Raw genomic sequence first — 459,129 nt, 5'->3', positions numbered from 1 at the left:
GGGGGAGATCCTCGAGCGAGCCCTCGATATCGAGGGTGACGGGCAGGCCTGCGGCGCGCACCCGCCCGATCAGCTCGGGCAGCATCTCCGGTCCCGGCTGGGGGCCGAAGCTGGTCTCGTCCTCCTGCCGCAGCACGCCCAGCAGGGAACGCATGTCGGCGAGCGCTGCGCGGCCGGTCTCGCCGATGGTGCCGAGCACCTCAGCGGCCTTCTCCGGCTTCTGCGCGGCGACGAAGCGGCCGCCGTCGGCCTGGGCGATGATCACCGAGAGGGAATGGGCGACCACGTCGTGCATCTCGCGCGCGATGCGGGCACGCTCATCGGCGACCGCGAGCGCGGTGCGCTGCTCGCGCTCGCGCAGCGCCTGCTCGGCGCGGTCACGGGTGAGGGCCAGCTGCCGCACCCGGGCCCGTTGCAGGTTCGCCAGCGCCCACACCGCCACGACGGTGATGGTGCCGATGAGCACCAGGCCGACGAAGCTGATCAGGGCCTCGAGGGGACCGCCGTACTCCGAACGCAGAGCATCGATCCCCCAATAAGCGGCCTGCACGAAGACGCCGAGCATCCCCGCCGCGACACCGAGGCCGTGCACCAGCGGCCTGCCGTAGGCGACGGCGCAGAACATCGCATAGAACGTCATCACATCGCCCAGCACCACCGGGACGTTGACCACCACGTGCAGCACAGCGAGGCCGCCGATGACGACCACGCCATGCAAGGGCCGGATGCGGCACAGCGCACCGGCGGCGACCATCGGCACCGAGAAGAGCGTCCACCAGCCGGTGGACAGGGTGCCGAGGGAGAAGATCAGCAGCAGAAGGGCCGCGCCGCCGAAGCCGATCAGATCGACCTTCCCGGGATTCTCGATGATCCAGCGGAAGGGGTCGCTGAGCCGGACGCGCCGCCGGGGCACGTCGGGCAGCTGCGCGGATCCGTCGGTCATGGTCACGAGCGTACGGTCGCAGGAGCCTCCGGCGCGTCAGACTGCGGTCGGATCATGTGGATCACAGCAGGGTCTGCGGGGGCTCGAGCAGCTCCGGGCCGTCGTTGCCGACCTTCCCCACCGCGGGGTCCACCTCGCGCACAGAGAGGGTCGCATCGTCGAGGAGGTGTGCGTCCTCGAGGATCCACTCCTGGGCGGCGTGGCGGTCATCCATCGCCGTGTCGAGCCAGCCGTCGATTTCCGTGCGGCGCAGCATCACCGGGGTGCGGTCATGGATCCGGGCGAGCTCACCGCTCGCCTCGCGGGTGATGATCGTGGCGCTCAGCAAGAAGGCGCCGTCGTCGCTCGCTGCAGGTCCCTCATGCCCTCCCGGCCCCCTCCACCAGGAGACCAGCGCGGCCATGAGCAGCGGGGAGCCGTCGGCGGAGGAGATGAAGCACGGCTGCTTGCGGCCGCCCTTCTCATCGCGCACCCACTCGTAGTAGCCGTCCATCGGCACGAGAGCCCGATACCGGCCCAGGCTCCCGCGGAAGCTCGGCTTCTGCGCGAGGGTCTCCCGGCGGGCGTTGAAAGCGCGGGAGGAGAAGGAGAGGTCCTTCGCGAACGGCGGGAGCAGGCCCCAGCGCGCGATCCTCAGGGCCCGCAGCACCCCGCCGGTCTCCTTGTCGATCGACTCGGTGACCACATGGATCGGGGCTGTGGGAGGGATGTTCCAGCTGCTGCGCAGATGCGGGTTGGTGAGGTCGACGGCGCCCAGATCTGCCACCAGCGGTTCGATCTCCTGGAAGAACGCGAAGCGCCCGCACATCTCAGGAGTCCTTGGTCGGTGCCTCGGGCTCGTCGGGATCGACGACAGGCACTCCCTGCCGCGGCGTCAGCCGGGCATCTTCCCCGGTGTACGCCTCGGCGTCGTGGTGGAGGTTGCGCAGGCGGATGTCGCGGCCCTCGTCGATGATCTGCTCGCGCTTGGCCTCGGCCTTCTCGGCGCCCGCAGAATCGCGCATCGGAAGCGCCAGGGAGTCCTCGGCCGGCTTTCCGGCCTCGAGCTCGTGAGCGCGCTCGTACTCGGCGTCCACCTCTGCGCCGATGATGATCACGATGTTGATGATCCACAGGGCGAACAGCACCGCCATGATGCCGCCGATCGCGCCGTAGCTCGAGTAGCCGGCCACCGTGCCCATGTAGATCGACAGGGCCACTGCCGCCACGCCGATCCCGAGGATCGCGAACACCCCGCCGGGGAGATGAAGCGGAAGGGCTTGTCGATGTTCGGTGCGCCCCAGTACAGCAGCGAGATCAGCGCGAAGGCGATCACCAGGATCACCGGCCACTTGGCCCAGGCCCAGATCGGCAGGAAGGAGTTCATCAGGAATGTCAGCGCGCCCTCGGCGCCGATGTTCGAGGCGATCGGGCCCAGCAGGCTGTCCACGATCGTCTCGTTCAGCAGCACCGACACCATCACGATCAGGATGCCCAGGATCATCGCCACGGTCAGCGCGAGCATGGTCGCGTTCATCCGGATCGGACCACGGCCCTCGGGAACCTCGTAGATGTGGTTCGCCACCCGGCCGTAGGCCTTGATGTACGCCGAGGCGGACCACAGAGCGGTGGCGATACCGATGATCAGCGCGACGGTGCCGCCGGTCGCAGAGCCCATCAGGGACTCCACCGTCGACTGGACCGCATCGCCGGCCCCCAGCTCGGAACCGCTGGCCGCCGATTCGATCGCCTCGGTGATCAGCTGCGCGATCTCGTCCGTGAGATCGGAGAGCAGCAGCGTGGCCAGGGAGAACAGCGCCAGGAGCGTGGGCGCGATCGAGAGCACCATGAAGTAGGTGAGCTTGGCGGCCTGATCCGTGCCGCCATCACGCATGAACTCCGTCAGCACTCGTTTGGCCATGTACTTCACAGTGGTGCCGGACATCGAAGGGGTGTCATCGCCCTGGGCGGTGGAGTCGGCCATGAGGAGTCTCCTGAGGTCGGGGTGGCTCACGGACAGCTGTCATCCTGCCATGAGCGCGCGCAGGGAGAGTTATCCACATTCGCTGGGAGTGGGGAGAGATTCCAGCGGATCCGCCCTAGAGTGACCAGGGGCGCGAGGTGCGCCACCTCACACAGGGGACTGCAGCCGGCCGGACGGGGCCGGGAGGGGAATGGATGGACGCCGCCACCATCATCGAGAGCGAGTCGCGCGAGCTGATACGCCGCCGTGGCCTCGACGTGCACGCCGACCAGCTCGAACCGCTCATCCGCGAAGTCGTCACCGATTACGACCGCCGCTCCTCCTCCGGGGAGGTCCCGGTGCTGCGCGCTGACGACGACACCATGGTCGCCGAGATCGCCGCCCGGATCGGCGGCTTCGGGCCGCTGCAGGAGATGCTGGACGATCCGAGCATCGAGGAGATCTGGTTGAACTCGCCTTCGCAGGTTTTCGTCGCGCGGAACGGGCGCAGCGAACTGACCACGATCGTGCTCAGCGACGTCGAGGTGCGAGGAATCGTCGAACGGATGCTGGTCAGCAGCGGCCGCCGGCTGGACATGAGCACACCGTTTCGTGGATGCTCTGCTGCCCGACGGCTCCCGACTGCACGTGGTCATCCCCAGCGTGACCCGGTCCCACTGGGCCATCAATATTCGGAAGTTCGTCGCAAAAGCCCATGACCTGCAGGGATTGGTGACTCTCGGGTCCCTCCCGCAGCAGGCCGCCGACTTTCTCGACGCCGCGATCGCCTCCGGGCTGAACGTGGTCGCCAGCGGGGCCACAGGAGCGGGCAAGACGACCTTCCTGCGCTGTCTCGCGCAGTCGGTGGGTGCTCGGGAACGTGTGGTGACCATCGAGGAGGTCTTCGAGCTCAACCTCGCCCTGCGTGACGTCGTGGCGATGCAGACCCGCCAGGCGAACCTCGAAGGCACAGGGGAGATCTCGATGCGCCGCCTGGTGAAGGAGGCTCTGCGGATGCGCCCCAGCCGGATCATCGTCGGCGAGGTACGGGAAGCGGAGAGCCTGGACATGCTGATCGCCCTCAACAGCGGCCTGCCCGGGCTCGCCTCCATCCATGCGAACTCAGCACGCGATGCCATCACCAAGCTCTGCACCCTGCCGCTGCTGGCGGGGAGAACGTGTCGAGCAGATTCGTGGTGCCGACAGTGGCCAGCGCCATCGATCTGGTGGTGCACCTGGACATGTTCGCCGACGGGCGCCGGCGGGTCAGGGAGATCGTGGGTCTCAGCGGCCGGGTCGAGGACGAGACCATCGAGGTCTCCGACATCTTCTCGCAGCGTGGGGACCGGCTCGTGCGGGGGAGGGGCATCCGCCCCACCCTGAGCGCTTCGCCCGCGCGGGCTTCGACCTGTCCGGCTTGCTGGGGCAGAGGCTGGCTGCATGAGCGACGGTGCCTTCCTGGGGCTGGTCATCGGGCTCGGTCTGCTCTCGATCTGGTGGTCCATGTGGGAGCAGGAGAACACAGCGCCTCGACGGGGAGCCGCCACGAGGGCGCTGGACCGGCTCCGCGACGATCTGATCAAGGTCGGACTCGACACGGTCCCGCCTGCAGCGGTGCCAGCGCTCAGCGCGGGCCTGGGCCTCGTGGTCGCCACCATCCTGTGGGCGATCTCCGGCGCGGTGGTGCCCGCGCTGGCGATCGGCATCGGCGCCTCCGCGCTGCCGGTGCTCGTGCTCCGCTCGGCGGCACTCCGCCGCACCACGGCCATGCGCGAGGTCTGGCCCGAAGCCGTTGACCATGTGAACTCCGCGATCCGCGCCGGTCTGTCGCTCCCGGAAGCCCTCGTCCAGCTCAGCCGCAAGGGACCGGAGGAGCTCCGGCCCGCGTTCACGGAGTTTTCGCTCGACTACCAGGCCAGCGGCGACTTCGCGAGCTGTCTGGACCGCCTCAAGATCCGCCTGGCCGATCCCGTGGGGGACAGGATCGTCGAAGCACTGCGGATCACCCGGGACGTGGGAGGCACCGATCTGGGCGGCCTGCTGCGCACGCTGTCCGCCTTCCTGCGGGAAGATGCACGGACCCGGGCAGAGCTCGAGGCCAGGCAGTCCTGGACGGTCAACGCGGCGCGGCTGGCTCTGGCGGCACCGTGGATCGTGCTGGGCCTGATGGCCACCCGCCCCCAGGCAGCGCAGGCTTATGACTCCACAATGGGCCTGGTGCTGATCGCGGTCGGTGCTGGCGTCTCCTTCATCGCGTATCGCGTCATGCTGCAGATCGCTCGGCTCCCACAGGATGAGAGGGTCCTGCGATGACGAGCTCCGGCACCGCGATCACCGGCATCGTGCTCGGGCTCCTGTTCGGGATCGGGCTGACCCTCATCGTCTGGCAGCTGCCCTGGCTACGGGCGCGAGATCTCGCCACGAGGGTCGACCCGTACCTGCGCCGTTCGCGTTCGGCATCGCTGTTCGCGGCACCGAGCACGGCGAGCCGCACGCGCACGGTTCTGGAGAATCTGATGGGGCCGATCGCGATCCGGGTGCTGAGCGTGCTCGAGAGGCTCACCGGAGGTCCCGAGCAGCTCGAACGCCGACTCCGCCTCGCGGGCCGACGCACCTCCGCGGACTCCTTCCGTGTCGAACAGGTGGCGTTCGGCGCGGCGGGCCTGGCGATGGGCGTCGTGGTGGCGATAGCGGCGATCGGACTGCGGGACAGCAGTCTTCTGCTCGGTCTGGTCCTCGTCGTCCTCGGAGCCGTGTGCGGGGTGCTTCTGCGCGACTACCTGCTGGGGGCGGAGATCAAGCGCCGAGCTGCTCGGATGGCACGGGAGTTCCCGACCGTCGCCGACCTGCTGGCCCTCGCGGTCGCTGCGGGCGAGAGCCCCATCGCTGCGATGGAGCGCGTCGCGCGGACCTCTTCAGGTGCTCTTCCCGATGAATTCGCGGCAACCGTCGCCGATATCCGGGCCGGTACGAGCATCTCGCAGGCACTCGCATCGCTGGGCTCGCGGACACCGCTGGAATCCCTCAGCCGTTTCGGGGAGGGAGTCGCGATCGCCATCGAGCGCGGCACCCCGCTCGCCGATGTGCTGCGCGCCCAGGCCCAGGACGCGAGAGAAGCGGCGAAACGGGAGCTCATGGAGACAGCCGGGCAGCGGGAAATCATGATGCTCGTACCCGTGGTGTTCTTCGTCCTGCCCCTGGTCATCCTCTTCGCGATCTTCCCCGGTCTCGCCGTCCTGGAGATCAGTCTCTGAACCGCCTCACGAAGTCCTCTCCCCATCCCCGATCCGCACCGTCCATCACACAGACCGGAGCTTGCTCCGAACCGTCAGCCGAGGAGGCCGATATGACTGTCCACCGCACCACACTCCACCGCACCCGTCGCGCCGCATTGCGCAGCGCATCGGCACCGCAGCAGCCATCGAGGCGCACGGTCATGCAGCGGATCCTCACCCGTTTGGGCTCCGATCAAGGAGATGTCCCCGGATGGGTGCTCATCACGTTGATGACGGCCGGGATCGTGGTGGCGCTGTGGGCCGTCGCCTCCGAGCAGATCGTCCAGATCTTCCAGAACGCGATGGCGCCATTCCTCGGCGGCAGCCTCTGACCTCCCGGCACCTCGAGGACCTTCATGAAGAACATCGGACGACGGCACCGGGTGACACCGGGCCCTGCTCCGGCACGGCATCGTGCCGCGCAGCGGAGACTGCTGCGCCGGCTGCGCGCGGATGATGGCGCAGCAGTGGCCGAGTTCCCGATGGTCGCCGTGCTCATCGTCATGATCGGGCTGCTGATCGTGCAGGCGGCGTTGATCGTCCACACCCGGAACACGCTGGTCGACGCCGCGGTCCAGGGCGCCCACCATGCCGCACTGGTGGGCTCCACACCCCAGGACGGCGCAGAGCGTGCAGAGCGCCTCATCGACGAGCGCTTCGGCAACGGTCTCGATGCAGCGGCGACGGCGACGCAGTCGGCCGACGGAACGATCCATGTCCACGTCACCGCCACCCTCCCGCTGGTCGGGCTGTACGGGCCCAGCGGGACGCTGTCGGTCGCGGGACGAGCACTCGACGAGGAGTCGATGTGATCGGGCGGCGCCGCACTGGAGAGGTCGCGATCCGTGACGCGCTCGCGCAGGAGGACGGGAACGCGATCGTCGAGTTCGTGGTGCTCTCCGCCGCGCTGCTGATCCCTTGTCTCTACCTGGTGCTCACCCTCGGCAATGTCCAGGCAGCGGTCTTCGCTGCGGACACCATCTCCCGGGATGTGGCCCGGATCCACGCGACCGAGCGCGTTCCGCAGCGCGCTTCCGAGCGCGCTGCGCGCCACACCGAGATGGTCCTCGAGGATCACGGTCTGTCGCAGCAGGACGTCGCCACGATCAGCTGCAGCGAGGACCCCTGCGCCACCCCCGGAGGATCCGTCACCGCGCAGGTGCGCATCGCGGTCCCGGTCCCGGGCCTGGGACCGATCCTGGGAGACACCGGGCCCGTGGCCGTCGGGGCCTCCCACGTGGTGCAGGTCGACCAATACCGGGCGGGGAACTGATGCAGCTCCCCTCCCGCTCCCTCCAAGCGCGTCTCGCCGATGCCCGCGGATCGATGACCATCCTGACCACCGGGGTGCTGGTGGTGATCCTGTTGGTGATCGCCGCCGGCACCGCGATCACCGGGGTCCACCTCGAGCGCAACGGACTGCAGCACACCGCCGACAGCGCCGCACTGGCCGCCTCACAGGCGGTCGATCCCGCCCGGCTCTACTCCGCGAGCGACGGCGCCGCGATCCACTCCGGCTCCGCACGCACCGCCGCCGAGGAGCACCTGCGCGACTACCCGCACGACACCACCAATACCCAGGACATCCATCTTGTCGACGTCACCGTGAGCGAGGACGGCACAGTGCGCGTGGTCATCACCGCGCGTACGCATCCACCCCTGGCAGGATGGTTCATGCGAGGGACCGGCACCGCCATCCCGCTGACCGTCGAAGGAGAGGCTCGCGCCCGATGACCACCACCCGAACTGTGCTGCTCGCCCCGGACAAGTTCAAAGGGACGCTCAGCGCCGCACAGGTGGTGGACGCATTGCGCCAGGGCATCGCCCAGACCGCCCCGCAGCTGCGCCTGCTGTCCTGCCCCATCGCCGATGGCGGCGACGGCACCGTCGACGCCGCGCTCGCCGCAGGGTTCACGGAGCGCACCGCCACCGTCACCGGCCCCACCGGGGCCGTTCGTGCCGCGCGCTGGGCATTGAAGGACGAGGTAGCGGTGCTCGAGCTCGCCGAGACCGTAGGACTCCAGGCACTCCCGGGTGGGGAGCTCGCTCCTCGCACAGCCTCCACGCGCGGCCTGGGTGAACTGATCCGTGCCGCCGTCTCGGATGGCGCGCACACCATCCTGGTCGGCCTCGGCGGCAGCTCTTCGACCGATGCAGGCACCGGTCTGCTCCAGGGCCTCGGGGCCCAGCTGCTCACCGCGGAGGGCACCGCGATCGCCGGCGGGCTCGAGGCGCTGCCCTCGCTCACCACTGCGGATCTCGACCCTGCGCTGGCCGCCCTCGAGGGCGTCACCCTGATCGCGGCGAACGATGTCACCAACCCGCTGCTCGGGGTCGAGGGTGCCGCCGCGGTCTACGGCCCTCAGAAGGGATTGGCAGCCGCGGAGATCGAGACGGCTGATGCCGCGCTCTCCCAGGCCTCCGAGATCCTCGACCCCTCCGGCAGCCACCGTGACCGGCCCGGTGCCGGAGCCGCCGGCGGCACCGGCTTCGCTCTGTTCCTGCTGGGTGCTGTCCAACGCTCCGGAGCCGATGCCGTGTTCGAGCTCGTCGGCGTCGACGCCCTGCTCGACCAGGCCGACATCGTGGTGACAGGGGAGGGGAAGCTCGATGCGCAGACCCTGCACGGCAAGGGACCGGCCGAGGTGGCCCGCCGGGCCCAGGATCGTGGGCTGGCGGTCGCTGCTGTGGCAGGTGCCATCACGCTCAGCACCGCCCAGCTGCGAGAGGCCGGCATCCTTGGCGCGTGGGATCTCACGTTCCGTGCCGGATCGACTCGGCGCGCTCTCGAGAACGGCCAGGAACTCCTGGTCGAGGTGGGTTGCGACCTCGGCAGCTGGCTCGCCGAGACGGTGGAGCAGCGGTCCTCCACCGGCGGCTGACAACGCTCTGCGGCGGAGTCTTCGCGGGGATTCGGACTGCATGCCCAGCCCCCTGCCGTAGACTCCCACATCGTGGCTTCCATCGACTTCTCCGCAGAGATCCCCCAGCTCCGCTCGACCCTGTCCTCCATCGAGCAGGTGACCGACATCGAGGCGCTCGACGCCAAGATTGCCGACCTCGAGCTGCAGGCCTCCGACCAGAACCTGTGGGACGACGTCGACAACGCGCAGAAGGTCTCCTCGGCGCTGTCCCACGCACAGTCCGAACGGCGCCGCATCAGCGAGCTCACCTCCCGCATCGAGGACCTCGAGGTGATGGTCGAGCTCGCCGCTGAAGAGGATGACGCCGACACCCTCGCCGAGGCCGAGAACGAGCTGGTCAGCATCCACAAGACGCTCGACGAGCTCGAGGTGCGCACACTGCTGTCCGGCGAGTACGACGAGCGTGACGCCGTGATCACCATCCGCGCCGGTGCCGGCGGCGTCGACGCCGCAGACTTCGCCGAGATGCTCATGCGCATGTACCTGCGCTGGGCGGAGCGTCACGGCCATGCTGCGAAGGTCATGGACACCTCTTACGCGGAGGAGGCCGGTCTGAAGTCGGTCACCTTCGAGGTCTCCGCCCCCTACGCCTACGGCACGCTGTCCGTCGAGGGTGGCACGCACCGCCTGGTGCGGATCAGCCCCTTCGACAATCAGGGCCGCCGCCAGACTTCCTTCGCCGCGGTCGAGGTGATTCCGCTGATCGAGTCCACCGACGCGATCGAGATCCCTGAGAACGACCTCAAGGTGGACGTGTTCCGCTCCTCCGGGCCCGGCGGCCAGTCGGTGAACACCACTGACTCGGCTGTGCGCATGACCCATCTCCCCACCGGCACCGTGGTGTCGATGCAGGACGAGAAGTCGCAGATCCAGAACCGTGCTGCGGCGCTGCGCGTCATGCAGTCGCGCCTGCTGCTGCTGAAGAAGGCCGAGGAGGCCGCCGAGCGCAAGGAGCTCGCGGGCGACGTCAAGGCCAGCTGGGGCGACCAGATGCGCTCGTACGTGCTGAATCCGTACCAGATGGTCAAGGACCTGCGCACCGAGTACCAGGAGGGCAACCCCTCCTCGGTGTTCGACGGCGAGATCGACGAGTTCATCGACGCGGGCATCCGCTGGCGCGCCGAACAGGGCAAGTCCAACAGCTGATCGACGTGCTGCGAGCTTGCGAGCGGCAGGAGATCGGCGGGTTGTGAAGAGTCTGATCGACGTGCTGCGAGCTTGCGAGCGGCAGGAGATCAGTGCAGCGAGGACAGCTGATCGCCGCCGCCTTGGTGACCAGCGGCACGCACACTTGACCAGGTTTTGACCAGGACCGAGCCCCAGCCTTCGTCGAATCCGGTCCCTGCGCCCCTACCCTGGGAGAGCACGACTTCCCCAGATGCGACAGGCACCAGTGATCCGGTTCGACGACGTCACCAAGACGTACATGCGTGGCCAGCACCCCGCGGTGGAGAATCTCGACATCGAGTTCTCCCGCGGGGAATTCGTGTTCCTGGTGGGGGCTTCCGGCTCTGGGAAATCGACTCTCATGCGCATGGTTCTCAAGGAGGTCGCGCCCACCCGCGGCACCGTCTATGTGGCAGGGAAGGACCTCTCCCGCCTGCCGTCCTGGAAAGTGCCGTCGCTGCGCCGCGACATCGGCATGGTGTTCCAGGATTTCCGCCTGCTGCCCTCGAAGACTGCGTACCAGAACATCGAGTTCGCTCTCGCGGTGATCGGCACTCCCCGCAAGGTCGTGCGCCGCCTGGTGCCCGAGATGCTCGAGATGGTGGGCCTGGAGGACAAGGGCAAGCGACTGCCGCATGAGCTCTCCGGTGGTGAGCAGCAGCGTGTCGCGATCGCTCGCGCCTACGTCAACCGGCCCTCGATCCTGCTGGCCGATGAGCCCACCGGCAACCTCGACCCGTCCACCGCTTCTGGCATCCTCGATCTGCTGACCGAGATCAACGAGCGGGGCACCACGGTGGTCATGGCGACGCATGACCGCAACGCCGTGGATCGGATGCAGCGCCGTGTGGTCGAGATGGTCGGCGGTCAGGTGGTGCGTGATGAGGAGGGCGGGAGCTACGAGACTCCGGCGCCGGTGAGCGTCATCTCCGGGAACCTGCCTGACGACTCCGCCCACCGCGAGGAGCATCCGCTGGATGACGAAAGCCTGGTCGCCGATTGGGATGGCGCGCCCGAGCAGGAACCCTCTGAGGCCGAGCCGGCGTTGGCCGCCGCTCGGCACGATGCCGAGCCCGGCAGTGGTGTCCCCGTCCGCGACATCCTCGAGGAGGACCTGATCGACGAGCGCGAGGCGCAGCGGGTCCGGGACGAAGATCCCTTCGCCGAGGACGACGAGGAGGAGCTGCGATGAGAGCGCGGTACATCCTCGGCGAGATCCTCACCGGCCTGTGGCGGAACATCTCCATGGTCATCTCGGTCGTCATCGTCACGGCGGTCTCGCTGACCTTCGTCGGCACCGGCGCGCTGATGCAGAAGCAGATCATGGACATGAAGTCGACCCTGGTCGAACAGGCCCAGGTGACGATCTTCCTGTGCTCACCGCATTCGACAGCCTCATCCTGCGCTGGTGGCGCCGCGACCGACGCGCAGATCGACTCGGTGCGAGAGGCTCTCGAGGGGGACGTGCTGTCCCCGTACGTCGCCTCCTATTCCGAGCGCTCTCAGGACGAGGCGCTGTCGATCTACCAGGAGCAGTTCGCAGGGGAGAGCTTCGTATCGAACTTCGCCGCCGAGGACATGCCGGTCTCCTTCCACATCACCCTCGAGAACGCGGACGACTCCGCGGCCGTGGTCGAGTTCTTCCAGGGCCGTGACGGGGTGGACGAGGTCACCGACCTGCTCAACGCCTTCGCCCCGTTCATCGACGTGCTGAACCAGTCCACGATGTTCGCGCTCGGCCTCGCGGTGCTGATGCTGATCGCGGCCCTGCTGCTGGTGGCCACCACGATCCGCATGTCCGTCGCCGGCCGACGACGGGAGATCGCGATCATGCGCCTGGTCGGCGCCTCGAACCTGTTCATCCGCCTGCCGTTCCTGCTGGAGGGGCCGTTGCTGCGATCATCGGCGGCATCATCGCCTCCGGCATGCTGTGGGTGGGCCTGCACTACATCGTCCAGGGATGGCTCGCCCCCACCCTCGGCGAGCAGCTCATCACCGTCGGCGTCGCCGATCTGCTCTGGGCCGCACCGCTTCTGATCGCCCTGGGCGCCTTACTCTCGATCGCCTCCTCGGTGGTCTCCCTCAACCGCTACCTGAAGGTGTGAGCATGTCCCGGAGCATCCTGCGCCGTCCCCTCAGCATGATCGCCGCCGTCCTGGTGGCGCTGCCGATGCTGGCGACGCCGATCTCCCCGGCGATGGCCGAGGGCAGCAAAGAGGACAAGATCGCCGAGCGCGAAGAGGTCGATCAGCAGCTCGAGGATCTGCGGATCGAGCTGGATGACGTCAGCGGCGAGCTCGCCGACACCTACATCGCGCTCGCGGAGACCGAGCTGCTGATCCCCCAGGCGCAGCAGGATCTCGAGGAGGCCCAGGCCGAGCTGGAGGAGGCCCGCGAGGAGGACCGGCTCATCGGCGAGCGCCTCTCCACGGCTCAGGAGGAGGAGGAGCGGCTCTCCGGCGCGGTCGAGGCGGGACAGGAAGAAGTCGACCGCAGCGGCGGTGAGCTCGCGACCGTGGCTCTGACCGCGTATAAGGGCGGCGGGATGCCCAGCCCCTCCACCATCTACCTCGGCAACCAGTCCCCGCAGGACGCGGTCGATCGTTCGATGAACTACCGGATCACGATGTCCTCCCAGGGCACCCGCCTGGACTCGCTGCGCACGGACCAGGTGGTGACGGAGAGCTCCGCCGAGCGCCTCACCGCCGTGCGCGAGGAGATCAAGCAGCTCAAGATCGATGCGGAGGAGGCCGTCGAGCGCACCGAGGAGGCCGAGGAGCAGGCGTCCGCGGCGAAGCAGCAGCTCGACGATCTCTATACGACGCAGCAGACCCAGCGCGACGATCTCGAGCAGAAGAAGAAGAAGCATGAGGGCGATGCCAGCGCCCTGGAGACCCGCAGCACGACTCTCGACAGCGAGATCGAGGAGCTCGCCCGCGAGGAGCGCGAGAAGGAAGAGCGCGCGCGCCGCGAGCGTGAGCAGGAACAAAGCAAAAGCAGCGGCAGCAGCGGCGGAGGAGGAGGAGGAGGGGGAGGTTCCTCCTCCTCGAGCGGATCGGCCGATACCGGCGGTGGCTGGGTCTATCCCGTCAATGCACGGCTGAACTCCAACTTCGGTTGGCGCGTGCATCCGATCTACGGCACCCGCAAGCTGCATGCCGGCGTCGACTTCCCGGTCGGCTGCGGAGTTCCGGTGGGTGCCGCCCACTCAGGCCGCGTGATCGCACGCACCTTCAACAGCGGCGCGGGCAACAAGATCATTCTCAGCCACGGCATCCACAACGGCCGCCTGGTCACCAGCTCCTACCACCACCTGCAGGGCTACGCGCAGCCGGTAGGTGCGCAGGTCTCCGCCGGCACCACCGTCGGCTACGTGGGGAACACCGGATCCTCGACCGGCTGCCACCTCCACTTCGAGATCCATGAGGACGGCAACGCCGTCAACCCGGGCAAGTACATCTGATCCCCGGCACGGACGTATTGCTCACCGCTGACGAAAATCATTCGCGACCGGCGGTGACCACCGCGTAAGCTGGGGCGTCCGGTCGCTCGGTGCGATCGGCCTTGCACTGACCACCGCGAATGACAGGAGGGACACGATGTCGGCGAAGAAGACTGCGGCGAAGAAGGCCGCTGCGGACGACGGGCCTCCGAAGAAGCTCATCGCCTCGAACAAGCGCGCCCGGCACGACTACTACATCGACCAGACCTGGGAAGCGGGCATCGTCCTGTCCGGGACCGAGGTGAAGTCCCTGCGGGACCGCGGCGCCTCTCTGATCGATGGGTACTGCTACATCGAGGGTGGCGAGGTGTGGATGGACAACGCCCACATCGCGCCCTACGTCAAAGGCACCTGGACCAACCACGCCGCCCGCCGCAAGCGCAAGCTCCTGCTGCACAAGGGAGAGATCGAGAAGCTCGCCAGCAAGTCCCGCGAGAAGGGCTTCACGATCGTCCCGATGGAGATGTACTTCCTGGGCTCGCACGCCAAGGTCGTCATCGGTCTGGGACGCGGCAAGAAGGAATGGGACAAGCGTCAGACTCTCCGCGAGAAGCAGGACCTTCGCGAGGCGCAGCGCGCCATGCGGCAGCGCGAGCTCGCCTGAGCCATGCTCGTCGGCCTCAGCGCCCACCCCCAGATCGCGTCGCTCCAGGCGGGTGACGGTCTGCTCGCTGGATCTGATCGCACCTGCATCGGCCACCCCCAGCCGCTCCCGCATGAACAGCGCCCGCTGCGCGTCCTCCAGCGCTGCGGCCCACTGCCGTGCGGCGGCCGCGGGGCGGTCCGCTCGCTGCTCGGCGAGCGCGTGCTCGAAGCGGCACTTCGCCCGGTGCTGGAACACCGACGCCAGGGCGGACAGCGACGACGGGGAGGTGGGGTCCTCGAGCCCGGTCTCCTCAGCGGCCAGGTCCAGCTGCTCCTCGGCGGCGAGGAAAGCACCCTGCCACTGCAGCACGTGGGCGTAGCGGGCCCGGAGCATCGCCCGCCTCACCGGGGGCAGGCCGCTCTGGGCGAGAGCGGCACGGCCGGCGATCGCAGCTTCGTCGAGCCGTCCGAGCATGCGCAAGTAGGCCACGGTGCGAGGATCCTGCGGATGCTCCGCGCACCAGGCGGACAGCGCCTCCGGGTCCGAGACCACCTCCCGCAGGCTGTCGTCATCGATCCGGATCTGCACACCGGCTGCTTCGAAGCTGCTCACCGTCCCATCATCACCGCGACGTGCGGGCGGGGTCCAGCGTGGTGGGCTTCGCCGTGAGCTGAGGGATACTCACTTCAGTTCGTCGGCTTGGCGGGGTAGAGTAGGAGCACGACGCACGGGGAGGCCCGTCGTCAGTGGGTGTTTGATAACAGAAGAGTGAGTGCAAGGACGGCCCTGAGGGGTCGTCGATATCTGTGCTGCATACCCACGCTGGGGGCCGATCGGTTTCGACGGTAGTTGTCCAGCAAGGGAAGCGGGCCGAGAAGCCAGAGTCATCTCGTAAACGTTCTCTGGAAACCAATAAGTGCCGAACCTAAGCGCACTGACTTCGCTCTCGCTGCCTGATCAGCGCTAGCAGTCTGGAACCCCGGGCGTGCTTCTGACCCGGATCGTTCCATCATCTAAGAAGCCACTGCTGCCGACCCTCGTCATCGGGGAAGGATGAACACCTCAGAGTGACTGAGTCTGTCGACGACGTGTCCGTGCGATCGTCGGGACTGAGAAAACGTCAATACGGACTGCGCCCGGAGAAGCCCTGGCTCCGCACTATCGGACGCGGGTTCGATTCCCGCCGGCTCCACCATTGCACTCACCACGAAAGGCCCCCTCACCTGCGCATTCGCGCAGGGAGGGGGCCTTTTTCGTTCTCTGGCACGGGGGTCGCTGTGACGCTAAAGGTTCCAGCTGGCGGTACCTTCCGCGACGTGGCGACCGGGTACGTGGTGCAGGGTGACTGCGGCCGGGCCGCGGCGACCCGAAAGGTTCCACCTGGCGGTACCTTTCGCGACGTGGCGACGTGGCGACGTGGCGACCTGGCGACCTGGTACGTGGCGCGGGGTGACTGCGGTCGGGCTACGGTGACGCGAAAGGTTCCAGCTGGGCGGTACTTTTCGTGACCTCGTGACCTCGTGACCTCGTGACCTCGCGACCTCGCGACCTGGCGACCTGGCGACCTGGGGACCTGGGGACCTGGCGACCTGGGGCGGGGCGCGGGACAACCTGGGGTTGCGCCCGCCCGCGCCCGCCTGCCCCCGCCCGCGGCGCGACCCCCGCGCCTGGTCAGCCGCCGTAGGTCAGGCCGTGGCCGAGCTGGTACCGGTTCCCATCGGAGTCGACGTACACGTAGGGGCGCCCGCCCATGTGCTTCTCCTTCGCGAACCCGGGGACATCATTGGGCGAGGCGCAGCGCCCGTTGTCGTCCACCGCGATCGCCGCTGCGTCGATCGGGAAGGTCAGCGGCAGCTTCCCGGTGGGGGCGAATTCGCCGAGCATCGCCTCGACCATCACCGGGTAGTCCGTCTCGAAACCGACCAGGAGGGCGTCGGCGAGCGGTTCGATCGCATCCAGCAGCCAGGGGAACAGGGCGTTCAGCCCGATCACCAGCGTGTCCACGCTGTCCCGGATCTCCCGCACCTTCTCGATGTCGATGTGGGAGTGCTCCCCGATGCTGAGGTCCCCGATGCCCACGTATTCGAAGTACGAGCCGATGAAGGGACGCAGCAGCAGGATCGCGACATCCGCATCGCGGTGATCGGTGGTGAAATCGATGCCGGGGTGGGCCTGTGCGAGCTGCCGGCGCAGCGCATCGAGGCGCTTGACGGTCAGGTCGGTCGCGAACAGCTCCACGTAGACGCGCTTGCCGCTGAGGGCCTCCACCGACAGCGGCAGCACGCCGCCGTGGTTCTTGGCCAGCACCACGGACCTGCGGTGCGCATCCTCCGCCGCGGCGCGCGCCTGCGCGTTCTGGACCACGCGGTCAGCGGCCTCGGCGTCCACATACGGGTCCTCGAACAAGCCCAGCGCGAACAGCTCCTCGAGCAGCAGCGCGGCGGCCTCGTCGAGCCGCTCGGAGGTGAAGTGGCCCTGCACGAAGGCTTCCCGCACTGCGGCGACATCGTTGGTGTCGGCGAAGATGTCGGTACCGGCCATCACGGCGCGGCCCACCCGCTCGGCGGTGCTGAGCTCCTCGACGCCCCACGCCATCTTCGAGAGCACACCCGAGTCGGAGTTGATGTAGCCGCGGTGGCCCATGTCCCGCAGCAGGTTCAGGATCTCGTGGTTGAACGCGAAGCCGACCTGTTCGAAGACCGTGACCCGGCCCTGCGGGGTGGAGGACTTCTCGGCCGAGGGGATCGCGTAGTACGGCATCACCGAGGAGGTGCCGGCGTCGACCGCGGCCTGGAAGGGCGGCAGGTGGTAGTTCTCGAGCGAGCCCGGGGTGGGGTAGATGTTGAACCGGCCCTCCGCATAGTGCGGGTCGGTGCCGTTCTCGCGAGCGCCGCCGCCCGGGAAGTGCTTCGTCGTCAGTGCCACCCCGTCGGCCGCGAGCCCATCCCTGCCCTGGAAGCCGCGGACCAGCGCCGCGATCGCGCCGCTGACGAACTCGGGATCCTCCCCGAGCGTGCCCTGGCCGCGGAACCAACGCGGGTCGGTGAGCACATCGGCCATGTACATGTAGCCCTTGCGCAGGCCCGATGCCCGCCACTCCGCACGGGAATGCTCGGCGAAAGATTCGACCACCTCGAGTGAGGCGGTCGCGGCGAGGCCCAGGGTGCCGGGCCACGCCGTGAACGGCTGATCCTCGGGGGTGCCGCCCATCTTGAAGGCGCCGGCCTCGTTCTTCGAGTTCGCGGCAACGATCACGGGGATGCCGAAGCGGGACTCCTCGGCCACCTCGTTCATGGTGTTGATCCAGGTCGCGATACGACCTCCGGTGGGCTCCTCACGCATGATGAAGTGACGGATGCCCAGCTCCGAGATCATCTGCGTGGTCCCCTCGAAGGGGATCCCGGCGCTGGTGTGCGGATCCAGCTTGATGGGCAGGTACTGCTCGTCGAGCACGCCATCGTGGCTGGTCATCTCCTTGTTGCGCTGAGAGATGCCCATGGGCCGGGAGGTGATCACCATCAGGCCGATCTTCTCGTCGGGCGACATCCTGCGCACCAGGTCCGCGGCGCGCTGGGCGGGAGGCAGGCGCCAGTCCTCGAACGGGGTGAGCTCGCCGTCGCCGTCGAGGTCACGGAAGCGCAGCCCGTCGACCTCGATGATCTGCTTGACCCTGCTGGAGAGGTGGACCTGCTCGGTCATCGCTGTCCTCCTGTGGTGATCGGTGCGGGGCCCGGTGCGGACCTCGCCACCCGGCCGCGTCCCGCTCACCGTAGCCAGCGCACGGCGTGGTGCACGGATGTTGTCCCGGATTGCCCCTGTGCGAGCCTGCGCCGACACGCGTACACGCTCACGAGCAGGGCGGACGTTGCTCGGGGGTGTGCGTCCCCGTACGGTGGCGGGATGACCGGCGTGCCGCGTGCCACCCCCTCTTCGCCGTCTGCCGACCTGCCGGTGGACCTGCGTCGTATCGAGCTGCTGTGCGCCCGGCTGCGCCCGGAGGAGGGGTTCCAGCTCGAACGGATCACCTGGGCGATCGGGCGCGGCCCTCGTGGGGAGGGCTGGGACAACGCGTTGTGGCCGATCGGTCTGCTCGACGGGCAGCAGCTGGTGCTGCGGGTCGCACGGCGTGAGTCGACCCGCACCCTGCTGGGCCGCGAGGTGACCGTGCTGCGGCGCCTGCGCGGCCTCGGGACTGCGCTGCCGATGGACATGCCGACAATCCTGGCGACCGCCGATGACGCGGTCCTCGTCCCGTGGATCGAGGGGAGCACTGCGGACGAGGTCGTTCCTGCGGTGCGTCATGCGGTCGCCCTGGATCTCGCCCGCATGCTCGCCGCCGTCCACTCCGGGCCAGCACCGGAGGTCGGCCGGAACCCTGTGCGGGGAGTGCCTCTCGCCGCGCGGGCCGAGACATTCGCAGCAGATCTGGACCGCGCTGACCTGTCCCCGGCACTGCGGGAACATGCGGAGGACCGTTGGAGGGCCGGGCTGGCGGCGGAGACCTGGCAGGGGCGCGAGCTGCTGCTCCACGGGGACCCCCACCCCGGGAACGTGGTGGTGCCCGTACCCGGCACAGGAGGCCGGGCTTCGCTGATCGACTGGGGAGACACCACCCGGGGCGATCCGGCCAGTGACCTGGGAGGGCTGCTGCTGCATCTGCCCTCGGAGGTGCTGCTGACCGCGTATCGGGAAACGGCCGCCTGGACCGGGATCGATGATGACGTGGTCTGGCAGGCCCTGAGCGCCAGAGCGTGGGCGTGGGGGACGAAGATCGCGCTCTCCCTGGTCACGGCCTACCCGCCCGGTCACGGGCTGGCCGCGGCCGGAACGCGAATGCTGTCGAGCTGAGGCCCGGGCTGGACGGCGTCCGGCGGCCCGCAGCACCTATCGCCTTGCTCTGAGGTCCTCGCCAGCCCAGATCAGGTCCTCGAGCCGGTCCCTGAGGTCCTCGAGGTCGATGCAGCCGAGCTCGTCGGCCACCCGCCGGAAGGTCTCCAGCTCGTCCTGGACCGGTGTCACCACGAAGGGGTCCAACGGCTGGGAGCAGTCCAGCAGGTCTGAGGACAGCACTCGCAGCTCGTCGATGCAGTCCCAGCGCTCGCCGCATCTGCCGATCAGGTCGATGACGGGGATCTGCGCGGGTACGGAGATCATCGGGGCGCCGAAGGTCCTCGTGATGTCCGCCGGGGTCAGCAGACGGTGGGCGTGGATGTCGAAGAGCACCAGCGCGTGATCCTCCGCGAGCGTCGCCAGCTGTGCGAGTGCCGCAGGTTGGGGACCGTTCAGCTCGATGGTGAGCATCTCACCCCAGATCGTTCCGATCTCCGATGGCACACGCCAGCGGCTGGTCGGGCTGCTCAGCGTCGGCTTCAGCAGTTCCGTCGCCAGGCGGCAGAACGTCATGACCTCCGGGTCCTTGTCCGGGACAGCTCGGCTCCGTCGCCATGCGATGCCGTGGCTGATCATGCGGGAGGAGTACTCACGGCAGGCAGCGGCAGCATCCGCCGGCAGGGGGCCGGGCCACAGTGCCAGAGCGTGGCTCATCGGTCCGCTCCGAGCCGGTTCTCCTGCGCGCGTGGTGTCCGCGACTGTTCCCAGGCGTCACCAAGGGAGCGGAGCCCCGTCGGGAGGTCGGCGCACGTGGCGGCATCGTCGTCGTCGGCCGGTCGCGGCCCTTTCCGAAGCCCCAGGCGATTGATCATGCCGGACAGCGTGCGCGTTGTGTCGTCGTCACCTGTTCACTTCTCCACAATCCCCAGGTGACAGGAGGTGCCTGACTCCTCCTCCCCACCCGCCCCTGCACTGCAGCCACGGCGCGCATCCCAGGGACCGCGCGCCACTACCGGCGCAGTGATCGCGGAAGGCGCTCGGCCCCACGGGTGGCATCGAGCACCGCCACGGAATCCCCGCGACCCGAAGGATGCTCTCGACGTAGAGTGGGCTCGCCATGACCACGCCTTCCACGACGCCCGACCCGGCCAACGCCGCGGTTCCCGGCCCGCGCATCACGTACCCCGGGGACCTCCCCGTCTCCCAGCGTCGGGGAGGACATCCAGGCCGCGATCCGCGAGCATCAGGTGGTGGTGATCGCCGGCGCCACCGGCTCAGGCAAGACCACGCAGATCCCCAAGATGCTGCTCGAGCTCGGCTACGGGCAGCGGGGGAAAGCTGATCGGCCACACCCAGCCGCGCCGGATCGCCGCCCGCTCCGTCGCCCAGCGCATCGCCTCCGAGCTCGGCGAGAAGCTGGGGGAGGGGACCGTGGGATACCAGGTCCGCTTCACCCGGGAGACCGGCCGCGGCACCCGGCTGAAGCTCATGACCGACGGCATCCTGCTGGCCGAGATCGGCCGGGATCGGCTGCTCAAGCGCTATGACGCGATCATCATCGACGAGGCCCACGAGCGGTCGCTGAACATCGATGTGATCCTCGGATACCTCCGCCAGATCCTGCCCCAGCGGCCGGACCTGAAGATCATCATCACCTCCGCGACCATCGATCCCGAGCGCTTCGCCGAGCACTTCGGCACCGCCGCGCCGTCGGGTGAGCGCAAGAATGCGCCGATCATCGAGGTCTCCGGCCGCACCTACCCCGTCGAGATCCGGTACCGGCCCCTGGTGCTCGAGGCCGAGGTGGAGGACGATGACGAGCTCGAGGACATCCACTCCGTGGAACGTGACCTCACCCAGGCGATCACCGACGCGGTGGACGAGCTCGCCGCCGAAGGGCCCGGGGACATGCTCGTCTTCCTCCCCGGAGAGCGCGAGATCCGCGAGATCTCTGATGCTCTGACCACGCACCTGAACCGGGGCACCCGGGGCGCTCCGCGCTGCCGGTCGAGGTGCTGCCGCTGTTCGGCCGGCTCTCTGCGCAGGACCAGCAGAAGATCTTCTCGCCGCCTCCCTCGGGCACCTATCGGCGGATCATCCTGTCCACCAACGTCGCCGAGACCTCGCTGACGGTCCCGGGCATCACGTACGTGGTCGATGCCGGGCTCGCCCGCATCTCGCGCTACTCCCAGCGCACCAAGGTGCAGCGCCTCCCCATCGAGCCGATCTCGCAGGCCAGCGCGAACCAGCGCTCCGGGCGCTCCGGTCGCACCTCGCCCGGCATAGCGATCCGTCTGTTCTCCGAGGAGGACTTCGAGGGCCGGCCCGAGTTCACCGAACCGGAGATCCTGCGCACCTCGCTCGCCTCCGTGGTGCTGCTGATGACCTCGCTGGGGCTCGGGGATGTGGAGTCCTTCCCCTTCGTCGAACCTCCCGCCACACGCGCCATCACCGACGGTGTGCGCCTGCTGGACGAGCTCGGCGCGATCGAGGATGCCCCGTCCGAGCCCGGCGGGCGCAGGCTGACCCCGTCGGCCATATCCTCGCCCGCTTCCCGCTGGATCCGCGGATGGCGCGGATGCTCATCGAGGCTCACCGCCTGGGTGCCCTGCGCGAGGTGCTGATCATCGTCGCAGCGATGTCGATCCAGGACCCGCGCGAGCGGCCGCTCGGTCAGGAGCAGCAGGCGAAGGAGAAGCACAAGCGCTTCGAGGACGAGACCAGCGACTTCCTCGCCTACCTCAACCTCTGGAACCACCTCCAGGAGCGCCGCAAGGCACTGTCGAACTCCGCCTTCCGCCGTGAGGTGCGCTCCGAGCACCTCCACTACCTCGGATCCGCGAATGGTGGGACCTGCACACCCAGCTGCGGGACATGGCCAAGGACGCGGACCTCTCTCGCAATGACAACGACGCCTCCCCGCAGGCGATCCACCAGGCGCTGCTGGCGGGACTGCTCAGCCATGTGGGGCTGCACGACGACCGCAGTCGCGAGTATTCCGGCGCCCGCGGAGCGAGGTTCGCACTGTGGCCCGGCTCAGCGCTCGCCAAGAAGCGCCCCGACTACGTGATGGTCGCCGAGCTGGTGGAGACCTCCCGCCTGTGGGGCCGCACCGCCGCCCGGATCGAGCCGTCCTGGGCGGAGGAGACCGGCTCCCACGTGGTCAAGCGCTCCCACTCCGCGCCGCACTGGTCCTCGAAGCAGGCCTCCGCGATGGCGCACGAGAAGGTCACCCTGTACGGGGTGCCGATCGTGGCCGATCGGGTCGTCGGCTACGGGCGCATCGACCCCGAGTCCGCGCGGGAGATCTTCCTCCAGCACGCCCTGATCGAGGGGACTGGCGCACTCGCCATCACTTCTTCCGCGACAACCAGGCCCTCATCGAGGAGCTCGAGGAGCTCGAGGCGAAGACGAGGCGCCGCGACCTGCTGATCTCCGACGAGCAGCTGTTCCGCTTCTACGACGAGCGGATCCCCGCGAGCGTCGTCTCCGGCCGCCACTTCGATACCTGGTGGAAGACACAGCGCCACGAGACCCCGGACCTGCTCACCCTCACGGAGAAGGACCTGCTCGCTGCTGAGGAGGGCGTGGCCGAGGCGATCGGGGCTGATTTTCCCGACACCTGGGTGCAGGGCGACATCACCCTGCCACTGAGCTACTCCTTCGGCGAGGTCGGCGCGAAGGGCACCGACGGCGTCACCGCCACTGTGCCCCTCGCCGTGCTGAACCGGCTGCAGCCGCATGGCTTCGACTGGCTCGTGCCCGGCATGCGCGAGGACCTGGTCACCGAGCTGATCCGCTCCCTGCCCAAGCCGATCCGCCGCCACCTGGTGCCCGCGCCCGAGCGCGCCAAGGTGGTCGCGGCGACGCTGCATGACGATGATCCGAACTCCGGCGAGGCCTTCCTCGAGGCGGTGGCCGACGAGCTGGTCGCCCTGCCCGGCGTGCCGGACGACCTGCCGCTGTACGGGCCCGAGTTCGACACCGCGAAGCTGCCCGCTCATCTGCGGATGCATTTCCGGGTGGTCGACGACCGCGGACGCGAGATCGGCAGCGGAGATGATCTCGAGCAGCTCAAGGGGCGGCTGAAGAAGCGGGTGGACGCCTCCGTCTCCTCCCAGGGCGACGGTCTCGCCCGGAAGGACCTGGACGGCTTCCCCGACCAGGGAGTGCCGGCGGTGCACGAGTCGACCGTCGGCGGGCTGAAGGTCACCGGCTATCCGGCGCTGCTCGCGCGCCGCGGGGCCGACGGGCAGCTCCAGCGGGTGGACCTCGCGGTGCTCGCCACCGCGGACGAGCAGGCCCTCTCCCACCGCGAGGGCGTGATCGCGCTGATCGACCGGGAGATCGGCACGGATCTGTCCGGAGTGCTGAACGCACTGCCCAACCCCACCAAGCTCGCCGTCTCCGGCTCCGATTACGCCTCGACCGCCGCACTGCTGGCCGACGCCTCGCGCGCCGCCACCGTGCACCTGGTGGGGAGGCGCAGATCCGCACCCGCGCCGAGTACGACGCGCTGCTGGCGACGGTCCGGGCCGAGCACGACGCGCTCGCCGCCCAGGCGGTGAAGAACGCCGCCTCTGCTCTGGCCGTGGGGGCGAAGCTGCACCGGGAGATGGGCAGGGCGACATCCCTCGCGGTCCTGTCCCACCTCACCCAGATCCGTGAGCATGCCGCGGGGCTGCTCGGCGACGGCTTCATCTCCCGCACCGGCATCGCGCACCTGCCGGAGCTGAGCCGCTACCTCGAGGCGGATCTGCGCCGTCTCGAGAAGCTGCCCGAGAACCCGCGCCGGGACACACAGCTGGCCTGGCAGGTCGGCGACATCGAGCAGTACTGGGCGGCGCGGAAGGCGAAGCTCAGCGCCCGTCTGCGTGCGAGCACCGCGGCACGGGACATCGACTGGCTGATCGAGGAGTTCCGGGTGAGCCTGTTCGCACAGACCCTCGGCACGAAGCAGACGGTCTCCGACAAGCGGATCCGCAAGACCATCTCCGAGATCAGCAGCTGAGGCTCCTGATCCTCCCGCCGGACGGCTCCGCGATCTTCGTGCGGGGCGCCGTGAGGTGAGGCAGGTCCCCTTCCGGGTAGCGGCGCCGGGGCTTGTGAAGTCTTTACGATCCGCTGCGGAGGCTGGCACGAAAGTGCCGGAAGGGGCCCGGGCCCTCTGGCTGGATCCGAGGAGAAGACCGGTGATGACCCCGGTCAGCGGGTTCCTCGCGGCGTCCCATACCCAGGTCATGTGAACGCCAAGTGAGCCTCGCAGGGCGCTGCAGCGGTACGAAGGTGCACTTCCCAGCCTCCCAGCGAATCGTTACGTTGGCACGGCCCGGAACGCCGGGCACGATCCCCGCCCCAGGCCCAGAAGGATTCCACCCATGTCGATGCCCACAGCTCAGCGTTCGCCGCTGTCCCGCCGTCATCTGCTGATCGCCGGCGCTCTCGGTATCTCCTCGCTCGCCGCGCTGGGCACCGCCGCCCCGGCACGCGCCGCGGACGAGGTCTGGACCGAGGAGTTCATGACCCGCCCGGAAACCCGCGAGGGCTTCGACATCGGCTCCATGGACGACTGGCAGATCGACAACGCGAAGTTCATCATCGCGGTCTGCGCCGGGCACGGCTTCGGGATCGAGGGCACGAAGATCACCCTGATCACGGCGATCGTCGAGTCCTGGCTGTACAACTACCAGCCCGCCGTCGACCACGACTCCGGCGGCCTCTTCCAGCAGCGGCCCTCGATGGGCTGGGGCACCTACGATGAGGTGCGCCACAAGAAGAAGGCGATCGACGCGTTCCTCGGCCTCGGTGCCCACTCCTCCCCGCCCGGTCTGCTCCAGATCGTCCCGAACTACAAGGAGTGGGAGCCCGGCACGGCCGCTCAGGAGGTGCAGAGATCTGCGCACCCGGGCCGCTACTCGGAGCAGCTGCCCGCAGCGCAGGCCCTCTGGGATCGCTACGCGCACGACGTCTCGCCCTACGTCGGCTGAGCCGGTCCCCGGCCCACGGGCTCGGGGTGGAGGGCGGCTCGCTGACCGGCGGATCCGGCACTGGCGCAAGTTGAGCAGATGCTCCTGCCGCGTCCTGCCCCTGCAGAGGCGCTCACCTCGTTAGGATGTGCCCCATGTCACCGTCGCCATCAGTGAGCTACTCCATCACGATCCGTCTCGAGTTCGCCGCCCGCTCCGCCGCGGTCAGCGACATCACCAGCCGCATCGAGCGCCGCGACGCCACGGTCACCGCGCTCGACGTCTCTGCCTCCGGGCCCGAACGGATGCGCGCTGACATCACCGTGCTCACCGCGGGGCACGACCATGCGATGGAGGTCGTCGACGAACTGCGCGGCGTCGAGGGGGTGGAGCTCGGCAAGGTCTCCGATCGCACCTTCCTCGCGCACCTGGGAGGCAAGCTCACCGTCGAGTCCAAGCTGCCGATCCGTCACCGCGATGACCTCTCGATGATCTACACCCCCGGTGTGGCCCGTGTGGTCAAGGCGATCGCGGAGAACCCTGAGGATGCTCGCCGGCTGACCATCAAGCGCAACACCGTCGCCGTGGTCTCCGACGGCTCCGCCATCCTGGGACTTGGAGACCTTGGCCCCCGCAGCGATGCCGGTGATGGAGGGCAAGGCTGCGCTGTTCAAGCGCTTCGCGAACATCGACGCGTTCCCGATCTGCCTGGACGCCCATTCGGTGGACGACATCGTCTCCCACGTCAAGGCGATCGCTCCGGTCTTCGCCGGCATCAACCTCGAGGACATCTCCGCCCCACGCTGCTTCGAGATCGAGGACCGGCTGCGCGCCGAGCTCGACATCCCGGTCTTCCACGACGACCAGCACGGCACCGCGATCGTGGTCGTCGCCGCGTTGCGCAATGCGCTGCGCGTGGTGGAGAAGGACATCGACACCGCACGCATCGTGCTGTCCGGGGCGGGTGCGGCCGGCACCGCGATCCTTCGCCTGCTGCGTGCCGCGGGCGCCCGCGACGTGGTCGTCACCGATATCGACGGCATCGTCCACGAGGGTCGCGAGCAGCTCGAGGGGCGGCTGCCGTGGATCGCTGAGGTCACCAACCCTCGCGAGCTCACCGGCACGCTCCGCGATGCGGTGGCGGGGGCGGATGTGTTCATCGGCGTCAGCGCCGGCAATCTCCTCACCGCTGAGGACGTCGCCACGATGGCGGACCGCTCAGTGGTGTTCGCGATGGCCAACCCCACACCCGAGATCGATCCTGCCGAGGCGGTGAAGCATGCCGAGGTGGTGGCGACCGGCCGCAGCGACTTCGCCAATCAGATCAACAACGTGCTCGCCTTCCCCGGTGTGTTCCGCGGGCTGCTGGACGCCCACGCGACGCGGGTCAGCGACCGGATGCTGCTGGCGGCGGCGAAGGCCCTCGCCGACGTGGTCACCGCCGACGAGCTCAACCCCACCTACATCGTGCCGAGCGTCTTCCATGAAGGCGTGACGAAGGCGGTCGCGAGCGCGGTCGAGCAGGTGGCCCGCGAAGAGGCCGGGACGGTCGACACGATCACCGGTGCGATGACCGCGGTCTACGCGGACGAAATCACGCTCGACGGCTGAACGACGTACTGCGAGCTTGCGAGCGGTAGGAGTTCGGCAGGTGGGCGGAGCCTGAACGACGTACTGCGAGCTTGCGAGCGGTAGGAGTTCGGCAGGTGGGTGGAGCCTGAACGACGTGCTGCGAGCTTGCGAACGGTAGGAGTTCGGCGCGTGGGGCAGCTCTGAGGCTCACTGACGAGCCCGGCGGAGAGGACGTCTCCTTCGCCGGGGCCGTCGGCGTGCTCGGGAGGGCCGCGCCGGCCCCACAGGTTTCCGTAAGGGGGTTACGGAAACCCGGCGGCGTGTGTAGCGTGCTTCCATGTTGTCCGCATCACATCCCGTGTCAGCACTCGATCGAGTGCTCCTCAACCCCTCGCTGCTGCAGCCGGGCCGGATCGGCCTGCTCACCCACTCCGCCGCTGTGACGGCGGATCTCGCCCGCGGCGTGGACGCGCTGCTCGCCGCCGAGATCGGCGTGCACTGCCTGATCTCCCCGGAGCACGGGTACTGGGGCACAGGCCAGGCGGGCGACGGCCACGACGAGGGCCATGACCACACTACCGGCCTGCCCGTGCTCGATGCATACGGCAAGGACGCAGACGGGCTCGAATCCCTGCTCGCCGAGTCCGGGATCGACCAGGTCGTCATCGATCTCCAGGACATCGGCTGCCGCTTCTACAGGTACATGTGGTCGATGACGGACACGATGACAGCGTGCGCCCGTCTCGGGATGCCGGTGACCGTGCTGGACCGCCCGAGCCCGCTCGCCGTCACGCCTCTCGGGCCCGGCCTGGACGCCGACTGCGCGAGCTTCGTGGGTCGCTACGGGATCCCGCTGCGGCACGGCGCACGGCTGGGGAGATCGCCCGCACGATCGCCGAGCGCTTCCTCGACACCGCGCTCGAGCTGCACGTCATCGACGCCCCCGGCACGGACGGGACCGCCCCGTGGGTCGCCCCCTCCCCGAACATGCCCACGCTCTCCACAGTGGCGCTGTATCCGGGAACGGGCCTGCTGGAGGGGACGACCCTGTGCGAAGGGCGGGGCACCACCCGCCCCTTCGAACTCTTCGGCGCGCCCTGGTGCGGGCCCGAGGTCGCAGGGGCGCTGCGCGAGCTGGACCTGCCGGGCGTGAGCTTCCGTGAGGCGCGCTTCCGTCCCACCCACGGTGCCTTCGCCGGCCGGACCGTCCACGGCGCACAGGTCCACCTGGCAGGAGGCTCCGACGGAACCGGCGGCGGCGCGCCGCTCGCGCTCGCTGCCGGTTTCGACCCCTGCGCGTCGGCCACGCGATCATCGCCACCATCGCGGCGCTGCACCCCGAGCAGCCGCTGTGGCGCGATCCCGCACCGGGCCGCCCTCCCTTCATCGATCTGCTGTGGGGTCCGCCGCGCTGCGGGACGGCATCGCCGCAGGCACCGGGTACGACGAGATCCTCTCCGCCTCGCAACCGCGACTTCGTCGAGGCCGCGCGGGCCACCGGGGAGAGCCGGGCACGGATCATGTTCTTCGAAGTGCTGCCGAACATGCTCCCGCTGGTCGCCGCCGGATTCTTGTTCTCGGTGATCGGCGGGATCCTCGCCGAGGCGGGCCTGGCCTTCCTCGGACTGGGCTCGCTGACCACCACCAGCTGGGGCTCGATGCTCTACTTCGCCCAGAACGCCCAGGCACTGCTCTCGGGCGCCTGGTGGTGGTTCGTCCCACCGGGCCTCGCGATCGCGGTGATCGGCGCGGGGCTGGCGCTGATCAACTTCGGCATCGACGAGTACTCGAACCCCGGCTGCGCACCGGTGCCGCCGCCACGCGCGGACGCGGCGGCCGTGCCCGCGCCGCAGGGGCCGATGCCGTGACCGCCGATGCCCGCGCCACCGGGATCGGCAGCGGTGCGCCGTCGGCCCCGGGCGGCGCCACCTCGGCGACCGCCGAGCATGTGGCCCTGACGGAGCAGCGCAACGACGACGAGGATCCGGCGCTCGCACCGCGGATCGCCCCCTCGCCGATGCCGGGGAGCCCGATCATCGAGGTCGACTCCCTCAAGGTGGAGTACCCGACCGGTCACGGCACCGTGCATGCCGTCCGGGATGTCTCGCCCACCCTGCGCCGAGGGGAGATCCTGGGACTTGCCGGCGAGTCAGGGTCGGGGAAGTCCACCCTCACCAATGCCATCACGCGGCTGCTGCGGCCGCCGGCGCGGATCACGGGCGGCTCGATCATCTATCGCGCGCAGGACGGCACCCCGACCGACCTGTTGCACCTGGAGGAGCGTGAGCTGCGGGTACTGCGCTGGAACGAGATCGCCGTGGTGTTCCAGAGCGCGATGAACGCGCTGAACCCGGTCACCTCGATCCATGACCAGTTCGATGACGTGGTCCGCGTGCACCGTCCGGGGCTCGCCCCGGCGCGGCGCACCGAGATCGCGACGGAGCACCTCGCCCGGGTGGGCATCGAGGCCGACAGGCTCCACGCCTACCCCCGTGAGCTCTCCGGCGGTATGAAGCAGCGCGTCGCGATCGCGATCGCGCTGGTGCTCGAACCGGACGTGATCTTCATGGACGAGCCGACCACTGCCCTGGACCTCCTGGTCCAGCGGGAGGTGCTCGACCAGATCGTGCAGCTGCGCGAGGAATACGGCTTCGCGATCGTGTTCACCACCCACGATCTCGCGCTGCTGCTGGAGATCTCCGACTCGGTCGCGGTGATGCGACGTGGACGGCTCGTCGAGTACGGGCCGGCCATGGACATCTATCACGATGCCCAGCACCCGTACACCAAGGACCTGCTGTCCTCTCTCGCCGACCTGGGGAGCCTCGCATGACCACCACCGACACCGATCCGCAGCGACCGGAGCAGGACAGCACTGCTGTCCTCGAGGGACTGCACCTCATCAAGGAGTACCCCGTCGGCGCGCGCAGCGGCCTGCTGAGGCGCCAGCGGACCATGCGCGCAGTCGATGACGTCTCGATCTCGCTGGCCAGGGGCCGCGTCACCGCCATCGTGGGCCAGAGCGGCTCGGGCAAGTCCACTCTGGGCCGGATGCTCGCACGGCTCATCCCCGCCACCTCGGGGAAGATCTTCCTGGAGGGGCGCGAGGTGCCCGCCAAGGAGGGTTCCGGCCACCGGGAGTACGTCGGTGACGTGCAGCTGACCCTGCAGGATCCCTTCGCCTCGCTCAACCCGCTGCGGCGGGTCGCCTACACGCTGGGCCGAGCGGTGCGCATCCACCAGGACGTGCGCGGCAAGGCGGTCATCCACGAGCGCAGCCTCGAGCTCCTCAAACGGGTGGGGCTCGCCCCTGCCGAGCGGTATCTCGACCGTTTCCCGCACGAGCTCTCGGGAGGGGAGCGGCAGCGCATCTCCTTCGCGCGGGCGCTCGCCGCCTCACCGAAGGTGCTGATCGCCGACGAACCGGTCTCGATGCTGGACGTCACGATCCGCCGAGAGATGCTCGACCTCATCGATTCGCTGCGACGCGATGAGGCCCTTGCGGTCCTCTACATCACCCACGACCTCGGCAGCGCCCGGCGCTACTCCGACGAGGTGATGGTGATGCACCACGGCCAGGTGGTCGAATCGGGGCAGAGCCGTGCGGTGATCGATGATCCGCAGCACGAGTACACCCGGCGGCTGCTCGCCGCCGCACCGAACCCGGCGGCGCGCAGACGCTGAGCCGGGCCGGTTCAGCGGAAGGCGATCCGTGCGATCTCGTGCCGTGCCCGGTCCACGGTGAAGCGGTCGCGGTGCGGGTGGACCCGATTGGTCAGCAGCACCGCGACGGTGCCTGAGACCGGATCGGCCAGCACCGAGGTGCCGGTGAAACCGGGATGCCCGACGACCCGGGGCAGCAGCGTGCCCGGGGCGGTCTCCTGCCCGATCCGCAGACCGAATCCCTGGGCCCACGGTGCGCCCGTGGTCAGACCCGCTGGGAGCTGGTCGCGGATCAGCAGCTCGCGAACCCCGGGGAGAGGGGGACGCCGGATGCGCGCCCGGCGAGCACCCGGCCGAGGGCGAGCGCGTCGTCGAGCGTCATGAACATGCCGGCATTGCCCGTCCCCCGAGCGACCAGGCGGTCTCGTCATGGGTCTGGCCGCGCACCAGGCCGCGCGGAGGGTCTTCTTGATGCTCGGTCGCGGCGGCACGGGAAGCTCTGTCCGAGGAGGGAGCCCAGCCCGCTGTCGGTGCTCCGGCGGGTTCGAGGATCCGCTGCCGGGCGAGTTCGGGCAGGGCAGTGCCGGTGAGCTCTTCGAGCAGAGTGCCGAGCAGGATGAAGCCGATGCACGAGTAGGCGTGGGCAGTACCCGGAGCGCTCGCCAGCGGCGCCGAGAACACGGCGTCGAGCCTCTGCTGCCTGCCGCCGGGGAGCCGCCACAGCGGCATGACGGGTGGGAGCCCCGAGGTGTGGGTGAGCAGCTGGCGGGCGGTGATCCCGGGGTGCGGGGAGGGCAGATGCTCGCTGAGCGGCGCCTCGGGATCCAGCATGCCCTCGTCGATCAGTGCGGCGGCCGTGAGCGTGGTGACCACCTTCGTCACCGAAGCCATGTCGAACAGGGTCTCCGGCCCGACGGCAGAGATCTCGGGGAGTCGGCGGGAAGGCGCGAGCCGTCGGCCGCGAACAGTGCCGTGGTTCCTGCGAAGGCCCGGGCGGTGCCGTCGACGGCGCGGTCCGTCGCAGCGGCCGCGGCGACTGCACCCTCGACCGGCTCCCCGGCGTCGGCGGCGCTCCGCGCGCTGCGCGTCAGCGTCCCCGCCAGGTCCTCGAGCTGCGGGGCGTGATCGTCATGGTTCATGGGCGGCGGTACTCCTCGAGGGCGTCGTAGGTCAGGCGCAGCGCCCGTACCGACGAGTCACGCCGGCGCTGGGCGATCGCCACGAACAGGCAGTCCATGATCAGCAGCTGGGCGGAGCGGGAGGCGATCGCACCGGAGCGGTAGGTGGATTCGCGCACGGTGGTGCGCAGCACGATGTCGGCCTCGGCGACCACCGGACCGGTCTGGCTGTTGGTGACCGCGATCGTGGTGGCACCGGCCTGTCGGGCCCGGGCGAGGAATGCCGTCACCTCGGCGGTCGCCCCGCCATGGGAGAGACCGAGCGCGACCTGCCCCGCGCCCATCAGGGCCGCCGCGGCGAGGGCATCGTGGGTGTCGGGGAGGCAGCTCGCGATCCGGCCGATGCGCTGCAGCTTGCGCTCGAAATCACCGGCGACGGAGGCTGAGGCGCTGATGCCGTGCAGGAGCACGACCGGAGCCTCGCTGAGCGCCTCGACGGCCTGCTCGAGCGAGGCGACGTCGAGCGCTGCCGCGGTCTCCTCGATGCCGAGCGTCTCGGTGAGGGCCACATCGGCGACGATCTGTGCCAGCGAGCTGTCCGAGGGGAGATCTGCGCCATGGGTGGTACCGACCGCGGGGCGCCGCACCTTCTCCGAGGCGAGCTCCGCCGCGAGCGAGAGCCGCAGCTCCGAGTAGCCCGACATCCCCAGGCGCTGGCACAGCCGCACCACCGTGGGCTCCGAGGTCGCGCCGGCGGCAGCGAGCTCGGTGATCGTGCCGTGCACGATCCGGTCGGGGTCCTCGAGGATCGCATCGGCCACCCTCCGCATCGACGGAGGGAGCTGCTCACGAATCCCCTGGAGCTGGGACTGGGTGCTCACTCCGGCTCCACCTGATGCTGCACGGAGGCACGGCGCAGCACCCGCTCGCCGGCCCACGCGGCCACACCGAGCGCGATCCCGACCACGTCGAACAGCAGATCGGCGAGGTCACCGCTGCGCTCTGCGAGAGCCACCAGCTGAACCAGCTCGATCAGCCCCGCGTGCACGACGGCAGCGATCACCACCCACCCCACCGGGAACCGCTTCCGCGGCGCGAGCACCCGCCCAGCAGCGAAGACGGTGAAGGCGAACACCAGCAGGTGCACGGCCTTGTCGAGGCCCGGTACATCGGTGCGAGGGGTCGCCTCGGGCAGCGACGGCAGGTAGAAGCCGAAGTTCAGCACCAGCGCGAAGACCAGGAGCCCGAGCCGCCACGGCAGGGAACCACCCACCCGTCGGATCTCTTCGGGCAGGCGGCGCAGGAACTCGACGACGGCGTCCATGGACGGCATTGTTCCAGTCCCGCCGCCCCTCATCGGGGAGGCGAGGCCGCCCGGTGGAGATGGCCGGGCTGTGCGTGGCCCGGTACGCTCAGAGGGTCACGTCATCGATCCAGGGAGCAGTCATGTCCTCCACCTCCGACCCGTCCCGGGTGGACCCCTACAGCGACGACCCGGGCGCCGGCCCCGGCAGCACTGCGGTGCTGGATCGCCAGCGCCAGGAGCAGGAGCAGAAGACCGACGACGGCGACCACGACCGGTTCGCCCACTACGTCCGCAAGGACAAGGTCACCCAGGCCGCCCTCGGCGGCACCCCGGTGATCGCACTGTGCGGCAAGGTGTGGGTGCCCGGCCGGGATCCCGAGAAGTTCCCGGTGTGCCCGGAGTGCAAGGAGATTTACGAAGGGATGCGCGAGCCGAACGACGGGGAGATGGCAAGGGCGGCTCCGGGAAGGGCGGCGGCTTCCGCGGCTTCTTCGGCGGGCGGCGCTGAGGCTCCATAGCTGCGCCGACGGGGCACCGCGCGGCGTCGCCGACGGGGCACCGGCGCGCCGCGATTTCCTCACATCGGGCCTGACGGCGGGTCGTCGGACCGCGACGGTACGGTGGAGCACGCCGTGAATACCACCCCCCTCCCTGTTCTCCGCCAGCGATCCCCGCCAGCCCTCCGAGGCTGCCGCGCGATCGCTCCCCGTCGCCTACCCCGAGCGTGCCGCCTGGGGCACTGTCCCCAAGCTGCGTGCCTGGCAGGCAGAGGCTCTCGAGCTCTACCGCGCCCGCGCCCCGAAGGATTTCCTGGCCGTCGCGACCCCGGTGCCGGCAAGACGACCTTCGCCCTGCAGATCGCGGCCGCCCTCCTCTCCGAGGGCACTGTCCGCCGCATCACGGTGGTCGCGCCGACCGAGCACCTGAAGACCCAGTGGGCCGACGCCGCCGCCAGGGTGGGCATCTCCCTGGATCCGAACTTCTCCAACGCTCAGGGCACGCACGGCTCTCATTACCAGGGCGTCGCGGTGACCTATGCGCAGATCGGCATGCATCCGGCGCTGCACCGCGCCCGCACCGAGGCAGAGCGCACCCTGGTGATCCTCGACGAGATCCACCACGCCGGCGACGCCCGTACCTGGGGCGACGGCGTGCGGGACGCCTTCGACACCGCCACGCGCCGGCTCGCGCTGACAGGAACACCGTTCCGCTCGGACGACTCCCAGATCCCCTTCGTCAACTACGAGGAGGACGGCGAGGGCTTCCTGCGCTCGAAGGCGGACTACACCTACGGCTATGGCGAGGCGCTGCGCGACCACGTGGTGCGCCCGGTGCTCTTCATGACCTATTCGGGGCGCATGCACTGGCGCACCAAGACGGGTGACGAGGTCTCCGCCCAGCTCGGCGCGCTCGAGACCAAGGACATCACCCAGCAGGCCTGGCGCACCGCGCTGGACCCCAAGGGGGAGTGGATCCAGTCGGTGCTCTCCGCGGCGGATCGCCGACTCACCGAGGTGCGGCGTCACGTGCCCGACGCCGGCGGTCTGGTGATCGCCACCGACCAGAAGGCTGCCCGCTCCTACGCCGCGACCCTCCAGGACATCACCGGACAGGCGCCCACCGTGGTCCTCTCCGACGAAGTTGCTGCAGGCAAGCGGATCGAGGAGTTCTCCAACTCCGACGACCGCTGGATGGTGGCGGTGCGCATGGTGTCCGAGGGCGTGGACGTGCCCCGCCTGGCCGTGGGCGTCTACGCCACCTCGACCTCCACCCCCATGTTCTTCGCCCAGGCCGTGGGCCGCTTCGTGCGCTCGCGGACCCGCGGCGAGACCGCGAGCGTCTTCCTGCCCACGGTCCCGATCCTGATGGGGCACGCCGCCGAGATGGAGGCGGAGCGCGACCACGTCCTGGATCGCCGGCCCAAGGGCGGCGATGAGGAGACCGGGCTGGACGAGAGCCTGATCGAGCAGGCCAACCGCCCCGAGCAGACCTCCGACCAGCTGGAGATGACCTTCGAGGCGCTCGAATCGGAAGCCTCGTTCGACCGCGTGCTGTTCGACGGCGGCGAGTACGGCGCCGGCGGGATGATCGGCTCGGAGGACGAGCAGGAGTTCCTGGGCATCCCGGGCCTGCTCGACGCCGATCAGATGCGGGAGGTGCTCCAGCAGCAGCAGGCCCAGCAGCAGGCACGCCGGCAGAAGAACGGGAGCGCGAACACCCCGGTCACGCCCGGAGTGGTCGATCACCGACAGCTGATGGAGCTGCGCAAGGAGCTCAGCGCCCTGGTCTCCGCCTGGGCGAAGAAGTCCGGCACCCCGCACGGCTCGGTCCACAACACGCTGCGCAGCCGCAGCGGGGACCGGCCGTGGCACAGGCCAGCGCAGAGCAGATCCAGGAGCGGATCGGGATCGTGCGCGGATGGTTCGTCGGCCGACGCTGAGCTCGGCCGGGGCCGCGCAGGCACGGAGCACCTGAGGCGGCTCAGCTCAGGACGCGCGCGGCCTCGACGCCGTCGGTGACGGTGGGGATCGCGACCGGGCCGTCGGGCCCGTCATCGGGGGACAGGCTCAGCTCGGCGACCGAGGCGGCATGCCTCTCCCGCGCCGCCTCGACCAGGGCCGGTGCCCGCAGACTCCCGACCGGCTCGCCGCCCAGGATCAGCGGCTTCTGCAGCGGTCGCAGCGAGGTGCGCTTCCAATCCGGGTTGGACTCACCGGAGGTCAGCTCCGCGATCAGCTCCCGCTCGAACTCAGCGACCTCCTCCTCACCGGGAAGCACCAGCTCCGCATGAGCGCGATCGCCCACCAGCATCCGGTACGCGGCCTTGCCCGCACCGAGCGTGGCCTTGTCCAGGGACTTCTTGCCGACCGGGTGCATCAGCCCGTCGGACCCCTCGCGTTCGACCAGCTTGTAGACGAACCCGGGGGCGGGATGCCCACCGCCGGTGACCAGGCGGGTGCCGATCCCGTACCCGTCCAGCGGGGCGTCCTTCAGCTCCTCGACCCGGTGCTCGTCCAGATCACCGGTCGCGGTGACCCGGGTCTCCGTCGCGCCGAGGGAGTCCAGCAACTTCCGTACCTGGACGGACTGTTCGCCGAGGTCACCGGAGTCCAGGCGTACGGCGCCGAGCCGCGGACCGGCCAGCTCCACCGCGGTGCGCACCGCGGCCTCGACGTCGTAGGTGTCCACCAGCACGGTGGTGCCGGCACCCTGGGCGGCGAGCTGCGCGCGGAACGCCTCCTCCTCCGTGTCGAACAGGAGCGTGAAGGCGTGGGCGGCCGTGCCGGCGACGGGGACCCGGTAGTGGGCGCCCGCGGCGAGGTTCGAGGTGGAGGCGAACCCCACGATGCGGGCGGCGCGGGCCGCTGCGATCGCCGCATCCTCATGGACCCTCCGCCCGCCCATCTCTATCAGGGGCCGCCCGCGGGCGGCGGTGACCATGCGGGAACCTGCGGAGGCGACGCCGCTGTCGTGGTTCAGGATCGACAGCACAACCGTCTCCAGCATCACGGCGTTCTCGAAGGTGCCTTCGATGCGCAGCACGGGGAGCCGGGGAAGTACAGCTCGCCCTCCTCGTAACCGTGCACATCGCCGGTGAAGCGGTACTCGGCGAGGTGCTCGAGTGTCTCCTCCTTCAGCACTCCGGCGCGTCGGAGGTAGCGCAGGTCCGCCTCATCGAAGCGGAAGTCGGCGATCGCGTCGAGGACGCGACCGGTGCCGGCGAGCGCGCCGTAGCGGCGGCCCTCGGGCAGGGAACGGGTGAACACCTCGAAGACGCAGCGACGCGATGCGGTGCCCGCCTCACGGGCGGCCTCCAGCATCGTGAGCTCGTAGAGATCGGTGAGCAGGGCAGAAGTCACGGTGTCCACCGTAATGCGTGCCGGGTCCGTGGATGGTCGGACGCGCCCCGTAGAATCGTCCCCGCCGCCTCCCGCATCCAGGGGAGCGGCAGGAACCAGGAGGAATGTGCATGCCGGTGGAGCTGCCGCGGGCGGACCCGGGAACGGGAACGCGCACCGACCTCTCCCGTGATGTGGAGCTGACGGTCGAGGGCGACGGCCCCTGGTGCGCCGTCGTCTGGAACGATCCCGTGAACCTCATGAGCTACGTCGTCTTCGTGTTCCGCCGCTACTTCGGGTACTCCCGGCTGGTGGCAGAGCAGCTGATGATGCAGGTCCACGAGGACGGCCGCGCGATCGTCTCTCCCGCGGCTCCCGGGAACGTGTGGAGACCGACGTCCAGGCCATGCACTCCTTCGGACTGCAGGCGACGCTGGAGAGAGCAGGGCAGGACTGATGGCGCACGCATTCCGGCGCCGCCCCGACGGCAGCCTGGCCTGCCGGCTCGACGGCGAGGAGAAGGCGATCATCACGCAGGTTGCCCAGGAGACCGCCGATCTGATCCGCGCCGATCTCGGGATCGACGCCGAGACAGATGTGCTGGACCGTGCTGCGCAGAGCGAGGACCCGCTGCGCCGGCTCGAGGCGGAGTTCGCCGGGCGCGACGCCCGCGAACCCGCGGACTCGGCGGTCAAGCGGCTCTTCCCCGCAGCGTCGGACGACCCGGAGCTCGCCGCGGAGTACCGCCGCCTGGGCCAGCAGGACCTCGCCGACGGCAAGCTCGCCGATCTCCGGCGCGTGATGCGCACCCTGGATGGGACCGGCGGCGGGCACAGCGAGGTGGTGCTCGACGAGGACGGCGCGATGGCGATGCTCCGTGCCCTCAACGACGTGCGGATCGTGCTCGCCGACCGTCTGGATCTCCAGCGCGACGGCGACTTCGACACCGTTCGGATGCTCCAGCAGATCGGTGAGCGGGTCGAGGGAGTCGAGCGCTCCGGAGACGAGGAGCATGTGGGCTCCGACATCGTCATCGCCGTCTACGAACTGCTCTCGTGGCTGCAGGAGAGTCTGCTGCGAGCCCTGGACTGACTGTGTGCGAATTGTGAATCGGCACGCAGTGAGCGTGCCATCACTGCCCAGGACGGCTGTCGAGATTAACCTTGCACGGATGAACAACGCGCCGATCGGGATCTTCGACTCCGGAGTGGGTGGCCTCACCGTCGCTCGCGCCGTGCTCGACCAGCTGCCACAGGAGGAGCTGGTCTACATCGGTGACACCGAGCACGGCCCTTACGGACCGCGCCCGATCGCCGAGGTCCGCTCCCTCGCGCTGGAGATCATGGACCAGCTCGTCGGCAACGGCGTGAAGATGCTCGTCATCGCCTGCAACACGGCCTCCGCGGCTGTGCTGCGCGATGCCCGCGAACGCTATGACGTGCCGGTGGTCGAGGTCATCCAGCCCGCCGTGCGCCGTGCCGTCGCCGCCACCCGCAATCACCGCGTCGGCGTGATCGCCACCCAGGGCACGGTCAACTCCCGCGCCTACGAGGACGCCTTCGCCGCCGCCCCGAGCCTCTCGCTGACCACACAGGCATGCCCACGCTTCGTCGACTTCGTCGAGAACGGCGTGATCAGCGGCCGTGACGTCGTCGAAGTCGCCGAGGAGTACCTCGCGCCCGTGCAGGCGGCCGGTGTGGACACGCTGGTGCTGGGCTGCACCCACTACCCGATGCTCGCCGGCCCCATCAGCTACGTGATGGGCCCCGATGTCACGCTGGTCTCCTCCGCGGAGGAGACGGCGCTCGACGTATACCGGCAGCTGCGAGCCACCGATCAGCTGCGCGAGAGCGATGATCACACACGCCATGTCTTCGGCCAGACCGCCGACGGCGCCGGCAGCGCGAATTTCGCCCGCCTCTCGCAGCGCTTCCTGGGCCCCACCCTCGAGATGACCGGGTCGCTGCCCGTGGTGCCGGCATGAGGGTCCACGTCATCGGCTGCAGCGGCAGCTTCGCCGGCCCTCGCAGCGCCGCCTCCAGCTACCTGATCGAGCACGAGGATGAGCAGGGTCGCACCTGGCGGGTGCTGATGGATCTGGGCTCCGGCGCCTTCGGGCCGCTGCAGAACGTGATCGACCCAGCCGATCTGGACGCGGTGATCATCTCCCACCTCCACCCCGACCACTATCTCGACATCACCGGCCTCGAGGTGTTCTGGGCCTATCACTCCCGCGATGACCTGGGGAGGCTGCCGATCTATGCTCCTGCCCCGCTGGCGGAGAGGATCTCGGCGGTGCTCAGCCGCAAGGGGGACATCCCCGACGGGGTGCACAGCTCGCCCTTCGAGCATCATGCGCTGAGCGATCACCACCGCTTCAGCATCGGCCCGTTCGAGATCGAGACCCGCGCGGTGCTGCACCCGGTCGAGGCTTACGGCTTCCGCATCACCGCAGGCGGTGCGCTCCTCACCTATTCGGGGGACACCGACGCTTGCGAGGCGCTCGACGATCTCGCCCGCGGCGCGGATCTGTTCCTCTGCGAGGCGGGGTACATCGAGGGCCGCGATGATCGCTTCACCGGCGTGCACCTGACCGGGCGCCGTGCCGGGGAGTGCGCGAGCCGGGCCGAGGTCGGCCACCTCGCCCTCACCCACATCCCGGCCTGGACGGATCCTGACGTCCCTCTCGCCGAAGCCCGCGCCGTGCACACCGGACAGATCACGATGGTCCGGCCGATGGATATCCTCGACGTGAACCCTGATCGACGTGCTGCGAGGAACGAGCGGTAGGAGATCAGGCTGATCCATTCTCTTGTCTGATCGACGTGCTGCGAGGAACGAGCGGTAGGAGATCAGGCTGATCCATTCAGACCCTTCGAGGAAGGAGCTCCGTGAGCTCTTCGACCCAGACCCCAGCCGGCGACCGCATCGACGGCCGCACCCCAGATCAGCTTCGTGAGGTGCGCATCTCTCGCGGCTGGCTCGACCAGGCCGAGGGCAGCGCGCTGATCGAGTTCGGGCGCACCCGCGTGCTGTGCACGGCGTCCTTCACCTCCGGTGTGCCGCGCTGGAAGCAGGGCTCGGGCTCCGGCTGGGTCACCGCGGAGTACGCGATGCTTCCCCGCGCGACCAACACCCGCTCCCCGCGAGAGTCGGTCAAGGGCAAGATCGGTGGCCGCACCCATGAGATCTCCCGCCTGATCGGCCGTTCCCTGCGCGCGGTCATCGACCTCGATGCGCTGGGCGAGAACACGATCCAGCTGGACTGCGATGTGCTCCAGGCCGACGGCGGCACCCGCACCGCCGCGATCACCGGTGCCTATGTGGCGCTGGCTGATGCGATCTCCTGGGGCAAGCAGCACACTGCTCTGCCGGCCGCGAAGCAGGTCCTCACCGATTCGGTCAGCGCGATCAGCGTCGGCATCGTGGAGGGCCGCCCGCTGCTGGACCTTGAGTACCGCGAGGACGTCGGCGCCGAGACCGACATGAACGTCGTGGTCACCGGCTCGGGTTCGTTCATCGAGGTGCAGGGCACCGCAGAGGGCGCCCCTCGACCGCACCGAGCTGGGCGCTCTGCTGGATCTCGCCACCGGCGGGTGCGCCGAGCTCGCACAGATCCAGCGGGACGTCCTCGCGCAGCAGCGATGAGCGCTGTGCGCAGCGTCGTCCCGGACGGGGCGCGGGTCATCCTCGCCTCGCACAACGCCAAGAAGCTGGCCGAGCTGCAGCGGATCCTCACCGCCGCGGTGCCGGGTCTGGCGGCCGAGCACGTGATCTCCTCGTCCGGGATCGCGTTGCCGGACGTGGTCGAGGACGCGGTGACCTTCGAGGGCAACGCCCTGCTGAAGGCACGTTCCGCAGCGTCGGCCACCGGCCTGGTGGCGGTCGCCGATGATTCCGGTCTCTCGGTGGATGTGCTCGGCGGCGCGCCCGGCATCTTCTCCGCCCGCTGGAGCGGGCGGCACGGGGACGACGAGGCGAACAACGATCTGCTGCTGGCTCAGCTCGGCGATGTCCCGGATGCTCACCGCACCGCACGTTTCGTGTGCGCGGCCGCGCTGGTCGCGCCCGACGGCACCGAGACCGTTGAACGCGGCGAGATGGTCGGGGCCCTGCTGCGGGAGCGGCGCGGTGAGGGTGGCTTCGGCTACGACCCGCTGTTCCTGCCCGACGGTGAGGCGCGCTCGGCGGCGCAGCTGAGCCCGGAGGAGAAGGACGCGATCTCCCATCGCGGGAAGGCGTTCCGGGCACTCGCCGGGCACGTGGCCCAGCTGCTGGGCTGAAGCACCTCGCCCCCGTACGTCGAAGGCCCCGGCCTGGAGGTGATCCTCCGGGCCGGGGCCTTCGATGTTCGCGGGGGTGTTCAGGCGGCGCCGACGTGGGCGAGCGCGCGCCGGATCAGCAGATCCCGGCCGCCGCTCATCTCCTCCAGCGGGGAGGAGTCGGACAGCAGCTCGTCGATCCCGAACCAGGCCAGCTCGAGGGCGTCTTCCTGCGGGGCGGTCTCCCCGTCGATCGGGACCACGTAGGCCAGCGAGATCGCGTGCTGGCGCGGATCGTGGAACGGCGAGACGCCCGGGGTGGGGAAGTACTCGGCGACAGTGAACGGCACCGGGGAGACCGGGACCCGCGGCATCGCCATCGGTCCCAGGTCCTTCTCGATGTGCCGCGCGATCGCCTCACGGATCGTCTCGTGGACGAGCACCCGCCCGGAGACGATGGCGCGCACGATCTGCCCGTCCCCCGAGGCGCGCAGCAGCAGCCCCACCTCTTCGACGGAGCCGTCCACATCGGTGCGCACCGGGATGATGTCCACGTAGGGGATCGGCAGGCGCCGGCGCAGCTCGGTCATGTGATCGGGCTCGAACCAGGAGCCCTCGGAGTCCACTGCGGTGCGGCTGGTCATCGGGTGCCTCCTTCTGCGGTGTCCCCGGCAGCGTCCTGGGCGGCGGAGACTGCGGCGACCTGTGCCGGTGCGAGCTGGGACTTCTCGACGAAGAATCGGGGGTTCTGGTCGCGGGAGACCACCTTGACCGAGTGGTCGACCTCCTGGCCCGCGATCATCGTCACCCGCCAGGTCGTCTCCTCGAGGTCGACGAGGGACAGCGTCGCGTTCGGGATCGAGGGCATCGGCTGCTCGATGATCCCGGAGAGGATGAAGCGGATCAGCGTGCCATGAGCGACGACCAGCACCTTCTTGCCCGGGAAGCGCTCCTCGAGCGCCTCCAGCGCGTCGTACCCGCGATCGGCGACCGCCTGGTGATCCTCGCGGCCGGGGAAGGAGCGTCCCGGATAGGTCTGCTCCATCTCCTCGACCGAGTGGCCTTCGGCGGCGCCCCAGTCGATCTCGACCAGCCGGGGATCCGTGCCGCCGAAGGGGATGTCATGGTCCTCGGCGATGATCCGGCCGGTCTGCTCGGCTCGTGACAGCGGTGAGGTGATCACCACGTCCCAGTCCACCGCAGGCAGCTCGTCGAACGCGGCGTGCGCCTGCGCGATCCCCGTCTCGTTCAGGGGGATGTCGGAGGACCCTTGGAACAGGTTCCGCAGGTTGTAGTCCGTCTGTCCATGTCGGACCAGTCCGAACAGGGTCATGTGGCCGTCTCCTCTTCGCGGGGGATGATGCGTGCGCGAGAAGGGACTCGAACCCTCACGCCCTCAGGCACTGGAACCTAAATCCAGCGCGTCTGCCAATTCCGCCACTCGCGCGCGGGCCCAGCCTAGCGGGCCTCGGCCGGTGCTCCGGTAGGCTCGGGTGGTCCTTCAGCCCTCGTTCCCCCAGGAGTACTCATGAGCGCCCTCGCAGGCAAGACCGCCGTCGTCACCGGTTCGTCCCGCGGAGTCGGTGCGGCCACCGCGAAGTGCTTGCCGCAGAGGGCGCGAACGTCGTCATCAACTACCGCCAGAAGGCTCCCCGCGCGAACAAGGTGGTCGCGGAGATCGAGGCCGCTGGTGGCAAGGCCGTCGCCGTCGGCGCGGACCTCACCGACGGGGAGGGCGTGAGCACTCTGATGCAGACCGCCATCGACAGCTTCGGCTCGCTCGACCTGCTGGTCCTCAACGCCTCCGGCGGCATGGAGGCGGATCTCGGGGAGGACTACGCGATGCGCCTGAACCGTGACGCGCAGAACGATGCGCTCACCGCCGGGCTCGAGCGCCTCTCCCAGGGCGGCCGCGTGGTCTTCGTGACCAGCCACCAGGCGCACTTCATCGACGAGGTGGAGACCATGCCCGAGTACGAGCTGGTCGCGAAGTCGAAGCGCGCCGGCGAGACCGTGCTGACGCAGCGGATCGGCGAGATGTCCGAGAAGGGCGTCTCCTTCGTGGTCGTCTCCGGCGACATGATCGAGGGCACCGTCACCGCGACCCTGCTGAACCGGGCACGCCCGGGCGCCCTCGAGGCCCGCCGCGAAGCCGCCGGAAAGCTCTACTCCGTCGAGGAGTTCGCCGGCGAGGTTGCGGCGGCGGCCGTGGCCGATGTCGAGACCGGACACGTCGAGCTGGTGGGCGGGGCGGACGACTTCCTCGCCCGCACCAAGGGCTGACGGCACCCGCACCGTCCTGACCGCGATACGATCTGCACAGCAGACCCTGACGACCCCGGAGGCAGTGGTGGCCAAGAAGAAGAGCCTGGACGAGATGCGCGATGAGGCTTATCGCCGGCAGGACAACCTCGCGTCCGACATCGATGAGCTGATCGACCGTGTGCACCCCAAGAATGCGGTCACGCGGTGGAAGAACGAGCTGACCGGTTCGGTGAAGGCTTTTTCCGCGGCCGGTGACGGGAAGACCCCTTCGACGCTCCCAACAGCGATCGCAGGCGGCGTCATCGGCGTGGTCCTCATCGGAGCAGGGATCGCCGCGGCGATCGCACTGTCCGGTGGGGACGAGAAGCCCTCGAAGTCCGTGAAGCAGGCCGAGGCCCAGAAGGCCAAGGCCGCGAAGCAGAAGGCCAAGGAGAAGGCCCGCGCCGCGAAGGACTGATCCTCGCGGGCGCTTCGCCCGATACGCGTCTCGGCGCCGGTCACGATCGTGACCGGCGCCGAGCCCGTTCCTGGGCGCTGAGAGCCGCTTCCGGGGCCGACGCCTCAGGTGTCCCCGTCGACGTAGTACCAGCTGCCGTCCTCCCGGACGAAGCGGGAGACCTCGTGCTGCTCCTGACGCCCCTGCTCGCTCTTCGAGATCGCCACGAACTCCACCGTGCCGGTGTCATCGAATGGGCCGCCCTGAGCGGTGGCGAGCACCTCCAGCCGCAGCCACCTCACATCCTGCGCGAGCGATCCCGCGAGCTCCTCGCGCGGGGGCCGGGTGCGCGGATGCCAGGAGGCCAGCAGGTGCTCAAGATCCCGCACCGCGAAAGCGGTGTAGCGCGAGCGCATCAGCGCCTGGGCGGTCCCGGCGCGGCGCTCCTGCCGCAGCACCGGGCCGCAGCAGTCTCCGAAGATGTCGCCGCTGCCGCAGGGGCAGCGGGCGGAGTCGGGCAGGGCAGGGGAGGGCGTGCTCATCCCTCGAGTATCTCGCGCACGCTGAGCAGGAGATGACAGGATCGGTCCATGCCCGAGAACGCTTCCAGCCCCTGTCCGCCAGCGCAGCAGCCGCTGACGCCATTGCCGGCCGGGTACAGGATGGTCGAAGAGCCGCCGACGAGCGAGGAGTACGTGCGCCTGCGCGAGGTCGCCGGCCTCAGCCCGCGCACCCCGGCACAGGCCACCGGGGCCCTCACCGCCAGCTGGGCCTGGATCACGGTGCGCACCGAGGGCGGCTCGCTCGCTGCGATGGGGCGCGTGATCGGAGACGGCACCTGGTACTTCCACATCGCGGATATCGCCACCGACCCCGCGCACCAGCGACAGGGCCTGGGCGCGCCGTGATGGAAGTGCTCATCGGCCGCATCGACGAGGCCGCCCCGCCGGAGCCCTACATCACGCTGCTCGCAGACCCGCCCGGTCAGAGCCTCTACCGCTCGCTGGGATTCGTCGACTCGGCACCGAGCCTGGGGATGCGCCTGCCCCGCTGACCAGGACTCACCTGCTGCGGCGCCTACGCTCATGTCCATGAAGAGCTTCCACATCGACGAGAACGATCCCCGGCGCCCATGGCAGAAGCTGGTCGAGGGGGACTGGTACATCGCCGACGATCCCGAGATCCAGCGTGCCTTCCAGCACGCCCTCGCGCTGAACGAGCGCTTCAACCGCGAGTACCCCGTCGATCCGGAGGCCACGCAGGAGATCCTCCGAGAGCTGCTCGGCAGCGTCGGAGAGGGGGCGCATGTGCGGGCTCCGCTGCGGGTCGACTACGGCAGCCAGCTGCACATCGGGGAGGGCACCTTCGTGAACTTCCACCTCACCGCCCTGGACGTGGCGGAGATCAGGATCGGGCGCCACTGCCAGCTGGGGCCGAACATCCAGCTGCTCACCCCGATCCATCCGCTCGAACTGGAGCCGCGCCGTCAGGGATGGGAGGCCGCGGAGCCGATCACCATCGGTGACGACGTGTGGATCGGGGGAGGAGTGACCGTGCTGCCCGGCGTGAGCATCGGGGACGGCGCAGTGATCGGCGCGGGCAGCGTGGTCACCAAGGACGTGCCTGCCCGCAGCCTCGCGGTCGGGAACCCGGCGCGCGTGATCCGCAGCCTCTGAGCAGACAGCCCGTTGCGCTCAGCACATCGCAGGGCTGCCGCCGCGGAAGCGGTCAGCGGCGTGACCAGCCCGGCGTGGAGGGGCCCACCGTCGGCCGCCACCCGGTCTCGGACATGAACCGCACCGAAGAGACCCGCAGTGAACGACGCTGAACATCGAGTCGGGTGCCGACGATCGCCTGGGTGATCTCCGGATAGAACTTCGCCGGGTTCTCGACCCCGGCCTCCGTAGCGAGGTCCTTCGCCCAGCGCTTCTTGGTGATCGGCTCACCGCCGACGTTGTAGAAGCCGCTGCCCGCACGAAGCGCGGCCACGAACGCACGGCCCGCATCGGAGTGATGCAGCAGGGTCACGTAGTGCTCCGGCTTGCCCAGCAGGATCGGATCACCCGACTTAGTCGCCTTCAGCGCATGGGTGGTGTGCTGGTCACGGCCGAACAGCTGGCCCAGGCGCAGGATCACGGCGCTGCGGCCCGAGGTCGCGAAGTCCACCGCGGCACGCATCTCCTTCACACGTGGCCGGAACGCCTGGTTGCGGACGTTCAAGGGCTGGTCCTCACCGATCCAGTCCGAGCCGTTGTGCGGGTACAGGAAGATCGTGGATTCCTGGATCAGGCGGCGCACACCGGCCTCGGCAGCGGCCTTCGCGATCGCGACGGACGCCTCGAGGTGGAGCTTGTCGTCCTCGCGCCAGGCCAGGGGGCGCAGGCCCGCCATGCCGACGGGCACATGGGCGAGGGCGTTGATGGCGACGTCGTGGCCGCGGAAGGCGCGCGCGAGATCCGAGGGGTCGAACACGTCAGCGACGATGGCGCTGCCGCCCCGCCCCTCGATGATGGGGACCCCGGAGTCCCGGCGAGTGATGCCGGTGACCTCGTGCCCGGCGGCGACCAGCGCCTCCACAGCTTCCTGGCCGAGCACACCTGTGGCACCGGTGACCGCGATCCTCACGCTGACCTCCTCCGGCGAGCAACCTGGCAGGGCCCTCGCGCGCCGACATTCCTGGGAGGATCAAGTCTAGAGGATCACAGCAGGTCCCCGCGCCGAGTACCAGCGTCATGGAAGGGTCGGGGCTCTCGGTGCCGCGCCACCGGAAGCCCCGCTGTTCACTGGCTCACACAGTGGCCTCTCGAGTTGGACGTGCGGCGACATGGGGGTAAAGTTCTTTCCTGTTCGCGCCATTAGCTCAGTTGGTTAGAGCGGCTGACTCTTAATCAGTAGGTCCGGGGTTCGAGTCCCTGATGGCGCACCACCTGAAGCCCCACCGGTCACCCGGTGGGGCTTCTTTGTGTCCCGGAACCGGCCGAGACCGTCGAAGAGGTCGCTCACGGATACATCGAAGTATCGGGCCAGGCTTGCGACCTCGCTGGCCTTCCACGACGCCTCGCCCTTGAGCTTCGCGAACACGGATGCTCGGTGGATCCCCAGCATCGGGGCCAGCGCCGGCGAGCCCCAGGGCGGGAGCTGTTCCTTCGAGAGCGTTGGGCGCGACGCGTCATCGCATCGTCTGGCGACCGATAGGTCGCCCTTACTGACGGGATCTGCTGTGGCACGTACGCTCAACGCCAGACCCGATGAGGAGGAACTCCATGACTGACGTCCCCGTGAATTCCCGCCTGTTCGGCCTCAAAGACGTGCAGGTCCATGTCGATGACCACGGAGGATCCGGTCGCCCGGTGGTGTTGATCCACGGCTGGCCGCTGTCCGGCGAGTCCTGGATCGAGCAGATCGGCGCGCTGCGCGAGGCCGGATACCGAGTGCTGACCTACGACCGACGCGGCTTCGGGCGCAGCGACAAGCCGAAGTCCGGATACGACTACGACACGCTCGCTGACGACCTCGCCGGAGTGCTGGACCAGCTTGACCTCACCGATGTCACCCTTGTCGGGTTCTCCATGGGAGGCGGCGAGGTGGCGCGCTACATCGCACGGCACGGTGAGGCCCGCCTGCGCAGCGTGGTGTTCGCAGCCGCCATCACCCCGATGATGATGAACGCCCCGGGCAACCCCGACGGTCCGCTCGAGAAGAGCAAGGCTGCGGCGATGACAGCACAGCTGACCGCTGACCAGGACGCCTTCTACGACCAGTTCATCCGTCAGTTCTTCTCCCCGAACGCCGAGGGAGACCTGCTCGTCACCGAGACCCAGCGCCACGACGCGATTCGTCAGTGCCAGCAGGCAGACAAGCTCGCAGCACTCGAAGCCATGCAATCGTTCGGAATCACGGACTTCCGCGACGACCTCTCCAGGATCGACGTCCCCACCCTCGTTCTCCATGGAAGCGCAGACGGCATCGTGCCCTTCGAAGGATCCGGAGACCGTACCCACCGCGAGGTGTCACACAGCGAGCTCACCATCGTGGACGGCGCGCCCCACGGACTGAACGTCTCACACGCCCAGGACTTCAACCGCGCGTTGATCGAGTTCCTGGACCGCTGACCGGCAGGGCCTACGCAGGTCCGGGCGGAATGAATCCTCCAGGGAGGCTTCGTCGTGACCAGTGCCCACCCCAGCGGCCGCGACCACCGGGCCTGGATCCGGGAGCACCTCGGGGAGGCTGCCCCATCGGTACCAACGACCGCCGGAGAGAGGGCGACATGATGAGACGGCGACGTGAGGAACTCCTGACCGAAGGGTCCTGAGCACTCCTGGGCATCCGGGGTGGGGAAGACTTCCGAGCACATTTCCTAGGCGTGAGGATGACGGCCATGCGACGACTGCGAGAACAGGCACGGCGGCCTGAGGTCACCACCGATCTGCTGCAGATCTTCAAGGGCGTGGTCGCGGCCACCGCTGCGTGGTGGTTCTCCCTCGCGGTGCTGGATTCGATGTTGCCGTTCCTTGCTCCGTGGACTGCGCTGCTGACGGTCCACGCCACGGTGCACAGGTCGCTGTCGCGGGGTGTGCAGACGACGGTGGCCTCCGCGATCGGGGTCGGACTGTCATTCCTGATCGGTGCGTACCTCGGGGTCAGCGTGTGGACCTTCGCGCTGGCGCTGTTCGTCGGTCTCGCCGGGGCGCGGCTGTCGTGGATCCGAGACGAGGGTGTCGCGATCGCGACCACGGCAATCTTCGTTCTCGGTAGCGGGTTCTCGGAGCAACAGCCCCTGCTGCTGGACCGCATCCTCGAGGTCGGTGTCGGGGTGGGGATCGGGGTCCTCGTCAACCTGCTGATCATTCCGCCGCTGCGCGAGCATCAGGCGGCGCGACACGTGGACCGTATCAACCGTCGCATGGGCGACATGCTGACCAACATGGCCGACGAGTTCTCGTCCTCCTGGGAAACCGACAAGGCCGACTCCTGGCGGCGAGAGACTGAGTCGATGAGCGACGAGCTGGAAACTGCGTGGCAGTCGGTCCGCTTCGCCCGCGAGAGCAGAAGGTCCAATCCCCGATATCGGCTGACGAACACCCGGCACCTGGGGGATCGCGGATCGGGGCCGGGCCGGAGAGTCGACTACGAGGAGATCCTTCAGCGGGTCGACGAGGGTATCTCGCACCTGCGCCATCTGGCCCGGACCCTGTACGAGGCTGCCTACTCCGAGGGTGCCTGGGACGAACGCTTCCGGGAGAAATGGGCTGCCATTGTTCGCGACGCCGGACACGCCATCGCCGATCCCGATGCGAACGTCGATCCGATCACTGATCGGCTCGACGCCCTCGCCCGAGAGATGGCGACCGACCAGGACCTCCCCGAGGAGACCTGGCCGCTCTACGGCTCTCTCCTCTCCAGCGTGCGCCACATCGCCATGATCGTGGACGACGTCGCCTCAGCGCGCGAAGCGCGTGAGCCGACACGGGACAATCCGCAAACCTGAACCGATGGGCGTCGAGATCTCGCGAGCTCCTGTACGCCGGGGTTGCGAAGCGGTGGCGCAGGATATGGGCTCTCCCGCGCTCTGAAAGGGCCTCGTCGATGGGTCGCGACGTAGGCGACGAGTCATGCCAGGTCGAGCGGATCGGTACCGAGGGCGAGGAGTGCCGGGCCGACCAAGTCCTCGGTCCTCTTCGGAGTTCTTCCTGGCACACTGGCTGATCCCTCACGAACACCCTGAGCACCCCCGACATCCAGGAGCTCCACCGTGATGACAGCATCTCCACCCACGAGCACCGACCAGCCATCGAACCCCTGGTCGGACAACCTCGGCAGAGCCGGCGCCCGCGCCGGTCAGCTCCTGCTGATCGCAGCCGTGATGGCCGGGGTGGTGTGGCTGCTGCTGCGCGTGCGGGTCGTGGTGGTCGCCTTGCTCGTGGCGCTGATCCTGGCCTCCGCCGTCGCGCCGCTGGTGAAGTGGCTGATCCGTAAGGGATGGTCGCGGATGTGGGCCACCCTCGCCTCGTTCTTCGCCATCGTGCTGGTCGCCAGCGGCGTGGTCAGTGGGATCGTGCTGGCCATCCGCAGCGAATGGGACAGCCTCGTCTCCTCCGCGGTGGACGGCTGGGAACAGCTTTATTCCTGGACCGTGTCGTCACCCCTGCCTGTGGACACGTCGATGATCGACGACGCCGCGCAGCAGGTCACGGATTTCGTCACCAGCGAGGACTTCGCCGCCAGCACGCTCACCGGCGTCAGCGCCGCGACCGAGTTCCTCACCGGCGTGGTGCTGATCATCGTGCTGCTGTTCTTCTTCCTCAAGGACGGCTCGAAGATCTGGAACTTCGTGCTGCGCTGGTTCCGCGGAGAGACCCGCGCCAAGCTCGCAGAGTCCGTCGACCGCGCTTCCGGCGTCCTCGGCGGGTACGTGCGGGGCACCGCGACCGTCGCCCTCGTCGACGCCGTCCTCATCGGCATCGGCCTTGCCGTCGTGGGTGTGCCGCTTGCAGTCCCGCTGGCCGTGATCGTGTTCATCGGCGCGTTCATCCCCGTCGTCGGGGCGACAGTCGCCGGCATCCTGGCCGCCGCCGTCACCGTCGTGACCACCGGCCCCGTCGAAGCCCTGATCGTGGTCATCATCGTCGTTGCGGTCAATCAGATCGAGGGCAACCTCCTTCAGCCCGTCGTCATGGGCCGCACCTTGAGCATCCATCCGCTGATCGTGCTGCTGGCCCTGACGATCGGCACGATCGTCGGCGGCATCTTCGGTGCCATCCTCGCCGTGCCGTACACCGCCATGGCCTGGGCTCTCATCCAGATCTGGACCGAGCGGTACCAGGCAGGGGACGACCCCGTCCTCGGCAAGGATCCGCTGGACCCGAAGGACCGCGCCGGGAGCAAGGCCACGCGGTCCCAGCGCGTGAAGTACCGGCGCCTGCGCCGAGGCCCCCAGCGAGGGACGAAGCTCGGTGCTGTCGAGCAGGATGAGCCCGACACCTCGCAGGAGAGCCCTCCCGAGCCGCCGACGGCATCGAAAGAGCGCTGACGCGCTACACCGGCGAAGCAGCATCTCGGCTCACGAGCGACGATCGCGCCCTAGGGTGTGGCCACTGTGGATCCCGAGGAGCCTGCTCACGGGCAGCTTGATAACCGTCCCTGCACCGCTGCAGATCTGGGCGTGCTGACGGCGCCCTGGCCCGTTTGCGGGGGTGTACACGAGGCGCATCACTCCCGGCAGCAGGAGGGTCGATCCGAGTATCTGGTGGCATGGCGAGGTGAGACGCCGCTCGGTTCCGCGGTGCTCTGTCGCGACGGATACACCGGGGCACGGGGAGGGCCGTGCACCCGGAAGCGGTGGAGATCTGCCATCTGCAGGTGGCCTAGCTTCTCCGTAAAGGGAGCGCGACGACCCCTCCGGACCCTACCGGGACGGAGGGGCCATCGCTATGAGCGATCCGCTAGCCCTGTTCTCTCCGCAGTGAGCCAGTCGCGATCCAGAGGATGACGGGAGATGGTCGAGGGTCAGGTGTCGAGACCGTCGTCCTCCCAGCGGGGCACGACGTGCAAGTGGAGGTGCGGCACCGATTGGCCTGAGTGGGGGCCGCTGGCGTTGAGGATGTTCGCGCCGGGCGCTCCGAGGGTCTCGGACATCGCGCGGGCGAACTCCTGGGCGAGCAGGACGGTCGCCTGCAGCGACTGCGCGGAGACGTCGTGGATGCCGACGGCGTGCTGGTGCGGCACTACCAGCGTGTGCGCAGGAGAGAGGCGGTCCTCGGCGAATGGGAGGAACGCCGATGCCTCAGCTCGTCTTGCGACCCAGGCGACCTCCCCGTCGCCCGTCAGCAGGTCGCAGAACACGCACGCCGTGGAACTCATGTGCCCACACTGCCAGAGAGCCGATGGTGGCAAGCAAGGGGTGCTTCGCCACGTCATAGCTGCTCCATGTCCGCCCGGGTGCCGTCCGGGCGGGCCACGTCCATGAGCTGTCAGCGCGAGTCTCGCCGGCGTGTTGGCGAGAGTGCTTGGGGTCCGTGTGTGGAGGGCCTGCGGATGTTGTGGGAGGGCCGTCGTTTCCTGCTCTGGCGTGCGTAGGTTGTGAAATATGGAGCAGCGCGTCGAGGGAGATCATGGCTCAGGTTCGGGTGCGCCTGCGCCTGAGAGGTATGTGCGTTTTGAGCCGCTGCGACGCCGTGGTGTGGGCAGTAGCGGCGTGCACTCTCTTGGCATCGCTCACTGTCCTGCTGACCGTCGGCCGGCATGCTTCCCTATTATTGATGCTCGTCCTGTGTGCGCAGAGATAGCGGTCGCCATATGCTCTGTGCTGGCACTCTTGACGATGAGCGCTTGTATTCCCGGGTCGCCAGATGAGCCGGAGCCATATCTTCATCGCGTGGAGACCATGTGGGGCATCGAGGTCCCGTCGGGCGCGGAGGTTCTGGAGTACTACAGCTCCGAAGCGGACTTCCACGGGGGACGGGACGAGGTGTACGTCCTCGACATCCCCGCTGCGGACCGTGCAGAGGGGTGGGATCCGGCGGACTACGGTGACGGCATCCCGAGCGACGGCGCCCCGACCGCAGGCGAGGTCTCCGCGTCAGCAGGCTCCCCGATCACAGACGACATGGTGCACAGCCTCAGCTGCGCCGACCCCGAGAGGGCTGAGCAGAACTATCTGCTGATCTGTTTTGATGAGAAGGACGAAGCGTTCTACCTCTTCCATCAGATCTTCTGAGCGGTGGAGAATCCGCACCCACGACGGTCGAGGGTGCCGCCCTGGTCAGCATGGATGTCAGCTCTCAATCACGCCGGACTGTCGCTGACCCTGTCCCCGTGCACGCATGACGCAGCTCGCCGAGGCGAGCATGATGGTCGCGACGCACCGGCGCGCCCGAACCGTTCATTGAAGCAGCGACAGGACCTCGCGCGCCACGAGCTCAGGCTCGGAGAACGGCACCATGTGACCCGATCTGCGGGCCTCGATGTAACGCCCGCCCTTCAGCCCGTGGGCTGTCGTGCAATGTGCGCGGGAGAGCGCGTCGCGGCTCGCGCGCTCGAGACGCCCGGCCCGTCGGCCCGAGATGACGGGCACAGGGAGGTCGCCGAGGTTGAACGGTTCATCGCGCAGATGCTGCAGCCCGGCCACGACGTGGGCGTTCTCCGCACGGGCGGCGCGTGCCGCGCTCCGTGTCGAGGATGCGGCCGCCGTCGCACTTCGGAGGGGCTCCTCCAGATCCGAGTTCATCGCTCTGAGCGCCCAGCCGAGCAGACCGATACGGGCGAGGGGCTCGAGCAGGACACTCTGAATCGCCGCCTGCGCACGGAACATGCGGGAGAAATAGAGAGCGGCATGCTCATCGCTCGGGTCGACGAGCACCAGCCCGTCGAGCGGTCTCCCCGCGAGCAGGCGTCGTGCGGCAGGGTGCGGACCACCGGCCCGCCCCAGCTGTGGCCCACCAGCACCAGACGCTGGTGAGGGGATGCCGAGATGACAGCGTCGAGATCGGCAGCGAGGCGAGAGAGATCGCGGGGCGCAGTGTCCGGGTCGCTGCCTCCGTAGCCTGCGCGGTCGTACGCGATGACGCGGACGTGCTCAGCGAGCAGTGCATGCACCGGGCCCCAGAAGTATCCGCTCGCGCCGAGTCCCGCTTCGAGGACGACCAGGTCGGGGCCTGCGCCCCGTTGCATTGTGCGGAGCCGACGATCGTCGGACGTGCGCACGATGACGTCCTCGCCGAGCAGGCCCGCGACCGGGACACTCGCCGACGCGGCTGCTTCAGAGGACATACCAGGAACTCTAGCGGTGCGGGGGCAGCCCGCACCGGTCGGGAAGCGACTCTCGCCGACGACACCGCTGCCCCGGTCACCAGCTCACCTGGACGCTTCGGAAGCAGAAGCGCGCCGCGCCGTAGGATCCCCTGGTCTATATAGGGATCGACCTGAAGGGTCACGCGACGATGAACGGCGACACCGCCACCGAGTCCGCTCGGCGCATTGCGATTCTCGGCAGCAGCGGAGGGAACCTGCGCAGCCATGGCGGCAGCGACCCCGCACGGCTGATCGCCGACGTCGCACGCCAGCTGGAGGCCGCAGGGTTCGTGCTGGAGGAGGTCCAGTTCGTCTCCGCCGCGACCTCCATGGACAACGTCTCGCAGTCGACCCCGGCGACGCTCTGGGGTGCGGACGAGTCCGGCCCTCACATCATCCAGGAGGGCCCGCTCTCCGAGATCAACGCCCTGGCGCGGCAGAACGATGAACGGCTCGCCGCGCGCGTGCGCGACGGAGAGATCGACGGGCTCATCCTCATGAGCCACGACCCCGGGGACACGAACGCGCAGACCGTCGCGGCGGCCGCCGCCGCGGAGATCCCCGCCGCCGGAACCGGCGGCAGCTCCCTGGCGACGGCGCAGCAGGTCGGCCTCAGGGTCATCTCCGCCTCCGGCACCACGGGGACCACCAGCTCGACCCGGGCGGTCTCCTACGTCTCCGGCCTCGCGAGGCACTGGAAGGTCAAGTACCGGCCCCGCCTCGGAGGATCGTCCTCGGACAGCTCCGGCCCGGCGGCTGATGAGCCAGCGTGGAAGCGCATCAGCATCCGCGGGATCATGGTCGGCGCGATCCCGGCGTTCATCGCCCTCGCCCTGCTGCTGGCCGTTTCGAAGATCCCGGGCCTGGGTTCGCTGCAGCCGGCGTTCGACCTGATGATCGCCGGCCTGCCGATCATCGTCTCCGCCGTGGCGGCGCGGAAGATCAGCGGGCTCGGCGAGGTGGGCATGGTCGCCGGAGCGATCGCCGGGATCCTCGCACAGGAGGGCGGGATCCTCGGCGGACTGCTCAGCGGCATCCTCTCCGGCCTGCTCGTCGGCCCGCTCCTGCGGCGCTGCGTGGCGTGGAGCTTCCCCGCCACCACAGCGAACATCGTCACCGGCGCTCTGGCGGGCCTGCTGCCCGGCCTGCTCATGTACTTCGTGCTCGCCCCGTTCACCGCGGTGCTGGGGACCTGGATCGGCGACGCGATCGCCTGGGCGGTGGCCTTCAACCCGATCATGGCTGGCGCACTCGCGGGCCTCGCGATCTGGCCCGCGATCATCGGTGGGGTCTACCACTCGGCGATCCTGCCCCTGGTGCTGCTGGAGATGGGGCAGAAGGGCTACAGCTTCTTCGGCGCCGTGGACATCGCGGCGCTGGTGGTCGTCTCGCTCGGCATCACGCTGGCCAACGTGGTCAGGCCCCGCACCTCGGGGAGCGGGCGCTGGCTGGCTCCGGCTCGGCGGTGAACTTCTTCTTCGGCACCTTCGTCGAATCGTCCTATCCCTTCATGTTCGGGGATAGGAAGGTGTTCGGGGCAGCGCTGCTGGCCGCCACCGCGGGCGGTGCAGTGGTGGGGCTGACGGGCGCGGAGGCGACGGCGTACGTGCCGGTCTTCATCGCCCCGTTCATCTCGACCAGCGCGGTCGGGCTCACGCTCGCGATGCTCACCTCGTTCACGATCGCGTTCACGCTCACCCTCGCCGCGAATCTCTCCGCCCTGAAGAAGAACCGGGCTGCGACGGTCTGAGTGCCTGCCGCTGCCCGGCAGCGAGCCCGTTCTAGTCCAGCGGCCCCGTGACGGACTGAGCGGACGCGGTGACCTCCCCGCTACGCACCAGGCGCACCATCGCCTCGATGTCGGGGGAGAGTCGGCGGTCCGGGCCCACGCCCTCGACGTGCTCGCGGATCGTGCGCAGCGCGGCGCCGGTGGCGGGGGAGGACTCCAGCGGCGCCCTCAGCTCCAGTCCGCGCCCGGCGGCCATCAGCTCGATAGCGATCACCCGCTGCACCGAGTCGACCGCACGGCGGAGCTTGCGCGCTGCCGCCCAGCCCATGGAGACGTGATCCTCCTGCATCGCCGAGGAGGGGATCGAGTCGACGCTCGCGGGCATCGCGAGCCGCTTGAGATCACTGACCAGCGATGCCTGCGTGTACTGGGCGATCATCAGCCCGGAGTCGATGCCGGGATCGGCGCCGAGGAACGCGGGCAGGCCGTGGGAGCGTGCGGGGTCCAGCAGGCGGTCGGTGCGGCGCTCGCTCATGGAGGCGAGGTCCGCGGCAGCGATCGCGAGGAAGTCCAGGACGTAGCCGACGGGCGCCCCGTGGAAGTTCCCGTTCGACTCGACCCGCCCGTCGTCCAGGACGACGGGGTTGTCCACGGCGCTGGCCAGCTCGATCCCGGCCACCGACTCCGCATGGGTGAGCGTTGCTCGGAAGGCCCCGGCGACCTGGGGTGCACAGCGCAGGGAGTAGGCGTCCTGGACCACGGTGCAGTCCGCTCCGCGATGGCTTGCCACGATCGCTGAACCCGCCAGGAGCTTCGAGAGATTCCGGGCAGAGGCCTGCTGGCCCGGGTGCGGGCGCACCTCGTGCAGAGCAGCCTCGAACACCCGGTCCGTGCCGAGGAGAGCCTCGATGCTCATCGCGGCGGAGACGTCGACGGCGCGAGATGCTTCCCTCAGGTCGTGGATCGACAGCGCGAGCATCCCGAGCATCCCGTCGGTGCCGTTGATCAGGGAGAGCCCCTCCTTGGCCTCGAGCACGACCGGGCTCGTCCCCGCGTCGGCGAGGGCAGCGGCGCTGTCCAGCAGGTTGCCGTCGCGATCGCGCACCTCGCCCTCGCCGATCACTGCGAGAGCGCAGTGTGCCAGCGGTGCGAGGTCGCCCGAGCAGCCCAGTGAACCGTTCTCGTGGACGATCGGGGTGAGGACCTCGTTCAGGAGCGTCACGTAGCGCTCCGCCACCTCGGGCCGCACCCCGGTGCGGCCCGTGGTCAGGGTCTGCAGCCGCAGCAGCATCATCGCGCGGACGGTCTCCTCCTCGACTTCCGCTCCGGTGCCGGCGGCGTGGGAGCGGACCAGGGAGGCCTGCAGGCGAGTGCGGGCGCTGACGTCGATCTTCCGGTCCGCCAGCGCACCGAATCCGGTCGAGACGCCGTAGGCGGGGGTGTCCGCTGCGGCGAGCTCCTCCACGGCTTCCCGCGCCCGGAGCATCCGGCCGCGCGCGGTCTCCGCGATGACGACGGGTGCGCGATGACGTGCCACCTGCACGACCTCCGCGATCGTCAGGGGCCGCTCTCCGAGGGCGATGGGCGTCGGCGCAGCGGTGGGCTGCTGGGGGAGTTCGTGCTCGTCATGCCGGCGTGGCCTCCTCGAGTCAGATCCTGGGTGCGATCCTCTCGAGTCTGACGCGCGCTGTTCCCGCGCGGTGGGTGCGCACGACGAATCTGTCCGGCATGCCGGACACGCGACTGCTGTCGTCGGCGTCTGTCAGCGGAAGCGCTGCACCGCGAGCGGATTCGCCTCGGCGAGCTCACGGACGGGCTCGTGCTCGGTGCGGGCCAGCACCTCGGGCAGCGTGCCGCGGGCCAGCAGGCGTCCCTCGCCGAGGAAGACGATCTGCGGGCACAGTCGCTGCAGCAGCTCCACGTCGTGGGAGGCGATCAGCGCGCCGATGCCCAACCGCTGGATGGTCCCGGCGAGGGTGCGGGCGATCTGGCCCCGAGTGGTCGGGTCCACTGCGGTGAGCGGCTCGTCGAGCACCAGGATCTCCGGACGGGTGGCGAGCGCTGTCGCGAGCGCCACCCGCTGGGTCTCACCGCCGGAGAGGGTGCGCATGGCGCGCGGCAGGAAATGATCGGCCAGACCCACGGCCTCGAGCATCTCGGTGGGGGAGACGGAGTGCGTGCGGCCGCCCTTGCGGGCCTCCTTCGCCGCGAGCTCGAGCCGGGAGCGAACGGTCTCGCGGGGGTCGGAGATGGTCATCGCGTACTGCGAGACGAAGCGCGCGGCGGCACGGAAGGTCTTCCGGTCCCGGCCGCGCAGCTTCGAGACGCTGCGCCCGTTCCAGGTGACCTGGCCGGAATCCGGGCGATGCTCCCCGCTCAGCGATGCCAGCAGCGTCGTCTTGCCCGCTCCCGAGGGGCCGAGCAGCCCCAGCGGCGGATCCCCGGCACTGAGCGTGAGGTCGATCCCTCGCAGCACCTCCTCCCCGGGGTAGCTGGCATGCAGGGAGGTGGCGGTCAGCGTGGTCGAAGCAGGCATCAGGGTCTTTCCTCGCAGGGATGGATGAGAGGCACTCTAACCAGGAGAGCTGGGGGTTCACCCACCCCGGGGCCGAGCCGCGAGATCACCGGCTCAGTGCGAGGGCTCCATCTCCACGAAGGAGCGTGCCAGGCGAGCGAGCTCTTCGACCGGGGCATCGTCGTGGGCTCCGCTCTGCATGGTGCGCACGGTCCGCTCGCGCACGGCGAGGTTCAGCACCAGTCCGAGGATCGCCCTGCTCGCGAAGGCCGGGTCCAGACCCGGCCGCAGCAGGCCCCGCTGCGCGAAGTCGGTGAAGCACTGCTCGAAGATGTGCTCGTGGACACGGCGCAGGCGCGCCATGCGGAAGCGACCGGGATGGTCCCCGCTGACGGACTCCGCCTTGAGCGTGGCCAGCAGCTGCGTGGGCAGCGCGGCCGGGTCCCAGTGCACGGCCAGCGCCCGCAGCATCGCCTCGGGATCTGCGTGCATCGTCTCGATCTGGTCGAGGATCCGCTGCGCATGGGCCTCGAGCAGATCGATCACACTGTCCAGCAGGATGTCCTTCGAGGCGAAGTGGTGCATCAGGCCGGGATGCGAGATCCCGATGTGCCGGCTGATGTCCCGCAGGCTCGCCCCGTGGTATCCGTGCTCGGCGAACATCTCGGCCGCCCCCGCGAGGATCTCCTCCCGGCGAGTGCGAGGCCGGGACTCCCGTGCAGGTGACGCAGCTGCTGGTGCCCGCGAGGGATGTGCGCGGGAGGGCGCCTCGGAGCTGCAAAGGAGGGCGAGCGGCGTCTCCCGGCTCGCGCGCTGCAGGAGCAGGTCGTCCGCTGTCCCCGACGTGCGGGGCGCCGCGATGGTCCGACTGCATGCCGGGAGCGGATCGGGGAGACGGTAGCCCAGGGGCTCCGCCCCGGCATCGGTCTCGCGATCGATCGCATGACGCAACGGCACCAGGCCGTCCAGGTCGATGTGACCGGCCCCGGTGAGATCGAGGGTGATGTGCGGCGCCGGCTGCAGCCCGCGCGCCTGGCGGACGATGGGCAGCAGGGCGGGGTGCGTCTCGGCAGTGAGGCAGCCGGCCACGGCGAGCTGGACTTCCTGCAGATCGACGTCGACATGGACGGTCACCGAGAGCGTGTGGGGCATGGGGAGGCCTTTTCATGCAACATGAGGAACAAGGCCCCCTGCTAGACCTCGTTGCAAGGATATCCGGGGAACCCCTCGGGAAACAATCAGCTCTCGAACGCGGTGCGCGCGGGCTTCGAGCTGACGGAGGCCACGAGCTCCGCCGCGAGCTCTCGCAGCTTGATGTTGCGATGATTGGACGCCGCCTTGAGGATGCTCACCGCGTCGTCCTGGCTGCAACGATTCTGACCCATGATGACGCCTACCGCGAGGTCGATCACCGTGCGGGACTCCATCGCCGCCCGCAGATCGCTCGCCGATTCCCGCTGGGACGCCAGGCGCACCGCGAGCCGAAGGGCGTCGGCCGCGAGCTTCGTCTCCAGCTCGATGGACGCGATCATCTCGGGAGTGAAGTCGTGGGGGACCTCCGAATAGATGTTCACACCGGCGCGCGCGTCATCATCGAGAGCGAAGGGCAGGCCGAGCACGGAGCGCACACCGCGGGCGACGGCGGCCTGCTGGTACTCCGGCCAGCGGTCATCGGTGCGCAGGTCCCCGGCCCGGATCACGGCGCCCTCACTGATCGCGGTCAGGCACGGTCCGTGCGTGAAGGCGCTCTGCAGCTCGTCGAACTCGCGGGCTCGGGGCCCGGAGGAGACAACGGTCGCGGCCTTGCGGTCACGCAACAGGGTGATGGCGCACCACCGTTTCCCACCGGGGCCCGTGAGCCGGTCGGCGAGCAGCTCTGTGAAATCCTGGAGGAAGGAGGAGATGTCCTCGCTCTCGAGCACCAGCCTCTGCATCGTGCTCAGGTGTCGTTGCTGGGCGGTGTCGGGGTCGTCGAGCATGGCGCGGCCCTCCTGATCGTGGTGAACGGCGAGATGCCGGCGCGGGCGCGTCGGCCCCCATCCGAACACGCCCCCGGCGCCCCGTACAGGGCACCCGGGGGTATCCGCCGGGGCGCTCCGCCTGGCAGGAGCGGCGTCACGCACGGTCGGCGACCGTGTCTGCTCCCAGCCGACGGGCGCAGTGCGCGCAGCAGAAGATCTGCGTGCCCGCCATGATCTGCTCAGCTCTGGTTCAGCCGGCGGGCGAGCAGTCCCTTCGCCAGCTCCGCCCCCTTGGCGCTCTCGTGCTGCGCCTTGCCGAAGAGTTCCGCGAGCTCCTGATCGCCGGCGCGCTCAGCATCGGCGCGGTAGGTCTCCATCCGCAGCGCATTGGACAGGCACTGCTCGGCGAACCAGATCAGGTCGTAGTTCTTGTCCTTGGTCCCGGTGACTTCTCCGCCCTCGGTCACGTTCGTCATGATCGTTCCTCTCCTCGGGGGTGCTGGCGTTCTGTGGCGTGGACCACAGCGCCATCAGACGCCCGGCCAGCGCTCCCGTCAGGAGGCGTTCTTCCAGGAGCCGACGCTCGCAGCGGCTCGCAGAGAGGTGATCGGCGCGGCGCGAGCGCTCGCCGTGGCGGCGCGCCACGCCGAGGTGCCGATCTTCCTGATCACGACCGAGCACAGCCGGGACCGCTCCACGTGGACGCTGAGCATGCTCGACGATGATCAGGGCTACCTGTTTCCTGGCGAGCCTGGCACTGCGGTGGTCCAGGAGCTCGATGCCGAGGGCATGACCCGGATCGAGAAGACTCGCGACAGTGCCTGGTTCGGCACCGACCTGCTGCTGCGGCTGCGCAACCTCGGTGTGGGCCGGGTGGTGATGGCCGGGGTCTCCACCCACGCGTGCATCGCCCAGACAGCCCGCGACGCCTACGCGAACAACGTCCGCGCCATGATCGTGACCGACGCCGTGGCCGATGAGCGCCAGGACCACAAGGAGATGGTGCTCGAGCAGCTCGTGAGGGATCGCCAGGCAGAACTCGCGACCGTCGAGGAGGCCATCGGGAGATGGGCACCTACTCCGAGCTGAGGAACGCCTCGACCTGCTTGGCCAGGTCCTGCAGCGGGGCGTCGCCATGGCCATGATGCTGGAGCGGGCGGACGGTCTTCTCGCGGACCGCGAGGTTCAGCACCACGGCCAGCAGGGCGCGGCCCGCGAACGCGGGATCCGTGTCCTCGCGAAGGAGGCCCTTCTCATCCAACGTGCTGAAGCATGTCTCGAGCATGTGCTCGTGGACCCGGCGCAGCCGTGCGAGCCGGTATCGGCCCGGATGGTCTTCGCTGACGCTCTCGGCATCGAGAGTGGCCAGCAGGCGGATCGGGAGCGAAGCGGGATGCCAGATCGTGGTGAGGCCGCGCAGCAGGGCGTCGCGCCCGTCGTTGAACTCATCGATCCGGTCCAGTGCTGCCTGCGCGTGCTCCTCCATGCGGTCGATCACGCCGTCGAGCAGGACATCCTTCGCACCGAAGTGGTGCAGCATCCCGGAGTGGGAGATGCCGATGTGGTTCGAGATGTCCCTCAGGCTGGAGCCGTGGTATCCGTGCTCCGCGAACATGTCGGCGGCTCCGTCGAGGATCTCTTCGCGCCGCCCGGCGCGTGCGGGGGTGCGAGCCGGGACGGGGTCAACGGCCGGTCCCGCCTTCGCGAAGGGCGTGTCGCTGTCGAGATCGACCTGATGGTGCTGCTCCGGCGCGAACTTTTCGGTCATCGTTCTCCTGGGTCGAGCCCGCTCAAGAGAGGAGCCGCCCTGCGGTGGGTGCGGGCGAGGCGGTCCGCGTGGGGTGCTCTCGCACCCCAGGGATGACTCTAATGCATCGCTGGGTGCTTCGTCGCGATCGGCGCCGGTCGCTCGGAGGGCGCCGCAGCGCCGACCGGCAGGTCAGGAGCGCACGAGTCGCGCGATGGCGGCAGAGGCCTCCTTGAGCTTCGCCTCCGCTTCCTCGCCGCCGGCGCGCGCGGCATCGACCACGCAGTGCTGGAGATGGTCCTCGAGCAGACCCATCGCCACGCCGTCCAGCGCACTCTTCAGAGCGCTGATCTGCGTGAGGATGTCGATGCAGTACTTCTCCTCGTCCACCATGCGGTGCAGCCCTCGGGCCTGCCCTTCGATGCGCTTGAGGCGGGCGAGGTAACGGGACTTGTCGGAGATGTAGCCGTGGTGGTGCTCGTGCGCCTCGTGCACCTCGTGCTCCTCGGTCGTGGGGAGAGCGGGGGATGCTGGCAGTCGGGTCGGTGGTGGTCATGTGACTCCTTCGAGTGACGGGCTGGTCAGGGGCGTTCAGTCGGCGATGGTGGGCCGAGGTGCGGCCGACCCCGCGGCGGGGGCGGGCGTCGCAGCCTCGTGCGCCCGACTGCGGAAAGAGCGCAGGCGCAGGCTGTTGCCTACTACGAAGACGCTCGAGAACGCCATCGCGGCCCCGGCGAGCATCGGGTTCAGCAGTCCCAGCGCGGCCAGCGGGATCGCTGCGACGTTGTAGGCGAAGGCCCAGAACAGGTTGCCCTTGATGGTGCCGAGGGTGCGACGGGACAGGCGGATCGCGTCGGCCGCACTGCGCAGATCCCCGCGCACGAGCGTGATGTCCGACGCTTCGATGGCGACGTCCGTGCCGGTGCCCATGGCCAGGCCCAGATCGGCCTGGGCGAGCGCGGCGGCGTCGTTCACGCCATCGCCCACCATCGCCACCACCTTGCCCTCGCCCTGCAGCCGGGAGATCACATCGATCTTGTCCTGGGGGAGGACCTCGGCGATCACCTGCTCGATCCCTACCTCCGCAGCGATCTGTTCGGCCGCCGCCCGGTTGTCGCCGGTGAGCAGGAGCGGGGTGAGCCCGAGCCCCTTCAGCTGGGTGATGGCCTCGGCGCTGGTGGGCTTGACGGTGTCGGAGACCACCAGCACGCCGCGCGCCCGGTCACCCCAGAACACGACGACCGCCGTCTGCCCGCGGGACTCGGCCAAGGCCTTGGCCTCGGCCAGCTGTGCGGGTAGTCCCTGACCGTCAACGAGAGTGGCGCGGCCGACGAGGACCGAGCGGCCCTCGACCGTTCCCCGCACGCCGCGGCCCTCGAGATTCTCGAACTGCTCCACGGAGGGAAGAGCGCCGAGCTGCTCGGTGGCGCCCTTGGCGATCGCCTGGGCGATGGGATGCTCCGAGGCCTCCTCGACGGCACCGGCGAGGCGCAGCAGCTCGGTGCGGTCCGCGCCGTCGGCCGCGATCGCCTCGGTCAGGGTCATCCGGCCGGTGGTGACGGTGCCGGTCTTGTCGAGCACCACGGTGTCGATCTTCCGGGTGGATTCGAGCACCTCGGGACCTTTGATGAGGATCCCGAGCTGGGCGCCGCGACCGGTGCCGACCAGCAGGGCCGTGGGGGTCGCGAGCCCGAGCGCACAGGGACAGGCGATGATCAGCACGGCGACCGCTGCGGTGAACGCCGCTTCGAGCGGGAACCCGGCCCCGATCCACGCACCGAGCACCACCGCCGCGAAGGCGATCACGACCGGCACGAAGATCCCCGAGATCCTGTCGGCGAGGCGCTGGATCTCGGCCTTGCCGGACTGGGCGTCCTCGACCATCGTCGCCATCTGGGCGAGCTGGGTGTCGCTGCCCACCCGCGTGGCACGTACCCGCAGGCGGCCGCCCGCGTTGACGGTGGCGCCGGTGACCGCGTCGCCCACGCCGACCTCGACCGGCACGGACTCGCCGGTCAGCATCGAGGCGTCCACTGCCGAGGTGCCGGAGGTGACGATGCCGTCGGTCGCGATCTTCTCGCCCGGCCGGACCACGAACTCATCGCCCACGACGAGCTCGGACACGGGGATCCGCACCTCGCTGCCGCTCCTCATGATCGCGACGTCCTTCGCGCCCATGTCCATCAGGGCACGCAGCGCAGCCCCCGCCTGCCGCTTCGAACGCTTCTCGAAGTAGCGGCCCAGCAACAGGAACATGGTGACCCCGGCAGCCACCTCCAGATAGATGTTCGCCGCGCCGTCGGAGGGGCCGATGGCGAGCGAGAACTCGTGGGCCATGCCGGGGGCACCGGCAGTGCCCAGGAACAGTGCGTACAGCGACCACAGGAATGCCGCGACAGTGCCCACGGAGATCAGCGTGTCCATCGTGGCCGCGCCGTGGCGCAGGTTGATCAGGGTCGCGCGGTGGAAGGGCCAGGCGGCCCACACGACCACCGGCGCGGTGAGGGTGAGCATCGCCCACTGCCAGTAGGTGAACTGCAGCGCCGGGATCATCGAGATCACGATGACCGGCACCGACAGCAGCACCGCGCCGATGAGGCGCTGGCGCAGGGAGGTCAGCTCCGGATCCTCCTGCTCCTGCCCGTCCTGCCCTTCAGTGCCCGTCGACCCGGCTTCCCGTGGCGCGGGGAGGGCGGCGGTGTAGCCGGTCTGTTCCACCACCGTGACCAGGTCGCGGGGGTCATAGCCCTCAGGCACGGAGACCCGCGCCTTCTCCGTGGCGTAGTTGACCGCGGCGGTGACGCCCTCGAGCTTGTTGAGCTTCCGTTCGATCCGGTTCGCGCACGAGGCACAGGTCATCCCGCCGATCTCGAGCTCGATATCGGCAGCCGTCGGCGGCTGCAGCGGGGAGGGGGAGTGGTCACGGGGAGAGATCCTCTCTCGCGAGCGGGCGGCTCGCGGACTGTCGAACGGAGGCGGTCAGGGCTCGGGGCTCAGTGCGTGGGCCCGGCGTCTCCGGCCCACTGGGCCACCCATTCGGCGGGCACCAGCACACCGGCCAGCAGGTACGACGCGGCGAACAACGCCACCAGCAGCAGGCCGTAGAGGGCCACTTTCGTGCCGGCGCGCATCAGGCGCGGACCGCGGAGTACCCGGCCTCGGTGACCGCTGCGAGCACGGCGGCCTCGTCCACCGGCTGCGAGGCGGAGACGCGCAGCACGCCGGACTCGTGGCTGACTTCGACGCCCTGGACGCCGGCGACCTCGCTGACCTCCTCGCGCACGGACATCTCGCAGTGGCCGCAGGTCATGCCGGTCACCTGGAACTGGGTCGTGGTCGCGCTCATGGTCTCTCCTTCGGATCATTGATACCCGGGAGGGGTATCTGCTCTCCCTCCTTTATACCCCTATGGGGTATGTCAGGCAAGGGCCTTCGGTCCCTGAAGAGGGGTATCGCCCGTGCGGCGCGAGTGCTTCGATGAGCTCATGAGCATCGACGCCATCGCCCACATCGAGCAGGAAGCGGACCGGCTCGCCACCGTCCTCTCCGCCATCGATCCCGAGCAACAGGTCCCCACCTGTCCCGACTGGACCGCCGTGGATCTTCTGTGGCACCTCATCGAGGTCCACGAGTTCTGGGTAAGGATCCTCGCGGACCGCACCACCACCGACGAGGAGGCGATGGCGATTGAGGAGCGCGGCACACCGCGGCCCGAAGGGCAGCATGAGCTTCGCGAGCGCCGCGCAGCCGCTACCGAAGCCCTCCTCGCCCAGCTCTCCACACGCGCCGACGAGGAGCCGGCATGGTTCTGGTACTCGCAGGAGCGGACCGTCGGGGCGACTCGGCGGATGCAGACCCAGGAGGCGACCATCCACCGAGTCGACGCCGAGCTCACCGCTGGCCTTCCCCTCAGCCCGATCAGCCCCGAGGTCGCAGCCGCCGGTCTCGAGCACGTGCTGCACGTGATGTGGCCGGCAGGGTACGAGTGGATCCCCGACTGGGCGAGCATCCGGCCGGTCGCAGCGGTCGAGATCCGACCGTCGGGAGGCGGGACCCGACTGCTCGGCATCAGCCGCTGGTCCGGCACGAGACCGCGCGACGGCAAGACCTTCGACGCCCCCGTCGGCCGCCTCCTGGCGGATCCCGCCGATGCGGAGGAGGGGCTGCCGCGCGCGACCGCCTCCGGGAGCGCTCTGGCCCTGGACCTCTGGGCCTGGGGGAGGGCCGCGGCGCTGGATCATCTCGCGGATGGCCCGGATCTCGTCGAGATCCATGGGGATCCGGCGGCGATCATGCAGCTCGAGTCGCTGATCGCCGAGGGTCACGACTGAGCAGCCCTGGCACAGCGGCCCCTGGCACAGCGGCTCAGCGCCGCGGGGTGAGCGCCTCCGCCTCGACAGGGATCTCCGGGACCTTCTGGGACCGCAGCCGGCCCTCGAGCAGATGCACCGCGGCCGCGATCGCGAGGAACGCCACCAGCACCACCGCCGTGGTGATCAGCACCTGCGCCCAGGAGGACGCCGTGGGGTCCAGGAACTCGTACGGGTACCAGCCCGTCACCCCGCCGCGCACCCAGGTGCCCGCCAGGAACACCACCGGATACAGCTGCCACCACAGGAGGCGCTGGGCCGACGGCGCACGGCGGCGGAGCGAGAGCCCAGTCCAGGACAGCCACCACCGGGGCCAGGCGATGCAGCACGATCCCGGTCCAGCCGATGTCCCAGCGCAGCAGCTCATCCAGCGGAGCCACCAGCAGCGCATAGATGATCCCGGTCATCGCCAGATAGAACGCGACCGCGCCCCGGACGTCGTCGAACCACGCGGCACGGCGTGATCCCGTCGCGAGACCCGCGATGATCAGGACCACGAACATCAGGTTCGACTGATTGGTGAAGTAGGAGACGTTCTGCGCGAGCAGCCCGTCCTGCCCTGCAGCGATCGCATTGCTGACCAGCGCGGCGGTGACGAGCAGCGCCACCAGAACGCGCACCGCCAGAGCCGGTGACCTCATGCGTTCTGCGGCCAGTCGTCCCTCACCGGGGCCCCGCCCTCGACGACCCGCTCCTCGGCACCGGGCAGCGCGGTCCACGAGTCCTGCGGACGGTATCCCAGCTCGAGCGAGGTGTTGGTCAGCGACCAGCGCCGGTTGGGGTTGTCGGAGATCGCGTAGTAGAGCCCGAAGCCGACGTCCGCCTCGATCGCGCGGATGACCACCTGGGTGCAATCCGCGGGGCTGAGCCACATGGCGCGCAGGATGTCCTCCTCAGCCTCGAGCGGATCCTCGGCGAACCAGCCGATGCGCAGGTTGATCACGTCAAGACCATGCTCATCGTGGTAGTACCGGCCGAGCGCTTCGCCGAAGATCTTCGAGACCCCGTAGAGGGAGTCGCCCCGTGGCAGCTGATGCGGGTAGACGGGCCACTGCTCGTAGCGGTCGTACATGCCCATCGCATGGTTCGAGGAGGCCAGCACCACCCGGCGCACTCCTGCCTCACGAGCGGCCTCGAGCACATTGCGCACCCCGATGAGGTTCGCGTCGAGCACGAGATCCCAGCTCGAATCGGGCGAGGCGGCACCGGCCATGTTGACCACGGTGTCCACCCCGTCCATCAGGGCCAGCACCTCGTCGTAGTCGGAGAGGTCGGCGATCTCGAGCTCCACCCCTCAGGGGCCTTCTCGGGGCTGCGCCCGTGCAGCACGAGCTCGTAGTCCTCCGCGAGGGCGGTCGCCAGATGGGAGCCGATGCCCCCGGTGGCGCCGGTGATCAGTACACGTCTGCGTCTCGTCGAGTCCGTCATGCCCCCATTATGGGCTGTGGGGCGCGCCACTGTCCGGGCTGGTCTGTTCGGGCATCGGCCGGATGTCCGCCCGGAGCCGCTCCATGCGCAGATCGAGGTCCGCGGCGACCCGTGCGGCGTCGTCGAGCTCGTCCTGCAGGCGTGCAGGTAGATTCTTGTGGTATTTGTATGACAGCTTGTGCTCGGTGCTGGCCCAGAAGTCCATCGCGATCGTGCGCAGCTGCAGCTCCACCGGCACCATCTCCGTGTGCTGCGAGAGGAAGACGGGCACCTGGACGATGAGGTGCAGGGAGCGGTAGCCGTTGGGCTTCGGGGCGGCGATGTAGTCCTTGACCGTGAGCACCTCGAGATCCTGATGGCGGCTGAGCATGTCCGCGATCCAGTAGACGTCCGAGACGAAGCTGCAGGTGATCCGGATGCCGGCGATGTCCGTCACCCGTTCGCGGATGGCGGGGATCGACATCTCGCCCCCGGTGCGCACGGCCTTCTCGATCAGGCTCTCGGTGGATTTGAGCCGGGAGCGGACGTGCTCGATCGGGCTGTACTCGTGGATGAGCTCGAACTCCTGGCGCAGGATGTTGACCTTCGTCTGCACCTCGTCGATCCCGAACTGGTAGTGCATCCGCAAAGTGGTGAGCTCCTCGTACACCTGGCGCAGTCTCGCTGCGATCTGCTCGGGGTCGGAGTCGGAGCGCAGCAGGAGCTCCTGCTGGGCGGCGACCAGCGCGCCCACCTCGGCAGAGACCTCGGTGTTGCTCGGAGCTGTGTCGTCCATGGCGCTGTGTTCCTTCCGGGGCGGATCGGTGCCCCGACGATGCCAGAACTGCCTGGGCGGGTGGTGGAACCGCGATGAACAGCAGCGGACGTGCCCGGAAATGGCTGGTCAGCGGTGTGCTGTGGCCTCTCGCGCGGCGCGCAGATCGTTGAAGGTGTAGACGTGGGGCCCCAGCAGCGCGAGCCCCGGCTCTTCCGCGGCCGCCGTGCCGAGCTCGTCGAGCAGAGGGCCGGGCTCCCACCGACCGGGCGAGAGCAGTCGGCGCATCCCGGGATCCTCCCCGCCGAGCAGGCGCAGTGAACGGCCCACGCCGATCCGGGCACCGATCCGCAGCAACCGGGCGGTGCCCACCGCGGCGGCGATCCCGGGGCGCACCGGCAGGGTGATGTCGGCGTCCCGGAGCTGCCGGGTCCACTCCAGCAGCGGCGCGGCCGCGAAGCACATCTGGGTGACCGCATAGGTGGCGTGCTCCGCCTTCACTTGCAGCAGCCTCGTCGCCTCCGCGTCCGCGAGATGCGGATGACCCTCGGGATGAGCGCCGACGCCCACCGTCATCGCGGATCCGGCGGAGGAGAGGGTCTCGAGCAGCTCGAGGGCACCGGGGAAGTCGCCCGCCGGCAGTGATGCGTCGCCGGCGATGACGAAGATCTCGGCCACGCCCGCCTCGGCGAGGCGCTCCAGCAGCTCCTCCACCTCGCTACGGCCGTGGAGCATACGGGCGGCCAGGTGAGGGATCGCGCGGAACCCCTGCTCGGCCAGCTCGCAGGCCGTCTCGATCGTCGCGGGCAGTCCCTGCGCTGGGGACGCGGTGACGGTCACCCGTGCGCCGGGCGGCAGCTGCGCGGCGACTTCGCGGGCGATGCCGCGCAGCGGGATCACCTCGTACTGAGGCTCAGGGCCCAGCGCCCCGGCGACGGGCGGGGGAGGGGCCATCTCAGGTCCCGGTGCCGCTGCGCGCAGAGTCCGTCCCGAGGGAGGTCACGTCGCTCTTGGGCTGCTCCTTCGACGGATCGATGAACGGCTTGGGCACGACCTCCGCGTCCACCAGCTCCTTCCCCGAAGGCTTCTGGGCACCGGGGCGCTCACCGGTGTCGACCAGGAAGCGGGTCCCGATCTCAGAGAGCGCGGACGGGACCAGGGCGAGGCCGATGTTCTTCTCGAGCCTCGGCGAGTAGCAGGCGGAGGTGACGCGGCCGACCACCTCACCCTCATGGTGCACGGGGAAGGCGTCGATCATGGAGCCGTCGTTGTAGCTCCCGAGGGGATCCCCGCCGAGTTCCAGGCCCACCAGCTTCCGGGCTGGGCCCTCCTGTTTGATGCGACGCAGGGCGTCCTTGCCGATGAAGTCGGCCTCCTGGTCGAGGTCCACCATCCAGTCGTAGCCCATGCCGACCTCGAAGGGAGTGGTGTCCACCGTGATGTCGGCGCCGTGAGCGAGCATGCCGCCCTCGATGCGCCGGATGTGGCAGGGTCCGATGACCCGCAGCCCGTGGGGCTTCCCGGCATCGAGCACCAGGTCCCACAGACGTTCGGCGTCCCGCGAGGCGTTGTGGACATAGATCTCGTAGCCGATCTCCCCGGTGTACCCGGTGCGCGAGACGGTCACCTCGATCCCGTCGATGGTGTAGTCCTGCAGGTAGTAGTAGCGGATATCCGCCACCGAGCCGCCCAGCAGGTCACGCATCAGCGCGAACGACTTCGGGCCCTGCACCTGCACCGGGCCTACGTCGATCTCCTCGATGCGCACGTCCATCCCGGCGTGGGTGGCGACTCCGCGGGCCCACAGCAGGATGTCGGAATCGGCCAGGGAGAGCCAGAAGCGGTTCTCCTCGAGGCGCAGCAGGATCGGGTCGTTGAGGATTCCGCCGTGCTGGTCGGTGAGGAACACGTACTTGCACTGCCCGACCGCGCATTTTGAGAGGTCACGGGTGACGAGCAGGTTCGTGAAGTCGAAGGCGTCCGGGCCGGAGATCTCGATCTGCCGTTCGACGCCGACATCCCAGAGGGTGACGCCCTCCAGCAGCGCCCAGTACTCGGCGACGGGGTCGCCGTAGTGCCGGGGTGGTAGGTGTGGTTGTACACGCTGTACATCTCGACCCCGTGACGCCGCGAGGCGTAGAAGAACGGGGACTTGCGGATGCGGGGGTACAGCAGCACTTGGGGATTCGGGTTCACGGTCATCGTGGCCTCCAGGAATCGGGTCCGTACCCTACTGTGGCATCGTGGTGCGCTCTACGCAATGGCATGCGAACTGCGCATAGCCAGGAGGGAGAGCGATGACTAAAACGACGGGAATCCGTTCGAGCGCCGGAGCAGCGCAGCTACAGCGCGTGGCCACCCGGGCAGGCGGCGTGCAGTCCGTGGACCGGGCGGCGCAGGTGATGGAGATCCTCGCGCGCGACGGGAGCTCCGGGGTGGGCCGGATAGCGCAGGAGCTGGGCGTCCACCAGTCCACGGTCTCCCGCCTGGTCGCCGCCCTCGAGGCCCATGATCTCGTCGAGAGGCGGATCGAGGGAGGGCCGGTGCAGCTCGGGATCGGCATCCTTAGGCTCGCCGCCGCCACCCGTTCCCGGCAGGATCTCACTGCTGTGGGCGGTCCGGTCTGCGAGGCGCTCGCCGAGCAGCTCGGGGAGACGGTGAACCTCGCCGTCTATCGCTCCGGTGCGGCAGTGAACCTGTACCAGGCCCAGGGTGGCCGTACCGTCGCCCTGCACAACTGGGTGGGCGATGCGACCGTCCTGCACGCGACCTCGAGCGGGAAGATGTTGCTGGCACACCTGCCGCCCGCCCAGAGCGAGGCGGTCCTCGCCGCCGAGCTAGAGCGCTTCACCCCGCGCACGATCGTCGAGGCCGACGCTCTGCGCGCACAGCTGCAGGAGGCGGCCGCGCACGGCTGGGCGGTGGCCGAGGAGGAGTACGAGGAAGGGTTGAACGCGGTGGCCGCAGCGATCTGCGGGCCGGAGGGGAGCGTCATCGCGGCGCTGTCCGCGGCCGGGCCGGCCTACCGGCTCGATCGAGGCCGGCTGCCTGAGGTCGCAGAGCAGGTGCGACTGGCGGCCGCGGAGATCTCCCGGCGCCTGGGGCACCGCCCTGAGATGACGGGCTGAGCAGGATCGCCCGGCGCGCAGCCGGGCTCAGCCCTTCATCCGGGCATCGTCCGGGTCGAACGCCGGGGTGCGGCCGACGGTGAGCACCTCGGCCGGCAGGCGCGTCCCGAGGTACTCCACCTGCAGCGCGGTGCCCTCCACCGCCTGCGCAGGAGGGAGGTAGGCCAGCAGCAGGTAGCGCCCGAGGGACGGGGCGGGGCCCGCCGAGGTCACGAAGGAGCGCCGGCCGCGAGCATCGACGAGGACCTCGCCGTCCGTGGAGAGCACCGGCTCACCACCGGCCGGGCACCGCGCCGCCGCAGGGTCCGACGGGGGCCGGCGAGCGCGAGCGTGCACAGCATCGCCGCCGGGCCCCGCTCGCGGGAGGCGAGGTAGGCGGCCTTGCCCACGAAGTCCGCCCGCTTGACCTTCGGCAGGGCCAGATCCGCCTCGACGGGATCGTATTCCCCGGTGAGCTCGGCGCCCATCAGCCGGTAGCCCTTCTCGAGCCGGCCCGTGGTGCCGTACACACCTATGCCGGCCGCGATCGCGCCGTGCCCCTGCCCGGCCTCCCACAGCCGGTCCCACAGCCGCGGTGCGAGCTCGGCGGCGACATGCAGCTCCCAGCCCAGCTCGCCCACGTAGCTGATCCGCAGCATTGATACCGGCACCCCGCCGATCACCGCGTTGCGGGCAGTGCCGAAGGCGAAGGCGGCATCGGAGAGATCCTCCGTAGTGAGAGGCTGGACGAGGTCGCGGGCCCGCGGGCCCCACACCCCGATCGTGGTCACCGCCGAGGACGAGTCCGTCAGCTGCACCGAACCGTCGGCCGGCAGGTGGCCTCGCAACCACGCGAGGTCCCGGCCGCCCTCGGCGCCGCCCGTGATCACCCGGAAATCCGCCTCGCCGCGCCGCACGATCGTGAGATCGCTGCGGAAGGTGCCGGCCGGGGTGAGCAGCGGGGTGTACACGACCCGGCCGACGGGCACATCGATCCGCGCCACCGCGAAGTGCTCGAGGAAGGGCAGCGCACCGGGGCCGGAGACATCGAAGATCGCGAAGGCGCCGAGGTCCACGAGCGCGACGCGCTTGCGCATCGCGAGGTGCTCGGCTTCGATGAGTGGCGACCACCAGCGGGAATCCCACTCGTGGGTGCGCTCGGCAAGGCGGTCCGCGAACTCCTCGAGCAGCGGCGTGCTCGACGCGTACCACTGGGGACGCTCCCAGCCGGCCGCCTCGTAGTGCTCCGCCTCGAGCGCGGTCGTGCGGGAGTGCAGGGGGCTGGTGCGCAGCGGCCGGTCCGAGAGCCACTGCTCGCGCGGATGACTGATCCCGTACACCTTCGGGAAGCCCTCGGCGGCGCGTGCGCGCACGTGCTCGCGGGTGCGCTGGGACGGGTGGAAGCGGGCGATGTCGGAGCCGTGCGCGTCGATCTCGCTGCTGCCCTCGGTGAGCAGCTCGGCGACCATGCGCCCCACTCCGGCCGCTTCCTTGATCCATACCGCGGCGGCGGACCACAGCCCCGCCACCTCGGGTGTCTCTCCGACCAGGGCGCCGCCGTCGGGAGTGAGGGAGAGCAGGCCGTTGATCGCCGCCTTCCGCGGCGGCTCCGGATCCGTGAGCAGGCTCGGGAAGAGCTCGCGGGCATGGGCCAGCTGGGCGGTGAAGTCCTCCTCGGTGAAGGGGAAGCTGGTGGGGCTCGCCTGCCCGGGGTGGCCGCCGACCGGCGGGATCTCGCTCGGATCGTGCAGGAGGGGGCGGTGCGCGTAGGAGCCGATCTCGAGGTCCGCGCCGCGCTGACGCTCGTACATGAGGTTGTCCATGTCGCGCAGCAACGGGAAGCTCACCCACTCCTCGGTCTCGGCGAGCGCGGGGATCGGGCCCACGTCGAGCATCTGGTGCACGGCCGGGGTGAGTGGAATCGCGGCCCCGGCGAGCGCCGCGACCTGCGGGCTCCACACCCCGCAGGCGATGAGCACGAGCTCGGTCTCGATCTCGCCGCGATCGGTGAGCACGCGGCGCACCCGCCCGGAGGCGACGTCGATCCCGGTCACCTCGGTCTCGGCGACGGTGGTGAGCGCGCCAGCGGCCTCGGCCCGCTCGCGGAAGAGCTCTCCGGCGCGCAACGGGTCCACGATCGCCCCGGTCGGGGTGTGGAAACCGCCGACGAGCAGGCTCGAGTCGCAGTACGGCACGAGCTCCTGGATCTCCGCGGGGAGATCAGATGAGCCTCGACGCCCCAGGCCCGGGCCGAGCTCATGCGCCGGGTGAGCTCCTGCATTCGCTCGGCGCTGCGGGCGGCCTCGATGCCGCCGCATAGGGTCAGCACCCCGAGCTCGCCGTACTGGCGCAGGGAGTCGACCGTGAGGTCCGTGATCTCCTTGGAGTGGTCCACCGGGAAGACGAAGTTCGAGGCATGGCCGGTGGAGCCGCCCGGATCGGGCAGGGGCCCCTTGTCGATCTGGACGATGCTGCGCCATCCAAGATCGGCGAGGTGGGCGACGGCGGCGTTGCCCACCACCCCGGCTCCAATGACGACGATGTCTGCGCGGTCCGGCAGCTGTGCCATGGCGTCCTCCCGACCTGCCTGTGGCCCCCTTACGGTAGCCCTGAAGCGCGGCTGTGCCCAGAGGTGGGGCCGCTCGGTTCAAGGAGGCGCAGTTCGAGGAGGCCTCACTCGGGCCACAGCGACCAGGAGGAAGCGGGAACTCTAGGATGGGCGCATGCTGCTCATCGCCCAGGCCCCGCAGGACGAGATCCTCGCCGCCTTCGCCCCCTTCCGGTTCCCGATGATCCTGCCCGGATGTGGAGCGTGGGACCGACCGCGCCCAGCGGGTGGACCGCAGCCTGGGTCGAGGAGGAGGCGGTGCTCCCCGAGTCCTGGGATCTGGTGCTCCTCGGAGAGATCGGGGATCCGCGCGTGGTGCGCGTGCGCTCCGGGGGATCGGAGCAGAGGTTCGCCTGGGACGCCCAGGACCGGAGCATTCCTGCACACGTGCCCGCCGTGATCGCGGAGACCCTCAGAATGCCTGGAGCTGTGGAGTCGTTCCGCAGCGCTCTTGAGGAGCACCTGCTCGGGGAGACGACGACGGAGGAGGAGGATTTCATCCTCGCCCAGGTCGCCGGGGCCCTCAGCGGGGCGGTGGGCGGGCTGCTCCAGCTGGAGAACGACACCTACCGGGAGATCCTGCTGGATCGCGGCGATGCCTCGCGGCGCCGACGCCTCGCCGAGGAGTTCGCCCATGATGACGAAGGATGGGTGCTGACAGAGCTCGGCGCGGACTGGTTCTCGGTGCATTCCCCCGACATCCCGGAGCTCGGCCCCGACCCCTTCGATCTCGACTGCACGTCGGGGAAGGACCGCCCGGTGCTCTCGCTGTGGCGCGGCAGCGGCTCCGGCGCCGTCCTCCAGGACCGTGAGGACCTCATGGAGCTCATCCAGTGGAACACCGGCTGGGTGGAGCAGATCGACGACTCCGCAGAGCGTGCCGCGGCCGGCGATGCGCTGGATGCGGCCTTCGGCCCGGTGGCGGGGCAGCGCCGGCTGCGCGAGCTGTGCAGCGCGCAGACCGTGGATGGCGATCCGATCGCCCGGCTGCTCGAGCTGCTGAACATCCCCCGCACCGCACTGCTGGTCCTGGACGATGACCCGTCGGCTCCCGAGCCGACGGTGATCGAGGCCCCGGTCGGTCTGCTGGGGGCCTGAAGCGGCTCTTCGGCGGGCGCGGCTGAGGCGGGCCGACGGGGTCCGCGGCCGCTCGGGCCGCGTGCCCGCGGAGGTGCGCACCACGACGAGGGCCCCGGTGAGTACTCACCGGGGCCCTCGTCCTCTTGGGGTGATCGACGGGATTTGAACCCGCGACCGCCTGGACCACAACCAGGAGCTCTACCAACTGAGCTACGACCACCATGTGCGGGGCGAAACCCGCAACGAGAGAACAATATACCGGTTCGCCAGGGCACTTCCCAGCCCAGAGGGGCCCGAGGCGGTGTGAGACACATTGCATCAGTCGCGGGGCGGCCGGCGCCGCGCCGCTTCCACCCACGTGCGGTGGGGGCGGGAGCGAGCGGGCCGTGCAGCGGGGGTGCTTGCTCCCCGTTCGTCGCGAGCGCGCTGAGCGCGCCCGTTCACAGCAGCTCGGCGCGCAGCTGCTCGGGGGACTTCGGGGAGAGCAGGCCCGGGGCCACATCGAAGGGGGTTCGCGCCGTGCTGACCATCGGCGGCCATCCGTGCCGCGGCACGGGCGTAGGCGACGACCACGCTCGCGGTGAACTCCGGGTTCGAGTCCTCCTGCAGGCGGTACTCGATGGTCTGGGTGGTGCCCGGGGAGGACTCGGCGGAGCGGATCACGAAACCGCCGTGCGGCATGTTCTGGTGATCGCGGGCGAGCTCGTCGGCGCTGAGGAAGGTCACCGTCGTCTCGAAGGGCTCGAAGTAGTGCGGCATCGTCACGATCTCGTGGCGCACGGCCTCGGCATCGGCGCCATCCTCGAGCACCACGAAGCACTCGCGCGTGTGCTTCTCCCGGGTGCTCAGCTCGGGCCGCTCACCGGCGCGCACGCGGTTGATCGCCTCCGGCGAGGGATCGTGTACTGGACGGCGGCGGCGACGCCGTCGATCCGGCGCAGCGCATCGGAATGGCCCTGCGACAGGCCGCGACCCCAGAACGTGTAGGTGGAGCCGGAGGGGAGGATCGACTCCCCGTACACACGGTTGATCGAGAACAGGCCGGGATCCCATCCGGTGGAGATGATCGCCGTGGTGCCGGCCCTGCGTGCGCTGGCGTCGACGTTCGCGAAGTGCTCGGGGATCCGGGCATGCGTGTCGAAGCTGTCCACGACGGTGAACCGTTCGGCGAGCAGCGGGGTCTGCTCGGGGAGGTCGCTCTTGGATCCTCCGCACAGCACGAGCACGTCGACCTCGTCCTGCATCCCCTCGAGCGCATCCATCGGATGCACGGGGGTCTGCTCATGCACGGTCGCGACGGCGGACGGCTTGCGGCGCGTGAACACGCCCACCAGCTCCATGTCCTCCTGGAGGGAGACGGCGATCTCGACGCCGCGTCCCAGGTTGCCGTAGCCGACGATACCGATCCGGATCGAAGTCATGGTCCTCATTCTGTTCGTTGGCGAGGCCGGCCCGGGCGCGGGCCGGCGGGGCCGATCCTACTGAAGGTGATCGACCCCGGCGGAGGAGGGCCCGCGCCGCTGAGCGGGCGGGCCTGCACACTCAGAGAGTGCGGTCGAGCTGCCCGTCGCGCAGCGCGGCGGCGAGCGTCGGCGTCACTGGCAGGCGGGGGATGAGCGTGGCCTGCAGGGCGTGGTAGATGTCCGGCTTGCCCGGCCAGGTCTTCCCCTGCGGCTCGTTGTCCGCATCCAGCTCGTGGAACCACGAACCGTTCTCGGGATCGAGCAGGTAGGTCGAGATGTACTCCCACCACTGCTCGTAGCGCTCGGCCCAGATCCGGTCGCCGGTGACCTGGTGGATCACCGCGGCCGCGGCAACGGCCTCAGCCGCCACCCAGTGCATGCGCTCGGTGGTCACGGGGAGCCGTCCCAGTCCACGGTGTACACCCAGCCCGGTGCGCCGTCGGCACCGAAGGCCGCGGCAGACTTCTCCATCAGGGCGATGGCGGCCTCGAGCATCCACTCGGGGGCCTCGCCGTCGAGCGCGATCAGCGCGGCGCGGGCATGCAGCACCAGGCGTGCCCACTCGATCCAGTGACCGATGGTCGCGCCGTAGGGGCGGAACTGATGCGCGGGCTGGTCCTTGTTGTAGTCCAGCATCGGGTTCCACTCGACGTCGTAGTGCTCGGGCAGGGCCCAGTCGTTCAGGCGTGCGAACTCGTCGATCGCGCGGGTGGCGATGCCCACGGCGCGGTCCAGCCAGCGGCGCTGTCCGGTGACGTCGGCCGCTGCGAGCAGCGCCTCGACGGTGTGCATGTTGGAGTTGATGCCACGGTAGGGCTCGCACTCGCCGAACTCGCGGTCGAAGCTGTCCACGCTCATCCCGGCGGTCTCGTCGAAGAACTTCTCATCGAGCACCTCGAGCGCCTCGTCCAGCAGCTCCTTCGCGCCGGGACGCCCGGCGGCGAGGCCGGATGCGGCGGCGAGCACCACGAAGGCGTGGGCGTAGGCCTGCTTGGAGTCGTCGACCGCGCGGCCGCCGGCGACAGAGGAGTACCAGCCGCCGTGCACCTCGTCGCGGAACACCCCGCGCAGGGAGGCCAGGCCGTGGTCGGCGAAACGGCCGAAATCGGGGTGGCCCAGCAGATGGCCGAGCGCGAAGCTGTGCGTCATCCGGCAGGTCAGCCACAGCTCGGAGGGCCGGGAGAGGTCCGGTGCGCCCTGCTCGTCGAGCCAGGCGAAGCCGCCGTCCTCCCGGTGGGACTCGGAGGCGAAGTGGAGCAGCTCCAGGCTCGCCCCCTCGAGCCAGGCGCGGTGCGAGGCGCGGTCCAGCCAGGGCACATGCGCGACGGGCGTCACCGCGGCGGGCGCCGGGGAGGGGGTCTCCTCGCGCAGCTCGAGGCGGCGGGAGGCCTCCCGGGCCTGCGCGGTGGTGGGGCCGGGTGCGTCCACCAGCAGCACCTCGCGGTAGTACTTCAGCTCCTGGATCGACTCGCGGATGTCGGCGAGAGCGCGGTGGCCGCCGTGCTTGGCGGGGATGTTGTAGTAGACCCGTGGGAACCAGCGCTTGGCGAGCTCCTTGAAGCTCGAGACGTCGATCGTGCGATAGGACAGCCAGCTCGCGAACTCGGGGACGTCGCGGTCCAGGAACACGCGGTCCGTGCCGACGCTGTTGCCCGCGAGCGGAGCCTTGCCGGGCTCGGGGCAGTACTGGCGCACGTACTCCAGGCACTGCGCCTGCGCCTCCTCGAGCGTCATCCCGCCGTCGAGCTCCTCAAGCAGGCCGGAGACGGTGTGCATGTTCACCACGAAGGGGTCCATGCCCTCGAGCGACTCGGCCGGGGGCTTGATGACGACGTCGACGCCGTCCCCGAGGATGTTCAGATCTGCGTCGGTCACGAGGACGGCGATCTCGACGAGCGCGTCGCGCTGTTTGTCGAGGCCGGTCATCTCGCAATCGACCCAGATGATGCGGTCATTGATGGCACGAGTGGAACTGGAGGTCACCGCACAACAGTAGCGCGGGCACGCATGATGAGCACGACGGGCCGACGGCGGGCCGGACGTCCGGCAGTTACTCTATGGTCACCTGCACTCATCGACGAGAAGCTGCACTCCTGGAGGATTCCGACGTGAACCTTTACTTCCGCCTGCTGCTGTTCATGGTCCGCGTACGCTTTCGCAGGCGCCTCGGCATCTGGGACACCTCGCACGTGACGTTCCGAGTGAATCCGTTCGACCTGGACGTCATGCGGCACATGAACAACGGCCGCTATCTCACGCTGATGGATCTGGGCCGGATGGACCTCATGCTGCGCTCCCGTTTCTGGCAGCGCATCACTGCGCAGGGCTGGTACCCGGTGATCGCAGGGCAGACCATCACCTACCGCAGGTCGCTGATGCTGTGGGAGAAGTTCGACCTCGCCTCTCGGGTGATCGGATCCGATGACCGCTGGATCTACATGGAGCAGGTCTTCCGCCGTGACGGAGAGGTCGTGGCCGATGCGATCGTGCGCGCTCGTCTCCTGCGAAAGTCGGGTGGGTCGGTGCCGATGGACGAGGTGCTCGAGCTGGTGCGCCCGCTGCCCGATCATCTCGAGCTGCCGGAGTGGATCGCGAAGTGGAACGAGGGGTCCTCCCTGCACAGCCGGGAGCTGTGAGGCCGACGGCGACGCCCCTCATCGCCCCACGGGGATGGCGATGCCCGTTTCGGGGCGAGCGGTTCAGCGGTTCAGCGGTTCAGCGGCTTCTTGGATGCTGCGAAGACCGCCCGGTCCCGGCACGCGCGCTGCGATCCTTGCGGCGCCGCAGCTCCTCGATCAGGCTGAGCACCAGCAGTACCACCACGACGGCCAGCAGGATCCATTGCTCGAACAGGACCGCGAGGACGCCCGCGAGCAGCAGGGCCACGAGGAACACGATCTCCAGCACCCGCTGCGGGATCCCGAGCAGCCGCGCGCCGAACCGAGTGCGCGCCAGCCGCAGCAGGATCAGCAGCGCGATCGCGGCGAATGTCAAGATTCTCAGCATGGCCAGGGGCTCCTCACACGGCCGCGGCAGGGATGTGGACGCCGGCCTGGGCGCCTCCAGCAGGACTCGAACCTGCGACCGACGGTTTAGAAGACCGTTGCTCTATCCGCTGAGCTATGGAGGCATGGGTGCTCGCGCGCACGACGGCTCTGAGCACCCGGAGAAGTCTACCGATCCCGCCGACGGGCTCGCGCACCGCCGTGCACCGGCTCACGGCCGGGCACCGTCGTCGACCTGCCCGGCGCAGCCTGGCAGTGGGGGCAGAACCACAGCACGCGCGGTTCGGTGCCCGCGAGGCGGGGCTCACCGAGCTCTCCGCGCACGATTCGGGTGGCGCAGCGCCGGCACGGCTTCCCACCGCGTCCGTAGACCCACAGGTCGCCATCCCGTCCCATCATCCCGCCGGTGGTCACCCGCACGGCGCGGTCACTGTTGAGCACCAGCAGGCGGCGGCTGAGGTCGACGAGGACGCCGAGATCGCCGGCCGCGGAGACCGGCGCCGCGGGGTGCACCTTGCGCAGGAAGCACAGCTCGCTGCGGTAGATATTGCCGATTCCGGCGAGCAGGTGCTGGTCGAGGAGGGCGAGGCCGATCGGGCGTTCCGGCTCCGCACCGAGATTCGCCACCGCACGCTCGCGCAGGCCCGGGTCCTCGTCCCAACCGGGGTCGAGCAGATCCGGCCCCAGCTGCCCGATCAGCGTGTGCTCGTCGGCGGTGCGCACCAGGCGAACGTGCTTCACGTCGTAGGCGATCGCGCGCGCCTCACGACCGTCCAGGTGCCGGGCGGTGAGAGCGATACGGATCGTGTCCGCGGGGCGCGGCCCGGCGCTGGTGTCGCTCGAGCGCAGCGCCTTCCCGTCCACGTGCCAGATCCCGTCCATCATCAGATGCGTGTGGAGGGTCAGCGGCGCTCCGCCGGGGGACGGAGGTTCGAGCCGCATCAGCAGATGCTTGCCGCGCGGTCGCACCTCCCGCACGGTCCAGCCGGTCAGATCCGCGGTCGCGGCGCGCGGCACCCGCAGGTCGCAGGTGGTGAGCACAGCCCCGGCGAGGGCCTCGTGCAGCATCCGGCACTGCCGGGCGACGGTGTCTCCCTCGGGCATCAGCGGTCACCCGCCCGCAGGCGGATCGACCGCGGTGAGCGGTAGCAGCCCGCCGTGACCAGCGCCTCGCCGATCGCGGAGACCGGGCTGCTGTCGATCGGATGGCCGTTGATCCGTTCGATCCGCAGCTGGAGGAGCCGTGAGTCCTCGGCGATCGCACGCACCAGCTGCTCGGCGGCGGGTGCGGTGGCGGTCTCGTCGGCCCACCACAGCAGGTGCTTCGCCCCCTTGTCGACGACCGCGAGCACGTGCCCGTCCTGCAGCAGCACGAGTGCTCCGGCACGTCGCGCGGGACGCACGGTCGCTCCCTCGGGCGGGGTGACCGACAGCGCCGGCCAGGGGAGCGCCGCTCCATAGGGGTTCGCGGGATCGGTCGCCGCCAGCGCCACGGTCGAGGCGTCGGGGTCCGGCCCGGCCCGGTCGCCGTCCGCGCCGCGTGCGGCCTCCGCCTCATGGTCGCGGTCGCGCAGCCGGTCCACCGCTTCGACCGGGGCGAACTGGGAGGCGCCGAGGCCGTCGACGAAGTAGCCGCGCCGGCAGCTGCCGTTCTCCTCGAGGACGGACAGCACCCGGTACACCGCGGCGAAGCTTCCGGGCACGTCCTCGACATCCATGGCGCCGCGGGTGAGGACCCCGTGCCGGTCCAGCAGCAGGGTCGCGAGTGCGGCGGCCCGGGCCGAAGGATCGACGGGGTCGACCCTCACCGCGGACCAGCGACCGGCACCAGCAGGGCCCGTCACCAGCTCGGAGGGCGAGGACGCGCCCTGGTGCATCATCGCCGCGGACAGCCGGGCCGCGCCGCGACGGGTGAGCGGCCGGGAACGGCCGGCGCCACGGGAGGAGCGTGACGTTGCCGGGCCGCGCCCGTAGCTGCGCAGCGCCTCGAAGGAGTCGTTCGTGAGCAGGCCCGAGAAGGCCAGGTCCCACAGCGCCTGGTGGAGATCTGCGGGGGCTGCGGCGTCCCCTTTGGCTGCGAGGGCGGTGAGGATCTCGCCCTGGCGAAGCGCCCCCGGGGTCCCGCGCAGCAGGGCGAGCAGCCGCTGGGCGAGAGACCCGTCGGCCAGGCCTGCGGCGGTCTCCTCGAGCGCCTCGGCGTCGAGCCCGAGCGGCAGCGCATCGGCGAGATGGAAGCGGATCCAGCCGTCGTCCCCGCCGAGCCGGCCATGCCCCGTCCACATCAGGTCCCCGGAGGCGAAGGCCGCATCAAGCAGTGCGGGCGTGACGTCGGGCAGTCGCGAGGGGAGCACCTGGGACTCCCAGGCCGACAGCGGCAGGGAGACCCCGGCGAGCTGGTCCACCACCGACAGCAGACCGTCGTGCCCCCTCCATGCCGCACGCTCGCGCCGACCGTCCGGCGCCGCCCGGCGAGGTGCTGCCACTGGCCGAGGAACCGCGCATAGACGGGTCCGGAGACCGGGGCGATCTCGCGCCGGGAGGCCGCCAGGCTCGCGCGACGGATGCGGCGCAGCACCTCCGCATCCACCCATTCCTCGCCCTCGCGCCCGGGCGTGAACTCTCCCTGCTGGAGCACGCGTTGCTCGGTGAGCTGTTCGAGGGCTCCGCGCGCCACACCGGGTGCGAGGCCGAACGCCTCCATCGGTGCCTCGGCGACGAAGGGGCCCCGGCCCCGGGCCCAGCGGGAGAGCAGCTGGGCAACAGCCCCGTCCACGGGCGTCCGGTGCGCCTGCGGCACCCCCGGCGGCAGTGCCACGCCGAGCGCGTCGCGCAGCAGGCCGGCGTCCTCGATCGCGGCGAGATGCTCGCGGCCCGCGATCCGTACTTCGATCACGCGGCGTGCACCGTGCAGGCCCTCGAGCTCCGCGTCGAGAGCGAGCTCCTCGGTGCTGCGGGCCACGATCTCCTCCCGGGTCAGAGGTCCGAGGCGGCGCAGCGCATCGGCGATCTGCTCGGAGCCTCGCAGGGCACGTTCCTCGGTGAGGCCCTGCAGGCGCTGCTCCACCTCCGCGATCACCTCGGCGTCCAGCAGCTCTCGCAGGCTCACCGATCCCAGCAGCTCCGCCAGCAGCGCCTGATCCAGGGCGAGGGCGGCGGTGCGCCGCTCGGCGAGCGGGGCGTCCGCGTCGTAGATGAACTGGGCGAGATATCCGAACAGCAGGGAGCGGGCGAAGGGTGAGGGGGTCGGTGTCTCGACCTCTCGCACCTCGAGGCGACGGCGCCTGATCTGTGTCATGAGCTCGATCAGAGCGGGCAGGTCGTAGACGTCCTGCAGGCACTCGCGGGCGGCCTCGAGCATGATCGGGAAGTCCGGGTGGGGGCGGGCCACCTCGAGCAGGTGCGAGGAGCGCTGGCGCTGCTGCCACAGCGGGGCCCGCTGGTTCGGATCCCGCCGCGGCAGGAGCAGTGCGCGGGCGGCGCATTCGCGGAAGCGGGCGGCGAACAGGGCGGAGGAGCCGACGAGCCGGCGCACCTCCTGCTCGATCTCCTCGGGGGTGAAGACGAACAGGTCCGCGCCGGGCGGTTCCTCTCCGTGCGGGATCCGCAGCACGATCCCGTCATCGGCCGCCATGACCTGGCCGTCCAACCCGTACCGCTCTTCCACCCGGGCGCCGACGGCCAGAGCCCACGGCCCGGTGATCCGCTGCCCGTAGGCGCAGTGCAGCACCACCCTCCAGTCGCCGAGCTCGTCGAGGAACCGTTCGACGACCAGCTGCTGCGGTCCGGGGACCGTGCCGGTCGCCTCCTGCTGCTCGGCGAGATGATCCAGCAGCACCGTGCGGGCGTTGTCGTCGAGCCCCAGGCCGGCCAGACGCTCGAGGGCCTCTGGCCGGGGAAGGGCCGCGAGCTCGCTCTGCGCCGTGGCGATCGCACGGCCGAGCGTCGCGGGACGCCCGTCACCGTCGCCGTGCCAGAACGGGATCCGACCGCTCAGGCCGAAAGCGGGGGAGACGGTGACGCGGGAGGCCGTAATCTCCTCGATCCGCCAGCTGGTGGTGCCGAGCGTGATCACGTCTCCGCGCCGTGACTCGTAGACCATCTCCTCGTCGAGCTCACCCACCCGGCGGGGCTGCTTGTCCTCATCGCCCGCCACCAGGTGCACCGGGTAGAGCCCGCGGTCGGGAATCGTGCCGCCGCTGGTGACGGCGAGACGCTGCGCGCCGGGGCGGGCCGAGAGAATGCCGGTGTCGTGGTCGTGCACCAGCCGGGGCCGCAGCTCCGAGAAGTCGGTCGAGGGATAGCGCCCGGCGAGCAGATCGATCGTCTGGTCGAAGGCGGAGCGGGGCAGCCCACGGTAGGGGTGCGCGGAGCGGACCAGATCGAACCACTCGTCGATCTGCAGATCCTCCATGGCGGCGGCCGAGACCGTGTGCTGGGCCAGGACGTCCAGCGCGTTGCGGGGCACCGAGAGCGGCTCGATCCGTCCCGCGAGGGCCTCCTGCACGGCGACCGCGGAGCGGAGCACGTCTGCGGCGTGCAGGGGATGGAGGGCACCAGTCGAGGTCGCACCGACGTCATGCCCCGCGCGCCCCACCCGCTGCAGCAGGCTCGAGACGGACATCGGCGCGGCGACCTGCAGCACCAGATCCACCGCTCCCATATCGATCCCCAGCTCGAGGGAGGAGGTCGCGACCACGCAGCGCAGCGTTCCGGATCTCAGCTGATCCTCGATCTGTGCGCGGATCTCCTTGGACATCGACCCGTGGTGGGCACGGGCGATGTCCTCGACGTCAGCACTCCCAGAGCCCTCCGCGCCGGTGCCGTCGGCGTGCTCATCGCCCTGCGCGGCGAGCCGTCGCGCATGCAGGCGATTGAGCTTTCCGGTGAGGCGCTCCGCCTGGCTGCGGGAGTTGGTGAACACGATCGTCGAGCGGTGGGCGAGGACCTGCTCGAGCACGGCCCGCTCCACATGCGGCCAGATCGTGCCGGAGACGTCCTCGTCGTCGACCGCATCGGCCGGGGGCTCGATCGCCTGCAGATCCGCGACCGGCAGGGTCACCGACAGGTCCCAGCTCTTGGTCGACTCGGGCCGCACCACCGCCACCTCGCGGGAGCGGCCGGCGCCGGTGAGGAAGGCGGCGACCTCGTCGACGGGCTCGACCGTCGCGGAGAGGCCGATGCGCTGCGCCGGAACCTCGAGCATCGCATCGAGCCGGGCCAGGGACAGCGCCAGGTGGACGCCGCGCTTGGTGCCCGCCACCGCATGCACCTCGTCGAGGATCACGGTGTCCACCTCGCGGAGCGTCTCCCGCGCCTGCGAGGTGAGCATGAGGAACAGGGACTCAGGTGTGGTGATGAGGATGTCCGGGGATGGGTGATCAGGCGCCGACGCTCCGCGGCCGGGGTATCGCCCGTGCGTACCCCGACGCTGATCTCCGAGCGAGGGGCACCGAGGCGTTCCGCCGCCCGCGCGGTCCCCACCAAGGGGAGGTCAGGTTCCGCTCGACGTCGACGCCGAGCGCCTTGAGCGGGGAGAGGTACAGGACCTTCGTGGCACCTCGCCCGCGCCGGGCCCGTGCGCTGGAGCGTGTGGGGAGTCCGTCCGATCGGTCAGTCGATCCGCCGGGAGCGGCTCCGTGGCCAGGCGGTCGATCGCGGTGAGGAACGCGGCGAGGGTCTTCCCTGATCCTGTCGGTGCGACCACCAGGGTGTCGTCACCGCGCTCGATGGCCTCCCATGCCGCTGCCTGCGCCGGGGTGGGCGCCTCGAACGACTCCTCGAACCATGTCGAGGTGGCGGCAGAGAAGGACGAGGGGAGTCGGTGGCGGGACGCGGCCATCGCACCATTGTGACCCGACGGTGCGACACCGGACGATCACAGCCCCCTGACCGTCTCGCGAAGACGCCTCCGCCCTGCCTTCTCAGGGCGCATCGTGGCAGGATGGACAGCACGGCGGATCCCGCACAGCAGGCTCCGCACCCACCACGACGAAGGGATGATCCATGGCTGACTACACGCTTCCTGATCTCGATTACGACTACGGCGCGCTGGATCCCTCGATCTCGGGGAAGATCATGGAGCTGCACCACTCAAGCACCACGCGACCTACGTCAAGGGCGCGAACACGGCGCTGGAGAAGCTCGCTGCGGCGCGTGAGGCGAATGATTTCGGGACGGTGAACCAGTTCTCGAAGGATCTGGCGTTCAACCTCGGTGGTCACACGAACCACTCGATCTTCTGGAAGAACCTCTCGCCGGAGGGTGGCGACAAGCCCACTGGTGAGCTGGCGCAGGCGATCGAGGAGTTCTTCGGTTCCTTCGATGCGTTCCGTGCGCACTTCACCGCTGCGGCGCTGGGCATCCAGGGCTCGGGCTGGGCTGTGCTCGCCTATGAGCCCCTCGGTGGGAAGCTCGTGATCGAGCAGTTCTACGATCAGCAGAACGGTGTGCCGGTGGCGACGATCCCGCTGTTCCAGCTGGACATGTGGGAGCACGCCTTCTACCTCGATTACCAGAACGTGAAGGCCGATTACGTCAAGGCGATCTGGAACATCGTGAACTGGGCTGATGTCCAGGCACGCTTCGAGAACGCGCGGAAGAACGCGTCCGGCCTGGTCATCCCCAGCGCCTGATCTCCTGAGCCGTCCCGGTGCGATGCCGGGCCCGCTCCGTGCTGCGGCCGGTCCCTCTCGTGGAGGGGCCGGCCGCTGCGCTGTCCGGATCCGTCCGGCCGGCGTGGTCACGACAGAGCCGACCGTTCCTCCACACCCCACGGTCATCCACAGGATCAGCGCGGCCCTGGAGCGGGCGGCGCGCTCGGGGAACGCTGAGGGCATCGGCAGGGAGCCGACGCCGGGAAAGCCCCGGATCTGAGGAAGGACACCGCCATGCGCGATATCCAGACCACCCTTATCGGGAACGCCACCGGCGATCCCACCGAGCACAAGCACGACAACGGCACCGTGACCGCGAAGGTGCGGATCGCGGTCACCGGTCGTTACTACAACGCGTCCGTCCAGGACTTCGCCGATCGCAAGACGGAATTCATCACGGTGTTCGCCCGCAGGCAGCTGGCGCGCAACCTGCTCACCTCGGTGCGCAAGGGGCAGCCGCTGATCGTCACCGGCCGGCTCAGCACCTCGGAGTGGACCGGAACGGACGACATCCCGCGCCACTCGCTGAACATCCAGGCCGAGGCGATCGGTCACGACCTTACGTACGGGACCACCATCTACACCCGCCCCCTGCGCGTCGAGGACGTGCCCGAGCATGATCCGCAGACCGGAGAGGTGATGGAGAACGGGGAGACCGGCGACAGCGAGGATGACCCGCTCAGCACCGAGGCGTCGAACGACGACACACTGGCACCGGCCTTCTGAGGCGGGCTCAGTCGGTGCTGCGGAGCGTCTGGACCAGCGCCCGGGTGATCTCCGGCAGCAGCGCGGCGCCGAGGACGTAACCCTTCTCGTCGCCGCGGTCCAGCGCCGACCAGGTGGTGCCGTCACCCAGCGCAGCAACCACCACCCGCAGGGACCGGTCAAAGGAAGCTCCCCTCAGCCTCGCCCTCGCGCACCGACCAGGCTGACGGTGCGAGGTCGCAGATGATCGCACCACCTGCGGCCAGATCCGGCCACTGGACCGACTCCAGTGCGGTGAGGGGATCGGAGCTGACGGGGGAGCCGTCCTCGAGATCGATCGGGGTCAGGTGCAGATCGTCGGGGGCGCCCGTGCCGTCGCCGTCCGCGCCGAGGAGCGCTGCGAGTGAGGGAGAGGCCTTCATCAGCTCGCCGCTGCGTGCAAGTGCGAAGAGGCGTGGGGAGGGCAGATCAGTCCCCTCGAGGTGGCGTGCCACCTCGAGGACGGCGGCGGCGAGGGCCGCAGTCGGGGCGTCGAGGGGGTCGGTGGCCGGAGTCGTCATCGGATCGAGAGGTCCCTTACAGGTTCGGCCTGACAGAATAGGAGGACCGCCGCTTCCCGCGGCGGCACCACACTGTACCCGGAGCCTCGGTCACCCCTCCTGCACTGCAGCAGCGACCGCGGGCCCCGACACCGAGGCACCTGAGGTTATCTGTGAGTTTCTCCGCCCCGTTCGGCGATATGCCACGGCCGCGTCCACGTCCTGCCCCCGATGCGAGTTCCAGCGGTCCGAGGCGGATCTCCCCGCTGGCGATCACGATCGGCGTGCTCGTCGCGCTGATCGTCCTCCTGGTCGTCGCCTCGGAGGTGTGGACCAAGTACCTCTGGATGGACCAGCTCGAGTTCACGGACGTGCTCATGACGCGCTGGGGAACCCAGGCGGTGCTGTTCCTGAGTGGTTTCGTGGTGTTCGCCGTTCCGCTGTTCCTCAGCCTGCGGATGGCCTACTCCAAGCGTCCCGTGTACCCGCCGGTCACGCGTGAGCAGGAAGCCCTCGAGCAGTTCCGCGCGGCTGTGGACCCGCTGCGCCGCGGCCTCACCTACGGCGCCCCCATCGTGATCGGTGCCTTCGGCGGGCTCGCCCTGTCCCGGCGCTGGCAGGACGTGCAGCTCTTCCTCCACCCGCAGGACTTCGGTCAGGTCGACCCGATCTTTGAGAACGACATCTCGTTCTACGTGTTCACCCTGCCGCTGATCGACCTCTTCATCGCCTTCGGGCAGTTCGTGCTGCTGGTCTCTATCGTCGGCGCGCTGGTCGGGCACTTCATCTACGGCGGTGTCAGCTGGGGTCAGGACAGCGGTCTCGAGGTCACCAGGTCCGCCCGTCGGCACCTCGGAGTGCTGGCCACGATCTACGTGCTGTTCCTCGGCGCCGGCCACTGGTTCCAGCGCTATGACCTGCTGACCGCAACCCACTCGCGGTTCGAGGGCGCCTCCTACGCGGACCACAACGCCATCCTGCCCGCCCAGACCATCCTCGCGATCGCCTCGATCGTGGTGGCCGCGCTGTTCGTGGTGTGGATCTTCCGCTCCGACTGGCGCATCCCGGCGATCGGCGCGGGTCTGATGATCCTGTCCACCCTGGTGGTAGGCAATCTCTACCCGTGGGCGATCCAGCAGTTCCAGGTCCAGCCCAACGAGCGCGCGCTCGAGCAGCCGTACATCCAGAACAACATCGACGCCACGCGCGCCGCCTTCAACCTCGACGACGTCAACGAGGTGCCGTACACGGCCACCACCGACGCCGAGCCGGGAGCGCTGCGCGAGGACGCCTCGACCACGGCGCAGATCCGCCTGATGGACCCCAACATCATCTCGCCCACCTTCGAGCAGCGTGAGGCGAACCGCCGCTACTGGGGCTTCGACGACGTGCTGAGCGTGGACCGCTACGAGATCGACGGTCAGCTGCAGGACACCGTCATCGGTGTGCGCGAGCTGCGTCCGGACAAGTTCGGCCTGGCCGATCGTTCCTGGGTCGACCAGCACATCATCTACACGCACGGCTACGGCACCGCTGCCGCGCACGGCAACCGCCGCAACGCCGACGGCGAGCCCAGCTTCCTGCAGTCCGGTGTGCCGGGTGACGGAGCCTTCGCCGAACACGAGGAGCGCGTCTACTTCGGCCGCCACTCCCCGGACTACTCGATCGTCGGCGCTCCCGAGGGCAGCGAGCCCGAGGAGTTCGACTACCAGCGCGGCAGCACCGATGACGAGGAGGGTGGCGACCAGGTTTACAACACCTTCGAGGGTGATGGCGGGCCGGCCGTGAGCAGCTTCTTCAACCAGCTGCTGTATGCGATCAAGTTCCGCGATCCGAACATCGTGATCTCCAACTACCTCAACGACGAGTCGCAGATCCTCTACGACCGCGACCCCCAGCAGAGGGTCCGCGAGGTCGCTCCGTTCCTGTCCCTGGACTCCCAGATGTATCCGGCCGTGGTCGATGACCAGCTGGTGTGGGTGGTGGACGGCTACACCACCACCACGGAGTACCCGTACGCCCAGTCCGTGGACCTGGACCAGACGGTCAACGACTCCCAGACGAACCCGAACAGCACCGCGAACAACCGCGAGCGGTCCGCGAACTACATGCGCAACTCCGTCAAGGCCACCGTCAGCGCCTTCGACGGCTCGGTGACGCTGTACACCTGGGACACGGAGGATCCGATCCTCAAGGCCTGGTCCGAGGTGTTCCCCGACGCGCTCCAGCCCGCCTCGGAGATCAGCGGCGAGCTGATGTCCCATCTGCGCTACCCGGCGGACTACTTCAAGGCCCAGCGAGAGATCCTCGCGACGTACCACGTCACGGATGCGGACGACTTCTTCACGCAGCAGGACTTCTGGCAGGTCCCGCCGGACCCGACGGTCCCGGCACCGACGAACCCCGATGGCACCACGGGGGAGCAGGCACCTCAGCCGCCGATGTATCTGACCATGCAGATGCCGGACGCGGAGGACCCACGCTTCATGCTCTCCTCGAGCTTCATCCCGTCCGAGGGGCAGAACGTGCTCACCGGCTACCTCGCGGTGGACTCCGAGACGGGCAACACCGAGGGGAACCCGGCTGACACCTTCGGGGACATGACGCTCCTGGTGCTGCCATCCTCGAACCCGGTCAACGGCCCCGGCCAGGTGCAGGCCACGTTCAACGCGGAACCGAACGTCTCGCAGGCGCTGAACCTGCTGAAGTCCGGTAACTCCGAGGTCAAGAACGGCAACCTGCTGACACTGCCCGTGGGCGGCGGGCTGCTGTACGTCCAGCCCGTCTACCTGCAGTCCTCGCAGGCCGGCGGAGGCACCCAGTACCCGCTGCTGCAGATGGTGCTGGTCTCCTTCGGCGAGAAGATCGGCTTCGCGCCCACCCTGGACGAGGCGCTGGACCTCGTCTTCGGCGGCGACTCGGGTGCCGAGGCCGGCGACGCAGCAGAGGTCATCGACCCCGATGCACCCTCGGGCACTGCCGACGCCGAGACGGGCGATGGCACCGTCGAGGAGGGCGAGGAGGCCCCAGCTGAGGATGAGGGCGGCGAGGAGAGCCCGGCACCGCCGGCGGCCGGCTCCGCCCAGGAGCGCCTCGACCAGGCCCTGACGGACATGGACACCGCTGTGGCGGACGCTGAGACCGCCATGGCCGACGGCAACTGGACCGCATACGGCGAGGCCCAGGAGCGGATGGCCGATGCGCTCGAGAGAGCGATCGCGGCGAACCAGGAGCTCGACGGCACCGGAAGTCCGGAGCCCTCCGACGGCGCAGCCGGCTGACCGATCGCCGACCCAGGGACGCCCGACCGGCTCCGGTGCTTCACCGGATCCGGGCGGGCGTTCCGGCGTTCAGGCAGGTGAACGGCCCGTGAACGTGTCATGGCACACGTTGGAGGGCCTCTGGTTGGACGCGAGGGCGACGGGGTCGTAGAGTTACACATGTCGACGCGGGGTGGAGCAGTTCGGTAGCTCGCCGGGCTCATAACCCGGAGGTCGTAGGTTCAAATCCTGCCCCCGCTACGAGATAGGGACCCTGGCCAGTGGAAACACTGACCGGGGTCCCTTTGCTTTGCCCTCTAGAGCGCGAACCTATACGCAGACCTATACGCAAGCATCCGAACGCCGCACAGTGAAGCACAGTGAAGGTGGGCGAGCCGCCTGCCGAGGGGCGAGAGTTCTTACGAGTTGCCCTGCTGTCTCCCGACATGGATACCCTCAGCGCATGGACGACATGGCGGAGTACGAGCGGCTCGGAGATCTCGCCGTTCCGTTCAGTGTGAGCAAGGAGGCCGAGAGCGCGCAGGGTCAGGTTTCGAGGCTTCACGACGCGCTACGGTGTGACGTCCCAACGCTCACCTGGGAGCAGTACAGCGCTGGAGAGCCCTGTCCAGGATGCAGTCGCCCTTACAGAAGGGACGGTTCCTGGGAAGACAAGGGCTCGATGTACTACACAGAGCAGGAGCGGGCCATGTACGAGGAAGAGGATGCCCTCTTCCGCCAGGAGCATGGCGATTGCCATGCGATGCGGCACTCGACTGTTGGGGCGCTGACAATGCACTGCGGTCGATGCTGTCCACCGCCGCCGATGTCGCCGTCTCAGGTTACGGAAGTTGCCCGGACCCTGTTCGGCCCGAGGCGGCCCGAGGAGCTCACCACCTGGAGACTTCGGCTCTACTGCGGACGAGTTCATCCGCCTGATCGGGGCGTATCTGTACCAGTCACGACGTCTACGCACAGAGGATGCAGCGGCGATCGAAAGCCGCGCTAACTGAACGATGGATACTGAAAAGATTGCCGTCGACGCCGTCTCTGCGCACTTCACCCGGATTGACCGCATGGGACTGCTGCACTCGTACGCCGCGCACCCACAGAAGGACTTCGACTGGGAGCCGGTGTTCTCCGTCGCGCCCCGCACGAAGGCTCCGGTGGTGCGCGAGCACTACGACGAAGAGATGGGCGAGGTGCAGCGGACCGTGGAGTTCGCGCGCTGGGGCTTCAAGCCCGCTTGGGCCAAGGAGATGGGCCCGCGACCCATCAAGGCGCGCTTCGAGACGGCGCACACGAACGGCATGTTCCGAGCCGGCTTCGCGAGCTCCCGCGCGGTGGTGCCGATGACCGGCTACTTCGAGTGGGTCGAGATGGACGACGGCACGACACCGATGCTGCCGAGCGTGAAGACGGCGTCGCCATCCGTGCTCACGTGGCTCATGCCGCGGATCGCCTGGATCGCGTCCCTCAGCAGGTTCCGTGCAGAGGCTGCTTCGTCGAGCAGGGCGAAGCCCTGCCGTTGGGAAAGATCCGGATGCAGGCCGGGCCGACGTTCTCCAGAGTTTGAGGTCGAGTCCAAGGCTGTGCCTGCTTCCGGGGTCGTCCGCCGAGAAGATCAGCCCGCGCTAGGCGGCAACGGGCTGATCCTGATGGCGCGAGAGTAGTACGGAGCCCGACGGACGATGAGATCTGACGGGGCCGGCGAAGCCGCCGGCCGAATGCTTATCCTCCCGAGCGAGCTGCTTCATCCCCCTAACAACTGAGTAGAAGAGGCCCGTCCTCAGCCATGAGCTGGGACGGGCCTCTTCCATTTCTCGCGCGAGATCAGCACACGCGGTTGCACCTCTCGCAGGCGGGACCACTCGTTTCATTGCAGCAGCTGAGCAGCACGCCACCGCATGAGGTGATCGCGCAGAAGATGCACGCGCCCGTTCCCGAACACGCGATGCAACCGACGCAACCTGCCGCGGAGAGGATGCAGGAAACGACGCTCGAGGAGTAGCAGCTCTCGCGGAATTCTTCGCCACCGACCCGGCAGATGCCGTTGCATCCTCCGCAGGGGTCCGGGTCATCCGCAGCGACATCAAACGTCGCCCGACCCTCGCTATCAACGACACCGTCGAGACGCCTCACGAGCGCACCGTTGACGCTCTTCTCCCGGATCTTGAAGGAAGACTCGTTGAAGTTGTCCGGGTCCTCGGTCACCTCGAGAACCCAGGCAATTGAGGCACGGCCGTCGACGAGTTCGGAGTTCTCCTGCACGACGATCATTTTGCCTGTCTGCTTGTCGTACGTGTACGACGCCTCGGAGATGGTTCCGTCGGCAAGTGTCATGCGCTTCGCCCCGACCTCCGGTGTCCCGGACGTCGATGCGGTCTGCGCTGTGGCCGTCGAGAAGGCTAGGACGTTCTTGGCGTCGGCGGAGTCCAGTTGCTTCTGAAGAAGACTCAGAGCTGATGCTTCGTCGAACGTGTCCTCGCCGGAAACCTGGAGATTCGACGTGGTGCCCCTCGCAAATGCAGCACCAGACATACCGGTCACGGTGGCGGCACCCGCTGCTAGTCCGGCGGCACCGAATGCCAGCCGGGCGAGGCCACGACGGCTGGTCCGGGCTCTGCTCACCGTGCCCCATCGGCCGCCATTGGCCTCGAGGCGGAGTTCGCCGATGTTCTTGAGGGCGCGCGCTGCGGCCTGAGGTCCGAGTTTCGACCCCAACACAGGGCCGATCTTCCAACCGACCCATCCATCGAGTGCTGTGCCGTCCGAATCCACACGGATCAGAGTGGGTGCCCAGGGCGGGTCGGAGAAGACGTCGGTGCGCCACTCCTTCATCTGGGGGTTATTCAGAGGGAGAACGTCGACCGCCGAGCCGACGTCGCTCTTCAATTGCTTGGCCATCGAACTGCATTTGCCGCACGAGGCATCGAAGCCCAGGACGAGTCGAGTGTCGCTGGTTCTCTGCGTTCCTTGTAGCACGTGCTGTCTACTTTATTGGGAGGCGTAAGATTAATGCTTCTTGGAATCGCTAGCCGCCCTCATCGAGACCACGAACAGTGGTATGGCGGAGAGCAGCATTAACACCCCCAACCATGCTATACCTGAGTCAACGATCAATTGGGACAGCCCCGCGAGGGCTACTATGACCCCGACGACCAGAAGTGTTGCTATTCTTCCGCGTGTCATGTTCCTCCAATGACAGTTGCGTGCGGGACCATTAATCCGATCTCGGGTGACCCGAATCACAATCGACGCTATCATGGTCTAATATTGAGGTCCACCCCCTCGCTAAAGCTCACCGCCCTGTTCGCGTTGTGCGAATGGCATTGTGTCCGAAATTGGCGATATGTATGCCAGGCGATCGAGTAGTGAGTAAACCATGCTGATCCGCGCGGCCGATACGGACCGGACTGCGATGAGTAACGCTCCGCTGGCGATGTTGCCCAGTTCGACTCCACCGAGGACAGGCAGCTCGCCCGGGGGCAGCGACACCCGCGGCTATAGAACGCCAGATCCCGAGACTCGCTGAGCGAGCAAATCCCGCACCCGAGCCCTCGACTAGATGTCGGGGGCTCCTCTCGTTCATGCACTTCACCTGCTTCCCCAAGGAGACCCGGCCATGTCCGGAACACCGACCGACCAGCACGCTTCCTCGCCTCTCGCCACCGTTCCTCCGGCGACCGCGGCTCCGACCAGGGACACCAACCCGAGTGCGACCGACTACGCCGTCGCACCGGGGAGTACCTGCGGGAGTGGATCGACGACACCGACACCCGCGCCGAGGACGCGGCCTTCAGTCTTAACCTCCTGCCGGAGGAGCTCACCCTCTTCCTCGCCGGCGAGTACGCGGTCACCGTGCTCTTGCTGAGGACCTCGCGACGCTCGCCGACATCCCCGACACAGCATGGCTGGCCTACGACCGCCACTACGTGGCCGATCGCGAGCGCCTGGCCGCCGCCGGCGGGAGAAGGGTGGCGCGACTGTCGCGGCCCGTCAGGTACGTCGGGGGCAAGAGCGCAAGGCTGCTTCGCCAAGGCGACACCGTCGCCCTGCGGGATCTCTCCGACGACAGGGTCCTGCAAGGCTCAGCACTGATCGTCGCGGTGACGCCGCATGATGCTCTCGCACCGCGACCGCTGACGTGCTGCCCCCCGCTCGGGATCGCCGTCGTCACCCTGGTCGGCGCTGTTGCGGCGACCAGGGTGACCGACCATCCACCGGGCGCGGCGCCATACGTGCTCGTCCACGCCGATCACGGCAACGCCATCGAAGCGGGCCGGGTCATCGATCAACAGGCGCTGGCCCTCAGCCAGAACCGCGTCGTTGGCGGTATGCCAGGCCACGCCCAGCCCAGCAGCGACGCGTGCGATCGAGAGGTGATCGACCACCAGCGCTTCCAATGCCCAACGGATCCCGCCGCGAGTGAGCTTCGCCCGCTCCGGGGCGATGGTCGAGGTGTCCTCGCGCCAGCGGTTCCCGCAGTGATCGCACCGGTATCGGCGGATCCGCACCAGCAACGTCGTGGGACGGTGCCCGAACGGGGCATGCGCCAGCGACCTCGAGACCGTTCCCCGCGAGGTCGAACGTGCTCCACAAGCCCGGCACCACGGATCTTCGTCGGCGAGGCGACATTCCAGCACTGCCCGCGCGGGAGTGAGGTGCTGGCCGACCACGACCAAGCCGAGCTCATCCACACGAGCGAAGGTCGTCAGGTCAGGGGCGTCGAAGGTAGCGTTGGGCACGTCGAGGTCTTTCGGATGGCGAGCGTAGGAACTTCCATCATCGGAGGACCTCGACGTCTATCCCGCCACCGACGCGCCAGCCCCACGCACCGCAGCTACCCCCACCTGCGAAGAGCCTGAAAACTCGGCCGGCGCGGTGGGATCCACCACTGCGTACGGCGCCCTTCTGAGAGGGTCCGCTCGCCATGTAGCGGTCTACGACATCGCCACCGAGAAGACTGAAGCTGCTCACCATGAGCTGAACCGGTGGGACGGGAATCGCTGTTCAGCGGCCTGGTTCCCAGGCGCCAGGCGTGCTCAGGAGCCGTCGCGCTGATCCTCCAGGCGCGTTGCAGTGAAAGAGATCTGGTCGAAGACGACGTCGCAGCCCTCGCCGGTCGGCGACTGCACCTCGAAGCCGATCTGCAGAGAGCCGGGGAGTCGAGGGCGAAGAGGCGCACCATGTCCCACCGCAGGCCGTCGAACGAGCTGTGGAACGCGTAGATGCCATCGATCCGGCTGATCCGCAGCCACACCTGCTCGCCGTCGACGATCATCGCGTTCGCGTCATCGGAGACTGTGCGGTTGACCACCGACACCACGGTCGCGCTGCCGTCCGGAGCGGACTCGAAGCACAGCTTCGCCCAGTGCTCCTCATCGTGCCAGAGCATCAGCACCCCGGCATCGAACTTCGAACGGAAGCCGACCGTGACCCGTGCGCTGAGCTGGAAGTCGCCCTCGGGCGCTGTGCCGAACAGGGTCCCCGCATCGAGCGTCGGCTCCGCGCCGGGGAACGGCGCGATGAAGATGTCGGTTCTGGGCTGGGAGGTGGCCCGCAGCTCGTCCTCTCCGACGACCTCCCACGGAGCCCGCGACGGGACGAGCGGGAACGGGAGCGCGGGCAGGGTGAGGGCAGGCATCACAGAACTCCTACGAGTCATCCGAGGTGGGGCGGTCGCGAGCGGGATCGGCATCGGACGCGCAAGCGGTTGACGGCGAGTCTACGGCGCGGAGTTCGGAAGCATCGTCGGGTCCATCGTCGAAGACCCGATGGTGGCAGCCGTTGCGCTGCGAATGGCCGCAGGTCATTCGAGCTACTTCTGCAACGCATTTCTGGCACGATGTCCGCCATGACTGCGACCACCGCCCCCGCCTCCCGCACCCTGCTCTTCATCGGCGACTCGATCACCGACGCCGGACGACGAGAGGACCCCGAGGAGCTCGGGCACGGCTACGTGCGCCTGCTCGCGGATCACTACGCGGCCCATGAGCCGACCGCGACGGTGATCAACCTCGGGATCGGCGGGGACAAGGTCGCTGACCTCGAGGCCCGCTTCGGCCCTGACTGTCTGGATCTCGCCCCCGACCTGGTGACGATCTACGTGGGAGTGAACGACTCCTGGCACAGCTTCACCCGCGGCGAGCACGTCAGCGAGGAATCCTTCGAGCAGGGCTACTACGGAACCTGCTGGCACAGCTGGCGGCCACCGTGCCCCATGCACCGGTGCTGATGATCATCCCCTTCGTCGCGGACGTCGACGAGCAGACGGCGCGGATCCACAGCGACCTCGACGGCAAGGTCGCGATCATCCGTCGTCTCGCTGCTGAGCATGGCCACCGGACCGTGGACCTCGAGCAGGTGCTGGCAGACGCCCTCGCGGCCGGGCACACACCGAGCACCATCGCCGAGGACGGAGTGCATCCCACCCCGCCCGGGCACCGCCTGATCGCCGACGCCTGGCTCGACGCAGCGCGGCGCTGAGCAGGCACCAGGGTCAGCGCAGCGGGCCGGTCACATCCACCGAGAGGAACCCGCGCCGGAAGCTGCGGGCATCGATGACCAGCAGGTGCTCAGGACGCCATGGATTGCGAAGCCGCACATGGCCGCTGTGTGCATTGGCCCCGACCACGGCGAACACATGGTTGCTCGGCAGCGGCCCGGCCATGGTCGACACCCGTCCGCTGAAGGGATGCGTGGACGCGGCGATCGCGCGCCCCTCGCTGCGCCAGGCGATGATCTGTGCGGCGCTCGGCATCCGCAGCTGCGAGTGCACCCGCTCGCCCAGCAGCAGCTCGAAGCCGAAGCGGGCGAACCCGCGCTGCAGGAAGGCGTAGTCCGCGGCGAGATGGGCGGCGATCGCCTTCTCGAGCGCGCCCACCCATCCTGGGTTCGCTCCGTCCCGTCGGCCGTACTGGAACACCCCGTGCTCGTCGACGGGGAAACGTCGATCCACGCGCAGCGGCGTCGCGACACCGGGCAGGCGTACGGTCACGATCCCGTGGCTCTCGGCGGTGAGCAGCGCCCGCAGCCGCTCCGGTGCAGTCTCGTGGAGCGCGAGCATCGGAGCCATCACCCAGCAGTCTCCGAGCCTGCCCTGGCGGGGCCGCAGCAGCCGGGCCGGGGCGAGGGGTCCGCGGTCCTCCATGAGCGCTGTCGCGGCCGGGCCGGGGCCCAGGTGGAGGATGTCGGAGTCATCGGTCCCCGGATGCGCTTCGCGCGCCCGCCCCGTCAGGGCGAGCGCGCGAAGGGTGCGGCGCCAGGTGCGCACGCGGGGCCGCCGAGCGCTGCTCAGCATGTCGGCGGCCCTGTCGTCCTCAGCCGTATCAGCCGGCCTGGGCGGGGACGATCTTCTGGCCGGTGCGCTCCATGACCTCATGGAACCAGGGCTGGGAGATGTCGAAGGCCTTGTGCCCGGCGACGCGCTCGAACTCGACGGCGCGCAGCACATCGCCCCGCTCCTCGTCGTGCCCGATCAGGCCCGAGCCGCCCTCGAGGGCGACCTGCACGGCGTAGTCGGTCATCGACTTGATCAGGCGCAGGTCATCGGCGTTCGCCTTCGCGGATCGGGAGAAGTAGCCGGACTTCTGGACCATGACCTTCTCCGCGCCCAGCTTCTCGGCGAACTGCTTCGCGAACCACTGGCCGGGGTTGATCGTATCGATCTTGACGTGGCCGAAGGGATCCTTCTCCGGCTCCTCGCCACGCGCCTGCATCTCGGCGACGATCTCCGGGATCCCCGCACCCTCGGAGAGGAAGATGTTCACGCAGCCGGCATCGTCCATGACAGCCTTGAGACGCTCGGCCTCGGCGTCGATGTCCAGTGCCAGCTCGGGCAGGAACACGGCGTGAACGTCCCAGCGCTCGGCGCGGTGCCCGATCCCGGGCAGCCACTCCTGCTGGGAGTGCCAGGTCTGGTAGTACTCGGCTGCCTGCGCGGTGAGGTAGCCGCAGGCGCGGCCCATGATCTCGTGGATGATGAGCATCTTCGGGTTCGAGCCGTGCTCGGCGACGATGTTCTGCGCGAAGACGCTGGACTGCTCCGCGGCGGACTGTGCACCGAGGGACTGACGGATCGGCACGATGTCGTTGTCGATCGTCTTGGGCAGGCCCACGACCTGCATCTCGTGGCCGTTGTCGTGCAGGTACTTCGCGAGGTCCGCGGCGGTGGTGTTGGTGTCGTCGCCGCCGATGGTGTGCAGGACGTCCACGCCGTCGGCCTTGAGCTTGTTCGCGGCGACCTCGAGGGCGTTCTGGCCCTCCTGGATCAGACCGCGCTTGACCAGGTCCGCGGTGTTGGTGAGCTTCACGCGGGAGTTGCCGATGGGGAGCCGCCGTAGTTGTGCAGCAGGCCGGCCTTCGCACGCACCTCGTCATCCACCACGAGCTTCTCCCCGGAGAGCAGCCCCCAGTAGCCGTGCTTGTACGCGATGATCTCGACGTCGGGCACCAGCTCGGTGTACCGCTCGATGAGACCGCCGACGGCGGAGGACAGGCAGGGGGCATAGCCACCTGCGGTCAGGAGGGCGACGCGCTTGACGGTCATAGGGGGATGTATCCCTTCACAGTTCGGGGTCACGACGTCACGAGTCTACCGATGGCGTGCACCCCGAGGCGCCGGAGGCCCCTGGGCGGACCTCTGAAGGTGATCCGGGGCCCATCGCAGGTCAGCGAGTCTCAGCCCCGGCGCTCGGCGAGAGCCTCGAGGACCTCTTCGTGCAGCAGCCCGTTGGTCGCCACGGCGTCACCGCCGAAGGGGCCGTCCTCGCCGTCCAGCGAGGTGAAGCGCCCTCCCGCCTCGGTGAGGATCGGGGCCAGCGCGACCATGTCGTGCAGCGCGAGCGCCGGTTCGCAGGCGGCATCCACCGCCCCTTCGGCCACCAGCATGTAGGACCAGAAGTCCCCGTAGGCGCGAGTGCGCCAGAAACGCTGCATGAGGTTCAGCATCTGCGGCAGCCGCTCCCGCTCCGCCCAGCCGTGCAGCGAGGAGTACGACAGCGAGGCCTCATCGATGCTGTCCACGGAGGAGACCTGGAGGCGGGAGGCGCTGTTGATTCGTGTGCCCGTCCATGCACCCGCACCCTCGCCGCCCCACCAGCGACGTCCGAGGGCGGGCGCGGAGACCAGGCCCACCACGGGCCGACCATCCTCGATCAGCCCGATCAGCGTGCCCCACACCGGCACCCCGCGCACGAAGTTGCTGGTCCCGTCGATCGGATCGATCACCCACTGGCGCGGGGAGGCGCCGGTGCTGCCGAACTCCTCACCGATCACCTGATCACGGGACCGGGAACGGGAGAGCTGCGAGCGCACCAGCTGCTCGGCGGCGCGGTCCGCGTCGGTGACCTCGGTGAGGTCGGGCTTGGTGGAGACCTCGAGGTCCTGCGCCTTGAAGCGGGACATCGTCAGCTGGTCCACGGCGTCGGCCAGCACGTGGGCCAGGCGCAGGTCATCGGCGAATCGACTCGACATGCGCCCACACTACGGGCCCGGGAGCCCCGCTCCGCGCAGCGACGCGGACCCTGCGGGACACCGGGTCACATCGAGCGTCCGACGGCCTGTACGCAGGTCACAGGTCCCATGGGTCGTTCTCCTGCAGTGCGGTCGCCAGGCGCCGGTAGGAGACCAAGCGGGCGGGCCCCGCAGTGCCGGCCCCGCCGTCGGCGACCCAGGGCATCCAGCGCGCAGTCCGGGGCGTCCTCGAGATGCGAGCAGCCGCGCGGGCAGTGCTCGGCCAGTGCCGAGAGATCCGCGAAGGCGTCCAGCAGCTCACCCGGATCCACGTGACCCAGGCCGAAGGAGCGCACCCCGGGGTGTCGATCACCCAGCCGTCATCCTCCGGCAGCTGCATCGCGAGCGCAGAGGACGAGGTGTGCCGGCCGCGCCCGGTGACATCGTTGACCACGCCGATGGCGCGGTCCGTGCCCGGCACCAGGGCGTTCAGCAGCGTCGACTTTCCCACTCCCGAATGGCCGATCAGCACGCTGATCCGACCGGAGAGCCGCTCCCGCAGCTCCTCCAATCCCACGATGCCGAGCGCCTCCGCAGAGACCGCCTCCTCCGGGGACTCCCGCCGCGTCACCACATGCTCGAGGCCCAGCGGCGAGTAGGAGGTCAGGAACGCCTCGGGAGAGCGAAGATCGGTCTTGGTGAGCACCAGCAGCGCCTCGATCCCGGCGACATAGGCCGCGACCAGGCAGCGATCGATCATGCCGCCGCGGGGCTCGGGGTTCTCGACGGCGGTGACCATCACCATCAGGTCGACGTTCGCGACCAGGGGCCGCTCCGTCGGGTCGTCGTCGTCGGCGCTGCGCCGCAGGAAGGAGCTGCGCTCCTGGATCCGCACGATCCGTGCGAGGGAGCCCTCGCGCCCGGAGACGTCACCGACGAGACCTACCAGGTCGCCGGGCACGATGGCGGAGCGGCCCAGCTCCCGGGCACGCATCGCGGTGACCGCTCGCTGCTCTTCGGTGCCTTCGCCGACGACGGTCCGCCACCGCCCGCGGTCCACGGAGACCACGCGGGCGGTGACGGCGTCCTCATGCTTGGGCCGATCCTTCGTACGAGGGCGGGAGCCGCGCCGATTGGGGCGGACGCGCACATCGCTCTCGTCGTAGTCGCGGGCCGAGCGGCTCACGCGTCGTCCACCGCCGGCTCCGGGTGCAGCATCGCCAGCCACATCCCCACGAAATCGGGGAGGGTCTTCTGCGTGGTGCCGATGTCCACCACCCGCAGGCCCGGGACCCGCAGTCCGATGATCGCGCCGGCGGTGGCCATGCGGTGATCCTCGTAGCTCTCGAACACTGCTCCCTGCAGCGGCCCGGGGTGGATCTCCACCCCGTCCTCGAGCTCGACGGTGCGGGCTCCGAGCTTCGAGAGCTCCGTGGCCAGGGCCTTCAACCGGTCGGTCTCGTGACCGCGCAGGTGGGCGACCCCGGTGAGGCGGGATGGGGAGTCCGCGAGAGCGCACAGCGCCGCCATGGTCGGCACGAGCTCGCCGACCGCGGACATGTCCGCCTCGATGCCGCGGATGGTGCCGGTGCCGCGCACGCAGACCGACTCGTCCTCGCGCCAGACCTCGCCACCCATGCGGGTCAGCAGCTCACGGTAGGAATCGCCGGGCTGCGTGGTGGTCTCCGGCCAGTCATCGACAGCGATCGTGCCGCCGGTGACCATCGCCGCGGCCAGGAACGGGCCCGAGTTCGACAGATCCGGTTCGATCGTCACCTGCACCGGACGGATCGGGCCGTGGGTGACGCTCCAGCTGTGTCGCCCGTCGTCGTCCACCCGGTGGGAGGCATCGACGCCGGCCTGACGCAGCGTATCGAGCGTCATCTCGATATGCGGCAGCGAGGGGAGCACCGGCCCGACGTGCACCAGCTCCAGATCCTGCTCCGCCCGCGCCGCCACCAGCAGTGCGTTGGAGACGAACTGGCTGGAGGCCGACGCATCGACCTCGACCCGGCCGCCGCGCAGACGGCCGGTGCCGTGCACGGTCAGCGGCAGGTGCCCGGGCTCACCGTGCTCGGTGACCTCGACCCCCTGCTGGCGGAGCACATCGATGACCGCATCCATCGGGCGCAGCAGCGCTGCATCGTCACCGGTGAAGCGGACATCGCCGTGATGCAGCGCCGCGAGCATCGGCACGAATCGCATCACCGTGCCCGCGAGGCCGGTGTGGATCTCGACCGGGTCGCCGGGATGCTCTGTGGGCGGCGGCAGCGGTGAGACGTGCAGCGAGCCGTCTCTGACCTCGAGCACGGCGCCGAGCCGCTCGAGCGCATCCCGCATCAGGCGGGTGTCGCGCGAGACCAGGGCACCGCGCAGCACGGAGGGCTCAGCGGCTGCGGCGGCCAGCAGCATCCAGCGCGCCGTCAGCGACTTCGAGCCCGGGACCCGCACCAGCGCGTCGACCGGCTGGGCGGCGACGGGTGCGTTCCACAGCACATCAGACATCATCGTCTCAACCCTGCTGGACCGAGAGCTGCTTCTGAGCGGTATGCACCGCCCCCTTCGCCTTCTTCTCCAGTTTCCCGGCCTTCTTCTCCAGCTCGCGCTGCTTGGCCGCGGCCTTCTTCTGGCTGCGCTCGATGAAGCTGTTCGCGCGGTAGCCCAGCGAGGGGCGACCGTCGTGATCGACCACGGCCAGGAGAACACCGCCGAGGAGACCGGCGTCGGTGAGGATGGACTGGACCTCGTGGGTCAGCTCCTCGCCCCGCAGCTCCCAGACCTTCTTGCGGCCCGCCCAGCCGACCGACGTGGTCAGCAGCAGAGCCGCCGCGGCCGTGCGGGGGTAACGGTTGGTGGCGTAGAGGATCCCGGCTCCGGCTGCGATGGCGCCCGTGGCCCGCACCACGGTGCGTGCGTCGAGGAAGCCGGGGGCTGGGCTGTTGGAGATCGCAGAATCGACCGCGTCGAAGGCCTGCGGGTAGACATCGATCTCTCGCTCAGGGTGCAGTGCGGTGCGCACGCCCTCGAAGATGAAGGGAGCGGCGAGCAGCGGTCGTGCGATGCGACGGACCAGGGCCATGGTGTCCTCACGTTCTTGACGGGTGTCAGCAGGTCCGGTGATCCGGCCGTGTCCGGCAGGTCACCGGCGTCCAGACTACAGCGGAGGGAACATCCGCCGGGCCGGAGGCGTTGCACCCGGTGGTGAGGCAGGCTGGATTCGGCCTGACCACGCAAGGTCGGCCGCGGCCGGGAGAGGAGACGATGCATGACCGCAGGACTGATAGAGCGCGCTCCGCACCGGCCGTGTGGCGTAGGTTGGAGGGCGATGATCCAGACAGATCCCACCCCGAGCCCTGATGCGGGCCCTCCAGATGTCGACCGCACTGCCGTCGACACGTTGCCGGACGCTGCCGCGGACTTCGACTTCGAGTCCGAGGCGCTCACGCATCTGGACTCCCTCTACGGCGGCGCGCTGCGGATGACCCGCAACCCCCACGACGCCGAGGATCTGGTCCAGGACACCTTCGTCAAGGCATTCCGGGCGCGTGACCGGTTCACCCCCGGCACGAACATGCGGGCGTGGATGTATCGGATCATGACCAACAGCTACATCTCGATCTATCGCAAGAAGCAGCGTCGGCCCAAGGAGGCCTGGACCGACACGGTCGAGGACTGGCAGCTTGCAGAGGTCGCCGGCCACACCAGCAGCGGCCTGCGCTCCGCCGAGACCGAGGTGCTCGACACCCTGCCGGATTCGGCTGTCAAGGACGCCCTCGGAGAGCTGCGTGAGGACTACCGGATCGCGGTCTACCTCGCCGACGTCGAGGGCTTCGCCTACAAGGAGATCGCCGAGATCATGGACACGCCGATCGGCACCGTCATGTCGAGGCTGCACCGGGGCGCCGCCAGCTGCGCGAGAAGCTCTCCGACTACGCCTATCGCAGCGGCTTCCTGCGCGAGGACCCGGAGGCCGCGAGCGCCGGCTCCGACTCACAGGACAGCAACAGCACCGGATCCAAGGACCGGGAGGAGGAAGGATGAGCCACAGCGACCCCGCAGCGCACGAGAGCGCGCAGCTGCGGCGCGGGCGGGACCTGCGCTACGGCCTCGAGGAGGCACTGGACGGAGAACTGCCCCAGGAGCTCGTCGAGCGGATGCGCCAGCACACTGCGGACTGCCCCGAGTGCCTCGAGGAGTGGGAGCAGGTGCGACTCATGAAGGAGCTGGTGCGCCGCAGCTGCGCGGACCGCGCTCCCTCGGAGCTGCACGAGCGCATCGCCGTGCAGTGCCGCACCGTCTCGGTGACCCGCACCGAGACCGACGGCAGCACGGTCAGCGTGACCACCACCTCGACCACCACCCGCCGCACGTACCCCGCGCCCTGAGCGGCGCGGACCACGACATGACGAAGGGCCCCTCCCGCGTGGGAGGGGCCCTTCGTCATGTCGCTCTCGGCGACATCACGGTCAGCTGTTGGGGCGCTTGCCGTGATTCGCGCCGCTCTTGCGGCGAGCCTTGCGCTTGCGTCCTCGCTTGCTCATCACGATCTCCTTCCTTCGCCCGGTAACCAGACGAGTATGCCACACCGCGACCGGCGCGGATCTTCGCCGCAGGGGGCCGCGGCCAGTGCTGAGGCAGAGGTCACTCAGCATGGACGCTGCCCACGGGGCGAGGTCAGGAGGAGGTGCCCAGCCAGGAGCCGAAGCCCGCGTGTGCAGCACCAGCCAGGCCATCAGCCCGTACCCGGTCTGCCCCGGGTGATCGCCGGGGACCGGGCGATGTCGCTCTCCCACTGGTCGTGGCCCGCCAGGCCCCCGACCGTGTCGACGTAGGGGATCCGACGACGGGAGCAGACATCCTCGTAGGCGGAGGAGAGCTCGCGCACGCCGTTCGTGATGCCGGGGTCGGCGCTGGGCGGAGGGCCCACCACGAAAGCGGGGATGCGCAGGCGTTCGAGCCCGTCGAGGATCTTGGCGAGGTTGAGCCGAGACCGGGCCAGGGAGATCCCCGACCCTACGTCGGCGCGACCCATGGCCACGACCACGCGGTGGTCGATCGACCCGTCGGCCTGCCCCTGCGTGGAGAAGCGCCGCTGCACGTCCGCGTCCCATCGCTCCGAGAGGTCCGCAGAGGACTCCCCGGGCAGCGCCGCGGCGAAGACGTCGATGCGGCTCTCGGCCCCCTGCTCGCTTGCCACCGCTCGGCCGAGCCACCCCAGGGCGCGCATCACCGACCCCGGCGAGGAGCTCGTCTCCGAGCGCGATGATCCGGATCCGGGAGTCCGGATCCGGGGCGGGCGTCATGGGCACGGTGGGCACCGGGACCTCCTGTGGGACGGGAACCTCAACACTAACGGCGTCGCGGGCCACGGGGCGAACCCGTGGCCCGCGAGCGGGATCAGGCCTCGAAGGCCCGATCGAGCAGATCCTCCTGCTCGATCTTGTGCGTCGAGTTCGAACCGGTGGCCGGGGAGGCGGATGCCGGGCGGGAGACCACCCGGAGCGTGCGACCGACCTCGACGGCGAAGTTCATCGCCATGAAGGTCCATGCGCCCTGGTTCTCCGGCTCCTCCTGGACCCATACCAGCTGCACGTCCTGGTAGCTGTCGACCGCCTTCTTCAGCTGCTCGGCGGGCAGCGGGTAGAGCTGCTCCACGCGGATGATCGCGGTGTCGTCGGCTTCGGTGGCCTTGCGACGGGCCACCAGGTCCCAGTAGACCTTGCCGGAGGCGATCAGCACACGCCGCACGCCGGCCGGATCCACGGTGGTATCCGGCAGGACGGGCTCGAAGGTCCCGGAGGTGAAGTCCTCCACGGAGCTCACCGCGGCCTTGTTGCGCAGCATCGACTTCGGGGTGAAGACGACCAGCGGCTTCTTCGGGTCGGTGAGAGCCTGCTTGCGCAGCAGGTGGAAGTAGCTCGCCGGGGTCGACGGCGCCGCCACCCGCATGTTCTCCTCCGCGCACATCTGGAGGAAACGCTCGATGCGGGCGGAGGAGTGGTCCGGCCCCTGCCCCTCGTAGCCATGGGGGAGCAGCATGACCACGCTCGAGTTCTGGCCCCACTTCTGCTCGGAGGCGGAGATGAACTCATCGATGATGGTCTGCGCGCCGTTGACGAAGTCGCCGAACTGCGCCTCCCACAGCACCAGGGCCTGGGGGCTCTCGACCGAGTAGCCGTACTCGAAGCCCAGCGCCGCGAACTCCGACAGCGAGGAGTCGTAGACGTTGAAGCGCGCCTGATCGTCGGAGAGATGGGACAGCGGGGTCCAGGTGTCGCCGTTCTCGTGATCGATGAGCACGCTGTGACGCTGCACGAAGGTGCCGCGTCGCGAGTCCTGGCCCGCCAGGCGCACCCGATGCCCCTGCAGGAGCAGCGAGCCGAAGGCGAGCAGCTCGCCGAAGGCCCAGTCGATGTTCCCGGACTCCGCCATCTGGGTACGTCGCTGCAGCACGGTCATCAGCTTGGGATGGACGGTGAAGGACGCGGGGACCTGGCTGTGGGCCGTGCCGATCTGCTCGAGCACGGAGGCGTCCACGGCAGTCTGCGCCTCGGCCGGTGCCGAGGAGCCCTGCTGCGAATCGGGCAGATCCAGGCCCTGCACGTTCGCCTCAGCGGCGCCGGACTTCGAGTCGCGGGTGGAGGCGAACGCTTCGTCCAGGTGCTCCTGGAAGTTGCGCACCAGCCCCTCGGTCTCCTCCTCGGTGAGGTCGCCGCGCTCGATCAGGGCCTCCGTGTACAGCTTGCGGGTCGAGGGCTTCTCGCCGATCAGCTTGTACATCTCCGGCTGGGTCATCGAGGGGTCATCACCCTCGTTGTGACCGCGGCGGCGGTAGCAGACCATGTCGATGACGACGTCGCGGTGGAACTTCTGCCGGAACTCGAAGGCGATCTCGGCGACCCGCACACAGGCCTCGGGATCGTCGCCGTTGACGTGGAAGATCGGCAGCTGCGTGGACTTGGCGACGTCGGTCGAATAGAACGACGAGCGCGAGGAGTCCGGCAGCGTGGTGAAGCCGATCTGGTTGTTGATGATCACGTGGATCGTGCCGCCGGTACGGTAGCCGCGCAGCTCCGAGAGGTTCAAGGTCTCGGTGACCACACCCTGCCCGGCGAAGGACGCATCGCCGTGGACGAGGACCGGCAGCACCGGGAACTCCTCGGGCCGTTCGAGGCGGTCCTGCTTGGCGCGGACGATGCCCTCGAGGACCGGGTTCACGGCCTCCAGGTGAGAGGGGTTCGCGGCGAGGTAGACCTTGGTGGATTCGCCGTCATGCGAGGTGTAGGTGCCCTCGGTGCCCAGGTGGTACTTGACGTCGCCGGAGCCGAGCTTCTGGCCGTAGTTGCCCTCGAACTCCTGGAAGATCTGGCCGTAGCTCTTCCCGGCGAGGTTGGAGAGCACGTTGAGCCGGCCACGATGCGACATGCCGATGGCGACCTCGTCCAGGCCGTCGTGGGCCGCTCCATGCAGCACGGCGTCGAGCATCGGGATGACGGCCTCGCCGCCCTCGAGGGAGAAGCGCTTCTGGCCCACGAACTTCGTCTGCAGGAAGGTCTCGAACGCCTCGGCGGCGTTGAGGCGATCCATGATGTGGGTCAGCTCCGTCTTGTCGAACGGACGGCGCGGGGTCTCCATCTTCTGCTGGATCCAGGCCCGCTCCTCCGGATCGGAGATGTGCATGTACTCCACACCGATGGTGCGGCAGTACGCATCGCGCAGCACTCCGAGGATCTCGCGCAGGGTGAGCTGGTCCTTGTCTCCCAGCCCGCGCGTGGGGAAGGAGCGGTCGAGGTCCCACAGGGTCAGCCCGTAGGTCTCGACGTCGAGATCGGGGTGGGTGCGCACCTTGTACTGCAGCGGATCGGTGTCCGCCATCAGGTGCCCGCGCACGCGGTAGGAGTGGATCAGGTCCATCACCCGCGCCAGGCGCTCGGATTCCGTGTGCTTGAACGGATTGTCCGGGACCCAGCGGACCGGCTGGTAGGGCAGACGCAGCGCGGCGAAGACGCGGTCGTAGAAGCCGTCCTTGCCCAGCAGCTTGTCGCCCATCCGCTTGAGGAACTCGCCGGAGGCGGCGCCCTGGATGATGCGGTGGTCGTAGGTCGAGGTCAGGGTCATGACCTTCGAGATCGCGAGCTCCGCGAGGGTCGCGGGGTTCGCGCCCTGGAACTGTGCGGGGTAGTCCATCGCGCCGACGCCCACGATCACGCCCTGTCCCTGCATGAGACGGGGGATCGAGTGGACGGTGCCGATGCCGCCCGGGTTGGTCAGCGACACGGTGGTGTGCGAGAAGTCGTCCATCGTGAGCTTGCCCGCGCGGGCCTTCTTCACGACCTCCTCGTAGGCCTTCCAGAAGCCGCGGAAATCGAAGCGCTGGGCCGCCTTGATGTTGGGCACCACCAGGCCGCGCGAACCGTCGGGGCGCGGCATGTCGATGGCGAGGCCGAAGTTGATGTCCTCGCGCTTGAGCAGGAGGGGCTTGCCCTTCTCATCGACGTCGAAGCCATTGTTCAGGTCGGTGATCTCGGTGATCGCCTCGATCATCGCCCAGCCGATGAGATGAGTGAAGGAGACCTTGCCGGCGCGGTGGCGCTTGAGGTGGTTGTTGATGACGAGGCGGTTGTCGAACAGCAGCTTCACCGGGACGTCGCGCACCGAGGTGGCGGTCGGGACGCCGAGGGACTCGTCCATGTTCCGCACGACAGCCGCAGCCGGTCCGCGCAGCTTGACCCGCTCGGGCTCGCGCAGCTCCACGGAGGGGATCTGCGCGGTCGTGGTGGGGACCTTCGCAGGGCGGTCCGACGTGGTGGAGACGGCCGGCGCCTTCTTGGCCGGCTTCGCTGACGTCGCGGGATCGTCGTTCACGGCAGGTGCTTCCTTCGCGGGCTGGGAAGAGGCCGCGGGAGATGCGGCCGAGGTGGAGGAGGATTCGGCGGGGGCCTTCGAGGGCTTCGCCGGCGGGGATCAGCCTTCGCGCCGGGAGCGTCCTGCTCCGGTGCGGGCTCGGGGTCCTTCGCAGGCGTCGTCGTCGACGCCTCGGAGGAGGTCGAGGTGTCCCCGGACGAGCCGGAGGGCCCGGCGTTCACCACGCTGTCGGCGAAATACTCCGCCCAGCTGGGGTCGACGCTCGAGGGATCCTCTTGCCACTGCTCGCGGAGCGCGTCCACGAGCCACTGATTCGGACCGAACTCCGCGGAGTCGGAGTCCTGTGTCTGCTGTGACACTCTGAGATCGCCAGCCTTCTCACGGTCGAGAGATACGGATGTCCACAGCCTAACGTCACCAGGCCTGCGACGCGCGCGGTCGAGGGCTCCTCGCGAGGTGGGAAGCGCACGGGGTGCGGGATATCACGCCGTGGGGGAGTCGAGCGGGAGCACCACCCGGATCAGTGAGGAACGGCCCTCCTGCGCGTGCGGGCTGCGGGGGTCGTCGAGCACCTCGATGGTCCCGCCGTGCAGCCCCACCGCCCAGCGTGCGATCGCGAGCCCGAGCCCGGTGCCTCCCGAGGAGTCCGCGAAGCCGCCGCGCTGGAACCGCTCGAACACCCGCGAGCGGTCCTCGCGGGCGATGCCCGGCCCCTCGTCATGGACGTCGATCCGCACTCCGTCCGCCTCGGAAAGGCGGGCCGCCGAGATGTGGATGCGCCCGCCTGCCGGTGAATGCCGGGCGGCGTTCTCGAGCAGGTTGTAGATGACCTGGTGCAGGCGCGCGGCGTCTGCCGGGACCGATAGGTCGGGTGGATCCACCTCGATGATCCAGCGCACGTCGCGGCCGCCCGTCGCCAGTGCGGCGGCGTCGGAGACTTCGTGGAGGAACGGGGTCAGCTCCACCGGTTCGACGTCCAGCTCGACCACACCGGCATCCAGCCGGGAAAGATCCAGCAGATGGTCGACCAGCTGGGAGAGGCGCTCGGTCTCGGTCAGCGCGACCTCGAGGGCGGCCGGATCCGGTTCCGTGACCCCGTCGACCAGGTTCTCGAGCTGGGCGCGCAGGCCGGCGACCGGGGTGCGCAGCTCGTGGGAGACGTTCGCGACCAGATCCCGGCGCATCCTGTCCGTCTGCTCGAGCTCGGAGGCCATGGTGGAGAAGGCGGCGGCGAGCTGACCGACCTCGTCGCGGCTGCTGGCCCGGACCGGCCGGCTGTAGTCGCCTCGCGCCATCGCCCGGGCCGCGCCGGTCATCTCCCGCAGGGGTGAGGTCATGCCGCGGGCGAGCAGCTGCGTGAACACCAGCGCCGCGATCACCACCAGGGGCAGTGCGAGCAGCGGCTCGATGCCCGCACGGATGCTCACCTGCGTGAGCAGGGCCGCGACGGTGACGCTCGCGGAGACCAGGACTCCCAGCTTGACCTTGAAGGAGCGGAAGCGATCCAGGGGACGCACATCGAGGCGGTCGGGAACCCTGCGGCGGGAGCCGGCCAGCTCGGCCGAAGGGGTCACGAGTCGTCGTCGGGCAGGTTCGGGGTGGGCAGCGAGGCGAGGTCCGAGGGGCCTCTCGGTGCGGGCGCTGCCGTGCCGTCCTCCGGCTCCTCGGGGATCTCCAGCGCGTAGCCGACGCCGTGGACGGTGCGCACCAGATCCGCACCCAGCTTGCGCCGCAGCGCCTTGACGTGGGAGTCGACGGTGCGGGTGCCAGTTGCATCGACCCAGTCCCAGACGTCCGCGAGCAGCTGCTCGCGGGTGAGGACGGTCCCGGGCGCACCGGCCAGGCACAGCAACAGGTCGAACTCGGTGGGGGTGAGGTGGGCGGGAGCTCCCGCGCGCATGACCCTGCGCCCAGCACGGTCGATCACCAGATCACCGAACTGCAGCGCTTCCTGCTTCTCGGCCTCGGTGGGGGCGGGGGCTCCGGTGCGCCGGACCCTGCGCAGCAGCGCCTTGAGCCGTGCGACGAGCTCGCGAATAGAGAAGGGCTTGGTCATGTAGTCGTCGGCGCCCACCCCGAGCCCCACGAGCATGTCGGTCTCGTCATCGCGGGCGGTGAGCATGAGCACCGGCACGGGTTCGTCCGCCTGGATCCTGCGGCACACCTCGAGACCGTCGAAGCCGGGGAGCATCACGTCCAGGACCACAACGTCGGGACGCACCTCGCTCACCATCCGCACACCTGAGGGCCCGTCCAGGGCGGTGGAGACCTCCCAGCCCTCGGCGGTGAGTCGGTCGGCGATCGCGCGGGTGATCGTCGGCTCGTCCTCGATCACGACCACGCGCACGGGCGCGGTGCCGCTGGATGAAGTCTGGTCCGGGGTCGACATAGGGGCCACTCTAGACGGCGCCGCCCGGATCTCCGCGGTGTGACCCACGGATCGTCCCCGAGGCGCCGCAGGTGATCTTGCGCCTCTGTGCGGCCCCTGCTCGTCAAGATCGGGCAACCTTTGGGGCGTGATGGCAAAAACTTGGCAATGACCCGGTTGACCTGCTCGTCCAATCGCCGCCGTGGCACGTAGGTTTGGCGAGGTTGTTCGGCGACGCGTACTTCCCCTGTCCGGCGTCGCGTGCGGACAGAAGATATTGACGAGAACTACGCAGTCGCAATGGAAGAGGTCAACACGTGGCGAATCATCGCGCCGACGGACGCGCCACGGTGCGCAAGCACCGTGCAGTCGGAGGGACCCACCGCGACTCCGCTCTGCCGGCGAGCGCCTTGAAGGTCGGTGTCCTGGGAGTCCTCGCAACCGCCACGATCGCCGCCCCGCTCGCCGCCGCCGCGGCCGGGATCGACGAGGCCGCCCCGCAGGGTGAGGCCCTCGCCCAGGCCCAGCCCGCAGCCCCCGCCCAGCAGCCCGCCGCCGCGATCGCCCCGGTGGCGCTCCCCGCCGCCGAGGACGCGCAGGCCAGCAACGCCGCCGTCGAGACCCGCGACGAGGACAGCGACGCCAGCCGCAGCGAGGAGCGCACCTCCCCGGCGTCCGACGAGGCCGAGAAGGCGGAAGAGGCTGAGGAGGAGGGCACCGGCATCGAGGTGTCGCTCCCCGAGCCCGAGCCTGAGGTCGCCCCGCAGGGTGAGGCCGCCGAGCAGGGCGGGGCCGCTGAGCCCATCGGCTCCTCCGGCTACCTCCGTCCGGTCGACGGACCGCTCACCTCCGGCTACGGCGGTCGCATGCACCCCGTGCTCGGCTACTACAAGAGCCACAACGGTGTCGACTTCGGCGCCTCCTGCGGCACCCCGGTCTCCGCCGCTCAGTCCGGCACCGTCGTCGCAGTCGAGTACAACAACGCCTCCGGCAACCGGGTCAAGATCGACCACGGCAACGGCGTCATCACCGGCTACTACCACCTGCAGGGCTTCAACACCTCGGTCGGCGCCACCGTCTCCGCCGGCGAGACCATCGGCACGGTCGGCTCGACCGGCCGCTCCACCGGCTGCCACCTGCACTTCGCGAAGATGGACGAGGCGGGCAACTACTCGAACCCGATGTCGATCCTGCGGTGACGACCACGTCGGCCCCGATCGTCCTCGGCGTCGAGTCGTCCTGCGACGAGACGGGCTTCGGCATCGTCTCCGAGGGCAGGCTCCTGGGGCAGGGGCTCGCCTCGAGCGCCGCACAGCACGCCGACTTCGGGGAGTGGTCCCCGAGATCGCCGCCCGTGCCCACCTCGATGCGGTCGTCCCCACCCTGCAGCTCGCCCTCGACGACGCAGGCGTGCAGCGCGAGGACATCACCCATGTCGCCGTGACCTCGGGCCCCGGCCTCGCCACCGCCGTGCACGTCGGCCTCGCCGCTGCGAAGGCGATCGCCTGGTCGCTCGACACCCCGCTCTACGGCGTGCACCACCTGGCGGGCCACGCTGCGGCGGACATCCTCGAGCACGGTCCGCTGCCGGAGCGCAGCATCGTGCTGATCGTCTCCGGCGGCCACACCTCGATCCTGGCCGTCGGCGATCTCGTCCGCGACCCGATCGAGCACCTCGGCGACACCCTGGACGACGCCGCGGGCGAGGCGTTCGACAAGGTGGCTCGCCTGCTCGGGCTCGGCTACCCGGGCGGCCCGGTCATCTCGCGCGCCGCGCTCGAGGGTGACCCCACCGCCTTCTCCTTCCCGCGGGCGATGCTCCGCCAAGGCGATGCGCCGTACACCTTCTCCTTCTCCGGGCTCAAGACCGCTGTCGCCCGCACCGTCGAGACCCTCGAGCGCGCCGGCGAACCGGTGCCGGTCGCGGACATCGCCGCCTCCTTCGAGCAGGCCGTGGTGGACGTGCTGGTCAAGAAGTCCGTGCGCGCGGTGCGCGAACGCGGACTGGACACCCTGGTCATCGTCGGCGGGGTCGCCGCCAATGCTCGCCTGCGCGCGGTGGCGCAGGAGAAGTGCGATGAGACCGGCATCGAGCTGCGCATCCCGCCGCCGAGGCTGTGCACCGACAACGGGGCGATGATCGCCGCGGTCGGTGACCTGCTGGTGCGCTCGGGAGCGGAGCCCAGCGGGCTCGGCATCGCCGCGGACCCCTCTGCAGTGCTCCACGGGGCCCAGCTGCCGCTGCTGTGATGAGGTCCCGCTCACAACCGCCGTCCGCGCCGCGGGCAGGGTCGTCCCTCGCGCCGAGGTGTTGCTAGACTTTCGTGGTCGGCCCGCGTAGCTCAGTGGATAGAGCGTCCGCCTCCGGAGCGGAAGGTCGTAGGTTCGAATCCTGTCGCGGGCACCAAGAGGAAGAGCCGGGGCATCGTCGAGAGACGATGCCCCGGCTCTTCCCTTGTCCGGGTGGGACGGTCAGTTCTTCTCGCCGCGCAGCTCGAGCAGTCGCTTCAGCACGCCCCGGACCGCCTCGGTGTCCGCGATCCGCAGTCGTGCGGCGGTGTCGCCGCCGCCCACCTTGATCCCCAGGTCGCTCTCGCCGAGCTGAGCGAAGACGGACTCGTCGGTCACGTCATCGCCCAGGTAGAGCCAGGCATCGGCGGCGCTCGCCCGCGCCAGGGTGTCGACCGCCACGCCCTTCGAGGTGGGGACCACCGCGAACTCGATGACCTCCTTGCCCGGGGTCACCGTGACATCGGGCAGGGTCATCGCGTACTCGAGAGCGGAGTCGGTGGCGTTGATGCTGCCGCGTCCCTTCGCATTGCGTGTGTGCAGCACTGCGGCGGTCGGCTTGGTCTCCACCTCCGTGCCCGGATGGGCGCGCGCGATCCGGCGCAGGGTCGTGGTGATCGAGGCGAGCAGCTCCTCCTTCTCCGGTGACATCGCCAGGGCGGACTTGTCCAGCACCTCGGACTGCATCCACGGCGGGAGCGCGCCGACCTCCGCGCCGTGCGAGCCCACCAGCACCACCGAGCTGGGCATGCGCGTATGGGAATCCAGGTCGGCCAGCGCCCGGCCCGAGACCAGCGCCACGGCGACGCCGGGCAGCTCCGAGAGCTCCCGCAGCGCGCCGAGCGCCGGAGCGTCGGGCTGGACCGCATCTCGATCCGCGACGATCGGGGCGATCACCCCGTCGAAGTCCGAGGCGATCAGCAGCCGCGGCACCTCGGAGAACTGTGTGAGCGCGGCATCGACGGCACCGGCCTCGCTCGGGGTGTCTCCGGTCAGGTGGACGGTCGGAGTGACCACCTGCTCCGGAGTGCCCGACTCCTCGAGCTGCTGGAGGAAGTTGTGTGCCCAGGTCTGCACGTCATGCTCCATCACCTGGTGGCGCAGGGAGCGCATCGCCTCCTCCTGCTCCTCGGCAGGCATGGCCAGCGACCGCAGAATCGCCGACTTCAACTCGTCGATGTCGTGCGGGTTCACCAGCACCGCGGCGCGCAGCTCGTCCGCGGCGCCCGCGAACTCGCTGAGCACGAGGACGCCATGCAGATCGGGTCGCGAGGCGACATACTCCTTGGCCACCAGGTTCATGCCGTCCCGCAGCGCCGTCACCAGCACCACATCAGCCGCCATGAACAGCGCCGTCATGTCCCGGCGGTTGAAGGAATGATGCTGGTACGAGACCGCTGGGCGCCCGATCGGGGCGTGCTCGCCGTTGATCCGCCCCACGGTCAGCTCGACCTCGTCGCGCAGCTGACGGTAGGCCTCCACCCGTTCCCGCGACGGGGTCGCGACCTGGATCATGACGGTCTCGTGCGGGTCGATGGACCCGTCGTCCAGCAGCTCGCCCCAGGCCTTGAGGCGATGCCGGATGCCCTTGGTGTAGTCGAGCCGGTCCACCCCGAGCACGACCTTCTCCGGATCGCCCAGGTCGCGGCGCAGCTGGATAGCGCGCTCGCGGATCTCCGGATCCTCGGTGGGGCGGAGACGGCGGCGGAGTCGATCGAGATCGGGAAGGTCTGGACCTCGACCTCGCGCACCGGAGCGGCACCGAGGCCGGGGACGAAGATCGTCATCCCCTCGACGTGGTAGCCCAGCAGCTTCCGCACCGCCGAGACGAAGTTCAGGGAATCGCTCTCGCGCTGGAAGCCGAGCAGGTCCGAGCCGAGCAGACCCCGCAGGATCGAGTTGCGCTTGGGCAGCTGGGAGAACAGCTCCACCGAGGGGAAGGGGATGTGGTTGAAGAACCCGATCCGCACATCGCTGCGCTTAGCACGGATCATCTGCGGTACCAGCTGGAGCTGGTAGTCGTGCACCCAGATCGTGCCGCCGGGTGAGGCCACCGGGGCGGCGGTCTCCGCGAAGCGCCGGTTCGCGGAGAGATAGGTGTCCCACCAGCCGCGGTGGAACTCCGGATCGACGATGACGTCGTGGTACAGCGGCCACAGGGTGGCGTTGGAGAAGCCCTCGTAGAACCGCTCGATGTCCTCTTGGTCCAGACGCACCGGGTACAGGCTCATGCCGTCCGCGTCGAAGGGGTCCGCAGCCTCCCCGGCGGAGCCGCCCCACCCCACCCAGGCGCCCGAGTCGACGGTGCGCATCACCGATTCCATGGCCGTGACCAGACCGCCGGGGCTGGTCACCCATTCGGTGGCGCCATCAGGGAGGGTCCGCGAGTCCACCGGAAGTCGATTGGCGACCACCACCAGCTCGTGCTGGCGCTGACCGTGCTGGGTGGAAGATGCTGAGGGCACCGGATCTCCTTCGCGTCGATTCGTATGAGAGCGCGAGGAGCCGCGCCGGACGCCGGAGGGCGATGGCGGTCGGCTCTCGCGCGTTACCTCGACACTATCAAGTGCGATCGATCACCCGGACCGTGCGGAGGTCCCGCCCTCGTCACCTGAGCTGGGGTTCTGACCTGCGCGGACAGTGCCCGACCGGGTGGAAGGACACCGCTGCGACGGCGTTCGCGGAGCGGACGGAACTGCGTCGGCGCTCGCCCGCCGCCTACGCTCGGAGGGCGCCGACGGCGCGACCCTCCGGCCGCTGCGCCGGGGCGGATGTGCGAGACCAGGAGCAGATATGCGCGCCCACGAGGCCGGAGCCCTCCACGGCAACGATGCGGCCCCCACCTGGCTGCCCTACCCGACCGATGTGAACACCCTGATCGACGGCCTGTGGTCGCGGACCACCGCCCGCAGCGCCGAGGGCTCTGTCGAGGTCGGCGGGGTGGACGTGCATCGCATCGCCGAGGAGGTGGGCACCCCTGCCTTCATCCTCGACGAGGACGACTTCCGGCACCGGGCCCGCGCCTTCCGCGACGCCTTCGCCGAGGCCTTCGCACCCCACGCCGGCGCCGACGTCTACTACGCGGGCAAGGCCTTCCTGTGCGGCGCGGTCGCCCGCTGGGTCGAGCAGGACGGGCTCGGCCTCGACGTCTGCACCGGCGGCGAGCTCGCCGTCGCGCTGCGCGCAGGCTTCCCACGGCGCGGATCGCGCTGCACGGGAACAACAAGTCCGATGCTGAGATCCGCCGCGCCCTCGAGGCCGGGGTGGGACGCATCGTGATCGACTCCCTCGACGAGATCGGCAGGGTCGACGCGATCGCCGAGGAGCTCGACCTGCGTGCCGCCGTCATGCTGCGCGTGACCACGGGCGTCGAGGCGCACACCCACGAGTTCATCGCCACCGCCCACGAGGACCAGAAGTTCGGGCTCTCGCTCACCGGGGAGACGCCCTCGAGGCCGTGCGCCGCACGCTCGCCGCGTCGCGGCTGGACCTGGTGGGGCTGCATTCCCACATCGGGTCCCAGATCTTCGACACCGGCGGCTTCGACGTCGCGGCACGCCGTGTGCTCGGACTGGTCGCCCAGGTCCGGGACGAGCTCGCGCACACCATCGACCAGCTCGACCTCGGCGGCGGCTTCGGCGTCATGTACAACTCCCAGCACACCCCGCAGAGCCCCGAGACCCTCGCCGGCGGCATCGCCGAGATCGTCGTGCGCCAGTGCCGAGAACTCGAGCTCGAGGTGCCGCACCTGTCCTTCGAGCCGGGCCGCGCCATCGCGGGGCCGTCCACCCAGACCCTGTACTCGGTGGGCACGATCAAGGACGTCCGCCTGGGCGGTCCGCACCATCGTCTCTACGTCTCGGTCGACGGCGGCATGAGCGACAACGTGCGCACCGCGCTCTACGACGCCGACTACTCATGCTTGCTCACCGGCAGGGTCTCCGACGCCAGCCCCGAGGTGGTGCGCGTGGTCGGCAAGCACTGCGAGAGCGGCGACATCGTGGTCAAGGACGAGTACCTTCCCGGTGACGTGCGCACCGGCGACCTGATCTCGGTGCCTGTCACGGGGGCCTACTGCTACTCCCTGGCCTCGAACTACAATCACGTCCCGCGCCCGCCGGTGGTCGCGGTGCGCGATGGCGAGATCCGCACCCTGATCCGTCGGGAGACGGAGGAGGATCTGCTCGGTCTCGACGTGGGCTGATCTTCCCGCCGCCCGCCCGTCGCAAACGTTCATGCAGGGTCACAGGACGCCCCCGCCCTCGACTACAGTGCGAGGGCCCATCTCAGCCCGCCCGTCGGACCCCGTGGAAGGACCACCTCGCAGATGTCACTGCACCACTCCGGCAGCCCGGCCTCCCCGGGCCTCCCGATCCTCCGTGTCGCCGTCCTCGGCGCCGGCACCGTCGGCACCGAGGTGCTGCGTCTGATCTCCCAGCAGGGGAGCGAGCTCGCCCACCGGATCGGCGGCCGGCTCGAGGTGACCGGTGTGGCCGTTCGCGAACTGGGCCGCGATCGCGGTGAGCACGTGCCCGCGCACCTGCTCACAGACGATGCGGAGCGCCTGGTGCGCGAGGCGGATCTGGTCATCGAAGTCATGGGCGGAATCGAGCCGGCGCGATCGCTGCTGCTGGACGCCATGGCCCACGGCGCCAGCGTGGTGACCGCGAACAAGGCGCTGCTCGCCCAGGACGGCGCCTCGCTCTACGAGGCCGCAGACGCCCACGGGGTGGACCTCTACTTCGAGGCCGCCGTCGCCGGGGCGATCCCGCTGGTGCGCCCGGTGCGCGAATCCCTCGCCGGTGACCGGATCCAGCGCGTGCTCGGGATCGTCAACGGCACCACGAACTACATCCTCGACGCCATGACCCGCTCCGGAGCGAGCTTCGACGACGCACTGGCCACCGCGCAGGAGCTGGGATACGCCGAAGCGGATCCGACGGCAGACGTCGAGGGCCATGACGCCGCGGCGAAAGCCTCGATCCTCGCCTCGCTGGCGTTCCACAGCAGGGTGCGCCTGGCCGACGTGCACTGCGAGGGGATCACCGCGGTCACCGCGCAGGACATCGCCGCAGCAGCACGGATGGGGCGCACCATCAAGCTGCTCTCCATCGTGGAGCGCATCGAGGAGGAGGGCGGCGAGAGGATCTCCGCCCGCGTCTACCCGGCGCTGATCCCCGACGAGCACCCGCTGGCCTCCGTCGCCGAGGCGTACAACGCCGTGTTCATCGAGGCGGACGCCGCAGGGTCGCTGATGTTCTACGGCCAGGGCGCCGGGGTGCACCGACCGCCTCCGCGATCCTCGGCGACGTGGTCTCCGCCGCGCGCGCTCGCGTGCACGGGGGAGTGGGGCCCCGCGAATCCCGCTACGCAGAGCTCGAGTCGATCCCGCTCGACGAGCTGCGCAGCGCCTTCTACATCTCGCTGACCGTGCAGGACCGTCCCGGCGTGCTCGCCGAGATCGCGGGCACCCTCTCGAGCTACGGGATCTCCATCTCGACCATCCATCAGGAACTGCTCGAGGAGCATCGCGAGGAGGGAGAACAGGTCCGCGCCCACATCGGCATCAGCACCCATCGGGCGCTGGAGTCCGCGATGACCGCGTCATTGGACGTGTTCTCCTCCACCGCCACGGTGCTGAGCATCGATTCCGTCCTGCGCATCGAAGGAGAATGACCAAATGGCACATCAGTGGCGCGGCGTCCTCGCCGAATATCTCGAGCACCTCCCGTTCAGCGAGAACGACACCCTGCTGACCCTCGGCGAGGGAGGCACCCCGCTGGTGCACGCCCCGGCTCTGTCCAAGGCTGTCGGCGCCGACGTCCACGTCAAGGTCGAGGGCATGAACCCGACCGGGTCCTTCAAGGACCGCGGCATGGTCTCGGCGATGTCCAAGGCGCTCAACGACGGAGCCACCGCCGTCGTCTGCGCCTCGACCGGAAACACCAGCGCCTCCGCCGCGGCGTACGCCACCGCGGCCGGTCTGACCTGCGCGGTGCTCCTGCCCCAGGGGAAGATCGCAGCGGGCAAGCTCGCCCAGGCCGTGGTGCACGGCGCCAAGCTGATCCAGGTCGATGGCAACTTCGATGACTGCCTCGAGATCGCACGCAAGCTCGACGCCGAACACCCGATCGAGCTCGTGAACTCGGTGAACCCCTACCGCCTCCAGGGCCAGAAGACAGCCGCCTTCGAGGTGAGCGATGCCCTGGGGAGGGCCCCCGACATCCACATCCTCCCCGTCGGTAACGCCGGCAACATCTCCGCCTACTGGATGGGCTACCGCGAGTACCGCGAGGCGGGCATCACCGACTCGCTGCCGCAGATGTGGGGCTTCCAGGCCGCCGGTTCCGCGCCGTTCGTCGCAGGCCATCCGATCGCGGATCCCGAGACCATCGCCACCGCGATCCGCATCGGCGCCCCGGCGTCCTGGAACCTCGCCGTGGAAGCCCGCGACGACTCCGGCGGCCTCATCAACTCGGTCACCGATCAGCAGATCCTCGACGCTCAGAAGCTGCTCGCAGCAGAGGTCGGCATCTTCGTCGAGCCCGCTTCCGCGGCCGGCGTCGCCGGGCTGCTGCAGCAGTCCGAGCGCGGGCTGGTCCCGACCGGTGCGACGATCGCGATCACCGTCACCGGCAACGGGCTGAAGGACATCGACACCGCGATGACCCAGCACGATCTGACCCCGACCGTGGTGCCGGTGGACATCGCCGCCGCAGCGGAGGCCATCGGCCTGTGAGGATCCAGAACACCCAGGTGGCTGTCCAGGTCCCTGCGACCTCGGCGAACCTCGGCCCCGGCTTCGACACCCTCGGCCTCGCGCTCGACCTGTGCGATGAGCTCAGCGTCGAGGCGACCACCGGGTCGGTGGAGATCGAGGTCCAGGGGAGGGCTCCGGCAATCTGCCCGAGGGTGAGGGCCACCTGGTGGTGCGGGCGCTGCGCCGTGGACTGGACCATGCCGGAGCGCCGCAGACCGGCCTGCGGCTGCACGCGGTCAACCGCATCCCGCACGGCCGAGGCCTCGGCTCGAGCGCTGCTGCGACCGTCGCCGGTCTTTTGCTCGCCCGAGGGATGATCTCCGACCCCCGCGCACTGGACGATCCCACCATCTTGCAGCTCGCGACCGAGTTCGAGGGCCATCCCGACAACGCCGCGCCGGCCCTCATGGGCGGGGTGGTGCTGTCCTGGATGGAGGGCGGCGCCGCGCGTGCGGTGCCGCTGTCCTGCGCCGATGGAGTGCTGCGTCCCGTGGTGCTGCTGCCGAGCGCGACGCTCTCCACCCACCAGGCGCGCGGATTGCTGCCCGAGCAGGTCCCGCATGCCGACGCGGTGCACAACGCCTCCCGGGCGGCGCTGCTCGTCCACGCCCTCGCCGGGGCCCCCGAGCTGCTGCTGGAGGCGACCGAAGACCGCCTCCACCAGGAACAGCGCGCGCCGGGCATGCCCGAGAGCATCGAGCTGATGAGGGTGCTGCGCCGTGAGGGCCACCCCGCCGTGGTCTCGGGTGCAGGGCCCTCGGTGCTGGTGCTGTCCGGCCATCGCAGCGACCTCGCCCCGCTGGTGCGACGCTTCGTCGCCGATCCCACCGCCTGGCGGATCGCCGAGGTGCCGCTGCGGGAAGTTCCCTCTGCCCCTGTGGTAGGTTGAGCCTGCGTCCAGGCGACATCGCACGCCGCTGAACCCTGCCGCAGATCCCTCGTGGATGCTGTGTGCAGAACTCCGCGTCCCGATGTGCCCCTGAGAAGTGCCCTGCACGGTCCACGCGCACCATTCACTCTGTGATCCGCGGTCCCGTGCACCTGCGCTGGCGCACCCCGAATCACACCGGCAGGCCGACCGCGGATGCCTTGCATCGTGGGGAGAACCCTGCTCGGACCAGTTGCTGCAGCACCCGGAGACCAAGAGCTCCCGGTGCTGCGCGGCACCCAGACCAGAACAGAGCCGGCGAGAACGGCTCGACAGGAAGGAACCCGGGTGAACGACACCACCTCCGGCGCAGACCTTGCGGCGAAGAAGCTTCCCGAGCTGCAGGCCATGGCCGCCGAAATCGGCATCAAGGGCGCCCGCCGTCTGCGCAAGAGCGAACTGATCGACGCGATCCGCGGGGGCGGATCGCCCTCTGCTGGACAGGCCGCCTCCACTCCGGCCGCCAGCGGCGACGCCCCTGCGCAGGCCGAGGCTCCCGCCCAGCAGTCCGCGCCGGCCGCCGAGCCTGCGCAGTCTTCGCAGGGCGAGACCGATCGGGACCAGAACGACTCCAGCACCCGCAGCCGGTCCCGCTCGCGCCGCTCGAATCAGAGCGGTGCGCCTCAGGACTCCGCCGCCCCCGAGCTCGGCATCGAGTTGCCGGACCGCGGCGATGCGCGCGAGCGCCAGGACGAGCGTGGCGAGTCCCGCAGCCAGCAGGATCGCGGCCAGCAGGACCGCAGCCAGCAGGACCGCAGCCAGCAGGATCGTGGCCAGCAGGCCCGTAGCCCGCAGGACCGCGACCAGCAGTCCGAGACCCGTCAGGATGACGGCCAGCAGGACGGTGGCCAGCAGGACGGCGGCCGCGACCACGGCCGCGGTGGCCGCAGCAACCAGCAGGGTGGCAACCAGCAGAGCAGCAATCAGCGCCGACGTCTCGAGGACATCGAGCTGCCCGACCGCTCCGGCGAGGGCGACGACGACCAGGGCGGGGACGGCTACGACGATGATCGTCGCGGTCGCTCCCGCAGCCGCAACCGGTCCCGCGACCGCAAGCGTCGCGGCCGTGGCGGCCCGAACGACCAGGGTGGCCCGAACGACCAGGGCGGCCAGCGCAGCCAGTCCAGCCAGGGCAACCAGACCAATCAGGGCGGCCAGAACGACCACGGCGGCCAGCAGAACGACGGCGGTGCCCGCGAGGGCGACGAGCTGATGACTATCGCGGGCATCCTCGACATCCGCGACAACAACGCCTACGTGCGCACCACCGGCTACCTGCCCGGCGCGAGCGACGTCTACGTGACGATGAACCAGGTCCGGCGTGCAGGTCTGCGCAAGGGCGATGCGATCACCGGTCAGGTGAAGACGCCGCGTGACGGCGAGGACCACCACGTCGAGCAGCAGCAGCACCATGGCGGCGGCCGCAATCGTCGCGGCAAGGGCGGCGGCAACCAGCAGAGCAAGTACGCGGCGCTGGTGCAGGTCGACACCGTCAACGGGATGCCGCCCGAGCGTGCCCGTCAGCGCGTCGACTTCAGCAAGCTCACGCCGCTGTACCCGGATGAGCGCCTCCGCCTGGAGACCGCCCCGAACGCCATCGCTCCGCGCCTGATCGACCTGGTCTCGCCGGTCGGCAAGGGGCAGCGCGGTCTCATCGTCGCGCCCCCGAAGGCCGGCAAGACGATCATCATGCAGCAGATCGCCAACGCGATCACCACCAACAACCCCGAGGTCCACCTCATGGTCGTGCTCGTCGACGAGCGCCCCGAGGAGGTCACCGACATGCAGCGAACGGTCAAGGGTGAGGTCATCGCCTCCACCTTCGACCGCCCGGCCTCGGATCACACCATCGTCGCCGAGCTCGCGATCGAGCGTGCCAAGCGCCTGGTCGAGATGGGGCGCGACGTCGTCGTGCTGCTGGACTCGCTCACTCGCCTCTCCCGTGCCTACAACCTCGCGGCCCCGGCCTCCGGGCGCATCCTCTCCGGCGGTGTGGATGCCTCCGCGCTCTACCCGCCCAAGCGGTTCTTCGGCGCGGCACGCAACATCGAGCACGGCGGCTCGCTCACCATCCTGGCCTCGGCCCTGGTGGAGACGGGCTCCAAGATGGACGAGGTCATCTTCGAGGAGTTCAAGGGCACCGGCAACATGGAGCTGCGGCTGTCCCGCCACCTCGCGGACAAGCGCATCTTCCCGGCTGTGGATGTCAACGCCTCCGGCACCCGCCGTGAAGAGGCGCTCATGGGCAAGGATGAGCTGGCCATCATGTGGAAGCTGCGCCGTGTGCTCGGCTCCCTCGAGCAGCAGCAGGCTCTCGAGCTGCTGATGGAGCGGACCAAGAAGACGCAGTCGAACACCGAGTTCCTGATGACGGTTCAGAAGAACACGCCCAGCGTGGGCGGTCGCAGCGACTGATCCGATCGATCGCTCCAGGATCGCGTGCGGCGCGGCCCGGGAGCAGCGACGAGGGGCACCCCACCACGGTGGAGGTGCCCTTCATCGTTCCGCGGGACCACAGCGCCACCTGGAACGAAGCTCCGTGCGAGCCATCGTCGACGGTCCGGCTTGTGGGGCCAGCGTGTTCGGGATAGCGTGGTCCTAGTCGTGAACGTTCACGGCGCGGTGTTGCAGTGCCTGACCCCGGGCCCGCAGACTCTGATCCCGATATCGATCCCGATACCGATCTCGACCACGAAGGACGACGACGTCTCCATGAGCACTTCCTCCACCCCGTTCCGCTGGGCAATCCTCGGCCCGGGCGGCATCGCCCGCCGCTTCGCCTCCCAGCTGCCCGACTCGCAGGACGGCGTCCTGGTCGCCGTCGGCAGCTCGTCGGCGGAGCGTGCCAGCACCTTCGCGACGGAATTCCCCCTTGAGCAGCCCGCGCTGATCGGCAGCTACGAGGAGGTCCTGGCCTCCACCGAGGTGGATGCCGTCTACATCTCCACCGTCCACACCGGCCATGCCCGGCTCGCCGCCATGGCCCTCGAGGCGGGCAAGCATGTGCTGTGCGAGAAGCCCCTGACGCCCAACGCCGGTACCTCGATGGCGCTGCTCGACCTCGCCGCGCGCTCCGGCAAGGTGCTGCTCGAGGCGTACATGTACCGCTTCCACCCTCAGACCCAGCGCGTGCTGGATCTCGTGGCCGAGGGCGCGATCGGCACCGTCGCCCATGTCGACGCCTCCTTCGCCTTCGACACCGGCGGCCGCACCGGTCGCCTCTTCGAGACCGCCACCGCCGGGGGCGCGATCCTCGATGTGGGCTGCTACCCGATGTCCCTCGCGCGCTTCGTCGCCGGGGCCGCACAGGGCCGCGCCTTCGCCGATCCGCTCACCGTCAGCGGCAGCGGCACTCTCGGGGAGACCGGTGTGGACGAATGGTCCACCGCCGAGCTCACCCTGCCCGGCGGGATCACCGCGAGCCTGCGCACCGGGCTGCGCCTGGCGGATCCCCAGTCCGCGACCATCACCGGCTCCCGCGGCGTGATCCGCCTGAGCGACCCCTGGGGTCTCGGGCAGGAGCCGCAGGTCATCGAGCTCGACGTGGTCGGTGAGCAGCCGCAGCGGATCGAGATCCCCGGCGCCTCGCCCTACGCGCTCGAAGCCGATGCTCTCGCCCGCGCGGCCCGGGGCGACGGCGTGGTCCCCGAGCTCACCGGGGAGAACTCCCTGGGTCAGGCGCGCGCTGGACGAGTGGCGCGAGCAGATCGGGCTGCGGTACCCCTTCGAGACGGACACCTCCGACATCCCCACCCTCACCGGGCGCCCGCTCGCCCACGGTTCGGTGCAGGCGGGCCCGGCCATGACGTACGGGAGCATCCCGGGCATCGAGAAGCAGATCTCGCGCCTGGTGATGGGCTGCGACAATCAGATGAACCTCTCCCACGCCTCGGCGATGTTCGACGCCTTCTACGAGATCGGCGGGACCACCTTCGACACCGCCTACATCTACGGCGGCGGATACATCGAGAAGCTGTTCGGTCAGTGGGTGCGCAACCGTGGGGTCCGTGAGGACGTCGTGGTGATCACCAAGGGCGCGCACACCCCTCACTGCGACCCGGAGTCGATCACGCGCCAGCTCGAGGAGTCCCTCGAGCGTCAGGGCACGGACTACGCGGACCTGTACATGATGCACCGCGACAACCCCGAGATCCCGGTCGGGGAGTTCGTGGACGTGATGGACGAGCACCTGCGTGCCGGCCGGATCCGCGCCTACGGCGGTTCCAACTGGACCCCGGCCCGCGTGGACGAGGCCAATGAGTACGCCCGTGCCAACGGGCGCACCGGGTTCACCGGCGTCTCCAACCACTTCGGCCTCGCCGAGGCGCTGGACGTGCCGTGGGCCGGCTGCGTCCACGCGACCGACGCCGAGTCCAAGGCCTGGTTCGAGGAGCGCGGCATCGCGCTGCTGCCCTGGTCCTCGCAGGCGCGAGGCTTCTTCACCGGCCGCGCCCATCCCGAGGACCGCTCGGATGCAGAGCTGGTGCGCTGCTACTACAGCGACGAGAACTTCGAGCGCCTCGCCCGGGCCGAGCAGCTCGGTGCCGAGCGCGGCGTGCCCGCCACCGCGATCGCCCTGGCCTTCGTGCTGCACCAGCGCTTCCCGACCTTCGCCCTGTTCGGTCCGCGCAGCATCGCCGAGATGCGCTCGTCCACCCTGGGTCTGGGCGTCGAGCTGACCGCGGAAGAGATGGCCTGGCTGGACCTGAAGTCGCCGGTGCGATGAGCCGCGCGTCGCGTCGAGCCACGATCGTCGATGTCGCGGAGCGGGCTGGGGTCTCCCGGCAGACCGTCTCGCGCGCGATGAACGACCTGCCCGGGATCAGCGCCCCGACCCGGGAGAAGGTGCTCGAGGCGGCGAAGGAGCTGAACTACAGGCCCTCGCGCTTCGGTCGCGGACTCGTCGAGCAGGGCCCGATCACGCTCGGCCTGGTAGTGGAGGACCTCTCCAACGCCTACTTCGCCGAGCTCGGCGCCGCAGTGGTCCGGGCCTGTTCCCCGTACGGCTGGAACGTGGTGCTCGCCGAGGCGATGAACGCACCGCGCCCCGAGCAGGTGGCGGGGGACCTGGCGCGACGGGTCGACGCGCTGGTCGGCTACGGGGTGCTGACCGCGGACATCCGCGGCCAGGGAGGGATGCCGGTGGTCCAGCTCGACGCCGGCATCTCCCACCTCGAAGCGGGAGGCGTGGTCGAGCTCTCACGCGATGTGGCCATGGCTGATCTGGCCGAGCATCTGGGGCGGGCCGGTGCCCGCCGGCCGGTGGTGCTCGACCTCGCCGGCGGCCTCGGCCGCGCCCGCAGCCTCGCCCTCGCCGCCGCGCTCTCCCCGCTGGTGGAGGAGCGCGAGGTGCCCGTGCTCGAGGTGGACGCCCGGGAAGGGCACCGGGAGTTCCTCGAGGAGATGCTCGCCGAGGGGGTCGACACCATCGTCGCCTTCAACGACGAGCTCGCCGTCCGCCTCCTGCGAGCCCTGCGGGTGCTCGGGGTCACGGTGCCGGATCGGGTGCGTCTGGTGGGTGTGGACGGCCTCGAGATCGCCTCGCTCGTCACTCCCGAGCTCACGACGTTGAGCATCGACATCGAGGCCGTCGCCGAGGCGACGGTCGCACTGGTGGCCGGGATGCTGGACGGCTCGGTCCCGCTCACGGGGAGGGGGCCCACAGGGCCGTGCCCTATCGGTTGGAGATACGCGCCTCGACCTAGCCGACCTAGAAAGTGCGACGCGATGTTGCGCACGCCGCACCCACAGCCCTCGCCCGCAGCGGGAGGGACGTGGCAGACTGTGACGTCGGTTCTGGTTCACGGTGCCCGCCGGGCGCCGACCCAGCGACCCCGAGCAAGGAGAGACATGAAGGCTGAGATCCACCCCGCATACGGCGAGACCCAGGTCACCTGCACCTGCGGCAACTCGTTCACCACCCGCAGCACCAAGAAGAACGGTGCGATCAGCACCGAGGTCTGCTCCGAGTGCCACCCCTTCTACACCGGCAAGCAGAAGATCCTGGACACGGGCGGCCGCGTCGCGCGCTTCCAGGCCCGCTACGGCAAGAAGAACTGATCGACGTCTCCGACGCCGGTGCACGCCTGCGGGCGTGCACCGGCGTCGTCGCATGTGAGGGCTCAAGGCCCGGCTCGCCGAGGAGGGAGCGCCGATGAGCGCGCACGACGAAGGTGACCGTCTCGCGCCGCTGCGCCTCGAGCACTCCCGGCTCCAGGAGTCGATGGCCGATCCTGCCCTGCACGACGACCCGGCCCGCGCACGGCGCGTGGGCCGCCGCTATGCGGAGCTGGAGAGCGTCCTCTCGGCCGCGGCCCGGCTGGACAGCACCGCCGCGGACCTCGAGACCGCACGCGAGCTGATGGAGCTGGACGACGAGGACGAGGAGCTCGCTGCCGAGACCGAGCAGCTCGCCGCCCGTCTGGCGAGCGAGCGCGAGCACCTCGATGACCTGCTCGCCCCTCGTGATCCCGACGACGCCCGGGACGTGATCCTCGAGATCAAGGCCGGCGCGGGAGGAGAGGAGTCCGCCCTCTTCGCCGCCGAGATGCTGCGCATGTACCGCGCCTACGCCGAATCCAAGGGCTGGCGCGTGGAGGTGCTGACCTCGGCCGAGTCCGATCTCGGCGGGCTCAAGGACATCACCGTCGCGATCGCGTCCCGCACCGTGAGCGGTCCCGGCGACGGCGTCTACGCCCACCTCAAGCACGAGGCTGGGGTGCACCGGGTCCAGCGCGTCCCGGTCACCGAGTCGCAGGGCCGGATCCACACCTCCGCCGTCGGCGTGCTGGTGCTCCCCGAGGCCGACGACACCGACGAATCGGAGCTGCTGGCCGAGGCCATGGCGCCCGCGAACCTCCGCATCGACGTGTTCCGTTCGAGCGGCCCCGGCGGCCAGAGCGTGAACACCACCGACTCCGCCGTGCGCATCACTCATCTCCCCACCGGGGTGGTCGTCTCCTGCCAGGACCAGAAGAGCCAGCTGCAGAACCGTGATCAGGCGATGCGGATCCTGCGCACCCGGCTGCTGGACGCACGCCGCGCCGAGCAGGAGGCGCAGTCCTCCGCGGCCCGCCGCTCACAGGTGCGCACCGTCGACCGCAGCGAGCGCATCCGCACCTACAACTTCCCCGAGTCCCGGGTCGCCGATCACCGGACCGGCTACAAGGCCGGCAACCTCTCCCAGGTCCTGGCCGGGGATCTCGAGGAGATGATCGCCTCCTCCCGGGATGCAGAACGCGCAGCACGTCTGACCGACGCCCAGGCCGGCACTCCGGAAGGAGCATCCTGATGCGCGATCCGGAGCTGCGCGATCGCCTGCGCGCCGCCCTGTCCGAGACCACGCAGCGGCTGGGAGCGGCCGGGCTCGCGTCGCCGAGCGTCGATGCCCGGGCCCTGATCGCCCGCGCCGCACGCACCGAGAGGCCGCTGGTGATGCTCGACGAGCTGCCTGCGGATTTCTCCGCCCGGCTCGAGGAGCTCACCACGCGCCGTGAGCAGCGCGAACCCCTGCAGCTGATCCTCGGGCGAGCCCCCTTCCGGCGACTCATGCTCGCGGTGCGGCCCGGGGTCTTCATCCCCGGCCCGAGACCGAGCTCGCGCTCGACCTGCTGCGCGAGCACAGCACCGGTGACCTAGCACAGGTGGTCGACCTCTGCGCGGGCAGCGGAGCCCTCGGCGCCGCGGTGCTCGACGAGCTCCCCGCATCGCGGGTGCTGTCCGTCGAGATCGACGCGGTGGCCGCGGAGCTCACCGCCGAGAACCTCGAGCTGGCCGGGCCCGGGCGCGGCCGGGTGCTGCAGGCGGACCTCATGGGGAGATCCCTGAGCTCGCCGCCGCCGCGCCGGTCGACGCCGTCCTGTCCAACCCTCCCTACATCCCGCCCGGCGCCGTGCCCCGGGATCCGGAGGTCATCGAGCACGATCCCCACCGCGCGCTGTTCGGCGGCGGCCAGGACGGACTCGAAGTGCCCCGCGCCGTGATCGCCTGGTCCGCCCGCCTGCTGCGGCCCGGGGAGTGCTGATCATGGAGCACGCCGATGTCCAGGGCGCGGCGGCTCGTGCCGCCGCCGCAGAGCACGGCGGCTTCGACCTGCTGACCACCGCCCCCGACCTGACCGGCCGCGATCGTTTTCTCATCGCGCGTCGTGCCCCGGAGGCCCCGACCCCCGGAAGTGAGAGACTGTCACGGTGAGCGTGCATGACACCCAGAACCCAGAGTCCCGCGAGGAAGCCCTCGCCGCCGCCGTCGATGCCGTGCGCGACGGCGAGCTGATCGTCCTGCCGACCGACACGGTCTACGGCATCGGCGCCGATGCGTTCACGCCGGATGCCGTCGAGGCCCTGCTCGAGGCCAAGGGGCGTGGCCGCGACACCCCGCCGCCCGTCCTGATCGGCGACCACGCCGTGCTGATGGCCCTCGCCGTGGAGCTCCCCGACTACGTCGAGGACCTCACCGAGGAGCTCTGGCCCGGGCCCCTCACCCTGATTCTCAACGCGCAGCCCTCGCTCACCTGGGACCTCGGGGACACCCGCGGCACGGTCGCGCTGCGGATGCCCGAGGACGAGGTCGCGCTCGAGCTGCTGCGCCGCACCGGCCCGCTCGCCGTCTCCAGCGCCAACCGCCACGGCAAGCCCGCGGCGCAGAGCGTCCTGGAGGCCGCCACTCAGCTCGGCGATTCCGTATCGATCTACCTCGACGGCGGACCAGCCCGCATCGGCGAGGGTTCCACCATCCTGGACACCACCGTCACCCCGGCGGAGATCGTCCGCCAGGGCTCTTTGTCCAAGGAACGCATCATCGAGGTGGTCGGGGACATCTTCACCGCACCCGAGCCGGAGCCCGAGGATGCGGAGGACGAGGAGAAGATCCTCGACGTCGCTGAGGCGAGCGAGGAGGAGGCCACCGACGAGGGCTCGGCCGACACCACCGCCGACACCACGACCGAGGCACAGCCAGATCAGGGCGCGGTCGCGTCGAACGGCTCCGTCCTCGACCTCCCGTCGGAGCCCGAGCAGCCCGCGTCGAGCGCTGAGCTGCCGCTCGCCGAGACCCCGCTGACAGGGGTCGGTGAGAGCGCGCCCGCGGACGTCGGGACGGAGGACGACTCGAAGAACACGCCCGGGTGAGGGTCTATCTCTTCCTCCTGCTGCTCGCCGCGGCGGTCGCCTACCTGGTGACTCCGGCGGTGCGGCTGCTGGCTCGCCGCGCGGGGGCGATGACAGCGGTGAGGGACCGGGACGTGCATGACGCGGTCACCCCGCGCCTGGGGGACTCGCGATGCTCGCAGGCGTCGCCTGCGCCCTGCTCGTGGCGAGCAACATCCCCTTCCTCGAAGGACTGTTCCGGGACTCCCGCCAGCCCTGGGCGATCCTGGCCGCCGCCGGCCTGGTGTGCTTGCTCGGTGCGGCCGACGACAAATGGGATCTGGACTGGGTCACCAAGCTCGCCGGGCAGGTGCTGGCCGCCGTGCTGCTGGCCTGGCAGGGGGTCAGCCTGGTGACGCCCCGATCAACGGCGTCACCGTGCTGTCCGGCCGCACCGCGCTGATCCTCACCGTGCTCGTGGTGGTGGTGAGCATGAACGCGGTGAACTTCGTCGACGGGCTCGACGGCCTCGCAGCCGGTGTGATGGCCATCGGCGGCTCGGCCTTCTTCTTCTACGCCTACACCCTCACCCGCAGCGCCTCCTCCACCGACTACTCCTCGCTGGCTGCGCTGCTCACCGCGGTGATGATCGGGGCCTGTCTGGGTTTCCTGCCGCACAACCTCACCCGGGCCCGCATCTTCATGGGCGATTCCGGTTCGATGCTGCTCGGGCTGCTCCTGGCCGCGAGCACGATCGCGGTGACCGGACAGGTCGACCCCGGCCGGCTCTCGGGTGCGGACTTCTTCGGCCAGTTCCTGCCGATCCTGCTGCCGATCGGGGTGATGGTGATCCCGTTCCTCGATTTCGCCCTCGCCGTGGTCCGGCGCATCGGCTCCGGCAAGTCGCCGTTCCACGCCGACAAGGCGCACCTGCACCACCGGCTCCTCAGCCTCGGCCACAGCAAGCGCACGGCCGTGCTGATCATGTACACCTGGACCGTTGTCATCTCCGTAGGGATGCTGCTCCCGCTGGTGCTCTCGATGCGTGCCGTCGTGCTCTTCTGGGTGATCGGCCTGCTGATCGCCGTCCTGCTCACCTTCGACCCCCTCAGATGGCGCTCCGGCCGTCACCGGAAGGAATCCGATGTCCTCTCAGCCTGAGACCCCCGTCTCGCCCCGCAAGGTTCGACGCGCCGCGGGCGACCGTGCCATGCAGCGCGCCACGCTGCTCGCCCTCGTGGTGGGCGCGGCCCTGGCCGCGGTGGTCGTCGTCATCGCAGCTTCGCGCCCCGAACCCGCAGCCTTCTGGGGCGCCCTGGTCGGCTCCGCGCTCACCCTCGTGATGGTGCTGCCGACGGTCGGCATCACCTTCCTGGGGAAGCGGCTGACTCCAGTCTCGATGGCCGCGACCGTGCTCGGCAGCTGGGCCGTCAAGATGTTCATTGTGATCCTCGTCCTGATCGCCGTGAGGGACCTCGAGAGCATCTCCATGCCGTGGATCGGGCTCGCACTGCTGGTCGGCGCAGTCTCCGCGGTTCTCGTCGAGGCCGTGCTGCTGGCCCGCGCCCGCCAGCCCCTCGATGTCGAGCCCCATCAGAGCGCTGAGGAGGAGCAGGGCACAGCCTCCGGAGCATGAGTCTCTGTTATGCTTCCGGAGGCGCTCGACCGCTGATCACGGCACATAACCGTGAGTGAGACGAGCGCTGATCGACCACCCGGGAACGCCATGGCGTCGTCCATCGCCGTACGCACGGTGGCCGCACCGCGAGTGAGCTCGATCTGGCATGACCATCCAGGCCGTCCCCGACGGTCGAACGAACCTGGGAGATCGAGCTGAACACCGCAGACCTCAGTCCCGCACTCTATGCAGAGGACTCCTTCTTCCATATCCCCACGCTGGGGAGTTCTTCCCGGAAGCGCTCCTCTTCGAGGGGACCTGGTTCGAGTTCAACCGCGTCCAGCTGGTGCGACTCATCGTCCTCGCCGTCGTGCTGATCGCCATGTGCATCATCGCCTCGCGGGCCAAGCTGGTCCCCGGCCGCGTGCAGAGCGTCATCGAGCTGGTCATCGACTTCGTGAACAACAACATCATCGCGAACACGCTCGGCCTCAAGGATGGCAAGCGCTTCGCCCCGATGCTGATCACGATGTTCTTCTTCATCCTGTCGATGAACCTGGCCGGCGTGATCCCCGGCCTGAACCTCGCCGGCACCTCCGTGATCGGCCTGCCGCTCCTGCTGGCGCTGTGGACCTTCGTCACCTACGTCGGTGCAGGCATCAAGAAGCACGGCTTCCTCGGCTATCTCAAGTCCGAGACGATGCCCCCGGGATCCCGTGGCCGATCTACATCCTGCTGATCCCGATCGAGCTGCTGCAGGTCGTCGTGATCCGCTGGGCCTCGCTCACGATCCGACTGCTCGCGAACATGGTCGCCGGCCACATGATGATCGTCGTGTTCATCGGCATGACCCACGCGTTGCTGTTCTCCGGCGACTGGCTGATCGCGATCAGCCCCTTCGCCGGCGCGATGGCCATCGGCATCTACGGCTTCGAGATCTTCGTCGGTGCGCTGCAGGCCTTCATCTTCACGATGCTGACCGCCGTGTACATCCAGCTCGCCACGAGCGACGAACACTGACCCCCGCCTCAACCGGGCGGCCAGTGCGCCGTCCCTGAGCGGTTCCCCCTGACCCAAGACCTGATCGTCGCCCCCACGCGGCACAACGAAAGGAAACCCCCATGGAGCCCACGATCCTCGCTGAGGTGTCCGGCAACATCGCGACCATCGGCTACGGCCTCGCAGCGATCGGCCCGGGCATCGGCCTCGGCATCCTGGTCGGTAAGACCGCAGAGGCACAGGCTCGTCAGCCCGAGATGCGCTCGCAGCTGCAGACCACCATGCTGATCGGCGTCGCCTTCACCGAGATCCTCGCGCTGCTGGCGATCGTCACCGGCCTGATCTTCTGAGGCAGAGCAGATGATTCTGGCAGAAGCAGGGGAGAAGTCCCCGGTTGGCGGCTGCTCATCCCGCTCCCTCAGGAGATCGTCTGGTCGGCGATCTTCCTGCTGATCTTCGTGCTTGTCTTCACGAAGTTCGTGCTCCCGCGCATGAACGCCGTGCTGGACGAGCGCTCCGAGAAGATCGAGGGCGGCATCCGCAACGCGGAGAAGGTCCAGGAGCAGGTGGACCAGCTCAAGAGCGATCAGGAGCAGGAGCTCGCTGCCGCACGGCAGGAAGCCGCTTCGATCCGCGAGAAGGCCCGCACCGACGGTCAGAAGATCGTCGACGAGGCCCGTACCCGTGCCGAGGGCGAGAACGAGCGTGTGCTCGCCTCCGGTCGTCAGCAGCTGAGCGCCGAGCGGATCGCCGCCTCGACCGAGCTGCGTGGGGAGGTCGGGACGCTCGCGAGCGACCTGGCGTCCAAGATCGTCGGCGAGTCCCTCACCGACGATGAGCGCTCACGCCGAGTGATCGACCGGTTCCTGGACGACCTCGAGTCGAACCAGACCACCACCCGATAAGGAACCGTGATGCGAGGAACCTCCTCCACCTCCTTCGCCGAGGTGCTCCGGCTGACCGAGGCCGCCTTCGCCGGCGACCGCACTGCGCTGGAGCCCGCTGCCCAGGAGCTGTTCTCGGTGGCCGACGCCATCGACTCCAGCAACCAGCTCGTCCGCACGCTCTCCGATCCCGGCCGCCCGGCCGAGGTCAAGGAGGCCACCGTGCGCTCGCTGTTCGCCGACCGTGTCGGTTCGCAGACCCTCGAGGCGAGCCTCGAGATCATGCGACGCCGCTGGTCCGAGCAGGAGGACATCCTCGATGCCCTCGAGCTGCTGGGCGTCACCGCCCTGCTGGAGCAGGCGCAGTCCGAGGGTGTCCTCGAACAGGTCGAGGCGGAGCTGTTCGACGTCTCCCACCTGATCGACGACAGCGGTGAGCTCACCGTCGCCCTCGACGGCTCACGGGAGGATCCCTCGCAGCGCGCGATCATTCTGCGCACTCTGCTGGACGGCCGCGTCCACCGGCTCAGCGTCGCGCTCGCGGCTCGGGCTGTCGGACGGCGCATCGACACCAAGCCGGCCCGGCGGGTGGAGGAGTTCGCTCGCTTCGCCTCCGATCGTCGTCGGCGTGCCTTCGCCTCGGTCTCGAGCGCAGTTCCGCTCAACGAGGCGCAGCAAGCCCGACTCGGTGCTGTCCTGGCCGGTATCTACGGCCGAGAGGTCCAGATGAACCTCCAGGTCGACCCCGACGTCGTGGGTGGGCTTCGGATCCAGGTCGGCGACGACCTCTATGACGCCACCGTGCTGGCCCGGCTCTCGCGAGCCCGGTCGCAGCTCGTGGCCTGACTCACCCGACGCCCCGGCGTCCCCAGCATTGTTCAGACCATCCCCGTGACGGGGAGACCGAGAGGAAGCGAAGCAGCAGATGGCGGAGCTCACGATCAGCCCGGAGGAGATCCGGAACGCCCTGGACACTGCGGTGTCCACTTACCAGGCAGGCGCCACCGAGCGCGAGGAGATCGGCCGTGTCAGCGAGGCCGCTGACGGCATCGCACGCGTCGAGGGCCTGCCGAATGTCATGGCCAACGAGCTGGTCCGCTTCGAGGACGGCACTCTCGGCCTCGCCCTGAACCTCGAGCTGCGCGAGATCGGCGTCGTGGTGCTCGGCGAGTTCTCCGGCATCGAGGAGGGCCAGCAGGTCCGCCGCACCGGCCAGGTGCTCTCCGTGCCCGTCGGTGACGGCTACCTCGGCCGCGTGGTCGACCCGGTCGGCGCCCCATCGACGGCCTCGGCGAGATCGAGACCGTGGGCCGCCGCGCCCTCGAGCTGCAGGCGCCCGGCGTCATGCAGCGCAAGGCGGTCAAGGAGCCCCTGCAGACGGGTCTCAAGGCCATCGACGCGATGACCCCGATCGGCCGCGGCCAGCGCCAGCTGATCATCGGCGACCGCCAGACGGGCAAGACTGCTATCGGGATCGACACGATCCTGAACCAGAAGGCCAACTGGGAGTCCGGCGACCCCGACAAGCAGGTGCGCTGCATCTACGTCGCGGTCGGCCAGAAGGGCTCGACCATCGCCTCGGTGCGCGCGACGCTCGAGGAGAACGGCGCGATGGAGTACACCACCATCGTCGCCGCCCCGGCCTCCGATCCGGCCGGCTTCAAGTACATCGCGCCCTACACCGGCTCGGCGATCGGCCAGCACTGGATGTACGAGGGCAAGCACGTCCTGATCATCTTCGATGACCTCTCGAAGCAGGCAGAGGCCTACCGCGCCGTGTCGCTGCTGCTGCGCCGCCCGCCGGGCCGTGAGGCCTACCCGGGTGACGTCTTCTACCTGCACTCGCGTCTGCTCGAGCGTTGCGCGAAGCTCTCGGACGAGCTGGGCGGCGGTTCGATGACCGGCCTGCCGATCATCGAGACCAAGGCCAACGACGTCTCGGCATACATCCCGACCAACGTCATCTCGATCACGGACGGTCAGTGCTTCCTGCAGTCTGACCTGTTCAACTCGAACCAGCGCCCCGCGGTCGACGTCGGCATCTCGGTGTCTCGCGTCGGCGGCTCCGCCCAGACCAAGGCCATGAAGTCCGTCTCGGGCACGCTGAAGATCGATCTCGCCCAGTTCCGCGACCTCGAGTCCTTCGCGATGTTCGCCTCCGACCTGGATGCCGCCTCGAAGCAGCAGCTGAGCCGTGGCGCCCGCCTGATGGAGCTGCTCAAGCAGTCCCAGTACTCCCCGTTCCCGATGGAGGAGCAGGTCGTCTCCATCTGGGCCGGTACCAAGGGTAAGTTCGACGACGTCGAGGTCGAGGACGTCCGCGACTTCGAGGCCCAGCTTCTCGAGCACCTGCGCCACAACGGCGGCGTGCTCGAGGCGATCCGCACCACCGGCAAGTTCGAGTCCTCGACCGAGGAGGAGCTCTCGAGCATCCTCGATCAGGTCAAGCAGGACTTCCTCGCCGGCAAGGGGCAGGGCGCCGCCCGCAGCGACGAGAGCGGCCGTATGGACGCCGGTCAGATCGAGCAGGAGCAGATCGTCCGCGGCTGATGCGAGATGCCGCCGCCCTCCGGGGCGGCGGCTCCCGCCGAGGACGCATCCACGCCGCACGAGGAGAGACATGGGAGCCCAGCAGAGGGTATACAAGCAGAAGATCCGTTCGTCCCAGGGGATGAAGAAGATCTTCAAGGCCAAGGAGATGGTCGCGGCCTCGCGCATCGCCAAGGCGCACGCCCGGGTGATGGCGACGACGCCGTACGCCGATGCGCTCACCCGCGCCATCGGCTCGGTCGCCACCCACTCCGACGAGATCAAGCACCCGTTCCTGGACAGCTCGCGGAAGCAGACCGGCCGTGCCGGGGTCCTCATGGTCACCGCGGACCGCGGCATGACGGGCCCGTACTCGCACAACGTGATCCGTGCTGCCGAGCAGCTCGCGAACACGTTGCGCGACGAGGGCAAGGAGCCGGTGATGTACGTGATCGGCAGCAAGGGCGAGTCCTACTACCGATTCCGCAACCGCCCCCGCACCGGGCGTGGACCCCGTACAAGGAGAACGAGCTGCCGGATCTCGGCCGCGAGGTCTCCGGGGTGCTCACCGCCGATCTCCTCTCCGAGGATCCCGAGGTGCACCTCGATGAGCTGTACGTGGTCAGCACTCGCTTCGAGTCGCGCTTCCTCCAGCACACCACGTCCGTCCGGATGGTGCCGATGGGTCTGGTGGAGGCCGAGGCCGGCCATGCCCAGCCGACGTACCCGCTGTACGAATTCACCCCCGACGCCGACACGGTCGTCGAGGAGCTCATGCCGCGGTACATCGAGTCCCGCATCATCAACATCCTGCTGCAGGCGATGGCCTCCGAGCACGCTTCCACGCAGCGCGCGATGAAGACCGCCACCGACAACGCGGAGACCCAGATCGACAAGTTCACCCGGCTGGCGAACTCCGCCCGCCAGGCGGAGATCACCCAGGAGATCACGGAGATCGTCGGCGGCGCCGATGCTCTCTCGGGATCCGGCCGCACCGAACGCTGAGACCCTGGCCGACAGCGCCCTGCGCACCGGCCCGACATGGAGAGAACGCACATGACCACCACTGCCCCCGTTCCGACCGCGACCGCTACCGGGCGCGTCGCCCGCGTCACCGGCGCCGTCGTCGACATCGAGTTCCCCCGGGCAACATCCCGGAGCTCTACAACTCCCTCAGCATCGAGATCGAGGACACCGGCTCGGGCCTCGAGGCCTCGACCCTGACCCTCGAGACCGCCCAGCACCTCGGTGACGGCATGGTCCGCGCGATCGCGCTGAAGCCCACCGACGGTCTCGTGCGCGGCCAGGCCGTCACCGACTCCGGCGCCCCGATCTCGGTGCCCGTCGGCGATGCGACCCTCGGCACCGTCTTCGACGTGGTCGGCAACCCGCTGAACAAGCCGGCCGCCGAGCTCGAGGTCTCCGAGCGCTGGCCCATCCACCGCAAGGCCCCGAACTTCGATCAGCTCGAGTCCTCCACCACGATGTTCGAGACCGGCATCAAGTCGATCGACCTCCTCACCCCGTACGTCCAGGGCGGAAAGATCGGCCTGTTCGGCGGTGCGGGCGTCGGCAAGACGGTGCTCATCCAGGAGATGATCTACCGCGTGGCCAACAACCACGACGGCGTCTCCGTGTTCGCCGGCGTCGGCGAGCGCACCCGTGAGGGCTGGGACCTCATCGAGGAGATGACCGAGTCTGGCGTCATCGAGAAGACCGCACTGGTCTTCGGCCAGATGGACGAGCCGCCGGGCACCCGTCTGCGTGTGGCGCTGTCCGCACTGACCATGGCGGAGTACTTCCGCGATGAGCAGGCGCAGGATGTGCTGCTGTTCATCGACAACATCTTCCGCTTCACCCAGGCCGGCTCCGAGGTCTCCACGCTGCTGGGCCGTATGCCCTCGGCAGTGGGCTACCAGCCGAACCTGGCGGACGAGATGGGTGTGCTCCAGGAGCGCATCACCTCGACCCGCGGCCACTCGATCACCTCTATGCAGGCGATCTACGTCCCGGCGGACGACTACACCGACCCGGCCCCGGCGACCACCTTCGCCCACCTCGACGCCACCACGGAGCTCTCCCGTGAGATCGCCTCGCGCGGTCTGTACCCGGCGATCGACCCCCTGACCTCCACCTCGCGGATCCTGGACCCGCGCTATGTCGGTCAGGAGCACTACGACACCGCGGTGCGCGTGAAGCAGATCCTCCAGCGCAACAAGGAGCTGCAGGACATCATCGCGATGCTCGGCGTCGATGAGCTGTCCGAGGAGGACAAGGTCATCGTCTCGCGGGCGCGCCGCATCCAGCAGTTCCTCTCGCAGAACACCCACCTCGCCAAGCAGTTCACCGGCGTGGACGGCTCGGACGTCTCGATGCGGGACACCATCGAGGGCTTCAAGGGCATCTGCGACGGCGAGTTCGACCACATCACCGAGTCCGCCTTCTTCAATGTCGGCGGCATCGACATGGTGCTCGAGAACCAGCACCGCATCGACAAGGAGCTCGGCGCGTGAGTGCCCTCGAGGTCACCTTCGTCACCGCGGATCGCACTGTCTGGACCGGTCAGGCCGCGCAGGTGGTCGTGCCTGCCGTGGACGGCTCGATGGGCATCCTGCCGCAGATGCAGCCGACCTTGGCGATCCTCGGCACCGGATCGGTGCGGATCATCTCCCAGGACGGCCACGTCGAGGAGCTGTCCGTCGAGGGCGGCTTCGTCTCGGTGGACTCCGACGTCGTCACCATCGGGGTCGATGACGCGAAGCCCGTCGAGTCCGGCGACTCCCGGATCTGACCCGCACGCGCGACCATGAATGACCTGAGCATCCCGATCCTCATCCTGGGGATCGGGATGCTCTTCGTCGTGGTGGCGTTGCTCCTGGTGCTCCGCCCGCTGGTGGTCTCCCGCCGACGAGGTGCCTTCGAATGCACGCTGCAGCGTCGCGGCCTGGTGGGCGGAACCAGCTGGCAGCACGGGCTGATGCGGTTCGGCAATGATCGTCTGCGCTGGTTTCGGGCGTTCTCGCTGCGGGTCCGACCCGAGGTGGTGATCCGGCGCGTCGACCTCGTGGACGTCTCACGTCGTCGGTTGCCCGCCCAGGTCGAGGGCGGGGAGGACAGCTACCTGCTCGAGTTCAGCCTGCGGGGCGGGCGGGAGATCAGTGCGATCGTGGATCTGGTCTCCGGGGCCGCGCTCAACTCCTGGCTGGAGGCGGCGCCCACCGGGACGGTGCTCGGCGACGCCGACTGAGGACCGCCTGGCAGGACGGACCCTGGTCAGACCGTAACCGGTGCTCCCGCCCGCAGCACGCGCACCGCGGCGAGCTGCGCATCGACGAGCACCACATCTGCGCGCCGCCCTGCGGCGAGCGATCCGATCCGGTCCTCCATGCCCAGCACCGCAGCCGGGACCGAGGAGGCGGCACGCACCGCACGGACCAGGTCCACTCCCGCCTCGGTGACCGCGAAGCGGACCACGTCCAGCAGGTGCGCGGTGCCCCCGGCGATCGCGGCGGCGCCGGTGAGCGTCGCCACCCCTGCGTCCACCGTGACGTCGAGAGCTCCGAGCCGGTACTGGCCGTCGGGCATCCCCGCGGCGGCCATCGCGTCGGTCACCAGCACTACGTTCTCCTCGGCCGCGAGGGCGAAGACGTGCGCGACGGTGCGGGCATCGAGATGGACGCCGTCCGCGATCACCTCGACCACCAGGTCACCGCGGGCCGCGGCGTCCAGCGCGGCGAGCGCTGGCCCCGGGTCACGGTGATGGATCGGTCGCATCCCGTTGAACAGGTGGGTCGCGGTGGGTAGGGCGGACCGGCCGCGCTCCCGCCGCAGCTCGGCGACGGACAGCTCCACCGCATGGGTCATCTGCGAGCTGCTGCCGTCGGTGTGGCCGAGGGACGGCAGCGCCCCGACCTCGGCGAGAGCCTCGATCACGGCGTCGGCGTCCTCGGCCTCGGGGGCCACCGTCATCGTGGCCAGAGCGCCTCCGGCCAGCTCAGCGAGCTCGCGCACGAAGTCGGCGTCACCGCCGGTGATGTGCTCGGGGTTCTGGGCGCCCCGTCGCTCCACGGAGATGAACGGCCCTTCGAGATGGATCGCGGCGATCTCTCCGTCGGCCGCGAGCTGTGCGAGGTCCGCCACGCGGGAGCGCAGCGTCGCGGCGTCGGCGGTGACCAGGGAGGCGACCAGGCTGGTGGTGCCGTGGCGGCGGTGCTCCGCGACCGCGGTGAGCATGTCCTCGGTGCCGGTCGCGTCGGGGAACGAGGCTCCGCCGCCTCCGTGGCAGTGCAGGTCCACCAGGCCCGGGAGGATCATGCCGTCATGGGAGATCAGCTCGTCGGCCTGATGGGGCGGCGCCTGCGAGGCCGGCCCTGCCCAGATGATGTCCTCGCCGCTGATGAGCAGGAGCGCGTCGGGGACCAGTCCCTGCTCGAGCACAGCGCTGCCGCGCAGCGCCAGGTCAGCGGTGGGGGCGGGGGAGCGGAAGGGCTCGGCGGGGCTCATGGTCTCTCCTGGTCACGCGAGGGCCGCCGGGGCCGGCGGAGTGGTCAGAACAGGCGGGACTCGGCGTCGTCGATGCCGCGCAGGGCGTCGTAGTCCAGCGTCACGCAGTCGATGCCGCGGTCTTTCGCGAGCACGCGCGCCTGCGGCTTGATGGCCTGGGCGGCGAAGATCCCCCGCACGGGTGCCAGCAGCGGGTCCCGGTTGAGGAGCTCGAGATAGCGGGTCAGCTGCTCGACGCCGTCGATCTCCCCGCGGCGCTTGATCTCGATCGCGACCGATCCGCCCTCTTCGTCCCGGGCGAGGATGTCCACGGGCCCGATGGCGGTGAAGTACTCGCGCCGCACCAGGGACCAGCCGTCGCCCAGGGTCTCGATGTTGTCCGCGAGCAGCGCCTGGAGATGCGCTTCGACCCCGTCCTTCTGCAGGCCGGGATCCACGCCGAGCTCATGGGAGGAGTCCTCGAAGACCTCGTGCAGGCGCACCCGCAGGCGGTCCCCGGACTTGTCATGGACCACATCCCACTGCTCGATCCAGTCTCCTTCGGGATCGGCCGCGGCCTCGTCATCACTGCGACGCGAGGTCGACAGCGTGCACGGAGGGGTCATCCAGTTCAGGGGCTTGTAGCTGCCACCATCGGAATGGATGAGCACGCTGCCGTCGGCTTTGATGATCAGCAGCCGAGGGGCCAGCGGGAGATGGGCGGTGAGCCGACCGGTGTAGTCGACAGAGCAACGGGCAACGACGAGACGCACCAGGCCAGGGTACGGCACCGGGCCCGCTGGGGCTGTCCCGGGCTGCGGGATGAGAGGACGATGAGGCGTTCATGAGAAGCGCTTTACCCAGGTGCAGATGCTCACTCGGCACTGTTCTGGAACCGGAGTCGCTCGTATCGTGGGCAGGTCCGCACGTCCGGGTCGAGCCCGGGCCCCCTGAAGGAGCTTCCTACCGTGCAACGACCGCTGGCAGTCCTGCTGGTCCTGATCGGAGTCATCGGACTCGTGCTGGGCCGCCTGGGTGAGACCACCTGGGCTCCCGAGACCGAGACCACGGCCGCGGTCGACCTCGCCGATCCCGGCTCCGCTGTGGTCATCGACCCGGGAGTGCTCTACGTGGGCGCTGAAGAGGGAGAGGTCGTCATCGAGGGCGCCTCCGACGTCTCCGTGATCACCGCGGCGAACGGTGACATCGACGCCTACCTCGAGGACGTGCGGCACACCCGGATCACCGGCGCCAGCGACTGGACCACCCTCAGCACGCAGGAGGTCAACCCCGATGGCGCTGAGGAGCTGGCCTCGCCCACCTCTTCGGACCTGTGGCGCTCCGTCGAGACGCAGCCCAGCCCCTACCGTCTCGACGTCTCGGAGTTCCGGGCGGGGAGCATGGTGACAACGCCCAGCCCTACCGCGCGATTCTGATCGTCACCGACGGCACCGAGCCCGGTGCGGACTCGATCTCGATCACCTGGCCGGTCGATGCCGAGAACGAATGGGTCCCCTTCGCCTATGCGGGCGGTGCCGCGATCGCGGTCATCGGGCTGGTGCTGCTGGTGGTCTCCCTCGGCGGCCGTCGACACGACGAGGACGAGGACAGCCTGGAGACGGACGCCCAGCACGAGCCCGCACCCCAGCCGGCCGGCGCCTTCGCTGTCACCGACACCGACACCGACACCGAGCTCGAGACCGGGGCCGAGCCCGTGGGCGCCACGGCCGCCGACATGCAGGAGCCGGCTCCGGCCCAGGACGACCTCGACGGACTGTCCACCCCGGCCGGGCCGCCGGAGCGGGAGGAGAACGTCTGGTCGTTCGGCGAGCAGACCGCCTCCGAAGCGGACGCGGAGGAGCCCGCCCTCGACGAGGGAACGGCGCACGAGGCCGGCGCCGAGCAGGAGAGCGCCCCCGAGGACGAGCCCGATGAGGATGCGGGCGGACCGGTCCGTCTCTTCGGGAACGATGAGGAACGCCGATGACCCGCCACGACCTGCGCCGCGCGGCGCGGAAGGACACCATCATGAAGAGCGGACCACTCGGCCGCCGCGGGCTCCTCCTGGGAGCCGGCACGCTCGTCACGAGCGGCGTCCTCGCCGCCTGCAGCTCCGAGCCGGAGCCGCCGCCCGCCCCGCCGCAGGGCAAGGCGCTCGACGCTCCGACCCCTGTGCAGACCTCCGAGCAGTTCTCCGCGATCGTGCCCGAGGTGAACGCCGCTGTCGCAGCGGCCGATGAAGCCCGCGACGCGGAGAAGCTCTCCCCGCGTGAGCGGCTCCGCCGCAGAATTCCGCACCTCCGCCTACGCGATGATCGAGAAGGCAGAGGAGTGGGCGGAGGATCTCAAGACCCCCGGAGCCGAGCTGATCGTCTCCATGACGTCGGTCTCCGAGGAGTTCCCGCGCGCAACGCGATCGCCCTGGTCGAGGACACCGTGGACGAGGGCGGGGTGCCTTACTTCCTCGCCCTCCAGCAGAGCGATGCGAAGACGCCCTACACGTCCTGGGGCTGGGCGCAGCAGGCCGTGGGCATCGAGATGCCGATGGTCGCCCACGAGCTCGTCGGCGCGGAGCAGGTGACCGTCGAGAGCGACGGGCTGGTGATGACCCCCGCCGAGGCGCTCGCGCTGTACGCGAAGGTGCTCACCGATGGCGACGCCTCCGATCCGGACGATCTGCTCGCCCCGAACCCCTTCCAGACCGGCACCCATGAGCGGATCCAGACCGAGCGCACGGAGCTCAACGCGGGAGTCGAGTGGGATGAGGCCGCGACTGTGCGCGAGACCTACACGGTCGACGACAGCGAATTCGCCGGTCTGCGCACGGACGACGGCGGTGCGCTCGTGATGGCCACGCTGCGTTCCAGCCGCAAGGTCTCCATCAAGGACGGCGCCACCATGCGCGCTACGCGGAGGACAACAAGTACACCAAGGTGATCGGGAAGAAGGAGTTCACCTCCGAGTACGTCCGCACCTTCGGAACGCACATCGCGCTCTACATCCCGGCGAAGGATGTCGGGGGCCAGGTCCAGCCGATCGGCGCCACGCAGACGGCGCTGGACGCCAGCGGCGAGTGAGGACCGGCTCAGCGCATCCTCGGCCCGACTCCTTAGACTGAGCACGTCCCGCAGTCATCGAAGGAGTTCACCTGTGACCGATCCGTACGGAATCATCGATCTGGCCGCCCTGAAGCAGCCCGCCGGCGGTCCTGCCGCGGGTGCCCCAGTCGGCTCCGGCACCCCGTCCGCGCACGAGGTCGCCGTCACCGAGCAGGGCCTCGAGCAGCTGATCGCCGACTCCCAGCAGGTCCCCACCCTGCTGCTGGTCACCAGCGCCCGTGTGACCGAGGGCGAGCAGTTCCTCGCCTCGCTGCGCCGCGCCGTCGACGCGCAGAGCGGGGCGCTCCGCCTCGCGATCGTCGACGCCGACACCCAGCAGCGGGTCGCCACCGCCCTGCGCGTCCAGCAGCTGCCCACCCTGCTGCTTCTGATCCAGGGGCAGATCCAGCCGATCGTGCAGTCCGTCCTGCCCGACGCCGAGATCGAGAGCCTCGTCACCCAGGTGCTCGAGGTGGCGCGTCAGCAGGGCATGGAGGTCGTCGGCGGTGAGGGCGAGCAGCAGGCTCCGCCCGAGGAGCCGCTGCCGCCGCTGATCGCCGAGGCGTACGCGGCGATCGAGACGGGCGATCTCGATGCCGCCGTCGCTGCGTACGAGAAGCAGCTGCAGGAGGCGCCCGCCGATGCCGAGGCGAAGGCGGGGCTGGCGACCGTGAACCTCATGCGACGCACGCAGGATGCTGAGCTCGCCGCCTCCCGTGATGCCGCCGCGCAGCGCCCCGACGATCTCGACGCCCAGCTGTTGGTCGCCGACCTCGACATGCTCGGCGGCCACGTCGACGACGCCTTCGCCCGTCTCCTGGACCTGCTGCGCGGCGCCGACCAGGAGACCAAGGACGCGGTGCGGGCACGGCTGCTGGACCTCTTCGAGGTCGCCGGCCCGGCCGACCCACGCGTCGCCCCGGCCCGCAAGCGCCTGGCGAATCTCCTGTTCTGACTTCAGACCTGTTCTGACTTCCGACCAGGCCGGGCCGATGCCCGCCTCCGCACGCTGACAGAGCATGAGCGCGCGGCGTCCACCTGCGGACGCCGCGCGCTCATGTGTTCGCGGACGGGGGAGGAGCGCTCAGCCTTCGCGCAGCCGCTCGGGGACGAGCACCACCGCGCCCAGCGGCGGCACCGAGAGCCTCACCGAGTGCTCCCGGCCGTGCTGGGGCAGCGCCTCGGCGTGCACCCGGCCGAGGTTGCCGACGCCACCGCCGCCGTACACGGGCGCATCGGAGTTGAGCACCTCGAGCCACGCACCGCCTTCGGGCAGCGGGATCCGGTACTCATGCCAGGGCTGGGCCGAGAAGTTCAGCACCACGACCACCGGGTCGCCGGCCTCGTCGCGCCGCGCGAAGGACATCGAGTTGTGTGCCGCGTCGTCCCCGATCAGCCACTCGAAGCCACCCGGGTCCTGGTCACGCTGGTAGAGCGCGGGGAACTCCGCCTGGAGGGCGTTGAGGTCCCGCACCAGCTGCTGGGCCCCGCGGTGCAGGGGGTACTCCAGCAGCCACCAGGGCAGCCCCGCCTGCTCCGCCCACTCGGTGCCCTGGGCGAACTCGATGCCCATGAACACCAGCTGCTTGCCCGGATGGGTCCACTGGAAGGCGAGGTAGGCGCGGAGCGTCGCCGCCTGCTGCCAGTCATCTCCGGGAGCCTTGCGCAGCAGGGAGCCCTTGCCGTGCACGACCTCGTCGTGGCTCAGCGGGAGGATGAAGTTCTCGGAGTACTGGTACACCATCGAGAACGTCATCTCGCCGTGGTGGTGCTGACGGTGCACGGGGTCCTCGCCGAGGTACTCGAGGGTGTCGTGCATCCACCCCATGTTCCATTTGAAGCCGAAGCCCAGCCCACCGGTGTCGGTGGGACGGGTGACCCCGGGGAACGAGGTGGATTCCTCCGCGATCATCACGATGCCCGGGGCGCGCTTGTACGCCGTCGCGGTGGTCTCCTGGAGGAAGGCGATGTTCTCGAGGTCCTCACGACCGCCGTGGTGATTGGGCACCCACTGCCCGTCCTCGCGGGAGTAGTCGCGGTACAGCATCGAGGCGACCGCATCGACCCGCAGCCCGTCGACATGGAACTCCTCGAGCCAGTAGCAGGCGTTGGCCACCAGGAAGTTGCGTACTTCGTTCCGCCCGGTGTCGAAGATGTACGTGCCCCAGTCCGGGTGCTCCCCGCGGCGCGGGTCGGCGTGCTCGTACAGCGGGGTGCCGTCGAAGCGCCCCAGCGCCCACTCATCCTTCGGGAAGTGAGCGGGCACCCAGTCCAGGATCACGCCGATGCCGGCGCCGTGGAGCGTGTCGATGAGGTGGCGCAGCTCGTCGGGGTGCCCAGGCGTGAGGTGGGGGCGTAGTAGCCGGTCACCTGGTACCCCCAGGAACCGCCGAATGGGTGCTCTGCGACCGGCATGAACTCCACATGGGTGAAACCCATCTCGCCCACGTAATCGGTCAGCTCGGTCGCCAGCTCGCGGTAGCCCAGGCCCGGCCGCCAGCTGGCCAGGTGCACCTCGTAGATCGACATCCGGGAGGACACTGCGTCCTTCGCTGCGCGCTCGGCCAGCCAGTGATCGTCCGTCCACTCGAAGCTGCTGGTGGTGATCACGGACCCGGTGGCGGGCGGTACTTCGGCGAATCGCGCCATCGGATCGGCCTTGTCCCGCCAGACGCCGTCGGCGCCGAGGATCCGGTACTTGTAGGTCTCGCCGTCCCCGATCCCGGGGACGAAGACCTCCCAGACCCCGGAGGAGCCCAGGGAGCGCAGGGCATGCAGGCGCCCGTCCCAGCCGTTGAACGAGCCGATCACCTGCACGGCGCGGGCGTTCGGTGCCCAGACGGCGAAGGACGTCCCCTCGACCGCGTCCGCTCCCTGGCTCTCACCACGGAGGACGCGCACATGCGAGCCCAGCGCCTGCCACAGCTCCTCGTGCCTTCCCTCCCGGATGAGGTGCAGATCCAGCTCGCCGATCGTGGGCAGGAAGCGGTAGGGCTCCTCGAGCTCGACCGGCTCAGCACCCTCCGTCCAGGTCACACGGAGGCGATGGGCGGGGAGCTCGGCCTGCGGCAGCGAGACCACCCAGATGCCGTCGTGCTCGTGCTCCATGGCGTGCGTGCTGCCGTCGGGCAGGAGCACGGAGACCTCGTGCGCGAGAGGCTTCAGGGTGCGCACCGTGGTCGCGCCCTCGTACTCATGGGCACCGAGCACCGAGTGGGGCTCGTGGTAGCTGCCCGTCGCGGTGGCGCCGAGCTCATGCTCTCCCAGAGGCATCACCGGGCTCGCAGGTCTGGCGGCACCGCGGCCGGGGGCGGCTCCGGTCGTGGAGGGGGTCGCGGCACGGTCGGGAGTCTTGGTCATCTCAGGTCTCCTCGGGGTGGATGATGCGCAGGATGTGTGCGGGCCTGTCGACCGCGCTGAGGATCACGTAGGGATCGCGGTCCCAGCGGAACCGTTCGCCGGTCAGCAGATCCTCGACCTCGAAGGACTCGCCCACGCCGAGCGCATCGAGATCCAGGTGCAGGGTGGTCGAGGCGCCGCGGTCGTGCGCGGTCAGCGAGACCACCAGCACGGTGTCCGGGGCCCCGGTGCCGCTCGCGGCGGCGTCGAGATGTTTGGAGAAGACCAGCACCTGCTCGTCCTCGGCCTCGTGGAAGCGGATCGTGGTGAGGGTCTGCAGCGCGGGATGCTCGCGACGGATCCGGTTCAGGGTCCCCAGCAGCGGTTCGAGGCTCTCGCCCCGGGCGAGCGCCCCGGCGTGGTCACGAGGCTTGAACTCGTACTTCTCGTTGTCGATCTGCTCCTGCGCCCCGGGGCGCGGGACGTCCTCGACCAGCTCGTAGCCGTTGTAGATGCCCCAGGTGGGGACCAGGGTGGCGGCGAGTATCGCCCGCAGCACGAAGGCGTTGCGGCCGCCCGAGCTCATATAGGGCGTGAGGATGTCGTGCGTGGTGGGCCAGAAGCTCGGCCGCATGTACGGCGCGGCTTCGACGAGCTCCTCCAGATACTCCCGCAGCTCCGCCGCGCTCTCGCGCCAGGTGAAGTAGGTGTAGCTCTGGTGGTAGCCGATCTTGCCCAGGGTGTGCATCATCGTGGGCCGGGTGAAGGCCTCCGCCAGGAAGATCACCTCGGGGTGCTTCTCGGCGAACTCGGCCAGCAGCTCCTCCCAGAACCGCACCGGCTTGGTGTGGGGGTTGTCGACCCGGAACAGCGTCACGCCGTGCGCGACCCACAGCTCGAGCATGTCGCGGACCGCCGCGTACAAGCCCTCGTAGTCGGTGTCGAAGCTCAGCGGGTAGATGTCCTGGTACTTCTTCGGGGGATTCTCCGCGTAGGCGATGGTGCCGTCGGCCTGCACCACGAACCACTCGGGATGCTCCTTCACCCACGGATGGTCCGGCGAGCACTGCAGCGCGAGGTCCATCGCGACCTCGAGGTCGAGCTCCTTCGCGCGGGCCACGAAGGCATCGAAGTCCTCCATCGTGCCCAGCTCGGGATGGATCGCGTCATGGCCTCCCTCCGCCGCGCCGATCGCATAGGGGAGCCGGGATCGCCGGGCTGCGGGTCCAGGCTGTTGTTGCGGCCCTTGCGGAAGGTCGAGCCGATCGGATGGATCGGCGTGAGGTAGGCGACGTCGAACCCCATCGCAGCGATCCGGTCCAGGGACCGGGCGGCGGTGCGGAAAGTGCCGGAGGTCCAGCCGTGCTCGGGGTCGAAGGCAGCACCCTCGGAGCGGGGGAAGAACTCGTACCAGGAGCCGTACAGCGCACGTTGCCGCTCCACGACGAGCCGGTACGGGCCGGAGACGGTCACGCCCTCGCGCAGCGGGCGCTCTGTGAGGATGCCTCGCAGATCTGCTGCGAGCGCGGGCGCGATGCGGGAGGCGACGGGAAGCCCGGGGAGCGCAGGCTCGCCAGGGCGGCGCGGACCACGGGCCCGTCGGCGGCGGGGCGGGAGCCGTCTTCGATCTCGGCGAGCACCCGCTCGAGCACGAGGGGCGCCTTCGGCGCAGACCAGCTCGGAGTCGATCCCGGCGGGGATCTTCACCTCGGCGACGTGAGCCCAGGTGTCGTAGGGGGTGGAGAACGCCTCGATCCGGAAGCTCCAGCGTCCGGTCCGCTCGGGACGGATGGTGGTCTCCCAGCGGTCCAGACCGGGCTCGACGAGATCCAGGGCCTGCCGCTGCTCGGTGCCGTCGGGCGCGATCAGCACCAGCTGCACGCCCATCAGATCGTGCCCCTCGCGGAAGGCGTTGGCGCTGACCGTCACCGTCTCGCCTTCGACGCAGCGTGCGGGGAACCTCCCGCCGTCGACGACGGGCTGCACCGCCATGATCGGGATGCGGCCGATCCCGGCCCTCAGCCCCGTGCGGTCAGTGGTCTCGGACATGGCCTCTCCTGCCTGAGCGCTCGCGCGGGACGAGGTGCTCTGCGACGGACGTGGTGACGGTCCTCACGATAGCCGTTCCGTCGGGCCCCCTGCTCCATCGGGGGTGATGCCGAGGACCACCACGCTGCCGGGCGCCACCGGGACTGAGCGGTCGACGAGCGGGCCGGCGGGCAGATCCTCCGGCGATTCCAGGGAGGTGTCCAGCAGCAGCCGTGCGGTGCCCTGCGGCCAGGGCGCACCCGGGAGCTGGACACGGATCTCCTCGGCCTCGGTCGAGAGGATCACCAGCAGATGCTCCGAGCCCGTCCTGCCCGGGATCGCCGGGCGCAGCATCGCCAGCAGATGCTGGGAGGGGTCCATCCAGTCCTCATGCGCCAGCTCTCGCCCCTCGGCCCCGAACCAGGCGACCTGCCCGGCATCGAGCGCCGCAGGATCGGCGGGGCGCAGGAAGTGCGGGGTGCGCAGCTGCGGATGCTCGCCCCGCAGCTGCAGCAGACGGGTGACGGTCTCGCGCAGCTGATCGGCGCGCCGGGTCCGGCGCCAATCCATCCAGGAGATCTCGTTGTCCTGGCAGTAGGCGTTGTTGTTCCCCTGCTGGCTGCGGCCGCGCTCGTCGCCCGCGGTGAGCATCGGGGTGCCCGAGGCCAGCAGCAGGGTGGCCAGGATGCTGCGTGCGGTGCGTCGTCGTGCCTGCTCGATGCGCCCCGCGTGCTCGTCGCCCGGCTCGAGCTCGCCCTCGTGCCCGTGGTGGAAGGAGCGGTTGTCGGAGGTGCCGTCGCGGTTGTCCTCGCCGTTGGCCTGGTTGCGCTTGTTCTCGTAGACGGTCAGGTCCCGCAGGGTGAAGCCGTCGTGCGCGGTGACGTAGTTGACCGAGGCCCACGGTGAGCGCAGGCTTCGCCCCGCCGGGAGCTCAGGAGGATCCTGCCCGGTGAGCAGATCGGAGGAGCCGGCGAGGCGGGTCGCGAGGTCGCGGACCCCGCCGATCGCGTCGTTGCCCGTGCGTTCGCGCACCGCCCGGTCGGAGAGCCAGAAGGCGCGCACGTCGTCGCGGAAGGCGTCGTTCCACTCCGTGAATGGGGCGGGGAAGTTGCCGGTCTGCCATCCGCCGGTGCCCACATCCCAGGGCTCCGCGATGAGCTTGACCCCGCGCAGCACCGGGTCGGTGAGGATCGCGCGCAGCAGCGGATGGTCGGGGCTGAAGCCGCGGTCATCCCTGCCCAGCGTGGCGGCGAGGTCGAAGCGGAAGCCGTCCACGTGGACCTCCTGCACCCAGTAGCGCAGCGAGGCCAGGATCAGGTCCATCACGTGGCGCGAGCGGGGATCCAGCGTGCCGCCGGTGCCGGTGACGTCGAAGAAGGTGCCGTGATCGGTCCAGTAGTACTCGCGGTTGTCCAGGCCGCGCAGAGACAGTGCGGGACCGTCGGCGCCGCCCTCGGCGGTGTGGTTGTAGACCACGTCGAGGATGACCTCGAAGCCTGCGGCGTGGAGGCTGCGCACCATGGTCTTGACCTCGTCGACGACCGCCTGGGCGCCCGCGTGCTGCGCAGCCGCAGTGGCGAGCGAGGGATCCGGGGCGAAGAACGACAGGCTCGAGTAGCCCCAGTAGTTGGTCAGCCCCAGCCGGGTCAGATGGGGCTCATCCATCGCTGCATGGATCGGCAGCAGCTCGACGCTGGTCACCCCGAGGCTGCGGAGGTAGCCGGTGACCGCCGGATGGCCGAGCCCGGCATAGGTGCCTCGCTGTTCGGGAGGCAGCTCCGGGTGCAGCTGGGTGAAGCCCTTGACGTGCAGCTCGTACAGCACGGTGGAGTCCCAGTCCACCATGGGGCGCAGATCGTCCTGCCAGTCGAAGGCGTCCGAGACCACCACGGACCAGATCGCCGCATCGCCGCTGTCCACCTCGCTGCGGATCGCGTGGTCACCGACCCGGTCGAGCATGGCATCGACTTCGAAGGGGAAGAACGAGCTCAGCAGCGAGGAGGAGTGCGAGATGCCTCGGGCCCACGGGTCCAGCAGCAGCTTGCGAGGATTGCAGAACAGGCCGGCGGAGGGGTCCCAGGGCCCGTCCACCCGCAGCCCGTACTGCGTGCCGGCCGTCATCCCGCTGACATGGTCCCAGCGCAGCCCTCCGTCGAAATGGCGCAGGCGCTGGCGATGCTCGGTCGTGCCTCGCCGGATGCAGAGGTCCACCGATCCGGCGCGAGGAGCGGCGACGGCGAAGGTCCCGCGGCCCTGAGCGTCCACCACGAGACCGGGGAGGTGGGGGCGACAGGGGGCGTCGCACGGTCGAAACGGTCTGCTAGCACCCGAGCATCCTCCCATCACCGCCGTCCGCTGAGGGACCGGAAGCCACCCGGGGGCGATAGGTGCCGCTAGGATCGGCGAGGTGATCCCGGATCCGCCCTCGGCGACCGCAGGTTCACAAGCACGGCCACGGCCGGTCAGGCCTCCGGCCACCTCGGGGAGGGGCGGAGGGCGGGGCCGAGCCCATGAAGCATCAGAAGCACACGCCGCACGAGTCGAACGCATGACGGGGAGCCCCAGCGCATGAGCAATCCACCCAGCCAGCCGCCCGGGAGCCAGGGACGGCCCACCGTGCCCGCACCGCCGTCGGGGCAGCCGGCCCCGTCCGCGTCGGGCCCCGGCCGCCCAGCGGGAGCTCCTTCTGGAGCCCCTTCGCGCGGCCCCGGTGGGTTTGCGCCGGCGAGCGCCGCGATCCCTCGCAGCGAGCTCGAGCGCGCCAGCGCGCTCATCTCCACCATCTCCGGTGTCTTCCAGTCCCGCGTGGTCGGCCAGGAGAACCTCCGCATGACCCTGCTGACCGCGCTCGCCGCCGGAGGGCACGTGCTGCTGGAGTCCGTGCCCGGGCTCGCGAAGACCACCGCGGCCAGTGCGCTCGCCTCGTCGATCACCGGCTCGTTCGCGCGCATCCAGTGCACGCCGGATCTGATGCCCAACGACATCATCGGCACCCAGATCTTCAACTACGGTTCGGGCACCTTCACCACCCAGCTGGGCCCGGTGCACGCCAACGTGGTGCTGCTGGACGAGATCAACCGCTCGAGCGCCAAGACGCAGTCCGCGATGCTCGAGGCCATGCAGGAGCGCCAGACGTCCATCGGCGGCGAGGTCTACCGCCTGCCGGAGCCGTTCATGGTCCTCGCCACCCAGAACCCGATCGAGGAGGAGGGCACCTATGTCCTCCCCGAGGCGCAGATGGACCGCTTCCTGATGAAGGAGATCCTGACCTACCCGCGCCCGGCGGAAGAGCACGAGATCCTCGACCGCTCCACGGCGGGGAGCCTCACCGGCCCGCGCGAGGCGGTGGGCACCGTGACCTTGGAGGACGTCCGCTTCCTGCAGCAGATGGTGGATCAGGTCTACGTCGATCCGGCGGTCAAGCGCTACATCATCGACCTGATCTTCACCACCCGCGGCTCGGGGCCGCGACCGGTCCCGAACCTCACGCAGTCGGTGCGGGTCGGGGCCAGCCCCCGCGGCTCGCTCGCCCTGATGCGGGTGGGGCAGGCGCACGCCCTGCTCGACGGCCGCGACTACGTCACCCCCGATGATGTGCGAGCCATGCGGCACGGCGTGCTGCGCCATCGCCTCGTGCTCACGTTCGACGCGCTGGCCAGCGGCATCAAGCCCGAACAGATCATCGACGCGGTGTTCCACGCCGTGCCGATGCCCTGAGCGGCAGCGACGACTGAGGAGGGCGGGACCTGATGGCGACCTCTCTGCTGACCCGCGTCAAGGCGCGGGTGGATCTGCACACCTCGAACCGTGCGCGAGGTCTCATCCAGGGCCGGGGACGCTCGCTGTTCAAGGGCAGCGGCGAGGACTTCGACGACCTGAAGTACTACCAGCCCGGGGACAAGATCTCCGACATCGACTGGAAGGCCACCCCCGTTCCGGCGAGCCCCTGATCCGGCAGTTCAACGAGGAGCGGGTCCGGCATCTTTCGATCGTCGCGGACACCTCCTCCGCGATGGCGGCCACCGCCGCCGACGGCACCTCCAAGCGCGACGCAATGATCATCGCTGCGGGGATGGTGTGCTTCCTCGCCCAGAAGAACGGCGACATGGTGGGCATGGTGGCCGGGAGCGAGGGCCGTCCCATCCAGCTTCCCTCCCGCTCGAGCGATGGCCATCTCGAGCTGATGCTGCGCACGGCGCAGCAGGCCGCCACCACCGCGGCCCCCGCGGCGGACAGCTCATGGCTGCTCGAACGGGCCTTCCGCGTCACCACCCACTCCACCCTGATGACGATCATCACCGACGAGGCCCACCCGACCGTCGAGGACTTCACGCTGCTGCGGCGCCTGAAGACACGGCATGACCTGATGGTGATCCGCATCGCCGATGCCGATCCGCTGCAGGGCTCCGCCCTGGACCACGACGTGGTGGACGTGGGGTCTCCCCGCGAGATCGCCTCCATGGCGCGCACCTCACGACGTGTCGCGCACGACGTCGCGGCCTACCGGCAGGCACGCCGGGACGGCATCGACGAGATGCTGGACCGCCTGCACATCAGCCACATGCTCACCCAGGGGAGAGCACCGTGGTGGACGACATGATCGCGCTCCTGCGGTCGAGGGAGTACCGCCATGCCCGTTCCTGAGCTGCTCGCCGGGGCGCTGCTGGCCGAGCCCGCACCCCCGAGATCATCGCCCCGCCCCAGTACTCGATCGCCTGGGTGATCCTGGCGCTGCTGTGCCTGGTGGTGATCACGGCGCTGATCGTGGGGACCCTGAAGATCACCCGGGCGATCGAGAAGCGCATCGCCTATCGTCGTCGCCCCGATGACGTCGAGACGCTCAAGGCGGAGTTCCTGCGAGCTGTGAACGACATCGCCGACCGCCACGAGGCCGAGGAGCTCGGAGCTCGCGAGGGCCATCATGAGCTCACCGGCGTGATGCGGCGCTTCGTGCGCCGCACCACTGGGCACGACGTGACCAGCCAGGACCTCGCGACCCTGCTGGCGGATCAGCGCACCCGCGCCGTGGGCGAGCTGATCGCCGATCTGTACGAACCCGATTTCGCCATGTCCTCGGACCGCGACCTGCGCGATTCCGTGCGCCGGGCGAGGGAGGTGATCCGTTCATGGTCATGATCTTCTGGTGGGTCACCGGGCTGCTCCTGCTGGCCGCGCTCGCGGTCTGGGCGATCACCTTCTGGAATCGTCGCGCGATGCGGCGGGCCCCCGTGCTGGTGGCGAACTCCCAGTACATGGAACGGATCCCCAGCTTCGTACGAGCTCAGCGCACCGCCCGCATCGTCCGGGTGCTGCAGGTGGGCATCGCGGTGCTCGCCGTGATCGCCGCCTCGGTGCTCTCCGGGCGGATCGCGAGCGAGCGGATCGAGACGCCGGAGTTCTCCTCGCGCGACATCGTGCTGTGCCTGGACGTCTCCGGCTCGATGTACGAGTACGACACCGAGATCCTCGCGACCTTCGCCGAGCTGGTGGACGGCTTCGAGGGGGAACGGGTGGCGCTGTCGATCTTCAACTCGACCAGCCGCACCGTGTTCCCGCTGACGAACGACTACGACCTGATCAAGCGTGAGCTCGAGTCAGCGTCCGAGGCGATCGACTTCGACGAGTTCGGGTACCGGCTGGGCACCCAGGACTACTCCGATGACAAGGTGCGGCAGTACGTGGATTTCGTCGACGGCACCCGCGGCATCGCCGACGAGGCCTCGATCGTCCCCGATGGCCTCGCCTCCTGCGCGCAGGTCTTCGACCAGGCGGAGAAGGACCGTTCGCGCTCGATCGTCTTCGCGACGGACAACGAGGTCAACGGTGAGCCGATCTTCACCCTCGAAGAGGCGACCGAGAGGGTCGCCGCGCGCGACATCGACCTGTACACCTTCTATCCCGGGGCCTACGAGTGCGGTCCCCGCTGCTTCGAGGAGCTCCAGACCGCCACCGAGGACCAGGACGGCGAGCTGTACGAGTCCTCGGACCCCGAGGCGATCCCCTCGATCATCAACCAGATCCAGAAATCGCAGGCGGAGCTGCTGGGCGCGACCCCGACCGTAGTCCGCACCGACCATCCGACGGTGGGCTTCGTGCTGACCTTCCTGTCGCTGCTGGGCATCCTGGTGCTCGGATGGAGGGCACGCTGATGTACTTCGAGCATCTGATCCCGCTGTGGGCCACGATCCCGCTGTTCGGCGCCATGCTGATCCTGTGCGCGGTGCTGCTGATCCTGCGCCCGCGGCAGCGGATGGCCTGGGTGCGCCGGCTTCTGATGGTCCTGCTGCTGCTGGTGGTCGCCCTGCGGCCGGTCACCCCGATCGAGGGCGAGCAGACCCAGCGCATGAACGCGAACGTGTTCTTCGTGGTGGACCGCACCGGGTCGATGAACGCCGAGGACTACGCGGGCGAGCAGCCGCGGCTGGACGGCGTGAAGGCGGACATGGAACAGGTGATGGGGATGACCGAGGGTGCGCGCTACTCGGTCATCGGCTTCGACTCCACCGCCACGAAGCAGCTGCCGCTGACCACCGACGCCGGGGCCGCGCACGCCTGGATCGACACCCTGGCCACGGAGCCCACCTCCTATTCGAAGGGGTCGAACGTGGATCGCGCGCTGACCTCGCTGCTCGTGGAGATCTCCGAGGCCCGCAGCGAGGACCCGGACTCGAGCGTCCTGGTGTACTTCCTCTCCGACGGCGAGAACACCGACGAGCAGGAGTCGGAGTCCTTCAGCCAGGCCTCCGGATTCATCGATGGCGGAGCGGTGCTGGGCTACGGCACCGCCGAGGGTGGTCCGATGAAGGCGCAAGGCGGCGAGGACGACGGCGAATACATCACCGGTCCCGACGGCCAGCAGGGCATCTCGAGCATCGACGAGCAGCAGCTCGAGACCATCGCGGGGAGATGGGCGTGCCCTACCTCCACCGCGACGACCCGGAGGCCCCGATCGAGGGCACTATGGAGGGCATCGACCTCCGGCCCATCCCGATCGAGTCGCGGCGGGGGTGGCGAGTTTCGAGGACTGGTACTGGGTGGCCGCGATCCCGCTGGCCGCACTGCTGATCTGGGAGCTCGGCGAGATGACCTACCGCCTGCCGCGCAAGCTCGACCGCTACGACATCTCAGGAGCGCAGAGATGAGCACAGGACAGCCCCAGGGACGCCCTGCCGCGGGCTCGGGCGCCTCAGCCGAGACGCCAGCGCTCGCGCAGGACGAGCGCGGCAGCGCCAAGGACTTCGGCCTGAACGTGCGCCGACTGCGACTGACCCGGATCATCGTGTTCGCGATCCTCTCCCCGGTGCTGATCGCGCTCGCGCTGCTGATGGTGAAGTTCGTGTCGATGCCGATCGCGCAGGTCACCCACCTCAGCGCCTACGAGGACGAGAACTACCCCACGGCGATCGAACGCCTGGAACCGGTGGAGTTCGCCAACTGGTTCGAGCCCTACCTCCCGCACCTGTCCAAGGGCACCGCCCTGCTGCAGCAGGGAGAGGACTCCGCGGCCGAGGCGGAGCTGCGCACCGCCCTGGACGAATGGAACGACCACAGCGACCTGAACTCGCCGATGCACGCCCAGTGCAAGATCATCAACAACCTCGCGATCTCGATCGAGCGCCAGGCCGAGCTGCTCGAGGACCCGCAGCAGCGGGCCGATCGCCTCTTCGAGGCCGAGGAGCTGCTCGCGCCCTGCGCAGGCGGCGGAGGCGGCGGCGAGGGCGAGGGTGAGGGCGGCGGAGGCGCCGGGAACGAGGACTCCGAGACCACCGAGGACAACGGCGAGCGGATCGAGGAGAAGCGCCGCGAGGCCGACGAAGAGGCCGGGAACGATCCGGACGAGCGCGGAGGCACGGACGGCGACGAGCAGGGCGGGACCCCCGGCCAGCAGGATCCCGGGGACCCCACCCGGGAGGACCCCGAGGGCGATGGCCCCGACGAGGAGGCGCCGACCGACGGCAACTCCGAGAACGACCAGAAGGACGACGAGCTCGAGGAGCGCAACCGTGACTCCCAGGGCGGCGAAGGAGAGGACGAGGGCGGCTCGGAGCAGGACCCGGTGAAGCCCTGGTGAGCCTCCACGAGGGCGAGCGCGCCTACCTCGATCACGCCGCGACCACGGTGCTGCGGCCCGCGGCACGGGACGCCTTCCTCGAGGCCGCGGCAGTGCGGGGCAACCCCTCCTCGGTCCACTCCTCGGGCCGACGGGCACGTGGGGTGCTCGACGAGGCCCTCGAGCAGATCGCCTCGCTCCTCGGTGTCCGCCGCTCCTGGCTGATCATTACCTCGGGAGGCACCGAGGCGGACAACCTCGCCCTGCGCTCCGTGGCACTGGGCGTGCACGCCAATGACCCTGCGCGCACCGCGGTCGCAGTCGCTGCGACGGACCATCCGGCGGTCATCGCCACCGCCCGTTCCCTCGCCTCCGGCTCCCCTGCGATCGATGCCCGCGAGCTGCCGGTGGACCCCGTCGGCGTGCTGCGCCCCGAGGGGTGGCCGAAGCGCTCGCCGATGGCGGCGTCAGCGTGGTCAGCGCCGCGCTGGTCAACAACGAGACCGGCGCCGTCCAGGATCTGGCCGCCCTCGGCGCAGCCGCCCGACCCCACGGCACGCTGGTCCATACCGACGCGGTGCAGGGGTGGGGCACGTGCCCCTGCCGTCCTGGGAGGACGTGGACCTGATGTCGCTGTCGGGACACAAGATCGGTGCCCCGGTGGGAGTGGGAGTGCTCGTGGCCAAGCCCGAGGTGCCCTTCGCCGTGACCAGCACCGGTGGGGGACAGCAGCGAGGGGTGCGCTCCGGAACCCTGGATGCGGCGCACACCGCGGCCTATGCGGCCGCACTGCAGGAGACCCTCGCGGAGCGCGAGGAGCAGTCCCTGCGGCTGCGGGCGCTCGCGTCCCGGCTCCGGGCCGGCATCAGCGCCATCGATCCCGACGCCCGCTTCACCCTGCCCGAGGATGCCCCGCAGTCCGGGCACATCGTGCACGTGATCTTCCCCGGCGCCGATTCTGATTCCCTGCTGTTCCTGCTGGACGAACGTGGGGTGGACTCCGCGGCGGGCTCCGCCTGCTCGGCCGGGGTGACGCAGGCCAGCCCGGTGCTCGCGGCGATGGGCGTCAGCGATCAGCAGGCGCGCGGGGCGCTGCGCCTGTCCCTGGGCTGGACCAGCACCGAACGGGACATCGACCTCCTGCTCGCGGCACTGCCCGAATCGCTCGAGAGGGCCCGCGCGGTCGGTGCGCTCTTCGGCTGATCACCGCGCAGCGGGCGGCAGGGCTCAGCCGACCAGCTGCGCGATCTGCCGCAGCCCCACCCGTTCGAAGGGCTCGTCGCCCACGCCATGCGCCCAGGCTGCCGTGCCGATCGCCTCGACCACGAGCGTGCGCCGCCACAGCCCCGCCTCGCGCGGATCGTGCCCGTATCCCTGCAGGAACGCGTGTTCGAGCGCGGGATCGCGGGCGAAGTCCTGCCGGGCCAGTCTGGCGAAGTCCTCGGCCGCGGGCCGCAGATCCGCCCTGCCGAAGTCGATCACTCGCACGGTGCCCTCGTCGATCAGCCAGTTGCGGGGCTGCCAGTCCCCGTGGTTCGGCACCAGGGTCACCTCACCGCTGCGGGGCCACGTGCTGATCTCGGCTCGCAGCGCGGCTGCGGACGGGGCATCGATCCGGTGGGGACGGTCCAGCCAGTCCAGCGCCCGCTGCGCGAGGCGGGTGCCCCACTCCGTCGAGGTCTCCGTGTGCTGCGCATGGAAGCGGGCGAGCAGCGCTCCGGCCTGCCGGTAGGTGTCCGGATCGTCCTGCGCGCGGTGGCCCTCCACCAGCTGCCCCGGGAGGAACCGGGTCATCAGCAGCTTCGCCTCCTCGTCGGCGGCGAGCAGCTGCGGGGCATGCCCGGTGCGCACCCAGGGCCGGAGCCACTCACGATGCGCACGCAGCTCCGCGCCAGATGATGGTCCGCGGGCCCGCCGGCCTTGAGAATGACCGTGCCGCGTTCCGGGTCCTCGAGCTCGAGCACCGTCGTCTGCACCAGCCCCCAGCTGTGGTCATGGACGAGCGCGGCGTGAGGTGCCCACTGCGCGAGCAGCGCCTGCTGATGATCGTCGAGGCCGGGGTGATCCATGCCGCGATCGTAACCAGGACGCCTCCGAGGTGCCCTCCCCGGGAGCTGCGGAGGCGGGTCGCAGATCACGTATCGCACCACCCCGGCGGGGGAGCCCCGCTCCGTACACTGGACAGCCGGAAGAGCAACATCCGGACGAGCGAAAGGCGGACGTGGTGAAGGTGCTGGCAGCGATGAGTGGCGGGGTCGACTCCGCTGTCGCCGCGGCGCGGGCCGTCGACGCGGGCCACGAGGTGGTGGGCGTGCATATGGCGCTGTCCAAGAACCGGGACCAGACCCGGACCGGCTCTCGGGGCTGCTGCACGGTCGAGGATGCCTCCGACGCCCGTCGCGCGGCGGACCGCATCGGCATCCCGTACTACGTCTGGGACCTCTCCGATGACTTCCATGACCTGGTGGTCGAGGACTTCCTGTCCGAGTACGCCGCCGGCCGCACCCCGAACCCCTGCGTGCGCTGCAATGAGCGGATCAAGTTCGCCTCGCTCCTGGAGCGCGCGACCGCGCTGGGCTTCGACGCCGTGTGCACCGGCCACTACGCGACCATCCGCACCGACGGACCGGGCGGCGCCCCCTCCCTGCACCGCTCCCTCAACATGGCGAAGGACCAGTCCTATGTGCTGGCCGTCATGGGGCCCGAGGCCGTGGGCCGCTCGCTGTTCCCGCTGGGGGAGTACGCGACCAAGGATGAGGTGCGTGCCGAAGCGAGGGCCCGCGGTCTCGGCGTCTCCACCAAGCCTGACAGCTATGACATCTGCTTCGTGGCCGACGGGGACACCCGCGGCTTCCTCGAGCGCAACCTGGGCGAGGCGCCCGGCGAGATCCTCGACGACAGCGGCACCGTCCTGGGCACCCATCGCGGCACCCACGGCTTCACCATCGGCCAGCGCAAGGGGCTGGGCATCCAGCATCCCGCGCCCGACGGCGCCCCGCGCTACGTCGTGGACATCGATCCCTCCTCCCGCCAGGTCGTGATCGGGGCCGGCGAGCTGCTGTCCACCCGCGAGCTGCGCGCCACCGATGTCATCTCCTTCGAACCGCTCGAGGCGGGGCGCGAGGTCCATGCCCAGATCCGTGCCCACGGCGAGGCGACCCCGGCGACGATCCTCGAGGTCCCCGCCACCGCCGGCGCCGAGGATTCCTCCGCCGGCGCCAGCCTGCGAGTCGAGCTCAGCACCCCGATCCGCGGCGTCGCCCCCGGGCAGACCCTCGTCCTCTACGACGAGGACAGGGTCCTCGCCGCCGCCACCCTGGAGCGCCGCTCATGAAGCCACTGGTCACCCTCACCGGAGACGGCACCTTCCGCGCGCCCACGCCGCAGGAGGCCCTCGCGCTCCATCTCCCGGACGATCCGCACCTGGCCGCGCTGTTGCGCCTGCGCGCACTGCTCGGCGACGACCTCGAGGAGCAGATCGCCACCCGGCTCTACCTGCCCTCGGCCCTCGGCCTCGACGAGACCGACCATCTCCTGCCGTCCACCCTCGCCCTGCTCGCCGAGACCACCGGGGACCTCGTCAGCTACGGCTGGCGCCTGGGCACCGGCACCGGACTCGCCTGGCAGCACGCCCGGGAGCTGCGCGAGCGGATGCTGGATGCGGCACGGATCGCGATGCTGGGCTACGAGGGGGCGCTGATGACCACGGCGCTGGGGCCGGCCACCCTCGCCGGAGCGACGTTCCTGCAGTCGGGGGAGCGCACCCTGGGCGACCCCGGCGCAGTGCGTGATCTGCCGATGCTGCTGGCCGAGGGGCTGGTCGGCCATCTCGAGACCCTGCAGGACCGGGTCCCGGGAGCACAGCTGCACGTGCTGCTGCTGCGCGAGGACGCGGTGGCCGCCGTGCATGAGGGACGCATCCCCACCCCGTCCGGGCGGCGCCGCTACGCACCGATCCCCGCCCCCGAGATCGGGGTGCTCTGGCGCTCCCTCTTCGTCGCGCTCGAGGACTTCGGGCTCGGCGCGGACTCGGTGACCCTCGGCGTGGGAGCGGACATCGAGCTGCTGCGCGCCGCACGCGACGCCGGTGCGCGCCGGATGGCGATCTCGCCGCGCCGCCTTCCTCCGCTGACCAGCCCCCAGGGCAGGGTGCTCTGGGAAGGCATCGCCGAGGCCACCGACCAGGGCTGCGTCTTCGAGCTCGTCGTCGACCCCCGCCCCGGAGGGCTGCTTGGCCCCGAGCTGGAGATGATGTTCGAGTCCTGGCGGCGCCTCGGCCACAGCGACGCGGAGGCTGCGGGAGTGGCTGTCATCGCCCACACCGGCGCCTCCCACGCCGTCCACAGCGGGCTCGTGGACCCCTCCGCGCAGCCGTCGGCCTCGACGCTGCTCGACGAGTCGGCGCTCGAGGCCCTGCTGCGCATCGCCCCCTCCTGGGCCGAGCGATTGGTCGACTGAACAAGACGGCGCAGGCCGACAGGTGTGAAGGCGGCCTGTGAGGTGTCGCGGGTGTGCGCAACAATGTCCTGGTGACCAAGAACGAGCAGGACCCCCGCACCGCCGATGAGACCGCGCAGCAGCGCATCGCCGAGCTCACCGCTCAGATCGAGCAGGCGCGCGTCGACTATTACGAGCACGACGCGCCGACCATGGCCGATGCCGAGTACGACGGGCTCGAGAAGGAGCTGCGGCAGCTCGAGGAGGAGAACCCCCAGCTCGCCGCCGAGGACTCTCCCACCCGCACCGTGGGAGGGGCGCTCGCTGCAGGACTGCCCACGATCGACCACGCCGAGCGGATGCAGAGCCTGGACAACGTCTTCTCGACCGAGGAGCTGCGCGAATGGTGCGCGCATGCCGCTGCCGAGCTCGGCGGCGAGGCCCGCTACCTCACCGAGCTGAAGATCGACGGGCTTGCGATCAACCTCCGCTACGAGCACGGCGAGCTCGTCACCGCCGCGACCCGCGGGGACGGGCGCACCGGCGAGGACGTCACCGTCAACGCCCTGGCCATCGAGGGGATCCCGCAGAGCCTGTCCGGCAGCGGCCATCCGCCGCTGGTCGAGGTGCGCGGCGAAGTGTTCATGCCCACAGCGGACTTCACCCGCCTGAACGACCTCCAGGTCCAGCTGCGCGAGCGTGTGGTCGAGGAGTCGCGCCTGCGCTGGGAGTCGCGGCAGGCGAGCGGGCGCCGCGCCTTCGACGAGGACCGCGAGATGCTCGCCGCGACGCGCCGCTTCCCGACCTTCGCGAACCCTCGCAACACCGCGGCCGGGGGTCTGCGCCAGCAGCTGGAGAAGAAGGAGGGCCTCGAGCGCGAGGCGGGCGAGGCCCGCCTGTCGATGCTGAGGCTGACGGTGCACGGGCTCGGCGCCTGGCCCGATCCGCCGGTGGGATCCCAGAGCGAGATGTACGAGCTGCTCGCCTCCTGGGGCCTGCCCACGAGCGACCACATGCGCGTCGCCCGCTCGATAGACGAGGTGGTGGAGTACGTCGAGCACCACGGCGAGCACCGTCATGACGTCGAGCATGAGATCGACGGGATCGTCGTCAAGATCGACACGTTCGCCCAGCAGAGGGCACTGGGCTCCACCTCCCGCGCACCGCGCTGGGCGGTCGCGGTGAAGTTCCCGCCCGAAGAGGTCACCACCAAGCTGCTCGACATCCAGGTCCAGGTGGGCCGCACCGGGCGCGTCACCCCGTTCGGCGTGATGGAACCGGTGACGGTGGCAGGCTCCACCGTGGAGAAGGCCACTCTGCACAACCAGTTCGACGTGGAGCGCAAGGGGTGCTGATCGGCGACACCATCATCCTGCGCAAGGCCGGGGACGTGATCCCCGAGATCCTCGGCCCGGTGGAGTCGCTCCGCGACGGCACCGAGCGTCCCTTCGTGATGCCCACCGCCTGCCCGGCCTGCGGCACCGAGATCCGTCCCGAGAAGGAGGGTGACAAGGACTGGCGCTGCCCCAATCAGAAGGACTGCCCCGCCCAGGTCGCCGGCCGGGTCGAGCATGCCGGCGCCCGTGGCGCCTTCGACATCGAATCGCTCGGGGAGGAGAGCGCGATCGCGCTCACCGACCCCGACAAGCGCCGCGGCGAGGCCCTGGCCGCGCTCGCCGAGGGCCACGCGGTGCACCTGCCGATCCGTGACGCCTCGGACACCGAGGAGGACCGCTTCGCGGTGGTGAAGAACGGCGAGGTCACAGAGGGCACCGACGGGGTGCCGCTGCTGCGGATCACTGACGTGGACGATCCGCTGCTCCCGGCCCCGCAGCGCGGGGTGATCACCACCGGCGCAGACCTGTTCGATCTCACCCCCGAGGCGCTGCGCGAGGTGTTCGTCTGGCAGCCGGAGCGGCGCGACGGGGAGCCGACGGGGGACTGGCGCATCCAGCCCGCCTTCTGGTCACGACCCCAGTTCCGCCACTACAAGCGCGAGGCGGTCTGGAAGCAGCAGAAGCCCTCGACGGTGCTGAAGTCCACCGAGATGCTGATGTCCGAGCTGGAGAAGGCGAAGGACCAGCCGCTGTGGAGGGTGCTGGTGGCGCTGTCGATCCGTCACGTGGGGCCCGCGGCGGCGCGGTCCCTCGCAACGGCCTATGGCTCGATGGACGCGATCCGCGAGGCGAGCGTCGAGCAGCTCTCGGACACCGACGGGGTGGGCGAGATCATCGCCGAGGCCGTCGTGGAATGGTTCGCCGTGCAGTGGCACTGCGAGCTGGTCGACGGCTGGGCCCGCTCGGGCGTGCGGATGGCCGACGAGGTCGCCGAAGGGTTCGTGAAGACCCTCGAGGGCCTCACCGTGGTCGTCACCGGCGGGCTCGAGGGCTTCAGCCGCGACGGTGCCAAGGAGGCGATCATCTCCCGCGGCGGGAAGGCCTCCGGCTCCGTCTCGAAGAAGACGGACTTCGTGGTGGTGGGGAGAACGCCGGCACGAAGGAGACCAAGGCCCGTGACCTCGGGCTGCGGATCCTCGACGAGGCCGGCTTCGTGGCCCTGCTCGAGGGCGGCGCCGAAGCGGTCAGCGCCGAGGAGCCCGCCCCCGACACCGAGGCGGACCCGGGCTGATCCCCACCGGTCGCGTCGGAGCGCTCACCCCTTCAGCGCGAGCGCGAGCGGCAGCACGGGACCGGAACCGGCCCGGCGCAGCATGCGCCCGGCCAGGGTCATCGTCCACCGGGTGTCGATCTCGTCGTCGACCAGCAGGATCGGTGCGCCGTCGAGCGCGGTGATCGCCTGGGCCAGCTCCTCGGTGAGCACGAAGCGGTCCCACAGCGACGCGATCCGGAAGGCGCTGTTGCGGGCACCGTGCAGGGGAGCGGCGTCCGGGGCCAGGGCGAGCTCGCCGAGGTCCTGCATCCTGCCCACTCGGGCGATGCCCGCGGCCAGGTCGCGCACCAGCTGCGGGCGGGTGGTCGAGCCGATCGCGAGCACGGCGGCAGGCCGCTGAGCCCAGCCCCATTCGCCCAGCACCTCGATCACCCGCTGTGCGATCGCCGGGGTGAGGGAGGCATCGAGCCGGTGGCCCTCCGCGTCGACGGCGAGGAGCTCGCGCAGCTGCATCGCCCATCCGAGATCGGAGATGCGCGCCATCGCCCGGCCCTCCTCGACCCGCTCGCCGAGCGGGATGTTGCCCCGCAGCGGAGAGCCGGATGCGGTGGTGATCCCCAGGCGGTCCAGCCCCTGGGGCCACTGCTTGCGGGCATCGACGGGCACGCCCACCCGGTCCAGCACCCTCGAGACGGCCGCGCGGGAGGTCTCCGCGGCGTCGGCGCCGCCCTCCTGTCCGGAGGCCGGCAGCGGGTACCAGGGCTCGGCGCACACATCGCAGCGCCCGCAGGGCGTGGCGGTGTCGTCATCGAGCTGGCGGGCGAGGAACAGCATCCGGCACTGCTGCGGATCTCCCGGCTGCAGCCGCTCGTATTCGAGCATCGCCTGCTGCTCCTCGCGCCGGGCCCGTGCCACGTGCTCGTAGCGCGGGGCGTCATACGTCCACGGCATGCCGGTGGTGACCCAGCCGCCCTTGACGTTCTGCACCGCCCCATCCACCGCGAGGACCTTCAGCAGCAGATCGAGCGCAGTGCGCCGCACGTCCACCCGTGCCTCGAGCGCGGCGGTGCTCAGGGGGCGATCCGCCTCCGCCAGGGCTGCGAGCACACTGCTGGCGCTCTCCTGCGAGGGCATCGAGGCGGTCGCGAAGTACTCCCAGATAGCGCGGTCCTCACGGCCCGGCAGCAGCAGCACGTCCGCGGTATCGGTGGCGCGGCCCGCACGCCCCACCTGCTGGTAGTAGGCGACGGGCGAGCTGGGCGCGCCGAGATGGACCACGAACCCCAGATCCGGCTTGTCGAAGCCCATGCCGAGTGCGCTGGTGGCCGCGAGCGCCTTGACACGGTTGTCCTTCAGCGCCTGCTCGAGCTCGGCCCGTTCCTCGGCATCGGTGCGGCCGGTATAGGCGCGCACCGGCCGATCAGGCCTGTCCAGCAGGTCCGCGAGGTCTTCCGCGGCGGAGACCGTGAGGGTGTAGATGATGCCTGAGCCCGGGAGCTGGTCGAGATGCTCCACGAGGTAGGCCAGGCGCGCACGGTCGTCGGAGAGGGACAGCGAGCCCAGGCGCAGCGAGGCACGGGTCAGCGAGCCGCGCAGGGTGAGCACCCCGGCGTCCGCACCGCCGCCCTCCGGTGCCTGGACGCCGAGCTGTTCTGCCACATCGGCGACCACACGGGAGTTGGCGGTGGCGGTGGTGGCGAGGACCGGCACCTCGGGGCCGAGCTCCGCCACCAGGTCCCGCAACCGGCGGTAGTCGGGGCGGAAATCGTGGCCCCAGTCGGAGATGCAGTGCGCCTCGTCGATCACCAGCAGCCCGCAGCGAGCCACCAGCGCGGCAGCTGCTCCTCCCGGAACCGCGGATTGACCAGGCGCTCGGGGAGACCAGCAGCACGTCCAGCTGATCGGAGGCGAGCGCCTGCTCGATATCGGACCACTCGGTGGGGTTCGCAGAGCTGATCGCCTCCGCCCGCACCCCGGCGCGCCGCGCCGCCGCCACCTGGTCGCGCATCAGCGCGATCAGCGGGGAGACGATCAGCGCCGGGCCCGCGCCTCGGCGACGCTGAAGCAGGGCCGACAGGAAGTACACCGCGGATTTGCCCCAGCCGGTGCGCTGGACCACGAGCACCCGTCGCCGGTCCTCGACCAGGGCGGAGATCGCCTCGAACTGGCCGTCGTGGAAGTCGGCGTCCTCGCGGCCGGTCAGTGCCCGCAGCGCGTCTCGGGCCTCCTCGCGCAGCGAGGAGGGGACGGGCGGATCAGGGGTCTCGATGCCGGCGCTCATGCCCCCAGTGTGGCAAGCCCGCATGACGAACGAGCCATCGGCCGGCTATGTGGTGCTGTGCTCAGTCCTCGGGGGTGCTCGGCGAGGACGCGGAACTCTCCCGCTCGAGCCTGCGCAGCCGCTCCGAGGTCGACTCGCCGTCCCGCAGCGGATCGTCCTTCGTGGCCAGCGCGCGGCGCATCTTCGCCTCGAGCTCCTGGGCCTCGCGGAGCACGGGGTCGTCGGAGCGCTCCTCTCCGTCCTCAGGATCATGGGCGTGGTAATCGATGTTCGGGTCGACGGACATGTCGAGGTCCCTTCGTGGTCCGGTGGAGAGCGAAGTCTAGCGAGGAACGGCCAGTGGGCGGCACCTGCCTCCCTGCGGCCTCGGTAGGCTCGGAGGGTGACTCGACGCTCGAGAGGCTCCGCCTCGACCCCGACCCTCCGCCCGCTTCACGGGAGCCGCCTGCTCGAGACGCTGATCGCCGGCTGGCAGCCGCTGCAGCGCCTCGACGTGGACGGCTTCTCGCTGCTGCGCTCCCGCGGCGTGACCCGACGCGCCCACAGCATCGTCGCCCTCGACGCCCCCAGCGCCGAGGATGACCTCCTCGCCGCGCTGGGCCGGGTGGAGTCCCTGGTCGCGATGGCGGGGGAGCAACCGGTGCACCGGATCATCGAAGGTGTCTCGCCCGCGACCCTGGACGGCACGCTCGCCGCCCGCGGCGATGTGGTCGCCGGGAGCAGCGAGATCCTGGAGCGGGAGCTGGCCGGCACGCTGCCGCGTCCCCATCCGTCGGCCGTGATCTCCACCGGCGCCCTCGATGAGGACTGGTTCGAGTCCGCCTGGCGCCTGGCCCCACGCGAAGGGGACGGCGCCCGCGACACGATGCACGACATCCTCGCCGGCACCCCGGCGATCCAGGTGCGCCTGCCTGCGCCCGGTACCGGCACCGACGCCGCCGTCGGCCGCGCCGCGCTCGTCAGCGCCGGGAAGGAGACCGTCGCGGTGCTGAACATGATCGTGGTGGACCCGGAGCACCGCCGCCGAGGCCTGGGGCGTGCGCTGTCCGGGGCCCTGCTCGCCCTCGCCGCCGTGCAGGGGCGCGCCGCGCGCTGCTCGAGGTCGAGTCGGACAGCACCCCGGCTCGTCGCCTCTACCGCGACCTCGGCTTCCGCCGGATCGGCGGCTACCACTACCGGGTGGGCGCCGGACCCGTCGACCCGGCCTAGAATGCTCCTATGCCTTCGATCGGACGAGATGACGTTGCACGCCTCGCCGACCTCGCACGGATCCAGCTCACCGATGAGGAGATCGCCCGCTTCGCCGGCGAGTTCGACTCCATCATGGACGCTGTCGCCTCCGTCTCCGAGGTCGCCACCGAGGATGTTCCCGCGACGTCCCACCCCATTGCCATGACGAATGTCTTCCGTGAGGACGTCGTCGAGAACACCCTGACCCAGGAGCAGGCGCTGGCCGGCGCTCCTGAGGCGCAGGACGGCCGCTTCGCCGTCCCGCAGATCCTGGGCGAAGAGTGAAAGGAGCGTGAACCCACCGATGAATGACATCATCCGCCGCAGCGCGGCCGCTCAGGCCAGCGCACTCGCCGCCGGTGAGGTCTCCTCCGAGGAGCTCACCCGCGCCCACCTGGACCGCATCACCGCCGTCGACGGCGATCTGAACGCCTTCCTCCACGTCAACACCGACCAGGCGCTCGCCGCCGCCAAGGACGTCGACTCCCGCCGCGCCGCCGGCGAGGAGCTGCACGGCCTCGCCGGCGTGCCCATCGCCGTCAAGGACGTCGTGGTCACCGAGGGCCAGCCCACCACCGCCGGTTCCAAGATGCTCGAGGGCTGGATCCCGCCCTACGACGCGACTCTGGTCGCCGCGCTGCGTAAGGCGGGCCTGCCCCTGCTGGGCAAGACCAACATGGACGAGTTCGCCATGGGCTCCTCCACCGAGACCAGTGCCTTCGGGCCCACGCGCAACCCCTGGGACCGCGACCGGATCCCCGGCGGCTCGGGCGGCGGCAGTGCCGCGGCGGTGGGCTCCTACGAGGCCCCGCTCGCGATCGGCACCGACACCGGCGGTTCGATCCGTCAGCCCGGCGCCGTCACCGGCACGGTCGGTGTGAAGCCCACCTACGGCTCCGTCTCCCGCTACGGGCTGATCGCCATGGCCAGCTCGCTGGACCAGGCCGGCCCCGTCACCCGCACCGTGGAGGACTCGGCACTGCTGCATGAGCTCATGGCGGGTCATGATCCGCTGGACTCGACCTCGCTCACGGATCCGGTCGGCGCTTTCGCGCAGGCCGCGCGCAGCAAGGACGTCAAGGGTCTGCGCGTGGGCGTCATCGAGGAGCTCGAGGGCGAGGGCTTCGCCCCGAGGTCAGCGCCCGCTTCAACGAGTCGCTCGAGCAGCTCGAGCGCGCCGGAGCGGAGATCGTGCGCGTGAAGTGCCCGAACTTCCGCTACGCGCTGGGGGCGTACTACCTGATCATGCCCTCGGAAGCATCGAGCAACCTCGCGAAGTTCGACGGCATGCGCTTCGGTCTGCGGGTCGTCCCCGAGGACAGTCCCACTGCGGAGAACGTCATGAAGGCCACCCGCGGCGCCGGCTTCGGCGACGAGGTCAAGCGCCGCATCCTGCTGGGCACCTACGCCCTCTCGGCCGGTTACTTCGACGCGTACTACGGCTCCGCCCAGAAGGTGCGCACGCTCGTGCAGCGCGACTTCGCCGCCGCCTTCGAGCAGGTGGACGTGCTCGCCTCGCCCACCGCACCCACCGTCGCCTTCCGTCTCGGCGAGAAGATCGACGATCCCACTGCGATGTACATGAACGACATCGCGACCATCCCCGCCAACCTCGCCGGCACCCCGGCGATCACGATCCCCAGCGGTCTGGCGGAGGATGGCCTGCCCGCCGGCATCCAGTTCCTCGCCCCGGTCCGGGCCGACGAGCGCCTGTACCGGGTGGGCGGCGCCCTGGAGGCACTGCTCGAGGACTCCTGGGGCGGCCCCCTGCTGGCCAAGGCCCCCGAGCTCACGAACGGAGCGAAGTGATGAGCACTGCAGCAGACATCGACCTCGTCGACTACGACGAGGCCATCGCCCGCTTCGACCCGGTGCTCGGCATCGAGGTCCACGTCGAGCTGGGCACCGCCACCAAGATGTTCGACGGCGCGCCCAACATCTTCGCCGCCGAGCCCAACTCGGCGATCACCCCGACCTCGCTGGGCCTGCCCGGTGCGCTGCCGGTCGTTAACCGCAAGGCCGTCGAGTACGCGATCAAGATCGGGCTGGCGCTGAACTGTTCGATCGCCGAGACCTGCCGGTTCTCGCGCAAGCAGTACTTCTACCCGGACCTGTCCAAGAACTTCCAGACCTCGCAGTACGACGAGCCGATCGCCTATGAGGGCTGGGTCGACGTCGAGCTCGAGGACGGCGAGATCATCCGCGTGGAGATCGAGCGCGCCCACATGGAGGAGGACGCCGGGAAGAACACCCACGTCGGCGGCTCCACCGGGCGCATCCACGGCGCGACCCACTCGCAGGTCGACTACAACCGCGCCGGCGTGCCCCTGGTCGAGATCGTCACCAAGCCGATCCCGAACACCAAGGGCCGTGCCCCCGAGGTCGCCGCCGCCTACGTGCGCACCCTGCGCGACATCTTCCGGGCCCTGGACGTCTCCGAGGCGAAGATGGAGCGCGGCAATGTGCGCGCCGACATCAACGTGTCATTGCGCGCGAACCCCGAGGCGGAGCTGGGCACCCGCACCGAGACCAAGAACGTGAACTCGTTCCGCTCGATCGAGCGGACCGTGCGCTTCGAGATCTCTCGCCAGGCGGGCGTGCTCGATGCCGGGCAGAAGGTCATCCAGGAGACCCGCCACTTCCACGAGGACACCGGCGGCACCTCCTCGGGCCGCCCGAAGTCCGATGCGGAGGATTACCGCTACTTCCCCGAGCCGGACCTGGTGCCGGTGGCCCCGAGCCGCGAATGGGTCGAGGAGATCCGCACCAGCCTGCCGGAGCTGCCCGCCGCCCGTCGGCGCCGTCTGCTCGGCGAGTGGGGCTTCAGCGACCTCGAGATGCGGGACGTCATCAACGCCGACGCCCTCGACCTCATCGAGGCGACCGTGGCCGCCGGTGCGAGCGCCCAGAGCGCTCGCAAGTGGTGGATGGGCGAGCTGGCCCGCATCGCGAAGGACCGCGACCTCGATCTCACAGTTCTTGCAGTCTCCCCAGTCCAGGTCGCCGAGCTGCAGGGCCTGGTGGACGGCAAGAAGATCAACGACAAGATCGCCAAGCAGGTCCTCATCAAGGTGCTGGACGGGAAGGGCGACCCTGCTGCGATCGTCGAGTCCGAGGGCCTTGCGGTGGTCTCCGACGACTCGGTGCTCACCGGCGCCGTCGATCAGGCCATCGCCGACAACCCCGATGTGGTCGCCAAGATCCAGAGCGGCAAGGTCCAGGCGATCGGCGCCTTGATCGGCCCGATCATGAAGGCCACCCGCGGTCAGGCCGACGCCGGCCGCGTGCGCGAGATCATCATGGAGAAGCTCGGCGTGAGCTGAGATCCCGTGAGTCACGGACGGCCCGGCCCCCGATCAGGGGCCGGGCCGTCCGCTGTCCGGATGGTGACACCGCCATCTCGCATGGCGGCGTAGCATGCCTGCATGGTTCAGCTCCGTTCCCGCACCTCTACCCACGGCCGCAATATGGCCGGCGCCCGCGCCCTGTGGCGCGCCACCGGCATGAAGAGCGGCGACTTCGGCAAACCGATCATCGCGATCGCGAACTCGTACACCCAGTTCGTGCCGGGTCACGTCCACCTCAAGAACATGGGGGACCTGGTCGCCGGGGCGATCGAGGAGGCCGGCGGCGTCTCCAAGGAGTTCAACACCATCGCCGTGGACGACGGCATCGCCATGGGCCACGGCGGCATGCTCTACTCGCTGCCCAGCCGCGACATCATCGCCGACTCCATCGAGTACATGGTCAACGCCCACACCGCGGACGCCCTGGTGTGCATCTCCAACTGCGACAAGATCACCCCCGGTCACATGATGGCGGCGATGCGCCTGAACATCCCCGTCATCTTCGTCTCGGGCGGCCCCTCCGAGTCCGGCAAGCCGATCGAAGGCGTCACCGAGCACCGCATCGACCTGGTCGATGCGATGTCGCTCAGCGCCGACGACTCGATCACCGACGCCCAGCTCGCCGAGGTCGAGGAGAACGCCTGCCCCACCTGCGGCTCCTGCTCCGGCATGTTCACGGCGAACTCCATGAACTGCCTCACCGAGGTGCTCGGCCTGTCGCTGCCGGGCAACGGGACGACGCTGGCCACGCACGCGTTCCGCAGGGAGCTCTTCCTCGAAGCCGGGCGGAAGATCGTCGAGCTCTCCAAGCGCTACTACGAGGACGAGGACGAGTCGGTGCTGCCGCGCTCGATCGCCACCAAGGCCGCCTTCTCCAACGCCATGGCGATGGATGTGGCGATGGGCGGCTCGACCAACACCATCCTGCACATCCTCGCCGTCGCGATCGAGGGCGGCGTCGACTTCGGCCTCGACGACATCGATCGCATCTCGCGCCTGGTGCCCACGCTGTCGAAGGTCGCGCCCAACGGCACCGCCCACGTCGAGGACGTCCACCGTGCCGGGGGATCCCCGCGATCCTGGGCGAGCTGGACCGTGCCGGGCTGCTGGACCACAACATCCACACCGTCCACTCCCCGGACCTGGCCAGCTGGCTCGCCGAATGGGACATCCGCGGCGGAACGGCCTCGAAGAAGGCAGAGGCGCTGTTCCACGCCGCTCCGGGCGGGTGCGCACCACCCAGGCCTTCTCGACCACGAACACCTGGGACGAGCTGGACACCGACGGCGAGAACGGGGTGGTCCGCTCGGTGCCACATGCCCACACCAAGGACGGCGGCCTCGCTGTGCTCAAGGGCAACCTCGCGCGCGACGGCGCGGTGTTCAAGACCGCAGGCATCACCGAGGACCTCTTCCACTTCGAGGGCAATGCGGTGGTCTGCGACTCTCAGGAGGAGGCGGTCCAGAAGATCCTCGAGAAGACGGTCAAGGACGGCGACGTCGTGGTGATCCGCTACGAGGGGCCGCAGGGCGGGCCCGGCATGCAGGAGATGCTCTACCCGACCTCCTTCCTCAAGGGTCGCGGCCTCGGCAAGACCTGCGCCCTGATCACCGACGGCCGCTTCTCGGGCGGCACCAGCGGTGTCTCCATCGGGCACATCTCGCCGGAGGCGGCCGAGGGCGGGCTGATCGGCCTCATCGAGGACGGCGACAAGATCATCATCGACGTCGACAAGCGCCTGCTCGAGCTCGATGTCCCCGAGGACGAACTGGCGCGCCGCCGCGAGGCGAAGGGCCCGCTGCCCTGGCGCCCGGTGCATCGCGAGCGCAAGGTCTCCCAGGCCCTCAAGGTCTACGCGCACCTGGTGCGCTCGGCGACCTACGGCGCGACCCGGCGGCCCTTGGACTGAGCCGAGCCAGACTCCATCCCCTCTGAGCTGTCGCATAGCATGCGCCGTGGCGACAGCTCAGAGGGGATACTCGTGGGCTGCGGTGCTGCAGCACTGCAGGGCCCCAGCTCCTGCCCGCAGTCCCGTCCCTCAGGCGCCCAGCACGGAGCGGTAGCGATCCGCCGCGATCTCGGCGATCAGCGGGTGGTCACCCAGCGGCGCCGCCACCAGATCCGCGCCGACCTGCCGCAGCTGGGCATGGAAGTAGCCGGGCGCCAGCAGATAGGTGGCGACCGCCACTCGGGTTCCGGTGCGCTTCCGAGCCTGAGCCACGGCATCGGCGACCGTGGGCTGCGCCGCGGCGATGAAGCCGACGGTCACCTCGCGCTGGAGCTGTGCGGAGAGCAGCGCACCCATCTGCGCGGCCATCTCCTGACCCGCCCGGTCGCTGGTGCCGGCGACCGCCATCACCACTGCGTCGTCGGGCCGTGCTCTTGCCTCCTGAAGTCGCTGCGCCATCACCGCGGCGAGCCGGGGATCAGGGCCGAGAGGCGCTGCGGCCAGCGCTTCATGACCGGCGACAGCACCGGCGATGTCCTCGCCCACGTGGAAACCGGTGGACAGCAGCAGCGGCACCACCACCGCAGCCGGCGGGGTGTCCTCCTCACGAGTGCGCACCGTGGCGCACGCCGGGGCCAGCTGGCTCACGACCTCGGTGACCTCCGGGCTCTGCACATCCACGTACGCCTCCCGCACAGCGACGGAGGGGAGCTGCTCGGCGATCCGGCGCAGGATCGCCCGGATCACGTCACGGCCCTCGCGCAGCCGGGTGCCGTGCGCGCAACCGATGAGCACAGGCACCGCGGTGCGGTCCGTCTGTTCGGTCGCGGGCAGCGCCTCCTCCCTGCCCCGCGTACCTGAGCGGCGGGAGAGCCGGGGGATCCGGGGAGGCAGGGGAGTCGCGTGAATCGGGGGAGTCGCGGGAGGGAGCCTCCAGGAACCCCTCGGCAGAGGTGCGACCCACCGTGATCACCGCCGGGTAGCCGATGCCAGCTTCCCTCACCGTCCCTTCGATCGTGGCCAGGGTGCCGCGCACGCTCCGCTGCTCGGGCAGGGTCGCGCTCTGGATCACCGCGACCGGGGTCTCGGGGCGACGCCGTTCAGCAATGCTTGGGAGACCAGCCGGGGCAGCCACCCCACGCCCATCATCAGCACGGTGGTGGTGCCGGGATCCCGGAGCGCCGCGAGATCCGCGGGACCGAGATCCCCGTGGGCGTTGACCACGTGCAGAGCGACCGCGGCACCGCGATGGGTGACCGGGACATCCCCGGCCGTGGGGCCGGCGATGGCGGAGGTCACGCCGGGCACCACCTGCACCTCGATACCGGCGGCGCGGCAGGCCAGGACCTCTTCGCCGCCACGTCCCAGCAGGAACGGGTCCCCGCCCTTGAGTCGCACAACGCGGCGGCCGGCACGTGCGTGCTCGACCAGCAGCGCCCCGATCTGCTCCTGGGTACGGGAGGGATGGCCCGGCTCCTTGCCCACGTCGATCAGCGCCACCTCCGGCCCCAGCAGCTCGGTGAGGCCGCGCGGCCCCAGCCGGTCCATGACCACGACGTCCGCCTGCTGCAGCAGGTGCAGCCCGCGCACGGTGATTAGGTCGAGGGCGCCGGGCCCGCCGCCCACCAGAGCCACGGAGCCGGGGAGAGCACCGCGTCGCCCAGCACCCCGTCGAACGCGGGGAGAGCGGCGGTCACGGGGCGATCCCGGTGGCACCGGCTGCGAGCGGGCGCGGCGCGACGGAGACCAGCACCCTGCCGTCCCGCACCTCCGCCTCATGCACTGCGATCGGGAACTTCTCGCCGCCGCCGGCGTCGAGCACCTCACCGGTGTCGAGGTTCCAGACCTGCTTGTACATGGGCGAGGCGATCGTGGGCACAAGCTCCACGGGCTCTCCATCGTCGGCGCTGGCCTCATGCGAGCCGACCAGCCCGCGCGAGAGCACGTTGGTCCCGGAGTACGGGTCGCGCTGCTGGCAGGCGCGCACGGAATCGTCGACCAGGCGGAACACCGCCACCTGATCACCTCCGATCAGCGCTGCGGCGCCGCGCTCGACGGAGAGGTCGCTGAGCGCGCAGATATCGATCATGGTCGGTTCCTGGGTGGTCATCAGCGGATCTCCTCGCCGTCGACGGAATCGCCCAGTGGGCTGGTCGCCCCCAGGCTGAGTGAGGCCAGCGCCCGTGCCCGCACCGGATCGGGGGCGGTGTGCTGGTCCATCTCGTGCGCCGGTCGCATCTGACCGCGCTCGGGCACCCAGGCGAGATCCGGATCGGCCACCCCGGGCGCATTGATGAACGAGACGAACTTCGCCAGGCGCTGCGGGTCGTCGAGGGTAGCGGTCCACTCGTCCTCGTAGGTCGCGACGTGGTTGGCCATCTGCGCCTCGAGCTCCTCGCCGATGCCCAGGGAGTCTTCCACGATCACCCGGCGCAGCTCCTCGATCCCGCCCGCGCGGTCCTCGACCCAGCGCGCGGTCCGCTGGACCTTGTCCGCCTCCTGGATGTAGAGCATGAGGAAGCGGTCGATGCACTTGACGAGGTTCTCATCGTCGAGGTCCTCGATGAGCAGCTGGGCATGAGCGGGTTGTGCGCCGCCGTTGCCGCCGACGTACAGGTTCCAGCCCTTGGTCGTCGCGATCACGCCGACGTCCTTCGCGCGGGCCTCGGCGCACTCGCGGGCGCAGCCGGAGACCCCGACCTTGAGCTTGTGCGGGGAGCGCAGTCCGCGGTATCGCCGCTCGAGCGCGACGGCCATCGAGGTGGAGTCCTGCACGCCGTAGCGGCACCAGGTGGAGCCCACGCAGGACTTCACCATCCGCAGCGACTTGCCGTAGGCGTGGCCGGATTCGAAGCCGGCGTCGACCAGCCGCCGCCAGATCTCGGGCAGCTGATCCAGCCGCGCCCCGAACATACCGATCCGCTGGGCGCCGTTGAGCTTGAGGTACAGGCCGTAGTCGATGGCGACCTGCGCGAGGACCAGCAGCTGCTCGGGCGTGACCTCTCCGGCGGGCATCCTGGGGATCACCGAATAGGTACCGTTCTTCTGGATGTTCGCCATCACGTGGTCGTTGGTGTCCTGGAGCGAGCCCAGCTGTTCGCCGACCGGCGAGTGCAGGCGCCCGGAGGTGGTGCCCAGGCTCGACAGCAGCGAGGCGACCACCGGCTTGCACACCGCGCAGCCGCGGCCCCGCCCGAAGGCGGTGACGATCTCGGTGAAGGTCTGCTGACCTCCCTCCTTGACCAGCTGGTACAGCTCGGCGCGGGAGTGGGCGAAGTGCTCGCACATGGCGGTCGAGACGGTGATGCCGGAGCGTTCGAGCTCCTTGTTCAGCAGCGTCGTCAGGGTGGGCACGCAGGAGCCGCACACCGTGCCCGCGCTCGTGCACTCCTTGACCTCGCCGAGCGTGGTGCAGCCGTGCTCGGTGACCGAGGCGCGGATGGTGCCGGCGAAGACGTTGTTGCAGGAGCAGACCACCGCATCGTCGGGCAGCTCGGCATTGGCCATCGCGTCCCCACCCTCGGGGGGCGATCACGGCCGACGGGTCAGCGCCCAGGGGGCGGCCGATCAGCGGGCGCAGCTGGGAGAACAGCTCGATGTCTCCCACGAACACGCCGCCCAGCAGCACCTTCGCATCGTCGGACATCACCAGCTTGCGGTACTTGCGGTTCACCGGGTCGACGAAGGCGACCTCGAGGGCCCCGGGGTGACGGCGTTGACGTCGCCGAAGGCGGCGGCGTCCACTCCCACTCCCTTGAGCTTGGTGCCGTCGTCCGTGCGCTGGTGGGTCCGGGTGCCACCCAGGAAGCGGTCCACGACCACGTCGGCCATGTCGTTGCCCGGGGCGATGAGCCCGGCGCAGGACTCCTGGAAGGAGGCGCATTCGCCGATCGCCCAGATCGCGGGGTCGGAGGTTTGGCAGGAGTCGCCGACGACCACGCCACCGCGCTCGCCGATCGCGAGCCCGGCCTCGCGGGCGAGCCGGTCCCGGGGGCGGATACCGGTGGAGAAGATGACGATGTCGGCATCCAGCGTGGAGTCGTCGGAGAGCACGGCGGTGCCGACCTGCCCGTCACCGGCGGGCTGGAAGCGGGAGGCACCCACCCCGGTGCGCACGTCGATGCCCTTGTCCTGGATCAGGAGGCGGAGCATCTCGCCGCCGCCCTGGTCGAGCTGGACCGCCATCACCCGGTCGGCGAACTCGACCACGGTCGAGGCGGCGCCGAGATCCTGCAGCGCGGCGCCGGCCTCGAGGCCCAGCACGCCGCCGCCGACCACGACGCCGCGGACCTGGCGTCCCAGCGTCTTCTCGCGGAGCGCGACCCATTCGGCGATCTGCTTGACGTCGCCCACGGTGCGATAGGAGAAGATCCCCGGCAGCTCGCGTCCCTCGGCACGCGGTGCCCAGGCCCAGGAGCCGGTGGCGAGGATCAGCCGGTCGTAGGGCACGGTGGTGCCGGACGTGGTGGTCACGTGAGCGGCGACCCGGTCGATCGTCTCCGCCTTGTCCCCGGTGAGCAGGCTGATCCGCGGGTCCTCCCAGACGGAGACGTCCAGGGAGAGCAGGTCGGCGTTGCGGGAGGCGAACCAGTTCGACAGGTGCACCCGGTCGTAGGGCTGCTCCGGCTCCTCACCGATGACAGTGAGCGTCCACCGACCTTCGGGGTCCTGGGCACGGAGGCGCGCGGCGAAGCGATGGCCGGTCATGCCGCCGCCGATCACGACGATGCGCTGATCGGCCAGCGGCGCGTGCTCTGCGGGGGCGATGAGTGGGGAGTGTCCTGGGGTGCTCATGGCTGCTGTTCTCGAACCTCTCGGGGGTCGGGGGAATCGCTCATATGGTAGGCGGCGAAATCGCGCTCTTCGCAGGACCTTTGTCTGTCCGGCAGGGGGCCGCAGGTGGCGCGGCACGACCCTGCTGCCCGCCCGGTCTCGCGATCCGGACGGGTGGCACGCGGGATGTGAAAAGGCCTAGTCTGTCGGCATGCAGACGATCCTTCTCGTAGTTACCGAGCGCGGCTGACGCCCTCGTCACTACGAGCTGTCATCCGCGCCCCTCCCGAGCCCCAGGCGGAGGGGCTTTTTCGTGCGTCGGACACAGCACGGAGGAGGGACCGGAGGTCGACGCAGCAGTTCACCGCCACGCCCACCGTCCGAGACGACGAAGGAGTTCCGATGACCGGACAGCAGATGACTGGCGCGCAGGCGCTGGTCGAGTCCCTCAAGCACGCCGGGGCAGAGGTCGTCTTCGGCCTTCCCGGCGGCGCGATCCTGCCCACCTACGACCCGCTGATGGACGCCGAGGGTCTCCGCCACATCCTGGTCCGCCATGAGCAGGGCGCCGGCCACGCCGCCAGCGGCTACGCCCACGCCACGGGCAAGGTCGGCGTGTGCCTGGCGACCTCCGGCCCCGGGGCCACCAATCTGATCACCGCGATCGCGGATGCTCAGATGGACTCCATCCCGATGGTCGCCATCACCGGCCAGGTCGGCTCCGCGTTCATCGGCACCGATGCCTTCCAGGAGGCGGACATCGTCGGCATGACGATGCCGGTCACCAAGCACAACTTCCTGGTCTCCAAGGCGGACGACATCCCGAAGGTGATCAAGCAGGCCTTCCACATCGCCTCGACCGGCCGGCCCGGCGCCGTGCTGGTGGACGTCACCAAGGATGCCCAGCAGGCGACGACGAACTTCGTCTGGCCCGAATCCCTGGACCTCCCCGGCTACCGCCCGGATCCGCGCCCGCACAGCAAGCAGATCCGTGAGGCCGCCTCGCTCCTGATGGAGGCCAAGCGGCCGGTGTTCCTGCTCGGCGGCGGCGTGATGCGCGGCCGCGCGAGCGAGGAGGTCGCAGAGCTGGTCGACGTCTCCGGTGCACCATTCGTCACCACCCTGATGGCTCGCGGCGCCCTGCCCGACTCCCACCCCAGCCACCTGGGGATGCCCGGGATGCACGGCACGGTCGCCGCAGTCTCCGCACTGCAGCGCTCTGATCTGATCGTCAACATCGGCGCCCGGTTCGATGACCGCGTCACCGGTGTCCTCGAGTCCTTCGCCCCCGGCGCGAAGATCGTCCACGCCGACATCGACCCGGCGGAGATCTCGAAGAACCGCGAGGCCGATGTCCCGATCGTCGGCCAGGCGGGCGAGATCGCCCGGGCGCTGGCCGCGGAGCTGCGGGAGCGCATCGCCGCCGCGGACACCCGTGACTACGGCACCTGGTGGAACACCCTGGACATGCTCCGGGACAACTACCCGCTGGGCTGGACCGAGACCGAGGACGGTTTCACCGCACCGCAGAAGGTCATCTCCCGCATCGGAGAGATCTCCGGGCCCGAGTCGATCTACGTGGCGGGCGTGGGCCAGCACCAGATGTGGTCCGCCCAGTTCATCAGGTACGAGAACCCGTACACCTGGCTGAACTCCGGAGGGCTCGGCACGATGGGCTACTCGGTGCCCGCGGCGATGGGCGCGAAGGTCGGCCAGCCGGACAAGGTCGTGTGGGCGATCGACGGCGACGGATGCTTCCAGATGACCAACCAGGAGCTCGCGACCTGCGTCATCAACAACATCCCGATCAAGGTCGCGATCATCAACAACTCCAGCCTCGGCATGGTGCGCCAGTGGCAGAACCTGTTCTATGACCAGCGCTACTCCAACACCGACCTGAACACCGGGCACGGTTCGCGCCGGATCCCCGACTTCGTCAAGCTCGCCGACGCCTACGGCTGCGCCGGACTGCGCTGCGAGCGCGACGAGGACATCGACGCGACCATCCAGCAGGCGATGGAGATCAACGACCGCCCGGTGGTCGTCGACTTCACCGTCAGCGCCGACGCGATGGTGTGGCCGATGGTGCCCGCCGGCGTCTCCAACGACGAGATCCAGATCGCGCAGGGCATGAGCCCCGAGTGGGAGAGGGACATCTGATCATGAACGCCCCGAACAGCATGAACACCTCCGACTTCGTCTTGACACCCGAGAGTCAGACCCTCTCGGTCCTGGTGGAGAACAAGCCCGGCGTGCTCACCCGCGTCACCGCGCTGTTCTCGCGCCGCGGGTACAACATCTCCTCGCTCGCGGTCGGACCGACCGAGCATCCGGAGATCTCCCGCATCACCGTGGTGGTCGACGTCGACCAGCGACGCCTCGAGCAGATCACCAAGCAGCTGAACAAACTGGTGAACGTGCTCAAGATCGTCCAGCTCGACGCCCGCTCCACCGTGCAGCGCGAGCTCATCCTGATCAAGGTGACCGCGGACAACTCCACCCGCACCTCGGTGCTGGAGATCGTCCAGATGTTCCGGGCGAAGGTGGTCGATGCGGCCGCCGACTCGGTGACCGTCGAGGCCACCGGCACCCAGGACAAGCTCAGCGCGCTGCTGGGGATGCTGGAGTCCTTCGGCGTCCGCGAGATCGTCAAGTCCGGTGAGGTCGCCATCGGCCGCGGTGGACGCGCGATCACCGACCGCAGCCTCCTGAGCTGACCCCACCCCGCGGCGTCTCCACAGTTGAGACGACCGCCCATCATTCAAGACAACCGGCGATAGGATCGACCTGTCGCCCGCACCCCGAACACGAAGGAGCACATCGTGGCTGAGATCTTCTATGACGACAACGCCGACCTGTCCATCATCCAGGGCAAGAAGGTCGCCGTCGTCGGCTTCGGCTCCCAGGGCCATGCCCACGCGCTGAACCTGCGCGACAGCGGCGTCGAGGTCCGCGTGGGCCTGCGCGAGGGCTCGAAGTCCCGCGCCAAGGCCGAGGAGCAGGGCCTGGGCGTCGGCACCGTCGCCGAGGTCTCCGAGTGGGCTGATCTGATCATGATCCTCACCCCCGACCAGGATCAGCGGAAGGTCTACGCCGACTCGATCCAGCCTCACCTGAGCGAGGGCAAGGCGCTCGCCTTCGCCCACGGCTTCAACATCCGCTTCGGCTACATCGAGGTCCCCGCGGGCGTCGACGTGCTGCTGATCGCTCCGAAGGCCCCGGGCCACACCGTGCGTCGCGAGTACGTCGCCGGCCGCGGCATCCCGGACATCGTCGCCGTCGAGCAGGACGCCACCGGCTCCGCCTGGGAGCTCGCGCTGTCCTACGCCAAGGGCATCGGCGGCACCCGCGCCGGCGTCATCAAGACCACCTTCACCGAGGAGACCGAGACCGACCTGTTCGGTGAGCAGGCCGTGCTCTGCGGCGGCATGAGCCACCTGGTCCAGGCAGGCTTCGAGACCCTCGCCGAGGCGGGCTACCAGCCTGAGATCGCCTACTTCGAGGTGCTCCACGAGCTCAAGCTGATCGTCGACCTCATGTTCGAGGGCGGCATCGCCAAGCAGCGCTGGTCGATCTCCGACACCGCCGAGTACGGCGACTACGTCTCCGGCCCGCGCGTCGTGAACGCGGACACGAAGAAGGCCATGAAGGAGGTCCTCGCGGACATCCAGAGCGGCGCCTTCGCCAAGCGCTTCATCGACGATCAGGACGCGGGCGCCCCCGAGTTCAAGGAGCTGCGCGAGACCGAGGCGAAGCACCAGATCGAGGTCGTCGGCAAGGACCTGCGCAAGATGTTCTCCTGGAGCGCCCAGGCGATCGACGAGGACTACGTCGAGGGCAGCGCCGCGCGCTGATCGACCCTTTCCACCGCGACGGCGGGTGCACCCTCGAGGTGCGCCCGCCGTCGTCGTTCGTGCATGATGTGCGATGACCGACAGCAGTGCAGCGCCGGCTCGCGCGGGCCGGCAGGGGAGGGGCGCACATGGCGCAGCGCAGGACGACACGACGGACGGCACTGGCAGGGCTCGGGGCCCTCGGGGTGATGACCACGGCAGGGGCGTGCTCGCTCCTGCCCGGCCTCGGCGGGGAGGAGGAGCCCACAGGCACCGCGGCGCCGCAGGACGAGAGCGATGCGAGCGAGGACGACGCAGAACCCTCCGAGGAGCCCACCGAGGAGCCGGGCAGCACCTTCGACGGCTGGGCGAGCGAGGAGGACCTCGATCTCGTCGAGCTCGACCTCGCCGCGGCCGATGAGGAGTTCGGCACCGCCAAGGGTCAGTTGGAGCGCGAAGACCGCTATGGCACCTGGTGGTCCCCGGGCTTCGCCGACGATTCCCCCGTCTTCACCATGGAGCCGCAGCGCATCGACGAGCGCGCCGAGGAGGCCTTCGGCGGTCGCGAGGAGGTGAGCACGGCCGCCACGACCGTCCTGGTGCAGACGATCGTGCAGATCCTCGACACGCCCCTGCTGCTGGAGGAGGACAACTCCCGCTCCGGCGAGATCGCTCCCGCGCTGGTCGAGGCGTTCGGCCTCGAGGGCGTCGACGTGGCGGTCTTCGACGGACTGTTCGCCGAGATGCCGGTCTCCGGTACACACGATCATGAGGACGGCCTCCCCGAGGGGTACGGCTTCGAGCCGCTCGAATACCCGGCCGACGGGCCGCGCATGAGCATCCTCGATGCCGCCACCGAGGTGGAGCACCTCGAGATCGACGGGCTCAGCGGGCCTCTGTTCCTGGCCTCCGTGCGCGGCGCGCTCCCGGTCCGGCGGGACGGCGAGGAGCTGCCGCTGGTGCGGGATGTGACCTACGGGCTCGCACTGGACGAGGGCAACGGCACCGTGCTCATGGTTTACCGCGTCAACTCCGCGCCCAGCGTGCACATCGAGGATCCCTCCTCCCTTCCGCTGGTCGAGGGCACGGAGGTCCCCGGCGACTGGACCGAGCACACTGTGCGGGGTCTGAAGCTCGCGCTGCCGCCCGGGATGGGCGATCCGGACGTGACCGAGGTGGGGCTGATGTTCCAGGGCGGGGATCAGCGGGGTTCGGTCATCCGCACCGGGCTGGGCACGCCCTCCCCGTACCCCCTCTCCGCGACCCGCTACGTCGCGCGCGCCGAGGTGCCCGGGGCGGACCTCGCCGTGTTCGCCATCGGGATGGGGCTCGACTCGACATACTCCGTGGGCGTCACCCTCCACCGGGAGAAGGAACAGTTCATGGTGCAGCTGCACGATGTCAGCGAGGAGGAGGCCCCTCTCCTGGCCCATCGGCTGCTGGCGGGACTGGGTCTCGCATCCTGACCGAGATGACCGAATGGCGGACAGGGCAGTAGTCTGTGCTCGGCCCTGACGACGGCTCTCCCCGCCGCCGCCGAATCGTCCCGGAAGGTACCCCCAGTGACCCGTCCCGTCGTGCTGCTCGCCGAAGAACTCTCGCCCGCCACCATCGAGGTCTTCGGCGATGATGCCGATGTCCGCCACGTCGACGGCACCGATCGCGGTGCCCTGCTCGAGGCCGTCGCCGACGCCGACGCGCTCCTGGTCCGCTCCGCGACCCAGGTCGACGCCGAGGTCTATGCCGCCGCCAAGCAGCTGAAGGTCGTCGCGCGCGCGGGCGTGGGCCTGGACAACGTGGACGTGCCCGCCGCCACCAGCGCGGGCGTCATGGTCATCAATGCCCCGACCTCGAACATCACCTCCGCCGCGGAGCTCGCGGTCGCGCTGATCCTGGCCTCGATGCGCAATCTGGGCCGTGCTGACGCCTCCGTGAAGGCCGGGAAGTGGGAGCGCAAGCAGCTCAGCGGCGTCGAGCTGCTGGGCAAGACCGTGGGCGTGGTCGGCTTCGGCCGGATCGGCCAGCTGGTCGCCGAGCGCCTGGCGCCCTCGGCGTGGAGCTGCTCGCCTACGACCCCTACGTCAACCACACCCGTGCCGCCGAGCTCGGAGCCCGCGTCGTCGAGCTCGACGAACTGATGCGCGAGGCGGACGTCGTCACCGTGCACATGCCGAAGACCCCGGAGACCACCGGCCTGATCGGCGCCGAGCAGTTCGCCCTCGCCAAGCCCTCCCTGCACGTGGTCAACGCCGCTCGCGGCGGCCTGATCGATGAGGAGGCCCTGTACGAGGCGCTCTCCTCCGGCCGCATCGCCGGCGCCGCGCTCGACGTCTACAGCTCCGAGCCGCCGGCCGCATCCGAGACCGCGAAGCGGCTGCTCGAGCTCGAGAACATCACCCTCACCCCGCACCTCGGCGCCTCGACCGCGGAGGCCCAGGAGAAGGCCGGCGTCGCGGTCGCGAAGTCCGTGCGCCTGGCGCTGGCCGGCGAGCTGGTGCCCGATGCGGTCAACGTCGCCGGCGGTGCGATCGATGACGTGGTGCGCCCCGGAGTCGCTCTCGCCGACCGTCTCGGCCAGCTGTTCACCACCCTGGCGGGGAGTCGCCCGAGCTGCTCGACATCGAGGTCCACGGCGAGATCGCCTCCCGGGATGTCACCGCGCTGAAGCTCTCCGCCCTGCGCGGCGTGTTCCGCTCCGTGGTCACCGAGCAGGTCAGCTACGTCAACGCCCCGGTCCTGGCCGAGGAGCGCGGGATCACGGTGCAGCTGGTGACTGATGAGAGCACCGAGCGGTTCCGCAACGTCATCACCCTGCGCGGCACCCTGCGCGACAGCACGGTCGTCACCGTCTCCGGAACGCTCAGCGGCGTGGACCAGGAGCACAAGCTCACGGAGGTCTTCGGCCACGCCCTGGACGTCCCGCTGAGCGACCACCTGCTGATCATCCGCTACGAGGACGGCCCGGGCCTGATCGGTCAGTACGGGCTCCGGCTCGGCGAGGCCGGCGTGAACATCGCCGGCATGCAGGTCTCCCGCGCGGGCCGCAGCCGCGGCGCCGAGGCCCTCGTGGTCCTGGACCTCGACGAGTCCGTGGACCGCGAGTTCGCCGAGGAGCTGGGCGCGGCCATCGACGCCCGCTCGATCCACGCCGTCGACCTCGTCTACTGATCGCTTCTCGAAGAACCGGAGTCCTGCCATGAGCACCCCCAGCGCCCCTGCCCCCTCGTCCGTCCTGAAGCTCGCCGTCATCGAGGGCGACGGCATCGGCCAGGAGGTCGTCCCGCAGGGCCTGCGCGCCCTGCGCGCCGCCCTCGAGCCCGTCGGCGTGAGCGTCGAGACCACCGATTTCGACCTCGGTGCGGGCCGCTGGCACCGCACGGGGAGACGCTCACCGACGAGGACATGGCACGCCTGGCCGAGCACGACGCGATCCTGCTGGGCGCCGTCGGCGATCCGGGAGTCCCCTCGGGCGTGCTCGAGCGCGGTCTCCTGCTCAAGCTGCGCTTCGCCTTCGACCACTACGTCAACCTGCGCCCCACCAAGCTCTTCCCCGGCGTGACCTCGCCCCTGTCCGATCCGGGGAGATGGACTTCGTGGTGGTCCGCGAGGGCACCGAGGGCCCCTATGTGGGCAACGGCGGCTCGCTGCGCACCGGCACCGAGCTCGAGGTCGCGACCGAGGTCTCCCTCAACACCGCAGTCGGTGTGGAGCGCGTGGTGCGCTACGCCTTCGAGCAGGCCGAGCGCCGTCGCAAGAAGCTCACCCTGGTCCACAAGCACAACGTGCTGGTCCATGCCGGGCACCTCTACCGCCGGATCGTCGAGCAGGTCGGTGCCGAGCACCCCGATGTCACGGTGGACTACGCCCACGTGGACGCGGCGATGATCTACCTGGTCACCGATCCCTCCCGCTTCGACGTCATCGTCACCGACAACCTCTTCGGCGACATCGTCACCGACCTCGCCGCAGCTGTCGGCGGCGGCATCGGCCTGGCCGCGAGCGGCAACATCAACCCCACCGGCGCCTTCCCCTCGATGTTCGAGCCGGTCCACGGCTCGGCCCCCGACATCGCGGGCAAGGACCTCGCCGACCCCACCGCCACCGTGCTCTCGGTCGCGCTGCTGCTGGACCATATGGGCCACCTCGAACCGGCCGCCGCGGTGCGCGCCGCAGTCGAGAACGACCTCGCCGCCCGCGCCGGCTCCGAGGAGCTCGCCGCCCGGGGGACCTCGCAGATCGGCGACGACCTGGTCGCGGCGATCTCCGGGCGCTGAGCCCCGGCCCCTGACACACTGACCTTCACACCTTCACCGAGGAGAACCCCGTGAGCGCGCTCGACTTCACCCAGACCAGCACCACCCGTCGTGTCGGCGACGACGAGCGCGCCCAGATCCTCGCCGACCCGGGCTTCGGGCAGCACTACACGGACTTCATGGCCCGCGCCCGCTGGACCGTGGACGGCGGATGGGGCGAGGCGGAGGTGGTGCCCTTCGGCCCGCTCCAGCTCTCGCCCGCCGCCGCCGTGCTGCATTACGGCCAGGAGATCTTCGAGGGGCTCAAGGCCTTCCGCCACGCCGATGGCTCGGTGTGGACCTTCCGGCCCGAGGCCAACGGTGAGCGCCTCCAGCGCTCCGCCCGCCGCCTCGCGCTCCCGGAGCTGCCGGTCGAGGACTTCCTCGCCTCGCTGAAGGCCGTGACCGCGGCGGATGAGCCCTGGGTGCCGGAGGCCACCAGCGAGGAGTCGCTGTACCTGAGGCCGTTCATGTTCGCCAGCGAGGAGTTCCTCGGCGTGCGGGCCTCGCACACCGTGGACTACTACGTGATCGCCTCGCCCGCCGGCCCGTACTTCCCCGGGGCGTCCAGCCCCTGGTCGTGTGGATCACCGACGAGTACGCGCGCGCCGGAGCCGGCGGCACCGGCGCGCGGCGAAGTGCGGAGGCAACTACGCCTCCTCGCTGCTGGGCAAGAACGAGGCGGCCGAGCACGGGGCCGACGAGGTGCTGTTCCTGGACTCCGAGACCCACACCAGCATCGACGAGCTCTCCGGGATGAACGTCTTCGCGATCACCCGCGACGGGCGGCTGCTCACCCCGGCCCTGACCGGCTCGATCCTCGAGGGCGTCACCCGCCACTCGATCCTGCGGCTGGCCGAAGATCGCGGCCTCGAGGTCTCCGAGCAGCGCCTGGTCATGAGCGAGGTGCTCGAGCAGGTCACCAGCGGGGAGATCACCGAGATGTTCGCCTGCGGCACCGCCGCGGTTATCAACCCGATCGGCGAGTTCCGTGCCCACGGCGGCTCCTGGACCGTGGGCGATGGCGGCTCCGGGCAGGTCACCCTCGCCCTGCGCAAGGAGCTCACCGACATCCAGTACGGCCGGATCCCGGACCGTCACGGCTGGCTGACCCGACTGGTGTGAGCGCGCGATGACCACCGCAGCCACCGAGGCGATCGCTCCCATCCCGTCGTTCCATCTCTACGACACTACCCTGCGCGACGGCTCCCAGCAGGAGGGGCTCACGCTCTCCGTCGCAGACAAGCTGGCCGTCGCCCGCCACCTCGACGAGCTCGGGGTGACCTACATCGAGGGAGGATGGCCCGGCGCCGTCCCCCGCGACACCGAGTTCTTCGCCCGCGCCGCCCAGGAGCTCGAGCTGCGCAGCGCACGGCTCGCAGCATTCGGCGCCACGCGCAAAGCCGGCCTCGCGGTGGGGGAGGACCCCCAGGTCGCGGCGCTGGTGGACTCCGGCGCACCCACCATCACGCTGGTCGCCAAGTCCGATCTGCGTCACGTCACCGGAGCCCTGCGCACCACCGCTGAGGAGAACCTCGCGATGGTGCGCGACACGGTCGAGCACCTGGTGGGCCTCGGCCGGGAGGTGTTCCTCGACGCGGAGCACTTCTTCGACGGCTTCATCCACGATGCGGAGTACACGACCTCGGTGCTGCTCGCCGCCTATGAGGCCGGCGCCTCCGTGCTGGTGCTGTGCGACACCAATGGCGGGATGCTCCCGCACCAGGTGACCGAGATCGTCGACCAGCTGCGCGCCCGGCTCACGGCCGCGGGAGCGGGGAGGCCCGCCTCGGCGCCCACACCCACAACGACACCGGCTGCGCGGTCGCGAACGCGATCTCCGCGGTGCGGGCCGGAATCACCCACGTCCAGGGCTGCATCAACGGCTACGGAGAGCGCACCGGCAACGCGGACCTCGTCACCCTGATGGCGGACCTCCAGCTGAAGATGGGCATGGATCTGGTCCCCGTCGAGACGTTCGAGGAGACCACCCGCATCGCCCACGCGATCGGCGAGATCGTCAACATGCCGGTGAACCCGCGAGCCCCGTACGTCGGCGCGAGCGCCTTCGCCCACAAAGCGGGCCTGCACGCGAGCGCGATCCGGGTGGACCCGGACCTCTACCAGCACACCGATCCGAAAGCCGTCGGCAATGACATGCGGATGATCATCTCCGACATGGCGGGCCGCGCATCGATCGAGCTCAAGGGGCGCGAGCTCGGATTCGACCTGGCCGGTCATCCCGAGCTGCTCTCGCGCCTCGCGGCGACGGTCAAGCAGCGCGAGGCGATCGGCTACTCCTATGAGGCGGCCGATGCCTCCTTCGAGCTGCTGCTGCTGGATGAGCTCGGGCAGGCCCCCAGCTATTCGATCGTCGAGTCCTGGCGCGCCACCTCGCAGCTCGGCCGCGACGGCAGCCTCGAGAGCGAGGCGACCGTGAAGCTGCTCGCCGACGGCGATGGGCCGCACGAGCGCAAGGTCGCGATCGCCGAGGGCAACGGCCCGGTCAACGCCCTGGACCTCGCACTGCGCGAGGCGCTGCGTGAACGCCACCCCGAGGTCGACGATTTCGAGCTGCGCGACTTCAAGGTGCGCATCCTCGACGCCCACCACGGCACCGACGCCACCACCCGGTGCTCGTGCGCACCTCTGGGCGCGGACTGGAGTTCCAGACCGTGGGCGTGGGCCCGAACGTCATCGAGGCCTCCTGGGAGGCCGTCTACGACGCGTACACCTACGGTCTGTACAAGGCCGGGGTCTGATCCCGGGACCCATGGTCCCGGTCGCGGCGCGGGGGCTACCCTGAACGCATGACGCCCCATGTGACGACAACCACCTATGTGCTGACCGCCATCGGAGACGACCGCCCCGGCCTCGTCGCCGCCCTCGCCGCCGCCGTCGACGAGCACGGAGGGAACTGGGTCGACAGCCAGCTGGCGCTGCTCGCCGGCAAGTTCGCCGGCATCGTCCAGGTCGAGCTGCCGGACGAGAGCGTCGCGGCTTTCCTGGGGGCGCTGCCCGCCCTCGCCGAAGAGGCCGGTCTCGCGGTCGAGGCGACCGAAGGGGCGGTGGAGGGGGCGGATTCAGGACCGCGGACCGCGCTGCGCCTCCACCTGCTGGGGCAGGACCGCACCACCGGGATGGTCCGCGAGGTGACCTCCGCGCTGCGCTCGCAGGGTGCGACCATCGACGGTCTGCGCAGCTGGACCCGGGAGGCTCCGGAAGGCGGCGGCATGCTGTTCGAGGCGGAGGCCGAGCTGCGGCTCCCCGCCGAGGCCGAGGAAGCCGATGTGCGCGAGGCGCTCGAGACGATCGCCTCCGAGCTCATGGTGGATCTCGAGCTCGACACCCCCGAGTGACCTCTCATCACGCTCAATTACGTGACGCCCGCATTGCTGAATTCGCATTCTTCGAGAATGCACCGACACGACCGTCCATAAAGCACTGGAAACGAAGAGGTTCCCCGAATCCATGATTTCCGGGACCGAAGTCCCCTAGTCTGAGCCTCAGGGTCGAGGACCCTTGAAGGGTGAAGATCACCCCTCGCGACGCGTCACCGGGCAGTCCTCGATCCACGCACTTGCCCTCGAGCGTGGAGAGTCGACCATGACCGCGTCCCCCGTCCCCAGAGCCGCCGACACCAACGCCGTCCCAGCCGGAGCCTGGCGTGCACTTGCCCTGGTCACGCTCGGATTCGGGTGAACTTCTGGGCCTGGGCACTGCTGAGCCCCCTGGGCCCCGTCTACGTCGAGCAGGGCCTCGCCGCCGATGCCTCCCTGATCGTCGCGATCCCCGTCCTGGTCGGGTCGCTGGGCCGCATCGTGATGGGAGGCCTGACCGACCGCCTCGGCGGGCACCTGATGTTCCCGGCCGTATCGGTCATCACCGTCATTCCCGTCCTCTTCGTCGGATTCATCGGCCAGCACACCTACCCCACCCTTCTGCTCGGCGGATTCTTCCTCGGCATCGCCGGCACCACGTTCGCGATCGGCGTGCCCTATGTGAACTCCTGGTTCCCGCCCGCTAAGCGAGGCATGGCCACCGGTCTGTACGGCGTGGGCATGGGCGGCACCGCGATCAGCGCCTTCACCACCGTGCCGCTGGTCAACTCGGTCGGCGACGCCGCCCCCTTCGTGCTCACCGCGATCGCCCTGGTGCTCTACGCCGTGGTGGCCTGGCTGTTCATGCACAACGCCCCCACCTGGCAGCCCTCCCGGAAGAACATGGTCGCCCAGTCGCTGGCCGTCATGAAGCTCACGGTGACCTGGCAGGCCTGCTACCTCTACGCGCTGTCCTTCGGCGGCTACGTGGCCTTCTCCGTCTTCCTGCCCACGATGCTGCAGAACTGGTACGGACTCGACGCGGCGGACGCCTCCTTCCGCATGGCCGGGTTCGTGATCGTCGCTGTCGTGATGAGACCCCTCGGCGGCACCCTCTCGGACCGTCTGGGCGCAGCGAACACACTGCAGCTCTCCTACGTGGCTGTCGCGCTCTGCGCAGCGGTGCTCGCCTTCCAGCCGTCGCTGATGCCCATCGGCACGGTCGCCTACATCGTCATGGCAGGCGGCCTCGGGCTCGGCTCCGGCGCGGTGTTCGCCCTGGTCGCCCAGACCAGCGATCCCTCGGTGGTCGGCTCCGTCACCGGGTTCGTCGGCGCCGCCGGCGGTCTGGGCGGCTTCATCCCACCGCTGATCATGGGCGCGATTCATGCCGACAGCGGCAGCTACTCCTTCGGGATCGTGCTGCTGCTGCTGGCGACCCTCGGCGCGATCGTGGTGACGCTCTTCGTCGCACGAGGAGCACGCGCGAGCGCTGCGGCCCCCAGCCCCGTGTCCTGATGACCGTGCCTCGTCCCGATCGTCCCGCACCCCTCGTCTCCAGGAGGAGCACCTCATGACCATCCAGGACCGCCAGGCGCCGAAGGATCGGCCCGCCAAGCCCGCCGCCGGGATCGACTCCCCGCTGTTCGACGCCCTCATCGGCGCGCGGAAGATGTTCAGCCGCTCGGAGAAGATCAGCGACGACAACCGTGAGACCCACAAGGTGGGCGGGCGCGGCGGCGACTCCTTCTACCGCGAGCGCTGGAGCCACGACAAGGTGGTGCGCTCCACCCATGGCGTGAACTGCACCGGCTCGTGCTCCTGGAAGGTCTACGTCAAGGACGGCGTGATCACCTGGGAGTCGCAGGAGACCGACTACCCCTCGGTCGGACCGGACAAGCCCGAGTACGAGCCGCGCGGCTGCCCCCGCGGCGCGTCCTTCTCCTGGTACACCTACTCGCCCACCCGGGTCCGCTACCCCTATGTGCGCTCGGCTCTGCTGCAGATGTACCGCGAGGAGAAGGCGAAGGCCCCCGGCCACGATCCGGTCGAGGCCTGGAAGGCGATCGTCTCCGACCCGGAGAAGGCTCGCCGCTACAAGTCCGTGCGGGGCAAGGGCGGGCTGGTGCGAGCCTCCTGGGACGAGACCGTGGAGATGATCTCGGCGGCGTACGTCCACACCGTCAAGGAGTACGGGCCCGATCGCGCCACCGGCTTCTCGCCGATCCCCGCGATGAGCCAGGTCTCCTTCTCCTCGGGAGCGCGCTTCCATCAGCTCATCGGCGGCTCCATGCTGTCGTTCTACGACTGGTACGCCGATCTCCCGCCCGCCTCCCCGCAGGTCTTCGGCGACCAGACCGACGTGCCGGAGTCCGGGGACTGGTGGGACGCCGCCTACCTCATCATGTGGGGCTCGAACGTCCCGCTCACGCGCACCCCGGACGCCCATTGGATGGTCGAGGCCCGCTACCGCGGGCAGAAGGTCATCTCGATCGCGCCCGACTACGCCGAGTCGGTGAAGTTCGCCGACGAATGGCTGGCACCGCATCCCGGCACCGATGCCGCGCTGGCGATGGCGATGGGACACACCATCCTGCGCGAGTTCTACGTCGACCGGCAGACCGCCTACTTTGACGCCTACTCCAAGCAGTACACCGACCTGCCGTTCCTGGTGCAGCTCGAGCAGCGTGAGGACGGCACCCTGGTGCCCGGCAAGTTCCTGGTGGCCAGCGAGGCCGGTGAGCAGCGCACCGCCGAGGCGGCCACGGAGCACGCCGACTTCAAGCCGATGATGTTCGACGCGGCGACCGGCGCCCCGTGGTCCCCAACGGGACCCTCGGCCACCGCTTCTCGGAGGACGGCGTGGGCCGCTGGAACCTCGAGCTGGGAGACATCGACCCCGCGCTGAGCCTGCTGGGCCACCACGAGGAGGTGGCCGAGGTGCTGATGCCCCGCTTCGACACCGTCGGGCAGGGCGGCCGCGGGGACGTGGCCCGGGGCGTGCCGGTGCGTCGGATCGACGGCCGCATCGTCACCACCGTCTTCGATCTGCTGCTGGCCGAGTACGGCGTGGGCCGCGAGGGCCTGCCGGGGCAGTGGGCCACCGGCCTCGACGACGCCGAGGCTCTCTACACCCCGGCCTGGCAGGAGGGGATCACCGGGGTTCCCGGCGTGGCCGTGGCCCGGATCGCCCGAGAGTTCGCGCAGAACGCGATCGACTCCGGCGGACGCTCGATGATCATCATGGGGGCTGGCACCAACCACTGGTTCCACTCCGACACCATCTATCGCTCCTTCCTGACGCTGACGAACCTGTGCGGCACCCAGGGGGTCAACGGCGGCGGCTGGGCCCATTACGTCGGCCAGGAGAAGGTCCGGCCCATCACCGGCTGGATGCATCTGGCCAACGCCCTGGACTGGTCCCGGCCCCCGCGGCAGATGACCCAGACCACCTACTGGTACATGCACACCGATCAGTGGCGCTACGACCGCTTCGGGGCCGACACGCTCGCGGCGAAGACGGGGGCCGGGCACTTCTCCGGCACCACCACTGCTGATGCGGTGGCGCTGTCCCAGCGGCTGGGCTGGCAGCCCTTCTTCCCCCAGTTCGACATCTCCTCGCTGGACGTGGCGGACCGGGCCGCCGAGGCGGGGGAGGAGACGATCCCGTACCTGGTGGACCGGCTCAAGGACGGCACGATCAAGTTCGCGGCCGAGGACCCCGACGCCCCGGAGAACTTCCCGCGTATCTGGTCGATCTGGCGCGCCAACACCCTGGGCTCCTCCGCCAAGGGCGACCAGTACTTCTTCCGCCACCTGCTGGGGGTGGACTCCGCGGCGACGGAGGAGGAGACCCCGCCGGAGTTCCGGCCCCGGGACGTGAAGTGGCGCGAGGAGGCACCGACCGGGAAGGTCGACCTCGTCCTCACCCTCGACTTCCGCATGACCAGCCAGACCCTGCACTCCGATGTGGTGCTGCCGGCGTCGACCTGGTACGAGAAGCACGACCTGTCGACCACGGACATGCACCCCTTCATCCACTCCTTCAACCCCGCCATCACCAACCCCTGGGAATCCCGCACCGACTGGGAGGCCTGGGCGGCGATCGCCAAGAAGTTCAGCGAGCTGGCCGAGACCCACCTGGGCACCCGCACGGATGTGGTGGCCTTCCCGCTTCAGCACGACAGCCCCGGCGCGATGGCCACCCCGCACGGCCGGGTGCGGGACTGGAAGGCCGGTGAATGCGAGGCGATCCCGGGCCTCACCATGCCCACCCTGGTCGAGGTCGAGCGGGACTACACGCAGATCTATGACAAGTTCAGCTCGATCGGGCCCCTGCTGGACACGCTCGGCATGACCACCAAGGGCATCACCTACGAGGTGAAGGAGTACGTCGAGGAGCTGGGCCGGCTCAACGGGGTCAAGCGGGACGGGGCGGCCGCCGGCCGTCCCAAGATCGAGACCGACCTGCAGGCGTGCGAGTTCATCCTGGCGCTGTCCGGGACCACCAACGGCCACATGGCCACCCAGGGTTTCAAGACCCTCGAGAAGCGCACCGGCGTCAAGCTCCACGACCTCGCCGCCGAGCACGAGGGCAAACGGATCCACTTCGCCGACACCAAGGCGGCCCCGGTGCCGGTGATCACCAGCCCCGAGTGGTCCGGGTCGGAGACCGGCGGGAGGCGCTACAGCCCCTTCACCATCAACGTCGAGCGCAAGAAGCCCTGGCACACCCTCACCGGGCGCCAGCACTTCTACCTCGATCACGACTGGATGCTGGAGATGGGGAGGCGCTGCCGGTGTTCCGACCCCCGTTGGACATGACCGCCCTGTTCGGCGAGACGCCGATCGGGGACAAGGGCGCCGACGGGATCAGCGTGCGCTACCTGACCCCGCACAACAAGTGGGCGATCCACTCCATGTACCAGGAGAACTTCTACATGATGAACCTTTCCCGCGGAGGGCAGAACATCTGGATGAGCGTCGAGGACGCGGAAGCCGTCGGCATCACCGACAACGACTGGGTCGAAGCCGTCAACCGCAACGGCGTGGTCGCGGCCCGCGCCGTGGTCAGCCACCGCATGCCCAAGGGCACCGCCTTCATGCACCACGGCCAGGAACGCACCGTGAACGTGCCGGTCACGGAGCGGGATGGGAAGCGCGGAGGCGTCACGAACTCGCTGACGCGGATCATGATCAAGCCCTCGCACCTGATCGGCGGCTACGCGCAGCTCTCCTACGCCTTCAACTACTACGGACCCACGGGCAATCAGCGCGACGAGGTGACGATGATCCGCAAGCGCACCGCCCCTGTCGAGTACTGATCCCCCGAACCCACATGCAGAGCGAAGGAGAGCCGCGATGAGAGTCATGGCCCAGATGTCGATGGTGATGAACCTCGACAAGTGCATCGGCTGCCACACCTGCTCGGTGACCTGCAAGCAGGCATGGACCAACCGCTCCGGAACGGAGTACATCTGGTTCAACAACGTCGAGACCCGGCCCGGGCAGGGATATCCCCGCGGCTACGAGGACCAGGAGAAGTGGAAGGGCGGGTGGGAGCTCGGCAGGAACGGGCGCCTCAAGCTCAAGGCCGGCGGCCGCATCACCAAGCTGATGCAGCTGTTCTCGAACCCGAAGCTGCCAGGCATCGAGGACTACTACGAGCCGTGGACCTACGAGTACGACAACCTGCTGAACGCCCCCGCGAACTCCAAGAACATCCCCACCGCCCCGCCGAAGTCGCTGATCACCGGTGAACGGCTGGATATCCAGTGGTCCGGCAACTGGGACGATGACCTGGGCGGGACCTACCTGCACAAGGACAAGGACCCGATGCTCAAGGGCATCGAGGACAAGGTGCAGTTCGAGTTCGACCAGACGTTCATGTTCTATCTGCCGCGGATCTGTGAGCATTGCCTGAACCCCACCTGCGTCGCCTCCTGCCCCTCCGGCGCGATCTACAAGCGCGAAGAGGACGGCATCGTCCTGGTGGATCAGGATGACTGCCGCGGCTGGCGCATGTGCATCACCGGCTGCCCGTACAAGAAGATCTACTTCAACCACCAGACCGGCAAGGCCGAGAAATGCACCTTCTGCTACCCCCGCATCGAGCAGGGGGAGCCGACGGTGTGCGCCGAGACCTGCGTGGGTCGCCTGCGGTACATCGGGCTGGTGCTCTACGACGCGGACCGGGTCACCGAGGCCGCGTCCACGAAGGACGAGCAGGGCTTGTACGAGGCACAGCGCGACATCATCCTGGATCCCCATGATCCCGAGGTCATCGCGGGCGCCGAACAGGCCGGGATCCATCACGACTGGATCCTCGCCGCCCAGAAGTCGCCCACCTACAAGCTGATCAAGGACTACGAGGTCGCGCTCCCGCTGCACCCTGAGTACCGCACGATGCCGATGGTCTGGTACATCCCGCCGCTGTCCCCGGTGGTGGATGTCGTCCGTGACACCGGCTACGACGCGGAGGACGCGGAGAATCTGTTCGCCGCGATCGATGCGCTGCGGATCCCTGTGGAGTACCTCGCGAACCTGTTCACCGCGGGGGACGTGCCCACGGTCGAACGGGTGCTGTATCGGATGGCGGCGATGCGCTCGTACATGCGCGACATCAACCTCGGCAAGGAGCCGAGGGAGGGGATCGCCAACGCCGTCGGCATGGACGGCCAGACGATGCAGGACATGTACCGCCTGCTGGCGATCGCGAAATACGAGGACCGCTATGTGATCCCGTCAAGCCATCACGAGTCCGCGCACGATCTCGAGTCCACCGGCACCGACTGCTCGCTCAACGTCCCCGGCGGTCCCGGGATGGGGATGTCCCTGCCCGAGGAGTCGATGGGGATGTCTGGGCCCGGCTTCTCCTCCAAGCGCCAGGAGGCTGCGGTCGATCGGCCCGAGGGCGTGCGGATCAACCTGCTCAACTGGGACGGCAACGGCCGGCCCGACGGTCTGTTCCCGACCGCTGCCACCGGGAGCGCCTGATGGGCGCCCTGGCACGGCTGCTGAGCCGACGCTCCGAGGATCCAGGGAAGGGAGCCACGGCGCTCGCTCCGTCGAAGGCGCGCTCGCCGCGGGACCTGCTGCACGCCTCCGGGATGAGCACCGAGCAGCTGCGGTTCACCTGGATCGCGGTGTCCTGGCTGCTGACCTATCCGGATCAGGAGACGCTCTCGCGCTATCCGGCGGTGCGCGAGCTCGCCGCCGGGCTCCCCGAGCCCGCTCGCTCCGCACTCCTGCGCACGGTCGACATGCTGGCCGAGCGGGACGCGCTCTCGGTGCAGGAGGAATATGTCGACACCTTCGACACCCGCCGACGCGGGTGCCTGCACCTGACCTACTTCAGCCATGGCGACACCCGTCGGCGGGGCATGGCCCTGCTGCGCATCAAGCAGGACTTCCGCACCGCGGGCCTCGAGATCGGCAGCGAGGAGCTGCCGGACCACCTGCCGGTGGTGCTCGAGTACGGGGCGGCCCATGACGCCGAGCGCGGTGCGAAGATCCTGCGTTCGAACCGACCCGGCGTGGAGCTGCTGCGCCTGCATCTGGCGGACATCGGCTCTCCCTGGCACGGGGCTCTGGTGGCTCTGTGCTCGACCCTGCCTCCCCTGGACGTCGAGGACCGCGAGGCGGTGCTGAAGCTCGCCGAAGAGGGCCCCGAGAACGAGACCGTGGGCCTGGACGGCTACGGACTCGAGGGCGACGCCGGGGACATGGCAGGGCAGACCTTCGCCTCGAGCGGCTGCGATTCCGGTGCCGCGGCTCCCGGCCCTGTCCCGGTGGACCTGTTGAGAGGACGACCCTCATGAATGACGTGACCACGCTCCAGCTGATGCTGTGGGTGGTGTTCCCCTACATGGTGCTCGCCGTGTTCGTGCTCGGGCACGTGTGGCGGTTCAAGGCGGATCGCTTCGGCTGGACCACCCGCTCCAGCCAGATCTACGAGTCCAAGCTGCTCTCAATCGGGTCGCCGCTGTTCCACTTCGGGATCATCGGGATCTTCGTGGGGCATGTGGTGGGGCTCGGCATCCCGAAGTCCTGGACCCAGTTCTTCGGGATCAGCGACCACGTCTACCACCTGATGGCCATCACGATCGGGCTGGCCGCGGCGGTGGCCTGCGTGGGCGGACTGCTGATCCTGCTCTATCGTCGGCGCACCAATCGACGCGTCTTCGGCGCCACCACCGCGGGCGACAAGCTCATGTACCTGCTGCTGGCGATGACGATCTTCTGCGGTGTCCTGGCGACCGTGGTGCACACGGCCTTCGGCGCCTACGACTATCGCGAAGGGGTCTCGATCTGGTTCCGCAACTTCTGGACCCTCCAGCCGGACCCTTCGCTGATGGCGCAGGCCCCGCTCTTCTTCCAGCTGCACGTGCTCAGTGCGATCGCGCTGTTCGGGATCTGGCCGTTCACCCGCCTGGTGCACGTCTTCGCGGCGCCGCTGGGCTATCTGACCCGGCCGTACATCGTCTATCGCAGCAAGGACCCCCGCAAGGAGGCCGAGCGCCGCGGTTGGGAGAAGGTGAAGTTCTGATGGCTGCGAGACCCCCGGTGACCCTGCAGGAGGATTGGGAGACCGCCCTCCTTCCTTGGTTGGAGCGAGTGGCCGAGATCCTCGATGTGGACGGCGTGGATCTGGACGTCGACCGGGTCCACCTGATGACCGGGGTGGTGGCCGACGGAGTGCAGCGCTCGATGGCCCCGATCTCTGCCTTCCTGGTGGGCGCGGCCGTCGCGCGCGGAGCGAGCCTCGAGGAGGCGTGCGCCGCGGTCGAGATCGCGACGCGCGAGCGCGCCGCGGCCTGAACGCCCGGCGCGCCCGAGCTCGGAGGTACTTTCGTCTGGATCTTGCCAGGCCGACGACTCCGACCGCTCGCCCGCGGCTGCGTGGCGGACGATCGTCCAGAACCCGGCAGCACCTGTGCAGACAGCGGCGGGCGCGAGGATCTGGGCACCTCCGGGGCGCAGGCTGGTCATCGTCCGAACGTCCCAGGGGCCGGTGACCGGCCGGTCACCACGTACTTTCGACCCCTGCCGTGATCTGGCTCACGCCCCGTACGGTGTGGTCCGCGGCCAAGGACGGCCGCTCCCGTCCCCACCCCTCGGAAGGATCCTCACGGTGACCCACGATCAGGAACCCCAGGACCATTGCACGCCGTTGACGCACCATCTCGGGCGCGGCGCACGCGTCGCCGGAGGTGTCGCCTTCGCGGCGGCGCTGGCGTTCGGCGGCGCCGGGCTGGCCTCTGCGGAGCCGGCCGATGACCAGTTCGAGAGCACGTCGTTCTCGCAGTCAGCCCAGGAGGACGCAGCGGGCTACTGGACCGCGGAACGGATGGAGGCGGCGACTCCCGCCGACGAGCTGATCGAGGGCAGCGAGGCCCCGGACGGTCAGGTGGAGTCCTCGAGCACGGTGCAGGTGCCGAGCATCGACGCCGAACCCGCGATCGCCGCAGGCGGACAGGGCGATGGTGAGGCGGAGGCCGGCGACTGGGGCTGGGACGAGGATCCCAGCGCCGCAGCAACCGACAGCGCGCACATCGGTAAGGTCTTCTTCACCGTCGGAGGCAGCGACTACGTGTGCTCCGGCAACTCCGTCGCCTCCGACAACGGCTCGACCGTCTCGACCGCCGGGCACTGCACGAGCGAGGGCGGGACCTGGGCCAGCAACTGGGCCTTCGCCCCCGGCTACGACAACGGAGACACGCCCCACGGCCTGTGGAGCGCGACCGAGCTGTACGCCCCCAGCAGTGGGTCGGCCAGGAGGACATGAACTACGACATCGCGTTCGCTGTCGTCCAGCCGAGTCCGGCAGCCAGGACCTCGCGGACACCGTGGGCGCCTCCGGCATCGAGTTCAACACCCAGCGCGGCGAGCTGTACACCTCCTACGGCTACCCGGCCGCGGCCCCGTTCGACGGCGAGAGCCTCGAGCAGTGCCAGGACTACGGAGTCGACGACACGCTCGGCGGCACCGACGACCAGGCCATCGACTGTGACATGACCGGTGGCTCCTCCGGTGGTCCGTGGTTCGTCGGTGATGGCGCCGACGGCATGCAGATCTCCGTGAACAGCTTCGGCTACACGGCGCAGCCGAACGTCATGTACGGGCCGTACCTGGGTGATGTCGCCCAGGAGGTCTATGAGGAGGCTGCGGCGGCCTGACCACGAGGCTCGACGCACGATCCGCAGGTGCCGGTCCCCGAGGGGGCCGGCACCTGCCCACGTGCGAGGGAAGGCACGAGCACCTTGTGATTGCCCTCACGCCGGGTATTCTGGGCATAGCGGACTTCCCCCAAAGCCGTCCAGCTTCCTTCGAGAGGACCAGAATGATGAGATCTGACATGGAGGGGACTCACGTGGCGCCCCGAGCGCGCCGCTGGATGGCCCGGGGGCTCGGCTCGCAGGAGGCGCCGCTCTCGGGATCGCGCTCGGAGTCGCCGGCGCCGGCGCCGCCTCCGCCGTCGAGGTGAACCCGTGGAAGGTCACCACCCCGCAGGTGGAGGTGAACCCGTGGGTCGAGGTCAATCCGTGGGTCGAGGTGAACCCCTGGGTCGAGGTCAATCCCTGGTGACCCCTCGCTGACGTGCTGCGCCGCGCTCGCCGCGCGGGCGCGCAGCAGGAGGCCGGTGCCCCGATGGGGCGCCGGCCTCCGTGCTGCTGTCCAGGAACTCCCTCAGGGGCGGGAGGCGTGGTCGCCGACGTGGGTGATAGCGAGCACCGGCTCGCCCGCCTCATCGGTCGCCTCGAGGTCCAGCTCCGCTTCGATCGCCCAGTCATGGTTGCGCTCCGGGTCTTCGATCACCTGCCGGATCCGCCAGATCTTCGACTCCTCGGTGATCTGCAGCAGCTGCGGCGAGCGCGCGGCGCCGTCGATGCCGACGTCGTCGTAGGAGTCGTAGTACTCGTCCATCGCCGCCGCCCAGCGCGGGCGATCCCAGCCGGAGGCGCCGTCGAGCTCTCCCAGGCGCGCCTCCCGCTCGAAGGCGAAGTGCTCGATCCGCTGCCACATGGCGGCGCGCACCATGGTGCGCAGCACCTTCGTCTGCGAGGAGAGCCCGCGCGGGGTCGTGGGGCGGATCTCGGAGGCGCCGTCGGGATCGGCATCCTCCGGATGGGTGAGCGCCTCCCACTCGTCCAGCAGGGACGAGTCGATGCCGCGCACCAGCACCCCGAGCCATTCGATGAGGTCGTCGAGATCCTCGGTGCGCAGATCCTGCGGGATCGTGCGCCGCATCGCCTGATAGGCGTCGGAGAGATAGCGCAGCACGATGCCCTCGGAGCGCTGCAGGCCGTAGCGCTGCACGAACTCGCTGAAGGTCTGCCCGGTCTCGTAGATCTCGCGGACCACGGACTTGGGGGAGAGGTCATCGGTGCGCACCCAGGGGCGGGAGCGCGCGTAGATCTCGAGCGCGGCCTCCAGATCCTCCTGCAGCGGCTTGGGCCAGGTCACCTCGTCCAGCAGCGCCATCCGCTCGGTGTACTCGACTCCGTCGGCCTTGAGCTCAGCCAGCAGCTCGCCCTTGGCGGAGTTCTGCTGGGCGAGGAGGATCTGGCGCGGGTCCTCGAGGACCGCCTCGATGATCGAGACGGTGTCGAGGGTGAGGGACTCCGACTCCTCGTCGAGGGAGTCGATCATCGCGATCGCGAAGGGCGCCAGCGGCTGGTTCATGGTGAAGTCCAGCTGCAGGTCCTCGACCAGGGCGAAGCGCCGGCCGAGATGGTCAGGGGCATCGAGGATCTCGATGATCTCCGACTCCTTGAGGCCACGGAAGATCTCCACGGCGTCCTTGACCAGCTTCAGCTTCTGCGCCGTCGTCTGATGGCTCGTCATGATCAGGTGGCGGCCGGAGGCGATCGCATCGCCTGGGCGCGAGATCAGCGCCAGGAGCATGCCGGCGGTGATCTTCAGGTGCGGGCGCAGCGGCTCGGGAGCATTCTCGACCAGCTTGGTCAGGTTCGTCTCCGACCAGCTGATCGCGCCCTCCGGGATGCGGGGCTTGGGCTCCTTCTTCCGCTTCTTGGCGCTGTGGGGCGTCTTCCCCGTCTCCTCGCGCGCTCGCTGCTTGGCCCGTTCCTTCTCGAACTCGATGGTCCACGTCGGGGCCTGCACCACGACGTGCCCGATGGTGTCGTAGCCCGCGCGGCCGGCGCGGCCGGCGATCTGGTGGAACTCGCGAGCGTTCAGCAGCCGCATCCGCTTGCCGTCGAACTTCGCGAGCCCGGTCAGCAGCACGGTGCGGATCGGCACGTTGATGCCGACTCCGAGGGTGTCGGTGCCGCAGATGATCTTCAGCAGCCCGGACTGGGCGAGCTTCTCGACCAGTCGCCGATACTTGGGCAGCATCCCGGCGTGGTGCACGCCGATGCCCTCGCGCACCAGGCGGGAGAGGATCTGCCCGAAGCCCTTGGAGAAGCGGAAGTCTCCGATGATCTCGCGGATCTGCGTCTTCTCCTCGCCGGTGAGGATCTTCTGGCCCTGAAGGGCCTGTGCCTGCTCGAGGGCGTCCTTCTGCGTGAAGTGGACGATGTACACGGGCGCATCCCGGTCCTGGAGGATCGTCTCGATCGTCTCCGGCAGTGGGGTGAGCGACCAGCGGAAGTCGAGCGGCACCGGGCGCGGCGCATCGGCGATGACCGTGGTGTCCCGGTCCGTGCGCTCGGTGAGGTCGTCGACGAAGCGGGTCACATCCCCGAGGGTCGCGCTCATCAGCACGAACTGGCAGTGGGGCAGCTCCACCAGCGGCACCTGCCAGGCCCAGCCGCGCTGCGGGTCGCCGTAGTAGTGGAACTCGTCCATCACCGCCAGGCCCACACCGCTGCCGGGCCCGTCGCGCAGCGCGTGGTTGGCGAAGATCTCAGCGGTGCACACGATGATCGGGGCGTCGTGGTTGACGGCCGAATCGCCTGTCATCATGCCCACGTTCTCGGCACCGAACTGGGCGACGAGGTCGAAGAACTTCTCGCTCACCAGCGCCTTGATCGGGGCGGTGTAGTACGAGCGCTGGCCGCGGGCCATCGCGGCGAAGATCGCGGCATAGGCGATGGTGGTCTTGCCCGAGCCGGTGGGGGTCGCGGCGATGACGTGGTCACCGGCGGCGATCGCCAGCAGCGCCTCCTCCTGGTGCGGGTAGAGGGTGCGGCCCACGGTCTCCTGGGCCTCGATGAACCCGTCGACGATCGCGTCCTGTCCGGCGTCGGTGGAGCTCTCGGGCAGGAACGGCATCAGGATCGACATGTGCCCAGTCTGCCAGGGTGGTCAGACGCCGTCGGACTCCGGGCGGAGATCACGCCGGCGGATCCTCCCATTCACTGCGGGAACGGGGCGAGGACGGCCAGCAGCCGTTGCCGGAGCGCATCGGCCTGCTCGGCCAGCCCGCGCTGTCGCCGCACATACTCCGCCTTGCCCGCAGGGGTCTCGATCGCGACCGCGCCGTAACCCAGCGGGCGCACGTCGTACGGGCTCGCCTCCATGTCCAGCACCCGGGTCGCGCGGGCATGCTCGAAGCAGTCCAGCACCAGATCTGAGGGCACCAGCGGCGTCAGCTTCATCGCCCACTTGTACAGATCCATCCCCACGTGGAGGCAGGCCGGGTTGTCGTTCTCGACCTGCGTGGCGCGAGTGGGCTCTGACGCATTGCGCGGTGCGGCCGACGGGGTGAAGAAGCGGAAGGCGTCGATGTGCGAGCAGATCAGCTTCTCCCGCTCCACCACCTCGTCGGTCTCCGCCGGGGTCAGGCGCAGCGGCAGGTCCTCATGGCGCTGACCACCCTCGGGCACCCGATGCACCATCGCCCACTCGTGGAGGCCGAAGCACCCGAACTCGGGCCGGCGTCGGGCGAGTGAGGACGCCGAGAGCAGCCGCGTCATGAAGCCCAGCGCATCGCCGCGCTCGGCGAGATAGCGCTCGACATCGGCGCGCCTCACCGGACGGGGGCCGGGGAGTCGCGGTACCAGGAGCGGTGCCCGGCCTCATCGACGTCGGGGATCGAGGGCTCGCCGTCCCCACCGAGATCCGCGGCGAGCTCGTACGCGATCTCCCATCCCGGGTGCCAGCGGCGCAGCTTGGCGGGGAGAAGGGGTAGTAGGTGAACAGGAAATCCTCGACAGGGTGCTTCTCGCCCCGACTCTTCCGCTCCCGATGCGCGGCGGTGAGAGCATCGGCCCGCTCCTCGTGCGCACGACGGGCCGAAGCGGCGTCGTCCGCCGAGAGCACACGAACCGCTGCGGTCTGGGGCGGGTCGGCCACGGGTCCTCCTGGTGGGGGCGAGATCTCGACCGGCCCATCCTACGAGGCCGACTGTTCCTCCCCATCTCCACTTCGTCCACAACGACGCGACGGCCATGGCCCCGGGCCGATCGGCGTTCCTACCGTGTTCCACATCTCCGGGCATGGTGCCGCGGAGGGAAGGAGCGACCGGGATGCCGGACATCGACTACGACTGCACCAGCTGCGGCCGGCGCCACGACGGCGGCGACGGCACCGAGGCCAATCCCTGGCCCCTGATCGACTTCGCGCGGCCCGAGGCGCTGCTGCAGATGAACCGCTGGGAGCAGCTGACGCGCTCCCGCTCCACCGAGGAGCTGTGCCTGATCGACAACGGCAGCTCGGTCGACTGCTTCCTGAGGGGGTTCCTGTCGCTCCCCGTGCAGGGGAGGAGGCGCTGCTGATCTTCGCGCCGTGGGTGAAGGTGAGCGAGGACGACTATCTGGACCTGGTCGAGCAGTGGGAGCACCCGAGATTCCGCGGGGAGTACCGGGGGACGCTGGCCAATCTCCTTCCGGGGCATGAGGATTCCCTGTCGGTGCCCGTGCAGGTGAGCGCGCCGGGCCGGCTGCCGCCCGTGATCGTGCCGGACGAGTCGTCGGGGCACCCGCTGGCGGTGGAGGAGCGTTTGGGCATCAGCCGAGAGGAGGCCGAACTCCGCCTCCGCTCGATGCTGCTGGAGGATGCGGAGCTCTGATGTGACTCGCGAACTCGCCCCGGCCGACCGCGGGGCCGGGGACGTGCGAGCTCAGTCCTCGTCGAAAACGGAGGCCTCCGGCGGCTGCGCCGCGAGCAGCTCGCGCACGCGCGGGATGACCTCGGTGCCATACAGCCGGATCGACTCCATCAGCTGCTCGTGCGGCATCGGGCCGCTGGAGTACTTCAGATCGAAGCGGTCCACGCCGAGGGAGCTGATCGTCGTCGCGATCTTTCGCGCCACCGTCTCGGGCGAGCCCGCATACAGAGCACCGTGCTGCATCTCGCCGTCGAACTCCGCGATGCCTGAGGGGCCCCAGCCGCGCTCGCGGCCGATCTCATTGCGGTTGTGGATCCAGTGCGGGGCCAGCTGCTCGCGGGCGGTGGCGTCATCGGCGGCGATGTGCCCGGGGAGTGCACCCCGACGGGCAGGCGGCCGTTGCCGAGCTTCTCGTTCGCCTCGTGGAAGAGCTGCACGTACGGAGCGAAGCGCTGTGCCGGGCCGCCGATGATCGCGAGCATCAGCGGGAGACCGTGGCGGGCAGCTCGCACCACCGAGTTGGGGCTGCCTCCTACAGCGACCCAGGTGGGCAGCGTCCGCTCGAGCGGCGGATAGAGGGACTGCTCCTTCAGCGGGGGCCGGGTGGCCCCGGTCCACGTGATCGGCTCGCCGGTGATCGCCGCGGCGAGCAGGTCCAGCTTCTCCTCGAACAGGGTCTCGTAGTCCTGCATCGCGAAGCCGAACAGGGGGAACGACTCGGTGAAGGAGCCGCGACCCACCGTGAGCTCGGCGCGACCCGTCGAGAGGGCATCCAGGGTCGAGAAGCGCTCGACCACCCGCAGCGGGTCGTCGGAGCTCAGCACGATCACCGCAGTGCCGAGCGTGATCCGCTCGGTGCGGGAGGCGAGCGCAGCCAGCACCACGTCGGGCGCGCTCACGGCGAAGTCGGGGCGGTGGTGTTCACCGATCGAGAAGTGGTCGATGCCCACCTGGTCTGCCAGCTCTCCCTGGGCGACGACGTCCCGCAGCACCTGCGAGGCGGGCACCGGGTCGCCCTGGGCATCGACGGTGACATCCCCGAAGGTGTCGAGGCCGAAGGTGATGGACTGCGGATCGATGCTCAATGACTCTCCCGAACTTTACGATTGAACAATAAACAATACTGTGTCGAGGGTCAGAGAGCCAGGGGTGAGCGAGGAGAGTCAGAGGGCGCCGTGCAGCCAGCTCCGGTGCGTCTCGATCGCGGCGCGGGCAGGACGCGCCGCGTGCATCAGATCAGGTCCGTGGTCGTACAGGGATTCCCCGCGGTACAGGGTGCTGTGCGAGTTCGTCAGCGCGCTCTTCAACCGCCGACCATCCCGGGTGACGATCACGACTCCTCCGCGGTTGAACCAGTACCGGTCGATCTCGACCACCCTCACCTCCGGCCACTCGACGCGCCGGGTGGAGAAGTGACCGCGCAGCTCCACTCCCCGGGAGGTCACGGTGAAGGCAGGGCGCAGGATCAGCAGGAGCATCCCGCCGACGAGCACGAGCGGCACGAGCGGTGCCGCGGCGAGGAGGAGCATCGGACGCTCCGGGGCCAGCAGGGCCAGCGCCGTCCAGCCCAGCAGGGGGACGATGAGGATCAGCAGGAGCACGGCGACGATCACCTTGTACAGGGTCGAGGGCCCGGCCCGATAGATGAGCCTCGGCCCGCTGTGCGGTTCCGCTCCGGGTGCGTTCACGGAGGGCCTCCTCGCGGTCGACTGCTGGTGGCGCTGATCGTATCGGGAGGCGACGGAGCGACCGCCTAGACTGACAGGCATGCGCATCGCTCGATTCACCACCGGCGAAGATCCCATGTACGGCATCGTCCAGGAGAAGGACGGCCAGGACATGGTCTACGGAATCACCGGTGATCCCCTGTACACAGAGATCCGACCGAACGGCACCATCGTGCCGCTGGAGGACGTGCGCCTGCTGGCCCCCGTCATCCCCCGCTCGAAGGTGGTGTGCGTCGGCAAGAACTATGCCGCCCACGCCGCGGAGATGGGGGATGAGGTTCCCGAGCAGGCCCTGTTCTTCCTCAAGCCCAACACCGCAGTGGTGGGCCCCGGCGATCCCGTCGTCCTGCCCACCTACAGCGAGGAGGTCAGCCTCGAGGCTGAGCTCGCCGTGGTGATGAAGCGGATGGCCAAGGACATCACGCCGGAGCAGGTGGCTGACCACGTGTTCGGCTACACCTGTGCGAACGACCTCACCGCCCGGGACGCCCAGCGCGCGGAGAACCAGTGGTTCCGTGCCAAGGCCTTCGATACCTCGTGCCCCATCGGCCCCTGGATCGAGACGGATCTCGATCCTGCCTCGCTGGCCATCTCCAGCAGCGTCGACGGCGAGGTCGCCCAGCAGGGCACGACCGCGGACATGGTCCGCTCCGTCGCCGAGCTGATCGCCGAGATCTCCTCCGTCGTCACCCTCCTGCCCGGGGACCTGGTGCTCACCGGCACGCCCGCCGGGGTGCGCGCCGTCCCCGCTGGCGCCACGGTCGACATCACCATCGAGGGCATCGGCACCCTGTCCAACCCGATCGTGCGCCGCTGAACAGCGCGCCGACGAACATTCACCCCGACATCTCACAGGAGTCCCTCGCGTGACCACCGCTCCCGCATCACCCGCCACCCCGACTGATGAGGTGCGGGTGCGCTTCTGCCCCAGCCCCACCGGCACGCCGCACGTCGGCATGGTGCGCACCGCCCTGTTCAACTGGGCTCATGCCCGCCACCACGGCGGCAAGCTCATCTTCCGCATCGAGGACACCGACGCCGCCCGTGACAGCGAGGAGTCGTACCACCAGCTGCTGGACGCCATGCGCTGGCTCGGCATCGACTGGGACGAGGGCGTCGAGGTGGGAGGGCCTGATGGTCCCTATCGCCAGTCGGAGCGCGGCGAGATCTATCAGGGCGTCATCGCGAAGCTGAAGGACGCCGGGCACATCTACGAGTCCTACTCCACCGCCGAGGAGACGGTCGAGCGCCACCGCGCCGCAGGCCGCGACCCGCAGCTCGGGTACGACGGCTACGACCGCGACCTCACCCAGGAGCAGAAGGACGCCTTCCGCGCCGAGGGCCGTGAGCCCACCTGGCGCCTGCGGATGCCCGAGGAGGACATCTCCTTCACCGACATGGTGCGCGGCGAGATCACCTTCAAGGCCGGCACCACCCCGGACTTCGTGGTCGTGCGGGCCAACGGTCAGCCGCTCTACACGCTGGTCAACCCCGTCGACGACGCGCTGATGCGGATCACCCACGTGCTGCGCGGCGAGGACATCCTCTCCTCCACGCCCCGCCAGATCGCGCTGTACCGCGCACTGATCGATGTGGGCGTCGCCGAGCAGGTGCCCGAGTTCGGTCACCTGCCGTACGTCATGGGCGACGGCAACAAGAAGCTCTCAAGCGGGACCCGGAGTCGAACCTGTTCCTCTACCGCGATCAGGGCTTCACTCCGGAGGGGATGGTCAACTACCTGTCCCTGCTGGGCTGGGGCTACAGCGCCGACGAGGACATCTTCAGCCGTGAGCAGCTGATCGAGCGCTTCGATGCGGGCGATGTGAACCCGAACCCGGCGCGCGTGGACCTCAAGAAGGCCACCGCCATCAACGCCGACCACATCCGGCTGCTGCCCGAGGCCGAGCTCTCCGAGCGCCTGATCCCCTACCTCCAGACCGGCGGGATCCTCGGCGAGGAGATCACCGAGGCGCAGCGCGCCCTGGTCTCCGCAGCGACCCCGCTGGTCCAGACCCGGATGAACCTGCTCGGGGAGGCGCCCGAGCTGATGGGCTTCCTGTTCATCGCCGATGAGGACCTGGTGGTGCAGGAGGATGCGCTGAAGAAGCTCGGCGACGATCCGGTCGCCGTGCTCGACCGCGCGATCTCCGAGATCGAGTCCGTCCCCGAGGAGTCCTTCGCCGCCGCCGCACTCGAGGAGGCCCTCCGGGCCGCGATCATCGAGGAGATGGGCATCAAGCCGCGCCTCGCCTTCGGGCCGCTGCGCAGCGCGATCTCCGGGCGCCGGGTCTCGCCGCCGCTGTTCGAGTCCATGGAGCTGCTGGGCAAGCCCTCGAGCCTCGCGCGGCTGCGGTCCCTGCGCGAGCGTCTGGCCACCGCGGCCTGAGCTGGGTGAGCGCTGTGAGGCAAGGTGCCGAGCCTCACAGCGCTCAGGGGCCTTCTCGCTTTGTGCTCCGCCGAAGAAGCCGGTAGAGTCTTACCTCGGTACGGCATGCAGAACAGTTCGGAAAGTCCACGGAATCCACCGGGGAACGGAACGGGAAAGACTGCAGAAAGTGCTTCTGGCCATGGGGTATGGTGTAATTGGCAACACAACGGTTTCTGGTACCGTCATTCTAGGTTCGAGTCCTGGTACCCCAGCGCTGCGCGTCAGTTTCGACTGACGCTTGGCTCGCGCCCCGTTCGTCTAGCGGCCTAGGACGCCGCCCTCTCACGGCGGTAACACCGGTTCAAATCCGGTACGGGGTACGACGCGTGATCCACGGATCGCGCTCGAGTGAGGCCTGCGGGTCTCGCGTCCGCCCCGTTCGTCTAGAGGCCTAGGACGCCGCCCTCTCACGGCGGTAACACCGGTTCAAATCCGGTACGGGGTACGAGCAGGAGTCGGCATCTTCGGATGTCGGCTCCTTCGTCGTTTCCGGGGTCTTCCGCCAGATCCCGGACCGTGACGGCTTCTTCGGAGTATCGTCGTGACATGACGCACAGCACTTCTCCGCGAATCACGGTCGGTGTGTTCGATGCCGACGAATCCGATCAGGCGGTCCGCTGGGCCGCCCAACACGCCGCCGCAGTCGGCGGCACCCTCCATCTCGTCCACGCCTTCGTCTGGACCGAGCTGGATGTCAACATCGACCCGATCTCCGGCATGGCCGGCTCAGGCTTCCGCAATGCCGCCCACAGCCTGATCCAGGACGCCGTCGCGATCATCCGCGAGGCGCACCGGGACCTTCCGGTGACCTCGGAGATCGTCGACGGAAATGCAGTGCCCGTGCTGGTCGAGGCGAGCTCCGAGGCGGACCTGCTCGTGCTCGGCGGTCGCGGGATGGGCCGCCTGATGACCCTCATCGTCGGCTCCAAGAGCCTCGCGCTGGCTGCCCGCTCGCACTGCCCGGTGGTGGTGGTCCGCGGCGATGTCGAGGGGCGCGGACCGATCGGGCTCGTGCACCACGAGATCGCCACCGAGGCGGCGATCCGCGCGGCGGACCTCGCCGAGGCCTACGGAAGGGACATCCACCTGATCGTCCGTCCGGAGACCACTCCGGAGCAGGCGCAGGAGATCCTCGCCGGCACCGCGCAGCGGATCGCGCTGACCCATCCGGCGGTCTTCGTGCGGGACGTGACGATCGCCGCCTCCGACAGTCCGCGCGAACTGGTGCAGGCGAGCGAGGACGCCTGCCTCATGGTGGTCGCGGGGGAGCGGTCGGCGGGGGCGGGGGCAAGGTCGGCGCTCCCCGGCAGCTGGTCAACGTGCTGCGCTTCGCGAACACCCCGGTCTGGATCGAACGCGACTGACCGAGGTCAGGAGCCGGCGCGGCGCAGCAGCTCGGTGAGATGGTTCGCCGAGCTCATCACGGACGCGGCATGCAGGCGCCCCGGCTGACGGGTGATGCGTTCGATGGGTCCGGAGATGCTCAGGGCAGCGACCACCCGGCCGTTGGGGCCGCGCACCGGAGCCGAGACGGAGCCCACGCCGGGCTCGCGCTCACCGATCGACTGCGCCCAGCCCCGCCGGCGCACAGCTGAGAGCTGGGTGGCGGTGAAGCGGGCACCGAGGAGTCCGCGGTGGAGACGATCCGGCTCCTCCCAGGCCAGCAGGATCTGAGCAGCGGAACCCGCCCGCATGGTCAGCGCCGAGCCCAGCGGCACCGAGTCCCGCAGGCCGATCGGCCGCTCCGCGGCGGCCACGCAGATGCGGTGATCGCCCTGGCGGCGGTAGAGCTGGGCCGATTCCCCGGTGTGATCTCGCAGGGCGGCGAGGACGGGTCCTGCCGAGGCGAGCAGGCGGTCCTCGCCGGCGGCGGCGGCCAGTTCGCCCAGCCGCGGGCCCAGGATGAAGCGGCCCTGCATGTCGCGGGCGACCAGATGGTGATATTCGAGCGCCACCGCCAGGCGGTGGGCGGTGGGCCGGGCCAGGCCGGTCGACTGCACGAGCTGGGCGAGGGTCGCGGGGCCTGCTTCGAGGGCGCCGAGCACGATCGCCGCCTTGTCGAGCACGCCGACGCCGCTGCCGTTCTCCTCCGAGGTCTTGTCCATGCTCCGATACTGCCGTCTTATTTGGTGAGACGCAAGTGCGTGCATCGTGGACCCGCCCACCATGGAGATCTGCGCTCGCACCACGAGTGCATCTCAGCATTCAGGAACGCGCCCGCATCCCGGGCGCAGGGAAGGATCGACATGGCGGGGACCCTCGCGGAGAAGGTCTGGGCGGATCACGTGGTCCGTCGAGGAGAGAACGGCGAACCGGACCTGCTGTACATCGATCTCCAGCTCCTCCATGAGGTGACCAGTCCGCAGGCCTTCGACGGCCTCCGCCAGGAGGGGCGCCTCCCGCGCCGCATCGACCAGACGATCGCGACCGAGGACCACAACACCCCCACGATCGACATCGACAAGCCGATCGCGGACATCACCTCGCGCACCCAGATCGACACCCTGCGCCGCAACGCCGAGGAGTTCGGCGTGCGCATCCATTCCCTCGGGGACAAGGACCAGGGCATCGTCCACGTCGTCGGCCCGCAGCTGGGCCTGACCATGCCGGGCATCACCGTGGTGTGCGGCGACTCGCACACCTCGACCCATGGCGCCTTCGGTGCGCTCGCCTTCGGGATCGGCACCAGCGAGGTCGAGCACGTCCTCGCCACCCAGACCCTGCCGCTGACCCCCTTCAAGACCATGGCGATCACGGTCACCGGGACTCTGAAGCCCGGCGTCACCGCGAAGGACGTCATCCTCGCGGTGATCGCGAAGATCGGCACCGGCGGCGGCGCGGGCTTCGTGCTCGAGTACCGCGGCGAGGCGATCCGCAGCCTCTCCATGGAGGGGCGGATGACCATCTGCAACATGTCCATCGAGGCCGGTGCCCGGGCGGGCATGATCGCCCCGGACGAGACCACCTTCGAGTACGTCAAGGGCCGCCCCCACGCCCCGCAGGGCCAGGACTGGGAAGACGCCGTCGAGTACTGGAAGACGTTGCGCACCGACGACGACGCGACCTTCGACTCCGAGGTGTTCATCGACGCCGACGAGCTCGAGCCCTTCGTCACCTGGGGCACGAACCCCGGACAGGGCCTGCCCCTGTCCGCCTCCGTCCCCGCCCCCGAGGACTTCACCGACGACAGCGCCCGCAATGCGGCAGAGCGTGCACTGGAGTACATGGACCTCGTCCCCGGCACCCCGCTGAAAGACATCAAGGTCGACACCATCTTCATGGGCTCGTGCACCAACGGTCGCATCGAGGACCTGCGCGCTTTCGCCTCCGTGCTCGAGGGGCACACCAAGCACCCGGACGTGCGCGTGCTGGTGGTCCCCGGTTCGGCGCGGGTGCGCCTGCAGGCCGAGCAGGAAGGGCTGGACAGCATCTTCCTCGGCTTCGGTGCCGAGTGGCGCCAGGCCGGCTGCTCGATGTGCCTGGGCATGAACCCGGATCAGCTGGCGCCCGGCGAACGCGCGGCCTCCACGTCGAACCGCAACTTCGAGGGCCGGCAGGGCAAGGGCGGGCGCACCCACCTGGTCTCGCCCGTGGTCGCCGCCGCCACCGCCGTGCGCGGCACCCTGTCCTCCCCGTCGGATCTGCAGCCGGTCGCCTGAGCGCCGCTGCCCCAGAACTCAGGAGCACCACCATGGAAGCTTTCACCACCCATACCGGCATCGGCGTCCCGCTGCGCCGCAGCAACGTCGACACCGACCAGATCATCCCCGCCGTCTACCTCAAGCGGGTCACCAAGACCGGCTTCGACGACGGCCTGTTCAACGCCTGGCGCACGAACGATCCCGAGTTCGTGCTGAACCAGCCCGCCTACGCAAAGGGTTCGGTGCTGGTGGCCGGTCACGATTTCGGCACCGGCTCCTCCCGCGAGCACGCCGTCTGGGCCCTGCGCGACTACGGCTTCAAGGCTGTGCTCTCCTCCCGCTTCGCGGAGATCTTCCGCGGCAATGCCGGCAAGCAGGGCCTGGTCGCCGGGATCCTGTCGCAGGACGACCTCGAGCAGCTGTGGAAGATCCTCGAGGAGAACCCCGGCACCGAGGTGACCGTGGACCTGGAGAACCGTCAGGCGCATGCGGGCGACGCGACCTTCCGCTTCGAGGTCGACGACTACACGCGCTGGCGGCTGATGGAGGGCCTGGACGATATCGGCCTCACCATGCGCCACGAGCAGGCCATCACCGATTTCGAGGCGACGCGTCCCTCCTGGATGCCGAAGACCCTCCCGGCGCGCACCGCCGACTCGCTCTGACGGTGCCGGGATCCCGGGCCCCCGAGCAGACTGCTCCGGTATGGTGACCCGGTCAGAGACGGGCGTCAGCGACGTCCGACCGTCGAGGCAAGGACACCATGAGTTCGACATTCCATGTGCGCGGAGGACGCCCTCTCGACGGTGAGATCACCGTCCGCGGGGCGAAGAACCTGGTCTCTAAGGCAATGGTCGCCGCCCTGCTGGGCGAGGACCCGAGCGTGCTGCGCTCGGTCCCGGACATCTCCGACGTGCGGATCGTCTCGAACCTGCTGTCGATCCACGGCGTGAAGATCGAGCACGACGTCGCCGGGGGCACGCTGCGGCTGGACCCCTCGAACGTCGAGAGCGCGCACGTCGTCGACATCGACGCCCATGCGGGCAGCTCGCGGATCCCGATCCTGTTCTGCGGCCCGCTGCTGCATCGGCTGGGCGAAGCGATCATCCCCGACCTGGGCGGATGCCGGATCGGGGACCGCCCGATCAACTACCACCTCGATGTGCTGCGCAGCTTCGGCGCCACCGTGGACAAGCGCGAGATGGGCATCTACATCACCGCGCCGAACGGACTGCGCGGCACCAAGATCCATCTCGAGTACCCGAGCGTCGGCGCGACCGAGCAGGTGCTGCTGACTGCAGTGCGGGCGAAGGGCGTCACCGAGCTGACGAACGCCGCCGTCGAGCCGGAGATCGAGGACCTGATCGCGGTGCTGCAGAAGATGGGCGCGCTCATCTCCCTGCAGACGGACCGCACCATCACCATCGAAGGCGTCGATCGGCTCGGCGGCTACGAGCACACCGCGCTGACCGACCGCATCGAGGCGGGGTCCTGGGCCTGCGCCGCGCTGGTCACCAAGGGCTCCGTCTTCGTGCGCGGCGCTCAGCAGAAGCCGATGGCGACCTTCCTGAACGTCTTCCGCAGGGTCGGTGGAGGGATGGAGATCCGCGAGGACGGCATCCGCTTCTTCCATCCCGGAACCCCGCTGAAGGCGATCGCGCTGGAAACCGACGTCCACCCCGGCTTCATGACCGACTGGCAGCAGCCGCTGGTGGTCGCCCTGACCCAGGCCGACGGCATCTCGATCCTCCATGAGACGGTCTACGAGAACCGGCTCGGCTTCACCTCTGCGCTGGGCGACATGGGCGCCCGGATCCAGGTGTACCGGGAGTGCCTGGGCGGCTCGAGCTGCCGCTTTGGCCGCTCCAACTACAACCACTCCGCAGTAGTCTCCGGGCCCAATGCGCTGCACGGCGCGGACATCACCGTCCCGGACCTGCGCGGAGGCTTCTCGTATCTGATCGCGGCCCTGGGCGCCGAAGGGGTCTCCACCATCCGCGGCATCGATCTGATCGATCGCGGGTACGAGTCCTTCCGCGACAAGCTCGGGGCCCTCGGCGCCGAGTTCTGGGAGGAATCCCGATGACTGCCGACGGCCTGTCCGGTGAGCCGGTGGCCGGGGCGGCAGGGTCGCTCGCGCTGCGCGACATCCCGATCCCGGACTACTGCGATGTGGTGATCGTGCCCACCGCAGGGGTCGACGAGCAGGACCCGCGGGTCTGGGCCGACGCGATCTTCTCGCACGAGAACACCCCGCTGACATCACGGGGCTGCGTGCGCTGCGCGACGAGGCGATCCGCCTGTTCGACATGGTGCCGCCCCCGAGAAGGAGTTCGTCGCGGACGAGGTGCTCGGCTCCGAGGCGCTGATCATCGATGACGACGAGAAGCTGACCGTGCGCATCGGCGTCGCGCTCCTGCCGGGCGGAGAGCTGCTGCAGGTCACCACCGCCGTGAAGTACCGTTCGGTGCGCGGCCGCCTGGCCTTCGCGCCGCGGCGCCTGATGCATGCCGCAGCGGTGAACACCCTGGCCCGCCGGGCACCCACCACGCTGCGCCGCCGTGCGCTCGCGAGGAACCCGGCCGCAGCCTCGCTGACCGGCCAGGTCTCGCGGAAGGCGCTCGGCCGAGGCTCCTCGGCAGGACGCTGATGTCCCTGCTGCGCAGCTGGGACATCGGCACCGCGCGCATCCCTCCGCGACGTGCCGGAGCGATCATCTTCCTCGCCCAGCTCCCGCTGCGTCCGCTGATCACACTGCTGTCCAGGCCGCGCTGGCGCGGCACCGAGCATCTGCCGCAGGCCGGCCCGATGATCGCCTGCGGGAACCATCTGAGCGCTTTCGACCCCTTCGCGTACGGGCACCTCCTGCAGGCGGGCGGCATCGCCCCGCGCTTCCTGGCCAAGGACGTCCTCTTTCGCATCCCCTTGCTGGGCATCCTGCTGCGCGCCGCGCGGCAGATCCCGGTGCGCCGCGGCACCTCCCGCAGCTCAGATGCGCTGGCCGACGCGCGCGCGCCCTCGAGCGAGGCGAGCTGATCATGCTCTTCCCCGAGGGCACGTACACCCGGGACCGCGAGCTGTGGCCTATGCAGGCTCGGACAGGCGCCGCCCGGCTCGCCCTCGAGACCGGAGCGCCGCTGTTGCCGATCGCGACCTGGGGAGGGCGTGCGCTGTGGCCCGTCGGCTCCCCGGTGCCGCGGCCCGGCCCCGGCCGGCGCGTGCAGATGCTGGTCGGCGAGCCGTTCACGGTCTCCATGCTGGACGGGGAGACGATGCACGAGGCGGCGCTGCGCGTTACCGGGGAGCTGATGGTGAGGATCACCGGGCTGCTCGGCGAGCTGCGCGGCCAACAGCCGCCCACGGCCCTGCACGACGGCCGTACGGACACGCACCGTCCCGAGGTGGGCAGGCCCCAGCCGGGATACCGAGCCTGGAAGCAGATCTCATGAGCCCCACCACCCGTCTCGCAGTTCTCGGCGCCGGCAGCTGGGGCACCACCTTCGCGCAGGTCCTCGCCGACGGCGGCGCCGAGGTGACGCTCTGGGCGCGCCGCGAGGAGGTCGCCCACGAGATCCGCCAGGAGCACCGCAACAGCACCTACCTCGGCGAGCATCCGCTGCCCGAGAGCATCCGCGCCACCTCCCACGTGCAGGAGGCGCTCGAGGGCGTCGACGGACTGGTGGTCGCGATCCCTGCACAGGCGATGCGCGCGACGCTCGAATCGTGGCCCGCCCTGCCCGCAGTCCCGGTGCTGTCGCTGACCAAGGGCATCGAGCGCGGCACCGATGCCCGCATCAGCGAGATCCTGACCCAGGCCGGCGGCGCCGCTCCGGAGCTCGTCGGCGTGCTCTCGGGCCCGAACCTCTCGGCGGAGATCCTCGAGCGCAGACCCTGCGCGAGCGTGGTCGCCGCCCCTCGCAGGAGCTGGCGGACACGATGGCCACCTGGAGCGAGGCGCCCTACCTGCGCACCTACACCTCGACCGATGTGATCGGGGTCGAGGTCGCGGGGGCTGTGAAGAATGTCATCGCGATCGCAGTGGGCGCGGCGGTCGGCCTCGGACACGGCCACAACACCACCGCCTCCCTGATCACCCGCGGCCTGGCGGAGATCACCCGGCTCGGCGTGGCGCTCGGCGGCCGGCGCGAGACCTTCTCCGGGCTCGCCGGCATGGGGGACCTCGTGGCCACCTGCTCCTCGCCGCTGAGCCGCAACCACCGCCTGGGCCTCGCCCTGGGCAAGGGCCTGGACGTCACTGCGGCCGCCGCTGAGGTGGGCCAGACCGCGGAGGGCGTCGCGACCGCCCGTGCCGTGGCGGAGCTCGCCACCCACCTGGGCGTGGACATGCCGATCACTCGCGCCGTGGTGGCGGTCGTGGACCATGGCGCTCGCATCGAAGAGGTCACCTCGGCCCTGCTGGCGCGCTCGGTGCGCCCGGAGTGAGCATCAGTGAATATCCTGGGCTCATGAGAACCACCGTCGCCCTCCTGTTCGGCGGCCGCAGCGGGGAGCACGGCATCTCGTGCGTGACCGCCGGCGGCATCCTGGCCGCGATCGATCGCGAGCGCTTCGACGTGATCGCCATCGGCATCACCCGCGAGGGCCGCTGGATCCACGTCTCCGATGACCCCAGCGACTGGACCCTCGTCGACGGCGGCGCCCCGAGGTGGACCCCGCCGGGAACGAGGTGCTGCTGCCCGGCTCCCGCCACCGCCCGGGGAGCGGATCACGCTGCGCACCCTCCGTGAGGGCGCAGTGCACGATCTCGCCGACATCGACGTGATCTGGCCGTTGCTGCACGGCGCCTACGGCGAGGACGGCACCGTCCAGGGCATGCTCGAGATGCTCGACATCCCCTACGTGGGCAGCGGCGTTCTCGCCTCGGCCGCCGCGATGGACAAGGCGGCGGCCAAGCTCGCGCTGCGCGCCGCCGGCCTCGAGTGCGCTCCCGGCATCGTGGTCCATGAGGACCGCTGGGCGGCGGAGTCCCACCGGGTCCTGGCGCATCTGCGCAAGAACCACCCTCTGCCCTGGTTCGTCAAGCCTGCCCGCGCCGGCTCGAGCCTCGGCGTGACACGCGTGACGGACCCCTCCCAGCTCGAGTCCGCGATGAAGGATGCCTTCGTCGAGGATCCGAAGGTGCTCGTGGAGGAGGGGCTGGATGCCCGCGAGGTCGAGTGCGGTGTGCTGCAGGGCCGCGACGGTCAGGAGCCGGGCACCACGCTGCCCGGTGAGGTGAAGCTCGGGGACGACCTCGAGTTCTACGACTACGAGGCGAAGTACTTCGGCAAGGGCACGGTCAGCATCGATGTGCCCGTCGCCCTGCCTGATCCGCTGCTCGAGGAGATCCGCGAGACCGCCTCCCGCGCCTTCATCGCGCTCGGGCTGGAGGGACTGGCACGGGTGGACATGTTCGTCACCCGCGATCAGCGGGTGCTGATCAACGAGGTCAACACGATGCCGGGCTTCACCCCGTACTCGATGTTCCCGGTGCTCTGGGAGAACATGGGCCTGAGCTACACCGAGCTCATCGCCGAGCTGATCGACCGCGCTCGCACCCGTCGCCTCGGCCCTCGCTGAGGGCTACTCGGAGCCCTCGTCACCCGGGCCCACGCAGTGGGCGGTCGCCTCGATGCTCCGGCTGACCACCTGGGAGAGGTCCAGCGCAGCACCCGAGGGCTGGTCCGGCGCGGCCGAGCGCGGCACGGTCACATCGATCGCGGGCTCGCGACCGTAGGTGGTGTAGAGGAACACGCCGTCCTCGAGCTCGCGCACGATCCAGTCGACCTCCACCCCGTTGGCGTCGGCAAGGCGGGTGCACATGTCCGTGGTGGGCCCGGGCGGGGTCACTCCGCAGCGCATCACCACGGTGTCCTCGCCGCCGCCCCACGCGGCGGTGCCCTGGCTGGACGTCTCCTGGCGCTCCAGGCCCAGCACCTCGGGCGGAGCGCCGAGGATGACATCGGCGCACACGGGATGCGCCGCCTCGGGCCCGGCAGGCACCTGGACGGTGCCGCAGGAGACCAGACCCAGGGCCATCAGACCGGCGGCGGGGAGGGCGAGCAGACGGGATCGGAGCACGTCACGAGCCTACCGGTCGTGCACACTGGGGGCATGGCAGGCGACGTTCCCCACAGCTCCATCCCTCGCGGCGAGGCCGCGCTCCTGGCCCGCATGCTCCCGCACCTGCGGCTCGGTGCCGAGGTGGAGCTGGGCCCGGGGACGACGCCGCCGTGGTGCGCCTGCCCTCCCCGCGCCTGGTGGTCACCACCGATTCACTGGTCGAGGGCCACGACTTCCTCCGTCATGTCACCACCGCACGCTGGATCGGTCACAAGGCGGCGGTCCAGAATCTCGCCGACGTCGCCGCGATGGGAGCGAGGCCGCTTGCGCTGGTGGTCGCGATCTCCGCCCCTGCCGACACCCCCGCAGCCGTGTTCGAGGAGCTCACGATCGGGCTCACCGCACGCGCCGAGGCCGACGGCGCGAGCATCGTCGGCGGCGACCTCGGGCGCGCCGATCAGCTGATGGTCACCGTCACGGCCATGGGCACCCTCCCCGAGGAGCAGCGGGCCATCACCCGCTCCGGCGCCCTGCCGGGCGACGTCCTCGCCATCGGTGCTCCCCGCCTGGGCCGCTCCGCCGCCGGACTCGCGCTCGTGCTCGGGCGGCGGGCCCTGCTCAAGACAGCCGACAGCGGACGCCCCACCCTCATGCTCAGCGGCATCCAGGACCCCTCGGCCGCGGAGCATGTGCGCTGGCATGACGCCCCGGATCCCGATCTCTCGCTGGGCTGGACCGGCGGCCGCGCCGCCCACGCCATGATGGACCTCTCCGACGGCCTGGTCCGTGACGGCGGGCGACTGGCCCGTGCCTCCGGCGTCACCATCGACCTGGACCGCGGTGCGCTCGCGTCCGACGTCGCGCAGCTCGCCGGACTCGCGGCGGAGCTCGGCGCCGACCCCTGGGAATGGGTGCTCCACGGCGGGGAGGAGCACGCGATGCTCGCGACCTTCGCAACAGAGGAGCTGCCGCCGGGGTTCCGGGCGATCGGCCGCGTCCTGCCCCCCGCACCGCAGGGGCCGGGCGTGCTGCTGGGCGGCGTGCCCATCGAGGGCGAGGGCTTCGACCACTTCGCCTGAGCGCGGCTAGGCTGTCGGATGGCGCTCTCTGCGCCCCCGAGACCGACCCGCCGGAGGAATGTTCATGCCGATCACCGTGAAGGCCCTGCAGAAGACCGGCCACGACCAGCCGTTCCGCGTCACCACTATCGAGCGCCGCGACCCGCGCGCCGATGACGTGGTCATCGACATCAGAGCCGCCGGGATCTGCCACAGCGACATCCACACCATCCGCAACGAGTGGGGCGAGGCCAGCTTCCCGCTGACCGTCGGCCACGAGATCGCGGGCGTCGTCTCCGCTGTCGGCGAGGACGTCACCGGCTGGAAGGTCGGGGACCGCGTGGGCGTTGGCTGCATGGTCAACTCCTGCGGCACCTGCGAGGAGTGTCGCGCCGATCAGGAGCAGAACTGCCTGGAGGGCAATGTCGGCACCTACAACGCGAAGGACGTCGACGGCACCGTCACCCAGGGCGGCTACGCCGAGAAGGTCGTGGTGAACGAGCGCTTCGTGTGCCGCGTCCCTGACGAGATGGCCTTCGAGGCCGCAGCCCCGCTGCTGTGCGCCGGGATCACCACCTACGCCCCGCTGCGCCGCTGGGGCGCCGGCGAGCAGGTCGCCGGCCGGGCCAAGCGGGTCGCAGTGCTGGGACTGGGCGGGCTCGGCCACATGGGTGTGCAGCTCGCCGCAGCCATGGGCGCCGAGGTCACGGTGCTCTCGCGCTCCCTGAAGAAGGAGCAGGACGCCCTCGCGCTCGGCGCGCAGCGCGTCCTCGCCACCACCGACGAGAACTTCTTCCGCGACCACAGCGGCGAATTCGACCTGATCCTGAACACCATCAGCGCCGACATCCCGGTGGACCGCTACCTGCGGCTGCTCACGCCTCGCGGTGTGATGGCGGTCGTGGGACTGCCTCCCGCGAAGCAGCCCGTCGGCTTCGGCTCCCTGATCGGTGGCAACAAGGTGCTTGCCGGCTCCAACATCGGCGGCATCGCCGAGACCCAGGAGATGCTCGACTTCTGCGCCGAGCACGGCCTCGCCGCGAAGATCGAGGTGATCGGGGTCCAGGACGCCGACGCCGCCTACGATCGCGTGGTCGCCGGTGACGTTCACTTCCGCGCCGTGATCGACACCTCGACCTTCGCGGACGTCGCGGCGGAGTGAACGACGGCGGGGTGGACGACGGGGAGCGGGCGGCGCGGCGCGGCGGTTCCGCCCCGTCACGCCGTCCGACGTCGACCGCGACGGCCACCGCTTCGAGTGGCTGAAGCCCGACGGCTGGCGCGAGGGCTTCCGTGCCCTGGTGCTCGAGATCGACGATCCCGGGGCCGGCCGCCCGCTTGTGATCGGCGTGGGACGTATCGGCCCGAACATCGTCCATCCGCAACAGGATCTGGTCGAGATCGAGATCGACCCCGCGCACCGGCGCCAGGGCCACGGCACAGCGCTTCTCCGCGAACTCGGTACGCACAGCGATAAACCGCTGTCCAGCAAGGTGGTCCCCGGCTCCGAGCGGGACGCCTTCCTGCGTGCCCACGGCGCCGTGACCTACCTCGACGTGCCCTTGCTGCGCGTCGACGTGGCCGCGGACCGCACCGCCCGCTGGTGCGCTGCGGTCCGCGAGAGCCACGACGGCGCCGCGCGAGCTGTCCCATGGAACGATCTGCCCCGCGAACAGCTCGTCGACGCCCTCACCGACCGCTACACCTGGCAGCACGCGAGCTGGTCACCGACCGCTCCGCGGAGATCCTCCGCCCCGAGGCGGGGGAGGGGTTCTACGAGGGGTCCGTGCACGAGCACTCCTGGGCCGTGGTCCGCGACGGCGTGATCACCGCGCTCGCAGACCTCTACGACGAGCCGGTCGGCGCGCGCCGCGAAGGCTGTCTCGAGGCCGTCGATGCCGCCGCCCCGCACGCCCGGGCCGACGTCGCCCTCTGCCTGGCTGCGATGCTCGAGGACCTGCACGGGCTGAGCGTGGAGTCACTCGACCTCGACAACCATCCCACCGACCCGCACGCCGCCCCGCTGCTGGTCACCCTGCGCCGCACCGAGGTGGACCCGGTGCAGCTGGTAGAGATCCCGAACGGCCTCACCGCGCAGCTGCGCGACGTGCCCTGAGGGTCAGCGCAGCCGCCGCACGGGCAGATCGGTCTCCACTGCGGCGCCGTCGGCCCCGCGTTCGATCCGGGTGACCCGCGCCCCGTCGATCTCCGCGACCGCCTCGACCAGCTCATCACCGCGGAACAGCAGGCCCGTGCCGTCGTCGGTGCACAGCGCAGGGCCCAGCGTGCCTGCGGCGACCAGCTCGCGCAGCAGCGGCCGTCGGCGGTCCTCGGAGTCCATGTGCACGCCGTTGGTGCCAGGCAGGAAGCCCAGGCCGTTCGTCACCGGTTGCAGATCAGGGCCGAAGGAGTCGGTGACCCCGCCCTCGAACCAGCAGATCGACCCTGCGGAGATCCCGGCCAGCACCACTCCGTCCTGCCAGAGCCGGTGCAGGATCTCGGGCAGACCATGCGCACGCCACACCGCGAGCAGGTTCACCACCGAGCCGCCGTTCACCCACAGCACGTCGTATCCGCGCAGGTAGCCCTCGGTGTCCTCGACGTTCGGCTGCGCGAACAGGCTCAGGTGGTGCAGGACGTATCCCGCCTCCCGTGCAGCCTCCTCCATGTCGCGCTGGAAGCTCTTGTCGTCACCGCTGGCGGTGCCGATGTTGCAGATCCGCGGTGGCCCGTCCGCGAGGGGCCCCTGCTCCCGGGCGAGCTCGATCGCGAAGGCCATCATCGGACCGAAGCCGAAGCGCAGCCGGGGGTGCGGACGGTAACCGGCGCTGGTGGCCAGGATGGTGGGTGCTGACGCGGGCATGAGGTCTCCTCGGGCGTTGCTTCCGGCGTCCGGGCAGGATATCCAGGCGCGCGGAGGAGCATGCCTGCCTCGAGGCGCCGGCCCCGGGATGCACGAAAGCCCCCACCCCGAAGGGTGAGGGCTCACGCGGATGAATCTATGCGGTCTCGCTCAGGCACCGAGCGTGCTGACCTTGCCTGCCTTGAGGCAGGAGGTGCACACGTTCACGCGCTTGCTGGTGCCGTTGATCACAGTGCGGACGGACTGGATGTTCGGGTTCCAGCGACGCGAGGTGCGGCGGTGCGAGTGAGACACGGCCTTGCCGAAGCTAGGGCTCTTGGCGCAGATGTCACACGTGGAAGCAGCCACTGTCGTCTCCTGGTACGTCGATGTTCTGATCGCGGTGCCCGCTCCACCCCCGCGCCGGAACGGCGGGGTCGGTGACCTGGGTGAGCACGGAGGTGCGAGCCCCCGGCGGTCAGGGCAACCACGGAATCATAGCTCAGAAGCTGGCGGGCAAGAAGTGGAGGACCGTTCTCCCCTTGTGGACTCCGTCACGGCACTGCTGGACAGTGGCACGATAGGGCCTCGCACGCTGCACTGTACGGGACCGACGACGAGGAGCTGCCCACATGGCCAGGAGGCAGGAGTCCGCGCGCGGCTCGATGCCGCTGTCGGAGCTGTTGATCTCGAAGGAGTCCAAGGCCATGGCGTCCTTCGGGGTGCGGGACCTGGACACCATGATGCGATTCGCGCCGCGCCGCTACGTCGTCCCCGCCCCTCTGCGATCCCTGCATGAGGTCAACGAGGGCGAGGAGGTCAGCGCCGTCGTCTCGGTGGTCTCGCTGCGCGACCGCGCGATGCGCAGCCGCCGCGGCTTCATCCTCGAGGTGATCGTCTCCGACGGCATCGAGGACATGCCCCTGACCTTCTTCCTCACCAAGCCGCACCAGGTCCAGTGGCACCGCGGCAGGCTCCCCATCGGCGCCCACATCGTGATCCACGGCACCGTCGGCCGCAACGACTACCGCGGCGAGCTGCAGATCGCCCACCCCACTTACGAGCCCTACGAGGACACCGACGAGGGCCGCATCCAGGCACAGCGCCCGCGGCCGGTGTACCCGCTGCGCCAGAACATCGCGCAGTCCACGATGCGCTCCGCCACCGAGAAGGGGCTCGAGTTCGCCGACTCCCTCTCGCGCCCCGTGCCCGACGAGACTCTGCTCAGGCGCGGCCTGCCCCTGCTGCCCGAGGCCTCCCGCCTCATCCACACCCCACTCACCCTCGAGGACACCCAGCGCGGCATGGCGCACCTGCGCTACGAGGAGGCCTTCGTGCTGCAGGCGATCTTCGCCCAGCGTCGGGCCCAGGACGAACGCACCCCGGCACCGGTCCTCGCTGCCGAGGGGCCGCTCCAGGGGCTGTTCGACGAGCGCCTCCCCTTCACCCTCACGGACGGCCAGCGCGAGATCGGCGAGAAGATCACCGAGCGCATCGGCAACGGCCACCCCACCAGCGCGCTGCTGCAGGGGGATGTCGGCTCCGGCAAGACCGTCGTCGCCCTGCGGGCCATGCTGCGCGCCGTGGACTCCGGGCACCAGGCCGCGTTGCTCGCCCCCACCGAGGTCCTCGCAGAGCAGCACCACCGCACCCTCACCAGCCTGCTGGGCGAGCTCGCGCGCGCCGGCCAGCTCGACGCCCACCCCGACGCCACGCGCGTCCGCCTGCTCACCGGCTCCCAGCGCACCGCCGGCCGCCGCGAGACCCTGCTCGACATCACCTCCGGCCAGGCCGGGATCGTGGTGGGCACCCACGCCCTGCTCACCGAGAACGTGGAGTTCGCCTCGCTGGGACTGGTGGTGATCGACGAGCAGCACCGCTTCGGGGTCGACCACCGCCGACGCCTGCGCACCAAGGGCCCCGCCGGGCAGAGCCCCCACGTGATCGTGATGACAGCGACCCCGATCCCGCGCACCGCAGCCCTCGCGACCGTCGGCGACCTCGACGTGCTCACCCTGCGCGAGAGCCCCGGGCAGCGAGCCGGGGTCACCAGCTTCGTGGTCCACGAGAAGCTCCCGAAGTGGGAGCAGCGGATGTGGGCACGAGCCGCCGAGGAGATCGCGGCCGGGCGCCAGGTGTTCGTGGTCTGCGCCCGCATCGACGAGGACGAGGCGGACGCCCCGGCCCCGCCCGTGCTCGACGAGAATGGCAAAGAGCAGCCGCCCGCGCTCGACCCCGCCCGGGGCGTCACCCAGACGGCCGCACGGCTCGCCGCCCGCCCCGAGCTCGATGGTGCGCGCCTGGGCATCCTCCATGGCCGCCTCTCTGGAGAGGAGAAGCAGGAGATCATGGGGCAGATGGCACGCGGGGAGATCGACCTGCTGGTCTCCACCACCGTGATCGAGGTGGGGGTCGACGTCCCCAACGCCTCGACCATGATCGTGCTGGATGCGGAACGGTTCGGAGTCTCCCAGCTGCACCAGCTGCGCGGCCGCGTGGGGCGCGGCGAGCACGCCGGCATCGCCTTCTTCGACACCTCCGCCAGGCCGGGCCTGGAGCACTCCCAGCACCTCGAGGCCATCGCCGGGGCGACCGACGGCTTCGACCTCGCCGAACTCGACCTGCGCCGCCGCGGCGCCGGCGACCTGGTGGGGGAGGAGCAGTCCGGGCTGCAGCGCACGCTCAAGCATCTCGACGTGATGCGCGATGCCCGCGCCATCGAGCAGGCCCGCGAGGATGCCTTCGCCGTGGTCGCCGCAGATCCCGAGCTCACCGCTCACCCCGCTCTCGCCGGCGCCATCGCGGACCGCCTGCGGGATGCCGACCCTGATGTGGAGAGGAGCTGACATGCCACGCATCGTCTCCGGCACCCTTGGCGGCCGGACCATCCCCGGACCACCCGGCAAGGGGACCCGGCCCACCTCGGACAAGGTCCGCGAGGCCCTGTTCAACCGCCTCGAGGGCTGGGACGCGCTCGTGGGTGCCCGCGTGCTCGACCTCTATGCCGGCACCGGGGGCTCGCCTTCGAGGCCCTCTCCCGCGGCGCCGAGCACGCCCTGCTGGTCGAGCTCCACGGCCCCACCGCCAAGCAGCTGCGTCGCACCGCGAGCGACCTCGGCCTCACGGACCGCGCCGAGATTCGGGCGGGGAGAGCCGCGACAATCGCCGCACAGCTCGCCGGGCACGGTGCCACCCTGGTCTTCCTCGATCCGCCCTACGACGTGACCACCGAGGCCCTCGAACAGCTCCTCCCCGCCCTGCGCCCCGCCCTCACGGACGACGCACTGGTAGTCATCGAACGCTCCTCACGCACGCCCGCTGTGACCTGGCCCGAGGGCTGGGCCGACGACGGCACCAAGGGCTACGGGGAGACCGTGCTGCAATTCGGCGGACCCGCCTGAGCCGGTCGCGCGAAGGTTGACGGGCGGCGAGATGGGCCGCCCGCCAGCATTGTCCACATTTCCCACGACGCGCTTGCACTGCTGAATTCAATGTGCATTGTGCGGGTTGCCCCTGTGGCCAGCGGATATATGAAACGTGACGAATGCAGGGCCGTGTGCGGCCCGGCGTCCGGATCGCCGCGGCGTGCAGGTGACCTGTCGGTATCCACATTCAGTGCATGAAATGTGGAAACCTCGACCTTTCCTCCACAGCTGCCGGTTATCCACAATTGCACGCACGATGCGTAAATTCGTTGCATCTTTCGAGCGTGCGTTCTAAACTGTGGGGAGAAAGTAGACGGTAGGTGGGCCGACAGCAGCGGTCGGCGGAGCGGAGGGAGGACGCGATGGAGCAGCAAGGCATCGAATCTCGTCCCGATGAGCCTCCCTGCGCTCCGGTCCAGGCCCGCAGGCCGCTCACTGCGCAGTCTCTCGTCGAGCGCGCCGACGTCGCGCCCCGGACGCCTGAGGCCGAGACGGTGCTGCGCATCTTCCGTCGTCGGCGGGACGAGCATGCCGCGCTCTACGTCGCAGAGACACGAGACCTCGCCTCGCTCTGGTCCGAGGAGGACGAGGGGGACGAGAAGGCGCTTCTCGCCCTGGCCGCCGCGACTGGCCTGCGGGTGAAGCTGCCCCGCGGCGAGGACCTCCTGCGTGACGCGCACGTGGCGGTCACCGATCTGTCAGTCTGCTTCTCCCGTGTGGCCGAGGGAGCCCTGCCGGTCGACTGGTTCGAATGGCTGATCCAAAGCGTTCTCCGCCTGACGGCCCACCAGCGCCGCCTGGTCGATGAGCGGGTCGCCGCCTGGCAGCTCGAGGCGATCGATGTCGAACGCTTCTACCGGGAGCTGCGCATCCTCATCAAATGGTTCGGCCGCGAAGCAGTCCAGGAATCTCCCGAGGAACAGCGCAGCGTGTTCATCAAGCCGTCACCGGAGGGGGACGGCACGGCCTGCATCACGATCCGTGGCCCGATCCCGGAGATCACCGCCTTCGGTCAGCGGCTCGATGCCGCCGCACGTGCCATCCAGGACGCCCAGCGTCGCGCCCTCGAGAAAGGCGAGCCGATCCCCTTCGACCTCGACGGCGACGCCGCCCACGATGGCCGACACCTGTCGCTCGCGGCGCTGCAGTATGCGGTGGCGATCCGCTCGATGCTCGAGACCGGCGCCGTCGAGGTGACCGAGCCGGCCTTCCGCCTCTCGGTCGTGGTCCCCGTGCTCACCCTGCTCGGCCTCTCGAACGCCCCCGCGACTCTTGACGGCACCGTTCCGATCCCGCCTCGCATGGCGCGGGAACTGGTCGCCAAGGCGCCCGCCTTCGAGCGCGTGCTCACCGACCCGGTCTTCGGCGATCACCTGCCTTCGGCCTCCCGCACCTACCGCCCCACTGCGGCGATGGCCGAGAACCTCCGCCTGATCGATCCTGTCTGCGCGGTTCCCAGCTGCACCCGCAACGTGATGACCGTCGGGGAGATGGACCACGTCGAGGAGTTCGACCTCGAGGCTCCCACCCGCGGCGGCCCCACCACGATCGAGAATCTTCACCGTCTGTGCCGGATCCACCACCGGATGAAGACTGCCGGCCTGCTCGACCCCGTCCGGGACGAAGCCACAGGCACCACTCGATGGCGGATCGGCGATGCGGCGGTGTGCGACACCATCCGGAACACGGACCTGGTCACCCGGGAACTCTCCGAACAGCTTCAGCACGCCTGGGAGCAGTACCGCAGCGATCTCGAGTTCGAGGCCCTCACCCGGCTGGGGTTCTTCGAGGAGTCTCCAGCCGAGATCACGGAGCATGAGGAGGCCTACCGATGGGGGCTCCATCTCCTCGAGCACTACTCCCGTCCGGACTACGACGAGCTCGACGATCCCGGCCCGCCCCCGCTGCAGCCATTGCTGGAGCATCGACCGGTGCCGTTCTGAGCACGCGGCTACCCTGGCGCGATGACACGCACACTCGCCGAGCTCGACCTGCCCCTGCACACCGAGCGCCTCGTGCTGCGACCCGGCCGCTCCGAGGACGCCGCGACGATCTGGCCCTGGTACCGCCTGCCCCAGGTGCAGGAGTGGACCACCACGCTCAGCACCACCGCCGAGGACCATCAGCAATGGTGGGACGCCAGGCTCGACAGCTGCATGGTGGGACTGCTCGACGGCGAGATCGTCGCCACCGGCATGGTGGGGCTCCAGGACGCCTGGTCCCAGGCCGACATGGTCGAGCAGGCCAGAGGGCAGCAGGCCGAGATCGGCTGGGTGCTGGACCCCGCCGCGCACGGCCGAGGCTTCGGCACAGAGTTCGCCGCAGCCCTGCTCCGTCTCGCCTTCGAGGAGCTGGGAGTGCGCCGCGTCGAAGCGGACTGCTTCGCCGAGAACCTCGCCTCCCGCCGCGTGATGGAGAAGATCGGGATGCGGCACGAGGGGACATTCCGTGAGGAGTCCCTCCACCGCAGCGGCCGCTGGCTCGACGGCATGTCCTACGCCCTGCTGGCGAGCGAGTTCGATTCCCAGCAGACCGCCTGAGACGGATACTGGTGCTATGACCACCCTCAGTGCCACCTTCACCGTGCAGATGAGCCCCGGCGAGCAGCTCCCCGCCGCCGAGGGCCGCTTCGACCTCGCCAAGACTTGGGCTGGCCAGATCGAGGGAACCTCGCAGGGAGTGATGCTCACCGCTGGCGATCCCTCGAGCGGCAGCGCCGGCTACGTGGCGACGGAGACCTTCGAGGGCACGGTCGACGGCCGCCGCGGCACCCTCGCCCTCCAGCAGCTCGGCGCCATGGACGAGGGTGAGCCCACCCTCCACTACGTCATCGCCCCCGGCTCCGGCACCGATGAGCTCGCCGGGCTCACAGGCTCCCTGACCATCGGCACCGTCCACGACGACGGCCGCCACGAGGTGCAGCTCGAGCTCACCTGAGCCCTCTCGGACCCGGAGCCGCAGAGCACTAGAGTGGCTCCATGAGCACCGTCGTCCTGCCCGGCTCGTTCGACCCCTTCACCCTGGGTCACCTCGACCTCACCCGCCGGGCCGCAGCCCTCGGCCACCACGTGATCATCGCCGTCTCCCACAACCCCTCGAAGAAGGGGATGCTCGACCTCGAGGCGCGGAAGTCGGCGATCACGCAGACCCTCGCCCAGGAGCAGCTCTCCGAGCAGGTCGAGGTCCGCACCCTGCCCAAGGGGCTGCTCGTCGACTTCTGCCGTGAGGTCGGCGCCGGTGCCGTCGTGCGCGGGCTGCGCTCCCAGCTCGACCTCGCCTATGAGGAGCCGATGGCGCGGATGAACCAGCACCTCGCCGGCGTCGACACCGTCTTCCTGCTCACCGACTCGACGCTCGCCCACATCTCCTCATCGCTGGTGCGGGAGGTCCACGCCCTCGGAGGTGATGTCTCCGACATGCTCCCCGAGCCCTCCCTGGACGCCCTGAGCGCCGCCACCGCCGTATCCTGAATGACCCCCACGACACGAACAGGACCGTCACCGATGTCTTCCGACGCCACCCCCAGCAGCTCGCTCGATACGTCGCTCAAATTCGATGCGATCGACCTCGTCGGCCGCACCGGATCGCACCGCAGCGTGGAACGCACCGTCCCCGCCCCGGGTCGTGAGGCCGGCGGCGTCGCGATGCAGGTCCCCGAGGGCCAGGACATCGCCGTCGAGGCGGAGCTCGAATCCGTGGTCGAGGGAATCTACGTCCACGGCACCGTGACCGCCCACCTCGAGGGCGAGTGCTCTCGCTGCCTCGACCCGGTCGATCAGGACGTCTCCGCACGCCTCGACGAGCTGTTCATGTACCCCGAGAAGGTCAAGGCAGAGGACAGGGAGGACTCCGTCCTCTTCGAGGACGACTACGTCAACGTCGGACCGCTGGTCCGCGACGCCCTCGCCATGGAGGCCGACGAGCGTCCCCTCTGCCGCGAGGACTGCCCCGGCCTGTGCAGCCAGTGCGGCTTCCGGATGGAGGACGATCCGGACCACGCCCACGACATCATCGACCCCCGCTTCGCCGCGCTGCAGGGCCTGCTCGACGATGAGACGAAGAACGAGGAGGCCTGATGGCGCGCAGGCGCCGCGCCACCGAGGCCGCCGCCCCGCAGGGTCTGCTCGACCGTCTTCCCTGGACGGTGCACAGGCCGCTGATCTCAAGGCCTCCGGGCTGCTCGAGCTGGCGCTGACCCATCGCTCCTACTCGTACGAGAACGACGGGCTGCCGCACAACGAGCGGCTCGAGTTCCTCGGCGACGCGGTGCTGCAGCTGGCCGTCACCGAGCACCTCTACGCCTCCCACCCCACACTGCCCGAGGGCGACCTCGCTCGGCGACGGGCCGCGACCGTGAGCACCCGCGCGCTCGCCGTGATCGCCTCAAGCTCGACCTCGGCGCCTACGTGCGGCTGGGCCGCGGCGAGGACCTCACCGGCGGTCGTGCGAAGGCCTCGATCCTCGCTGACACCACCGAGGCCGTGATCGGAGCGGTCCATCTGGCGCTGGGACAGGACGTCTCGCGTCGGTTCGTGCTGGACCTGCTGCGTCCGCTGCTCGACTCCGATGAGTTCCTCGAGACCGGGTATGACTTCAAGTCCCGGCTGCAGGAGATCGCGGCCGCCGACGGCGCGAGCGTCGTCTACGCGATCACCGAGGCCGGCCTCGAGCACCAGAAGACCTTCACCGCGACGGTCACCGTCGACGGCATCGTCACCGCCAGCGGCGACGGCGCCTCGAAGAAGGATGCCGAGCTCGCCGCGGCCCAGAACGCGGTGCGTGGAGTCCTCGCCGAGCGCGGCGAGGCCCTGATCCCGCGAGGCTGAGAACATGCCCGAACTGCCAGAGGTGGAGGTTGTCCGCCGAGGTCTCGAACCCCGCACCGTCGGCCGCACCATCACCGAGCTCGAGCTGCTCGACGCCCGCATCATCCGCCGCCAGACCGGGGAGTGGACCGGCTGCGCGCCGTGCTGATCGACAGCACCCTCACCGCCGTGGTGCGGCGCGGCAAGTTCCTGTGGTGGCGGCTGGCCGACGCCGACGGCGCCGACACCGGCGAGGCGCTGATGGCGCATCTGGGGATGAGCGGGCAGCTGCGGATCGGCACCGCGGACGGTGCGCCGTCGGCCCCCGTGGTGCCCTCGGAGGGACCGGCCTCCGATCCGCTGCGCCACCGCCGCCTCTCGCTGCACCTCGACGACGGTGCTCGCGTGGACCTCGTCGACCAGCGCCTCTTCGGCGGGCTGTGGACCAGCGAGCTGGTCGAGGCGGCCGACGGTGCGCTCGCGGGGAGGGGCAGCCCCGATGAGCTGCTGCCCGCGGACACCGCTCATGTCGCACGCGACCTGCTGGATCCCGCGATCGACCTGCCCACCGTCGCCCGTGCACTGCGCATGCGCCGCAGCGGCGTGAAGACCCTGCTGCTGAACCAGCAGCTGGTCTCCGGGATCGGGAACATCTACGCCGACGAGGCGCTGTGGGCGGCCCGCAACCGCTTCGACACCCCGGCATGGCGCTGAGCCAGCGGAAGGCGCTGGAGATCCTCCGCGCCGCGCGCGAGGTGATGGAGCGGGCTCTCGAGGTGGGCGGCACCAGCTTCGATGCCCTGTACGTCAACGTGGACGGCCGCAGCGGCTACTTCGCCCGCTCGCTCGCGGTGTACGGGCGCACAGGGCAGGCCTGCCCCCGCTGCGGGGGCGTGATCCGACGCGAGATGTATGGCGGGCGCTCCTCGCACTTCTGCCCGAGGTGCCAGCGCAGGGCCGCCCCCTAGCCGGTGCGGTAGATTGCATCGTCGAGAGATCGATGGGAGACGGGCGCAGATCCCGGCCCCGATGCCGAGGCAGCGCAGGATTTCGTGAGGGATTTCGTGAGGAAGGACGCTCAGTGACAGCGACCGAACAGCCAGGCCCGATCCGCGTGATGCTGGTGGACGACCACGAGGTGGTCCGCCGCGGGATCGTCACGGTCATCGACGCCCATTCCGACCTGAGCGTGGTGGGTGAGGCCTCCTCGGTGACCGAGGCGAACCGTCGGCTGCCCGCGATCCGTCCCGAGGTCCTGGTGGTGGACCTCCAGCTGCCGGACGGCACCGGCATCGACGTCATGAAGGCGGCGCGGGAGCTGAACCCCGAGCAGCTGATGCTGGTGCTGACCAGCTTCGACGATGATGCCGCGCTGCGGGAGTCGAAGGCTGCGGGAGCCGCCGGGCTGATGCTGAAATCCGCGCGGTCGCAGGAGATCGTCGAGGCGATCCTCGCGGTGCGTGCCGGCAAGTCGATCTGGCCGGCCGAGCACGCCGACGACGAGCAGGGGCTGTCGGAGTCCGATCAGCGGGTGGTCGAGCTCATCGGCGACGGCCACTCCAACCGCGAGATCGCCGAAGCGCTCGGCATCGCGGAGAAGACGGTCAAGAACCGCGTCACCGTGATTCTGCAGACCCTCGGCATGCAGCGCCGCACCCAGGTCGCGGCGATGGTGGCCGCCCGCCGCCGCGCCAGCTGGAAGCAGTGATCCGAGCGCTCAGCTCGTCGGCAGGGTGACCCGCCAGGAGATCATCGTGCCCGGCTCGAGGTTGATCGCGTCCACCCAGCCGGAGTGACGCCGCGCCCGGGAGGACATGTTCGCCAGCCCGCTGCGGCGCCGCACCGAGGGATCGATCCCGCGCCCGTTGTCGGAGACGTTGACCTGGACGACCCGGTCGACACCCTCGGAGAACACGCTCACCGACACCGCGACCGCACTGGCGTGCGCATGCCGCGCCGCATTCGCCAGGCACTCGCGCACCACCGCCACCACGTCCTCGGCGATCTCCCCGGGCAGCTCGGCATCCATCTCCGAGGGCCGCGGAGGCAGCCGCATCGAAGGGACGAACCCCAGCCCGGCTGTGGCCAGGCCGACCTCATGGCGCAGCTGCTCGGTGAGCGTGGCCTCGGCGCGTTCGCGCCGCAGTGACTGCACGATCTGTCGGATCTGTGCCACGGCGTTCTCGACCCCCTGCACGGACGTCGCGACCGAGCTGCGGATCCGGGCTTTGGACGGCGTGACGTCGGGGGAGCCCAGGGACTCCACCAGGCTCTCGAGCTCCATCCCCACCGCGAACAGCTCCTGGATCGCGAGGTCGTGCAGATCGCGGGCGATCCTGCCGCGCTCATCATCGATCTCGCTGCTGGAGCGCAGCGTCGGGACGCGGAGGGTGAGGGTGACCAGGCCTGCCAGCGAGTCCAGCCGTTCACGGTCCGCTTCGGTGAACGCAGGGGAGTCCTCAGCGCGCAGCACGGTCAGCAGCCCTGAGCCGTGCTCGGCGGCGTCGGCCACCGCCACCAGGGCGCGGCAGCTCTCCTGGCCGACCTCGAGCGTGCCGATCGCCTCGAGGGCGTCCGCGTCGGCGCGGTGCAGGGCGAGCCCGACGCTCGACTCGGCGGGGATCTCCTCTCCCAGCAGAGCTGCGGCATCGGGCCCCTCGACCATCTCCACCGCCCAGGCGCCGGGGCTCAGCGGCATCACCAGTGCGGCGCTGCGGGCGACCAGATCCGTGCGGGCAGAGTGGAGCAGCAGGTCGAGCAGGTCCTCGGTCTCGCTGCCCGCAAGGACGGCACCGGCGAGAGATCTGGATACGGGGCCGATCGGCCCGTGCAGGCGGGGTGGTCGAGGTCATCGGCTCTCCTCGGAACGAGCGGGGGCGGCGGTGCCCAGACGCAGCACCGGAGTGCCGTCGGGGATCGCCTCGACGCGGTGGGTGACCACCACGACGGTCGTCTCCGCGGGCACCAGGGAATCATCGCCCGGATCGAGCAGAGCCCGCAGCAGCCGATCGCCCAGGGCGGTGTCAAGATGCTCGGTGGGCTCGTCGAGCAGGAGCACGGGCCCGCCGCGCGCCACGGCTCGCGCGAGCAGCAACCGGCGCCGTTCACCGCCGGAGATGGTGGTCCCGTCCGGTCCGAGCATCGTGTCCAGCCCGCGGGGCAGCGTCGCGACCCAGCCATCGAGGCCGACGGTGGCCAGCGCCGTCTCCACCTGATCGTCCGTGAGATCCCCGTGCACCACCTTCAGGTTCTCCCGCACGGTGGTCGCGAAGACGTGACCGTCCTCGGCGAACATCGTCACCCGTGACCGCACGGCGTGCGGCGCGAGGGAGGCGAGATCTTCCCCATCGAGCTCGACCCGGCCATCGAGCGGATCGAGCAGTCCGGCGAGCGTGGCCAGCAGCGTCGACTTGCCGCTGCCCGAGGGGCCGACGACTGCGAGCCGTGCCCCGGCGGGCAGTTCGAGGTCGAGCCCCGTCACACGTGGCGCCCCGGCGGTCCACCCGGCGCTCAGATCCACTGCCCGCAGACTCGCTGATGTCGGTCGCGCTGATGCGGGCCGCGCCGTCCCTGCACCGGGAGCGGCCGGGGCCTCGACGCGAGGGCCCACCAGCGTCGCGAGGCGCTGCGCGGCGGCGCGGGAGCGGGCGTACTGGGTGGCGGCGGCCGGCAGCGCGGTCGCGGCCTCGAAGGAGGACAGCGGGAGCAGCAGCAGGATGCCGATCTGCCCGGCCGAGGCTCCGCCGTCGAGCCAGACCGTCCCGGCGGCCAGCAGGGACCCGGACACGGCGAGGATCATCGTCAGCGGCACCGCTGCGGAGGCGACCGCGGAGGGCAGGGCGGCGCGGTCGATCGCGGTGTCATGCGCCGACTGCCCGCCGCGGAGCTCCTCCAGCGCGGTGTCGAGGCGGCCGTCGATCTGCAGCGAGGTGGCGTCGTCGAGGATCTCGAGCACCTGGGCGCTCACCGCCGAGCGGGTGGTGACCACGGCCTGCTCGGTCAGGCGTGCGGCGCGGAGTGCGGCGAGCGGTGCGAGCACGCTCGCGACCAGCAGCGCCGCGAGCATCGTGAGGGTTGCGAGCCATGACAGGGGGCGAATGTCGCCAGGACGGCCACGAACATGACCACGGCCACCAGGCCCGGGACGATCGCCTTGATGACGTGGTCGCCGAGCTCCTGGGCGTCGTCGCCGAGGCGGGCCAGCAGGTCGCCTCGGCGCAGCCGCGTGAGGGCATCGTCGGGGCGGGCGGCCAGCGCCGTGAACAGGTTCGTGCGCAGGGAGACGACGCCCCGCAGGGCGAGGTCATGGGTGAGCATCCGCTCGAGCCAGCGGAACACTCCGCGGGAGACGCCGAGCGCCCGCACCATCACCACGGCCACGGTGAGGTCCAGCACCGGCGGCATCGTCCAGGCCCGGGTGACCAGATAGGCGGAGACGGCGGCAAGCGCGAAGGCGGAGCCGAGGGTCGCGCAGGCGGCGAGCACGGCGGCGAGCAGACGACCGAAGGGGATCTGCAGCGCCTGCTCGGCGCGGCGAAGGTCGGAGGGGGCGGAGTTGGTGGTGCTCATCGCCCGGCCTCCACTCGCGCGACATCATCGGCCACGTCCACCAGCCGCGAGCGGTGGGCGATGACGATGACGGTGCGCCCCTGGGCCCGCAGGGCGTCGATCAGGTCGAGGACCACCTGCTCGGTGGCACCGTCGAGATGCGCGGTGGGCTCATCGAGCACCACCAGCGGGGCGGGGGAGAGAGCGCGGCCCGGGCCAGGGCGAGACGCTGCCGCTCCCCGAGGGAGATCCCATGCCCGGCACGGCCGAGGTCCGCGTCCCAGCCGCGCTCGGCGATCACCGCGTCCAGGCCCGTCGCCGCCGCCGCGGCATCGAGCTCGGCCTGCCCGGCGCCCGGGCGGGCGCCGGCGAGCACGGAGCGGATCGTCCCAGGTGGCAGCACCGGCCGCTGGGGAGGAGCACCACCTGGTCCCAGAGGCTGCGCCGCTGCACCTCGCGCACACCCGTGACCGCGCCGTCGGCGGCGAGGATCTCGGCCCGGCCCTCGTCGGCCTCGAGCAGTCCCAGCAGCACCTGCGCCGCGGTGGTCTTGCCCGCCCCGGAAGGGCCGGTCAGCGCCAGCACCCGCCCGGGCCGCACCTCGAGCTCGGCGCGGTGCGGCGCGAAGCCGTCGCGGGAGCGCACCGAGACCCCGCGCAGGCGGAGGGTGGAGGTGCGCAGATCGGGCGCCGGCCGGGTGCCGTCGGCCGTGGGCTCCTCGTCGAGCACCTCGAAGGCGGCGCTCACCGCGGCCAGGCCGTCGGTCGAGGAGTGGTACTGGGAGCCGACGTTGCGCAGCGGCTGATAGATCTCGGGCGCCAGCACCAGCACCGCGAGCGCCGGGGCGAGCTCCATCTCTCCATAGACCAGCCGCATCCCGATGCTCACCGCGATCAGGGCCACGCACAGCGTCGCCAGCAGCTCGAGCACCATCGAGGAGAGGAAGGCGTACTTCAGCGAGCCCATCGCCGAGGCGCGGTGACGATCACCGAGATCGCGCACCATCTTCTCCGGGCCCCGCTCGCGTCCCAGCGCCCGCAGTGTCGGCAGGCCGTCCACCAGATCCAGCAGCTGGCTCCACAGCGAGCGCATATCCGCGATCAGCCTCTCGGAGCGTCCCACCGTGAGCTTGCCGACCAGGATCATGAACAGCGGCACCAGCGGAAGGGTCACCAGCGCGATCACGGCGCTGATCGGATCGAGCAGGCCGATCGTCAGCAGGCACAGCGGGGTCACGGTCAGCGAGAGCATCAGCTGCGGCACGTACCCCACCAGGTAGGGGCGCAGGTTCTCGATGCCGGTGGTCGCGAGGGAGGTGAGGTCTGCGCCCCGCCCCGCCCCGGCACGCGGGCCGAGCCGGGCGGCATGGCCCACGATCCTCCCGCGCAGCTCGCTGATCGCCTCGGTCGCTGCCCGGTGGGCGGTGGCCTCCTCGAGGAGCACCGCGCCGGCACGCAGCGCGAGCGCCATGACCAGCACCAGCAGCAGCGAGGGCGTCCCCTGGGGGATCGCGCGCTCGACCAGCAGCTGCGAGCCGAGCCGGGCGATGACCACAGCGGTGACGATGATGCACGCGGACTGCACCAGCCCCAGGGCCACGGTGCGCGCCACATGTCGGCGAGCCGCGCGCACCTCCCGCACCAGCCGGGGTCCAGCGGCGCTCGGCTCGGGCGCGGCGCGGAGGGCGCGTCGGGGCCGGTGGCAGTCGGCTCTGCGGTGGTGGTGGTGGTGGTCATCGGGGCCAGTCTGTCAGTCCTGCTCGAAGGCTTCCCGGTACCCCTGCTTGGCCTTCTCCAGCAGTTCCGAGCCGGGAGCCGGGGAGTCCTCGTCGCGCACCCGGTGACGGAACACCCGATAGGTCCACACGGTGTAGGCGAGCACGATGGGCATCAGCACGCACAGCGCCACCAGCATCACCGTCAGCGTGTGCGCGGTGGAGGAGGCGTTCGCGACCGTGAGCGAGTTCGCCGGGTCGTTCACCGCCGGCATGACGTAGGGGAACAGTCCGCCGAACAGGGCGATCGAGGCGGCGGCGATCGCGGTGGTGGTGGCGCCGAAGGCGAGCCCCTCCCGGCGGCGCCGGTTCAGGGGCACCACGGCGATCAGGGCGAGCGCTGCGACCGCGACCGGGATCAGGGTGAGCCAGGTGTTCGAATGGGCCAGCTGGAACCACAGCAGGAACGCGGCACCGGCCACGATGGCGGGCCATGCCAGGCGCCCCGCCCACCGGTTCGCGTCCTCGCGCAGCGGACCCTCGATCTTGAGGGTCAGGTAGAGGGTCCCGTGCAACCAGAACAGCAGCACGAACACCAGCCCGCTCAGCAGCGCGAAGGGATTCAGCAGCTCGAGCAGGGTGGTGGTCACCCAGCGGTTCTCGTCGATCGAGACCCCGGCGACGATGTTGCCGAAAGCCACTCCCCACAGCAGGGCGGGGGCGAAACCGCCGATGACGTGTACGACGTCCCAGCCCGTGCGCCAGCGGTCGCTGTCGACCTTGTCGCGCCATTTGAAGGCGCACACGCGCACGATGAGCACGAGCAGCAGGAGCAGCAGGGCGAGATAAAAGCCTGAGAACAGCGTGGCGTACCACTCGGGGAAGGCCGCGAACAGCAGCGCGCCGCCGGTGATCACCCAGACCTCGTTGCCGTCCCAGACGGGGCCGATGGTGCGCAGCACGGTGCCGCGCGTTCCCGGGCCTCGCTTCCAGGAGGTGGCGACGTTCATCTGCACGCCGAAGTCGAAGCCCTCGAGCACACGAAGTAGCCCAGGAAGAAGAAGGCGATGATGAAGAACCACAGGGTCTGGAGGACCGTGGGGTCGAGCATGGCATCCATGATCTGGTCTGGTCCTTGTCTCAGTAGTCGAAGGAGAGGGTCGGGGTGTCGGGCTCGCCGGTGTCCGGATCACGCTTCGCGAGCGGCGCGCCCTTCAGGGCCGCCTTGCGCATCATCTGGAACCAGATCACCGCCAGGACGCCGTAGACCAGCGTGAAGGCGACCAGGGAGGTCAGCACCATCCAGCCGGGATTGGCGGAGACCCCTTGCAGGGTCATCAGCCGCACCGTCGGGTCGAGCGGGTTCGGGTGGACCACCCAGGGCTGACGCCCGATCTCGGTGAAGACCCAGCCCGCGGAGTTCGCGAAGAACGGCATCGGGATCGACAGCACCGCGAACCACTGGAAAAGCTTCGATCCCGTGGTGCGGGCCTTGTCGCCCTTGCCGCGGGTGGCCCACAGCGCCCAGAGCGCGAGGACGCCGCTGAACGCCGCCAGGCCCATCATCAGGCGGAAGGACCAGTAGGTGACGAAGAGGTTGGGGCGGTAGTCGACCTCGACCTCATTGCCGCGGATGTCCAGCGCGGTCTCCCCGAACTGCTCCTTGTACTGCGCGTTCAGATCATCGACGCCCTGCAGCTCGGCGAAGGGGTCGTTGGTCGCGAGGATCGAGGTGACGTAGGGGATCTCGATGAGGTGGGTGACGCCGTCGCAGTCCTCGCTGAAGGCGTTCGGGCCGCCGACGGTGAGGATCGAGAACGGGACCTCGGAGTCGGTGTCGCAGTGCGCCTCGGCGGACGCCATCTTCATCGGCTGCTGCTCGAACATGATCTTGGCCTGGAAGTCCCCGGAGACCACCAGCACCAGCGCGGAGATGAACATCGCGACGACCCCGAAGCGAACGGTGGGGCGGTACAGGTCGCGAGCGGCGAGGTGCTGCTCCTGCCCCTCCTCGGTGTCCAGACCCAGGGCTCGGGCGCGGTTGTGATGGCGCACCATGTGCCAGGAGGCGACGCCTGTGAGGAAGGCGCCGGCGACCAGCCAGGCGCCGGAGACCACATGCGGGAACGCCGCCATCGCGGTGACGTTGGTGAGCACCGCGAGGATCGAGCCCTGCGAGGGGTCGAGCTCGGCGCGTCCGGTCTCGGGGTTCAGCATCGCGCCGACGGGGTGCTGCATGAACGAGTTCGCGGCGATGATGAAGTAGGCCGACAGGGTGGTGCCGACCGCGACCGCCCAGATCGTCAGCAGGTGGATCTTCTCGGGCATCTTGCCCCAGCCGAAGATCCACAGACCCAGGAACACGGATTCGAGGAAGAAGGCCGCCAGGCCCTCGAGTGCGAGCGGGGCGCCGAACACATCGCCCACGTAGCGCGCATACTCCGACCAGTTCATGCCGAACTGGAACTCCTGGACGATGCCGGTCGCGATGCCGATCCCGAAGTTCACGATCAGCATCGAGCCGAAGAACTTTGTCATCCGGGTCCAGGCGTCCTTGCGCACCGGGTCCTTCGAGAACACCGCCCTGGTCTGCATGATCGCCACGAGGAGCGAGAGCCCGATGGTGAGCGGCACGAAGATGAAGTGGTACACGGTGGTGATGCCGAACTGCCACCGGGCGAGGTCGAGGGCTTCCATGGATCCTTCCGGGAGGACGACACGACGCCATGAAAGCTACGGGTCGGTCACCGGCAGTGGAAGGACGATGGTCCCGACGCAGGCGCGGGGATTCCGTGCCCCCTCATGCGCGCATGTCGCTCGCGGTGCCCGATGAGCCCTGTGCCATACTGATCGCGGCACTCTCCCGCTCCGTACCGGGTGGGAGAACCTCCCGGCGTCGTGACGTCGGAGCACCGGCTACGCGGACGACCGCGACCGCTGTGCTCCCTCGGTCGGCATCGCAGCGCTTCCACTGGGGAGCTGCGCGACGGCGAGGGCTTGAGACTTCCGTCCACTGAGACGATGACCAGACGGGACCAGGGTGCGCTGGTCCTCCAGAAGGAGACGGCCGTATGGCTGACAGCACCCATAATCCCGAGAACGACTCGTCGGACGAGACGCAGACCACTGCTCCCGTACGCCGTCGGCGCCGCGCAGGAGCCCCCGCGGGTGCCCCCGCGTTCACGCCTCCCACCGTCGAGCAGCCGAAGACCACTGCTCCGCGCACCGTGGTGGCACTGCAGGAGGCCGCCCCGGTCGAGGAGCCGCCGGCACCCGCCAAGCGCCCCCGCCGACGCGCCGGAGCACCGGCCGGTGCCCCGACCTTCACCCCCGCCGCAGAACCGGTCGAGGAGGCCGCGGCCCAGCTGCCGGTCGAAGAGTCGCCCAGCGAGGAGCCCGAGCCCGTCCAGGAGCCGGGGAGCGACGGCAACCCGGTCGTTGACGACCTGCGTGCGCTGGCCTCGGCCCGCGGCGCCTCGGATGATGGGGTCGATGACGATCGCGCTCGTCGGCGAGAGCAGGTCCAGATGGACTTCGCCTCCCTCCTGTTCCAGGCCCCCACTCCGCAGCCCCGCACCACGGTCGGTGCCCAGGACGCCCCGGTCGGCACCGCCGACCTCTCCTTCGCGAACGTCGCCGAGGACGAGCACGAGGACGAGGAGTCCGCTCAGGACGAGCAGGAGACCCCCAGCCGTTCGCGCCGCAGCCGTTCGCGACGCTCCTCGCAGCGTGGCGCCGGTGCCGCCGTTTCGGGCGCCTCCGACGATGTCGACACGGGCTCCGATGCCGGGTCCGAAGATTCCGAGGATTCCGAGGACGACAGCAGCGAGGACCGCCACGCCTCGGAGGGCATGAATGGCAGCTCTCGCCGTCGCCGTCGTCGCGGAGGCCGTGGCCGCCGTGGCCGGGGACGCGGCGATGAGGACGGCTCGGACTCCGAGGACGACTCGGGCGAGCCGTCGTCGGACCATGCCGAGGCCGGCTCCGACTCCGCCTCGCAGGACAACTCCGAGGACGAGGATCGCAGCGACGAGAGCGGTGACTCCGGCTCCTCGAGCTCCTCCGGCTCGCGTCGGCGCCGTCGCCGTCGCCGCTCCGGCAGCAGCAGCAGCGGCAACGACGACTCCGGCTCGCCGGATGATCCGCCGAACACCGTGGTCAAGGTCCGCGAGGCCCGGGACGAGGTCCAGGCCGTCAAGGGCTCGACCCGTCTCGAGGCCAAGCGTCAGCGCCGTCGTGAGGGTCGTGACGCCGGCCGTCGCCGCAACGTGATCACCGAGGCCGAGTTCCTGGCCCGCCGCGAATCCGTCAAGCGTTCGATGGTGGTGCGCGAGCGCGCCGGCCGCACCCAGATCGCCGTGCTCGAGGACGATGTGCTCGTCGAGCACTATGTGGCCCAGAAGGCGCAGACCTCGATGGTCGGCAACGTGTACATGGGCAAGGTCCAGAACGTGCTGCCCTCCATGGAGGCCGCGTTCGTGGACATCGGCAAGGGCCGCAACGCCGTGCTGTACGCCGGTGAGGTCAACTGGGATGCCGTCGGCCTCGAGGGCCAGCCGCGCCGCATCGAGCTCGCGCTGAAGAGCGGCGATCCGGTGCTGGTCCAGGTCACCAAGGACCCGATCGGCCACAAGGGCGCCCGCCTGACCAGCCAGATCTCGCTCCCCGGCCGCTACGTGGTGTTCGTGCCCGGCGGTTCGATGACCGGCATCTCCCGCAAGCTGCCCGACAACGAGCGCGCACGGCTGAAGAAGATCATGCGCCAGATCATCCCCGAGGATGCGGGCGTCATCGTGCGCACCGCCGCCGAGGGCGCGAGCGAGGCAGAGCTGACGCATGACGTCGAGCGCCTCCGCGCCCAGTGGGAGAAGATCCAGAAGGCGCAGAAGAGCAGGTCCGCCCCGGTGGCCCTCTCCCAGGAGCCCGACATCGCGATCAAGGTCGTGCGGGACGTCTTCAACGAGGACTTCACCTCCTTGATCGTCGAAGGCGACAAGGTGCACGACGAGGTCCACGCCTACGTCAGCGATGTCGCCCCGGATCTCCTGGAGCGCGTCACGCGTCACGTCGGCGAGAAGGACGTGTTCGCCAAGCACCGCATCGACGAGCAGCTGCTCAAGGCCATGGATCGCAAGGTCTACCTGCCCTCCGGCGGCTCCCTGGTCATCGACCGCACCGAGGCGATGACCGTGGTCGATGTGAACACCGGCAAGTTCACCGGGACCGGCGGCTCCCTCGAGGAGACCGTCACCAAGAACAACCTCGAATCCGCCGAGGAGATCGTGCGCCAGCTGCGGCTGCGAGACATCGGCGGCATCATCGTCATCGACTTCATCGACATGGTGCTCGAGTCCAACCGCGACCTCGTGCTGCGGCGCCTGGTCGAGTGCCTCGGCCGCGACCGCACCAAGCATCAGGTCGCCGAGGTCACCTCGCTGGGCCTGGTTCAGATGACCCGCAAGCGGGTCGGCCAGGGCCTGGTCGAGACCTTCTCCAACACCTGCGAGCACTGCAGCGGTCGGGGACTGGTGGTGGACGTAGACGGCACTCACAGCCACAGCGACGGCGGCGGCAACGGGGGCGGCAACGGCGGGGACGACTCCTCGAAGTCCTCCCGTCGGCGTGGCCGGCGCTCCCGCGGCGGTGCCAAGGACGAGGGCGAGCTCGGACAGCGGCGCCGAGGAGGCGCAGGCCGATGTGCATCGTCTCGAGGACGATGCCGACAGCCGTGCCCTGGCTCGCGCCACCATCGCGTCGATCGCCGCGGCCTCCGGAGCGAACGCCCAGCCCGAGGTGGTCGTCGACGGCGAGCCCGTCACGAGCGAGCCCGCTCAGGAGGCCTCCGAGGCCTCGGCGGCCACCGAGGAGCAGGGCACCTCTGACGAGGGGTGATGTGTTCCACAGGGTGTGACCGCGTTCTCGCAGGTCGGACCGTGTCTGGTGGTTGACCGGCGGGTGCAGGGATCGTAAGCTGTCCCCTGGCGCAAAACGTGCCGCAGTCGTGATTCCGGTGGGCATCGCGCGACCGCATCTCCCGCTTGACCCTGCTCGTGCAGGGGCCAGGCCCGGTTGACGGTCGCAGGTCCGCGGTGACACCCGGCAGGAAACATGACTCGACGAGCAGTCCGAATCACAAGATGGAGCAGTGACGTGGTGTACGCAATCGTCCGCGCAGGCGGTCGTCAGGAGAAGGTGTCGGTCGGTGACACCATCGTGATCAACCGCGTGGCAGGCGAGGCGGGCGACACCGTCGATCTCGCTCCCGTCCTGCTGGTTGACGGTGACAAGATCACCTCCGCCCAGAACGAGCTTGCCAAGGTGAAGGTCACCGCCGAGAAGGTCGAGGACCTCCGCGGCGAGAAGATCCGGATCCTCCGCTACAAGAACAAGACCGGTTACAAGAAGCGCCAGGGCCACCGCCAGGAGCTCACCCGGCTGAAGATCACCGGAATCGCCTGAGCGATCCCCCGAACAGACAAGGATTGATCCCAGATGGCATCTAAGAAGGGCGTCAGCTCCTCCAAGAACGGGCGCGATTCCAACTCCCAGCGCCTCGGCGTCAAGCGCTTCGGCGGCCAGATCGTCGGCGCGGGCGAGATCATCGTCCGCCAGCGCGGCACCAAGATCCACCCCGGTGACGGCGTGGGTCGCGGCAACGACGACACGCTGTTCGCGCTCACCGCGGGCACCGTGGAGTTCGGTCGCAAGCGCGACCGCAGCGTGGTCAGCGTCGTCGAGACGGTCTGAGCACCCGCCCCGGTTCTCCGGGGCGCATAGCTTCCTTCGAGGGGCGGAGCCGACGCTCCGCCCCTCGATGTTTGTCCCCACCATCATCGGAGTGCACCCATGGCCACATTCGTCGACCGCGTCCAGCTGCAGGTCGTCGGAGGAGCGGGCGGAAATGGCGCCGCGTCCATCCGGCGCGAGAAGTTCAAGCCCCTGGCCGGGCCCGATGGTGCCAACGGAGGTCGCGGCGGCGAGGTGATCCTCGAGGTCGACGCCTCGACCACCACGCTGCTGGAGTACCACCACAAACCCCCAGAGAAGGCCACCAGCGGCGGCTTCGGCAAGGGTGACCTGCGCCATGGCGCCGCCGGTGACGACCTCGTGCTCGCCGTTCCCGACGGCACCGTGGTCACCGATGAGCACGGCACCGTGCTGGCCGACCTGATCGGCATCGGTACCCGTTTCGTGGCCGCTCGCGGCGGCAGCGGGGGCTCGGCAACGCGGCTCTGGCCAACGCCAAGCGCAAGGCGCCCGGCTTCGCCCTGCTCGGCGAGCCTGGGCAGGAGCGCACCCTCGTGCTCGAGCTGAAGACTGTCGCGGACGTCGCCCTGGTGGGTTATCCCAGCGCCGGCAAGTCATCGCTGATCGCCGCGATGAGCGCCGCGCGGCCGAAGATCGCCGACTACCCGTTCACGACCCTGGTGCCCAACCTCGGCGTGGTCGAGGCGGGGGATCACCGCTACACGATCGCGGATGTCCCCGGACTGATCCCGGGCGCGAGCCAGGGCAAGGGCCTGGGCCTGGACTTCCTGCGCCACATCGAGCGCTGCCATGTGCTGGTGCATGTGCTGGACTCCGCCGCGCTGGAATCCGAGCGCGATCCCGTGGGCGACCTGGCCACCATCGAGAACGAGCTGGCCACCTATGCGGCTGGGCTCGACGAGGAGGCCGGCACCCGGGTGCCGCTGATGGAGCGTCCCACGGTGATCGTGCTGAACAAGACCGATCTGCCCGACGGTGCCGACATGGCCGACATGGTCCGTGCCCAGCTCGCTGAGCGCGGCGTGCCGATCCTCGACGTCTCCGCTGTCTCCCGCAAGGGGCTGCGGGAGCTGTCCTTCACGCTCGGCGAGCTGGTCGAGCAGGCTCGCGCCACGCTGCCCGCGCCGGAGCGGGCGCCGATCGTGCTGACCCCCAGGGCCGTCGACGAGAAGGGCTTCCAGGTGGTCACCGAGCAGTACGACGGCGACAACGCCTTCCGCGTCCGGGGCGACAAGCCCGAGCGCTGGGTCCAGCAGACCGACTTCACCAACGACGAGGCCGTCGGCTACCTCGCCGACCGGCTCGCGCGTCTGGGCGTCGAGGACCAGCTGTACGCCGCGGGCGCTGTGCCCGGCTCGACCGTGCTGATCGGCGCGGGCGCCGATGCGGTCGTCTTCGACTGGGAGCCGACGATGGTCGGAGGCGCCGAGAACTTGGGCCGCCGCGGGACGGATGACCGTTTCGAGGACCACAGCCGCCCCACCCGTGAGGAGAAGCGGGAGGTGCAGCGCACGCGCACCCAGCAGCGGATGGACCGGCTCGCGGCCATGGAGGCAGAGCGCAAGGCCGGCCACTGGGCCGACCCCGCCCCGCAGGACGAGGACCGGTGAGCTCGGCGGAGCTGCGCCAGCCCGAGCGGATCACCTCCCGTGAGTCGCTCGGCGCGGCCCGCCGCATCGTCGTCAAGATCGGCTCCTCGAGCCTCACCGATGAACGCGGGAGGCTCGATCAGCGCCGCATCGAGCAGATCGCGGACACCGCCGCGGCCCTGGCGCGCCGCGGCACCGAGCTGGTGATCGTCTCCTCCGGAGCGATTGCCGCGGCCCTGGGTCCGCTGGGGCTGCCCGAGCGGCCCACGGAGGTCGAGCTGCAGCAGGCCGCCGCAAGCGTCGGGCAGGCCCTCCTGGCCGGTGCCTGGTCGAGCGCCCTGGGTGCTCACGGACTGATCACCGGGCAGGTGCTGCTCACCGAGTCCGATGTGATCCGTCCCGAGACCTACCGCAACGTGCGCAGTGCGCTCGAGGCGCTGCTGGCCCTGGGCACCGTCCCGGTCGTCAACGAGAACGACACCACCGCCACGCACGAGATCCGCTTCGGGGACAACGACCGCCTCGCGGCGCTGGTCGCACAGCTGCTCGGCGCCGACGCGCTGTATCTGCTGACCGACGTGGACGCCCTCTACACCGCGCCGCCGCGGGAGCCCGGCGCGCAGCGCATCTCCCAGGTGGACGACGTGGCACGGCTCGCGGGGGTCAGCATCGGGTCGGTGGGCTCCAAGGTGGGCACCGGGGGATGGTCACCAAGCTCTCGGCGGCCCAGCTCGCCGTCACCACCGGCACTGCCGCCCTGATGACCACGGCCGAGCACTTCGCCGCCGCGCTCGAGGGCGCCGAGGTGGGCACCTTCTTCCCGGCCCATCACGGGCGCCGTCGCTCCCAGCTGGTCTGGCTGCGCTTCGCCACCCGCGGGGCGGGGACGCTGCACCTGGACGAGGGGGCCGCCGAGGCTGTACGCAGCCGTCGGCGCTCGCTGCTGGCCGTCGGCGTCACGGAGGTCCGCGGCACCTTCCCGGCGGGCGTCCCGGTCGATGTCGCCGCCCCGGACGGGGAGGTGATCGCCCGCGGGATCGCGTCCTTCAGCAGCGATGAGCTGCGGGCGATGGCAGGCCGCGGCACCGATGAGGCGCGCGAGCGACTGGGGGAGCGGTTCCGCCGCCCCGCCATCCACCGTGACCAGCTGGTGATGCTCTGAGCCGTCGCGAGGTGCGGACACGCCTGAGCGATGGATCCGCGCTCTCGTAGACTCGAGGGATGGACGCTCTGACCCCCACCAGCGTGGACCCCTCCCTCTCCGCGGCCGTGCTCGAGGCGGCTCGCGCCGCCAAGGACGCTCAGCCAGCCCTCGCACGGCTCCACCGCGGCGCCAAGGACCAGGTGCTGCTCGCGATGGCGGAAGCGCTCGTGGCGCGTGCAGACGAGATCGTCGCCGCCAATGCGCGGGATCTCGCGTCGGCAGACGCCGCGGGCATGGCCGCCGGACTGCGTGACCGGCTCGCGCTGGATCCGCAGCGCGTCGCCTCGATCGCCCAGCAGCTCCGTGACGCCGCGTCCCTGCCCGATCCGGTGGGCGAGGTGGTGCGCGGCTCCGTGCTCGACAACGGCCTCGAGCTGCGCGAGGTGCGCGTGCCGATGGGCGTGATCGGGATGGTCTATGAGGCGCGGCCGAACGTGACCGTCGATGCCGCCGGCCTGGCGCTCAAGGCCGGCAGCGCGTGGTGCTGCGCGGCGGTTCGGCGGCGCTGCACTCGAACACCGCGCTGATCGCCGTGCTGCGCTCCGTGCTCGCGGACCACGACCTGCCCGAGGACCTCATCGTCGGGATCGACGCGCACGGCCGCGAGGGCGTGGACGTGCTGATGCGCGCCCGCGGCCTGGTCGACGTGCTGATCCCGCGCGGGGGCGCGGGTCTGATCCGCCGCGTGGTCGAGCACTCGCTGGTCCCCGTGATCGAGACCGGGACCGGGAAGACCCACGTGCTGGTGGACGCCTCTGCGGATCTCGATCAGGCGGTGGAGATCGTCGCCAACGCCAAGACCCAGCGGGTGGGCGTGTGCAATGCGCTCGAGACGCTGCTGGTCCATCGCGACATCGCCGGGGAGGCGCTGCCGCGCCTCGCCGCCCCGCTCGCGGAGGCCGGGGTGCGCTTCCACGCCGACGAGGAGGCCTCCGCGATCCTCGCCGAGTCCGGCACCGGGGCCGAGGTGATCCCGGCCGTCGAGGAGGACTGGGAGACCGAGTACCTCGCCCTGGACCTCGCGGTGAAGGTGGTCGCGGATCTCGACCAGGCGCTCGCCCACATCCGCGAGCACTCCACCGGGCACACCGAGTCGATCCTCACCCGCGACAGCGTCAGCCAGCATCGCTTCCTGACGGAGGTCGACTCTGCGGTGGTGATGGCCAACGCCTCCACCCGATTCTCCGATGGCGGCGAGTTCGGCTTCGGCGCGGAGATCGGCATCTCCACCCAGAAGCTCCACGCCCGCGGGCCGATGGGTCTGCGTGAGATCACCGCGAGCAAATGGCTGGTGGTGGGGCAGGGCCAGTCACGGCCGTGACCCCACTCCCATCATGCGCGCCGTGGCCTGAGCCTGCACGTCGCTGTGGGATGATGGCCCCGTCACCCGTGGAAAGGCCTTCAAGAACATGACTGACCAGCTCGTGATCCTCGCCGAGTCCGGCGCCCTCGCCAGCGAGGGCATCCCTGCGCCCGCGATCGGCATCGGGATGTTCATCATCCTGATGTCCCTGCTGGGCCTCGTCTGGCTCACCGGCGGTGCGCACCACCGCAGCCTGGACAAGAAGAACCCCTCCGGTTCCGACGACTGACCTCGTGGAGCTGCAGCGACGCCGGATCGGTGTGATGGGCGGGACATTCGATCCCATCCATCACGGCCACCTCGTCGCCGCGAGCGAGGTCCAGAGCGTCTTCGCGCTCGACGAGGTCGTCTTCGTCCCCACCGGCAGGCCCTGGCAGAAGGAAGATCGGGAGATCTCCGATCCGGAGCACCGCTATCTGATGACGGTCGTGGCCACCGCCGCGAACCCCGTGTTCACGGTCTCGCGCGTGGATGTCGACCGTCCGGGCGCGACCTACACGATCGACACGCTGCGGGACCTGCACCGCGAGCAGCCGGAAGCGGACCTGTTCTTCATCACCGGCGCGGATGCGCTGCAGAACATCCTGACCTGGAAGGACACCGAGGAGATCTTCGAGCTGGCCCATTTCGTCGGGGTCACCCGGCCGGGTCACGAGCTCGACACCTCGGGCCTGCCGGATGACGGCGTCACCCTCATCGAGGTCCCTGCGATGGCGATCAGCTCGACCGACTGCCGCACGCGGGTGGCGGCCGGCGCACCGGTCTGGTACCTGGTCCCCGATGGCGTCGTCCAATACATCAACAAGTACGCCCTCTATACAGGAGGTGACGGCCGATGACCGAGCCCGAGACCACTCCACGGCGCGGACGCCGCGCCCGTGAGCTCAGCCCCGAGGAGAGCGCCGCACTGGAAGCACGCGCAACCATGGAGACCACGCGCGAGCCGCAGTCCGCGCCTGGAGTGAGGGGAGCCGTGGCACCTCCGACCGCCGACGCCCAGCGACCTGCCCTGCGCAAGTTCGGGCGCCGCGCCCGGATCATCGAGCTCAGCGAGGAGCCGACGCCGGGTGGCGATGCCGCGCCGGCGACCGCCGAGGGCGGGAGCACGAGCACGCTGACGCACGACCACGACGGGGTGGAGCTCGGTGAGCTCTCCGTCACCGAGGCCCCCGAGCCGCGCCCTGCGCCGCGCTTCGACGGGAAGGTGCTCCATCGCCCTGAGCGCTCCGGCGGCCGCGCCCTGGTGTGGTTGGTGTGGGCCCTCATCGCGGTCGCGATCATCGTGCTGGTCGCCCTGCTGCTGACCGGGGTCATCGGCCCCTCAGCGGCGTCCGCCGCGGACGCCGCCCTGTTGGATCTGTTCATCGACCATCCCGTCCTGGAGGAAGCTGCCGCGTGAGCGCTCCTGAAGAATCCCTCGATCTCTCCCGTGTCGCCGCGCAGGCCGCCGTCGACAAGTTCGCACAGGAGGTCATCGGGCTAGATGTCTCCGAGCTGGTGGTGATCACCGACGTCTTCCTCGTGTGCAGCGGGGACTCCGAGCGTCAGGTCTCCGCGATCGTCGACGGCATCGAGGAGGTGCTGCTGACGGAGCGTCGCCGCAAGCCGCTGCGCCGCGAGGGCGAGCGGGACGCCCGCTGGGTGCTGCTGGACTACGGAGACATCGTCGTGCACGTCCAGCATGCCGAGGACCGTGCCTTCTATGCGCTCGAACGGCTGTGGCGCGATGCCCCCGTCATCGATCTGCAGACCGACCAGGCCCGCTCGGAGTGAGGGCCCCTCGTGCACGTCTGATCCTGGTGCGCCACGGTCAGACCGATTACAACCGTGAAGGCCGCCTGCAGGGACAGGTCGACATCCCGTTGAATGCGACCGGGATCCGGCAGGCGGAATCCCTCGCCGACACGGTCGCTGCGGATCCGCCGGCTGTCATCGTCGCCTCGCCGCTCGGGCGGGCGCTCGAGACCGCGCGCATCATCTCCCGGGACACCGGCCTCGAGGTCACCACCGACGAGGCCTTCCTCGAGCGCGGATTCGGCCGCTGGGAAGGTCTCAAGGGCGAGGAGATCAAGCACCGCTGGCCCGCGGAGCACGCGGACTGGCGTGCGCACCGGCCGGTGCTCGGCCTCGACGTCGAGGATCGGCCCGTGGTGGGGGAGCGGGTCGCCGCGGCCTGCCGCAAGCTGGTGGCCGAGCATAACGGCGGCACCGTGATGGTGGTGGCGCATGGAGCGGCGATCACCCTCGGCATCACCGCGCTGCTGGGCCTGGACACGAACGGTTTCCGGGGCCTCGCGGGGCTCGAGAACTGCCACCGATCCGTGCTCGAGCCGCTCATCGGCGAGCCCGCGGACGGGCTGATGAGGTTGGTGTCACACAACCTGGCCCCGGATTTCACCTGAGGTCAGGAGCGGGGTAATATCGACGAGTCGCCTGCGGGCGGCACCCGATGAGGGGCTATGGCGCAGTTGGTAGCGCGCTTCCATGGCATGGAAGAGGTCCGGGGTTCGAATCCCCGTAGCTCCACTCGAGAAACCGTGAGACAGTGACTCGTCAGAAGGGCCCCACCGGCTGGTGGGGCCCTTCTGCTGTCCGGGGAGGGCCGGGGCAAAGGCGCCGTTCGTGAACCCTGCCGGGGCTGGCAGGGCGAGACCGTATCGAGACCTACGGAACTGACGTGCTGGTGTACTGTGGCGAACATCCCTTCTGAGAGCGCTCTCAGAACTAGCCCTTGAAGAGAGCGCTCTCAGATCCACATCGCAGCAAAAGAACGAAGGAGTTCACCATGAAGATCACGCGCAGGTCAGCCCTGGCAGCCTCGGCCGCGACCGCCGCCACCGCCGCGATCGCGGGATGCGGGAGCAGCTCCGGCGGAGGCGGAGGCGGAGAGGGTGACGACGTCTCGCTGACCGTCGCCACCTTCAACGAATTCGGCTACGAGGAGCTCTTCGCGAAGTACGAGGAAGAGAACCCCGGCGTCAAGATCACGCATAAGAAAGCCGCAACCAGCGATGATGCCCGAGCGAACCTCATGACCGGGCTCGCCGCCGGTTCGGGCCTGGGGGATGTCGAGGGTGTCGAGGTCGGCTGGTGGGCCGAGCTCGCCGAGTACTCGGACATCTTTGAGGACCTCGCCGATCCGTCGGTCGAGGGCCGCTGGCTCGACTGGAAGGTCGACGCCGCCACGATCGACGGCAAGCTCATCGGCTACGGCACCGACATCGGCCCCGAGGCTCTCGCTTACCGCGGGGACCTCCTCGGCAAGAGCGAGCTGCCCAGCGACCGCACCGAGCTCGCGGAGAAGCTCGCCGGTGACTGGCGCACCTACTTCGAGGCTGGTCGGCAGTTCGTCGAGGACACCGGCATCCCGTGGTTCGACGGTGCCGGCGGCACCTACAACGGCATGGTCCAGCAGCTCACCCACCCCTACGAGACGGCCGACGGCACCCCCGTCCCGCTCGCGGAGAACACCGACGTCAAGGCCATCTACGACCTCCTGGTGGAGTTCGCGGACGTCTCCGCCGGGTTCAAGCAGTGGGAGGAGGACTGGACCGCCGCGTTCCAGTCCGACGGCTTCGCCACCATGCTCTGCCCGCCCTGGATGATGGGCCCTGCTGGCAGGCAACGCCGACGGCGTCGAGGGCTGGGACATCGCCGATGTCTTCCCCGGCGGCGGAGGGAACTGGGGCGGCTCCTACCTGGCCGTCCCCTCCCAGGGCGAGAACATCGAGGCGGCGAAGAAGCTCGCTGCGTGGCTCACCGCGCCCGAGCAGCAGGTCGTCGCGTTCCAGGCCGTCGGGGCCTTCCCCAGCCAGGTCGACGCCCTCGCCGACGAAGGCGTGACCAGCGACGTCAACGAGTTCTTCAACGACGCCCCCGTCGGCGAGATCTACTCCGAGCGCGCCACCGCGATCGACGTGCAGCCGTTCATGGGGCCGAACTTCTTCGTCATCAACACGGTCGTGTCCGATGCCATCACCCGTTGGGACGTCGACGGCATGGACCCCGCGGAGTCCTGGGAGCAGGCGCTGACCGCCTACGACGAGCTGGGTCTCTGACCCAGCCCATCCGCTGACCGCATGCGACGGGCGGCGGCTCGCTCCCGCAGGAGCCGCCGCCCGTCGTGAGGTCCTGCCGAAAGGAACCCGGTGACCACTTCGATCCGCCCGACCCCCGGCCCGAGGCGAGCCCCGGCTCGTCCGGCCCACACCCGACTCGGGCCCCGCGCCGCGCCGTCCGCGGCCCGCCTGGCGCACTGCCCTGACGCGCCTGGACATGCGGTTCACGCCGTTCCTGTTCATCAGCCCGTTCTTCGTGCTGTTCATCATCACCGGGCTGTTCCCCATCCTGTACACCGCATGGGTGTCGCTGCACGACTGGGACCTGATCCGTGGTCAGGGCGACTTCGTGGGCCTGGCGAACTTCGAATTCGTGCTCGGCACCGACAGCTTCTACAAGGCGCTGCGCAACACCTTCTCGATCTTCATCCTGTCCTCCGTGCCGCAGGTGATCGCTGCGATCCTCATCGCGTACGTGCTCGATGCGAACCTGCGCGCGAAGACGTTCTGGCGCATGGGCGTGCTGGTGCCGTTCGTCGTCGCGCCCGTCGCCGTCTCGCTGATCTTCGCGAAGATCTTCGCCGACAGCTCCGGCATCGTGAATGGTGCGCTGACCGCGATCAACCTGCCCGCCGTCGGCTGGCACTCGGACGCGCTCGCCTCGCATGTCGCGATCGCCACCATGGTGAACTTCCGCTGGACCGGGTACAACGCCCTGATCTTCCTGGCCGCCATGCAGGCGGTCCCGCGCGAGATCTATGAGGCCGCGATCATCGACGGCACCGGGCGGATGAAGCGGTTCTGGCACGTCACCGTGCCGATGCTGCGCCCCACCATCGTGTTCGTCGTCATCACCTCCACCATCGGTGGCCTGCAGATCTTCGACGAGCCCCGCATGTTCGACACCGGTGGCCAGGGCGGCGCCTCACGCCAGTGGATGACGATGACGATGTACCTCTACGAGCTCGGCTGGGGGCCGCAGGTCGCCTTCGGACGCGCCTCGGCCGTGGCCTGGCTGCTGTTCCTCATCATCCTCGCCTTCGGCATCCTCAACTTCTTCATCACTCGCCGCATCGCGAATGCCGGCGGCCCCGCCAAGAGCTCGCGGTAAGGAGCAATGACCATGCAATCGACCGCTGCCATCGAACAGTTCGCCGGCAAGGGCGCGGCCCGAGCCGCGCGCCGTCGCCTCAAGGGCGGGGGAGGTGCCGACGCTCGCCCCCACTGGTGGAACTACGTCCTCCTCGGCATCGTCCTGGCGATCTCGTTCTTCCCGCTCTACTACGCGCTGCTGCTGGCCTCCTCCGACGCAGGCTCCATCGCCCGCAACCCGCTGCCCTCCCTGCTGCCGCAGGGGAACCTGCTGTCGAATATGCGCGAGGTGATCGCCTCCGACATCAATTTCTGGTCGGCGATGCTCAACTCGGTCTTCGTGGCGACGGTGACCTCGCTGTCGGTCGTGTTCTTCGCGACCCTGGCCGGGTTCGCCTTCTCCAAACTGCGCTTCCGAGGGCGTCGGGGCCTGCTGGTCTTCGTCATCGCCACCATGGCGGTGCCGGTGCAGCTCGGCGTGATCCCGCTGTTCATCATCATGGCGAAGATCGGCTGGGTCGGAGACCTCAAGGCCGTCATCATCCCCGGCCTGGTCACCGCCTTCGGCGTGTTCTGGATGACCCAGTACCTCGAGGACGCCCTGCCCTTCGAACTCATCGAGGCGGCTCGGGTGGACGGCTGCAGCCTCATGCGCACCTACTGGCATGTCGCGCTGCCCGCGGCCCGGGGCGCCGGTGCGATGCTGTTCCTGTTCACCTTCGTGGGATCGTGGACCAACTTCTTCTGGCCCTTCATCATCCTGCGCGGCGACAGCCTCACCCTCCCGGTGGCGCTGCAGCAGCTGCAGGCCTCCTACTTCAAGGACTACTCATTGATCATGTCCGGTGTGGTGATCTCCGTGATCCCGCTGCTGCTGCTGTTCCTCCTGGCCGGCCGGCAGCTGGTCCAGGGCATCATGCAGGGCGCGGTCAAGGGCTGAGGGGAGACACGGGCATGGGCAAACTCGACGAGCTCGACAGCTCCGGGCCCCTCGGCCGGGGCGCCACCCTGGAGGACGTGGCCCACGTGGCCGGGGTCTCCCGTGCCACCGTCTCCCGCGTGGTGCGCGGGGACGTGCAGGTGCGCCGGGACAAGGTCGCGAAGGTCGAACAGGCGGTGCGAGAACTGGGTTATGTGCCGAACAACGCGGCACGCAGCCTCGCCAGCCGGCAGACCGGCGCTGTCGCGCTGATCGTGCCCGAGCACGAGTCGCGGGTGTTCACCGATCCCTTCTTCGTCAGCGCCATCTCCGGGGTGACCGCCGGGCTGGACGTGAGCGACAAGCAGCTGCTGCTGGTCCTCTCCAGCCCGGAGGACCATGCCCGCACCCGCCGCTTCCTGCGGGGCGGGCACGCCGACGGCCTGCTGGTGGTCTCGCACCACGAGGGGGACCTCTCGGTCGAGCTGCTCCAGGAAGCCGCGGTGCCCGTGGTGTTCATCGGGCGCCCGCCGGAGGGGCTCCCGGCACCCTTCGTGGATCTCGACAACATCGCGGGCGGGCGTCTTGCCGCCCGGCATCTCATCGAACGAGGACGGCGCCGGATCGCGATGGTCTGCGGTCCCCAGGACATGCCGGCGGCGGTCGACCGTCGGGAAGGGTTCGAGAAGGAGCTGGCCGACGCAGGGATCGAGCCTGCTTGGCTGTCCTTCGGGGACTTCACCCTCGCCTCAGGCGAAAGGGAGACCTCAGCGCTGCTGGAGTCCGGGACCCGCTTCGACGCCCTCTTCGCCAGCAGCGACCTGATGGCACTGGGGGCGCTGAAGAAGCTCGAGGGGCAGGGCATGCGGGTGCCGGAGGATGTCGCGGTGATCGGCTTCGACGACATCGCCTCCGCCGCCGATGACACCATCTCGCTGACCACCGTGATCAACCCCGGCCGTCATCTCGCCGAGCTCGGCGCGACGATGCTGCTGGACCTGATCGCCGGCCGGGACGTCGAGCAGCAGGTCGTGCTGTGCCCGGAGCTGGCGGTGCGCTCGACCACCTGAGAGTCCGCGCCGGGTGCGGCCTGCGTCCCTCTCCTGCGTGGGCCGGATCATGCGGTCGTCACGGGGTGGTGCCCTTCTCGACCTCGATCAGCGCGAGCTCCATGTGGTGCAGCACCCGCAGGGTCGCGGTCAGCTCGGAGCCGGTGAGATCCCCGCCGACGCGGCGGAGCAGGGCCTGCTCCCTCGCGGTCACGGCATCGATGGCGCGCCCGCCCTCCGGGGTCAGACGCACCAGGTGGGAGCGCCGATGCGCCGGATTCTCCACCAGCTCCACCTGCCCGTGCGCGAGCGCGTCGTCCACCATCCGCTGGGTGAACTGGCGGCTCAGCTCCTGGGCGCGGGCGAGCTGTGGGACGGTGCGGTCCCCGCCGCGCCGCAGCTGGTCCAGCACGTTGCGCACCCCGACCGAGAGGCCGCTGAGCTCCTCGTCGTGCGCCACGATGCGGGCCACGCGACGATATACCGGCCCGAGTGCGACGTAGACCTCGCCGAGGCGCTCGGCGAGCTGATCCGGGGGAGGGGTTCCGTCATGGACAGAAGTCTGACACCTTGGGTGTCATGATGGTGACGACGCAGTTCCTCGACCTCCCCGACCAGCGGATCGCCTATGTCGACTCCGGACCTTCCGAAGGGAGGGTTCTGGTGCTCCTCCACGGCGGCGCGCTGGACAAGCGCAGCTGGGGCCCTCAGCTCTCCGCCTTCCCCGGCCATCGCGTCCTCACCGTGGACGCCCGGGGCCACGGCGAGTCCTCCGACGCCGAAGCCCCCTACCGCCTCGCCGACGACGTCGTCGCCCTCCTGGACTCCCTCCAGATCGCTCGGGCGGTGCCGATCGGCCTCTCCATGGGAGGCGGGACGGCGGTTGATCTCGCGCTCGAGCACCCGGAGCGGATCGAGGCGCTCGTCGTGGCGGGTACCGGTTCCAGCGAGCCCGTGTTCACCGACCCCTGGGCGCTGCAGAACTTCGCGGACTGGAGCGCGGCCGAGCAGGGAGGGGACCCCGAGGTCTGGATCGACGTGCTGCAGCGATTCACCGCCGGCCCGCGACGGTCGCTCGAGGACGTCACCCCGGGCGTGCGGCAGCTGATCGACACGATGGCGCGCGACACGCTCGCGCACCACCTGCGGCTCGGCCCAGATGGTGTCCCGTTGCCGCCCGTGCCGCCGACCGCGGTCGAGGACACCTGGGCACGACTGCCGCAGATCGATGTGCCTGTGCTCGCGATCGCCGGTGAGCTCGACGGCGATGATCATCGCCGGATGGGCCGGCGCCTGGCGGACTCCGTGAGCGGCGGGGCCCGCTATGTCGAGATCGCCGGAGCCGCCCACTACCCGAACCTCGAGAACCCCGCCGCCTTCGACACGGAAGTGAGCGTGCTGCTCAGCGAGCTCTGAGCTTCCCCTCTTCTACGATCAGCCCGTGCAGCTCCGCGAGCTCTCGGACGTCGAAGCTCGCGCTGTCCAGTGCGGGAAGGATGGCGTGCCGGAAAGCTGGATAGGTTCCCGGCACCGCGGCGCCGCGGTCCCGCAGCACTCGCCGCGCGTACTCATCGCACAGGAAGGCGGGACGGCCGAAGCAGTACAGCGAGATCGCATCGGCCGTCTCCTGGCCGACGCCCTCGATCCCGAGCAGCTCGGCGCGCAGGATCGTGTCGTCCAATGCGTCCGCCCCGTCGGCGCGCTCGGTCCACCAGCAGGCGAGGGCCTGGACCCGGCGCGGCTTGGTCCGGGGAAGCCCGCAGGACGCACCAGCTCGCGGACGGTCTCCTCATCGGCCGCCGCGAGGGGTGCGGGAGCGAGCAGCCCTGCCGCGCGCAGCGCCGAGATCGCCGCAGCGGCCTGCTCCCAGCGGCTGCGCTGGACCAGCATCGCGGCCACGGCGATCTCGAAGGGCTCCTCGCCGGGCCACCACCAGCCCTGCGGGCCGTGCCGGGCACGCAGCTCGCGCTGCAGAGCGCGCAGATCGATCATGCCGAGTAGGTTGTCACAGTCTCGGGGGAACCTCCAGAAGCACCCGTGCACCGGGCTCGAGATGGCGCGCGGCGACCTCCTGGGGCGGGATATCCGCGGCGATGTCCTCGGTGCGCACCCGCACCAAGTCGCCGCTGGGGAGAGGGACCGCACGGTGCGGGGGAGACCGGCGGCATCGGCCAGGCGCACCTGCGAGGGGCGGAAGGCGACGTTCACCTCGGCCCCGGCAGGCAGGTCCGTATGGACGGCCAGCCGCGTCCCATCGGGCAGAACGACGGCGCCCCCGTCCCATCGTCCGGTGACCAGGTTCAGTCCGGCGAAGCGGGCGGAGAACGCGGTGCGGGGCCGGCTGAGCACCTCGTCGGTCGGGCCGTGCTCCATCAGGCGGCCGTTCTCGAGCACGGCGATGCGGTCGGCGAGGGTGAGCGCATCGAGCACGTCATGGGTGACGATGACCGCGGTGCGACCGGTCAGGAAGCGACTCAGCTGCTCCCGCAGCGCAGGGGCGACATCGATGTCGAGCGAGGCCATCGGCTCATCCAACAGCAGCAGTCGCGGATCCGCCGCCAGGGCGCGGGCGACCGCCACCCGCTGCGCCTGCCCTCCGGAGAGCGAAGCGGGCCGACGGTCCGCGAGCTCGGGGATGCCCAGCTCGGTGAGCCAGCGCTCGGCGTCCTGACGGGCCCGCGATCGGGGCACGCCCTGGGCGCGCAGCCCGAACATGATGTTCGCCCGCGCCGTGAGATGCGGGAACAGCACCGGGTCCTGGGAGAGGGTCGTGACCTTCCGTAGATGCGGCGGGACCCAGCGGCGCCCGGTGCCGGTGAGCACCTCGCCGCTCACCCGGACCTCCGACCCCGCGGGGCGGAGCGCACCGGAGATCAGCGACAGTACTGTCGACTTCCCGGCCCCGTTGGGGCCGATCAGGGCGAGGGTCTCGCCGTCGGCGACCGTGAGCTCGAGGTTGACCCGGCGCTCGGGCACGACGGCCCGCACCGCGAGGCTCATGCCGGCACCCTGCGCCGGGCGATGGCGATCACCAGGACCGCGACGATCATCAGCACGAAGGACAGGGCTACAGCGGCTTCCGGGTCGCTCTCCCGCTGCAGGTAGATCTCCAGCGGGAGCGTGCGGGTGGTGCCCTGGAGGGAGCCGGCGAAGGTGATCGTGGCGCCGAACTCGCCGAGCGCCCGAGCGAAGGAGAGCACGGTGCCGGAGAGCAGCGCCGGCATCACCAGCGGCAGCGTCACCTGCAGCAGCACACGGGATGGTCGCGCGCCGAGAGAGGCCGCCGCCACCTCGTAGCGGGTGCCGGCGGTGCGCAGCGCTCCCTCGAGGCTGAGCACCAGGAAGGGCAGAGCCACGAAGGTCTGCGCGAGCACCACCGCCGTGGTGGAGAAGGCGATCTGGAGGCCCAGCACCTCGAAGTGCCTACCCAGCAGGCCCTGTCGGCCGAAGGTGTGCAGCAGCGCGATGCCACCCACCACCGGCGGCAGCACCAGGGGGATGAGCACCAGCGAGCGCAGGAGCGTCAGGCCGCGGAACTCGGAGCGGGCCAGCAGCAGCGACATCGGCACGCCGAACAGCACGCAGAGCGCCGCGCTGGTCGCCGAGGTCTGCAGGCTCAGTCGGAGCGCGGCGAGCGAGGACTCGCTGCTGACCAGCTCTCCGAAGTTCTCCCACCGCACCTGCAGGGCCATCGACACCAGCGGCAGGAGGACGAACAGCCCGCCGAAAAGGGCCGGGATCAGCATCCAGCGGGGCAGGGTGCTCATGGCGCGGTGAACCCGTATTCCTCGAGGACGGCCTGCCCGCTCGCCCCGGACGAGGTCCACGAACTCCTGGCCGAGCTCGGCGTTCTCCGCGTCCTTCACCGTGGTGATCGGGTAGCGGTTCACCGCACTGGCGGCCTCAGGGAAGGCGATGCCCTCCACGGAGTCCCCGGCGCGGAGGACATCGGTGACGTAGACCAGGCCCGCATCGGCCTCGGCGCTGGTGATCTTGTGCAGGACGTCGGTGACGGACTGCTCCTCGCTGACCGGCGCGAGCTCGAGGCCCGCGGCCTCCTGGACGGTCGCGGTCGCTGCGCCGCACGGGACCTGGGGCGCGCAGACGACGAGGTTCAGGTTGTCAGCGGTGAGGGAGGAGAGGTCGGAGACCTCAGCGGGGTTGCCCGCCGGGACCGCGATCATCAGCGTGTTGCTGGTGAAGTCCACGGGAGCGGCGCTGTGGAGACCTGCGTCGACGAGCGTGTCCATGGTCGAGGTGTCCGCGGAGGCGAAGACGTCTGCCGGGGCGCCCTGCCGGATCTGTTCGACCAGGGTGGAGGAGCCTGCGAGATTGAACTGCACCTCGACCCCCTCATGCTGCGCCTCGAACTGCTCGCCGAGCTCCTCGAAGGGTTCCTGCAGGGAGGCGGCGGCGAAGACCTGCAGCGTGAGGGACTCCTCGGTGCTGTCGGTGCTCGCGCAGCCGGCGGCCAGCACGATGACGCCTGCGGCCGCGGCAGCCAGCCGGGCCCGGTGCTTCATGCGGGCTCCCCTTCCCTGGACGGGTCGGGCTCCGCCTCGATCACGACCTGGGTGGCCTTGACGACGGCGCTGGCGACCTTGCCGGGGGCCAGTCCCAGTTCGCGTGCGGCCTCGCTGCTCATCAGGGACACCACGCGGAAGGGCCCGCACTGCAGCTCGACCTGCGCCATCACGGTGTCCATCACCACATGCGTCACCAGACCTACGAAGCGGTTGCGCGCGGAGGAACCGGTGGCCCCGGGGACCTCCGGGGTGACCGCCAGCTCGCGGGCGAGCCGGGCGACCTCGGTGCCCTCGAGCACCTTGCGTCCCGCGCCGTCGCTGCCCGCCTCGAGTGCTCCCCGGTCGATCCAGCGGCGGACAGTGTCTTCGCTGACGCCGAGGAAGAGCGCTGCATCCCGAACCCGCAATTGCGTCATGATTGCGATGATACAGGCGCATATGCGGGAGAGTCCGGGTCAGGTGGCGAGGAGGACTCCGCCGAGAGCGAGGGAGGCGACCAGCAGCGTCGACAGCGCTGCGAGCGCGAAGGGCCGCGGCCCCACCTGCAGCAGCCGGCGCACCCTTACACCCGTCCCGAGCGCGAACATCGCGGCCGCGAGCAGGCCCGTCTGCAGCATCGCCCCGATCTCCAGGACCGGCGCGGGCAGCGGGGCGACGGAGCGCAGCACCACCATCGCCAGGAAGCCGAGCACGAACAGCGGCACCAGGGGAGGCCGCTTCCCCTCGGCCATGCCCTCGCGGCGCTGCTGCAGGCTCAGCGTCGCCATCACCGGCGCGAGCATCAGCACTCGAGCGAGCTTGACGATCACCGCGAGCGTCAGCGCCGTCCCGCCGAGCGCACCCCGGCGGCGACCACCTGCGCGACCTCATGGATCGACGCGCCGGCCCAGAGGCCGGCCGCTTCAGGGCTCAGCTGGAGCAGGGCGGCGACGGCCGGGACCGCGGCGATCATCAGCGTTCCGCACAGCACCACCAGCGCGATCGCGGTGACCGTGCGCTCCTCGTGCTCCTCCTCGGGGTCGGTCACCCCAGCCGCAGCGGCCACCGCGGCGGCCCCGCAGATCGAGAAGCCGCAGGCCACCAGGATCGTCAGCCCCTTCTCGACGCCGAGCAGGCGACCGATCGCGACGGTGCCGAGGATCCCGACGGTGACCACTACGACCACCACGGCGAGCATCGGTGCCCCCAGGGCGAGCAGATCTCCGAGCGCCACCTGCAGACCCAGCAGCACGATGCCCGCACGCAGCAGCTTCTTGGCCGTGAACTGCGTGCCCGCGATGAGCGCGGGCGGGAGCACGGTCAGGTTCGCGACCATCACCCCCACCACGATCGCGATCACCAGGGCGCTGATGCCCGGCAGTACCTGCGAGGCCAGCATCGACACCGCCGCCACGCCCAGTGCGAGCGCGATGCCCGGCCAGGGCGAGGTGTGCTGGGCCGGGGGAGCAGAAGGTGCGATGACGGACATGAGCTGTACCGTCCCATCCGGCGCGGCCGGCGACTAGACAGCAGTTCGAGAGCACGGCATATGATTCTGATATGCCCGCTGCCCTCCCGAACCTGCAAGCCCTCGCCCTGTTCGTCGCCGTCGTCGACGAGGGAGGCCTCGGCGCAGGCGCACGGCGTCTCGGCATGCACCAGCCCAACGCCAGCCGCATGATCGCCCAGCTCGAAGCGCAGGCGGGCACAGCACTGCTGGACCGTGACCCGCGCGGCTCACGCCCCACCTCCGCCGGGCTCCTCTACGCCGCCCATGCCCGCGAGCTGCTCGAGGCCGCCGAGGAGTTCACCGCCTGGCTCCAGCACAGCCGCGACGAGGACGCGCGCGAGCTGAAGGTCGGGGTGAGCATGACGATCGCGGAACATCTGATGCCCGCCTGGCTCACGGAGATGCGACGCACCAGCGCCCGGGTGCGGGTGGACCTCGAGGTGCTGAACTCCACCCAGGTGCTGGCCGGAATCCACGACGGACACCTCCAGGTCGGCTTCGTCGAGACGCCGCACGTCCCGCGCGGGGTCCATGCCCTGACCCTGCGGGAGGACGAGCTGGTGGCGGTCGTCGCCCCCGAGCACCCCTGGGCACAGCGCACAGAGCCGCTCGAGCTCACCGAGCTCGCCTCGACCCCGCTGGTGGTGCGTGAGGGTGGATCCGGCACCCGGGACGCCTTCGAGGAGCTGGTGCCCGCGGCCTCCCGCACCCCACCGGTCCAGGAGCTGGGCAGCAACGCCGCGGTGCGGATCGCGGTCGCCTCAGGGGCGGGCCCCGCCGTGCTCAGCATGCTCGCGGTGCGCGCCCCGCTCGAGGCCGGCCAGCTGCACCGGGTCCCGATCGCCGGGCAGCGCCTGCGCCGACCGCTGACCGCGGTGTGGAGGGGCCCGCGCAGGCTCAGCGGACCAGCAGCGGACCTGGTCGCAGCCGCCACCTCACGCGTGCACCCCGAGCGCTGAGAACAGCGGGTACGTTCGGGTATGCCGATCCTCACCAACACTGCCGCGCAGCCCGACGAGCCCGCCCGCGGTGCCGTCTGGTCCATCGCCGAGCCTGACCGCGAGCTCGACTCCAACCTGATCCGGCTGCCCGCGGGGGACTCCATCCCGGCGCACACCGGGGCGGAGGTCGACACGTTGATCCATGTGGTGAGTGGCCACGGGGTGCTGGTCACGGACGCGGGCGAGGAGCCGCTGCGCCCGGGTGACCTCGCGCTGCTGCCCCGCCGCACGGTGCGCGGATTCCGTGCGGGCGAGGACGGGCTGGAGTACCTCACCGTGCATCGTCGGCGGCAGTCGCTGCAGATCGGCGGTCGGGCGCAGGCCGGCTGAACGGCCAGAGGTCGTCAGCACCGCCGCCGACCAGGCACACTGGAGGCATGGCAGAGTCCCAAGATCCCCGCGTCGCCGTCTACCTCGACTTCGACAACATCGTCATGTCCTGGTACGACCGAGTGCACGGGCGGCAGGCCTACAGCCGCGACCGCCTGCGCATCATGGAGGACCCCACCGAGCCGGAGATCGCGGAGCGTCTGGCCAAGGCCACGGTCGACGTCGGTGCGGTCATCGACTACGCCGCCTCCTTCGGCTCCCTCATGCTCACCCGCGCCTACGCGGATTGGTCCTCGCCCGTCAATGCCATCTACCGCAGCCAGCTGGTGGCCCGCGCCGTGGACCTCGTGCAGCTGTTCCCCGCCGCCGCCTACGCGAAGAACGGCGCGGACATCCGGCTCGCGGTCGACACCGTCGAGGACCTCTACCTGATGCCCGACCTCACGCATGTGGTGATCGTCGCCGGAGACTCCGACTACGTCCCCCTCGCCCAGCGCTGCCGCCGCCTGGGCCGCTACGTGATCGCGATGGGCGTGGCCGGGTCCACCGCGAAGTCCCTCGCCGCGGCCTGCGACGAGTTCGAGTCCTACGAGAACCTGCCAGGCGTCGAGCAGCCCGCGGCGCCGCAGAGGACCCGCTCCCGCCGGGCGTCCAGCGGCGCCGTCCAGAACTCCGGCGACAGCGAGAGCAGCGGCGGCGGGGGCGGGCGCACCCGGTCCCGGCGCTCCGCCGACGCCGATGCCAAGGCGCGCGCGGCTGACCGCGCTGCGGAGGAGGCCGCCGAGGCGGCGGAGGACGCCGAGGATGAGGAGACCGCCGAGGATCCCCGGGAGGCGGCGACCCGCCTCCTCCAGCGCGCACTCCAGCTGGGCGATCGTGGGGACAGCGAATGGTTGCACGCCTCCGCGGTGAAGTCCCACATGCGCCGCATGGACCCCTCCTTCAGCGAGAAGGCGATCGGCTTCAAGTCCTTCAACGACTTCCTCAAGGGCAACGCCGAGATCGCCGAGCTCTCCGAGAGCGGCCACGAGCGCCTGGTCCGCGCTAAGGACTGACCTGATACCAGAACCGCGATCGTGTGACAGGGAGCACGCCGACGGGCGATACTGGTAGACCCCGTCGAAGGAGTCGCATCGATGAACATGCTGCTGTGGATCCTGGCCTTCGCGCTCGCCGCGGTCTTCGCCGGTTCGGGGGCCGTGAAGCTCATCAGCACCCGTGACCAGCAGATCGACCGGACCCCCTATGTCGAGGATTTCCCGCAGAACGTGATCCGGGGATCGGCGCCCTGGAGATCCTCGGAGCGCTCGGCCTGATCATCCCCGCGCTGACCGGCGTCGCCACGATCCTGGTCCCGATGGCCGCCGCAGGCCTGGCGATCACCATGGTCTTCGCGGCGCTCGTGCACATCCGCCGCGGTGACGGCACCCGGGCCGCGCTGCCCTCGATCGTGCTCGCCATCTGCTCGGTGGTGGTCACCTGGTCCCGCTTCGGTCCCTACCCGCTCTGACCACGGAGCCTCGAGCTGCTCGCATCGCAGGTGGCAGTGCGGATCCGGTACAGGCTCGTGGTCGCGACGATGTAGAGGGTGGACCCGTCCTCGCCGCCGAAGCAGAGGTTGCCCACCTTCTCGGGGACGGGCAGGTCCAGCAGCCGCTCACCGGTCGGGGCGAAGACCTGCACGCCTGACAGGCTCGAGCTCCAGATCCGGCCCCCGACGTCCACCCGGATCCCATCGGGCAGCCCGGGGAGACGTCAGTGAGCGGGCGACCGTTCTTCGCGTGCCTGCCCTCGATCACGTCATACACGTGGATCGCGTGACCGCGGGGCCGAGCGCTCGTATCCGCCTGCCGGTCCGCGGGGCTCAGCGAGGAGTCCGCGACGTACAGCAGCGACTCGTCGGGGGAGAAGGCGAGACCGTTGGGCGCCTCGACGTCGATCACGACCGGGGTGAGGGTGCCGGTGCTCTCGTCGTACCGGAACACATAGCGGTCGCCGTATTCCTCCTGCCCAGCATGCCCCTCCTCAGGGCGCTTGATCCCGTAGGAGGGGTCGGTGAACCAGATCGCGCCGTCGGACGCGACCACCACATCATTGGGGGAGTTCAGACGGTGCTCGCCGAAGCGGTCCACCACCGTGGTGGGGCGGTGCTGGTCCCCGGGGCCGACAGCGGTGTCGCGCTGCACCGCGCGGCGACCGTGGGAGCACTCCACGACGTTCCCCTCCAGATCGAGGGTGCGGCCGTTGGTGAACTCGACGCCCTCGGAGAACACGGTGAGCTCACCGGTCTCCTCCGAGAACTCGAGGATCCGGTCGGAGGGGATGTCGCTGAAGCGCACAGCACGGCGGCGGGGCAGCCAGACCGGGCCTTCGGCCCAGGTCGCGCCAGTGGCGACCTGCTCGAGCGCGGCATCGGGAGCGAGCAGAGGAGAGATGGTCATGCCTCGGAGACTAAGCCAGAGTCGCGGCCCGGTGTGACGCTCAGCAGTGATCACATTTCCATCACCATGCATCGTCATGCCCGCCTGGAAGTGCAGCGAGCGCTGTCCGGGACTAGTGTGCGGGACACCACCCGGTGTGTCGCCTCACATGCGATGCCCGGTTCCCACGCTGCCGTGGCACCCCGCGGCACGTCACGTTCCTCTGGAGGACCCCCATGTTCGATGCCGCCTTCACCCCCAAGCGCCGTGCTGTGCTGCTCTCGATGGCCGGGGTCCCGGTCCTCCTCACCGCCTGCGCGGAGACCACCGACGGCGGCGGCGGGGGCGGCGGAGGAGGTGGCGGCGGCGGCGATGAAGGCGCACTCACGGTCGGCACCACCGACAAGGTCACCGCGCTCGACCCCGCGGCCGCCTACGACAACGGCTCCTCGACCGTATGGACACAGGTCTTCGGATACCTCCTGAACACCTCGATCGGCTCCGAGGACGGCGTGCCCGAGCCCGACCTGGCCGAGTCCGCCGAGTTCACCAGCGAGAACGTCTACACCGTCACCCTCCAGGAAGGGCTCACCTTCGCCAACGGGAACGAGCTGACCAGCGAGGACGTCAAGCACACCTTCGACCGCCAGCTGGCGATCGCGGACCCCAACGGACCCTCGAGCCTGCTGGGGAACCTCGAATCGGTCGAGGTCATCGACGATCTCACCGTCGAGTTCCACCTCAAGGAGCCCAACGACCAGACCTTCCCCTACGTGCTGTGCAGCCCGGTGGGCCCGATCGTCGATGCCGAGGTGTTCCCGGCCGATGAGATCCTCCCGGACGCCGAGATCGTCGACGGAGCAGCGTTCTCCGGTCCGTACAAGATCACCAGCTGGAAGATCAACGAGCTGGTCACCTTCGAGGCCGCCGACGGCTACAAGGGGCTCTTCGGCACGCCTGCCACCGCGAACGTGTCGATGTCCTACTACGCCGACCAGAACAACATGAAGCTCGATATCCAGCAGGGCAACATCGACTGCGTGTGGCGTTCGCTGTCCGCGACCGACATCGCCGACCTCGAGAGCGACGACGCGGTCGCCGTGCATGAGGGCCCCGGCGGCGAGATCCGCTACATCGTGTTCAACTTCAACACCAACCCCCACGGAGAGTCCACCGAAGAGCCGGACGCCGACAAGGCCCGGGCCGTGCGCCAGGCGGTCGCGGACCTGCTGGACCGCCAGGCGATCGCGACCTCGGTCTACAACGACACCTACACCCCGCTGTACTCCTATATCCCCGAGGGCCTGCCCGGCTCCGGCACCCAGTTCCAGGACATGTACGGCGACGGCTCCGGCGGCCCGGACCCGGACCGTGCCCGCACGCGGCTCGAGGACGCCGGGGTCGAGATCCCCGTGAGCCTGTCCCTGCAGTACAACCCCGACCACTACGGCAACTCCTCCGGCGACGAGTACGCCGCGGTGAAGAACCAGCTGGAGGCCGACGAGCTGTTCGAGGTCGATCTGAAGTCCACCGAATGGGTGCAGTACTCCGACGACCGCGTCAACGACGTGTACCCCGCCTACCAGCTCGGCTGGTTCCCGGACTACTCGGATGCGGACAACTACCTCTCGCCGTTCTTCGTCACCGAGAACTTCCTGGCCAACCACTTCTCGAGCCCCGAGGTGGACGAGCTGATCGCGAAGCAGCGCGGCACCCAGGATCCGGATGAGCGGGAGGCGCTGTTCGTCGAGATCCAGGACCTCGTCGCCGAGGAGATCTCGACCCTGCCGCTGCTGCAGGGCGCACAGATCGCGGTGTCGACCACCGAGGTCCAGGGAGTGACCCTCGATTCCTCCTTCAAGTTCCGCCTGTCCCCGCTGTCGAAGTGACCGCGCAGCTCGACGACGACCTCCAGGCCCAGCCGGCCCCCGACCGGAGCGCAAGCGCTCCGCGGGGGCCTCGGCCGGTACATCCTGGTCCGCTTCCTCCTCATCATCCCCACCGTGTTCATCCTGATGACCGTGGTGTTCTTCCTGATGAGGATCACCGGCGACCCGATCACCGCAGCGCTCGGCGGTCGCCTCACCCCCGCAGAGCTCGCCGCGCGGCGGGCCGAGGCCGGCTACGACCGACCGCTGATCGTCCAATACTTCGACTACCTCGGCGGGGTGCTGAGCGGTGACTTCGGCACCACCTACACCGACCGCACCCCGGTCACCGAGATCCTCACCACCTACGGTGCGGCGACCTTCGAGCTCGTCGCCTACTCGGTGGTGGTCGCGCTGCTCCTCGGCGTGCCGCTGGGCATGATCGCGGCCCGCACCCGCGACCGCTGGCCCGATGCGGTGCTGCGCATCGTCGCGATCCTCGGCTACGCCACCCCGGTGTTCTTCGTAGGTCTGCTGCTGAAGCTCGTGTTCTCGGTGGGTCTGGGCTGGCTGCCGGTGGCCGGGAGGATCTCCACCCGTGGCGAGATCACGATGAGCACGATCCTGAACCCCTCTCCGTTCTACCTGCTGGACGCGCTCCGGCTGGGGAACATGCAGCTGCTGAGCGATGTGGTCACCCACGCGATCCTGCCGGCGGTGGCGCTGGGCATCCTCACCGGCGGCATCTTCCTGCGCCTGGTGCGCACGAACATGATCGGCACCCTGGAGATGCAGTACATCGAGTCGGCCCGCTCCCGCGGGGTTCCCGAGTCCCGGCTCACCGCACGCCACGCGCTGCGGCCCGCACTGATCCCGATCGTCACCGTGATGGGCATGCAGATCGCGATGATGCTCGGCGGCGCCGTGCTCACCGAGACCACCTTCGAGTGGAACGGACTGGGCTACATGCTCGCCCAGTACATGAAGGCGCGCGACTACGTGGCCGTGCAGGGCATCGTCATGATGCTCGCGGTGATCGTCGCACTGTCAAACTTCGTGGTCGACGTAATCGCCGCCCTCATCGACCCCAGAGTGAGGTACTGAGATGACGCTCTCGAACCCTGTGCCCCCGGGCGAGGAGAGTACGGCCGATACGGACCTGGCCGCCGAGGCGGCGACCGTCGCCGCCGGCGCCGGCTCGCCCTGGTACCTCCGCCTGCCGATCCTCAGCCACCTGCGCCGCAGCGTCGGCCTCCAGCGAGGAATGCTGGTCACCGGCCTGGTGCTGGTGCTCGGTCTGCTGATCACGGCGCTGCTGGCACCGCTGCTGGCGCCCTACGGCTTCGCTGCCACCTCGGCGGACGGCACCGCCTTCGGCACCCAGCAGCCGCCGTCGGCCGCGCACCCGCTGGGCACCACCGTGACCGGCTTCGATGTGCTCTCCCGCGTGATCTGGGGGACGCGCACCGCCGTGGCCGTGATGGTCTGCGCGGTCGCAGCCTCCCTCTTCCTGGGAGTGGCCCTGGGCCTGCTGTCCGGCTACGTGGGCGGCTGGCTGGATCGCGTGCTGGTGATGCTCGCCGACGCGATCTACGCCTTCCCCCCCCTGCTGCTGGCGATCGTGATGTCGATCGTCATCTCGGGCGGGCAGTCCAACGCCTGGGGCGGCATCCTCGCCGCCGCGCTGTCCATCACCGTGGTGTTCATCCCGCAGTACTTCCGGGTGATCCGCGCGGAGGTGGTGCGGCTGAAGGCCGAACCGTTCGTGGAGGCCGCGAAAGTGGTGGGCACCGGGCATCGGCGCATCATGGGCACCCACCTGCTGCGCAACGCCACCCGCACCCTTCCGCTGATCTTCACCCTCAACGCCTCGGAATCGATACTCACCCTCGCGGCCCTGGGCTTCCTCGGCTTCGGCATCGAACCCACCAGCGCCGCAGAGTGGGGCTACGACCTCAACCGGGCGATGTCCGATGCCACCAGCGGGATCTGGTGGACCGGCCTGTTCCCCGGCCTGGCTATCGTGCTCGCCGTCCTCGGGGTGACCCTGGTCGGCGAATCTGTGAACGACCTCAACGATCCCCGCCTGCGCACCCGTCGCAAGCGCCGTCGCAGCGAGAAGAAGGTGGCGGCATGACCGACACGACGACCCCTGCCCGGCTCGAGATCCGCGACCTCGACATCCACTTCGCGACCGACGCGGGTGACGTCCACGCGGTCGACGGGGTGAGCCTCACGGTGCAGCCCGGGGAGATCCTCGCGATCGTCGGCGAATCCGGCTCCGGGAAGTCCGTCACCGCCCGCTCGATCCTGGGACTGCTGCCGGACACCGCCGAGGCCACCGGCGCGGTGCTGATCTCCGGGCGCCGACGTGGTGGCGCTGAGCGGTCCGCGGCTGCGCGCCCTGCGCGGCGAAGACGTCTCGATGATCTTCCAGGAGCCCTCGAGCGCCCTGAACCCGGTCTTCCCCATCTGGTGGCAGATCGGCGAGGGGCTGCGGGCGCACCGCCCGAAGATGACGCGCAAGGAGATCCGCGCCGAGGCGGTCTCCGCGCTCGAGGCGGTCGGGATCCCGGACGCCGCCGAGCGCATCGACCGCTACCCGCACGAGTTCTCCGGCGGGCAGAAGCAGCGCATCATGATCGCCATGGCGCTCGCTCTGGGCGCCGAGCTCATCGTCGCCGATGAGCCCACCACCGCCCTCGACGTCACCGTGCAGGCAGAGATCCTCGATCTGCTGCGCGACGTGCGCGACCGCTTCGACACCTCGCTCATCGTCATCACCCACAACATGGGCGTGGTCGCCGATCTCGCCGATTCCGTGGCCGTGATGTACCGCGGCCGGATCATCGAGCGGGCCGGGGTGAAGGAGCTGTTCGCCGAGCCCCGCGAGGAGTACACGAAGAAGCTGCTGGCTGCGGTGCCGCACCTGGGACGGCGCTCGGCCTGGACCGCGCTGAGCGAGGAACAGCAGCAGGAGATCGAGGAGGCCCCACCGGTGGTCGTCGCCGAGGACCTCGTCATCGAATACCCGGGCCGTCTCGGCAAGCCCGCCTTCCGTGCGGTCAAGGGCGTGGATTTCACGATCCGCGCAGGCCAGGTGTACGGCCTGGTGGGGGAGTCCGGCTCGGGGAAGACCACCATCGGGCGGGCCATCGCGGGGCTCGAACGCACCACCGGCGGCAGCCTGCAGGTGCTCGGGCATGAGATGAACGGGGTGCGGGAGAAGGCGTTCAAGCCCGTGCGCCGACGCATCGGCTTCGTGTTCCAGGATCCTGCGACCTCCTTCAACCCGCACCTGACCATCCAGGAGTGCATCGCTGAACCGTTGATCGTGCACGAGAAGGCGCTGTCTGCGGGTCAGCGGGAGCAGAAGGTGCGCTCGCTGCTGGAGGCGGTGGAGCTGCCGGGCGACTACGCCCGTCGCTACCCGCACGAGCTCTCCGGCGGGCAGCGCCAGCGGATCTCCCTCGCCCGGGCGCTGGTGCTCGAGCCCGAGCTGCTGATCGCGGACGAGCCCACCAGTGCACTGGACGTCTCGGTCCAGGCGACGGTGCTGGAGCTCTTCCGCGAGCTGCAGCAGCGGCTGGGCTTCGCGGCCCTGTTCATCAGCCATGACCTGGCGGTGGTGGACTCGCTCGCCCACCGCATCGGCGTGCTGTTCCGCGGTGATCTGGTCGAGGACGGCCATGGCCCGGATGTGCTGCAGCGGCCACAGCATGACTACACACGCAAGCTCATCGCCTCGCTGCCCGTCCCCGATCCGGCCGAGCAGGCGAAGCGGCGCGCGGCCTTTGCACGGGAGTGGGGCAGCGGCGCGGCGGCGTCGTGACCACTGTCAGCGGGTGAATCGGGGGCTCGCGCCCGCGAGGATCTCCTGGACGATGGGGATATCCGGCTCGGCCCACTCGCGGTCGGCGAGCCTCGCGGGCTCCGCCCACTCCAGCCGGTCGTGGTCGGTGCTGGTGGTGGGGGCGGGCCCCGTCGGCCGTGCCCAGTAGCAGTCCAGGTGCAGTTCGCGCTCACCGGCGCTGCCGAGTCCGCGGCCGATCAGCCAGCCCACCTCGACCTCGATGTCGAGCTCCTCGTGCAGCTCGCGGATCAGGGCGTGCTGGGGCGACTCTCCGGGTTCGATCTTCCCGCCGGGGAACTCCCAGAGGCCGGCTGCTCGGGTGCCCGGTCCGCGGCGGGCCGCGAGGATCCGCTCACCGTCGATGAGGACCGCCCCGACCACTCGCAGCGGGGCCGGCGGGGGCGGGATGGTCTCGTCAGTGCGGCTGTCCCATATCTCCTCGCCCTCCTCGGCGAAGCCGACGTCATCGGGCTCCCACTGGTGCTCACAGGCCTGGCACTCGCGCTCAGGCCCGAGGCCCGTGCAGCCCTCCCAGCGCACCCAGGCGGGGGAGGTCTCCATCGCCTCGAACAAGGGCATGCCGATGATGTGGTGGAGCACCTGGTCGCTGCCGCAGCGGGGGCAGGTGCCACGCACCCAGTGGATCGTCATAGGCCCATTCTCGCCGAAGGGTGTGACGAGCGGCCGGGGCTCAGGACCAGATGACCGGCAGGTCCGGATCGGCCATGTCGACGCTCGGCACCGAGATGCCGCCTCCGATGATGAGTTCGCAGCCGCCGGTCTGGCCGTCCTTGGTGCACTCGAACTCGGTGTTCACGGCGCCGACCGACTCGCCGCGCACGAAGGTGGGCTCGTCGTACCCGGGGTGGCCTCCATGGTGTCGATGTTCCGCTGGCTCTCCTCGGCGAGCGTGCGGGTCACCGTTCCTTCCACCGCGGTCCACCCGTCGCTGCTGGTGCCGGTGGCGGGCACAGCCGCCATGCCGCATCCGACCTGCAGGGTCTTCTCCGCGATGCAGGCATCCACGGCCGTCTGCACGGCCCCGCGGAAGGTGGTCAGACCCTCCTCGGTGAGGGCGGGCTCGGGCCACTCGACCCTGTCGTCCGGGCGGAGGATGATCATCGGATCCGTGCTGCTCGGCGCAAAGGTCTCCAGGCCGAAGGCGATCTCGTAGGCACCGGGGAGCAGATGGAAGTCGGTGCCCTCGGCGACCTCGGTGCCGTTGAGCGTGGCACCCAGTCCCGCGAAGTTGGCGGGCAGATAGTTGTATCCCCGTTGGGCGTCAACGTGTGGACGTCGTCGCCGTCGTAGTCCTCGACGGTGAACTCGGCCGTGGCCGCCTGGTCGCCCACGGTGTAGTCGACGTTCACGGTGCCGGCCCTGCCGGACTCCTCCATGACGGGTGCGGCGATGACGACCTCACCGACGGGGGCGGCGGCCAGCGCGGCGTCGTACACCTCGACGGGCAGGTACTCGGCGCCGGCGACGTCGAGCGGGGGCATCAGCTCGATGATGCGGTCGCTGAGTCACCGGCCTCCAGTGCTGCCATGTAGTCGGTGACCAGTTGCGTGGCCTGCTCCTCGGGGAGAGCGCCGCGATGTCGGAATCGGTGCCCGCGCCGCTCTCGCCACCGCCGCCGCGCACCGCGAAGACGATGATCAGGGCGATCACCAGCAGGATCGCGAGGAGGCAGCCACCACCGGCGATCAGGCCGATGATCAGGCCGGTCTTCTTCTTCGGCGCCGGGGGCTGTCCCTGCTGTCCATAGGGCGAGGACGGCATCTGCTGCTGCCAGTCAGGCAGCTGTGCGCCGCTCTGCTGCCCGTTCGGCGTTCCGGGTGCGGTCACGGTGCTTCCCCTCGTCGGTCCTGGTCATTGGGGGAAACGATAGCCGAGATCCGGGTCAGCCCGGCAGCGCTTCCAGGATTGCGTCGCCGTACTCGGCGAGCTTCTTCGCGCCGACGCCGCTGACGGTGCCCAGCTGGGCGACGGATTGCGGGCGCAGCTGCACGATGGCGACCAAGGTGGCATCGGAGAACACCATGTACGGAGGGATCTGCTTCTCCTTGGCGACCGAGGTGCGCCAGGTGCGCAAGGCCTCGAAACGCTCCCGCTCGGCGACTTCCAAGCTTTCGGCCGCGCGTGACCCACCACCGCTGCGCCCGGAGCGCGAGCGGGGTGGCTTGGCCGGGGTGCGATCTACGGCGAGCTCGATCGTGGTCTCGCTGCGCAGCAGCGGACCGGCCTGTGGGCCAGGGACCAGCACCCCGTAGTCGCCCTCTGCCTCGATGACGCCGCGGGCCAGCAGCTGCCTGATCGCGGTGCGCCATTCCTTCTCGCTGAGCTCCTCACCGATGCCCCAGACGCTCAGCTCCTGGTGACGGGACTGGGTGGAGCGCTCGTTCTCGCGGCCCAGCAGCACCTCGATCACCTGCCCGGAGCCGAACTTCTGGCCGCGTTCGCGGTCCAGCCGGATCAGCGCCGACAGCAATTTCTGGGCGGCGACCGTGGCATCCCACGTCTGGGGCGGGTTCAGGCAGGTATCGCAGTTCCCGCAGGCCTCGGTGTCCATCTCCTGCCCGAAGTAGTGCAGCAGCTGCACGCGGCGGCAGGAGACCGTCTCACACAGGGCGAGCATCGCGTCGAGGTGGGAGCGGGCATTGCGTTTGAACTGCTCACTGGCTTCCCCAGAATCGATGAACCGGCGCTGGTTGACCACATCGCCCAGGCCATAGGCCATCCAGGCAGTGGAGGGCTGGCCGTCGCGCCCGGCGCGCCCGGTCTCCTGGTAATAGCCCTCGATGGACTTGGGCAGATCGAGGTGGGCGACGAAGCGGACGTCCGGCTTGTCGATCCCCATGCCGAACGCGATCGTCGCGACGATGATCAGGCCGTCCGCGCGCAGGAACCTCTCCTGGTGGTCCTGGCGGACGGCCGCATCGAGGCCTGCGTGATAGGGGAGTGCCGGGATGCCGCGGGCGACGAGCGCCTCGGCGGTCTGCTCCACACTCTTGCGGGACAGGCAGTACACGATCCCGGATTCACCCTCGTGCTCGGTGGTGATCAGCCGCAGCAACTGTTCGCGCGGGGAGGCCTTGGGATCGATGCGGTACTGGATGTTGGGCCGGTCGAAGCTGGAGACGAAATGCTCCGCCTCCTGCATCCGCAGCCGCTCGGTGAGCTCACGGTGGGTGGCCTCGGTCGCCGTCGCGGTCAATGCAATGCGGGGCACCTGCGGGAAGGCCTCGGCGAGCACGGACAGCCCCATGTAGTCGGGCCGGAAATCGTGCCCCCATTGGGAGACGCAGTGCGCTTCGTCGATCGCGAACAGGGCCAGCTCGGCGCGACGCAGCAGGTCCTGGGTGCGGGGGGAGGACGAGCCGCTCCGGCGCCATGTACAGCAGGTCCAGCTCACCGGCCAGCAGCTGCTGCTCGACCGCCTGCGCCTCATGGAAGTCCAGGGTCGAGTTCAGGTATGCGGCCCGGATGCCGACGCTCTCGAGCGCTGCGACCTGGTCCGCCATCAGCGCGATCAGCGGTGAGACCACGATCCCCGTGCCCTCGCGCAGCAGCGAGGGGATCTGGTAGCACAGCGACTTGCCCCCGCCGGTGGGCATCAGCACCACGGCGTCCCCGCCGCGGGCGACATGGTCGATGATCGCGGCCTGCTCGCCGCGGAAGGAGTCGTAGCCGAAGACGGTCGACAGGATCTCCAGCGCGCGGTCGGTCTGCTCGGCATCGCCCTCGCGGAGAGCGGAGATCGGGTCGGTGGCGTACGGGGCATCCATGATGGCCACTGTATTCGGGCCGGAGGATGGGCGGGGACCCGTGGCCGCGGCTGTGGACGGCGACGGATACGACTCCACGAGGTGCCGACATCCTGCACGCCGCCGTCGGCTGGAACTCGTCGGGGACGTCGCCCTGCCCCGTGCGCTTGCGGGGACAGCGGCTTCAGTCCGCCTCGACCTCGGTGACGAACTCGTCCACGAGCGCAGCGATCTCCTCCGGGTGCTCACCGTTGATCGCATGGCTCGCGTCCGGGAACACCTCCACCCGTGCGTCCGGCAGCGCCGAGCGGGCGGTCTCCTCCGCTGTTGCCGGGTCGTGCATCACCGAGCGCCCGGCGAGGATGGCCAGGACGGGCACCTCGAGCGTCCCCAGCCGCTCCGGGGAGATCCGGGTCGGTGAGGGCTGGGCCATGCGGTAGTTCTTCATCCCGGCCTCGATCATGCGCGCCAGCGGGACGTCCTCCACCGGGCGCCGCCGGCCGTGTAGGAGTTGAAGGAGTCGCGCCACGACCTCGGCATCCAAGGGAACGCGGCGGGGATCGAGCGCAGCGCGGTGCCGAGGGGGATGTCGTCGAAGGTCTGGACCGGATCCAGGACGGTCAGGCTCGCGACGTGCTCGGGATGGTGCAGCGCGAGGTTGGTGGCGGTCCACCCGCCGATCGAGAGGCCGAGCACATGGAACTGCTCCTCTGGGAGGGCGGCGAGGGTCTGGTGGAGCCAGGCCGCTTTGTCCTCGTCCGAGGTGAGGGGCCTTTCCTGGATGCTGTGACCGGGCTCGCCGAGGAGGTCCATCGCGTAGACGTCACCGCCCTCCAGCAGGGAGGGGATGTTGTCCGCCATGACGGGGAGCCCGACGCCGTGCCCGGCAGGAGCACGACCGGATGCTCGGCATCGCCGGTGCCCTCGAAGCGGTACACCCGCACGACACCGAAGTCGGTGCGGATGTCGAGCGTCTCGGCCGGTGCGGGCAGTTCCGAGAAGGCGACTTCGTAGGCCTGGAGGTACGCGGCACGCCCTTCAGTCGAGCGCCAATGACCGATCGGTGCCGCTCGCGTGGCGCCGAGGAGGTACCCCGTGCCCAGCGCGCTCACCACGAGGAGCGCGATCAGGAGGTGGCGTCTGCGTGGGCGGCGGAGCCGACGGACGCTCTGGTGCTCGGTCATGCCGAGTCCCTTCGGTGGAGGACGGACGCATAATCGACCATGCGGTAGATTAGGCGTCATGTCAACCGGGAGAAGAGCCGGCCGTCCCGTCGGCGCACCGCAGCCACGGCGAGAGCAGCTAATCGCGCTGACGATCGAGCTGGTGGGGGAGCAGGGCTATGGGGACGCGACCCTCGGCCGCATCGCCGAGCGGGCAGAGCTCAGCAAGGCGAGCGTGCTCCACCACGTCGGCTCGGTCGCCGCACTGCTCGGCGCCGCCCACGAGCGGGTGATCTCGCAGATGGTCGCCGAGGTCGGGGCTGCGGTGGAGGCGGCTCCGAAGGCAGCGCGACCCCGTGCCTATATCACCGCGCTGATCGGATACTTCCGGGCGAACCCGCACCACACCCGGGTGGCCACAGAAGCCCTTGTGCGATGGGGGCATCCCGGGGAGTCCCGTGAGCGATGGGGACCGCTCGCGCAGCTGCTGCGCGAGGCGCGGGATACCCACGGCCTGTCGGGACCGGCGAACCTTCGCACGGCGGCGCTGGCAGTGGGCGGCGCCATCGACGCGATCGTCGCCGAGCACCAAAAAGACCCGTCCTACGACAGCGCACAGGCTGCGGAGGAGCTGGCTGGCGCGGTGGAGCGCCTGGTGGCGGCCCGACCGGAGGGGTGAGGCGCGGAGCGCAGGGCGGGTCGCCGTCTCACACCGCTGCGGCGACCTCCTGCGGAAGCTCCTCGGCGAGCGGCGGCTGCGCCCCGGCACGGCCGACGGTGATCGCCGCGCTGCGCAGCGCGATGCGGGCCCACGCCTCGGCCTGATGCCGGTGCATGGTGCCCGTGCGGAGCCCCGTATCCCCGCCGGAGGCCAGGATCGCGAAGAGCAGCCCCGACATGAACGAGTCCCCGGCGCCGATGGTGTCGACCACCGGGACCGAGGGGGCCGGCAGCTCGCTGCGCCAGCCCGGAGCGGCGAGCACGCAACCCTGGACGCCGCGCGTCACCACCAGCAGTCGCACCCCCAGCCCGTGCAGCCGCTCGGCGACCAGGTCGAGGGAGGCTCCCGGGTACATCCAGGAGAGGTCCTCATCGCTCATCTTCACCACGTGCGCGTGCCGTGCGGCGAGTTCGCACCGCGCACGCACCTGCTCCGGTCCCAGGCCGAGGCTGGGCCGCACATTCGGATCGAGGCTGATGAGAGTCCCGGGATCCGCCGCCGCGAGCGCCGCCACGACGTCTTCCGCCCCCGGCTCCACGACTGCCGCGAGCGAGCCGGTGTGGAGGAGACGGACGGGACCGGCTTCGAACGGGCCCGGGTCCCAGGAGATGTCGAAGTGGTAGCTCGCGGCGCCGTCCGCGTCCAGCCGGGCCTCCGCCGTCGAGGTCGCCGAGGGCGCGGGACCCATCGGCGGGCGCAGGACGACGCCGGCCGCGGCGAGGTGAGCTCGCAGAGCGGCGCCGTGCGCATCGGGACCGAGAGAGCACAGCAGCTCCGTGCTCACCCCGAGCCGGGCCAGGCCCACGGCCACATTGGCCGGGCTGCCGCCTGGTCGATGCCGCACCTTCCCGTCCGGCGAGCGGACGACGTCCATCAGCGCCTCTCCGACGACGAGCGCGACCGGCTCGCTCATGCGCCGGGCTCGACGTGGACGGTGGCCTCCGAGGCGCCGGGGAAGATCTGCTGCGACACCAGGGCACGGCCGCCGTCCAGCTCCAGGTCGATGCAGGAGCGATCGACCACCAGATCGAAGGAGACCTCCTCGGTGCCGGCTGCAGGCACATAGGGCGCGGAGCGGCCATGATCCCGGGCGAAGGTCGTCTCATGAGCGGCGCTCCGATCGACCACGATCTGTCCTGCGGCGTCCACCGAGAGCACCAGCTCGCGCGCCAGGTCGTCCTGGTCGAAGCGCAGCACGAGGCGGTGCGGGGTGCGCGCGGAGAGCACGCCGCGCAGGCGGAACGGCTCCGCGGCATCGAGCACCACCGGGCGGGCAGCGGCGGACAGGGCGCCGAGGTCCACGGTCCGAACCGCCTCGGGGACGATCAGATGCTGGATCAGGTCGAGGGTGCCGTCGGCCGTGGGCTCCAGATGGAGCGTCCGGGGCAGGGTCATCGACGATCGCCACGGAGCGGTCGGGGTCTGATGGGCGTAGTCCCAGTTGTTCATCCAGCCCATCAGCACCGGGTTGCCGCCCACCCCGGAGAAGGAGACCGCCGCATAGCAGTCCTGGCCCAGATCAAGCGGGCGCGGCGGCGCCTGCAACGTGAAGCTGCGGCCGTCGAAATCGCCGATCAGCACGTAGGTGCCGGAACCACCGGCGGGGCCGCCCGGATTGGTGCTGAGCACCATCACCCAGGCCTCGCGCGCGGATTTGCCAGCGGAGCCGGCGACCGGCACCCGCAGCAGATCGGGGCACTCCCAGATGCCGCCGTCGATCTCAGGGTGGGTGAAGACCGAGGCGTGCTCCCACGAGAGCAGATCCGCAGAGGTGTGGAGATGGATCTGGAAGTCCACAGCCTCCACCGTGACCATGACCCATCGCTCGCTCTCCGCGTGCCAGAACACCTTCGGGTCCCGGAAGTTCGCGGAATCGCGATCCAGCACCGGATTGCCGGCGTAGTGGGTCCACTCGGTGCCGCCGTCGGTCGAGTAGGCGATCGACTGGGCCTGGATGCCCGCACGGGTGGGATGGGCCGCGGTGTACGCACTGGTGTAGAGGGCCACCAACGGGCCCGGCTCGCCCGGCGCCGCCAGCCCCGAGCTGTTCTGCGCGTCGTGGACGACGCTTCCGGAGAAGATCATCTCCTGCTCGGAGAAGCGCAGTGCCACAGGCAGGTGCGTCCACGTCGCCAGATCGTCGGAGACGGCATGGCCCCAGGACAGGTTGTCGTGATCGCTGCCCAGCGGGTTGTTCTGGTAGAAGAGATGCCACCGGCCGTCGTGAAGGATCATGCCGTTCGGATCGTTCATCCAGGTCGATTCAGGGGTGAAATGGAATCGGGGGCGGTGCACGTCGGTGCGAGACACATCGGCGCTGGTGCTGGACAGGGACTGCTCAGTGGTCGTCATTCTCTTCTTCTCTTCGGGGTCTGTCGGGAAGTGGTGGCAGCAGGCAAGACAGGGTTCAGGGGTCAGGCGTTCTCGAGGAAGCGGTCGTAGGCGGTCTGGTACACCTCGACGATCTCGGGCAGTCCGATCGACTCGAGCTGGGCGACGTAGCCGTCCCACTCGTCCTCGATGCCTCCCTTGACGATCCAGGTGGAGACCTTCTCGTCCACGAGCGTCTTCACGTCGGCCTCGATGGTGCTGATCCGGTTCAGCTCCTCGACCGACAGCATCACCGGCGGGTACTTCTCGTTGGCACGGTGCGGCGCGTAGAACTCAGAGATCTGGGCCTGACGCTCGGCGGCCCTCGGCTCGGGCAGGACGACCGTCTCGAAGTCCTCGGCGGTGATGATCTTCGGCCCGCCGGGGGCGACCTTCACCCGGCGCTCCTGCTCGGTACCGCCACCGGTGACAGGGATCTGCTCGAGCATCCCCTGGTCGTTCAGCTCCTGGGACACGCCGACCGGTCCCCAGTTCGCCTGTGCGCTCATGGCCGGGTCGAACAGCATGTCGGCCCAGCGCAGCGTCGCCGCGGCGTACTGGTTGGTACGGCTGATGGCGAAGGCACCGCGGTTGATCTCCTGGTTGTTCTCGACACAGGCGCGCTGCACCCCGTCGGGCCCGGGGAAGATCGGCACGAGCTGGTACTGATCAGCCCGCTCGGCGCCGACCACCTCGGAGATCTCCCAGAAGTAGAACGAGCCGAGGCTCTGCGGCTCGGCCTTCCCCTCGCGATGAACTTGACGTAGTCCTGGGCGAAGGACTCCTGGTCGATGAGCCCTTCGCCGTACCAGGTGTGGAGGGTGGCGATCGCATCGCGGAAGCCGTCCTTGTCCGCGGTGAACACGACCTTCCCGTCCTGGACGATGCGGTGGTCGGCATTGTCGGCCTGCCCGCCGATCGCGGCGATGAGGTCCGCGATGTCCCCGGCGCCGATGAAGGACAGGGGCAGCACGCCGGAAGGGCCGCCCCCCTTGAAGGCGAGCAGGGCCTCGTGGTATTCGTCCACCGTCGTGGGCATCTCCAGGCCGTACTGGTCGAGCCAGTCGGTGTTGATGAAGAGCATCCGCGGGAACTCGACGAGGCCGAGCTCCTCGACGCTCGGCAGCGTGTAGATGTGCCCGTCGGACGCGGTCATCGCGGATCTGATGTCCGGGCGCTCCTCGAGGATGCCGTGCAGCGTGGGTGCGTGCTCGGGGATGAGCTCCTCGAGGGCGATGAAAGTGCCGTTGGCGCCGTACTTCGCGACCTCCGCGTCGGACAGACCGGTGTTGAACAGGGCGTCGGGGAGCTCGCCGCTGGCGAGCAGGAGGTTCTTCTTCTCGTTCCAGACCTCGTCCGGTTCGTTGACCCAGTTGATCGTGATGCCTGAATCCTCCGTCCAGGTCTCGGCGAGCTCCATGGTCTCGTAGTCCGGGGCGAGGGCGGACTTCGCGCCGCCGAATTTCAGCGTGAGCTCCTCGCTGACGACCGGAGCCCGGAGTCGGTGAGGCCGGCGTCGGCGGAGAGATCCTCGGTCTCCTGCGCGGAGGGCCGGCTGCAGGCGGCGAGTCCGACGGTCAGGGAGAGAGCGGTGGCACCGAGGGTGAACTGGCGACGGGACAGCATGAGGGGACTCCTTCGTCGTGGCTGTTGTGCGGTTGTACGTATGACTGGGTGTTCGGGATGCGCGCGGATAGGAGAACGGTCAGCTCTTGAGCGCACCGAGGGTGGCGCCCTTGATGAAGTGGCGCTGGAGGAACGGGAACGCGATGAGCAGCGGGATCGTGGAGACCACGATCATCGAGTACTTCAGCAGCTCGCCCATCTTCTGGGCGGCGGCCGTGGAGTCCATCGAGGCCATGTCCATGCCGGAGGCGGAGGCCTGCGACTGGATGAGCACGTTGCGCAGGATGAGCTGGAGCGGGTACTTCGACTCGTCGCTGAGGTAGATCATCGCGTCGAAGAAGGCGTTCCAGTTCGCGACGATGTGGATCATCGCCATGAGGACGATGAGCGGCTTCGACAGCGGCAGCGCGATGCTGAAGAAGAACCGGAAGTCGGAGGCTCCGTCCAGCTGCGACGCCTCCCGCAGCTCGGGGAGAGGTTCTGCTCGAAGAAGGTGCGGGCGATGACCAGGTTCCAGACGCCCACGGCGCCGGGCAGGACCACGGCCCACATGGTGTCGAGCATCCCCAGCTCCTTCACCACGAGGTAGCGGGCGATCATGCCGCCGTCGAAGAACATCGTGATCACGAACAGGATCATGAAGAGGTTCCGACCCGGCATGTCCTTGCGGGCCAGGGCATAGGCCCCGAACAGGATCATCGAGACGCTGAGCACGGTGCCGACCACCGTGTACAGCACGGAGTTGAGGAAACCGCGCACGATGGTCGAGGTGCTGAAGATCGTGACGTAGCCGTCGAAGGTGATGCCCCGCGGGAACAGGACGACCTTGCCCTGCTGGACGAGGTTCGGATCGGAGATCGACGCGATGACGATGAAGTACAGCGGATAGACGATCAGGAGGATCGCGATCGCGATGATCCCGTAGGTGACGATCACGAAGAGCGGATCGGCGATGCGGTTGACGAAGGTCTGCCTGCGCGGCGTGAAGGAGCTGCGCTGGAGAGGATGGGTGCTGTTCTGGGTTGTCATCGGGATCACCACAGGCTCGACTGGTTGGCCTTCTTCGCGACCCAGTTGAAGGTCACCAGAAGGAGGAGGTTCAGGACGGAGTTGAACAGTCCGATGGCCGCCGAGTAGCTGAACTGGGCGCCCTGCAGACCGACCTTGTAGACGTAGGTGTTGATGACCTCGGAGGTGGGCAGGTTGAGGTCGGTCTGCATGAGATAGACCTTCTCGAAACCGAGGTTGAAGATGTTGCCCACGGCCAGGATGAACAGGATCGTGATCACCGGGAGGATGCCCGGGATGTCGATGTGGCGGATCCGCTGGAAGCGGTGCGCGCCGTCCATGCGTGCCGCCTCGTGGAGCGAGGGGTCGATCGCGGTGAGCGCGGCGAGGTAGATGATCATCGAGAAGCCGGCGTTCTGCCAGACGTCGGAGCCGATGTAGAGCGGCCTGAACCACTCGGGCGCTCCCATGAAGAAGATGGGTTGCCCGCCGAAGGTGCCGATCAGGTGGTTGACGAGGCCGGAGCTCGGCGAGAACAGCAGGTGGATCATGCCGACCACCACCACGACCGAGATGAAGGACGGCGAGTAGAGGATGGTCTGGGTGAGCCTTTTGAAGCGCTCGCTGGGCAGCTGGTTGACGATCAGGGCCAGGATGATCGGCACCGGGAACGCGACCAGCAGGCCGACGGTGTTGATGGTCAGCGTGTTGGCGACGATGCGCTCGAACTGGAAGCTCGTGATGAAGGTCTGGAAGTGCTCCAGACCGACCCATGGGCTCCAGAAGAAGCCGTCCACCGGGTTGTACTCGCGGAAGGCGATCTGTGCGCCGTACATCGGCCAGTACTTGAAGACCACAGGTAGATGACCGCAGGAGCCAGTAGTACGTATAACTGCCAGCTTTGGACGATGCGTCGCACCCGCGTGCGGCGCGCAGTGGCACGCGGGGACGGGGGCGGGGTCGGGGCCCCCGGCGGTGCAGCGGTCTGCGGGGCGGGAGGTCCGACGGCGGTGTCGGTGGTCATGCGTCAGCGTCCTTTCGGGGGCGACGGATCCGCGGTGGATCACGGGACAGGGGATGAGGTGGGTCTCGGGGCGGGCTGCGGGATCCAGCACGAGGGCGGCGGCACGCTCGCCCATGGCGATGAACGGCAGCTGCACGGTGGTCAGCGGAGGGTGGAAGAAGTCCCGCAGGACGTCCTGGTCGTCGAAGCCGACGATCGAGACGTCCTCAGGGATGCGCAGGCCCAGCTCCGCGATGGCCTGGTAGGCGCCCAGCGCCGTCCGGTCGTTGCCGCAGAAGATCGCCGTCGGCGGATCCTCGAGCGCGAGCAGGGCCTGCACCCCCTCGTCGCCGCTTCGATGGATGCCCTCGCCGGCATGGATGAGGCTCGGGTCCAAGGCGATGCCCGCCTCCTCCAGGGCGCGCTGGTGCCCGCGGCGGCGACCGCGGGCGGCGGGAATCTCCTCCGTGGGATGGATGTTGATCATGCCGATGCGCGTGTGCCCAGCCTCCAGCAGGACTCGGGTCGCGTCGTACCCGCCCTTCTCCTCGTCGGGGATCACGCTCGGGGTGCTCCCCGTGAGGTCGCGGGCATTCAGGGTGACGGTGCGGGTCTCCAGAGCGCTGCGCGGCACCTCGAGCTCGCGGTGGTACATGGCCGTGTACAGGATCCCGCGCACCTGATGGGACAGCATCGTCTCGATGGCGGCCGCTTCGAGTGCGGCGTCCCCGCCCGTGTCGACGGTCATCAGCGTGTTGCCCTCCGCCCACGCGCAGTCCTGGGCGCCCTTGATCATCTGCCCCGAGAAGGGGAGGTGGCGACCTCGTCACCCACCAGGCCGATGATCTCGGAGACGCCGGTCTTGAGCGTCTTCGCCTGCAGGTTGGTGCGGTATCCGAGGCTCTCTGCCGCCTCGCGGATCCGCTCTGCGGTCCGCTCGGAGGCGCGCCCCGCGTAGCGCCCGCCGAGCACGAGCGACACGACGGCCTGGGACACACCGGCTTCGGCGGCCACGTCGTTCATGGTGGGGCGCTGCGCCATGCCGTGCTCCTCGGTACCGGGTCCCTCGGGCTTCCGAGCGACGGACGTTATTCGTATGACGTAGATACTGAGGGTTGTGATCCCCGGCTGTCAAGAGGCGCAGGGTGGCGAAAATCGATGATTCTGATGGTGAGGGGGCAACATGGCGCCCGCGCGCTCGCCATCTCCATCGCCGGCGACCCGGGACGGCCCGGGCCGCCCAGCGGCTCAGTCGCAGGTGTCGCAGATGCCCGTCGCCGGCAGCGCGTAGAAGCAGCTCGGGCAGAAGCTCAGCCGCTCCTCGCCCTTGGACGAGGTGGCCGAGCGGGGACGGAAGGAGGACAGCGCCAGGCCGTGCCATTCCGGATCCGGGCGGTCCTCGGGGGCGAGCCCCTTGCGGAACTCCACATAGCCCGGGTACAGGTACATCACCGAACGGCCTTCGGAATCCTGCGCCGTGACGCTGCCGTTGGAGGATGTGCGGTAGAAGGTGAGCGCCTCGACCCGGTCGAAGTGCTCACCGATCAGTCGGATATCTCCGACGGACCAGTCGGGGTTCCAGCCCAGTGCTTCGGTGCGGGTCATGCGCCGGCGGTGGGAGAGATCGACAGTCATCTCCCCAGTAGAGCACGCTTCCGCCGGGACCGCGCCGTGAGGGGGCCTCCCAGATGGCTCGCCGCGCGCCGGATATCCCCTACCCGGCGCGCGAACCGCGAAATCTTCTCACAAGCTGGTGGTGCCGCGGGCCAGGGCAGCGGCGGGCTCGATACGCTGTGGGAAGGCCAGGCCCACCACCACCGGGGCACGGGCCGAGGAAAGGCGGTTCCATTGACCCTCACAGATCTGCTCGAGGCGCTCGATGCGGGCGACAGGATCGTGGCGGACTCGCCTCTGCACGAGGTGATGCACTCCACCAGCCAGGAGGCTCTGCGGATCACCGGCGAGCTCAACGGCGGTTACCGCGAGCCGGCCCGGGTGCGGGAGCTGCTCGCGGAGCTCACCGGGCGCGAGATCGACGAGAGCGTGACCCTGTTCCCGCCGTTCACCTCGGATTTCGGCAAGAACATCCGTCTGGGGAAGCGCGTGTTCCTCAATGCCGGCTGCCGCTTCCAGGACCAGGGCGGGATAGAGATCGGCGACGACTGCCTCATCGGCCACAACACCATGATCGCCACCCTCAACCACGACCTCGTTCCCTCACGGCGCGGAGACCTGCAGCCGGCGCCAGTGATCATCGGGCGGAACGTCTGGATCGGTGCGAACGTGACGATCCTTCCCGGAGTCACCATCGGTGATGATGCCGTCGTCGCCGCCGCCTCGGTGGTCACCAAGGACGTTCCTGCCAAGGCTCTCGTCGTCGGATCCCCGGCGCGCGCGCTGCGCAGCGTGGAGGAATGAGGCCTCAGCGCTTGTGGTAGAGCTGCTTGCGCAGGAACCGAGGCTCGGAGGTCACCGAGATCCCGAGGTTGCGGAAGATGTCCTCGTCCACAGTGCCCAGGATCGTGGTGGTGTGCACATCGCAGCCGGCCAGGCTGCGCAGCTGGTCGATCGCACGGCGCGCGTTCTCATCGCTCGAGGCGGAGACCGACAGGGCGATCAGCACTTCATCGGTATGCAGGCGGGGGTTGCGGGAACCCAGGTGCTCCGTCTTCAGCGTCTGGATCGGCTCGATCGACGAGGGGAGAGCAGCTGCACCGCATCCTCGAGGCCAGCCAGGTGCTTGAGGGCGTTCAGCAGCATCGCGGCCGAGCAGCCCAGCAGCGGTGACGTCTTGCCGGTGATCAGCGTGCCGTCGGCCAGCTCGATCGCTGCCCCCGGCTCCCCGGTGCGGGCCTCGACCGCGAGCGCCGGCTCTACCACCGCCCGGTCGCTCAGCGAGCATCCCGCCCTGGACATGATCATCCCGATCCGCTGCGAGACGACATCGTCCTCGTCCCCGATCCGCTCGGACATCAGTGCCTTGTAGTAGCGGCGGATGATCTCCTGCTTCGAGGCGTCACGGCACACCTGATCGTCGATGATGCAGTCGCCCACCATGTTCACGCCCATGTCGGTGGGGGAGGCGTACGGAGAGGCGCCTGTGAGCCGCTCCAGCAGCGTGCGCAGCAGCGGGAACACCTCGACGTCGCGGTTGTAGCTGGTCACCTGCTCGCCATAGGCGGCCAGATGGAAGGGGTCGATGAGGTTCAGATCGTCCAGATCAGCCGTCGCCGACTCGTAGGCGAGGTTCACCGGATGCGAGAGCGGGAGGTTCCAGATCGGGAAGGTCTCGAACTTCGCGTACCCCGCACTGACCCCGTGGGCATGGTCGTGGTAGATCTGCGAGAGGCAGGTGGCGAGCTTCCCCGAACCCGGGCCCGGCGCGGTCACCACGATCAGATCCCGGCTGGTGCGCACGTACTCGTTCGCACCGAACCCCTGTTCGGAGACGATCCGTGCAGTGTCCTGCGGGTACCCGGGGATCACGGTGTGCCGGGCGACGTTCAGCCCCAGCCGCTCCAGCCGTTCGATGAACGCGTGCGCCACATGGTTGGAGTCCTCCAACTGGGTCAGCACCACGTTCTCCACCAGGAAGCCGTGCTCACGGAAGATGTCGATCAGCCGCAGCAGATCGTCCTCGTAGGAGATCCCCAGATCGGCGCGGACCTTCTGCCGCTCGAGATCCTTCGCATTCAGGCAGACCAGGATCTCCAGCTCGTCCCGCAGCCGCTCCAGCATCGCGATCTTGTTGTCGGGGGTGAACCCGGGCAGCACCCGCGAGGCGTGATGGTCGTCGAAGAGCTTCCCGCCCATCTCGAGGTACAGCTTCCCGCCGATCTCGTCCCGGCGCTGCTGGATGTGCCGCGACTGCAGCTCGATGTACCTCTCGCGGTCGAAGCCGATCGCGGGGGAGGGGGACGGGGAGCTGGAGAGAAGATCCGAGACGGTCACCCCGGCACGCTAGCACCGACCCCAGCCGGAAGCGGGCTGCTGGCGCTCAGTGCTCGCGAGGGAGCCAGATCCGCATGGCACCCGGCCCCCGATTCCCCCAGCGGGAGAAGCGCACCGCGGTGACGGTGACGGACTCGGCGTCCGCCTCGGAGGCCTCCTGCCCGTCGAGGGAGCGGTAAAGCTCTCCGCCGGAAGGACGGTGACGCAGCGAGAGCTCGAGCGTCCCGTCCTCCCTCGCGCTCGCCGTCGCCCCGGCAGGGACCAGCAGATCATCGACCTCGACGCCGCCCGGCAGATCCACCTGCTCGATGCAGTGGACGAGAGGCCCGCGCTCGAGGGCCACACAGCCGCGCGTGGCGTCCACCCGCGGATGCGAGACCGTCCAGCGCGGCGGCATGTCGAGGACGATGACCGTGCCGTCGACCTCGTCCAGCGGCAGCTCGAGGCGCTGCGCAGCGAGCTCCCCGGCGGCGAGCGGACGCTCGGGCCCGGCTGCGGGGGTGAGCGTGCCGCTGCGCACCCATCCCGGGATGCGCACTCCGAGCCGTGCTCCGTCGGCCGCGTGCAGCGGGGCGAGCCGGAGGTGGAGGGTGCCGGAATCCGGATAGTCGGTCTCCACGTGGAGGGTTCCGCTGCCCACCTCGGCGGGCAGTGCGATGGACATGTCCGCCAGCTGGAGGATTTCGAGGCTCGCCCCATGCTCGTCCTGGCGGAGCCCGGCGACGTAGGCGCCGAGCTGGGCGATCGTCCGGGCGATGTTCGGCGGGCAGCAGGCGCAGGAGTACCACTCCTGCCGCTCGGCGGGGGCGTTCTCCTCGTCGAAGCGGTCCGGCCGGCGCTGCAGCGGGTTCGAGTAGAAGAAGCGGGTGCCGGTGGCGTCGACCGAGGCGGCCAGGGCGTTGTGGATCTCGCGTTCGATGACGTCCGCATGGCGGGGGTCGTCCCCGGCGAGCATCATCCGCCAGGTCCAGTGGAGGTCCGCGATGGTCGCGCAGGTCTCCGCATAGGCGCGGTCCGGCGGCAGCTCATGGTCATTGCCGAAGGACTCATCGCGGTGGCGTGAGCCGAAGGCCCCTGAGAGGTACATCTTGCGGGTGTGGACGCGATCCCACTGCTCACGCATCACGTCACCGAGCGCCGTCTCCCCGGTCTCGAGGAACAGGTCGGTGACGCCCGCGTTGAGATACAGCTGGCGCACTGCGTGACCGATCGGGTCGACGGCTTCCCGCACCGGCAGGTGATCCTGGAAGTAGTGGGCGCCGAAGCCGCCCCCGGGCAGGAGGTCGCGCCCGCGCTGGTCAACGAGGTGCTGGGCGAGGTCGAGGTGCCGCTGCTCGCCGCTGTGGCGGAACAGCTCCACCAGCGCCGTCTCGATCTCCGGGTGGCCGGGGATGCCGTTCTCCCGGCCGGGGCCGAAGCGACGCTCGACGAGTTCGACGAAGCGGAGCGCGAGATCGAGCAGGTCAGTGCGGCCGGCGGTGCGTGCCAGGGCTATGCCGGCCTGCAGCCAGTGCCCGAGCACATACATCTCGTGGGTCCAGTGGAGCTCGGAGAACTTCTTCTCCGGGCGGACGCCCTGGACCCAGGTGTGCAGGTAGCCGCTGGGCTCCTGGGTCCGAGCCACGAGTGCGATCATCTCGTCGAGCCAGACATCATGCGCCGTGGTGCCGGAGCGGCCGATCTCCCACGCCACGGCTTCGATCACCTTGTACAGATCGGAATCGGCGAAGACGAAGCCGCGATGCTCCGCCCCGGATTCCCCGCTCAGGCGTCGGAAGTTGTCGATCACCCCGGAGCTCTCGAGCTGTGCGATGCAGTGCGGGATGGTGGCGGACGCGTTCAGCTCCTGCCAGGCGCCGAGGGCCCCGCGCGGATGCAGCGTCACGTGGGTGAGATCGAGGGGCGCAGTCCGGAATGCTGCGGGGAACGGGGGAGCGCGGGTGCCGGACGTGCGGAGCGCTGTGACTGGGCAGGCAAGAGGTCTCCTCGTCGAGATGTCGTGCACGCCATCCTCGACGGCTCATCGGCCCAGGTCAAGGGGTAGCTCAACGTGGGAAACGGGCGGGCCCTCCCCGAGGTGAGGGTGACAGCTTCCACAGCACCGCAGGCCCTAGTCATGCTTTTGGCTTGCATAAGATGTCTGCATGTCCGATGCGCAGCCGTCCTTCGACGCCCACCAGATCCTCACCGCCGTGCTCAGCGGAGCGCCCGAGGCGAGCGAAGCCCTGTCCACCCTGCGCCCCGATGTGCTCTCCCGCACCCGTGACGCCTACGACGCGCTGTACCGCGAACCCCAGCCGCTGCCCGCGCCCGTGCTGCACGCACTGGCCGCCATCTCCGCGGACTGGCAGGGCAGCGGCGTGCTCGCCGACTGGCACCGCGCCCAGGGCGCCTCCGCGCAGCTGACCGCCTCGGATCCGCTCGCCGAGGATCCCGCGCTCGCCGCGCTGCGCGACCAGGTGGACCTGCTGTCGGTCTCCCCGGCCCTCGCCACCCTCGCCGACCAGGAGCATCTCGCGGCCGCGGGCCACGACTCCCGGACCGTGGTCCTGATCAGCCAGCTGGTGGCCTTCGAGAGCCACCTCCAGCGGCTGATCGCCGGTCTCGCCGCCCTGCACGGCCTCGACGTCCCGTCGGCCGACGCGCCGACCCGCATCCCCCGCTCCCGCGGACGCGCCGCCCAGCACGGCGGCACCACTCCCAGCGGCCGCACCCGCCCCTCGGCCTTCACCCGTGACCAGCTCCAGTGGGAGCCGTGGATCCCCGTCCCCTCCGAGGACGAGCTCACCGAGGAGCAGCGCGACTCCTTCGCCTCGAAGGCGAGCACCAACAGCGTCTACTTCCGGATGCTCTCGCTGACCCCCGGCATCACCCGGGCGCGCAGCGAGCTCGACAACGCGATCTTCCTGCCGCGCGACGGCATGCCCAAGGCCGAGCGCGAACTGGCCGCTGCCGTGACCAGCAAGGTCAACGACTGCATCTACTGCGCCTCCGTGCACGCCCGCAAGGCCGCCGGCTTCTCCAAGCGCGAGGACGACGTCGACGCCCTCCTGGACGCAGTGCTCGAGCGTGACGAGGACTGGGTCTCCGGCGACCTCGCACCGCTGGCAGGCGGCCAGGACGAGCGCTGGAGCGCGATCATCGACGCCGCAGCCGAGCTGTCCCGCCCGCGCCCGGCTCTCGGCGCCGCCCAGATCAGCGCCCTGCGAGACCAGGGCCTCGACGATCACGAGATCACCGATCTGCTCACCGCCGCAGGCTTCTTCGCCTGGGCCAACCGCCTCATGCTCAGCCTCGGCGACCCGTCGCTCCCCGACGCCGCCTGACCATCCCGAACGAGGAACCATGACCACTGCAACCGCCCGCCGCCGGCCCACCCGGCGCACCCTGCTCGGCGCCGCTTCTCGCCACCCTGCCCGTCCTCGGACTCGCCGCCTGCGGCGACGTCACCGTCGAGGGACAGGCCGACGCCACCGAACAGCTCACCATCGTCGACGACCAGGACCGTGAGGTGGTCCTGCCCGGCCCTGCGCAGACTGCCGTCGTCGTCAACAGCTACTCGAACGAGTTCGTCCGCGCCATCGGCGCCGGCGACCGCGTCGTGGGCGTGGACCGCGCCTCGCTCGACCGCCTGCCCTACCTCGACCTCTCCGAGGATCAGGTGATCGCCGAGGGCCTGGATCAGCTCAACTACGAAGCCATCGCCAAGATGCGGCCCGACGTCGTGATCCTCCCGCGCAACGCCGTGTGGCAGGAGGCGCTCGAGCAGCTCTCCGCCTTCGACATCCCTGTCGTGATCGCCACCGCCTGGGACACCGAGGTGGTCGATGCGACCCTCACCCTGCTCGGGCAGGTCTTCGGGGTCGAGGACGGCGCTCAGGCCGTGCTCGACTTCCGCGCCGAGATCGCCGAGCTCCTCGAGGAGCGGCTCGTCGACGTCGAACCGGTCCCGATGTACTTCGAGACGGTCGAGCCCTACCTGACCACGCTGCCCGGCTCCGGCTTCCACGCCATGATCGAGGCCGCCGGCGGCACCAACATCTTCGACGATGCCTCCGGGGAGACGCCCAGGAGGAGCTGACCGTCGACCCCACCGAGGTGGTGCTGCGCGATCCGCAGTTCGTGATGCACGAGTTCGAACCCTCCGCTGAGCCCGCCGACCGCTTCGACGCCCTGCGCGAGGGCCTCGAGGCCCGGCCCGGCTGGGGCGGGCTGGACGCCCTGGCCGACGGCCGGGTCGCGATCGCCAACGGCTGGGCCACCAGCGCGCTGGGCAAGTCGATCGGTGCCGTCTACCTCGCCGCCTGGCTGCACCCCGAGCAGATGGACGGCGTGAAGCCCGACGACTACCTCACGCGCTGGGTGACCGAGTTCCAGGACACCGAGCTGTCCGACGTGGCCGACTACGTCCAGGGGCCGCTGGGATGACCGCGACCCTCGAGAAGCAGCCCGCCCCCACGCCCGCGCCGGCCCCGGAGCCGGCGAGCCCGTCCCGCGGCCGGGAGCTGCGCAAGTCCCTCGTCCTCGCCGTCGGCGTGGTGGTCTCCGTGCTCGCCCTGATCGCCTCGGTCACGATCGGCACCGCCGGTGTGGGCTTCGGCGACGTGCTCCGCTCGCTCCAGGTGAGCATCTTCGGCGGCACCATCAGCGCCGAGTTCGCCTCCTCCTACGCGGTGATCACCCAGCTGCGCCTGCCCCGCGTGCTGCTCGCCTTCACCGCGGGTGCCGCGCTGTCCGTCTCCGGCGTGCTCATGCAGGGCCTGCTGCGCAACCCCTGGTCAGCCCGTTCACCCTCGGGGTGTCTCCGGCGGCCGCCTTCGGTGCGGCGCTCGTGATCACCCTGGCGGGCACCAACCAGCTGCCGGTGTGGGCCACGATCGCCGGCGCCATGGTGATGGCGCTGGCCGTCTCCGCGGTGGTGCTCGGCATCGCCACCGCCCGGCGGATGGCCGTGGCCACCCTGCTGCTGCTCGGCATCGCGATGACGCAGATCTTCGAGGCGCTCACCTCGGCGCTCCAGTTCACCGCCAACGAGAACACCCTGCAGGCCATCATCCGCTGGACCTTCGGGTCGGTGAACGACGCCACCTGGTCCGACGTGCTGATCGTTGGTGCGGTCACCGTGGTCGCGGTCCCGGTGACGCTGCTGTTCTCCAAGGACCTCAACGCGATCGCCTTCGCCGGCGACGACGCGGCCCGCAGCTTCGGAGTGAACGTCGGCCCGGTGCGGATCGGACTGATCGCGCTGTCGGTGACCCTCGCCGCCGTGGTCGTCTCCTTCTGCGGGATCATCGGGTTCGTCGGCCTCGTCGGCCCCCACATCGCGCGCCTCGCGATCGGCGCGGACCATCGCCACCTGCTGCCCTTCGCGGCGCTGTCCGGCGGTCTGCTGCTGCTGGTCGCCGACGCCGTGGGACGCACCGTGATCGCGCCGGCCGTGGTGCCCGTCGGCATCGTGGTCGCCTTCATCGGCGGCCCGGTGTTCATCTACCTCATCCTCACACGAAGGAACACCCTGAAGTGAGCCTCTCCGTCTCTGACCTGTCCTTCTCCTACGGCACTCGCACGATCCTCGACGACCTCTCCTTCAAGGTCGCTCCCGGCACGTTCTGCGCTCTGCTGGGCCCCAACGGCTCGGGCAAGTCCACGATGGTCAAGGCCCTCGCAGGGGTCCACCGCGCCAAGAAGGGACGCATCTCGGTCGAGGGTCATGACACCGCGAGCCTCGGCCGTCGCGAGCTCGCGAAGCTCGTGGCCTATGTGCCGCAGGCCGGCGATGCCCCCTCGACCTCACCGTGCGCGAGGCCGTGATGCTGGGCCGCACACCGCACTTCGGGATCGCCCCGGCACTGCCGACCGTGCGAAGGTCGAGGACGCGATCGTGCGGATGGGGCTGACGGATATCGCCGAGCAGTCGATGTCCGAGCTCTCCGGCGGTCAGGCGCAGCGTGCCATGATCGCCCGCGCCCTCGCCCAGGACCCCCGGGTGCTGCTGCTGGATGAGCCGACCTCCGCACTGGACCTCCGCTACCAGATCGAGACCCTGCAGCTGGTGCGTCGGATCACCCGCGAGGAGGGCATCAGCGCCCTGATCGCGATCCACGATCTCAACCACGCCGCCCGCTACTGCGACCAGGTGATCGTGCTGCACGGCGGTCGTCTCGTCGCCGACGGCGCCCCCGCGGAGGCGCTGCGCGCACCGATCCTGCGCACGGTGTACGAGGTCGACGTCGAGGTCGCCGAGCGCGATGACGCCGTCGAGGTGCGTCCCCGCGTCGATGCGGCCGGCTTCACCCGCACCGGTGCCCGGCTCGACGAGCTGGACGCCGATGGCGAGGTGCGTACGGATCTCGTCCCCGCCGTCGCCCGATGAGCACCGTCGAGCGCAGCAGCTTCGATGACGGTGATCGTCGGGGAGGGCCGCGCGGGGTGGCCACCGTGCTGCGCACCGCGACCCGCGTGGCCGTCGCCGGCACCTCTCCCGTGCGCCTGGCCGTCATCGATGCCCTCGCCGTGGGACCGGGCGCGACCTGGTTGATCGACCAGCCCGGGCAGTACCTCAACAACACCCAGGCCGACGCCACCACGGTCCACCCCGACGACTCCACCCCCATGAGCGGGCCGGCCGGTCCCGGACCGGACCTGGTGGACTGGGCCCGACGCATCCGCGCCGACGGCGGGCACCCGGCGGGCCACTGGGTGCTGGAGGAGGCGGCCGCGCTCACCGGCGCCTCCTTCCCCAGCCGGCGACTGCAGGGCGTCTACTTCCGCGACCAGCTCGACGCGGCGATCTCGAGGGGCACGGTCGAGGTCACCGAGGTCGTGGGACGCGCGGTGGACCTCGAGCGCTCGGGCGAGGACACCGTGGTGGTGCTGGAGGACGGCCAGCGCCTGGCAGCACCCACCGTCGTGCTCGCCCAGGGCATGGTCCAGTCGCAGCGGAGCCCCGAGGTCACCGCCCTGGCAGACTTCGCAGACCGCTTCGCGCTGCGCTACGCCGAGCCCGGCATGCCCGCGGAGCGCACGTACACCGGTCTGCCCGCCGGCGAGACTGTGCTGGTCAGAGGCTTGGGCGCGAACTTCTTCGATGTGATCGGCCAGCTCGTCGACGACTGGGGCGGAACGTTCGAGCCGGTCGAGGGCGATGACCGCGGACGTCTGCGCTACCTGCCCAGCGGCCGGGAACCGCTCCTGGTGGTCGGCTCCCGCCGCGGTGTGCCCTACCGCTCCAAGCCCGAGGGCGGACGCGCGGTGCGACCCTTCACCCCGCGCTGGGCCGACGAGGAGTGGTTCCGCTGCCTGGGCGAGCGCTCCGACGTGGATTTCGCGATCGAGGTCTGGCCGGTGCTCGCCCGCGAGTTCGCCCGCGTCTACCTCGAAGCGCTCACCGACTACGCGCCGGACGCCGTCGCAGGGGAGTGGCTCGCAGGCCTCGACGTCGCCGACACCCAGGACGAGGTCGACGCCGTGCTCGAGGCCGCCATCGGCGACCCGCACTGGGCCTGGACCATCGAGGAGCTGCACCGTCCCACGGTCGGCGAGCAGGTGGGGGCGAAAGCCTGGGCGCAGCTGGTCCGGCGCCTGGTCCTCGACGAGCTGGGCTCGATGTCCGATCCGTGGCACCACCCGCGCGCCGCCGTCAACGGCGCGATGGGGGCGCTGCGCCGGCACGTCGGCCGGCTCACCGGAGGCGGAGCCTTCACCGGCGAGTCCCTCGCCCGTGACGTGCTGGGCTGGTTCGATGGGAACTCCCTCGCCCTGGCCTCCGGTCCGCCCGCAGAGCGGGTGCGGTTCGTGCTGGCACTGATCGAGGCCGGGATCATCGAGCTGATCGGCCCCGAGATGCTGGTCGAGGCCGACGAGACCGCGGGGCTCTTCCGCGCCGCTTCACCGATCACGGGCCGCGTGGTGACGTCCTCGGTGCTGCTGGAGACGCGGATGTCCAAGGGCAAGATCCCGCAGACCAGCGATCCGCTGCTGCGCAACCTGCTGGGCTCGGGCCGCGCCCGGATCCACACCGTCGACGGCGTGCAGACCCACAGCATGGAGGCCACCCGGGCCGAGCTGGGCGAGGATGTGCTGACCGGTCACAATCTCATCGCCGCTGACGGCGCAGTGGACGAGTCCGTGGTGGTGCTCGGCATCCCCGCGTCCTCCACCCAGCCCGGCTCCGCCATCGGTGCGACACCGGGAGTGCCCTCGCCGCTGCTGGCCGGCGCGGATGTCGCGGCGAAGCAGATCATGGTGCGGGCGAGGGTGGGGGCTTCGGCCTAGCGCGCCTCTCAGATGTCCCGGAACGTCTCGATCCGCGCGCCGAGCTTGTTCAGCCGTGCCGCGAGGTCCTCGTAGCCACGGTTGATGACATAGACGTTGCGCAGCACCGAGGTGCCCTTCGCGGCCAGCATCGCCAGCAGGATCACCACGGCCGGGCGCAGCGCCGGCGGGCACACGAGCTCTGCACCGCTCCATCGCGTCGGCCCCTCGATGAGCACACGGTGCGGATCCATCAGCTTCACGTTCGCGCCCAGCTTCGTCAGCTCGGTGAGGTAGATCGCCCGGTTCTCGTAGACCCAGTCATGCAGCATCGTCTGGCCGTCCGCGGTCGCGGCGATCACCGCGAAGAACGGCAGGTTGTCGATGTTCAGGCCTGGGAACGGCATCGGGTGGATCTTGTCGATCGGCGCCTTCAGATCCGAGGGATGGGTGGTGACGTCCACCAGGCGGGTCTTGCCGTTCTCCGCCATGTACTCATCGGAGCGGTCGTAGCGAAGACCCATCTCCTCCAGGAGCGCCAGCTCGATCTCCATGAATTCGATCGGCACCCGGCGCACCGTGATGCTGGAGCGGGTCACGATCGCGGCGGAGATCAGGCTCATCGCCTCGATCGGGTCCTCGCTCGGGGCGTAGTCCACATCGGTCGAGATCGAGGACTTGCCCTGGACGCGCAGGGTGGTGGTGCCGATGCCCTCGATCGCCACGCCCAGCTTCTCGAGGAAGAAGCACAGGTCCTGGACCATGTAGTTCGGGCTGGCGTTGCGGATGACCGTTTCGCCCTCGTACAGCGCCGCCGCGAGCAGTGCGTTCTCGGTGACCGTGTCCCCGCGCTCGATGAGGACGATCGGCCGCCGCGCGCCGGTGACGGGGGAGGTGGTGGCCTGATAGTGGTGATCGGTCGCGACGACCTCGAGGCCGAAGTGGCGCAGCGCCGACATGTGCGGTTCGACGGTGCGGGTGCCCAGATCGCATCCCCGGCGTAGGGGAGCTGGAACCTGCCGGCGCGATGGAGCAGCGGGCCCAGGAACATGATGATCGAACGGGTGCGGCGCGCTGCCGCGGCATCGATCGAGGCGAGATCGAGAACCGCGGGGACCCGCAGCTCGAGGTCATTGTCCGCGTTCAACCAGGTGGCTTTCACCCCGATGGAGGTCAGCACCTCGAGCAGGCGGTTGACCTCCTCGATGCGCGCGACCTTGCGCAGGATGGTGGTGCCTGTGTTCAGCAGGGAGGCGCACAGCAGCGCCACGCCCGCGTTCTTGGACGATTTCACGTCGATCGCACCGGAGAGCGTGGTCTCACCCTGGACACGCAGGTGGCTCGGCCCGGAGGTGCCCAGGCCCACGATCTCCGAGTCGAGGGCGGAGCCGACGCGCGAGATGGTCTCCAGCGTGAGATTCTGCTGCCCCTTCTCGATCCGGTTCACCGCGCTCTGGCTCGTGCCGAGCTTCGTGGCGAGCTGAGCCTGGGTGAGGCCGGAATGCTGACGGGCATCGCGGATCAGAGCGCCGATCCGGGCCAGGTAGTCCTCGTTCTCAGTCATTCTGCGACCGTATCTCATGAATGAGATATCTGCAGTTCAGGCTGGGTGCGGTGATGCTCACGTTGCAGAATGCGCCGGAAGCGCAATCACGCGCTGATCAGCACCGGGAGCCCTTCGACGTGGCCGCCCACCCTATAGGCGAGTGCGGGATCGAACGGCTCGACGCGCAACGGCATCCCCGCCTCCGCGGGGGTGCGGTCCGCTTTGCGGTTATTGCACTCCTTGCAGGCAGAGACCAGGTTCGTCCATGAGGACGGGCCGCCGCGGGAGACCGGCAGGATGTGGTCCACCGTGGCGAGCAGCGCCTCGCAGGGGGCGTCTTCGAGACGCTGCGACCGCAATACGCGCAGGACCAGTGATCTCGCTCGTGGACCGCGCGGTAGGAGAAGCCGATCGAGCGCTGTCCGGCACCTTCCACCCAGGCGCCGCTGAGCTCTCGGGTCAGTTCGAGGGCGGTGGGCACGATCCGGTCCTCGACCATGGTCAGCTCGACGGGATCGGCGACCTCGCGCCGGATCATCCCGAAGGCGTGTCGCACGCTGGTGGTGTGCAGCAGCTCGCCGATGCCGGTCTCGGGGTGGTACCCGAGGTTGTAGACCCTGACCTGTGCCATTTCGCCACCTCCCATCGCGGTGCTGCCAGCACGCTGCGGACCGGTGGTCGGCGCGCAGCGGCCGAGCAGCTCCAGTCTCACCCACGGAGGGGAGAGGTCCACAGAATTCTTGCGGGCGTTCAGGTGACCGTCCGCTGTCCACGGAGCGACCGTCTGTGATGCGTGAGCTCGGCTTCGCGCTGGCCAGCGACGCCGCCGGGCGTCATGCTGGAGGGATGGAGGACCAGCAGAAGGCGCAGCAGCGCGAGCGCGAGCTCGTGCTGTCCGAGTACGGGACCTGGCGGATCACCGCCGATGAGGACGCCCCCGCGGTGGACGAGGTGCGCACGCTCGAGACCCTGCTGCGACTGAAGACCGAGCAGCTAGGCAGCCCCGACCCCGGGCTGTGGACCGAGGTGCTCGCCACCGACCTGCTCACCGAGGTCGTGCCCCGCACCGTGATCCAGCCGCGCGAGCAGGTGATGGACATGGTGCCCACGCTGACCCGCTTCTTCGCCTATCTGCGCGAGACCGGGCGCTGGCATGAGGAGTCGATGAGCGTCTCTGCCGCACCCGCGATGCTCGCTGGGCTCGAGTTCGCCGCCCTCGAAGCCGCGGATGACCCCACTCGCCGCTCCTTCTCCACCAACATCCTCGGATACGGGATGTCCCTCGGCGTGGACCTCGAGGACGAGCAGGAGCTCGCCGCCTATATGCACTGGTACAACTCCCTCGCCGACGAGGCGCGGGTCGCGCTCAGCGAGACCGGCCGTCCGCCCGAGCCGGCACCTCTCTATGACCGGCTCGCCGCGCTGGAAGCAGTGCGGGAGGAGCCCGCCGAGGGCTCCTGGCCCTCGTTCCTGCCCGGCCCTGCCGGCTCGGCAGACGCCCTCAGGGCTCGTGACCTCGAGCCGCAGCCGCAGGACTACGCGGACCTCGACTTCGTGCGCTTCGCGGTCGCCCTGCTCGACTTCCTCGACACCCCCAGGCGCGTGACCGCCACCGGGGCTCTCGGCCGGGCGGACACCGCCGCCCTGCTCGATCGCTGCGGGATCGACCGGCCGGTCCGGAGCATGTGGGACCACCCGGAGATCGTCGGACCCTGGGTGGCCCTGCGCGACGGAGGATGGGTCGACGTCGTCGGCGGGCGGGCGCGCCGGGAGCACGGCCCCGCCCGTTTCGTCACAGCTGACGGCGACCCGGAGCTGTTCGTCGAGTTCGGCCATGCGGTGCTCACCGCGCTGCTGCTGGGACGCGATGCGCGTGGCGCGGAGGACGGAGGGTTCCGGGGCATGCCCGATACGGCGGCCGCCCTGATGGCGGCCTGCGGCGAGGACGGGCTGCAGATGCAGGACCCGCTGACGGCAGACCCCACGGTGCTGCCGGACCACGAGGAGGTCGGCCGCTGGATGCGCGTGATGCACGATCTCGAGGATCTCGTCGCCCTGGGAGCGCTCGGCCGGGACGGCGACAGGTTCACCGGGTCCGAGGCGCTGCTGATGGCGCTCGTGGCGCTGCTGAGGGACCGCGACTGAGTGGTCAGCGCACCCCGCGCATCGCGACGCCGACGGGCTTCGCGACCAGCAGCATGAGCACACCGATGCCGATCGTGATCGCACCGAGGGCACCGAAGTAGAGCCCTTCGGTCTCGGCGGAGTAGAAGGTCGCGAGCGCACCGGACAGCGAGGTGCCCAGGGCGACCGAGAGGTTGTACAGGGCCATCATCATCACCGGGTACGCGCCCGGGGCCAGCTTGGTGGCCAGGGACAGCCCCACGGGGAGAGCCACAGCTCGCCGATCGTGGCGACCAGCATGATCAGCGCGATCCACATGACCGGCACCTTGACCACGGAGGCCATGGGCAGGAACAGCAGGAACGCGGAGCCCATCAGGATGATGCCCACGCCGAACTTGCGCGGGGTGGAGGGCTGACGTGGGCCGAGCTTCGTCCACACCGCCGCCAGCACCGGCGCCAGCGTGATGATGAAGAACGGGTTGAAGGACTGCACCCAGGAGATCGGGATCGTCCAGCCGAAGATCTCACGGTCCAGGCGTGTGTCCGAGTACAGGGTGATCACGGTGAACTGCTGCTGGAACAGGGCGAAGAACGCCGCGGTGCCGATGAACAGCGGGATGAAGGCGACCACGCGTGAATGCTCGTCCGCATCGAGCTTCTTCGAGGTCAGCAGCAGCGCGAAGATGACGATCGCGCCCACCACCGCAAGGCCTGCGACCACGGTCGCGAGGTTCCCGGCGTTCAGCACCCCGGTGAGCACCAGCACGATGACCAGAGCCAGGGCACCCGCGCCGATGCCGGCCCACAGGGGGTACTGCGAGCGGGGCAGCGGATCCGGGACGGTGTGGACGCTCGCGGGCAGTCCCTTGCGGGTCATTGCGTACTGGATCAGCCCCACGAGCATGCCGACGGCCGCGAGGGCGAAGCCCAGGTGGAAGCCCCACTGCTGCTGGGCGAAGCCGGTGACCAGCGGGCCCAGCAGGCCGCCGATGTTGATGCCCATGTAGTAGATCGAGAAGCCGGCGTCGCGGCGCGGATCGTCTCGTGTGTACAGGGATCCCACGAGAGTCGCGGCGGTGGACTTCAGGCCGCCCGAGCCGACGCCCACCAGCAGCAGACCGGTGATCAGGCCCGGGACGCCGGGCAGGGCCGCCAGGGCGATGTGCCCCAGCATGATCATCACGGCGCTGCCGAAGAGAGTCTTCTCAGGTCCCAGCAGGCGGTCGGAGACGAGCGCGCCGAGGATGGAGAAGAGGTAGACGGAGCCGCCGTAGGCGCCGACGATGCCCAGCGCGACGGTCTCGTCGATCCCCAGGCCGCCCTGCGTGGCGGCGAAGTACATGTAGATCGCGAGGATGCCCTGCATGCCGTAGAAGCTGAAGCGCTCCCACAGCTCGACGCTGAAGAGGTTCGCGAGGGGACCGGGCTGGCCCATGAAGGAGCGTCCGGAGGGGTTGTGCGCCGCTGCGTCCTCGACCGGCATGCCGGGAGGTGTCGGAGCGGGAGCAGGGCCGTCTGATGAATTCACGGTGAGTCATCTTGCGGTATGTGGTAACGCAAATCAAAGTAGAAGACCCGTGGTGTGACAAGTCAGTCGCCGGCGTCAGCAAACCCCGTGGCTGACGGGGCGAGGTCAGGCATCTCGTCGATCCCGAACTCGTGGCGCAGCACGCGACGGGCGGCATGCCACCCGGACATGCCGTGCACCCCCGGGCCGGGAGGGCTCGCCGAGGAGCACAGGTACCACCCCGTGTCCGCCAGCCGGTAGGGGTCCCAGCGGGCGGTGGGTCGGGCGATCATCCCGGTCATCGTCACCCGGCCCATCGAGATGTCCCCGCCCACGAGCGACGGATTGTGTGCGGGCATCTCCGCCGCCGGGATCCCGCGAGAGGCGACGATCAGATCCCGGAATCCGGGCGCGAAGCGTTCGATCTGGCGCGTGACCAGCTCGGTGGGGTCGGTGGTGTCCCCGGCGGGCACATGGGCGTAGGCCCACAGCGGGCGCAGCCCGCCATGGATCCTCGAGGGGTCCGCCACCGAGGGGTCGCTGACCAGCGTCACCGGATGATCGGGCACCCGCCCGGCGGCCACCTGCGCCTCCGCCTGCGCCATCTGTTCACGGGTGCCGCCGAGGTGCTGGGTCCCCGCCTCGCCGACCTCCGGATCCCGCCACGGCACCGGTCCGGACAGCACGAAGTCGACCTTCGCCGCCGCATCCCCGTGGGGAAGCGCCGCAGCGCCCGCTCGAGCGACGCCGGCAGCCGGTTGGCGAGGATGTCCGCCGCAGCGCCGGCCGGGGTGTCCAGCAGCACCGCCCGGGCGGGCGGCACGTCGCGCCAGGTGCGGACATGGTGATCGGTGACGATCTGCCCTCCGTGAGCGCGCAGATCTGCGACCAGGGTGTCCACGATCGATTGCGAGCCGCCGACGGGGATCGGCCAGCCGACCCCGTGCCCGATCGTGCCGAGCAGCATCGCCGTCGCCGAGAGCGCCAGGGAGGGCATCGTCCCGATCGCGTGCGCGGCCACACCGCTCAGGAGCGCGCGAGCCCGTTCGGTGCGGAAGGGGAGATCCCAGGCAGGGGTGCCCTGGAGACCGATCATGGCGCCGAACAGGGGCGCGGTGAGCAGGGTGCGCGGGGTGAGCAGCGCCGGCGGGACCGAGCGCTTGTCGCCGAGGGCGAGCTCGACCACCAGGTCCTCGTGCCGGGCGAGCGTGCCGATCGTGGCCCGCCAGGCGGGGCCGTCGGCGCCGAGGCCCTCAGCGGTGCGCTCGAGATCGTGCCAGGCGATGGCTGCGGGCTGAGCGTCCAGCGGCTGGGCGTAGGAGGCGGCCGGGGCGATCGCACGCACCCCGCGGGCGCGCACGTCGAAGGCGTCGAAGAAGGGGCTCGCCAGGGCGAGCGGATGGGCGGCTGAGCAGATGTCGTGGACGACGCCCTGGGCGAGGCCCAGATCGAGGGTGCGGGCCCCTCCGCCGATCGTGGGCTGCGTCTCGAGAACCTGCACCGAGAGGCCGGCCCGGGCCAGCGTGACAGCGGCGGCGAGGCCGTTGGGGCCGGAACCCACCACGACCACGTCGACCTCGGGAGGGGGTGCGGTGCTCATCCGCCCAGCCTAGAGGAGGTGGGAGATGCCTCCCCTTCCTATTTACGAAACACTCCTGTCGCGTAATATGGTGAGCATGCAGACCACCACAGACACTTCCCCTCCTGCCACAGCGCCCGCAGCGCGTCCCGCGCGCCGGAAGCAGAACCAGGCCGTGCTCGAGGTGCAGGGCAAGACCCGCATCTCGCCGCGCCTGCTGCGCCTCACCCTCGGCGGCGAGGGCTACGCGGAGCTGAACCGCAATCAGAGCACCGACGCCTACGTCAAGCTCCTCATCGCCGACCCCTCTTCTGGCCTCCAGCCGCCGTACGACATGGACGGCCTGCGGGAGAACAGCCCGGAGCTGATGCCCGCACGCCGCACCTACACGGTGCGCCGGTGGGATGACGAGAAGCAGCTGATCGAGATCGATGTGGTCCTCCACGGGGAGGGGAGGACAACGGCGTCGCCGCGCGCTGGGCCGACGAGGCGCTTCCCGGCGACCGCATCGCCATGTCGGGGGCCGGCGGCGCGTACACCCCTCTGCCCGGGTCGCGGCGCCACCTCATGATCGGCGACCACGCCGCAGTGCCCGCGATCGCCGCTGGGCTGGAATCCATGGACGCCGACGCCGTCGGCACCGTGCTGATCCAGCTCGACCATGACGAGGACCGTCTCGATCTCGAGCACCCCGCCGGGGTGGAGCTGCGCTGGCTGATCGGTGAGCGCGAGCTGCTCGTCGACACTGTCGCCGCGCTCGATCTCGGGGACCACGAGGGGTTGCAGGTGTTCTGCCACGTCGAGCGCGGCATCACCAAGCAGCTGCGGAAGGTGCTGGTCAAGGATGCCGGCATCCCTCGCGAGCAGATCTCGATCTCCGCGTACTGGGCGCTGGGGCGCATCGAGGACCAGTTCCAGGCCGAGAAGCGCGAGCCCGTCGGCAAGATCGACGACTGAGGATGGACCTGGTCGTCGGCCCTGACGGACTCGTGCGTCCCGCCTGGGCGGCGGTCCATGACGACCTGCGCGAGTACTACGACACCGAGTGGGGCATGCCGGTGCGGGACGAGCGCGGGGTCTTCGAACGGCTCGCGCTCGAGGGCTTCCAGTCCGGGCTGAGCTGGGCCACGATCCTGCGCCGACGGGAGGGCTTCCGACGGGCCTTCGCGGGCTTCGACGTCGACGCTGTCGCCGCGCTCGGACCTGACGATGTGGAGCGGCTGCTCGGGGATACCGGCATCATCCGTCACCGCGGCAAGATCGAGGCCACGCTCTCCAACGCCCGCGCCACCGTCGCGCTGCGGGAGCAGGAGGGGCCCGGCACCACCCTCGCGGACCTGGTGTGGTCCTTCCAGCCGCAGCGCACCCCGATGCCCCGCACCCCGGCAGAGGTCCCCACCACCAGCGCCGAGTCGACCGCGCTGGCCAAGGAGCTCAAAGGCCGCGGCTTCCGCTTCGTGGGCCCCACCACCATGTTCGCGCTGATGGAGGCGCTGGGCGTGGTGGACACCCATCTGCTCGGCTCCCACCGTCGCGGCACCTCCGGGGTGTGGGCGGCCGATGGCACACCCGTGGCGGAGGGCCACATTCCGTCATAGACCTCGTCCGCGCGGGCGCCCTTTCGCGACGATGATCAGGCGAGCGACGACGAGACCGAGGAGGCGCGATGAGCACGGCAGGTATCCATGCGGGCTGGAACGCCGTCGAGGATGGCCACGGCGCCCTCACGGTGCCCGTCTACGGCTCGAGCGCCTACGCCCAGGCGTCCCACTCCGCGCTGAAGGCGCTGTTCCAGCGGCGCGCCGAGGGGTTCGCCTACTCCCGCTCCGGCAACCCCACCACCGCGGTGCTCGAGCAGCGGATCACCGCGCTCGAGAAGGGGATCGGCGCGATCGCGGTCGCTTCGGGGCAAGCAGCCACCAGCATCGCGCTGTGCGCGCTGGCAGCCCCGGGCGGGCACGTGGTCGCTTCCTCGCGGCTGTACGGCGGCACCACCGAGTTCCTCGACGACACCCTCGCCGACCTCGGAGTGACCTTCACCGTCGCGGACCCGTGGGACCTCGCGGCCTGGGAGGCGGCCTTCACCCCCGCCACCCGCGCTGCGATCGTCGAATCGATCGCGAACCCGGGCGCACAGCTCGTGGACCTCACCGCGCTCACCGCGATCGCCCATGACCACGACGTGCCGGTCATCGTGGACTCGACCCTCGCCAGCCCCGCCCTCTATCGCCCCGGCGAGCACGGCGCGGACCTCGTGGTCCATTCCGCCACCAAATACCTGTGCGGCCACGGCACCACCATCGCGGGCCTGATCGTCGACACCGGGCGCTTCGACCCGCGCCGCCGGCCCGAGCGGTGGCGATGTCTGACCACTCCCAACCGGCGCTTGGCGTCACCTTCGCCGATGAGTACGCGCACGGGGGCTCCGGCCTGCTGGCCTATGCCCGCGCCAAGCACGTCACCGACTTCGGGGCCACCCTGCCCGCCGCGAGCGCGCAGCAGATCCTGGTGGGCATCGAGACTCTCGACCTGCGGATGCGGAAGGTCAGCGCCGACGCCGCAACCCTCGCCGGCCGCCTGCACGGCCTCCCCGACGTCGCGCGGGTCGAGCACCCCAACATCCCGGGCCGACCCGACGCGCACCTCGCGGACCGGGACTTCCCCGACGGCACCGCCGGCGTGTTCTCCTTCGAGCTCGACGGGGAGAGGCCGCGGCCGCGGCGTTCTGCGATGCGCTGCGGCTATGGACCATCGCGGTGAACCTGGGGGACGCCCGCTCCCTGGTCTGTCATCCGGCGACGACCACCCATTCGCACCTCAGCGATGATCAGCGGCGCGCCTGCGGGGTGGGGCCCGGCACGGTCCGGCTCAGCGTGGGGCTCGAGGACATCGAGGACCTGTGGCAGGACATCGCCAGGGCACTGAGCGCCGCCCGGATCGCCGAGGCTGCGCCCAGTGCCGCGTGAGACGTGTCGCGGCGCGGAACACTGCGATGTCGTGCTCCGTTGCACCGGGTATGGAGACCTTGGATGTGGTGGTGATCGGTGCTGGGCAGGCGGGGCTGTCCGCGGCCCATCATCTGCTGCGTCGAGGCGGGCTGCGCTTCGCGGTCCTCGACGCGGAGGACGGGCCCGGTGGGGCGTGGCGTCACCGCTGGGACAGCCTCACCATGGCCACCGTCAACGGCATCCGCGAGCTTCCCGGCATGCCCACGGTCGAGGCGGACGATGCCGAGCCGTCGAACCGTGCGGTCCCCGCGTACTTCGCCGACTTCGAGCAGCGGTTCGCGGTGCCGATCCAGCGACCGGTCAGGGTGACACGTGTGGAGGAGGATCCTGACTCCGACGGACCCGGCCCGCGCCCGCTGCTGGTGCACTGCACTGACGGGGACGGCACGCGGCGCGCCCCGCTGCGCACCCGGGCCGTGTTCAACGCGACAGGCACCTGGACTCGGCCCTTCCGGCCCGCCCTCCCCGGCGCTGCGGACTTCCGCGGCACGCAGCTGCACACCGCGGACTACGTACGCGCCGAGGACTTCACCGGCAGACGGGTGGGGGTCGTGGGCGGCGGCATCAGCGCGCTCGGCCACCTGCTGGAGATCGCCGAGGTGGGGGAGACCTTCTGGTACACCCGGAGCGCCCCCGTGTTCAGGGACAGCGCGTTCACGCAGGAGCTGGGACGTGAGGCCGTGGCCGGGGTCCAGGACAGGGTGCGCCGGGGACTGCCCGTGCGCAGCGTCGTCTCCGCGACCGGCCTGATCTGGACCCCCGAGCTGAGGGAGGCCGAGCGGCGAGGGCTCCTCGCACGCCGACCCCTGTTCACCCGCATCACGCCCCACGGGGTGGTGGAGGCCGACGGGACCGAGACCGCGCTCGACGTGATCCTCTGGGCCACCGGGTTCCGCCACGAGCTGCGCCACCTCCGGCCCCTGCGACTGCGCAATCAGCTCGGCGGCATCGCCCTCGACGACACCGCAGTCGCCGAGGATCCCCGGGTCCACCTGCTCGGCTACGGGCCCAGCGCCTCGACCATCGGTGCCAACCGGGCAGGCCGCGCCGCCGTGAACCGCCTGCTGAAGGACCTCACCCGGGAGCAGGTCGCCGCCTAGGGTGGAGACCATGAACCCCTCAGACGCGACGCTGCCACCACTGCCTGAGGACGGGGTGCAGAGGGTGCTGTGCATCGTCGCCCACCCCGACGACATGGAGTACGGCGCCTCCGCCGCGGTCGCCGCCTGGACCGCGGCCGGGATCGAGGTCAGCTACCTCCTGCTCACCCGCGGCGAGGCCGGGATGGCGGAGGATCCGGAGATCGTCGCCCCGCTGCGCGAGCGCGAGCAGCGGCGCGGGTGCGAGATCGTCGGCGTCTCCGACCTCCGCTACCTCGATCACCCCGACGGGATGCTCGAGGGCAGCCTCGCCCTGCGCCGTGATATCGCCCGTGTGATCCGGCAGGTGCGCCCCGACCTGGTGCTCACCGCGAACTTCGAGGTCGAGGCCTACGGCGGGCTGAACCAGGCCGATCATCGCGTGGCCGGCCTCGCAGCGGTCGACGGCAGCCGCGACGCCGCGAACCCCTGGGTGTTCCGCGAGCTGGCCGAGACCGAGGGCCTGGCGGCGTGGAAGGCACGGGCGCTGCTGGTGGCCGGGCACCCGGCACCGACGCATGCCAAGCACGTCGACGCCGAGCACGTGCAGGCCGCCGTCGAGTCGTTGCACGCCCACGAGGCCTACCTGGCCCACGTCCAGGATCATCCGCGGCCCGAAGAGTTCATCCCCGAGATCCTGCGCGGCGGGGAGAGGCCGCCGGGAGCGAGCACGCTGTCGCGCTGCGCGTCTTCGACCTCTGAGCACCGACCGGCTGGTCGCGGAACATTGCGGCCACCGGCGGCGCACTCCTACTGTGGACAGGTCAGGCACGATCTGTCACGGATCCGCCGGGAGGGGACCCTTCCCACGGCGACGGTCCGAGAAGGAGTCATGATGACCATGTCCATGCACAACGGCCTCGACCTCGACCAGATCCCGGAGCTCGCCGCCCAGCTGCGCGTCGACTCGGTCCGCAGCTCGACCAGCGCCGGCTCCGGCCACCCCACCTCCAGCCTCTCCGCCGCGGACCTGCTGGCCACGCTCATGTCACGCCATCTGCGCTATGACTGGGACACCCCCGAGGCCCCGGGCAACGACCACCTGATCTTCTCCAAGGGCCACGCTTCGCCGCTGCTGTACTCCGTGTACAAGGCCGCAGGCGTCGTCTCCGATCAGGAGCTGATGGAGGGCTACCGCCGCTTCGGCCAGCGGCTCGAGGGCCACCCCACCCCGGTGCTGCCCTGGGTCGACGTCGCCACCGGCTCGCTGGGGCAGGGACTGCCCGACGGCGTCGGCATCGCACTGGCCGGCAAGCACCTGGACCGCGCGCCGTACCGGGTCTGGGTCCTGGCCGGGGACAGCGAGCTCGCCGAAGGCTCCATGTGGGAGGCCCTGGCGACCGCTTCGCACTACAAGCTCACGAACCTCGTCACCCTGGTCGACGTCAATCGCCTGGGCCAGCGGGGCGAGACCGCCCTCGGCTGGGACATGGACGCGTACGCCGCGCGCGTCGAGGCCTTCGGGGCCCGCGCCGTCATCATCGACGGCCACGACATCGCCCAGATCGACGACGCGCTCGCCCGCGCCGACGACGAGCTCGACCGGCCGCTGGTGATCCTCGCCCGCACCATCAAGGGCAAGGGAATCGTGGGCGTCGAGGACGAAGCCGGCTGGCACGGCAAGCCGATGCCCGAGGAAAGGGCCGAGGAGGCGATCACCGCGCTCGGCGGCGAGCGCACCCTCCAGGTGCGCGGACCGATGCCGCCGACGATCGAACCGGCGCCCTCCGGGAGGGGCACGGTCGAGCTGCCCGTCTTCGACAAGGGTGAGGAGATCGCGACCCGCAAGGCCTACGGCCCCGCCCTGGCCGCGCTCGCCGCCGCCGACCCCGGGTGGTCGCCCTGGACGGAGAGGTCTCCAACTCCACCGGCGTCGCCGACTTCATCGAGGCCCATCCCGAGCGCTTCTTCGAGATGTTCATCGCCGAGCAGCAGATGGTGGCCGCCGCCACCGGCCTGTCCGTGCGCGGCTACCTCGCCTACGCCTCCACCTTCGCCGCGTTCCTCACCCGCGCCGCCGACTTCATCCGCATGGCTCCCGTCTCCCGGGTGGATCTGCGGCTGATCGGCTCCCATGCCGGGGTCGAGATCGGCGCCGACGGCCCCTCCCAGATGGGCCTGGAGGATCTCGCGATGATCGCCGCCACGCAGGGCTCGACCGTGCTCTACCCCTCCGATGCGACCTCCACCGCCGCCCTGGTCGCGGAGATGGCGGACATCAGCGGGGTCAGCTATCTGCGCACCACCCGCGGCGGATACCCGGTGCTCTACGGGGCTGACGAGCGCTTCCCCGTCGGCGGGTCGAAGACCCTGCGCAGCTCCCCGGACGATGCCGTCACCCTCATCGGTGCCGGCGTGACCCTCCACCAGGCGCTGGCCGCAGCCGACACGCTCGCCGAGCAGGGGTGCGGGCCCGCGTGATCGACGCCTACTCGATCAAGCCGATCGACGCCGAGGGGATCCGTGAGGCCGTCAGCGAGACCGGCGGGCGGGTGGTGGTGGCCGAGGACCACCACGCCGAGGGCGGTCTGGGCGCCGCGGTCCTCGCAGCCCTCGCCGCCGAGCCGATCACCGATTTGCATCTGAAGCATCTCGCGGTCGACGGGGTGCCCGGCTCCGGGACGACGGAAGAGCTGCTCTCCTGGGCCGGGATCGACTCGGCGCACATCGCCGAGGCAGCCCGCGCCACCCTCGAGGGCTGAGCCCCCGGGCTCAGTCCTCCTGGCGGCTCTGTCGTCCGCGGCCCAGCTCGAGGGTGTCCATGTCCTCGAGCTCGCGGTCCTTCGTCTCCGGCACCCAGTAGTACACGAACGCCAGGCTCAGCAGGGCGAAGAAGGCGTACAGGCCGTAGGCGAAGGTCAGGCCGATGTTCGACAGCGTCGGGAAGGACGCGGAGACAGCCCAGTTCGCCGCCCACTGAGCGGCGGCCGCGACCGCGAGCGCGGAGGCACGGATCTGGTTGGGGAATATCTCGCCCAGCAGCACCCACACCAGCGGGCCCCAGGTGGTGCCGAAGAACATCACGAAGGCGTTGGCAGAGATCAGCGCGACGGTGGACCACGGGTCGGGCAGCGTGATCGCGTCGCTGCCGGCGGCGACCTCACCGAAGGAGAAGGCGAGTGACATCAGCCCCAGCGACGCCGCCATGCCGGCCGAGCCGACCAGCAGCATCACGCGGCGTCCCACCTTGTCCACCAGCAGGATCGCAATGATGGTGGCGACGATGTTCATCACCGAGGTGATGGTGCTGGTGAGCAGGGCCTGCGACTCGTCGAAGCCGACGGACTGCCACAGCGTGGTCGAGTAGTAGAAGATGACGTTGATGCCGACCAGCTGCTGGAACAGCGACAGCAGGATGCCGAGCCACACGATGGGCTTCAGGCCGAAGCGCCCTCCCAGGAGATCCCGCAGGCTCTCCTTCTCCTCCCGCTCGAGCGTCTTGCGGATCTGCTCGATCTTGAGGTTGACGTCGGGCTCGCCGGTGAAGTCGTAGAGCACCTTCGAGGCCCGGTCCACCTCGTTCTTCCGGATCAGATAGCGCGGGGACTCCGGCAGGAACAGAGCCATCACGCCGTAGGCGGCGGCGGGCACCGCCTCGATCATGAACATCCAGCGCCACGCGGCGACACCGAACCAGAAGGACTCCGAGGAGCCGCCCGCCGAATTCGCGATGATCGCGTTCGAGAGCAGAGCGGTGAAGATACCGAGCACGATCGCCAGCTGCTGCAGGGAGCCGAGGCGCCCACGGAACTTCGCCGGGGCGACCTCCGCGATGTAGGCGGGGGCGATGACGCTCGCGGCGCCGACGCCCAGACCGCCGACCACTCGCCACACGATGAGGTCCCACACCCCGAAAGCCAGACCCGAGCCGACGGCGGAGATGAAGAAGAGGATCGCGGCGATCACCATCACCGGGATACGGCCGAAGCGGTTGGAGAGGGCACCGGCGAACCAGGCGCCGACGGCGCAGCCGAGCAGGGCCGAGGACACCGCGAAGCCGGTGAGCCCGGCGCCGAGGGAGAACTCGTCGGAGAGCGCATTGACGGCGCCGTTGATCACCGAGGTGTCGAAGCCGAACAGGAAACCGCCGACGGCGGCGGCGACGGAGATCCCGACGACTTTCGCGTTCAGGCGCTGGGTCGGTGCAGGGCCTGCACCGGAGCGGGTATCGGGTGTGGACATGGCGAGATCGCCTCCTTGCCGAAGAACTCGGGCGGCTACCGTAACCCCTCGGCGCCCGGACAGGGCACCGACCGGCCGCGCGGTCAGCCCGCGCGCCGCACCTCGGCGGCGTAGGCGTCCAGGATGCGGAGGATGCCGAGGTGCTGCCACACCCGGTGCCGTGAACGGCCGGTCGCCTCCTGCAGCACACCGGAATCGGTGAGCTGGGCCAGGGCGCGCTGGGCGGTCATCGCCGGCACTCCGAGGGTGCGCTGGATGTGGGCAGCCTTCACGATCGGCTGACCGATCAGCCTCGGGAGCACCGTCCATGCCAGGGCGTGACGGCGCACCCCGGTCAGCCGCTCGCGGTCCTCCGCGAGCTGCCCGGCGAGGTCATCGACCAGCCGGGTCCCGGTGACCGCGGCGTACCGGGCCGCCCGGGCGAATTCCTCGACGATGGGTCGCGCATCCCCGGCACGGAAGGCGGTCAGCGCGGTGGTGTACGCACCGAGGTTCGTCAGCAGCCCGGCGGATACCGGGGCGGTGGTGGATAGAAGACCCTTGCCGCTCAACATCGCATGGACCAGCGCACGGCCGGTGCGTCCATTGCCATCGGTGAAGGGATGGATGGTCTCGAACTGGGCATGGGCGATCGCGGCGTGCACGAGCACGGGCAGATCGTCACGGGCGACGAAGGCGAGGAGATCCTGCATCGCGGCGGGAACATCCTCGGCCTCCGGAGCGATATGGACGGCGCCCAACGGGCTCAGCCCGCTGCGGCCCACCCAGACCAGCTGCTCGCGCAGACGGCCTGCATCCTCCGCACCGGCCAGCAGCTCTGCATGCATCGCGAGGATCGCCTCGAGATCGAGCTCCGCAGCCAGCCGAAGCGCAGCCTCCATGGTGCGGACGTTGGCGACCACGGCACGAGCATTGCTGCTGCGCGACTCATCCAGCTCGGCGAGGGCAAGCTGACGCGCACCGACGGTGAGGTCCTCGATCTGGGAGGAGGAGGCAGACTCGGTGCGCAGCAGCACCGCGCTCATCGGTCCGAGCGCGGGATGGTCGGCGCCGAGACGGGTCGCGGCGTGGGCATCGAACGCCACCAGTGCGGTCTCCGCATCGGCGACATCGGCCGCGAGCCCCCGGGCACGGCGAACATCTGGGCTACGAGGGCCGCGGGGAGCGTGGCCTCATACGCGCCAGTGCCGCGCGAGCGGGCGGAGCGGGAGGCCAACCCGTCGTCGGCGACCCGCCACAGGCCCGGTCTGCGCCCCACGGGTGGCACGGGAAGCGGCGATGCCGGAACTGTGCTCACGACCCCAGTGTAGTAACAGTTTCTAGAGAAAGTGTTACTACAACGGCTGGGGAGTCACTGTTCCGCGTCAGCCTCGAGACGCTCGAGTTCCTGCTCGGCGACACTCGGATCGAGCTTGACGAAGATCGGGGTGGGCTTCACGACTGTCTGTCCGACGCCGACGGGGTGGTGCGCCCAAGCGGGCACATCCGTGTAGTCACCGGTGATGATCGGATAGCCGGGGCCGCCGTCGAGATCCTCGACCTCGTCGATGCGCGGCATCGGGGCGATCTGCCGAGTGCCGCCCAGCGCCTTCTCCACCGCGTTCGCGGACTGCGGCAGGAAGGGGGCGAGCATCGTGTTCAGGTCGGTGACCGCCTGGGCCAGCACGTGCAGCACGGTGAGCAGGCGCGGACGCTGCTCCTCGGCCTTCATCTTGAACGGCTCGGTGCGGGAGACGTAGGCGTTCGCCTCGCCCACCAGATGCATGATCTCGGCGATCGCGGCGCGCTGACGGTGCGCCTCGATGAGCTTTCCGACGGTGGTGAAGCCCTCGCGGATCTGATCCAGCAGTGCGGTATCGACTTCCTCGAGATCGCCCGCAGCAGGGATCTCGCCGACGTTCTTCGCGATCATCGCGGCGGTGCGGTTGACCAGGTTGCCCCAGCCCGCCACCAGCTCATTGTTCGTGCGGGAGACGAAATCCACCCAGGTGAAGTCCGAGTCCTGGTTCTCGGGGCCCGCGGCGGAGATGAAGTAGCGCAGCGCGTCGGGCTGGTAGCGCTCCAGCACATCGCGCACGTAGATGACCACACCCTTGGAGGAGGAGAACTTCTTGCCCTCCATCGTCAGGAACTCGCTCGAGACCACCTCGGTGGGCAGGTTCAGCTCTCCGAACTTCCCGGGCTGACCGCCCTTGTCCCCCTTGCCGTTCTGGGCGATCATCTCCGCCGGCCAGATCTGGGAATGGAAGACGATGTTGTCCTTGCCCATGAAGTAGTAGCCGAGCGTCTCGGGATCGTTCCACCACTTCCGCCAAGCCTCGGGATCGCCGCTGCGACGTGCCCACTCGATCGAGGCGGAGAGGTACCCGATCACCGCGTCGAACCACACGTACAGGCGCTTGTTCGGCTGGTCCTCCCAGCCGGGCACCGGGATGCCCCAGTCGATGTCACGGGTCATCGCGCGGGGACGGATGTCCTCGAGGATGTTCTGGCTGAAGCGGATCACGTTGGGACGCCACATCCCGGTGGCCTCACGCTCATCGAGCCAGCGACCCAGCTCCCCGGCCAGCGCAGGCAGGTCCAGGAACCAGTGCGAGGTCTCCACGAACTCGGGGGTCTCCCCGTTGATGCGCGAGACCGGGTCGATCAGATCGGTGGGGTCCAGCTGGTTGCCGCAGTTGTCGCACTGGTCGCCGCGGGCGCCGCCGGCGTTGCAGATCGGGCAGGTGCCCTCGATGTAGCGGTCCGGGAGAGTGCGGCCGGTGGACGGGGAGATCGCACCCGAGGTGATCTGCTCGACCATGTAGCCGTTGTCCCGCACCGAAACGAACATGTCCTGCACCACCTGGTAGTGGTTGCGGGTGGTGGTGCGGGTGAAGAGGTCATAGGACAGCCCGAGCGCGACCAGGTCCTCGACGATGAGGCGGTTGTTGCGGTCGGCGAGCTCGCGGGCGCTGATGCCCTCGGAGTCGGCGGCGACCAAGATCGGGGTGCCGTGCTCATCCGTGCCCGAGACCATGAGCACGTCGTGACCGGCCATCCGCATGTAGCGCGAGAAGACGTCGGAGGGAACGCCGAAGCCGGCGACATGGCCGATGTGGCGGGGACCGTTGGCGTACGGCCAGGCGACCGCGGACAGGACTGTGCTCATAGCTGTCGATTCTAGGGGAGGGCGGGGGCCTTCTCCGACGTCTACCGCGATAGAGCTACGGGGAGGCCTCAGCCGGCGGTGTGGAGCACGGCGTGCCAACCGAACTCGGCGGCTCCGCGCACGTGCCGTGGGGAGTCGTCGAGAAAGGCGACCTGCTGTGCGTCCAGCGCTCCGCCGAGCTCGGCCTCGATCCGTGCATGGGACCGCACGAACGCCTCGCGGTCGGGCTTGGCGGCATCCAGGTCCGCCGTGTTCAGCAGGAAGCGGCGGCGCGTTCCGAGGAAGTCGCCCAGGCCGAGCTCGTCGAGCTCCTCGGGCACCCGATCGGTGCCGTTGGTGAGCACGAACACCCCTAGACCTGAGGCGCGCAGCCGCTCCATCTCGGCGAGCACCTCCCGGTCCACCGTGGCGGTGGAGGCCAGCCACGGATGTCATGGTCGCGGACCAGCGCGCGCAGAGCGGCCAGGGAATCTGCCATGGCGCCATCGTAGGCGGGTGATATTCCCGTGACAGAAAATGCCGGTCCTCCTACGGTGGCTGCCATGTCGAGTTTCTGCCAGTGCTTCGCGGCCATCGCGCCGCGCCCCCGCGCCCGTCGCTGACGGCGGCGCCCCAGCACACCCCTTCGCGTCGTCGTCCGGATCCAGACCGGGCGGCATCTGCCATGCCCGGTGACTCCCACCGGAAGGCACGACATGGCTTCGTACACCCCTGTTCAGACGTCACCCGCCGCGCACCTGCGTGCCCGGGACCTCCACCTCGCCCGCGGCGGCCGCGTGCTGCTGCGCGGGGTGGACCTCACCCTCTCTCCGGGGGACCGGCTCGCCGTGGTCGGCGAGAACGGCCGCGGGAAGACCACCCTCCTCGAGGCGCTCAGCGGCGATCTCATACCCGACGGCGGCAGCATCGAGCGGCACGGCGGCCTCGGCCTCGTGCGGCAGGAGCTCGTGCTCGCAGAGGCGGGGCCCCGCACCGTCGGCGATCTGCTCGATGAGCTCCTGGCCCGCCCCCTGGCGGCGCTGAGAGAGCTCGACGTCGCTGCGGAGTCGCTCCGGGAGGACACGGCCGCCGCAGCGCAGCGCTACGACGATGCGCTCACAGCGGCCACGCTGCTCGACGCCTGGGACGCTCCGCGCCGCCTCGAGGTGTCCCTCGCCGAGGTCGGGGCGATCACCGACCGCGGGTGCCCCCTGGGGTCGATGTCGGTGGGCCAGCGCTACCGGGTTCGGCTGGCAGGGGTGATCGCGGCCCGCGACGACCTGCTTCTGCTCGATGAGCCGACCAACCACCTCGACGCCCGCGGGCTCACCCATCTGGCCCTCGCGCTGAAGGAGCACCCGGGTGCCGCAGCGATCGTCTCCCACGATCGTGCCCTGCTGGCCGAGGTCGCTACGGGCTTCCTCGACCTCGATCCCACCAGCGACGGCAGACCGCTGCTGGTGAGCGGCAATCTCGAGCAGTGGCAGGAGGCGAGGCGCCGCCACCGCGCCGCCTGGGAGGACGCCCACCGGGCTCAGCAGCACGAGCACGAACGGCTGCGCTCCCGGGCGGATGCGGCGCGATCGCGGCTGTCCACCGGATGGCGGCCCGACAAGGGCACCGGGAAGCACCAGCGCCAGAGCCGGGCGCCCGGCGTGGTGCGCGCGATGAACGAGCGGATCGACCAGCTCGAGCAGCACCGTCTCGAGGTGCCCGCGCCCCCGCCCCGCCTCCGTCTGCCCTCCGCCGAGACCGGATCCGGCACGCCCCTGCTGCGGGCGGACCAGGTGCGTGTGGACCGCCCCAGCGGCGGACCGGCACAGCTGGAGGAGACCACGCTGCGCCTCGAAGGCGGTGACCGCCTGTTGGTGGTGGGGCCCAACGGCGCAGGCAAGACGACGCTGCTGCGGGTGCTGGCAGGGGAGCTGCGGCCGTCGGCCGGAACGGTGCGGTCGCTGGGTGGCGCACGCACCGGACTGCTCGCGCAGGAGGACGACGGCGGGCCGGTGTCTCCATCGGGTCATCACGGCAGCCCGGGGAGCGCAGACGGCGCGCCCTCGCAGCGCTGTTCGCCTCCCGGCCCGACGTGCTGCTGCTCGATGAGCCCACCAACCACCTCGGCATCAGCGGTGTCGATGACCTGCTCTCCGCACTCGAGGAGACCGCCTCCGCTGTTGTGCTCGCGACGCACGATCGTTCGGTGCTGCGGGCGCTTGCCCACTGGCCGCGGCTCGAGCTCGGGCATACTGCTCATGCCGGGGTCGACGAGGATCGAAGGGGAGGACCATGCGAGGGGTGAGCGGCATGCGCCGAGGACTGCAGGCGCTGGTGATGCTGGTCAGCGGGGTCGCACTGATCGGGTGCGGTGCCGCAGAGCCGAGCGGCGGGCAGACGACGGCGAACGAGACGGAGCAGGGGAGCGAGACCGAGCCGGCGAGCGAGACGGAGCAGCAGTCTGACGGCGGTGGTGACGAGCGGTCCACGGAGGAGCCCACCGCCGCCGAGACGGCGTGGTGCGAGGTTCCCGCTTTCGACCTCACCGTGCTGCGCAGCGACGATGGTGTCTCCTGCCGGGAGGTGGAGGAGATCTTCGCCGATGTCGACACCTGGAGCTACGCCGACGGCACCGCCGAAGAGGACCCCGGAGCGTGGAACTGCGCGATCGCCTCCGGGCAGGTGCACACGCCGAGCGTCTTCACCGAGGTGCCCATGTGCGTCTTGGACGACTCCCACCTCACAGCGCTGCCGAAGGGCACCGTCCCCCTGGACGGCTTCGCGGTCGACATGAGCGAGCATGCCGTGTTCGGGTCCCAGGGCGCCGAGTACGGCTTCACGGTGCCCGGCTCCGACCTGGTCTGCTCGATCGTGCCGGGAGAGGGCGAGGAGCGCGGCCATGCCGGATGCCACGGCACCTTCGAGGAAGGGATCGAAGCGCCGGCGCCCGACGGCACAGGACCGGCCAACACGATCGAGATCAGCGAGGACGGCGCCGGATTCGCTGCGCACAGTGACCCCGCCTACTGGCCCCTGGGGCCGGACGGTGACTTCGCCGACGACGTCACGGAGCTGCCCGCCGGCGCCGTGCTCTCCGCCTACGGCGTGGTGTGCCAGAGCCTCAAGGGTGGGACGGTCAGCTGCACGGCGGGGGAGGAGACCGCGATGACGGTCTCCGCGACCTCCCACGAGTTCCGCCCCTGAGCCTGCGTCGTGCGGCACGCCCCGACCCCGATACCCTGGTGACATGAGCATCGAAGGACTTGCCGCAGCACAGCAGAAGATGGCCGACGCAGGCGTGGCGCAGACGGCGATCGACGTCTTCTCCCACTACTACGGTCAGCTCGAGGACGGGGTCACCGGCTCGATCCCCGAGGACACCATCGAGCCGTACCTCGACCCGCCGCAGCTCGAGGACGTGAAGATCGACGTCGGTCACGCGAAGCAGGTCTTCGACCAGCTGGCGATCATCAACCTCAACGGCGGCCTGGGCACGTCGATGGGCCTGGACAAGGCCAAGTCGCTGCTGCCGGTGCGTGACGGGAAGAGCTTCCTGGACATCATCGTCGAGCAGGTCCTCGCCGCCCGCCGCGGCACCGGATCGCGCCTGCCGCTGATCTTCATGAACTCGTTCCGGACCCGCGAGGACACCCTCGACGTGCTCGCCAAGTACCCGGACCTGCCCGTCGGCGATCTGCCGCTGGACTTCCTGCAGAACAAGGAGCCCAAGCTCCGCGTCGACGACCTCACCCCCGTGCAGTGGGAGGCCGAGCCGGACCTCGAGTGGTGCCCGCCCGGCCACGGTGACATCTACACCGCCCTGCAGACCTCCGGCCTGCTCCAGCAGCTGCTGGACGCAGGTTTCAAATACGCCTCGGTCTCGAACTCGGACAACCTCGGCACCGTGCCGAGCCCGGTGATCGCCTCCTGGTTCGCCTCCACCGGTGCGCCCTACGCGGCGGAGCTGTGCCGCCGCACCGCCGCCGATCGCAAGGGCGGCCACCTCGCGGTGCGCAAGTCCGACGGCCGGCTCATCCTGCGTGACACCGCGCAGACCCCGGAGGAGGAGATGGACTTCTTCACCGATGAGCACCGCCACCCGTTCTTCCACACCAACAACCTCTGGTTCGATCTCGAGCAGATGGCCGCAGTGCTCGCCGAGCGCGACGGCGTGATGGGCCTGCCGCTGATCCGCAACGAGAAGACCGTGGACCCGGCCGACAAGACCAGCACACCCGTCTACCAGATCGAGTCCGCGATGGGCGCCGCGATCGAGGTGTTCGACGGGGCGACCGCGATCGTCGTCGGTCGGGACCGCTTCCTGCCCGTCAAGGCGACCAGCGATCTGCTGCTGGTGCGCTCGGACGCCTACGCCCTCGACGAGCGGGCCGCTCTCGTGCAGCAGGTGGACAACGTGCCCGAGGTGTCGCTGCACAGCGGCTCCTACAAGCTCATCCAGGACTTCGAGCCGCGGTTCCCGCACGGCGTCCCCTCCCTCAAGGAGGCCGCCAGCCTGGACGTGCAGGGCGACTGGACCTTCGGCGCCGACGTCTCCGTGGTGGGCGATGCCGTGCTCGGCGAAGAAGGCGGAGAGGTCCCCGAGGGCGCGAACGTGGGCACCGCCTCGGCCAGCTGACCCTCGGGCTCAGGAAGAGCGCTCACCGCGCGGGGCGCGTGCTGGCTGCTGCTCGTCGGATCGCACCAGCCACTGCCCGATCGGAGGATCGGTGACCCAGCGGGTGAGACGGCCGACTATCCCGGTGGCCAGCACGGCCGTCAGGCCCAGACCGGCGCCCACCAGCATCAGCGTTCCCCACCAGGTCTCGACCCAGGTGGGGAGCGCCTCGGCGTAGCGGACCGGCAGCAGCAGCACCGTGTGCAGCAGGTAGATCGTCAGCGAACGGGCACCCACCGCGGTCAGCGCGGAATTCCCCGCGGTGTGACCAGCAGCAGGGCGAGAGTCCCGACCACTCCGACGACCAGCACGCCCACGCGCACCGCCACGCTCCACAGCACGGTCGCGTCCTCGTCATAGGCGCTGCGGAGGTAGAAATGCGCGTTGTGGACGTCCTCCCGCAGCAGGAAAGCGCAGGCCACAGCCGCCAGCAGGACCAGTGCTCCCACCCAGCGGTGGCGGAAGGAACGGATCCGCTCGAGCACCTGCGGCGTGCACACCAGACCGAGCACGAAGAACGGCAGCATCCCCACCAGCCGGCCCAGGGTCAACGTCGAATCCAGGTCAGGATCCAGCGGGGCGACCACCGAGACGGCCACCGCGAAGAGCAGCGGATGGCGCAGCTGGCGCAGCACCGGGGTGAGCAGTCGCCACAGCAGCAGCGCCAACAGGAACCACATGGTCCAGGCCGGCATGAACAGCTGCAGCTCGAAATCCTGACCGAGCAGCAGCGCCTTGCCTGCTTCGTGCACCATCTGAAGATCACGTAGGGCACGAGCATCGCGGTGAGCAGCCGCTTCACCTGTCGCGGCTCATTGCGATAGGACCTCGACAGGTACCCCGAGATGATCACGAACGCGGCCATGTGGAAGGAGTAGATCGCCTTGTACAGGGTGCCGCCGAGCACGCCCTCGATCACCGAGAAGCTCTCGAGCGTATGACCCACCACCACCAGGGTGATCAGGATCCCGCGCGCGTTGTCGAGAAACGGGTCCCGGGCGCGCGGGCGCGCTGAGGTGTCGTCGGCCATGGGATCTCCGTCAGAGGGCGAATTCGTCCGATGCAGGCTACGGTCTCAGGCCTGCCCGCGCGACCAGCCCTTCCCGCCGGTGAGATCCAGCGGATGCGGCAGCGGATTGCCGTAGCGGTGGTTCGTAGCGCTGATGGCCTGCTCGCGCAGGAAGGGAAGCAGCTCCACTCGACCGCTTGCGACCACAGGCCCGGTGAACAGCGCCACCTCGATGTGTGCGGCGATCGCGTCGCGCAGAGCGGGATCCGCCTCACCGAGCAGCCGGATGCGGGACTGGGTGAGAGCGGGGACGCGGGCCGCGAAGCTCGCAGCGTCCTCGACCGTCACCCTGTCCTCGGGCAGGCCCGCCGCGCGAGCGATCTCGGCCAGCTCCGAGTGAGCTAGGGGAGACCTCCACCTCGGCGCCCGCGGTCGCCGCGGCTTGCAGCACCCGCTCAAGCGCCCACGGCGCGGTGCCCTCAGCGGCACGGAGCATCACCGGCAGCGGCAGATACCGCAGGATGTTGATCTCGCCGTGCAGGTCCTGCACATCCCGTGGGGCGAAGATGCTCGAGAAGTGCTCGCGGTCGCTGTGCCGTGCCGCCGCAGACCAGGCTGCAGCGTCCGTGGCCGGGTCCGGGACCGCTGCGCCGTCGACCCAGTCCATGAGGTGGACGAGGTAGTTGGGGCCGCCGGCCTTCGCGGTCTGGCCCACCGAGGAGCGCTTCCAGCCCCCGAACGGCTGCCGCTGGACGATCGCACCGGTGATGCCGCGATTGACGTAGAGGTTGCCCGCCTCGACGTGCTCGGTCCACCAGGCGATCTCGGAGGGCTCGAGGGACTGGATCCCGGCGGTGAGCCCATAGGCGGTGCCGTTCTGGATCCGCACCGCCTCCTCGAGGGTGTCGGCATGGACCACGCCCAGCACCGGTCCGAAGTACTCGGTGACGTGGAAGGGCGAGCCCTCCTCGACACCGGTGCGGACCCCGGGGAGAAGAGCGTGCCGGTCTCGTCGAGCTGCCGGGGCCGGGAGAGCCAGGCCTCGCCGTCGGAGAGCTCGGTCAGGCCGGCACGGAGCTTCTCCCCGGGCGGTTCGACCACGGGCCCCATCTGTGCGGTGGGATCGGTGGGCCGGCCCACGTGCAGGCTCAGCACCGCGTCGGCGAGCTGTGCGGAGAAGCGGCGCGAACGGGTCACCGAGCCGACGGTGATCACCAGCGAGGCCGCCGAGCACTTCTGCCCGGCATGCCCGAAGGCGCTCGCGGCGACGTCCCGGGCGGCCAGGTCGAGATCCGCCTGCGGGGTGACGATGATCGAGTTCTTGCCGCTCGTCTCGGCGAGGATCCGCAGTTCCGGGCGCCAGGACGCGAACAGCGAGGCGGTCTCCGAGGCACCGGTGAGGATCAGCTGGTCGATCCGGGGATCGGAGATCAGCGCGCGTCCCACCTCATCCTCCGGCACGTCGACCAGAGTGAAGACGTCCTGGGGGACGCCGGCCTCGTGGAGCAGCCGCCCCACCAGGGCACCGGTGCGGCGGGACTGCGGAGCCGGCTTCATGATCACGCAGCTGCCGGTCACGAGCGCGGCCAGCGCCCCGCCGGTCGGGATCGCGACCGGGAAGTTCCACGGCGGGGCCACGAGCGTCAGCGGGCGCGGCGCGGCCAGCAGATCGCTCCGGGCCGCGAGCCGCTCGGCCTGCTCGGCGTAGTAGAGGGCGAAGTCGATGGCCTCGCTGACCTCGGGATCCCCCTGCTCGAGGGCCTTCCCCGTCTCCGCCGCCATCACCTCGAGCAGCTCGGCACGGTGCGCGGCGAGGGTCCCCGCAGCCCGGCGCAGGATCATGGCGCGCTTCTCCACCCCGATCGCCGCCCAGTCCGGCTGTGCGGCGAGGGCCCGCGCGATCGCGGAGTCCACGGCCTCGATGGTCTCCAGGCGCGCGGCCCGGGCCTCGTCCAGACCGAGCTCGGAGCCGCGGATGCGATGGGTGATCCGTCCGGCCCACTCCTGGTTCGCGGGGGACGACAGGTCGGTGTCCGGCGTATTGCGGAAAGCGCCGGGCACGGCCGGCAGGCCGGGGAGCCGAGCGGGAGCATCCCGCGCGCACCGGCGACCTCGGCGGAGCGGTCCTGATCGCGGTGAGTGGGCAGGGAGTCTCCTCCAGCGCGCGGTCCAGGGCGCGGACGAAGCGCTGCTGCTCGCGCTCGAACAGCTCCTCGGACGTGTCCAGCTCGAAGGCGGCCGAGAGGAAGTTCTGCGAGGACGCGTTCTCCTCGAGGCGACGCACCAGGTAGGAGACCGCGACGTCGAAGTGATCGGGGTGCACGATCGGCACGTACAGCCGCATGGTGCCGGTCGCCTCCCGCACCACCGCCTGCTGCCCGGGAGCCATCCCGGCGAGCATCTCGAACTCGACACCGTGGCCCGGGCCCGAGGGGATGCCGCGCTCACGCATCAGCAGATGCGCGAAGGCGACGTCGAAGAGGTTGTGGCCGGCCACCCCCAGGTGGACGGCCTCGAGACGGGCGGGATCCAGGCCCTCGAGCAGCATCCGCTTGTACTGCGCGTCGGTCTCCTCCTTGGACAGCAGCGGTGCTTGCGTCCACCCGTGCACCGAGGCGTCGACCTGCTCCATCGCCAGGTTCGCGCCCTTGACCAGGCGCACCTTGAGCGGTGCGCCGCCTGCCGCGACCCGCCGCTCGGCGAAGCGCCGCACCCGAGCCATCGCCGAGGGGGCGTCGGGAAGGTAGGCCTGCAGCACGATGCCCGCATGGAGGTGCTCGAGCTCAGGACGGTCCAGCAGCTTCTCGAACACCTGCAGGGTCAGCTCGAGGTCCCGGTACTCCTCCATGTCCATGTTGAGGAAGGTGGGCCGGTCCCGGCGTGCGGCCTCGAGGTACAGCGGCAGGAGGGTCTCCACCGTGTGGTCGACCGTCTCGGCGGCGGCCCACAGCGGCAGATGGTCCACCAGCGAGGAGACCTTGATGGACAGGTAGTCGAGATCTTCACGCTCCACCAGCTCGCGCACGCCCTGCATCCGGCGCGAGGCCTCCTGCGCACCGAGCACCGCCTCGCCGAGCAGGTTGATGTTGAGCTTCGTGCCGTCGGCCGTGAGGCGCGCGATCGAGGCGCTCAGCGGGCGAGGGCGTGCGTCCAGGATGAGATGGCTGACCATGCGGCGCATCGTGGCCTGTGCGGTGGGCACCACCGCGGTGGGGGCGAGCTGGGAGGCGAGACCGCCCAGGCCGAGCACGCGGCGCAGCGCCGCGGGCAGGAAGGCGGGCGGATCCTGGGCCAGGCGGCGCAGCTCCACCGCCGCGGCGCGCGGATCCTCGGTGCGGATGACGCGATCGACGAAGCCGAGGGTGAAGTCCAGACCCTTCGGGTCCCGCAGCAGGTCCGAGAGCATCTTCGCGGGGCGCGGTACGGGGCGGAGAGCAGCGGCCTCCACCCAGCTGCGCACCTGGGCGGAGACGTCCTCCACCGTCACGGAGCTGGACACGGGATCATCGAGCGGAGACTGCGAAAGGGGCATCGGGGACAACGAAGTCTCCTTCTCGTTCAGAGCGACGGTGCGGGCCTCAATCGTAGGTCCTCGATCGGCCTGAATACGGGGCCAGGGGGCCCGCGACGTGGAGGTTCTGTGACCGATCTGGGACCGAAGTGGGACGAACCCCGCCGCGCCTGCCACTGCCGTCCCATGGACCGCTCGGTCGGCGAGCACCTGCCATGGCGGCGAGGCTGTGACACGATGCGGTGCACAGACACCGGACGACCCTGGAGGCACTGATGAAGAAGTTCATTTTCCTGGCCGGACTCGCGATCGGCTTCGTCGTCGGATCCCGCGCCGGTCGCGGTCCCTACGAGTCGCTCGAGCGCAGCGCCCGGCAGGTGGCCGACGACCCCGAGGTCCAGCGCCGCGCCACCCAGGCCAAGGAGACGGCGACCCGGGTCGCGCAGGACACCGCATCGACCGTCAAGGAGAAGGCGCCCGAGGTTGCCTCGAACGTCCAGGGCAAGGTCTCCGATGCCGCCGGCAGCGCCAAGGAGCGCCTCAGCGGCGATCAGGACGACGCTGCCAAGAGCGCCGCGGACACCGCGAGCGCAGGCGGCGACGCCGAGGTCGGCGAGGACAAGCCGCTCAGCTCCTGAGCCCCTCAGCACCCGGACGCGCCTGTGTCACCCCAGGACGGTGACGCCGGCGCGTTCCTGTTCCTGCATGAAGCACGGACCGCACAGCGACATGTAGGTCACCTCCGACCCGTCGATTGCGACCTGCTCGCCCTCGAACACGAATCGGCCGTCCAGAGCGCGACAGTTGAACTCCGCCTGCGAGCCGCAACGGCACATCGTGGGCAGCTTCTCGATGTTGTCCGCCAGCTCGAACAGACGGGACGCACCGGGGAACATCTCGGTGCGGAAGTCTGCCCGCAGCCCGTAGCAGATCACCGAGATGCCGTCCTGCTTGGCGATGCGGAACAGGTCGTCGATCTGAGCGGGCTCGAGGAACTGCGACTCGTCCACCAGCACGCAGTGCAGCGGGCGCAGCCCGCGCTCGTCGGCCGTGGCCTGGACCCGGGCGCGCACATCGTCGCCCGCGGCCGCGAGCACGTCGACCCGTCGGCGTGCGCCGCCGCGCGCCACCACCCAGTCCTCGCCCTTGGTGTCGAGCTCAGGCTTCACGGTGAGCGTGGCCAGGCCCCGCTCGTCGTAGTTGTACGCGGTCTTGATCAGCGTGTCGGACTTCCCGGAGTTCATCGCTCCGTACTTGAAGTGCAGCTTGGCCATGCAGGGGGCTCCGGGGTCGGTGGGGCGGGGTCAGAAGGCATCCAGGACGCTGGGCCGAGGGCCGGCCAGCAGGGCATCCAGGAATGTCTCGGCGGCCGGATCGGCCACCGCGGTGAGATCGAGTCGGCGGGCATCGGCGAGGCGCCGGCCACCCACCAGCAGCAGGGACACCGCGTGGATGTCGAGGCGGATCGTGCCGAGCAGGTCCTCGGTGGTGCCGTCGTCGGGCCCGGCGCTGATGCGGCCGTCGGCGGCCGAGACCAGGAAGGTGCCGGCCCCGTGACAGGTGCCCGCCGGGACGGTGTCGTCCTCGACCAGCAGCCGCACCGCTCCGTGCAGGCCGCCCGGCGCAGGGCGCGCCCGCAGCGTCGCTGCGGTGTCGATCACGCGCATCATCACGAGCGGCACCGGGTCGGGATCGGGGCGGGCACCGCCGCCGGGCAGCGCGTCCAGCACCGGATCCTCGCTGCGCACCCGCAGTCGGGCCAGCTCCGTGACCGTGGACCACGAGCCCAGGGAACGCAGCAGTGCGAGGCGGTCGGCGCGGGTGCGGCCCATCAGCTCATGCACCTCGAGCCCGACGCCGTCCGCGGCTTCACCACGACGGGTCCAGGAAAGGTAGCCGTGGTCGGTGCCGGATCCATCCTCGAGCAGCAGTGCGGACCAGCCCCCGCCGGGGAGGCCCTCGTCGAACAGCGGCGCCTCCCGGCGCAGCATCCCGTTGTCATGCGCGCTCAGCCGGTGATAGAGCTCCCGCAGCCGGGGCATCGTGGCCTCGGTGACGGGGACAAGTCGCCGATCCGGCACGGCCGCGATCCGCTGCAGATCCACCAGCGGCACGATCAGGGACTCGCTGCGGGCGACCACCTGGTAGCCGTACCGGCGATAGATCGCCGGGTTCGAGGGGTAGAGCATCGACAGCGGCAGGCCCTCGGCATCGCAGCGCGCGATGACCGCCGTGAGCAGCTGCCCGAACAGGCCATCGCCGCGATGGGCCGGGTGCACGGCGAGTCCCGCCACACCGCCGCAGCGGGCCACACCGCCGCCCAGGGTGACCCGGTCATGGCGGATCCGCGCCCCGGCGGCGATGACCCCGTCGAGCCCGCCGGGCACCGACGCGGCGTCGATGCCGATCGCGGTCTGGCCGGGCGAGAAGTCGCGTGCCGCCCCCGGTGAGGAAGGATCGAAGGGGCCCCCGAAAGCGCCTGAGGTCATCGTCTTGTAGACGACGAAGTCCTCGGCGGTGAGATCGCGAACAGACATGCCGGAGAGTCTAGGCGCGCCGCCTGTTGCATACTGACCACGCCCGCTCAGTCCTGAGGAGATGCCGTGAGCCCACGCCGTGACCGTCATTCGACGGATGCGCCGCGAGACGGTGCCCGCAAGCCCTACACCCGCCCCAACAGCGCTCAGCGTGCCGCTCGGGAGGCGCTGTCCAAGCGGCTGTCGGCCGGAGACCCCCGCAGCGACCAGGCGCCTCAGCGCCGGATCCCGGTGGGCCTGTCGACTTCCTCCGTGTTCCCTGCCGGGGCCGAGGAAGCCTTTCGCCTGGCGCAGAAGATCGGGTACGACGGGGTGGAGGTGATGGTCTCCTATCCCAAGGACAGCCAGGACCCCGCCCTGCTGCGCGAGTACTCGCAGCGGTACCAGCAGCCGATCCTCTCCCTCCACGCACCCACCCTGTTCTTCCTGCAGGGGCTGTGGGGGCGCGACGCCTGGATCAAGATCGAGCGCACCGTCGAGATCGCGAAGGAGCTCGAGGTGCCCACGATCGTCGCGCACCCGCCCTTCCGCTGGCAGGGCAGATACGCACGCGGCTTCGTCGAGGGCGTCCGCGCGCTCGAGGAGGAGCACGGCATCGCGATCGCGGTGGAGAACATGTACCCGTGGCGGCTGGGGGTGCGGGAGCTGCTGAACTACCTGCCCGATCACGACCCCACCGATGAGGACTACGCCCACGTCACCGTGGACCTCTCGCACGCCGCGACGGCCGGCGATGACGCGCTCGAGATGATCGATCGGCTCGGCGACCGCCTCACCCACCTGCACCTGGCCGACGGCTCCGGCAAGACCACCAAGGATGAGCACCTGCCGCCGGGCGAGGGCAACCAGCCCTGCGCGGAGGTGCTGCGACGCCTGGCCAACCGCGGCTGGGAGGGCTCGGTGCTGCTGGAGGTCTCCACCAGCAACAATCCGGAGATGCGCGAGCGCACGCTGCGCCAGAGCCTCGCCTTCGCGCGCCACCACCTCGGGCACCATCTCGACGAGGAATCCGATGGCGACGACGTGGGATCGACCACCTCATGAGTGTCTCCCCAGGAGCGGGTGTGACAATGACGGATGCATGTGCGGGGGCCGTTCCGGACCCCTGCGACGACGACGAGCACACGGACTGACGAGGTAGCGCACGCTGATGGGGAACGGGAACACAGGGATCGTCCACAGGAACACCAGCCTGCTGGCGATCGAGATGAGCCTTCCGCAGGTCACGGTCACCTCGGATGAGATCGACGAGATGCTCGCACCGGCCCGCAAGCGCCTGCGGCTGCCCAAGGGCGTGCTGCAGAGGGTCGCCGGCGTCTATGAGCGCCGCTGGTGGCGCGACACCCAGAACGGCTGGAAGCAGGGCGTGGTGCTCGCCGCAGAGCGCGCCATGGCCAAGGCCGGGATCATGCGAGACCAGGTCGGCCTGCTGATCAACGCCTCCGTCTCCCGCCAGCACCTCGAACCCGCGGTCTCCACCGGGATCCACCACTCGCTGGGCATGCCGCCCGGCTGCATGAACTTCGACATCACCAACGCCTGCCTCGGCTTCGTCAACGCGATGACGATGGCCTCGGCCATGATCGATTCCGGGCAGATCAAGTACGCCCTGGTCGTCGGTGCGGAGGACGTCGAGGAGGTACAGCGCGGGACCGTGGAGCGACTGAACTCGAAGACCTCCACCCGCGCGGATTTCAACAACCAGTTCGCCTCCCTGACCCTGGGCTCCGGCGCCGCAGCCGCCGTCCTCGGACCGTCCGACGAGCATCCCGAGGGCCACCGGCTGAAGCACACGCAGGCCCGTGCCGGCACCGAGCACCACGAGCTGTGCGTGGCCGACATGCAGGACATGCGCACCGACTCCGCCGGCCTGCTCGAGAACGGCATCCAGCTCATCCTGGACACCTGGAAGGGCGCCAACGCGGCGGGGCACGACTTCAAGAACCTCGATCTCGTGATCCCCCATCAGGTCTCCACGGTGTACATCCGGAACTTCTCGAAGATCACCGGAGTGGGGATGGACCGCATCCCGATGACTCTCGGGGACTGGGGCAACGTCGCCGCCGAAGCGGTGCCGATGACTCTCGCGCACATCCAGAACGACATCCAGCGAGGGCAACGCGTGCTGCTGATGGGGGTCGGCTCAGGTCTGAACACGGCGATGATGGAGGTCGAGTGGTGAGCACCACCCGCAGCACAGGGCGCCGACGCGCTTCTTCTCCCGGAGACTCCGGGATCCCGGCGATGCCCGGGGTGGATCCCCGGCTCAGCCGCACCCTTCAGGTGCGCGACCATTCGGGCGAGCTGCGCCGCTGGCATCTGCTGGACTCCGGTCCGCTGCTGGCCGAGCGCGGGATCACCCCGCGCGGCACCCTGCTGGCCGTCCACGGCAACCCCACCTACTCCTTCCTGTTCCGCTCGCTGGTGCGCGCGGACATCCCCTGGCGCCTGATCGCCGTCGATCAGCTGGAGATGGGCTGGTCCGAGCGGACCGGCATGAAGCGCCGCTACCAGGACCGCGTCACCGACCTGTCCCTGCTCACCGATGCGCTGTCCCTGCGGGGCCCGGTCGTGACCGTCGGCCATGACTGGGGCGGCCTGATCTCCGCGGGCTGGGCACTGGACAACCGCCACGACCTCGCCGGGATGATCCTCACCAACACCGGCGTCCACCAGAAGCTCGAGGAGGCGCTGCCCAAGGCGCTGCAGCTCGCGACCGCGCCGTGGTTCCGCACCCCCTCGACGTCGCTGACCGACACCTTCCTGCGCACCACGCTGGCGCTGTCCAAGCCCGCGCTGCCCAAGGAGGTGCAGGACGCCTACCTCGCGCCGTATCGCACCCGTGCCCGCCGCCAGGGCATCGACCAGTTCGTCGCCGATATCCCGGCCGCGGCGGATCACCCCTCCCGGCCCACCCTCGAGCGGGTCGCCGATGGCATCCGCGAGCTGAACGTCCCCACCCTGTTCGCCTGGGGGCCGAAGGACATCACCTTCAACGACCGCTTCCTGCGCGACCTCATCGAGCGGGTCCCGCACGCCGATGTCCACCGCTTCGAAAAGGCTTCCCACCTGGTGTGGGAGGACGCCGACGTCGCCGGCATGGTCGCGGACTGGCTGCACACGAACTTCGGCACCGCTGAGGAGCCCCGCACCGAGGCGCCCGTCTGGCGCTCCGTCTCCTCCTACGCCGAGCCCGCACCCGAGCGCCATATCGGCGCGCCGATCGTCGAGCTCGCCGCCGACCCGGTGCACGCGCACCGCGCCGCCGTGGTCGAGCTCGGCGGTGACGACGGCGAGGACCGCCAGATCTCCTGGTCCCTGCTGAACCGCCGAGTCGACGACATCGCCGCCGGACTGCTCGCCCACGGCGTGCGCCCCGGGGACCGCGTGAGCCTCCTGATCACTCCCGGTGCGGACCTGACCGGGGTGCTCTACGCCTGCTTCCGCATCGGTGCCGTCGCCGTGGTCGCCGACGCGGGCCTCGGCCTGCCCGGCCTGACCCGCGCGGTGATCGGCTCGCACCCCGACTGGTTCATCGGCATCAAGAAGGCGCTGGTGGGCGCCCGCGCCCTAGGCTGGCCCGGCCGCCGCCTCTCGGTCGAGCAGCTGCCCACGGTGGACCGCGTCGCCCTCGGCGTGGAGACCTCGATCGCGGAGCTCGCCCGCTCCGGCTCGGTGATGCGCGAACTCGGCGCCCCGCTGGACGCACCGTGGCCCGATCCCGAGGCCGACGCTGCGATCCTGTTCACCTCCGGCTCCACCGGACCGGCCAAGGGCGCGGTGCTCACCCACCGCCAGCTCGGCGCGATGTTCACCGCGGTGGGGGACACCCTGCAGCTGGCACCCGAGCGCGGCCTGGTCGCAGGGTTCGCGACCTTCGCACTGCTCGGCCCCGCCCTCGGAGCGCCGACCGTGGTGCCCGACATGGACATCACCCGCCCCGGCGAGCTGACCGCACCGGCGCTGGCCGCGGCGATCGCGGCACTGGGCCGCCCCGCCGTGTTCACCGCCCCCGCGGCGCTGCGCAACATCCTCGACACCGCCGACCAGCTCGACGACGCCGGCCGCGCCGCCATGGCCGACGCGGCGAGCTTCTTCTCCGCCGGTGCGCCGATCCCCGCGCACCTCCTGCGCGACCTGCGCTCGCTGATGCCGAACGCGCGGGCGCTGACCCCGTACGGCATGACCGAGTGCCTGGCCGTGGCCGCGATCGACCTCGAGGGCATCGAGGAGGCGGGCGAGGGCTCCGGCGTCTGCGTCGGCCGTCCGGTGCCGCGCGTCGAGATCGCGATCGCCGAGATGGACGAGCTGGGACGCACCACCGGGGCGATCATCGACGCCCCCGGCGTGAGCGGCGAGATCCTGGTGCGCGGCCCGCATGTGCGGGACCGCTACCTGATGCTCTGGCGCACCACCCACACCGCGATGCGCTTCGAGGGCTGGCACGCCACCGGCGATGTCGGCCACCTCGATGAGGAGGGCAGGCTGTGGGTCGAGGGTCGCGCGGACCACGTGCTGGCCACCGCCGGCGGCCTGCTCACCCCGGTCCAGGTCGAGGAGGCCGCCGAGTCGGTGCCGACCGTGCGTCGCGCCGGCGCCGCCGTCGTCGGCCCCCGCGGCACCCAGCAGGTGGTGGTCATCCTCGAGACCGAGGAGGGCTACCGCCCCGGTAAGGCGGGCCATCCGCGCCCGGCCGAGCCGTCCCCTGCAGGAGGCCGTGCGGCGCGCTGTGCGAGACCGCTGCGGCGCCGAGGTGGTCGCGGTGTTCACCACCCGCGCACTGCCGACGGATATCCGTCACAACTCGAAGATCGACCGTGCGGCCCTGTCGCGCTGGTCCGAGCAGACCCTGCAGGGGAGAAGGCGGACGCCCTGTGAGCGCGCCCACCATCCTGGTCACCGGTGCCTCCGGCATGCTCGGCGGCGCCGTCGCCACCATCCTCCGCGACCGCGGCGCGACCGTGCGCGCCTTCCAGCGCCGGCCCGCCGGGCTCGAGGGCATCGAGGACGTGCGCGGATCGCTCACCGAGCCGGAGGACGTGCGCCGGGCGGTCAAGGGCGCCGACGCAGTGATCCACCTCGCCGCCAAGGTCTCCATCTCGGGCCCGGAGAGCGAGTACCGCGCGATCAACATCGACGGCACCCGCAACGTCCTGGATGCGCTGCGCGCCAACGGCGGCGGCGCACTGGTGAACATCTCCTCGCCGTCGGTCGCCCATCTGGGCCGCGCGATCGTGGGACTCGACGCCACCCCCGCCGACCCGTCACAGGCCCGCGGCCCCTACGCACGCACCAAGGCTGCCGCCGAGCTGCTGGCGATGGAGGCCGACGGCACCGACGGGCTGCTCGTCACCTCGATCCGCCCCCACGTGGTGTGGGGACCGGGGACACCCAGCTGGTGGGCCGGATCGTGGATCGCGCCCGCAGCGGCCGTCTGCCGCTGCTGGACGACGGCATGGCCCTGATCGACACCACCTACGTCACCAACGCCGCCGACGCGATCGTCGCCGCGTACGACCGCATCGAGGCCGTACACGGGGAGAGCTTCGTGGTCTCCAACGGCGAGCCCCGCACCGTGCGCGACGTATTCGCCGGCTGGTGCGACGCCGCCGGGGTCCCGCATCCGCGCATCCACCTGCCCGGCAGCGTGGCCCGCTTCGCCGGCCGCGTGATCGAGCGGATCTGGGAGAAGCGCCCCGGGCACGACGAACCTCCGATGACGGAGTTCCTGGCCGAGCAGATGTCCACCGCGCACTGGTTCGATCAGCGCCGCACGCGCGAGCGCCTGCAGTGGGCCCCGCGCGTGAGCCTCGACGAGGGCAATGAGCACCTCGCCGCCTGGTTCCGCGAGCACCCGGTCGTCTGAAGGGCGCCTGCACGATGAGCGAGAAGCACCCCACCGACTCCCCGCGCGACGATGCGGCCCTGCTGGCCGAGATCGACGCGGAGCTGGCCGCCGAGCGGTCCTCGAAGAGCCGCGCCGGCAGGCGGCTGACAGGCCTGGTGCTGCTGATCGGCGCGCTGGTGGGGTGGATCGCCTCGCTCGAGCTGCAGCTCGGCAAGGAGATCCTGCTCGAGAACCCCGACGCCACCCTCTCCTGCGACGTGAACCCGCTGATCTCCTGCGGCAACGTGATGATGACCTGGCAGTCCTCCGCGCTGGGGATCCCGAACATGGCGCTCGGGCTGGGTGGATTCGCGATCATGGGAGTGGTCGGCGCGCTGATGGCCTCCGGCACCGTGCTGCCGCTCTGGTCCCGCTGGGCCCGGCTGGGCGGGATGACCTTCGCCTTCGGCTACGTGCACTTCCTGGCGATCTCGGCGATCTTCCTGATCAAGGCGCTGTGCCCCTGGTGCATGGTGATCTGGACGGTCACCGCCCCGATGTTCTTCGCCTCGCTCGCCCACACCATCGAGAGCGGCGACCTGCGCCCGCCCGCGCCGCTGGCGAACCTGCTGCGCCGCTGGGTGGTGCTCACGCTGCTGTGGTACCTGCTGGTGGTCGTGGTGATCGCCATCGCGTTCCGGCGCCAGTGGCTGGTCATGCTGGGCCTCGGCTGAACCCAGCGGAGCGAGGCAGGACGGTTCCTCCACAGCGGTCCTGCGTCCCCAGGCCTCGGGCTGAGCCGGCTCGGGAGGGCCCGATCCGTCTAGGTTCGCGGGCATGGGAGCACAGGCCGGATCCGAGGGACCGAGGCGAGGTCGCGCCGGGAAGCATCGCCGTACCGGTCAGGCGCTGATCGAGCGCCGCGATCACACCGCTGCGAGACCGCAGCGACGGCTGTCGCTGCCTTCTCCGTCGCCCTCGGCACTGGTCGGGATCGCGGTGCTGGTGCTGATCGCGGTCGGAGCGATCCACCTCTCCGGCTCGGGCACCGCCGTGCCGCTCGAGACGGGGCCCGCGGCGGAGGTGCAGATCGACGAGGCCGAGGAAGAACCCGAAGAGGAGCCCGAGGAAGAGTCCGAGCTGCCGGCAGCGCCGGAATCGCCCACCGCTGCCGCCCAGGAGGCCACCGAGCTCGTCGTCCACGTCTCCGGGGCGGTGGAGGCGCCGGGCGTGGTGCATCTGCCAGCTGGGTCCCGTGTGCATGATGCGCTGGACGCCGTGGGCGGGATCAGCAGTGAGGCTGACCTGTCGGTGGTGAACCTCGCGCGCCCGGTGGAGGACGGGGAGCACATCCATGTCCCGGCGCCGGGGGGCGCGCCGATGACACCCGCACCACAGGACCCGACAAGCGAGCAGCCGGCCGCCTCCGGCGCCGGCGGGACGATCGATCTGAACACCGCGAGCGCCACCGAGCTCGAGGAGCTGCCCGGAGTGGGCCCCTCGATCGCTCAACGGATCATCGAGCATCGCGAGAAGAACGGTCCCTTCACCGCCGTTGACGGCCTGCTCGAGGTCTCCGGGATCGGCCCCGCCACCCTCGAGAAGATCCGAGAGCGGGCATCGGTATGAGCCGCGCGGACCTGCGCCTGCTGCCCGGTGCCACGTGCGTGTGGGCGCTCGCGGTTCTCGGTGTGACGGCGGGGACCGCAGCGGCGGTGGCTGGCGGCGCCGTGCTGGTGGCGCTCGCGCTGACCGTGATCACGCTCAGCGGCGGCACCCGCACCGCCCAAGGCCTCTATGCCCACCTGGGGATCGTGGTGCTGGCAGGCATCCTCCTCTTCCCGGCCCTCGAACGCCATGGCGGCACCGACGCACTGCTCGAGGACGCCGCCGCCGACGGGCTGATCGTGGAGCTCAGCGTGGTCGCCGCCGCAGATCCAGCCGCGCCGAGCGGCGGGCCGAGCTGGGCCCAGGACGGGCTGCAGATGCGCGCCCGCACCGTCCAGGGTGCCGCTCGGATCGGCCGTGAGGACACCACGCTGCCTGGGTCGCTGCCGGTGCTGCTGCGGGCCTCCGGCGACGCGGAGGAGGGCCTGGACCGAGTCCGCGACGGAGACACGGCCCAGGTGCGCGGGACGGTCACCGTCAGCGGGTCGCTCGTGATCCTGCGTGCCACCGAAGTGCAGCCCGTGGCCACCGGCGGAATGGAGGGCCGAGCGCAGAGTGCACGGCATGCCCTGCGGCAGCTTGCCCGGGACGCCACCGCGCATCTGCCCGCTGACGAGGCCGCGCTGGTGCGAGGCATGACCACGGGGGACACCAGCGGCATGAGCGAACGGACCGAGGAGATCATGCGCCGCGCCGGAATCTCCCACCTGGTCGCTGTGTCCGGGGCGAACATTGCGCTGGTCCTCGCCGCGGTGCTGATCCCCCTGCTGCTGGCCGGGGTGCGTCGCCGCCCTCGCCTGCTCGCCGCCGGGATGATGGTGGCGGGCTACGTGTGGCTGGTGGGGGACGAGCCGTCCGTCCAGCGCGCCGCGACGATGGCCGTCCCGCTGCTGGCCGCGCGCTTCGCTGGGGTACGGGCCTCACCAGTCGCCGCCCTCGCATTCACCGTGGCGCTGTGGTCGGTGCTCGACCCCGTCACCGCCGCCTCCGTCGGCTTCCTCCTCTCCGCCCTCGCGACCGCAGCGATTCTGCTGGCCGCACCACCGCTGGCCACCACCCTCGTCGAACTCAGCGGAGGGCGGCTCGGCCGCACGGCCGCTCTCGTCCTCGCCGTGCCCCTGGTCGCTCAGCTCGCATGCACCCCGCTGCTGATCCTGCTCACCCCGGAGATCTCGATCTGGGCGGTGCCGGTGAACATGATCGTCGGACCGCTGGTGGGGCCCTCCACCGTGATCGGGTTGATCGCACTGGTGCTCGGTGCGTTCTGGCCGCCAGCCGCGCAGATGCTCTACACCGCCGCGAGCGGGGAGCGCACCTGGTGCTGCTGATCGCCCGCACCGCCGATGCCCTCCCGGGATCACGCATCTCCGTCCCCGAAGGAGCGACCGGGGCGCTGCTCGCGATCGCCGTGGTGCTGGTGGCGGCGATCGCTCTCGCGGCACGCCGCCTTCCGCTGGTGCGCTGGATCGTCACCGCCCTTCTGGTGACGGCCCTGGCCCCTGGGGTCGGCCGGTTGCTGCCGGTGAGCACCGGACCGGACTGGAGCCTTGCCCTGTGCGCCGTCGGCCAGGGCGATGCGGTGCTGCTGCGTCTCCAGGCGCCCACCCGCGACGGACCCACGATCCTCCTGGACACCGGTCCCGATCCCGCAGCGCTGCGCCAGTGCCTGGACCGGCTCCAGGTGACGCGGATCGACCTGCTCGTGCTCACCCACCCCCATCAGGACCACACCGGCGGCGTCGACGCGCTCAACGGCCGGCGACAGCCTGCAGAGCAATGGGTGTGCCCGCTGCCGGAGGCGGCGACGCAGGTGGCCGCCGGCGCCCGGTCACCGTCGCCACCACCGGCGAGACCTGGTCGCGGCCCGGGCTCGCCGTGCGCGTGCTGTGGCCGGGATCTGCGGAGGACGCGCTCAGGGCCAGCGCGGCACTGGGAGGATCGAGCGAGGGGGACGCAGCGAATGACTGCTCGCTCGCGCTCGAGGTCGTCTGGGCGGATGGCACCCGCCTGATCACGCTGGGCGATCTCGAGCCCGCGGCCCAGGCCGAGCTCGCCGCACTCGCGCCCGGAGCGGCGGATATCGTGAAGGTCGCCCACCACGGATCCCGCTTCCAGCACGCCCCGCTCTACCACCAGCTCGACGCCGACCTGGCCCTGGTCCCCGTCGGACAGGACAACAGCTTCGGGCACCCCACCGACGAGCTGCTGGAACTGCTGGAGGACAGCGGCTCCCAGGTGCTGCGCACCGATGTCCACGGCACCGTCGTGCTACCGGCCGATGGGCAGGCGGTGCCGCGCAGCGTCGGCCCGGCCCGCTAGGATCGACCAATCCACCCCAGCAGTGAGGAGCCCCCGTGAGCGATGTCGAGTGGCATAGCGTCGCCCTCGCACCGATCGTGCTCATCCACGGTACGGAGACCCTGATCGCCGATCGCGCCGTCCAACGGCTGAGGTCCCTCGCTCGAGAAGCGGACCCCTCCGTCGCGGTCCACGACCTCTCGGGTGACGCCCTCGCCCCCGGCGCCCTTGCCCAGGTGGCCAGCCCCTCGCTGTTCGGCGAACCCCGCTTCGTGGTCGTCCCCGAGCTGCAGGCCGCCCCGGACGCCCTGGTCGGCGAGCTCCTCGACTACGTCAAGGCGCCTGAGCCGGAGGTTGCTCTGGTGCTCGTCCACCGCGGCGGCAACCGCGGCAAGAAGCTGTTGGACACGCTCAAGAAGGTCGGGGTGCCGAGAGTCGATGCGAGCCCCGTCAAGCGGGTCGCGGACAAGCAGGCCTTCGTCGCCGCGGAGTTCGCCCGCGCTCAGCGACGCATCCAGCCCGAAGCCCTGGTCGCCCTGGTCGACGCCTTCGGCACCGACCTCGCGGAGCTCGCCGCGATCAGCCATCAGCTCATCGAGGACTCCACCCCCGACCCGGGGAGAAGCCGATCCAGGTGACCGTCGAGGACGTCCACGCCCTCACCGCCGGGCGGGTCGAGTCCACCGCCTTCGCCGTCGCGGACGCCGCGATCGCCGGCCGCGAGCAGGACGCGCTCCAACTGCTCCAGCAGGCCCAGCTCGCCGGCGCCGACCCGGTGCCGATCGTCGCAGCGATCGCCTCCAAGATGCGATCGCTGGCGAAGGTCACCGCCCCCGGCGCCAGCCCCCGCACCCTCGGGATGCCGGACTGGATGCTGCGCAACCTCTCCCGCGAGGCGCGGCACTGGAACGACCGCTCCCTGGCCCGTGCGCTCGAGGCCGTGGCCCGCGCCGACCACGAGGTCAAGGGTGCGGGCCGCGACCCTCAGTGGTCAGTGCAGCGGATGGTGATGGGGATCTGCCGCGCCCGCCGGGCGCGGTGAGTCCCGCACGGCTCGTTGGGCTCAGCCCCGCAGTCTCTGCCCGGATATGACCCGGACATGACGAGGCCCCGCACACCGTCGTGGTGTGCGGGGCCTCGTGGGGTCAAGCGGGTGAAGCTCAGGCGCCGACTGCGGCGACCAGCTTCGCGAGACCGGACTTGCGGTTCGCGGCCTGGTTCTCGTGGATGACACCCTTCGAGACGGCCTTGTCGAGCTTGCGGGAGGCGGTCTTCAGCGCCTCGCCGGCGGCCTCGGCGTCACCGGTGGAGATGGCGGCCTTCACCTTGCGGGTGTAGGTCTTCAGCTCGGACTTGACGGCACGGTTGCGCAGGCGCGCCTTCTCGTTCGTCTTGTTCCGCTTGATCTGGGACTTGATGTTTGCCACGGGGACTCTTCTCTAGTGCTGCTGCGGTGGATCTTCCGCGACGGCCGAGGAACGGGACCGACGGGGACGGCGGTGGGGACTCGCCTGGAGACGTCGGGCCCGGGTCGCTGCCACGGGTACTCGCCCGGGTCGCACGAATCGTCGCCCCTGACACGGCGGGACCACGTCATGCGCACACCGAACGGTATGTCACACATACAGGGAAGGACACTACCAGAGGCGACCCCGGGGACGTCCCCGGTGTGCGGCGTGTCTCGTGACCGTCGGGCCAGGTCAGCGCCAGCCATGGAGGGCCCGGACCGCGGCCGCGACCCGATCGTAGCGTTCGCGATCCAGGCGCGCTCCCTCGCGGCGCACGGCCTCGGGCGCCAGACGCAGCAGACGGTCCGCCCGCACCTCGGAGGGGCGGCCCTGGCTGTCCCAGGCACCGGCACCGATGTCCACCCAGGTCGAGCCGTGCTCATCGGTGCTCACCTCACCCTCGCCCGCGATCACGGGAGGTGAGCATCAGCGCGATCAGCACCTCCCCGGCGCCGTCGGCCCCGCCGATGGAGGCGTCCTCCTCCGCGATCACCAGCACCGGGCGATCCTTCCCCTGGGAGAGGTCCTCCTCGAACGGCACCCACCCCCACACCACCTCGCCCGGATCAGGGCGGCCGTCCTCACGCGGGGCGTAGTCGAAGGACAGGGGGCGGTGCCCGTGCGGTCCGCGAGGGCATGCGCGCTGTCCCCGCTCGAGGGTCGCCGCTGCGGCTCCTCGGGCACGGACCCTCGACTGCGCCCGGAGGGACGTCCCTGCTCCTTCACCGCCCGGACCGCCGCACGGCCGAGACCGCGGGCGCTGCGGCGGACGGCGGGGCTGCGCGCCGCGGAGCGGAGGGCTGAGGTGAACCGGGAGACCAGGGACATCGGTTCTCGCTTCCTGGGCGATCTGCGCCACGAGAGGGCTGGGACGATGTGAGAATGGTAGGCATGTCTGCCTCTCTCGCTGTTCCACAGCGCCCGGACCGGTACCGGCGGCGACGAGATGTTCGCTCCCGACGGATCCGTGCACCCCACCTATCAGGCGCTGCACGACGCCCTGGCCGGACTGGGCCTGGAGGAGTTCCGCGCCCGCTCGGAATCCTTGGCCCGCAGCTACCTCGATCAGGGCATCACCTTCGACTACGCAGGCGAGGAGAGGCCCTTCCCGATCGACGCGATCCCGCGGGTGATCGCCGCCGAGGAATGGACGCGCGTCTCCGCCGGGGTCACGCAGCGTGTGCGCGCGCTCGAGCGGTTCCTCGATGACCTCTACCAGGATCAGCAGGCGATCACCGATGGCGTGATCCCCGCCGAGCTGGTCACCTCCTCCACCTATGTGGTCGACGCGATGCGCGGCTACACCCCGCCCAACGGTGTGCGGATCCATATCTCCGGGATCGATCTGGTGCGCGACGGGGCCGGAGACTTCCGGGTGCTCGAGGACAACGTGCGCACCCCCAGCGGGGTCAGCTATGTGCTCTCGAACCGTCGGGCCATGGCACAGGGCTTCCCGGAGCTGTTCGCCGCCCGCCCCGTGCGCCGCGTCGGCGAGTACCCCGGCAGGCTGCTCGCAGCCCTGCAGGCCGCCGCACCGGACACGGCGGGCGAGGAGGCCACGGTCGTGGTGCTCACCCCGGGCCGCTTCAACAGCGCCTACTTCGAGCACTCCCTGCTGGCGCGCACCATGGGCGTGGACCTCGTCGAGGCCTCGGACCTCGTCGAGCGCGGCGAGCGCATCTACATGCGCACCACCGCCGGCCTGCGACGCGTGGACGTGATCTACAAGCGCACCGACGACGAGTTCCTCGATCCCGAGGTGTTCCGGCCCGACTCGATGCTCGGGGTGCCCGGGCTGGTGCGCTCGATCCTCGCCGGCAACGTGGTGGTCGCCAACGCCATCGGCAACGGCATCGGTGACGACAAGCTCACCTACACCTATGTGCCGGACCTGATCCGCTACTACCTCGCCGAGGAGCCGATCCTGCCCAACGTCGACACCTGGCGTCTGGAGGAGCCGGAGTCCTTGGAAGAGGTGCTGGACCGGCTCGACGAGCTGGTCGTCAAGCCGGTCGACGGCTCCGGAGGCAAGGGCATCGTGATCGGCCCCGCCGCCTCCCTCGAGGAGCTCGGGGTGCTGCGTGAGCGCCTGCAGGCCGATCCGCGCGGGTGGATCGCCCAGCCCGTGGTGCAGCTGTCCACCGTCCCCACCCTGGTCGAGGAGGGGCCCGAGCCGCGCCATGTGGACCTGCGCCCCTTCGCGCTGAACAGCGGCGATGACGTGTGGGTGCTGCCCGGCGGGCTCACCCGCGTGGCGCGCTGCCCCGCGGCGAGATGATCGTGAACTCCTCGCGCGGCGGCGGCTCGAAGGACACCTGGGTGCTCGCCCCGGTGCGCACCCCTGACGCCGGCCCGACGCAGTCCCAGTCCCAGTCCCAGGCCCCGGAGGCGGTGGTCGACGACATCGAGGACCCGCTGGACGACAGCTACGACGAGTACGACGACCCTCGCGAGGACCGGGTGGAGCCGGTGGAGGCCGAGCCCGAACCCGTGACCTCGGCGATCCCCCTCATCGACATCGATGACGTGGCGGACGAGACCGGGGCGCCCGCCGACACGGCCGAGGAGGCCCGCGATGATGCTCAGTAGGATCGCCGATTCGATGTTCTGGATCGGTCGCTATGTCGAGCGTGCCGACCAGACCGCCCGCATCCTCGACGTCATGCTGCAGGCGATCACCGAGGACGCCTCCCTCGACGCGGCTCCGGCCTGCCGCGGCGTCTACCAGATCTTCGGTGTCGAGGACGTCGAGGACTCGGACCTCACGGTGCAGCGGGTGCTGGATCGCCTGGTCACCGACCGTCAGAACCCCTCCTCGGTGGCAGGCGCCCTGCAGACCGCGCGCGAGAACGCCCGGGGCGTGCGGGAGGCGCTGTCGACGGAGGTCTGGGAATCGCTGAACACCACCACCCTGGGGCTCCCGCGCGGTGTGCGCCCCTCCCGGATGCACGGCGCCTTCCAGTTCGCGAAGGACCGCTGTGCGGTGGTCGACGGGCTCGTGGACTCCTCGATGACCCGTGACGAGGCGTGGCTGTTCCTGCGGATCGGCCAGCTGCTCGAGCGGGTCGACATGCTTGCGCGGAACCTGCAGGCGCATGATCTCGAGGACTCCTCCGATGCCGCGACCGTGATGCTGCTGCGCTCCTGCAGCGCGCACGAGGCGTACATCCGGTCATATCGGGGTCGGGTGCGGGCGGCGCGTGCGATCGAATTCCTGCTGTTGGACTCGATCTTCCCGCGCTCGGCCGCGCACTGCCTCGGAGAGATCGACGCGGCGCTCGAGGCGCTCGCGAAGCTGCACGGCAACAGCTTCGACCGCCTCGGCACCGCCGAACCCGGCAGGCAGATCGTCGGCCGTGCGCTGGCGAGCCTGCGCTTCCGTCCGTTGGACGACATCGTCGAATCCTTCGACGACGAGATGGAGCAGCTGCAGATGGTCACCGGCGCCGTCACCCGGGCTCTGGGCACCACCTACTTCCATCCTGCGAACTGACCGGCGCAGGCGGAACATCCGTTCGGGGACGGGTGTGACGTCCGCCCGGCGCGGCGAGCAGGCGCGGGTGAGCACCCCGCGCGCGTGAGACCATTGACCGATACCGGCACAGCGGTGCCGGCACGCCATCGACGAGAGGACCAAAGCCGGTGACCCCGAGGATCGCTGCCGACGAGGCACGGGACATCCTTCCCGCGTCCACGCCCCAGGAGCGGCTCCGCAACTTCTGCATCATCGCCCACATCGACCACGGCAAGTCCACGTTGGCCGATCGGATGCTGCAGATCACCGGGATCGTCGAGGACCGCGCGATGCGCGCCCAGTACCTCGATCGCATGGACATCGAGCGCGAGCGCGGCATCACCGTGAAGAGCCAGGCCGTGCGCATGCCCTGGCAGGTCGATGGCGTGAACTACGCGCTGAACATGATCGACACCCCCGGTCACGTCGACTTCACCTACGAGGTGTCCCGCTCGCTCGCCGCCTGTGAAGGCGCGATCCTGCTGGTCGACGCCGCACAGGGCATCGAAGCGCAGACGCTCGCGAACCTGTACCTGGCGATGGAGAACGACCTCACCATCATCCCGGTGCTGAACAAGATCGACCTGCCAGGCGCCGACCCCGAGAAGTACGCAGCGGAGATCGGTCAGCTCGTCGGGGTCGACCCCGACGACGTGCTGCGCGTCTCCGGCAAGACCGGCGTCGGTGTCGAGGACCTGCTGGATCATGTGGTCCGCACCCTCCCATCCCCGCAGGGAGACCCCGAGGCTCCCTGCCGCGCGATGATCTTCGACTCCGTCTACGACACCTACCGCGGCGTGGTCACCTACATCCGTGTGATCGACGGCAGCCTCAAGTCGCGCGACCGCATCGACATGATGTCCACCGGCGCCCACCACGAGCTGCTCGAGATCGGTGTCAGCTCGCCCGAGCCGCGCGCCACCCAGGGCATCGGCCCCGGCGAGGTCGGCTATCTGATCACCGGCGTGAAGGACGTGCGCCAGTCCAAGGTCGGCGACACCATCACCACCTCCATCCGCGGCGCGACCGAGGCCCTCGAGGGCTATTCGGAGCCCAAGCCGATGGTGTACTCGGGACTGTTCCCGATCGACGGCTCCGACTACCCGGTGCTGCGCGACGCCCTGGACAAGCTCAAGCTCAACGATGCCGCGCTCCTCTACGAGCCCGAGACCTCCACCGCGCTCGGCTTCGGCTTCCGCGTCGGCTTCCTGGGGCTGCTGCACCTGGAGATCATCCGCGAGCGGCTCGAGCGCGAGTTCAACCTCGACCTGATCTCCACCGCCCCGTCCGTGGTCTACCAGGTCCTGATGGAGGACGGCAGCGAGGTCGAGGTGCTGAACCCCTCCGACTTCCCCGTGGGCAAGGTCCACGAGATCAGCGAACCGATCACCAAGGCCACCATCCTGGTGCCCAGCGAGTTCATCGGCGCCGTGATGGAGCTGTGCCAGTCCAAGCGCGGCACGCTCGGAGGGATGGACTACCTCAGCGAGGACCGTGTCGAGCTGCGCTACACGCTGCCGCTGGCCGAGATCGTCTTCGACTTCTTCGACCAGCTGAAGTCCAAGACTCGCGGCTACGCCTCGCTGGACTACGACGTCTCCGGCTCCCAGATCGCCGACCTCGTCAAGGTCGACATGCTCCTGCAGGCCGAGCCCGTGGACGCCTTCAGCGCGATCGTGCACCGCGACAAGGCCTACAACTACGGTGTCGAGATGGCCGGCAAGCTCAAGAAGCTGATCCCGCGCCAGCAGTTCGAGGTGCCGATCCAGGCCGCCATCGGCTCGCGCATCATCGCCCGCGAGAACATCCGCGCGATGCGCAAGGACGTGCTGTCCAAGTGCTACGGCGGCGACATCTCTCGCAAGCGCAAGCTCCTGGAGAAGCAGAAGGAGGGCAAGAAGCGCATGAAGAACATCGGCTCCGTCGAGGTCCCGCAGGAAGCCTTCATCGCCGCGCTCTCCTCCGACGAGGGCGACATGCCCAAGGACAAGGACTCCAAGAAGAAGTGAGCACCGGGACCGGACGCATCGCGGCGGTCTGCACCGTCGCCCAGCTCTTCCCGGTCGCCGCGAGCGGCCTGATGAGCGGCATCGACAAACGACCGGTCGACGGCCCGGTCCGGCTGCTGCCCCACGGGGTGCTCGGCGACGTCCAGGGCGACCGGGAGCACCACGGCGGGATCTTCAAGGCCGTCTACGCCTTCGCGCGCGAAACCCGTGAGGCGCTGGCCGCGGCGCATGGACTGGACCTGCCCGATGGATCGTTCGGGGAGAACCTCGTGACGACCGGGCAGGACACCGACGAGACGGTGATCGGGGAGCGCTGGCGGATCGGGACCGCCGAGCTCGAGGCCACCGCCGTGCGCAATCCCTGCGGCACCTTCGCCGCCTGGATCGGGGACCGACGCTGGGGCCGTCACTTCACCGCCGCGGGCCGCGCAGGTGCCTACTTCCGGGTGCTCGTCGAGGGGAGACCTCCGCCGGCGACACGATCGAGGTGCTGCACCGACCCGAGCACGGCGTCACCATCGGGAACGCCTTCCGCGGGCTGGACCCGCAGCAGGCCCGCGACCTGCTCGACTGGGCTGAGGTGAGCGGAACCGTGCTGTACGACTCGCTCGTCGGCAGCGCCCAGAACGCACTGCGACGCGCCGGTGAGGATCCCGGCTTCCCGGACCGCTTACGCTCGACGGGCCGAGGGCTCGGATTGGGGATGGGCCTGTGAACCCGTTATCCGTCTACATCCACGTCCCCTTCTGTGCGGTGCGCTGCGGGTACTGCGACTTCAACACCTACACCGCGACCGAGCTCGGCGGGGAGGTTCCCAGGCCGAGTACGCCTCCAACGCGATGCGCGAGATGGATCTGACCCTCGCGAGCGACCGCGAGGCCGGATACGACTACGACCAGGTCTCCACCGTGTTCTTCGGCGGCGGCACCCCCACCCTGCTGCCGGCCGATGACCTGGTCGCGATGCTCGAGCACCTGCGCACTCTGATCCCCCTGGCCGAGGACGCAGAGGTCAGCACCGAGGCGAACCCCGACTCCGTCACCCGCGCCTCGCTGTCCCGGCTCGCCGCCGGTGGCATCACCCGCGTCTCCTTCGGCATGCAGTCCGCCGTGCCGTCGGTGCTCGCCACCCTGGACCGCACCCACGATCCCGAGAAGGTGCCACAGGCCGTGGCCTGGGCCCGGGAGGCCGGCCTCGACGTCAGCCTCGACCTCATCTACGGCACCCCGGGCGAGACGATAGACGACGTGGAGACCTCGGTGAAGGCTGCCCTGGCCTGCGGAGTCGATCACCTCTCGGCGTATTCGTTGATCATCGAGGGCAACACCGCGATGGCACGGCAGCTGCGCCGCGGCGAGCTCGAGGCGCCGGACCCGGACGACATGGCCGACAAGTACGAGCTGGTCGACGACCTCGCCCGTGCCGACGGTCTGTCCTGGTACGAGGTCTCCAACTGGGCCCGCACCGAGCAGCAGCGCTCCCGCCACAACCTCGCCTACTGGCGCGGCACGGACTGGTGGGGGATCGGCCCCGGAGCCCACCGTCACCGCGACGGTCTGCGCTCCTGGAACGTGAAGCATCCCAGCCGCTACGCGAGGATGCTCGCCGCGGGCGAGATGCCGGTGGCGGACTCCGAGCGGGTCGCCGCCGAGGATCGGCTGGTCGAGAAGATCATGCTCGAGCTGCGGATCGCTGATGGCCTCTCCGTCGACGTGGTCCCCGAGGAGCGACGCCCGATGCTCGCGGTGCACCGCGAGCGCGGGCACCTCGACCCGGAAGCGCTCGACGCCGGCCGCGCCGTGCTCACCCGGCAGGGGCGGCTGCTCGCCGATGCAGTGATCCGCGACCTGGTGCCCTGAGCCGGGTGTGAGCGCAGAGCAAGAGCCCCCGGGATCCGTAGATCTCGGGGGCTCTTGTGCTCACGGCGCTCTGAGCGCCGGGGAGGTCACTTCACCAGGCGGAGATTGACCGGGTAGGTCCAGTACTCACCCTGGTTGGCCTTGACCGCGCCGATGATCGAGAAGATCAGCTGGAGCAGGGCCGGCAGCCCGACCAGCGGGTACAGAGCCCAGCCGATCCCGAGGGTGACCACGCCGAAGATCGTGACCGCGATGGTCAGGACGATCTGCGCGATGACCACGGCGATCGCGCCGTTCAGAGCTTCCGCGGCATGGAAGCGCACGAAGCGATCGCGGTCCTTGTACATCAGGAAGATGATCAGCGGGCCGACCCAGCCGAGGAAGCCCCAGCTGACCACGTGCCCGAGGACCACTGCGAGCTGCGAGAACATGCCCCACATGCGCGAGTCGGAGCGGCTGAGCGGCTGACCGTCCAGCGGCCCCTCGTAGACGCCCTTGGTGCCGGGAGCCGGCTGATCGGTCCCGTCACCGGCGGGTGCGGACTGCGGGGCACCGTACGGGGACTGTGCGCCGTACGGGGACTGAGCGCTGTATGCCGGGGCCCCGGTCGCCGCCGGGGCGCCGTAGGGATCGGCGGCAGGCGCCTGCTGCGCGGCAGGGTTCTGCCGGGTGCTGTCGTCGTAGGCGAAGGGATCGTGAGGGTGGAGGGCGGGATCCGACGTCGGGCTGCCCGGCTCGGCGGCCTGCGGTTCGGGGGTGCCGGGCTCGGTGCCGTACGGATCGTGAGGGTGCGGAGTCTGGCTCATGGTTCCTTCTCCTGGTCGGGCCGGTCCGAAGACCGGCATCGGGATGATGGGCTCAGCCTATCGAGCGCGGTTCCCTGCCGTCAGCGTGGCGAGCCGCCGCATCGGGTGGGGGATAACCCCCGCTCAGGAGTGATCGACGGTGACGAAGTCGATGAGCTCCTCGATGCGGCCCGAGAGGGTCGGCTCGACGTCGGCGTAGGAGCGCACCGTGGACAGGATCCGCTTCCAGCCCAGGCCGATGTCCGCCTTGTCCTCATGGGGCCAGCCGAGCGCGGCGAGCGAGCCCACCTTGATGTCGGTGCCCTTGGGGATGTGTGGCCACCGGGTGAGGCCGACGCGCGCGGGCTTGACCGCCTGCCAGACGTCGACGTACGGGTGGCCGAGCACGGTGACGTTGCCACGGGCGCCGGGCAGAGCCATCACCTCAGCGGCGATCCGCCACTCCTTGGACCCCTTCACCAGGTGGTCCACGAGGATTCCGAGCCGACGGCCCGGAGCGGGCCCGAACTCGCGCACCCGCTCGGCGAGATTGTCGGCGCCCTCCAGCTGCTCGACGACGATGCCCTCGATGCGCAGGTCGTGGCCCCAGACCTTCTGCACCAGCTCGGCGTCGTGGGTGCCCTCCACCCAGATGCGGGACGCACGGGCGGTGCGCGCCTTCACCCCGTCCACATAGACGGAGCCGGAGGCGGAGCGCTTGCGCGCTGGTGCAGAGGACGTCGCGACGGCGCGGCTGAGCACGACGGGCTTCCCATCGATCATGTACCCGGGGCCGAGCGGGAAGGTGCGCCGGACACCGCGCCCGTCCTCGAGCTCGACGACCAGCTCGCCGGCGATCTTCTCGACCCGGGTCACGGCACCGGTGAAGCCGGTCGAGGCCTCTTCGACGACCAGCCCCTTCTGCGCGGCGACCTCGCGGGCGACGGGGCGCCGACGGTGATGCGCGGGAGGGCCGGAGGAGAGCACGTCACGGCCGTACCGGTCGGGGAAGCGAGCGGAGGGAGCAGACACGCGCGATACCGTACACCCGTGGCGAACGCCTCCCCGCGCAGCGCGCCGGGACGCGTAGGATTGGCACCTGGCATGAGAGAGTGCCAATCCAGACCACACGAGACGGACGCACGCAGCGCAGGAGGTGAGCGAGACGGACGCCCGCAAGCTCCAGATCCTCGGCGCGATCGTCGAGGACTATGTCTCCACGCGCGAACCCGTCGGCTCCAAGTCGCTCCTGGAGCGCCATGAGCTCGGAGTCTCCGCCGCGACGGTGCGCAACGACATGTCGCTGCTCGAGGAGGAGGGGCTGATCCATCAGCCCCACACCTCGGCGGGCCGTGTCCCCACCGACAAGGGCTATCGCGCCTTCGTCGACCACGTCGCGACCATCAAGCCGCTCTCGGCGCCCGAACGTCGGGCGATCCGCGCGCTGCTCGAGGACGCCGGCGACGTCGAAGAGTTGCTGGGCCGCACCGTGCGCCTGCTCGCGCAGCTCACGCAGCAGGTGGCCATGGTGCAATACCCGGCCCGGCGGCAGGCGAGGATCCGCCACGTCGAGCTGGTCAAGGTCGCCGACTCGCTGCTGCTGGTGGTGCTGATCACCGAATCCGGCCGCGTGGACCAGCGCACCGTTCCCGTCATCGCGGGCAAACCTGCTGAGTACTACGCGGTGCTGCGCGATCACCTCAATCGGACGGTGGCGGGCCGCGAGGTCACCGACCTGGCGACGCCTCTGGCCGACTATCTCGCGTCGCTCCCGCAGCCCGATCGCCCTGCCGCCGCTGAGGTGGCGGAGGCGTTGACGGCACTGGCGGCGACTCGTGCAGAGGGCCGGATCATGATGGCCGGCACCTCCAACATCGCGCGCTCCGCCGAGGACTTCGCCCGTGATGTGGAGCCTCTGCTGGACGTGCTCGAGGAGCAGCTGGTGCTGCTGCGCCTGTTCACCGACATGCATGCCTCCCCGGGAGCCGTCGAGGTGCGCATCGGTTCCGAGCTCCACGAGCAGGCGCTACACCAGGCCGCCGTGGTCGGTGCCGGGTACGGCGCGGGCTCCCATGTGGCGATCCTGGGGCCCAGCCGGATGGATTACGTCACCGGAATCTCCACCGTCCAGGCCATCGCCCGCTACGTCTCCCGCTTTCTCGAATAGCCTCGTGCGGGCTCCGTGGACCACCGCCCGCCCTGCCATGCCTCTCGACGCCCCGGGCCCGCCGCCCGCGGCCCCGACTCCCCGGTAAGGACCCCACTGCAGTGAACGACGATTACTACGACCTCCTCGGCGTCTCCCGCGAAGCCTCGACCGAGGAGATCAAGAAGGCGTACCGCAAGCTCGCCCGCACCCTCCACCCGGACGTGAACCCGGATCCGGAGGCGGCGGAGAAGTTCAAGCGCGTCTCCCAGGCGTACGAGACGCTCTCCCATGCGGACAAGCGCCGCCAGTACGACATGGGCGGCGGCCCCGGCATGGGCGGTTTCCCCGGAGGCGGCGGCGCCGGCTTCGACTTCAACGACATCTTCGACATGTTCGCCGGTGCCTCCGGCATGCGCGGCCGCGGCCAGGGCCCGGTCCCGCGCCAGCGCCGCGGCGGCGACGTGCTGCGCCGCGTGAAGATCGACCTGCGCGACGTCGTCTTCGGCACCGAGGAGGAGGTCAGCTTCCGCACCGCGGTGCTGTGCGAGCGCTGCACCGGCTCCTGCTGCGAACCCGGCACAAGCCCCACCCGCTGCACGGCCTGCAACGGCTCCGGCCATGTGCAGCGCGTCGCCCAGTCGCTGCTCGGCCAGATGGTCACGATGGCGCCCTGCCCCACCTGCGAGGGCCACGGCGACGTCATCGAGAGCCCCTGCACCGGATGCTCGGGCCACGGCCGCACCGTCTCCGAGCGCACCGTCACCGTGCGGATCCCCTCCGGTGTGGAGAACGGCACCCGCATCCAGCTGCGTGGCGAGGGAGAGACCGGCGAGGCCGGCGGCCCCTCCGGCGACCTCTTCGTCGAGCTCGCCGTCACGGACCACGAGATGTTCGACCGCGCCGGCGATGACCTGGTCACCACGGTCGCGGTCCCCATGACCTCCGCGGCGCTCGGCGCGACCATCCCGCTGGACACCTTCGACGGCGTCCAGGAGCTCGATGTGCGCCCGGGTTCCCAGCCCGGTGAGGAGATCCTTCTCAAGGGCCTGGGCGTCACCCCGCTGCGCCGCGAGCGCCGCGGCGACATCCGCGTGGTCCTGGACGTGGACGTGCCCACCTCGCTCAGCGATGAGGAGCGGGACCTGCTGCAGCAGCTCGCGGCCCTCCGCGGTGACGAGGTCACGCGCCGCACCAAGGGCCACGGCCCGTTCGCGAAGCTCCGCGAGCGCCTGCGCGACTTCTGAGCCGACGGGAGAGCGCCTGATGCCCAGCACGCCGCCGAGCTTCCTGATCCTCGACGACGCCCTGACCACCGCCGTCAAGGGCGATGCCCTGGCGCTGGCGGGCGACGAGGGGCGGCACGCCGCGAAGGTGGCGCGGATCGGAGTGGGGGAGCAGGTGCTGCTCACCGACGCCCCCGGTCGTCAGGTCCTCGCCGAGGTGATCGCCGCCCGCAAGGAGGCGCTGGATCTGCGCCTGCTTGCTGATCCCGCCCCGGCCGTGCAGCGCCTGCCCCACCTCACGCTGGTGCAGGCCCTGGCCACCGGCGGGCGCGATGAGCAGGCCGTGGAATCGGCCACCGAGCTCGGGGCCGACCGGGTGGTGCCGTGGATCGCGCGGCGCTCGGTGTCCGTCTGGCGCGGTGAGAAGCTGCGCAAGGGACGCGCCAAGTGGGAGGCGACCGTGCGCGCCGCCGTCAAGCAGTGCCGTCGGCCCGGGATCCCCGCGGTCGGCGAGCCCGTGACCACCAAGCAGCTCGTGGCCGAGCTGGGGGAGCGGTCGGCGGAGGACACCCTGGTGCTGGTGCTCCATGAGCAGGAGTCCGTGGGGCTGGTGAGCCTTGCCGAAGACTTGCGCGCCGCGAGCGAGAACGGTCTCGAGGAGATCCTCGTGATCGTCGGCCCCGAGGGCGGCATCGATCCCGAGGAGCTCGCGCAGCTGCGCGAGACGGGCGCCCGCTCCGTGCTGCTCGGCCCCGAGGTGCTGCGCTCCTCGACCGCCGGCCCCGCCGCGATCGCCGTGCTCAGCGCCCTGGTGGGGCGCTGGGGCTGAGCCTTCGGCCGCACCGTTTGGGGCACTGCGTGCCCGCACGGTCCGCTCGCCACGCCGACAGCAGAGCGCCGAGAACACCGATTCCTGTCAGATATGCACGGAATCGGTGTTCTCGGCGTTCGTGGTCCGGCGTGTCTCGGGTGGGCCTGCGTGTCTCTGTCTGGCCGGGTGCGCTGGGTGGCCCGGGTGGTCCGGCATAACTCGGGTGGTCCCGCGTGTCCCGCGTGTCCCGAGCAGGCCGGAGTGGCCGGGGTGTTTCCGATGGCCGAGAACGGCCCGGTCGCCCTGGACCGCCCGCGCTGAAGGTCAGCCGACGTTGGAGAGCGCGCGCTGAGTGATCGTGCTGAGATGCTCACCGAGCGCGGCGGTCTTCTCCTCGGCGACGAACAGCTCGCCCTCGACGGAGAGGTCCTCACGGAATCCCAGACCGATCGAGCCGATGACGTCGGCGCCGAGGCGGGTCATCAGGGTCTCCAGCTGCGGGAGCACCTCGCCGGCGGATCCCCAGCCGTAGCCGACCAGGAGCGTGGGCAGCTCGCTCCATTCCTCGTAGAGGAAGTCAATCGCGGTCTTGAGATTGCCCGGGTAGGAGCCGTTGTACTGCGGCGTGAGGATCACCAGGGCGTCGAGTGCGCCGATCCGCTCGCCCCAGGCGCGGGCGTGATCCGTCTCCTTGGGCAGGCCCTGCTTGGGGCTGGTGGTGCCGTCGAAGGCGGGCAGGGCCACCTCCCGCAGATCGATCAGATCCACGTCCACGCCGGTGGGGACGGCGTCACGGACCCAGCGGGAGACATGCTCCCCCACACGGTTCGGGCGGGCACTGGCGAGGATGATTCCGAGTTTCGTCATAGTGATTAAAACTTCGCATACCTTCCGGGTGTTCCCCAAGCCGTGGTGGTGTTCCTCGCTCCCGTAGACTCCCGAGCATGGGAAACAGCCTCACCGAGCCCGTCACACAGCGTCACGATCCGGACTGCATCTTCTGCAAGATCATCGCCGGGGACATCCCCTCCGAGCGCGTCCACGAGGACGACCACGTGGTCGCCTTCAAGGACCTGCACCCGCAGGCTCCGATGCATGTGCTCGTCGTGCCCCGGGCACATCGCCGGGACGTGACCGAGCTCGCGCAGGACCCCGCGCTGCTCGCCCACACCGCGCAGGTCGCTGCCGAGGTGGCCGCCGCGCACGGTGATGGCGACTTCCGATTGATCTTCAACACCGGCGCGAACGCCGGACAGACCGTGTTCCATGTGCATGCGCACGTCCTGGCGGGCGGGAAGCTCGCAGAAGGAGAACTGTGACGGACGCTCTCGGCCCGGCCCCCGGACGCACCCCGGAGGTGCGTGAGCGGAAGCTGGCGATCCCCGACCATCTGAGCCCCTTCCAGGTGCTCGGGGAGAACGATCAGGCACTGGCCGCCCTCGAGGACGCGGTGCCGGACACGGACGTCCACGTCCGTGGCCATCAGGTGACCCTGCGAGGCACCGAGGAGGCGCTGCGGCGCGGGGAGCACATCATGCGCTCCCTGATCGAGCTGGCGAGCACGGGCCAGGCGGTCACCGCCGAGGCTGTCCAGCGTGCCGCGAACCTCTACGGAGATGATCGCGCGGCGGGAGAGAAGCTCGAGCAGGTGCTCTCCCGCACCATCCTCTCCTCGCGCGGGCGTTCCATCCGGCCCAAGACGATGGGGCAGAAGACATACATCGAGGCGATCGAGTCCTCGACGGTGACCTTCGGGATCGGTCCCGCCGGTACCGGCAAGACGTATCTGGCGGTCGCGATGGCCGTGCAGAAGCTGCTGAGCAAGCAGGTCGACCGCATCATCCTCACCCGTCCGGCGGTCGAGGCGGGGGAGCGGCTGGGCTTCCTGCCCGGCGGGCTCAGTGAGAAGATCGACCCCTACCTTCGCCCGCTCTATGACGCGCTGCACGACATGCTGGACCCGGAGTCGATCCCGCGCCTGATGAGCGCCGGAACCATCGAGGTCGCACCGCTGGCCTATATGCGCGGGCGGACTCTGAACGACGCCTTCATCATCCTCGACGAGGCACAGAACACCACCCCCGAGCAGATGAAGATGTTCCTCACCCGGCTCGGGTTCAACTCCACCATGGTGGTCACCGGCGATGTCACGCAGGTGGACCTGCCCGGAGGTCAGAAGAGTGGACTACGGGTGGTGGAGCAGGTGCTCGCCGGGATCGACGACATCTCGTTCTGCCGCATGTCCTCGCGGGATGTGGTGCGGCACCGACTGGTCAGCGAGATCGTCGAAGCCTACGGACGCTGGGAGATCCAGCCGGGCGGCAGCCGCGATGCCCGTCATCGCACGAACAAGGGGAGCCGAGCATGACCATCGAGATCCGCAACGAGACCACCGCGGTCGTCGACGAGCGGGAGTTCGTCGAGCTCGCCCGCTTCGTGTTCGAGGCGATGCACCTGCATCCCGCGACCGAGATGTCGATCCTCTTCGTCGACGAGGAAGCGATGGAGAAGCTGCACGTGCAGTGGCTGGACCTGCCGGGCCCCACCGATGTGATGAGCTTCCCGATGGACGAGCTCACCCCGGCAGCGCCGATCACCCCACCGAAGAGGGCCTGCTCGGCGATGTGGTGCTCTGCCCGAGCGTGGCCGCGAAGCAGGCGGCCGAGGCGGGCCACAGCGCCGTCGAGGAGATGCTGCTGCTGACGGTGCATTCCATCCTGCACCTGCTGGGCTACGACCATATGGAGGAGGAGGAGCGGACGGTCATGTTCGACCTCCAGCGCAAGCTCCTGCTCACCTTCCTCGCCTCCCGGCCCGGGCGCTGAACATCCGCACCGTGACGCCGCCGCCCACGCCCACCCCCGCACGGCCATGCTGAGCACCGCGCTGCTCGTGCTGGTCCCGCTGGTGATGCTCGCGGGGTTCGTCGCGGCGATGCTCACCGCCGTGGACTCAGCGCAGCTGGCCGTCTCCCGCGGCGGTCTCGAGAAGGCCGTGGCGGACCGTCCGGAGTCCGTGCGGGCACGCGTCCTCGCCCAGCACGCGGACTCTCGTCGCACGCTCGCCTCCGTCGTGCTGGGACGGGTGCTCGCCGAGGTCGTGATGGTGGCGTCGATCGCGGGGATCGTGTTCGTGGCCTGGGACCGTCTCGGCCTGGTCGGAGGGTGGGTGCTGCCGCTGCTGGTCACGCTGGTGATCGCCGGTTCCCTGGTGCTGGTCGTCCTCGCGCTCTCCCCGCGCGCGATCGGTCGGCGTCGGCCCGAGTCGGTGCTGATCACCACGCGGATGCTGATCACCGTGGTGCGCGCACTGCTGTGGCTGCCGGCGGGTGCGCTGACCCGGGTCGGGGCATCGTTCGAGAAGCGACCCGCCAACCAGACGAACCCTGAGGACCGCGCCGAGAAGGCCCGTCAGAACGTCGACCGCGCGCTCGAGGACGAGCACGTGCGCGACGACGAGCGGGACATGATCCAGGGCGTCTTCGACCTGCGCGGCACCATGGTGCGCGAGCTGATGGTCCCGCGACCGGACATGGTCACGATCACCGCGTCCTCGAGCGCCGAGAAGGCGATGCGCCTGTTCGTCCGCTCCGGGTACTCCCGGATCCCGGTCACCGGGGACAGCGCCGACGACCTGCGCGGGATGCTGTACGTCAAGGACGTGATGCGCGCGATCCACTCCCCGTGGGACCCGAGCCCGCAGCGCGCGGTGCACGAGATCATGCGCGCGGCGCGCTTCGCCCCGGAGTTCGTCGCGGCCGACGAGGTCCTGTCCCAGATGCAGACCAGCAACGTGCACATCACCGTGCTGGTGGACGAGTACGGAGGCGTCGCCGGGATCGTCACGATCGAGGACATCCTCGAGGAGATCGTCGGCGACATCTCCGATGAGCACGACCGCGCGGAGCCGGAGATCGTGGACCTCGGCCAGGGCCGCTACCGCGTGCCCGCCCGCGCCGGGCTCTCCGAGGTGGGGGAGCTGTTCGACCTCGATCTCGATGATGACGACATCGACAGCGTGGGAGGTCTGCTGGCCAAGGCCACAGGGCGGGTGCCGATCCCCGGCACCCGCGCCACCACCCACGGGCTCGAGCTGGAGGCCGAGAAGACCGCCGGCCGACGCAAGCGGCTGTCCAGCGTGCTCGTGCGCCGAGCCCCGGACGACGATGACATGCAGGACAGTGACCAGGAGGACGACCATGACCGCTGACCAGAACCCGAGCACCGAGCCCGTCGAGGATCCCGCCGCAGCCCCCGGGCACAGGTCCGGCTTCGTGGCCCTGGTGGGCCGCCCCAACGTCGGCAAGTCGACGCTGACCAATGCGCTGGTGGGGGAGAAGGTCGCGATCACCTCCAGCAAGCCACAGACCACCCGGCGCGCCATCCGCGGGATCGTCACCCGGGAGGACGCCCAGATCATCCTGGTCGACACCCCCGGCGTGCACCGCCCGCGCACCCTGCTGGGCGAGAGGCTCAACGACCTGGTGCGCGGCACGCTCGGAGAGGTCGACGTGGTGGGATTCTGCCTCCCCGCGGATCAGAAGATCGGCCCCGGCGACCGCTACGTCGCCGAGGACCTCAAGGAGCTGCGCCAGGGCCGGCGCGGCCCCAAGGTGATCGCGGTCGTCACCAAGATCGACCTGGTGGGGCGCGATGCGCTGGCCGAGCACCTGATGAGCGTGGACCAGCTGATGAGCTTCGACGACATCGTGCCGATCTCCGCGGTCAAGGGCGAGCAGATCGATGTGCTGCTCGACGTGATCTCGAGGCGGCTGCCCGAAGGTCCGCAGCTGTACCCCGATGATCAGCTCACCGAGGAGTCGCGCGATGATCGCATCTCCGAGCTGATCCGCGAGGCCGCGCTGGAGGGGGTGCGTGACGAGCTCCCGCACTCGATCGCCGTGGTGGTCGAGGAGGTCGTCGAGACCGATCCTGATGACCCCTTCGCCGAGATCGCGCCCGGCGAGGGCCGCCTGGTGGTGCGCGCGACCCTCTACGTCGAGCGCGACAGCCAGAAGGGCATCATCATCGGGAAGGCCGGCTCGCGTCTGAAGGACGTCGGTTCCCGGGCCCGTGCCGAGATCAACCACCTGATCGGCCGCAAGGTGCACCTGGACCTGCGGGTGAAGGTCGCCAAGGAGTGGCAGCGGGACCCCAAGCAGCTGGGCCGGCTCGGGTTCTGAGGCCTCGGGGAGACCGCACGGTGTTCGCATCGTGAGCGATCCCGAGCAGAGCGACCGGCGGTGCTACCGTGACGCTCATGCGTGGATCGCTGCTCCTGCTTAGCCGCCGCGACGGGACCTGAACGCCGGGACCCCGCCGCGGCTGAAGTGTTGTCCGGCGACCGGTACTCCAGCGAGAAGGACCCCCTGATGACTGATTCCACGATCACCTCCACCCCCGCGGTCGCCCCTGTGGCGGCAGAGGGTGACCCCACGGCTCCCGTTGTCGGCACCACCGGCGATGCGCCGCAGCAGCCCTCGGGGATGCCGACCCACAAGTACCTGCCCTTCCACGAGCAGATCCAGGTCGAGCTGCCCGACCGCACCTGGCCCGCCCGCCGGATCACCCGCGCCCCGCGCTGGTGCGCCGTGGACCTGCGCGACGGGAACCAGGCGCTCATCGACCCGATGAACTCAGAGCGCAAGCTGCGGATGTTCGAGCTGCTGGTGCGGATGGGCTACAAGGAGATCGAGGTCGGCTTCCCGGCAGCCTCCGCCACGGACTTCGACTTCGTGCGCACCCTCATCGATGAGGACCGTATCCCCGAGGACGTCTCCATCCAGGTCCTCACCCAGTCGCGCGAGCACCTGATCGAGCGCACCTACCAGGCCATCGCCGGTGCCAAGCGCGCCGTGGTCCACCTGTACAACTCCACCTCGGTGGTCCAGCGGGACGTGGTCTTCCGCGCCGACGAGGACGCGGTGCTCGACATCGCCGTCCAGGCGCGCTGCTGTGCAAGAAGTATGAGGAGACGATCCCGGACACGCAGGTCACCTACCAGTACTCCCCGGAGTCCTACACGGGCACCGAGCTCGAGTACGCACTGCGGGTCTGCAACGCCGTCACCGAGGTCTTCAAGCCCACTCCGGACGACAAGATGATCATCAACCTGCCGGCGACGGTGGAGATGGCGACGCCCAACGTCTACGCCGACTCGATCGAGTGGATGCACCGCCACCTCGACCGCCGCGACTCGATCGTGCTGTCGCTGCACCCGCACAACGACCGCGGCACCGGCGTGGCCGCCGCGGAGCTCGGTTACCTCGCCGGCGCGGACCGCATCGAGGGCTGCCTGTTCGGCAACGGCGAGCGCACCGGCAACGTGGACCTGGTGACCCTGGGCCTGAACCTGTTCAGCCAGGGCATCGATCCGCAGATCGACTTCTCCGATCTGGATGAGGTGCGCCGCACCGTCGAGCACTGCAACCAGATGTCGGTCCCCGAGCGAAGCCCCTACGGCGGCGACCTCGTCTTCACCGCCTTCTCCGGCTCCCACCAGGACGCCATCAAGAAGGGCCTGGAGCGCATGGAGGGTGACGCCGAGAAGGCGGGCAGGAGGTCGACGATCTCGTCTGGCGGGTGCCGTACCTGCCGGTGGATCCCAAGGACCTGGGCCGCTCCTACGAGGCTGTGATCCGCGTGAACTCGCAGTCCGGCAAGGGCGGCATGGCCTACCTGCTGCGCACCGAGCACGGCCTGGACCTGCCGCGCCGCCTGCAGATCGAGTTCTCCGGCATCGTCCAGCAGAAGACGGACTCCGACGGCGGAGAGGTGAGCCCTGAGGCGCTCTGGGACGCGTTCACCGACGAATACCTGCCGGCGACCGACGACTCCAGGCGGTGGGGCCACTTCTCCATCACCTCGATCCATCAGGAGTCCACCGGCGAGGGCGGCGACCGCATCACGGTCACGCTCATCGCTGATGGCGAGGAGCACACCGTCACCGGCATCGGCAACGGCCCGCTGGACGGCTTCGTCAAGGCGCTGGCCGAGCGGAAGATCGAGGTGCGGATCCTCGACTACGCCGAGCACGCGCTGACCGAGGGCGATGACTCCCTGGCCGCCTCGTACATCGAGTGCGAGATCGGCGAGAGGATCTTCTGGGGCGTGGGCATCGACGGCTCGATCACCCGTGCCTCCCTCGAGGCGATCATCTCGGCCCTGAACCGCGAGCAGCGCACCCGGGACTGAGCCCCTGGGGCGGGGCGGCGCGCCTTCCGGCCCGGCCCGGCCCGCTGCGCGTCGTTCTGGTGCGCCGTGCCCTGGTGCGTGCCTCCCCGCCAGAAAATTCCAGCCACGTCCTGAAAGGTGCCAGCTAACTGGCACCTTTCAGGACGTGGCTGTGTTTTTTGGGCCCGGGGAGGTGCTGGGGTGGGCGGTCAGCGGCGAGGCTCGGTGTGCGGGGCCCCGCCCTCAGTGCGCGCCGTCGCGCCCTCGGTGCGCGGCGCCTCGCCCGGGGAGTGCGGCACGCTGGCCTCGGCGCGCGGCTCCCCGTCCTCAGGCGCCTCCTCGGCCCACAGCGCGGCCTCGCTGAGCATCGGCATCTCGCCGGTGACGGTTGCGTGGGTGGGGGTAGGCAGATCCCAGCCGGGCAGCTCGTCCGCCGGGTGCGGGTCGGCGGGGAGGTGCGGCGCGCGGTCAGGGTGATCCCCACGCTCGCCCCCACCACCAGCACCGCCGCGCCGATGCGCAGCACGGTCGCCTCCTGGCCGATGAGGAGGACGCCTGCGATCAGCGCGATCACCGGCTCGAGGCTGAGCAGGATGCCGAACACGTGCCGCGGCAGCCGTCGCAGGGCCGCGAGCTCGAGGGTGTACGGCAGCACCGAGGCCAGCACCGCGGTGGCGGCGGCGAGCCCGAGCAGCCGCAGGTCCATGATCCCGGTGAGTGCGCCCGGAGCACCGAGGGGAAGGACCACGAGGGCGCCCACCGCCATCGCGACGGCGAGGCCGTCCTGGCCGGGCACGAGGCGTCCCACCCGGGCGCTGCTGAGGATGTAGAGCCCCCAGAACACGGCGGCGATCAGGGCGAACAGCACGCCGAGGCCGTCGAGGGAGGCGGCTGAGGTCAGCGACTCGAACCCGAACAGGCTCACCCCGGCGAGGGCGAGCACCACCCACAGCAGGTCGCTGCGACGGGTGGAGAGGACTGCGGCGACGGCGAGCGGCCCGAGGAACTCGATAGTGACCGCGGTGCCCAGCGGGATCCTGGCGATCGAGGCGTAGAAGGCGCCGTTCATCGCCCCGATCGCACCGCCGAACAGCAGCACCGCGATCCACTGCTCACGGGTGAAGCGATGCAGCTTGGGGCGCACGATCACCAGGAGCACCAGCGCGGCGATCCCCAGACGCAGCGCGGTGGTGCCCCAGGAGCCGAGCTCGGGGAAGAGCTGGGTCGCCAGCGCCGCACCGAACTGGAGCGAGACGCAGGAACCGAGGATGAAAAGCACCGGCGTCATCGGGGCCCCGGTGCCGCCGCGTGCGGAGCGCGCAGGGGACGCCGACGGGGCAGGAGCGGGAGCGGAAGACGTGGTCACCCTCCTACTGTGGAGCCTCCTGTCCGGCCCGGTCCAGCGAATGTTGTCGACCTGTACCGTGAAGCAGAACTTCACGATAGGAGGCGGGGCCGTGCTCAACCTGCATCGGCTGTTCCTGCTGCATGAACTGCGCAGGCTGGAGACCATGTCGGCGGTCGCACGCGCGCATTCGATGTCCCCTTCCGCAGTGTCCCAGCAGCTCTCCCACCTGGAGCGGGAGACCAAGGTCACCCTCTTCCAACAGGCCGGGCGCCGGGTCGTGCTCACTGATGCGGGCGTCCAGCTGGCTCGGCGCGCCGAGGAGATGCTGGGACTGCTCGAGGCCGCGGAGGCGGAGCTCGCCCACGCTCAGAGCGATGCCGGCGGTCTGCTGCGGGTGGCCTCCTTCCAGACCCCGATGATCGCGCTCGCCCCTGCGGCCGTGAGCGTGCTGGCGCAGCACCATCCCGCGCTCCATCTCGAGATGGCTCAGCAGGAGGTCGAGGAGGCATACGAAGGGCTGCTCGCCCACCGCTACGACGTGATCCTGGGCGAGGACTACCCCGGGGGCCAGCAGGTGGTGCGGCGAGGCACCGACCGGGAAGCACTGCTGCGCGATCCCCTGCTGCTGGTGCTGCCGGCCTCCGGACCGTGGGCCGAGGCGCGCTCGCTCGTCGGGCTGGCCGAGGCGCCCTGGGCGCTGGACCCGCCGGGGAGCCGCACCGGGATTTGGGCACGGACCTATCTGCGCTCCGCGGGCGTGGAGCCGCAGGTCCGCTTCACCACGCCGGATCCGCTGCTGCAGGTGCACCTGGTGCGCTCCGGTCATGCCGTCGCCTTCGTCCCCGGCATCATCGCCTCCGAGCACCTCGGCGGCACGCGCGTGCTGCGCCTGCCCGCAGACCCCCATCGCTCGCTGTACACCGCAGCGAGATCGGGCGCAGCGCAGCACCCCTCGCTGCTGGCCTTCCGCTCCGCACTGCTCGAGGCCGCAGGCACCCTCACCGCGCTGACGGGGCTGGCGACACTCGGCACCTGAGCACTGCGGTGCTCGCAGACATGATGTGCGCTTCTCCTCCGCACGCAGGAGGCGGCAGGTCCTCCGAGGCTGTAGAAAGTAGCCATGACCTCATCTCCCGGCGCGGACGCCGGTCCACCCCCGCATCACCCCGCCCAGACGACCGCCGGTGCTCCCAGCTGGCACGCCCTGGCGCTGCTGCTGGTCCTGCTCGCGGTGATCGCCGCCGGCGTCGCCTCCCGCGGCGTCACGGCCCCGGTGGACGCCGCTGCCGCCACCGACGTCTTCAGCGCCGCGCGCGCCTCCCAGGCGGTCGCGCCGGTGGTCGCGGAACCCCGTCCCGTCGGCTCCACGGCCAACGACCGCGCCCATACGGAGCTCTCTGAGCAGCTGGACGCCCTCGGCTTCGAGACCCGGGCCCAGGAGGGGCTCGGGGTGAGGGAGAACGGTGACGAGGCCTCCAGCGGCTATGTTCGCAACCTGGTCGCCACCCGCCCGGGCTCGGATCCCACGGGCACGATCGTGCTGGCCACCCATATCGACTCGGTGCCGAACGCGCCGGGGGCCGCAGACGCCGGCGTCGGGCTCGCCGTGATCCTCGAGACGGTGCGGGCGCTCGGACCCGAGGCGCTGCGTAACGATCTGGTGGTGCTGCTCGTCGACGGGGAGGAGCGCGGCCTGCTCGGCGCCGAGGCGTACCTGGATGAAGCGGCCGAGAAGCTCACCGCACCCGTGGTGGTGCTGAACCACGAGGCCCGCGGCATCTCGGGACGACCCATGGTCACCCGGGCCGAGGGCCCCATGCACGCCGTGATCGGTGCCTCGCCCAGCCCTGAGTACGAATCCTTCACCGATGCGCTGTTCGGGATCATCCCCAATGACACCGACTTCACCGCCTACCGCGAGGGCGGCTGGTGGGGGATGGACATGGCGATCATCGACGGCGCCTGGGCCTACCACTCCGCGCAGGACGACGTCGAGCACCTCGATGCCGGAACCCTCCAGCACTACGGGGAGCTGACCCTCGCCCTGACCCGCGACCTCACAGGGCGGGATCTGGCCGAGCTCGAGACACGGGCTGCGGAACAGCCCGTCCAGACCACTGCTCCCTGGGGAGTGGTAGCTCTGCCGCCGTTGCTGGTCACGGTGCTCGGCCTGCTCGCGCCGCTCGCCGTACTCGCGGCAGCGCTGGTGGCCCGAGGGCGGAGCGAAGTGAGCCTGCGCGGGGTCCTCGGCGGTGCGGCAGCCTCGCTGCTGACCCTGGCCGTCGCAGTGCTCGGAGCCACGTTGCTGTGGAGCATCACGGCCGGTGCCACACCGTCGATGCTCTCCCAGACCACCCGTGAGCCCGTGCGCGCCGAGCCCTTCCTCCTCGCCGAACTGGCACTGGCGGGCGCGGTGGTGACGGCCGGATGGGTGCTCACCCGAATGCTGATCTCCCGCGCAGCCCTCCTGCTGGGCGGATCGCTCCTGGTGACGGCACTGCTCGCGGCACTCGCTGTGTACTCTCCTGCCCTGGGCGGATCGATGATCCTGCCGGCCGCGATCGCCGCCGGCGGGATCGTGCTCGCCGCCGTGCTGCCGCCCCTGCCAGGACTGGTGGTGCGGCTGCTCGCCCTGGTGCCCACGGGATGGCTGCTGGGGACACAGCTGCAGGCCCTCGGCGAGTTCGGCATCGCCTCGTCCGCCGGCGGTCTCGCCGGCACCGCTCTGATCGGTCTCGGAGCTGCCGGTGCGCTGCTCCTGAGCCGGCCCGGGACTGAGCCACGCCCGTCCCGTCGGCCGCGCCGGCTGCTGGCGCCGCTGCTGCCCGCCGTACTCGTCGCCGCTCTCACGATCGGTGGCACGGCCTGGACCCTCGCGGCTCCCGAACCGACCCAGGAGCGGGTCGTCGCGCATGTCGACGCCGGGGACGGCGCGACGACCTGGGAGGTCTCGGGCAGCACCGAATGGGGACGTGCGCTCGACGGCACGCAGGCGACCTCCGAGGTCGAGATGCCGACGCTCCAGGTCGCCGAGGCGGGCGACGGGCGGGTGGAGATCTCCTTCACCGCCGTGCGCGAGGCGTCTGCGGTGGAGCTGACAGTCGGCGAGGGCAAGCTGTCGCAGGTGAGGGTGGACGGTGTCGAGGTCGACTCCTCCGCAGGCCTGAACTCCTTGGGCATCCACGGGCTGCGTGCCGGGCAGACGGTCGTGGTCACGGCCGACGCCGCAGCCGGCACCGAGCTGGTCGCGGTCGAGACCAGCTTCGATCCCTCCCTGGCCACCGGATGGGACGCACCGGGCGAGGAGGTCTCCCTGATGCAGCCCTGCATGGAGGTGGTCCTCACCGCCCAGCTCTGAGGGCTGCGCGTCCGAGAGCTCAGGACCCGCCCAGCGGCACGGTGCCGAGCACCTCGTGACGGGGACCGCCGGAGCGGCCCTGCCCGAGATGGGAGCTGAGCAGCTCGAGCTCCTCCGCGGACCAGGAAGGTCCTCGGTAGACGGACAGCGCGTGCACGGCGCTGGACAGCAGCAGCTGGGAGGGATCGGGCGGTCGCCGCTCGCCCCGTCGGCGACGAGGTGCCCGTGGGGCGCGGGCCGAGACCCTGGCGACGGTCAGGTGCGCGCGGCGCCGCTCGCGATCCTCACCGCCCAGCAGCTCCTCGCCCATCAAAGCGGTGAGCTGCGGCGTGTCCCCGCCCACCCCGATCCACAGGGTGCGGGCACCGAACATCCCGGCTCCGCTGAGCTGCAGCGTCATCGGTGCATGGTGGGCGGCTGCATGCGCGAGGTTCTCGAAGGTCTCCGGGATCGCGCCCTCGGGCAGGTCGGGATGGAAGGCGAGGGTGAGGTGCCACTGCTCGGGATCTCCCCAGCGCAGCGAGAGCCCCGCGCTGCCGCGCACCTCCTCGAGCGCCGAGTCGAGGTGCTCGAGGGCTTGCGGGGAGGGGCGGATCGCCGCGAAGACGCGCATCAGCCCACCTGCGGGAAGCTCTTCCGGGCGGCCTTCGCGATCCGGTTCAGCTGAGAGCGGTCCATGAGGGCGCCGAGCACCGCGCCCAGCCCCGGGATCGCCTTGCCGAACAACCGCACCGAGCGCAGCCCGAAGCGGCGCAGCAGACGCCCGCCGATCGCATTCGCCACCTGGGACTGCGGGCGCGACGGCAGCTGTTTGGCGACGCTGCGCGCGGCGACCCCGGCGACCGGCCCGAGACCGACGTTCCTCAGCACCTCACCGGCCTCCTCGCCCAGCAGGGAGGCGAGGACCCGCACGCGGATCTCCTCGTCCTCGAGGTCATAGCCGCGCACCGCCGCGATCGCCCCGACCATGCGGGTGGACTGCACATAGAACTCGACCACATTGGTGGGCAGCAGGATCGGCAGGGTGAAGATGCCGCCGAGGCCCGTGACGAAGCCGCCGGCCGTCACGCCCCAGCGATGCCTCCGCACGAGCCGTCGCACTGCTACCTCCGGGCGGCGCTTGCCGCGACCGCGCTGGGCGTGCCGGGCGATCTCGGCGGCGGAGGCGTAGGTGAGCTTCCCGTCCAGACCGATGTCGCGGATGATCGTCACCACGCGCTCGAGCGCCCCGCCCTCCGGCGCCTCGTCACCGCGACGCGCCTCCTTCATCGCCTCACGGGCTGTGCTCCGGGCCGAGCTGTCGCGGCGCAGCATCGAGAAGATCCCCATCCCGGCCACCTCCTTCTCGTCGTGCACCACGGCGCGCGCGGTGCGGCGGATGATGCTCCCATCATGCCGTGCTGCACCGCTCGCAGGCCCGAGCCCGACCAGTCGGTGGGACGGGTGTCGGGCGCGTCGTGAGCGAGCTCCCGCACGACACCGTGCCCGCCTGCGCCTTGCGGCACCGCGCCGGTCGTAGGCTCGAAGGACCATGCAGCAGAAGCTCTACCGTGACGATGCGATCGTCCTGCGCACCCATCCGTTGGGTGAGGCCGATCGCATTATCACGCTGCTCACACGCCGACATGGCAAGGTGCGTGCGGTTGCGAAGGGCGTGCGCCGCACCGGGAGCCGCTTCGGGGCGCGGCTGGAGCCGTTCAACCTCGTCGACGTCCAGCTGCATGCGGGGAAGAACCTGCACACCGTCACCCAGGTGGTGACCATCGACGCCTTCGCCGTCGGGATCAGCGCCGACTACGGGCGCTTCACCGCCGCGAGCGCGATGCTCGAGACCACCGACCGGCTCACCGACGAGATGGTCGACCCCAATCAGCGAGGCTTCCTGATGCTGGTCGGCGCCCTGCGGGCGATGGGGAGGGCCGCCTTGCCCCGCCGCTGATCCTCGACTCCTTCCTCCTGCGCACCCTCGCCGTCTCCGGCTGGGCACCGGAGCTGCGAGTCTGTGCGACCTGCGGCGCGCCGGGCCCCCACCACGCGCACGACATCCGCGCCGGCGGCCTGGTCTGCACCCCCTGTCGTCGGCCGGGCGCGATCGCTGTCCGCCAGGCCACGATCGAGCAGCTGATCTTCCTGATGGCCGGAGACTGGGAGAATGTCCTGACGGCCGAGGAGTCCGTCATGCAGGAGGCCGGCCGACTGATCACCGACACGGTGACCTGGCACCTCGAGCGCTCGGTGCGCTCCCTGCATTACGTCGAACGCTGAGCGCGCCCGCGCGACGCTCACAGACCGCTGCGACCGATCCAGGAGGATCCCATGCCCGGTGCACCCCGACACGGGTACCAGGAGCCGCATCCGCATCCCAGCGGTGCGCAGCCCCGCAGCTGCCCGCCCCGACCATCCCCGCGCACATCGCCGTGGTGATGGACGGCAACGGGCGCTGGGCGAACCGGCGAGGGCTGCCCCGCACCGCCGGGCACGAGGCCGGTGAGGCGGCACTGCTGGACGTGGTCGCCGGCGCGCTCCAGATCGGCGTGACGCACCTGTCCGCCTACGCCTTCTCCACCGAGAACTGGAAGCGCTCCCCGGAGGAGGTGCGCTTCCTGATGGGGTTCTCGCGCTCGGTGCTGCGCCGCCAGCGCGACACTCTGAACTCCTGGGGAGTGCGCATCGTGTGGGTCGGCCGGGAGCAACGGCTGTGGGGCAGCGTGATCAAGGAGCTGCGTGAGGCGGAGCAGCTGACCTGCGAGAACACGCGGATGACGCTCTACATGTGCGTGAACTACGGCGGGCGCTCCGAGATCATCGATGCGGTCCGCTCGATCGCGGAGGACGCCCGCGCCGGCCGGATCAGCGGCAGGAGCATCACCGCCAAGAGCTTCGCGCGGCACCTGGACGACCCCGACATGCCGGACGTCGACCTGTTCCTGCGCACCAGCGGCGAGCAGCGCACCTCGAACTTCCTGCTGTGGCAGTCCGCCTATGCGGAGCTGGTCTTCGTCGACGAGCTGTGGCCGGACGTCGACCGCCGGGTGCTGTGGCGGGCGATCACCGAATACGCACGGCGCGACCGGCGCTATGGCGGTGCGATCGACGCCCCGGATCAGCCCTCGACGGTCTGATCCGCGCTGGGGGCGCTGGCGGGGCGCTCCACACCGCTGGGCACCTGCTCGGCGCTCTCAGCATCCGGTGCGGGGGTCATCACGCCACCGGTGCGCCGACGATGCTGCAGGAGCACCGCGATCAGCACCACGATCATCCCGAGCGCCGCGACCGCGGCCCAGGGCGAGAGCAGGAACAGCTCGAACCACGCCATGAACGCCACCAGGCCCACGGTCGCGTAGATGAACGCCCAGGCGAGACCGCCGATGGCGAGGGCGGGGACATAGCGCCTGGCCGGCATCCCGGTCAGGCCCGCAGCGGCGTTCGCCGCCGTCTGGAACCCGACGGTCAGGAAGCTCAACGCCACCACCGGGGCGCCCCACCGGTTGATCAGTTCCGTCGCGCGCTGCACGTTCCGCGACTCGAGGAACCGAGCGATCCTGCCCCTGTCGGCAGCCTTGCGGGCACCGCGGCCCAGCAGATAGGTGGCGCCCGCTCGGCACCAGATGACCACGTACAGGAACGCCACTGCCGGCAGCAGCGGAAGCTCCCCGACCCACTCCATCATCGCGTGCGTGCCTCGTCCTCGTCGTCCTCATCAGGCTGCTCGGGCTCGGAGTCAGCATCCTGGCCCGAGTGGTCGGTGCAGAGCCCGAACACCTCCAGGGTGTGGTCCACATCGGTGAACCCGTGCTCATGGGCGATCGCGCTCATCGAGCTCTCGAGCTTCGGTGCGAGGAACTCCACGGTGCGGCCGCACTCCCGGCAGACCAGGTGATGGTGGTGCCCGGTGTCCTCGCACTGGCGGTACAGCGATTCGCCGTCGCCGGCGACGAGCACGTCGAGACGGCCGGAGCGCGCGAGAGTCTGCAGATTCCGGTACACGGTGGCGAGGCCCACGGTCTCGCCATCAGCCTTCATCTGCTCGTGGATCTGCTGGGCGCTGCGGAAGTCGTCCTGGCGCGAGAGCGTCTCGAGGATCGCGGTGCGCTGGCGGGTGTTCCGTTGCATGCCCTCATTCTCCTCCACCGCGACCAGGACTTCTATCAGTCGTGGGGCGTTGCACGTGCGGCCGCGGGCAGGGCCTCCGCGCGCGCGGGACCCGGACCGCCGACGGCGGGCACCTGGCGCGCCGGCCGCACAGCCCGGACGCACAGCCCCAGGATGTAGGCGGCGACGGTGAGCAGCACGATCACACCGCCCGGCGGCAGGTCGACGTAGACGGTGATCAGCAGGCCGCCCAGCGAGCAGACCACGGCGATCGCCATCGCTGTGCGCATGGTGCGCGTGAAGCCGACCACCAGCTGCTGCGCGGCGGCGACCGGGACGATCATCAGCGCCGAGACCATCAGGGCGCCGACGATCCTCATCGACAGGGTCACGGTCAGGGCGGCCAGCACCGCGATCAGCACGTTCACGACCCGCACCGGCAGACCGGAGGCGCGTGCGAACTCCTCATCCGCGGTCACTGCCGCTAGCAGCCCGGACAGGCCCACTCCGATCAGCAGCACCAGCACGGCGAGCACGGTGGAGATGACCGCATCCAGCGCGGTGACGGTCGAGAGGGAGCCGAAGAGGTAGCCCATCAAGTTCTGGGAGGTGCCGCCGGCGAGCTGGATGATCACCACGCCCCCGGCGATCCCTCCGTAGAAAAGGATCGCCAGCGCCACATCGCGGCTGGTGTGGCTGATCTCCCGGACGTACTCGATGAGCACAGCGCCGATCACGGAGGCCGCGAGCGCACCGGGGATCGCGAGCAGGTCGGCAGGGGAAGCGCTGATCCAGGCACCGACCAGCCAGCCGACGGCCACACCGGTCAGGGCCACGTGCCCCAGACCGTCGCCGAGCAGCGACAGCCGCTTCTGGACCAGGTAGGTGCCGACGACGGGGGCGGTGAGGCCGATGAGCACCGCGATGATCAGCGGGTAGCGCAGCAGTTCGGAGGTGAGGATGTCGAGCGGCGAGATCATGAGGGGTGGATCTCCTGTCCGAGGCACTGGTCGAGCGGGGCGGCATCCTCGGGATGTCCGTGCCCGGGGTGGAGGCGGGGGCGATCGACCTCGGGCCCGTCATGGACGACGCCCGTGGTCGAGGACCACTGCCCGGCGGATGTCATCTGTCAGGGGGCCGGTCTCGTGGAGGACCACGAGGATCGAGGTGCCGACGGCGGAGAGCTCGCGGAAGAGCTCGGAGATCAGCTCCTGGGTGGGCAGGTCGACCCCCGAGAACGGCTCGTCCAGCACCAGCAGCTCCGGCTCCCGCACCAGGGCCCGCGCGATCATCACCCGGCGTCGCTGGCCGCCGGACATCCGAGTGATGGGGCGACCGGCCAGATCGGCCATCCCGACCGCCTCGAGCGCAGTCATCACGCGGGCATCGCGACGGTTCGGCCACCAGGACCGCGCCCCCAGCAGCCCGCTGGCGACGGTCTCCCGCGCAGTCGCGGGGATGGAGCCCGCCTCCGTGGAGTCCTGGGGCACGTAGCCCAGCCGGTCGTGGGAGGTGCTGCGCTGCACGGGAGTGCCGAACAGGCGCGCCGAGCCGGTCTCCAGCGGCAGGATGCCCACTGCGGCACGCAGGAGAGTCGACTTCCCGGAGCCGTTGGCGCCCAGAAGCGCCACCAGTTCGCCGGAGTCGATGCGGAGGTCGACGTCATGGAGCACCCGCTGGCCGCCGCGGGTGACGGACGCCCCGGTGACCTCGATGACGGGTGGGGTCGGTCCGGTCATGCCCAGCTCGCGACCAGCGCGGTGCAGTTGTCTCGCATGACCTGAGCGTAATCCGCTTCCTCGGACTGCTGGGTCTCGAGGTTGTCGAGCTCTGCGCTGTCGATGCCGAGGTTCCGGGCGAGGGTCTGGGCGACCTTAGGGGAGGCCGAGGTCTCGAAGAACACTGTCGTCACGCCCTCCTCCTCGGCGAGCCCCTCGAGTGCGAGCAGCCGCTGCGGGGACGGCTCGGTCTCGGGGTCCACACCGCTGATGCCGATCTGGTGCAGGTCGTAGCGCTGGGCGAGGTAGGTGTATGCCGCGTGACCGGTGATGAACGGCTTTCGGCCGTCGACCGCGCTGAAGGACTCCTCGAGCTCGGCGTCGAGCTCATCGAGCTCCTCGCGCAGCGCCTGTGCGGAGGCGGTGAACTCCTCCGCGTGCTGCGGCGCGAGCTCTCCCAGACGTGCCGCGAGGGCATCGGCGAGGTCCGCCATCAGCAGCGGGTCATGCCAGAAGTGGGGGTCGTTCGGGCCGTGGTCGTGGCCCTCGTGGCCCTCGTCGGAATCGTCGTCGGCATGCTCGGTGTGCTCGGCATGCTCAGCCTCGGATTCGTCGGAGTGATCGTCGTGACCGTCGGCCGCACCGATCGGCAGCAGGGTGATCACCGAGGAGACATCGAGCACGTTCTCACCGCCGTGGGAGGCGATCGCATCGTCCAGCGCCGCCTGGAAGCCGGGGATCTGGAGCACCAGGTCGGCGCTCTCGACCGTCATCACCTGCTTGACCGAGAGCTCCAGCCCGTGGGCGTCGGCCCCCGGGGTGGTGAGATCAGTGAGGGCAACGTGCGCCCCGCCGATCCGGGTCGTCAGGTATGCGAGGGGATATGCCGAGGTCACCACGGACAGGCCGTCCTGCCCGCCCGCACTCGAGGAGCCGCACGCAGCCAGGAGGGCGGCGCCGGCGCCGAGGCCGGCAGCGGCGAGCAGGGAGCGTCGTGAGGGGTGCGGGGTGAACGACATGACAATCATTCTCACCAGTGCGGTCCGGCTGCGCAAGTCGACGGGCCATGAGCGTGGCCCGGCGTGGGGACGCTCACAGCAGGGCGGATGACTATGCTGGAGAGGTTCTGACCGATCCCGTCACCAGGAGTATCCCCGTGGCCAAGGCCCCTGCCAGCACGCTGGACAACGTCATCGCACTCGCCAAGAAGCGCGGCTTCGTGTTCCCGGCCGGTGAGATCTACGGCGGAACCCGCTCAGCGTGGGACTACGGACCTCTGGGAGTGGAGCTCAAGGAGAACATCAAGAAGCAGTGGTGGCGGACCTTCGTCCAGTCGCGCGGCGACATGGTGGGCCTGGACTCCTCGATCATCCTGCCCAAGCGCGTGTGGGAGGCCTCCGGCCACGTCGAGACGTTCACCGACCCGCTGGTGGAGTGCAAGAGCTGCCACAACCGCTTCCGCGAGGACCACCTGCTGGAAGCCTTCGAGGCGAAGAAGGGCCGGGCCCCGAGAGCGGCATGGCGGAGATCGCCTGCCCCAACTGCGGCACCCGCGGCGACTTCACCGAGCCCCAGGAGTTCTCCGGCCTGGTCAAGACCTACCTCGGCGCCGTCTCCAGCGAGGCCGGCCTGCACTTCCTGCGCCCCGAGACCGCTCAGGGCATCTTCGTGAACTTCCTGAACGTGGTCACGGCCACCCGTCAGAAGCCGCCGTTCGGCATCGGCCAGATCGGCAAGGCGTTCCGCAACGAGATCACCCCAGGCAACTTCATCTTCCGCACCCGCGAGTTCGAGCAGATGGAGATCGAGTACTTCACCCCGGCGGACGAGGCAGAGGCACAGTTCGACGAGTGGGTCGAGGCCTGCTGGAACTGGTTCATCGACCTCGGCATCGATGCGGACAACCTGCGCCGCTTCGATGTCCCGGACAGCGAGCGCGCCCACTACAGCGCCGCCACCATCGACCTCGAGTACCGCTTCGGCTTCCAGGGCAGCGAGTGGGGCGAGCTGATGGGCATCGCCAACCGGACCGACTTCGACCTCGCGAGCCACACCGAGGCCTCGGGCACGAAGATGCAGTACTTCGACCAGGCCGCCAACGAGCGCTACACGCCTCACGTCGTCGAGCCCAGCTTCGGCCTGACCCGCTCGATGATGGCGTTCCTCGTCGACGCCTACACCGAGGACGAGGCCCCCAACTCCAAGGGCGGGGTCGACAAGCGCACCGTGCTCAAGCTCGACCCGCGCCTGGCCCCCATCAAGGCCGCAGTGCTGCCCCTGTCCAAGAGCGAGGACCTGGTGCCCCGCGCCGAGGAGCTCGCGGCGCGGCTGCGCAAGCACTGGAACGTCGACATGGACGTCACCCAGGCCATCGGTCGGCGCTACCGCCGCCAGGACGAGATCGGCACCCCGTTCTGCATCACCGTGGACTTCGAGACCGCCGAGGACCAGTCCGTCACGATCCGTGAGCGCGACACCATGACGCAGGAGCGCGTGGCCCTGGACCAGGTCGAGTCCTACCTCGCGGCACGCCTGCTCGGCGCCTGAGCGAAGAGCCGGCACGCAGGAGGCCCCGGGGAGGACAGGTACGTCCTCCCCGGGGCCTCCTGCGTGATCACGGCGTCCGAGGCCCCGCGCCGGTGCGGTGATGGCACAGTGAGCTCATGGATCATGAGCCCACCTCCGGCATCGAGCTGTCCCGGGCGTACTGGGAGCAGGTGGTGCGACCGCTGCTGGCGCGGCGCCGTCCCGGGCTCGCGGTCGCGGCGGCACGCCTCGGTTCCGGATCGGATGTCCTCGGCTATGACGATGCACAGTCCAGGGATCACGATTGGGGCCTGCGACTGACGCTCCTGGTCGAAGACAGTAATGCCGCCGAGATCGATGCGCTGCTCGAGCGGGAGCTGCCTCAGCGGTGGCAGGGCCTGCCCACCCGCTTCGAGACCACCTGGGAGCCCGTCGTTCGGCAGCGGGCCGAGGTGGCCTCCGCCGCCGAGTTTGCCGCCTCTCGCATCGGCATAGACCCTGCGCGGCTCACCGACCCGCACGGGCTGCAGCTGACCGACTGGCTGTCCCTCACCGGGCAGGCCGTCCTCGAGATCACCGCGGGCCCTGTCTTCCATGACGGCCCCGGTGTGCTCGGTGCGCTCCGGGAGCGGCTGTCCTGGTATCCGCGGGATGTCTGGATGTACGCGCTGGCCGCCGACTGGCATCGCCTCGGCCAGGAGTTCCCGGACGTCGGCCGTGCCGGCCTGCGCGGGGACGAGGATGGCTCCGCAGTGATCGCCGCGCGGCACGTGCGCACGATGCTGCATCTGGCCCATCTCCTGCATCGGCGCTGGCCTCCCTACGGCAAATGGCTGGCCCGCTCGGCCGCTGAGCTGCCTGGAGGAGCGGTGCTGCGCAGCGCCGTGCACGAAGTGCTCCGGGCGCGTGACTGGCGTGCCCGCCAAACCGCGCTGGCGGACGCGGTGGAGCTCCTCGCCGCCACACAGGGCGCTCGAGGTCTCCCGACGCTAGACCCCGCGACAGAGGCCTTCTTCGAGCGTCCGCACCTGGGGGTGCGCGATCTGCCGGCGCTGCTGCTCGACCTGGTGGAGGATCCGGAGGTCCGGGCGCTGCCAGCAGGCGTGGGCACGGCGGAGCAGATCAGCGACAACGTCACGGTCCTGGTCGATCATCGGGCCCGTCGACGGCTGGTGGGCGGGTGAGCTTCCAGGGTTCTCACGCCGGGACGACGGCCGACGCCGGCCCTCAGACGGTCGCGGCCCGCAGGCGAGGGACCACGTGGCGTCCGAAGGTCTGCAGCACCCGGAGCTGATCTGCGACGGGGACGCCGAAAGGCAGCACCAGCACGATCTCGTCGGCGGCCTGCACGACCACATCCGCGAACAGCGCCTGCGCGACGGTCGCGGGGTCATCCAGCACGATCCTGCTGAACACTGCAGGCCGGCCACCGATCTCCGTGCTCAGGTGCTCCCCGGAGACGGCGGGATCCGCGGTGCGTTCCCTGGGCAGCAGCGAGACGTGATGCTCAAGCTCCGACTCGTCCTCGACCGGGATCATCTGACGGCTGACCATCACGTGCCCTTCACCGAATCCAGCCGACCGAGAGGCCTCCCGATAGGCGGTCAGAGCCTCCAGCTGGAGCTGCTCGAAGGATCGGCCGGAGCCGTCATCCGGAGTCATCGTGGCCAGCTGCAGGCCCAGTCCCAGCTGACCGGCCAGCGCCGCTCGGTGCGGGCTCGCCGCACCGTAGGCGAGCCGCGTACGCACCGCCGGAACCTGCGGCTGGACCCGCAGCGGGCTGCCGCGGTCGACGCCCTCGATATGAGAGTCAGCCCCGGCGACGATCTCGCCCTCCAGCAGCGCCAGCAGATCATTCAGCACTCGGTCGACGTGGTCGGAGCGCTCGTCGCGCAGAGCACCGAAGGCTCGGGCGTAGCTCGCATCATGCGCCGAGTGACCGGAGCTCACCCCGGGCCGGAGCCGGCCGCCGGTGAGCAGATCCGCGGTGGCGAGGTCCTCAGCCAGCCGGCCCGGGTTCTCGAAGCGCAGCGGGATCACAGCGGTGCCGAGCTGGATGCGGCGGGTGTGCTGGCCCAGTGCCGCGAGGAACAGCAGCGGAGAGGACAGAGCGTCCTGGAGGTGGCGGACCCGGACGTAGCCGACGTCGTAGCCGAGCTCCTCGGCGGCGACGAAGAGCGCGATGCCGTCGGCGAGTCCGCCGCTGGCCGCGCCAGGTCCCGTGCTGGGACCTGGGGTGTGCTCGACCTGGGTGACGAAACCGAAGCGGGGTGCTTCCGCGCCCCCTGAAGCTGATGCGGACATCTCGCGCCTCCTTCTCGTGACTGCCGGGACGGCGCCGGGAGAGGGAAGGGCGATGCGCCGCTGCCTTCATTGTCCTGCCGGACGGCGCGGAGGACCGGGACCTACCGCCCGGATCTCCCCTCCCCAGGACACCTCGACGCACATCACCTCGTCCCTCCCTCCCGGACGTCGGGCGGTGATGGGACAATCGAGACGATGACCACCCTCGACGCCTCGTTCCCGGCGACCCTCACCGCCGTCGACCGGCCGCGCGGCCCTGTGCCCGCCGCCGGTGACGTCGCGACCCGTCGCACCCTCACCATCGGCCCCCACACGATCGACACTCCCGTGGTGCTCGCCCCGATGGCCGGGATCACCAACATGGCCTTCCGCCTGCTGTGCCGCGAGTTCGGCGCCCTGCACAGCGACGACGACGGAGGACTCTACGTCGGCGAGATGGTGACCACGCGAGCCCTGGTCGAGGGGCACAAGGAATCCTGGCGCCTGGTCACGATGGGGGAGCGCGAGACCCCCGCTCCGTGCAGCTGTACGGCGTGGACCCCGCCACCGTGCGCCGCGCGGTGGAGATGATCCGCGAGCGCGACCTCGCCGACCACATCGACCTCAACTTCGGCTGCCCGGTCCCGAAGGTCACCCGCCGCGGCGGTGGGGGAGTGTTGCCGTGGAAGACGGAGCTGTTCACCCGGATCGTCCGCGCGGCTGTGGAGGCGGCGGGCCCCGAGGTGCCCGTCACGGTCAAGACGCGTATCGGGATCGATGACGACCACCAGACCTTCCGCGACGCAGGCCTGATCGCCCAGGAGGTCGGCGCGGCCGCGATCGCGCTGCACGGCCGCACCGTCGTCCAGCACTACTCCGGCAACGCCCGCTGGGACGCCATCACCGAGCTCAAGGAGCTGATCACCGACATCCCGGTGCTCGGCAACGGGGACATCTGGTCCGCCGAGGACGCGATCGAGATGATGGAGCAGACCGGCTGCGACGGCGTCGTGGTGGGCCGCGGCTGCCAGGGACGGCCCTGGCTGTTCGCCGACCTCGCCGCAGGATTCGCCGGCAAGCCGGACCGGGTCCAGCCTTCGATGGGGGACATCGCCGTGATCCTGCGCCGGCACGCGGAGCTGCTGATCGAGTTCTTCGAGGATGAGGGCCGCGCCCTGCGCGATCTGCGCAAGCACGTCGCCTGGTACTTCAAGGGCTACCCCGTCGGCGGGGAGATGCGGCATCGCCTCGCGACCATGGAATCCCTCGCCGACCTCGACGCGAAGCTCGCCGAGCTGGACCTCGACAGCCCCTACCCGGGCTCCGCCGTCGAGGGCCCGCGCGGCCGTGCCGGAACCCCGAAGAAGGCTGTGGTCCCCGAGGGCTGGATGGCCTCGCGGGAGCTCAGCGACGCCCACGCCACCCGCCTCCACGAGGCCGAGCTCGACACCTCGGGAGGATGAGCAGATGACCACCGCGCCCACCGCCGGCTACACCGCACCGGACTTCGAACGCTGGGTCCCCGAGCCGCCGAAGTCGCAGGCCCGCACCCCTTCCAGCGGGACCGCGCCCGCGTGCTGCACTCCTCCGCACTGCGCCGGCTCGGCGCCAAGACCCAGGTGCTCGGCGCAGGGGCGAACGACTTCGTGCGCACCCGGCTCACCCACTCGCTCGAAGTGGCCCAGGTGGGACGGGACATCGGTGCTGAGCTCGGCTGCGACCCCGATATCGTCGATGCCGCATGCCTGTCCCACGACCTCGGCCATCCGCCCTTCGGGCACAACGGCGAGAAGGTCCTCGACGCTCTCGCCGCGGATTTCGGCGGTTTCGAGGGCAATGCGCAGACCCTGCGCCTGCTCACCCGGCTCGAACCCAAGGTGGTGGGCGAGGACCGTCCCTACGGCCTGAACCTCACCCGCGCGAGCGTCGACGCCGCGATCAAGTACCCCTGGACCCGGGGCCAGGGCCCTGACCCGACCTCGGTGAAGTTCGGGGCCTACGCCGATGACCTCGAGATCTACACCTGGGCGCGTGAGGGCGCGGTGCCCGGCCGGCAATGCTTCGAAGCGCAGGTGATGGACCTCGCCGACGACGTCGCGTACTCGGTCCACGACATCGAGGACGCCATCACCGGGCGCACCCTCGACCTCGAACGGCTCGCCGATCCGATGGAGCGGGCGGCCGCGCTGTACGTCGTGCAGGACTGGTACATGCCCGACGAGTCCATCGACTCCCTCGACGAGGCCCTCTCCCGGCTCGAGGCCGAGCCGTACTGGATGCCCACCTTCACCGGTTCGATGCGTTCGGCCGCCGCGCTGAAGGACATGACCAGTCAGCTGATCGGCCGCTTCACCCGCTCCGCGATCACCGCCACCCGCGCCACCCACGGCGAGGGCGCCATGTCGCGTTACGCCGGAGAGGTGGTGGTGCCCGGGCAGACCCACCTCGAGATCGCCGTGCTCAAGGGCCTGGCCGCCGCGTACGTGATGTCCTCCGCCTCGCAGCAGCCCGTGTACGAGGCCCAGGAGGAGATCATCCGGGATCTCTACTCCCGCCTGTGGAACACCGGCACCCACTACCTGAGCCCGTTGTTTGCCGAGCTCTGGCAGAGCGCCGCGGACGATGATGCCCGCCGGCGGGTGGTCGTCGACCAGATCGCCTCCTACACGGATGTGACCGCGCGGCGCCTGCACGCAGAGCTGTTCGACCGCGACCTCACTCACGTCACCGCCGCAGACACCCCGCTGCCCGGCCTCGGATCGGAGCTCTGAGCCGGTGGCCCAGGGTCTGATCCGCCGCTCCGACGTGGACCTGGTGCGCGAGCGCTCTCGGCTGGACGAGGTGGTCTCCGAGCACGTGACCCTGCGCACCGCCGGGATCGGCTCGATGAAGGGTCTGTGCCCCTTCCACGACGAGAAGACCCCGTCGTTCAACATCCGCCCGCAGCTGGGCCACTGGCATTGCTTCGGCTGCGGTGAGGGTGGGGACGTCATCTCCTTCGTGCAGAAGGTCAGCCACCTCAGCTTCGTCGAGGCGGTCGAGATGCTCGCCGGGCGCTACGGCGTCCAGCTGCACTACGAGGACTCCACCGGTGGCAAGGGCGACCGCCCCGACTTCGGCACCCGCAGGCGCCTGATCGACGCCCATGCGATCGCCGAGGAGTACTTCCGCGAGCAGCTGCGGGGCCCCGCCGCGGAGGTGGGCCGGCGCTTCCTCACCGAACGCGGCTTCGACCAGGACGCCGCAGACCACTTCGGGGTGGGCTTCGCCCCCGAGGGATGGGACTCCCTGACCGGTGTGCTGCGCTCCCGCGGGTTCACCGAGGCCGAGCTCACCGCGAGCGGGCTCGTCTCCCAGGGGCAGCGCGGGGTGTACGACCGCTTCCGCGGGCGGCTCGTCTGGCCGATCCGCGACATCACCGGCAACACCATCGGCTTCGGCGCGCGGCGGCTGCTCGAATCCGACAAAGGCCCGAAGTACCTCAACACCCCCGAGACCGCGATCTACCACAAGTCCAACGTGCTCTACGGCCTGGACATCGCGCGCAAGGAGATCTCCTCCCAGCACAAGGTGGTGGTGGTCGAGGGCTACACCGACGTGATGGCCGCGCACCTCGCAGGGGTCACCACCGCTGTCGCCTCCTGCGGCACCGCTTTCGGCCCCGATCACGTGAAGATCGTGCGCCGGGTGATGGGGGACTCCAACCCCTCGGCCGGTCTGCGGCTGAACACCGACGGCCGTGGGCTGGCCGGCGAGGTGATCTTCACCTTCGACGGTGACGCCGCCGGGCAGAAGGCCGCCCTGCGCGCCTTCGAGGAGGATCAGCGGTTCGTCGCGCAGACCTACGTCGCCGTCGAATCCAGCGGGATGGACCCCTGCGACCTGCGGATCCAGCAGGGGGATCAGGCGGTGCGCGACCTCATCGAGAGCCGTCGGCCCCTGTTCGAGTTCGCGATCCGCTCCGCGATCGCGCAGGTCGATCTCGACACCGTGGAGGGCCAGGTCACCGCGCTGCGCATGGCAGCACCGGTGGTGGCCCGCATCCGGGACCGTGCGATGCGACCCGAGTATGCGCGCCGCCTCGCCGGCTGGCTCGGCATGGAGGAGCGCACGGTGCTGCGTGCAGTCCATGACGCCGCCCGCAGCGAGGGCCGCGGCGCGCACCGAGCGGAGGAGCCCCGACCCGAGCTGGAACGCTCGGGGAGCGCGGACACGGGGCCGACGGGGATGGGCCCAGCCTCCCTAACGCCCGGCTGGCAGATGTGGTCAATCCGCGCGATCCCGTGGGCCAGGTCGAGACGCAGTCGCTCGCGGTGATGATGCAGGCGCCCCAGCTGCTGGAGGCCGAGAAGGTGGCCTCGCTGCCGGACGACTCCTTCCACGTCCCCGCACTGCAGGGCGTGTGGGACGTAATGCTCGCCGCCGGGACCCTGCTGGATGCGGTTGAGGGGACGCTGCACCCCGCGCGCTACCTCGAGCAGGTGCTCGAAGTCTCTGGCGAGACCGTGCGGCCGCTGATCGTGGAGATCGCGAACCTCGACCTGCCCGCACGTGACGAGGAAGGTCTGCAGAAGTTGGCGGGTTCGCTGTTGGACCGTCTCAGCGAGCTGTCGATCACGCGCGAGTACTCGGTCCTCAAGCAGCGACTCCAGCGCACCGATCCCGGCGACGCCGAGCGTTATCAGGAGCTCATGACGCGGCTTGGCCAGGTGCAGGTCAAGCGCCGCGCGCTGCGCTCTAGCGACGACTGATCGGCGAACAGCGAGCTTGCGAGAGCTTGCGAGCGGGAGGAGAGGCGATCTCCTCGTGGGCGCAGGCGATGGCTGCATGTGACGCTCGATGACGGAAGATTTCGCTGGCCTTGGTGCCCACGGCCAGCGCTTCTATCGTCGACGTCATGACCACCACAGCAAGCATCCAGTCGCCCGTCGTCCCTGAGATCACCGCCGAGGCTCGCGCCGATCGCCTCACGAATGCCGGAAGCGCGTGGGCCGGGCGCATGGCTGCCGATCGCTCGAAGGCCCATCTGACCTACGCGGTCGAAGGTGCTGGCGTCGGTTCGGTTGCTACGACTGTGCGTGCAGGCAAGCACTCCTTCGTCGTCGACGAGCCCGCGGCGCTGGCCGGGGATGACGCCGGCACCAGTCCGGTCGAGTACGCGCTCGGCGCGCTGGTCGGCTGCCAGGTCGTCGTCTACCGGCTCTACGCGCAGCAGCTCGGCATTCCCTTCGATGACATCGTCATCAGGGCCGAAGCCGACCTGGACGCGGCGCGTCTGTTCGGTGCCGACGAGTCCGTGCGCGCCGGCTTCTCCGAGGTGCGGCTCGATATCGAGCTCACGGGACCGGAGTCGAACGAGCGCTACGACGAGCTGCGCCGGATCGTCGATGCCCATTGCCCGGTGCTCGATATTTTCCAGAACCCGACCCCGGTCAAGACCACCGTCACCCGCGCCTGATCATTGTCGAACCGGTCAGGGCCTGCTGCCGCCGTTGCGGGGCCTCTTCCTGCGCTTCCTGCTGGGGCCGAGCACAGCCAAGATCTCTGTGAGAAGTTCAAGGATCAAGGTCATACCGGTTCCTCTCTCGGTGTGACGGGACTCTTCGTCGAAGTCCCGGTTCACAGTGGCCCAGCCGGGGCTTGAACCCGGGACCGACGGATTATGAGTCCGCTGCTCTAACCCGCTGAGCTACTGGGCCGTCCGCTCCCTGAGGAGCGCACCTGAATCTACCGCACCCCAGGTGCCTGTACACACGCCCTTCCGGCCTGCCGGAGCCCTGACGGTGCGGCGTAATCTTCGTCATAGTGGCCGGTGGGAGGGTAGAACGGAGATGCGAGCACCCGCCAGATCCTGCTACAGTCGGTCTGGTCGATCCCGCATAGCTCAACGGCAGAGCACTCGACTGTTAATCGAGCGGTTCTTGGTTCGAATCCAAGTGCGGGAGCCCAAGGAGCACAGCCCCGGATACTTCCGGGGCTGTCTCACTTCCTGATGGTTCTCGCGAAGGAGAAGGACGATGCCCTCCGTCCCCGACGATCGATTCGAGCTCCCGGAGGACTTCGGCCCCGGCAGCGTGTGGGCGGACCGCTCCGGTCACCGCACCCTGGTGGGCCGCAACCAGCGCGGCGTGGAGATCCCGATCGGCCACGGCGAGGGCGAGATCAATCCCGGGGAGCTGCTGAAGCTCGCACTGATCGGCTGCGCCGGGATGAGCAGCGACATCAACCTGGCGCGGCGCGTGGGGAGGACTTCGACATGCGCCTGTGGGCGCACGGCACCTCTGATGAGGCCGAGAACCGGTACCTCAGCATCGCCGAGGAGGTGCAGCTCCCGCTCGAGGGGCTCACCGAGCAGGAGGTCGCCACCGTGGTGAAGGTGTTCGGGCGTGCGGTCGCCGCCGGCTGCACCGTCGAGCGGACGGTCGTTCCCGGGGTCGAGGTCACCCATCGGGTCCTCGGCGCAGGCCAGGAGCAGCAGGCATGACCATCCGTCCCATCCGCATCATCGGCGACCCCGTGCTGCGCACTCCCTGCGACCCGATCAAGAAGATCACCGACGGCACCCGCTCCCTGGTGCGGGACCTCCTGGACACCGTCGACGACGAGGGCCGGGCCGGCGTCGCCGCGAACCAGATTGGCGTGAACCTGCGCGCCTTCTCCTGGAATCTGGAGGAGAAGGACGGAGTCGGCTACATCCTGAATCCTGTCATCGTCGAGCTCTCCGAGGAGCTCCAGTATGACGACGAGGGCTGTCTCTCCGTTCCGGGCCTGTTCTTCCCGCGCACCCGTTCCGCCTACGCGCGCTGCGTCGGCACGGATCTGGAGGGCGGGGACGTCGAGCTGGAGGGGAGGGGCTCATCGCTCGCCTCATCCAGCACGAGGTCGGCCATCTCGACGGGGCGCTGTACATCGACGGCCTCGAGAGGTCTGTGAAGAAGCGGGCGTTGCGCCAGATCAGGGAGACCCTCTAAGCTCTGTACCGACAGGCACCTGCTGTCATCAGATCCATCCGCGGTACCGATTCGTTGGGGAAGACGCATCGGACACCGGAAGGAACGAGATGACCCAGGGCGTTCTGTATGTTCACTCCGCTCCGCGGGCCCTCACGCCGCATATCGAATGGGCCGCCAGCGGAGTTCTCGGCGTGCCCGCACGCATTCGCTGGGAGGACCAGCCGGTGGGCCGTGGTCTGCAACGTGCCGAGATGACCTGGCGCGGACGCGAGGACACCGGGGCCCAGCTGGTGAGTGCGCTGCGCGGCATGAACGAGGTGCGCTTCGAGGTCACCCAGGAGGCCACCGCCACGGTGGATGGCGCCCGTTGGAGCTGCACCCCGGAGCTCGGCATCCATCACGCCGCCACCGATCATGCGGGGAACATCGTCCTCACCGAGGACCATGTGCGCGGCTGCATGGAACGGGCAGGGAACGACCCGCACGCCCTCCGCCACGAGCTCGACATCGCCCTGGGCGCCCCCTGGGACGAGGATCTCGAGATCTACCGTCATGCCGGTGAGGGTGTGCCGATGCGGTGGCTGCACCGCGTGAGCTGAGCGCAGCTGCACCCATCCCTGGAAGCCCAGTCCATGGAAGCCGAGAACGGCGCCCGGCACAGCTTCCGGTGAGGGAAGTGTTCCGAACGCCGTTCTGCGTGCTGCGCGGTGGACCGGGTGCTGTGCGGCGCGGCGAAGCGCCGCCCGGCACGTCGATCAGGCGCTGGTGAAGACCACTGCGATGTCGTGGCCGCCGAAACCGAACGCGTTGTTCAGCACGGCGATGTCGCCGCCGGGCAGCTCGACCGGCGTGTTCTGTGCGATCCGCATCGGGGTCTCGGGATCGAGGTTCTCGATATTGATCGTCGGCGGGGCGAGGCGGTGGTGCGAGGCGAGAGCCGAGAAGACGGACTCGAGCGCCCCGGCGCCACCCAGCAGGTGGCCCGTCATCGACTTGGTCGAGGTGACCACGATCTGGTCGGTGACCCCGCCCAGTGCGGTGGAGACGGAGTTGAGCTCGCCGATGTCGCCGAGCGGGGTGGAGGTGCCGTGGGCGTTGAGGTGCACGATGTCCTGCGCCGCGACATCCGCATCCTCGACGGCCTCGCGCACTGCGCTGGCCTGGCCCTCGGGAGAGGGGGCGGAGATGTGGTGCGCGTCGGAGGCCATGCCGCGCCCGGAGGCGTAGGCGTACACGCGAGCACCGCGGGCGGCGGCGTGCTCCTCGCTCTCGAGCACCAGGATGGCTGCACCCTCGCCGAGGACGAAGCCGTCGCGGTCCACGTCGTAGGGGCGCGAGGCGTGCTCGGGATCATCGACCCGGCTCGAGAGCGCGGGATGTTCGCGAAGGCGGCGATGGTCATCGGGTGGATCGATGCCTCGGTGCCACCGACGACGACCACGTCGGCCCGGCCATCACGGATCATCCCCATGCCCAGGGCGACCGCTTCAGCGCCGGAGGCGCAGGCGGAGACGGGGGTATGGGCACCGGCGCGGGCGCCGAGCTCCATCGAGATGTGGGCGGCCGAGGAGTTCGCCATCAGCATCGGGACGGTGAACGGATTGACCCGGCGGGCGCCGCGCTCTCGCACCACGTCCCACTGGTCCAGGGTGGTCCAGATGCCGCCGATGCCGGTGCCGACCACGACGCCGAGTCGGTCGGAGGCGACCTCGGGAGCGCCGGCATCGGCCCAGGCCTCGCGCGCGGCGACCATCGCGTACTGCCCGGAGGGGTCCAACTTCTTGGACTCGGGGCGGGTGAGGGAGTCGAGCGCGCCGGGAACGATCTGGCAGGCGAAGTCCACGGACAGCCCGTAGCGCTCCTTCCAGTCGTTGTCGAAGGTGCGCGCGGTGGAGGTCCCGGCCAGTGCGGCCTCCCAGGTGGAGGCGACGTCACCGCCGAGCGGGTTGACGGTGCCGAGGCCGGTCACGGCGACTCGTGAGCGGGAAGCGGACATACGGACCTCCGGGTCTGAGGGGCTGAGGGGACGGCGACGCCCGGGACGGGATGCGTCCCGGGCGTCAGGCGGGGCTCAGTTCTGGGCGCCCGCGATGTACTTGACGGCGTCGCCGACGGTCGCGAGGTTCTTGACCTCTTCGTCGGGGATGCGCACGTCGAACTTCTCCTCGGCGTTGACGACGATGGTCATCATCGAGATGGAGTCGATGTCGAGGTCGTCGGTGAAGGACTTCTCGAGCTTGACGTCCTCGGTGGCGACACCGGTCTCCTCGTTGACGATCTCGGCGAGGCCCTCGAGGATCTCGTTCTCGGTGTGTGCCATGGGTGCTCCTTCAGGTGTGCGGATGTGTGGCGGTCACAGACTACCCGTGCTACCACTTGGTAATCGGCCAGCACGGATCGTGTCAGCCGTGGGGGTGATGCGGGTGACAGTCCGCCCACCGGGCGATCAGGGCAGGATCAGCACCTGACCGGCGTAGGCCAGTCCGGCACCGAAGCCGAACTGCACCAGCACGTCGCCACTCTGGGCCGCGCCCTCCTCGATCAGACGGTGCGTGGCCAGCGGGATCGAGGCGGCGGAGGTGTTGCCGGTCTCGGCGATGTCCCGGCCGACCACCACGTCCTCAGGCAGCTTCAGCTGCTTGACGAGCTCATCGATGATGCGCATGTTCGCCTGGTGGGGGACGAACACGTCGATGTCTTCGATGCCGATCCCGGACTGTTCGAGCATCTCGCGGATCTTCTTGGCGGTGTGCCACACCGCCCAGCGGAAGACGGTCCGGCCGTCCTGCTCGAGGGTGGGCCACTCGGCCTTGCCGTCGCGGAAGTCGATGGACGAGCCGGTCATGCGGATCGTGTCCCAGTTCTCGCCGTCGCTGCCCCACACGGTGGGGCCGATCTTCGGCACATCGCTGGGGCCGACGACCGCTGCGCCAGCACCATCTCCCAGCAGGAACGAGATCGAGCGGTCGGTGGGGAGACGAAGTCGGAGAGCTTCTCCGCGCCGATCACCAGGACATTGCGCGCGGCGCCCGAGCGGATCAGCGAGTCGGCCTGACCGATGCCGTAGGCGAAGCCCGCGCAGGCGGCGGAGATGTCGTAGGCGATGACGTCGGGCCGCCCCAGCTCACCGGCCAGCAGGGTCGCCAGCGACGGGGTGGGGTAGGGGAACGAGATGGTCGAGACGATGATCGCGTCGAGGGTCTCCAGATCGATGCCGGAGCGCTCGATGGCCTCCTTCGCCGCAGTCAGAGACAGGTCCTTCACTCCGACGTCCTGGCTCGCCCGGGTGCGGGTGATGATGCCGGTGCGCTGCCGGATCCACTCATCGGAGGAGTCGATCGGGCCGACGAGGTCGTCGTTGGGGACCGAGACGTCGCCGCGAGCCGCGCCATAGGCGAGAATCTGCGAGCCGACGACGGTGGGCTGGTGCGTGAGCGAGACGGCCATGTCAGTTCTCCTGATCCGTGGGGGCGACGCCTGAGTGCTCCCGCATCAGGGTGCGGGCCGCCTCGAGATCGTCAGGGGTGTTCAGGTTCGCCAGCGCGATGCCCTTCAGCTCGCGCTTGGCCAGACCTGTCAGGGTCCCGGCCGGGGCGACCTCGATCATCGCGGTGACGCCCTGGGCTCGGAAGGCTGCCATGCAAGCCTCCCAATCGACCGGGGACGCGACCTGGGTGACGATCAGGTCGAGATATCGGCTGCCAGAGGTGACGACTTCACCGCCGGCGTTGGAGATCAGCGGAACCACCGGGTCTGCGGGGGACAGGCTCGGAGCGAAGGCGGCCAGCTGCTCACGGGCGCCCGTCATGTACGGGGTGTGGAACGCTCCGGCGACCTGCAGGGGGATCACTCGGGCCTTGGCGGGGCCGTCCTCTCCCAGGGCTGCGATCGCCTCACGGGAACCTGCCGCTACGACCTGGGCGGCGGAGTTGATGTTCGCGGGGTGCAGGCCATGACGCTCGATCGCGGCGATGACCTCTTCGCGCACTCCGCCGACCACTGCCGCCATCGAGGTGGGCTCGGCTGCGGCGGCCTCGGCCATCGCCTGCGAACGGACGGCGACCAGACGCATCGCGTCCTCATCGCTGAGCACCCCGCCGAGCGCGGCGGCCGTGAGCTCGCCGACGCTGTGTCCGGCGAGGACATCAGCAGCGGGGAGGTCCTTCCCCTGGTGGAGGGCCCCGGCGGCGAGGATGCCCGCCGCCACCAGCAGCGGCTGAGCCACGGCGGTGTCGCGGATGGCGTCCGCGTCGGATTCGGTGCCGTGACGCAGCAGGTCGATGCCTGCGGCCTCGGAGAGCCCCGCGAGGGCCTCGTCGACACCGGGGAGCTCACGCCATGGACTCAGGAAGCCGGGCTTCTGAGCCCCCTGACCGGGGCAGACGATCGCGAGCACGGGAAACCTCCAGGGGAGAGAAGGGGACGGCCCGCTCACGAGGCGGAGCGGGCCGGCAGGGCAGAGACCGCCGGGCCATCCATCACAGGGATGGACGGCCCGACGGGGTGATCAGGACTCGCCGCCGAACGATCCGGACTGGCCGGCGTTGACGTTGGTCAGGTCGTACTTGTCGATGGCCTGGCGGACCACCGAGGGATCGACCTTGCCTTCCTTCGCGAGCAGCTGGAGGGCCTTGACGACCATCGAGTGCGCATCGATCTTCAGGTGACGACGCGCAGCCGGACGGGTGTCCGAGAAGCCCCAGCCGTCGGCGCCGAGCACGCCGTACCGGCCCGGGATCCACTCACGGATCATGTCCGGGACCATGAAGTCGTAGTCGGAGGTCGCGACGAACGGACCCTCGACGCCCTCGAGCCGCTGCGAGATCCACGGTGTGCGCGGCTCCTCCGGGTTCAGGAGGTTGTACTTCTCCACCTCCTGAGCCTCCTTGCGCATCTCGGTCCACGAGGTGACCGACCAGACGTTGGCCTGCACACCCCAGTCCTCGGCCAGCAGCTCACGCGCGTGCAGCGCCCACGGGACACCGACGCCGGAGGCGAGCAGCTGTGCCTCAGGACCGTCGCCCTCGGGCTTGGGCTCGAGCAGGTACATGCCCTTGAGCAGCCCCTCGACATCCAGGCCCTCGGGCTCCTTGGGCTGCACCATCGGCTCGTTGTAGACGGTGATGTAGTAGAAGACTTCCGCCACACGGTCGTCCTCGCCGTACATGCGCTGCAGACCGTCGCGGATGATGTGGCCGAGCTCGTACCCGTAGGTCGGGTCGTAGATGACCGCACCGGGGTTGGTCGCGGCGAGGATCGGCGAGTGGCCGTCCATGTGCTGCAGGCCCTCGCCCGCCAGCGTCGTCTTGCCGGCGGTCGCGCCGATCACGAAGCCCTTGGCCATCTGATCGCCGGCGGCCCAGAAGAAGTCACCGGTGCGCTGGAACCCGAACATCGAGTAGAAGATGTAGAACGGGATCATCGGGAAGTCGTGCGTGGCGTACGAGGTGCCCGCCGCGGTGAAGGCCGCGGTGGAGCTGATCTCGTTGATGCCCATGTGCTTGATCTGGCCGGAGGTGGACTCCTTGTAGGCCAGCAGCAGGTCGCGGTCCACCGACAGGTAGTTCTGACCGTCGGGGTTGTAGATCTTCGCCGCCGTCGGGAACAGCGAGTCCATGCCGAAGGTGCGGGCCTCGTCAGGAACGATCGGGACCCAGCGCTTGCCGGTCTCCTTGTCCCGCATCAGGTCCTTCAGCAGCCGCACGAGCGCCATCGTCGAGGCGATCTCCTGCTTGCCGGAACCGCGCTTGACGACCTCGTAGGCCTTGTCGCCGGGCAGGTTGAGCGGCTTGTGCTCGGTGCGGCGGGAGGGGACCGGACCGCCGAGGGCGGCGCGATGCTCCTTGAGGTACTTCATCACCGGCGCGTCGGCGTCGGGCAGGTAGAACGGTGCGTCGTAGAGGCTGCCGGAGTCGAGCTGCTCATCGCTGATCGGGATGCGCAGGGTGTCACGCAGCGTCTTGAGATCATCGAGGGTGAACTTCTTCATCTGGTGGGTCGCGTTGCGGCCCGCGAAGTTCTTGCCCAGGCGGTAGCCCTTGACGGTGTGGGCGAGGATCACGGTGGGCTTGCCGTTACGCTCCGTGGCCTGCTTGAACGCCGCGTAGATCTTCTTCGCGTCGTGGCCGCCGCGGTTGAGCTTCCACCAGATGTCCTCGTCGGACATGTCCTCGACGAGCGCCTTGGTGCGCGGGTCACGCCCGAAGAAGTTGTCGCGGATGAACCCGCCGGACTCGGCGCGGTAGGTCTGGTAGTCGCCATCCGGGGTGGCGTTCATCAGGTCGATGAGAGCGCCGTCGGTCGACTCCTCCAGGAGCGGATCCCAGCCGGCGCCCCAGATCACCTTGATGACGTTCCAGCCGGCGCCGCGGAACTGGCTCTCCAGCTCCTGGATGATCTTGCCGTTTCCGCGCACCGGGCCGTCGAGCCGCTGCAGGTTGCAGTTCACGACGAACGTGAGGTTGTCCAGGTGCTCCTTGGCGGCGATGTGCAGCGCGCCACGGGACTCGACCTCGTCCATCTCACCATCACCGAGGAACGCCCAGGTGTGCTGGTCGCTGGTGTCCTTCAGGTCGCGGTTGTGCAGGTACTTGTCGAAGGGCCTGCTCGATCGCGGCGACGGGGCCGATGCCCATCGAGACCGTGGGGAACTCCCAGAAGTCCTGCATCGCGCGGGGATGCGGGTAGGAGGGCATGCCGTGCTCGCTGGAGACTTCCTGGCGGAAGCCGTCGAGCTCCTCCTGCGAGAGGCGGCCCATCATGTAGGCGCGCGAGTAGATTCCGGGGAGGCGTGCCCCTGGAAGAAGACGTGGTCGCCGCCGCCGGGATGGTTGCGACCGCGGAAGAAGTGGTTGAAGCCGACCTCGTACATCGTGGCGATGGAGGCGTAGCTCGAGAGGTGACCGCCCACGGACACCTCGGGGCGCTGGGCGCGATGGACGACCATCGCCGCGTTCCAGCGGTTGATGTTCCGCAGCTCCTTCTCGAGCTCCACGTCGCCGGGGTACTCGGGCTGCTCGTCGACGGGGATCGTGTTGACGTAATCCGTCATGAGCGAATCGGGAAGGTGCAGATCCTCGTCCCGCGCATGCTGGATCAGGCTCTGGACGATCTCGGAGGCGCGCTCTTGGCCGCGATGCTCGACGAGACCGTCGAACGATTCCAGCCACTCCCGGGTCTCCTCCGGGTCCGGATCCTGCGCATGGCTCGGCAGGTTGATGCCGATGGGACGAGGGGTCTCGTGCGAACTCACACTGTCCTTCTCTCTACGGGAGGGGATGGACCGGCCATGGGAGCTGGGAATCGCCGGTGGGCCCTGCTCCGGCGGCCTCGGTGCGTGCAAGCCTACCTGCGCCGAGTGGGTGCGGGACCTTCACCGAGCCTCCGCATATGTGACACGTCGGACATCGGAATTCTTGGCGGGCGGAGAGGGACTCTCGTCCCGGAGTGCACGCGCGTGTCGGGTGACATAGAATCAGGCCCGCGCAGCACGCCGTGAGGTCGATTCGGCTCCTCATGCTGCACAGTTCGAACCCCCTCTCTTAAGGAGTCCTTTCTTGTCACCGTCGTCCGACGCCCCATCGTCCAGCTCCCTCTCCGAGGTGCTGAGCTTCACCACGGGCCAGATCGTGCAGGAGATCGGTTACGACGACGACGTCGATCTCGATCTGCGCGATGCGATCGAGGACCTCATCGGCGATGAGCTGGAGGAAGAGGACACCCAGGAGATCGTGGACGCCGTCGTGCTCTGGTGGCGCGATGGCGACGGTGACCTCACCGACGCCCTCGTGGACACCCTTCGCAACATCGAGCCCGGTGCTCCCGTGTGGGTGATGAACCCCAAGGCGGGACGCCCCGGACACGTGATGCCGGGGAGATCCAGGAGAGCGCCGGCATCGCCGGTCTGCGGGTGATGAGCACGGTGACCCTCGCCCCGGATTGGACCGGCACTCGCCTGGCCAGCCGCGTCAACTGACCGCCGTAGTGGCGTGACACTCCCGTGAGGAGCGTCACGGTTCCCGATCTGTCGTGGACCACGGGGTGCCGCCCCACCCGGGTCGTTAGCTCAGTTGGTCAGAGCGCCTGGTTTACACCCAGGAGGTCGGGGGTTCGAGCCCCTCACGACCCACCCGACGAGACACAGAGATCTCAGGATGTCAGGATGCCGCGCATGTCCGGAACCGGAGCGCCCGCTGCGCCGCGCGCGCGGGTCGAGATCATCGACTACTACCGCCTCGCAGCCGCCCTTGCTGTGATGGCATTCCACTATCTGTACAACGGCATCAAGAACGGGAAGATCGGGAGCATCTCCCACGAACCCGTCGCTGCGATCGCGCAGTACGGCTACCTCGGCGTGAACCTGTTCTTCATGATCAGCGGATACGTGATCACCACCTCCGTGGCCGGGAAGACGGCGCGACAGTTCGCCGTCGGTCGCGCTCTGCGGCTCTATCCGGCCTTCTGGGTCGCGCTGCCCATCACCGCGGTCTTCGCCCTCTTGCTCGGCGGCGAGCGGATGGGGGTCACGGTCGAGCAGTTCCTCGCCAACCTCACCATGATCCCCACGGTGCTGGGCCAGCCGTTCGTCGATGGCGTGTACTGGACTCTCCTGTACGAACTGCAGTTCTACGTCGCGGTCTTCCTCCTGATCCTCTTCGGCCAGGGGCATCGGGTGGCGGCGCTGATGCCTGCCTGGGCGATCGGGATGCTGTATCTGACCGTGGCCGCACCAGGGTTGACGGGAAGCGCACCGCTGCTCGGCAACTACTTCATATGGTTCGCCGCCGGCGCGATCATCGCTTCCATCGCCGAGTCGGGATGGTCCGCCTACCGTGTGCTCGGGCTGCTGGCCACCTACATCCCGATCTCCTCCCTCGAACTGACGCTGACCACGGTCCTCAAGACCGGGATCTTCCTGATGGTCGTCGCGACCGTGGTCCCACAGGTGCGGAACCTGAGACTTCCAGGGTCGAAGACGGCCGGTGCGCTGACCTATCCGGTGTACCTCCTGCACGCCCATATCGGATACATGCTCCTGGATCGCTTCGCGACCGAATCGAACAAGTGGCTCGTCTACGGCGCGGTCGCCGGGTTCGTCCCTCGCCCTCGCCTACGTGCTGCACGTGACCGTCGAACGTCATCCGGTCTCGCGACGCTTCTGGGCCTGGGCGTTCGGCTCGACCCTGGGCCGCGCTGTCGATCTGATGCAGTCCTGTGTGGATCATGTCCGCGCCTTCGAGCATCGGCGCGGACGAGCCCGAGGAGCGTTCGCACCGGTCGAGCCCGCCGCACCCGGCGAGGGATCCGTCCTCAGCGGGTGATCGTGTACAGCAGCACCAGCACGATGGGCACGGCGACGATCAGGCATCCCCAGGTGATAGCGGTCTTGCGGTCCTGAGCCTTCTGATCGGACGTGCGCTCCGGGGCGTCGGGGCGCCCATCGCGCTCCCACAGCTCCTTTTCGCGCTGGCGTCGGACCAGCAGCTGACCGATCAGGAGGACCACCGAGACCAGGATCGCCACGGCGAGCGCGAGCAGGATGAGGGTGTTGATGGCGGTGCCTCCGAAGGGTCGCTGGGACGGCTGGCTGTGCACAGGGTCTCACGGCCCGCCGTGTTGACCTGAGCGCTTCCTATACTGGCAGGGCAGCCATGACCGGCGCGCTCCGCAGCTCGCGGAGCCACGGCCGGAGCCCCGTAGAAGGAGGAGCCGCGCAGGTGAGTGCACCCAGCAGAGAGTTCGACGTCGAGGCGATCCGCGCAGACTTCCCGATCCTCACCCGGATGCTCGATCCGGATACGCCGATGATCTACCTCGATGGCGGTGCCACCTCGCAACGCCCCCGTCAGGTGATCGATGCGGAGGTCTCCTACCTCTACAGCGACAATGCCGCGGTCAAACGCGGCGCACATCGCATGGCGGGCCTCGCGACCGACGCCTACGAGGGTGCCCGCGAACGCATTGCGGAGTTCATCGGCGCCCCTTCTCCCGACGAGGTGGTGTTCACCAAGAACGCCACCGAGGCGCTGAACCTGGTGGCCCACTCCCTGGGCAGCGGCGACGCCTCCACCCCGCCCCGTCTGCGAGTGCGGGAGGGTGACGAGATCCTGGTGACCGAGATGGAGCACCACGCCAATCTGGTGCCCTGGCAGGAGCTGGCCCGGCGCACCGGTGCCACCCTGCGGTGGATCCCGGTCGCCGACGACTTCACCCTCGACCTCACCGACTTGGACTCCCTGGTCACCGAGCGCACCAAGGTGATCGCCTTCACCCATCAGTCCAACGTGCTGGGCACCCTGAACCCCGTCGGCCGCCTGGTCGAGGCCGCTCGCGGCGTCGGCGCGCTCACCGTGCTGGATGCCGCGCAGTCCGCCCCGCACATGCCGTTCGACGTCGCAGAGCTCGGAGTGGATCTGGTCGCGCTGTCCGGGCACAAGATGCTCGGGCCCACCGGCATCGGGGTGCTCTGGGGACGCTACGAGCTGCTCGAGCAGATGCCGCCCTTCCTCACGGGCGGATCGATGATCGAGCTGGTCGACATGGAGCGCTCCACCTTTGCGGAGCCGCCGGCTCGCTTCGAGGCCGGCACCCCGCCGATCTCCCAGGCCGTCGGCCTCGCCGCCGCCTGCGACTATCTCGACGCGCTCGGGATGGAGCAGATCGCCGCGCACGAGAAGGCGCTCACCCAGCAGGCGCTGGCCGGCCTGGCCGGCATCGACGGGGTACGGATCATCGGCCCGGCCCTCTCCGCGGAGCGCAGCGGCGCAGTGTCCTTCGACGTCGCCGGCCGTCATCCGCACGACGTCGGCCAGGTGCTCGACTCCCTCGGCATCGAGGTGCGTGTGGGCCACCACTGCGCCTGGCCCCTGCACCGGCGCTTCGGAGTGCACGGCACCACCCGTGCGAGCTTCTCCGTCCACACCACCGCCGCCGAGGTCGACGCCTTCGTCGACGGCGTCGCCCACACCATCGACTTCTTCGGATCCCTCTCATGAGCAGCCCTCTGTCATCCCTGTACACCGAGCTCGTGATCGAGCACGACAAGCGCCCCCTGCACGCCGGGCTGCGCGAGCCGTTCACCTCCGAGGTCCACCACGTCAACCCCACCTGCGGGGACGAGATCACCCTGCGCCTGCAGCTCACCGACGGCCGTACGCGGATCGAGGACGTCTCCTACGACGCGGTGGGCTGCGCCATGAGCCGGGCCTCCGCCTCGATCATGGCCGATCTGCTGATCGGCCGGACGACCGCCGAGGTCGAGCCGGTGCAAGAGCATTTCGAGGCCGCGATGCGTTCACGAGGACGCCTCGCCGGTGATGAGGAGCTGATCGGTGACGGCATCGCACTGCTCGGGGCGGCGAAGTTCCCCGCCCGCGTGAAATGCGTGCTGATGTCATGGAAGGCCTATCAGGCGGCGCTGGTCGAAGCGCAGACGCTGGGAGCGTGAGCACGGTGAGCAGCACACGGACCGTAGACGCCGTGATCGGCGCCCTCGAGGAGGCATATCCGCTGAGCTGGGCGGAGTCCTGGGACCGGGTGGGCCTGGTGCTGGGGGAGAGGGGCGCCGAGGTGCGCCGGGTGCTGCTGGCGGTGGATCCCACCGTCTGCGTGGCCCGGGAGGCAGTCGAGCGTGATGCGCAGCTGCTGGTCACCCATCATCCGCTGCTGCTGCGCGGAGCCAGCTTCCTGCCCGCGGATGAGGGGAAGGGCGCCGTGGTGACGACCCTGCTGCGGCACGGGACGGCCCTGTGGTGCGGGCACACCAACGTGGACCGCTCCACCCGCGGCACCGTCGGCGCCTGGATCTCGGCACTGGACCTGCAGGACGCCGCACCTTTGGTCCCGGGGAGCCGCCGGCTGCGGCGGCGCACGATTCCCATCGCTTCGGATTGGGCGCGGTGGGCACGCTCCCCGTGGCCACCACCGTCGGTGGGCTGGCCTCCGCGATCGCGGATCTGGTCCCGGCCACCGCCCGGGGATCCTGCACACAGGTCCCGCTGAGCGTCCGGTGCGCCGGGTGGCTGTCTGCCCCGGGGCCGGGGACTCGTTCCTCGGCGCGGCGGTCGCTGCTGAGGCCGATGTCTACATCACCTCTGATCTGCGCCACCATCCGGCGCTCGAGCATCTCGAGTCCGCTGTGGATCCCTCCGCAGCGCCGGCGTTGATCGATGTGCCGCATGCCGCGAGCGAGGCGCTCTGGCTCCCGCTGGCCCAGCAGCTGCTCGGCGAGGTGCTGCCGGGGCTCGAGGTGCTCCTCAGCGAGCACACCACCGACCCCTGGAGCGGCCGCGTCCCCTGAGCGGCTCAGCCCACCCGGTCCACGATGACGAGCCGATCCCCTTCGAGCTCGATCTGCAGTCCGCCGAGCCCTGCGCCCACCGCATCGACCACCTCGTCCGGCGTGGCCGGTGCCGAGTCCAGCGAGAGCAGCACCTGTGCGACCAGCCCGCGGTATCGCTTCGCGTCGTGGGAGATGACCTTCCGTGTTCCATCCCGCTCCTGCACCGGCGCCACCTCGAGCACGCGCACACCCTCACCTCTGCGCATCGGCATCATCGAGCGGTAGGCCCCCGAACGGCAGTCGATGACGACCGGGGAAGGGGCCGTCTGCGTGTTCGGCGCGCAGTTTCTCGGCCAGCGGTCGCAGCTGGCGCCCCCACCAGGAGCCCGCCTTCCCCAGCTGCGCGAGCGAGGAGCTCGCGGAGAGGCGGTAGGCGGGGATCCGGTCTTGTGTGACGTCGACCAGGCCGAACAGGGCGCTCTGGACCAGCATCTGACGATCCTGCGCGGGGACACCCCCTTCTCGAGCTGATCGAAGAGCACCCCGGAGTAGACCTCCAGGGGAGCGGCGACGGGCTCCTGCGCGAGGTGCAGCATGCGACCCACCAGCTCCGGTGCCGAGGCGGGCACGCCGAGCCGCTTCCCGGCGTCGGGGCCGGCGGCGGTGTGCTGTGCGGCGCGCAGCATCTCCTCCCGCGCGTCCCGAAGACAGGGCAGGGACATCACCGCCAGATCGAGCGTCTCGGCACCGACCTCCGAAGGGCGCGTCTTCGTCTCCGAGGGCGGCAGCAGGATCAGCATCCCCCATTCTGGGCCGCCGGCGCTGTACGGCCCGACAGGGGCCGGGGAGACCTTCCGCACGTCATCTCCCTCGCCCTGCAGGCACCCTCAGGCGGGCCGTAGGATGGCCTCGGACCAGTCGGCCGGGCAGTCGCGTCCTCGGAGCTCCGGCTCCGCGGCCGAGGAAAGTCCGGGCTCCATCCGGCACGGTGGTGGGTAACACCCACCCGGAGCGATCCGCGGGACAGTGCCACAGAGAGAAAACCGCCGCCCGCACCCCTTGGGGCACGGGCGGTAAGGGTGAAAGGGTGGTGTAAGAGACCACCGCGGTCTCGGTGACGAGGCCGGCACGGTAAACCCCACCGGGAGCAAGGTCAGACAGAGGGCATTCGAGGGCGCCGGCCCGAGTCCTCGGGTAGACCGCTGGAGGTCGTCGGCAACGGCGATCGTAGAGGGATGGCTGCCGATCACAGAACCCGGCTTACAGGCCGGCTGGTCCACTTCCGCGGGCCCCGCCCCGGGGGGCGGGACCCGCGCGGCGACGCTCAGCTCTTCGAGGCGTCCTTCGCCTTCTTCTTCTCCGTCGTCTTCGCGACCTTCTTCGCGGCCTTCCGCAGAGACTTCGTCTCCAGCTGCGCGAGCGCGGCGGCGCCGACGATCCCCGCTTCGTTGCGCAGCTCGGCCGGCACGATCTCTGTCTTCAGGTCCAGCAGCGGCAGGAACTTCTGGTGCTTCTTGGACACGCCGCCGCCGACGATGATCCGGGTGGGGCTGAACAGGAACTCGACGTGCGAGAAGTACTCCTGGAGGCGCGCACCCCAGGTCTCCCAGTCCAGGTCCTCCTTCTCGCGGATGGAGCTGGCCATGTAGCGCTCGGCGGAGTCGCCGTGCAGCAGCAGGTGGCCGAGCTCGGTGTTGGGCACCAGCTTCCCGTCCACGAACATCGCGCTGCCCACCCCGGTGCCCAGCGTGATCACCATGACCACGCCCGGGGCCCCCTGGCCCGCACCGAACTCCATCTCCGCGATCCCGGCGGCATCCGCGTCGTTGACCACGAACACGTCGTGCCCGGTGCGCTCTGTCAGCAGAGCGTCCACATCGGTGCCGATCCAGGACTTGTCCACGTTCGCGGCGGTCTGGGCGACGCCGGCCTTGATCACTGCGGGGAAGGTGACGCCCACGGGCATGCCGTCCTCGATGTCGAAGGAGGCGATCAGCTCGGCGACCTTGTCCGCCACCGCGTCAGGGGTGGAGGGCTGGGGAGTGTCGATCCGCACGCGTTCCGCGGTGAGCTCGCCGGTGCTCAGATCGACCGGGGCCCCCTTGATGCCGCTGCCGCCGATGTCGATCCCGAAGGCTTTCTTGCTCATCGTGTCTCCTGGTTGCCGTGGACGGGGCGGGACGTCGCGCCCTGCAGAGTGCGGGCACCGGGTGTGGCGATGCTCACGGCGGCCAGAATACCCGGCGAGCCGGTGGCGGCGGCGCGGGGTCCGCGGAGCCTCAGACCACGGTCAGCAGCTCGGGGCCCTCCCCGGTGATCACCATGGTGTGCTCGAACTGCGCGGTGAAGGAGCGGTCCTTGGTCACGATCGTCCAGCCGTCGTCCCACTGCTCCCACGCCTGGGAACCGATCGTCACCATCGGCTCGATCGTGAAGGTCATGCCCTCCTCGATCACGTCGTCGAACATCGGTGCGGAGTCGTAGTGGGGGATGATCAGGCCGTTGTGGAAGCCTTCGGCGACGCCGTGGCCGGTGTAGTCCTGCACCGACTCGTAGCCGTGCCGTGCCACGAACTTCTCGATCACGCGGCCGATCACGTTCACCTCACGCCCGGGCCTGGCGACCTTGATGCCGCGCATCATCGTCTCGTGCGCGACCGTCACGAGCTCCTGCGCCCGGGGATGGACATCGCCGACCAGGAAGGTCGCGTTGCAGTCGCCGTGGACGCCGTGGATGAACGCGGTGACATCCACGTTGAGGATGTCGCCGGACTGCATCACGGTCGAGTCCGGGATGCCGTGGCAGATGACCTCGTTCAGGCTCGTGCAGCAGGACTTCTCGAAGCCCAGGTAGCCGAGGGTCGAGGGGTAGGCGCCGTGCTCGATGAGCACGTCATGGACGACGGCGTCGACCTGGTCGGTGGTCACCCCGGGCCGCGCGGCCTCGCCGGCGGCCTGCAGGGCGAGTGCTGCGATCCGCGACGCCTCGCGCACCCGCTCGATCACCTCCGGAGTCTGCACGAAGGGACCGCTGTCCGAGACCGCTTCGTCCTTGCCGACGTACTCGGGGCGCTCGATGCGTGCCGGCACGCTGCGGCGGGGGCCGATGATGCCGGGCACCAGCAGCTCGCGGCCTTCTGGACGGGTCCATTCCTGCTCTACAGTCATGTCCACCAGTCTCTCACCGACTTCGAAGGAGCCCGACGTGAGCGAGGGCACGCAGTTCTACTACAACCTCAGCACCGGCAACGTGGAGCAGGGCCGTCAGTCGCCTGGCTCGGAGCTGATGGGTCCGTACAGCACCCGGCAGGAGGCGGAGCAGGCGCTGAAGACGGCCGCGAGCCGCAACGAGAGATGGGAGCAGGACGACGACGCCTGGGACGACTACGGCGAGTCGTCCGGGGAGGCGAAGGGACCGCGCTGATCCCGAGCGGTCACTCGAAGGAGTGCTCGGCGCCCGGGTAGCTGCGTTCGCGCACCTCGGTGCGGTACTGCTGCGCGGCCTGCTCCAGCTGGCCGCGCAGATCCGCGAACGCCTTCACGAAGCGGCCGTGGAATCCCGAGAGCCCGGCCATGTCCTGCCAGACGAGCACCTGGCCGTCGCAGTCAGGTCCCGCGCCGATGCCGATCGTGGGCACGCCGACCTTCTCGGTGACGCGCGCGGCGACCGCAGCGGGCACCAGCTCGAGCACGATCGCCGAAGCGCCCGCCTCCTCGAGCGCGAGCGCGTCGGCCAGGAGCTTCTCCGCGCCCGCATCGTCACGCCCCTGCACCCGGTGGCCGGACAGCGAGTTCACCGATTGCGGGGTGAAACCGAGGTGGCCGAACACCGGGATACCGGCATCGACCAGCGCCCGCACCTGCGGCGCGATCTCGGCCCCGCCCTCGAGCTTGACCACCTCCGCGCCGGCGCGGACCAGCTCGACGCCGTGACGCAGCGCGTCCACCGGACCGGTCTCATAGGTGCCGAAGGCGAGATCAGCGACCACCAACGGGCGGCGCACGCTGCGCGCCACCGCCCCGGTGAAGGTGAGCATGTCCTGATGGGTGGTGGCGGTGGTGGAGGCGTGGCCGAGCACGGTGCTCCCCACCGAGTCGCCCACCAGCAGCACCTCGATCCCCGCGGCCTCGAAGACCTGCGCGGAGAACTGGTCATAGGAGGTGAGCATCGCGAAGGGCTGCCCCTGCGACTTCGCCTGCTGCAGATGACGCAGACGGATCTTCGCCGGGCCGGCGGGGACTCAGTGCTCACGGGGCGCTCCTGTGCGGTGAACGGGAGGATGATCCTCACCAGCCTAGCGCCGTCCGCGCCCGCCCCGGCCCGACGGCCGGTGCCGGAATGTGTCACCCTGGTGCCGGTCGACCAGGAGGAGAGCGCGACGTGACTTCGAGGACCTGCGGCATCATGCGCCGTGCCGCTGTGGGCGCTGGCGCCTTCGCGCTCGCGCTGGGCGCTGTGGCCTGCACCGGTGGCGACGACGAGCAGTCCGAGACACCGGAGAGCACTCCGACGGCCACGGACTCCCCAGCAGAGGGCTCGGAGGCGACGCCGTCGGCGAGCGACGGCGGCGGGGCGCGGGACGCCGGCCCGTTCTCCGACGAGGAGCTCGAGGACGCCTCGGCACGATTCGTCGACGGCCTGCACCTGCTCGATGACCAGGACTGGGAGGCCGCCTGCGGCCTCGTGCTGGATCCGAGCACCGGGACGGCCCCCGAGGGGGAGCGCCTCCAGGAGTGCGCCGATGGTGTGGAGCCTGCGGTCGCCGCCTACGCCGACGTGCTGGAACCCGGCATGTTCGATGCCATCGAACCGTCCATGGTCGAGGCCACGGACAACGGTGACGGCACCGTCTCGCTCAGCATCGCGGACCAGCCGGTGGACATCCCGATGGTCCAGGGCGACGACGACGAGTGGTACTTCTCCATCCCGTTCTGACTGCGCTAGCCCGTGCCTCCTGCCCGCGGGGATGGGGAGTTCTCCCCAGCGACGGCGACGCCGTCCCGTGCCATCCTGGGCGCAGCCGGCATCCGCGCCGACTGTGAGAGGGAGGACGAGGACATGACGTCGATCATGCGCAGAACAGTTCGAGGAGCCGCGGCGGGTCTGGGGGCCCTCGCGATCGTTGCCGGCACAGCGGCCTGCGGTGGACTGCTCGGTGGAGACGCTGAGGAGGACAGCCCCTCCGTCGAGGAGCAGGACCCTGCCCAGGACGAGGGTGATGACGGCGCCGATGAGGAAGCCGACCCCGCGGAGACCGAGGAGGGGTCGGCCGAGAGCGACGGCGCGGGAACGGACGATGCCGACGCGGGCGAAGACACGGAAGCGGGCGACGACGCGGAAACCGGCGACGACGCTGACAATGATGACGCTGGTGGCGGAGAGACCCTCGGCGAGGAAGACCTCACCAAGGCCGGTGACCGCTTCTACGCCTTCTTCGAAGCGATCGGGAACGAGGATCCTGAAGCTGCCTGCAGCCTCGTCATCGACTATGAGACAGGCGAGCCGACCACCGGAGCCGGGCTGGAGAAGTGCATGGCGTCCTTCGAGGAGGAGTTCGGTGCGGACTTCGATCCCTCGATGATGGATATCCTCCAGCGCGAGATGATCGAGGCCTCGGACAGCGGTGACGGAAGCGCCGAGATCTCGGTGATGGGCGAGAGCACCGAGATGTCGATGCAGAAGGCCGACGACGGCGAGTGGTACATCGTGGCGGACACCGGCTTCTGAGCCCACGCCACCGCAGCAACGGCGCCCCGGCATCCAGCACTCGGATGCCGGGGCGCCGTGTATCCGGCGCCTGCCGCTCCTGAGGCACACTGGGCGCATGGGACATCTCCACGACGACGTCATCCGCACCGTCTCGGATCAGGACGTGCGCTTCATCCGGCTGTGGTTCTGCGATATCGCGGGGACGCTGAAGTCGATCGCGATCTCTCCCTCCGACTTGGAGATCGCCTTCACCGAGGGCATCGGGATCGACGGCTCCACGATCGAGGGGCTGACCCGCAGCTACGAGTCCGACATGATCCTGCGTCCCGACCCCGGGACCTTCGAGCTGCTGGCCTGGCGGGGCGAGACCAACGCGACCGGCCGGATGATGTGCGACGTGCTCACCCCCGATGGTGAGCCGGCCGCCTCGGATCCGCGCCGCGTGCTGCGGGAGGCGCTGGGCCGCGCCGAGGAGAAGGGGCTGGAGTTCTTCACCCACCCCGAGATCGAGTTCTATCTCTTCGAAGAGCCGTACAGGCAGGGTGAGCCGCTGCGCCCGATCGACAACGCCGGCTACTTCGACCACGTCCATCGCGGGCAGGGCCAGGACTTCCGCCGCAACGCCATCCAGCACCTGGAGGCGATGAACATCCAAGTCGAGTTCTCCCACCACGAGAACGGTCCCGGCCAGAACGAGATCGATCTGCGCTACGCGGACGCACTGACCACCGCGGACAACATCGTCACCCTCCGTACCGTCGTCAAGGAGGTCGCCCTGTCGATGGGGCAGGTCGCCACCTTCATGCCCAAGCCGATGATCGACCAGCCCGGCTCCGGCATGCACACCCACCTATCCCTCTTCCAGGGTGGGAAGAACGCGTTCCACGCGCCGGGCGCCGAGTACGGGCTGTCCAAGATGGGCCGCCAGTTCATCGCCGGGCTGCTGCGCCACGCCCCGGAGTACAGCGCGGTGACCAACCAATGGGTCAACTCCTACAAGCGGCTGTGGGGTGCGCAGGAAGCGCCGAGCTACGTGTGCTGGGGCCACAACAACCGCTCCGCCCTGGTGCGGGTGCCGTTCCACAAGCCCACCAAGGGCACCAGCTCGCGCGTCGAGTTCCGCGGGCTGGACTCCTCGGCCAACCCGTACCTCGCATTCTCGGTGCTGCTGGCCGCAGGGATGGCTGGCATCGAGGGTGAGTACGAGCTGCCGGAGGGTGCGGAGGACGCCGTCTGGGAGCTCACCGAACGGGAGCGCCGGGCGATGGGCATCGAGCCCCTCCCCTCTGATCTGTTCCGTGCGCTGGAGGTCTTCGAGAGCTCCGAGCTGATGGCGAGCACCCTCGGCGAGCAGGTCTTCGAGTTCTTCCTGCGCGACAAGCGACAGGAGTGGCAGCGCTATCGCGAGCAGGTGACCGACCACGAGCTGCGCTCGACCTTCAGCCGGGTCTGAGGGGGCCGCCCGTGAGCACCGAGCCGCCCACCACCACCGGAGCCCTCGCACGCCTGGGCTTCAGCCGCACCGACAGGGTCCAGCGCTTCCTGTCCGAGCCCGTGCTGTCCCGGCTGGGGCAGGACGCCGCCCGGGCCCTCGGGCGCACCGCCGACGGCGACGACGCGGTGCTGGGCCTGCTCCGCCTCGCCGAGGCCGCGCAGGAGGCCGGCCGGAAACGGCTGATGGATGAGTTCCTCGACGACATCGGGGCAGGTGGTGCTGCCGGCCGGCGCCTGATCCGGCTGCTGGGCACCTCGGTCGCGCTGGGCGACTTCCTGACCCGCCACCCCGAACGGCTCGAATTGCTGCGCGACGGCGATGACGAGCTCACGATGCCCGCGAGCGCGGTCCGCACGATGATGCTCGAGGCCGTCGGCGCAGACCCTGAGGCCGAGGTCCCCGTCGCCGCGGAGAGCGATCGTGAGATCCGGGATGCGCTGCGGATCTCCTACCACGGCCGCCTCACGCAGATCGCCGCCGCGGACGTCTGCGCCGCCGACCCCGCCCAGCTCCAGCCGCGGGTCTCGGTCGCGATCAGCGACCTGGCCGACGCAGCGCTCGAGGCGGCCGCCGCGATCTCCCGCGCCGCCGTCGACGGCGCCGAGAAGGTGCGGTGGGCGGTGATCGCCCTGGGCAAGACCGGGGCCCGCGAGCTCAACTACATCTCCGACGTCGACGTGATGCACGTGGTCGCCCCCGCCGGCGACGACCACGGCGAGGGCGAGCTCCCGCCGGAGGTCGAGGAGGACGTGATCACGATCGGTGCGGCGCTGGCCCGAGAGCTCGCGCGAGCCTGCTCCGAGCGCACCGGTGAGGGATCGTTGTGGCAGGTCGATGCCAACCTCCGCCCCGAGGGCCAGGACGGCCCCCTGGTGCGGACCATCGCCTCCTACCGGCGCTACTACACCGAATGGGCGAAGTCCTGGGAGTTCCAGGCGCTGCTGAAGGCCCGCGCCGCAGCCGGGGACCGCGCACTGGGGCTCGACTTCGAGCAGATGGTCGAGCCGTGGGTGTGGCAGGCCTCCACCCGGGAGGGCTTCGTCGAGGACACCCGCGCGATGCGCCGCCGGGTGGTCGCCCACATCCCCCGCGCCGAGGTCGAACGGAACATCAAGCTCGGCCCGGGCGGGCTGAGGGACGTGGAGTTCACCGTCCAGCTCCTGCAGATGGTCCACGGCCGTGCCGATGAGGTGCTGCAGGGCCGCTCGACCCTCGACTCGCTCGCCCGGCTCGGCGAGGGCGGGTACATCTCACGGGATCACGTGGCGGAGATGGACGAGGCCTACCGCTTCCTGCGCTGCGTCGAGCACCGTCTGCAGCTCCACCGCCTGCGACGGACCCAGGTGCTGCCCACCGCGGCCTCCGATCTGCGCCGGCTCTCGCGTGCCCTGGGGCTGTCGACCGACGAGTTCCACCAGAAGTACCACCGCACCCGGCGCCGGGTGCGGAAGCTGCATGAGGAGATCTTCTACCGCCCGCTGCTGCTGACCGCCTCCCAGCTCAGCGATGGGCAGATCATGCTCAGCGAAGAGGATGCCGCGGCGAGGCTGGCCGCGATCGGCTACCGGGACCCCGCCCGGGCCCGCGGGCACATCTCCGCCCTCACCGAGGGCATCTCCCGGCGCGCCAAGATCCAGCGCCAGCTGCTGCCGGCGATGCTCGAATGGTTCGCCGACGGGGTGGACCCGGATCTGGGGCTGCTGGCCTTCCGGCGCCTGTCGGACACGATCGGCTCCGCGCACTGGTACCTGGGACTGCTCCGCGACTCCGGTCTCGCCGCCAAGCGCCTGACCCGGGTGCTGGCGGCCGGGCGCTACGTCGGCGAGCAGCTCGAGCGGATCCCTGAGGGGGTGCGGTGGCTCGCCCGTGATGAGCAGCTGCGGCCGCTGTCCCGCGATGTGCTGGGGCGGGAGTTCCTCGCGGTCATCTCCCGCGTCGATGATGCCGAGGTGGCGCGCGACGTTCTGCGCCGCACCCGCAACCGCGAGCTGCTGCGCATCGGCCTGGCGCATCTCACCGCGGTCGCCACGCCGCAGCAGGTGGCGCGGGCGCTCACGGACCTCGCCGAGGCCGTGCTCGAGGCCGGGATGCTGGTCGCCCTCCATGTGGTCGCCCGCGACCGCGATGCGGTGGGTGACGACGCGGAGACCCTCGACAGCGTCACCGAGGTGGACGTCGACACGGCGCGCCGGCTGCGGGAGAAGCGTTCCGATCCCGCACGGGCGCTCGGCATCGAGATGGCGATCATCGCACTGGGCAGCTTCGGCGCCGGCGAGATGGGCTACGCCTCCGACGCCGATGTCCAGTTCGTCGTCATCGACAAGGGTGCGGGCGGGGCTGCTGTGGAGATCGCCGGCGCTGTGGCGACCCAGCTCCAGCGCATCCTCAACGCCCCCACCGCACGCTCCGATATGCGGGTGAACGCCGATCTTCGCCCCGAGGGCAAGGTGGGCCCGCTCGCCCGCAGCCTCGACTCGTGGAGCGACTACTACCGGCGCGACGCCGAGACCTGGGAGAAGCAGGCCCTGCTGCGGGCACGCCCGGTCGTCGCCTCCGAAGCCGTCGCCCAGCGACTGCGCGAGGAGATGGATCGGCATCGCTTTCCGGAGGGCGGCCTGGACCCGTCGGCCCAGCGCGAGATCGTCCGGATGAAGGCGCGGGTGGAGTCCGAGCGGCTGCCCCGCAACGCCGACCCCTTCCGGCACGTCAAGCTCGGGCGCGGTGGCATGACGGACGTGGAATGGTGCGCGCAGGTCCTCGCCCTCGAGCACGGTCACGAGATCGAGGGGCTGCGCACGCCCTGCACGCTGGACCAGCTCACCGCGGCTGCGGACGCAGAGCTGCTCAGCGCCCGTGATGCCGAGGAGCTGCGCGAGGCCTGGGCGCTGGCCTGGCAGGTCCGTCGCTGTCTGTTCCTGTGGAAGGGGCGGGAGGGTGATGTGCTGCCCACCGATCGCCACGATCTGCGGGCGCTCGCCCTGCTGATAGACGGCGAGGACGGCTCCGCCTCCGAGCTCGAGGAGCGCTACCTGCGCCTGACCCGCCGCGCCCGGACGATCGCCGAGCGCATCATCTTCGGTGAGGAGGACTGAATGCCACGATGTGATCCGGGGAGAGCTGCGGCGCGTCCAGACCAGTGCTCGCCCCCGCCCAGCCGGTCGCGGCGTACCGTGGTCGTCGTCCGTCATCCCCGTCGCCCCGGCGACGCCCGTGCCATCCCGAGGATTCATGACCACGCCCTCCCTCAGCGCTGATACCCCGCGCGGCCGCATGTACCGTCTCGAGCCGGACGGTCCGCTCATGTACCCGTCGATCACCACCGTCGCCGGTGCACGGGCGAAGGACTTCCTGCAGGGCTGGTACGCGACGATGGCCTCCAAGCGGGCGCTGGACATGTACGCCTGGCTGGACCGCAACCCGCAGCGGGCCCCGCGGGAGATCTCACGCGTGACCCGTGACCGCTGGGGCGCCCAGAAGCGCATCGCCGCGGCAGCGCCGGAGTACACCCGCTCCGCGGCGGACTTCGGCACCCTGGTGCACACCGCCTGCGAGGACTGGGGCACCAGCGGCACCCGGCCGGACGCCGCACGGATCGGCGAGATCATCGAGCAGATGCGCGCCGCCCAGGGCTGCTTCTCTGCCGAGAAGGACGCCCAGGCCCTGATCGCCCGCGCCGATGTGCGGCTGGACGGCTACGGCCGCTTCCTGGACGACTACCAGCCCGAGTTCCTCGAGATCGAGCAGACCGTCGTGAACCACACCGTGGGCTACGCCGGCACCACCGACGCGATCGTGAGGATCGGCAACACCGTGCTCAGCGCGGATATCAAGACCTCGAAGAAGGTGCGCGGGGACTACGCCCTGCAGGGCGTCGCCGTGTGCCGCGCCGAACTGCTGCTCGACGACGACGGCACCACCCGCGAGATGCCCGAGCTGACCGGCGCCTTCGTCATCCACCTGCCCGAGGCCGGCGGATATCAGGCGGTGCCGCTGCGCACCGGGGACGCCGAGTTCGAGGTGTTCCGCTCCTTGCGCGCCGCCTGGTCCTTCGAGCCGGACGAGTGTGCGCTCGAAGCGGCCTCCGGGCCCAAGGACCTGCTGCTGTCGCTCCTGCGCAGCAAGGGTGGGATCGACACTCTGGGCTGACCCCTGACGGCGGGCCTGGCTCGCCAGCGCCTGCATTGCCAGCCAGAACCCCTTGCCCTGCGTTGAACACGTGTATAGCCTATTGAACACCCGTTCAGCCGTAGTGCGAGGGAGCCCCATGGACATCACCCCACCCGCAGAGGAGCGCATCCTCCAGGCCGCGCTGCGCCGCTTCGCGGTGGACGGGCTGGGCGCACCCCTGCGCGCCGTCGCCCAGGATGCCGGGGTCAGCGCGGGCCTGATCATCCACCATTACGGATCCCGCGCTCAGCTGCTGGAAGCCTGCGACCAGCGCGCTCTCGAGGTCACCCGCGACAGCAAGCAGGAGGTGTTCTCCGGCGGCGCGGGCGTGATGCTCGCGCAGCTCGCGGAGGCCGAGCGCTACGCCCCGGTGGTCGGATACGTGCTGCGCCGACTGCAGGACGGCGGCCCACTCGCGATCCAGCTCGTCGAGGATTTCGCCGCCCACGCCGTGGAGTACTTCGCGCAGGGGGAGGAGGCCGGGGTGATCAACCCCAGCAGGGATCCCGTGGCCCGCGCCCGGGTGCTCACCGAGATGGCGCTGGGGGCGCTCCTGCTCCAGCTTCCCGCCCAGCGCGACCAGCTCGACCTCGAGGAGCTCCCCGCCTGGCTGCGCGGCTACACCGATGCGCTCCTGGTCCCGCTCCTCGAGCTCTACACAGTCCCCCTGCTGACCGACAGTTCCATGCTCGACGCCTACCTCGCCGCCCGCCCCGACGCCGATCGCACCACTCCGACGACCGATGGGAAGACGCCATGAAACGCAACGACACCCCAGCGCACGATCCGACCACTGCCACCGCCACCGACGCAGCCGTGGTGGTCCGTGACCTCACCAAGGTCTTCGGCTCCACCCGTGCTCTCGACGGATTCAGCCTGACCGTGCCCCGTGGGCAGGTCACCGGTTTCCTCGGCCCCAACGGCGCCGGGAAGTCGACCACCATCCGCGTCCTGCTCGGACTGCTGAGGGGCTCCTCCGGCAGTGCTGAGGTGCTCGGGAAGGATCCCTGGCGGGAAGCGGTGGATATCCATCAGCGCCTCGCCTACGTCCCCGGGGACACGAACCTCTGGCCGAACCTCACCGGGGAGAGGCGATCGACGTGCTCACGCGCGGGGAGAAGGGCGCGGCGCACCGCCGCCGACGCGGGGAGCTCATCGACCGCTTCGAGCTCGACCCCACCAAGCGCTCGCGCACCTACTCCAAGGGCAACCGGCAGAAGGTGTCTCTGGTCGCCGCGCTCTCCCGCGACGTGGACCTCTACATCATGGATGAGCCGACTTCAGGGCTGGATCCGCTGATGGAGGCGATCTTCACCGAGGAGGTCGCGCGTTTGCGCGCCGACGGGCGCACGGTGCTGCTGTCCAGCCATATCCTCGCCGAGGTCGAGAAGCTCTGCGACACGGTGACCATCATCCGCGCCGGCAGGGACGTCGAATCCGGCACCCTGGATCAGCTGCGCCACCTCACTCGTTCCACCGTCGCGGCGACCACCACCGCCGACCCCACCGGTCTGGCCACGATGGACGGCGTGCATGATCTCGTCGCCGAGCACGGACGGCTCCACTTCGACATCGACGACGGCGCCATGCACGACGTGCTCCCCGTGCTGACCCGCATGGAGGTCACCGCGCTGACGATCACGCCTCCCTCCCTGGAGGACCTGTTTCTGCGCCACTACGGGGACGACCTCTCCGCACAGGCCGCAGCAGCTGAGGGGTCCTCATGAACGCCCCCGCGGCGCACCGCCCCGCAGCTGCTGCGCCGCAGTCCCACCGGCGGGACGTCGCACCGGCGTCGGCCCTGACCGGCCTGGGCTCCCTGGTGCGGCTCTACGGACGGATCTCGCGCCGCCAGATCATCATCTGGACGCTCGCGATGCTCGCCCTCGTGCCCGCCTCGATCCTCGCGATGGAGGAGGCCTATCCCGATCAGGGCGCCCTCGATGCCCGGGCGATGCTGCTGGATAACCCTTCGGCCGTGATGATGACCGGCCCTTACTTCGCGGAGGACAGCTACACCTTCTGGGCGATGGTCGCCAACGAGCTGCTGCTGTACGTGCTCATCGCGGGAGCGATCATGAGCGTGCTGCTGGCCGTCCGCCATACGAGGGCGGAGGAGCAGTCCGGCCGGCTGGAGATGATCCGGGCGCTGCCCACGGGCCGGCTCGCACCTCCGCTGGCGGCCCTGGTGATCGTCACGCTGGCGAACCTCGCCGTGGGCGCCGCCGTTGCCGCGGGTGCGCTGATGAGCGGCGGCCCGGTCACCGACTCGCTCGCGCTGGGGCTCGCGACCGCGCTGACCGGACTCGTCTTCGCCGCGATCGCCATGGTCACCGCGCAGATCACCGAGAACGCGGGGACCGCCAGCGGAATGGCCCTTGGGTTCCTCGCGATCGCGTTCATGGTGCGGGGCATCGGCGACGTGATGGACCGTCAGGGCTCATGGCTGTCCTGGTTCTCGCCGCTGGCCTGGGCGCAGCAGACCCGGGTCTACGTCGATCTGCGCTGGTGGCCGCTGCTGGTCTCGCTCACGGCGATCGTGGTGCTGCTCGTGCTCGCCGCCGCGCTGTCGAGGCGACGTGACGTGGGCGCCGGCCTGCGCGCGGCACGTAACGGCACCCCCACGGCCTCCTCCGCTCTCCTCGCCCCGGGAGGACTGACCCGCCGCCTGGTCACCCCCGGCATGCTCGCCTGGGGCATCGGCCTGTTCCTGTTCGCGATTGCCTTCGGCTCCCTCGCCTCCTCGCTGACGGATTTCGTGGAGCAGATGCCGGCGATCGGGGAGTGGGCGCCGATCACCGCGGAGGACCTCACCGGCTCCTTCGCCGCCTTCGTGCTGACCATGCTGACCATCGGGCCCGTGGCGCTCATCGTCTCCGGGGTGCTGCGGATGCGCACCGAGGAGCTCGAGGGCCGGCTCGCCGGCCTGCTGCTGGCCGGCACCTCCCGAACCCTGCTCGCCCTGCTCTGGTACCTGGTGGTGCTGGTGGAGGTCGCCGTGATGCAGGTGCTGCTCGGCCTCGGCGTGGGCCTCGGCGTCTGGCAGGCGACCGAGGACTGGGCCTGGATCGGCGAGATGACCGCGGCCTCCCTCGCCTATCTGCCGGCGATCGCCCTGTGCGGCGCGCTCGCCCTGGCACTGTTCGGGCTGCGGCTGCGCGCCACCGGCCTGGCCTGGCTGCTGGTGATCTGGGCTGCCCTGGTCACCTTCCTCGGCGACCTGCTCGGCCTGCCCCAGTGGGCGCGGGACGTCTCGCCCCTCGAGCACGTCTCGCTCGTCCCCTCAGAGGACCTCGAGTTCGCGCCGCTCGCGCTGATGGGCGGGGAGCCGTAGTGCTCGTGGTGGCCGGTCTGCTGCTCCTGCGCCGCCGGGATCTGGTGGCGGGGTAGGCCCGCGGCGTAGAAGACCCCGCCGGACGGAGGCGGCTCATGCCTTTGCAGGACCCGGATCCTGCACCTTCGCAGGAGGCGGCCGAGGAGCACCGGGAGCACACTGCTGGCATGACCTCCTCCGTGTCCCTGCCAGTGGCTCGACCGATGCTGCCGGTGATCGCGCTCGTCACGATGCTGATCGCACTGGGTCTGCCGCCGAGCGTTGCGGTACCGCCAGACCTCGACGACACGGGCGACGGGTCCCAGGAACTGCAGCAGGAGATCGACGTCCTGTTGGAGGAGCACGTCGGGGTCACCACCCCGGGAGCGATGGTGACCGTCGTCGGCCCCAAGGGAGCCCTCCTCACCGAGACCGGCGGATGGGCTGATCCGCTCTCCCGCACGCCTCTCACCCCGGCATCGCGCACCCCCGTCGCGTCGGTCTCCAAGGTGGTCACCTCCCTGACCGCGCTGCGCCTGCACGACGAAGGTCTGCTGGACCTCGACGCCGACGTGCGCGACCAGGTGGCGGTGACGGACCGACGCGACCCCGCGGTGGCCGGGCCCGTCACAGGACGGCATCTGCTGACCCATCACTCGGGGCTCAGCGAACCGCTGCTGGTCCACCCGGCCCTGCCGGACCCGCCGCCCACCGACCTGCAGGGGCTGCTGGAGCAGAACCCGCCGGTGCTGACCCATCCCGCCGACGCGGGCCTGCACTATTCACCGCTGCAGGCCCACACCATGCTGGGCGCGATGATCGAGGAGGCCACCAACACTTCGTTCGAGCAGGCCACCACGGACTGGGTGCTGGAGCCTGTCGGCGCCGACACCGCCGGCTTCGAGGGGGCGACCGCCACCGGCGACGTGGCGCTGATGGCCAAGGACGGTGAGCAGTGGGTCGCGTCTCCCTGGCCGGCCGTGCCCGAGACGCCGGCGGCGATGCTCACCTGGTCGCTGCAGGATGCCTCCGCACTGCTGACCGCCCTGGTCGCCGAGAACAGCCCGCTTCCGGACCCGGTGGTCGAACAGGCCACCACGGTCGCGGTGCGTCCCGCGCACGGGGGAGGCGGACACACTCAGGTGTTCTTCGAGAACTGGCGCTCAGGGGTGCCGGTGCTCGAGCACGCCGGTGCCAACGGGCTGGCCTGGCTCGCCCTCATCCCTGAGGCCGAGATCGGCGTGTTCGTGGCCGTCACCACCGAGGATCCTCAGGCCGCCGAATTCACCACCGCCGTGCTCGACACCCTCGCGGACTGGACCGCCAGGAGCCGCCGCGCCGAGCGCGAACCGATGCCGCGCGACGGGATGGCCACGATCACCCCTCCCTGGGCCGAACCGCTCGCCCCGGCCGATCCCGTCGGCACCCACCAGGAGCGCCTGTTCGCAGGGCGGGGACCAGAGCTGCTGCTGCGCACCGTCACGGGACAGATCACCGTCACGCGCGATGGGGATGACGTGCTCCTGGGCGAACGGAGGCTGACGCCCTCGCAGACGCCCGGACGCTGGTGCGACAGGCAGGGGTGCCTCGCCGCGGTCACCACGGAGGACGGGGAGTGACCGTGCTGCGCAGCAATCGGGCCATGCTGCAGCAGACCATGACCCCGGCGCCCTGGTGGGCTGATCAGAGATTCGTGCTCGTCGCTGTCCTCGGGACTCTTCTGACCGCCGTGGTCGTCCTCTGCGGCGCAGTACGAGCATGGTGGCATCGCCGCCGAGGCGTGGAGCCGCCCCCGGCGGTGTCCAGCGTGTTCGCCGCCGCCTGGGTGCTGGCGAGCCTCGCCCTGGTGGGAGCGACAGTGCTGCTGCCGCTGTCGGTCCTGACCGCCCCGACCGTCGGCTGGATCCGTGCCGAGGGCCCGGCAATCTGGGGCCTGCGCGTGCTCACCCTGATCCAGCTGCTGCTCGGTGCGGCATGGACCCTGCGAGCCGTGTCCCGCTGGCAGCGGCTGGGCCCGTGGCAACGGGCGCTGGTGCCACCGGCGCTGGCGCTCGGCGCAGCGATGTCCGTTGTGCTGGTCAGCTGGGCGCTGCCACTGCTCTGATCAGCCGGCTCCCGGCTTCGAGGCTCAGAACGGCCCGATGCGCACCACGGCACCCTCGAGATCCATGTCCCAGGGGATCTGGCAGGTCAGCCGCGAGGTGGGCTCGCGCTCCGACTCGGTGAGGCTGTCCAGCACATCGGCCTCGTCCTCGTCGATCTCGCCGGCGGTCTCGAAGGAGACCTCGTCGAGGAAGGAGTGGCAGGTGGAACATGACGCGTTGCCGCCGCAGATCGCGAGGATCGGGAAGCTGTTGCGGACGAGGCACTCCATGAGGGACTCGCCGTCCTCCCACTCCACGCCCGGGGTCTTGACGCCTTCGCGGTCGATGACTGTGATCTCGATGCTGCTCATACCCCTATTCCATACCCTCCGAGCCGTTGGGGCCAATCGCGTCCGCCCAGGGCCGCCATTCCGGGTGGAACAGGCCCGATGAACCGGGCGCGCAGCGATGGCACCGGTCAGGGGTGTTCAGGACCCGTCACGATAGGCCTTCGCCGCTGCCTGGAAGTACTCCATGAGCCCCTGGCGCTGCTCCTCGCTCAGATCGGTGACCACCTGCGCGATGGGATCGCGGACCTGCGCCAGACGGTCCATGACCGCAGCAGGCAGGTGGCCGGTGTGGGCCACCATCACGCGGCGCCGATCTGCCTCGTCCGGGTTGCGCTCGGCGATGCCTGCGGTGATCAGACGGTCGATGACCCGGGTGGTGGCACTGGGGAGAGCCCGAGCCGCTGTGAGAGCTGACCGGAGGTGAGCGGACCGTCGAGGTCCAGGATGCTGCTGGCCTGATAGTCCGTGGGGTGGAGACCGCCGGCCTCCGCCGCGGCGAGATGGAACTGGGTGACCGCCGAGAGGTAGTACCGGTACTCGCGATCGAGGTTGTGGCCGCGCTGGGCGGGGTCGGGGTTCATGGTCCCTCCGGGGTCTCGGTGGCCCTCAAAGGGTACCTCTTGCGCAATAGTTGCATGCCAGCAATGATTGCATGGCGGCAATCATAGTCCATGAGGCGCTCACCGAACGGAGACACCATGACGAATCTCGAGGCCCCCAGCGTGTACGCGACGAAGACCCCATACATCCCGACCCGGCGGCCGACGGTGGTGCCGGGGCCCGCACGGAGGAGCTCGGGTCCGCAGCAGGACCGCGCGGGGCCCTCCGCGGGCGACGCCGACTGCTGACCGCCGCCGGCGCTGTCGTCGGGCTCCTCGCCCTGGTGGGAGCCGGTGGGTACGCCTGGCTCTCGACGTCGAGCACTGTGCAGGCCACCGGGGTCGAGAACTGCCTGCAGGTGCCCACCAGCAGTCAGCTCTCCGCCGGCGAGGAGTCGGCCGCCAGGGAGTCGATCTGCGGCACCCTCGATGCTCTGTCCACGGCCTGGGCCGGGCAGGATGCAGAAGCCTATGGGGCCGAGTTCACCGAGGACGCTACCTACACCACCTTTGCGGGCACTTATTACAGCGGACGCGAGGACATCGTGGGCTCCCACGCCGCCCTGTTCGACGACGTGCTGGCCGACACGCAGCTCGCCGACCGCTTCCTTGAGCTGCGGATGCTCACCTCCGAGGTGGCCGTCCTGACCACCAGGGGCGACAACTACGAAGGTGAGGACCCGGGCGAGCTGACCAAGGTGCAGACCTATAGCCTCGTGCGCGAGGGCGAGCAGTGGAAGGTCGCCTCCTTCCAGAACACCCAGCGCCAACCGGTCATGGAGCAGATCCAGTACCTCTGGATGCCCGGCACCCGGCCCGCGGCAGAGCGCACCGACGGCTGAGGGTCGCTGCCTGTGAAGGGGGACCGGGCGCTTCTACGGCACGGCTCAGCGATGACCACGCTGGACGTTCACGCGCACCTCTGGCCGGACATGGAAGACGCCGTGCGGTCCGCCATCCAGAAGGTTCTGGCGGACCGCACGGCGATGTGAGGACATTCTGAGGACACGCGGTCGGTGAACTAGCAGGTCACCAGGGCGTACGACTCAGATGTCGTAGTACAGCTGATAGAGCCTGTGACCTGCGGTTATGTGTATTCGTGCATCTACCGTGCAATAGCGTCTTGGGTGAGCGAGAGCGGCTCGAGCAGCGCACGAACTCCCTCTGCCGCTGGTGCTTTCATCGTCTGTGAGTCTATCGGCGCTCACGTAGACTCCGAGCATGGCTTGGGACTGGACGCGCGATGAAGTGATCCTCGCTTGTGATCTCGTGAGCCGGAACGAGTGGCGTGAGCTCAACCGGAAGTCACCGGCGCTCGAAGAAATGTCGGACCTGTTGAGGGCCGCGGACATCCACCCCAGGGCAGGGAGACCGGACAACTTCCGGTCTTTGGGCAGCGTGCGCAGGAAGGTCGCAGACATCGCTTCCCAGCACCCGTCGTACACCGGGAAGCCGACTCGCGGTGGATCCCACGACAAGCCGGTGCTCCTGGAGTTCATCGCCAACACTTCGCAGATGCAGGCTGAGGCTGCGCGCATCCGAGAGGGACTCATCCGTGGTGGCAGGTTGCTTCCGATCGAGCTCGACGTCGATCATGCGGTGCTCGAAGCCGATGAGGGCCGGGAACTCTTCGTGCAGCACTTGCGACGCGAGCGGGACCGTGCGCTGAGGGCGTCGAAACTCTCAGCTGTGCGCGCAGAGGGGCGCCCCATCGCGTGCGAGGTCTGCGGGTTCGACTTCGCGGCCACCTACGGCGCACTGGGCGAGGGGTACATCGAGGTACATCATCGTCTTCCGCTCCATGCGTCGGGGCCCGTCAAGACCCGGCTGGAGGACCTGGCGCTGCTCTGCTCCAACTGCCACCGGATGATCCATCGGGCGCGGCCCTGGCTACGTCCAGAGGAGCTCGCCAAGGTGATGTCCTCTGCGCACCATCCCTAGGCTCCGCAGGCACCCTCAGAGGCCCTTCCACCACCTCCGAGAGGCCTTCCAATGAAGGGGGTCGTAGGCCTCCTTCGTGCGCAGCAACGCCTTGAGGCTCGGGTACTCGTGCGCTGCAGAGCTGCGTAGAGCCGCCAAGTAGCGGGGGTCAGTAGCCTGCGCTCGGATCGACCTCTCCTAGAAGCCCCAGGTGTCGTTGGTGACCCGTTCCTCGCCTCGCAGGTCGATCTCGTCTTCACAGAGCTGTAGGTACTGGTGGATCACCAGACGGTCCTCCTTGCGAGGCTTCCCACCACGCTCGAACTCGCCGGAGCGGCGATCCATGAGCGCCCAGTACCGCTCCACGTAGAGCGCCTCAAAGTCACGATGCATCTGCCGCGTCTGAGCCACGATCTGCGTCGCGGCGAAGACGATCGACAGCATCGTCAACGCCGAGATGATCAGACCAGCGATGTCGACCCAAGTCACCTCGCTCACGGGGCTCCGCCCTGATCGGGGGATGGCGGTACTGACGGTGCTCCTGGGGCGGGCACCACGTCCCCCTCGGCCGTCACTCTGAGCAGCCCTGCATCGAGCGCAGTGTGGTGGTTGGCGCAGAGGATGCGGATGTTGTCGGTGCTCGCTGCACCACCCTTGCTGTCCGGGATGACATGGGCTGCCTCGAGGACCTGCTCGACGTCCAGCCCGCAATACATGCACCTGGCGCCGTAGCGGCGCAGCGCTGCCTCGCGGAGGGGAGCTTGATGCAGCCGGTGCTTGGTGACACGCTCGATATAGCGACGCTCGAACTCGACGTCCTCGTCCTTGACGGGTTCTGACTCTTCCTCCACGGGAGCGCCGCTGGTGCCGAGGAGGGACCCCAGGTAGGGGTTGTGCCAGTCAGCTCGCCGGGAGGTCGCCCTTGCCTCGCTCGTGGCTGTGAGAGCGTCCAGGAACTCCGGATCATCCAGTGCCGCGATCAGGTCATCTAGAGTCGCACCGTGCACGCCTGTGTCGCCATTGTCCGCGGTACTGAGCCACATGTGCTCCGACTCAGGCAGCTGTGTGGCGAGGTCGGCGGGGAAGCGAGCTCCCCACTCTGTGACCAGTCCGCTGGCCGACTCGAACCACACGTAGAAGAGCTCAATGCCACCACCGGAGATCGTGGCGAAGCGCTGATGATCTGTCGGACCGGCCCAGCTTGGCATCGCGGAGACGCCCCAGCCCTCCGACCGATCAAGACCCGCGGCAGTGAGGTACGCACGCAGCATGGCAAGGGCTGTCGGAGCGTCAGGCATCGACAGCGCGTAGGAGAACGACTCGAGCGACCGTGTACCGCCGCGCCTGCCTCTCTTGAACCTCCACGGCGACCGCTCGATGCCGAGGTCCGCAATCAGATCCCTCTCGCGGCGGATCAGCTCCGAGGAGTCCGGCTGAGCCGCGTCGAGGACCTCGGTGACTAGCTCGGTCACGCCCACAGGCGCTCGCCTCCGTCCCTGCGGCGCCCCGTTGAGCCCTGCGTCTAGTAGGCGCTCGAGCGAGAGCTCTCCTCGGAGGGCTGGCGGCACAGTGTGCAGAAGCGAGAGCCTCATCCACGTCCGCTTTAGACGCTCCTCGAACGCTGCAGCGTCGATCCAGAACTCGCGGTCGTCGAGCATGTCGTCGCTTTCGATGCCCGTCTGGACGACTTCGCAGACGTGGGTGATCGTTTGGACCGGCTTCACCTGATACAGGAACACACGATCCCCGTCGTGGATGTGAGCGCTGGACGTCTCGCTCCAGTCCACGACAGTGCGCTCAGAGAACGCGCGGTTGACATCGAACTTCGCCCCATCCGAGGCGATGAGCCAGTCCGTCATGATGCTGTTCCCTCGCTGCCGAGCGCAGGCAGGCCCTCCGTGATCTCCACCGTCCGCACTGACACCGTGACGACCTTCTGGATCAGGTCGAGGATGTAGCGGGGATTGCCATGCTCCAGGCCCCACCGGTTCGGGTCATTGACGATCCCGGAGGCCTTGTCGGTGGTGACCTGGTACTGCCGGATGATCCACTCGATCGCGCTGCGGGAGCCGAGCTGGTAGCGGTAGGCCTTTTCCGGGATACCTGTGACGGTGAGGTTGGGGTTCAAGATGAGTGTGTCGGGGGCGTCGGCGGCTCGCTTCCCGGCGGGGAAGCGGATCTTCTCGACGCGGTAGTACTCCTCTTCGCCGCCCATCGGCGGCTGCTCGCCATCCTTGACCGTCAGCGGGTAGGGCTCGGCATCCTCGTAGTCGGCATGCAGGGCGAATAGCTCCCGGCCGGCCGACGTGAACACCCCGAATGACTCAGCAGGGACGTTCGGGATTCGGGGAGCATCTGCTTCAGCTCTGCGGTGTAGCGCTCTCGGTACTCGGGGAGTGGAGTAGGCCGTAAAGGAAGAAGAAGATGTCGTCCTTGGTGACCTCGGCGCCGTAGCGCTTGCTAATGAGCCGCTGGAACTCGTCGGTGATGTTGTCGACGCGGCGGTAGCCCTCGACTATGTCGTCGTTGAGGCCAAGGTCAAGTTCTCCGTCCGGGAGAGGGGCCCAACTGAAGCGGGCGAGAAACTGGCCGCTTGACGATCCCCATAACGCAAGGTCTGGGATTAAGCGCGACCCCAGAACAGAGAACTCTTTGTCAGAGCCGGCACCAGTCACATAGAACCCGAAATTAGGGTGGCGAGGGGTGGGAAAGTAACGTCGAGAGATAGCGGGCCTGTCAACAAGGCCAGCGCTGACGTTCAGGTGTTGAACGTAAAACGGGCGGTAAAGTGCGCCCGAGAGTGAGAGCACGGTGGGCGTCGCGGGATCAAAGGTGGCCCAGTCAATACGGGACTGCTCGAAATCCGCAAGCCCCAGGCGCCGCACTGGCACGGACTGCTCCCGGATCGTCTCCTCCGCCGTTGCACCCCAATGCGTCGTCGTGGACACCACCAGGCGCTCCGTGAAGCCCCCACGCCCCGAGGCAGCGAGGAACTTGTCCAGATCCGCCTTCGAGACCCTGTGAGACGGCGCGTAGAACTTGCATTGGATCGCCGTGAGCCCGCCATCGCGGCGCTCCGCCACCAGGTCGATCCCGGAGTCATGACCCCACTTATCCGGCCACTGATCCCACATCCACACCTTCGCGAACTGCTCCGACCACAGCGGATCGACCTGGAGGAAGGATGCCGTGAACCTCTCGAACTGCGTCCCTTGGTCCGACGTCGACGTGGCCCGGTTGTACAGGTCGTCCAGGAGCTTCATCGGGGAGGTAGCGGTGGGAGTCGACATGGACCCAGTATCGCTGAGATGAGTTCGTGCGTTGCACGAAAAGCGGGCAGGACGGGTTGCACGGTTCCGGGTCTCATCGCAGGCAAGTTTGGGTTCCTCGGCAGTGCCCAGGGATCGTCCGCGGGATTCATCGGTAGGTAAGCAAGACCACCGAAGGTGCACCCGGGCTGTGCCCAAGTACACGGTTTCGCTTGGGAGGAGCGAGTCGGCGAGGGCTGCTGACTCGGCAGGTCACAGTCCGCTGGCCGCGCGCCGCTGCACCCGGTCACGCGTGCAGACAATGCCTGACTGGAGCCTAGAGGAAGCGCTGAAAGATGCTTGTACTGCACATTTATTGCGCGCTATTGGAGCAGCTTCAAGGCGGTCGACCACGAGCCCTTCGTCGGAGCGTTCAAGATGATCACGAGCCGACATGGTCAGGGTCCAGTGAGCTTCGCAGATCAGGCCGCGTTTATCGCCGCCACCGACCGGGGAGCGACAGGATTCATTCGCGGGCCACGAACCCCTCGTCACCCCGCCGACAGTTAGACGCACGAGCGGAGGCTTCAGGGCCTCATGGCAGCGATGAAGTGCTGCAGGTCCGTGAAGAGGCGGTACCGTCCTTCCTCTGAGTCTCCAGTATCGACCCACACGACAGAGGCTGCGCGGGCTCCGTAGGGCCAGGTGTTGGTCACCGCGACGAGCTCATCGGAGGTGAGCACCTTCGCCGGGTCTACTTCGAGTGCCGCACGAATGCCGGAGGGGAGGTTCTGCCACCACGTGAGGACCTCGTGCATGTCTTCGAAGCGGTAGACACCTTCGCCGGGCACCCTCAGCGCCACCACGGCACGCGTCTGTCGACCATCAGACGAACGCGAGGCCGGCGACCAGAACACGACTCCCTTGGACGCCTCAACGGATCGCTGGGCGGCCTGTACGGCGTCATCAAGCGTCCTGTAGACGCCTTGCTCTTGATCCCCACCGTCGTGCATGAAGCGGATGTCTCCCATGCCAGGAATGTACATCGCTCAAAGTGCGGGCCGCCGAGGACCTCGCCCGGGCGTCGCCGCGCGATCTTGACGCTCACTTAAGAGGACTGGCCTGGTACGACCCTGCGGGTTCGGTGAGTTCGATGTACGTCATCTCTTGAGGCACTTCAGGGCCGAGGAGCCATACAGTCTTCTTCGCGGTAGGGCTGGCGGAGGTATCGAGGTATGCGTTGTAGACGTCGATCCCCTGGGAGTTCAGTGGCCCGTACTCGTCTTCTGAGATCTCCGTTCCGTCCGGCATGGAGTACCAGTACCCATCGTTCACGTCCTCGGGGCCGTCGTCACGCATCGTCGGGCCCCACTCATCGATGACGATGAAGGCAGACTCGTACTCGTACTCCTGGCCCTCGGAGTCCACAATGGTGATGCCGTTCGGTTGGGCGTCCTCGTAACCGTTCGAGTTGTCGATCTCGACCTTGATGTACCCGACGGGCTCCTGTCCGGTGGCTTCCCTGTACGCCTCGATGTCGTCCGGCCCTGAGGCAGGGATCGTCATGATGAACCCCGCGCCGGTCATGTTCATCGCAAGATACTCACCCTGCGCGTAGTACCCCTGTTCCTCAGCGTCGTCGACGTCGGGCCAAGCAGAGGACTCATCGCCGTCGGAAGGCACATCGGTCTGTTCGACGCTTGCGGTCTCCTCCGTACTTGAGTCGCTCTCAGGATCGGAGTTTCCGCACCCGGCGAGGACAAGAGCAGCTAGTGCGGGGAGAGCGAGGGAACGGAGCGTGCGGTTCATGGGATGCCTTTCTTGACACGGGGCTTCTAGTTGAAGATTCCCATACAGGCCAGACACTCCAGGGCCCAGTGGCCGAACCGTAATCCGGCTGTGCTGCAGTCATCAGGCGACCGGCGTGCGGACTGGCCACCGACATCTGTAGCCGTTCAGCACCAGGACCTCAGCCTCGCAGCCACACTCGCTCAAGGCCCCACAGCTCCTATGCACCGTCGTTCCGGATACCTGCCACCGGATGCCGGCGGGCAGAGGCAAGACCGCTATCCTGCCTTCGCCTGCAGAACGCCACACTCGCATGGCGGCTGCGGCCAGTGGGTCCAGCCAGTACGAGTACGGATCCGATCAGACGCGGGCACAACGTCGGACACGGCGCAGACAGTCGGTCTGAATGTCGTGTCAGGTGGTTGGAGCGGCCTCCGGTTGATCGGGCTTGTCGTCCCCCTGCGGGGATGGCAACTACCTCTGAGGTCTCTGAGTCACCGTTCTGCGCCTCAGCGACCTTTCTTCGGGAGGCTCGGAACAGCCCGACGTTCCAGTCGGTAAGGTGACCATCCATGCGGTCCAACGCTTCGTATGCCTCGAACACGTTGATGCCGATCATGGGGAATCTGTCGCCATAGTTCTTGGCAACTTCATCTAGGGCGTTCTGCATTTCATCGCGTTTGGGGCGAGAGTCGAACCGCGACATCGCCTCGTCCAAGATGTGCGTCGCCATGCCTCGTGTGACCGGGGGCCTGCGTGGGAGTGTCGCTGGGAATGATCGTCTTCGCGCTCGGGCAAGCGTACGTACAGCTCCCTCCAGATCACGGCGAACGGCGTGAAGTCTGGGGATCCAGCGATGGCCGTATAGTCGCCTTGCTCGACCCGCCACTGGAGCCGTCGACTCGATTTTTGCGGCCGCTTGGTGCGACCCGCGACCCCGACGTGCCCACGGAGGAACACCCGGTTCTTCGGTGCCTCCTTTAAGACGTCGGGGATCACGCTCCAGTAGTCGAGTAGGAACGTCACCCGGGCATACGGCTCAAGGCGGACGACCGTGTCCGTGACTGCTTGGTCAGGGCCGAAAGACCTCTCGGTGGCGAACAGCCTGGGCACTAGCGTGTAGTTCTTTTTCTGGTGTCCGGTAATAGGCAAGCCGGGCGAATAGACGGTGACCGGTATCTTGCCCGGATTCTCCACCACGAGTTGGGCGAGTTCCAAGGCGCGGCCGTGGGTTACGCCTTTGCCAGGGCTCTCCGCATTCAGCAACTGACGTCCAGACCGGTTGGTGGCCAGCATGTGCTCCGGCTCCCAGGCTGCGGCGTTGAGGTAAACCCGGACGCGGCCTCCGTCCAGAAAATGCTTCACTACCTGCCACCCGAGGGCAACGAGCGCGATGCCGAAGCTGAGTATCGACACGATCAGGGCCCATGTAGCGACGGGCATGCCGAAGAGTTCAGTGGGATTCATGCGCTACCTGGTCCGCTCTCGTTGGGAGGATGTGTCGGAGCCGAGTTACGGATCCGTGTACTGCTATTTAGAGAGATCAGGGCGCGACAGGCGTCGTCTGGTCGCTGCTCGCACGGCTGATGTAGCTCACAATTGTATTCGTCAATCCCACCGCGTTGAACGTACGGACGCGAGGCCGCCCCAGGCGATACGGGAGACCTCGTGCCGGGCACGGCACCGCGCCTGCTCACGACATCAGTGAAGCCTTACCCGACCAGGTGTACACGTCACCACCATTATGTGTACGCATGAGAGGCCCGTGAGCCTGCTCCGAGGGTCTTCCCGTGTCTAAGTTCTGGTGAGTCTCTCCATCGGCGAGCGGCGGCAAGAGCAGAACGGCCCCGAGCACTGCAGCGCAGAGCCAGCAGCACGGGGGCCGTTCATAGTGGAGAAGCGTCAGAGCCTTCTGCTCGCGAGCATTCTTCGTAGCATCGCGATCGCGCCCTCGAGGTACGCGACTTCAATGTCCGTTGCGGCTATGCCCGAGGCGGCATCGAGGAGATCTCGAAGTGCTGCGTCTCGCTGTTCGGCCACGTCCTGCCATCCGCGGAGCCAAGCGCATTCTGAGAGAACACGCAGACCGTGCCGGTCCTCAGGTCGTTCACCCATCACTGCGGCTCTTCCGCGTTCGCTTCCTTCGGCTCGAGGTCGGCGCGTCTTCCGCTGTACGTGCGCCTGCAGGACCGGACACCTCTCGATCGCGATGCCTTGATCTGCTTGGCCTTCGCACCCCACCCCTTACGGGGGTGGTGGGGTGCGTGGTTGAACGGTGCGTGGTTGCCGTGGTTGCTTCCGTGGTTGTGTGGCCTGCTGGAATACCGGGAGCATGGTCAGTAGAGAGGGCCGTGGTTGTTCTCGACTCGACCACGGCCGTGGTTGCTCGCGTGGTTGCTCCGTACCGCTTCTGCGGACGACCACCATGTGCCGCCGGCACCTCTCCGAGCAGCTCCGCGAGGCGCTCCGAGCAGAGCCGCTCGAGCTTCCGTCGAGCCCTCTCCTTCTGGTTAGCAGTCGGGTTCTTGGTGTCATTCATCAGACCGGCAAGCTCGGTCGCCGTGATCCCCGACGGGGACGACCGCAGCAGAGCCAGAGGATCCGACCCGTCGACAACGCGCGAGACTCCCGCCGTGTGATCATGCTCGATTTTCAGCGGTCCCACAGTCTCCATGACTGGCTTCAGGTTCCGCATCTCGACGAGCGCGTCGCCCGCTTCACCGATCAGCACGAGCACCGAACCGGCGCCGCTCGTGATCCAGGTCGACCCGTACACCTCCGCGAGACTGGACGGCGCTGAACCGTTCGCACCCCGCTTCACGAGGTGATGCAGCTCGAGCACATCGATGCCTGCGGCGATCGCCGTCTGTCGAGCTCGGTTCCACCCAGCTCCTACCTCGTCCTCGACGAGGCCGACCGCGGCGTCCTTGAGACTGTCGACGATGATGACGTCAGCGCCGGCCGCCTGCGCCATGTCGCGAAGCACTTCCGGGTGCTGGGCGAGATCTACGGGTGGTGGTCCCTCCCAGGTGTCCAGCTTCGCGGAGGCGGCTCGTTGCTCCTCAGGTCGAAACGGCCGAGCCAGTGCTCTCGCGATCTGCCTTGGGCGATCCATAGCGAGGTACAGAACTCGAGTGGCGGGCACTACGGGGAAGCCGAGCACCTCGTCCTGCAGGCCGAGCAGGGCACGTACGAGCTGGCCAGCTATCGTCGTCTTCCCGGTGCCCGGCGAGCCGGTCAGCAGAAGCGCCTCGCCTCGTGCCCAGAGGATGTCTGACCCTTCGCCCCAACGTGCCGGGACCTCCTGCGGTTGATGGAACAGCCAAGAACCTCCGTTCCGAAACTTGTACTGTTTGCATGTGCATTTGTTGAGCGAATTGTTGCAGCGGTCGCATTCTCGGGCGCTCATTCAGATACCGCCATGAAGAAGTAGCCGCTGGGGACGAGTCGGATATCCTTGAAGGGCGTCGCCACAACGCTCCTGGACCGCTCCGGAATCGACTCCGGGCCGGTCCCCGACTTTGTCTCGCTCAACGGTCCTCCCTCACCTTCGCGGTAGGGATCGGGCGGAGCAGTTCCTCGACCTCACGCAGATCGACGCGGATCGCACGTTTGCCGACCCGGTATCCGCTGAGGCGACCTTCGGCGATGAACTTGCGTACCCCGCCCTGGGTGAGGCCGAGATATTCAGCTGCGTACTGGATCGAGACGTACCTGCGGGTCTCGGTGGATGGGCGAATCTTCGTACTCATGTGTTGTGTCCTCCACGCGCACCATGGGGTGCACTAAAGAGGCCGCACCGAAGCTTGGCCTGGAAGACGGAGAGTGTTCGCCGACACCGGATCTACACCCGGCATGTTGCGCACAGTAGCACTCAGTACCGCGTGGTTGGCAACATCGCCAGGAGCTCCAGTGAGATCGTCACCTGACCGTCCTCTGCCCAGCCGTCGAGAGCCCGGTTCAGCACGCCCTCGTCGAGGGACGCCTGGATGCCACAGGGGCACTCGAAGTCGTACCGCCGTTGATCGATGCGGGTGATGTCATCGAGCTCCACTTCGCGTCCTGATCGGGTATCGATGTAGACGGTGATCAGACGTTCCTCGGAAAGGTCGTCGGCGCGGCCTGGCCCAAGCGACATGATCGAATGTCCTGCCGGCATCCGCTGGAGCTCGACGCGGTATACGTGTTGCGCAGCATCGATGATCCGCTCGCTTGACGGGTGCCGGCCCTGGGACCAATCCCCGGAACGATGCCGAGAACGTAGAGGCGGATCGGGCTTCCACCGGGTTCGAGCGCGCGTGAAAGTCTCAATCTCCTGGCGACCTGATCGTTCGTGATGAGGCCTGTGCCCATTGCAGAAAATGTGGATGCGGTCATTCATCGGGCGTCCCTTCAGCCCCTGGGGATGAAACGGAGAAGGCTCCGCCCAATGCATCGGCAATGCTCTTGTCGCGCTCCTTGGCTGCATGCTGGTACCGCATGGCAACGGTGGGGGACGTGTGCCCGAGGCGTGCCATCAGCTCGCGCGTCGTCGCCCCTGTCTCGGCTGCCAGCGTGGCGCCGGTGTGCCGGAGGTCGTGAGGCTTGAGATCTGCCAGTTCGGCGGCCTCAGCTGCGCGGGCGAACATGTGGAGGTACGCGCCGTAGGAGAGCGGCTGACCGCCGCCTCGTGGAGACGGGAACAAGTGGTCGGTCGGCGACGGTCCCGTGTGCGTCTTCAGATGCCCTAGGACGACCTCCTGGAGGGCTGACGGGTAGTGGACGGTCCTCACGCTGCTCGCGGTCTTGACGGGACCTACACGCGCAGAGCCGGCGTGCACAGCAGAAGCTGTCTCACGGATGTTGAGCGAGTGGCTCCGAGGGTCGACGTCGCGCCGGCGGAGTCCGAGCACCTCTCCCGGGCGAAGGGCGCAGAAGGCACCGAGGAGGATCGCCAGTCGGCGGCCCTCAGGAACTCTCTCGGAGAGCATGAAGACCTCGGCGGCCTGCAGAGCATGTCCTTCACGCTTCCGGGTGTACTGGCCGGCGCCTTTCATCCTCACCGGCGACTCGGTGACGATCCCGTCTTCCACGGCTGCACGAAACACCTGGGACAGGACCCTGTAGGCGTTGGCGCGAGCAGCCGGGGTATCCGAGGGGAACCCGCCAACCCACTTGCGCACCATCGCCGGGGTGACAGCGCTCATGGGAGTGGTGCCGAAGGTGGGCTTGATCCACTTATCGAGGTTCACCTGGTAGTGGTACCGCGTGCGGTCGCGCACCTGGAGCGCCTTGGCCCACTGGTCCGCGAATTCGCCGACGGTCGTGCGGTCGTCGCGGCCACGCCACGACCCGCTCTCGATGGCGGCTCGCTGCATCGCCAGCCACGCATCCGCGTCCATCTTGGCTGTGAACGTCTCCGGGGCGGTACGGCGCGTCCCCGCAGGGTCCAGGTAGCTCGCCTGGTACCTGCCGCTGGGAAGCCTCCGTACCGCCCCGAATGAGCGACGTCCGCGACGTCGAGTAGTTACCACCCTTTGACCTCCAAGTCATGCGACAACCGTGCGATAGCTCGGTCGTACTCCGTATGACTTGAGCCTACTGCACGCGTGCAACAGATGTAGTTTCATGGACTATGAAACTGCAGGTCAGGAGGCAAAAATGACGCCATATCCCTCAGATGTCGTAGTACAGCTCGAACTCGTGCGGGTGCGGGCGGTAGCGGAACGGATCGATCTCCGTGGTGCGCTTGAGCTCGATCCAGGTCGAGATCAGATCCTCGGGGAACACGTCGCCCTCGGTGAGGTAGTCGTGATCGGCCTCGAGGGCGTCCAGGGCCGCACCGAGCGACTCGGGCAGCTGCTTGATCTGCTTGTGCTCCTCCGGGGGCAGCTCGTAGAGGTCCTTGTCGATCGGCTCCGGGGCTCGATGCGGTTGCGGATGCCGTCGATGCCCGCCATCAGCTGCGCGGCGAAGGCCAGGTACGGGTTCGCCGAGGGGTCCGGTGCACGGAACTCGACGCGCTTGGCCTTGGCGGAAGCGCCGGTGACCGGGATGCGGATCGCGGCGGAACGGTTGCGGGCCGAGTAGACCATGTTCACCGGTGCCTCGAAGCCGGGCACCAGGCGCTTGAAGGAGTTCACCGTCGGGTTGGTGAAAGCCGTCAGCGAAGGGGAGTGCTCGATGATCCCGCCGATGTACCAGCGGGCGATGTCGGACAGACCCCCGTAGCCGCGCTCGTCGTAGAACAGCGGCTCGCCGTCCTTCCACAGGGACTGGTGGGTGTGCATGCCCGAGCCGTTGTCACCGAAGAGGGGCTTGGGCATGAACGTTGCGGTCTTGCCGGCGTCCCACACGGTGTTCTTCACGACGTACTTGAACTTCATGACGTCGTCAGCGGCCTGCTGCAGCGTGTTGAAGCGGTAGTTGATCTCCTGCTGGCCCGCGGTGCCGACCTCGTGGTGGGCACGCTCGACCTGGAGGCCGGTCTCCTCGAGGACGGCACAGATCTCGTCACGCAGGTCGGCCATCTGATCGTTCGGGGGACGGGGAAGTAGCCGCCCTTGAGGCGGGTCTTGTAGCCCTGGTTGCCGCCGTACTCGGACTCGTCGCGGTCGGTGTTCCAGACGGCCTCGTCGGAGTCGATCTGGTAGAAGCCGGAGTTCACTCCGGTCTTGAAGCGCACATCGTCGAAGATGTAGAACTCGGCCTCGGCCGCGAACAGCGCGGTGTCGGCGATGCCGGTCGTCTTCAGGTACTCCTCCGCCTTGGAGGCGACCGTGCGGGGGTCACGGGAGTAGGGCTCATCCGTGAACGGATCCACGATCGAGAAGTTGATGATGAGGGTCTTGCGGTCGCGGAACGGATCCAGGTACGCGGTCTCCAGATCGGGCACGAGCTTCATGTCCGACTCGTGGATCGCCTGGAATCCGCGGATCGAGGAGCCGTCGAAGAGCTGGCCGACCTCGATGGCCTCCTCGTCGAAGGTGCTCGCCGGGATGTTGAAGTGCTGCATGACGCCGAGAAGGTCGCAGAAGCGGATGTCGACGAACTCGACACCCTCCTCCTCGATGTACTTCACGACCTCGCTGGGATTGTTGAACACATGTCCTCCATCCGCGCTCTCCGGCGCGTGTTGTGCTGTCTGACCCCGATGTGCGTCACCAGGCGAGCTCCGACGGTCGCGGCGGACCCGAGCTCGGGTGACCCCAATCCTAATGCGGTGCCGCCCGGCACAACGGGCCGTTCCGTTCCCAGACCGACGGACTATGGTCATGCTCGTGATCGAACGCAAGGACCTCGGCTCGTGGATGGACGGCGCTCCCCATGAGGAGGGCTACATCAAAGGCTCCTCCGTCGGCCTGCCCGCCGAGGGGCCCGGATCCGTCGCGCCGTTCTGGCGCCGGCCCCTGTCCCTGGTGATCGACTGGGCGCTGTGCATGCTCATCTCCGCCCTCGTGTTCCACGGTGATCCGCTCGCGAACCTGCTGCTCTTCGTCGCGGTGAACGTGCTGTTCCTGACGCTTTTCGGGGCCACACCGGGACAGTTCGCCCTGAGGCTGAGGGTGATGCCCGTACGCGGGCGGACCCCGATGATCGGGCGGGCTGTGGTGCGGACCGGACTGATCCTGCTGCTGCTGCCGGCCGTGATCTGGAACCGCGACGCGCAGCCCCTGCACGACGTTGCCGCGGGCACCGCGGTCGTGACCGTCTGAGCGTCTCGTCGCACCCTTCGCGGCGGTGCCGGCGTTGTCCCGCTCCGGGACGGCTCCTGCCGCTGACCTGCAGTTCTGATTTTGGTGACGATACGATCACGACCGGTCCGGATGCCTGTTGCACGGACCCACCGTCCCACTCCCGGGACCAAGAAGACCCCTCCTGAACGGGCAGGAGGGGTCTTCGCGAAGGGGTGCTGGGCTCAGCGGCCGCGCATCGCCTTGCGGTTGGGTCGCGCGCGCATCGGGTCCACGCCCTTGGGGATGGACTGGCGGAGCGAGCGGTGCAGCGCGTTCAGCCGCTTGGTGACCTGAGCGGCTTCGTCCTTGGTCAGCTGCTTCTTCATCCGCTGCATGTGGGTGGGGAGCTTGTGCAGCGGGATCTCGCCCTCGCCATCGCCCACCACGAGCTGATGCACCGGGACGTTGTCGTGCTGGAGCACGCGGCGGATGCTGCGACGCTCCTTCTCGAGCATCTTCATCGAGACGGAGGACGAGTCCTCTGCCACCACCGCGATGCCGGCCCGGCCCGAGGCACGGAACAGCATCTTCTGGCTGCGGGGATCGATCTGCACGGGCTCATCGTCCACGTGCCACCCGCGGCGGATGGACTGCATCGCAGCGAGCGCCGCGCCCGGCTGCCCCTTGATGCGGCCGAACGCAGCGCGCTCCGCCTTGCGGGCCAGGATCATCATCGCGATCAGCACGCCGATCGCGAGCCCCATGAAGATGCCGTACCAGGGGCTGGAGAAGATCAGCGTCGTCAGCAGCACGCCGACGGCCGTGGAGACGGCCAGCGCCACCAGCATCAGCGGCAGCGTCGAACGGTCGATCTCCTGGGTGTACTTGAACACCTCGATGATCTGCTTGATCCGCCCCGGCTTCTTCGTGCCGTCGGCGTTCTTCTTGCCCTTCTCGGGCTTGGTCTCGGACTTGCGAGCCATGTGCGATGGGTCCTCTCGGGGCCGGGCGGGCGTCAGCTCGCGGCGGCCTGCTGGGTGCGGGCTACGACGCTCGCAGCTTCCTGACGGGCGGGCTGGTTCGAATCGAGATGCAGGAGGTTCTCCGGGATCTCACGGCCGAGCTTCCGCATCGCCTGCGCCCAGAGCTTCCCGGCGCGGTAGGACGAGCGGACCATCGGCCCGGCCATCACCGCGAGGAAGCCCATCTCCTCCGCGGTCTGGGACAGTTCGACGAACTGCTGGGGCTTGACCCAGCGGTCGATCGGGTGATGCAGCTTCGAGGGCCGCATGTACTGGGTGATCGTGAGGATGTCGCAGCCCGAGTCGTGCAGGCGCTGCATCGAGTCGATGATCTCCTGATCGGTCTCACCCATGCCCAGGATGAGGTTCGACTTCGTGATCATCCCGGCATCCTTGCCCATCGTGATCACGTCCAGCGAACGCTCGTAACGGAACGCGGGTCGGATCTGCTTGAAGATCCGCGGGACGGTCTCGAGGTTGTGCGCGAACACCTCTGGCTTCGCCTCGAAGACCTTCTCCAGGTGCTGGCCGTTGCCCTTGATGTCATCGATCAGGAGCTCGACGCCGGTCCCGGGGTTCATCGCGTGGATCTGCTCGCAGGTGCGCGCGAACAGCCCGGCGGCGCCGTCCTCGAGGTCATCGCGGGCCACCCCGGTGATCGTCGAGTAGCGCAGGCCCATCTCCTTGACGGACTGCGCGACCTTGAAGGGCTCCATCGGGTCGACGGCCATCGGCTTGCCCGTGGCGATGTTGCAGAAGTCGCAGCGCCGGGTGCAAGTGTCGCCGCCGATCAGGAAGGTCGCCTCGCGATCCTCCCAGCATTCGAAGATGTTCGGGCAGCCTGCTTCCTCGCAGACGGTGTGGAGCCCCTGGCTGTGCACACGCTTCTTCATCGCGGTGTACTCCGGGCCCATCACGGCGCGCGTCTTGATCCATTCCGGTTTGCGCTCGATCGGGACTTCGGCATTGCGTGCCTCGATGCGCAGCAAGCGCCGGCCTTCGGGGGCGTTTGTCACCCTGATGCCTCCTCATCTCGACGTTCCATGGAGTCTATCGACCCGGCCTGGTCGAGGGGGTTCAGCTCACGCGGGCCGAGGTGCGGTGCGCCACCAGCTCGGACATCGCGTCGGCCGCGATGTCGATGACGTCCGCGACCGCGATGCGGTGCCCGGCCTCCCTGCTGAGGCTGGTGACCCCCGCATCATCGATCCCGCAGGGGATCACGTTCTCGGCCCAGGAGAGGCCGTTCGCGCAGTTCAGCGCGAACCCGTGCATCGTAGCGCGCTTCGAGACCCGCATGCCGATCGCACACACCTTGCGTGGCTCCTCGCCCTCGGGCGCGACCCAGACCCCGCTGCGGCCCTCGACGGGGACGGTGGCCACTCCCACGGCGGTGCACACCTCGATCAGGGTGCGCTCGAGGTCGCGCACGAACCCCACCACGTCGATCGGGATCGGGAGCTTCACCAGCGGGTAGCCGACCAGCTGCTGCGGGCCGTGCCAGGTGAGCTTCCCGCCCCGGTCGATGTCGACCACCTCGGCGCCATCCCGGGGCGCTCATGGTCCTCGGTGAGCTTGCCCGCGGTGTACACCGGCTGATGCTCGAGCAGCAGCAGCGTATCGGGGCGCTCTCCGGCGACCACCTCCGCGTGGAGCTTGCGCTGCAGCGCCCATGCGGCGCGGTACTCGACGGGCCCCGGGGGAGGTCGAACTCCTCATGCCGGTCTCCACCGGGGAGGGTCTCGCTGAAACCGAGGCGAATCACATCGAGCATCGGTCCAGGTTACTCCGCTCCTCACCTGTGCGTTGTGGATGAATCGCGGAGCGGTCCCGAGGGTGCTGTTGACTGCGGTCATGGAGGAGATCGATGAGGAGCGCTTCCGACGCGGGCCCCGGCCGCTCGGGATGGGGCTGGGATCCCAGAAGCAGCCCGTGGCGGAAGGGGAGGGGCCGCGGAGTTCCCTGGCGTCAGGCCCGGACCGTGAGGAGGTCCTGCTCGGCTCTACGGGTGGGCGCCCGCGGGTGCAGGTGAGGGGTAGGACCCCTGCCGGTCGCAGCGCGATCCACGAGGAGCTGCAGCTGCTTGCAGCGCTCGAGGTGGCCGGCGTCGGGGCGGCACCGGCGGTCCTGGAGATCCAGGACGACGGCTACACACGGGAGTCAGCGCCGCAGCTGCAGCGCCGCACGGGCAGGCGCGCTGCCGACGACGGCGTGCCGCCCACCGCTGAGCGTCTCGCACTCACCCGTGCCCGAGATGATCTCGATGAGCTGATCGACGATCTCCACCGACGCGGCTGGGTGCTCGGTGCTCCGACGGCGCACGGGCTCGGGGTGCGCTCCGACGGCAGCATCGTGGTGCTCGAGCTGGGCGGGCTGCGGCGGCACGAGGGTTTTGCGGAACGACAGGCGGATCGTCGCTGGGTGGATTCAGTGCTCCAGGACCAGGAGCGGACCCTGCGCCGCAGGGTGAATCGAACAGGCTCCTCGTGGGATCTGCCGGATCAGGCCCTCAGCACGACCCCTTCCGCGGTCCCCGTGGCAGCGCAGGACGACGCTCCGACTACCGTGCGCAGCACGAACGGCCCTGCAGCCCCGCTCCCTGTGGCAGCCCCGCTCCCTGGGCCGCGGAAGAATCTTCGACGCAGGCAGAGCGGCCCAGCCCAGGAGCTCCTTCCAACATCTCTCTCCCGACGGTCGCTGAACGCGATCCGGGACGTGCTGAGCCAGCCCCCGCTGCGGCGGATCGCCGCGATGAGCGCCCTGGTGGCTCTCCTCCTCGGAGGCACCACCGTGCTCGGTGCCTGGTGGGTCAGCGGGCGCCACACGGAGACCCCGGAGCAGCGAGTCGCAGAGCCTGTCGCCGCCACCACGGAGAGCGCCGTGGTGCCGGGGATCGAGGATCCCTGGGAGCTCGTGGCGGAGCTGGCCGGGGCGCGGCACGCTTACGTGACCGGTACATCCGAGGAGCCGGTGGCCTCACCGGGCAGCGCCGCCCGCACCGAGGATGAGGCGACACGCCAGGCCTACCGCGACTACGAGGTGCGCGGTGGCGGACCGGTGATCCACGAGGCCGAATTACTCGAGGGCCCCGGCGCGGAGGGCACGGCAGTGCTGCGCGTCGTGACCTCGACGGCGGAGCACGAGCTGGAGGACGCGCAGGGCCGGAGCACCACGGTCCCTGCGACGGAGCCGATCGAGGTCCGCCTCTCCCTGCGCTGGGACGGCGCGCGCTGGCTGATCGAGGCCGCGGAGGAACAGCACGGGAGCGCCGGTGGCGCATCGGACTGACCGCGGTACGGCACGTCGCCGACTCGGCCCCGGACAGCGGAGGGCCCCGGCACCATCGTGATGGTGCCGGGGCCCTCCGGCCTCGTTCAGGAGGTCACCGGATCACAGACCCAGCTCGGCCTCGAACGCGCCCTCTTCGAGCCGCTTCTTCATGGAGGTGAGGAAGCGGGCGGCGTCGCCGCCGTCGACCATGCGGTGGTCGTAGGAGAGGAACAGGTACATCATCGAGCGGATCGCGATGGTGTCGTCGCCCTCGGCGTTCTGGATCACCGCGGGACGCTTGGTGATCGTGCCCGTGCCCAGGATGCCCACCTGCGGGGCCGGGACGATCGGGGTGTCCCAGAGGGCCCCGCCCGAACCGGTGTTGGTGATCGTGAACGTGGCACCGGCCAGATCGTCCGGGACGAGCTTGCTGCTCTTGGCCCGACCGCCGAGGTCACCGATCTGGCGCGCGAGGCCCGCCAGGTTCAGGTCGCCAGCGTTCTTGATGACCGGGACCACCAGGCCACGCTCGGTGTCCGCCGCCATGCCGATGTTCTCGGAACCGTGGTAGACGATCTTGTCGCCGTCGATGGTGGAGTTCAGCTGCGGGTAGGTCTTCAGACCCTCGATGGCCGCCATCATCAGGAACGGCAGGTAGGTGAGCTTCGCACCCTCGCGGGCGGCGAAGTCGTCCTTCGCACGTGCACGCAGCTTCGCGATCCGGGTGAGGTCGACCTCGACCGCGGTGGTCAGCTGCGCCATCCCGTGCAGGGACTCCATCATCCGCTGGCCGATGACCTTGCGGATGCGCGGCATCTTCTCCTCGGTGCCGCGCAGCGAGGAGACCTCGACCTTGGGCGCGGACGGTGCCGCGGCAGGAGCCGCAGCGGCCTCCGGAGCAGCCTCCTGGGACTTCTGCGCGTCGATCGCCTGCTGGACGTCCTGCTTACGGATGCGACCGCCCAGACCGGAGCCCTTGACGTTCGACAGGTCGACGCCGGCCTCAGCCGCCATCTTCCGCACCAGGGGGTGACGTAGCCGGAAGCCTCGGCGCCGGTGACTGAATCGGCAGCCTTGGGCGCGGGGGCCGCGGCCGGAGCCTCGGACTTCTTCTCGGGAGCCTTGGGGGCCTCGGGCTTCTTCTCCTCCGCCTTGGGCTTCTCAGCCTCGGGCTTCTCCTCCGGAGCGGATTCCTGCTCCGGTGCCTTTTCGGCTTCCGGAGCCGGTGCGGAGGGCTCCTCGGCGGGAGCGGAGGCCGCATCGGCCGAACCGACCACGGCGAGCACCGCGCCGACCTCGGCGTCCTCGTCCTCCTGGACCTTGATCTCGAGCAGGGTGCCCGCGACGGGGAGGGGATCTCGGTGTCGACCTTGTCGGTCGAGACCTCGAGCAGCGGCTCGTCGACCTCGACGGTCTCACCGACCTCCTTGAGCCAGCGGGTGACGGTGCCCTCGGTGACGGACTCGCCGAGCGCGGGCATCGTCACCTCCTCGCCAGAGGCGGCACCACCGGACGCGCCGGAATCGGCGTCGTCCGAGGCGTCAGCGGGCTTCTCGGACTCGCCGGAGGGAGCTTCCTCGTCGGTGGAGGGCGCGACGGTCTCGTCGGAGGCGAGGTCCTCGCCCTCGGCGGGAGCCTCCTCCTCGGATGCGGACCCAGCCTCAGCTTCAGCCGCAGCACCGGAGTCGTCGGAGCCGGAGTCCTCGGAGCCGGATCCGTCGCCGATGACGACGAGATCGGCGCCGACCTCGGCGTCGTCGTCCTCGTCGACCAGGATCTTCTCGATCGTCCCCGCGACGGGGAGGGGATCTCGGTGTCGACCTTGTCGGTCGAGACCTCGAGCAGCGGCTCGTCGACCTCGACGGTGTCGCCGACGGACTTCAGCCAGCGGGTGACGGTGCCCTCGGTGACGGACTCACCGAGAGCCGGCATCTTCACGGTTTCAGACATGGGGTTTCTCCTCCTGGGAAGGCTCAGGCGTGGGCGTGCAGCGGCTTGCCGGCGAGCGCGAGCGCGGCCTCGCCCAGGGCTTCATGCTGCGACGGGTGGCCGTGGATGAGGGAGGCGACATCCTCGGGGTAGGCCTCCCAGTTGACGATGAGCAGTGCCTCGCCCATCAGCTCGGACGTGCGCGAGCCGATCATGTGGACACCGATGATGGGGCCGTCCTTCTCGCGCACCAGCTTGATGAAGCCGGTGGTGCCGAGGATCTGGGACTTGCCGTTGCCGCCGAGGTTGTACTCGTAGACCTCGACCGCGTCCTCGCCCAGCTGCTCCTTGGCCTGCTTCTCGGACAGTCCCACTGAGCCGAGCTCGGGCTCGCAGTAGGTGATGCGCTCGATGCCGGACTCGACGATCGGGGCGGGGTTCTGGCCGGCGATCCGCTCGGCGACGTAGATGCCCTGGGCGAAGCCGCGGTGAGCGAGCTGCAGGCCGGGGACGATGTCGCCGACGGCGTACACGCCGGGCACGTTGGTCTCCAGGGTCTCCTTGTCCGCGAGCACGAAGCCGCGATCCATCTCGATGCCCTGCTCCTCGTAGCCCATGCCCGAGGTATTCGGGCCACGGCCGACGGCGACCAGCAGGTAGTCGCCCTCGAAGACCTTGCCGTCGGCGAGGGTGACCTTCACGCCGTTCTCGTCCTGATCGGCCTTCTCGGTGAAGACACCGAGCGAGAACTTGATGCCGCGCTTCTTGAACGCGCGCTCGAGGGCCTTGGACAGGGCCTCGTCCTCGTTCGCGACCAGGTGGGGAGCCCCCCTCGACGATGGTCACGGACTCCGCGCCCAGCGACTTCCACACCGAGGCGAACTCGACGCCGATGACGCCGCCGCCGAGGATGATCGGGTTCTTGGGGATCTCCGGCAGCTGCAGTGCGGCCTCGGAGTCCAGGAAGCGCCCGCCGAGATCGATGCCCGGGAGGGTCTTCGAGAAGGAACCGGAGGCGAGGATGATGTTCTTGCCGGTCAGGGTGCGTGCACCGGACTCGGTCTCCACCGTGATGGTGTTCGGGCCGGTCAGCTTGCCGAAGCCCTCGACGTACTCGACCTTGCGGGACTTCACCAGGCCCTGCAGGCCCTTGTGGAGCCGCCCGACGATCTTGTCCTTGAACCCCAGCACCTTCTCGGCATCGATGCTGTTGAGGGTGAGGTCTACGCCTGCTGCGGCGGCCTGGGACGGTGCGTCGGCGAGCTCTGCTACATGAAGCAGCGCCTTGGTCGGGACACAGCCGCGGTGCAGGCAGGTGCCACCGAGCAGGTCCTTCTCCACGAGGGCGATCTTCTGGCCGAGCTGGGCTCCGCGCAGCGCGGCTGCATAGCCGCCGCTGCCACCTCCCAGGATCACGACGTCGAACTGGTCAGTGGTTGTCTCAGCCACCTGTGTGCTCCTCGGTGTGTACGTGTACTCCGCGACCCGCTCGGACCTGGATGGCCGACGGCGCCGCCTGCGTGTCCCATGCTAGGGCACCAGGCGGCGCCGGGCCGACTGCTTCGCGCGATCCCTCAGCGCGGAGTTGCGGTGAGCGTCACGCCGCAGGGCGAGAGGCGACGTCCGCGAGGAGCTGGAGGACGGTGCGGGTGCTCATCCCGGTGGCGCCCTTGCCCATGTAGCCCAGCGGCGATGAGGCGTAGCCCGGACCCGCGATGTCCAGGTGCGCCCACTCCGTGTCGCCCACGAACTCGGCCAGGAAGATCCCGGCCGGAGAGCGCACCGCCGCCCGGTCGGTCGCCGATGTTGCGCAGATCGGCGACGCGGCCGTTGAGGTCGGCGCGCAGCTCGCTGGGGAACGGCAGCGGCCAGAACGGCTCGCCGGTGCTCTCGGCGGCGGCCATCACCAGATCGCGGCCCTCCTGGGTGCCCATCACGCCGGCTGTGCGCTTGCCGAGGGCCACCACGGCCGCACCGGTCAGCGTGGCGACGTCGACCACCAGATCGGGGTTCTCGGCGACGGCGTCGACCATTGCATCGCCCATCACCATCCGGCCCTCCGCGTCGGTGTTGAGGACCTCGACGGTCTTCCCGTTGCGCATCGTGACCACGTCGCCGGGGCGCTGGGCTCCGCCGCCGGGCATGTTCTCCGCCAGGGCGAGGTAGGTCGTGACCTTCACTTCGAGGCCGAGGCGGGCGGCGCCGATCGCGGCGGCGAGCACGGTGGCGGCACCGGTCATATCGGAGGTCATGTCGTCCATGCCGGCGGCGGGCTTGAGCGAGATGCCGCCGGTGTCGAAGGTGATTCCCTTGCCGACCAGGGCGACAGAGCTTGTGGCGGAGGCGGGGGTGTACTCGAGGCGCACCAGGCGGGGCGGACGGGTCGAGCCCTGGCCCACGCCGACGATGCCGCCGTAGCCGCCCTCTGCGAGCTGCTTCTCGTCCAGGACGGTGACGGTGATGGGGAGGTCGCCCACGAGCTCCTCCGCACGGCGGGCGAACTCAGCGGGGTAGAGCAGGTTCGGGGGAGTGTTGACGAGGTCGCGCACGATGGTGACGACCTCGGCGAGCACGCCGGAGCGGTCGACTGCGGTCTGGGCCGCTTCGGCGTCCCCGTCGGCGACGAGGGTGATCGCGCCGAGCGCACCCTTCGGGGCCGAGGCACCGGTTCCGGTCTTGAAGCCGGTGAAGGCGTAGGCGCCGAGTGAGGCACCCTCGAGCGCTGCGGCGCGCTGCTCCGTCGTGCCGGTGGGCAGTGCGATCGCGGCGTTCGCGATCCGCTCAGCGAGCGGGTGGCGGCACCGAAGGCCAGCCGGAGGTCCTCATCGGAGACTGCGGAGAGAGCCTCGTCACCGAGGCCGACCAGCAGCAGGGAGCCCGCTGAGGCGAGTCCGTAGGAGGGGATCCGGTGGAGGTCACCGCGACCGGCGGAGGCGTCGAGACCTGCGATGGCCTCGGAGATCTCTGGTGCGCCGGGCACGGTGGAGGGGTTCCGTCGGCTCCGGGGAGCAGAGGGAGGACGAGGACGTCGGCGGCGACGTCGCGCAGGGATGCATCGGTGATGGTGATGGTGGGCATGCCTCTATCGTAGGGGCGGGTCGGACACGGTGTCGCGGACCTGTGGACGAAGGCGGAGGTCTCATGACGGTGCTGAGCATCGTGGTCGCGGCGATGTGCGGGATGGTCGCCTTGTTGGGCCTCTACTACACCGCGCGCGACCTGAGCGCCGATCTCGTGCTCCTGGGCGCCGGCGTCCTGCTGGCCCTCGCCTGGGCGGTGCTGGGAGCGGCGCTGGGGCTGCGGGATCTCGGCGGCTCGACCCCGCCCGAGCGGGTCACTCTCTACGGCTACCTGCTCACCGCGGTGCTGATGGCCGTGGGCGGCGGCTGGGTCGGGCTGTTCGAGCGCAGCCGCTGGGGGAGCCTGGTCATCGCCGTGTGCGCGATCGTCTCCGCCGTGCTGCTGATGAGGCTCCACCAGGTCTGGCCGGGAGGCTTCGCATGAGCGCCCCCGCTCCGCACCGCAGGCCGGTGAGCGCAGCGGCCGTGGCTTCGAGATCGTCCTGATCGCGGTCTACGGCATCTTCGCGCTCTCCGCGACGGCGCGCAGCCTGGTCCAGGTGACGCGCGACTTCTCCTTCGCGCCGGTGGCGTACAGCCTGTCCCTGCTGGCGGCGGTGACCTACATCGCGGTGACCATCGCCCTCATCCGCCGCGGTCGACGCTCGACGCTCGCACGCACGCTCTGCATCGCGGAGCTGGCCGGTGTGGTGATCGTGGGGACCCTGTCGCTGCTGCTGCCCGCGCTCTTCCCCGATGGCACGGTCTGGGGTGTGTACGGGCAGGATTACGGCTTCGTGCCGCTGCTGCTGCCCGTGATCGCGCTGGTCTACATCGCACGCGCCGGCCGAACGGGACGTTCGGGCTGAGAACAGGCCTCGCGACCGCGTACGGTATCCCTCGTGACCTCTGACGACACCACTCGACGCGGGCCCTATGCCGTCCTGTTCCGCCACGTCCTGAGTCGGCTCGACCCGGAGCAGGCGCATCGGCTGACCATGCGGGCCCTGGCGGGCGCACACGGCCTGCCCGGCGGGCCGCGCCTGTTGCGCGCCCTGTTCAGCACTCCGGACCCGATGCGGGAGAGCGGGGGCGCCCGTCGCGTCCTCGGCGCCGCGCGTCGCAGCCCCCTGGGCCTCGCCGCTGGCTTCGACAAGGACGGCGAGGTGCCGCTGGCCCTGCTCGACCTCGGCTTCGGTCACGTCGAGGTGGGCACCGTGACCGCGAAGGCCCAGCCGGGCAACCCCCGGCCGCGCTCCTTCCGCCTGGTCGAGGACCGCGCGCTGATCAACCGCATGGGGTTCAACAACCACGGAGCGCAGGCCCTCGCGCGCCGCCTGGCCAAGGCCCGCCGCACCGAGAGCGGCCAGCGCGCCCTGATCGGCGTGAACATCGGCAAGTCCAAGATCACTGCCCTCGAGGACGCCGCCGAGGACTACCGCTTCTCCGCCCGTCTGCTCGCGCCCTATGCGAGCTACCTGGCTGTCAACGTCTCCAGCCCGAACACCCCCGGGCTGCGGGACCTTCAGAGCGTGGAGATGCTCCGCCCGATCCTCGAGGCCGTGGTCGAGGAGGCCGACGCCGCTCGGGTCCGTCTGCGCCGTGAGGTGCCCGTGCTGGTGAAGATCGCCCCCGACCTCCATGACGAGGACGTGCGCGCGGTGGCCCAGCTGGCGATCGAGGTGGGGCTGGCCGGTGTGATCGCCACCAACACCACGATCGCCCGGCCCGACACGCTCGCCGCCCGGCCCGCCCAGATTGCGCAGATCGGTGCCGGAGGCCTCTCCGGGCCGATGCTCGCCGAGCGCTCGATGCAGGTGCTGCGGCTGCTGCGCTCTCACCTGCCGGCAGATTCCGTGATCATCAGCTGCGGGGGAGTGACCACCGCCCAGGACGTCCGGGACCGTCTCGAGGCCGGCGCTGATCTGGTCCAGGGCTACACCGCGATGATCTACGAGGGCCCCTCCTGGCCGGGACGGCTGGCCCGTGAACTCGATGAGCTCGATGCCCGATGAACTCGGTCCCCTCGCCTGAGGGCCTGCGCTCGCGCGTCGTCTGTCCGGCCTAGGCTGGGGGATGGACGAGGACCTCTTCTCGCTGGGCGGTGACGCGCCCGCGCCGCGCACGCTGTCGGACCGCAACCGGGACCATCGCGCCCCGCTCGCGGTGCGGATGCGCCCGCGCACCCTCGAGGAGGTGGTCGGGCAGCAGTCCGCGCTCGAGCCCGGCAGCCCGCTGCGCCGGCTCGTCGGCGCCGACGACTCCCGGACGGCGCCCAGCTCGGTGATCCTGTGGGGGCCTCCGGGCACAGGGAAGACCACTCTTGCCTATGTGGTGGCGCAATCCGGGGACCGCGAGTTCGTCGAGGTCTCCGCAGTGCTCGCCGGGGTCAAGGACATCCGCGAGGTGGTCGACCAGGCCCGCTCGCGGCTGCGCACCGTCGGCCGCGAGACCGTGCTGTTCGTCGACGAGGTGCACCGCTTCTCGAAATCCCAGCAGGACGCCCTGCTGCCGAGCGTCGAGAACCGCTGGGTCACCCTGATCGCCGCGACCACGGAGAACCCCTACTTCTCGGTGATCTCCCCCTGCTGTCGCGCTCGATCGTGCTCACCCTGGATTCCCTGGGGCGCGAGGACCTCGACGCGCTCGTCGACCGCGCCCTCGAGGACGAGCGCGGATTGGCCGGTTCCGTGACCCTCGCCGAGGATGCTCGTGAGGCTCTGCTGCGCCTGGGCGGAGGGGACGCCCGCAAGATCCTCACCTCGCTCGAGGCGGCCGCGGCCGCGGCGCTGATGAAGGACTCTGCGCAGATCGATGCCGCGACCCTCGCCCAGGCCGTCAATCGCGCTGCGGTGCGCTACGACCGGGCCGGGGATCAGCACTACGACGTCACCAGCGCCTTCATCAAGTCGATGCGCGGGAGCGATGTCGATGCAGCCCTGCATTACCTGGCACGCATGATCGAGGCGGGGGAGGACCCGCGGTTCATCGCCCGACGGGTCGTGATCGCCGCTGGCGAGGAGGTCGGGATGGCCGATCCGACCGCCCTCCAGGTCGCGGTCGCCGCGATGCAGGCGGTCCAGCTGCTCGGCATGCCCGAGGGCAGGATCCCGTTGGCCCAGGCCGTGGTCCACATCGCGACCGCCCCGAAGTCCAACGCCTCGTACCAGGCGCTGGATGCGGCGATCGCCGATGTGCGCGCCGGCAAGGGTCAGGCATCCCCGCCCATCTGCGCGATGCGCACTACGCGGGGGCGAAGAAGCTCGGCCACGGCACGGAGTACCTGTACGCCCACGACGCCCCGCACGGTGTGGTGGCGCAGCAGTACGCGCCCGACGATCTGGTGGGGGTGGATTACTACCACCCCAAGGGGCATGGGAACGAGGAACGGACCGGCCGCAGGCTCGAGGCTCTGCGACGGATCCTGCGCTCACGACCCCCGCGCGAACCGCAGGCGTGAGGCACTCCACAGGAAGCAAGGCGTGACCAGCGCCGTCGACCGTGGACCACGGGCTCCGGCTGCGGTAAGGTGGGTCGTTGAATCCGCGGCTGCAAGACTGGATTCACCACACGCGAACAAGAGGTATACCTCGTGACCAACGTCACCCGCGCGCGCCGTCAGGCGCGCCTGTCCCGAGCTCTCGGGCTCCCGCTCACCCCGAAGTCTGTCAAGTACTTCGAGAAGCGCCCGTACCCCCCCGGCGAGCACGGCCGTGCTCGCCGCCGCACCGAGTCGGACTACGCGGTGCGACTCAAGGAGAAGCAGCGCCTGCGCGCCCAGTACGGCATCCGCGAGAAGCAGATGCACCAGTCGTACCTGGACGCCAAGAAGGAGCCGGGTCTGACCGGTGAGAGCATGGTCGAGCTGCTCGAGATGCGCCTGGACGCGCTCGTCCTGCGCTCCGGCTTCGCCCGCACCACCCTCCAGGCCCGCCAGGCCGTCGTGCACCGCCACATCCTGGTCGACGGCAAGCTGGTGGACCGCCCCTCCTACCGCGTCTCCCCGGGCCAGACCATCCAGGTCAAGCCCAAGTCGCAGGCGATGGAGTCGTTCCAGATCGCAGCTGAGGGCGGCAACTCCGACGTCCTCGCCAGCACCCCCTCGTACCTCTCGGTCGAGCTGCCCGAGCTGAAGGCCCAGCTCGTCGCGCGCCCGAAGCGTGCCGAGGTTCCTGTGACCTGTGAGGTCCAGATGGTCGTCGAGTACTACGCGCGCTGACCTTTCTCACCGCGGCACGACAGGCCCTGGCGGGTGTACTCCGGTACCCTGACCGGGGCCTTCGTGTCTGAAGATGCCCGCCGCCCGCTCAGCGGGCCCACCCCGGCTGTTCCTGGAAGGACACCTCTCGACCATGCGCACCTCCGAGATCCATCGACGCTGGCTCGACTTCTTCGCGAAGAAGGACCACGAGATCGTGCCCAGCACCTCGCTGGTGTCCTCCGACCCGTCGATCCTGTTCACGATCGCCGGGATGGTCCCCTTCATCCCGTACATCGTCGGCACGGAGAAGGCGCCCTACGCGCGCGCCGCGAGCGTCCAGAAGTGCATCCGCACCAATGACATCGAGAACGTCGGCCGCACCACGCGGCACGGCACCTTCTTCCAGATGGCCGGGAACTTCTCCTTCGGGGACTACTTCAAGCAGGGCGCGATCGACTACTCGTGGGAGTTCCTGACCAGCTCCCAGGAGGAGGGCGGCCTCGGGTTCGACCCCGAGCGGCTGTGGTTCACCGTGTGGGAGCAGGACGAGGAGTCCTACCAGCACGTCACCGAGGTCATCGGCCTGGATCCGAAGCGCGTCGTGCGCCTCCCGCGCGAGGAGATCTTCTGGGACACCGGCCAGCCCGGCCCCGCCGGTCCGTGCGGCGAGTGGCACTACGACCGCGGCCCCGAGCACGGCCCGGATGCCGTCACCGGTACCGTCCCGGAATGGCCCGGGGATGAGAAGGGCGAGGATCGCTACATCGAGATCTGGAACCTCGTCTTCGACCAGTTCCTGCGCGGCGAGGGCAAGGGCAAGGACTACCCGCTGCTCGGCGAGCTCGAGCAGAAGTCGATCGACACCGGCCTGGGCGTCGAGCGCGTCGCCTACTTGCTGCAGGGCAAGCAGAACATGTACGAGATCGACCAGATCTTCCCGGTCATCGAGAAGGCCCAGGAGCTCTCCGGCCGTGCCTACGGCGCGGACGGCGAGGACGATGTGCACCTGCGGATCATCGGCGACCACGTGCGCAGCGCGCTGATGCTGGTGGCCGACGGCGTGCGCCCCGGCAACGAGGGCCGCGGCTACGTGCTGCGCCGTCTGATCCGCCGTGCGGTGCGGTCCATGCGCCTGCTCGGCCACTCGCAGCCGTCCATGCCGGAGCTGCTGCCGATCTCGAAGTCCCTGATGGTCGAGTCCTACCCCGAGCTCGACGCTGATTTCGGCCGGATCAGCGAGATCGTCTACGCGGAGGAGGAGGCGTTCCGCCGCACCCTGGAGACCGGCACCACGATCTTCGACCAGCTCGTGGGCCGCGTGAAGCAGGACGGCGGCGGCGTCGTCCCCGGTGACGACGCCTTCCGCCTGCACGACACCTACGGATTCCCGATCGACCTCACGATGGAGATGGCGCAGGAGGTCGGCCTGCAGGTCGATGCCGATGCCTTCCGTGGAGCGATGCAGGAGCAGCGCGAGCGGGCGCGAGCCGACGCCGCGGCGAAGAAGGCCGGCCACACCGACACCGCGATCTACAACCGTCTGCTCACCCAGCGCGGCGGTGAGGTCCCGTTCGTGGGCTACACCGACGACACCGTCTCCACCACCGTCGAGTCGGTGCTGGTGGACGGCCAGCTGGTCAGCTCCCTCGAGGCGCCCGCCCAGGTCGAGATCGTGCTGTCCACCACCCCCTCTATGCGGAGTCGGGGGCCAGCTCGCCGACCAGGGCCGCATCACCCTCGCCGGGGGCGGCCTGATCGAGGTCGACGATGTGCAGAAGCCGGTGCGCGGGCTCATCGTCCACCGCGGGCGGCTGGTCGAGGGCGCTGTGGCACAGGGCGCCTCCGCCATCGCCACGATCGACCTCGAGCGTCGTGGTGCGATCGCGCGCGCTCACACGGCGACCCACATGGTGCATGAATCTCTCCGCGAGGAGCTCGGTGGCAGCGCCACCCAGGCCGGTTCCGAGAACTCCCCGGGACGCATGCGTTTCGACTTCCGCTACGGCCAGGCCCTCCCGAAGTCCGTGCTCGAGCAGATCGAGGGACGGGTGAACACGCTGCTCCAGGACGAGCTGACCGTCACCGATCAGCAGATGTCCCTCGACGAGGCGAAGGCGCTCGGCGCCCAGGCGCTGTTCGGCGAGAAGTACGGCGACGTCGTGCGTGTCGTGTCGATCGGCGGGGACTGGTCCCGGGAGCTGTGCGGCGGCACCCACGTCGCCAGCACCGGCGCCATCGGCACCGTCCAGCTGATGGGAGAGGCGTCCATCGGAAGCGGCGTGCGCCGCGTCGACGCGCTGGTGGGCCTCTCCGCCTACCGCCACCAGGCCAAGGAGCACGCCCTGGTCTCCCAGCTCTCCGAGATGCTCAAGGTCGGAGCAGCCGAGGAGCTGCCCGAGCGGGTCCGCTCGCTCACCCAGCGCATGAAGGACATGGAGAAGCAGCTCGCCGCTCTGCGCGGACAGCAGCTTCAGGCCGAAGCCGGGAAGCTGGTGGAGACCGCGACCGACGTCGCCGGTGTGCGCCTGCTCGCGCACGACGCCGGCGAGGGGGTCGCCGCGGGCGATCTGCGCACCCTCGCTCTCGATCTGCGCGCACGCCTCGGCGACGACTCGCCCGCAACGGTCGCGGTCGCCGGGCACGAGAACGGCCGTGCGGCGCTGGTGATCGCCACCAACGCCTCTGCCCGCGAGCTCGGACTGGCCGCCGGCACGCTGCTGCGCACCGCTGCCGAGGCGATGGGCGGCCGCGGCGGCGGCAAGCCGGACATGGCACAGGGCGGCGGCGGCGAGCCGTCGCAGGTGCCCGCGGCGCTGACCGCGGTGCGCGAGTCGATCGAGACGGTCCGAGCCGGATGACCCCTGTGGCAGGCGAGGAGATGCAGCAGCCCGAGGGCCTGCCGCGCGGGGTCCGTCTCGGAGTCGACGTCGGAGACGTGCGAGTCGGGCTCGCACGCAGCGACCTCGACGGGATGATCGCCACCCCGATCGAGACCCTCGAGCGGGGCACGGCGGTGCGGCGTGTCGTCGAAGAGGCTCAGGAGCTCGATGCCCATGTCATCATGGTCGGGCTCCCGCGCTCCATGAACGGCACCGAGGGTGTCGCGGCACAGAAGGCGCGTACTTTCACCGCCGAGCTCATGGTCTCGCTGTCCACCGACGCCCCGGACATCGAGGTCAGGCTGATCGACGAGCGGTTGACGACCGTCTCGGCGCACAAGGCGCTGCACAGCTCGGGCCGGAAGGGCCGCAAGCACCGCCAGGTCGTCGATCAGGTCGCTGCGGTGATGATCCTCCAGCAGGCGCTGGACACGGAGAGGTCCACCGGGGCCCGCACCGGAGAGAGGGTCGAAGCGCCCGGCGTCCACGACCCGGCCCAGGAGGAGACCCGATGAACGATGAGGACCTCTCCTTCGACGAGCTCGCAGAATCACAGGGCCCGGGCTCGCCCCCGCAGGGGAGGCCCTCGGGTCGGGGGAGACGTCGCGCACCGAAGCGAGGCGGTTTCTTCCGTGGTGCTGCCGGTGCTCCTGGTGCTCCTGGTCGTCGGCGGCATCGCGGTCGGCGGAGTCCAGGGCTATCGCTGGGTCACCTCCAACGTCAACGTCGAGCAGGAGGCGGCGGACTATCCCGGCCCCGGCAGCGGCGAGGCGATCGTGGAGGTCGCGGAGGGGGATACCGGCACCGACATCGCCGGCACGCTGGTCGAGCAGGGCGTGATCAAGACCCCCGGCCCCTTCGTGAACATCTTCTCCAACACGCCCGACGCCTCCCGCATCGAGCCGGGCATCTACCAGCTGAAGCTCGAGATGACCTCGTCGGACGCACTCGATGCGCTCTTGGATCCGCAGAACCTGGCCGGCCATCGCGTGATCATCCCCGAGGGCAGGCGGGTCGCCCAGATCTGGGAGCAGCTGGCCGCGGAGACCGACATCCCCGTCGAGGACTTCGAGGCAGCCGCGCAGGACTACACCAGCTACGGCATCCCCGAGAACTCGGCGAAGTCGCTCGAGGGCTACCTCGCACCGGGCCGGTACGACATCTACGAGGACGCCACCGCCGAGGACGTCATCACGATGATGTGGGAGCGCATGGAGAAGGAGCTCACCGGTCGCGGCATCGCCGAGGCGGACTGGCACGAGTCGCTGACCATCGCTTCCCTCGCCGAGATGGAGGTGCGCAACCCGGAGGACTACGGCAAGGTCGTGCGCACCATCCGCAACCGACTCGAGGGAGCCGGCGAGGCCGACGGATCCCCGATGAAGCTCCAGTTCGACTCCACCGTGCACTACGTGACGGGGAAGTCCGCGAGCGTGGGCACCACGGACGCCGAGCGCGCCACGGACAGCCCCTACAACACCTACCGCTATGGCGGTCTGCCGCCCGGCCCGATCGCCGCGCCCGGTGCGAACGCGCTCGACGCGGTCGATGCACCGCCAGAGGGTGACTGGCTGTACTTCGTCAGCGTGAACACGGACACGGGCGAGACCAAGTTCGCCGCCACCTGGGCGGAGCACGAGGAGAACGTCGCGGAATGGCAGGCGTGGGCGGCGTCGAAGGGATGAGCTCGCTACGTTTCGCGGTCGTCGGCTCACCGGTCCAGCACTCCCTCTCGCCCGTCCTGCACCGCACCGCCTACGAGCTGCTCGGCATCGAGGACGCCGCCTACGAACGGCATGAGGTGCGCTCCGGCGAGCTCGCGGACTTCCTCGCACGCGGACCGGGGCGCGAGCTGCGTGGACTCAGCGTGACCATGCCCGGGAAGCCGGAGGCGTTCGCGCTGGCGGCGGCGACCGACGCGACCTCCCGCCGCCTGGGCATCTCGAACACCCTGATCCGTGTGGACGGAGGCTGGCGTGCCGAGAACCACGACGTCCACGGCATCGTCGCGGCGCTGCGCGACCATGGCGCGGAGGCACCGGGAACGGGCGGCGTGCTCGGCTCCGGAGCGACCGCGCTGAGCGCCCTCGCCGCGCTCATCCAGCTCGGTGCGCATACGGTGCTGCTGACCGCGCGCAGCCCCCACAAGCTCGCCCCGCTCGAGCAGTTCGCACGCTCCCACGACGTAGTCGTGACCCAGATCCCGTGGGAACGGCACCACGAGGTGCTGTCGGCGGACGCCGTCGTGAGCGCGCTGGCGATCGACGGCGCACGCTCCGTCGCCGAGCAGTGGCAGGCGCGTGCCTCCCTCCCCGCACCGGGAGTGCTGCTCGACGTGCTCTACGACCCCTGGCCGGCGCCGATCGCGGCAGTGGTCCAGCGTGCCGGGGAGAGGTCGCCGACGGACTCGAGATGCTCGCCCATCAGGCCGATATGCAGCTCCGCTCGATGCTCGGCGTCCCCGCGGCGCCGGTGGAGCGGATGCTCGCCGCGGCACGCACGGAGCTGGAGCGCCGGCACCGCAGCACCGGGATGTGAACCCGCGCTTGTCCCACCGGGTAAAGCAAGGGTAAAGTGACCGGTGTCGCACGGCCCTTGCCGGGCCCGGGAACGAGCACGAGGAACTCACTCATGGAGCTGGAGCGAGCAGTGGACGAGCGGATCGCCGCCATGACGACGGCTGCCTCCGGGAAGCCCGCCGTGATCGGGCCTCACCGTGCCGAGATATCCCATCCCTCCCGTCTCGACGCCTCCGTGTCCACGCCGATGCTGCGCCTGTGCACGGCGCTGGCCGCGCGGGCCCGGGTGGAGCTGCTGTCCGAGAACCGCCATGCCGCGGCGGACGAGCTCTCCGCTCTCCTCGACACCATGGGCGGGTGGGAGCCGGAGCTGCTCGATGCCCCGGACCCCACGATGACCGTTCTTTGCGCCGCAGCGCTCCAGGATCTCGCCGAGCGCCTGCCGGACCCGGGCGCCGAGCTGTCCGCACGCGTCGGCGCCGTGCTGGCGCTGCTCCATGGCGTGATGGAGGACGGCCGCGTCGTGGCGTCGGCGTGATTGTCTTCACGTTCCCCCTGGCAGGGCCGCTTTCGGGTGCGAACCACCCTCGCGTGCGTGCTAATCTTCTCTAGTCGCTACGAGCGGCCACCTGTCCGGGTGGCGGAATTGGTAGACGCGCTAGCTTGAGGTGCTAGTGCCCTTTATCGGGCGTGGGGGTTCAAGTCCCCCTCCGGACACGCGATGAGAACCCCGATCCACTCAGTGGATCGGGGTTCTTCGCATCCCCGGAGTTCGGCCATGCGCCCGCACGCCCACCGCTACGATGCGAGCGACACCTCCGAGGCAAGGAACCGCCGTGGCAGCATCGCCGGACGCAGCGCCCCTTCCCGCCGCGGCGACGCTCGAGCGTACTCCGCCGTGGCGCTACGCCCTGGGGATGTTCGGCACCTCCATCCCGATCACCATGATCAAGAGCTCGATCGTGCTGTTCTACGTGGACATCCTGGGCCTCGATGTTCGCGCCTACGCCGTGGTGATGGTGCTCTACGCGGTCATCGATGCGATCGACAACCCGCTGCTGGGCTACCTCTCCGACCGCACCCGCACCCGTTTCGGGCGCCGACGACCCTGGCTGCTGATCGGTGCACCCCTGCTCGCCGCATCGATGATCGCCCTGTTCAGCCCGCCGTCGGCCCTCGACGGCCTCGCGCTGGTGCTTTGGTTCGCCGTTTTCGCGATCCTCTCCGAGCTGTTCGACTCGATGCTGAACGCCAACTACGGAGCGCTGCTGCCCGAGCTGTTCCCGACCGAACGGCGCCGAGGGCTCGCCAACGTGCTCCGACAGGCCTTCCAGCTGGTCGCGATGATCATCTCCCTCGCACTGACACCGGTGCTGACCACCTCCCTGCTGGGGACAGAGGAGACCACCGAGGGCTTCACCCTCACCGCGATCCTGTACGCGCTGCTCGCCGTCGCGGTGATCACGGTGATGGCGCTCGGGGTGCGGGAGAACCCCGGCATGCCCAGGAGCATCGCCCGCGCCTGCTCCCGGCGGTGATGCAGATCCTGAAGAACCCCCTGTTCTGGGCAGTGGGCCTGACCAGCGCCTGCTACGGCATCGCCCTGGCGATCGTGCTGTCCGGGGTGCAGCTGTACGTCCGCTACACCCTCGAGCTGCCCGTCGCCTACGCCTTCGGGCTGCAGGGGGTCGTGATCCTGGTCGCCGCGGGGGCGCTGTTCGGATGGCTGCGCCTGATCACCCGGATCGGGGCGCTGCGCACCTGGCGGATCGCGTTCCTCGTGCTCGGGGCCTCGTTCGGCCTGATGTACTTCGCGGGATCTCTGCCGGCCGCGCTCGGTGCTGGGGCGGTGCTGGGGCTCGGGTGGGCTGGGATGATGGCGACCAACGATCTGGTCGTCGCGCGGGTCCTCGATCTCGACGCCGCGCGCAACGGGGTGCACCGCGAGGGGCTGTTCCTCTCCGCCTTCGGCGTGTTCGGCCGGCTCAACGGCGCGGTCACCGGAGTAGCGCTGGCCTCCCTCGGGCTGCTGTACGGCTACTACTCCGGAGATGATCCGGGCACGGACCCCGGACAGGCGTTCCGGGTCTACCTGTGCGTCTATCCGTTCATCCTCTGCAGCATCGGTGCGATCGCCTCCCGGTTCATCCGGGTCCCACCGCCTCCGTCGGAGTCGTCGCAGCTCGCGAACTCCCGGAGCGGACCGTGACCCGGCGCCTCGTCATCACCGCCGATGACCTGGGACGCGACCATGCCGGGACCGCGGCCATCCACGCTCTGCACCTCGCCGGAGCGATCACCCGGGCCACGCTGATCCCGGTCTCACCGCATGCAGCGCAGGCCGTGGAGACGTTCCGTTCCAGCGGTGTCGATCCGCAGCTCCACCTCACGCTGACCAGTGATGCAGGGCCCGGCCCCTGGCGACCGCTGACCGCCGGGGCGACGCTGCGTGACGAACAGGGCGATCTGCCCGCCGACGCCCGCCGGGTCGAGCTCACCGCTGATCCCGAGCAGGTGCGGGCCGAGTTGGATGCCCAGCTGGATTGGATGCACCGTGCAGGGTTGGAACCCCGTACGGCCGACTCCCACGCCGGCGTCCTCTACGGACTGCGCGGTGGTGAGCAGCTGCTGCCGATGGTGCTCGCCTGGTGCGCAGAACATCGGCTCAGTTTCCGCTTCCCGCGGGAGCCCGTTCATCACCCGGGATCCGGTCTCGAGCCCTGGGTAGGGGTACGACACCGTGAAGCGGTGGAGCTGGCCGATGCCCATGGGGTACGGCTGCCCGACGCGCTCCTGACCAGCCGCCGCACCACCGCTGATCATGGCGGATACCAGGCCCTGCGGGCCGAGCTGATCGACGGGCTGCGCCGACTCCCGGAGGGCACCAGCGAACTGTTCCTGCATCCTTCGGGCCCCGGGCCCGGGATCCCGGAGGTGAGGACCTGGGAAGCACGCCTGCTCCAGGATCCGCACTGGCGGCGAGCGCTGGACACGGAGAAGATCGAACTGGTGGAGGAGTGGTGAGCACAACCCCGATCGTGCATCGGCTCGAGCTGGGTCTCGAGCAGCAGCTGGAGCATCCCGTGCACACGGTGGCGTTCGATGTGCCCGCAGGGACCCCGAGCCTCGAGGTGCATCTGATCCATGACCGCGAGGCGGCCACGATCGACCTCGGGCTCGAAGGCCCGGGCGGCTGGCGCGGATGGTCCGGAGCTGCACGCGACCGCTTCGTCATCCGGCACGACGCCGCCACCCCCGGCTACCTCCCCGGGGGCTCGAGCCCGGCCGCTGGGATGTCCAGCTGGGCCTGTACCGCATGCCGGCAGCGCCGCTGCCGGTCACGGTCGAGATCCACCTGCCGGCTCTCTCACCGATCCCTCCGGAGCCGCTCGCCCGCGCTCGCGCCGAGACGCCCCGGGCCAGTGCACGGGCTCTGCCCGCAGCCCCGGGCCTGACCTGGCTGGCCGGCGATTTCCACAGCCATTCCACCCATTCCGACGGCGAGCAGTCCCTCGATGAGCTCGCCGCCCTCGCCGCCGGGCACGGGCTGGACTTCCTCGCCGTCACCGAGCACAACACGGTCTCCCACCTGCCGCATCTCAGCAGCGTCGGGGCGCGGCACGGGATCACGCTGCTTCCGGGCCAGGAGGTCACCACCCCGCGCGGCCACGCCAACGCGCTGGGGGATATCTCCTGGGTCGACTTCCGCCGCGACCCCTCCCACTGGCGCACACAGGTGGAACGTGAGGGCGGCCTGCTCAGCGTCAACCACCCCTCGCCGATGACAACGCCTGGCAGCATCCGCTCGCTGTCCTGCCGCCCGCCCTCGAGCTGTGGCATGTCAGCTGGTTCCTCGAGCGCACCGCCACCGCACCGTGGGCGCTGCTTTCGCGGTGGCCGCGCGGGACGATCCTGCTAGGCGGCAGCGACTACCACCACCCCCGCCACGGCTACCTCCCGGGAACGCCGACCACCTGGGTCGCTGCGGAGGACCGCAGTCCGGAGGCGATCCTCGACGCCGCACGCGCGGGCCGCACAGCCCTGACCACGCTGCCCACCCCGGACGCTCCGGCGCTCGTGAGGCGCGAGGACGAGCTGATCGCCATCGGCGCCGACGGCACCGTGCTGCGCGACCTCGAGGGACGGGCCCGGCTCCTGCACGGGCAGCGCGTGGTGATCCCGGCCACCGGCCAGGGCCCCTTCCGGCTCGAGACCCCCGGCGGCGAACTGCTCGCGATCTCTCCGTGAGCACCGGCGTGGAAGAATCTCCGGCATGGTCCACGTCTTCCTCCACGAGCCCGCGATCGCCGGCAACACCGGCAACGCGATCCGGCTCTCGGCCGTCACCGGCGCCCGCCTGCACCTGATCGAGCCGCTCGGCTTCGACCTGGAGGACGCCAAGCTGCGCCGTGCCGGGCTCGACTATCACGATCTCGCTGATGTCAGCATCCATCCGGGCATCGAGCAGGCCTTCGCCGCGGTGCCCGAGGCACGGGTGTTCGCCTTCAGCTCAGGCACGGACGTGTCCTTCGAGAGCATCGAATACCGCCGCGAGGACGTGCTTCTGTTCGGGACGGAGCCGACAGGCCTGCCCGAGGAGGTCATGGCTCACCCGCGTATCACCTCGAGGGTCCGGATCCCGATGCTTCCCGCCCGGCGCTCGCTGAACCTCGCCAACGCGGTCTCGATCGCGGTGTACGAGGCCTGGCGGCAGCTCAGCTACGACGGAGCCGGAGCATGAACGAGAAGCAGTCCTCTTCGCGCAGCGGCCCCGGGGCACCCCGGCGCTGCCGGCACACATCGCGCGACGCAACGCTCTGTTCCAGCAGTGGCAGGCACTGCTGACCAACCGCACCAAACGCACCCGCACCGGCGAGATGCTCATCCAGGGGTGCGCCCGATCTCCCAGGCCATCGCCCACGGCGTCGAGATCCGGGCGCTGCTCTCCGACGGCCGGGACCAGCCCTCACGCTGGGCGCAGCAGCTGCTGGAGAACCCTCCTGCACCGGTGGTGGTGCTCGCCCCCGAGCTGATGGCGGAGCTGGGCGAGCGCGACGACGGCTCACCGGAGCTCCTGGCGCTCGCGGCCGTGCCCTCCGATGATCCGCAGCGCCTCACCCTGACGGCCTCCACCGTGCTGGTCGCCTTCGACCGCCCCTCCAGCCCGGGCAACATCGGCTCGCTGGCACGCTCGGTCGACGCCCTCGGCGCCGACGGGCTGCTGATCACCGGGCGCTCCGCGGACGCCTGGGATCCCGCAGCGATCCGCGCGAGCACCGGCTCCCTCTTCGCGATGCCGGTGCTGCGCCTGCCCTCCCACCGCGAGGTGATGAGCTGGATCGATGGTCGACGCGACCTCGGTGAGCCGTGGACCGTGGTCGGCCTCGACGAGGCCGGCGGGAACGAGCTCGCGGATACCGACCTGACCGGCCCCACGCTGCTGGTGCTGGGCAACGAGACGACCGGGATGAGCGCCGGTTGGAGGGAGGCCTGCGACGTGGTCGCGGAGATCCCGATGACCGGAAGCGCCTCCTCGCTGAACGCCTCCGTGGCAGGCTCGATCGCGCTGTACGAGACCCGGCGTCAGCGCCGCGCAGGGGTCACGGCCAGCTGAGCGGCTCAGCCGGTGCCGAGTGCGGCACCCACCAGGGGAGCGCCCAGCAGCCCCAGGAACGGGCAGGCAAGGAGCACCGGCCCCAGAGCGAAACGCACCCCCGCGCGACGGGTCACCGCGATCACCGCCGTCCCGACAGCACCGCCCACCAGGGCGACTCCCAGCAGACCGGCGATCAGCACCTCTCCGCCCAGCGCGGCGGACATCCCCACCACCACCGGCACCGTCTTCGCATCTCCCATGCCCAGCAGCGGGGGAGCGAGCAGGCTCACCAGGATCGCCCCGATCCCGAGCACCAGCGCGAGCACCGCGGCGGTGCGCAGGCCCGGCCTGAGCTCGGGAACCATCAGGGCGAGCAGCAGCAGCGAGAGGCCCACCCCCGCGGTGAGGCCGGCGACCCAGCGGTTCGGCAACCGACGCTCCCGGCCATCGACCCATGACAGCACCACCGCGGGCGGCAGGTACACCACCAGCAGCACAGCGATCAGCAGCGGGGAGCTCTCGGGCACCAGGCCATTGGACCAGACACGGGCGGGCGCGGCAGGTTTCCGCGGTGCACTGTGGACAACCGCCCTCCCGGCTCCGGCCGGACTGGCCTGGGGGCTGCTAGAGCGTGGACTGCACCCGGATGATGCGGCGGCGCATCCAGACCTTCTTCCCACCGCCGATGTACAGACGGGTGCGGGCATGCTCCCACCTGCCATACTCGGCCTGCTCGGCCAGCTCGGCGCGCACCTGCCCGAAGGAGATGCCGCGCGGCACCGTGAAGATCTGGAACTCGTAGTCCGCCGCGCGCCGACCGCGCTCGACGGGCAGGTCCCGCCACCCGCGGGGATCGCTCACGTGCTGGACCCCGGCGACGAGAGGGGTGCGCGGTCGGATCAACAGATTTCCTCCTGTGCTCGGTGACCAGCGACAGCAATGGCCCGCGGGGCTGCTGCGACTGCGGCGGATTCGTGATCATGACGAGCACGGCTCCACTGTCCATTCTGCCGCCAGACGGGGTACCGTCCAACCATGAACACGGATCCTCGCTCCGCTCTTGCTGCGCTGATCGCTGCCCTCGAACGTCACTACGAGGCCGCCGCCGCCTCGCGGGGTGACGACGATCCCGCCCTGGACTCCGCCACCGAGCGCCTCGCCACCGCCTTCGACACCTACGACGACGCCCTCTTCGACGCCTACGACGTCGCCACCCCGCTGATCGTCTTCGACGACGACGACGATGATGACGATGATGATGACGACTTCGACGATCTCGACGACTTCGACGAGGACGATGACGATGACGATGACGACTACGACGATGAGGACTACGAGGACGATGGCGACGAGGACTCCGCGCGCTGAGCGCTGAGGCCCTCCTCCGTACGTCTCCGCACCTCCACGTAGTCTTCACCACTGCTCCGCTGCGCGGCGCCGGGCCCACTGCCCGGCGCCGCGTACTCTGTCCGGGGTCCGGCACCGTCCCTGCGCGGCGCGGACAGCCCCCTGAAGCCATCGAGGAGTGTTCATGTCGTTCATCGAGGCGGTGATCCTGGGCCTGGTCCAGGCGTTGACCGAGTTCCTCCCGATCTCCTCGAGCGCGCACGTGCGCGTGGCCGGAGAGCTGATGAACCCCGGGCAGGATCCGGGCGCCGCGTTCACCGCGATCATCCAGCTCGGCACCGAAGCGGCGGTGCTGATCTACTTCTGGTCGGACATCACCCGCATCATCGGCAGATGGTTCAAGGCGCTCGCGGGGAAGGTCCCGCACTCCGACCCCGATGTCCGGATGGGCTGGCTGGTGATCATCGGCTCGATCCCGATCGGTGTGCTGGGTCTCCTCTTCGAAGATCAGATCGATCACACCCTGCGGAACCTCTACATCACCGCGATCATGCTGATCGTCTTCGGGCTCCTCCTGGGCATGGCGGACCGCATCGCCCCGCAGCGCAAGGAGCTCAAGGAGCTCACCGTCCGCGACGGCATCATCTTCGGCCTGGCCCAGGCCCTCGCCCTCATCCCGGGCGTCTCCCGGTCCGGCGGCACGATCACCGCAGGACTGCTCATGGGGTACACCCGGCAGGCGGCCGCCCGCTACGCCTTCCTGCTCGCGGTGCCGGCAGTGTTCGCCTCCGGGCTGTACAAGGCCGCCCAGGAGGTGCCGGTGCTCCTGACGGCCGACGGGCGGGCCGCGGCGGCGGCCGCGGGGGAGCCCTCGCTCCTGGCGATGGTGGTCGCGACCGTGGTGGCCTTCGTCCTCGGCTACGCGGTGATCGTCTGGTTCATGCGCGTGATCGAGACCCGTTCGTACCTGATGTTCGTCATCTACCGCGTCGGCGCGGGCCTGGTGCTGCTGGCATTGCTCGGATTCGGTGTGGTGGATCCGCTGGGAGGCGCCTGACCCTCGCACGGCCCGCGGATCGTATGATCATCTGGTGCTCTCCTGGACCTCTCCCGCGCTTCGCCCCCTGCCCGCCTCCGACGTACCGCTGAGGCTGTACGACACTCGGACCGGGCGCATCGCGCCGATCATCCCCCTCACCCCAGGACGCGCACGGCTGTACGTCTGCGGGATCACCCCTACGACTCCACTCATCTCGGTCACGCCGCGACCTATCATGCGGCGGATCTGATGCGGCGAGCTCTGCACGACACCGGCGTCGAGGTCGAGATGGCGCAGAACATCACCGACGTCGATGATCCGCTGTTCGAGCGCGCCGAGCGCGACGGCCTGGACTGGCGCGATCTCGCTGCCTCCCAGGTCGAGCTGTTCACCTCCGACATGGCGGCGCTGCGGATCCTGGCCCCCGAGACCTACCGCTCCGTGAGCGAGGCGATGGACCAGATCATCGCCGTGGTGCTCACCCTGCATCAGCGCGGCCGCGCCTATCCCGTGGAGGCGGCTGATGCCGACGGGCCGGACTGGTACCTGGACCTGTCGATCGACGGCGCCCTGGGCGACGTCTCCGGGTGGACCGAGGAGCAGATGCTCGAGGTCTTCGCCGAGCGCGGGGAGACCCCGACAGGGAGGGCAAGCGCGGGCGTCTGGACCCGCTGCTGTGGCATGCCGAGCGACCGGGCGAGCCGGCCTGGGAGGCCGGGGAGCTGGGCCGCGGTCGGCCGGGATGGCATGTCGAATGCGTCTGCATCGCCGAAGAGGCGCTCGGCCTCCCCTTCGACATCCAGGCTGGCGGCAGCGATCTGATCTTCCCCCATCACGATCTCAGCGCCGCCCACTCCGTGGCCCTGGGCCGCCCCTTCGCGACCAGCTATGCCCACAGCGGCATGGTCGCCTACGAGGGCGAGAAGATGAGCAAGTCGCTCGGCAACCTGGTCTTCGTGCACCGCCTGGTGCGCGACGGCGTGGACCCGATGGCGATCCGGCTGGTGCTGATGGCGCACCATTACCGCTCGGACTGGGAGTGGTCGGAGGAGGAGCTCGAGCTCGCCCTCTCGCGGCTGGAGAGCTACCGCCTGGCCGCCCGCCGCGGCGGGCACCACCCCGCGACGGTGCAGGCCCTGCGCGCGGCTCTGCGCGATGACCTCGACACCGCGACCGCGCTCGAGGCCCTGGACAGCTGGGCCGCGGGCGGCAGCACCGCCCGCTCCGACGACCTGGCCGAGGCCCCCGGCGACGTGGGCGCGGCCGTCGACGCCCTCTTCGGCATCGCCCTGGTCTGATCCCGAGGGGTCAGCTCACTCCTGGCCCCGGCGTCGGCGCAGGAACTGCTCGAACTCCTTGGCGATCGCGTCACCGCTGGCCTCCGGGAGCCCGGCTGCATCCTGCGCCTGCTCGAGATGGCGCACGTAGTCGGCGACGTCCTCGTCGGTGCGGGCGAGCTCGTCGACCCCTCGCTCCCAGGCCTCCGCGTCCTCGACCAGCTCATCGAGCGGGATCGGGGCGCTGATGACCTCCTGCACCTCCCGCATCAGGCCGAGCACCGCCTTGGGGGAGGAGTTCTGCGAGACGTAGTGCGGGACCTGGACCCAGATGCTCGTGGTGGGCAGGCCTGCGCTCGCGGTGCGACGGGCGAGGATCGTGGGGACTCCGATCGGCCCCGAGTACTGCTCCTCCCCACCGGGGTGGGCAGGCACCGATTCGGGCTGGGTGGAGACCGGCAGGGGCCGGCTGTGCGGCGAATCCGCGAGCAGCGCGCCCAGGGAGAGCACCGATGCGGCGCCCAGGATCTGCAGCTGCTCGAGCACCTCGTCGCAGAAGCGCTTCCAGTGCAGCGACGGCTCCGGACCGATGACGGCGATGATCTCCGGGCCCTGCGGCGGCGTGATCAGGTGCAGCTGGGTGTCCGGCCAGTCGATGATCCGCGTGCCGTCCTCCGCAGTGCGGATCTCGGGGCGGTTGACCTGGAAGTCGATGAACTCCTCGGCGTCCACCGCACCGACCGGCCGCGAGGGCCAGACCTCGAGCAGATGCTCGATCACCCCGGTGGCGGCTTCGCCGGCATCGTTCCATCCGCTGAAAGCCGTGATGGCGATTCGACTCATCCCTCCATCATAGGGTCCGTGCGGCATCGAGCCGGTGCGCAGGGGGAGCGGCTATCCTCGGCCTGCCCTGGGAGCCGCCGCCGGGGACACGGATGGAGACGGATGATGAGAAGCCCCACGCTGCGCCTCGGAGCGCTGCCTCCGATCCGTGTCAGCCCGGGCACCCTCGTCACGGTGCTGCTGCTGGCGGTGCTGATGTACCCGGCACTCAGCCGCGGCGGCGCGGAGCAGGGCGTGGTGGTGCTGCTCTCCATCGCGATCGGCCTGTTCATGATCGTCTCCGTGCTGGTGCACGAGGCCGCGCATGCAGTGACCGCGCGCGCCTTCGGCGCCACGGTCGACCACATCGCGCTCACCCTGTGGGGTGGTCACACGCAATACCGCGCCCGCCAGATGCCAGCGCTGGGATCGGTGCTGGTCTCCCTCTCCGGGCCTTTTGCGAACGGCGTGCTGGCCGCGCTGGCCGCCGGTGCGACGCAGCTGGCGGAGCCGGGCTCCTCCCTCGCGGTGTCTTCTCGGTCAGCGCCTGGCTGAACCTCGTCCTGGCACTGTTCAACCTGCTGCCCGGCCTACCGATGGACGGCGGCAGGGCGCTCGAGTCGCTGCTGGGCGCGGTGCTGCGGAACCCGGTGCTGGCCACCCGGATCACGGCCTGGGCCGGGCGTGCCATCGCCGTCGCCGTCGTGGCCTACCCGCTGCTGCAGATCATGCGCACGGGCGGGGCCGGCAGCCTCTCCCTGCTCACCCTGGTCTGGGCGATGCTGATCGCCGGGCTGCTGTGGCAGGGCGCCACCCGGGCGCTCGAGGGCGCCTCGATGCAGGCCCGCATCCGCACCCTCGACGCCGTCGGCCTCGCCGTCCCGATGCGGATCGTCCCGCCGCATGCGCCGCTGGCGCAGCTCGGGACCGACGAGGAGCTCGAGCAGGTCCTGCTCCTCGATCGTGCCGCCGCCGCACCGGACCGGATCGGCCGGGCCTACCGGATCGACCTCACGGCCGCAGGCTCCGTCCCGCCGGAGCACCGTGCCGCCACCCCGGCGCACGCCGTCGCCGGATCCGTCGGAGACGTCGCCGTGCTCCCCGCCGCACTGCAGGGTGACGCGCTGATCGAGGCGATGCTCGCCCGTCCTGCGCCTGCATACCTGGTGCTCGCGGAGGACGGCACGGTGCGCGGTGTGATCCTGAGCGCCGATGTCAATGCGCTCCTGCGCCGGCGGTGAACATCACGACCCGTGCCTCGGTGCACGCCATATGCTGGAACCCATGACTGATCAGCCGCAGCCCGCCGCCCACCCCGGGGCGCAGGAGCCCGCCCCCGGGCACCGAAGCGCGGACTCGACCGCACCGGTCCCTTCGATCTCGGGGACAAGGTGCAGCTCGCAGATTCCAAGAACCGGCTGCACACCATCACCCTGAAGCCCGGCGGAGAGTTCCACTCCCACCGCGGAGTGCTCCGCCACGACCTGCTGATCGGCGCCGAGGACGGCGTGGTGGTCGAGGACAGCCACGGCACCCGCTACCAGGCGCTGCGTCCGCTGTACGCCGACTACATGCTCTCCATGCCGCGCGGCGCCGCGATCATCTATCCCAAGGATTCCGCCCAGATCCTGATGTGGGGCGACATCTTCCCCGGTGCCCGGGTGCTCGAGGCCGGGGTCGGCTCCGGTGGCCTGACCACCGCGCTGCTGCGCGCCGTCGGCCCCGAGGGCCGGGTCCACTCGATCGAACGGCGCGAGGACTTCGCTGAGGTGGCTCGGGAGAACGTCGAGACGTTCTTCGGCGAGCCCCACCCCTCCTGGCAGCTGTCGATCGGCGACTTCCAGGACGTCGCCCCGACGCTCTCGCCCGAGGAGCCCTCCGTGGACAGGGTGGTGCTGGACATGCTCGCGCCCTGGGAGTGCGTGGACTCGGCCGCTGAGGTGCTCGTCTCCGGCGGGGTGTTCCTCGCCTACGTCGCGACCGTCACGCAGCTCTCCCGCACCGCGGAGGCCCTGCGCGACCACGGCGAGTTCACCGAGCCCTATGCCTGGGAATCGTTCGTGCGGCCCTGGCACCTGGAGGGCCTCGCGGTGCGACCCGAGCACCGGATGAACGCCCACACCGGCTTCCTGCTCACCGCACGACGCACCGCGCACGGCACCCCGGCCCTGACCCGGGTGACCCGGCCGGCACCCGGTTCGCGACTCGAGGAGGAGCTGAACCACCCCGACAACGAGGGCTTCGGCGGCTCGGGCGGGGACTGGGAGCCGCAGGACCTCGGGGAGCGCGGCGTCGCACCGCGCAAGCTCAAGCGGGCGCTGCGCGACATCCGACAGGGCCGCGATCGCTGATCGAGCCCGGGAAGGGGAACGTGATGACGATGAAGACGTATGCCGAGATGACCGCCGAGCTCGACAAGCTCGCAGCGCACAACGAACGACTGGTCGGGGGCTCCGCGCCGCCCGTGAGCAGATCGTCGATCTCAAGAAGGATCTGGAGCGGGTGGGCGATCCGCCGAACTCCTACGCCACCTTCCTGCGCCGCTGTGAGGGCAGCACCATCGACGTGCTCCATCACGGCCGCCGCCTCCGCGTCGCGACCGCCGCGAGCCTCGACCTCGAGGCGCTGGTCCCGGGGACCGAGCTGCGGCTGAACGAGGCCCTCGCCGCCGTCGAGGCGGTCGCGCAGGGCGACGCCGGCAATGTGGTGCCGGTGGTCGAGGCCCTCGCCGACTCCCGCATCCTGGTGGCCGTCGCCCCCGACGACACCCGGGTGCTGGGCCGCGCCGGCGCGCTCACCTCGGAGCAGCTCCACCCCGGTGATCACGTGCTGGTGGACCTCAAGTCGCAGCTGGTGCTCGAGAGGATCGACCGCGCCGAGATCACCGATCTCGTGCTCGAGCAGGTCCCGGAGGTGTCCTTCGAGCAGATCGGCGGGCTGGGCGAGCAGATCGAGGCGATCCGCGACGCCGTCGAGCTGCCGTTCCTCCAGCAGGATCTCTACCGCACCTACGGTCTGCGGCCCCCGCAGCAGGGCGTGCTGCTCTACGGGCCTCCCGGCTGCGGCAAGACGATGATCGCCAAGGCGGTTGCTCACGAACTGGTGCTGCGCAGCGCCGAGGTGCGCGGGGTGAGCGTCGCCGAGGCGCTCGAGAACTCCGCCTTCCTCAACGTCAAGGGCCCGGAGCTGCTGAACAAGTACGTCGGCGAGACCGAGCGCTCCATCCGCCTCGTCTTCGAGCGCGCCCGCGAGAAGGCCGCCGCCGACCATCCCGTGGTGATCTTCTTCGACGAGATGGAGGCGCTGTTCCGTACCCGCGGGACAGGCCTGTCCAGCGATGTGGAGACCACGATCGTGCCGCAGCTGCTGGCCGAGATCGACGGCGTCGAGGGGCTCGACAACGTGATCGTGATCGGTGCCTCCAACCGTGAGGACATGATCGATCCGGCGATCCTGCGCCCCGGCCGGCTCGACGTGAAGATCCGGGTGCGCCGCCCCAACGCGCGGGCAGGTCGGGAGATCCTGGGCCTCTACCTCGATGAGTCGGTGCCCGTGCGCGAGGACCGCGAGCAGCTGCTGGACCTCGCGACGCGCGAGATCTACGACGGCAGCCCGGCCTCGGCCTTCGTGCGCGTCGAGTACTCCGACGGGGGCCACGACACGCTCCACTTCCGGGACTTCGTCTCCGGCGCGACCCTGCGCAACATCGTGGACCGCGCGAAGAAGCTCGCGGTCAAGGATCAGATCGCCACCGGGATCGTCGGCGTGGGCGCCCAGCACCTGCAGGACGCCATCACCGCCGAGTTCGTGGAGAACGAGGACATGCCCTCGGCCGCCCACCCCGAGGACTGGGCCCGGACCACGGGACTGCCAGGCAGCGGCCGGCGCCGCGTCGATGCGGTGGTCCCGCTGCAGGGACGCACCCAGGGCTCCGCCGCCCACGACGAGGCCACCGAGGAGGTCCCCTCATGAACGACGCCGCCGAGCAGACCCCCGCCACCGCGCTCACCACCGAGCGGGTGATGGGCATCGAGACCGAGTTCGGGGTGGCCCATGCCGACCTCGAGGATCGCGCCCGCTCCGGCGCCGGCAGCTCGATCCTGCTGTCGCATCTGGTGATCGGGGCCTACGCGCTGCTCGACCCCCAGGAGGGTGAGCGAGGCGTGCGCGTGCGCTGGGACTACGGGGACGAGACCCCGCTGCGCGACGCCCGCGGCTTCGAGCTGCAGCGCGCCGCCGCCCACCCCTCCCAGCTGACCGACGAGGTCCGGGACGCCCACGTGCCCAGCGTCGAGATGGACATCCCCCTGGCCGGCCCCGAGATCGCTCCCGACGGGGACGACGCCGAGGTGCTCGCCTGGGCCTCCCAGCGCTCGATCGGCAACGCGGTGCTCCGCAACGGCGCCCGCTGGTACGTCGACCACGCGCATCCCGAGTACTCCGCCCCCGAGGTGCTCCGCGCCCGCGAAGCTGTCGTCGCGGACCGTGCCGGGGAGGAGATCGCGCGCCGCGCGATGGAGATCCTCGCCGCCGCCGACGGCATCCCCGAGGTCGCGCTGTACAAGAACAACACCGACGGCAAGGGCGCCTCCTACGGCACCCACGAGAACTACCTGGTGGACCGCGCCGTCCCCTTCGAGCGCGTGGTCTCCGCGATGCTCCCGTTCCTGGCCACCCGCCAGGTGCTGGTCGGCTCCGGCCGGGTGGGGCGCGGCACCCGCGGCCAGGAGCCCGGCTACCAGCTCTCCTCCCGCGCCGACTTCATGGAGGCCGAGGTGGGGCTCGAGACCACCCTGAACCGGCCCATCGTCAACACCCGCGACGAACCGCACTCGGACCCGACCCGCTTCCGGCGCCTGCACGTCATCATCGGCGATGCGAACCTGCTCGAGGAGTCCACCTTCCTCAAGCTCGGCACCACCTCGCTGGTGCTGGCCGCGCTCGAGGCCGAGCACCGCACCGGCGCCGCGATCCTGCCCGATCTGCGCCTCGCGGACCCGGTCGCCGCGGTGCGCGCCATCAGCCACGACCCGTCGCTGCGCACCACCGTGCCGCTGGCCGACGGCCGCGAGCTCACCGCCCTCCAGATCCAGCGCGCCCACCTCGAAGCCCTCGCCGCGGTCGCCGACACCGCCGACGAGGAGACCGCGACGGTGCTGGATTCGTGGGGTGAGATCCTCGATCTGCTCGAGCAGGACCCGATGCTCGCCGCCGAGCGCGTCGAGTGGGTCGCCAAGCTCCAGCTGCTGGAGCGCTACCGGGCCGGCACGGCCTGGACTGGAATGATCCGCGGATGTACATGATCGACCTGCAGTACTCCGATCTGCGGCCCGGACGGGGCCTGTTCGACAAGCTCCGCACCGCCGGCGCGGTGCCCCGCATCGTGGGCCAGGACGAGGTCGAGGAAGCGGTGCACACCGCCCCCTCCAGCACCCGAGCCCATCTGCGGGGCGGCCTCATCGCCGCGCACCGCGCGAACGTCCCCTCCGCCGGATGGGACGCGATCACCCTGGCGGGCCCCGAGGGCGGGCACCGGCTGCGGCTGGCGGATCCCCGCCTGGGCTCCGCGCTCTGGTGCGCGCAGCACGGGATCGACCCGGCCGACGACCCCACGACGATCCTCGACGCCCTGCGCCGAGCCGTCACCGACTGAGAAGGAGGACCCCATGTCCCAGCAGTCCCTGAACGCCCCCGGCGGCGGAGGCGAGGACGAGCAGAGCCCCGAGATCGTGACCGGCGGTCAGACCTTCGCCTCCGCGCAGGCGGCGGACGATCTGCTCGACGAGATCGACTCCGTCCTGGAGACCAACGCCGAGACCTTCGTGCGTTCCTTCGTGCAGAAGGGCGGCCAGTGAGCCGATGAAGCGTCGAGTCGGAGGACTGGAGACCGAGTTCGGCCTGGTGTGCGTGCGGGCCGACGGCTCGCGGGCCCTGGAACCGGAGGCGGCCGCGCGAGAGCTGTTCCGACCGGTCGTGGCGATGGGCCGCTCATCGAACGTGTTCCTCCGCAACGCCGCACGGCTCTACCTGGATGTCGGCTCCCACCCGGAGTACGCGACCGCCGAGTGCGACGACTGGTGGGAGCTGGTCGCCCAGGACCGTGCCGGGGAACGGATCTTCGCCGATCTCACCGTCCAGGCCAATGAGCGCCTGGCCGCGGAGGGTCAGGATGCGCGCATCCACCTGCTGAAGAACAACGTCGACTCCGCGGGCAACGCCTTCGGCTCGCACGAGAACTTCCTGGTGGACCGCCGCGGCGAGTTCACCCGGCTGCCGCGCTACCTGCTGCCCTTCCTGGTCACCCGTCAGATCGTGACGGGCGCCGGGGAGTGGTGCGCCCGCAGAGCAGCGACGGTGCGGATCCCGCAGAGGCGCAGTTCGTCTTCTCCCGCCGCAGCGACCACATGTGGGAGGCGGTCTCCTCGGCCACCACCCGCACCCGGCCGATCATCAACACCCGCGATGAGCCCCACGGAGACCCCAGCCGGTACCGGCGCCTGCACGTCATCGTGGGTGACTCCACCATGAGCGAGGTCTCCACCCACCTCCGGTTCGCGACCACCGACCTGGTGCTGCGCGCGATCGAGGGCGGGCGCGCCCTGCCTGAGCTGACCCTCCACGACGACATCGCCGCGATCCGGGCCGTCGCCCGCGACCTCAGCGGTACGGCGCCGATCCCCACCGCCGGCGGGGGCACCACCACGGCGATCGAGGTGCAGCAGCGCTGGCTCGATCACGTCACGGACTTCGCCGACGACTCCGAGCAGGAGGTGCTCGAGTCCTGGCAGAAAGGGATCGACGCCGTCCGCACAGGAGACCGTTCCTGGGCTGCCACGCATCTGGACTGGGCGATCAAGGAACGGCTGTTCGAGCAGGTCACCGCCCGTCGCGGGATCGATCTCGGCGATCCGGCGATCGAACGGCTGGATCTCGCCTATCACGACATCGATCCAGGGCAGGGCGTGTTCTACGCCCTGCAGCGCCGGGGCCTCGCGCCTGCGTCCCTGCCCGAGGAGCGGATCGAGGCGGCCAGGTCCACCGCGCCGACCACCACTCGCGCGCATCTGCGCGGACAGGTGGTCACCGCGGCGCAGGAGCACGGCGTGGACCACGTCGTGGACTGGACCACGATGCGGCTGACCCGCCCGGGCTCCAGGCCTGTGCAGGTCCTCGACCCCTTCGCCACCGAGCTGCCAGCGGTCGACGCCCTGCTCGAGGAGATCCGCGATCTGGGCAGCGGCCCGGGAGCCGATCCGGCGCCCTTCGCCTGAGCACTCGCGCACACCTCAGCGTCCTGCCACCTGCCTGCCCGTACCCTGGTGCCTGCCCCGGCTCACGGGGCCGCCGATCCGAAAGGTCCTGACTTGATCCGCCGCCGCACCCTGCTGACCACCGCCCTCACCGCGACCGCCGCCATAGGCCTCGCCGCCTGTACCGATGAGGGCACCGATCCGGAGGCCAGCGGTGGTCCCTCCGACGGGGGCGGCGACGGCGAGGTGCTCTCCGGCGTCACCGTGAGCGACGATCTCGGCACGGAGCCGACGGTCGAGTTCACCACCCCGCTCGAGATCACCTCCGCCGGCGCGCAGATCATCGTCGAGGGCGACGGCGACCTGGTCGCCGAGGGCGACACCATCATCTGGCGTCACATGTACGTGGACGCCTCCACGGGCGAGACGTTGCAGTCCTGGTGGCAGGGAGGACCGGCCGGCGGCGTCCAGGTCACCGCCGACGGCATCGGTCAGGCCGCCTTCGACGTGTTCACCGCCATGGCCGTCGGCTCCCGCTTCGTGATGGCCGGCTGGCAGCAGAGCAGCAACGGCCAGGCCTACTCCCTGCTCCAGGTGGGCGACGTGGACCGCGTCGTCTCCCAGCTGCGCGCCGAGGGGAGCCCGCGGAGCCGTCCGGCACCTTCCCCACCGTGACGCTCGCCGAGAACGGTGCACCCACACTCGACGCCCCGCCCGAGGGTGAGGCGCCCGCTGCGACCGTCCGCGAGGAGCTGATCCTCGGCACGGGCGACACCACTCGCGCCGGCGATTACCTCACCATGCAGTACTCGGGCTGGAAGTGGTCCGACGGCGAGCCGTTCGACTCCTCCTGGGATCGTGGGGCCCCCTTCTCCTTCGCCCAGGGAGAGAGCCAGGTGATCCAGGGCTGGGAGGAGAACCTGCTGGACCTCCCCGTGGGCAGCCAGGTCATGCTGGTGGTCCCGGCCGCGGAGGCCTACGGCGACCAGGGCGATCTCGCGGGCGAGACCCTCATCTTCGTCGTCGACATCCTCGATGCCGCGCACAGGGCAGACTGACCCCGGAACAGATTCACCCACCACAGGAGGACCGCATGACTGATCGCACCAAGCCCGAGGTCGACTTCCCCGAGGGCCCTGCGCCCACCGAGCTGGTCAGCACCGACGAGATCGTCGGTGACGGCGAGGAGGCCGGCCGCGGCGACGTCGTCGACGTGCATTACGTGGGCATCTCCCACTCCACCGGCGAGCAGTTCGATGCCTCCTGGGATCGCGGCGAGCCGCTGCGCTTCCAGCTCGGCGTGGGCCAGGTCATCTCCGGCTGGGACCAGGGCGTGCAGGGCATGAAGGTCGGCGGCCGGCGCCGTCTCGACATCCCCGCAGCCCTCGGCTACGGCGACCAGGGCGCCCCGCCCGTCATCGCTCCGGGCGAGTCCCTGATCTTCGTC

369 protein-coding genes, 14 tRNA genes, 2 other RNA genes and 106 pseudogenes (1 of these 491 running past the window's edge) are annotated in these 459,129 nt (G+C 69.7%); 301 read left to right on the top strand and 190 right to left on the bottom strand.

Annotation, left to right across the window (positions count from 1 at the left end; all coding sequences use genetic code 11):
• Positions 1-178: 178 nt before the first annotated feature.
• The 3 genes and pseudogenes from H3H54_RS11990 to H3H54_RS11980 form a co-directional block, all read right to left on the bottom strand.
• A pseudogene (locus H3H54_RS11990) lies at positions 179-295 on the bottom strand (histidine kinase dimerization/phosphoacceptor domain-containing protein); the annotation flags it as partial.
• A gap of 709 nt (positions 296-1,004) precedes the next feature.
• Entirely contained in the window at positions 1,005-1,751 is a 747-nt protein-coding gene (locus H3H54_RS11985) for an SOS response-associated peptidase (RefSeq protein ID WP_262424053.1), read from the bottom strand.
• A 1-nt stretch (position 1,752) separates the two neighbouring features.
• Positions 1,753-2,771 (bottom strand): annotated as a pseudogene (locus tag H3H54_RS11980) (YihY/virulence factor BrkB family protein).
• A 329-nt stretch (positions 2,772-3,100) separates the two neighbouring features.
• On the opposite strand from H3H54_RS11980, the pseudogene H3H54_RS11975 reads away from it, so the two are divergent.
• From H3H54_RS11975 to ssrA, 14 genes and pseudogenes are all read left to right on the top strand, one after another.
• Positions 3,101-4,329, top strand: a pseudogene (locus H3H54_RS11975) (CpaF family protein).
• Positions 4,326-5,198, top strand: coding sequence for a type II secretion system F family protein (locus tag H3H54_RS11970; RefSeq protein ID WP_262424052.1), 873 nt, complete (start codon positions 4,326-4,328; stop codon positions 5,196-5,198). The pseudogene H3H54_RS11975 and the gene H3H54_RS11970 overlap by 4 nt, the downstream one beginning before the upstream one ends.
• Positions 5,195-6,139: a type II secretion system F family protein gene (locus H3H54_RS11965; RefSeq protein ID WP_262424051.1), complete on the top strand. Its 945-nt coding sequence runs from the start codon at positions 5,195-5,197 to the stop codon at positions 6,137-6,139. Before H3H54_RS11970 ends, H3H54_RS11965 begins: the two co-directional genes overlap by 4 nt.
• Positions 6,140-6,231: 92 nt before the next feature.
• On the top strand, positions 6,232-6,492 hold the full coding sequence (locus H3H54_RS11960; RefSeq protein WP_262424050.1) for a hypothetical protein: 261 nt from the start codon (positions 6,232-6,234) through the stop codon (positions 6,490-6,492).
• A gap of 24 nt (positions 6,493-6,516) precedes the next feature.
• Positions 6,517-6,972: a TadE/TadG family type IV pilus assembly protein gene (locus H3H54_RS11955; RefSeq protein ID WP_262424049.1), complete on the top strand. Its 456-nt coding sequence runs from the start codon at positions 6,517-6,519 to the stop codon at positions 6,970-6,972.
• Positions 6,969-7,433 (top strand): hypothetical protein, encoded by a 465-nt coding sequence (locus tag H3H54_RS11950; protein WP_262424048.1) that lies wholly within the window; start codon positions 6,969-6,971, stop codon positions 7,431-7,433. The genes H3H54_RS11955 and H3H54_RS11950 overlap by 4 nt, the downstream gene beginning before the upstream one ends.
• Positions 7,434-7,486: 53 nt before the next feature.
• Positions 7,487-7,894, top strand: a complete 408-nt coding sequence (locus H3H54_RS11945; RefSeq protein ID WP_262424047.1) for a Tad domain-containing protein — start codon at positions 7,487-7,489, stop codon at positions 7,892-7,894.
• Positions 7,891-9,042: a glycerate kinase gene (locus H3H54_RS11940; protein WP_262424046.1), complete on the top strand. Its 1,152-nt coding sequence runs from the start codon at positions 7,891-7,893 to the stop codon at positions 9,040-9,042. Before H3H54_RS11945 ends, H3H54_RS11940 begins: the two co-directional genes overlap by 4 nt.
• A 72-nt stretch (positions 9,043-9,114) precedes the next feature.
• Positions 9,115-10,230 (top strand): peptide chain release factor 2, encoded by a 1,116-nt coding sequence (prfB, locus tag H3H54_RS11935; protein WP_262424045.1) that lies wholly within the window; start codon positions 9,115-9,117, stop codon positions 10,228-10,230.
• A gap of 247 nt (positions 10,231-10,477) precedes the next feature.
• Positions 10,478-11,443: a cell division ATP-binding protein FtsE gene (gene ftsE / locus H3H54_RS11930; protein ID WP_262426470.1), complete on the top strand. Its 966-nt coding sequence runs from the start codon at positions 10,478-10,480 to the stop codon at positions 11,441-11,443.
• The gene (ftsX, locus tag H3H54_RS11925; RefSeq protein WP_262424044.1) at positions 11,440-12,288 is read left to right on the top strand and encodes a permease-like cell division protein FtsX; all 849 of its coding nucleotides are present in this window, start codon (positions 11,440-11,442) and stop codon (positions 12,286-12,288) included. Before ftsE ends, ftsX begins: the two co-directional genes overlap by 4 nt.
• A 70-nt stretch (positions 12,289-12,358) precedes the next feature.
• A complete protein-coding gene (locus H3H54_RS11920) occupies positions 12,359-13,714 on the top strand; it encodes a M23 family metallopeptidase (RefSeq protein ID WP_262424043.1) in 1,356 nt (451 codons plus the stop codon).
• Positions 13,715-13,850: 136 nt separating this feature from the next.
• Positions 13,851-14,357 carry an SsrA-binding protein SmpB gene (gene smpB, locus H3H54_RS11915; protein ID WP_262424042.1) on the top strand — a complete coding sequence of 169 codons (507 nt, stop codon included), beginning with the start codon at positions 13,851-13,853 and terminating at the stop codon, positions 14,355-14,357.
• 807 nt (positions 14,358-15,164) lie between these two features.
• Positions 15,165-15,534: a transfer-messenger RNA gene (gene ssrA / locus H3H54_RS11910) on the top strand.
• A 476-nt stretch (positions 15,535-16,010) separates the two neighbouring features.
• On the opposite strand, the gene H3H54_RS11905 is transcribed toward ssrA, so the two are convergent.
• Positions 16,011-18,038 (bottom strand): glycoside hydrolase family 3 N-terminal domain-containing protein, encoded by a 2,028-nt coding sequence (locus H3H54_RS11905; RefSeq protein ID WP_262424041.1) that lies wholly within the window; start codon positions 18,036-18,038, stop codon positions 16,011-16,013.
• A 201-nt stretch (positions 18,039-18,239) separates the two neighbouring features.
• Here H3H54_RS11905 and H3H54_RS11900 point away from each other — a divergent pair, with 201 nt between their 5' ends.
• Positions 18,240-19,187, top strand: coding sequence for a phosphotransferase (locus H3H54_RS11900; RefSeq protein WP_262424040.1), 948 nt, complete (start codon positions 18,240-18,242; stop codon positions 19,185-19,187).
• A 36-nt stretch (positions 19,188-19,223) separates the two neighbouring features.
• On the opposite strand, the gene H3H54_RS11895 is transcribed toward H3H54_RS11900, so the two are convergent.
• The gene (locus H3H54_RS11895; RefSeq protein ID WP_262424039.1) at positions 19,224-19,883 is read right to left on the bottom strand and encodes a hypothetical protein; all 660 of its coding nucleotides are present in this window, start codon (positions 19,881-19,883) and stop codon (positions 19,224-19,226) included.
• 403 nt (positions 19,884-20,286) lie between these two features.
• On the opposite strand from H3H54_RS11895, the pseudogene hrpA reads away from it, so the two are divergent.
• The 8 genes and pseudogenes from hrpA (at position 20,287) to H3H54_RS11860 (ending at position 30,391) form a co-directional block, all read left to right on the top strand.
• Positions 20,287-24,180 (top strand): annotated as a pseudogene (hrpA, locus tag H3H54_RS11890) (ATP-dependent RNA helicase HrpA).
• Positions 24,181-24,547: 367 nt separating this feature from the next.
• The gene (locus tag H3H54_RS11885) at positions 24,548-25,156 is read left to right on the top strand and encodes a hypothetical protein (protein ID WP_262424038.1); all 609 of its coding nucleotides are present in this window, start codon (positions 24,548-24,550) and stop codon (positions 25,154-25,156) included.
• A gap of 134 nt (positions 25,157-25,290) precedes the next feature.
• Positions 25,291-26,746, top strand: a pseudogene (locus H3H54_RS11880) (NAD-dependent malic enzyme).
• A gap of 337 nt (positions 26,747-27,083) precedes the next feature.
• Entirely contained in the window at positions 27,084-27,860 is a 777-nt protein-coding gene (locus H3H54_RS11875) for a DUF1343 domain-containing protein (RefSeq protein WP_262424037.1), read from the top strand.
• Positions 27,755-28,291: a hypothetical protein gene (locus H3H54_RS19650; RefSeq protein WP_395963768.1), complete on the top strand. Its 537-nt coding sequence runs from the start codon at positions 27,755-27,757 to the stop codon at positions 28,289-28,291. The genes H3H54_RS11875 and H3H54_RS19650 overlap by 106 nt, the downstream gene beginning before the upstream one ends.
• Positions 28,228-28,575, top strand: a complete 348-nt coding sequence (locus H3H54_RS11870; RefSeq protein ID WP_262424036.1) for an ABC transporter permease subunit — start codon at positions 28,228-28,230, stop codon at positions 28,573-28,575. The genes H3H54_RS19650 and H3H54_RS11870 overlap by 64 nt, the downstream gene beginning before the upstream one ends.
• Positions 28,572-29,540 (top strand): ABC transporter ATP-binding protein, encoded by a 969-nt coding sequence (locus H3H54_RS11865; protein WP_262424035.1) that lies wholly within the window; start codon positions 28,572-28,574, stop codon positions 29,538-29,540. The genes H3H54_RS11870 and H3H54_RS11865 overlap by 4 nt, the downstream gene beginning before the upstream one ends.
• Entirely contained in the window at positions 29,537-30,391 is an 855-nt protein-coding gene (locus H3H54_RS11860) for an ABC transporter ATP-binding protein (RefSeq protein WP_262424034.1), read from the top strand. The genes H3H54_RS11865 and H3H54_RS11860 overlap by 4 nt, the downstream gene beginning before the upstream one ends.
• Positions 30,392-30,402: 11 nt before the next feature.
• Here H3H54_RS11860 and H3H54_RS11855 read toward each other — a convergent pair whose 3' ends face one another.
• The 5 genes from H3H54_RS11855 to H3H54_RS11835 all read right to left on the bottom strand — a co-directional run bounded on the left by H3H54_RS11855 (position 30,403) and on the right by H3H54_RS11835 (position 32,812).
• The gene (locus H3H54_RS11855) at positions 30,403-30,663 is read right to left on the bottom strand and encodes a beta-lactamase family protein (RefSeq protein WP_262426469.1); all 261 of its coding nucleotides are present in this window, start codon (positions 30,661-30,663) and stop codon (positions 30,403-30,405) included.
• Between the two features lie 85 nt (positions 30,664-30,748).
• Entirely contained in the window at positions 30,749-31,261 is a 513-nt protein-coding gene (locus H3H54_RS11850; protein ID WP_262424033.1) for a serine hydrolase, read from the bottom strand.
• Positions 31,249-31,509 (bottom strand): hypothetical protein, encoded by a 261-nt coding sequence (locus H3H54_RS11845; RefSeq protein ID WP_262424032.1) that lies wholly within the window; start codon positions 31,507-31,509, stop codon positions 31,249-31,251. Before H3H54_RS11845 ends, H3H54_RS11850 begins: the two co-directional genes overlap by 13 nt.
• Complete coding sequence (locus H3H54_RS11840) at positions 31,506-32,369, bottom strand: MurR/RpiR family transcriptional regulator (RefSeq protein WP_262424031.1); 864 nt, start codon at positions 32,367-32,369, stop codon at positions 31,506-31,508. Before H3H54_RS11840 ends, H3H54_RS11845 begins: the two co-directional genes overlap by 4 nt.
• Positions 32,366-32,812 carry a VanZ family protein gene (locus tag H3H54_RS11835; RefSeq protein WP_262424030.1) on the bottom strand — a complete coding sequence of 149 codons (447 nt, stop codon included), beginning with the start codon at positions 32,810-32,812 and terminating at the stop codon, positions 32,366-32,368. Before H3H54_RS11835 ends, H3H54_RS11840 begins: the two co-directional genes overlap by 4 nt.
• Positions 32,813-32,934: 122 nt before the next feature.
• On the opposite strand from H3H54_RS11835, the pseudogene H3H54_RS11830 reads away from it, so the two are divergent.
• Both H3H54_RS11830 and H3H54_RS11825 read left to right on the top strand, forming a co-directional pair.
• Positions 32,935-33,302 (top strand): annotated as a pseudogene (locus H3H54_RS11830) (DUF3039 domain-containing protein).
• Positions 33,303-33,445: 143 nt separating this feature from the next.
• Positions 33,446-35,234: pseudogene (locus tag H3H54_RS11825) on the top strand (DEAD/DEAH box helicase).
• 41 nt (positions 35,235-35,275) lie between these two features.
• Here H3H54_RS11825 and H3H54_RS11820 read toward each other — a convergent pair.
• A pseudogene (locus H3H54_RS11820) lies at positions 35,276-36,654 on the bottom strand (nicotinate phosphoribosyltransferase).
• Positions 36,655-36,764: 110 nt separating this feature from the next.
• Between H3H54_RS11820 and clpS the strand changes: the two are divergent.
• From clpS to rdgB, 6 genes and pseudogenes are all read left to right on the top strand, one after another.
• Positions 36,765-37,090: pseudogene (gene clpS, locus H3H54_RS11815) on the top strand (ATP-dependent Clp protease adapter ClpS).
• Positions 37,090-37,725: a DUF2017 domain-containing protein gene (locus H3H54_RS11810; RefSeq protein WP_262424029.1), complete on the top strand. Its 636-nt coding sequence runs from the start codon at positions 37,090-37,092 to the stop codon at positions 37,723-37,725. Before clpS ends, H3H54_RS11810 begins: the two are co-directional and overlap by 1 nt.
• Before the next feature lie 79 nt (positions 37,726-37,804).
• A complete protein-coding gene (murI, locus tag H3H54_RS11805) occupies positions 37,805-38,617 on the top strand; it encodes a glutamate racemase (protein ID WP_262424028.1) in 813 nt (270 codons plus the stop codon).
• Complete coding sequence (locus H3H54_RS11800) at positions 38,614-39,423, top strand: MBL fold metallo-hydrolase (RefSeq protein ID WP_262424027.1); 810 nt, start codon at positions 38,614-38,616, stop codon at positions 39,421-39,423. The genes murI and H3H54_RS11800 overlap by 4 nt, the downstream gene beginning before the upstream one ends.
• A gap of 101 nt (positions 39,424-39,524) precedes the next feature.
• Positions 39,525-40,281, top strand: a pseudogene (rph, locus tag H3H54_RS11795) (ribonuclease PH).
• Positions 40,278-40,916: an RdgB/HAM1 family non-canonical purine NTP pyrophosphatase gene (gene rdgB / locus H3H54_RS11790; protein ID WP_262424026.1), complete on the top strand. Its 639-nt coding sequence runs from the start codon at positions 40,278-40,280 to the stop codon at positions 40,914-40,916. The pseudogene rph and the gene rdgB overlap by 4 nt, the downstream one beginning before the upstream one ends.
• A gap of 80 nt (positions 40,917-40,996) precedes the next feature.
• On the opposite strand, the gene H3H54_RS11785 is transcribed toward rdgB, so the two are convergent.
• The 3 genes from H3H54_RS11785 to H3H54_RS11775 form a co-directional block, all read right to left on the bottom strand.
• Complete coding sequence (locus tag H3H54_RS11785; protein ID WP_262424025.1) at positions 40,997-41,539, bottom strand: NUDIX hydrolase family protein; 543 nt, start codon at positions 41,537-41,539, stop codon at positions 40,997-40,999.
• Positions 41,536-42,228, bottom strand: coding sequence for a histidine phosphatase family protein (locus H3H54_RS11780; protein ID WP_262424024.1), 693 nt, complete (start codon positions 42,226-42,228; stop codon positions 41,536-41,538). Before H3H54_RS11780 ends, H3H54_RS11785 begins: the two co-directional genes overlap by 4 nt.
• A 32-nt stretch (positions 42,229-42,260) precedes the next feature.
• A tRNA-Leu gene (locus tag H3H54_RS11775) sits at positions 42,261-42,342 on the bottom strand.
• An 81-nt stretch (positions 42,343-42,423) separates the two neighbouring features.
• Here H3H54_RS11775 and H3H54_RS11770 point away from each other — a divergent pair.
• A pseudogene (locus H3H54_RS11770) lies at positions 42,424-43,178 on the top strand (SDR family oxidoreductase).
• Between the two features lie 67 nt (positions 43,179-43,245).
• A complete protein-coding gene (locus H3H54_RS11765) occupies positions 43,246-43,617 on the top strand; it encodes a hypothetical protein (RefSeq protein ID WP_262424023.1) in 372 nt (123 codons plus the stop codon).
• A gap of 104 nt (positions 43,618-43,721) precedes the next feature.
• On the opposite strand, the gene H3H54_RS11760 is transcribed toward H3H54_RS11765, so the two are convergent.
• Positions 43,722-44,138: a YchJ family protein gene (locus H3H54_RS11760; RefSeq protein ID WP_262424022.1), complete on the bottom strand. Its 417-nt coding sequence runs from the start codon at positions 44,136-44,138 to the stop codon at positions 43,722-43,724.
• A 48-nt stretch (positions 44,139-44,186) separates the two neighbouring features.
• On the opposite strand from H3H54_RS11760, the gene H3H54_RS11755 reads away from it, so the two are divergent.
• The 3 genes from H3H54_RS11755 to H3H54_RS11750 are packed head-to-tail and all read left to right on the top strand — an operon-like array spanning position 44,187 to position 45,272.
• Positions 44,187-44,504, top strand: coding sequence for a GNAT family N-acetyltransferase (locus H3H54_RS11755; protein ID WP_316249018.1), 318 nt, complete (start codon positions 44,187-44,189; stop codon positions 44,502-44,504).
• Entirely contained in the window at positions 44,504-44,650 is a 147-nt protein-coding gene (locus H3H54_RS18985; RefSeq protein WP_316249017.1) for a hypothetical protein, read from the top strand. The genes H3H54_RS11755 and H3H54_RS18985 overlap by 1 nt, the downstream gene beginning before the upstream one ends.
• 37 nt (positions 44,651-44,687) lie before the next feature.
• On the top strand, positions 44,688-45,272 hold the full coding sequence (locus H3H54_RS11750) for a sugar O-acetyltransferase (RefSeq protein ID WP_262424021.1): 585 nt from the start codon (positions 44,688-44,690) through the stop codon (positions 45,270-45,272).
• 52 nt (positions 45,273-45,324) lie between these two features.
• On the opposite strand, the gene H3H54_RS11745 is transcribed toward H3H54_RS11750, so the two are convergent.
• Entirely contained in the window at positions 45,325-46,221 is an 897-nt protein-coding gene (locus tag H3H54_RS11745; RefSeq protein ID WP_262424020.1) for an NAD(P)-dependent oxidoreductase, read from the bottom strand.
• A gap of 224 nt (positions 46,222-46,445) precedes the next feature.
• On the opposite strand from H3H54_RS11745, the gene H3H54_RS11740 reads away from it, so the two are divergent.
• Positions 46,446-46,522: transfer RNA gene (locus tag H3H54_RS11740), tRNA-Lys, on the top strand.
• Positions 46,523-46,593: 71 nt separating this feature from the next.
• On the opposite strand, the pseudogene H3H54_RS19645 reads toward H3H54_RS11740, so the two are convergent.
• Positions 46,594-46,701, bottom strand: a pseudogene (locus H3H54_RS19645) (helix-turn-helix domain-containing protein); the annotation flags it as partial.
• Positions 46,702-46,859: 158 nt separating this feature from the next.
• On the opposite strand from H3H54_RS19645, the gene H3H54_RS11735 reads away from it, so the two are divergent.
• The 3 genes from H3H54_RS11735 to H3H54_RS11725 all read left to right on the top strand — a co-directional run bounded on the left by H3H54_RS11735 (position 46,860) and on the right by H3H54_RS11725 (position 50,629).
• A complete protein-coding gene (locus H3H54_RS11735; protein ID WP_262424019.1) occupies positions 46,860-47,708 on the top strand; it encodes an alpha/beta fold hydrolase in 849 nt (282 codons plus the stop codon).
• Positions 47,709-47,977: 269 nt separating this feature from the next.
• The gene (locus tag H3H54_RS11730; protein WP_262424018.1) at positions 47,978-49,087 is read left to right on the top strand and encodes an aromatic acid exporter family protein; all 1,110 of its coding nucleotides are present in this window, start codon (positions 47,978-47,980) and stop codon (positions 49,085-49,087) included.
• Between the two features lie 267 nt (positions 49,088-49,354).
• Positions 49,355-50,629, top strand: a complete 1,275-nt coding sequence (locus H3H54_RS11725) for an AI-2E family transporter (RefSeq protein WP_262424017.1) — start codon at positions 49,355-49,357, stop codon at positions 50,627-50,629.
• 476 nt (positions 50,630-51,105) lie between these two features.
• Here H3H54_RS11725 and H3H54_RS11720 read toward each other — a convergent pair whose 3' ends face one another.
• On the bottom strand, positions 51,106-51,459 hold the full coding sequence (locus H3H54_RS11720) for an HIT family protein (protein ID WP_262424016.1): 354 nt from the start codon (positions 51,457-51,459) through the stop codon (positions 51,106-51,108).
• Between the two features lie 514 nt (positions 51,460-51,973).
• Between H3H54_RS11720 and H3H54_RS11715 the strand changes: the two genes are divergently transcribed.
• On the top strand, positions 51,974-52,315 hold the full coding sequence (locus tag H3H54_RS11715) for a hypothetical protein (RefSeq protein ID WP_262424015.1): 342 nt from the start codon (positions 51,974-51,976) through the stop codon (positions 52,313-52,315).
• Positions 52,316-52,480: 165 nt separating this feature from the next.
• Here the strand turns inward: H3H54_RS11715 and H3H54_RS11710 are convergent, their stop codons facing one another.
• Positions 52,481-52,957: a hypothetical protein gene (locus H3H54_RS11710; RefSeq protein ID WP_262426541.1), complete on the bottom strand. Its 477-nt coding sequence runs from the start codon at positions 52,955-52,957 to the stop codon at positions 52,481-52,483.
• Between the two features lie 95 nt (positions 52,958-53,052).
• Positions 53,053-53,268: pseudogene (locus H3H54_RS11705) on the bottom strand (alpha/beta fold hydrolase); the annotation flags it as partial.
• Positions 53,269-53,537: 269 nt separating this feature from the next.
• Here H3H54_RS11705 and H3H54_RS11700 point away from each other — a divergent pair.
• Complete coding sequence (locus H3H54_RS11700) at positions 53,538-54,857, top strand: hypothetical protein (protein ID WP_262424014.1); 1,320 nt, start codon at positions 53,538-53,540, stop codon at positions 54,855-54,857.
• Complete coding sequence (locus H3H54_RS11695; protein WP_262424013.1) at positions 54,854-55,138, top strand: hypothetical protein; 285 nt, start codon at positions 54,854-54,856, stop codon at positions 55,136-55,138. The genes H3H54_RS11700 and H3H54_RS11695 overlap by 4 nt, the downstream gene beginning before the upstream one ends.
• Before the next feature lie 31 nt (positions 55,139-55,169).
• On the opposite strand, the gene hutH is transcribed toward H3H54_RS11695, so the two are convergent.
• From hutH to H3H54_RS11670, 5 genes are all read right to left on the bottom strand, one after another.
• Positions 55,170-56,699: a histidine ammonia-lyase gene (hutH, locus tag H3H54_RS11690; RefSeq protein ID WP_262426468.1), complete on the bottom strand. Its 1,530-nt coding sequence runs from the start codon at positions 56,697-56,699 to the stop codon at positions 55,170-55,172.
• Between the two features lie 180 nt (positions 56,700-56,879).
• The gene (locus tag H3H54_RS11685) at positions 56,880-57,653 is read right to left on the bottom strand and encodes an ABC transporter ATP-binding protein (protein WP_262424012.1); all 774 of its coding nucleotides are present in this window, start codon (positions 57,651-57,653) and stop codon (positions 56,880-56,882) included.
• Positions 57,654-57,746: 93 nt separating this feature from the next.
• Positions 57,747-58,784, bottom strand: coding sequence for a TetR/AcrR family transcriptional regulator (locus H3H54_RS11680; RefSeq protein ID WP_262424011.1), 1,038 nt, complete (start codon positions 58,782-58,784; stop codon positions 57,747-57,749).
• 86 nt (positions 58,785-58,870) lie between these two features.
• Positions 58,871-59,611 (bottom strand): GAF and ANTAR domain-containing protein, encoded by a 741-nt coding sequence (locus H3H54_RS11675; RefSeq protein WP_262424010.1) that lies wholly within the window; start codon positions 59,609-59,611, stop codon positions 58,871-58,873.
• 221 nt (positions 59,612-59,832) lie between these two features.
• Positions 59,833-60,069, bottom strand: a complete 237-nt coding sequence (locus H3H54_RS11670; protein WP_262424009.1) for a hypothetical protein — start codon at positions 60,067-60,069, stop codon at positions 59,833-59,835.
• Between H3H54_RS11670 and H3H54_RS11665 the strand changes: the two genes are divergently transcribed.
• Entirely contained in the window at positions 60,068-60,682 is a 615-nt protein-coding gene (locus H3H54_RS11665) for a cysteine hydrolase family protein (RefSeq protein ID WP_262424008.1), read from the top strand. The genes H3H54_RS11670 and H3H54_RS11665 overlap by 2 nt on opposite strands.
• Here the strand turns inward: H3H54_RS11665 and H3H54_RS11660 are convergent.
• From H3H54_RS11660 to H3H54_RS11640, 5 genes are all read right to left on the bottom strand, one after another.
• A complete protein-coding gene (locus H3H54_RS11660) occupies positions 60,669-61,361 on the bottom strand; it encodes a TetR/AcrR family transcriptional regulator (protein WP_262424007.1) in 693 nt (230 codons plus the stop codon). The genes H3H54_RS11665 and H3H54_RS11660 overlap by 14 nt on opposite strands.
• Before the next feature lie 171 nt (positions 61,362-61,532).
• A complete protein-coding gene (locus H3H54_RS11655; RefSeq protein WP_262424006.1) occupies positions 61,533-61,835 on the bottom strand; it encodes a metal-sensitive transcriptional regulator in 303 nt (100 codons plus the stop codon).
• Positions 61,836-61,931: 96 nt separating this feature from the next.
• Positions 61,932-64,274 carry a heavy metal translocating P-type ATPase gene (locus tag H3H54_RS11650; RefSeq protein WP_395963765.1) on the bottom strand — a complete coding sequence of 781 codons (2,343 nt, stop codon included), beginning with the start codon at positions 64,272-64,274 and terminating at the stop codon, positions 61,932-61,934.
• Positions 64,275-64,333: 59 nt separating this feature from the next.
• Entirely contained in the window at positions 64,334-64,471 is a 138-nt protein-coding gene (locus H3H54_RS11645; protein ID WP_262424004.1) for a hypothetical protein, read from the bottom strand.
• Positions 64,471-64,686, bottom strand: coding sequence for a heavy-metal-associated domain-containing protein (locus H3H54_RS11640; protein ID WP_262424003.1), 216 nt, complete (start codon positions 64,684-64,686; stop codon positions 64,471-64,473). Before H3H54_RS11640 ends, H3H54_RS11645 begins: the two co-directional genes overlap by 1 nt.
• 139 nt (positions 64,687-64,825) lie before the next feature.
• On the opposite strand from H3H54_RS11640, the gene H3H54_RS11635 reads away from it, so the two are divergent.
• A complete protein-coding gene (locus tag H3H54_RS11635) occupies positions 64,826-65,671 on the top strand; it encodes a DinB family protein (protein WP_262424002.1) in 846 nt (281 codons plus the stop codon).
• 34 nt (positions 65,672-65,705) lie between these two features.
• Here H3H54_RS11635 and H3H54_RS11630 read toward each other — a convergent pair whose 3' ends face one another.
• From H3H54_RS11630 to H3H54_RS11600, 7 genes and pseudogenes are all read right to left on the bottom strand, one after another.
• Positions 65,706-65,936 (bottom strand): Pr6Pr family membrane protein, encoded by a 231-nt coding sequence (locus tag H3H54_RS11630; RefSeq protein ID WP_262424001.1) that lies wholly within the window; start codon positions 65,934-65,936, stop codon positions 65,706-65,708.
• A 106-nt stretch (positions 65,937-66,042) separates the two neighbouring features.
• Positions 66,043-66,213, bottom strand: a pseudogene (locus H3H54_RS11625) (hypothetical protein); the annotation flags it as partial.
• 134 nt (positions 66,214-66,347) lie between these two features.
• A complete protein-coding gene (locus H3H54_RS11620) occupies positions 66,348-67,001 on the bottom strand; it encodes an NAD(P)-dependent oxidoreductase (protein WP_262424000.1) in 654 nt (217 codons plus the stop codon).
• Positions 66,950-67,138, bottom strand: coding sequence for an NAD-dependent epimerase/dehydratase family protein (locus H3H54_RS11615; RefSeq protein WP_262423999.1), 189 nt, complete (start codon positions 67,136-67,138; stop codon positions 66,950-66,952). The genes H3H54_RS11620 and H3H54_RS11615 overlap by 52 nt, the downstream gene beginning before the upstream one ends.
• A gap of 7 nt (positions 67,139-67,145) precedes the next feature.
• Entirely contained in the window at positions 67,146-67,913 is a 768-nt protein-coding gene (locus H3H54_RS11610; RefSeq protein WP_262423998.1) for a GTP pyrophosphokinase family protein, read from the bottom strand.
• A gap of 108 nt (positions 67,914-68,021) precedes the next feature.
• On the bottom strand, positions 68,022-68,846 hold the full coding sequence (locus H3H54_RS11605) for a methylenetetrahydrofolate reductase (protein WP_262423997.1): 825 nt from the start codon (positions 68,844-68,846) through the stop codon (positions 68,022-68,024).
• A gap of 1 nt (position 68,847) precedes the next feature.
• A complete protein-coding gene (locus H3H54_RS11600; protein ID WP_262426467.1) occupies positions 68,848-69,933 on the bottom strand; it encodes a glycine cleavage T C-terminal barrel domain-containing protein in 1,086 nt (361 codons plus the stop codon).
• A gap of 256 nt (positions 69,934-70,189) precedes the next feature.
• Between H3H54_RS11600 and H3H54_RS11595 the strand changes: the two genes are divergently transcribed.
• Positions 70,190-71,020, top strand: coding sequence for an IclR family transcriptional regulator (locus H3H54_RS11595; RefSeq protein WP_262423996.1), 831 nt, complete (start codon positions 70,190-70,192; stop codon positions 71,018-71,020).
• A gap of 27 nt (positions 71,021-71,047) precedes the next feature.
• On the opposite strand, the gene H3H54_RS11590 is transcribed toward H3H54_RS11595, so the two are convergent.
• The 3 genes and pseudogenes from H3H54_RS11590 to H3H54_RS11580 form a co-directional block, all read right to left on the bottom strand.
• The gene (locus H3H54_RS11590; RefSeq protein ID WP_262423995.1) at positions 71,048-71,287 is read right to left on the bottom strand and encodes a glycine cleavage T C-terminal barrel domain-containing protein; all 240 of its coding nucleotides are present in this window, start codon (positions 71,285-71,287) and stop codon (positions 71,048-71,050) included.
• Positions 71,230-73,194 carry an FAD-dependent oxidoreductase gene (locus H3H54_RS11585; RefSeq protein ID WP_262423994.1) on the bottom strand — a complete coding sequence of 655 codons (1,965 nt, stop codon included), beginning with the start codon at positions 73,192-73,194 and terminating at the stop codon, positions 71,230-71,232. The genes H3H54_RS11590 and H3H54_RS11585 overlap by 58 nt, the downstream gene beginning before the upstream one ends.
• Before the next feature lie 86 nt (positions 73,195-73,280).
• A pseudogene (locus H3H54_RS11580) lies at positions 73,281-73,568 on the bottom strand (FAD-dependent oxidoreductase); the annotation flags it as partial.
• Between the two features lie 243 nt (positions 73,569-73,811).
• On the opposite strand from H3H54_RS11580, the gene H3H54_RS11575 reads away from it, so the two are divergent.
• Positions 73,812-74,705: a hypothetical protein gene (locus H3H54_RS11575; protein WP_262423993.1), complete on the top strand. Its 894-nt coding sequence runs from the start codon at positions 73,812-73,814 to the stop codon at positions 74,703-74,705.
• A 126-nt stretch (positions 74,706-74,831) separates the two neighbouring features.
• Here the strand turns inward: H3H54_RS11575 and H3H54_RS11570 are convergent.
• From H3H54_RS11570 to orn, 3 genes and pseudogenes are all read right to left on the bottom strand, one after another.
• Positions 74,832-74,907 (bottom strand) — tRNA-His (locus H3H54_RS11570).
• A 220-nt stretch (positions 74,908-75,127) separates the two neighbouring features.
• Positions 75,128-76,108: pseudogene (locus H3H54_RS11565) on the bottom strand (diaminopimelate dehydrogenase).
• 121 nt (positions 76,109-76,229) lie between these two features.
• Positions 76,230-78,076: pseudogene (orn, locus tag H3H54_RS11560) on the bottom strand (oligoribonuclease).
• 182 nt (positions 78,077-78,258) lie between these two features.
• Between orn and H3H54_RS11550 the strand changes: the two are divergent.
• Entirely contained in the window at positions 78,259-78,786 is a 528-nt protein-coding gene (locus tag H3H54_RS11550; RefSeq protein WP_262423992.1) for a thioesterase family protein, read from the top strand.
• A gap of 79 nt (positions 78,787-78,865) precedes the next feature.
• Here H3H54_RS11550 and H3H54_RS11545 read toward each other — a convergent pair whose 3' ends face one another.
• From H3H54_RS11545 to H3H54_RS11530, 4 genes and pseudogenes are all read right to left on the bottom strand, one after another.
• Complete coding sequence (locus tag H3H54_RS11545; RefSeq protein ID WP_262423991.1) at positions 78,866-79,156, bottom strand: hypothetical protein; 291 nt, start codon at positions 79,154-79,156, stop codon at positions 78,866-78,868.
• Positions 79,157-79,207: 51 nt separating this feature from the next.
• Positions 79,208-79,280: transfer RNA gene (locus H3H54_RS11540), tRNA-Arg, on the bottom strand.
• A gap of 43 nt (positions 79,281-79,323) precedes the next feature.
• On the bottom strand, positions 79,324-80,259 hold the full coding sequence (locus H3H54_RS11535) for a DNA-formamidopyrimidine glycosylase family protein (protein ID WP_262423990.1): 936 nt from the start codon (positions 80,257-80,259) through the stop codon (positions 79,324-79,326).
• Positions 80,259-84,994, bottom strand: a pseudogene (locus H3H54_RS11530) (ATP-dependent helicase). The gene H3H54_RS11535 and the pseudogene H3H54_RS11530 overlap by 1 nt, the downstream one beginning before the upstream one ends.
• Before the next feature lie 164 nt (positions 84,995-85,158).
• Between H3H54_RS11530 and H3H54_RS11525 the strand changes: the two are divergent.
• Positions 85,159-85,787, top strand: a pseudogene (locus tag H3H54_RS11525) (superoxide dismutase).
• A gap of 255 nt (positions 85,788-86,042) precedes the next feature.
• On the top strand, positions 86,043-86,534 hold the full coding sequence (locus H3H54_RS11520; protein ID WP_262423989.1) for a single-stranded DNA-binding protein: 492 nt from the start codon (positions 86,043-86,045) through the stop codon (positions 86,532-86,534).
• A gap of 7 nt (positions 86,535-86,541) precedes the next feature.
• Here H3H54_RS11520 and H3H54_RS11515 read toward each other — a convergent pair whose 3' ends face one another.
• Complete coding sequence (locus H3H54_RS11515; protein WP_262423988.1) at positions 86,542-86,676, bottom strand: hypothetical protein; 135 nt, start codon at positions 86,674-86,676, stop codon at positions 86,542-86,544.
• Positions 86,677-86,692: 16 nt separating this feature from the next.
• Positions 86,693-87,073: a hypothetical protein gene (locus H3H54_RS11510; RefSeq protein ID WP_262423987.1), complete on the bottom strand. Its 381-nt coding sequence runs from the start codon at positions 87,071-87,073 to the stop codon at positions 86,693-86,695.
• Between the two features lie 179 nt (positions 87,074-87,252).
• Between H3H54_RS11510 and H3H54_RS11505 the strand changes: the two genes are divergently transcribed.
• From H3H54_RS11505 to H3H54_RS11495, 3 genes are all read left to right on the top strand, one after another.
• Positions 87,253-90,333: a UPF0182 family protein gene (locus H3H54_RS11505; RefSeq protein ID WP_262426466.1), complete on the top strand. Its 3,081-nt coding sequence runs from the start codon at positions 87,253-87,255 to the stop codon at positions 90,331-90,333.
• Between the two features lie 166 nt (positions 90,334-90,499).
• Positions 90,500-90,573 (top strand) — tRNA-Met (locus H3H54_RS11500).
• A gap of 755 nt (positions 90,574-91,328) precedes the next feature.
• Positions 91,329-91,985, top strand: coding sequence for an SOS response-associated peptidase (locus H3H54_RS11495; RefSeq protein ID WP_262423986.1), 657 nt, complete (start codon positions 91,329-91,331; stop codon positions 91,983-91,985).
• Between the two features lie 160 nt (positions 91,986-92,145).
• Here H3H54_RS11495 and H3H54_RS11490 read toward each other — a convergent pair whose 3' ends face one another.
• From H3H54_RS11490 to H3H54_RS11480, 3 genes and pseudogenes are all read right to left on the bottom strand, one after another.
• A complete protein-coding gene (locus H3H54_RS11490; protein WP_262423985.1) occupies positions 92,146-93,219 on the bottom strand; it encodes a hypothetical protein in 1,074 nt (357 codons plus the stop codon).
• A gap of 1,316 nt (positions 93,220-94,535) precedes the next feature.
• Positions 94,536-95,060, bottom strand: a pseudogene (locus H3H54_RS11485) (transposase family protein); the annotation flags it as partial.
• A gap of 476 nt (positions 95,061-95,536) precedes the next feature.
• A pseudogene (locus tag H3H54_RS11480) lies at positions 95,537-95,959 on the bottom strand (DUF1349 domain-containing protein); the annotation flags it as partial.
• A 210-nt stretch (positions 95,960-96,169) separates the two neighbouring features.
• Here H3H54_RS11480 and H3H54_RS11475 point away from each other — a divergent pair.
• Both H3H54_RS11475 and H3H54_RS11470 read left to right on the top strand, forming a co-directional pair.
• Positions 96,170-96,550 carry a GDSL-type esterase/lipase family protein gene (locus tag H3H54_RS11475; protein WP_262423984.1) on the top strand — a complete coding sequence of 127 codons (381 nt, stop codon included), beginning with the start codon at positions 96,170-96,172 and terminating at the stop codon, positions 96,548-96,550.
• On the top strand, positions 96,529-96,801 hold the full coding sequence (locus tag H3H54_RS11470; RefSeq protein ID WP_395962683.1) for an SGNH/GDSL hydrolase family protein: 273 nt from the start codon (positions 96,529-96,531) through the stop codon (positions 96,799-96,801). The genes H3H54_RS11475 and H3H54_RS11470 overlap by 22 nt, the downstream gene beginning before the upstream one ends.
• 13 nt (positions 96,802-96,814) lie before the next feature.
• On the opposite strand, the gene H3H54_RS11465 is transcribed toward H3H54_RS11470, so the two are convergent.
• The 6 genes and pseudogenes from H3H54_RS11465 to H3H54_RS11440 form a co-directional block, all read right to left on the bottom strand.
• Entirely contained in the window at positions 96,815-97,615 is an 801-nt protein-coding gene (locus H3H54_RS11465; protein ID WP_262423983.1) for a C2 family cysteine protease, read from the bottom strand.
• Positions 97,616-97,643: 28 nt separating this feature from the next.
• A pseudogene (locus tag H3H54_RS11460) lies at positions 97,644-98,863 on the bottom strand (pyrophosphate--fructose-6-phosphate 1-phosphotransferase).
• A 131-nt stretch (positions 98,864-98,994) separates the two neighbouring features.
• A complete protein-coding gene (gene hisN, locus H3H54_RS11455) occupies positions 98,995-99,789 on the bottom strand; it encodes a histidinol-phosphatase (protein ID WP_262423982.1) in 795 nt (264 codons plus the stop codon).
• Between the two features lie 97 nt (positions 99,790-99,886).
• Positions 99,887-100,954 (bottom strand): annotated as a pseudogene (rsgA, locus tag H3H54_RS11450) (ribosome small subunit-dependent GTPase A).
• Positions 100,951-102,276 (bottom strand): 3-phosphoshikimate 1-carboxyvinyltransferase, encoded by a 1,326-nt coding sequence (gene aroA, locus H3H54_RS11445; RefSeq protein WP_262423981.1) that lies wholly within the window; start codon positions 102,274-102,276, stop codon positions 100,951-100,953. Before aroA ends, rsgA begins: the two are co-directional and overlap by 4 nt.
• A 4-nt stretch (positions 102,277-102,280) precedes the next feature.
• On the bottom strand, positions 102,281-102,847 hold the full coding sequence (locus tag H3H54_RS11440) for a hypothetical protein (protein ID WP_262423980.1): 567 nt from the start codon (positions 102,845-102,847) through the stop codon (positions 102,281-102,283).
• 246 nt (positions 102,848-103,093) lie between these two features.
• Between H3H54_RS11440 and H3H54_RS11435 the strand changes: the two are divergent.
• Together H3H54_RS11435 and H3H54_RS11430 are read left to right on the top strand one after the other, a co-directional pair.
• Positions 103,094-103,809, top strand: a pseudogene (locus tag H3H54_RS11435) (sigma-70 family RNA polymerase sigma factor).
• Positions 103,806-104,153: a zf-HC2 domain-containing protein gene (locus H3H54_RS11430; protein WP_262423979.1), complete on the top strand. Its 348-nt coding sequence runs from the start codon at positions 103,806-103,808 to the stop codon at positions 104,151-104,153. The pseudogene H3H54_RS11435 and the gene H3H54_RS11430 overlap by 4 nt, the downstream one beginning before the upstream one ends.
• Before the next feature lie 81 nt (positions 104,154-104,234).
• Here the strand turns inward: H3H54_RS11430 and H3H54_RS19640 are convergent, their stop codons facing one another.
• From H3H54_RS19640 to H3H54_RS11410, 5 genes and pseudogenes are all read right to left on the bottom strand, one after another.
• A complete protein-coding gene (locus H3H54_RS19640) occupies positions 104,235-104,309 on the bottom strand; it encodes a 50S ribosomal protein bL37 (protein ID WP_395963762.1) in 75 nt (24 codons plus the stop codon).
• 191 nt (positions 104,310-104,500) lie between these two features.
• Complete coding sequence (locus tag H3H54_RS11425; protein WP_316249016.1) at positions 104,501-104,965, bottom strand: GDSL-type esterase/lipase family protein; 465 nt, start codon at positions 104,963-104,965, stop codon at positions 104,501-104,503.
• A 200-nt stretch (positions 104,966-105,165) separates the two neighbouring features.
• Positions 105,166-108,992 (bottom strand): annotated as a pseudogene (locus tag H3H54_RS11420) (multifunctional oxoglutarate decarboxylase/oxoglutarate dehydrogenase thiamine pyrophosphate-binding subunit/dihydrolipoyllysine-residue succinyltransferase subunit).
• Positions 108,993-109,115: 123 nt separating this feature from the next.
• Positions 109,116-110,207 (bottom strand): cell wall metabolism sensor histidine kinase WalK, encoded by a 1,092-nt coding sequence (locus H3H54_RS11415; RefSeq protein WP_262423978.1) that lies wholly within the window; start codon positions 110,205-110,207, stop codon positions 109,116-109,118.
• Positions 110,204-111,022, bottom strand: coding sequence for a response regulator transcription factor (locus tag H3H54_RS11410; protein WP_262423977.1), 819 nt, complete (start codon positions 111,020-111,022; stop codon positions 110,204-110,206). The genes H3H54_RS11415 and H3H54_RS11410 overlap by 4 nt, the downstream gene beginning before the upstream one ends.
• Before the next feature lie 296 nt (positions 111,023-111,318).
• Between H3H54_RS11410 and H3H54_RS11405 the strand changes: the two genes are divergently transcribed.
• The 3 genes and pseudogenes from H3H54_RS11405 (at position 111,319) to H3H54_RS11395 (ending at position 113,408) form a co-directional block, all read left to right on the top strand.
• Positions 111,319-112,200 (top strand): M23 family metallopeptidase, encoded by an 882-nt coding sequence (locus H3H54_RS11405; protein WP_262423976.1) that lies wholly within the window; start codon positions 111,319-111,321, stop codon positions 112,198-112,200.
• Positions 112,197-113,251 (top strand): annotated as a pseudogene (gene tsaD, locus H3H54_RS11400) (tRNA (adenosine(37)-N6)-threonylcarbamoyltransferase complex transferase subunit TsaD). The gene H3H54_RS11405 and the pseudogene tsaD overlap by 4 nt, the downstream one beginning before the upstream one ends.
• Before the next feature lie 81 nt (positions 113,252-113,332).
• Positions 113,333-113,408: transfer RNA gene (locus H3H54_RS11395), tRNA-Arg, on the top strand.
• A 65-nt stretch (positions 113,409-113,473) separates the two neighbouring features.
• Here the strand turns inward: H3H54_RS11395 and H3H54_RS19635 are convergent.
• Positions 113,474-115,755, bottom strand: a pseudogene (locus tag H3H54_RS19635) (bifunctional alpha,alpha-trehalose-phosphate synthase (UDP-forming)/trehalose-phosphatase).
• A 328-nt stretch (positions 115,756-116,083) separates the two neighbouring features.
• Between H3H54_RS19635 and lysA the strand changes: the two are divergent.
• The 25 genes and pseudogenes from lysA (at position 116,084) to H3H54_RS11260 (ending at position 139,341) form a co-directional block, all read left to right on the top strand.
• Positions 116,084-117,494 (top strand): annotated as a pseudogene (gene lysA, locus H3H54_RS11380) (diaminopimelate decarboxylase).
• A gap of 123 nt (positions 117,495-117,617) precedes the next feature.
• Positions 117,618-118,966: pseudogene (locus H3H54_RS11375) on the top strand (homoserine dehydrogenase).
• A gap of 4 nt (positions 118,967-118,970) precedes the next feature.
• Complete coding sequence (gene thrC / locus H3H54_RS11370; protein ID WP_262423975.1) at positions 118,971-120,029, top strand: threonine synthase; 1,059 nt, start codon at positions 118,971-118,973, stop codon at positions 120,027-120,029.
• A pseudogene (gene thrB / locus H3H54_RS11365) lies at positions 120,026-120,939 on the top strand (homoserine kinase). Before thrC ends, thrB begins: the two are co-directional and overlap by 4 nt.
• A gap of 327 nt (positions 120,940-121,266) precedes the next feature.
• On the top strand, positions 121,267-123,393 hold the full coding sequence (rho, locus tag H3H54_RS11360) for a transcription termination factor Rho (protein WP_262423974.1): 2,127 nt from the start codon (positions 121,267-121,269) through the stop codon (positions 123,391-123,393).
• A 297-nt stretch (positions 123,394-123,690) separates the two neighbouring features.
• Positions 123,691-125,704: pseudogene (locus H3H54_RS11355) on the top strand (aldo/keto reductase).
• A pseudogene (locus H3H54_RS11350) lies at positions 125,701-126,552 on the top strand (LacI family DNA-binding transcriptional regulator); the annotation flags it as partial. The pseudogenes H3H54_RS11355 and H3H54_RS11350, both read left to right, overlap by 4 nt.
• A 276-nt stretch (positions 126,553-126,828) precedes the next feature.
• Positions 126,829-127,038 (top strand): 50S ribosomal protein L31, encoded by a 210-nt coding sequence (rpmE, locus tag H3H54_RS11345; protein ID WP_262426463.1) that lies wholly within the window; start codon positions 126,829-126,831, stop codon positions 127,036-127,038.
• Positions 127,039-127,132: 94 nt separating this feature from the next.
• On the top strand, positions 127,133-128,269 hold the full coding sequence (gene prfA, locus H3H54_RS11340; protein WP_262423973.1) for a peptide chain release factor 1: 1,137 nt from the start codon (positions 127,133-127,135) through the stop codon (positions 128,267-128,269).
• Positions 128,269-128,616 (top strand): hypothetical protein, encoded by a 348-nt coding sequence (locus H3H54_RS11335; RefSeq protein WP_262423972.1) that lies wholly within the window; start codon positions 128,269-128,271, stop codon positions 128,614-128,616. The genes prfA and H3H54_RS11335 overlap by 1 nt, the downstream gene beginning before the upstream one ends.
• Positions 128,586-128,960, top strand: a complete 375-nt coding sequence (locus H3H54_RS11330; protein ID WP_316249213.1) for a methyltransferase — start codon at positions 128,586-128,588, stop codon at positions 128,958-128,960. The genes H3H54_RS11335 and H3H54_RS11330 overlap by 31 nt, the downstream gene beginning before the upstream one ends.
• Before the next feature lie 34 nt (positions 128,961-128,994).
• Positions 128,995-129,171 (top strand): hypothetical protein, encoded by a 177-nt coding sequence (locus H3H54_RS11325; protein WP_262423971.1) that lies wholly within the window; start codon positions 128,995-128,997, stop codon positions 129,169-129,171.
• Complete coding sequence (locus H3H54_RS11320) at positions 129,168-130,106, top strand: L-threonylcarbamoyladenylate synthase (RefSeq protein WP_262423970.1); 939 nt, start codon at positions 129,168-129,170, stop codon at positions 130,104-130,106. Before H3H54_RS11325 ends, H3H54_RS11320 begins: the two co-directional genes overlap by 4 nt.
• A pseudogene (locus tag H3H54_RS11315) lies at positions 130,103-131,225 on the top strand (MraY family glycosyltransferase). Before H3H54_RS11320 ends, H3H54_RS11315 begins: the two are co-directional and overlap by 4 nt.
• Positions 131,209-131,700 (top strand): hypothetical protein, encoded by a 492-nt coding sequence (locus H3H54_RS11310; protein ID WP_262423969.1) that lies wholly within the window; start codon positions 131,209-131,211, stop codon positions 131,698-131,700. Before H3H54_RS11315 ends, H3H54_RS11310 begins: the two are co-directional and overlap by 17 nt.
• 148 nt (positions 131,701-131,848) lie before the next feature.
• Entirely contained in the window at positions 131,849-132,421 is a 573-nt protein-coding gene (locus H3H54_RS11305) for a F0F1 ATP synthase subunit A (RefSeq protein WP_262423968.1), read from the top strand.
• Between the two features lie 26 nt (positions 132,422-132,447).
• The gene (locus H3H54_RS11300) at positions 132,448-132,702 is read left to right on the top strand and encodes a F0F1 ATP synthase subunit A (RefSeq protein ID WP_262423967.1); all 255 of its coding nucleotides are present in this window, start codon (positions 132,448-132,450) and stop codon (positions 132,700-132,702) included.
• A gap of 101 nt (positions 132,703-132,803) precedes the next feature.
• On the top strand, positions 132,804-133,031 hold the full coding sequence (gene atpE, locus H3H54_RS11295; protein WP_087485484.1) for an ATP synthase F0 subunit C: 228 nt from the start codon (positions 132,804-132,806) through the stop codon (positions 133,029-133,031).
• Positions 133,032-133,139: 108 nt separating this feature from the next.
• The gene (locus H3H54_RS11290; protein WP_262423966.1) at positions 133,140-133,586 is read left to right on the top strand and encodes a F0F1 ATP synthase subunit B; all 447 of its coding nucleotides are present in this window, start codon (positions 133,140-133,142) and stop codon (positions 133,584-133,586) included.
• Positions 133,587-133,595: 9 nt separating this feature from the next.
• On the top strand, positions 133,596-134,411 hold the full coding sequence (locus H3H54_RS11285) for a F0F1 ATP synthase subunit delta (RefSeq protein ID WP_262423965.1): 816 nt from the start codon (positions 133,596-133,598) through the stop codon (positions 134,409-134,411).
• Positions 134,412-134,490: 79 nt separating this feature from the next.
• Positions 134,491-136,115 (top strand): annotated as a pseudogene (gene atpA / locus H3H54_RS11280) (F0F1 ATP synthase subunit alpha).
• Positions 136,116-136,185: 70 nt separating this feature from the next.
• A pseudogene (locus tag H3H54_RS11275) lies at positions 136,186-137,099 on the top strand (F0F1 ATP synthase subunit gamma).
• Between the two features lie 51 nt (positions 137,100-137,150).
• A pseudogene (atpD, locus tag H3H54_RS11270) lies at positions 137,151-138,607 on the top strand (F0F1 ATP synthase subunit beta).
• Positions 138,604-138,885 (top strand): F0F1 ATP synthase subunit epsilon, encoded by a 282-nt coding sequence (locus H3H54_RS11265; protein ID WP_262423964.1) that lies wholly within the window; start codon positions 138,604-138,606, stop codon positions 138,883-138,885. The pseudogene atpD and the gene H3H54_RS11265 overlap by 4 nt, the downstream one beginning before the upstream one ends.
• A gap of 15 nt (positions 138,886-138,900) precedes the next feature.
• On the top strand, positions 138,901-139,341 hold the full coding sequence (locus tag H3H54_RS11260) for a DUF2550 domain-containing protein (protein ID WP_262423963.1): 441 nt from the start codon (positions 138,901-138,903) through the stop codon (positions 139,339-139,341).
• A gap of 26 nt (positions 139,342-139,367) precedes the next feature.
• Here H3H54_RS11260 and H3H54_RS11255 read toward each other — a convergent pair whose 3' ends face one another.
• Positions 139,368-140,597, bottom strand: coding sequence for an N-acetylglucosamine-6-phosphate deacetylase (locus tag H3H54_RS11255; protein WP_262423962.1), 1,230 nt, complete (start codon positions 140,595-140,597; stop codon positions 139,368-139,370).
• Positions 140,598-140,641: 44 nt separating this feature from the next.
• Positions 140,642-141,349 carry an endonuclease NucS gene (nucS, locus tag H3H54_RS11250; protein WP_262423961.1) on the bottom strand — a complete coding sequence of 236 codons (708 nt, stop codon included), beginning with the start codon at positions 141,347-141,349 and terminating at the stop codon, positions 140,642-140,644.
• Positions 141,350-141,544: 195 nt separating this feature from the next.
• On the opposite strand from nucS, the gene H3H54_RS11245 reads away from it, so the two are divergent.
• The 5 genes from H3H54_RS11245 (at position 141,545) to H3H54_RS11225 (ending at position 144,629) form a co-directional block, all read left to right on the top strand.
• Positions 141,545-142,012, top strand: a complete 468-nt coding sequence (locus H3H54_RS11245; RefSeq protein ID WP_262423960.1) for a hypothetical protein — start codon at positions 141,545-141,547, stop codon at positions 142,010-142,012.
• Positions 141,910-142,563 (top strand): hypothetical protein, encoded by a 654-nt coding sequence (locus tag H3H54_RS11240; RefSeq protein WP_262423959.1) that lies wholly within the window; start codon positions 141,910-141,912, stop codon positions 142,561-142,563. Before H3H54_RS11245 ends, H3H54_RS11240 begins: the two co-directional genes overlap by 103 nt.
• A complete protein-coding gene (locus H3H54_RS11235; RefSeq protein ID WP_262423958.1) occupies positions 142,560-143,513 on the top strand; it encodes a hypothetical protein in 954 nt (317 codons plus the stop codon). The genes H3H54_RS11240 and H3H54_RS11235 overlap by 4 nt, the downstream gene beginning before the upstream one ends.
• Positions 143,510-143,653: a hypothetical protein gene (locus tag H3H54_RS11230; RefSeq protein WP_262423957.1), complete on the top strand. Its 144-nt coding sequence runs from the start codon at positions 143,510-143,512 to the stop codon at positions 143,651-143,653. Before H3H54_RS11235 ends, H3H54_RS11230 begins: the two co-directional genes overlap by 4 nt.
• A 73-nt stretch (positions 143,654-143,726) precedes the next feature.
• On the top strand, positions 143,727-144,629 hold the full coding sequence (locus tag H3H54_RS11225) for a co-chaperone YbbN (RefSeq protein ID WP_262423956.1): 903 nt from the start codon (positions 143,727-143,729) through the stop codon (positions 144,627-144,629).
• A gap of 129 nt (positions 144,630-144,758) precedes the next feature.
• On the opposite strand, the pseudogene glgB reads toward H3H54_RS11225, so the two are convergent.
• The 4 genes and pseudogenes from glgB to glgX all read right to left on the bottom strand — a co-directional run bounded on the left by glgB (position 144,759) and on the right by glgX (position 151,306).
• Positions 144,759-146,947 (bottom strand): annotated as a pseudogene (glgB, locus tag H3H54_RS11220) (1,4-alpha-glucan branching protein GlgB).
• Between the two features lie 88 nt (positions 146,948-147,035).
• Positions 147,036-148,154: a hypothetical protein gene (locus tag H3H54_RS11215; RefSeq protein WP_262423955.1), complete on the bottom strand. Its 1,119-nt coding sequence runs from the start codon at positions 148,152-148,154 to the stop codon at positions 147,036-147,038.
• Positions 148,055-149,062, bottom strand: a complete 1,008-nt coding sequence (locus tag H3H54_RS11210; RefSeq protein WP_262423954.1) for a maltotransferase domain-containing protein — start codon at positions 149,060-149,062, stop codon at positions 148,055-148,057. Before H3H54_RS11210 ends, H3H54_RS11215 begins: the two co-directional genes overlap by 100 nt.
• 63 nt (positions 149,063-149,125) lie before the next feature.
• Positions 149,126-151,306, bottom strand: a complete 2,181-nt coding sequence (gene glgX / locus H3H54_RS11205; protein ID WP_262423953.1) for a glycogen debranching protein GlgX — start codon at positions 151,304-151,306, stop codon at positions 149,126-149,128.
• Between the two features lie 303 nt (positions 151,307-151,609).
• Between glgX and H3H54_RS11200 the strand changes: the two genes are divergently transcribed.
• From H3H54_RS11200 to H3H54_RS11160, 9 genes and pseudogenes are all read left to right on the top strand, one after another.
• The gene (locus H3H54_RS11200; RefSeq protein ID WP_262423952.1) at positions 151,610-152,758 is read left to right on the top strand and encodes a MoxR family ATPase; all 1,149 of its coding nucleotides are present in this window, start codon (positions 151,610-151,612) and stop codon (positions 152,756-152,758) included.
• Between the two features lie 32 nt (positions 152,759-152,790).
• Positions 152,791-152,991 carry a DUF58 domain-containing protein gene (locus tag H3H54_RS11195; RefSeq protein WP_262423951.1) on the top strand — a complete coding sequence of 67 codons (201 nt, stop codon included), beginning with the start codon at positions 152,791-152,793 and terminating at the stop codon, positions 152,989-152,991.
• Positions 152,958-153,641, top strand: coding sequence for a DUF58 domain-containing protein (locus H3H54_RS11190; RefSeq protein ID WP_395963759.1), 684 nt, complete (start codon positions 152,958-152,960; stop codon positions 153,639-153,641). Before H3H54_RS11195 ends, H3H54_RS11190 begins: the two co-directional genes overlap by 34 nt.
• A 119-nt stretch (positions 153,642-153,760) precedes the next feature.
• Positions 153,761-154,177, top strand: coding sequence for a hypothetical protein (locus H3H54_RS11185; protein ID WP_262423949.1), 417 nt, complete (start codon positions 153,761-153,763; stop codon positions 154,175-154,177).
• On the top strand, positions 154,168-155,190 hold the full coding sequence (locus H3H54_RS11180) for a VWA domain-containing protein (RefSeq protein WP_262423948.1): 1,023 nt from the start codon (positions 154,168-154,170) through the stop codon (positions 155,188-155,190). The genes H3H54_RS11185 and H3H54_RS11180 overlap by 10 nt, the downstream gene beginning before the upstream one ends.
• A complete protein-coding gene (locus H3H54_RS11175; protein ID WP_262423947.1) occupies positions 155,175-157,112 on the top strand; it encodes a VWA domain-containing protein in 1,938 nt (645 codons plus the stop codon). The genes H3H54_RS11180 and H3H54_RS11175 overlap by 16 nt, the downstream gene beginning before the upstream one ends.
• Positions 157,109-157,459, top strand: a pseudogene (locus H3H54_RS11170) (aminotransferase class V-fold PLP-dependent enzyme); the annotation flags it as partial. The gene H3H54_RS11175 and the pseudogene H3H54_RS11170, both read left to right, overlap by 4 nt.
• A 71-nt stretch (positions 157,460-157,530) precedes the next feature.
• The gene (locus tag H3H54_RS11165; RefSeq protein ID WP_262423946.1) at positions 157,531-157,719 is read left to right on the top strand and encodes an aminotransferase class V-fold PLP-dependent enzyme; all 189 of its coding nucleotides are present in this window, start codon (positions 157,531-157,533) and stop codon (positions 157,717-157,719) included.
• Positions 157,719-158,294 (top strand): aminotransferase class V-fold PLP-dependent enzyme, encoded by a 576-nt coding sequence (locus tag H3H54_RS11160; RefSeq protein ID WP_262423945.1) that lies wholly within the window; start codon positions 157,719-157,721, stop codon positions 158,292-158,294. Before H3H54_RS11165 ends, H3H54_RS11160 begins: the two co-directional genes overlap by 1 nt.
• 24 nt (positions 158,295-158,318) lie before the next feature.
• On the opposite strand, the gene H3H54_RS11155 is transcribed toward H3H54_RS11160, so the two are convergent.
• Entirely contained in the window at positions 158,319-158,942 is a 624-nt protein-coding gene (locus H3H54_RS11155; RefSeq protein WP_262423944.1) for an aminoglycoside phosphotransferase family protein, read from the bottom strand.
• Entirely contained in the window at positions 158,885-159,160 is a 276-nt protein-coding gene (locus tag H3H54_RS11150) for a hypothetical protein (protein WP_262423943.1), read from the bottom strand. Before H3H54_RS11150 ends, H3H54_RS11155 begins: the two co-directional genes overlap by 58 nt.
• Positions 159,161-159,315: 155 nt before the next feature.
• Here H3H54_RS11150 and mnmA point away from each other — a divergent pair, with 155 nt between their 5' ends.
• The 3 genes and pseudogenes from mnmA to H3H54_RS11135 all read left to right on the top strand — a co-directional run bounded on the left by mnmA (position 159,316) and on the right by H3H54_RS11135 (position 164,156).
• On the top strand, positions 159,316-160,425 hold the full coding sequence (mnmA, locus tag H3H54_RS11145; protein ID WP_262426461.1) for a tRNA 2-thiouridine(34) synthase MnmA: 1,110 nt from the start codon (positions 159,316-159,318) through the stop codon (positions 160,423-160,425).
• Positions 160,422-161,549, top strand: coding sequence for a hypothetical protein (locus tag H3H54_RS11140; RefSeq protein WP_262423942.1), 1,128 nt, complete (start codon positions 160,422-160,424; stop codon positions 161,547-161,549). Before mnmA ends, H3H54_RS11140 begins: the two co-directional genes overlap by 4 nt.
• Before the next feature lie 71 nt (positions 161,550-161,620).
• Positions 161,621-164,156 (top strand): annotated as a pseudogene (locus H3H54_RS11135) (NAD-dependent DNA ligase LigA).
• 24 nt (positions 164,157-164,180) lie between these two features.
• On the opposite strand, the pseudogene H3H54_RS11130 reads toward H3H54_RS11135, so the two are convergent.
• Both H3H54_RS11130 and H3H54_RS11125 read right to left on the bottom strand, forming a co-directional pair.
• Positions 164,181-166,419: pseudogene (locus H3H54_RS11130) on the bottom strand (RecQ family ATP-dependent DNA helicase).
• A gap of 61 nt (positions 166,420-166,480) precedes the next feature.
• Positions 166,481-166,705 carry a hypothetical protein gene (locus H3H54_RS11125; protein WP_262423941.1) on the bottom strand — a complete coding sequence of 75 codons (225 nt, stop codon included), beginning with the start codon at positions 166,703-166,705 and terminating at the stop codon, positions 166,481-166,483.
• A 336-nt stretch (positions 166,706-167,041) separates the two neighbouring features.
• On the opposite strand from H3H54_RS11125, the pseudogene H3H54_RS18970 reads away from it, so the two are divergent.
• The 5 genes and pseudogenes from H3H54_RS18970 to ilvD all read left to right on the top strand — a co-directional run.
• Positions 167,042-167,485 (top strand): annotated as a pseudogene (locus tag H3H54_RS18970) (GNAT family N-acetyltransferase); the annotation flags it as partial.
• 152 nt (positions 167,486-167,637) lie between these two features.
• Positions 167,638-167,934 (top strand): Asp-tRNA(Asn)/Glu-tRNA(Gln) amidotransferase subunit GatC, encoded by a 297-nt coding sequence (gene gatC, locus H3H54_RS11115; RefSeq protein ID WP_262423940.1) that lies wholly within the window; start codon positions 167,638-167,640, stop codon positions 167,932-167,934.
• Positions 167,935-167,953: 19 nt separating this feature from the next.
• A pseudogene (gatA, locus tag H3H54_RS18965) lies at positions 167,954-169,458 on the top strand (Asp-tRNA(Asn)/Glu-tRNA(Gln) amidotransferase subunit GatA).
• Complete coding sequence (gene gatB / locus H3H54_RS11100; RefSeq protein ID WP_262423938.1) at positions 169,458-170,972, top strand: Asp-tRNA(Asn)/Glu-tRNA(Gln) amidotransferase subunit GatB; 1,515 nt, start codon at positions 169,458-169,460, stop codon at positions 170,970-170,972. Before gatA ends, gatB begins: the two are co-directional and overlap by 1 nt.
• Before the next feature lie 102 nt (positions 170,973-171,074).
• Positions 171,075-172,905 (top strand): annotated as a pseudogene (gene ilvD / locus H3H54_RS11095) (dihydroxy-acid dehydratase).
• Between the two features lie 129 nt (positions 172,906-173,034).
• Here the strand turns inward: ilvD and H3H54_RS11090 are convergent.
• The 5 genes from H3H54_RS11090 to H3H54_RS19625 all read right to left on the bottom strand — a co-directional run bounded on the left by H3H54_RS11090 (position 173,035) and on the right by H3H54_RS19625 (position 177,738).
• A complete protein-coding gene (locus tag H3H54_RS11090; RefSeq protein ID WP_262423937.1) occupies positions 173,035-173,745 on the bottom strand; it encodes a sirohydrochlorin chelatase in 711 nt (236 codons plus the stop codon).
• A 267-nt stretch (positions 173,746-174,012) separates the two neighbouring features.
• Positions 174,013-174,579 (bottom strand): uroporphyrinogen-III C-methyltransferase, encoded by a 567-nt coding sequence (gene cobA / locus H3H54_RS11085; protein WP_262423936.1) that lies wholly within the window; start codon positions 174,577-174,579, stop codon positions 174,013-174,015.
• Positions 174,580-174,637: 58 nt separating this feature from the next.
• Positions 174,638-175,054 carry a nitrite reductase small subunit NirD gene (gene nirD, locus H3H54_RS11080; protein WP_262423935.1) on the bottom strand — a complete coding sequence of 139 codons (417 nt, stop codon included), beginning with the start codon at positions 175,052-175,054 and terminating at the stop codon, positions 174,638-174,640.
• Positions 175,054-176,451: a (2Fe-2S)-binding protein gene (locus H3H54_RS19630; RefSeq protein WP_395962661.1), complete on the bottom strand. Its 1,398-nt coding sequence runs from the start codon at positions 176,449-176,451 to the stop codon at positions 175,054-175,056. Before H3H54_RS19630 ends, nirD begins: the two co-directional genes overlap by 1 nt.
• A 162-nt stretch (positions 176,452-176,613) precedes the next feature.
• The gene (locus tag H3H54_RS19625; protein ID WP_395962659.1) at positions 176,614-177,738 is read right to left on the bottom strand and encodes an NAD(P)/FAD-dependent oxidoreductase; all 1,125 of its coding nucleotides are present in this window, start codon (positions 177,736-177,738) and stop codon (positions 176,614-176,616) included.
• Positions 177,739-178,119: 381 nt separating this feature from the next.
• On the opposite strand from H3H54_RS19625, the gene H3H54_RS11070 reads away from it, so the two are divergent.
• The 17 genes and pseudogenes from H3H54_RS11070 (at position 178,120) to H3H54_RS18955 (ending at position 199,340) form a co-directional block, all read left to right on the top strand.
• On the top strand, positions 178,120-179,877 hold the full coding sequence (locus tag H3H54_RS11070) for an acetolactate synthase large subunit (protein ID WP_395962657.1): 1,758 nt from the start codon (positions 178,120-178,122) through the stop codon (positions 179,875-179,877).
• 2 nt (positions 179,878-179,879) lie between these two features.
• On the top strand, positions 179,880-180,434 hold the full coding sequence (gene ilvN, locus H3H54_RS11065; RefSeq protein ID WP_262423934.1) for an acetolactate synthase small subunit: 555 nt from the start codon (positions 179,880-179,882) through the stop codon (positions 180,432-180,434).
• 105 nt (positions 180,435-180,539) lie between these two features.
• Positions 180,540-181,571 carry a ketol-acid reductoisomerase gene (gene ilvC, locus H3H54_RS11060; RefSeq protein ID WP_262423933.1) on the top strand — a complete coding sequence of 344 codons (1,032 nt, stop codon included), beginning with the start codon at positions 180,540-180,542 and terminating at the stop codon, positions 181,569-181,571.
• 128 nt (positions 181,572-181,699) lie between these two features.
• Positions 181,700-183,016 (top strand): hypothetical protein, encoded by a 1,317-nt coding sequence (locus tag H3H54_RS11055; RefSeq protein ID WP_262423932.1) that lies wholly within the window; start codon positions 181,700-181,702, stop codon positions 183,014-183,016.
• A 96-nt stretch (positions 183,017-183,112) separates the two neighbouring features.
• Positions 183,113-184,718 (top strand): annotated as a pseudogene (gene serA / locus H3H54_RS11050) (phosphoglycerate dehydrogenase).
• Positions 184,719-184,746: 28 nt separating this feature from the next.
• A pseudogene (locus tag H3H54_RS11045) lies at positions 184,747-185,824 on the top strand (3-isopropylmalate dehydrogenase).
• 50 nt (positions 185,825-185,874) lie between these two features.
• A pseudogene (locus tag H3H54_RS11040) lies at positions 185,875-186,967 on the top strand (branched-chain amino acid aminotransferase).
• 7 nt (positions 186,968-186,974) lie between these two features.
• Positions 186,975-188,604: pseudogene (gene cimA, locus H3H54_RS11035) on the top strand (citramalate synthase).
• Positions 188,605-188,652: 48 nt separating this feature from the next.
• Positions 188,653-189,201 (top strand): glycine cleavage system protein R, encoded by a 549-nt coding sequence (locus H3H54_RS11030; RefSeq protein WP_262423931.1) that lies wholly within the window; start codon positions 188,653-188,655, stop codon positions 189,199-189,201.
• A 339-nt stretch (positions 189,202-189,540) separates the two neighbouring features.
• The gene (locus H3H54_RS11025) at positions 189,541-190,680 is read left to right on the top strand and encodes an MFS transporter (RefSeq protein ID WP_262423930.1); all 1,140 of its coding nucleotides are present in this window, start codon (positions 189,541-189,543) and stop codon (positions 190,678-190,680) included.
• A gap of 55 nt (positions 190,681-190,735) precedes the next feature.
• Positions 190,736-194,486: pseudogene (locus tag H3H54_RS11020) on the top strand (nitrate reductase subunit alpha).
• Between the two features lie 37 nt (positions 194,487-194,523).
• The gene (narH, locus tag H3H54_RS11015) at positions 194,524-196,158 is read left to right on the top strand and encodes a nitrate reductase subunit beta (protein ID WP_262423929.1); all 1,635 of its coding nucleotides are present in this window, start codon (positions 194,524-194,526) and stop codon (positions 196,156-196,158) included.
• Entirely contained in the window at positions 196,158-196,982 is an 825-nt protein-coding gene (narJ, locus tag H3H54_RS11010) for a nitrate reductase molybdenum cofactor assembly chaperone (protein WP_262423928.1), read from the top strand. The genes narH and narJ overlap by 1 nt, the downstream gene beginning before the upstream one ends.
• Complete coding sequence (gene narI / locus H3H54_RS11005; RefSeq protein ID WP_262423927.1) at positions 196,979-197,710, top strand: respiratory nitrate reductase subunit gamma; 732 nt, start codon at positions 196,979-196,981, stop codon at positions 197,708-197,710. The genes narJ and narI overlap by 4 nt, the downstream gene beginning before the upstream one ends.
• Entirely contained in the window at positions 197,710-197,982 is a 273-nt protein-coding gene (locus H3H54_RS11000; RefSeq protein ID WP_262423926.1) for a DUF6457 domain-containing protein, read from the top strand. The genes narI and H3H54_RS11000 overlap by 1 nt, the downstream gene beginning before the upstream one ends.
• A gap of 313 nt (positions 197,983-198,295) precedes the next feature.
• Positions 198,296-198,949, top strand: a complete 654-nt coding sequence (locus H3H54_RS18960) for a hypothetical protein (RefSeq protein WP_316249015.1) — start codon at positions 198,296-198,298, stop codon at positions 198,947-198,949.
• Between the two features lie 61 nt (positions 198,950-199,010).
• Positions 199,011-199,340, top strand: a complete 330-nt coding sequence (locus tag H3H54_RS18955) for a hypothetical protein (RefSeq protein WP_316249014.1) — start codon at positions 199,011-199,013, stop codon at positions 199,338-199,340.
• Positions 199,341-199,851: 511 nt separating this feature from the next.
• On the opposite strand, the gene H3H54_RS10990 is transcribed toward H3H54_RS18955, so the two are convergent.
• Together H3H54_RS10990 and H3H54_RS10985 are read right to left on the bottom strand one after the other, a co-directional pair.
• Positions 199,852-202,413 carry an RNA helicase gene (locus H3H54_RS10990; protein ID WP_262423925.1) on the bottom strand — a complete coding sequence of 854 codons (2,562 nt, stop codon included), beginning with the start codon at positions 202,411-202,413 and terminating at the stop codon, positions 199,852-199,854.
• A 71-nt stretch (positions 202,414-202,484) separates the two neighbouring features.
• A pseudogene (locus tag H3H54_RS10985) lies at positions 202,485-203,424 on the bottom strand (3-methyladenine DNA glycosylase).
• Positions 203,425-203,519: 95 nt separating this feature from the next.
• On the opposite strand from H3H54_RS10985, the pseudogene H3H54_RS19620 reads away from it, so the two are divergent.
• Positions 203,520-204,139 (top strand): annotated as a pseudogene (locus tag H3H54_RS19620) (DUF2199 domain-containing protein).
• A gap of 51 nt (positions 204,140-204,190) precedes the next feature.
• Here the strand turns inward: H3H54_RS19620 and H3H54_RS10970 are convergent.
• Both H3H54_RS10970 and H3H54_RS10965 read right to left on the bottom strand, forming a co-directional pair.
• A pseudogene (locus tag H3H54_RS10970) lies at positions 204,191-205,263 on the bottom strand (LLM class flavin-dependent oxidoreductase).
• A gap of 78 nt (positions 205,264-205,341) precedes the next feature.
• Complete coding sequence (locus H3H54_RS10965; protein ID WP_262423922.1) at positions 205,342-205,866, bottom strand: PH domain-containing protein; 525 nt, start codon at positions 205,864-205,866, stop codon at positions 205,342-205,344.
• A gap of 79 nt (positions 205,867-205,945) precedes the next feature.
• On the opposite strand from H3H54_RS10965, the gene H3H54_RS10960 reads away from it, so the two are divergent.
• From H3H54_RS10960 to H3H54_RS10935, 6 genes and pseudogenes are all read left to right on the top strand, one after another.
• Positions 205,946-206,722 (top strand): fumarylacetoacetate hydrolase family protein, encoded by a 777-nt coding sequence (locus H3H54_RS10960; RefSeq protein WP_262423921.1) that lies wholly within the window; start codon positions 205,946-205,948, stop codon positions 206,720-206,722.
• Between the two features lie 49 nt (positions 206,723-206,771).
• A pseudogene (gltX, locus tag H3H54_RS10955) lies at positions 206,772-208,291 on the top strand (glutamate--tRNA ligase).
• A 182-nt stretch (positions 208,292-208,473) separates the two neighbouring features.
• Positions 208,474-208,545 (top strand) — tRNA-Gln (locus H3H54_RS10950).
• 35 nt (positions 208,546-208,580) lie between these two features.
• Positions 208,581-208,653: transfer RNA gene (locus H3H54_RS10945), tRNA-Glu, on the top strand.
• Positions 208,654-208,705: 52 nt separating this feature from the next.
• Positions 208,706-208,778: transfer RNA gene (locus H3H54_RS10940), tRNA-Glu, on the top strand.
• Between the two features lie 101 nt (positions 208,779-208,879).
• Positions 208,880-209,785: a universal stress protein gene (locus H3H54_RS10935; RefSeq protein ID WP_262423920.1), complete on the top strand. Its 906-nt coding sequence runs from the start codon at positions 208,880-208,882 to the stop codon at positions 209,783-209,785.
• Here the strand turns inward: H3H54_RS10935 and H3H54_RS10930 are convergent.
• A complete protein-coding gene (locus H3H54_RS10930; protein WP_262423919.1) occupies positions 209,704-210,438 on the bottom strand; it encodes an IclR family transcriptional regulator in 735 nt (244 codons plus the stop codon). The genes H3H54_RS10935 and H3H54_RS10930 overlap by 82 nt on opposite strands.
• A 141-nt stretch (positions 210,439-210,579) precedes the next feature.
• Here H3H54_RS10930 and leuC point away from each other — a divergent pair, with 141 nt between their 5' ends.
• From leuC to H3H54_RS10880, 10 genes and pseudogenes are all read left to right on the top strand, one after another.
• Complete coding sequence (gene leuC, locus H3H54_RS10925; protein WP_262423918.1) at positions 210,580-211,992, top strand: 3-isopropylmalate dehydratase large subunit; 1,413 nt, start codon at positions 210,580-210,582, stop codon at positions 211,990-211,992.
• 32 nt (positions 211,993-212,024) lie between these two features.
• A complete protein-coding gene (leuD, locus tag H3H54_RS10920) occupies positions 212,025-212,639 on the top strand; it encodes a 3-isopropylmalate dehydratase small subunit (protein WP_262423917.1) in 615 nt (204 codons plus the stop codon).
• Between the two features lie 98 nt (positions 212,640-212,737).
• Positions 212,738-214,060, top strand: a complete 1,323-nt coding sequence (murA, locus tag H3H54_RS10915; protein WP_262423916.1) for a UDP-N-acetylglucosamine 1-carboxyvinyltransferase — start codon at positions 212,738-212,740, stop codon at positions 214,058-214,060.
• Positions 214,057-214,353, top strand: coding sequence for a hypothetical protein (locus H3H54_RS10910; protein ID WP_262423915.1), 297 nt, complete (start codon positions 214,057-214,059; stop codon positions 214,351-214,353). The genes murA and H3H54_RS10910 overlap by 4 nt, the downstream gene beginning before the upstream one ends.
• Positions 214,322-214,624, top strand: a complete 303-nt coding sequence (locus H3H54_RS10905; RefSeq protein WP_262423914.1) for a hypothetical protein — start codon at positions 214,322-214,324, stop codon at positions 214,622-214,624. Before H3H54_RS10910 ends, H3H54_RS10905 begins: the two co-directional genes overlap by 32 nt.
• On the top strand, positions 214,624-215,010 hold the full coding sequence (locus H3H54_RS10900) for a 1-acyl-sn-glycerol-3-phosphate acyltransferase (protein ID WP_262423913.1): 387 nt from the start codon (positions 214,624-214,626) through the stop codon (positions 215,008-215,010). Before H3H54_RS10905 ends, H3H54_RS10900 begins: the two co-directional genes overlap by 1 nt.
• Before the next feature lie 2 nt (positions 215,011-215,012).
• Positions 215,013-215,423 carry a 1-acyl-sn-glycerol-3-phosphate acyltransferase gene (locus H3H54_RS10895; RefSeq protein WP_262423912.1) on the top strand — a complete coding sequence of 137 codons (411 nt, stop codon included), beginning with the start codon at positions 215,013-215,015 and terminating at the stop codon, positions 215,421-215,423.
• Positions 215,420-216,417: pseudogene (locus tag H3H54_RS10890) on the top strand (NAD(P)H-dependent glycerol-3-phosphate dehydrogenase). The gene H3H54_RS10895 and the pseudogene H3H54_RS10890 overlap by 4 nt, the downstream one beginning before the upstream one ends.
• Positions 216,418-216,440: 23 nt before the next feature.
• A complete protein-coding gene (locus H3H54_RS10885; protein WP_262423911.1) occupies positions 216,441-216,722 on the top strand; it encodes a hypothetical protein in 282 nt (93 codons plus the stop codon).
• Between the two features lie 7 nt (positions 216,723-216,729).
• Entirely contained in the window at positions 216,730-217,554 is an 825-nt protein-coding gene (locus tag H3H54_RS10880) for a D-alanine--D-alanine ligase family protein (RefSeq protein ID WP_262423910.1), read from the top strand.
• Between the two features lie 3 nt (positions 217,555-217,557).
• On the opposite strand, the gene H3H54_RS10875 is transcribed toward H3H54_RS10880, so the two are convergent.
• Positions 217,558-218,055, bottom strand: a complete 498-nt coding sequence (locus H3H54_RS10875; RefSeq protein ID WP_262423909.1) for a DUF3515 domain-containing protein — start codon at positions 218,053-218,055, stop codon at positions 217,558-217,560.
• Between the two features lie 152 nt (positions 218,056-218,207).
• Between H3H54_RS10875 and thiL the strand changes: the two genes are divergently transcribed.
• The 4 genes from thiL (at position 218,208) to H3H54_RS10855 (ending at position 221,211) form a co-directional block, all read left to right on the top strand.
• Positions 218,208-219,116, top strand: coding sequence for a thiamine-phosphate kinase (thiL, locus tag H3H54_RS10870; protein WP_262423908.1), 909 nt, complete (start codon positions 218,208-218,210; stop codon positions 219,114-219,116).
• Positions 219,117-219,180: 64 nt separating this feature from the next.
• A complete protein-coding gene (locus tag H3H54_RS10865; RefSeq protein WP_262423907.1) occupies positions 219,181-220,257 on the top strand; it encodes an NAD(P)-dependent alcohol dehydrogenase in 1,077 nt (358 codons plus the stop codon).
• Between the two features lie 139 nt (positions 220,258-220,396).
• Complete coding sequence (locus H3H54_RS10860) at positions 220,397-220,921, top strand: GNAT family N-acetyltransferase (protein WP_262423906.1); 525 nt, start codon at positions 220,397-220,399, stop codon at positions 220,919-220,921.
• Complete coding sequence (locus H3H54_RS10855) at positions 220,882-221,211, top strand: hypothetical protein (protein WP_262423905.1); 330 nt, start codon at positions 220,882-220,884, stop codon at positions 221,209-221,211. The genes H3H54_RS10860 and H3H54_RS10855 overlap by 40 nt, the downstream gene beginning before the upstream one ends.
• Before the next feature lie 3 nt (positions 221,212-221,214).
• On the opposite strand, the gene H3H54_RS10850 is transcribed toward H3H54_RS10855, so the two are convergent.
• Both H3H54_RS10850 and rpmB read right to left on the bottom strand, forming a co-directional pair.
• A complete protein-coding gene (locus tag H3H54_RS10850; protein WP_262423904.1) occupies positions 221,215-221,958 on the bottom strand; it encodes a peptidase E in 744 nt (247 codons plus the stop codon).
• A gap of 150 nt (positions 221,959-222,108) precedes the next feature.
• The gene (gene rpmB, locus H3H54_RS10845; protein ID WP_087485416.1) at positions 222,109-222,306 is read right to left on the bottom strand and encodes a 50S ribosomal protein L28; all 198 of its coding nucleotides are present in this window, start codon (positions 222,304-222,306) and stop codon (positions 222,109-222,111) included.
• Positions 222,307-222,569: 263 nt separating this feature from the next.
• Here rpmB and H3H54_RS10840 point away from each other — a divergent pair, with 263 nt between their 5' ends.
• From H3H54_RS10840 to H3H54_RS10790, 10 genes and pseudogenes are all read left to right on the top strand, one after another.
• Positions 222,570-224,783, top strand: a complete 2,214-nt coding sequence (locus tag H3H54_RS10840) for an ATP-dependent DNA helicase RecG (RefSeq protein WP_262423903.1) — start codon at positions 222,570-222,572, stop codon at positions 224,781-224,783.
• A pseudogene (gene rsmD / locus H3H54_RS10835) lies at positions 224,674-225,338 on the top strand (16S rRNA (guanine(966)-N(2))-methyltransferase RsmD). The gene H3H54_RS10840 and the pseudogene rsmD overlap by 110 nt, the downstream one beginning before the upstream one ends.
• 386 nt (positions 225,339-225,724) lie before the next feature.
• Positions 225,725-227,305, top strand: coding sequence for an HNH endonuclease signature motif containing protein (locus H3H54_RS10830; protein ID WP_262423902.1), 1,581 nt, complete (start codon positions 225,725-225,727; stop codon positions 227,303-227,305).
• Positions 227,306-227,326: 21 nt separating this feature from the next.
• The gene (locus H3H54_RS10825) at positions 227,327-227,902 is read left to right on the top strand and encodes a GNAT family N-acetyltransferase (protein WP_262423901.1); all 576 of its coding nucleotides are present in this window, start codon (positions 227,327-227,329) and stop codon (positions 227,900-227,902) included.
• A gap of 16 nt (positions 227,903-227,918) precedes the next feature.
• Positions 227,919-228,299, top strand: a complete 381-nt coding sequence (locus tag H3H54_RS10820) for a DUF3224 domain-containing protein (RefSeq protein ID WP_262423900.1) — start codon at positions 227,919-227,921, stop codon at positions 228,297-228,299.
• A gap of 41 nt (positions 228,300-228,340) precedes the next feature.
• Entirely contained in the window at positions 228,341-228,832 is a 492-nt protein-coding gene (gene coaD, locus H3H54_RS10815; RefSeq protein WP_262423899.1) for a pantetheine-phosphate adenylyltransferase, read from the top strand.
• Between the two features lie 33 nt (positions 228,833-228,865).
• A complete protein-coding gene (locus tag H3H54_RS10810; protein ID WP_262423898.1) occupies positions 228,866-229,438 on the top strand; it encodes a DUF177 domain-containing protein in 573 nt (190 codons plus the stop codon).
• A pseudogene (gene rnc / locus H3H54_RS19615) lies at positions 229,438-230,188 on the top strand (ribonuclease III). The gene H3H54_RS10810 and the pseudogene rnc overlap by 1 nt, the downstream one beginning before the upstream one ends.
• A gap of 4 nt (positions 230,189-230,192) precedes the next feature.
• Positions 230,193-231,135, top strand: a pseudogene (gene mutM / locus H3H54_RS10795) (bifunctional DNA-formamidopyrimidine glycosylase/DNA-(apurinic or apyrimidinic site) lyase).
• A 113-nt stretch (positions 231,136-231,248) separates the two neighbouring features.
• The gene (locus tag H3H54_RS10790) at positions 231,249-231,875 is read left to right on the top strand and encodes a response regulator transcription factor (RefSeq protein WP_262423895.1); all 627 of its coding nucleotides are present in this window, start codon (positions 231,249-231,251) and stop codon (positions 231,873-231,875) included.
• Positions 231,876-231,884: 9 nt separating this feature from the next.
• Here the strand turns inward: H3H54_RS10790 and H3H54_RS10785 are convergent, their stop codons facing one another.
• The 7 genes from H3H54_RS10785 to H3H54_RS10760 form a co-directional block, all read right to left on the bottom strand.
• Positions 231,885-232,865, bottom strand: coding sequence for a sensor histidine kinase (locus tag H3H54_RS10785; protein WP_262423894.1), 981 nt, complete (start codon positions 232,863-232,865; stop codon positions 231,885-231,887).
• Between the two features lie 150 nt (positions 232,866-233,015).
• Positions 233,016-234,233 (bottom strand): thiol reductant ABC exporter subunit CydC, encoded by a 1,218-nt coding sequence (gene cydC, locus H3H54_RS10780; RefSeq protein ID WP_262423893.1) that lies wholly within the window; start codon positions 234,231-234,233, stop codon positions 233,016-233,018.
• On the bottom strand, positions 234,167-234,736 hold the full coding sequence (locus H3H54_RS10775; protein ID WP_262423892.1) for a hypothetical protein: 570 nt from the start codon (positions 234,734-234,736) through the stop codon (positions 234,167-234,169). Before H3H54_RS10775 ends, cydC begins: the two co-directional genes overlap by 67 nt.
• The gene (locus H3H54_RS18950) at positions 234,733-234,900 is read right to left on the bottom strand and encodes a hypothetical protein (protein WP_316249013.1); all 168 of its coding nucleotides are present in this window, start codon (positions 234,898-234,900) and stop codon (positions 234,733-234,735) included. Before H3H54_RS18950 ends, H3H54_RS10775 begins: the two co-directional genes overlap by 4 nt.
• A gap of 112 nt (positions 234,901-235,012) precedes the next feature.
• On the bottom strand, positions 235,013-236,356 hold the full coding sequence (locus H3H54_RS10770) for an ABC transporter transmembrane domain-containing protein (protein ID WP_316249012.1): 1,344 nt from the start codon (positions 236,354-236,356) through the stop codon (positions 235,013-235,015).
• Positions 236,357-236,464: 108 nt separating this feature from the next.
• Complete coding sequence (cydB, locus tag H3H54_RS10765) at positions 236,465-237,439, bottom strand: cytochrome d ubiquinol oxidase subunit II (RefSeq protein WP_262423891.1); 975 nt, start codon at positions 237,437-237,439, stop codon at positions 236,465-236,467.
• A gap of 130 nt (positions 237,440-237,569) precedes the next feature.
• Positions 237,570-239,126 (bottom strand): cytochrome ubiquinol oxidase subunit I, encoded by a 1,557-nt coding sequence (locus H3H54_RS10760; protein ID WP_262423890.1) that lies wholly within the window; start codon positions 239,124-239,126, stop codon positions 237,570-237,572.
• Between the two features lie 374 nt (positions 239,127-239,500).
• On the opposite strand from H3H54_RS10760, the gene H3H54_RS10755 reads away from it, so the two are divergent.
• The 16 genes and pseudogenes from H3H54_RS10755 (at position 239,501) to H3H54_RS10680 (ending at position 254,492) form a co-directional block, all read left to right on the top strand.
• The gene (locus tag H3H54_RS10755) at positions 239,501-242,311 is read left to right on the top strand and encodes an Rne/Rng family ribonuclease (protein WP_262423889.1); all 2,811 of its coding nucleotides are present in this window, start codon (positions 239,501-239,503) and stop codon (positions 242,309-242,311) included.
• A gap of 268 nt (positions 242,312-242,579) precedes the next feature.
• Positions 242,580-242,888, top strand: coding sequence for a 50S ribosomal protein L21 (gene rplU, locus H3H54_RS10750; RefSeq protein WP_262423888.1), 309 nt, complete (start codon positions 242,580-242,582; stop codon positions 242,886-242,888).
• A 33-nt stretch (positions 242,889-242,921) separates the two neighbouring features.
• Complete coding sequence (gene rpmA / locus H3H54_RS10745) at positions 242,922-243,176, top strand: 50S ribosomal protein L27 (RefSeq protein WP_262423887.1); 255 nt, start codon at positions 242,922-242,924, stop codon at positions 243,174-243,176.
• Between the two features lie 99 nt (positions 243,177-243,275).
• Positions 243,276-244,807: pseudogene (gene obgE / locus H3H54_RS10740) on the top strand (GTPase ObgE).
• Positions 244,804-245,948: pseudogene (gene proB / locus H3H54_RS10735) on the top strand (glutamate 5-kinase). The pseudogenes obgE and proB overlap by 4 nt, the downstream one beginning before the upstream one ends.
• A gap of 59 nt (positions 245,949-246,007) precedes the next feature.
• Positions 246,008-247,311: pseudogene (locus H3H54_RS10730) on the top strand (glutamate-5-semialdehyde dehydrogenase).
• A gap of 88 nt (positions 247,312-247,399) precedes the next feature.
• Positions 247,400-247,582: a hypothetical protein gene (locus H3H54_RS10725; RefSeq protein ID WP_262423886.1), complete on the top strand. Its 183-nt coding sequence runs from the start codon at positions 247,400-247,402 to the stop codon at positions 247,580-247,582.
• Between the two features lie 4 nt (positions 247,583-247,586).
• Positions 247,587-248,192 (top strand): nicotinate-nucleotide adenylyltransferase, encoded by a 606-nt coding sequence (gene nadD, locus H3H54_RS10720; RefSeq protein ID WP_262423885.1) that lies wholly within the window; start codon positions 247,587-247,589, stop codon positions 248,190-248,192.
• Positions 248,189-248,752, top strand: coding sequence for a hypothetical protein (locus tag H3H54_RS10715; protein ID WP_262423884.1), 564 nt, complete (start codon positions 248,189-248,191; stop codon positions 248,750-248,752). The genes nadD and H3H54_RS10715 overlap by 4 nt, the downstream gene beginning before the upstream one ends.
• The gene (gene rsfS / locus H3H54_RS10710) at positions 248,749-249,126 is read left to right on the top strand and encodes a ribosome silencing factor (RefSeq protein ID WP_262423883.1); all 378 of its coding nucleotides are present in this window, start codon (positions 248,749-248,751) and stop codon (positions 249,124-249,126) included. The genes H3H54_RS10715 and rsfS overlap by 4 nt, the downstream gene beginning before the upstream one ends.
• A complete protein-coding gene (locus H3H54_RS10705; RefSeq protein ID WP_262423882.1) occupies positions 249,123-249,755 on the top strand; it encodes a histidine phosphatase family protein in 633 nt (210 codons plus the stop codon). The genes rsfS and H3H54_RS10705 overlap by 4 nt, the downstream gene beginning before the upstream one ends.
• 51 nt (positions 249,756-249,806) lie before the next feature.
• Positions 249,807-249,879, top strand: a tRNA-Ala gene (locus tag H3H54_RS10700).
• Positions 249,880-250,964: 1,085 nt separating this feature from the next.
• On the top strand, positions 250,965-251,411 hold the full coding sequence (locus H3H54_RS18945) for an extracellular solute-binding protein (RefSeq protein WP_316249211.1): 447 nt from the start codon (positions 250,965-250,967) through the stop codon (positions 251,409-251,411).
• A 217-nt stretch (positions 251,412-251,628) separates the two neighbouring features.
• On the top strand, positions 251,629-252,522 hold the full coding sequence (locus H3H54_RS10690; protein WP_395962630.1) for a carbohydrate ABC transporter permease: 894 nt from the start codon (positions 251,629-251,631) through the stop codon (positions 252,520-252,522).
• A 12-nt stretch (positions 252,523-252,534) separates the two neighbouring features.
• Positions 252,535-253,443 carry a carbohydrate ABC transporter permease gene (locus H3H54_RS10685; protein WP_262426459.1) on the top strand — a complete coding sequence of 303 codons (909 nt, stop codon included), beginning with the start codon at positions 252,535-252,537 and terminating at the stop codon, positions 253,441-253,443.
• A gap of 14 nt (positions 253,444-253,457) precedes the next feature.
• On the top strand, positions 253,458-254,492 hold the full coding sequence (locus H3H54_RS10680) for a LacI family DNA-binding transcriptional regulator (protein ID WP_262423881.1): 1,035 nt from the start codon (positions 253,458-253,460) through the stop codon (positions 254,490-254,492).
• A gap of 58 nt (positions 254,493-254,550) precedes the next feature.
• On the opposite strand, the gene H3H54_RS10675 is transcribed toward H3H54_RS10680, so the two are convergent.
• The gene (locus H3H54_RS10675) at positions 254,551-254,943 is read right to left on the bottom strand and encodes a MarR family winged helix-turn-helix transcriptional regulator (RefSeq protein ID WP_262423880.1); all 393 of its coding nucleotides are present in this window, start codon (positions 254,941-254,943) and stop codon (positions 254,551-254,553) included.
• 107 nt (positions 254,944-255,050) lie between these two features.
• On the opposite strand from H3H54_RS10675, the gene H3H54_RS10670 reads away from it, so the two are divergent.
• On the top strand, positions 255,051-255,887 hold the full coding sequence (locus H3H54_RS10670) for an alpha/beta fold hydrolase (protein ID WP_262423879.1): 837 nt from the start codon (positions 255,051-255,053) through the stop codon (positions 255,885-255,887).
• 18 nt (positions 255,888-255,905) lie between these two features.
• Here H3H54_RS10670 and H3H54_RS10665 read toward each other — a convergent pair whose 3' ends face one another.
• The 6 genes and pseudogenes from H3H54_RS10665 to H3H54_RS18935 all read right to left on the bottom strand — a co-directional run bounded on the left by H3H54_RS10665 (position 255,906) and on the right by H3H54_RS18935 (position 260,465).
• The gene (locus H3H54_RS10665; RefSeq protein WP_262423878.1) at positions 255,906-257,471 is read right to left on the bottom strand and encodes an ATP-binding cassette domain-containing protein; all 1,566 of its coding nucleotides are present in this window, start codon (positions 257,469-257,471) and stop codon (positions 255,906-255,908) included.
• On the bottom strand, positions 257,468-258,238 hold the full coding sequence (locus H3H54_RS10660; RefSeq protein WP_262423877.1) for an ABC transporter permease: 771 nt from the start codon (positions 258,236-258,238) through the stop codon (positions 257,468-257,470). The genes H3H54_RS10665 and H3H54_RS10660 overlap by 4 nt, the downstream gene beginning before the upstream one ends.
• Before the next feature lie 93 nt (positions 258,239-258,331).
• Positions 258,332-258,994, bottom strand: a pseudogene (modA, locus tag H3H54_RS10655) (molybdate ABC transporter substrate-binding protein); the annotation flags it as partial.
• On the bottom strand, positions 258,991-259,413 hold the full coding sequence (locus H3H54_RS10650; RefSeq protein WP_262423876.1) for a molybdopterin-binding protein: 423 nt from the start codon (positions 259,411-259,413) through the stop codon (positions 258,991-258,993). The gene H3H54_RS10650 and the pseudogene modA, both read right to left, overlap by 4 nt.
• Positions 259,414-259,452: 39 nt before the next feature.
• Entirely contained in the window at positions 259,453-259,806 is a 354-nt protein-coding gene (locus tag H3H54_RS18940; RefSeq protein WP_316249011.1) for a putative sulfate exporter family transporter, read from the bottom strand.
• A gap of 8 nt (positions 259,807-259,814) precedes the next feature.
• Positions 259,815-260,465, bottom strand: coding sequence for a putative sulfate exporter family transporter (locus H3H54_RS18935; protein WP_316249010.1), 651 nt, complete (start codon positions 260,463-260,465; stop codon positions 259,815-259,817).
• Positions 260,466-260,536: 71 nt separating this feature from the next.
• Between H3H54_RS18935 and H3H54_RS10640 the strand changes: the two genes are divergently transcribed.
• The 5 genes from H3H54_RS10640 (at position 260,537) to H3H54_RS10620 (ending at position 263,327) form a co-directional block, all read left to right on the top strand.
• Complete coding sequence (locus H3H54_RS10640) at positions 260,537-261,445, top strand: LysR family transcriptional regulator (protein WP_262423875.1); 909 nt, start codon at positions 260,537-260,539, stop codon at positions 261,443-261,445.
• A gap of 21 nt (positions 261,446-261,466) precedes the next feature.
• Positions 261,467-261,817, top strand: a complete 351-nt coding sequence (locus H3H54_RS10635) for a cupin domain-containing protein (protein ID WP_262423874.1) — start codon at positions 261,467-261,469, stop codon at positions 261,815-261,817.
• A 47-nt stretch (positions 261,818-261,864) separates the two neighbouring features.
• Positions 261,865-262,872, top strand: a complete 1,008-nt coding sequence (locus tag H3H54_RS10630) for an NYN domain-containing protein (protein ID WP_262423873.1) — start codon at positions 261,865-261,867, stop codon at positions 262,870-262,872.
• An 81-nt stretch (positions 262,873-262,953) separates the two neighbouring features.
• A complete protein-coding gene (locus tag H3H54_RS10625; RefSeq protein WP_262423872.1) occupies positions 262,954-263,133 on the top strand; it encodes a hypothetical protein in 180 nt (59 codons plus the stop codon).
• Entirely contained in the window at positions 263,097-263,327 is a 231-nt protein-coding gene (locus H3H54_RS10620) for a DoxX family protein (RefSeq protein ID WP_316249210.1), read from the top strand. The genes H3H54_RS10625 and H3H54_RS10620 overlap by 37 nt, the downstream gene beginning before the upstream one ends.
• On the opposite strand, the gene H3H54_RS10615 is transcribed toward H3H54_RS10620, so the two are convergent.
• Positions 263,315-263,542 (bottom strand): SMP-30/gluconolactonase/LRE family protein, encoded by a 228-nt coding sequence (locus H3H54_RS10615; protein WP_262426457.1) that lies wholly within the window; start codon positions 263,540-263,542, stop codon positions 263,315-263,317. The two genes, H3H54_RS10620 and H3H54_RS10615, sit on opposite strands and share 13 nt — an antisense overlap.
• Positions 263,543-263,745: 203 nt before the next feature.
• Positions 263,746-264,258 (bottom strand): annotated as a pseudogene (locus tag H3H54_RS10610) (SMP-30/gluconolactonase/LRE family protein); the annotation flags it as partial.
• Between the two features lie 215 nt (positions 264,259-264,473).
• Here H3H54_RS10610 and H3H54_RS10605 point away from each other — a divergent pair.
• The 4 genes and pseudogenes from H3H54_RS10605 (at position 264,474) to H3H54_RS10590 (ending at position 269,937) form a co-directional block, all read left to right on the top strand.
• Positions 264,474-266,126, top strand: coding sequence for an ABC transporter substrate-binding protein (locus H3H54_RS10605; RefSeq protein WP_262423871.1), 1,653 nt, complete (start codon positions 264,474-264,476; stop codon positions 266,124-266,126).
• Between the two features lie 114 nt (positions 266,127-266,240).
• Positions 266,241-267,209: an ABC transporter permease gene (locus H3H54_RS10600; protein ID WP_395962623.1), complete on the top strand. Its 969-nt coding sequence runs from the start codon at positions 266,241-266,243 to the stop codon at positions 267,207-267,209.
• Position 267,210: 1 nt separating this feature from the next.
• On the top strand, positions 267,211-268,242 hold the full coding sequence (locus H3H54_RS10595) for an ABC transporter permease (protein ID WP_262423870.1): 1,032 nt from the start codon (positions 267,211-267,213) through the stop codon (positions 268,240-268,242).
• A pseudogene (locus H3H54_RS10590) lies at positions 268,239-269,937 on the top strand (ABC transporter ATP-binding protein). Before H3H54_RS10595 ends, H3H54_RS10590 begins: the two are co-directional and overlap by 4 nt.
• Positions 269,938-269,943: 6 nt before the next feature.
• On the opposite strand, the gene H3H54_RS10585 reads toward H3H54_RS10590, so the two are convergent.
• The 8 genes and pseudogenes from H3H54_RS10585 to H3H54_RS10550 all read right to left on the bottom strand — a co-directional run bounded on the left by H3H54_RS10585 (position 269,944) and on the right by H3H54_RS10550 (position 274,586).
• Positions 269,944-270,609 carry a (deoxy)nucleoside triphosphate pyrophosphohydrolase gene (locus H3H54_RS10585; protein WP_262423869.1) on the bottom strand — a complete coding sequence of 222 codons (666 nt, stop codon included), beginning with the start codon at positions 270,607-270,609 and terminating at the stop codon, positions 269,944-269,946.
• 40 nt (positions 270,610-270,649) lie between these two features.
• Entirely contained in the window at positions 270,650-270,775 is a 126-nt protein-coding gene (locus H3H54_RS10580; protein ID WP_262423868.1) for a hypothetical protein, read from the bottom strand.
• Positions 270,772-271,080: a hypothetical protein gene (locus H3H54_RS10575; RefSeq protein WP_262423867.1), complete on the bottom strand. Its 309-nt coding sequence runs from the start codon at positions 271,078-271,080 to the stop codon at positions 270,772-270,774. The genes H3H54_RS10580 and H3H54_RS10575 overlap by 4 nt, the downstream gene beginning before the upstream one ends.
• A complete protein-coding gene (locus H3H54_RS10570; protein ID WP_262423866.1) occupies positions 271,077-271,460 on the bottom strand; it encodes a hypothetical protein in 384 nt (127 codons plus the stop codon). The genes H3H54_RS10575 and H3H54_RS10570 overlap by 4 nt, the downstream gene beginning before the upstream one ends.
• The gene (locus tag H3H54_RS10565; protein ID WP_262423865.1) at positions 271,378-271,806 is read right to left on the bottom strand and encodes a hypothetical protein; all 429 of its coding nucleotides are present in this window, start codon (positions 271,804-271,806) and stop codon (positions 271,378-271,380) included. Before H3H54_RS10565 ends, H3H54_RS10570 begins: the two co-directional genes overlap by 83 nt.
• Before the next feature lie 55 nt (positions 271,807-271,861).
• Positions 271,862-273,746, bottom strand: a pseudogene (gene recQ, locus H3H54_RS10560) (DNA helicase RecQ).
• Between the two features lie 163 nt (positions 273,747-273,909).
• Positions 273,910-274,188, bottom strand: a complete 279-nt coding sequence (locus H3H54_RS10555; protein ID WP_262423864.1) for an alpha/beta fold hydrolase — start codon at positions 274,186-274,188, stop codon at positions 273,910-273,912.
• On the bottom strand, positions 274,185-274,586 hold the full coding sequence (locus H3H54_RS10550; RefSeq protein WP_262423863.1) for an alpha/beta hydrolase: 402 nt from the start codon (positions 274,584-274,586) through the stop codon (positions 274,185-274,187). Before H3H54_RS10550 ends, H3H54_RS10555 begins: the two co-directional genes overlap by 4 nt.
• A 321-nt stretch (positions 274,587-274,907) precedes the next feature.
• On the opposite strand from H3H54_RS10550, the gene H3H54_RS10545 reads away from it, so the two are divergent.
• Positions 274,908-275,567, top strand: a complete 660-nt coding sequence (locus H3H54_RS10545) for a TetR/AcrR family transcriptional regulator (protein ID WP_316249009.1) — start codon at positions 274,908-274,910, stop codon at positions 275,565-275,567.
• Between the two features lie 28 nt (positions 275,568-275,595).
• Here the strand turns inward: H3H54_RS10545 and H3H54_RS10540 are convergent, their stop codons facing one another.
• From H3H54_RS10540 to H3H54_RS10495, 10 genes are all read right to left on the bottom strand, one after another.
• Complete coding sequence (locus tag H3H54_RS10540) at positions 275,596-276,522, bottom strand: carbohydrate kinase (protein ID WP_262423861.1); 927 nt, start codon at positions 276,520-276,522, stop codon at positions 275,596-275,598.
• On the bottom strand, positions 276,519-277,961 hold the full coding sequence (locus tag H3H54_RS10535; protein WP_262423860.1) for a glycoside hydrolase family 32 protein: 1,443 nt from the start codon (positions 277,959-277,961) through the stop codon (positions 276,519-276,521). The genes H3H54_RS10540 and H3H54_RS10535 overlap by 4 nt, the downstream gene beginning before the upstream one ends.
• 62 nt (positions 277,962-278,023) lie before the next feature.
• Positions 278,024-278,488 (bottom strand): hypothetical protein, encoded by a 465-nt coding sequence (locus H3H54_RS10530; protein ID WP_262423859.1) that lies wholly within the window; start codon positions 278,486-278,488, stop codon positions 278,024-278,026.
• Positions 278,485-279,399 carry an extracellular solute-binding protein gene (locus H3H54_RS10525; RefSeq protein ID WP_262423858.1) on the bottom strand — a complete coding sequence of 305 codons (915 nt, stop codon included), beginning with the start codon at positions 279,397-279,399 and terminating at the stop codon, positions 278,485-278,487. Before H3H54_RS10525 ends, H3H54_RS10530 begins: the two co-directional genes overlap by 4 nt.
• A 44-nt stretch (positions 279,400-279,443) precedes the next feature.
• Positions 279,444-279,605: a hypothetical protein gene (locus H3H54_RS10520; protein WP_262423857.1), complete on the bottom strand. Its 162-nt coding sequence runs from the start codon at positions 279,603-279,605 to the stop codon at positions 279,444-279,446.
• 79 nt (positions 279,606-279,684) lie between these two features.
• Positions 279,685-280,017: a hypothetical protein gene (locus tag H3H54_RS10515; RefSeq protein WP_262426456.1), complete on the bottom strand. Its 333-nt coding sequence runs from the start codon at positions 280,015-280,017 to the stop codon at positions 279,685-279,687.
• Positions 279,972-280,634 carry a carbohydrate ABC transporter permease gene (locus tag H3H54_RS10510; protein WP_262423856.1) on the bottom strand — a complete coding sequence of 221 codons (663 nt, stop codon included), beginning with the start codon at positions 280,632-280,634 and terminating at the stop codon, positions 279,972-279,974. The genes H3H54_RS10515 and H3H54_RS10510 overlap by 46 nt, the downstream gene beginning before the upstream one ends.
• A 5-nt stretch (positions 280,635-280,639) precedes the next feature.
• Positions 280,640-282,412 carry a substrate-binding domain-containing protein gene (locus tag H3H54_RS10505; protein WP_262423855.1) on the bottom strand — a complete coding sequence of 591 codons (1,773 nt, stop codon included), beginning with the start codon at positions 282,410-282,412 and terminating at the stop codon, positions 280,640-280,642.
• Positions 282,409-282,657 carry a LacI family DNA-binding transcriptional regulator gene (locus H3H54_RS10500; protein WP_262423854.1) on the bottom strand — a complete coding sequence of 83 codons (249 nt, stop codon included), beginning with the start codon at positions 282,655-282,657 and terminating at the stop codon, positions 282,409-282,411. The genes H3H54_RS10505 and H3H54_RS10500 overlap by 4 nt, the downstream gene beginning before the upstream one ends.
• Before the next feature lie 207 nt (positions 282,658-282,864).
• Positions 282,865-283,251 (bottom strand): hypothetical protein, encoded by a 387-nt coding sequence (locus H3H54_RS10495; RefSeq protein WP_262423853.1) that lies wholly within the window; start codon positions 283,249-283,251, stop codon positions 282,865-282,867.
• Between the two features lie 213 nt (positions 283,252-283,464).
• Here H3H54_RS10495 and H3H54_RS10490 point away from each other — a divergent pair, with 213 nt between their 5' ends.
• A complete protein-coding gene (locus H3H54_RS10490; protein ID WP_262423852.1) occupies positions 283,465-284,034 on the top strand; it encodes a DapH/DapD/GlmU-related protein in 570 nt (189 codons plus the stop codon).
• A 4-nt stretch (positions 284,035-284,038) separates the two neighbouring features.
• Here H3H54_RS10490 and H3H54_RS10485 read toward each other — a convergent pair.
• Together H3H54_RS10485 and H3H54_RS10480 are read right to left on the bottom strand one after the other, a co-directional pair.
• Positions 284,039-285,567: pseudogene (locus H3H54_RS10485) on the bottom strand (DUF1846 domain-containing protein).
• A gap of 46 nt (positions 285,568-285,613) precedes the next feature.
• Complete coding sequence (locus H3H54_RS10480) at positions 285,614-287,452, bottom strand: glycoside hydrolase family 127 protein (RefSeq protein ID WP_262423851.1); 1,839 nt, start codon at positions 287,450-287,452, stop codon at positions 285,614-285,616.
• A 259-nt stretch (positions 287,453-287,711) separates the two neighbouring features.
• Between H3H54_RS10480 and H3H54_RS10475 the strand changes: the two genes are divergently transcribed.
• The 7 genes and pseudogenes from H3H54_RS10475 (at position 287,712) to H3H54_RS10440 (ending at position 293,841) form a co-directional block, all read left to right on the top strand.
• Positions 287,712-288,893 carry a peroxidase-related enzyme gene (locus tag H3H54_RS10475; protein ID WP_262423850.1) on the top strand — a complete coding sequence of 394 codons (1,182 nt, stop codon included), beginning with the start codon at positions 287,712-287,714 and terminating at the stop codon, positions 288,891-288,893.
• A 185-nt stretch (positions 288,894-289,078) separates the two neighbouring features.
• Entirely contained in the window at positions 289,079-289,648 is a 570-nt protein-coding gene (locus tag H3H54_RS10470; protein WP_262423849.1) for an ABC transporter substrate-binding protein, read from the top strand.
• Positions 289,649-289,665: 17 nt separating this feature from the next.
• Positions 289,666-289,995: a hypothetical protein gene (locus tag H3H54_RS10465; protein WP_262423848.1), complete on the top strand. Its 330-nt coding sequence runs from the start codon at positions 289,666-289,668 to the stop codon at positions 289,993-289,995.
• A pseudogene (locus tag H3H54_RS10455) lies at positions 289,992-291,091 on the top strand (FecCD family ABC transporter permease). Before H3H54_RS10465 ends, H3H54_RS10455 begins: the two are co-directional and overlap by 4 nt.
• Complete coding sequence (locus H3H54_RS10450) at positions 291,088-291,378, top strand: ABC transporter ATP-binding protein (protein WP_262423845.1); 291 nt, start codon at positions 291,088-291,090, stop codon at positions 291,376-291,378. The pseudogene H3H54_RS10455 and the gene H3H54_RS10450 overlap by 4 nt, the downstream one beginning before the upstream one ends.
• Positions 291,278-291,940, top strand: coding sequence for an ABC transporter ATP-binding protein (locus H3H54_RS10445; protein ID WP_395962611.1), 663 nt, complete (start codon positions 291,278-291,280; stop codon positions 291,938-291,940). Before H3H54_RS10450 ends, H3H54_RS10445 begins: the two co-directional genes overlap by 101 nt.
• Positions 291,937-293,841, top strand: coding sequence for an FAD/NAD(P)-binding protein (locus H3H54_RS10440; RefSeq protein WP_262423843.1), 1,905 nt, complete (start codon positions 291,937-291,939; stop codon positions 293,839-293,841). The genes H3H54_RS10445 and H3H54_RS10440 overlap by 4 nt, the downstream gene beginning before the upstream one ends.
• Positions 293,842-293,849: 8 nt before the next feature.
• Here H3H54_RS10440 and H3H54_RS10435 read toward each other — a convergent pair.
• Both H3H54_RS10435 and H3H54_RS19610 read right to left on the bottom strand, forming a co-directional pair.
• Positions 293,850-295,402 (bottom strand): annotated as a pseudogene (locus H3H54_RS10435) (UDP-N-acetylglucosamine 1-carboxyvinyltransferase).
• 68 nt (positions 295,403-295,470) lie between these two features.
• Complete coding sequence (locus H3H54_RS19610; protein ID WP_395962609.1) at positions 295,471-295,725, bottom strand: HNH endonuclease; 255 nt, start codon at positions 295,723-295,725, stop codon at positions 295,471-295,473.
• Between the two features lie 430 nt (positions 295,726-296,155).
• On the opposite strand from H3H54_RS19610, the gene H3H54_RS10425 reads away from it, so the two are divergent.
• Positions 296,156-297,511: a hypothetical protein gene (locus tag H3H54_RS10425; RefSeq protein WP_262423842.1), complete on the top strand. Its 1,356-nt coding sequence runs from the start codon at positions 296,156-296,158 to the stop codon at positions 297,509-297,511.
• Between the two features lie 4 nt (positions 297,512-297,515).
• Here the strand turns inward: H3H54_RS10425 and H3H54_RS10420 are convergent.
• Together H3H54_RS10420 and H3H54_RS10415 are read right to left on the bottom strand one after the other, a co-directional pair.
• Positions 297,516-298,975: pseudogene (locus tag H3H54_RS10420) on the bottom strand (peptide MFS transporter).
• A 107-nt stretch (positions 298,976-299,082) separates the two neighbouring features.
• A pseudogene (locus H3H54_RS10415) lies at positions 299,083-300,599 on the bottom strand (phytoene desaturase family protein).
• 76 nt (positions 300,600-300,675) lie between these two features.
• On the opposite strand from H3H54_RS10415, the gene H3H54_RS18930 reads away from it, so the two are divergent.
• The 10 genes and pseudogenes from H3H54_RS18930 (at position 300,676) to H3H54_RS10365 (ending at position 307,427) form a co-directional block, all read left to right on the top strand.
• Positions 300,676-301,149, top strand: a complete 474-nt coding sequence (locus tag H3H54_RS18930; RefSeq protein ID WP_316249008.1) for a siderophore-interacting protein — start codon at positions 300,676-300,678, stop codon at positions 301,147-301,149.
• The gene (locus H3H54_RS18925) at positions 301,146-301,535 is read left to right on the top strand and encodes a siderophore-interacting protein (protein ID WP_316249007.1); all 390 of its coding nucleotides are present in this window, start codon (positions 301,146-301,148) and stop codon (positions 301,533-301,535) included. Before H3H54_RS18930 ends, H3H54_RS18925 begins: the two co-directional genes overlap by 4 nt.
• A gap of 2 nt (positions 301,536-301,537) precedes the next feature.
• The gene (locus tag H3H54_RS10405; protein WP_262423841.1) at positions 301,538-302,176 is read left to right on the top strand and encodes a DNA-3-methyladenine glycosylase I; all 639 of its coding nucleotides are present in this window, start codon (positions 301,538-301,540) and stop codon (positions 302,174-302,176) included.
• A 68-nt stretch (positions 302,177-302,244) separates the two neighbouring features.
• A pseudogene (locus tag H3H54_RS10400) lies at positions 302,245-302,844 on the top strand (PLP-dependent transferase); the annotation flags it as partial.
• 95 nt (positions 302,845-302,939) lie between these two features.
• Positions 302,940-303,544, top strand: a pseudogene (locus H3H54_RS10395) (PLP-dependent transferase).
• Between the two features lie 50 nt (positions 303,545-303,594).
• On the top strand, positions 303,595-304,686 hold the full coding sequence (locus H3H54_RS10385; protein ID WP_262423839.1) for an NAD(P)/FAD-dependent oxidoreductase: 1,092 nt from the start codon (positions 303,595-303,597) through the stop codon (positions 304,684-304,686).
• Between the two features lie 10 nt (positions 304,687-304,696).
• Positions 304,697-305,427 (top strand): annotated as a pseudogene (locus H3H54_RS10380) (PIG-L deacetylase family protein).
• A 130-nt stretch (positions 305,428-305,557) separates the two neighbouring features.
• Positions 305,558-306,340, top strand: a pseudogene (locus H3H54_RS10375) (1-deoxy-D-xylulose-5-phosphate synthase N-terminal domain-containing protein); the annotation flags it as partial.
• A 218-nt stretch (positions 306,341-306,558) separates the two neighbouring features.
• Complete coding sequence (locus tag H3H54_RS10370) at positions 306,559-307,146, top strand: hypothetical protein (RefSeq protein ID WP_262423838.1); 588 nt, start codon at positions 306,559-306,561, stop codon at positions 307,144-307,146.
• Positions 307,143-307,427 (top strand): transketolase C-terminal domain-containing protein, encoded by a 285-nt coding sequence (locus H3H54_RS10365; RefSeq protein WP_262423837.1) that lies wholly within the window; start codon positions 307,143-307,145, stop codon positions 307,425-307,427. The genes H3H54_RS10370 and H3H54_RS10365 overlap by 4 nt, the downstream gene beginning before the upstream one ends.
• 10 nt (positions 307,428-307,437) lie before the next feature.
• Here H3H54_RS10365 and H3H54_RS10360 read toward each other — a convergent pair whose 3' ends face one another.
• From H3H54_RS10360 to H3H54_RS10345, 4 genes are all read right to left on the bottom strand, one after another.
• On the bottom strand, positions 307,438-308,907 hold the full coding sequence (locus H3H54_RS10360; RefSeq protein WP_262423836.1) for a sugar porter family MFS transporter: 1,470 nt from the start codon (positions 308,905-308,907) through the stop codon (positions 307,438-307,440).
• 83 nt (positions 308,908-308,990) lie between these two features.
• Entirely contained in the window at positions 308,991-309,992 is a 1,002-nt protein-coding gene (locus tag H3H54_RS10355) for a Fic family protein (RefSeq protein ID WP_262423835.1), read from the bottom strand.
• Between the two features lie 266 nt (positions 309,993-310,258).
• Complete coding sequence (gene metG, locus H3H54_RS10350; RefSeq protein ID WP_262423834.1) at positions 310,259-312,058, bottom strand: methionine--tRNA ligase; 1,800 nt, start codon at positions 312,056-312,058, stop codon at positions 310,259-310,261.
• A gap of 68 nt (positions 312,059-312,126) precedes the next feature.
• Positions 312,127-312,462 carry an HAD family hydrolase gene (locus tag H3H54_RS10345; RefSeq protein WP_262423833.1) on the bottom strand — a complete coding sequence of 112 codons (336 nt, stop codon included), beginning with the start codon at positions 312,460-312,462 and terminating at the stop codon, positions 312,127-312,129.
• Between the two features lie 291 nt (positions 312,463-312,753).
• Here H3H54_RS10345 and H3H54_RS10340 point away from each other — a divergent pair.
• From H3H54_RS10340 to H3H54_RS10330, 3 genes and pseudogenes are all read left to right on the top strand, one after another.
• Positions 312,754-314,336: pseudogene (locus H3H54_RS10340) on the top strand (ATP-binding cassette domain-containing protein).
• Positions 314,333-315,235 (top strand): hypothetical protein, encoded by a 903-nt coding sequence (locus H3H54_RS10335; protein ID WP_395962602.1) that lies wholly within the window; start codon positions 314,333-314,335, stop codon positions 315,233-315,235. The pseudogene H3H54_RS10340 and the gene H3H54_RS10335 overlap by 4 nt, the downstream one beginning before the upstream one ends.
• Before the next feature lie 43 nt (positions 315,236-315,278).
• On the top strand, positions 315,279-316,667 hold the full coding sequence (locus tag H3H54_RS10330) for a UTP--glucose-1-phosphate uridylyltransferase (protein ID WP_262423830.1): 1,389 nt from the start codon (positions 315,279-315,281) through the stop codon (positions 316,665-316,667).
• Between the two features lie 9 nt (positions 316,668-316,676).
• Here H3H54_RS10330 and H3H54_RS10325 read toward each other — a convergent pair whose 3' ends face one another.
• The 7 genes and pseudogenes from H3H54_RS10325 to H3H54_RS10300 all read right to left on the bottom strand — a co-directional run.
• Positions 316,677-316,943, bottom strand: coding sequence for a hypothetical protein (locus tag H3H54_RS10325; RefSeq protein ID WP_262423829.1), 267 nt, complete (start codon positions 316,941-316,943; stop codon positions 316,677-316,679).
• A 5-nt stretch (positions 316,944-316,948) separates the two neighbouring features.
• Positions 316,949-317,461: a hypothetical protein gene (locus H3H54_RS10320; RefSeq protein ID WP_262423828.1), complete on the bottom strand. Its 513-nt coding sequence runs from the start codon at positions 317,459-317,461 to the stop codon at positions 316,949-316,951.
• Between the two features lie 14 nt (positions 317,462-317,475).
• Positions 317,476-317,736: pseudogene (locus H3H54_RS19605) on the bottom strand (acyltransferase family protein); the annotation flags it as partial.
• A gap of 45 nt (positions 317,737-317,781) precedes the next feature.
• Complete coding sequence (locus tag H3H54_RS10315; RefSeq protein ID WP_262423827.1) at positions 317,782-318,063, bottom strand: hypothetical protein; 282 nt, start codon at positions 318,061-318,063, stop codon at positions 317,782-317,784.
• Positions 317,987-318,949, bottom strand: coding sequence for an aldehyde dehydrogenase family protein (locus tag H3H54_RS10310; protein WP_262423826.1), 963 nt, complete (start codon positions 318,947-318,949; stop codon positions 317,987-317,989). Before H3H54_RS10310 ends, H3H54_RS10315 begins: the two co-directional genes overlap by 77 nt.
• A pseudogene (locus tag H3H54_RS10305) lies at positions 318,865-319,629 on the bottom strand (aldehyde dehydrogenase family protein); the annotation flags it as partial. The pseudogene H3H54_RS10305 and the gene H3H54_RS10310, both read right to left, overlap by 85 nt.
• Positions 319,630-320,014: 385 nt before the next feature.
• Positions 320,015-320,887, bottom strand: a pseudogene (locus H3H54_RS10300) (proline dehydrogenase family protein); the annotation flags it as partial.
• 614 nt (positions 320,888-321,501) lie between these two features.
• Between H3H54_RS10300 and H3H54_RS10295 the strand changes: the two are divergent.
• On the top strand, positions 321,502-321,864 hold the full coding sequence (locus tag H3H54_RS10295) for a hypothetical protein (protein ID WP_262423825.1): 363 nt from the start codon (positions 321,502-321,504) through the stop codon (positions 321,862-321,864).
• A gap of 27 nt (positions 321,865-321,891) precedes the next feature.
• On the opposite strand, the gene H3H54_RS10290 is transcribed toward H3H54_RS10295, so the two are convergent.
• Positions 321,892-322,500 (bottom strand): thymidine kinase, encoded by a 609-nt coding sequence (locus tag H3H54_RS10290; RefSeq protein ID WP_262423824.1) that lies wholly within the window; start codon positions 322,498-322,500, stop codon positions 321,892-321,894.
• Between the two features lie 30 nt (positions 322,501-322,530).
• Positions 322,531-323,763 (bottom strand): enhanced intracellular survival protein Eis, encoded by a 1,233-nt coding sequence (gene eis / locus H3H54_RS10285; RefSeq protein ID WP_262423823.1) that lies wholly within the window; start codon positions 323,761-323,763, stop codon positions 322,531-322,533.
• 66 nt (positions 323,764-323,829) lie between these two features.
• On the opposite strand from eis, the gene H3H54_RS10280 reads away from it, so the two are divergent.
• The 11 genes and pseudogenes from H3H54_RS10280 to H3H54_RS10230 all read left to right on the top strand — a co-directional run bounded on the left by H3H54_RS10280 (position 323,830) and on the right by H3H54_RS10230 (position 334,598).
• A complete protein-coding gene (locus H3H54_RS10280; protein WP_262423822.1) occupies positions 323,830-324,807 on the top strand; it encodes a sugar phosphate isomerase/epimerase in 978 nt (325 codons plus the stop codon).
• Between the two features lie 106 nt (positions 324,808-324,913).
• On the top strand, positions 324,914-325,945 hold the full coding sequence (locus H3H54_RS10275; protein ID WP_262423821.1) for a 3-oxoacyl-ACP synthase III: 1,032 nt from the start codon (positions 324,914-324,916) through the stop codon (positions 325,943-325,945).
• Complete coding sequence (locus H3H54_RS10270) at positions 325,942-328,641, top strand: alpha/beta fold hydrolase (RefSeq protein ID WP_262423820.1); 2,700 nt, start codon at positions 325,942-325,944, stop codon at positions 328,639-328,641. Before H3H54_RS10275 ends, H3H54_RS10270 begins: the two co-directional genes overlap by 4 nt.
• A pseudogene (locus H3H54_RS10265) lies at positions 328,638-329,629 on the top strand (NAD-dependent epimerase/dehydratase family protein). The gene H3H54_RS10270 and the pseudogene H3H54_RS10265 overlap by 4 nt, the downstream one beginning before the upstream one ends.
• 14 nt (positions 329,630-329,643) lie before the next feature.
• Positions 329,644-330,324 carry a vitamin K epoxide reductase family protein gene (locus H3H54_RS10260; protein WP_262423819.1) on the top strand — a complete coding sequence of 227 codons (681 nt, stop codon included), beginning with the start codon at positions 329,644-329,646 and terminating at the stop codon, positions 330,322-330,324.
• Between the two features lie 103 nt (positions 330,325-330,427).
• The gene (locus H3H54_RS10255) at positions 330,428-331,219 is read left to right on the top strand and encodes a ComEA family DNA-binding protein (protein ID WP_262423818.1); all 792 of its coding nucleotides are present in this window, start codon (positions 330,428-330,430) and stop codon (positions 331,217-331,219) included.
• Entirely contained in the window at positions 331,216-332,586 is a 1,371-nt protein-coding gene (locus H3H54_RS10250) for a ComEC/Rec2 family competence protein (RefSeq protein WP_262423817.1), read from the top strand. The genes H3H54_RS10255 and H3H54_RS10250 overlap by 4 nt, the downstream gene beginning before the upstream one ends.
• Positions 332,577-333,269: an MBL fold metallo-hydrolase gene (locus H3H54_RS10245; protein ID WP_262423816.1), complete on the top strand. Its 693-nt coding sequence runs from the start codon at positions 332,577-332,579 to the stop codon at positions 333,267-333,269. The genes H3H54_RS10250 and H3H54_RS10245 overlap by 10 nt, the downstream gene beginning before the upstream one ends.
• Positions 333,270-333,340: 71 nt before the next feature.
• The gene (locus tag H3H54_RS10240) at positions 333,341-333,577 is read left to right on the top strand and encodes a hypothetical protein (RefSeq protein ID WP_262423815.1); all 237 of its coding nucleotides are present in this window, start codon (positions 333,341-333,343) and stop codon (positions 333,575-333,577) included.
• 35 nt (positions 333,578-333,612) lie between these two features.
• Positions 333,613-334,194 (top strand): DNA polymerase III subunit delta, encoded by a 582-nt coding sequence (locus H3H54_RS10235; RefSeq protein ID WP_262423814.1) that lies wholly within the window; start codon positions 333,613-333,615, stop codon positions 334,192-334,194.
• The gene (locus H3H54_RS10230; RefSeq protein ID WP_262423813.1) at positions 334,191-334,598 is read left to right on the top strand and encodes a hypothetical protein; all 408 of its coding nucleotides are present in this window, start codon (positions 334,191-334,193) and stop codon (positions 334,596-334,598) included. Before H3H54_RS10235 ends, H3H54_RS10230 begins: the two co-directional genes overlap by 4 nt.
• Positions 334,599-334,716: 118 nt before the next feature.
• Here the strand turns inward: H3H54_RS10230 and rpsT are convergent, their stop codons facing one another.
• The 3 genes from rpsT to H3H54_RS18915 all read right to left on the bottom strand — a co-directional run bounded on the left by rpsT (position 334,717) and on the right by H3H54_RS18915 (position 335,605).
• The gene (gene rpsT, locus H3H54_RS10225) at positions 334,717-334,983 is read right to left on the bottom strand and encodes a 30S ribosomal protein S20 (protein ID WP_262423812.1); all 267 of its coding nucleotides are present in this window, start codon (positions 334,981-334,983) and stop codon (positions 334,717-334,719) included.
• Positions 334,984-335,256: 273 nt separating this feature from the next.
• Entirely contained in the window at positions 335,257-335,457 is a 201-nt protein-coding gene (locus tag H3H54_RS18920) for a hypothetical protein (protein ID WP_316249006.1), read from the bottom strand.
• A 1-nt stretch (position 335,458) separates the two neighbouring features.
• Positions 335,459-335,605, bottom strand: coding sequence for a hypothetical protein (locus tag H3H54_RS18915; RefSeq protein WP_316249005.1), 147 nt, complete (start codon positions 335,603-335,605; stop codon positions 335,459-335,461).
• Between the two features lie 72 nt (positions 335,606-335,677).
• Here H3H54_RS18915 and H3H54_RS10215 point away from each other — a divergent pair, with 72 nt between their 5' ends.
• The 7 genes and pseudogenes from H3H54_RS10215 (at position 335,678) to hemW (ending at position 342,446) form a co-directional block, all read left to right on the top strand.
• Complete coding sequence (locus tag H3H54_RS10215) at positions 335,678-335,944, top strand: hypothetical protein (protein WP_262426540.1); 267 nt, start codon at positions 335,678-335,680, stop codon at positions 335,942-335,944.
• Between the two features lie 2 nt (positions 335,945-335,946).
• Positions 335,947-337,653 (top strand): annotated as a pseudogene (locus tag H3H54_RS10210) (circularly permuted type 2 ATP-grasp protein).
• Positions 337,640-338,557, top strand: a complete 918-nt coding sequence (locus tag H3H54_RS10205; RefSeq protein WP_262423811.1) for an alpha-E domain-containing protein — start codon at positions 337,640-337,642, stop codon at positions 338,555-338,557. Before H3H54_RS10210 ends, H3H54_RS10205 begins: the two are co-directional and overlap by 14 nt.
• Positions 338,558-338,706: 149 nt before the next feature.
• Complete coding sequence (lepA, locus tag H3H54_RS10200) at positions 338,707-340,587, top strand: translation elongation factor 4 (RefSeq protein ID WP_262423810.1); 1,881 nt, start codon at positions 338,707-338,709, stop codon at positions 340,585-340,587.
• Positions 340,584-341,171 carry an MOSC domain-containing protein gene (locus H3H54_RS10195; RefSeq protein WP_262423809.1) on the top strand — a complete coding sequence of 196 codons (588 nt, stop codon included), beginning with the start codon at positions 340,584-340,586 and terminating at the stop codon, positions 341,169-341,171. Before lepA ends, H3H54_RS10195 begins: the two co-directional genes overlap by 4 nt.
• An 8-nt stretch (positions 341,172-341,179) precedes the next feature.
• Positions 341,180-341,302 (top strand): hypothetical protein, encoded by a 123-nt coding sequence (locus tag H3H54_RS10190; RefSeq protein ID WP_262423808.1) that lies wholly within the window; start codon positions 341,180-341,182, stop codon positions 341,300-341,302.
• A pseudogene (hemW, locus tag H3H54_RS10185) lies at positions 341,284-342,446 on the top strand (radical SAM family heme chaperone HemW). The gene H3H54_RS10190 and the pseudogene hemW overlap by 19 nt, the downstream one beginning before the upstream one ends.
• 86 nt (positions 342,447-342,532) lie before the next feature.
• Here the strand turns inward: hemW and H3H54_RS10180 are convergent.
• On the bottom strand, positions 342,533-343,252 hold the full coding sequence (locus tag H3H54_RS10180; RefSeq protein WP_262423807.1) for a DUF4870 domain-containing protein: 720 nt from the start codon (positions 343,250-343,252) through the stop codon (positions 342,533-342,535).
• Positions 343,253-343,375: 123 nt separating this feature from the next.
• Positions 343,376-344,263, bottom strand: coding sequence for a DUF3097 domain-containing protein (locus H3H54_RS10175; protein WP_262423806.1), 888 nt, complete (start codon positions 344,261-344,263; stop codon positions 343,376-343,378).
• A gap of 124 nt (positions 344,264-344,387) precedes the next feature.
• Between H3H54_RS10175 and hrcA the strand changes: the two genes are divergently transcribed.
• The 3 genes from hrcA (at position 344,388) to H3H54_RS10160 (ending at position 347,432) form a co-directional block, all read left to right on the top strand.
• A complete protein-coding gene (gene hrcA, locus H3H54_RS10170) occupies positions 344,388-345,398 on the top strand; it encodes a heat-inducible transcriptional repressor HrcA (RefSeq protein ID WP_262423805.1) in 1,011 nt (336 codons plus the stop codon).
• A 101-nt stretch (positions 345,399-345,499) separates the two neighbouring features.
• On the top strand, positions 345,500-346,624 hold the full coding sequence (dnaJ, locus tag H3H54_RS10165; RefSeq protein ID WP_262423804.1) for a molecular chaperone DnaJ: 1,125 nt from the start codon (positions 345,500-345,502) through the stop codon (positions 346,622-346,624).
• A 19-nt stretch (positions 346,625-346,643) separates the two neighbouring features.
• A complete protein-coding gene (locus H3H54_RS10160) occupies positions 346,644-347,432 on the top strand; it encodes a 16S rRNA (uracil(1498)-N(3))-methyltransferase (RefSeq protein ID WP_262423803.1) in 789 nt (262 codons plus the stop codon).
• 306 nt (positions 347,433-347,738) lie between these two features.
• On the opposite strand, the gene H3H54_RS10155 is transcribed toward H3H54_RS10160, so the two are convergent.
• Positions 347,739-348,281, bottom strand: coding sequence for an NADPH-dependent FMN reductase (locus H3H54_RS10155; RefSeq protein WP_262423802.1), 543 nt, complete (start codon positions 348,279-348,281; stop codon positions 347,739-347,741).
• 77 nt (positions 348,282-348,358) lie between these two features.
• Between H3H54_RS10155 and H3H54_RS10150 the strand changes: the two genes are divergently transcribed.
• The 6 genes and pseudogenes from H3H54_RS10150 to leuA all read left to right on the top strand — a co-directional run bounded on the left by H3H54_RS10150 (position 348,359) and on the right by leuA (position 354,607).
• Positions 348,359-348,733, top strand: a complete 375-nt coding sequence (locus tag H3H54_RS10150; protein ID WP_262423801.1) for an HIT domain-containing protein — start codon at positions 348,359-348,361, stop codon at positions 348,731-348,733.
• Complete coding sequence (locus H3H54_RS10145; protein WP_262423800.1) at positions 348,730-349,782, top strand: PhoH family protein; 1,053 nt, start codon at positions 348,730-348,732, stop codon at positions 349,780-349,782. The genes H3H54_RS10150 and H3H54_RS10145 overlap by 4 nt, the downstream gene beginning before the upstream one ends.
• Positions 349,779-350,239: pseudogene (ybeY, locus tag H3H54_RS10140) on the top strand (rRNA maturation RNase YbeY). Before H3H54_RS10145 ends, ybeY begins: the two are co-directional and overlap by 4 nt.
• A 46-nt stretch (positions 350,240-350,285) precedes the next feature.
• On the top strand, positions 350,286-351,623 hold the full coding sequence (locus H3H54_RS10135) for a hemolysin family protein (protein ID WP_262423799.1): 1,338 nt from the start codon (positions 350,286-350,288) through the stop codon (positions 351,621-351,623).
• Complete coding sequence (gene era, locus H3H54_RS10130; RefSeq protein WP_262423798.1) at positions 351,613-352,596, top strand: GTPase Era; 984 nt, start codon at positions 351,613-351,615, stop codon at positions 352,594-352,596. Before H3H54_RS10135 ends, era begins: the two co-directional genes overlap by 11 nt.
• A gap of 303 nt (positions 352,597-352,899) precedes the next feature.
• A pseudogene (leuA, locus tag H3H54_RS19600) lies at positions 352,900-354,607 on the top strand (2-isopropylmalate synthase).
• Between the two features lie 124 nt (positions 354,608-354,731).
• On the opposite strand, the gene H3H54_RS10110 reads toward leuA, so the two are convergent.
• The gene (locus H3H54_RS10110; protein ID WP_262423795.1) at positions 354,732-355,952 is read right to left on the bottom strand and encodes a DMT family transporter; all 1,221 of its coding nucleotides are present in this window, start codon (positions 355,950-355,952) and stop codon (positions 354,732-354,734) included.
• Positions 355,953-356,043: 91 nt separating this feature from the next.
• Here H3H54_RS10110 and H3H54_RS10105 point away from each other — a divergent pair, with 91 nt between their 5' ends.
• A complete protein-coding gene (locus H3H54_RS10105) occupies positions 356,044-356,970 on the top strand; it encodes a LysR family transcriptional regulator (protein WP_262423794.1) in 927 nt (308 codons plus the stop codon).
• A gap of 84 nt (positions 356,971-357,054) precedes the next feature.
• Entirely contained in the window at positions 357,055-359,292 is a 2,238-nt protein-coding gene (locus tag H3H54_RS10100; RefSeq protein ID WP_262423793.1) for a M28 family peptidase, read from the top strand.
• Positions 359,293-359,311: 19 nt separating this feature from the next.
• Here the strand turns inward: H3H54_RS10100 and thpR are convergent, their stop codons facing one another.
• The gene (gene thpR, locus H3H54_RS10095; protein ID WP_262423792.1) at positions 359,312-359,905 is read right to left on the bottom strand and encodes an RNA 2',3'-cyclic phosphodiesterase; all 594 of its coding nucleotides are present in this window, start codon (positions 359,903-359,905) and stop codon (positions 359,312-359,314) included.
• Positions 359,905-360,651, bottom strand: coding sequence for an EcsC family protein (locus H3H54_RS10090; RefSeq protein WP_262423791.1), 747 nt, complete (start codon positions 360,649-360,651; stop codon positions 359,905-359,907). Before H3H54_RS10090 ends, thpR begins: the two co-directional genes overlap by 1 nt.
• A gap of 172 nt (positions 360,652-360,823) precedes the next feature.
• Here H3H54_RS10090 and recO point away from each other — a divergent pair.
• A pseudogene (gene recO, locus H3H54_RS10085) lies at positions 360,824-361,557 on the top strand (DNA repair protein RecO).
• A 51-nt stretch (positions 361,558-361,608) separates the two neighbouring features.
• Positions 361,609-362,414: pseudogene (locus tag H3H54_RS10080) on the top strand (isoprenyl transferase).
• Here H3H54_RS10080 and H3H54_RS10075 read toward each other — a convergent pair.
• The 5 genes from H3H54_RS10075 to H3H54_RS10055 all read right to left on the bottom strand — a co-directional run bounded on the left by H3H54_RS10075 (position 362,396) and on the right by H3H54_RS10055 (position 366,121).
• Positions 362,396-362,962, bottom strand: coding sequence for a DedA family protein (locus H3H54_RS10075; RefSeq protein WP_262423790.1), 567 nt, complete (start codon positions 362,960-362,962; stop codon positions 362,396-362,398). The pseudogene H3H54_RS10080 and the gene H3H54_RS10075 overlap by 19 nt on opposite strands.
• Positions 362,959-363,405 carry a Fur family transcriptional regulator gene (locus H3H54_RS10070; protein ID WP_262423789.1) on the bottom strand — a complete coding sequence of 149 codons (447 nt, stop codon included), beginning with the start codon at positions 363,403-363,405 and terminating at the stop codon, positions 362,959-362,961. The genes H3H54_RS10075 and H3H54_RS10070 overlap by 4 nt, the downstream gene beginning before the upstream one ends.
• 35 nt (positions 363,406-363,440) lie before the next feature.
• A complete protein-coding gene (locus tag H3H54_RS10065; RefSeq protein ID WP_262423788.1) occupies positions 363,441-364,364 on the bottom strand; it encodes a metal ABC transporter permease in 924 nt (307 codons plus the stop codon).
• Positions 364,365-364,463: 99 nt separating this feature from the next.
• A complete protein-coding gene (locus tag H3H54_RS10060) occupies positions 364,464-365,123 on the bottom strand; it encodes a metal ABC transporter ATP-binding protein (protein ID WP_262423787.1) in 660 nt (219 codons plus the stop codon).
• Positions 365,120-366,121 (bottom strand): metal ABC transporter substrate-binding protein, encoded by a 1,002-nt coding sequence (locus H3H54_RS10055; RefSeq protein WP_262423786.1) that lies wholly within the window; start codon positions 366,119-366,121, stop codon positions 365,120-365,122. Before H3H54_RS10055 ends, H3H54_RS10060 begins: the two co-directional genes overlap by 4 nt.
• 137 nt (positions 366,122-366,258) lie before the next feature.
• Here H3H54_RS10055 and H3H54_RS10050 point away from each other — a divergent pair.
• Together H3H54_RS10050 and H3H54_RS10045 are read left to right on the top strand one after the other, a co-directional pair.
• Positions 366,259-367,649 (top strand): annotated as a pseudogene (locus tag H3H54_RS10050) (glycine--tRNA ligase).
• 116 nt (positions 367,650-367,765) lie between these two features.
• Entirely contained in the window at positions 367,766-368,812 is a 1,047-nt protein-coding gene (locus H3H54_RS10045; protein WP_262423785.1) for a DUF4037 domain-containing protein, read from the top strand.
• Between the two features lie 43 nt (positions 368,813-368,855).
• Here the strand turns inward: H3H54_RS10045 and H3H54_RS10040 are convergent, their stop codons facing one another.
• Positions 368,856-369,932, bottom strand: a complete 1,077-nt coding sequence (locus H3H54_RS10040) for an LLM class flavin-dependent oxidoreductase (protein ID WP_262423784.1) — start codon at positions 369,930-369,932, stop codon at positions 368,856-368,858.
• A gap of 195 nt (positions 369,933-370,127) precedes the next feature.
• Between H3H54_RS10040 and dusB the strand changes: the two are divergent.
• The 5 genes and pseudogenes from dusB to H3H54_RS10020 all read left to right on the top strand — a co-directional run bounded on the left by dusB (position 370,128) and on the right by H3H54_RS10020 (position 375,369).
• A pseudogene (gene dusB / locus H3H54_RS10035) lies at positions 370,128-371,374 on the top strand (tRNA dihydrouridine synthase DusB).
• Positions 371,375-371,378: 4 nt separating this feature from the next.
• A pseudogene (locus H3H54_RS10030) lies at positions 371,379-372,682 on the top strand (deoxyguanosinetriphosphate triphosphohydrolase).
• A gap of 4 nt (positions 372,683-372,686) precedes the next feature.
• Positions 372,687-374,228, top strand: a complete 1,542-nt coding sequence (dnaG, locus tag H3H54_RS10025) for a DNA primase (RefSeq protein ID WP_316249004.1) — start codon at positions 372,687-372,689, stop codon at positions 374,226-374,228.
• The gene (locus tag H3H54_RS18910; protein WP_316249003.1) at positions 374,228-374,662 is read left to right on the top strand and encodes a hypothetical protein; all 435 of its coding nucleotides are present in this window, start codon (positions 374,228-374,230) and stop codon (positions 374,660-374,662) included. Before dnaG ends, H3H54_RS18910 begins: the two co-directional genes overlap by 1 nt.
• Positions 374,663-374,808: 146 nt before the next feature.
• Entirely contained in the window at positions 374,809-375,369 is a 561-nt protein-coding gene (locus H3H54_RS10020) for an OsmC family protein (protein ID WP_262423783.1), read from the top strand.
• Positions 375,370-375,536: 167 nt separating this feature from the next.
• Here the strand turns inward: H3H54_RS10020 and H3H54_RS10015 are convergent.
• Positions 375,537-375,610, bottom strand: a tRNA-Ile gene (locus tag H3H54_RS10015).
• A gap of 174 nt (positions 375,611-375,784) precedes the next feature.
• Here H3H54_RS10015 and H3H54_RS10010 point away from each other — a divergent pair.
• The 4 genes and pseudogenes from H3H54_RS10010 to H3H54_RS09995 all read left to right on the top strand — a co-directional run bounded on the left by H3H54_RS10010 (position 375,785) and on the right by H3H54_RS09995 (position 377,463).
• Positions 375,785-375,856, top strand: a tRNA-Asn gene (locus H3H54_RS10010).
• 311 nt (positions 375,857-376,167) lie between these two features.
• On the top strand, positions 376,168-376,395 hold the full coding sequence (locus H3H54_RS10005; protein WP_262423782.1) for a hypothetical protein: 228 nt from the start codon (positions 376,168-376,170) through the stop codon (positions 376,393-376,395).
• Positions 376,392-376,882, top strand: a pseudogene (locus H3H54_RS10000) (peptide deformylase). The gene H3H54_RS10005 and the pseudogene H3H54_RS10000 overlap by 4 nt, the downstream one beginning before the upstream one ends.
• An 89-nt stretch (positions 376,883-376,971) precedes the next feature.
• Complete coding sequence (locus tag H3H54_RS09995; RefSeq protein WP_262423781.1) at positions 376,972-377,463, top strand: DUF3145 domain-containing protein; 492 nt, start codon at positions 376,972-376,974, stop codon at positions 377,461-377,463.
• A gap of 156 nt (positions 377,464-377,619) precedes the next feature.
• Here the strand turns inward: H3H54_RS09995 and H3H54_RS09990 are convergent.
• The 5 genes and pseudogenes from H3H54_RS09990 to aceE form a co-directional block, all read right to left on the bottom strand.
• Positions 377,620-378,860, bottom strand: a pseudogene (locus tag H3H54_RS09990) (beta-ketoacyl-[acyl-carrier-protein] synthase family protein).
• A 75-nt stretch (positions 378,861-378,935) separates the two neighbouring features.
• Complete coding sequence (locus H3H54_RS09985; RefSeq protein WP_010551652.1) at positions 378,936-379,184, bottom strand: acyl carrier protein; 249 nt, start codon at positions 379,182-379,184, stop codon at positions 378,936-378,938.
• Between the two features lie 126 nt (positions 379,185-379,310).
• A pseudogene (locus H3H54_RS09980) lies at positions 379,311-380,311 on the bottom strand (beta-ketoacyl-ACP synthase III).
• 1 nt (position 380,312) lies between these two features.
• The gene (locus tag H3H54_RS09975) at positions 380,313-381,260 is read right to left on the bottom strand and encodes an ACP S-malonyltransferase (protein WP_262423780.1); all 948 of its coding nucleotides are present in this window, start codon (positions 381,258-381,260) and stop codon (positions 380,313-380,315) included.
• 111 nt (positions 381,261-381,371) lie between these two features.
• Positions 381,372-384,116, bottom strand: a pseudogene (gene aceE / locus H3H54_RS09970) (pyruvate dehydrogenase (acetyl-transferring), homodimeric type).
• A 304-nt stretch (positions 384,117-384,420) separates the two neighbouring features.
• Here aceE and H3H54_RS09965 point away from each other — a divergent pair.
• From H3H54_RS09965 to H3H54_RS09955, 3 genes and pseudogenes are all read left to right on the top strand, one after another.
• Positions 384,421-384,839, top strand: a pseudogene (locus H3H54_RS09965) (DUF3052 domain-containing protein).
• A 79-nt stretch (positions 384,840-384,918) separates the two neighbouring features.
• A tRNA-Val gene (locus H3H54_RS09960) sits at positions 384,919-384,992 on the top strand.
• Between the two features lie 42 nt (positions 384,993-385,034).
• Positions 385,035-386,261 carry an acyltransferase gene (locus H3H54_RS09955; RefSeq protein WP_262423779.1) on the top strand — a complete coding sequence of 409 codons (1,227 nt, stop codon included), beginning with the start codon at positions 385,035-385,037 and terminating at the stop codon, positions 386,259-386,261.
• Here the strand turns inward: H3H54_RS09955 and H3H54_RS09950 are convergent.
• Positions 386,174-386,458: a hypothetical protein gene (locus tag H3H54_RS09950; protein ID WP_262423778.1), complete on the bottom strand. Its 285-nt coding sequence runs from the start codon at positions 386,456-386,458 to the stop codon at positions 386,174-386,176. The genes H3H54_RS09955 and H3H54_RS09950 overlap by 88 nt on opposite strands.
• Before the next feature lie 122 nt (positions 386,459-386,580).
• On the opposite strand from H3H54_RS09950, the gene H3H54_RS09945 reads away from it, so the two are divergent.
• From H3H54_RS09945 to H3H54_RS09930, 4 genes are read left to right on the top strand one after another with little or no spacing between them, the layout of a single operon-like run.
• Positions 386,581-387,858 (top strand): aminotransferase class V-fold PLP-dependent enzyme, encoded by a 1,278-nt coding sequence (locus H3H54_RS09945; RefSeq protein ID WP_262423777.1) that lies wholly within the window; start codon positions 386,581-386,583, stop codon positions 387,856-387,858.
• A complete protein-coding gene (gene sufU / locus H3H54_RS09940; RefSeq protein WP_262423776.1) occupies positions 387,855-388,310 on the top strand; it encodes a Fe-S cluster assembly sulfur transfer protein SufU in 456 nt (151 codons plus the stop codon). The genes H3H54_RS09945 and sufU overlap by 4 nt, the downstream gene beginning before the upstream one ends.
• Positions 388,307-388,864, top strand: a complete 558-nt coding sequence (locus tag H3H54_RS09935; protein WP_262423775.1) for a Nif3-like dinuclear metal center hexameric protein — start codon at positions 388,307-388,309, stop codon at positions 388,862-388,864. The genes sufU and H3H54_RS09935 overlap by 4 nt, the downstream gene beginning before the upstream one ends.
• Positions 388,865-388,880: 16 nt before the next feature.
• Positions 388,881-389,162: a Nif3-like dinuclear metal center hexameric protein gene (locus H3H54_RS09930; RefSeq protein ID WP_262423774.1), complete on the top strand. Its 282-nt coding sequence runs from the start codon at positions 388,881-388,883 to the stop codon at positions 389,160-389,162.
• A 5-nt stretch (positions 389,163-389,167) separates the two neighbouring features.
• On the opposite strand, the gene H3H54_RS09925 is transcribed toward H3H54_RS09930, so the two are convergent.
• Positions 389,168-390,004: a peroxide stress protein YaaA gene (locus H3H54_RS09925; RefSeq protein WP_262423773.1), complete on the bottom strand. Its 837-nt coding sequence runs from the start codon at positions 390,002-390,004 to the stop codon at positions 389,168-389,170.
• Positions 390,005-390,058: 54 nt separating this feature from the next.
• On the opposite strand from H3H54_RS09925, the gene rnpB reads away from it, so the two are divergent.
• Positions 390,059-390,423: RNase P RNA component class A (gene rnpB, locus H3H54_RS09920), an RNA gene on the top strand.
• A gap of 45 nt (positions 390,424-390,468) precedes the next feature.
• Here the strand turns inward: rnpB and ppgK are convergent.
• Positions 390,469-391,293 (bottom strand): polyphosphate--glucose phosphotransferase, encoded by an 825-nt coding sequence (gene ppgK / locus H3H54_RS09915; protein WP_262423772.1) that lies wholly within the window; start codon positions 391,291-391,293, stop codon positions 390,469-390,471.
• A gap of 130 nt (positions 391,294-391,423) precedes the next feature.
• Complete coding sequence (gene map, locus H3H54_RS09910; RefSeq protein ID WP_262423771.1) at positions 391,424-392,311, bottom strand: type I methionyl aminopeptidase; 888 nt, start codon at positions 392,309-392,311, stop codon at positions 391,424-391,426.
• A gap of 37 nt (positions 392,312-392,348) precedes the next feature.
• On the opposite strand from map, the gene H3H54_RS09905 reads away from it, so the two are divergent.
• Complete coding sequence (locus H3H54_RS09905) at positions 392,349-392,567, top strand: SPOR domain-containing protein (RefSeq protein ID WP_262423770.1); 219 nt, start codon at positions 392,349-392,351, stop codon at positions 392,565-392,567.
• A gap of 10 nt (positions 392,568-392,577) precedes the next feature.
• On the opposite strand, the gene panB is transcribed toward H3H54_RS09905, so the two are convergent.
• Entirely contained in the window at positions 392,578-393,312 is a 735-nt protein-coding gene (gene panB / locus H3H54_RS09900; RefSeq protein WP_395962575.1) for a 3-methyl-2-oxobutanoate hydroxymethyltransferase, read from the bottom strand.
• Between the two features lie 212 nt (positions 393,313-393,524).
• Here panB and H3H54_RS09895 point away from each other — a divergent pair, with 212 nt between their 5' ends.
• The 10 genes and pseudogenes from H3H54_RS09895 to H3H54_RS09850 all read left to right on the top strand — a co-directional run bounded on the left by H3H54_RS09895 (position 393,525) and on the right by H3H54_RS09850 (position 405,932).
• Entirely contained in the window at positions 393,525-394,079 is a 555-nt protein-coding gene (locus H3H54_RS09895) for an ELYS family protein (RefSeq protein WP_262423769.1), read from the top strand.
• Between the two features lie 123 nt (positions 394,080-394,202).
• Positions 394,203-394,871, top strand: a complete 669-nt coding sequence (locus H3H54_RS09890; protein WP_262423768.1) for a hypothetical protein — start codon at positions 394,203-394,205, stop codon at positions 394,869-394,871.
• 97 nt (positions 394,872-394,968) lie between these two features.
• A complete protein-coding gene (locus H3H54_RS09885) occupies positions 394,969-396,306 on the top strand; it encodes a glutamine synthetase family protein (protein ID WP_262423767.1) in 1,338 nt (445 codons plus the stop codon).
• Positions 396,307-396,317: 11 nt separating this feature from the next.
• Positions 396,318-399,440: a bifunctional [glutamine synthetase] adenylyltransferase/[glutamine synthetase]-adenylyl-L-tyrosine phosphorylase gene (locus H3H54_RS09880; RefSeq protein WP_262423766.1), complete on the top strand. Its 3,123-nt coding sequence runs from the start codon at positions 396,318-396,320 to the stop codon at positions 399,438-399,440.
• A gap of 136 nt (positions 399,441-399,576) precedes the next feature.
• The gene (locus tag H3H54_RS09875; protein ID WP_262423765.1) at positions 399,577-400,494 is read left to right on the top strand and encodes a PD-(D/E)XK nuclease family protein; all 918 of its coding nucleotides are present in this window, start codon (positions 399,577-399,579) and stop codon (positions 400,492-400,494) included.
• Between the two features lie 118 nt (positions 400,495-400,612).
• Positions 400,613-401,275: a TetR/AcrR family transcriptional regulator gene (locus tag H3H54_RS09870; protein WP_262423764.1), complete on the top strand. Its 663-nt coding sequence runs from the start codon at positions 400,613-400,615 to the stop codon at positions 401,273-401,275.
• Positions 401,272-402,242, top strand: a pseudogene (locus H3H54_RS09865) (ATP-binding cassette domain-containing protein). The gene H3H54_RS09870 and the pseudogene H3H54_RS09865 overlap by 4 nt, the downstream one beginning before the upstream one ends.
• On the top strand, positions 402,239-403,849 hold the full coding sequence (locus H3H54_RS09860; protein ID WP_262423763.1) for an ABC transporter permease: 1,611 nt from the start codon (positions 402,239-402,241) through the stop codon (positions 403,847-403,849). Before H3H54_RS09865 ends, H3H54_RS09860 begins: the two are co-directional and overlap by 4 nt.
• 167 nt (positions 403,850-404,016) lie before the next feature.
• Entirely contained in the window at positions 404,017-405,447 is a 1,431-nt protein-coding gene (locus H3H54_RS09855) for a serine hydrolase (protein WP_262423762.1), read from the top strand.
• The gene (locus tag H3H54_RS09850) at positions 405,444-405,932 is read left to right on the top strand and encodes a hypothetical protein (protein ID WP_262423761.1); all 489 of its coding nucleotides are present in this window, start codon (positions 405,444-405,446) and stop codon (positions 405,930-405,932) included. Before H3H54_RS09855 ends, H3H54_RS09850 begins: the two co-directional genes overlap by 4 nt.
• A gap of 24 nt (positions 405,933-405,956) precedes the next feature.
• Here H3H54_RS09850 and H3H54_RS09845 read toward each other — a convergent pair whose 3' ends face one another.
• The 3 genes from H3H54_RS09845 to H3H54_RS09835 all read right to left on the bottom strand — a co-directional run bounded on the left by H3H54_RS09845 (position 405,957) and on the right by H3H54_RS09835 (position 406,843).
• Positions 405,957-406,283, bottom strand: a complete 327-nt coding sequence (locus H3H54_RS09845; RefSeq protein ID WP_262423760.1) for a 2Fe-2S iron-sulfur cluster-binding protein — start codon at positions 406,281-406,283, stop codon at positions 405,957-405,959.
• A gap of 117 nt (positions 406,284-406,400) precedes the next feature.
• Positions 406,401-406,562: a hypothetical protein gene (locus H3H54_RS09840; protein WP_262423759.1), complete on the bottom strand. Its 162-nt coding sequence runs from the start codon at positions 406,560-406,562 to the stop codon at positions 406,401-406,403.
• A gap of 53 nt (positions 406,563-406,615) precedes the next feature.
• Entirely contained in the window at positions 406,616-406,843 is a 228-nt protein-coding gene (locus H3H54_RS09835) for a hypothetical protein (RefSeq protein ID WP_262423758.1), read from the bottom strand.
• Between the two features lie 71 nt (positions 406,844-406,914).
• On the opposite strand from H3H54_RS09835, the gene H3H54_RS09830 reads away from it, so the two are divergent.
• Positions 406,915-407,703: an SgcJ/EcaC family oxidoreductase gene (locus tag H3H54_RS09830; RefSeq protein WP_262423757.1), complete on the top strand. Its 789-nt coding sequence runs from the start codon at positions 406,915-406,917 to the stop codon at positions 407,701-407,703.
• 379 nt (positions 407,704-408,082) lie between these two features.
• A complete protein-coding gene (locus H3H54_RS09825; protein WP_262423756.1) occupies positions 408,083-408,802 on the top strand; it encodes an HNH endonuclease in 720 nt (239 codons plus the stop codon).
• Positions 408,803-408,979: 177 nt separating this feature from the next.
• On the opposite strand, the gene H3H54_RS09820 is transcribed toward H3H54_RS09825, so the two are convergent.
• From H3H54_RS09820 to glnA, 12 genes and pseudogenes are all read right to left on the bottom strand, one after another.
• Entirely contained in the window at positions 408,980-409,279 is a 300-nt protein-coding gene (locus H3H54_RS09820; RefSeq protein WP_262423755.1) for a hypothetical protein, read from the bottom strand.
• Positions 409,276-410,640 (bottom strand): HNH endonuclease, encoded by a 1,365-nt coding sequence (locus H3H54_RS09815; RefSeq protein ID WP_262423754.1) that lies wholly within the window; start codon positions 410,638-410,640, stop codon positions 409,276-409,278. The genes H3H54_RS09820 and H3H54_RS09815 overlap by 4 nt, the downstream gene beginning before the upstream one ends.
• A pseudogene (locus H3H54_RS09810) lies at positions 410,637-411,128 on the bottom strand (type ISP restriction/modification enzyme); the annotation flags it as partial. The gene H3H54_RS09815 and the pseudogene H3H54_RS09810, both read right to left, overlap by 4 nt.
• A 13-nt stretch (positions 411,129-411,141) precedes the next feature.
• Positions 411,142-412,044: a type ISP restriction/modification enzyme gene (locus tag H3H54_RS09805; RefSeq protein WP_262423752.1), complete on the bottom strand. Its 903-nt coding sequence runs from the start codon at positions 412,042-412,044 to the stop codon at positions 411,142-411,144.
• 572 nt (positions 412,045-412,616) lie between these two features.
• Positions 412,617-413,060 carry a hypothetical protein gene (locus H3H54_RS09800; RefSeq protein WP_262423751.1) on the bottom strand — a complete coding sequence of 148 codons (444 nt, stop codon included), beginning with the start codon at positions 413,058-413,060 and terminating at the stop codon, positions 412,617-412,619.
• 73 nt (positions 413,061-413,133) lie between these two features.
• Positions 413,134-413,838 carry a hypothetical protein gene (locus tag H3H54_RS09795; RefSeq protein ID WP_262423750.1) on the bottom strand — a complete coding sequence of 235 codons (705 nt, stop codon included), beginning with the start codon at positions 413,836-413,838 and terminating at the stop codon, positions 413,134-413,136.
• Between the two features lie 633 nt (positions 413,839-414,471).
• Entirely contained in the window at positions 414,472-415,284 is an 813-nt protein-coding gene (locus tag H3H54_RS09790; protein ID WP_262423749.1) for a hypothetical protein, read from the bottom strand.
• Between the two features lie 640 nt (positions 415,285-415,924).
• Positions 415,925-417,226, bottom strand: coding sequence for an AAA family ATPase (locus tag H3H54_RS09785; RefSeq protein WP_262423748.1), 1,302 nt, complete (start codon positions 417,224-417,226; stop codon positions 415,925-415,927).
• A gap of 121 nt (positions 417,227-417,347) precedes the next feature.
• A complete protein-coding gene (locus H3H54_RS09780; RefSeq protein ID WP_262423747.1) occupies positions 417,348-417,569 on the bottom strand; it encodes a helix-turn-helix domain-containing protein in 222 nt (73 codons plus the stop codon).
• Between the two features lie 122 nt (positions 417,570-417,691).
• A complete protein-coding gene (locus H3H54_RS09775; protein WP_262423746.1) occupies positions 417,692-417,955 on the bottom strand; it encodes a hypothetical protein in 264 nt (87 codons plus the stop codon).
• 235 nt (positions 417,956-418,190) lie between these two features.
• Positions 418,191-419,198 carry a site-specific integrase gene (locus H3H54_RS09770; protein WP_262423745.1) on the bottom strand — a complete coding sequence of 336 codons (1,008 nt, stop codon included), beginning with the start codon at positions 419,196-419,198 and terminating at the stop codon, positions 418,191-418,193.
• Between the two features lie 274 nt (positions 419,199-419,472).
• Positions 419,473-420,811 (bottom strand): annotated as a pseudogene (gene glnA / locus H3H54_RS09765) (type I glutamate--ammonia ligase).
• Positions 420,812-421,070: 259 nt separating this feature from the next.
• Between glnA and H3H54_RS09760 the strand changes: the two are divergent.
• Entirely contained in the window at positions 421,071-421,511 is a 441-nt protein-coding gene (locus H3H54_RS09760) for an RDD family protein (RefSeq protein WP_262423744.1), read from the top strand.
• 203 nt (positions 421,512-421,714) lie between these two features.
• On the opposite strand, the gene H3H54_RS09755 is transcribed toward H3H54_RS09760, so the two are convergent.
• The 3 genes and pseudogenes from H3H54_RS09755 to lipB all read right to left on the bottom strand — a co-directional run bounded on the left by H3H54_RS09755 (position 421,715) and on the right by lipB (position 424,268).
• Positions 421,715-422,455 (bottom strand): DUF4191 domain-containing protein, encoded by a 741-nt coding sequence (locus H3H54_RS09755; protein WP_262423743.1) that lies wholly within the window; start codon positions 422,453-422,455, stop codon positions 421,715-421,717.
• Positions 422,456-422,487: 32 nt separating this feature from the next.
• The gene (lipA, locus tag H3H54_RS09750) at positions 422,488-423,510 is read right to left on the bottom strand and encodes a lipoyl synthase (RefSeq protein WP_262423742.1); all 1,023 of its coding nucleotides are present in this window, start codon (positions 423,508-423,510) and stop codon (positions 422,488-422,490) included.
• A gap of 61 nt (positions 423,511-423,571) precedes the next feature.
• Positions 423,572-424,268 (bottom strand): annotated as a pseudogene (lipB, locus tag H3H54_RS09745) (lipoyl(octanoyl) transferase LipB).
• A gap of 80 nt (positions 424,269-424,348) precedes the next feature.
• Here lipB and H3H54_RS09740 point away from each other — a divergent pair.
• Complete coding sequence (locus tag H3H54_RS09740) at positions 424,349-425,782, top strand: hypothetical protein (protein WP_262423741.1); 1,434 nt, start codon at positions 424,349-424,351, stop codon at positions 425,780-425,782.
• Positions 425,783-425,884: 102 nt separating this feature from the next.
• Here the strand turns inward: H3H54_RS09740 and sucB are convergent.
• The 3 pseudogenes from sucB to H3H54_RS19595 form a co-directional block, all read right to left on the bottom strand.
• Positions 425,885-427,714, bottom strand: a pseudogene (gene sucB, locus H3H54_RS09735) (2-oxoglutarate dehydrogenase, E2 component, dihydrolipoamide succinyltransferase).
• A gap of 23 nt (positions 427,715-427,737) precedes the next feature.
• Positions 427,738-429,142: pseudogene (gene lpdA, locus H3H54_RS09730) on the bottom strand (dihydrolipoyl dehydrogenase).
• Between the two features lie 148 nt (positions 429,143-429,290).
• A pseudogene (locus H3H54_RS19595) lies at positions 429,291-430,771 on the bottom strand (leucyl aminopeptidase).
• Positions 430,772-430,834: 63 nt separating this feature from the next.
• Between H3H54_RS19595 and H3H54_RS09710 the strand changes: the two are divergent.
• The 18 genes and pseudogenes from H3H54_RS09710 to H3H54_RS09630 all read left to right on the top strand — a co-directional run bounded on the left by H3H54_RS09710 (position 430,835) and on the right by H3H54_RS09630 (position 445,965).
• Positions 430,835-431,197 (top strand): hypothetical protein, encoded by a 363-nt coding sequence (locus tag H3H54_RS09710; protein ID WP_262423740.1) that lies wholly within the window; start codon positions 430,835-430,837, stop codon positions 431,195-431,197.
• Between the two features lie 115 nt (positions 431,198-431,312).
• Positions 431,313-431,621, top strand: a complete 309-nt coding sequence (locus H3H54_RS09705; RefSeq protein ID WP_316249002.1) for a hypothetical protein — start codon at positions 431,313-431,315, stop codon at positions 431,619-431,621.
• 33 nt (positions 431,622-431,654) lie between these two features.
• On the top strand, positions 431,655-432,767 hold the full coding sequence (locus H3H54_RS09700; protein WP_262423739.1) for a quinone-dependent dihydroorotate dehydrogenase: 1,113 nt from the start codon (positions 431,655-431,657) through the stop codon (positions 432,765-432,767).
• Positions 432,768-432,828: 61 nt separating this feature from the next.
• A pseudogene (locus H3H54_RS09695) lies at positions 432,829-434,212 on the top strand (replication-associated recombination protein A).
• Between the two features lie 132 nt (positions 434,213-434,344).
• Positions 434,345-434,971 (top strand): 30S ribosomal protein S4, encoded by a 627-nt coding sequence (gene rpsD / locus H3H54_RS09690; RefSeq protein WP_262423738.1) that lies wholly within the window; start codon positions 434,345-434,347, stop codon positions 434,969-434,971.
• A gap of 133 nt (positions 434,972-435,104) precedes the next feature.
• Positions 435,105-437,811 (top strand): annotated as a pseudogene (gene alaS / locus H3H54_RS09685) (alanine--tRNA ligase).
• Complete coding sequence (gene ruvX / locus H3H54_RS09680) at positions 437,808-438,347, top strand: Holliday junction resolvase RuvX (RefSeq protein ID WP_262423737.1); 540 nt, start codon at positions 437,808-437,810, stop codon at positions 438,345-438,347. Before alaS ends, ruvX begins: the two are co-directional and overlap by 4 nt.
• Positions 438,348-438,464: 117 nt before the next feature.
• Positions 438,465-439,517 carry an endolytic transglycosylase MltG gene (mltG, locus tag H3H54_RS09675; RefSeq protein WP_262423736.1) on the top strand — a complete coding sequence of 351 codons (1,053 nt, stop codon included), beginning with the start codon at positions 438,465-438,467 and terminating at the stop codon, positions 439,515-439,517.
• Positions 439,487-440,410, top strand: coding sequence for a shikimate dehydrogenase (locus H3H54_RS09670; RefSeq protein WP_262423735.1), 924 nt, complete (start codon positions 439,487-439,489; stop codon positions 440,408-440,410). The genes mltG and H3H54_RS09670 overlap by 31 nt, the downstream gene beginning before the upstream one ends.
• Before the next feature lie 53 nt (positions 440,411-440,463).
• Positions 440,464-440,889 carry a hypothetical protein gene (locus H3H54_RS09665; protein ID WP_262423734.1) on the top strand — a complete coding sequence of 142 codons (426 nt, stop codon included), beginning with the start codon at positions 440,464-440,466 and terminating at the stop codon, positions 440,887-440,889.
• A gap of 93 nt (positions 440,890-440,982) precedes the next feature.
• Positions 440,983-441,068: transfer RNA gene (locus tag H3H54_RS09660), tRNA-Leu, on the top strand.
• A gap of 86 nt (positions 441,069-441,154) precedes the next feature.
• Positions 441,155-442,560 (top strand): annotated as a pseudogene (locus tag H3H54_RS09655) (MFS transporter).
• Complete coding sequence (locus tag H3H54_RS09650; RefSeq protein ID WP_262423733.1) at positions 442,557-443,375, top strand: ChbG/HpnK family deacetylase; 819 nt, start codon at positions 442,557-442,559, stop codon at positions 443,373-443,375. Before H3H54_RS09655 ends, H3H54_RS09650 begins: the two are co-directional and overlap by 4 nt.
• A 292-nt stretch (positions 443,376-443,667) precedes the next feature.
• A complete protein-coding gene (locus tag H3H54_RS09645) occupies positions 443,668-444,270 on the top strand; it encodes a CehA/McbA family metallohydrolase (protein ID WP_262423732.1) in 603 nt (200 codons plus the stop codon).
• 158 nt (positions 444,271-444,428) lie between these two features.
• Positions 444,429-444,599 (top strand): hypothetical protein, encoded by a 171-nt coding sequence (locus tag H3H54_RS09640; protein ID WP_262423731.1) that lies wholly within the window; start codon positions 444,429-444,431, stop codon positions 444,597-444,599.
• Between the two features lie 25 nt (positions 444,600-444,624).
• Positions 444,625-445,092: a tRNA (cytidine(34)-2'-O)-methyltransferase gene (locus H3H54_RS09635; RefSeq protein WP_262423730.1), complete on the top strand. Its 468-nt coding sequence runs from the start codon at positions 444,625-444,627 to the stop codon at positions 445,090-445,092.
• 46 nt (positions 445,093-445,138) lie between these two features.
• A pseudogene (locus H3H54_RS19590) lies at positions 445,139-445,371 on the top strand (rRNA methyltransferase); the annotation flags it as partial.
• 12 nt (positions 445,372-445,383) lie between these two features.
• Complete coding sequence (locus H3H54_RS09630; RefSeq protein WP_395963754.1) at positions 445,384-445,965, top strand: TrmH family RNA methyltransferase; 582 nt, start codon at positions 445,384-445,386, stop codon at positions 445,963-445,965.
• A gap of 5 nt (positions 445,966-445,970) precedes the next feature.
• On the opposite strand, the gene H3H54_RS09625 is transcribed toward H3H54_RS09630, so the two are convergent.
• The gene (locus H3H54_RS09625; RefSeq protein ID WP_262423729.1) at positions 445,971-446,474 is read right to left on the bottom strand and encodes a hypothetical protein; all 504 of its coding nucleotides are present in this window, start codon (positions 446,472-446,474) and stop codon (positions 445,971-445,973) included.
• A 97-nt stretch (positions 446,475-446,571) separates the two neighbouring features.
• Positions 446,572-446,850, bottom strand: a complete 279-nt coding sequence (locus H3H54_RS09620; protein WP_262423728.1) for a DUF5703 family protein — start codon at positions 446,848-446,850, stop codon at positions 446,572-446,574.
• 132 nt (positions 446,851-446,982) lie between these two features.
• Here H3H54_RS09620 and H3H54_RS09615 point away from each other — a divergent pair, with 132 nt between their 5' ends.
• The 3 genes and pseudogenes from H3H54_RS09615 (at position 446,983) to mshC (ending at position 449,631) form a co-directional block, all read left to right on the top strand.
• On the top strand, positions 446,983-447,315 hold the full coding sequence (locus H3H54_RS09615; protein ID WP_262423727.1) for a DNA primase: 333 nt from the start codon (positions 446,983-446,985) through the stop codon (positions 447,313-447,315).
• 163 nt (positions 447,316-447,478) lie between these two features.
• Positions 447,479-448,351 (top strand): undecaprenyl-diphosphate phosphatase, encoded by an 873-nt coding sequence (locus H3H54_RS09610; RefSeq protein ID WP_262423726.1) that lies wholly within the window; start codon positions 447,479-447,481, stop codon positions 448,349-448,351.
• 34 nt (positions 448,352-448,385) lie between these two features.
• Positions 448,386-449,631: pseudogene (mshC, locus tag H3H54_RS09605) on the top strand (cysteine--1-D-myo-inosityl 2-amino-2-deoxy-alpha-D-glucopyranoside ligase).
• A gap of 15 nt (positions 449,632-449,646) precedes the next feature.
• Here the strand turns inward: mshC and H3H54_RS09600 are convergent.
• Positions 449,647-450,453, bottom strand: a complete 807-nt coding sequence (locus H3H54_RS09600) for a PAC2 family protein (protein WP_262423725.1) — start codon at positions 450,451-450,453, stop codon at positions 449,647-449,649.
• Positions 450,454-450,555: 102 nt separating this feature from the next.
• Here H3H54_RS09600 and H3H54_RS09595 point away from each other — a divergent pair, with 102 nt between their 5' ends.
• The 10 genes and pseudogenes from H3H54_RS09595 to H3H54_RS09545 form a co-directional block, all read left to right on the top strand.
• The gene (locus tag H3H54_RS09595) at positions 450,556-450,987 is read left to right on the top strand and encodes a site-2 protease family protein (RefSeq protein ID WP_262423724.1); all 432 of its coding nucleotides are present in this window, start codon (positions 450,556-450,558) and stop codon (positions 450,985-450,987) included.
• Positions 450,984-451,673 (top strand): site-2 protease family protein, encoded by a 690-nt coding sequence (locus H3H54_RS09590; RefSeq protein WP_262426450.1) that lies wholly within the window; start codon positions 450,984-450,986, stop codon positions 451,671-451,673. The genes H3H54_RS09595 and H3H54_RS09590 overlap by 4 nt, the downstream gene beginning before the upstream one ends.
• Positions 451,674-451,823: 150 nt before the next feature.
• Complete coding sequence (locus H3H54_RS09585) at positions 451,824-452,783, top strand: tRNA (adenine-N1)-methyltransferase (RefSeq protein WP_262423723.1); 960 nt, start codon at positions 451,824-451,826, stop codon at positions 452,781-452,783.
• A gap of 29 nt (positions 452,784-452,812) precedes the next feature.
• Positions 452,813-454,404, top strand: a pseudogene (gene arc, locus H3H54_RS09580) (proteasome ATPase).
• Positions 454,401-456,085: pseudogene (dop, locus tag H3H54_RS09575) on the top strand (depupylase/deamidase Dop). Before arc ends, dop begins: the two co-directional pseudogenes overlap by 4 nt.
• Before the next feature lie 13 nt (positions 456,086-456,098).
• Positions 456,099-456,287 (top strand): ubiquitin-like protein Pup, encoded by a 189-nt coding sequence (locus H3H54_RS09570; RefSeq protein ID WP_262423721.1) that lies wholly within the window; start codon positions 456,099-456,101, stop codon positions 456,285-456,287.
• Between the two features lie 4 nt (positions 456,288-456,291).
• Positions 456,292-457,703, top strand: a pseudogene (pafA, locus tag H3H54_RS09560) (Pup--protein ligase).
• Positions 457,704-457,796: 93 nt separating this feature from the next.
• Positions 457,797-458,357 carry a hypothetical protein gene (locus tag H3H54_RS09555; RefSeq protein WP_262423719.1) on the top strand — a complete coding sequence of 187 codons (561 nt, stop codon included), beginning with the start codon at positions 457,797-457,799 and terminating at the stop codon, positions 458,355-458,357.
• Entirely contained in the window at positions 458,354-458,740 is a 387-nt protein-coding gene (locus H3H54_RS09550; protein WP_262423718.1) for an FKBP-type peptidyl-prolyl cis-trans isomerase, read from the top strand. Before H3H54_RS09555 ends, H3H54_RS09550 begins: the two co-directional genes overlap by 4 nt.
• Before the next feature lie 35 nt (positions 458,741-458,775).
• Positions 458,776-459,129 carry the 5' portion of an FKBP-type peptidyl-prolyl cis-trans isomerase gene (locus H3H54_RS09545; RefSeq protein ID WP_262423717.1) on the top strand. It continues 30 nt past the right edge of the window, so 354 of the gene's 384 nt are visible here — the first part of the coding sequence; its start codon is at positions 458,776-458,778; the stop codon falls past the right edge of the window.

It is taken from the genome of Brachybacterium sp. Z12 (assembly GCF_014400405.1).
GTDB lineage: Bacteria > Actinomycetota > Actinomycetes > Actinomycetales > Dermabacteraceae > Brachybacterium.
This window is presented reverse-complemented; position numbering and strand designations above follow the sequence as displayed.

Bases quoted from the DNA above. Each gene is read 5' to 3' on its own strand.
- H3H54_RS11985 (WP_262424053.1), bottom strand. From the start codon at position 1,751: ATGTGCGGGCGCTTCGCGTTCTTCCAGGAGATCGAACCGCTGGTGGCA.
- H3H54_RS11970 (WP_262424052.1), top strand. From the start codon at position 4,326: ATGAGCGACGGTGCCTTCCTGGGGCTGGTCATCGGGCTCGGTCTGCTC.
- H3H54_RS11965 (WP_262424051.1), top strand. From the start codon at position 5,195: ATGACGAGCTCCGGCACCGCGATCACCGGCATCGTGCTCGGGCTCCTG.
- H3H54_RS11960 (WP_262424050.1), top strand. From the start codon at position 6,232: ATGACTGTCCACCGCACCACACTCCACCGCACCCGTCGCGCCGCATTG.
- H3H54_RS11955 (WP_262424049.1), top strand. From the start codon at position 6,517: ATGAAGAACATCGGACGACGGCACCGGGTGACACCGGGCCCTGCTCCG.
- H3H54_RS11945 (WP_262424047.1), top strand. From the start codon at position 7,487: ATGACCATCCTGACCACCGGGGTGCTGGTGGTGATCCTGTTGGTGATC.
- H3H54_RS11940 (WP_262424046.1), top strand. From the start codon at position 7,891: ATGACCACCACCCGAACTGTGCTGCTCGCCCCGGACAAGTTCAAAGGG.
- ftsX (WP_262424044.1), top strand. From the start codon at position 11,440: ATGAGAGCGCGGTACATCCTCGGCGAGATCCTCACCGGCCTGTGGCGG.
- H3H54_RS11920 (WP_262424043.1), top strand. From the start codon at position 12,359: ATGTCCCGGAGCATCCTGCGCCGTCCCCTCAGCATGATCGCCGCCGTC.
- smpB (WP_262424042.1), top strand. From the start codon at position 13,851: ATGTCGGCGAAGAAGACTGCGGCGAAGAAGGCCGCTGCGGACGACGGG.
- H3H54_RS11905 (WP_262424041.1), bottom strand. From the start codon at position 18,038: ATGACCGAGCAGGTCCACCTCTCCAGCAGGGTCAAGCAGATCATCGAG.
- H3H54_RS11900 (WP_262424040.1), top strand. From the start codon at position 18,240: ATGACCGGCGTGCCGCGTGCCACCCCCTCTTCGCCGTCTGCCGACCTG.
- H3H54_RS11895 (WP_262424039.1), bottom strand. From the start codon at position 19,883: ATGAGCCACGCTCTGGCACTGTGGCCCGGCCCCCTGCCGGCGGATGCT.
- H3H54_RS11885 (WP_262424038.1), top strand. From the start codon at position 24,548: ATGTCGATGCCCACAGCTCAGCGTTCGCCGCTGTCCCGCCGTCATCTG.
- H3H54_RS11870 (WP_262424036.1), top strand. From the start codon at position 28,228: ATGTTCTTCGAAGTGCTGCCGAACATGCTCCCGCTGGTCGCCGCCGGA.
- H3H54_RS11860 (WP_262424034.1), top strand. From the start codon at position 29,537: ATGACCACCACCGACACCGATCCGCAGCGACCGGAGCAGGACAGCACT.
- H3H54_RS11850 (WP_262424033.1), bottom strand. From the start codon at position 31,261: ATGGCTTCGGTGACGAAGGTGGTCACCACGCTCACGGCCGCCGCACTG.
- H3H54_RS11845 (WP_262424032.1), bottom strand. From the start codon at position 31,509: ATGAACCATGACGATCACGCCCCGCAGCTCGAGGACCTGGCGGGGACG.
- H3H54_RS11835 (WP_262424030.1), bottom strand. From the start codon at position 32,812: ATGGACGCCGTCGTCGAGTTCCTGCGCCGCCTGCCCGAAGAGATCCGA.
- H3H54_RS11810 (WP_262424029.1), top strand. From the start codon at position 37,090: ATGGCGCACGCATTCCGGCGCCGCCCCGACGGCAGCCTGGCCTGCCGG.
- murI (WP_262424028.1), top strand. From the start codon at position 37,805: ATGAACAACGCGCCGATCGGGATCTTCGACTCCGGAGTGGGTGGCCTC.
- H3H54_RS11800 (WP_262424027.1), top strand. From the start codon at position 38,614: ATGAGGGTCCACGTCATCGGCTGCAGCGGCAGCTTCGCCGGCCCTCGC.
- rdgB (WP_262424026.1), top strand. From the start codon at position 40,278: ATGAGCGCTGTGCGCAGCGTCGTCCCGGACGGGGCGCGGGTCATCCTC.
- H3H54_RS11785 (WP_262424025.1), bottom strand. From the start codon at position 41,539: ATGACCAGCCGCACCGCAGTGGACTCCGAGGGCTCCTGGTTCGAGCCC.
- H3H54_RS11780 (WP_262424024.1), bottom strand. From the start codon at position 42,228: ATGACCCTGTTCGGACTGGTCCGACATGGACAGACGGACTACAACCTG.
- H3H54_RS11760 (WP_262424022.1), bottom strand. From the start codon at position 44,138: ATGAGCACGCCCTCCCCTGCCCTGCCCGACTCCGCCCGCTGCCCCTGC.
- H3H54_RS11755 (WP_316249018.1), top strand. From the start codon at position 44,187: ATGCCCGAGAACGCTTCCAGCCCCTGTCCGCCAGCGCAGCAGCCGCTG.
- H3H54_RS18985 (WP_316249017.1), top strand. From the start codon at position 44,504: ATGGAAGTGCTCATCGGCCGCATCGACGAGGCCGCCCCGCCGGAGCCC.
- H3H54_RS11750 (WP_262424021.1), top strand. From the start codon at position 44,688: ATGAAGAGCTTCCACATCGACGAGAACGATCCCCGGCGCCCATGGCAG.
- H3H54_RS11735 (WP_262424019.1), top strand. From the start codon at position 46,860: ATGACTGACGTCCCCGTGAATTCCCGCCTGTTCGGCCTCAAAGACGTG.
- H3H54_RS11730 (WP_262424018.1), top strand. From the start codon at position 47,978: ATGCGACGACTGCGAGAACAGGCACGGCGGCCTGAGGTCACCACCGAT.
- H3H54_RS11725 (WP_262424017.1), top strand. From the start codon at position 49,355: ATGACAGCATCTCCACCCACGAGCACCGACCAGCCATCGAACCCCTGG.
- H3H54_RS11720 (WP_262424016.1), bottom strand. From the start codon at position 51,459: ATGAGTTCCACGGCGTGCGTGTTCTGCGACCTGCTGACGGGCGACGGG.
- H3H54_RS11700 (WP_262424014.1), top strand. From the start codon at position 53,538: ATGAACGGCGACACCGCCACCGAGTCCGCTCGGCGCATTGCGATTCTC.
- H3H54_RS11685 (WP_262424012.1), bottom strand. From the start codon at position 57,653: ATGCCTGCTTCGACCACGCTGACCGCCACCTCCCTGCATGCCAGCTAC.
- H3H54_RS11680 (WP_262424011.1), bottom strand. From the start codon at position 58,784: ATGCCCCACACGCTCTCGGTGACCGTCCATGTCGACGTCGATCTGCAG.
- H3H54_RS11675 (WP_262424010.1), bottom strand. From the start codon at position 59,611: ATGCTCGACGACCCCGACACCGCCCAGCAACGACACCTGAGCACGATG.
- H3H54_RS11665 (WP_262424008.1), top strand. From the start codon at position 60,068: ATGATCGTTCCTCTCCTCGGGGGTGCTGGCGTTCTGTGGCGTGGACCA.
- H3H54_RS11670 (WP_262424009.1), bottom strand. From the start codon at position 60,069: ATGACGAACGTGACCGAGGGCGGAGAAGTCACCGGGACCAAGGACAAG.
- H3H54_RS11660 (WP_262424007.1), bottom strand. From the start codon at position 61,361: ATGACCGAAAAGTTCGCGCCGGAGCAGCACCATCAGGTCGATCTCGAC.
- H3H54_RS11645 (WP_262424004.1), bottom strand. From the start codon at position 64,471: ATGCGCGCCGGCACGAAAGTGGCCCTCTACGGCCTGCTGCTGGTGGCG.
- H3H54_RS11640 (WP_262424003.1), bottom strand. From the start codon at position 64,686: ATGAGCGCGACCACGACCCAGTTCCAGGTGACCGGCATGACCTGCGGC.
- H3H54_RS11635 (WP_262424002.1), top strand. From the start codon at position 64,826: ATGAGCATCGACGCCATCGCCCACATCGAGCAGGAAGCGGACCGGCTC.
- H3H54_RS11615 (WP_262423999.1), bottom strand. From the start codon at position 67,138: ATGACGGACTCGACGAGACGCAGACGTGTACTGATCACCGGCGCCACC.
- H3H54_RS11610 (WP_262423998.1), bottom strand. From the start codon at position 67,913: ATGGACGACACAGCTCCGAGCAACACCGAGGTCTCTGCCGAGGTGGGC.
- H3H54_RS11605 (WP_262423997.1), bottom strand. From the start codon at position 68,846: ATGGCCCCTCCCCCGCCCGTCGCCGGGGCGCTGGGCCCTGAGCCTCAG.
- H3H54_RS11595 (WP_262423996.1), top strand. From the start codon at position 70,190: ATGACTAAAACGACGGGAATCCGTTCGAGCGCCGGAGCAGCGCAGCTA.
- H3H54_RS11545 (WP_262423991.1), bottom strand. From the start codon at position 79,156: ATGCTGAGAATCTTGACATTCGCCGCGATCGCGCTGCTGATCCTGCTG.
- H3H54_RS11535 (WP_262423990.1), bottom strand. From the start codon at position 80,259: ATGCCCGAGGGAGACACCGTCGCCCGGCAGTGCCGGATGCTGCACGAG.
- H3H54_RS11520 (WP_262423989.1), top strand. From the start codon at position 86,043: ATGCGCGATATCCAGACCACCCTTATCGGGAACGCCACCGGCGATCCC.
- H3H54_RS11510 (WP_262423987.1), bottom strand. From the start codon at position 87,073: ATGACGACTCCGGCCACCGACCCCCTCGACGCCCCGACTGCGGCCCTC.
- H3H54_RS11505 (WP_262426466.1), top strand. From the start codon at position 87,253: ATGCCACGGCCGCGTCCACGTCCTGCCCCCGATGCGAGTTCCAGCGGT.
- H3H54_RS11495 (WP_262423986.1), top strand. From the start codon at position 91,329: ATGGATACTGAAAAGATTGCCGTCGACGCCGTCTCTGCGCACTTCACC.
- H3H54_RS11490 (WP_262423985.1), bottom strand. From the start codon at position 93,219: ATGGCCAAGCAATTGAAGAGCGACGTCGGCTCGGCGGTCGACGTTCTC.
- H3H54_RS11475 (WP_262423984.1), top strand. From the start codon at position 96,170: ATGACTGCGACCACCGCCCCCGCCTCCCGCACCCTGCTCTTCATCGGC.
- H3H54_RS11465 (WP_262423983.1), bottom strand. From the start codon at position 97,615: ATGCTGAGCAGCGCTCGGCGGCCCCGCGTGCGCACCTGGCGCCGCACC.
- hisN (WP_262423982.1), bottom strand. From the start codon at position 99,789: ATGTCGAGTCGATTCGCCGATGACCTGCGCCTGGCCCACGTGCTGGCC.
- aroA (WP_262423981.1), bottom strand. From the start codon at position 102,276: ATGATGTCTGATGTGCTGTGGAACGCACCCGTCGCCGCCCAGCCGGTC.
- H3H54_RS11440 (WP_262423980.1), bottom strand. From the start codon at position 102,847: ATGGCCCTGGTCCGTCGCATCGCACGACCGCTGCTCGCCGCTCCCTTC.
- H3H54_RS11430 (WP_262423979.1), top strand. From the start codon at position 103,806: ATGAGCCACAGCGACCCCGCAGCGCACGAGAGCGCGCAGCTGCGGCGC.
- H3H54_RS11410 (WP_262423977.1), bottom strand. From the start codon at position 111,022: ATGTCGACCCCGGACCAGACTTCATCCAGCGGCACCGCGCCCGTGCGC.
- thrC (WP_262423975.1), top strand. From the start codon at position 118,971: ATGGCACATCAGTGGCGCGGCGTCCTCGCCGAATATCTCGAGCACCTC.
- rpmE (WP_262426463.1), top strand. From the start codon at position 126,829: ATGAAGGCTGAGATCCACCCCGCATACGGCGAGACCCAGGTCACCTGC.
- prfA (WP_262423973.1), top strand. From the start codon at position 127,133: ATGAGCGCGCACGACGAAGGTGACCGTCTCGCGCCGCTGCGCCTCGAG.
- H3H54_RS11335 (WP_262423972.1), top strand. From the start codon at position 128,269: ATGCGCGATCCGGAGCTGCGCGATCGCCTGCGCGCCGCCCTGTCCGAG.
- H3H54_RS11310 (WP_262423969.1), top strand. From the start codon at position 131,209: ATGTCCTCTCAGCCTGAGACCCCCGTCTCGCCCCGCAAGGTTCGACGC.
- H3H54_RS11305 (WP_262423968.1), top strand. From the start codon at position 131,849: ATGACCATCCAGGCCGTCCCCGACGGTCGAACGAACCTGGGAGATCGA.
- atpE (WP_087485484.1), top strand. From the start codon at position 132,804: ATGGAGCCCACGATCCTCGCTGAGGTGTCCGGCAACATCGCGACCATC.
- H3H54_RS11285 (WP_262423965.1), top strand. From the start codon at position 133,596: ATGCGAGGAACCTCCTCCACCTCCTTCGCCGAGGTGCTCCGGCTGACC.
- H3H54_RS11260 (WP_262423963.1), top strand. From the start codon at position 138,901: ATGAATGACCTGAGCATCCCGATCCTCATCCTGGGGATCGGGATGCTC.
- H3H54_RS11255 (WP_262423962.1), bottom strand. From the start codon at position 140,597: ATGAGCCCCGCCGAGCCCTTCCGCTCCCCCGCCCCCACCGCTGACCTG.
- H3H54_RS11235 (WP_262423958.1), top strand. From the start codon at position 142,560: ATGACCCGCCACGACCTGCGCCGCGCGGCGCGGAAGGACACCATCATG.
- H3H54_RS11215 (WP_262423955.1), bottom strand. From the start codon at position 148,154: ATGGAGGACTTCGATGCCTTCGTGGCCCGCGCGAAGGAGCTCGACCTC.
- H3H54_RS11210 (WP_262423954.1), bottom strand. From the start codon at position 149,062: ATGTCCGAGACCACTGACCGCACGGGGCTGAGGGCCGGGATCGGCCGC.
- H3H54_RS11200 (WP_262423952.1), top strand. From the start codon at position 151,610: ATGAGCAATCCACCCAGCCAGCCGCCCGGGAGCCAGGGACGGCCCACC.
- H3H54_RS11195 (WP_262423951.1), top strand. From the start codon at position 152,791: ATGGCGACCTCTCTGCTGACCCGCGTCAAGGCGCGGGTGGATCTGCAC.
- H3H54_RS11180 (WP_262423948.1), top strand. From the start codon at position 154,168: ATGGTCATGATCTTCTGGTGGGTCACCGGGCTGCTCCTGCTGGCCGCG.
- H3H54_RS11175 (WP_262423947.1), top strand. From the start codon at position 155,175: ATGGAGGGCACGCTGATGTACTTCGAGCATCTGATCCCGCTGTGGGCC.
- H3H54_RS11160 (WP_262423945.1), top strand. From the start codon at position 157,719: ATGTCGCTGTCGGGACACAAGATCGGTGCCCCGGTGGGAGTGGGAGTG.
- H3H54_RS11150 (WP_262423943.1), bottom strand. From the start codon at position 159,160: ATGGATCACCCCGGCCTCGACGATCATCAGCAGGCGCTGCTCGCGCAG.
- H3H54_RS11140 (WP_262423942.1), top strand. From the start codon at position 160,422: ATGAAGCCACTGGTCACCCTCACCGGAGACGGCACCTTCCGCGCGCCC.
- H3H54_RS11125 (WP_262423941.1), bottom strand. From the start codon at position 166,705: ATGTCCGTCGACCCGAACATCGATTACCACGCCCATGATCCTGAGGAC.
- gatC (WP_262423940.1), top strand. From the start codon at position 167,638: ATGCCTTCGATCGGACGAGATGACGTTGCACGCCTCGCCGACCTCGCA.
- gatB (WP_262423938.1), top strand. From the start codon at position 169,458: ATGAGCACTGCAGCAGACATCGACCTCGTCGACTACGACGAGGCCATC.
- nirD (WP_262423935.1), bottom strand. From the start codon at position 175,054: ATGACCACCCAGGAACCGACCATGATCGATATCTGCGCGCTCAGCGAC.
- H3H54_RS19630 (WP_395962661.1), bottom strand. From the start codon at position 176,451: ATGGCCAATGCCGAGCTGCCCGACGATGCGGTGGTCTGCTCCTGCAAC.
- H3H54_RS19625 (WP_395962659.1), bottom strand. From the start codon at position 177,738: ATGAGCACCCCAGGACACTCCCCACTCATCGCCCCCGCAGAGCACGCG.
- H3H54_RS11070 (WP_395962657.1), top strand. From the start codon at position 178,120: ATGACCGGACAGCAGATGACTGGCGCGCAGGCGCTGGTCGAGTCCCTC.
- ilvN (WP_262423934.1), top strand. From the start codon at position 179,880: ATGAACGCCCCGAACAGCATGAACACCTCCGACTTCGTCTTGACACCC.
- H3H54_RS11055 (WP_262423932.1), top strand. From the start codon at position 181,700: ATGGCGCAGCGCAGGACGACACGACGGACGGCACTGGCAGGGCTCGGG.
- H3H54_RS11030 (WP_262423931.1), top strand. From the start codon at position 188,653: ATGACGCCCCATGTGACGACAACCACCTATGTGCTGACCGCCATCGGA.
- narH (WP_262423929.1), top strand. From the start codon at position 194,524: ATGAGAGTCATGGCCCAGATGTCGATGGTGATGAACCTCGACAAGTGC.
- narJ (WP_262423928.1), top strand. From the start codon at position 196,158: ATGGGCGCCCTGGCACGGCTGCTGAGCCGACGCTCCGAGGATCCAGGG.
- narI (WP_262423927.1), top strand. From the start codon at position 196,979: ATGAATGACGTGACCACGCTCCAGCTGATGCTGTGGGTGGTGTTCCCC.
- H3H54_RS11000 (WP_262423926.1), top strand. From the start codon at position 197,710: ATGGCTGCGAGACCCCCGGTGACCCTGCAGGAGGATTGGGAGACCGCC.
- H3H54_RS10990 (WP_262423925.1), bottom strand. From the start codon at position 202,413: ATGTCGATCCTGATGCCGTTCCTGCCCGAGAGCTCCACCGACGCCGGA.
- H3H54_RS10960 (WP_262423921.1), top strand. From the start codon at position 205,946: ATGCGCATCGCTCGATTCACCACCGGCGAAGATCCCATGTACGGCATC.
- H3H54_RS10935 (WP_262423920.1), top strand. From the start codon at position 208,880: ATGACGCACAGCACTTCTCCGCGAATCACGGTCGGTGTGTTCGATGCC.
- H3H54_RS10930 (WP_262423919.1), bottom strand. From the start codon at position 210,438: ATGGACAAGACCTCGGAGGAGAACGGCAGCGGCGTCGGCGTGCTCGAC.
- leuC (WP_262423918.1), top strand. From the start codon at position 210,580: ATGGCGGGGACCCTCGCGGAGAAGGTCTGGGCGGATCACGTGGTCCGT.
- leuD (WP_262423917.1), top strand. From the start codon at position 212,025: ATGGAAGCTTTCACCACCCATACCGGCATCGGCGTCCCGCTGCGCCGC.
- murA (WP_262423916.1), top strand. From the start codon at position 212,738: ATGAGTTCGACATTCCATGTGCGCGGAGGACGCCCTCTCGACGGTGAG.
- H3H54_RS10910 (WP_262423915.1), top strand. From the start codon at position 214,057: ATGACTGCCGACGGCCTGTCCGGTGAGCCGGTGGCCGGGGCGGCAGGG.
- H3H54_RS10900 (WP_262423913.1), top strand. From the start codon at position 214,624: ATGTCCCTGCTGCGCAGCTGGGACATCGGCACCGCGCGCATCCCTCCG.
- H3H54_RS10895 (WP_262423912.1), top strand. From the start codon at position 215,013: ATGCTCTTCCCCGAGGGCACGTACACCCGGGACCGCGAGCTGTGGCCT.
- H3H54_RS10885 (WP_262423911.1), top strand. From the start codon at position 216,441: ATGAGAACCACCGTCGCCCTCCTGTTCGGCGGCCGCAGCGGGGAGCAC.
- H3H54_RS10865 (WP_262423907.1), top strand. From the start codon at position 219,181: ATGCCGATCACCGTGAAGGCCCTGCAGAAGACCGGCCACGACCAGCCG.
- H3H54_RS10850 (WP_262423904.1), bottom strand. From the start codon at position 221,958: ATGCCCGCGTCAGCACCCACCATCCTGGCCACCAGCGCCGGTTACCGT.
- H3H54_RS10840 (WP_262423903.1), top strand. From the start codon at position 222,570: ATGGCCAGGAGGCAGGAGTCCGCGCGCGGCTCGATGCCGCTGTCGGAG.
- H3H54_RS10830 (WP_262423902.1), top strand. From the start codon at position 225,725: ATGGAGCAGCAAGGCATCGAATCTCGTCCCGATGAGCCTCCCTGCGCT.
- H3H54_RS10825 (WP_262423901.1), top strand. From the start codon at position 227,327: ATGACACGCACACTCGCCGAGCTCGACCTGCCCCTGCACACCGAGCGC.
- H3H54_RS10820 (WP_262423900.1), top strand. From the start codon at position 227,919: ATGACCACCCTCAGTGCCACCTTCACCGTGCAGATGAGCCCCGGCGAG.
- coaD (WP_262423899.1), top strand. From the start codon at position 228,341: ATGAGCACCGTCGTCCTGCCCGGCTCGTTCGACCCCTTCACCCTGGGT.
- H3H54_RS10810 (WP_262423898.1), top strand. From the start codon at position 228,866: ATGTCTTCCGACGCCACCCCCAGCAGCTCGCTCGATACGTCGCTCAAA.
- H3H54_RS10785 (WP_262423894.1), bottom strand. From the start codon at position 232,865: ATGCCGCTGAGCCCCGGCGCCTGGGCGGTGGAGATGGTCGAGGGGCCC.
- cydC (WP_262423893.1), bottom strand. From the start codon at position 234,233: ATGCTCGCGGCGCTGCTGGTCGCGAGCGTGCTCGCACCGCTCGCCGCA.
- H3H54_RS10775 (WP_262423892.1), bottom strand. From the start codon at position 234,736: ATGAGCACCACCAACTCCGCCCCCTCCGACCTTCGCCGCGCCGAGCAG.
- cydB (WP_262423891.1), bottom strand. From the start codon at position 237,439: ATGAACGTCGCCACCTCCTGGAAGCGAGGCCCGGGAACGCGCGGCACC.
- H3H54_RS10760 (WP_262423890.1), bottom strand. From the start codon at position 239,126: ATGGAAGCCCTCGACCTCGCCCGGTGGCAGTTCGGCATCACCACCGTG.
- H3H54_RS10755 (WP_262423889.1), top strand. From the start codon at position 239,501: ATGGCTGACAGCACCCATAATCCCGAGAACGACTCGTCGGACGAGACG.
- rpmA (WP_262423887.1), top strand. From the start codon at position 242,922: ATGGCATCTAAGAAGGGCGTCAGCTCCTCCAAGAACGGGCGCGATTCC.
- H3H54_RS10725 (WP_262423886.1), top strand. From the start codon at position 247,400: ATGACTGACCAGCTCGTGATCCTCGCCGAGTCCGGCGCCCTCGCCAGC.
- H3H54_RS10715 (WP_262423884.1), top strand. From the start codon at position 248,189: ATGACCGAGCCCGAGACCACTCCACGGCGCGGACGCCGCGCCCGTGAG.
- H3H54_RS10690 (WP_395962630.1), top strand. From the start codon at position 251,629: ATGCGGTTCACGCCGTTCCTGTTCATCAGCCCGTTCTTCGTGCTGTTC.
- H3H54_RS10685 (WP_262426459.1), top strand. From the start codon at position 252,535: ATGCAATCGACCGCTGCCATCGAACAGTTCGCCGGCAAGGGCGCGGCC.
- H3H54_RS10680 (WP_262423881.1), top strand. From the start codon at position 253,458: ATGGGCAAACTCGACGAGCTCGACAGCTCCGGGCCCCTCGGCCGGGGC.
- H3H54_RS10670 (WP_262423879.1), top strand. From the start codon at position 255,051: ATGATGGTGACGACGCAGTTCCTCGACCTCCCCGACCAGCGGATCGCC.
- H3H54_RS10665 (WP_262423878.1), bottom strand. From the start codon at position 257,471: ATGAGCCTCGCGGTGCGGGCCGTCGTGCCCGAGCGCCGGGTCAACCTC.
- H3H54_RS10660 (WP_262423877.1), bottom strand. From the start codon at position 258,238: ATGAGCACCCTGCCCCGCTGGATGCTGATCCCGGCCCTTTTCGGCGGG.
- H3H54_RS10650 (WP_262423876.1), bottom strand. From the start codon at position 259,413: ATGACGCAATTGCGGGTTCGGGATGCAGCGCTCTTCCTCGGCGTCAGC.
- H3H54_RS18935 (WP_316249010.1), bottom strand. From the start codon at position 260,465: ATGTCCGTCATCGCACCTTCTGCTCCCCCGGCCCAGCACACCTCGCCC.
- H3H54_RS10640 (WP_262423875.1), top strand. From the start codon at position 260,537: ATGCCCGCTGCCCTCCCGAACCTGCAAGCCCTCGCCCTGTTCGTCGCC.
- H3H54_RS10635 (WP_262423874.1), top strand. From the start codon at position 261,467: ATGCCGATCCTCACCAACACTGCCGCGCAGCCCGACGAGCCCGCCCGC.
- H3H54_RS10630 (WP_262423873.1), top strand. From the start codon at position 261,865: ATGGCAGAGTCCCAAGATCCCCGCGTCGCCGTCTACCTCGACTTCGAC.
- H3H54_RS10625 (WP_262423872.1), top strand. From the start codon at position 262,954: ATGAACATGCTGCTGTGGATCCTGGCCTTCGCGCTCGCCGCGGTCTTC.
- H3H54_RS10605 (WP_262423871.1), top strand. From the start codon at position 264,474: ATGTTCGATGCCGCCTTCACCCCCAAGCGCCGTGCTGTGCTGCTCTCG.
- H3H54_RS10595 (WP_262423870.1), top strand. From the start codon at position 267,211: ATGACGCTCTCGAACCCTGTGCCCCCGGGCGAGGAGAGTACGGCCGAT.
- H3H54_RS10585 (WP_262423869.1), bottom strand. From the start codon at position 270,609: ATGACGATCCACTGGGTGCGTGGCACCTGCCCCCGCTGCGGCAGCGAC.
- H3H54_RS10575 (WP_262423867.1), bottom strand. From the start codon at position 271,080: ATGATCATCCTCCGCCCGGACGACAGGGTCGAGTGGCCCGAGCCCGCC.
- H3H54_RS10570 (WP_262423866.1), bottom strand. From the start codon at position 271,460: ATGCCCCCGCTCGACGTCGCCGGCGCCGAGTACCTGCCCGTCGAGGTG.
- H3H54_RS10555 (WP_262423864.1), bottom strand. From the start codon at position 274,188: ATGATCGAGGCCGGGATGAAGAACTACCGCATGGCCCAGCCCTCACCG.
- H3H54_RS10550 (WP_262423863.1), bottom strand. From the start codon at position 274,586: ATGGCGGACAACATCCCCTCCCTGCTGGAGGGCGGTGACGTCTACGCG.
- H3H54_RS10545 (WP_316249009.1), top strand. From the start codon at position 274,908: ATGCCGAGTCCCTTCGGTGGAGGACGGACGCATAATCGACCATGCGGT.
- H3H54_RS10540 (WP_262423861.1), bottom strand. From the start codon at position 276,522: ATGAGCGAGCCGGTCGCGCTCGTCGTCGGAGAGGCGCTGATGGACGTC.
- H3H54_RS10535 (WP_262423860.1), bottom strand. From the start codon at position 277,961: ATGACGACCACTGAGCAGTCCCTGTCCAGCACCAGCGCCGATGTGTCT.
- H3H54_RS10530 (WP_262423859.1), bottom strand. From the start codon at position 278,488: ATGAGCGCACAGGCGAACTGGGGACCGGTCGGCGTGTCCCAGGAGCTG.
- H3H54_RS10525 (WP_262423858.1), bottom strand. From the start codon at position 279,399: ATGGAGCTCGCCGAGACCTGGACGGAGGATTCAGGCATCACGATCAAC.
- H3H54_RS10520 (WP_262423857.1), bottom strand. From the start codon at position 279,605: ATGCTGTCCCGTCGCCAGTTCACCCTCGGTGCCACCGCTCTCTCCCTG.
- H3H54_RS10510 (WP_262423856.1), bottom strand. From the start codon at position 280,634: ATGACAACCCAGAACAGCACCCATCCTCTCCAGCGCAGCTCCTTCACG.
- H3H54_RS10505 (WP_262423855.1), bottom strand. From the start codon at position 282,412: ATGATCAAGGGCGCCCAGGACTGCGCGTGGGCGGAGGGCAACACGCTG.
- H3H54_RS10500 (WP_262423854.1), bottom strand. From the start codon at position 282,657: ATGGCGCAGCGCCCCACCATGAACGACGTGGCCGCCGAAGCCGGTGTG.
- H3H54_RS10495 (WP_262423853.1), bottom strand. From the start codon at position 283,251: ATGACTGTCGATCTCTCCCACCGCCGGCGCATGACCCGCACCGAAGCA.
- H3H54_RS10475 (WP_262423850.1), top strand. From the start codon at position 287,712: ATGTCCGATGCGCAGCCGTCCTTCGACGCCCACCAGATCCTCACCGCC.
- H3H54_RS10445 (WP_395962611.1), top strand. From the start codon at position 291,278: ATGACACCGCGAGCCTCGGCCGTCGCGAGCTCGCGAAGCTCGTGGCCT.
- H3H54_RS10440 (WP_262423843.1), top strand. From the start codon at position 291,937: ATGAGCACCGTCGAGCGCAGCAGCTTCGATGACGGTGATCGTCGGGGA.
- H3H54_RS10425 (WP_262423842.1), top strand. From the start codon at position 296,156: ATGCGTGAGCTCGGCTTCGCGCTGGCCAGCGACGCCGCCGGGCGTCAT.
- H3H54_RS18930 (WP_316249008.1), top strand. From the start codon at position 300,676: ATGCAGACCACCACAGACACTTCCCCTCCTGCCACAGCGCCCGCAGCG.
- H3H54_RS18925 (WP_316249007.1), top strand. From the start codon at position 301,146: ATGATCGGCGACCACGCCGCAGTGCCCGCGATCGCCGCTGGGCTGGAA.
- H3H54_RS10405 (WP_262423841.1), top strand. From the start codon at position 301,538: ATGGACCTGGTCGTCGGCCCTGACGGACTCGTGCGTCCCGCCTGGGCG.
- H3H54_RS10385 (WP_262423839.1), top strand. From the start codon at position 303,595: ATGGAGACCTTGGATGTGGTGGTGATCGGTGCTGGGCAGGCGGGGCTG.
- H3H54_RS10360 (WP_262423836.1), bottom strand. From the start codon at position 308,907: ATGTCCACACCCGATACCCGCTCCGGTGCAGGCCCTGCACCGACCCAG.
- metG (WP_262423834.1), bottom strand. From the start codon at position 312,058: ATGAGCACAGTCCTGTCCGCGGTCGCCTGGCCGTACGCCAACGGTCCC.
- H3H54_RS10330 (WP_262423830.1), top strand. From the start codon at position 315,279: ATGAGCATCGAAGGACTTGCCGCAGCACAGCAGAAGATGGCCGACGCA.
- H3H54_RS10320 (WP_262423828.1), bottom strand. From the start codon at position 317,461: ATGGTGCACGAAGCAGGCAAGGCGCTGCTGCTCGGTCAGGATTTCGAG.
- H3H54_RS10295 (WP_262423825.1), top strand. From the start codon at position 321,502: ATGAAGAAGTTCATTTTCCTGGCCGGACTCGCGATCGGCTTCGTCGTC.
- H3H54_RS10290 (WP_262423824.1), bottom strand. From the start codon at position 322,500: ATGGCCAAGCTGCACTTCAAGTACGGAGCGATGAACTCCGGGAAGTCC.
- eis (WP_262423823.1), bottom strand. From the start codon at position 323,763: ATGTCTGTTCGCGATCTCACCGCCGAGGACTTCGTCGTCTACAAGACG.
- H3H54_RS10275 (WP_262423821.1), top strand. From the start codon at position 324,914: ATGGGGAACGGGAACACAGGGATCGTCCACAGGAACACCAGCCTGCTG.
- H3H54_RS10260 (WP_262423819.1), top strand. From the start codon at position 329,644: ATGAGCGAGAAGCACCCCACCGACTCCCCGCGCGACGATGCGGCCCTG.
- H3H54_RS10255 (WP_262423818.1), top strand. From the start codon at position 330,428: ATGGGAGCACAGGCCGGATCCGAGGGACCGAGGCGAGGTCGCGCCGGG.
- H3H54_RS10250 (WP_262423817.1), top strand. From the start codon at position 331,216: ATGAGCCGCGCGGACCTGCGCCTGCTGCCCGGTGCCACGTGCGTGTGG.
- H3H54_RS10205 (WP_262423811.1), top strand. From the start codon at position 337,640: ATGATGCTCAGTAGGATCGCCGATTCGATGTTCTGGATCGGTCGCTAT.
- H3H54_RS10180 (WP_262423807.1), bottom strand. From the start codon at position 343,252: ATGAGCCAGACTCCGCACCCTCACGATCCGTACGGCACCGAGCCCGGC.
- H3H54_RS10160 (WP_262423803.1), top strand. From the start codon at position 346,644: ATGCCCAGCACGCCGCCGAGCTTCCTGATCCTCGACGACGCCCTGACC.
- H3H54_RS10155 (WP_262423802.1), bottom strand. From the start codon at position 348,281: ATGACGAAACTCGGAATCATCCTCGCCAGTGCCCGCCCGAACCGTGTG.
- H3H54_RS10150 (WP_262423801.1), top strand. From the start codon at position 348,359: ATGGGAAACAGCCTCACCGAGCCCGTCACACAGCGTCACGATCCGGAC.
- H3H54_RS10135 (WP_262423799.1), top strand. From the start codon at position 350,286: ATGCTGAGCACCGCGCTGCTCGTGCTGGTCCCGCTGGTGATGCTCGCG.
- era (WP_262423798.1), top strand. From the start codon at position 351,613: ATGACCGCTGACCAGAACCCGAGCACCGAGCCCGTCGAGGATCCCGCC.
- H3H54_RS10100 (WP_262423793.1), top strand. From the start codon at position 357,055: ATGACCTCATCTCCCGGCGCGGACGCCGGTCCACCCCCGCATCACCCC.
- thpR (WP_262423792.1), bottom strand. From the start codon at position 359,905: ATGCGCGTCTTCGCGGCGATCCGCCCCTCCCCGCAAGCCCTCGAGCAC.
- H3H54_RS10075 (WP_262423790.1), bottom strand. From the start codon at position 362,962: ATGATGGAGTGGGTCGGGGAGCTTCCGCTGCTGCCGGCAGTGGCGTTC.
- H3H54_RS10070 (WP_262423789.1), bottom strand. From the start codon at position 363,405: ATGCAACGGAACACCCGCCAGCGCACCGCGATCCTCGAGACGCTCTCG.
- H3H54_RS10065 (WP_262423788.1), bottom strand. From the start codon at position 364,364: ATGATCTCGCCGCTCGACATCCTCACCTCCGAACTGCTGCGCTACCCG.
- H3H54_RS10060 (WP_262423787.1), bottom strand. From the start codon at position 365,123: ATGACCGGACCGACCCCACCCGTCATCGAGGTCACCGGGGCGTCCGTC.
- H3H54_RS10055 (WP_262423786.1), bottom strand. From the start codon at position 366,121: ATGTCGTTCACCCCGCACCCCTCACGACGCTCCCTGCTCGCCGCTGCC.
- H3H54_RS10045 (WP_262423785.1), top strand. From the start codon at position 367,766: ATGGATCATGAGCCCACCTCCGGCATCGAGCTGTCCCGGGCGTACTGG.
- H3H54_RS10040 (WP_262423784.1), bottom strand. From the start codon at position 369,932: ATGTCCGCATCAGCTTCAGGGGGCGCGGAAGCACCCCGCTTCGGTTTC.
- H3H54_RS18910 (WP_316249003.1), top strand. From the start codon at position 374,228: ATGATGCAGGCGCCCCAGCTGCTGGAGGCCGAGAAGGTGGCCTCGCTG.
- H3H54_RS10020 (WP_262423783.1), top strand. From the start codon at position 374,809: ATGACCACCACAGCAAGCATCCAGTCGCCCGTCGTCCCTGAGATCACC.
- H3H54_RS10005 (WP_262423782.1), top strand. From the start codon at position 376,168: ATGCGCCTGTGGGCGCACGGCACCTCTGATGAGGCCGAGAACCGGTAC.
- H3H54_RS09995 (WP_262423781.1), top strand. From the start codon at position 376,972: ATGACCCAGGGCGTTCTGTATGTTCACTCCGCTCCGCGGGCCCTCACG.
- H3H54_RS09985 (WP_010551652.1), bottom strand. From the start codon at position 379,184: ATGGCACACACCGAGAACGAGATCCTCGAGGGCCTCGCCGAGATCGTC.
- H3H54_RS09955 (WP_262423779.1), top strand. From the start codon at position 385,035: ATGTCCGGAACCGGAGCGCCCGCTGCGCCGCGCGCGCGGGTCGAGATC.
- sufU (WP_262423776.1), top strand. From the start codon at position 387,855: ATGAGCAGCCCTCTGTCATCCCTGTACACCGAGCTCGTGATCGAGCAC.
- ppgK (WP_262423772.1), bottom strand. From the start codon at position 391,293: ATGAGCAAGAAAGCCTTCGGGATCGACATCGGCGGCAGCGGCATCAAG.
- map (WP_262423771.1), bottom strand. From the start codon at position 392,311: ATGACTGTAGAGCAGGAATGGACCCGTCCAGAAGGCCGCGAGCTGCTG.
- panB (WP_395962575.1), bottom strand. From the start codon at position 393,312: ATGCTCACCTCCTATGACCAGTTCTCCGCGCAGGTCTTCGAGGCCGCG.
- H3H54_RS09890 (WP_262423768.1), top strand. From the start codon at position 394,203: ATGACGTCGATCATGCGCAGAACAGTTCGAGGAGCCGCGGCGGGTCTG.
- H3H54_RS09885 (WP_262423767.1), top strand. From the start codon at position 394,969: ATGGGACATCTCCACGACGACGTCATCCGCACCGTCTCGGATCAGGAC.
- H3H54_RS09875 (WP_262423765.1), top strand. From the start codon at position 399,577: ATGACCACGCCCTCCCTCAGCGCTGATACCCCGCGCGGCCGCATGTAC.
- H3H54_RS09870 (WP_262423764.1), top strand. From the start codon at position 400,613: ATGGACATCACCCCACCCGCAGAGGAGCGCATCCTCCAGGCCGCGCTG.
- H3H54_RS09860 (WP_262423763.1), top strand. From the start codon at position 402,239: ATGAACGCCCCCGCGGCGCACCGCCCCGCAGCTGCTGCGCCGCAGTCC.
- H3H54_RS09855 (WP_262423762.1), top strand. From the start codon at position 404,017: ATGACCTCCTCCGTGTCCCTGCCAGTGGCTCGACCGATGCTGCCGGTG.
- H3H54_RS09845 (WP_262423760.1), bottom strand. From the start codon at position 406,283: ATGAGCAGCATCGAGATCACAGTCATCGACCGCGAAGGCGTCAAGACC.
- H3H54_RS09840 (WP_262423759.1), bottom strand. From the start codon at position 406,562: ATGGTGGCCCACACCGGCCACCTGCCTGCTGCGGTCATGGACCGTCTG.
- H3H54_RS09835 (WP_262423758.1), bottom strand. From the start codon at position 406,843: ATGAACCCCGACCCCGCCCAGCGCGGCCACAACCTCGATCGCGAGTAC.
- H3H54_RS09830 (WP_262423757.1), top strand. From the start codon at position 406,915: ATGGCGGCAATCATAGTCCATGAGGCGCTCACCGAACGGAGACACCAT.
- H3H54_RS09825 (WP_262423756.1), top strand. From the start codon at position 408,083: ATGGCTTGGGACTGGACGCGCGATGAAGTGATCCTCGCTTGTGATCTC.
- H3H54_RS09815 (WP_262423754.1), bottom strand. From the start codon at position 410,640: ATGACGGACTGGCTCATCGCCTCGGATGGGGCGAAGTTCGATGTCAAC.
- H3H54_RS09805 (WP_262423752.1), bottom strand. From the start codon at position 412,044: ATGAAGCTCCTGGACGACCTGTACAACCGGGCCACGTCGACGTCGGAC.
- H3H54_RS09800 (WP_262423751.1), bottom strand. From the start codon at position 413,060: ATGGGAGACATCCGCTTCATGCACGACGGTGGGGATCAAGAGCAAGGC.
- H3H54_RS09795 (WP_262423750.1), bottom strand. From the start codon at position 413,838: ATGAACCGCACGCTCCGTTCCCTCGCTCTCCCCGCACTAGCTGCTCTT.
- H3H54_RS09790 (WP_262423749.1), bottom strand. From the start codon at position 415,284: ATGAATCCCACTGAACTCTTCGGCATGCCCGTCGCTACATGGGCCCTG.
- H3H54_RS09785 (WP_262423748.1), bottom strand. From the start codon at position 417,226: ATGAGCGCCCGAGAATGCGACCGCTGCAACAATTCGCTCAACAAATGC.
- H3H54_RS09780 (WP_262423747.1), bottom strand. From the start codon at position 417,569: ATGAGTACGAAGATTCGCCCATCCACCGAGACCCGCAGGTACGTCTCG.
- H3H54_RS09775 (WP_262423746.1), bottom strand. From the start codon at position 417,955: ATGTCGCTTGGGCCAGGCCGCGCCGACGACCTTTCCGAGGAACGTCTG.
- H3H54_RS09770 (WP_262423745.1), bottom strand. From the start codon at position 419,198: ATGGACGCGGATGCGTGGCTGGCGATGCAGCGAGCCGCCATCGAGAGC.
- H3H54_RS09760 (WP_262423744.1), top strand. From the start codon at position 421,071: ATGCTCGTGATCGAACGCAAGGACCTCGGCTCGTGGATGGACGGCGCT.
- H3H54_RS09755 (WP_262423743.1), bottom strand. From the start codon at position 422,455: ATGGCTCGCAAGTCCGAGACCAAGCCCGAGAAGGGCAAGAAGAACGCC.
- H3H54_RS09740 (WP_262423741.1), top strand. From the start codon at position 424,349: ATGGAGGAGATCGATGAGGAGCGCTTCCGACGCGGGCCCCGGCCGCTC.
- H3H54_RS09710 (WP_262423740.1), top strand. From the start codon at position 430,835: ATGACGGTGCTGAGCATCGTGGTCGCGGCGATGTGCGGGATGGTCGCC.
- ruvX (WP_262423737.1), top strand. From the start codon at position 437,808: ATGACCCCTGTGGCAGGCGAGGAGATGCAGCAGCCCGAGGGCCTGCCG.
- H3H54_RS09670 (WP_262423735.1), top strand. From the start codon at position 439,487: ATGGCAGGCGTGGGCGGCGTCGAAGGGATGAGCTCGCTACGTTTCGCG.
- H3H54_RS09665 (WP_262423734.1), top strand. From the start codon at position 440,464: ATGGAGCTGGAGCGAGCAGTGGACGAGCGGATCGCCGCCATGACGACG.
- H3H54_RS09645 (WP_262423732.1), top strand. From the start codon at position 443,668: ATGCCGGCAGCGCCGCTGCCGGTCACGGTCGAGATCCACCTGCCGGCT.
- H3H54_RS09635 (WP_262423730.1), top strand. From the start codon at position 444,625: ATGGTCCACGTCTTCCTCCACGAGCCCGCGATCGCCGGCAACACCGGC.
- H3H54_RS09630 (WP_395963754.1), top strand. From the start codon at position 445,384: ATGGCGGAGCTGGGCGAGCGCGACGACGGCTCACCGGAGCTCCTGGCG.
- H3H54_RS09615 (WP_262423727.1), top strand. From the start codon at position 446,983: ATGAACACGGATCCTCGCTCCGCTCTTGCTGCGCTGATCGCTGCCCTC.
- H3H54_RS09610 (WP_262423726.1), top strand. From the start codon at position 447,479: ATGTCGTTCATCGAGGCGGTGATCCTGGGCCTGGTCCAGGCGTTGACC.
- H3H54_RS09600 (WP_262423725.1), bottom strand. From the start codon at position 450,453: ATGAGTCGAATCGCCATCACGGCTTTCAGCGGATGGAACGATGCCGGC.
- H3H54_RS09595 (WP_262423724.1), top strand. From the start codon at position 450,556: ATGATGAGAAGCCCCACGCTGCGCCTCGGAGCGCTGCCTCCGATCCGT.
- H3H54_RS09570 (WP_262423721.1), top strand. From the start codon at position 456,099: ATGTCCCAGCAGTCCCTGAACGCCCCCGGCGGCGGAGGCGAGGACGAG.